Source organism: Enterococcus massiliensis (genome assembly GCF_001050095.1).
In the GTDB taxonomy this organism is placed as follows: domain Bacteria; phylum Bacillota; class Bacilli; order Lactobacillales; family Enterococcaceae; genus Enterococcus_C; species Enterococcus_C songbeiensis.
In genome coordinates this window covers 1-355,829 of sequence record NZ_CVRN01000005.1, presented here as the reverse complement: position 1 = coordinate 355,829, position 355,829 = coordinate 1, and the positions used below count along the sequence as shown (strand labels likewise).

General features: G+C 37.5%; 323 protein-coding genes, 5 pseudogenes and 1 riboswitch. Of the genes and pseudogenes, 149 read left to right on the top strand and 179 right to left on the bottom strand.

What is annotated here, in order from left to right:
- Nucleotides 1–129 (bottom strand): annotated as a pseudogene (locus BN1875_RS04675) (PTS sugar transporter subunit IIB); the annotation flags it as partial.
- 200 nt (nucleotides 130–329) lie between these two features.
- Between BN1875_RS04675 and BN1875_RS04670 the strand changes: the two are divergent.
- Nucleotides 330–1,148: a MurR/RpiR family transcriptional regulator gene (locus BN1875_RS04670; protein ID WP_048603700.1), complete on the top strand. Its 819-nt coding sequence runs from the start codon at nucleotides 330–332 to the stop codon at nucleotides 1,146–1,148.
- Nucleotides 1,149–1,223: 75 nt separating this feature from the next.
- Here the strand turns inward: BN1875_RS04670 and BN1875_RS04665 are convergent, their stop codons facing one another.
- The 4 genes from BN1875_RS04665 to BN1875_RS04650 are packed head-to-tail and all read right to left on the bottom strand — an operon-like array spanning nucleotide 1,224 to nucleotide 5,302.
- The gene (locus tag BN1875_RS04665) at nucleotides 1,224–1,688 is read right to left on the bottom strand and encodes a PTS sugar transporter subunit IIA (protein ID WP_048603699.1); all 465 of its coding nucleotides are present in this window, start codon (nucleotides 1,686–1,688) and stop codon (nucleotides 1,224–1,226) included.
- A 1-nt stretch (nucleotide 1,689) separates the two neighbouring features.
- The gene (locus tag BN1875_RS04660) at nucleotides 1,690–2,505 is read right to left on the bottom strand and encodes a Cof-type HAD-IIB family hydrolase (RefSeq protein WP_048603698.1); all 816 of its coding nucleotides are present in this window, start codon (nucleotides 2,503–2,505) and stop codon (nucleotides 1,690–1,692) included.
- Nucleotides 2,498–3,625: a glycerate kinase family protein gene (locus BN1875_RS04655; protein ID WP_048603697.1), complete on the bottom strand. Its 1,128-nt coding sequence runs from the start codon at nucleotides 3,623–3,625 to the stop codon at nucleotides 2,498–2,500. The genes BN1875_RS04660 and BN1875_RS04655 overlap by 8 nt, the downstream gene beginning before the upstream one ends.
- Nucleotides 3,626–5,302 (bottom strand): sugar phosphorylase, encoded by a 1,677-nt coding sequence (locus tag BN1875_RS04650; protein ID WP_048603719.1) that lies wholly within the window; start codon nucleotides 5,300–5,302, stop codon nucleotides 3,626–3,628. It abuts the gene before it with no gap.
- A gap of 43 nt (nucleotides 5,303–5,345) precedes the next feature.
- On the opposite strand from BN1875_RS04650, the gene BN1875_RS04645 reads away from it, so the two are divergent.
- The gene (locus tag BN1875_RS04645; RefSeq protein ID WP_048603696.1) at nucleotides 5,346–6,092 is read left to right on the top strand and encodes a MurR/RpiR family transcriptional regulator; all 747 of its coding nucleotides are present in this window, start codon (nucleotides 5,346–5,348) and stop codon (nucleotides 6,090–6,092) included.
- A 50-nt stretch (nucleotides 6,093–6,142) separates the two neighbouring features.
- Here the strand turns inward: BN1875_RS04645 and BN1875_RS04640 are convergent, their stop codons facing one another.
- The 3 genes from BN1875_RS04640 to BN1875_RS04630 form a co-directional block, all read right to left on the bottom strand.
- Nucleotides 6,143–7,732: a PTS transporter subunit EIIC gene (locus BN1875_RS04640; protein WP_048603695.1), complete on the bottom strand. Its 1,590-nt coding sequence runs from the start codon at nucleotides 7,730–7,732 to the stop codon at nucleotides 6,143–6,145.
- Between the two features lie 130 nt (nucleotides 7,733–7,862).
- Complete coding sequence (locus tag BN1875_RS04635; RefSeq protein ID WP_048603694.1) at nucleotides 7,863–10,466, bottom strand: glycoside hydrolase family 38 N-terminal domain-containing protein; 2,604 nt, start codon at nucleotides 10,464–10,466, stop codon at nucleotides 7,863–7,865.
- 100 nt (nucleotides 10,467–10,566) lie between these two features.
- Nucleotides 10,567–12,528, bottom strand: a complete 1,962-nt coding sequence (locus BN1875_RS04630; RefSeq protein ID WP_048603693.1) for a fructose-specific PTS transporter subunit EIIC — start codon at nucleotides 12,526–12,528, stop codon at nucleotides 10,567–10,569.
- Nucleotides 12,529–12,659: 131 nt separating this feature from the next.
- On the opposite strand from BN1875_RS04630, the gene BN1875_RS04625 reads away from it, so the two are divergent.
- Entirely contained in the window at nucleotides 12,660–13,418 is a 759-nt protein-coding gene (locus BN1875_RS04625; RefSeq protein ID WP_048603692.1) for a MurR/RpiR family transcriptional regulator, read from the top strand.
- An 85-nt stretch (nucleotides 13,419–13,503) separates the two neighbouring features.
- On the opposite strand, the gene BN1875_RS04620 is transcribed toward BN1875_RS04625, so the two are convergent.
- Both BN1875_RS04620 and BN1875_RS04615 read right to left on the bottom strand, forming a co-directional pair.
- Entirely contained in the window at nucleotides 13,504–13,914 is a 411-nt protein-coding gene (locus BN1875_RS04620; protein WP_048603691.1) for a VOC family protein, read from the bottom strand.
- 79 nt (nucleotides 13,915–13,993) lie between these two features.
- Nucleotides 13,994–15,748, bottom strand: a complete 1,755-nt coding sequence (locus BN1875_RS04615; protein ID WP_048603690.1) for a flavocytochrome c — start codon at nucleotides 15,746–15,748, stop codon at nucleotides 13,994–13,996.
- Between the two features lie 127 nt (nucleotides 15,749–15,875).
- Here BN1875_RS04615 and BN1875_RS04610 point away from each other — a divergent pair, with 127 nt between their 5' ends.
- Both BN1875_RS04610 and BN1875_RS04605 read left to right on the top strand, forming a co-directional pair.
- Nucleotides 15,876–17,477, top strand: coding sequence for a sensor histidine kinase (locus BN1875_RS04610; RefSeq protein ID WP_048603689.1), 1,602 nt, complete (start codon nucleotides 15,876–15,878; stop codon nucleotides 17,475–17,477).
- Nucleotides 17,455–18,189, top strand: coding sequence for a response regulator transcription factor (locus BN1875_RS04605; RefSeq protein WP_048603688.1), 735 nt, complete (start codon nucleotides 17,455–17,457; stop codon nucleotides 18,187–18,189). The genes BN1875_RS04610 and BN1875_RS04605 overlap by 23 nt, the downstream gene beginning before the upstream one ends.
- Before the next feature lie 192 nt (nucleotides 18,190–18,381).
- Here the strand turns inward: BN1875_RS04605 and BN1875_RS04600 are convergent, their stop codons facing one another.
- From BN1875_RS04600 to BN1875_RS04580, 5 genes are all read right to left on the bottom strand, one after another.
- Nucleotides 18,382–19,371, bottom strand: coding sequence for an aldo/keto reductase (locus BN1875_RS04600; RefSeq protein ID WP_048603687.1), 990 nt, complete (start codon nucleotides 19,369–19,371; stop codon nucleotides 18,382–18,384).
- Between the two features lie 24 nt (nucleotides 19,372–19,395).
- A complete protein-coding gene (locus BN1875_RS04595; protein ID WP_048603686.1) occupies nucleotides 19,396–20,130 on the bottom strand; it encodes a hypothetical protein in 735 nt (244 codons plus the stop codon).
- A gap of 28 nt (nucleotides 20,131–20,158) precedes the next feature.
- Nucleotides 20,159–21,553 (bottom strand): glucuronate isomerase, encoded by a 1,395-nt coding sequence (gene uxaC / locus BN1875_RS04590; RefSeq protein WP_048603685.1) that lies wholly within the window; start codon nucleotides 21,551–21,553, stop codon nucleotides 20,159–20,161.
- A gap of 64 nt (nucleotides 21,554–21,617) precedes the next feature.
- A complete protein-coding gene (gene uxuA, locus BN1875_RS04585) occupies nucleotides 21,618–22,688 on the bottom strand; it encodes a mannonate dehydratase (protein WP_048603684.1) in 1,071 nt (356 codons plus the stop codon).
- Nucleotides 22,689–22,691: 3 nt separating this feature from the next.
- Nucleotides 22,692–24,305 carry a mannitol dehydrogenase family protein gene (locus BN1875_RS04580; protein ID WP_048603683.1) on the bottom strand — a complete coding sequence of 538 codons (1,614 nt, stop codon included), beginning with the start codon at nucleotides 24,303–24,305 and terminating at the stop codon, nucleotides 22,692–22,694.
- Between the two features lie 122 nt (nucleotides 24,306–24,427).
- Between BN1875_RS04580 and BN1875_RS04575 the strand changes: the two genes are divergently transcribed.
- Nucleotides 24,428–25,105 carry a GntR family transcriptional regulator gene (locus BN1875_RS04575; RefSeq protein ID WP_048603682.1) on the top strand — a complete coding sequence of 226 codons (678 nt, stop codon included), beginning with the start codon at nucleotides 24,428–24,430 and terminating at the stop codon, nucleotides 25,103–25,105.
- On the opposite strand, the gene BN1875_RS04570 is transcribed toward BN1875_RS04575, so the two are convergent.
- From BN1875_RS04570 to BN1875_RS04560, 3 genes are read right to left on the bottom strand one after another with little or no spacing between them, the layout of a single operon-like run.
- Nucleotides 25,098–25,772, bottom strand: a complete 675-nt coding sequence (locus BN1875_RS04570) for a hypothetical protein (protein ID WP_048603681.1) — start codon at nucleotides 25,770–25,772, stop codon at nucleotides 25,098–25,100. The two genes, BN1875_RS04575 and BN1875_RS04570, sit on opposite strands and share 8 nt — an antisense overlap.
- The gene (locus tag BN1875_RS04565) at nucleotides 25,747–27,876 is read right to left on the bottom strand and encodes a hydantoinase/oxoprolinase family protein (protein ID WP_048603680.1); all 2,130 of its coding nucleotides are present in this window, start codon (nucleotides 27,874–27,876) and stop codon (nucleotides 25,747–25,749) included. Before BN1875_RS04565 ends, BN1875_RS04570 begins: the two co-directional genes overlap by 26 nt.
- A 25-nt stretch (nucleotides 27,877–27,901) precedes the next feature.
- A complete protein-coding gene (locus tag BN1875_RS04560; RefSeq protein WP_048603679.1) occupies nucleotides 27,902–29,242 on the bottom strand; it encodes a hypothetical protein in 1,341 nt (446 codons plus the stop codon).
- 398 nt (nucleotides 29,243–29,640) lie between these two features.
- Between BN1875_RS04560 and BN1875_RS04555 the strand changes: the two genes are divergently transcribed.
- Complete coding sequence (locus tag BN1875_RS04555) at nucleotides 29,641–31,029, top strand: MATE family efflux transporter (RefSeq protein ID WP_231586065.1); 1,389 nt, start codon at nucleotides 29,641–29,643, stop codon at nucleotides 31,027–31,029.
- Nucleotides 31,030–31,089: 60 nt separating this feature from the next.
- Here the strand turns inward: BN1875_RS04555 and BN1875_RS04550 are convergent, their stop codons facing one another.
- From BN1875_RS04550 to BN1875_RS04500, 11 genes are all read right to left on the bottom strand, one after another.
- A complete protein-coding gene (locus BN1875_RS04550) occupies nucleotides 31,090–33,228 on the bottom strand; it encodes a glycoside hydrolase family 65 protein (RefSeq protein WP_048603677.1) in 2,139 nt (712 codons plus the stop codon).
- A gap of 110 nt (nucleotides 33,229–33,338) precedes the next feature.
- Nucleotides 33,339–35,648: a glycoside hydrolase family 31 protein gene (locus BN1875_RS04545; RefSeq protein WP_048603676.1), complete on the bottom strand. Its 2,310-nt coding sequence runs from the start codon at nucleotides 35,646–35,648 to the stop codon at nucleotides 33,339–33,341.
- Between the two features lie 213 nt (nucleotides 35,649–35,861).
- Nucleotides 35,862–36,887, bottom strand: a complete 1,026-nt coding sequence (locus BN1875_RS04540; RefSeq protein WP_048603675.1) for a LacI family DNA-binding transcriptional regulator — start codon at nucleotides 36,885–36,887, stop codon at nucleotides 35,862–35,864.
- A 59-nt stretch (nucleotides 36,888–36,946) separates the two neighbouring features.
- Nucleotides 36,947–37,762: a carbohydrate ABC transporter permease gene (locus BN1875_RS04535; RefSeq protein ID WP_048603674.1), complete on the bottom strand. Its 816-nt coding sequence runs from the start codon at nucleotides 37,760–37,762 to the stop codon at nucleotides 36,947–36,949.
- Nucleotides 37,762–38,637 carry a carbohydrate ABC transporter permease gene (locus BN1875_RS04530; protein ID WP_048603673.1) on the bottom strand — a complete coding sequence of 292 codons (876 nt, stop codon included), beginning with the start codon at nucleotides 38,635–38,637 and terminating at the stop codon, nucleotides 37,762–37,764. The genes BN1875_RS04535 and BN1875_RS04530 overlap by 1 nt, the downstream gene beginning before the upstream one ends.
- 64 nt (nucleotides 38,638–38,701) lie before the next feature.
- A complete protein-coding gene (locus tag BN1875_RS04525) occupies nucleotides 38,702–40,090 on the bottom strand; it encodes an extracellular solute-binding protein (RefSeq protein ID WP_048603672.1) in 1,389 nt (462 codons plus the stop codon).
- 278 nt (nucleotides 40,091–40,368) lie between these two features.
- Nucleotides 40,369–42,552, bottom strand: a complete 2,184-nt coding sequence (locus BN1875_RS04520) for an alpha-galactosidase (protein ID WP_048603671.1) — start codon at nucleotides 42,550–42,552, stop codon at nucleotides 40,369–40,371.
- A 29-nt stretch (nucleotides 42,553–42,581) separates the two neighbouring features.
- On the bottom strand, nucleotides 42,582–44,684 hold the full coding sequence (locus BN1875_RS04515) for a glycoside hydrolase family 36 protein (RefSeq protein ID WP_048603670.1): 2,103 nt from the start codon (nucleotides 44,682–44,684) through the stop codon (nucleotides 42,582–42,584).
- 21 nt (nucleotides 44,685–44,705) lie between these two features.
- Nucleotides 44,706–45,527 carry a carbohydrate ABC transporter permease gene (locus tag BN1875_RS04510; RefSeq protein ID WP_048603669.1) on the bottom strand — a complete coding sequence of 274 codons (822 nt, stop codon included), beginning with the start codon at nucleotides 45,525–45,527 and terminating at the stop codon, nucleotides 44,706–44,708.
- 11 nt (nucleotides 45,528–45,538) lie between these two features.
- Nucleotides 45,539–46,429 carry a carbohydrate ABC transporter permease gene (locus BN1875_RS04505; RefSeq protein ID WP_048603668.1) on the bottom strand — a complete coding sequence of 297 codons (891 nt, stop codon included), beginning with the start codon at nucleotides 46,427–46,429 and terminating at the stop codon, nucleotides 45,539–45,541.
- Between the two features lie 66 nt (nucleotides 46,430–46,495).
- Nucleotides 46,496–47,770: an ABC transporter substrate-binding protein gene (locus BN1875_RS04500; RefSeq protein ID WP_048603667.1), complete on the bottom strand. Its 1,275-nt coding sequence runs from the start codon at nucleotides 47,768–47,770 to the stop codon at nucleotides 46,496–46,498.
- 196 nt (nucleotides 47,771–47,966) lie between these two features.
- Here BN1875_RS04500 and BN1875_RS04495 point away from each other — a divergent pair, with 196 nt between their 5' ends.
- Nucleotides 47,967–48,995, top strand: a complete 1,029-nt coding sequence (locus BN1875_RS04495) for a LacI family DNA-binding transcriptional regulator (protein ID WP_048603666.1) — start codon at nucleotides 47,967–47,969, stop codon at nucleotides 48,993–48,995.
- Nucleotides 48,996–49,556: 561 nt separating this feature from the next.
- Here the strand turns inward: BN1875_RS04495 and BN1875_RS04490 are convergent.
- Genes BN1875_RS04490 through BN1875_RS04470 form a run of 5 tightly spaced genes read right to left on the bottom strand, consistent with a single transcriptional unit; the run spans nucleotide 49,557 to nucleotide 54,086 of the window.
- Nucleotides 49,557–50,585 (bottom strand): Gfo/Idh/MocA family protein, encoded by a 1,029-nt coding sequence (locus tag BN1875_RS04490; RefSeq protein WP_048603665.1) that lies wholly within the window; start codon nucleotides 50,583–50,585, stop codon nucleotides 49,557–49,559.
- A complete protein-coding gene (locus tag BN1875_RS04485; protein ID WP_048603664.1) occupies nucleotides 50,585–51,553 on the bottom strand; it encodes a sugar phosphate isomerase/epimerase family protein in 969 nt (322 codons plus the stop codon). The genes BN1875_RS04490 and BN1875_RS04485 overlap by 1 nt, the downstream gene beginning before the upstream one ends.
- Entirely contained in the window at nucleotides 51,550–52,266 is a 717-nt protein-coding gene (locus BN1875_RS04480) for a ThuA domain-containing protein (protein ID WP_048603663.1), read from the bottom strand. Before BN1875_RS04480 ends, BN1875_RS04485 begins: the two co-directional genes overlap by 4 nt.
- Entirely contained in the window at nucleotides 52,266–53,003 is a 738-nt protein-coding gene (locus BN1875_RS04475; protein WP_048603662.1) for a sugar phosphate isomerase/epimerase family protein, read from the bottom strand. Before BN1875_RS04475 ends, BN1875_RS04480 begins: the two co-directional genes overlap by 1 nt.
- A gap of 9 nt (nucleotides 53,004–53,012) precedes the next feature.
- Nucleotides 53,013–54,086 carry a Gfo/Idh/MocA family protein gene (locus tag BN1875_RS04470; RefSeq protein ID WP_048603661.1) on the bottom strand — a complete coding sequence of 358 codons (1,074 nt, stop codon included), beginning with the start codon at nucleotides 54,084–54,086 and terminating at the stop codon, nucleotides 53,013–53,015.
- 159 nt (nucleotides 54,087–54,245) lie between these two features.
- Between BN1875_RS04470 and BN1875_RS04465 the strand changes: the two genes are divergently transcribed.
- Nucleotides 54,246–55,118 carry an AraC family transcriptional regulator gene (locus tag BN1875_RS04465; protein WP_048603660.1) on the top strand — a complete coding sequence of 291 codons (873 nt, stop codon included), beginning with the start codon at nucleotides 54,246–54,248 and terminating at the stop codon, nucleotides 55,116–55,118.
- 46 nt (nucleotides 55,119–55,164) lie between these two features.
- Here BN1875_RS04465 and lacD read toward each other — a convergent pair whose 3' ends face one another.
- The 6 genes from lacD to BN1875_RS04435 all read right to left on the bottom strand — a co-directional run bounded on the left by lacD (nucleotide 55,165) and on the right by BN1875_RS04435 (nucleotide 63,328).
- Complete coding sequence (gene lacD / locus BN1875_RS04460) at nucleotides 55,165–56,178, bottom strand: tagatose-bisphosphate aldolase (RefSeq protein ID WP_048603659.1); 1,014 nt, start codon at nucleotides 56,176–56,178, stop codon at nucleotides 55,165–55,167.
- Nucleotides 56,179–56,263: 85 nt separating this feature from the next.
- Nucleotides 56,264–57,430, bottom strand: coding sequence for an SIS domain-containing protein (locus tag BN1875_RS04455; RefSeq protein ID WP_048603658.1), 1,167 nt, complete (start codon nucleotides 57,428–57,430; stop codon nucleotides 56,264–56,266).
- Nucleotides 57,431–57,446: 16 nt separating this feature from the next.
- Nucleotides 57,447–58,175, bottom strand: coding sequence for a GntR family transcriptional regulator (locus tag BN1875_RS04450; RefSeq protein ID WP_048603657.1), 729 nt, complete (start codon nucleotides 58,173–58,175; stop codon nucleotides 57,447–57,449).
- A 310-nt stretch (nucleotides 58,176–58,485) separates the two neighbouring features.
- Complete coding sequence (locus BN1875_RS04445) at nucleotides 58,486–59,349, bottom strand: ROK family protein (RefSeq protein ID WP_048603656.1); 864 nt, start codon at nucleotides 59,347–59,349, stop codon at nucleotides 58,486–58,488.
- A gap of 1 nt (nucleotide 59,350) precedes the next feature.
- Nucleotides 59,351–62,026, bottom strand: a complete 2,676-nt coding sequence (locus BN1875_RS04440) for an alpha-mannosidase (RefSeq protein WP_048603655.1) — start codon at nucleotides 62,024–62,026, stop codon at nucleotides 59,351–59,353.
- Between the two features lie 12 nt (nucleotides 62,027–62,038).
- Nucleotides 62,039–63,328, bottom strand: coding sequence for a glycoside hydrolase family 125 protein (locus BN1875_RS04435; RefSeq protein ID WP_048603654.1), 1,290 nt, complete (start codon nucleotides 63,326–63,328; stop codon nucleotides 62,039–62,041).
- A gap of 157 nt (nucleotides 63,329–63,485) precedes the next feature.
- Here BN1875_RS04435 and BN1875_RS04430 point away from each other — a divergent pair, with 157 nt between their 5' ends.
- Together BN1875_RS04430 and BN1875_RS04425 are read left to right on the top strand one after the other, a co-directional pair.
- Nucleotides 63,486–64,541, top strand: a complete 1,056-nt coding sequence (locus BN1875_RS04430) for a GntR family transcriptional regulator (RefSeq protein WP_048603653.1) — start codon at nucleotides 63,486–63,488, stop codon at nucleotides 64,539–64,541.
- Nucleotides 64,538–66,682 carry a GH92 family glycosyl hydrolase gene (locus BN1875_RS04425; RefSeq protein WP_048603652.1) on the top strand — a complete coding sequence of 715 codons (2,145 nt, stop codon included), beginning with the start codon at nucleotides 64,538–64,540 and terminating at the stop codon, nucleotides 66,680–66,682. The genes BN1875_RS04430 and BN1875_RS04425 overlap by 4 nt, the downstream gene beginning before the upstream one ends.
- Nucleotides 66,683–66,791: 109 nt before the next feature.
- Here the strand turns inward: BN1875_RS04425 and BN1875_RS04420 are convergent, their stop codons facing one another.
- From BN1875_RS04420 to BN1875_RS04340, 17 genes are all read right to left on the bottom strand, one after another.
- Nucleotides 66,792–68,198 (bottom strand): sulfatase family protein, encoded by a 1,407-nt coding sequence (locus BN1875_RS04420; RefSeq protein ID WP_048603651.1) that lies wholly within the window; start codon nucleotides 68,196–68,198, stop codon nucleotides 66,792–66,794.
- Between the two features lie 79 nt (nucleotides 68,199–68,277).
- The gene (locus BN1875_RS04415) at nucleotides 68,278–69,759 is read right to left on the bottom strand and encodes a response regulator transcription factor (RefSeq protein WP_048603650.1); all 1,482 of its coding nucleotides are present in this window, start codon (nucleotides 69,757–69,759) and stop codon (nucleotides 68,278–68,280) included.
- Nucleotides 69,752–71,485 carry a sensor histidine kinase gene (locus tag BN1875_RS04410; protein ID WP_048603649.1) on the bottom strand — a complete coding sequence of 578 codons (1,734 nt, stop codon included), beginning with the start codon at nucleotides 71,483–71,485 and terminating at the stop codon, nucleotides 69,752–69,754. Before BN1875_RS04410 ends, BN1875_RS04415 begins: the two co-directional genes overlap by 8 nt.
- Nucleotides 71,457–72,092, bottom strand: coding sequence for a YesL family protein (locus tag BN1875_RS04405; protein ID WP_048603648.1), 636 nt, complete (start codon nucleotides 72,090–72,092; stop codon nucleotides 71,457–71,459). The genes BN1875_RS04410 and BN1875_RS04405 overlap by 29 nt, the downstream gene beginning before the upstream one ends.
- Before the next feature lie 72 nt (nucleotides 72,093–72,164).
- Nucleotides 72,165–73,637 carry an ABC transporter substrate-binding protein gene (locus BN1875_RS04400; protein WP_048603647.1) on the bottom strand — a complete coding sequence of 491 codons (1,473 nt, stop codon included), beginning with the start codon at nucleotides 73,635–73,637 and terminating at the stop codon, nucleotides 72,165–72,167.
- 25 nt (nucleotides 73,638–73,662) lie between these two features.
- Nucleotides 73,663–74,586 (bottom strand): carbohydrate ABC transporter permease, encoded by a 924-nt coding sequence (locus BN1875_RS04395; RefSeq protein ID WP_048603646.1) that lies wholly within the window; start codon nucleotides 74,584–74,586, stop codon nucleotides 73,663–73,665.
- Between the two features lie 11 nt (nucleotides 74,587–74,597).
- On the bottom strand, nucleotides 74,598–75,551 hold the full coding sequence (locus tag BN1875_RS04390; protein WP_048603645.1) for an ABC transporter permease: 954 nt from the start codon (nucleotides 75,549–75,551) through the stop codon (nucleotides 74,598–74,600).
- A 206-nt stretch (nucleotides 75,552–75,757) separates the two neighbouring features.
- Nucleotides 75,758–77,245: a sulfatase-like hydrolase/transferase gene (locus tag BN1875_RS04385; RefSeq protein WP_048603644.1), complete on the bottom strand. Its 1,488-nt coding sequence runs from the start codon at nucleotides 77,243–77,245 to the stop codon at nucleotides 75,758–75,760.
- A gap of 39 nt (nucleotides 77,246–77,284) precedes the next feature.
- Nucleotides 77,285–78,628 (bottom strand): family 20 glycosylhydrolase, encoded by a 1,344-nt coding sequence (locus BN1875_RS04380; protein WP_048603643.1) that lies wholly within the window; start codon nucleotides 78,626–78,628, stop codon nucleotides 77,285–77,287.
- A 9-nt stretch (nucleotides 78,629–78,637) separates the two neighbouring features.
- Nucleotides 78,638–79,291 carry a YitT family protein gene (locus tag BN1875_RS04375; RefSeq protein ID WP_082147244.1) on the bottom strand — a complete coding sequence of 218 codons (654 nt, stop codon included), beginning with the start codon at nucleotides 79,289–79,291 and terminating at the stop codon, nucleotides 78,638–78,640.
- A 1-nt stretch (nucleotide 79,292) separates the two neighbouring features.
- Nucleotides 79,293–80,120 carry an MBL fold metallo-hydrolase gene (locus BN1875_RS13690; protein ID WP_048603642.1) on the bottom strand — a complete coding sequence of 276 codons (828 nt, stop codon included), beginning with the start codon at nucleotides 80,118–80,120 and terminating at the stop codon, nucleotides 79,293–79,295.
- 148 nt (nucleotides 80,121–80,268) lie between these two features.
- A complete protein-coding gene (locus tag BN1875_RS04365; RefSeq protein ID WP_048603641.1) occupies nucleotides 80,269–81,660 on the bottom strand; it encodes a glycoside hydrolase family 1 protein in 1,392 nt (463 codons plus the stop codon).
- A 23-nt stretch (nucleotides 81,661–81,683) separates the two neighbouring features.
- Nucleotides 81,684–83,759, bottom strand: a complete 2,076-nt coding sequence (locus BN1875_RS04360; protein WP_048603640.1) for a heparinase II/III family protein — start codon at nucleotides 83,757–83,759, stop codon at nucleotides 81,684–81,686.
- A gap of 76 nt (nucleotides 83,760–83,835) precedes the next feature.
- Nucleotides 83,836–85,461 carry an extracellular solute-binding protein gene (locus tag BN1875_RS04355; RefSeq protein WP_048603639.1) on the bottom strand — a complete coding sequence of 542 codons (1,626 nt, stop codon included), beginning with the start codon at nucleotides 85,459–85,461 and terminating at the stop codon, nucleotides 83,836–83,838.
- Between the two features lie 35 nt (nucleotides 85,462–85,496).
- Nucleotides 85,497–86,360, bottom strand: a complete 864-nt coding sequence (locus tag BN1875_RS04350) for a carbohydrate ABC transporter permease (protein ID WP_048603717.1) — start codon at nucleotides 86,358–86,360, stop codon at nucleotides 85,497–85,499.
- Nucleotides 86,361–86,420: 60 nt separating this feature from the next.
- On the bottom strand, nucleotides 86,421–87,377 hold the full coding sequence (locus tag BN1875_RS04345; protein WP_048603638.1) for an ABC transporter permease: 957 nt from the start codon (nucleotides 87,375–87,377) through the stop codon (nucleotides 86,421–86,423).
- 93 nt (nucleotides 87,378–87,470) lie between these two features.
- Complete coding sequence (locus BN1875_RS04340) at nucleotides 87,471–88,814, bottom strand: alpha-L-fucosidase (RefSeq protein ID WP_048603637.1); 1,344 nt, start codon at nucleotides 88,812–88,814, stop codon at nucleotides 87,471–87,473.
- Between the two features lie 245 nt (nucleotides 88,815–89,059).
- Between BN1875_RS04340 and BN1875_RS04335 the strand changes: the two genes are divergently transcribed.
- Nucleotides 89,060–89,689 carry a YesL family protein gene (locus BN1875_RS04335; protein WP_048603636.1) on the top strand — a complete coding sequence of 210 codons (630 nt, stop codon included), beginning with the start codon at nucleotides 89,060–89,062 and terminating at the stop codon, nucleotides 89,687–89,689.
- 97 nt (nucleotides 89,690–89,786) lie between these two features.
- On the opposite strand, the gene BN1875_RS04330 is transcribed toward BN1875_RS04335, so the two are convergent.
- Nucleotides 89,787–90,896 carry a glycoside hydrolase family 88 protein gene (locus tag BN1875_RS04330; protein WP_048603635.1) on the bottom strand — a complete coding sequence of 370 codons (1,110 nt, stop codon included), beginning with the start codon at nucleotides 90,894–90,896 and terminating at the stop codon, nucleotides 89,787–89,789.
- A gap of 187 nt (nucleotides 90,897–91,083) precedes the next feature.
- Between BN1875_RS04330 and BN1875_RS04325 the strand changes: the two genes are divergently transcribed.
- The 3 genes from BN1875_RS04325 to BN1875_RS04315 are packed head-to-tail and all read left to right on the top strand — an operon-like array spanning nucleotide 91,084 to nucleotide 94,792.
- Nucleotides 91,084–92,952: a beta-N-acetylhexosaminidase gene (locus BN1875_RS04325; protein ID WP_147570571.1), complete on the top strand. Its 1,869-nt coding sequence runs from the start codon at nucleotides 91,084–91,086 to the stop codon at nucleotides 92,950–92,952.
- A gap of 11 nt (nucleotides 92,953–92,963) precedes the next feature.
- A complete protein-coding gene (locus BN1875_RS04320) occupies nucleotides 92,964–93,458 on the top strand; it encodes a hypothetical protein (protein WP_053082149.1) in 495 nt (164 codons plus the stop codon).
- An 11-nt stretch (nucleotides 93,459–93,469) separates the two neighbouring features.
- Nucleotides 93,470–94,792, top strand: a complete 1,323-nt coding sequence (locus BN1875_RS04315) for an alpha-L-fucosidase (RefSeq protein WP_048603633.1) — start codon at nucleotides 93,470–93,472, stop codon at nucleotides 94,790–94,792.
- A gap of 70 nt (nucleotides 94,793–94,862) precedes the next feature.
- On the opposite strand, the gene BN1875_RS13805 is transcribed toward BN1875_RS04315, so the two are convergent.
- On the bottom strand, nucleotides 94,863–95,471 hold the full coding sequence (locus BN1875_RS13805) for a helix-turn-helix domain-containing protein (RefSeq protein WP_231586064.1): 609 nt from the start codon (nucleotides 95,469–95,471) through the stop codon (nucleotides 94,863–94,865).
- Nucleotides 95,472–95,591: 120 nt separating this feature from the next.
- On the bottom strand, nucleotides 95,592–97,124 hold the full coding sequence (locus BN1875_RS04310; protein ID WP_231586063.1) for a hypothetical protein: 1,533 nt from the start codon (nucleotides 97,122–97,124) through the stop codon (nucleotides 95,592–95,594).
- A gap of 318 nt (nucleotides 97,125–97,442) precedes the next feature.
- On the opposite strand from BN1875_RS04310, the gene BN1875_RS04305 reads away from it, so the two are divergent.
- Complete coding sequence (locus BN1875_RS04305; RefSeq protein WP_147570579.1) at nucleotides 97,443–98,819, top strand: MDR family MFS transporter; 1,377 nt, start codon at nucleotides 97,443–97,445, stop codon at nucleotides 98,817–98,819.
- Nucleotides 98,820–98,866: 47 nt separating this feature from the next.
- On the opposite strand, the gene BN1875_RS04300 is transcribed toward BN1875_RS04305, so the two are convergent.
- The 5 genes from BN1875_RS04300 to BN1875_RS04280 form a co-directional block, all read right to left on the bottom strand.
- The gene (locus BN1875_RS04300) at nucleotides 98,867–99,286 is read right to left on the bottom strand and encodes an SRPBCC domain-containing protein (RefSeq protein ID WP_048603632.1); all 420 of its coding nucleotides are present in this window, start codon (nucleotides 99,284–99,286) and stop codon (nucleotides 98,867–98,869) included.
- A 74-nt stretch (nucleotides 99,287–99,360) separates the two neighbouring features.
- Complete coding sequence (locus tag BN1875_RS04295) at nucleotides 99,361–100,224, bottom strand: site-specific integrase (protein WP_048603631.1); 864 nt, start codon at nucleotides 100,222–100,224, stop codon at nucleotides 99,361–99,363.
- A 134-nt stretch (nucleotides 100,225–100,358) separates the two neighbouring features.
- Nucleotides 100,359–101,216 (bottom strand): formylglycine-generating enzyme family protein, encoded by an 858-nt coding sequence (locus tag BN1875_RS04290; protein WP_048603630.1) that lies wholly within the window; start codon nucleotides 101,214–101,216, stop codon nucleotides 100,359–100,361.
- A 15-nt stretch (nucleotides 101,217–101,231) separates the two neighbouring features.
- Nucleotides 101,232–102,014: a sulfite exporter TauE/SafE family protein gene (locus BN1875_RS04285; RefSeq protein ID WP_048603629.1), complete on the bottom strand. Its 783-nt coding sequence runs from the start codon at nucleotides 102,012–102,014 to the stop codon at nucleotides 101,232–101,234.
- Entirely contained in the window at nucleotides 102,011–103,126 is a 1,116-nt protein-coding gene (locus BN1875_RS04280; RefSeq protein ID WP_048603628.1) for a radical SAM/SPASM domain-containing protein, read from the bottom strand. Before BN1875_RS04280 ends, BN1875_RS04285 begins: the two co-directional genes overlap by 4 nt.
- Before the next feature lie 915 nt (nucleotides 103,127–104,041).
- Between BN1875_RS04280 and BN1875_RS04275 the strand changes: the two genes are divergently transcribed.
- The 3 genes from BN1875_RS04275 to BN1875_RS04265 all read left to right on the top strand — a co-directional run bounded on the left by BN1875_RS04275 (nucleotide 104,042) and on the right by BN1875_RS04265 (nucleotide 107,309).
- On the top strand, nucleotides 104,042–104,902 hold the full coding sequence (locus BN1875_RS04275) for a ParA family protein (protein ID WP_048603627.1): 861 nt from the start codon (nucleotides 104,042–104,044) through the stop codon (nucleotides 104,900–104,902).
- A 13-nt stretch (nucleotides 104,903–104,915) separates the two neighbouring features.
- Nucleotides 104,916–105,515: a hypothetical protein gene (locus tag BN1875_RS04270; RefSeq protein WP_048603626.1), complete on the top strand. Its 600-nt coding sequence runs from the start codon at nucleotides 104,916–104,918 to the stop codon at nucleotides 105,513–105,515.
- Between the two features lie 699 nt (nucleotides 105,516–106,214).
- Nucleotides 106,215–107,309 (top strand): replication initiator protein A, encoded by a 1,095-nt coding sequence (locus BN1875_RS04265; RefSeq protein ID WP_048603625.1) that lies wholly within the window; start codon nucleotides 106,215–106,217, stop codon nucleotides 107,307–107,309.
- A gap of 126 nt (nucleotides 107,310–107,435) precedes the next feature.
- On the opposite strand, the gene BN1875_RS04260 is transcribed toward BN1875_RS04265, so the two are convergent.
- From BN1875_RS04260 to BN1875_RS04250, 3 genes are read right to left on the bottom strand one after another with little or no spacing between them, the layout of a single operon-like run.
- Nucleotides 107,436–108,992, bottom strand: coding sequence for a response regulator transcription factor (locus BN1875_RS04260; protein ID WP_048603624.1), 1,557 nt, complete (start codon nucleotides 108,990–108,992; stop codon nucleotides 107,436–107,438).
- 1 nt (nucleotide 108,993) lies between these two features.
- Nucleotides 108,994–110,424 (bottom strand): sensor histidine kinase, encoded by a 1,431-nt coding sequence (locus BN1875_RS04255; protein WP_048603623.1) that lies wholly within the window; start codon nucleotides 110,422–110,424, stop codon nucleotides 108,994–108,996.
- Between the two features lie 9 nt (nucleotides 110,425–110,433).
- Complete coding sequence (locus BN1875_RS04250) at nucleotides 110,434–111,402, bottom strand: ABC transporter substrate-binding protein (protein WP_082147246.1); 969 nt, start codon at nucleotides 111,400–111,402, stop codon at nucleotides 110,434–110,436.
- A gap of 335 nt (nucleotides 111,403–111,737) precedes the next feature.
- On the opposite strand from BN1875_RS04250, the gene chvE reads away from it, so the two are divergent.
- From chvE to BN1875_RS13525, 9 genes are all read left to right on the top strand, one after another.
- Nucleotides 111,738–112,835, top strand: a complete 1,098-nt coding sequence (gene chvE / locus BN1875_RS04245) for a multiple monosaccharide ABC transporter substrate-binding protein (protein ID WP_048603621.1) — start codon at nucleotides 111,738–111,740, stop codon at nucleotides 112,833–112,835.
- Between the two features lie 116 nt (nucleotides 112,836–112,951).
- Complete coding sequence (gene mmsA / locus BN1875_RS04240; RefSeq protein ID WP_048603620.1) at nucleotides 112,952–114,484, top strand: multiple monosaccharide ABC transporter ATP-binding protein; 1,533 nt, start codon at nucleotides 112,952–112,954, stop codon at nucleotides 114,482–114,484.
- 1 nt (nucleotide 114,485) lies between these two features.
- Nucleotides 114,486–115,691, top strand: a complete 1,206-nt coding sequence (gene mmsB / locus BN1875_RS04235) for a multiple monosaccharide ABC transporter permease (protein WP_048603619.1) — start codon at nucleotides 114,486–114,488, stop codon at nucleotides 115,689–115,691.
- A 12-nt stretch (nucleotides 115,692–115,703) separates the two neighbouring features.
- The gene (locus tag BN1875_RS04230; RefSeq protein WP_048603618.1) at nucleotides 115,704–116,042 is read left to right on the top strand and encodes a PTS sugar transporter subunit IIB; all 339 of its coding nucleotides are present in this window, start codon (nucleotides 115,704–115,706) and stop codon (nucleotides 116,040–116,042) included.
- A gap of 203 nt (nucleotides 116,043–116,245) precedes the next feature.
- Nucleotides 116,246–117,322, top strand: a complete 1,077-nt coding sequence (locus BN1875_RS04225; RefSeq protein WP_048603617.1) for a GntR family transcriptional regulator — start codon at nucleotides 116,246–116,248, stop codon at nucleotides 117,320–117,322.
- A 167-nt stretch (nucleotides 117,323–117,489) separates the two neighbouring features.
- Complete coding sequence (locus BN1875_RS04220; protein WP_048603616.1) at nucleotides 117,490–119,091, top strand: xylulokinase; 1,602 nt, start codon at nucleotides 117,490–117,492, stop codon at nucleotides 119,089–119,091.
- 5 nt (nucleotides 119,092–119,096) lie between these two features.
- Nucleotides 119,097–119,798 carry an L-ribulose-5-phosphate 4-epimerase gene (locus BN1875_RS04215; RefSeq protein WP_048603615.1) on the top strand — a complete coding sequence of 234 codons (702 nt, stop codon included), beginning with the start codon at nucleotides 119,097–119,099 and terminating at the stop codon, nucleotides 119,796–119,798.
- Between the two features lie 14 nt (nucleotides 119,799–119,812).
- Nucleotides 119,813–121,237, top strand: coding sequence for an L-arabinose isomerase (gene araA, locus BN1875_RS04210; RefSeq protein ID WP_048603614.1), 1,425 nt, complete (start codon nucleotides 119,813–119,815; stop codon nucleotides 121,235–121,237).
- A gap of 70 nt (nucleotides 121,238–121,307) precedes the next feature.
- A complete protein-coding gene (locus BN1875_RS13525; RefSeq protein WP_082147241.1) occupies nucleotides 121,308–121,454 on the top strand; it encodes a maltose acetyltransferase domain-containing protein in 147 nt (48 codons plus the stop codon).
- A gap of 709 nt (nucleotides 121,455–122,163) precedes the next feature.
- Here the strand turns inward: BN1875_RS13525 and BN1875_RS04205 are convergent.
- Nucleotides 122,164–122,949 (bottom strand): transcriptional regulator, encoded by a 786-nt coding sequence (locus tag BN1875_RS04205; RefSeq protein WP_231586062.1) that lies wholly within the window; start codon nucleotides 122,947–122,949, stop codon nucleotides 122,164–122,166.
- Nucleotides 122,946–123,077 (bottom strand): hypothetical protein, encoded by a 132-nt coding sequence (locus BN1875_RS13880; RefSeq protein ID WP_261795773.1) that lies wholly within the window; start codon nucleotides 123,075–123,077, stop codon nucleotides 122,946–122,948. The genes BN1875_RS04205 and BN1875_RS13880 overlap by 4 nt, the downstream gene beginning before the upstream one ends.
- Before the next feature lie 244 nt (nucleotides 123,078–123,321).
- On the opposite strand from BN1875_RS13880, the gene BN1875_RS04200 reads away from it, so the two are divergent.
- The 7 genes from BN1875_RS04200 (at nucleotide 123,322) to BN1875_RS04170 (ending at nucleotide 131,384) form a co-directional block, all read left to right on the top strand.
- Nucleotides 123,322–124,602 (top strand): extracellular solute-binding protein, encoded by a 1,281-nt coding sequence (locus BN1875_RS04200; protein ID WP_082147240.1) that lies wholly within the window; start codon nucleotides 123,322–123,324, stop codon nucleotides 124,600–124,602.
- Nucleotides 124,603–124,828: 226 nt separating this feature from the next.
- Nucleotides 124,829–125,743 carry a carbohydrate ABC transporter permease gene (locus tag BN1875_RS04195; protein WP_048603713.1) on the top strand — a complete coding sequence of 305 codons (915 nt, stop codon included), beginning with the start codon at nucleotides 124,829–124,831 and terminating at the stop codon, nucleotides 125,741–125,743.
- Between the two features lie 16 nt (nucleotides 125,744–125,759).
- Nucleotides 125,760–126,602: a carbohydrate ABC transporter permease gene (locus BN1875_RS04190; RefSeq protein ID WP_231586067.1), complete on the top strand. Its 843-nt coding sequence runs from the start codon at nucleotides 125,760–125,762 to the stop codon at nucleotides 126,600–126,602.
- An 8-nt stretch (nucleotides 126,603–126,610) separates the two neighbouring features.
- Entirely contained in the window at nucleotides 126,611–127,042 is a 432-nt protein-coding gene (locus tag BN1875_RS04185) for a hypothetical protein (RefSeq protein WP_048603613.1), read from the top strand.
- 212 nt (nucleotides 127,043–127,254) lie between these two features.
- On the top strand, nucleotides 127,255–129,060 hold the full coding sequence (locus tag BN1875_RS04180; protein WP_048603612.1) for a glycoside hydrolase family 2 protein: 1,806 nt from the start codon (nucleotides 127,255–127,257) through the stop codon (nucleotides 129,058–129,060).
- A 91-nt stretch (nucleotides 129,061–129,151) separates the two neighbouring features.
- Nucleotides 129,152–130,921 carry a glycoside hydrolase family 2 protein gene (locus BN1875_RS04175; RefSeq protein ID WP_048603611.1) on the top strand — a complete coding sequence of 590 codons (1,770 nt, stop codon included), beginning with the start codon at nucleotides 129,152–129,154 and terminating at the stop codon, nucleotides 130,919–130,921.
- Between the two features lie 232 nt (nucleotides 130,922–131,153).
- Nucleotides 131,154–131,384, top strand: a complete 231-nt coding sequence (locus BN1875_RS04170; protein ID WP_147570570.1) for a hypothetical protein — start codon at nucleotides 131,154–131,156, stop codon at nucleotides 131,382–131,384.
- A gap of 440 nt (nucleotides 131,385–131,824) precedes the next feature.
- Here the strand turns inward: BN1875_RS04170 and BN1875_RS04165 are convergent, their stop codons facing one another.
- Nucleotides 131,825–132,259, bottom strand: a complete 435-nt coding sequence (locus BN1875_RS04165) for a PTS sugar transporter subunit IIA (RefSeq protein WP_048603609.1) — start codon at nucleotides 132,257–132,259, stop codon at nucleotides 131,825–131,827.
- A 233-nt stretch (nucleotides 132,260–132,492) separates the two neighbouring features.
- Between BN1875_RS04165 and BN1875_RS13685 the strand changes: the two genes are divergently transcribed.
- The 9 genes from BN1875_RS13685 to BN1875_RS04120 all read left to right on the top strand — a co-directional run bounded on the left by BN1875_RS13685 (nucleotide 132,493) and on the right by BN1875_RS04120 (nucleotide 140,581).
- Nucleotides 132,493–133,245, top strand: a complete 753-nt coding sequence (locus BN1875_RS13685; RefSeq protein WP_048603608.1) for a GntR family transcriptional regulator — start codon at nucleotides 132,493–132,495, stop codon at nucleotides 133,243–133,245.
- A gap of 6 nt (nucleotides 133,246–133,251) precedes the next feature.
- Nucleotides 133,252–134,439, top strand: coding sequence for a glycoside hydrolase family 88 protein (locus BN1875_RS13680; RefSeq protein ID WP_048603607.1), 1,188 nt, complete (start codon nucleotides 133,252–133,254; stop codon nucleotides 134,437–134,439).
- 31 nt (nucleotides 134,440–134,470) lie between these two features.
- Nucleotides 134,471–134,971, top strand: a complete 501-nt coding sequence (locus BN1875_RS04150) for a PTS sugar transporter subunit IIB (RefSeq protein WP_048603606.1) — start codon at nucleotides 134,471–134,473, stop codon at nucleotides 134,969–134,971.
- A gap of 13 nt (nucleotides 134,972–134,984) precedes the next feature.
- The gene (locus BN1875_RS04145; protein WP_048603605.1) at nucleotides 134,985–135,815 is read left to right on the top strand and encodes a PTS mannose/fructose/sorbose/N-acetylgalactosamine transporter subunit IIC; all 831 of its coding nucleotides are present in this window, start codon (nucleotides 134,985–134,987) and stop codon (nucleotides 135,813–135,815) included.
- A complete protein-coding gene (locus tag BN1875_RS04140) occupies nucleotides 135,805–136,620 on the top strand; it encodes a PTS system mannose/fructose/sorbose family transporter subunit IID (protein WP_048603604.1) in 816 nt (271 codons plus the stop codon). The genes BN1875_RS04145 and BN1875_RS04140 overlap by 11 nt, the downstream gene beginning before the upstream one ends.
- A 115-nt stretch (nucleotides 136,621–136,735) precedes the next feature.
- On the top strand, nucleotides 136,736–138,658 hold the full coding sequence (locus BN1875_RS04135) for a heparinase II/III domain-containing protein (protein WP_048603603.1): 1,923 nt from the start codon (nucleotides 136,736–136,738) through the stop codon (nucleotides 138,656–138,658).
- A 15-nt stretch (nucleotides 138,659–138,673) separates the two neighbouring features.
- Nucleotides 138,674–139,516, top strand: a complete 843-nt coding sequence (locus tag BN1875_RS04130) for a hypothetical protein (RefSeq protein ID WP_048603602.1) — start codon at nucleotides 138,674–138,676, stop codon at nucleotides 139,514–139,516.
- 173 nt (nucleotides 139,517–139,689) lie between these two features.
- On the top strand, nucleotides 139,690–140,049 hold the full coding sequence (locus BN1875_RS04125) for an HIRAN domain-containing protein (protein ID WP_048603601.1): 360 nt from the start codon (nucleotides 139,690–139,692) through the stop codon (nucleotides 140,047–140,049).
- A 169-nt stretch (nucleotides 140,050–140,218) separates the two neighbouring features.
- Nucleotides 140,219–140,581: an ArsC/Spx/MgsR family protein gene (locus BN1875_RS04120; RefSeq protein ID WP_048603600.1), complete on the top strand. Its 363-nt coding sequence runs from the start codon at nucleotides 140,219–140,221 to the stop codon at nucleotides 140,579–140,581.
- 50 nt (nucleotides 140,582–140,631) lie between these two features.
- Here the strand turns inward: BN1875_RS04120 and BN1875_RS04115 are convergent, their stop codons facing one another.
- The 4 genes from BN1875_RS04115 to BN1875_RS04100 form a co-directional block, all read right to left on the bottom strand.
- Nucleotides 140,632–141,147: a hypothetical protein gene (locus tag BN1875_RS04115; RefSeq protein WP_048603599.1), complete on the bottom strand. Its 516-nt coding sequence runs from the start codon at nucleotides 141,145–141,147 to the stop codon at nucleotides 140,632–140,634.
- A 47-nt stretch (nucleotides 141,148–141,194) separates the two neighbouring features.
- Nucleotides 141,195–142,088 carry an SDR family oxidoreductase gene (locus BN1875_RS04110; RefSeq protein WP_048603598.1) on the bottom strand — a complete coding sequence of 298 codons (894 nt, stop codon included), beginning with the start codon at nucleotides 142,086–142,088 and terminating at the stop codon, nucleotides 141,195–141,197.
- 307 nt (nucleotides 142,089–142,395) lie between these two features.
- Nucleotides 142,396–143,709, bottom strand: coding sequence for an IS1380 family transposase (locus BN1875_RS04105; protein WP_048603228.1), 1,314 nt, complete (start codon nucleotides 143,707–143,709; stop codon nucleotides 142,396–142,398).
- Between the two features lie 223 nt (nucleotides 143,710–143,932).
- Nucleotides 143,933–144,256: a heavy metal-binding domain-containing protein gene (locus BN1875_RS04100; protein WP_048603597.1), complete on the bottom strand. Its 324-nt coding sequence runs from the start codon at nucleotides 144,254–144,256 to the stop codon at nucleotides 143,933–143,935.
- Between the two features lie 165 nt (nucleotides 144,257–144,421).
- Here BN1875_RS04100 and BN1875_RS04095 point away from each other — a divergent pair, with 165 nt between their 5' ends.
- From BN1875_RS04095 to BN1875_RS04040, 12 genes are all read left to right on the top strand, one after another.
- Entirely contained in the window at nucleotides 144,422–144,652 is a 231-nt protein-coding gene (locus BN1875_RS04095) for a heavy-metal-associated domain-containing protein (protein WP_048603596.1), read from the top strand.
- A gap of 18 nt (nucleotides 144,653–144,670) precedes the next feature.
- Complete coding sequence (locus tag BN1875_RS04090; RefSeq protein WP_048603595.1) at nucleotides 144,671–145,231, top strand: ferritin-like domain-containing protein; 561 nt, start codon at nucleotides 144,671–144,673, stop codon at nucleotides 145,229–145,231.
- A gap of 144 nt (nucleotides 145,232–145,375) precedes the next feature.
- The gene (locus BN1875_RS04085) at nucleotides 145,376–145,906 is read left to right on the top strand and encodes an acyl-CoA thioesterase (protein ID WP_048603594.1); all 531 of its coding nucleotides are present in this window, start codon (nucleotides 145,376–145,378) and stop codon (nucleotides 145,904–145,906) included.
- 123 nt (nucleotides 145,907–146,029) lie between these two features.
- Nucleotides 146,030–146,788, top strand: a complete 759-nt coding sequence (locus BN1875_RS04080) for an ABC transporter ATP-binding protein (RefSeq protein WP_048603593.1) — start codon at nucleotides 146,030–146,032, stop codon at nucleotides 146,786–146,788.
- Nucleotides 146,781–148,367 (top strand): hypothetical protein, encoded by a 1,587-nt coding sequence (locus tag BN1875_RS04075; protein ID WP_048603592.1) that lies wholly within the window; start codon nucleotides 146,781–146,783, stop codon nucleotides 148,365–148,367. The genes BN1875_RS04080 and BN1875_RS04075 overlap by 8 nt, the downstream gene beginning before the upstream one ends.
- A 78-nt stretch (nucleotides 148,368–148,445) precedes the next feature.
- Nucleotides 148,446–149,105: a CatA-like O-acetyltransferase gene (locus BN1875_RS04070; protein ID WP_048603591.1), complete on the top strand. Its 660-nt coding sequence runs from the start codon at nucleotides 148,446–148,448 to the stop codon at nucleotides 149,103–149,105.
- Nucleotides 149,106–149,526: 421 nt separating this feature from the next.
- Nucleotides 149,527–149,766, top strand: a complete 240-nt coding sequence (locus tag BN1875_RS04065; protein ID WP_147570569.1) for a helix-turn-helix domain-containing protein — start codon at nucleotides 149,527–149,529, stop codon at nucleotides 149,764–149,766.
- Nucleotides 149,767–149,807: 41 nt separating this feature from the next.
- Nucleotides 149,808–150,020: a hypothetical protein gene (locus BN1875_RS04060; protein WP_048603589.1), complete on the top strand. Its 213-nt coding sequence runs from the start codon at nucleotides 149,808–149,810 to the stop codon at nucleotides 150,018–150,020.
- Nucleotides 150,021–150,142: 122 nt separating this feature from the next.
- Complete coding sequence (locus tag BN1875_RS04055; protein WP_048603588.1) at nucleotides 150,143–150,928, top strand: Cof-type HAD-IIB family hydrolase; 786 nt, start codon at nucleotides 150,143–150,145, stop codon at nucleotides 150,926–150,928.
- Nucleotides 150,929–150,975: 47 nt separating this feature from the next.
- Nucleotides 150,976–151,443 (top strand): SRPBCC family protein, encoded by a 468-nt coding sequence (locus BN1875_RS04050; RefSeq protein ID WP_048603587.1) that lies wholly within the window; start codon nucleotides 150,976–150,978, stop codon nucleotides 151,441–151,443.
- A gap of 178 nt (nucleotides 151,444–151,621) precedes the next feature.
- Nucleotides 151,622–152,728, top strand: a complete 1,107-nt coding sequence (gene bglB / locus BN1875_RS04045) for a beta-galactosidase BglB (RefSeq protein ID WP_048603586.1) — start codon at nucleotides 151,622–151,624, stop codon at nucleotides 152,726–152,728.
- Between the two features lie 125 nt (nucleotides 152,729–152,853).
- Entirely contained in the window at nucleotides 152,854–153,678 is an 825-nt protein-coding gene (locus BN1875_RS04040) for a sugar phosphate isomerase/epimerase family protein (RefSeq protein WP_048603585.1), read from the top strand.
- A 131-nt stretch (nucleotides 153,679–153,809) separates the two neighbouring features.
- On the opposite strand, the gene BN1875_RS04035 is transcribed toward BN1875_RS04040, so the two are convergent.
- Nucleotides 153,810–155,363 carry an MFS transporter gene (locus BN1875_RS04035; RefSeq protein ID WP_048603584.1) on the bottom strand — a complete coding sequence of 518 codons (1,554 nt, stop codon included), beginning with the start codon at nucleotides 155,361–155,363 and terminating at the stop codon, nucleotides 153,810–153,812.
- A gap of 173 nt (nucleotides 155,364–155,536) precedes the next feature.
- On the opposite strand from BN1875_RS04035, the gene BN1875_RS04030 reads away from it, so the two are divergent.
- Nucleotides 155,537–156,427: an AraC family transcriptional regulator gene (locus tag BN1875_RS04030; protein WP_048603583.1), complete on the top strand. Its 891-nt coding sequence runs from the start codon at nucleotides 155,537–155,539 to the stop codon at nucleotides 156,425–156,427.
- 41 nt (nucleotides 156,428–156,468) lie between these two features.
- On the opposite strand, the gene BN1875_RS04025 is transcribed toward BN1875_RS04030, so the two are convergent.
- Nucleotides 156,469–157,338, bottom strand: coding sequence for an AraC family transcriptional regulator (locus BN1875_RS04025; protein ID WP_048603582.1), 870 nt, complete (start codon nucleotides 157,336–157,338; stop codon nucleotides 156,469–156,471).
- Nucleotides 157,339–157,475: 137 nt separating this feature from the next.
- On the opposite strand from BN1875_RS04025, the gene rhaB reads away from it, so the two are divergent.
- The 10 genes from rhaB to leuD all read left to right on the top strand — a co-directional run bounded on the left by rhaB (nucleotide 157,476) and on the right by leuD (nucleotide 169,304).
- Nucleotides 157,476–158,924, top strand: a complete 1,449-nt coding sequence (gene rhaB, locus BN1875_RS04020) for a rhamnulokinase (protein WP_147570568.1) — start codon at nucleotides 157,476–157,478, stop codon at nucleotides 158,922–158,924.
- Nucleotides 158,921–160,174: an L-rhamnose isomerase gene (gene rhaA, locus BN1875_RS04015; protein ID WP_048603581.1), complete on the top strand. Its 1,254-nt coding sequence runs from the start codon at nucleotides 158,921–158,923 to the stop codon at nucleotides 160,172–160,174. The genes rhaB and rhaA overlap by 4 nt, the downstream gene beginning before the upstream one ends.
- 52 nt (nucleotides 160,175–160,226) lie before the next feature.
- The gene (gene rhaD, locus BN1875_RS04010; protein ID WP_048603580.1) at nucleotides 160,227–161,051 is read left to right on the top strand and encodes a rhamnulose-1-phosphate aldolase; all 825 of its coding nucleotides are present in this window, start codon (nucleotides 160,227–160,229) and stop codon (nucleotides 161,049–161,051) included.
- Nucleotides 161,052–161,062: 11 nt separating this feature from the next.
- The gene (gene rhaM, locus BN1875_RS04005; protein WP_048603579.1) at nucleotides 161,063–161,374 is read left to right on the top strand and encodes an L-rhamnose mutarotase; all 312 of its coding nucleotides are present in this window, start codon (nucleotides 161,063–161,065) and stop codon (nucleotides 161,372–161,374) included.
- A gap of 64 nt (nucleotides 161,375–161,438) precedes the next feature.
- Nucleotides 161,439–162,590 (top strand): lactaldehyde reductase, encoded by a 1,152-nt coding sequence (fucO, locus tag BN1875_RS04000; protein ID WP_048603578.1) that lies wholly within the window; start codon nucleotides 161,439–161,441, stop codon nucleotides 162,588–162,590.
- Nucleotides 162,591–162,961: 371 nt separating this feature from the next.
- Nucleotides 162,962–164,419 (top strand): PTS sugar transporter subunit IIC, encoded by a 1,458-nt coding sequence (locus tag BN1875_RS03995; protein ID WP_048603577.1) that lies wholly within the window; start codon nucleotides 162,962–162,964, stop codon nucleotides 164,417–164,419.
- A gap of 379 nt (nucleotides 164,420–164,798) precedes the next feature.
- Entirely contained in the window at nucleotides 164,799–166,304 is a 1,506-nt protein-coding gene (locus BN1875_RS03990; RefSeq protein WP_048603576.1) for a 2-isopropylmalate synthase, read from the top strand.
- The gene (gene leuB / locus BN1875_RS03985) at nucleotides 166,297–167,364 is read left to right on the top strand and encodes a 3-isopropylmalate dehydrogenase (protein ID WP_048603575.1); all 1,068 of its coding nucleotides are present in this window, start codon (nucleotides 166,297–166,299) and stop codon (nucleotides 167,362–167,364) included. The genes BN1875_RS03990 and leuB overlap by 8 nt, the downstream gene beginning before the upstream one ends.
- Complete coding sequence (gene leuC, locus BN1875_RS03980) at nucleotides 167,348–168,730, top strand: 3-isopropylmalate dehydratase large subunit (protein WP_048603574.1); 1,383 nt, start codon at nucleotides 167,348–167,350, stop codon at nucleotides 168,728–168,730. Before leuB ends, leuC begins: the two co-directional genes overlap by 17 nt.
- Nucleotides 168,717–169,304, top strand: coding sequence for a 3-isopropylmalate dehydratase small subunit (leuD, locus tag BN1875_RS03975; protein WP_048603573.1), 588 nt, complete (start codon nucleotides 168,717–168,719; stop codon nucleotides 169,302–169,304). Before leuC ends, leuD begins: the two co-directional genes overlap by 14 nt.
- A 45-nt stretch (nucleotides 169,305–169,349) precedes the next feature.
- On the opposite strand, the gene BN1875_RS03970 is transcribed toward leuD, so the two are convergent.
- Entirely contained in the window at nucleotides 169,350–170,420 is a 1,071-nt protein-coding gene (locus tag BN1875_RS03970) for an endonuclease/exonuclease/phosphatase family protein (RefSeq protein WP_048603572.1), read from the bottom strand.
- Between the two features lie 128 nt (nucleotides 170,421–170,548).
- Between BN1875_RS03970 and BN1875_RS03965 the strand changes: the two genes are divergently transcribed.
- The 4 genes from BN1875_RS03965 (at nucleotide 170,549) to BN1875_RS03950 (ending at nucleotide 172,678) form a co-directional block, all read left to right on the top strand.
- Nucleotides 170,549–171,025: a glutathione peroxidase gene (locus tag BN1875_RS03965; RefSeq protein WP_048603571.1), complete on the top strand. Its 477-nt coding sequence runs from the start codon at nucleotides 170,549–170,551 to the stop codon at nucleotides 171,023–171,025.
- Nucleotides 171,026–171,163: 138 nt separating this feature from the next.
- On the top strand, nucleotides 171,164–171,499 hold the full coding sequence (locus BN1875_RS03960) for a PadR family transcriptional regulator (RefSeq protein WP_048603570.1): 336 nt from the start codon (nucleotides 171,164–171,166) through the stop codon (nucleotides 171,497–171,499).
- Nucleotides 171,496–172,053: a hypothetical protein gene (locus BN1875_RS03955; protein ID WP_048603569.1), complete on the top strand. Its 558-nt coding sequence runs from the start codon at nucleotides 171,496–171,498 to the stop codon at nucleotides 172,051–172,053. Before BN1875_RS03960 ends, BN1875_RS03955 begins: the two co-directional genes overlap by 4 nt.
- Before the next feature lie 214 nt (nucleotides 172,054–172,267).
- Nucleotides 172,268–172,678, top strand: a complete 411-nt coding sequence (locus BN1875_RS03950; protein WP_048603568.1) for a phosphate-starvation-inducible PsiE family protein — start codon at nucleotides 172,268–172,270, stop codon at nucleotides 172,676–172,678.
- Between the two features lie 33 nt (nucleotides 172,679–172,711).
- On the opposite strand, the gene BN1875_RS03945 is transcribed toward BN1875_RS03950, so the two are convergent.
- On the bottom strand, nucleotides 172,712–174,514 hold the full coding sequence (locus BN1875_RS03945; RefSeq protein WP_048603567.1) for a sensor histidine kinase: 1,803 nt from the start codon (nucleotides 174,512–174,514) through the stop codon (nucleotides 172,712–172,714).
- 41 nt (nucleotides 174,515–174,555) lie between these two features.
- On the opposite strand from BN1875_RS03945, the gene BN1875_RS03940 reads away from it, so the two are divergent.
- Nucleotides 174,556–175,269: a response regulator transcription factor gene (locus BN1875_RS03940; protein ID WP_048603566.1), complete on the top strand. Its 714-nt coding sequence runs from the start codon at nucleotides 174,556–174,558 to the stop codon at nucleotides 175,267–175,269.
- On the opposite strand, the gene citG is transcribed toward BN1875_RS03940, so the two are convergent.
- The 3 genes from citG to BN1875_RS03925 form a co-directional block, all read right to left on the bottom strand.
- Complete coding sequence (gene citG / locus BN1875_RS03935; protein ID WP_048603565.1) at nucleotides 175,266–176,123, bottom strand: triphosphoribosyl-dephospho-CoA synthase CitG; 858 nt, start codon at nucleotides 176,121–176,123, stop codon at nucleotides 175,266–175,268. The genes BN1875_RS03940 and citG overlap by 4 nt on opposite strands.
- On the bottom strand, nucleotides 176,116–176,811 hold the full coding sequence (locus tag BN1875_RS03930; RefSeq protein ID WP_048603564.1) for a GntR family transcriptional regulator: 696 nt from the start codon (nucleotides 176,809–176,811) through the stop codon (nucleotides 176,116–176,118). The genes citG and BN1875_RS03930 overlap by 8 nt, the downstream gene beginning before the upstream one ends.
- A gap of 155 nt (nucleotides 176,812–176,966) precedes the next feature.
- Nucleotides 176,967–178,313, bottom strand: coding sequence for a CitMHS family transporter (locus tag BN1875_RS03925; RefSeq protein WP_048603563.1), 1,347 nt, complete (start codon nucleotides 178,311–178,313; stop codon nucleotides 176,967–176,969).
- A 412-nt stretch (nucleotides 178,314–178,725) separates the two neighbouring features.
- Between BN1875_RS03925 and BN1875_RS03920 the strand changes: the two genes are divergently transcribed.
- Genes BN1875_RS03920 through BN1875_RS03880 form a run of 10 tightly spaced genes read left to right on the top strand, consistent with a single transcriptional unit; the run spans nucleotide 178,726 to nucleotide 186,493 of the window.
- Nucleotides 178,726–179,055: a hypothetical protein gene (locus BN1875_RS03920; protein ID WP_048603562.1), complete on the top strand. Its 330-nt coding sequence runs from the start codon at nucleotides 178,726–178,728 to the stop codon at nucleotides 179,053–179,055.
- Between the two features lie 15 nt (nucleotides 179,056–179,070).
- Nucleotides 179,071–179,475, top strand: coding sequence for an acetyl-CoA carboxylase biotin carboxyl carrier protein subunit (locus BN1875_RS03915; protein WP_048603561.1), 405 nt, complete (start codon nucleotides 179,071–179,073; stop codon nucleotides 179,473–179,475).
- Nucleotides 179,476–179,517: 42 nt separating this feature from the next.
- A complete protein-coding gene (locus BN1875_RS03910; RefSeq protein ID WP_048603560.1) occupies nucleotides 179,518–180,639 on the top strand; it encodes a sodium ion-translocating decarboxylase subunit beta in 1,122 nt (373 codons plus the stop codon).
- Between the two features lie 44 nt (nucleotides 180,640–180,683).
- Nucleotides 180,684–180,821 (top strand): OadG family protein, encoded by a 138-nt coding sequence (locus BN1875_RS13515; RefSeq protein WP_082147238.1) that lies wholly within the window; start codon nucleotides 180,684–180,686, stop codon nucleotides 180,819–180,821.
- Nucleotides 180,822–180,835: 14 nt separating this feature from the next.
- Nucleotides 180,836–181,831, top strand: coding sequence for a [citrate (pro-3S)-lyase] ligase (gene citC / locus BN1875_RS03905; RefSeq protein ID WP_048603559.1), 996 nt, complete (start codon nucleotides 180,836–180,838; stop codon nucleotides 181,829–181,831).
- 12 nt (nucleotides 181,832–181,843) lie between these two features.
- Nucleotides 181,844–182,152 carry a citrate lyase acyl carrier protein gene (citD, locus tag BN1875_RS03900; protein WP_048603558.1) on the top strand — a complete coding sequence of 103 codons (309 nt, stop codon included), beginning with the start codon at nucleotides 181,844–181,846 and terminating at the stop codon, nucleotides 182,150–182,152.
- Nucleotides 182,140–183,027: a citrate (pro-3S)-lyase subunit beta gene (citE, locus tag BN1875_RS03895; RefSeq protein ID WP_048603557.1), complete on the top strand. Its 888-nt coding sequence runs from the start codon at nucleotides 182,140–182,142 to the stop codon at nucleotides 183,025–183,027. Before citD ends, citE begins: the two co-directional genes overlap by 13 nt.
- A 2-nt stretch (nucleotides 183,028–183,029) precedes the next feature.
- Nucleotides 183,030–184,562 carry a citrate lyase subunit alpha gene (gene citF, locus BN1875_RS03890; protein ID WP_048603556.1) on the top strand — a complete coding sequence of 511 codons (1,533 nt, stop codon included), beginning with the start codon at nucleotides 183,030–183,032 and terminating at the stop codon, nucleotides 184,560–184,562.
- Nucleotides 184,555–185,106, top strand: a complete 552-nt coding sequence (citX, locus tag BN1875_RS03885; RefSeq protein WP_147570566.1) for a citrate lyase holo-[acyl-carrier protein] synthase — start codon at nucleotides 184,555–184,557, stop codon at nucleotides 185,104–185,106. The genes citF and citX overlap by 8 nt, the downstream gene beginning before the upstream one ends.
- On the top strand, nucleotides 185,099–186,493 hold the full coding sequence (locus tag BN1875_RS03880; RefSeq protein WP_048603554.1) for an oxaloacetate decarboxylase subunit alpha: 1,395 nt from the start codon (nucleotides 185,099–185,101) through the stop codon (nucleotides 186,491–186,493). Before citX ends, BN1875_RS03880 begins: the two co-directional genes overlap by 8 nt.
- A gap of 111 nt (nucleotides 186,494–186,604) precedes the next feature.
- Here the strand turns inward: BN1875_RS03880 and BN1875_RS03875 are convergent, their stop codons facing one another.
- Nucleotides 186,605–187,786 carry a NupC/NupG family nucleoside CNT transporter gene (locus BN1875_RS03875; RefSeq protein WP_048603553.1) on the bottom strand — a complete coding sequence of 394 codons (1,182 nt, stop codon included), beginning with the start codon at nucleotides 187,784–187,786 and terminating at the stop codon, nucleotides 186,605–186,607.
- 385 nt (nucleotides 187,787–188,171) lie between these two features.
- Here BN1875_RS03875 and BN1875_RS03870 point away from each other — a divergent pair, with 385 nt between their 5' ends.
- On the top strand, nucleotides 188,172–188,900 hold the full coding sequence (locus BN1875_RS03870) for a hypothetical protein (RefSeq protein WP_048603552.1): 729 nt from the start codon (nucleotides 188,172–188,174) through the stop codon (nucleotides 188,898–188,900).
- 183 nt (nucleotides 188,901–189,083) lie between these two features.
- Here the strand turns inward: BN1875_RS03870 and BN1875_RS03865 are convergent, their stop codons facing one another.
- The gene (locus tag BN1875_RS03865; RefSeq protein ID WP_048603551.1) at nucleotides 189,084–189,281 is read right to left on the bottom strand and encodes a hypothetical protein; all 198 of its coding nucleotides are present in this window, start codon (nucleotides 189,279–189,281) and stop codon (nucleotides 189,084–189,086) included.
- A 447-nt stretch (nucleotides 189,282–189,728) separates the two neighbouring features.
- Here BN1875_RS03865 and ilvB point away from each other — a divergent pair, with 447 nt between their 5' ends.
- The 16 genes from ilvB to BN1875_RS03785 all read left to right on the top strand — a co-directional run bounded on the left by ilvB (nucleotide 189,729) and on the right by BN1875_RS03785 (nucleotide 209,236).
- On the top strand, nucleotides 189,729–191,405 hold the full coding sequence (gene ilvB / locus BN1875_RS03860; protein WP_048603550.1) for a biosynthetic-type acetolactate synthase large subunit: 1,677 nt from the start codon (nucleotides 189,729–189,731) through the stop codon (nucleotides 191,403–191,405).
- The gene (gene ilvN / locus BN1875_RS03855; RefSeq protein ID WP_048603549.1) at nucleotides 191,406–191,885 is read left to right on the top strand and encodes an acetolactate synthase small subunit; all 480 of its coding nucleotides are present in this window, start codon (nucleotides 191,406–191,408) and stop codon (nucleotides 191,883–191,885) included.
- A 55-nt stretch (nucleotides 191,886–191,940) separates the two neighbouring features.
- On the top strand, nucleotides 191,941–192,933 hold the full coding sequence (gene ilvC, locus BN1875_RS03850) for a ketol-acid reductoisomerase (RefSeq protein ID WP_048603548.1): 993 nt from the start codon (nucleotides 191,941–191,943) through the stop codon (nucleotides 192,931–192,933).
- 19 nt (nucleotides 192,934–192,952) lie between these two features.
- Complete coding sequence (gene ilvA / locus BN1875_RS03845) at nucleotides 192,953–194,212, top strand: threonine ammonia-lyase IlvA (RefSeq protein ID WP_048603547.1); 1,260 nt, start codon at nucleotides 192,953–192,955, stop codon at nucleotides 194,210–194,212.
- 92 nt (nucleotides 194,213–194,304) lie between these two features.
- Nucleotides 194,305–195,318, top strand: coding sequence for a branched-chain amino acid aminotransferase (locus BN1875_RS03840; RefSeq protein WP_048603546.1), 1,014 nt, complete (start codon nucleotides 194,305–194,307; stop codon nucleotides 195,316–195,318).
- Nucleotides 195,319–195,549: 231 nt separating this feature from the next.
- Nucleotides 195,550–198,246: a bifunctional acetaldehyde-CoA/alcohol dehydrogenase gene (adhE, locus tag BN1875_RS03835; RefSeq protein WP_048603545.1), complete on the top strand. Its 2,697-nt coding sequence runs from the start codon at nucleotides 195,550–195,552 to the stop codon at nucleotides 198,244–198,246.
- Nucleotides 198,247–198,426: 180 nt separating this feature from the next.
- On the top strand, nucleotides 198,427–199,203 hold the full coding sequence (locus tag BN1875_RS03830) for a hypothetical protein (RefSeq protein WP_048603544.1): 777 nt from the start codon (nucleotides 198,427–198,429) through the stop codon (nucleotides 199,201–199,203).
- Nucleotides 199,204–199,326: 123 nt separating this feature from the next.
- Nucleotides 199,327–200,298 carry a TDT family transporter gene (locus BN1875_RS03825; protein WP_048603543.1) on the top strand — a complete coding sequence of 324 codons (972 nt, stop codon included), beginning with the start codon at nucleotides 199,327–199,329 and terminating at the stop codon, nucleotides 200,296–200,298.
- A 314-nt stretch (nucleotides 200,299–200,612) separates the two neighbouring features.
- Nucleotides 200,613–201,497: a LysR family transcriptional regulator gene (locus BN1875_RS03820; protein ID WP_048603542.1), complete on the top strand. Its 885-nt coding sequence runs from the start codon at nucleotides 200,613–200,615 to the stop codon at nucleotides 201,495–201,497.
- Between the two features lie 118 nt (nucleotides 201,498–201,615).
- Nucleotides 201,616–202,149, top strand: a complete 534-nt coding sequence (locus BN1875_RS03815) for a flavodoxin (RefSeq protein WP_048603541.1) — start codon at nucleotides 201,616–201,618, stop codon at nucleotides 202,147–202,149.
- A gap of 5 nt (nucleotides 202,150–202,154) precedes the next feature.
- Nucleotides 202,155–202,472 (top strand): carboxymuconolactone decarboxylase family protein, encoded by a 318-nt coding sequence (locus tag BN1875_RS03810; RefSeq protein WP_048603540.1) that lies wholly within the window; start codon nucleotides 202,155–202,157, stop codon nucleotides 202,470–202,472.
- A gap of 18 nt (nucleotides 202,473–202,490) precedes the next feature.
- Nucleotides 202,491–203,228, top strand: coding sequence for an SDR family oxidoreductase (locus tag BN1875_RS03805; RefSeq protein ID WP_048603539.1), 738 nt, complete (start codon nucleotides 202,491–202,493; stop codon nucleotides 203,226–203,228).
- Nucleotides 203,229–203,258: 30 nt separating this feature from the next.
- A complete protein-coding gene (locus tag BN1875_RS03800) occupies nucleotides 203,259–203,672 on the top strand; it encodes a cupin domain-containing protein (RefSeq protein WP_048603538.1) in 414 nt (137 codons plus the stop codon).
- 252 nt (nucleotides 203,673–203,924) lie between these two features.
- Entirely contained in the window at nucleotides 203,925–206,654 is a 2,730-nt protein-coding gene (locus tag BN1875_RS03795; RefSeq protein ID WP_048603537.1) for an FtsX-like permease family protein, read from the top strand.
- A 146-nt stretch (nucleotides 206,655–206,800) separates the two neighbouring features.
- Nucleotides 206,801–208,027 (top strand): serine/threonine transporter SstT, encoded by a 1,227-nt coding sequence (sstT, locus tag BN1875_RS03790; RefSeq protein WP_048603536.1) that lies wholly within the window; start codon nucleotides 206,801–206,803, stop codon nucleotides 208,025–208,027.
- Nucleotides 208,028–208,141: 114 nt separating this feature from the next.
- Entirely contained in the window at nucleotides 208,142–209,236 is a 1,095-nt protein-coding gene (locus BN1875_RS03785; protein ID WP_048603535.1) for a winged helix DNA-binding domain-containing protein, read from the top strand.
- A gap of 49 nt (nucleotides 209,237–209,285) precedes the next feature.
- On the opposite strand, the gene BN1875_RS03780 is transcribed toward BN1875_RS03785, so the two are convergent.
- A complete protein-coding gene (locus BN1875_RS03780) occupies nucleotides 209,286–209,669 on the bottom strand; it encodes a VOC family protein (protein ID WP_187115916.1) in 384 nt (127 codons plus the stop codon).
- Between the two features lie 307 nt (nucleotides 209,670–209,976).
- Here BN1875_RS03780 and BN1875_RS03775 point away from each other — a divergent pair, with 307 nt between their 5' ends.
- The 9 genes from BN1875_RS03775 (at nucleotide 209,977) to BN1875_RS03740 (ending at nucleotide 215,316) form a co-directional block, all read left to right on the top strand.
- A complete protein-coding gene (locus tag BN1875_RS03775; RefSeq protein ID WP_048603533.1) occupies nucleotides 209,977–211,266 on the top strand; it encodes an MFS transporter in 1,290 nt (429 codons plus the stop codon).
- A gap of 199 nt (nucleotides 211,267–211,465) precedes the next feature.
- Nucleotides 211,466–211,870, top strand: coding sequence for a PH domain-containing protein (locus BN1875_RS03770; RefSeq protein ID WP_048603532.1), 405 nt, complete (start codon nucleotides 211,466–211,468; stop codon nucleotides 211,868–211,870).
- Nucleotides 211,871–212,115: 245 nt separating this feature from the next.
- Nucleotides 212,116–212,346 (top strand): type II toxin-antitoxin system PemI/MazE family antitoxin, encoded by a 231-nt coding sequence (mazE, locus tag BN1875_RS03765; protein ID WP_048603531.1) that lies wholly within the window; start codon nucleotides 212,116–212,118, stop codon nucleotides 212,344–212,346.
- Nucleotides 212,346–212,687, top strand: coding sequence for a type II toxin-antitoxin system PemK/MazF family toxin (locus BN1875_RS03760; RefSeq protein WP_048603530.1), 342 nt, complete (start codon nucleotides 212,346–212,348; stop codon nucleotides 212,685–212,687). The genes mazE and BN1875_RS03760 overlap by 1 nt, the downstream gene beginning before the upstream one ends.
- The gene (locus BN1875_RS03755) at nucleotides 212,671–213,108 is read left to right on the top strand and encodes a hypothetical protein (protein ID WP_048603529.1); all 438 of its coding nucleotides are present in this window, start codon (nucleotides 212,671–212,673) and stop codon (nucleotides 213,106–213,108) included. Before BN1875_RS03760 ends, BN1875_RS03755 begins: the two co-directional genes overlap by 17 nt.
- Before the next feature lie 290 nt (nucleotides 213,109–213,398).
- Nucleotides 213,399–213,896 (top strand): YehS family protein, encoded by a 498-nt coding sequence (locus BN1875_RS03750; protein ID WP_048603528.1) that lies wholly within the window; start codon nucleotides 213,399–213,401, stop codon nucleotides 213,894–213,896.
- A gap of 438 nt (nucleotides 213,897–214,334) precedes the next feature.
- Nucleotides 214,335–214,619 carry a hypothetical protein gene (locus BN1875_RS03745; protein WP_048603527.1) on the top strand — a complete coding sequence of 95 codons (285 nt, stop codon included), beginning with the start codon at nucleotides 214,335–214,337 and terminating at the stop codon, nucleotides 214,617–214,619.
- A complete protein-coding gene (locus BN1875_RS13615) occupies nucleotides 214,619–214,795 on the top strand; it encodes a DUF6019 family protein (RefSeq protein WP_156171201.1) in 177 nt (58 codons plus the stop codon). The genes BN1875_RS03745 and BN1875_RS13615 overlap by 1 nt, the downstream gene beginning before the upstream one ends.
- 128 nt (nucleotides 214,796–214,923) lie before the next feature.
- Nucleotides 214,924–215,316 carry a hypothetical protein gene (locus BN1875_RS03740; RefSeq protein WP_069959626.1) on the top strand — a complete coding sequence of 131 codons (393 nt, stop codon included), beginning with the start codon at nucleotides 214,924–214,926 and terminating at the stop codon, nucleotides 215,314–215,316.
- A 732-nt stretch (nucleotides 215,317–216,048) separates the two neighbouring features.
- On the opposite strand, the gene BN1875_RS03735 is transcribed toward BN1875_RS03740, so the two are convergent.
- From BN1875_RS03735 to BN1875_RS03715, 5 genes are all read right to left on the bottom strand, one after another.
- On the bottom strand, nucleotides 216,049–216,375 hold the full coding sequence (locus BN1875_RS03735; protein WP_048603525.1) for a hypothetical protein: 327 nt from the start codon (nucleotides 216,373–216,375) through the stop codon (nucleotides 216,049–216,051).
- Nucleotides 216,376–216,387: 12 nt separating this feature from the next.
- On the bottom strand, nucleotides 216,388–216,795 hold the full coding sequence (locus BN1875_RS03730) for a helix-turn-helix domain-containing protein (protein ID WP_048603710.1): 408 nt from the start codon (nucleotides 216,793–216,795) through the stop codon (nucleotides 216,388–216,390).
- A gap of 1,151 nt (nucleotides 216,796–217,946) precedes the next feature.
- Entirely contained in the window at nucleotides 217,947–218,654 is a 708-nt protein-coding gene (locus BN1875_RS03725) for an SDR family NAD(P)-dependent oxidoreductase (RefSeq protein WP_048603524.1), read from the bottom strand.
- A 314-nt stretch (nucleotides 218,655–218,968) separates the two neighbouring features.
- The gene (locus tag BN1875_RS03720; RefSeq protein ID WP_048603523.1) at nucleotides 218,969–219,271 is read right to left on the bottom strand and encodes a hypothetical protein; all 303 of its coding nucleotides are present in this window, start codon (nucleotides 219,269–219,271) and stop codon (nucleotides 218,969–218,971) included.
- Nucleotides 219,272–219,300: 29 nt separating this feature from the next.
- Entirely contained in the window at nucleotides 219,301–219,837 is a 537-nt protein-coding gene (locus BN1875_RS03715; RefSeq protein ID WP_048603522.1) for a TetR/AcrR family transcriptional regulator, read from the bottom strand.
- A gap of 101 nt (nucleotides 219,838–219,938) precedes the next feature.
- On the opposite strand from BN1875_RS03715, the gene BN1875_RS03710 reads away from it, so the two are divergent.
- From BN1875_RS03710 to BN1875_RS03645, 14 genes are all read left to right on the top strand, one after another.
- Entirely contained in the window at nucleotides 219,939–220,733 is a 795-nt protein-coding gene (locus tag BN1875_RS03710; RefSeq protein ID WP_048603521.1) for an SDR family oxidoreductase, read from the top strand.
- A gap of 162 nt (nucleotides 220,734–220,895) precedes the next feature.
- The gene (locus BN1875_RS03705; RefSeq protein WP_048603520.1) at nucleotides 220,896–222,455 is read left to right on the top strand and encodes an ABC transporter substrate-binding protein; all 1,560 of its coding nucleotides are present in this window, start codon (nucleotides 220,896–220,898) and stop codon (nucleotides 222,453–222,455) included.
- A 77-nt stretch (nucleotides 222,456–222,532) separates the two neighbouring features.
- Nucleotides 222,533–223,492, top strand: a complete 960-nt coding sequence (locus BN1875_RS03700; RefSeq protein ID WP_048603519.1) for an ABC transporter permease — start codon at nucleotides 222,533–222,535, stop codon at nucleotides 223,490–223,492.
- Between the two features lie 3 nt (nucleotides 223,493–223,495).
- Nucleotides 223,496–224,332 (top strand): ABC transporter permease, encoded by an 837-nt coding sequence (locus BN1875_RS03695; protein WP_048603518.1) that lies wholly within the window; start codon nucleotides 223,496–223,498, stop codon nucleotides 224,330–224,332.
- The gene (locus BN1875_RS03690; RefSeq protein ID WP_048603517.1) at nucleotides 224,325–225,209 is read left to right on the top strand and encodes an ABC transporter ATP-binding protein; all 885 of its coding nucleotides are present in this window, start codon (nucleotides 224,325–224,327) and stop codon (nucleotides 225,207–225,209) included. The genes BN1875_RS03695 and BN1875_RS03690 overlap by 8 nt, the downstream gene beginning before the upstream one ends.
- The gene (locus BN1875_RS03685; RefSeq protein ID WP_048603516.1) at nucleotides 225,202–226,092 is read left to right on the top strand and encodes an ATP-binding cassette domain-containing protein; all 891 of its coding nucleotides are present in this window, start codon (nucleotides 225,202–225,204) and stop codon (nucleotides 226,090–226,092) included. Before BN1875_RS03690 ends, BN1875_RS03685 begins: the two co-directional genes overlap by 8 nt.
- Complete coding sequence (locus BN1875_RS03680; RefSeq protein WP_171000826.1) at nucleotides 226,092–226,478, top strand: OsmC family protein; 387 nt, start codon at nucleotides 226,092–226,094, stop codon at nucleotides 226,476–226,478. Before BN1875_RS03685 ends, BN1875_RS03680 begins: the two co-directional genes overlap by 1 nt.
- A 161-nt stretch (nucleotides 226,479–226,639) precedes the next feature.
- Nucleotides 226,640–227,311 (top strand): HAD family hydrolase, encoded by a 672-nt coding sequence (locus BN1875_RS03675; RefSeq protein ID WP_048603514.1) that lies wholly within the window; start codon nucleotides 226,640–226,642, stop codon nucleotides 227,309–227,311.
- Nucleotides 227,312–227,519: 208 nt separating this feature from the next.
- Nucleotides 227,520–228,503: a LacI family DNA-binding transcriptional regulator gene (locus BN1875_RS03670; RefSeq protein WP_048603513.1), complete on the top strand. Its 984-nt coding sequence runs from the start codon at nucleotides 227,520–227,522 to the stop codon at nucleotides 228,501–228,503.
- Entirely contained in the window at nucleotides 228,500–229,402 is a 903-nt protein-coding gene (rbsK, locus tag BN1875_RS03665; RefSeq protein WP_048603512.1) for a ribokinase, read from the top strand. The genes BN1875_RS03670 and rbsK overlap by 4 nt, the downstream gene beginning before the upstream one ends.
- Entirely contained in the window at nucleotides 229,377–229,775 is a 399-nt protein-coding gene (rbsD, locus tag BN1875_RS03660) for a D-ribose pyranase (RefSeq protein WP_048603511.1), read from the top strand. The genes rbsK and rbsD overlap by 26 nt, the downstream gene beginning before the upstream one ends.
- 91 nt (nucleotides 229,776–229,866) lie before the next feature.
- A complete protein-coding gene (locus BN1875_RS03655) occupies nucleotides 229,867–231,351 on the top strand; it encodes a sugar ABC transporter ATP-binding protein (RefSeq protein ID WP_048603510.1) in 1,485 nt (494 codons plus the stop codon).
- A 1-nt stretch (nucleotide 231,352) separates the two neighbouring features.
- On the top strand, nucleotides 231,353–232,315 hold the full coding sequence (locus BN1875_RS03650; protein ID WP_048603509.1) for an ABC transporter permease: 963 nt from the start codon (nucleotides 231,353–231,355) through the stop codon (nucleotides 232,313–232,315).
- Between the two features lie 33 nt (nucleotides 232,316–232,348).
- Nucleotides 232,349–233,275 carry a D-ribose ABC transporter substrate-binding protein gene (locus BN1875_RS03645; RefSeq protein ID WP_048603508.1) on the top strand — a complete coding sequence of 309 codons (927 nt, stop codon included), beginning with the start codon at nucleotides 232,349–232,351 and terminating at the stop codon, nucleotides 233,273–233,275.
- Between the two features lie 204 nt (nucleotides 233,276–233,479).
- Here BN1875_RS03645 and tnpA (BN1875_RS03640) read toward each other — a convergent pair whose 3' ends face one another.
- Nucleotides 233,480–233,935 carry an IS200/IS605 family transposase gene (tnpA, locus tag BN1875_RS03640; RefSeq protein WP_048603507.1) on the bottom strand — a complete coding sequence of 152 codons (456 nt, stop codon included), beginning with the start codon at nucleotides 233,933–233,935 and terminating at the stop codon, nucleotides 233,480–233,482.
- A gap of 468 nt (nucleotides 233,936–234,403) precedes the next feature.
- Between tnpA (BN1875_RS03640) and BN1875_RS03635 the strand changes: the two genes are divergently transcribed.
- Nucleotides 234,404–235,912 carry a flavocytochrome c gene (locus tag BN1875_RS03635; RefSeq protein ID WP_048603506.1) on the top strand — a complete coding sequence of 503 codons (1,509 nt, stop codon included), beginning with the start codon at nucleotides 234,404–234,406 and terminating at the stop codon, nucleotides 235,910–235,912.
- A gap of 218 nt (nucleotides 235,913–236,130) precedes the next feature.
- Here BN1875_RS03635 and BN1875_RS03630 read toward each other — a convergent pair whose 3' ends face one another.
- Together BN1875_RS03630 and BN1875_RS03625 are read right to left on the bottom strand one after the other, a co-directional pair.
- Nucleotides 236,131–236,523 carry a VOC family protein gene (locus BN1875_RS03630; protein WP_048603505.1) on the bottom strand — a complete coding sequence of 131 codons (393 nt, stop codon included), beginning with the start codon at nucleotides 236,521–236,523 and terminating at the stop codon, nucleotides 236,131–236,133.
- Between the two features lie 157 nt (nucleotides 236,524–236,680).
- A complete protein-coding gene (locus BN1875_RS03625; RefSeq protein WP_048603504.1) occupies nucleotides 236,681–238,036 on the bottom strand; it encodes an MFS transporter in 1,356 nt (451 codons plus the stop codon).
- Between the two features lie 246 nt (nucleotides 238,037–238,282).
- Here BN1875_RS03625 and BN1875_RS03620 point away from each other — a divergent pair, with 246 nt between their 5' ends.
- From BN1875_RS03620 to pcp, 3 genes are read left to right on the top strand one after another with little or no spacing between them, the layout of a single operon-like run.
- Nucleotides 238,283–238,975 (top strand): DUF969 domain-containing protein, encoded by a 693-nt coding sequence (locus BN1875_RS03620; protein WP_231586061.1) that lies wholly within the window; start codon nucleotides 238,283–238,285, stop codon nucleotides 238,973–238,975.
- A gap of 1 nt (nucleotide 238,976) precedes the next feature.
- Nucleotides 238,977–239,921 carry a DUF979 domain-containing protein gene (locus BN1875_RS03615; protein ID WP_048603502.1) on the top strand — a complete coding sequence of 315 codons (945 nt, stop codon included), beginning with the start codon at nucleotides 238,977–238,979 and terminating at the stop codon, nucleotides 239,919–239,921.
- A gap of 16 nt (nucleotides 239,922–239,937) precedes the next feature.
- Nucleotides 239,938–240,582 (top strand): pyroglutamyl-peptidase I, encoded by a 645-nt coding sequence (pcp, locus tag BN1875_RS03610; RefSeq protein ID WP_048603709.1) that lies wholly within the window; start codon nucleotides 239,938–239,940, stop codon nucleotides 240,580–240,582.
- A gap of 45 nt (nucleotides 240,583–240,627) precedes the next feature.
- On the opposite strand, the gene BN1875_RS03605 is transcribed toward pcp, so the two are convergent.
- Together BN1875_RS03605 and BN1875_RS03600 are read right to left on the bottom strand one after the other, a co-directional pair.
- Complete coding sequence (locus BN1875_RS03605) at nucleotides 240,628–241,812, bottom strand: MFS transporter (protein ID WP_048603501.1); 1,185 nt, start codon at nucleotides 241,810–241,812, stop codon at nucleotides 240,628–240,630.
- Between the two features lie 34 nt (nucleotides 241,813–241,846).
- Complete coding sequence (locus BN1875_RS03600) at nucleotides 241,847–242,788, bottom strand: LysR family transcriptional regulator (RefSeq protein ID WP_048603500.1); 942 nt, start codon at nucleotides 242,786–242,788, stop codon at nucleotides 241,847–241,849.
- A 234-nt stretch (nucleotides 242,789–243,022) separates the two neighbouring features.
- Between BN1875_RS03600 and BN1875_RS03595 the strand changes: the two genes are divergently transcribed.
- The 4 genes from BN1875_RS03595 to BN1875_RS03580 all read left to right on the top strand — a co-directional run bounded on the left by BN1875_RS03595 (nucleotide 243,023) and on the right by BN1875_RS03580 (nucleotide 248,768).
- Nucleotides 243,023–243,619, top strand: coding sequence for an NADPH-dependent FMN reductase (locus tag BN1875_RS03595; RefSeq protein WP_048603499.1), 597 nt, complete (start codon nucleotides 243,023–243,025; stop codon nucleotides 243,617–243,619).
- Between the two features lie 15 nt (nucleotides 243,620–243,634).
- Nucleotides 243,635–246,061, top strand: a complete 2,427-nt coding sequence (locus BN1875_RS03590) for a flavocytochrome c (RefSeq protein ID WP_048603498.1) — start codon at nucleotides 243,635–243,637, stop codon at nucleotides 246,059–246,061.
- A 141-nt stretch (nucleotides 246,062–246,202) separates the two neighbouring features.
- Nucleotides 246,203–247,441, top strand: a complete 1,239-nt coding sequence (locus BN1875_RS03585; protein ID WP_048603497.1) for an L-lactate MFS transporter — start codon at nucleotides 246,203–246,205, stop codon at nucleotides 247,439–247,441.
- A gap of 220 nt (nucleotides 247,442–247,661) precedes the next feature.
- Entirely contained in the window at nucleotides 247,662–248,768 is a 1,107-nt protein-coding gene (locus tag BN1875_RS03580; protein WP_048603496.1) for an NADH-dependent flavin oxidoreductase, read from the top strand.
- A gap of 47 nt (nucleotides 248,769–248,815) precedes the next feature.
- On the opposite strand, the gene BN1875_RS03575 is transcribed toward BN1875_RS03580, so the two are convergent.
- Nucleotides 248,816–249,211: an effector binding domain-containing protein gene (locus tag BN1875_RS03575; protein ID WP_231586066.1), complete on the bottom strand. Its 396-nt coding sequence runs from the start codon at nucleotides 249,209–249,211 to the stop codon at nucleotides 248,816–248,818.
- 62 nt (nucleotides 249,212–249,273) lie between these two features.
- Here BN1875_RS03575 and BN1875_RS03570 point away from each other — a divergent pair, with 62 nt between their 5' ends.
- Both BN1875_RS03570 and xerS read left to right on the top strand, forming a co-directional pair.
- Nucleotides 249,274–250,173 (top strand): helix-turn-helix transcriptional regulator, encoded by a 900-nt coding sequence (locus BN1875_RS03570; protein ID WP_082147237.1) that lies wholly within the window; start codon nucleotides 249,274–249,276, stop codon nucleotides 250,171–250,173.
- A gap of 921 nt (nucleotides 250,174–251,094) precedes the next feature.
- Nucleotides 251,095–252,207 (top strand): tyrosine recombinase XerS, encoded by a 1,113-nt coding sequence (gene xerS / locus BN1875_RS03565; RefSeq protein WP_048603493.1) that lies wholly within the window; start codon nucleotides 251,095–251,097, stop codon nucleotides 252,205–252,207.
- A gap of 168 nt (nucleotides 252,208–252,375) precedes the next feature.
- On the opposite strand, the gene BN1875_RS03560 is transcribed toward xerS, so the two are convergent.
- The 10 genes and pseudogenes from BN1875_RS03560 to BN1875_RS03520 form a co-directional block, all read right to left on the bottom strand.
- Entirely contained in the window at nucleotides 252,376–252,717 is a 342-nt protein-coding gene (locus tag BN1875_RS03560; protein ID WP_048603492.1) for a hypothetical protein, read from the bottom strand.
- 161 nt (nucleotides 252,718–252,878) lie between these two features.
- A complete protein-coding gene (locus tag BN1875_RS03555; RefSeq protein ID WP_048603491.1) occupies nucleotides 252,879–253,427 on the bottom strand; it encodes a bifunctional transcriptional activator/DNA repair enzyme AdaA in 549 nt (182 codons plus the stop codon).
- Nucleotides 253,428–253,439: 12 nt separating this feature from the next.
- Nucleotides 253,440–253,967: a methylated-DNA--[protein]-cysteine S-methyltransferase gene (locus tag BN1875_RS03550; protein WP_048603490.1), complete on the bottom strand. Its 528-nt coding sequence runs from the start codon at nucleotides 253,965–253,967 to the stop codon at nucleotides 253,440–253,442.
- A 307-nt stretch (nucleotides 253,968–254,274) separates the two neighbouring features.
- Entirely contained in the window at nucleotides 254,275–254,724 is a 450-nt protein-coding gene (locus BN1875_RS03545; RefSeq protein ID WP_048603489.1) for a pyridoxamine 5'-phosphate oxidase family protein, read from the bottom strand.
- Between the two features lie 57 nt (nucleotides 254,725–254,781).
- Nucleotides 254,782–255,123 carry a hypothetical protein gene (locus tag BN1875_RS13800; protein WP_048603488.1) on the bottom strand — a complete coding sequence of 114 codons (342 nt, stop codon included), beginning with the start codon at nucleotides 255,121–255,123 and terminating at the stop codon, nucleotides 254,782–254,784.
- A gap of 473 nt (nucleotides 255,124–255,596) precedes the next feature.
- Entirely contained in the window at nucleotides 255,597–256,640 is a 1,044-nt protein-coding gene (vanA, locus tag BN1875_RS03535; protein WP_048603487.1) for a D-alanine--(R)-lactate ligase, read from the bottom strand.
- Nucleotides 256,641–256,668: 28 nt separating this feature from the next.
- Nucleotides 256,669–257,247 (bottom strand): annotated as a pseudogene (locus BN1875_RS13510) (M15 family metallopeptidase); the annotation flags it as partial.
- A 159-nt stretch (nucleotides 257,248–257,406) separates the two neighbouring features.
- Nucleotides 257,407–257,772 (bottom strand): annotated as a pseudogene (locus BN1875_RS13795) (VanZ family protein); the annotation flags it as partial.
- A 141-nt stretch (nucleotides 257,773–257,913) separates the two neighbouring features.
- The gene (locus tag BN1875_RS03525; protein WP_048603486.1) at nucleotides 257,914–259,260 is read right to left on the bottom strand and encodes a sensor histidine kinase; all 1,347 of its coding nucleotides are present in this window, start codon (nucleotides 259,258–259,260) and stop codon (nucleotides 257,914–257,916) included.
- Nucleotides 259,257–259,919, bottom strand: a complete 663-nt coding sequence (locus tag BN1875_RS03520; RefSeq protein ID WP_048603485.1) for a response regulator transcription factor — start codon at nucleotides 259,917–259,919, stop codon at nucleotides 259,257–259,259. Before BN1875_RS03520 ends, BN1875_RS03525 begins: the two co-directional genes overlap by 4 nt.
- Before the next feature lie 447 nt (nucleotides 259,920–260,366).
- Between BN1875_RS03520 and BN1875_RS03515 the strand changes: the two genes are divergently transcribed.
- The gene (locus tag BN1875_RS03515; protein ID WP_048603484.1) at nucleotides 260,367–260,957 is read left to right on the top strand and encodes a GNAT family N-acetyltransferase; all 591 of its coding nucleotides are present in this window, start codon (nucleotides 260,367–260,369) and stop codon (nucleotides 260,955–260,957) included.
- 53 nt (nucleotides 260,958–261,010) lie between these two features.
- Here BN1875_RS03515 and BN1875_RS03510 read toward each other — a convergent pair whose 3' ends face one another.
- The 4 genes and pseudogenes from BN1875_RS03510 to BN1875_RS03495 form a co-directional block, all read right to left on the bottom strand.
- Complete coding sequence (locus BN1875_RS03510) at nucleotides 261,011–261,892, bottom strand: SDR family oxidoreductase (protein WP_048603483.1); 882 nt, start codon at nucleotides 261,890–261,892, stop codon at nucleotides 261,011–261,013.
- A complete protein-coding gene (locus tag BN1875_RS03505) occupies nucleotides 261,892–262,314 on the bottom strand; it encodes a MarR family winged helix-turn-helix transcriptional regulator (protein WP_048603482.1) in 423 nt (140 codons plus the stop codon). Before BN1875_RS03505 ends, BN1875_RS03510 begins: the two co-directional genes overlap by 1 nt.
- A gap of 177 nt (nucleotides 262,315–262,491) precedes the next feature.
- Nucleotides 262,492–263,208 carry a DNA alkylation repair protein gene (locus BN1875_RS03500; RefSeq protein ID WP_048603481.1) on the bottom strand — a complete coding sequence of 239 codons (717 nt, stop codon included), beginning with the start codon at nucleotides 263,206–263,208 and terminating at the stop codon, nucleotides 262,492–262,494.
- A 195-nt stretch (nucleotides 263,209–263,403) separates the two neighbouring features.
- Nucleotides 263,404–265,155, bottom strand: a pseudogene (locus BN1875_RS03495) (1-deoxy-D-xylulose-5-phosphate synthase).
- Nucleotides 265,156–265,294: 139 nt separating this feature from the next.
- Nucleotides 265,295–265,367, top strand: a riboswitch (Fluoride riboswitch).
- Nucleotides 265,368–265,421: 54 nt separating this feature from the next.
- On the opposite strand from BN1875_RS03495, the gene BN1875_RS03490 reads away from it, so the two are divergent.
- Nucleotides 265,422–266,684 carry a chloride channel protein gene (locus BN1875_RS03490; protein WP_048603480.1) on the top strand — a complete coding sequence of 421 codons (1,263 nt, stop codon included), beginning with the start codon at nucleotides 265,422–265,424 and terminating at the stop codon, nucleotides 266,682–266,684.
- 6 nt (nucleotides 266,685–266,690) lie between these two features.
- On the opposite strand, the pseudogene BN1875_RS13790 reads toward BN1875_RS03490, so the two are convergent.
- The 11 genes and pseudogenes from BN1875_RS13790 to BN1875_RS03435 form a co-directional block, all read right to left on the bottom strand.
- Nucleotides 266,691–267,061: pseudogene (locus BN1875_RS13790) on the bottom strand (ISL3 family transposase); the annotation flags it as partial.
- A gap of 393 nt (nucleotides 267,062–267,454) precedes the next feature.
- Nucleotides 267,455–268,648: an ATP-binding protein gene (locus BN1875_RS03475; RefSeq protein ID WP_048603478.1), complete on the bottom strand. Its 1,194-nt coding sequence runs from the start codon at nucleotides 268,646–268,648 to the stop codon at nucleotides 267,455–267,457.
- A 765-nt stretch (nucleotides 268,649–269,413) separates the two neighbouring features.
- A complete protein-coding gene (locus tag BN1875_RS03470) occupies nucleotides 269,414–270,433 on the bottom strand; it encodes a DUF5067 domain-containing protein (RefSeq protein ID WP_048603477.1) in 1,020 nt (339 codons plus the stop codon).
- A 55-nt stretch (nucleotides 270,434–270,488) separates the two neighbouring features.
- On the bottom strand, nucleotides 270,489–271,490 hold the full coding sequence (locus tag BN1875_RS03465; protein ID WP_048603476.1) for a DUF5067 domain-containing protein: 1,002 nt from the start codon (nucleotides 271,488–271,490) through the stop codon (nucleotides 270,489–270,491).
- A gap of 396 nt (nucleotides 271,491–271,886) precedes the next feature.
- Nucleotides 271,887–273,068 (bottom strand): tryptophan synthase subunit beta, encoded by a 1,182-nt coding sequence (gene trpB / locus BN1875_RS03460; protein WP_147570575.1) that lies wholly within the window; start codon nucleotides 273,066–273,068, stop codon nucleotides 271,887–271,889.
- 347 nt (nucleotides 273,069–273,415) lie between these two features.
- Nucleotides 273,416–273,949, bottom strand: a complete 534-nt coding sequence (locus BN1875_RS03455; RefSeq protein ID WP_048603474.1) for a helix-turn-helix domain-containing protein — start codon at nucleotides 273,947–273,949, stop codon at nucleotides 273,416–273,418.
- A 115-nt stretch (nucleotides 273,950–274,064) separates the two neighbouring features.
- Nucleotides 274,065–274,211 (bottom strand): hypothetical protein, encoded by a 147-nt coding sequence (locus BN1875_RS13610; protein ID WP_156171199.1) that lies wholly within the window; start codon nucleotides 274,209–274,211, stop codon nucleotides 274,065–274,067.
- A 150-nt stretch (nucleotides 274,212–274,361) separates the two neighbouring features.
- Complete coding sequence (locus BN1875_RS03450) at nucleotides 274,362–274,580, bottom strand: hypothetical protein (protein WP_048603473.1); 219 nt, start codon at nucleotides 274,578–274,580, stop codon at nucleotides 274,362–274,364.
- Nucleotides 274,581–274,598: 18 nt separating this feature from the next.
- Nucleotides 274,599–275,729 carry a M56 family metallopeptidase gene (locus BN1875_RS03445; protein WP_048603472.1) on the bottom strand — a complete coding sequence of 377 codons (1,131 nt, stop codon included), beginning with the start codon at nucleotides 275,727–275,729 and terminating at the stop codon, nucleotides 274,599–274,601.
- Nucleotides 275,730–275,732: 3 nt separating this feature from the next.
- Nucleotides 275,733–276,107: a BlaI/MecI/CopY family transcriptional regulator gene (locus tag BN1875_RS03440; protein ID WP_048603471.1), complete on the bottom strand. Its 375-nt coding sequence runs from the start codon at nucleotides 276,105–276,107 to the stop codon at nucleotides 275,733–275,735.
- Nucleotides 276,108–276,210: 103 nt separating this feature from the next.
- The gene (locus BN1875_RS03435) at nucleotides 276,211–276,606 is read right to left on the bottom strand and encodes a YbaN family protein (RefSeq protein ID WP_048603470.1); all 396 of its coding nucleotides are present in this window, start codon (nucleotides 276,604–276,606) and stop codon (nucleotides 276,211–276,213) included.
- 129 nt (nucleotides 276,607–276,735) lie between these two features.
- Between BN1875_RS03435 and BN1875_RS03430 the strand changes: the two genes are divergently transcribed.
- Entirely contained in the window at nucleotides 276,736–277,464 is a 729-nt protein-coding gene (locus tag BN1875_RS03430) for a GntR family transcriptional regulator (RefSeq protein ID WP_048603469.1), read from the top strand.
- Nucleotides 277,465–277,642: 178 nt separating this feature from the next.
- Entirely contained in the window at nucleotides 277,643–278,926 is a 1,284-nt protein-coding gene (locus BN1875_RS03425) for a PTS sugar transporter subunit IIC (protein WP_048603468.1), read from the top strand.
- Nucleotides 278,927–279,014: 88 nt separating this feature from the next.
- On the opposite strand, the gene BN1875_RS03420 is transcribed toward BN1875_RS03425, so the two are convergent.
- The 3 genes from BN1875_RS03420 to BN1875_RS03410 all read right to left on the bottom strand — a co-directional run bounded on the left by BN1875_RS03420 (nucleotide 279,015) and on the right by BN1875_RS03410 (nucleotide 280,558).
- A complete protein-coding gene (locus BN1875_RS03420; protein WP_048603467.1) occupies nucleotides 279,015–279,356 on the bottom strand; it encodes a DUF2200 domain-containing protein in 342 nt (113 codons plus the stop codon).
- Between the two features lie 103 nt (nucleotides 279,357–279,459).
- The gene (locus BN1875_RS03415) at nucleotides 279,460–280,137 is read right to left on the bottom strand and encodes a Tim44 domain-containing protein (protein WP_048603466.1); all 678 of its coding nucleotides are present in this window, start codon (nucleotides 280,135–280,137) and stop codon (nucleotides 279,460–279,462) included.
- A gap of 100 nt (nucleotides 280,138–280,237) precedes the next feature.
- Nucleotides 280,238–280,558: a DMT family transporter gene (locus tag BN1875_RS03410; protein ID WP_048603465.1), complete on the bottom strand. Its 321-nt coding sequence runs from the start codon at nucleotides 280,556–280,558 to the stop codon at nucleotides 280,238–280,240.
- Between the two features lie 222 nt (nucleotides 280,559–280,780).
- Here BN1875_RS03410 and BN1875_RS03405 point away from each other — a divergent pair, with 222 nt between their 5' ends.
- A complete protein-coding gene (locus BN1875_RS03405) occupies nucleotides 280,781–281,215 on the top strand; it encodes a VOC family protein (RefSeq protein WP_048603464.1) in 435 nt (144 codons plus the stop codon).
- A 129-nt stretch (nucleotides 281,216–281,344) separates the two neighbouring features.
- Here the strand turns inward: BN1875_RS03405 and BN1875_RS03400 are convergent, their stop codons facing one another.
- Nucleotides 281,345–281,848, bottom strand: a complete 504-nt coding sequence (locus tag BN1875_RS03400; RefSeq protein ID WP_048603707.1) for a cysteine hydrolase family protein — start codon at nucleotides 281,846–281,848, stop codon at nucleotides 281,345–281,347.
- A gap of 106 nt (nucleotides 281,849–281,954) precedes the next feature.
- Here BN1875_RS03400 and BN1875_RS03395 point away from each other — a divergent pair, with 106 nt between their 5' ends.
- Entirely contained in the window at nucleotides 281,955–282,434 is a 480-nt protein-coding gene (locus BN1875_RS03395; protein ID WP_048603463.1) for a GNAT family N-acetyltransferase, read from the top strand.
- Nucleotides 282,435–282,584: 150 nt separating this feature from the next.
- Here BN1875_RS03395 and BN1875_RS03390 read toward each other — a convergent pair whose 3' ends face one another.
- From BN1875_RS03390 to BN1875_RS03365, 5 genes are all read right to left on the bottom strand, one after another.
- The gene (locus BN1875_RS03390; RefSeq protein ID WP_048603462.1) at nucleotides 282,585–283,661 is read right to left on the bottom strand and encodes an RNA-guided endonuclease InsQ/TnpB family protein; all 1,077 of its coding nucleotides are present in this window, start codon (nucleotides 283,659–283,661) and stop codon (nucleotides 282,585–282,587) included.
- Between the two features lie 7 nt (nucleotides 283,662–283,668).
- Nucleotides 283,669–283,908 carry a hypothetical protein gene (locus tag BN1875_RS03385; protein ID WP_048603461.1) on the bottom strand — a complete coding sequence of 80 codons (240 nt, stop codon included), beginning with the start codon at nucleotides 283,906–283,908 and terminating at the stop codon, nucleotides 283,669–283,671.
- Nucleotides 283,909–283,916: 8 nt separating this feature from the next.
- On the bottom strand, nucleotides 283,917–284,312 hold the full coding sequence (tnpA, locus tag BN1875_RS03380; RefSeq protein ID WP_048603460.1) for an IS200/IS605 family transposase: 396 nt from the start codon (nucleotides 284,310–284,312) through the stop codon (nucleotides 283,917–283,919).
- Nucleotides 284,313–284,498: 186 nt separating this feature from the next.
- The gene (locus BN1875_RS03375) at nucleotides 284,499–284,783 is read right to left on the bottom strand and encodes a DUF2178 domain-containing protein (protein WP_147570565.1); all 285 of its coding nucleotides are present in this window, start codon (nucleotides 284,781–284,783) and stop codon (nucleotides 284,499–284,501) included.
- 210 nt (nucleotides 284,784–284,993) lie between these two features.
- A complete protein-coding gene (locus tag BN1875_RS03365) occupies nucleotides 284,994–285,191 on the bottom strand; it encodes a helix-turn-helix transcriptional regulator (RefSeq protein ID WP_048603706.1) in 198 nt (65 codons plus the stop codon).
- 257 nt (nucleotides 285,192–285,448) lie between these two features.
- Between BN1875_RS03365 and BN1875_RS03360 the strand changes: the two genes are divergently transcribed.
- The 3 genes from BN1875_RS03360 to BN1875_RS03350 are packed head-to-tail and all read left to right on the top strand — an operon-like array spanning nucleotide 285,449 to nucleotide 289,437.
- The gene (locus BN1875_RS03360; RefSeq protein ID WP_048603457.1) at nucleotides 285,449–286,381 is read left to right on the top strand and encodes an AAA family ATPase; all 933 of its coding nucleotides are present in this window, start codon (nucleotides 285,449–285,451) and stop codon (nucleotides 286,379–286,381) included.
- Between the two features lie 4 nt (nucleotides 286,382–286,385).
- Nucleotides 286,386–287,375 (top strand): DUF58 domain-containing protein, encoded by a 990-nt coding sequence (locus BN1875_RS03355; RefSeq protein WP_048603456.1) that lies wholly within the window; start codon nucleotides 286,386–286,388, stop codon nucleotides 287,373–287,375.
- A complete protein-coding gene (locus BN1875_RS03350) occupies nucleotides 287,368–289,437 on the top strand; it encodes a transglutaminase-like domain-containing protein (protein WP_048603455.1) in 2,070 nt (689 codons plus the stop codon). The genes BN1875_RS03355 and BN1875_RS03350 overlap by 8 nt, the downstream gene beginning before the upstream one ends.
- A gap of 79 nt (nucleotides 289,438–289,516) precedes the next feature.
- Here the strand turns inward: BN1875_RS03350 and BN1875_RS03345 are convergent, their stop codons facing one another.
- The gene (locus BN1875_RS03345; RefSeq protein WP_048603454.1) at nucleotides 289,517–290,116 is read right to left on the bottom strand and encodes an SOS response-associated peptidase; all 600 of its coding nucleotides are present in this window, start codon (nucleotides 290,114–290,116) and stop codon (nucleotides 289,517–289,519) included.
- Nucleotides 290,117–290,381: 265 nt separating this feature from the next.
- Here BN1875_RS03345 and BN1875_RS03340 point away from each other — a divergent pair, with 265 nt between their 5' ends.
- The 3 genes from BN1875_RS03340 to BN1875_RS03330 all read left to right on the top strand — a co-directional run bounded on the left by BN1875_RS03340 (nucleotide 290,382) and on the right by BN1875_RS03330 (nucleotide 292,998).
- A complete protein-coding gene (locus BN1875_RS03340) occupies nucleotides 290,382–290,510 on the top strand; it encodes a hypothetical protein (protein ID WP_048603453.1) in 129 nt (42 codons plus the stop codon).
- Nucleotides 290,511–290,553: 43 nt separating this feature from the next.
- Entirely contained in the window at nucleotides 290,554–292,248 is a 1,695-nt protein-coding gene (locus tag BN1875_RS03335) for an oleate hydratase (RefSeq protein WP_048603452.1), read from the top strand.
- Between the two features lie 153 nt (nucleotides 292,249–292,401).
- Nucleotides 292,402–292,998, top strand: coding sequence for an ATP-dependent Clp protease proteolytic subunit (locus tag BN1875_RS03330; RefSeq protein ID WP_048603451.1), 597 nt, complete (start codon nucleotides 292,402–292,404; stop codon nucleotides 292,996–292,998).
- Between the two features lie 58 nt (nucleotides 292,999–293,056).
- Here the strand turns inward: BN1875_RS03330 and BN1875_RS03325 are convergent, their stop codons facing one another.
- The 11 genes from BN1875_RS03325 to BN1875_RS03275 all read right to left on the bottom strand — a co-directional run bounded on the left by BN1875_RS03325 (nucleotide 293,057) and on the right by BN1875_RS03275 (nucleotide 305,476).
- Entirely contained in the window at nucleotides 293,057–293,464 is a 408-nt protein-coding gene (locus BN1875_RS03325; RefSeq protein ID WP_048603450.1) for a VOC family protein, read from the bottom strand.
- A gap of 94 nt (nucleotides 293,465–293,558) precedes the next feature.
- The gene (locus BN1875_RS03320; RefSeq protein WP_048603449.1) at nucleotides 293,559–294,077 is read right to left on the bottom strand and encodes a GNAT family N-acetyltransferase; all 519 of its coding nucleotides are present in this window, start codon (nucleotides 294,075–294,077) and stop codon (nucleotides 293,559–293,561) included.
- Between the two features lie 21 nt (nucleotides 294,078–294,098).
- Complete coding sequence (locus tag BN1875_RS03315) at nucleotides 294,099–294,875, bottom strand: hypothetical protein (RefSeq protein ID WP_048603448.1); 777 nt, start codon at nucleotides 294,873–294,875, stop codon at nucleotides 294,099–294,101.
- Nucleotides 294,876–295,044: 169 nt separating this feature from the next.
- On the bottom strand, nucleotides 295,045–295,275 hold the full coding sequence (locus tag BN1875_RS03310) for a hypothetical protein (protein WP_048603447.1): 231 nt from the start codon (nucleotides 295,273–295,275) through the stop codon (nucleotides 295,045–295,047).
- A 69-nt stretch (nucleotides 295,276–295,344) separates the two neighbouring features.
- A complete protein-coding gene (gene abc-f / locus BN1875_RS03305) occupies nucleotides 295,345–296,913 on the bottom strand; it encodes a ribosomal protection-like ABC-F family protein (protein ID WP_048603446.1) in 1,569 nt (522 codons plus the stop codon).
- A gap of 338 nt (nucleotides 296,914–297,251) precedes the next feature.
- Complete coding sequence (locus BN1875_RS03300; protein ID WP_048603445.1) at nucleotides 297,252–299,813, bottom strand: ABC transporter permease; 2,562 nt, start codon at nucleotides 299,811–299,813, stop codon at nucleotides 297,252–297,254.
- A complete protein-coding gene (locus BN1875_RS03295) occupies nucleotides 299,810–300,487 on the bottom strand; it encodes an ABC transporter ATP-binding protein (RefSeq protein ID WP_048603705.1) in 678 nt (225 codons plus the stop codon). Before BN1875_RS03295 ends, BN1875_RS03300 begins: the two co-directional genes overlap by 4 nt.
- An 80-nt stretch (nucleotides 300,488–300,567) precedes the next feature.
- A complete protein-coding gene (locus BN1875_RS03290; protein ID WP_048603444.1) occupies nucleotides 300,568–301,572 on the bottom strand; it encodes a sensor histidine kinase in 1,005 nt (334 codons plus the stop codon).
- 4 nt (nucleotides 301,573–301,576) lie between these two features.
- Complete coding sequence (locus BN1875_RS03285; RefSeq protein ID WP_048603443.1) at nucleotides 301,577–302,245, bottom strand: response regulator transcription factor; 669 nt, start codon at nucleotides 302,243–302,245, stop codon at nucleotides 301,577–301,579.
- An 88-nt stretch (nucleotides 302,246–302,333) separates the two neighbouring features.
- Nucleotides 302,334–303,716, bottom strand: coding sequence for a Na+/H+ antiporter NhaC (nhaC, locus tag BN1875_RS03280; protein WP_048603442.1), 1,383 nt, complete (start codon nucleotides 303,714–303,716; stop codon nucleotides 302,334–302,336).
- 341 nt (nucleotides 303,717–304,057) lie between these two features.
- Nucleotides 304,058–305,476 carry a glycoside hydrolase family 1 protein gene (locus tag BN1875_RS03275; protein ID WP_048603441.1) on the bottom strand — a complete coding sequence of 473 codons (1,419 nt, stop codon included), beginning with the start codon at nucleotides 305,474–305,476 and terminating at the stop codon, nucleotides 304,058–304,060.
- Between the two features lie 175 nt (nucleotides 305,477–305,651).
- Between BN1875_RS03275 and BN1875_RS03270 the strand changes: the two genes are divergently transcribed.
- Entirely contained in the window at nucleotides 305,652–306,365 is a 714-nt protein-coding gene (locus tag BN1875_RS03270; protein WP_048603440.1) for a GntR family transcriptional regulator, read from the top strand.
- A 136-nt stretch (nucleotides 306,366–306,501) separates the two neighbouring features.
- The gene (locus BN1875_RS03265) at nucleotides 306,502–307,839 is read left to right on the top strand and encodes a PTS sugar transporter subunit IIC (protein ID WP_048603439.1); all 1,338 of its coding nucleotides are present in this window, start codon (nucleotides 306,502–306,504) and stop codon (nucleotides 307,837–307,839) included.
- Nucleotides 307,840–307,989: 150 nt separating this feature from the next.
- On the opposite strand, the gene BN1875_RS03260 is transcribed toward BN1875_RS03265, so the two are convergent.
- The 19 genes from BN1875_RS03260 to BN1875_RS03170 form a co-directional block, all read right to left on the bottom strand.
- Nucleotides 307,990–308,649, bottom strand: coding sequence for a potassium channel family protein (locus BN1875_RS03260; RefSeq protein WP_048603438.1), 660 nt, complete (start codon nucleotides 308,647–308,649; stop codon nucleotides 307,990–307,992).
- Between the two features lie 14 nt (nucleotides 308,650–308,663).
- Nucleotides 308,664–309,311 carry a potassium channel family protein gene (locus BN1875_RS03255; protein WP_048603437.1) on the bottom strand — a complete coding sequence of 216 codons (648 nt, stop codon included), beginning with the start codon at nucleotides 309,309–309,311 and terminating at the stop codon, nucleotides 308,664–308,666.
- A 14-nt stretch (nucleotides 309,312–309,325) separates the two neighbouring features.
- Nucleotides 309,326–312,121 (bottom strand): cation-translocating P-type ATPase, encoded by a 2,796-nt coding sequence (locus BN1875_RS03250; RefSeq protein WP_048603436.1) that lies wholly within the window; start codon nucleotides 312,119–312,121, stop codon nucleotides 309,326–309,328.
- A 291-nt stretch (nucleotides 312,122–312,412) separates the two neighbouring features.
- Nucleotides 312,413–314,203, bottom strand: a complete 1,791-nt coding sequence (uvrC, locus tag BN1875_RS03245) for an excinuclease ABC subunit UvrC (RefSeq protein ID WP_048603435.1) — start codon at nucleotides 314,201–314,203, stop codon at nucleotides 312,413–312,415.
- Nucleotides 314,204–314,336: 133 nt separating this feature from the next.
- Entirely contained in the window at nucleotides 314,337–314,726 is a 390-nt protein-coding gene (locus tag BN1875_RS03240; RefSeq protein ID WP_048603434.1) for a DUF4430 domain-containing protein, read from the bottom strand.
- A gap of 9 nt (nucleotides 314,727–314,735) precedes the next feature.
- Entirely contained in the window at nucleotides 314,736–315,563 is an 828-nt protein-coding gene (locus BN1875_RS03235; RefSeq protein WP_048603433.1) for an ECF transporter S component, read from the bottom strand.
- Complete coding sequence (locus tag BN1875_RS03230) at nucleotides 315,536–317,209, bottom strand: ABC transporter ATP-binding protein (RefSeq protein WP_048603432.1); 1,674 nt, start codon at nucleotides 317,207–317,209, stop codon at nucleotides 315,536–315,538. Before BN1875_RS03230 ends, BN1875_RS03235 begins: the two co-directional genes overlap by 28 nt.
- Nucleotides 317,187–318,131, bottom strand: a complete 945-nt coding sequence (locus BN1875_RS03225) for an energy-coupling factor transporter transmembrane component T (protein ID WP_048603431.1) — start codon at nucleotides 318,129–318,131, stop codon at nucleotides 317,187–317,189. The genes BN1875_RS03230 and BN1875_RS03225 overlap by 23 nt, the downstream gene beginning before the upstream one ends.
- A 2-nt stretch (nucleotides 318,132–318,133) precedes the next feature.
- Nucleotides 318,134–319,276, bottom strand: a complete 1,143-nt coding sequence (locus BN1875_RS13310; RefSeq protein WP_053082147.1) for a DUF4430 domain-containing protein — start codon at nucleotides 319,274–319,276, stop codon at nucleotides 318,134–318,136.
- A complete protein-coding gene (locus tag BN1875_RS03215; RefSeq protein WP_187115912.1) occupies nucleotides 319,273–323,793 on the bottom strand; it encodes a prenyltransferase/squalene oxidase repeat-containing protein in 4,521 nt (1,506 codons plus the stop codon). Before BN1875_RS03215 ends, BN1875_RS13310 begins: the two co-directional genes overlap by 4 nt.
- 303 nt (nucleotides 323,794–324,096) lie before the next feature.
- Nucleotides 324,097–326,571: a vitamin B12-dependent ribonucleotide reductase gene (locus tag BN1875_RS03210; protein ID WP_048603703.1), complete on the bottom strand. Its 2,475-nt coding sequence runs from the start codon at nucleotides 326,569–326,571 to the stop codon at nucleotides 324,097–324,099.
- Between the two features lie 222 nt (nucleotides 326,572–326,793).
- Entirely contained in the window at nucleotides 326,794–327,540 is a 747-nt protein-coding gene (locus BN1875_RS03205; RefSeq protein WP_048603429.1) for a permease prefix domain 1-containing protein, read from the bottom strand.
- Complete coding sequence (locus BN1875_RS03200) at nucleotides 327,541–327,867, bottom strand: PadR family transcriptional regulator (RefSeq protein WP_048603428.1); 327 nt, start codon at nucleotides 327,865–327,867, stop codon at nucleotides 327,541–327,543.
- 179 nt (nucleotides 327,868–328,046) lie between these two features.
- On the bottom strand, nucleotides 328,047–328,235 hold the full coding sequence (locus tag BN1875_RS03195; RefSeq protein ID WP_048603427.1) for a hypothetical protein: 189 nt from the start codon (nucleotides 328,233–328,235) through the stop codon (nucleotides 328,047–328,049).
- A 32-nt stretch (nucleotides 328,236–328,267) separates the two neighbouring features.
- The gene (locus BN1875_RS03190; RefSeq protein ID WP_048603426.1) at nucleotides 328,268–329,158 is read right to left on the bottom strand and encodes a DUF975 family protein; all 891 of its coding nucleotides are present in this window, start codon (nucleotides 329,156–329,158) and stop codon (nucleotides 328,268–328,270) included.
- 137 nt (nucleotides 329,159–329,295) lie between these two features.
- Nucleotides 329,296–330,189, bottom strand: coding sequence for a Fic family protein (locus BN1875_RS03185; protein ID WP_048603425.1), 894 nt, complete (start codon nucleotides 330,187–330,189; stop codon nucleotides 329,296–329,298).
- A gap of 147 nt (nucleotides 330,190–330,336) precedes the next feature.
- Nucleotides 330,337–333,159, bottom strand: a complete 2,823-nt coding sequence (locus tag BN1875_RS03180; protein WP_048603424.1) for a TOTE conflict system archaeo-eukaryotic primase domain-containing protein — start codon at nucleotides 333,157–333,159, stop codon at nucleotides 330,337–330,339.
- A gap of 284 nt (nucleotides 333,160–333,443) precedes the next feature.
- The gene (locus BN1875_RS03175; protein WP_048603423.1) at nucleotides 333,444–335,330 is read right to left on the bottom strand and encodes an ABC transporter ATP-binding protein; all 1,887 of its coding nucleotides are present in this window, start codon (nucleotides 335,328–335,330) and stop codon (nucleotides 333,444–333,446) included.
- Nucleotides 335,317–337,056 (bottom strand): ABC transporter ATP-binding protein, encoded by a 1,740-nt coding sequence (locus tag BN1875_RS03170; protein WP_048603422.1) that lies wholly within the window; start codon nucleotides 337,054–337,056, stop codon nucleotides 335,317–335,319. The genes BN1875_RS03175 and BN1875_RS03170 overlap by 14 nt, the downstream gene beginning before the upstream one ends.
- Before the next feature lie 276 nt (nucleotides 337,057–337,332).
- Here BN1875_RS03170 and BN1875_RS03165 point away from each other — a divergent pair, with 276 nt between their 5' ends.
- The 3 genes from BN1875_RS03165 (at nucleotide 337,333) to BN1875_RS03160 (ending at nucleotide 338,981) form a co-directional block, all read left to right on the top strand.
- Nucleotides 337,333–338,367, top strand: a complete 1,035-nt coding sequence (locus BN1875_RS03165; RefSeq protein ID WP_048603421.1) for an SPFH domain-containing protein — start codon at nucleotides 337,333–337,335, stop codon at nucleotides 338,365–338,367.
- Nucleotides 338,368–338,414: 47 nt separating this feature from the next.
- Nucleotides 338,415–338,588 (top strand): type II toxin-antitoxin system antitoxin, encoded by a 174-nt coding sequence (locus BN1875_RS13500; RefSeq protein WP_082147233.1) that lies wholly within the window; start codon nucleotides 338,415–338,417, stop codon nucleotides 338,586–338,588.
- A gap of 99 nt (nucleotides 338,589–338,687) precedes the next feature.
- Nucleotides 338,688–338,981 carry a DUF1905 domain-containing protein gene (locus BN1875_RS03160; protein ID WP_048603420.1) on the top strand — a complete coding sequence of 98 codons (294 nt, stop codon included), beginning with the start codon at nucleotides 338,688–338,690 and terminating at the stop codon, nucleotides 338,979–338,981.
- Between the two features lie 48 nt (nucleotides 338,982–339,029).
- Here the strand turns inward: BN1875_RS03160 and BN1875_RS03155 are convergent, their stop codons facing one another.
- The 18 genes from BN1875_RS03155 to BN1875_RS03065 all read right to left on the bottom strand — a co-directional run.
- Complete coding sequence (locus BN1875_RS03155) at nucleotides 339,030–339,785, bottom strand: class I SAM-dependent methyltransferase (RefSeq protein WP_048603419.1); 756 nt, start codon at nucleotides 339,783–339,785, stop codon at nucleotides 339,030–339,032.
- 144 nt (nucleotides 339,786–339,929) lie between these two features.
- Nucleotides 339,930–340,292: a DUF1801 domain-containing protein gene (locus tag BN1875_RS03150; protein ID WP_048603418.1), complete on the bottom strand. Its 363-nt coding sequence runs from the start codon at nucleotides 340,290–340,292 to the stop codon at nucleotides 339,930–339,932.
- 47 nt (nucleotides 340,293–340,339) lie between these two features.
- Nucleotides 340,340–341,521, bottom strand: a complete 1,182-nt coding sequence (gene queG, locus BN1875_RS03145; protein ID WP_082147232.1) for a tRNA epoxyqueuosine(34) reductase QueG — start codon at nucleotides 341,519–341,521, stop codon at nucleotides 340,340–340,342.
- A gap of 182 nt (nucleotides 341,522–341,703) precedes the next feature.
- Complete coding sequence (locus tag BN1875_RS03140) at nucleotides 341,704–342,834, bottom strand: sodium ion-translocating decarboxylase subunit beta (RefSeq protein ID WP_048603416.1); 1,131 nt, start codon at nucleotides 342,832–342,834, stop codon at nucleotides 341,704–341,706.
- Nucleotides 342,835–343,191 (bottom strand): biotin/lipoyl-containing protein, encoded by a 357-nt coding sequence (locus BN1875_RS03135; RefSeq protein ID WP_048603415.1) that lies wholly within the window; start codon nucleotides 343,189–343,191, stop codon nucleotides 342,835–342,837.
- Nucleotides 343,192–343,196: 5 nt separating this feature from the next.
- On the bottom strand, nucleotides 343,197–343,472 hold the full coding sequence (locus BN1875_RS03130) for an OadG family protein (protein WP_048603414.1): 276 nt from the start codon (nucleotides 343,470–343,472) through the stop codon (nucleotides 343,197–343,199).
- Nucleotides 343,472–344,833 (bottom strand): pyruvate carboxylase subunit B, encoded by a 1,362-nt coding sequence (locus BN1875_RS03125; protein ID WP_048603413.1) that lies wholly within the window; start codon nucleotides 344,831–344,833, stop codon nucleotides 343,472–343,474. Before BN1875_RS03125 ends, BN1875_RS03130 begins: the two co-directional genes overlap by 1 nt.
- A gap of 14 nt (nucleotides 344,834–344,847) precedes the next feature.
- On the bottom strand, nucleotides 344,848–346,116 hold the full coding sequence (locus tag BN1875_RS03120; protein ID WP_048603412.1) for an SLC13 family permease: 1,269 nt from the start codon (nucleotides 346,114–346,116) through the stop codon (nucleotides 344,848–344,850).
- A gap of 40 nt (nucleotides 346,117–346,156) precedes the next feature.
- Nucleotides 346,157–347,299, bottom strand: coding sequence for a mandelate racemase/muconate lactonizing enzyme family protein (locus BN1875_RS03115; protein ID WP_048603411.1), 1,143 nt, complete (start codon nucleotides 347,297–347,299; stop codon nucleotides 346,157–346,159).
- Between the two features lie 186 nt (nucleotides 347,300–347,485).
- Nucleotides 347,486–348,190 (bottom strand): LrgB family protein, encoded by a 705-nt coding sequence (locus tag BN1875_RS03110; RefSeq protein WP_048603410.1) that lies wholly within the window; start codon nucleotides 348,188–348,190, stop codon nucleotides 347,486–347,488.
- Between the two features lie 42 nt (nucleotides 348,191–348,232).
- Nucleotides 348,233–348,589 (bottom strand): CidA/LrgA family protein, encoded by a 357-nt coding sequence (locus tag BN1875_RS03105; protein ID WP_048603409.1) that lies wholly within the window; start codon nucleotides 348,587–348,589, stop codon nucleotides 348,233–348,235.
- A gap of 217 nt (nucleotides 348,590–348,806) precedes the next feature.
- Nucleotides 348,807–350,729, bottom strand: a complete 1,923-nt coding sequence (locus tag BN1875_RS03095; RefSeq protein WP_048603407.1) for a sigma 54-interacting transcriptional regulator — start codon at nucleotides 350,727–350,729, stop codon at nucleotides 348,807–348,809.
- A 193-nt stretch (nucleotides 350,730–350,922) separates the two neighbouring features.
- Nucleotides 350,923–351,207 (bottom strand): hypothetical protein, encoded by a 285-nt coding sequence (locus tag BN1875_RS03090; RefSeq protein ID WP_048603406.1) that lies wholly within the window; start codon nucleotides 351,205–351,207, stop codon nucleotides 350,923–350,925.
- Nucleotides 351,208–351,298: 91 nt separating this feature from the next.
- Nucleotides 351,299–352,588, bottom strand: a complete 1,290-nt coding sequence (locus tag BN1875_RS03085; protein ID WP_048603405.1) for a PTS sugar transporter subunit IIC — start codon at nucleotides 352,586–352,588, stop codon at nucleotides 351,299–351,301.
- Nucleotides 352,585–354,126, bottom strand: a complete 1,542-nt coding sequence (locus BN1875_RS03080) for a DUF4127 family protein (protein ID WP_048603404.1) — start codon at nucleotides 354,124–354,126, stop codon at nucleotides 352,585–352,587. The genes BN1875_RS03085 and BN1875_RS03080 overlap by 4 nt, the downstream gene beginning before the upstream one ends.
- Before the next feature lie 5 nt (nucleotides 354,127–354,131).
- Nucleotides 354,132–354,932 carry an HAD-IIB family hydrolase gene (locus tag BN1875_RS03075; protein ID WP_048603702.1) on the bottom strand — a complete coding sequence of 267 codons (801 nt, stop codon included), beginning with the start codon at nucleotides 354,930–354,932 and terminating at the stop codon, nucleotides 354,132–354,134.
- 5 nt (nucleotides 354,933–354,937) lie between these two features.
- Nucleotides 354,938–355,627, bottom strand: a complete 690-nt coding sequence (locus tag BN1875_RS03070) for an N-acetylmannosamine-6-phosphate 2-epimerase (protein ID WP_048603403.1) — start codon at nucleotides 355,625–355,627, stop codon at nucleotides 354,938–354,940.
- 11 nt (nucleotides 355,628–355,638) lie between these two features.
- A partial coding sequence (locus BN1875_RS03065; RefSeq protein WP_048603402.1) for a PTS lactose/cellobiose transporter subunit IIA occupies nucleotides 355,639–355,829 on the bottom strand: 191 nt, incomplete at its 5' end.

Genomic DNA, 355,829 nt, shown 5'->3' with positions numbered 1-355,829 from the left:
GTCTGCATCTGAGGCAGCAACGGCGAAAATGTCTGCTTCCATCCCTTTTTCTTCTGCGGCTTTTTGCATTTTTGTCACTAATAAACTGGTACTCATGCCTGCCGAACAAACCAGCATAATTGTTTTCATATGCTCACATCCTTCTTATGGCATAATATTACGCCTTTTTTTATTTTTTGTAAATGTTTTACATTATATTTTTTATTTTGGTTCGTTTTGCCATAATTCAAAATTCACCCATCCAGCAGGAAAATACTTCTTTCCTCAAGATAAACAGGCTATAATGGTACTAGCACATCGATTCACCATTTTTAGAAAAGAGGCAAATCATGGATATTTTAGCGATTATCAGCAGCTACCTCCCTTCCCTAAGCAAATCTGAACAAAAAGTAGCCCAGTATATTCTGAGCAATTCAGATGAAGTTGTAAATCTTTCCATCAACGAATTAGCATTATTATCTGAAGTTGGCGAAAGTACGATTGTTCGTTTCACTCGAAAAATTGGTTTTGCCGGCTTTCAAGATTTCAAAAAAGAATTGATTCGGTTTGAATCAATTCAAACCAAGGTTGATGATCAGCTTGATGACACACCAAAAGAAATAACCTATAGCCACATCCTCAAAAGTCTTACAGAGACCAAGGGATTCATCGATACAGAAGACATTGACAAGGCCGCCCAATTACTTTATCGCGCAAAAAAAATCTATATCTTTGCAGTCGGTACTTCAGGGATTACGGCACAACATATTAGTAATCGACTAAAACGATTGGGTATGACGGTGGAATATGTTCAAGACAGTCATCTGCAAAGTATTGATGCTGCTTTGACAAAAAAAGAGGATATTGCACTAGCTATCAGTACTTCGGGAAACACGAAAGATGTTTTGCAGTGTGTTCAGCTATCAAAGCAGAATGAAACCACCATCATCAGCATAACTAATTATCTCAAATCTGCGATCTCTCAAGTCGCTGACATTTCCCTCGTCGCTTCATCCAAAGAGTTTTCGTCGGATTCCGGCTCATTTAGTGCAACGATTAGCCAGCTTTATTTAATCGACATCTTGACAAAATATATTATCGAACAAGACACCAGCTATTTTCATGAAATGAGACAAAAAACCAATCAGGCATTAATCAAGCGGATATAAAAAAACCAAGTGATTTGATTCTTAAAAAATGGAATCAATCACTTGGTTTTTGCTGTTATTCATTTTAAAAACGTCTTACTCAAAACGTCCTACTTCACTACTATGAGTAACCTTACCTTCAGTTACTTGAATTTTTTTATCTTTTGCATCAGGAAAAACAACTAAAATTGTACTTCGTTTCCCTTGTTCGGCTAGAAAGTCTAAATCAATGGTTGCCAACTGGTCTGCTTCGCTGACTGCTTGCCCTTCAGGAACAAGGATTTCAAATCCTTGTCCTTTAAGCTCTACCGTATCGATTCCCATATGAACCAACGCTTCAGTACCATCTTTCATCAAAATGGTGATTGCATGCTTGGTTGGAAAAATCGCCGTAACTTTTCCACTCACTGGTGCAAAGACTGCTCCTTCTGATGGTTCAACACCAAAGCCGTCTCCCATCATTTTTTGAGAGAAAACAGGATCTTTGACCTTATCAATTTTAATCAAGTCTCCAGTAACTGGAGCAAATAGTGCGCTTTTTTTCTTATTGAATCCAAACATCTCAATTCCTTCTTTCTTCTTCTAATAATACATCAATTTGATCTAAAACAGCATGCTGATTGTTTGTTCCAATGATTTTATATGCAACATCTTTTAGTTCTTCTCGAGAATTTCCCATTGCGAACGAATAATTCACCAATTCAAACATCCCTAGATCGTTTAAATTATCTCCAAAAACTGCAATTTGATCTTTTTCCAGCTGCCATCTTTTCATTAAGAAAGTCAGTCCCGCTTCTTTTCCCACACTAGGATCGATAAGATCAACTGCCTCATGGCCGCTTGTTACTGCTTTAACACGTTGAAATAGATTTTCCTGAATTGTCTGCACACAGGTACCCACTGTTTCAGCAGGGAAATTCAAAGCAAATTTATAGATTGTGTCTTCTACAGTGCGATAATCTTTTATCGCTTGTAATTCTTGGTAAAAAAATTGGGCTTTTTTCATATATTCGGGTGCAGATTCTTTATAGATATATGCATGTTTTTTTCCAGACATAACTAGACGAAAATCCTTTAAATCCTCGTTTCTTTCTAAAACATCCAATATATCGGTGATTACTACTTTAGGAAGTGCCCGTTCAAAAACGACCTTCCCTTTTTCTATGATACAAGCCCCATTTTCAGCGATAAACGTGATTTCCTCCGCAATTTCAGGAAAATACTTTTTCAAATGCCAATATTGATTTCCCGAAGCAACAATAAAAGCGATTCCGTTTGCTTTCATCTTTTCATATTGCTTTAAAAATCGTTGCTTATCATACTCTTTCTCATCTGTTAAAAATGTTCCGTCCATATCTGCTGCGATTGCTTTAATCATTTTGTTTCCCCCAATAAAAGACATTCGCCAAGGACGACGCAGTCAATCCGATATTTTTCAACGTTGTTTCTTTTTTCATCGCCTCTTCAAGAGAAACAGGCGATTGTTGGATACTAAAAACGCCTAAGAACAGTTCTGCTAATTCACCAATGTCTTCTGCCCGACTACCACATACTCCAATCACAGGAATTTGTTCTCGTGTTGCCAAAGTAGCTACTCCAAAAGGAACTTTTCCCTGTGCCGTTTGCGCATCCAATCGTCCTTCTCCTGTAAAAATAAGCGTTGCATCTTTTACTTTTTCTTCTAATCCTATTAAACGACTAATGGTTGTAAATCCTGGTTGAATTTTTCCGTCTAACGCTAGAATTGCACCGCCTAAACCGCCGGCGGCTCCTGCTCCTGCTTCATTGGCTAAATCAATTCCATATTTTTTAAGAATTTTCTCTGATACTTTTTTTGCCTGTTTGTTCATTTCCTTGATTGTTTCAGTTTCAGCACCCTTTTGAGGGCCAAAAATTTCAGCAAAACCATTTTCTCCCACGTAGGGATTCGTCACATCTGCCAATGCAATCAATGTAATGTCTGTAACTTCCTGACGAGCTGGTTCTAAGTCAAAATCTGAAATGGTTAATAATGGATTACCCTCACTTGCCGTCTTGATTTTTCCACCCAACCCCTGCAAAAGACCCAATCCTCCGTCAGAAGTTCCGCTACCACCTAGGGAAACATAAATTACTTGAGCCCCGTGCGCTACTGCATCTTTAATCAGTAAACCCAAGCCATAAGTGGAGCCCTGTCTTACTGCTTTATCAGAAGGTTGAACAAGATGGATGCCAATGATTGCCGCAGATTCAATGAAAGCCGTTTGTTGTCCTTTGAAGTCTGTCATTAAATACCGACTAACCACGGGTCTACCCAACGGATCTAGACTCGTGAAAGAAATCAATTCTCCTCCCAAGGCGTGTCTAAGAGCTTCGATGGTTCCTTCTCCCCCATCAGCAATCGGAACATTCAGTTTTTCGGTCCAAACATCAGCTGGTAAAGCATTTAAAACTGCCCTATTTAATTCTTCTGAAGATGCACTCCCTTTGAAGGAATCAATCGCTGCTACAACTTTCATTTATTTCACGTCCTCTTTTATCCAAACATAGTCATATGGATCTAATTCAAGCGTTCCCTCAATTCGTCTACCACTAACCAAATCAACACCACTGATTTGATTGACAGTAACAGGTGTATTGCTGACATTGGTCAATGATAAAATCGATTCTTGTTGATTTATCCGTCTTAAGGCAAATACCCGAGAATCCAATTTGATAACCTTTTGTTCACCATAAGGATCAAAGGCTGCTTGTTCCCCACGAATTTTAATTAATTGAGTAATCCCTTCATAGATGGCTTGTCGATAGCTATCTTCATTTAAGTCTTTTAAAAGTTTTTCTTTTTCTAGTTTTTCTCGATTGATTCGTCGATTAATACCTGTCTGCTCGACAGCAGCCGCATCATTTTTTGATCCAAAAATTGAATGGTAGTATATAGCAGGCACGCCAATGACTGATAATAAAATATGATGCGCTGCAATCATTCTTTTTTCGGTTGATACAACATTCGAATTATCTCTCAAGGCTTCACTATAATTGATATTCATTTCATAAACGGATTGGCTTCCATCGGGATTATTTTTATAGGAAATCTTTCCACCATTTTCAATGACACGATCTACTAACAGTTGTCTCTCTGCATCCGTTAAAATACCTTCTGTTGGCCTTAAGCCAATACCATCATGGGATGCCAGAAAATTGAAATAGGTACCTGTATCAGATACACGATGAATACTTTCTGCCCAAGTAGTTAGTTTATCAGCATTTCCAGTAATGAAACTAAATAGTGTCAAAGGTGGTAACGGAAATTGATACACTTGGTTCGCTTCATCTTCTCCATTACCAAAATAGCTGATATTGTCCTGATGAGGCACGTTTGTTTCTGTAATAATTTGCATATTTGGCACTAATTCATCTAACATGGTCCGCCATAATTGGATAATTTCATGGGTTTGCGGCAAGTGCATGGAGGTTGTTCCGCTTTCTTTCCATAAAAAACCTATAGCATCTAGTCGAATTGAGGCAGCACCTTTTTTTGCATATTCTAATAAAACTCTTGTTAAACGAACAAGCATCTTAGGATCTTGCGCATTTACATCTACTTGATCCTCACTAAATGTTGTCCATGCTTGAATTTGTTCACCTGCTTTGTTCTCGTATTCATGGAACAACGGTGATGTCCGTGGTCTTGTGACGTTTTTGCTATCAAAGGTTGGATCAAAAGTGATGAACGCTTCCTTAAAGTCAGGATCATGTTCCAGAAAATGTTGGAACCATTCACTTGATTTGGACATATGATTTGCTACAAAATCAAACATTAATCGTTTTGAATCCGCTAATTCAGCGATATTCGACCAATCACCTAGGTCCGGGTTGATCTTCAAGTAATCCACAACTGAAAAACCATCATCAGAAGTATAGGGAAACATCGGTAAAAGGTGAATATCAGTGATAGTATCTGATAACGTCTCAGATACTATTTCGTTCAATACATGTAATGGTGCTTGGCCTTTTTCATAGAAACTATCTCCATAGGTAATCAGGTAAACATTTTTTTCCGACAGACGTTCTTTTGCTTCGAAATCTTTTTTGTTATACTCTGTAAGTAATTCCTGAAAAAGCTTTTTTGCTGCTTCTAATTTCTGATCACTATAGATCTTTTCTAAGTGGCTAGTGATTGCTGTTTCTAGATTCATTTTAGTATGTCCTTTCATTTCAAAAAATTGAGGTGTGTCAATCATGTATTTTTACGAACTCTTAAAGAAAAATCGCCATCTTCTTAATGATAATGAAGAGCAGTTGCTAAGTTACTTCTTAGACCATGCAACGACTATACAGCAGCTGACGATTCGTGATGTTGCCAAAAAATTTTTTACTGCACCAAATACAATTACTCGTATGTGTAAAAAATTGGGCTTTATTGGTTACTCCGATTTTAAAGAGGCTCTTTATATCACCACTATCGAGGAACAAAGCTATTCTGATTTTACTTCTCTTGATGATCAGCTTGTCCGCACAAAGCAATTATTAAATTTGGATACCCTAGCTCAAATCAACAAAGTCATTTTTGAAGCAGAACAAATTTTAATCTTGGGCGTTGGATTATCCCGATTGCCTTCAGAAGAGCTTCATAATTATCTGAGTGTTTTAGGAAAAAAAAGCCAAATTTATCTTGATCCACATTTGATGCGGCATGCTGCAAAAAAACTAACGAAAAACGATGTCGTGATTGCTTTTAGCATCAGTGAAGAAATCGAAAATATCATTAATCCGGTTCATATTGCTAAAGTATCGGGAGCCACAACGGTTAGTATCACTGGATTTTCCCAAAATCAGCTTTCGAAAATCACCGATTATCAATTATATGGAATGACCTCCCGAGTGATTATTGATGGTATCGATGTTTCTGATCGCCTAAGTTTTCATTATTTGGTAAATAAACTATTTACCGAATATCTAAAAACATACTACTCTTCCGCTTTTTAAGATTTAAGGTAAAAAGGATTAAGTCAGGATAGGCTTAATCCTTTTTACTATTAGTCATTCATATTTGCAGAATCTTTTACTTTCAAGGCAATTCCTTCTACCTGAGGTCCATAAACGACTTGAACATTTTTATCATCCAATTTCATGACACCGACTGCTCCAGTCGTTTTTAAGATGGCTTCGTCGATTTTATTTGTATCTACCAAAACTAATCGCAACCGGGTAAAACAATTATCGATTGATTGAATATTTTCCCGGCCACCGAGTGCGTTTACGATAATACTACCCAGTTCGGAAGGATCCGCTACCTTCGCAGGTGTAGACACTTCGTCTGTTTCTAATTCTCGACCAGGTGTTTTGACATTTCTTTTTAAAATAACGTAGCGGAAAACAAAATAGTAAGCAGCTGCGTAGAATATTCCGATTAAAACGGCAAAGAACCAGTTTGTACTTGTTCCTCTTAAGGCTCCAAAAACGATTAAATCGATCGCACCACCCTGAACATTTCCAATGGAGACGCCTAACAAACTCATCAACATAAAGGACAATCCTGACATCAATGCATGGAAAATAAATAAGATTGGTGAAACAAAGATAAATGAAAATTCGATAGGTTCAGTGATTCCCGTAGTAAAACTCGCAATGGCTGCTGCCAATAACAAGGCTTTGACCCGTTTCTTTTCTCCAGGACGTGCTGTTTGGAACATGGCAAAACAGGCTGCCGGTAACCCGAAGACCATAAAAGGAATTTTTCCTTGCGCTAGGAAACGAGTCGCTTCTCGCATCACAGACATATCTGGATTTGATTCTGTTAACAAGCGATTGAAAATATTTAACGCGCCAACAATTTGTTCACCATCAAGCATTGCTACACCGCCAATTGGCGTAAAACGAACAAGCTGGTTTAAAATATGATGCAAACCTGTCGGTACAAGTAATCGTTCGATGAAACCAAACAGGAAGACTCCAAATGAACCTGATTCTGCAATAATATTTCCAATTCCTTCAATACCTTGCCCTAAGATTGGCCACACGTAATACATAAGAATACCAAGAATTGGAACTGTCACAGTAGTCATAATAGGAACCAATCGTTTTCCACCAAAGTAACTGATTGCCATTGGAAGTTCAGTCTTGTAAAACCGATTGTGAACTGCCGCTACAAGAATTCCCACGACGACTCCACCAAAGACGTTCATGCGGTAAGTAAAGACACCTAAGACCGTTTCATATAAAGAAGCTGTTCTTGTCGCTTCTAATGTAGAGCTTCCCCCAGCAACCAACGCATCGACAGACATCGTTGTTGCATTGATTTCATTAAGATTAAGAAAATAGCTGATCGTTATGTGGAATAAAATAAAACCAATGATTGCTGAAAATGCAGCCGTTGTTTTTTCTCCTTTTGCCAGTCCAATCGCCACTGAAGCGGCAAAAAGAATAGGCAGGTTTCCAAATAGTGCACCAACAATTGCTCGGATGAAACCAATTACATTTTGTACTGCACTCATTGATGTAAATGTTTCTCCAACGATTGCTGGATTTTGTAACACTGAAGCTAAACCTAAGAAAATACCTGCTGCCGCAATAATTGAAATCGGCATCATTAATGATTTCCCTAATTTTTGTAAATATTCCTTCATGTTTTGTTGCTCCTTCCATTTGATAAATTGAGTATATAAGGAGTTGTAAGCAGATACAATAACTATAGATAAAACGCGAGAATGTGTACAGAAAATTATCTTGTACACATTCTTGTGTTTTTGTTAATTATTAACAATCCGTATCTAAATCCAATGCTAGGGTAACAAAATCTTTCTCTCCTAATTTCGATATATCATTAAATTTTTTTTCATCCAAGGTCCTAATATGTTGTCTATATTCTACTGGAAGAGTTATTTTTCTATCTTCGGGATTAAAGAGCCTAATAATTATCTCCCCTGTATTCTCAGCTTTTTTTAGAGTTGCTACAAAAAATTCTTTAGGCACCTGATAAAATATTTTCTCACTAGGAAGATTGATCAGATTCTCTGGTTGAGGTAATTCAAATCGCTCAACTCGTTCTTCATAACTATTTAAATACTGAAGCTGATAGGTTAATTGTTGACAGGAAAAGTCTTCATAAGCGGTATATAATTTTTCTGGTTCAAGATTCTCATTTCCCCAACGATACCCTAAAGTAAATTGAAGTTCTCCCAGCATCTGAGCATTGGGCGTTTCAATAGTCTTATTATTGATTCCAGAAGCCCTACCTGGGCGCCATGCTAAGTTGTCTTTACCCAGCAATCCGACACTTCGAAACAATGTAATAGCCAAACTTTCTCCTTTTGCCTCATATTCTTTCAACCCTTCTGTAAAAACTGTTACGTTTCCATCCTTTTCAGGTATCGAAACAAAGCGTTCAAGAGGGTAAATTGGCTGAGGTGCTTCAACAAAGCCCTGTGCTTTCCAATTATCTAAATAATCATTCTCATTGGTTCTCTTAATTAAGGAATATCCCTGATCTGCATAATTAACTTGTTCTTCGTTAGTAGTAAAAAAGCGCATTCGAACGCGATGATCTTTCATCTCATTATTTAATGTATGCTGAATACGAATCACATCAGAGCCTTTAATCAGTTTTAATTTTGATACAATTACTAACTTCTTCTTTTTTTCATCAAAATGTGCCAAGTCATTCGCTACATTAAGATTTGTTTCTACCGTAATTTCGCTTTCTTGAGCAGACTGTCTCACTTCGATTACTCTAAATAATGAAGAGTAATTAGGTTTATCATTAGCTAATGGAGAAAAGTCATAGGAATCTCCCGCATCTGCTCTATTTTCAAAATCAAATAGGTTCTTTTTCTTTTTCCCATCGAATCGTTCTACTTGAATTTGACCATTGATAACCTCGATTCTATAAAACTCGTTACTAATACTACCCGTTGAACATATTTTTGGAAGTTGATTCTTTTCATCAGAAATATTCAACCGACGATAACCAAATCCAGAAAAAGAAACTTGGGCAACAATACTCGTTCGGTAATACCCCGGTAAAGCAATTTGTTTCTCTCCATCGGCAGTAACTTGTACCTTTGTTCCACCTGAAATATATTCCTGACTTTTTATTACTTGTGAAAGGGTTTCTCCAAAACTATCTTTTAAAAGGACATGCTTATTTTTTGTGAAGAGAATGAATTCTAGTTGCTTATTTATCGCTTTAGGTAATAAATTGAAGGCAATTACACCTTCATGATTCTTTAAAATACCTCGACTAATTTGTTTTTTTAAGATATTTATATAGTCGTCTATGATTCGTTCTATTTTCCGTAAACGATTGATAATTTCGCCATTTGTCTCATCTGAGTTACAACCACCGATTGAATCATGGGCATGTACGTCAAATAGTAATTTCAAGCAATGGTTTATCCATGTTTGTGGATAATTCCCTCCAAGCTTTTTACTTAAAACAGCCAATGGTTCTAATTGTTTATAAAGCTTATCTTCAACACGAGAATTTAGTTGCTTAATATCGACCCTTTGTGATCGGATTGTATTATGGATTCTAGAATTTTGACTAGCAATCAGCTCTCCAGAAATTGTTTTTCGATTTGTATCCATCCATGCTTGCTCCATGAAACTTTCATAATCACTTAAAATAAATTCGTAATCAAGATTAAGATGATTTAACTCTTGAATAACTTTTGGAAAGTGAGTCCGTATGAATACCTGGTCTCCACCAGCAGGAAGAAGAACTGGTGAATCTTCCTTCGTTCTCATTTCTAATTTTTTCAACATGGGCAATAACGTTTCTTCAACATATTTTTTATCGCTTGCTAAAAATTTTCCTGGTCCATAACCCAAAAAAAGATTGTTGGTTGGAATCCTTTCTCCATTTGGAGATTGCCACCAAAAATTTAAATCATCCGAGAGTTGATTATTATAAACACCTCGTTGTAATATGCTGTACCCAATTCCAAATCGTTTAAAGATACTTGGGAGATAAGAATTTTGACCAAAAATATCTGGTAAGTAGCCAATATTCATAGAATGACCCATTTTTTCAGCACCTTGTTTTCCTAATAAAAGATTACGAATGATCGATTCCGTTTGTACTAATAAGGTGTCTCCTTGAGTGTACCATGGACCAATATGTAGTCTTCCTGATTTAATCAACCGGTGTACCCTTTGGCGGTCCTCAGGTTTATACTTTAAATATTCTTCAATTACTGAATACTGACCATCAAACGTATATGTTGGAAATTCCGAATGATTTTCTAAATAAGTAAGTAATTGAGACATGTTTTCCGTTAATAATACATTGGAATCTTCAATTGAAAAATACCACTCTCTATCCCAATGACTATGTGGAACTACAAATACTTTTTTCTTCATATAAAATTCCCACCTATCCTTGTAACTCTACAATCCATAAATCAAAGTCTACGACTGAAATAATCTTCATCTTTCAGTCGTAGTCTCTTTTTAGTTATATTTATTTCGCTTCTTCTCGTTTTAACAATGCATATCGAACAAAAATGTTTGCCAATGCAATAACTAAAACACCTACCGTAAGCCCAATAAGGTAAGCTGGCAAATGGGTAACCAATGGCCATCCCCAAACTGCAGGAAGTGGTAACCATTGGACTGCTCCTAATGCTACAGCTGTACAAGCACCTATGATTGATCCAATAATGTTAATAGGAATCGTGATAAGTGGATTTCTTAACATAAATGGAATTGCACCTTCAGAAATCGCTAGAAAACCTAATAAAAATGAAGTACCACCAACAACTCGTAAATCTTGAGGATAAACTCTCCGTCCAACAACAAAACGATCAATCATCGTAGATAAACCAAGACCTAGTGGTGGAATAACAATAGCAAGGACTCTAGGCGTCAATGGAAATATTTTATCTGCTGATAAGCCAATCGCAATTGCACCAGCGGCTTTATTTACTGGACCGCCTAAATCAAAAGCTGTTGCAGCGGCAATAATGGCTGACAAACCTAACTTACCAGAACCACTCATACTCGTGATACCATCAGAAATAATTTTGTTCAATCCACCAAAAATTGGATCAACAATGAACAGGTTCAAGATAAAAATTAATAATACAGATAACCCTGGGATAAGGAACATTGGTTTCATAGCATTAAGATTTTTACTTAGCTTAATTTTTTCATTCAAAAATCGTGAAATATAACCAGCACTTATCCCTAATACTAATGCACCCAAAAATCCACTAGGAATTCCACCTTCAATTCCCCAAAAAGTATAATGCAATCCACCAGCAAATAAACCGCCAGCAAAACCAGCAATCAGTCCTGTACGATCAGCAATTGAATAGGCAGCAAACATAGAGAAAACTGGATAAATAAATTTAAACAACATATTTCCAAAATTATCTAATAAATGAAGAAAGCCAACTAGTCCATCCGAATTATTATATTTTACATCTCCAATTAATCCTGGATCCATACCTAATCCTAATATCCAAATCAATTTTGCTATTCCCAACATCAATCCAGCCGCAACAAGTAACGGAATCATATAGGAAATACCCGTCATCACAGCAGACATCAACTCTGATTTAAATCCTTTTTTATTTATTTCTTCTTTATTTTCTGTCCGTTCACCGTCAACCATTCCATCGGGAGAATTCAACACCCGGTCTAATAATTTTTGACTGTTCTTTAGTGGTTCTGCAACTTTTACTTGAACATATGGAACTCCAGCAAATCGTTCACGATCCTTGATTTTTGTATCGACAGCAAAAATAATTCCATCTGCCTTCTTAATCATTTCTGTTGTGATACGATCTTCTATTCCATTGGCACCCTGTTTTTCAACATGTATTGCTATACCCTTTTGATCTGCTGCTTTTTCTAACGCTTCTGCCGCCATGTAGGTATGTGCTATACCCGTCGCACAAGAAGTAATCCCCAAAACAAACTTTTTGGATTCAGCAAACTTTGGAGATGCCTTTTCCCCATTCTCAGACAAAAGTTCGTAGAATTGTTTTGCTGTTGAGGTGCTTTTTAATGAAGCAACAAACGAATCATCCATTAAACGAGTACTGAGTTCGGATAATAATTTTAAATGTGTTGTCCCAGCTTCTGTTTCAGGAATAGCCAATAAAAATATAATTTCAACTTGGTTCTCTGGATTTAGTGATGCCCATGCCTCTTTTTGGAGCGGTTTCGTTAATGTCATTGCTGCGAAGCCAGCCTTTTTAACTGCTTTGCTTTTTCCGTGAGGAATTGCTAGACCATTTTCCATACCAGTTTCAGAATGATGTTCTCTTTCGTATACTGCTCTCAAAAATTCTTTTGAATCTGTCACATAACCGTTTTCACTTAAACATTTTGTCAATTCTTCTAATATTTCTTCTTTTGTAGAAAAAGACTTTTGAATTTGCAATAATTCTGGTTGCGTCATCGTCTCAATTTTCATATTTTTTTACCTCCATATTTTCTTAACAAAGCAACTATAGCAATAAAATGAAATCCATTTCATTCAACAGTTGGATAATTATCCAGATTGATGTAGAATGAGAGAAATTAGTTTTTTAGGAGAAGGATATTATGGGTCTACTGATTGAAAATTATGGAAATAAACTTTCTGAATTGAGCGAGGCCGAGCGCTCTGCCTTTTATGAGCTGGATAATACTCCAGAATTAATTTCCCAATTAAATTTGACCGCTTTAGCACAAAAAATTGCCTCATCCAACTCGACAATCATACGTCTTTCTCAACGTTTAGGATTCCAAGGTTTCTCACAATTTAAGTATGAAATCAATCGACTTCTAACTCAAACCGTTTATATTAAAGAAAAAGATTTGCTCCTGCAATATCAAAATTTTTTCTCACATTCTCTTACCTTAATTACCCTAGAAAACCTTGAGTACTTTGCCAAAAAGATTCAAGAAGCAAATAATCTCTTTCTTGTTGGAGTCGGTTTAACAAAACCGATTGCTGAATACATGAGTAAACGTTTATATCAATTGAATCGTCCATCTATGTATATCTATGAGTCACATATGTTAGATCTTTTACCACAATTACTAAAATCAGATGATTTAGTTATTTTTGTCAGTATGAGCGGGGAAACACAAAGCCTGCTCGTTTCAGCAAGAAAAGTAAGGCAGAAAGGAAATACGATACTGTCAATCACCAACTCGCCAAACAATTCTTTAAACAATCTTACAAACAGAAATATAAATAGTAATATTCCTACAAATGTTTTTCACAATTATGATATTACATCAAGAGCCTTTTTAATGGTGCATGTCGATCTCATTCTTGAAATCTTTTTAAAAAGATACAGTGACCATGAAAAGTAAAAAAAATGAACGTTAACCAACCGAATGGTTGGTTAACGTTCATCCTAAGTATTTTGGCTTTAACTCATAATTTTACAAATCATTTTCACGCATAATTCAACTGCCAATTTACACCAAAGCGGTCGGTGACCATGCCGTATAATTTTGCCCACGGTGCTTCATCCAGCGGCATTTCGACTTTTCCGCCTTCTGAAAGTTTGATAAATAATTGTTTCGTTTCTTCTTCTGTTTTGGGTTGAATAACTAAAGAAATATTATTTCCCACAATCAATTCTGGAGCGACCCCTTCAGGATTGTCGGCAAACATAACCAAGGTTCCGTTGATTTCCATACGGGCATTAATAATCATGTCCTTAACCTCATCCGATAGATGCATTTCTTCTGTTCCCGGCATTTCACCATACGTTGTGATGTCCGTAGCTTTGGTTTCAAAAGCTTTTTCATAAAAAGCAATTGCTTCGCGGGCTTCCGCTTTAAAATTCAAATAAATATCCACTAGAAACAGCCCCTTTCTTGTTATCAAAATAGCATAAGAAAGCGTTTTTCACAACTGAGATGTCTCTAGAAGGAATCACTCATTCTTTCCCGACCGTTTGACCTGCGATTCGACCAAAGGTAATGATATCCGTGATTGCATTTCCGCCTAATCGGTTGCTTCCTTGGATAACACCCGTCAATTCACCAGCGGCATAGAGTCCAGGGATTGCCTTGCCATCTTCATCAAGTACTTCTGTTTTTTCATTGATGACAACACCACCCATCGTATGATGGATCGAAGGGACTGCTTTTTCTACATAATAAGGACCATCGGCTAAGGAAACTAATCCTCCACGATGATGGAAATCTTTATCATCTCCACTTTTTGCGTATTCATTGACTTTTTTAACTGTATCTTTCAAATTATTAACATCAATATCGAAAAATTCAGCTGCTTCTTCCAATGTATCTGCTTTGACCAATAATTTTTCTTTGATTAATTCATCGTATTCATCTTTATGAGCAGCCTTTGTTTTAGAAATTGCATCGATATCGTCGTTCCAAATTTGGTAACAATATTTTCCAGTTTGTTCTAAAATAGCATTAGAAATCACATCTCGACGTTCCAATTCTTCGACAAACCGTTTGCCTTCTTGATTGACTAAAATTGCACCGTCAAAACGGGTATCCGCTAATAAAGAAATCATGCCCGTCTTTGGATTGGCGATTGGATAGGTTTGGATGCTCTCCATATTGGTTAAAGCTGCACCGACATTTTCTGCCATGACAATCCCGTCCCCGGTTGTTCCTTCCGTATCCGTTGATTTATACCGTTCATCGTATTCTTTGTTATATTTTTTACGCATTTCCACGTTCGAACCAAAGCCGCCGGTTGTTAAAATAACGGCATCTTTCCCATGAAAAGTAATTTCATTATCGTGATTGTCTTGTGCTTTCACGCCGGTTACTCGTCCATCTGCATCTTGGATCAATGTATTTGCCCGTGTATTCAATACGATTGGAATTTTTAATTCATCCGCTTTTTTCTTGAGTTTCGTAATCAGTTCTTGCCCTGTATGTCCTTCTGGAATCAATGCCCGTTTGTAAGAATGTCCCCCAAATTGGAACAATTGGTCATCCAAAAATTTTACGTGGATGTCATCTCTCAACCATTCAGCCGATTGCAATGCGCTTTCTGCCATAATCCGAACCATTTTAGGATCTCCTAGATTATCGCCGCCCTTCATTGTATCTTCGTAGTAGGCTTCAACAGAATCCCCTTTGATTCCCAAATCCTTTTGAACCCAATTTCCTGGTGCGTTCATTTCCCCACCAGAAATCAGTGTATTCCCACCGACTGTCGGCATTTTTTCTACGATCACAACATTTTTTCCTGCTTCTTTGGCTTCAATTGCTGCACTAAAACCAGCACCGCCAGAACCTACAACTACCACATCATAGGATTGATCTGTATCTACTTTGGCTTCCTTCGTTTTTTTTGCCTTAACAGCAGCTAAAGTCACGCCGGATTTTTCAATAGCATCTTTAACCGCCGCAATATATCCTTCACTTGTTGCACTAGATCCGCTGACAACATCAACATCGATTGAATTTCCAGCGATAATCGTATCTTTTAATTGATTATAGACAGGCTCAGATAAGACTTTATTCTCTCCTTGCTTAACTACTTTAATATCTTGAATCTGATCGTCTTTGAGCTTTACCTCAACTTTTATATCGCCATGCTTTCCTTCTCCAGTTCCTTCAACCGTTTGTTCTTTTGCCGATGAACCACAGCCGGCAATCAATAAAACAGTCATGAAACTTGCTAAAAATAGCCCAATCTTTTTCATTTGAAACGCTCCTTATCTTTTTGTGATACCATGAGTATAATTAGTTACCCCAAAATTTTCTTTGGACTTTTCCAACATTAGGTGGATATTTCAGTCGAAAGTGATAAATTACACAAGGAAGTGCCCCATGCGTTCTATAAAAAAACAACTATTTTTTCTCTTTATTTTTGTTGCGACGATTCTAACTCTCTTGATTTTTGGTGCCATGCGTTTTGAATTGTCACGAAATGTTTTGCCTTTGAATCAGTCCATCACACAACAGTTTGTAGATAATCGAACAAACCAAATCAACAGTTGGTTCGGTGAACGGATTGCGGAATTACGTTTAATCGCAGATTTACCTGCTCGTCACAGCTATACCCGTGAATCACTGTTTGATGAAACGTTTGCTCTTGAAAATCAAAATCAACGGAACTATTTATCAATTCGATTAGTTTCTCGTGAAGGAGTTTCTTATTCTCGATTTTATGAAAATTTCTCTGTTAAGGAACGTTCGTATTTTAAGGAATTAGTCCAACATCCTGAATTGGATTATACAGTTAGTGACCTATTGCATTCCAAAGAAGATCAACAAGCTGCAGTGATTATTCTCTATCGCTTAAATCGCCCATTACAAGATGGCACAAATTTTATTTCAGCGGCGATTCCATTATCAAATGTTCAGACACTAGCCAAAGATTTGGCGTTATATGATGGAAAAGGAACCTTAGTGGGCGCAGACAATCAATCACCAAAAATTAATGAAAAAAAAGAAATCCTTTTTACTAGCGGAATCGATCTCCTTCCAGATTGGAAAGTCAACTACATCGTTCCTAAAAAAAGTTTAGGGGGAACCACCAATCAGCTATGGCGTCTATTGTTCATCATTACGATTATTGTCCTTTCCCTTCTAGCAATTTTACTATTGCTTTTATCAAGAAAAATCATTGCGCCGATTCTTGCACTAAGTAACACCATGGCTGAGGTACAAAAAGGAAATCGGAATATTCGTGCAGATATCCAATCACCTCAGGAAATTGCCCAGTTAGCAACGACCTTTAATCAAACCTTAGATAAGGTTTATGAAAACGAAGCGCTTTATCGACAAGCCTCCGTTCAGGTGTTGCAGACGCAAATTCAGCCGCATTTTCTTTACAATACTTTGGATTTGATTCAGTGGCAGATTTTAGGTAATGATATCGATCAAGCGGTTACGACGATCGAATATCTCAGTACTTTCTTCCGAAAAGGCTTGAATCGTGGGAATGAATTGATTACGATTGAAGATGAATTGGCGCATGTAGAAAGCTATTTACAAATCCAACAATTGCGTCACGAAGAGTTACAATCCTTTACGATTCATGTGCCAGAAGAATTACGACAACAAACCATGCTGCATTTTCTATTGCAGCCCTTAGTTGAAAACGCCATTAATCATGGGATTCGTCCCTTACGAGAACGTCCCTCTAGCTTAGCAATTGAGGTGACAAAACTGACAACTGAAACTATTCGGATTCAAGTAAAAAACACTGGCTTACCAATTCCGGAAGAGAAGCTAATTCAACTTAATTCACCAACAAAAACGCCAACTTCTACTGGCTACGGAATTGCCAATATCCGACAACGACTTCAACTTTTTTATGGATTAAATGCTCATCTACTCTTTTTTAGCTCTACCGAAGAAACCATTGCACAAATCGACCTACCAATAGAAAAGGAAGAAAAAAATGACGACACTATTAATCATTGATGATGAAAAAGCACTGCGGGAAGGATTAGCCGGCTATATCCGCACGATTCCTTCTCCTTTTCAACAAGTACTCACAGCAGCCGATAGTCAAGAAGCACTCACCCTTTTTGAAAAACAATCTGTTGCAGTCGCTTTTGTAGACATCAATCTTCCTGACATGAACGGGCTGGATTTGATCCACTTACTCAACCAGCGGTACCCGGACACGATTATCGTCATCATCAGCGGATTTGACGATTTTGATTTTGCTCGACGGGCGATCACATTAAATGTCTATGATTATTTATTAAAGCCGATTCCAAAAACTGATCTAAAAAAAATTCTCACTCAATTGACACAGCTATTAAAAAAGCAACCTGCTACTGTTTCAAAACTTACTCTCCCACAGGAAGCAAAAATGATTATCGATACTCATTATTCAGAAAAAAATCTTGCCCTGAATACCGTTGCTGCTCGTTTATTCGTCAGTGATACTTATCTTAGTCGACAAATGAAGAAAGAATTGGGCTACTCTTTTTCAGAATATTTGATTCAGCTTCGGATTCAAAAAGCCAAGGAACTGCTTGCCGATCACCAGCTTCTTTATTCCATCTCTGAAATCGCAACAAAAGTCGGCTACGAAGATCCCCATTATTTCAGTCGAATTTTTCGAAAAAAAGTTGGTGTTTCCCCCATTGAATTTCAAAGAGAAAACAAAAAACTAGATAATTAGAACAACAACCCGTATCCAGCATTGCCATTGATTCAAGTAAGGCAACAATCTCATAACTTTATAAGGCAGTTTCTTTTTTCAACTTCATTGTTTTTTTGGCTTCAGTGATGCCTAAAGAAATGCAAAACAACCGCAATCACTTCAGATTACGGCTGTTTTGCATTTTTCATTAATCAAAATACGTCTCTTTTTTTATCCTTTTAGAATTTGTTGGATCTGCTTATTTTCTTCTACAGATAACAAGGCGTTTTCTAATGTTTGTAAATTATCATCTAGATGATGCACCTTAGTTGCTCCCACTACAACAGAAGTGATTTCCTTTTGATTGAGCAGCCAAGCCAAGGCCAACTGAGAAAGTGTCTGATTTCGTTGATGAGCAATCTCAGCTAATTTCCGTAGTTTTTGTTGTGTTTTTTCTCTTGCAGGACCATCAAGAAGTTGCTTATTTGTGCGATGAATTGGTAAATCTTCAGAAATATGTTCACTCATTTTATCAGTAAGCAACCCTTCTGCCAACGGTCCATAAGCGATACTGCCAATACCATTCTCATCTAAAAATTCTAATAGTCCACTGTCTCTTGCTTCCCGATTCATCATATTATAAGACATTTGATGAATCACAAAAGGTGTTCTTCTTTCTCTAAATAGACGAACCATTTCAGCGGTTTCTGTTGGATTATAGTTAGAAATCCCCACATAATAAGCTTTTCCTTGCCGAACAATTAAATCAAGTGCCTCTGCGGTTTCTTCAAAAGGTGTATTGGGATCTGGCCGATGGGTATAAAAGATATCGACATAATCTAAATTCATCCGTTGCAAGCTGTGATCTAAACTGGAGGCAAGGTATTTTTTCGAACTCCATTCCCCATAAGGTCCAGGTCCCATATGAAAACCTGCTTTTGTTGAAATGACTAATTCATCCCGATAGGCAGCCAAATCTTCCTTCATGATTTTACCAAAAACTTTTTCTGCATCGCCAGGTGTCAGACCATAATTATTTGCCAAATCAAAATGAATGATTCCCTCATCAAATGCGTGCAATACCAATTCTCTTGTTTTTTCGTGGGTGGATAATGCGTGACCTCGCCACAAGCCTAAGGAAATCGGTGGCAGTAAAACGCCGGATTTTCCACTTCTAGTGTAGCTCATTTTGTTGTATCTTTGTGAATTTGCTTCATACATATTCTCATCCCTCTCCTTTTGATACTAAACAATAACTGCTTGAACACGGCTGATTTCTTGTGGTATTTCTGTAAAGTTCATTGGATACTCAAAAATAACAATTTTCTGATTTTTCACAACCAAAGGCCAATTAGCCAGTTTTTTATCCAGCAATACTGCTTCTCCTTGTGCATCCATATTTTTTAAATGGATCACATCCACATACTGGCTGATTTCTGCCCAGGCTTTTTCTGGATCTTCCTTCATAATCTGCCAATTTCCCAAATCAAAAGTATAATCAATCGGTAATTTTTCTGCCTTGATTGTTTCCAATACCCTTTTTACATTGGCCAGTTTTCCATTTTCAGGTGTCTGATCATTTTCAATTCTAAGCTGAATACCAGAATCACCCATTTTTTGAGTGAACTGTTGTGCTGCTTCTTTTGATAACGTACAAAATTCACCCGTATTAACCTTCATGCTGATGCCCTCAAATGAAGCGAGTTCCTCCAGCCAAATATCCAGCTCCGGATTTATTCCTCCTGATAAAAATAAGGATTCTGGAACAGAATACATCATTTTCCAATCATACTTTTTCTTTAGTGATCGAACTGTTTCCATTTCTTCTTTTCGTTTTGCAGCATCTGCTGAAAACATTTCTCTACGAACTTCTACACCCGCAATTGGTAAATTTTCCTCTCCTAAGCGGCTCAAAAATTCAATTTGACTAGTGCCCGGTTCGCCCTCTTTTACAATCGTGTTTATCAACAGTTCCGTCATGTATTTACTCCCTCAAATCAAGAAATTTTTATTTATTGAACCCAAAATAATTCTCCGCATTCGTATAAGCAATTTTTGCCAACTTCTGTCCAAGAACAGTGCCGTCACTTGGTAATTGGTCCTGTTCGACCCATTCACTGACTAATTCACACAAGATTCGGCGGAAATACTCATGTCGTGGGTAGGAAAGAAAACTGCGGGAATCTGTCAACATACCGACAAAATTGCCTAAAATCCCACCTTCCGCAAGCGTTGTCAATTGATGCCTCATGCCAGAATAACTATCATTGAACCACCAAGCTGCCCCCAACTGAATTTTTCCTTTAACGTCTGATTGGAAACATCCCATCAATGTTGTCAGAGAGATAAAATCTTTTGGATTCAAGGAATACAAAATGGTTTTTGGTAATTTGTCTTCCCGATTGACATAATCAAATACCTTTGCAATGGCAGCAACGATTGGTTCATCATTCATGCCATCTCCACCAACATCTGGCCCAATTTTTTCAAACAATTGGCTATTGTTGCTACGGGTTGCCAATAAATGCAATTGACAGGTCCAACCTTGTTCAGCATACAATTTCATTAAATCACAAAGTAAACCAAAGTGATAGTTTGCGATCTCTTTCTCGGTTAAAGATTGATTGTTGCAGCGTTTTGCAAAAATTTCTTCTAAATCCTTTTGAGAAACATCTGCCCCAACCAATGCGGTAAAGCTATGATCCGACAAACGACAACCTGCATCATGAAAGAACTGGATTCGATGCTTCAAAGCGGCAATCATTTCCTTATAGGTAGTCACAGAATGACTCGTTAATTCCGCCAATTTTTCCAAATAAGGAATAAACTCTTCGGCATCAATAGCAATTACCTTGTCTGGACGAAAGGTAGGAAATACTTGAAAAGCTGATTCTTCTTCCGCCAATTTTTTATGATAAGTCAAATCTGAAATTGGATCATCCGTCGTACAAATAACTTTAACTTGCATTGCTTTGATAATATTTCGAGTCGTCATTTTTTCAGAAGCTAGGGCTAGATTCGCTTTTTCCCAAATTGTTGGTGCTGTTTCCTTCGTTAGAAGTTCTTCAATCCCAAAAATTCGTTTCAATTCTAAATGGGTCCACACGTATAATGGATTGCCAATACATTCTTCAATTGTTTCTGCCCAAGCCAAAAACTTGTCATAGTCAGAAGCATTTCCTGTAATCAGCTCTTCATCTACCCCATTTGCACGCATCAAGCGCCATTTGTAGTGATCGCCACCTAACCAAGCCTGTGTGATATTCTTAAATTTCCCATTGTCATAGATCTCTTTTGGCTCTAAATGACAGTGATAATCAATAATCGGCATTTTTTCCACATAGTCATGATACAATTTTTTCGCCGTATCATTTTTCAATAAAAAATCTTGATCTAAAAACATAACGATTCCTCCTACAAAGCTAGACTAGATAAATTGATTGCCCAATTCACCTAGCCTGTTTTGATTATTTCGTTTTTTCTAATGCTTCCCATAAACCAATCAGATAAGAAGCTCCGATTGCCCGGTCGTACAGACCATATCCCGGACGTCCAGTCTCACCCCAGATCATCCGACCATGATCTGGCCGAATGTACCCATCAAACCCGTTGTCATGCATTGCTTTTAAAATTTCAAACATGTCTAACGAACCTTCTGTTGAAAGATGTGGTGCTTCATAAAAATCTTTTTCTTTGCCTAAATATTTGATGTTACGAATATGAGCAAATGGAATCCGATCTCGTTTACAAAATTCTGCAAGAATTTCATAAACATTATTTTGTGGATCTTCGCCAATTGAACCAGTACATAGTGTAATCCCATTTGAAGGACTGTCCACGACGTTGCAGATCCAGTCTAAGTCTTCTCTATTTTTTACGATTCGTGGCAAATCGAAAATGGAGTAAGGCGGATCATCTGGATGAATTGCCATTTTAATGCCAACTTCCTCACAAACCGGAATGATTGCTTTCAAAAAATAGGCCAAATTTCCCCGTAGTTTTTGATCATTTACGTCTTTGTAGGCTTCAAATAATTCTTTCACATGGACCAGCCGTTCCGGTTCCCAGCCTGGTAAAGAATAATCACCACTAGAAGCTTCGACATCTTTAATAATTTCTTCCGGACTGCGTTCAATTCCAGCTTTTTCAAAAGCCATCGTGATAGAGCCATCCGGTAACACATATTCCAAATCTGTTTTGATCCAATCAAAAATCGGCATAAAATTATAACAAATTACTTCAATTCCATATTCTGCGAGGTTGCGGATCGTTGTTTTATAATTTTCAATGTATTGATCTCGGGAAGGCAAACCAATTTTGATATCGTCATGGATATTGACACTTTCAATTACTTTTAACGTCAATCCAGCTGCTTCAACTTCTTCTTTTAATGCTTTGATTCGTTCCTTTGGCCAAACTTCTCCTGCCGGAATATCAAACAAAGTCCCTACAATTCCCTTCATTCCGGGAATTTGACGAACTTCTTCTAGCTTTATTTTATCATCGTTATGTCCATACCATCGAAATGTCATTTCCATCGCTTATTTCTCTCCCAACTCTTTTTTTAATGTTTGGCGGACTGCCCCAGGTGCTGCTAAAAGTTTAGTGACATATCCTTCAATCACTTCTCCTAAACCTGCCTCATAGAGATCCACACCAAAGATTTGTTCATTGCTTAAGATTGGTTGGATCGTTTCTTTTACAAGCAAAGCACTGGCGCCAAAGGTCAATTGACTGGTTCTCGCCTGCAGATCCGACAATAGTGGATCCGGGCTTAAAGGAAAGGCTTCTCCCAAATCATCCAATCCAACTAAATAACGGATCCAACCAGCGATTGACAATGGAATATAGGTCAATTGACTACTATCTTTTTCTGGATCTTCCATATATTTTCGAATGGTTTCTCCAAAACGAATCGCCACTTTTTGGGATGTATCGGTAGCAATTCGCTGTGGTGTATCAGGAATCATTGGATTTGGCAAACGCTTCGTGATTAATTCATCAATAAAGTCTTGTGGATGAATGATTTTTGGATCATCAACGACTGGCAACCCTTCTATATAGCCGACTCCTTTGATTAGTTTTACTAATTCTACATCTTTCATTTCCTCAGCGATTGACTGGTACCCAAGCACACAACCATAAACCGCTAACGTAGTATGCAGCGGATTTAAACACGTGGTCACTTTCATAGCATCTGCCTTATCCACCGTGTCACGATCAGTCAAAATCACGCCAGCTTTTGTAAAATCTGGACGACCATTAGGAAAACTATCCTCAATCACTAAATAATGGGTTTCCTCAGTATTTGAAAATGTTGCAATGTTCGTCCCCTTTTGTGTATGAAAAATTTGGGTTTCTTCAACTCCCGCTGCTTTTAATTGTTGAGCCACTTTTTCTGACGGAGCGGGTGTAATTCGATCAATCATCGTCCAAGGAAAACTTACTTTCTGATCATTCATTACATAATCGATAAATTCAGCTTCCACCAAATTATTTTTTTGCCATGCCTTGGCAATCGTTAAAATAGCCTGCTGGAATTTCAGCCCATTCTTAGAAAAATTATCTGTTGAGACTAGTGCGATCGGCGCTTGATTTTTTTTGTATCGAGCATACAATCCACTAGCGATAATACTCATCGTATGAAATGCGCTGCTTGGTCCTTTAAGCATATCTTTTTCAACAACACCGATAAAGTCCCCTGTAGCATTCACTAATGAATAACCTTTTTCTGTAATCGTAACTGTCACCAGCTGCAACGAAGGATTTTCAAAAATTTCTTGCACAGCCTGATACTCAGCCGGACGATCAGGAACAGCAAAATAACTTTCTACTGTCGATAAAAGCAGTGTTTTTTCCAGCACGTCATGGTCTTTCATTACGACTTCAAGAATTTGATTTCCATATGGCTGGTAGACGCTATCAATGACTTCCTCATCAAACGTTTCACAAACAACCACACCACTAGAGAGTTCCCCTGCTTCAATCAATTTTTGAGCAATTTCTGCATGGAATGCTCGGTACAAATTTCCTCCGCCAAAATGCAGCCACTTAGGTGAAATTGCGGTTTCCTTTTGCAATTCGTCTAGTTTTATCTCCGGTACATATACGCCGGCTTGTCTTAACTCATCAAAGGTTTGATTTTTTTCTTCCATTATATTTATTTCCCCCTTTACAAAATAAATAGCAATTTTATTGCTAATCGTTCTATTCTTTCCATTCAATGAAATGCTATAATGTTATCAATCTACTGATTATAAACAAGAGAGGCTAACATATGGCAAGCAACTTACAACAGCAAGCATTTAAAGCTATACGCAAACAAATTATCTACTCTGAATTAGAACCCGGAACAAAAATTTCCGAAAAAGAATTGGAAGAACGTCTCCAAATTGGCAGAACACCGATACGGGAGGCTTTGATTCAATTAAGAAACCAGGAATTGATTTATGCTGTTCCCCAGTCGGGTACGTATATTTCACAAATAAATATCGAATCTGCTTCACTTGCACGGTACACCCGAGAAATCTTGGAGAAAGCTATTTTACCTGAATGCAGTGCTAAACTTACTCCCAAGGGACAAAAAGTTCTTGAAGCAATTCTGGAAGAAACAGAGCAGGCTGCTTTAGCAAAAAATAAGAAAGACTTCTTCCAACTAGATACAACTTTTCACCGAACTTGTTTCGAAATCGCCGGAAAAGGTGAAATTTGGGATTGGGTAGAAAACTATGCCACCCATCTTGACCGTTTCCGTTGGTTACGATTAAGTATAACTGAACTTGGCTGGGAACGAGTAGTAGATGAGCATCAGACGCTTCTTCAAGCAATCGTCAATCACGACCTGGATGAAATCAGTTTTCTTTGCTCTGTCCATCTGCATATGATTATTGAGGAACAAGAATACGTAATGCATAAGTACCCTTCCTATTTTACTCCCAATACGGTAATTATTTAGTCTCATCTTCCAAAAGACTTTTTACCTCATTATATAATTTCACTGTCTGCCCTTGGTCATAAGGCCAAACAAGAACAAGTTCTAGCAAATAGGGTGAAAAATCAAGTTGATTGAATTCTTTGGAAAAGCTCATTGCTGCAATTTCACTTAATGCTCGGACATTGGAACGATACGTATAAAACAAAAATTTCCACAAATCGATTTTTGTTTTCTGCGTATAAATTTCTGAGTCATGACTTTCAATATGATGAAAAAGTTCATGACTCAAAATATAGTTTTCTATTTGCTCTTGATTAAACCCTGTTTGGTCAGAAAATTCACTGAACTTCTTAATAGGATTATCCATGAGTAAAACTCCACGATCGGGATCATATAAAGCAAACAATAACCGATTGCCAATTTGTTCCTCATCCGAATGTCGAATCGAAACACCCATTTCATCAAAAATTTCGCTGCTGGATTTCTTCCCATACTCTCTGCGGATTTTTCTAGCCGTTGCAATCCCACACGCAATAGAAGAGGCGATCATTTGCCTCTTCTGCTGCTGGGTTATTTTTTTATTAAGAAGATCTCGTTGAAATTGGTACTTCCCCCAAACCACATCTGGAACTTGTTTCAGTTCCAGAATGATTTGTTCAAGATTAGGTTTGCTTAATGTTTCCGGCAATGACAAGGACCTCCTCGTCTGGTTCCAAGGTAGACACTTCCAGTTCAGTCAATAATTGTAATTGATCTAGCTCTGTTGCAGAGAAATCAGCCACTCGCGCACCTAAACATAAGTAATATTCAGGTCGAGCAATCAATTCTGTTTGATATACTGCCATTTCATCCCACAGATTTAAAATTGCATCCATATATTCTGCAGCAGTTTTCTTCATGCACATTGCATTTCCCCGCTGAACTTTGATAAAGCCTTTTTTATCTACAATTCGGATATTCCCAGCTTTAGTGGTACAGCCGTTTTCCCCAAAGACATAGAAAAATTTACTTTTGGCCAATAAAGTGATATCAGCAGTTTGTAGTCGCATATCTTCTGCCGCAATTTCCATTGCTTCTTTTTCATCGACTTCTTTCGTCAAATCAGTTGCTTTGACTTCTGTTGAGCCCGTAGCAATCGCAGATACTTTCGAAGTTTGCGGATCAATCTCCACGTGGATTTCAATCGATTCTGGTGTTGCTCCCGACTCAATGGCTTTATTCATTGCTTCATTTTTAATTGCCCGAATATCTTCTTTGCTTGGAGAAGGAATGATTCGTTCTACTACATCTCGAACCATAGCCAGTGCCACCCCGATGGAAGAAATTACTTCTGCATTTTCGGGGATTGAATATTTTACTCCCATCTTATTACTGAAGTAAACGATTAAGGAAGCTGCTCCGCCACCAACTCCAACAAGAGAAATTTGATCTTTTTCTAATTTGTATTTATCCGCCAGCTCCAAAATGACCGGTTCAATTTTGGCATAGGCTTTTTCCATGATTTGATTGGCGATGTCTTCCACCGTCGTGCCGCAATAATCCGCCAATGCCTGCATTGCTTTTCTCGCTGAGTTAACATTTCCATAAGAGAAATGTTCCGGTTGGACTAAGCCCAGTACGTTTGCTGCACAAGAATTGGTGATGGTCACTTCTTCTCCTGTACCTAAAATGACTTTGACATAATCTGCCGGGTCCCCTTCTCTTGGAGAGAAAAATTCTACCCGTGGTTCTTGGATTTCATCTTCTGGTGTGAAGACTGCATAATCCAATCCGGCGATATGGGCTGACCGGGGTCCCACATCAATGATTCCATTTTTATCCGCCCGAACCATCGAACCGCCAGCAACGCCTAATACCCGAACATCCAAGGAAGAAATGTATGTTGGATGGCCACCAACGATGGAATAGTCGATAGCAGGACGACCATTTTTGATAACACCGATATTGGTAGTGGTACCCCCAACTTCAAAGTACACACCATTTGATGCTCTTAGATACATCAATGAACCCATCACGGACGCAGCGGGACCTGACAACATGGTCAAGACGGGGCGTTTTTTCATTTCAGAGATTTCCATTACTCCGCCGTCTCCCCGCATAATCATCAACGGAACGTTAACACCGGCTTCTCGAACAGAGGCTTCCGTAGAATTGGCAGTATCCAGCATTTTTGGCAAAATTGAAGCATTGATCGCTGCCGTTCTTGTCCGACGGGTCAACCCATACAATTTGGTGATATCCGATGCCATCGTCGTTGGAATGTTCATTTCTGATGCAGCACCATAAACGATTTTCTCAGGTTCTCCATTATCAACACCAAAAGCCATCGATGAAACTAAAACTTTTGCTCCTTCATTTTCGAGATTCCCGATCGTTTCTTCTACTCGATCCATACTCAATTGTTTCACTGGAATAAATGAATTGATAATTTCAATCTTTTTATTATTTCCGAGATCAATATCATTTAACCGTGTTTGGCGCTTGGCAAGAAAGCCTTCAATTCCACCTTTTGACATTCCAATTACGCCGACTTTTGCAACATCGCCTTCAATCAAGGCGTTAGTTGCCTGCGTAGTGGAATGGGCAACAAAAACAACATCGTCTGGACTGATATTATTTTCTTTTAGACAATTTTGAAAAGATCGGACAACACCTGCAGCTACTCCTCTTGGATCGGCGTGAGTTGTTTTAACAGAAGATTTTCCAATAATTTCATGCGTTGCATTATCAATTGCAACGGCTTTTGTATGGGTACCACCTACGTCGATTCCCATTCTGACTGAGCGTTTCATATGTTTCTCCCCCTATTACTTATTTTTAGAAACGACCGTACAATACGAAAACAGTTGCACAAACAATAGCACCGATGATCCAACCTGTTGGAATTGATTTCTTCATATAATCACGTGATGAAACTTTTGTATATCCAAGTCCCCATGCTACCCAAGATTGAGTGATATCCAAATGTTGTGGGGCAATCGTTGTTGTCGCAAACAATGGATATAAGAAAGCTACGGGCATTGTTGGATTAACCGCTAATACAACAGCTAATATTGCTGAACCGGAACCAACTAAGTTCATTGGGCCGCGGAAGAATCCAAGTGGTGTTAAGATAGCAAAAGCAATTGCCAAAATAATTGGTGAAGTTGGAATGAAATCTCCTAAAATCGCTGAGAAATAAGGTGCTGCATAAGCAGCTGCATTATTAAACATTGCCAATGTCAATAAGAAACCAACCATTGGAGCAACGTCTATTGCGCCATCCGTGAATAGTTTCGCAAAACGACGACAAACCTCTTTGTATCCGCCACGAAGTTTTCCTGTAAACAGCATTGCATAGATTCCAGATAAAATGAAACCAAGAATAATCGGAACATTCAAAAGGACAACACCTAATACTGGTAAAACAACTGCTAACCAAGAAATTGCTGGTGCTTCTGCATTTGGATCTACTTTCATTTCTGCAGCCATTGAATAGGCTTTCTTTTTATTCATTGTTAAGTTAGCAACTGTTAGTACAACAACTAAGCTGACAACCATACCGATCATACCAATTTGGAAATAATCATTGTATGTGTAATCTGCAGCTGCTGGATTAAAACCGGCAAAAATTGCTTGATACTGTTTGAAGTTAACAATATTTGCAAAAATCCCTGCCATGATTGATCCCATAAATGAGAACATAGCAACTGGTGCTGAAATCCCTAACGAAAGCAAAATTGGTAAAACAATGACCGCAATCGAGATTACTGGTCCAATCCCTGTCATTGACATGAAAATAACTGCTGTCACAATGCATAAAAGACTCATTGTAATCCGTGGTTTGTCTCCGCCTAATTCAACAACTTTTCTAATCAGAGTGGCAGCAATCCCTGTATCAACTAATACCCGACCAAAGAATGCACCAAAGAATACATTAACCAAAATCGATTTGGCATATTCTGCAGGTCCTGTTGCAAAGATGTACTCGAGCACATCAATGACTCCTTGACCTTCCATTGCCGGATTAGGTGAAAATGAATTTCCTATAAGTGCAAGAATCATCCAAACCGTAGCCATAACCGCAAAGCCGACCATTAAATTAAATCCTTTGACACAGTACCACACCATAAAGAAGAATGATGCGATCAATAAAATACCGATAATAATATCACTCACTTTTGTTCCTCCATTCGCTTTTCCATTTTAATTGATATATCCTAACTGATATATCAACAAAATAAGTATAACGCTTCCATTTAGTGTTTATATTAAATTATAATACGAATTAAATTAGTTTTTATTAATTTTTCAGCCCGATTATCGAATAACTAGCATTTTTAATGTGTTCAAATTCACAATACTAATATTTTAGTTTTAGGTGTTTTGTTTCTTTTTATATAAAAAGAACGTATTTATTAAAACAAGAGAGAATAAAAAAGAATATCTAATATATCTGTTTCTCCTCATCCATTATTTTTTTCATATTGACAGAACTACTTTGAAAAGATAGCATTAGCAATGACAACGTGTGCAAAGTTGCTATTTTTGTTGTTAAACATAAGGAGATGTTCTATTTGCGAAGCCCTGTTCCAAAGAAAGAAAGATATCCTCGATTAAAAGCTTTTTTCTCAGGTCGGGATATTTCTTACCATTTTGTGCTATCTCTTGTAATTCCCGTAGTTATCGATCAATTTTTTCTAGTCGGTTTCAATTTTTTCAATACTGCAATGATTAGTTCAGCCGGAACCGCAGCTGTAAGTGCGGTAAGTATGGTAGGTAGTCTTCATTTTTTCTTGGTGAATATTTTTACTGCTGTTGGTTTAGGTGGCACAGTCCTAATATCTCAATATTTTGGAAGAAAAGAAATGAAACAACTCAGCAAAGTCTGTAGTGGAACCATATTCGGTGCTGTCTTCATGGCTTTATTCGTGAGCATCTCTGTATTTTTGGTACATAATTCATTGCTTCAATTGCTTTTTGGTCATGCAGAAAAAATGGTACTGACAAATGCCCGAATTTATTTACTTGGATTATTGGCTTCTTACCCAATGCAATCCGTTGTGGAGGGAACAAATGGTAGTTTGCGTGGCATCGGCAGAACTAAATCCTCCCTAAAACTTTCCTTACTAATGAATTTTATTTATATTCTTTTCAACATTCTCTTTATCAGCATCCTACATATGAACATGGTGGGTTTAGTGATTTCGCTAGTCATTTCTCGATTCATCGGAATGCTTTTTGCCTTTTACACATTGTACGTCAATCGTGGTCTTTTCATGTTGAAAAAAGAAGACTTTCTACATATTCATTTTGGATTGATAAAAAAAGTATTAAAGGTGAGTTTCCCATTTGCCGCAGAGTCATTATTCTTTAATGGGGGAAAGATTATTATCCAAACGATGATTGTCAGTCTTGGAACAAACGTGATTGCAACAAATGCGATTGCCTCTTCTTGGACCCAAATTTCTGAAATTATCCCCAGTGCTTTAGCTACTTCCCTTGTCCCAATTGTTGGTCAATGTATCGGTAGACGAAATGTTGCGGATGCGAAAAAACTTACAAAATCATTCATCATTGCCGGCATGATTGCCTTCATTCTTGTTGATTTAAGTTTACTGCCATTTTTCTCCTTAGGAATGAAGCTGTTCAATCCACCGGCAGCAATACTTCCAGCCATTTTTAGACTTTATACTATCGCTATTGTGATGCATTTTTTAACCTGGAGTTTTGGTTTTATTCTTCCATCGGCTTTACGGGCCGCCGGAGATGCAAACTTTACTACGGTAGCATCTTTGCTTTCTATGTGGATTTTCCGAATAGGTATGGGGTACCTGATTGGAATCTTATTAGGGTATGGTTTGACAGGTATTTATTTCGTCATGACAGTTGAATGGGGTGTCCGGGGATTAATTTTCTTTCTTCGATTTAAGGGAAAACGTTGGTATCAGCATAATTTGATATGAAAGAAAAAATTCAAGCCCAAACACGGATTCTCAAATCGCATGCTCAGGCTTGAATTTTTTTCATACTTCCTTCGCGCTTATCTTTTTGACTTCGTGGTGTTCGTGAGTCACTGAAATAGCATATTTTTCGCCTCTGAAGGTAGTTGTAAACCGAATTGCCTCGATTTCAGTAGGCAAGTGAGGCTCGAGGACAGGACCACTTTCAGTAAAAGACAAATTACAAAAACCATAAACAATCGTCAAGAAAGTACCACCCATTGATGCTGTGTGAATTCCATCTTTCGTATTTTGATGGGAATTATCCAGATCAACTCGTGCGTTTTCTAGGAAGTACTGATATCCCTTTGCACTATTTCCTAATCGACTGTAAACAGTCGCAAATGCTGAGTAGGAAAGTGTAGAATCATGGGTAGTTATTTGATCGTAGTATTCCACGGTTTTAATCGCTGTTTCTTGAGAGAAATCTTCTTGAAACAGCATCAAAGCAAGTACAGCATCTGCCTGTTTAGCCACTTGATAACGATAAATCATCAAAGGATGGTAGTTCATCAGTAAAGGATACTGCGTTTCTTCTTTAGATAAAGGCCAGATTTCTTTGTTTAAAAAGTCACGGTCCTGCGCAATTATTCCGAGTTCTTTATCGATTGGCTTAGCCATACATCGAGCATTTTCTGTCATTTGGGTCAGCTCTTCTTCCGATACTTCCAGTGTTTGGCAAAGCTCCCGCCATTTTTCAGGAAATTCTCTCTTAATCTCTTGAGCAATTTTATTTACCCAAATAAATTGGTGTTCCACCATTCGATTTGTGTAAAAATTATCGTTTACTAATACAGAATACTCATCCGGACCAGTTACTTTATCAATATGAAACTGACCATTTTTACGATACCCGATTTCGTTAAATACCCGCGCAGTTTCAAGTAAAACAGCGAACCCTCCATCTAGCATAAGAGAAAAATCATTGGTTTGTCTAAAATAGCTGATAAACGCATACGCAATATCCGCATTGATGTGGTGTTGTGCCGACCCAGCTTCGAAAAATGCCGAAGACTCTGTTCCGGAAATCGTTCGCCAAGGATAAAGCGCACCTGTCTGGTAACCGAACATTCGCCGATTTTCTCGTGCTTTATCCAATGTATTAATTCGATAGGACAACATTTGCCGAGCCAATTCAGGTTTTAAATGCAGAAATAGCGGAAAGACATACATTTCTGTATCCCAAAAATAATGACCTTCATAACCGCTGCCACTTAATCCCTTTGCAGCGATGCTCGTTTGACCATCCGTTCCCAGAGATTGCAATAACGCGTAAGTACTGTAGTTCACGCTTTCTTCTAAGCGATCTTTACTTTTGATTTTTATTTCCGCAGTTTGCCAGAATTTTTGTAGGTAATTTTTCTGTAGTGTCGCCAATTCTTCAAAACTCAAATTCATTCCTTGATGGGTTGTTTCACGAAAAGCATAGCTAAGTTTTTTTTCATAAGTGTTTCCTTCCAGCTCCGTTCGAATAACTATTCGGTCTGCTTCCTGTTGCTGATCAATCAGCTTTCCTTTGATTGACCAATGCATAGCTGCTTTTAAACGGGAGTTTGCTGTCTCAAAGCTGCAAATTCCTTTGTCAAAATCGACATCATTTATGATTAACTGGTGCGTGTCATGACTCATTCTTGGATCATTTTTATCAATCGTTTTAACCGGTTGGAAATTTAGATGAGTAATCAGCTCAATCGGCTCTTGATGATTGATTCGCTCAAAATCAAATTTCATGGCAAATAGATTTTTATGAATAAAGGAAGTTAATCGAGAAATTTTGATTCGAGTCACTCGTCCTTTGGGTGAGGTCCAGGTCATTTCTCGAATCGTCATTCCTTTTTCTAAGTCAACATATCGTTTTGAATCTGTCATTTTTCCCTGATCAATCCGAAAATCTTCTCCACCAATTTTTATCAGCGTCGTTTGCCCATCCACCACACTGACCATTGTCTCCCCAGTTGGTGTAAAACCATACATTTTTTCTGGATAGCTGATTTCTTTGGTTTCATAAAAACCATTAAGGTATGTCTCTCGGTTTGTCGCAAAAAAATCGTAATACCATTCCTCAAGATTTCCCCGTACACCAATAAAGCCATTGCCGTTAAATAAAATACTTTCTGCTTTTTCCAATTCTTCCTTTGTATAATCATTCAAAGATATTTTCACTTGGCTTCTCCGATCTTTTATTTATAAAACTATTTTACTACATTGTGTTTGTTAATCTAAAAATGAAAAAAGTCTCAAAATATCATTTTTGATACCTTGAGACTTTTCTTCTAGCTTCTTTGGATATAAATCAATTCATACAATACTTGCCGCAAAGTATCATTTTCTATTTGTTGCAAGAAAGCCGTCAGCTTAAAGGCATCAGATGTTGACTTAAAGAAATTCCAAATTCGTTCTTTCTCATCAAAAGAAATCTCTGCATGATTGATTCGTTCAAAAAATTCTTTACGAATGACTTGTGTTTTTATTGGTTGGAAACCTTTAATAGCAATAGTTACTTGTTCTTTGAATGGCTCTTCAAGCAAGAAGCTCCGTTCAGTTTTCTCTAAATCATAAGGTAAAAGTTGCCCCATTTCACATTGTGGTTCAAACATCTCCGTCCCACAAAAGACAAATACATGTTGTCTATTTTGTGGCAGAATTCCCTCTTCATCCATAACGGAAAGAGTCAGAATTTCTTTTTCATAATCCAATACTACTTTTGTAATCGCCTGTTTTCCATCTTTTTCTTCGATCATTTCAAATTGATTACTTTTTCCCGGGAAAATTTTCCACTGAATACATTCAGGTAGATTTTCTCCAATCGTTTTTCCTACTTCACCGTCAAATGGAAGGATACCACCTGCTTTAACAAAAACAGGAATCGTTTCTAACGAACGATAAACGGCTAATTCACTATTTCCTGAGTATCGTAAATTGGAAAAGAGATCATACCAGTCCCCTTCTGGAAAGAACATCTTATTTTCCGCCAGATGAATTTCTTTATTTTCAGCAGCTATGATTGGACTGACGAGAAGCTCGGAACCAAAAAAGTATTCATTTTGATAAGCGTAGGAACCTTCTTCCTCCGGATAATCATAATAAATCGGACGAATCAAAGGAATTCCCTTCTCAGCGGTCCTAACGTTCATTGTAAAGAGATACGGCAATAATTCATGTCGTAACTGTAAAAAATTCGTCATGATTTTTTCAATATCTCCACGATAGATCCATGGCTCTTTACTAAAGAATGGGCTGCTGGAACTATGCAGACGGTTGATTGGACTGAATACACCAAACTGTAACCAGCGTAAAGCCAGCTCTTCATCTTTATATCCGTGCATATGTCCACCGATATCATGACTCCACCACGTATAGCCGATATTGCTGGCCGTCGCTGTCATATAAGGTTGAAAAGCCAATGAATCCCAGCTAACAATCGAGTCACCGGAAAAACCAATTGGATACCTGTGGCTTCCTGGACCGGCATAGCGAGATAGAATCAGAGGAGCCTTCCCTTGTTTCTGCATATCTAAAATATGGTAATGATTCAGCGTCCATAGAGGATCCAATCCTGCTATACTGCTTTCTTCCCCTTGTTGCCAATCCAGCCACCAAAAATCAACCCCCATTTCTTCTAATGGATGGTTCACTTCTTCAAAGTATACTTTTCTAAAATTCGGGTTATTCAAATCAAATTTTGCTGGTTCTTCAATTTCCGATACTAAATTTAGTTTTTGTGAAACAATGGGATACTGTTCTTCAAATCCTCGGATACCGTCAGCCGGATGGACATTTAATGTAACAGCCAATCCATGTTCATGGAGCCAGTCTAAAAATTCCTTTGGCTCTGGAAAAAGCTCCCGATTCCAAGTATAACCTGTCCAACCACTGCCATATTTCTCTGGAACTTCTGTGATGTGCCAGTCCATATCTAAAACGGCGACAGAAAAAGGAATCTTATTTTTTTCAAAACGAGTGATTAAATCTTTATATCCCTGTTCTGTATATTTCCAATAACGACTCCACCAGTTACCAAGAGCATATCGAGGTAATTTGGGTGGAAAACCTGTCAATCGAAAATAATCCTTGAGAGCTGTCTGATAATCATGTCCGTACGCAAAGATATATACATCTTTAAGATCCTTATTCCGCGGTTTAGGGTCTCCTGTGCTATCTAAAGAAAAAGAGGCTGAATCATCCAAAATTGCGAAGCCGTTCCGACTCAAAATACCATCTTCCAACGGAGCCGAACCATCAATTTCATCAACTGTTCGTAGGGTACCTTTCAAGTTAACGATTTTTTCTCCAAAGCGCCATTGATTATGATAGTGAGAAAAGCTGTAGGCAAAATCGATTGTTAAACTTTTACTATTGAATGCTTCCTCCTTTTGATAATACAGATGATAGCTCGAGGTTATAATTTCAATCTTATCCTCTTTTTCAATAAGTTTATGGGGAACTTCTTCAAAATCTCTGTTTAATACTACCTGTGTTTGACTATCCGTAAATATTCCTTCCTCAGAATATTCCATGCGGAGTAACTTTTCCGTCAATAAAGAAAAGCGGTATTTTTTTCCTTGAATAATTGTTTGAACCATGTCTGCACCTTCAATCTAATTTGTTTACATGTATCTCTCATTCTTTGATAGAAAAGAATTTATTCTCCATTCAGTTTGTGCTTCCCTAAGTTTAACGTTCAACTTAAAGGAGAAGAAATTGCCCCACTTGATCAACTGCAGATCAGGGGACGGGGAACTGCCTATATTTTCAAATTCCCAGTATTTCTTATATTTATTGTTACACTAATCATTTTATTCGTTTATTTTTTTTACTGTTTCTCGAATCTTTAATTCCCCTGAAAGATTAGTCAATTGGGGAACCTTTTTCCCTTTATCAACAATGTCTGCCAACATTTGCATCGCCAACATCCCTTTTTTGAGTTGATCTAACTTGACTGTTGTCAACGGCGGATCATTAAACTCTGCATATTTGATGTCATCAAAACCGATAACTGAGAGTTCCTCTTCATAATTCACCTGATTTTCCTTCAGAAAGTAAAGGAAACGAATCGCTAAATAGTCAGCAGTAATCAAAACAGCGGAATAGTCTCCAAAATTTGCCAGCATTTCGTCAAAATCATTATGGGTATAAAGTAAGGAATCACTCACTATCAGATTTTTCTTTTTCAGAGCAGACAAGTAGCCAATATAACGTTGCTGGACAACACTTGTTTGGTTGATATCAAAATCATAGGAAAGAAAGGCAATTTTTTTATGTCCATTTTCAATCAAGTAGTCTGTCGCCAAAAAAGCAGCAGTGAAATCATCCGTATTCACAAAATAGCGATTTGGATACTCAGTAATATTTGAGTAAATTCTTTCATCTAAATGAGTGTCAATAAAAATAATTGGAACCTGAATGCTCTGATTTATTTTCTCAAAAAGCGATTGGCTGAATCCTACAGCGATAAATCCGTCAAACCGCCAATTCTTTTGTATATTTTCAATATCTTTTTGTGAAGTCACTTTATGAACCAACGTAAAAAAACCGTTTGGCTTTGTGATTCGCTCAATTCCTTCCAATACTTCTGCAACGAATGGGTCCGTGAAATCCAATTGGGGTGTTTGAGAAAAATACAACAGCCCAATCAAGCGAGAAGAAGAGCGAACCAACGCACGAGCATTCATATTTGGTGAGTAATTATATTTTTCAATAATTCCTTCGATTAGTTCCCGTTTGTTTTCTGAAACGCGATGAGCCTTGTTATTGATCACGTTAGAAACGGTTGTAATACTGACCCCCGCTTCTTCTGCGATTTTTTTTATAGTTACTTTCATGCTCATCGTCCTTTCCGGTCGTGTTAAGAGTATTATAGCTGATTATTGAAAATGTTCAATTACTTAATCGATCCGCTGGCTACCCCTGCAATAAACCGTTTTTGGAAAATAATATAAATAACTACAACTGGAATAATGGAAATAGATGTTGCAGCAAATAATCCACCATAATCGGTTCCGTATTGTCCATTAAACAAACGAAGTCCTACCGACAATAACTGTTTGGATTGATCATCAATCATCAAATAAGGCCATAGAAAATCTTCCCAACTCCACAAGAATTGAAAAATTGCCAAACTCGAGATTGCATTTCGCGACATGGGTAAAATAATACGATGGAAGATATAGAAATCTGTGGCACCATCCACGCGAGCAGCTTCAAGTAATTCATCTGATATTTGAGAAATCGACTGCCGGAACATGAAAATTCCAAATCCACTGACCATGGAAGGAATAATCAATGATTTATAGGTGTTCAACCAACCAAAATCTACCATCATTTCATATTTAGGGATAATTGTAACCGCCCATGGCAGCATCATCGTACTTAACACAACACCAAACAAGATATTTTTGCCTTTAAAATGAAATTTCGAAAAAACAAATCCCATTAAAGCACTTGTATAGATAATGATTACTGTCGTTAAGACTGCTACAAACAAGCTGTTAAAGAACATTCTCATAAAATCAAATTTTTCTTGGACATCTGTAAAATTTGACAGTGTGGAAGGAGTTGGAAATAAGCTTCCACCGATTTTTACGATTTCACTGTTTGGAGCAAAAGATGAAAGTAGCATCCAGACAAATGGAACAATCGTAACCAATGCCAAAAGAAGTAAAATCAAGTTTAGTATAACAGATTTTGTTTTTTCCATTAGGAGTCATTCCTTTCCCCAGTAATCTTGAACATGATGATTGTCAAGATACCGATAATAACGAACAGCAAAATTGCCATTGCCGAAGCTGTCCCAAAATTATATTTGACAAATGCTTCATCGTAAATCAAATAGGAGATAACATAAGTCGAGGTCCCCGGTCCACCATCAGTCATGATCAAAATTTGAATATAGGCTTGCAAATATGTAATCAAGGAAGTGATGACTACAAAAAGAGTCGTTGGTTTCAACAATGGCAAAGTAATCCGCCAAAAAGTCTGCCAACCTGATGCTCCATCAATTTTTGAAGCTTCAAAAACATCTTCTGGAAGCCCCATCAATCCTCCTAGGAACAAAACAGTTGCATAACCAAAATCTTTCCAGATTGTCATAATAATAATAGCAGGTAATGCCCATTGGGAATCTTTTAACCAGTTGATATCTAAATTGAACACTTTGTTGATTAAGCCAAACTGTGGATCAAACATCCACATCCAGACAAAGGAAACAGCTACTAAAGGCGTAATCGTTGGCATGTAGAAAAGACCTTGAAAAACAGTTTTTACTTTAGTTAGTTTGGAAGAAAGCAACAACGCCAATCCCAACCCAAATACTACTCGAAAAACAACTGCAAAAAAGGCGAATACCATTGTATTTCCCATGGACTTCCAGAAAAGACCACTCGTTAATACCTCTTTAAAGTTTTCCAATCCTACAAAATTGTATTTGTCGATCAATGGATTCCAGTCATGTAAACTACCAGCAAATGCCTTATAAATTGGGTAGACTAAAAAGATTGCAAAGTAAACAATCAATAAAACCACTGCGACATTTCTTAAATTAATAATTGAATTTTTTCGTTTTATTGTCTCCATTGTATCTCACCTCTCTTTGTAAATAGAGATGCTAAGACGTTTCTTAGCATCTCAAGACATTTAATTATTTAGCTTCATCGATAAATTGATAGCTGCTTTCCAAAGATGTAAAATCTGTATCTTTCATATCTTTTTCCATTTGTTCTTGTCCAGCTTTTAATGAACTATCTAAAGCTTTGCCATTAAATAAAACGTCTTCCATTGTTTGTGTCCCTGTTGTTTCAATCGTTGCTGGGAATGGCCCCGGCCAAATCAAGCGATCGACCCGTGGTGCGATTACTTTTAGAATTGGATTATCTAAAATATCTTTATTTTCAGCAAGTGATTTTTTCGTTGGGAAGGAAGCCAATGACAGAGCTCCTGCTTTTGAATATTCATCATTTGCTAAACAGTATCTCAAGAAATCTTGTGCAACTGCTTGTTGTTCTTCCGTTTGATTCTTATTAATACCTGGTGTACTTTCACCATTGTAGCGATCATACGCCATTGGAACGGATTCATCTGGAGTTGGTGTTGCAAAGACGCCAAAATCAATGTCAGGGTAATTTGTATTTAATTCATTTAAATAGAAGCCCCATTTGTAAACCATGGCTGACTGTCCATTACCAAAACTTTGAGAAGAATCTGCACCAAAATCTTTTGAACCAACTTGATCTTCATTATAAAGATCTAGCAAAAATTGCAGATTTTCTTTTGTTGTATCATTGTCATAATTAGCAACTTTACCGTCTTCTTTGAAGAGTAACTCCCCTTTTTGGTAATTTAATCCTTGATAAATGGCACTGTAGGTTTCACCATTCCAGTTAAATCCTGCTTGAGTAATCTTGTCGCCATCTTTTTTTGTTAATTTTTTAGCAACTTCCCGGAATTGATCCCAAGTTTTTGGAATATCTGCATCTGTTAACCCTGCTTCTTTCCACAAATCCTTATTGTAATAAATGTTCCCTGTATTGATCATGCTGTCGATATAATAAACATTCCCATCGATTACGTGAGGATCAACAGAAGTAAAATCTGCTTTCAATTCCTCTGTGTCAATATCATATGGCTGTAAATAAGGAATTAATAAATCATGTTGAGAATTATGAATGTTAAAAACTGCTGGCCCATTTTTTCCCTTTAATGCTAATGGTAGCTTTGTCCAGTAATCTTCCCATGGATGATTCACGACTTTAATTGTTACATTAGGATAGATTTTTTCATATTCTTTGGCCATCGTAATGGCAGGATCCCCTTCATTCCAAGTCCAGTATTCAATATTAATTGTTTCTCCATCGTTGACCAGTTTATTAGGATCAAATTTTACTTGATCACCAAGAACCTCCATTCCCTTATCTTCTTTTGTATCCGTTGTCCCGCCGGCGCTTCCACCATCTTTGCTACTCCCGCAGGCTGCCAATCCGCTGATCATTAAGAGTGATGCTAACGCCATAAAAATTTTTTTCTTTTTCATGAAGCTTTTCCTCCCTTTAGTTTAACGTTTAACTTCGAATATAGTTTAACGTTAAACTAAAATTTTGTCAACGCTTCCATAGAAGATTTATTATTTAATAATCCATTTTTATTTGAGGACTTTGAGTTTATCGCATCATTTTAAGAAAAAATAACAAAATTTCAGAGAATTTTTTCGCACACTTTGCAAGCTCAGCTGAGTCTGAAGACATAATAAATAAGATCGACCAGTTTCACCTGATCGACCCTATTTTAACGATACTTATGTTTCCAATATATTTATTTCCCCTCCAAGTAAAAAACTTCCGACACGTAATCTCCTTGTAATTCCGGATTAATTGGCAAACCAAGGTTCATTAACTCATCACCAAAATAGTTTTTTTCACCAATTCGATAGCAGATATCTTCCGACAAACCGGTAAGTTTTAATGTAGTAATGGGATTTGACGCTTCAGCTAAAACACGGAAATAAAAAAGTAAGGCCTCTGTCATATCTCCGGAAACAAGCATCCATACAGTCTCATTTTCTTCAAAAGGACTCTTTAAACGAATGAATTTTCCATATTGCAATAATCTCCGATGCTTTTTATAAAAGGTGACTTGTTCTTTTATTTCATTTTTTTCACTCATTTCAAGTGCTGTGAGGTCCAGTTCATACCCGAAAATTCCTGACATAGCTACATCACCTCGCAGCTTCAAACTCGTCTTCCGCCCAGTCTGATGGTTAGGAATGGCTGAAACATGTGAACCCATGCTTGAAATTGGATAAACAAGACTAGTTCCATATTGGATTTTTAAACGAGCTATTGCATCTGTATTATCACTTGTCCAAGTCTGCGGCATATAATAGAGCATTCCCGGATCAAATCTTCCTCCACCACCTGAGCAACTTTCAAATAAAATATTTGGATATTCTTTAGTCAATTTTTCTAAAAATTCATATAATCCTAAAATATATCGATGAGCCACTTCCCCTTGCTGATCAGCTGGCAACAGTTTTGAATACACTTCTGTCATATTTCGATTCATATCCCATTTAATATAATCAATCGTTGCATTATCTAAAACTTTTTTCATTTGCTCATACAAATTTTCTCGAACATCTTTTCTAGAAAAATCCAATACATATTGACTTCTCCCTAATGATTTTTCACGGGAAGGAACAGCGAAAGCCCAATCTGGATGCACCTTATATAATTCACTAGCTTCTGAAATCATTTCTGGTTCAAACCAAATACCAAACTTCATTCCCTTTTGGTGAACCTTTTGAGAAAGTCCTTTGAGTCCACTAACAAGCTTCGTTGGATGTTCAAACCAATCTCCCAATGAGGATTGGTCATTTTCTCTATTTCCAAACCACCCATCATCTAAAACGAACATTTCAATTCCTAAATTCGCTGCTTCATCCACTATTTTCATAATTTTTGGTTCGTCAAAATCAAAATACGTTGCTTCCCAATTGTTGATAAGCACAGGTCGTTCCTTTTGTTTAAATTGTCCTCGTGTAAGGTGATGATTAAATAGTTCATGAAAGGTTTGAGACATTCCATTTAAGCCATCCTCGCTAAATACCATGGCAGCTTCTGGCGTCTGAAATGACTTTCCAGCTTCTAGCTGCCACGAAAAATTATAAGAATTTATTCCCATAATCAAGCGAGTTTGATCATACGGATCCTTTTGAATAACTGTTTCATGATTACCGCTATAAATCAAAGAAAAGCCATAAGCTATTCCATAATTTTCAGAGGTTGAGGGCTCAGCTAATACAGCAAAAGGATTTTGCTGATGGCTGCTCGAGCCGCGTTTGCTATCCAATACCTTAATTCCAGTATTCACTGACTCACGTGTCAAATATCTTTCTCTTGCCCAAGTTCCATTCAAATGTAATAAATCAAAATTTGTCGCTGGAAAATCTAGGGAGAGGCTGGCCAATCGATTGATTTCGACCTTTTGAGCACCAAAATTAATTAATTTTGCAGAACGAGTAATAACATTCAAATAAGAAAAAATACTATAACTAATCTCCAAATTTAACTGACTGACCTTATCCTCCAAAACAAGGGTTAATGTTTCTGCTTCCCCCTCATTAGTGGTATAAGTTGCGGGTAACCCGGATAATCTCTCTTTTCCCGTGCTAATTCGATAGTCTTTATATCGAAAATCAACAATCCTACTGCCATTGGTCAACTTTATATTATAGGCAGGTTCTCTAAAATCACCGAATCCATTCCCGGGAAATTCCATCAATAATGTATCTAAGGACAAATTTCGATCAATACTATTTGGTGGATTCGGTGAAAAAGAACGGTCAATCCGTGGATAGCAATGGTTCCCAGAGTACTGATTAATTTTCTTGCCAAAATAAAGATGGCTCAAATAATTGTTCTCTTCAATTGCAATGAGGTAGCTGATTTTTTTATTACTTAAATGAAAAACCTGTTCATTTTGGTTATAAGTAATCATTTTGAAAATGGTACTCCTCTCGTAATTTTTTAGTCTTGAGGTAGAATTTCAAATATCCGTGCAGTGTTTTCACCTTCAAATGATAATGAAAGTTTTCCATAAAATGCGTTCCACTCCCAATCATATTGCCAATCTTTTGGATAGACTAATCTTAAGTTTATCTTCTTTCCACTCAGCCATGAAAAATCTAGTATTATAACATTGTTCTCTGGTTTTTTCTTCCAAACTGAAAAATAAATCTTATCATTTGTTCTCCAACCGAATACATGCCACTGATCCTCAAAGCTTGCGAACTTATTCAGTGGATAAATTGGTTCTCCAAATGGGATATACTGACGCAACTCATTTTTATAGGTATTGATAGCCTCCTTAACTAGTAATTTTCTATCTAGTGATATTTCAGCTAAATGTCCACTTTGGTGAATACGCAACATCATCGCGTTTGCCATATTATAAACCACTTCATTCAAATCACCTGTCTTCAATGGATATGACCAAACCGCTGCCTGTTCAGGCGTCATTAATGTGCTTGCATTTGCTGCAATCGCACCTGTCTTAAGATAGTCTTCCTGATCACTAGTTGATTGGAGACTGTGTCTAGAAAGGAGGGCATAATCCTCTCGCATACCACCACTACTACAACTTTCAATAATTAATTCGGGATACTTTTCAAATTGATGATCTAACCAAGAAAGATATGCACGATTATGCTCTAAAAGTCCATCACCCACGCTATCCGAATTTAAGTCTGTACCCACGCCCGCATCAATGTTATAGTCCATTTTAATATAACCCACGCCATATTCATTTACTACACGTTGTATAATTTCATCAGCAAATTTCTGTACCTCTAAATTTCTAAAATCTAGCTGATAACGGTCTCGGTCAATTACTAATTTCCCATGTCTGTGAAAAAACCAATCTTTTGGGGTAGTTTCGACCAACGGGGAATTAATCCCCATTACTTCGATCTCTAGCCACAGACCAGGAATCATTCCCTTTTTCCGAATATACTCTGTCAACTCTTGTATTCCATTCGGGAATCTTTCAAGTGAAGGGCGCCATTCACCCACGCCATCCCACCACTCTCCAGCAGAGTACCAACCAGCATCAATACAATAATATTCACAACCAATTTCGGCTGCAGCATCAATCAGAGGAATTTCTTTTTCTGTTGTTGGATCGCCAAACAGACAGTTCATATAATCATTAAATATTACGCCTAATTGTTGATTATCTTTGTTATTTCTTCTGATACATCTTCGATAATTCGTTAATTCTTTCAATACGGAATCTAACTTACCATGAGAAAAAGCAATTGCCACCGGTACAGTTGAGAAATATTCGCCCGGATTTAATTCCTTATACCAATGATTTTGACGGTCATTGGGACCACTGAGTTGCAAATAAATCAAATCTTTAATTCCACCGATTTCCCAGTTCCATGAACCTTGATTTTCAATTTGCCACGCAACAAATGATTCTGCTTCTTGATTTTCGAGAATTGCCATAGGAGCAAGTTCATGTGAAGACCAAGTACCCGAATTACTACCAAAAATTCGTCTTGACGAAGCTATTTCTTCGCTATAAAAACCTAATTCCTCGAAGGAATATTTCTTCCACATTCCTTCATTTGACCATGAACTATGAGGCATGTGAATAATCATCTTCTCGTTTCTTTTTTTCAATCCTTCAAAATCTAAATTTGCCAGATAGAATGATGAAATATACTCCATTCCAACTGATTTCTTACCTTTGTTTAATACACTAGTCCATGTTCTAATCGCCTTAATTCCTCGATAGAATTGCCACGATACTATCACATTAGTGTCCGTGATAGTATCAAGTAGATTAAATTCAAAATGCTTACCATGCATATTTTCTTTCACTGAATAATCTTGAAATCGAAGTCGATATCCTGGAAGTGTTCCAACTTGTCTAGGACCATGATGTTTTACGACATTTTCTCCAGAAAACTTTACTTCTACGAGACGCTGATTATTCGCAAATTCTTCCTCAAGATTATTTCTTTTAGGCATAGGAACGTCAGAAAAATGAACCAATCTGATATCTTTATTTTCATTAACCATCAATACAGCATATAAACCATTTTCTTGAATTTCGATTTTCATTAAATTTCTCCTTATTAATTGCTATAGTTTCCCACCTGTTGTAGCAATTCCTTCTATAAATTTCTTTTGAAAAATTACAAATATAAGTATCATCGGCCAAATTGCAAGCAGAGATCCCGCCATTAACTGTGGGTAGTTCGTAGTATATTGGCCTTGAAGATTTGCTAAGCCTGATGATAACGTCATCTTATTCATTGAAGTGTTTACAATTAATGGCCACATTAAATCTTTAAATGAAAATAACGCTGTAAAAATTGCTAAAGCTATCAACCCAGATTTAGCAAGTGGTAGCATTATTTTAAAGAAAATATCCCAAATATTCGCTCCATCTAGAACAGCTGCCTCCTCCAAATCATCTGGAAGGCTAAGAAAGAATTGTCGAAGTAAGAACGTTCCGAAAGCACTTACAAACCCTGGGATAATTAAAGCTGGAACAGAATCCAATAATCCTAATTTTTGAACTAATAAGTATTGAGGAGTTATAAAAATTTGAGATGGAATCATCATTTGCACAAGAACCATTCCAAAAAAAATATCCCTACCCGGAAAATGCAAGCGAGCACAGGCATATGCTGCCATTGCACTAAATAGTACTGAACCAAAAACTCGACCGATAACCATCAAAAATGTATTCAAATAAAAACTTGCAAAGGGCAATATTTCCGCAACATTTTTAAAATTAATCCACTGAAAATTTTTAGGCAATATTGTTGGGGGAATTTGCATGGACTCTGATAAACTTTTCCCAGCGGTAAGAAACATCCAGACAAAAGGAACTACCATAATAATTCCACCCAATATTAGTAATAAATGTATAATCCAATTTTTATTAGCTGTTTTCATTATGAATCCTCCTAATAATTTACCCATCTTTTTTGTAGCTTCATTTGTACAGCTGTCAAAACTAGTATAATTAGTAGTAGTAAGACAACTATCGCAGATCCGTATCCTTTGTCATTCAAAATGAAAGAATATTTATAAAATAAATAAGCAAGTGATTGAGTATGAAGCATCGCCTCAGTCGATGGCTCAATCATCATGAAAATAACATCAAACACCTGAAATGCTCCGATAATTGTAGTAACAACGACAAAAAATAAAGTTGGAGTAACTAATGGGAGTGTGATACTGAAAAACTGTCGAATGGCTCCTGCACCGTCAATTTTAGATGATTCATAGTAATCTTTAGGAATTTCTTGAAGCCCTGATAAAAGTAAAATCATGTTATATCCAATAGCACTCCATACTCCAACTATGATAATTGTTGAAATAGCGATATTCGGATCAGTAATCCACTGTATACCATTAAGTCCTATTTTCTTCAAAATAAAATTAATCAACCCATAATCTGAATTGAATAACCATCTCCAAATCATAGCTACCGCTGAAGGAGCTGCCACAACAGGCAAAAAATAAATAGTTCGGTAAACGGATAATCCTTTAATTTTTTGATTCATTAATACTGCTGCTAACAGAGAAAATACAACAATCGAGGGAACAGAGACAACTGCATAAATTAAAGTGTTTAACAATGACTGCCAAACCTCTTTATCAACAAACAATTTCTTGTAATTAGTTAGACCTACAAAGACGGCATTTCCAAATCCAGTAGAACGCTGAAAACTAAGAAGGATTGTCTGAATTGCTGGATAAATATTTAATAGAAATAAACCAATTGCTGTTGGTGCGATAAAAAGATACCCATAAATTAGATGCTGTTTATCATATTTTTTACTTTTAGTCATAATATCCTCCTTTTTGAAATTGGAACTGCTGAATCAATTAAAAAATATTGACTCAGCAGTTCATTTCTATTCTGCTTCCTTAATAATTTCATTAGTACCATCTTGAATCTTGGCCGCAATATCTTTGACAGATGTTTTACCTGAAAAAGCATCTCTTAATGTTTCTGTCTCAAATGTTTCCCATTTTATTGTCGAATTATTAAATGGTCGGAGTACGCCATAATCAATTTCATCTACAAATGCCTGAGCATTAAATTCTGGAAATGATTTTACCCACTCTCCAGCTAAGCCGTTATATGCTGGAATAGCTGTGCCATTATCTGCCTGAATCTTATTTCCTTCCTTGCTTGCCAAAAATGTCAAAAATTTCTTTGCCTCTTTTGGATATTTGGTTGTCGCAGAAATTGAATATCCTAATCCATTCATTTGTGTTGCCCGTACTTTTCCCTTTGGTAAAACTGCAACATCACAATTATCTCTAGTATAATCATTATTTTGGAATTGATTCGCCATCCATGACCCATGTGTTATCATTGCTACTCTGCCTGACTGAAACATGGCAGCTGGATCATTTTCATCTAACTGACTGTTAGTCGGAGAAACCTTTTCTTTCAATATCAAATCTATATACCATTGCATTGCATCAACAGTATTTGGCGTATTGAATGTTGATTCATTTCGATTTTCAGTCAATTTAGTACCATTATTTTGGAAAATAAAGTTATTATAGCCATCTTGTGAATTATTAGAAGCTGCAAACCCGTAGATTCCTTTTTCTTGATTTGTTAATTTTTTAGCTGCATCTAAAAATATGTCCCATGTCCAAGTTTCATCTGGGTAAGGGATACCTGCTTCATCAAATAATGTTTTGTTATACCAAAGTGCGACTGTACTGACATCTTTAGGAATTGCATACTGACTATCTTCATACTGATACAGTTTATCAATTCCACTCTTATAGTTACTCATATCGATGATTTCATCCTCGATTAGGTCATCTAACTTGAGTAAAGCTCCATTTGACATATATCGATATGATTCGTTCGAATGCATTGTTATGATATCGGGAGCGGTTCCTCCAGTTGATGCCGCTTCCATTTTTGTCCAGTATTGATCCCATGGTGTCACCTCAACTTCGATATTAACATTTGGATTTTCTTTTTCGAAAGCCTTTGCAATTTCCTTCATGCCTGGCGCTTCATACGTCTCCCACAAAGATAGTTTTAAATTCACGTTTCCGGAACCGCTTCCATTTTTTCCATTAGTAGTAGATCCACAACCTGTAATTCCTAGTAATGATATTGCCAATAAACCAAGTGTTGTACATTTGAATAATTTCATTTTAATACCCCCTATTATTAATTTTTTAGTTGTTTACTACAAATAAAACTTAACTGTTTACTAAAAGTTTTGTCAATACATTTTCTGAAAATTTTTTTTCAATTTAAAATCCTTTATATACGTGGATTTTTATGGTATTTTATTCTTGAAGAAATTAATATCAGTTTAATTTATAATAAGAATAAGGAGTATTATCATGGTAAACATTCGTGATGTTGCAAAAAAAGCTCAACTCTCCCCTGGAACTATTTCTCGTGTACTAAATAAAGATCCAAATCTGTCTGTAAATGAAAAAACAAGGGAAAAAATATATGCAATTTGTACCGAACTGAACTATACACCTAGGCAATATAAAACTAAAAATAAGAAAAAATCCATTGGAATAATCTCTGCGGTTTCCAGAAAAAATGAAATTGATGATTTATATTATAGACAAATTAGAGAAAGCCTCGTTCAAACTTCAAAGTCTCTTAATCTTTGCGTTGATTTTATGATTTTTCTACCCAACTTGGAACAAAGCATCGATCGAATAAAAAATGTTGACTGTATAATTGTTATTGGTCATGTCCAAAAAGATATCCATTCTCAAATAGCTAAAATTAATTCTCGTTTAATTATAGTTGATGATTTTTACTGCTCTTCTGAGTACTCCTCAGTATCTGTTGACTTTTATAGAGAAATGATTAATATATTAGACTATATATACGATTTAGGACATAGAAATATTGCGTTTATTGCTGGCAAGAATCAACGTATTACATTAACAAACGATTATATTCCTGATGGATTAGGAGATAGAGAACAAGCATATACAGACTGGATGAAAAAAAAGCAACTTTCCACCTATAATTACTCTTATATAGGTGATGAATGGTTTGCACAGTCTGGTTATAACTTGACGAATCAGATTATAGAAACCAGAAAAACTTTACCTACAGTCATTGTCGCTGCATCTGATATGATGTCCATCGGAATATTGAGAAGACTTTCAGAATCGAACATTAAGGTACCTGAGGATATTTCTCTGTGTAGCTTTGATGATTTGGAAATGTGTTCTTTCCTAACGCCCTCACTTTCTACATTACATATCGATATTGACGAAATGGTGTATTGGACCTTACAGCTTTGCAAAAATTTGATAAATAAAAAAGATACTCAACCAATTAAAATTGTGTTATCAGGAAAATTAATTGTTAGAGAAAGTCTCCGGAGTATTTCCGACTAACTCTTTTTAATTTTATTCAATATAATCTATTTACCAATAATCGTTATCTTCGTTGACTAGTTCTCAAAATAGAATAACTGTTAAACGCCATAACCATACTGTTTCCAAAAACTTGATCAAAAATCAAACTTTTAGAAATCTATTTATCTTTTTGTTTCACAAATGAATCATAACCCCCCGTCAAACGCGGGTGGTTTGCTCTGGGGCTGTGAGCTCCCGTTACTAAATGACAGCTGAAACAGCTGCTTGCTTCTCTTGGTAGCTATATCATTTCCATTTCGTAGATTCTTTTAATCCTTCTAAACCGCTATCTTTCTAAGAGAATCCTATCCTTAATGATTCTCTTAGAAAGAGAATATTTTTTATTGGTACTCTTAACACTATGATGATCTTCAAGGACTTTAAAAATAATCTTATATTTTTCTTCTGCAGAAAATTTACTTTTTTTAGACATACAGAAACTCCCTATAGAATAGATTTGGAATTTTTGTTTTTTCCTTGTCTACTTTATAGGGAGCATATCAAATGATACACAGTTTTTCTTGCATTTCTAATTCACTTTTATTTCCTCATCATCCCATCAATCAACTGCATCACCTTGCGGACTTCATCATTTTTCACCACAGGCTCCGCACCTTCTCTGACAACTTCATAGAAATTTTGATAAAAGGAAGGATATTCCGTCTTAGGTTCAGGAAATGGTAATCGGATCGTTGCTTCTTCAGACGGTGGCGCCATCGTTTTGGTCAGCCCAACTCCTGCTTGAATAGGCGCCGGTGCGGCCACATTTTGTTTTTGACTGGCACCGACCATTTCTCCAGAAAGATCCCAATCCTCGATTTTAGCGGTCCCATTTGTTCCCTTTACATACCAACGTGGCAATTTTGTATAGTTCGTCGTGCCAACTTCCACCAAAGCACGAACACCATTTTCAAAAATCAGATAACTGATAAAACCATCGTCAACTTCATCCCCAAGAATATAGCTGAAATCAATATCTACTGATTTTATTGGACTATCCACCAACCATAACAATTGGTCCAGTAAATGAACCCCCCAGTCCAGCAACATGCCCCCGCCATGTTTTTTCACATGACGCCAGTCACCAGGAATACCGTTTGCTCCTTGCACCCGAGATTCAATCTGAAAAAGTTCTCCGATTGTTTGCTTTTTATACAATTCGCGGATAATCAAAAAGTCTGGGTCCCATCGGCGATTTTGATGTACCATAAAAATTTGTTGGGTTTCTTTTGCAACGTGTAAAATCTCATCTAATTCTTGGGTATTCATTGCAACAGGTTTTTCACATACTACGTGTTTTCCCGCTTTCATTGCTTGAATAGCCAGTTCTTTATGGCAGTCGTTTGGCGTTGCAATCAGAACGGCTTCAATCGTTGGATCTGTTAAAACGGCTTCGTAACTTTCATAATTTCTCAACCCGTTCTGTTTGGCAAATGCTTGTCGTTCACCAGAAATATCATAGGTTCCAACCACCTGAATTCGTTGCTCTGCCTGTGGCATAATCGTACTTACATGATAGGAACCCATCCCGCCGTAGCCAATGATTGCAAAATGAATTGGTTTGTTCATTACACCCACCACATTTCCGAAGGTTGCTCTTTAATCATTACTGATTTTAGATTTTTGACTGCTCGTGTCAATCCTTCGTCTACTGACATAATTGGATCTTCATGCTCAATACTTAAAACATAATCATACCCATAGATTCGCAAAGCTGAAATCATATCCGACCAAACTTTTAAATCATGTCCACAACCTACAGAACGAAATGTCCATGCCCGTGTTTTTACATTGCTGTAAGGTTGCATATCTGTCAACCCATGCATATTAATATTGTCTTGGTCCAAGTAAGTATCCTTCGCATGAAAATGATGGATTGCATTTGCTTCACCCAGTATCTTGATTGCTGCTACCGGGTCAATTCCCTGCCACCATAAATGACTAGGATCTAAATTACAGCCTATCGCTTTTCCAGTTGCTTCTCGCAAACGCAACATAGTATAAGGCGTATGTGCCAAAAATCCGCCGTGTAATTCAATTCCGATTTTTACTCCGGCACTTTCTGCCACCTGATTGATTGTTTTCCAATAAGGAATCAGCTTTTGTTCCCATTGGTATTCATAATTATCGTTGTATTCAGTTGGCCAAGGCAAAACAGGCCAGTTGACTTGAGTATCCGTTGGGTTTCCACCAGAGACCCCAGAAAAACCGTTGACTACGGGTACGTTCATCAACGAAGCAAGTTTAATCGTTTTTTGTAATAATTCATCGGCTTCTTTCGCTACTGCCGGAAGTGGAGAAATCGGATTATGATGGGCACTCAATGCAGAGATTTCCAAACCCTTGTCTGCTAATTTTGCTAAATATTCTTTACGTGCATCCCCAGATGCTAAAAGATGATCAATATCAAGATGGGCATCACCGGGAGAGCCACCTGTTCCAATCTCAACGGTTTGTAATCCGTAATTTGCAGCAGCAGTGATCATTTCTTCAAACGTCAAATTGTTAAAAACTGGCGTAAATACACCTAATTTCATTTTTCTTCCTCCAATGCTTGATAATGTCCGTATGTTGGGTAAACGGCCTGCGTTGGTGCACACCAGTGAACCGCATTTTTAAGGACTTTTTGCACATTTTTGTTGTAATAACTTGGATAGGTTTCATGCCCTGGTTGAAAATAGAAAATACGACCATTGCCCCGTTGATAAGTACACCCACTGCGAAAAACTTCTCCGCCAGGAAACCAACTGATAAAAATCAGTTCATCTGGAGCAGGAATATCGAAGTGTTCTCCGTACATTTCTTCTTGTTCCAATTCAAAATAATCACCGATACCTTCTGTAATCGGATGTCCTGGTTTTACATTCCAAATGCGGCAATGTTTCTGATCTTCCCGCCATTTTAAATCACAGGAAGTTCCCATTAATTTTTTGAAAATTTTTGAGAAATGACCGGAGTGCAACACAATCAAGCCCATTCCTTGCAATACCCGCTGTTGGACCCGTTCGACAATGACATCTTGTACCTCATCATGTGCTTGATGCCCCCACCACACTAACACATCTGTCTGAGCTAAAACTTCCTCAGTCAAGCCATGTTCTGGCTCATCCAAAGTAGCAGTGCGAATCGTGAAGTCATCTGTTCCCAATAATTCCGCCAACTGACCGTGAATACCTTTAGGATACATTTGTTGAACTGCTTCATCCGTTTTTTCATGACGAAATTCATTCCAAATCGTTACGCGAATCATTAAAACACTTCCTCTATTATTTTTTTCAAATTATGCTGATTCATTACAGCAGCTTCCATCGGTGAAAACTTTTGAAAAGCTTCCTGCTCAATGATTAGCCAAGGCATTGCTTGTACTTTGGCAAATTCCAAATAAGCCTTGATTGGCAGAACACCCCGACCAATTTCCGTACTTTCTTTAGGCTCCCTCTGCATATCTTTAATATGCAGCAAGGCTATTTTCGATTGATGCTGTCTAAGCCAAGCAGCTACATCGATCCCAGCATAAGCCAACCAATAAAGATCAACTTCTAATTTCACTGTTTGCGACAAATAATCGAGAATATCTGTGTCTGGAATTTCAGAAAACTCATGAGCATGATTGTGGTAAGCAAAGTGCAATCCAGCTTCTTTCAACTTTGTATCGATCTGTTGTAAGTCACACGCTGCTTGCTGCCAGTCTTCAAAGGTTTCAAAATGCAGCCATGGACAAACTACTTGTGAATTACCAATCATTTTTTCAAAAGCGATAACCGCTGGTAAATCATTTTTCAGCTCTTCAAACGAAATATGAGAAGCGGCTACTTCCAGTTTCAGTTCTGTCAGCCAGTTTTTGATTTCTTCTGCTGTTTTTCCGTGATAACCAGCAAATTCGACACCATCATAGCCAGCTTCTTTCAGTTGTTTTAGGGTGCCATAGAAATCGGCTTCGCAAGCTTCCTTGACACTCCATAATTGCAAAGCAATTTTAGGTTTCATTTTCTTCTCCTATAAATAAACCGGTGCGCCAGTTTTCGAAGACTCGTAAATCGCTTCTAAAATCTGTGTGACTACAAAAGCCTCTTGTGGTTTAACGACTGGTTCTGTGTCAGTTAGAATCGCGTTAATCCAGCTTTTAGCTTCTCGAATCTCAGGTGTTTCATCCGCACCTTCATAAAAATCAACCCCACCAGTTTCCAGTTCAATCTCTTTTGCATATAACAAACTGTGATCTTCTCCATTAATTGTCAGACCATTATTCATATCTGCACCAGCTTTGGTTCCACAAAGAGTTGTTTTTGCTTCCTTTACATCCAAACTGTTCAATGCCCAGCTGGATTCCAAGAAAATCGTCGCACCGTTTTCCATCGTAATAAAGCCAAAGGCAGAATCTTCGACTGTAAATTTCTCGGGATTCCATGGACCCCAAGCATTTGCCGCATTTTCAGTTTTCGACAATTCATGATAAGCTTTTCCAACAACCAATTTTGGCTGATAATTATCCATCATCCAAAGAGTCAAATCCAATGCGTGGGTACCGATATCAATCAATGGACCTCCTCCCTGAGCTTCCTCATCAAGAAAGACACCCCAAGTCGGTACTGCCCGGCGACGAATGGCATGGGCTTTTCCAAAATAGATTTCTCCAAGTCCATCTTCTCGACAAACATTATGGAGATAAGTCGAATCAGTCCGGAAACGATTTTGGTAACCAATCGTTAATTTTTTCCCTGTTCGTTCAGCAGCAGCAATCATCTGTTTGGCTTCAGCAGAAGTTTTTGCCATTGGTTTTTCACACATGACATGACAATCTGCTTCCATTGCTGCAATTGAAAGTTCAGCATGTGTCGCATTTGGCGTACAAACGTGAACAACATCCAACTTTTCTTTTTTGAGCATTTCTCGGTAATCTGTATAAATATGTCCCTTATTTTTCCCAAATTTTTCCTGTGCCGCTTCTGCGCGTTCCTCAATCAAATCACAAAAAGCCACCATTTCTACTTCGGCAACTTTTGATAATGCCGGCATATGTTTCCCGTTAGCGATACCGCCGCAGCCAATAATTCCAATTTTTAGTTTCATTCATTTCCTCCTGTAACCGTTTTATTTTATCTAAGTATAACGAACTGAATAAAAGAATTCTTCCCATTTTTCTTGTAAAAAATTCCCGATTTTTGTCCTAATTTACTTTTTTTCAGGTACAATAGAACAAAAGAAACAAACCATGTTTGGAGGAAAACTATGAGCCAATATTTGGAAATTCCTAAATTAAACGGACTCTTTCCCTTTCGGAGCTTTATCAGTCATGGATGGGACATCACCTATCCTCACTGGCACAAAGAAATTGAAATTATTTACTGTCTTAAGGGGCGTGTAAATTTAGGCGTTTATGAGGAGATCATTCAATTGGAAGAGGGGGAAATTTATTTTTTTCCAAGTGGTGAACCGCATTTTTTTCTGGCTTCCCCTGATAGCCAAAGAATCGTGTATCAGTTTGAGTTAAAGCTTTTTCATGAAAATGAAAACCTCCAGCAAAAGGATCGAACACTATTTGAACTTTTCGATACAGCAGTCAATCACAGCCGTTTTTGGCCAGAGAACAGTGAAAAACAACTAAAAAAATTGTTACTTTCGATCTATGAAGAAAATGAGACAGAAAACGAGGGAAAACAATATACAATTATGGGGGCATTGTATCAAATTGTCAGTCTGTTTTATCGGTTACCCGTAAAACCTGTTCAAGATGCGAAGCGCGCCACCCAAAAAGCACTAAAAAATAAAGAGACTTTGACCTATTTGAATACCATTTTTGAATATGTTGAACAACACTATCTCGATCCCCTTTCTTTGGAGGATATTTCTTCCCATTTAGGATTCAGTCCTAGTTATTTTTCTCGCTTTTTTAAAAAAAATGTTGGCTTTTCCTTTACCCAATATTTAACGGAATATCGCATCAATCAAGCAAAATATATTTTAGGTACAGAAGAACTGCCAATGACTGAGGTCGCAACAAAATCCGGCTTTGCCAGCGTCAAAACATTCCATCACGTTTTTAAATCCAGTGTGGGAATCTCTCCAATGCAGTTTCAGAAACAATTGGGAGGAACAAAATAATCCCAGAAGATTAGTTTTGCAGTTAATCTTCTGGGATTATTTTTTACTAAGCTGAAACTACTGGATCCAATTTTTTAACTTTTACTTTTGAATGCCAAGTAGAAGCGGTTGTATTGAGAATCTCATTTAATGCTTCAATATTTTGACGTCCTTCTGTTGCCAACCACTTCGCTGCAGCCTCAGGTCCTTCTTTTACGAATGGTTCGACAACACCTTTCCAAGTTGCTCGGCCACACAACACTCCGTTAAATTCAGAGCCAGCCTCTTTAGCAAGCAATAAAGTTTCTTGAAACAGCTTTGCTGAAACGCCGCCAGATAAGAAAATAAATGGCAGAGTCGTCGCCTCACTTTGTTCTTTGAAAAAGGTCTGTGCGGCTTCTTGAGTATAAACGGCTTCTTCTTCGGCGAACCCCTCAACAAAACGCATATTGACCGGTACTTCAACTTTTAAAACATCAACTTTATATTTGGGTTTGGAGAATTCTTTCATCATTTCAATTACTTTGCGGGGTTTCACAACTGCATATTCACGACTATTCACATCAGAAATATTGGCATCATAGGAAACTAATTCAAGATAAAATGGCATATCTTCTCCAGCACATTCACTTCCTAAACGTTCAATAAAAATATGTTTTTGATCATTGATTTCAGAACCTTCATCCACATCGTAATACAGTAAAAATTTAATTGCATCTGCTCCTCTGGCTTTAAGACGTTCCACCGACCATTCCTGCAATAAATCGGGCAATCTTCCCGGAGTCGTTGTATCGTAGCCAGTTTTTTCATAAGCAAACAATAATCCTGCTGTCTTAGCCCGCGCATCAGCTGCGGGTAGTCCGTATTCAGGATCCAATAAAATAGAAGAAGAGTACTTAGTTAACTCTTTAGAAACCAGAACCTTCAACTCTTCAATATCTTTTGCTTCTGCCGTCTTACCCAATGCAGCAAACATTTTTTTTAATGCACCTCGTTGATCAATGGCCAACGCAGCAATAACACCATCCTTTGTAGACAGCTGATTCATCATATTCTTTTTGCTTTTACTTATTTCTAACACATCATTCACCTCAAATATTATTTATGACCTATCATAGAAATGACTACTCGGTCTACACTTTTGGTCTATTTTTAAATGACTTTATTTATTCGTATGGGTGGATTGTTACCCCCTTAACTACACGGTTGACAGTGCCTGTTGGCGAAGGAGTATCCGGCCTGTTGCCGATTTTAACAGAAGACAGTAAAGCTACAGTTTGTGCCACCATCAAAAACGGTAGTGCTGCATAACCATCTGGTAAGGGATCACTCACTGTATTAAAAAGAAAATTTGTACCTGGGAATACTCGTTTGTCGTTTCTTTGACCAATTGCTACCACTGGTAGTGCGATTTTATCTCCAGCTATTTCTTCTAAAATATCAGAATCGTATTGCCGGGTGTAAGCTGTATTGCTAAGGAAACCAAAAACCAATGTTTTATTATCTACAAAAGATTTAGGACCATGACGAAAACCCATAGAAGAATCAAAAACTGTCGCCGTTTTTCCAGCAGTCAGTTCTAAGACCTTCAACGAAGCTTCCCTTGTCAAGCCTGAAAATACGCCTGACCCAAGATACACAATCCGTTGGTAATCCAATGCAATTATTTTCTGGATTTCCGATTCCCTTTCAATGACCTCTCTTCCTAATACAGCCATTTCATCAATGAATTGTTCTTTTTGGTGATTTTTATCGAACACCAAAAGTGCCATCAATAACATACAAGAAAAACTACCAGTCATTGCAAATCCTTGATCATTCGCTCCACTAGGCATTAACAGTAATAAATTATTGGGATCGTTTTTTGACTGCTGAGCTAATTTTCCCTCCGATGCACAAGTAATAGTGATATGGCGAATGTGAGTAACCACTTGATTCGCAATTTTAACCGCAGCTAAACTTTCAGGAGAATTCCCACTGCGAGCAAAAGATACTAGGATCGTCCAATCATCTGGTTGTAAATAGTCTAATGGTGCTGCCACAATATCCGTTGTTCCAATACTCACGAAATCAAAACGAGTGTGATCCCCATTTTGATTCAAGAATGGTCTCAGTGTATCGCCAACATATTGAGAAGTTCCAGCACCAGTAAAAATCACTCGAATTCTTCCAGAAGCTTCTTGAGAAGCAATAGCTAAAAAACTATCAATTTTTTCTTTTATCTGATGGTAGATTTGCTGCGTTTCTATCCATAAATCGGGTTGTTGCATAATTTCTGCAGTTGTAATTGCTGCACCTTGTTTTTCCAATTCAGCTTTAGAAAGTTTAAACATAGTTATACCTCCACTATTAAAAGCGGGTATGAACGATTTTATAACGAAACTGATCCGCACGTGCGATACTTTCCGTATACTCAATGATTTCATTCTTCATATTATATGTTTTTCTCATCAAGTGTAGGACTGGTGCCCCTTCACGAATGGCTAATAATTCTGTGTCCTTCGCCCGAACAATACTCGCATAAAATTCTTCTTCCGCTAATTTTATTGTTTCCTGAAAATCTTCTTTAAAAATATCGTACATCGCTTTCTCTTCTAATTGTTTCTTGGTCAATGTCAGAAAATGGTTAAAGGGTAGATATGTCCTTTCCAACATCATTGGTAATTCATCCGCAATACGCAATCGCTTCAATTTGATCAATTTTACTCCCAAACGTAGATTCATTTGCTGAGCCAAATACTTATTGGCTTCAATTTTTTCAAACAACAGAACTTCAGATTTTGGAATTTTCCCTAACGACTTCATTTGTTCCGTAAAACTATAAGAACCAACCAAATTCAACGCTGTATCCTTCAAATCTGATACAAAAGTTCCTTTTCCATGCTGTCGATAGATAAATCCAAGATTTTCTAATTCCTGCAAGGCAAGCCGCACCGTTGTACGGCTTAATCCATAAATTTCAGATAATTCTCTTTCTGAAGGAAGCATGGTGTGGGGTTCAAGTTCATTTTCAATTTTTTCTTTTAATAATTCCACCAATTGATCATAGAGTGGTTGCTTTTTTATTTTGTTTGCCATGTTTTTCACCTTTTCTGGTTACTACAACCTATTCAGCACCATTATATCTGTTAGTTTGCAGTTTTATTTTTATAATAGCAAACAAATTTGCTTTGTACCAACAAATCACTTAATCACTCACTCCCTTTTTCCCTCCACACCAACTGGTAGTAACCACATATCCAATATACTACCTGTTAAATTATAAGTCAATGTTTTTCCTTAACCTCTTCCAAGATGAACATGAAAAGAACGAAGAATTTTTTCTCCAAGAAAAAAGAAAAAAAAGAAGCCCCGTTATCAAGGACTTCTTTTCAATTTGTAGCGTAATTTATTTTTTCATTGCTTCCTTCGCCAACAGCAAGCTACCAATAATTCCACTTTCATTTGGCATACCCCAGCGCACGATGTATTCTTCTGGTGCCGGTGTTTCCATATAACCAGCCATTTGCTCAACAAATTGTCGACGGATATTTTGCAAAAGATGGTCTTGGTTCATTACACCTCCACCCAAAATGATGACCTCAGGAGCCAGTGTCAATGCATAATTCATCAAAGCTTGGGCAATATAGTAGGCTTGAATATCCCAAACCGGATGATCTTTTGGCAAATCTTGTCCTTTGATTCCTGTTCGAGCTTCCAAGGAAGGTCCGGCAGCCAACCCTTCAAGACAATCTTTGTGGTAAGGGCAGGTTCCTTCATAATCATCTTGTGGATGACGTTTGATTCGGATATGCCCCATTTCAGGATGGGCAATCCCTTGAAAAATCTCGCCATTCAAAACAACACCCGCACCAATCCCGGTACCAACGGTTAGATAAATACAACTGTCTTTTCCTTGCGCGGCTCCTTGCTTCAACTCACCAAAAGCTGCTGCATTCACGTCCGTTGTCCATGCAAAAGGAATGTCGTATCTTTTTTTCATCGTTCCCAGAAAATCATAATTTGCCCAGCCTTTTTTCGGCGTTGCTAAAACAAAACCATAATTTTCTTTTGATTCATCGATTCCAATTGGTCCAAATGACCCAATTCCCATTGCTTCTAATGAATAGTGATCAAAAAAATGAAAAACTTGCTCAAAGGTCTCCTCTGGTGTTGTTGTTGGAATGCTGACTTTTTCAATTATTTTTTGATTTTCATCAGCTACTGCGCAAACAAATTTTGTTCCGCCGGCTTCGATACCACCAAAATACATGTTACTCCTCCTCGATTCCAATCGTGCGGATTTCATAAGGTCGCAATTCTTTTGAAACCGTTCCGATTGGTTCTTCTAATAAATTCAGCAGTTCACTGTTGGTTTGATTTTCTTTTGTAACCATCAGTTCAGTTGCTTCATTGCTTAGATTATACCCCCGAACAATCAATTTCGCATCACTTTCTCGGCGTTTTAAAGCAGTGACTGCAAAAGTTGAACCTTTGATACTTAAGTAGTGCTTTTTATTTTCCAAAGTTCCGGTATGAATACTGGTTTGTTTACCTGTAAATGGTACCTGATTGCTGTGTGCACGTTGATATGTTGCAAAACGTCCCTCAGGTGCCCCATGAATTTCAATACCAAAGACAAATGTGTGCTCACCCAAGCATTGCGCTTCCGGTGTTGGAAAATAGCCCCAATCGCCTAATTCTCCTACACTTCGTAATAACGTCAGCGCAATCGTATCTTCGACAATTTCATATTCATTTAATCCAAAGTTGGATACCGTCACACCAAAGGTATCACCGTGCAAGTTGACAAATGCGTGCTGATGTTGTGGATTCGTTGGATTTTCCCAATGAGTTGAAACGGTATTTGGTCGAGTGACAGCTTCGTAAATGCTATCTGCTTCATGGGTTTCAACGGCTAGGGTTGTTGGGAACAGTACTCGTAACCGATGATCTTTTGCTTGATTGTTCATTGATGTTTCAAATGAAACGTCACGAGTCACATCATTGATAGTGATAATTGTTTTTAGAGTCATTGGAATCATTTTTTTAGAACGTTGCGCTTTTCGATAACGAAATTCAATGACTGCTTGTTGTTCCTCCGTTAACCGTTCATCTGCCGCTTCTGGTACCAACATACTTTGCGTTAAAAGAACCTTTCCGATAACACCATTGTTTTCAATAATTTCTACAGTATGAGGAAACTCTGTGGATAAAATCGCCCGATCATTGACTGGTTGCTTAAAGATGTATTCATTTCCAACATCCCCTACATCTTCAAAAACCAAGAGATTTTTCAACGTTTTACCGGTAACTTTGTCTGTTAAAGTCAAAGAACCATTTTCTTCAATCGTCGCTTTTACAAATTGATTTTCCAAAACGCGGCCATCTTCGTGTACCAAGGAATTTGGAACAATCGCACTTTTTTCTTCAATTAATGCAAATGTTTCCCATGAAAATCCAGCCATTTTCTCTACTTCCAGTGTCACGATAACATAGCTTTCCATATAAGGAATTCGAAACGCTTCTTTTGGTAACTCGTAATTAAAGCGAACTTTGGGCTCACTAATTGCGGCCTTCATTTCTTCACCTGCAGCATTGATGATTCGATACATACCAGCTGGCTGATTTTTTAATGCTTCAAATAAACGGTGAGGAACACCCTCTTTAAATGTTTTCCGCTCAAGTTCCACTTCAATTTCAGCGGTACCGCTTTTAATTGTGCCGTTTGTATTGAATACGACAAACGGTTTGCTGTTTTTAGGAAATTGAGTCGTATCAATGGCTTGAATCAATGTTGCTGCCGCTTCCTCTGCCACAAATTTCCCAACTTCATTTGCCTTTTCAAAACGAGGCATCATTTCTCGATGAACTTCATCAACAGAACAGCCGCAAATACTGTCATGAGGGTGATTTTGCATCAAAGTCTTCCAAGCATAAGTTAATTGATCGTGAGGATACTTTTTCGTCACCTCATAAGCCATCGTTGCTAAAGGTTCGGCAATATTTTCTAATTGACGAGATACCCGAGTGTTCCATTGTTTCAAATATACACGAGCAGAAGCAGTATTTGCTAAGGTATACCAACCATCTGTTTCCTGACTGGTCAGTTCACCATGAACAGTTCCCAGATCCTCTGGCAAATCGCCTTGAACTGCTTCTAAATATTCTGTAAAGCTAGAATGAACAAATTCATAGTCTGGGAACAATTCATTTGCAAGTCGAATTGCCGCAGTAATATCCTTTTGTACTGGCTGATGATCCACTCCGTTCATCATTAAATAATGATTCGTTGAGCCATATTTTTCAACATCTGCCAATTTTTGTTTCCAAAAGATTTTTGCTTCCTCTGGATCAATTGGGATTTCATTTCCATTGCTATACCAATTAGCGAAGAGCAATCCAAAAATTTCACTCCCATCCGGTCCCTCCCAATTCATCTCTGAATATTGAGAGGTGTAGTTATCATCTGGCAAAACTTCATTATCAAAGCCGATTGGTTTTACTCCCCGACCAAATGCCGCACTTTTTAAATTTGCCTGTAACATCATTTGTGGCGTTTGCCCCATATTACCAAAAGTATCCGGGAAGTAGCCCAGCATGACCGGTGTGCCCCACTTTTTGCTTTCTGCCATGCCAATCAACATATTTCTGGTATTCGATTCTGAACTGGTCAAAAAATCATCTTGTAAAATATAAAAAGGGCCAATCTGTAATTTCCCCGCATGAATTGCTTTTTGTACTGCTTCTCGTTTTTCAGGACGGACTTGAAGGTAATCATCTAAAATAATCGTTTGTCCGTCTAAATGGAAACTGTTAAATTCAGGATCTTTTTCAAATAACTCCAACAAATCATCCATTAGGGTCACTAACCGCATATGGTGTTGCTCATAAGCCATATACCATTCACGATCCCAATGGCTATGAGAGATAATATGAACTTTTTTCATTGAGAACTCCTCCTATTTTTCTACACGGATATCAAAATAATCCATCACTAATTCGCAAAACATCATATTTGCCCAAGAGAACCATTCCCGAGTGTATTGATTGGGATCATCCACATGAAAACCTTCATGCATCAAATGTGTTCCGGCATCTGTTGCCACTAATTGGTTTAAGATGCGTTCTTTTTCTGATTTGCTGTTTGTTGTCATCCCTTCCATTGCTAGTGCAATTGGCCAAACATAGTTTTCCGGTGTATGAGAAGAACCGATTCCTTTGGCAAACTTTCCTTCATAATAATACGGGTTTTCTTTACTTAACAATGTATTTCTCGTACGTAAATAACGCGGATCATTCATTTCGCCATACCCCAAGTAAGGCGCGGCAATCAAATTAGGAACATTACTGTCATCCATTAAAGTAGCGTTTCCTTTGCCATCTACTTCATAGGCGTAAATATCTTCACCAGCTTGATTTTTTGTACGTCCAAATTCTTCAATCCCTTTTTGAATATCTTTTTTCAATACTCCTGCTTTTTGAACAATCGCTGGATCCTTTAAAATAGTTGAAAAAATTTCTTCCAGATAACCTAAAACTACTACTGCAAACATATTTGATGGAATCAAATATCCGTAAGCACAAGCATCATCACTTGGACGGAAGCCTGACCACGTTAACCCAACAGGAGCAACTTTTGCACCGCGGCCTTCATTGATCAAAGTGTCTTCTTTACGATCCGTGTCACGAACAAAGGTATAAGGTGACTCTGCATGGTTTTGTTCTGTTGCAAAAACCTCTAAGATTTTATTTACCCCAGAAACAAAATTTTCGTTAAATTGATCGGTTCGTCCAGTATTTTTGTATAACAGATAAGCCAGCTGAACGGGATAACAAAGAGAATCGATTTCATATTTTCGTTCCCAGATCCAATCATTCATCTCAGTATGATCGGTTTGATGCCCTGCACCATTGGCTGTTTCGTTAAAAGCATTCGCATAAGGGTCAATATTGATATAGAAAAATTGTTTCTTTACAAGTCCTGAAATCATTGCTGCTAAATCTTCGTCTTCTTTTGCAACAACCAGGTAGGGTCTAACCTGCGCCGTGGAATCGCGCAACCACATTGCTGGAATATCTCCTGTCAAAAGAAAAGTCGTACCATCTGTTTGTCGTTTGACAGTTGTTAAGAGGGTGTTTGCAAATGCCGCATTAAAATTCTCTGCCCATCCACGATGGTCCGTGCCGCATTTTTTAGTGATCATTTCCATAAAGTTCTCAACTGATTTTGGTATATCTTTATAAACCATTTATTTGTTTCCTCCAATATTTGATATATCATTACTCCGTAACTATACCTCTTTACTCTCCCGTTGTCTACGCTTTCAGAGAAAAAAAGAACATTTACATTTTTGAAAAATATGGTATTATCAAAATATGATATATCATTTAAGGGGGGAGGTTATCATGAAGGAACCACTATACAAAACAATTTTACAAGATCTTGTTAAAGACATAAAAAAAGGAACTTTTCCTGCCGGCGCACAACTACCTACTGAAAAAGAGCTTTCAGAAAAATATCAAGTTAGTCGTATCACCTCAAAACGTGCACTGACTGAATTAGAACAAGCAGGCTTGATCTACCGTCTTCGAGGCAAAGGCAGTTTTGTAAAAGCTGCGAATCAAGCAGAAAAAAAAGTTGCTACCCATCGTATCTTATTTCTTTTGCCTTTTGTCAATGATTTGTCTGTTGGAAATTTCAATGAAGGTCTGACACCATTTTTACAGAAGAAAAAATATGATGTGTTACTGACAACCTCTGATTTTCTGACACAAAAAAATGCTGACGATATTCAAAAAGAATTTGACGGATTGATTTATTATGCTTTAGACACCGAACAGCATCTAGATATTCTTTTCGAATTATCCCTGAAAAATTTCCCTGTAGTTATTCTTGATAAAAAAATTTATGACTTGCCCTTTCCCACTGTTTTATCGGACAATCGGTCAGGAGGTAAACTGGCAACTGAATTTTTGATCCAGTCAGGACATCAAAAAATAGCTTATCTTTTTGGGAATCAAGTCCATCCACAATCTGTTCGTCAACGTTATCTAGGCTATATTCAAGCCATCAATCAAGCTGGAATCACTTTTCACACTTCTTTAGATGATCCACTTGCGACAACTAAAAATCTCTGGCACTATCTTCAGCTGCACAACATTACTGGCTTGGTGTGTGAAAATGATTTAGTTGCTATAGAGGCCATGCGGATCATCAAGCAACATCAGCAACAGGTTCCTAAAGATTTCTCTGTCATCGGCTTTGATGATATTCAAGCGGCTGCGCTTGTTGATCCTCCATTAACGACCGTTGTACAAGATTTTCGGACATTGGGACAAACAGCGGGAACCTTTCTGATTAACTGGATCGAAAAAGGAGAATTGTCACAGGATCACAATGTTCCTGTGCATTTAATTAAACGTGCTTCAACAAAAGAAACCACTAAGGAGAAGTCTCAATGAACATAGAAAAAATTGACACACGTCACGGAACCGCCAATCAACATAGCTTTTCTAACGGAAATTGTTTACCTTATACTGGTGTTCCTTTTGGTATGAACTATTTTGCCCCTCAAACCACTGATCAAAAAGGCAGCTGGTGGTTTCATCCGGAAGACCGGGTTTTTCAAGGTTATCGCTTAACACATCAACCCAGTCCTTGGATGGGGGATTTCAGTTCCCTCCTGATAACACCAGTCAGTGGACATTTTGAACAAGTATCCCCTTTTCACGTGCAAAGTTCGTATCGTCCAGAAGAAAGCCACTTCAGTCCCACCCATTTAGCGATGGAACAATTACGTTATCAAATTACCTCAAAACTAATTCCCAGCATGTATGGAGGAATTTTAGAAATTACGTATCAAAAAAAAGAAAACGGTCTCTTTCTTTCCCTGCCAGGTACCTATCAAATCAAAGCCCTCGATGAAAAACATTTGGCTTTTCAACTGATTAATTTCAGCGGGTGTGAAGATGACCATTTCACTTTTTATGGAATTTTACAATTTGAACACCCTATGATAGAAGCTTTTGAAATGCAATCAGGAACAGATGGTCACGTATTGCTATCTTTTGGTAATTGCTCAAAACAAGTTTTGCGTTTTGGTACTTCTTTTATTAGTCAAGAGCAAGCATTGCTTAACTTGCAGCGGGAGCAAGAACAAACGCTTCAAGACTATCTTCAATCCAGTCAATCCCAGTGGCAGCACTATTTGGATAAAATCCAAGTGGAGCACCACGACTATGAACAAACAAAAACTTTTTATCATAATCTTTATCGTGTCTTTCTTTTTCCGCAGACCTTCTATGAACTTAATGAGAAAAAAGAGAAGATTCATTATGATACTTTGCATAAACAGGTTCGTCCCGGTGTTCTATATACAAATAATGGATTCTGGGATACCTACAAAACGGTTTACCCGCTATATTCATTGATTGCTAAAGAAAAATATGAGGAGATGTTGGAAGGTTTTTTAAACAGCTACTACGAATCCGGCTTTTTACCAAAATGGCTTTCTCCTGATGAACGAGGCTTGATGCCGGGAACATTAGTAGATGCTGTGATCGCTGATGCAGCTGTCAAGGAAATTCGTCCTGATTTAATGCCTGAATTTTTAAAAGCCATGATTAAAGGAGCGACCATCCAAAGTGAAAAAGACAACTATGGTCGACAAGGAACAAAAGATTATCTGACATACGGCTACGTTCCCAGTGATTATCACGAGTCAGTCAATCATACACTTGATTATGCGTATAGTGATTTTTGTATTTCTCAAGTTGCAGACACATTGGATCAAGCGGAAACCGTTGCTCACTATCGACAACAAGCCGGCAACTATCGCCAATTATTTGATGAGCACGCGGGGTTAATGAGGGCAAAGGATCGAGAAGGAAGTTTCCGAAGCCATTTCAATTCTGTTCGCTGGGGTGGTGATTACGCGGAAGGAAGTGCATGGCAAAGCAGCTTTGCCGTTTATCAGGATTTTGCTGGCTTAATCAAGTTATCTGGAGGAGACACTGCCTTCCAACAAAAACTGATTGATCTATGTAATCAATCTCCTTCTTTTGACGTCGATGGCTACGGATTTGAGATTCATGAAATGAGTGAAATGGCCGCTTTAGAATTTGGTCAATTGGCAATTTCCAATCAACCAAGTTTCCACTACCCATTTCTTTTCAGCTACATTGGCAAACCCGAGATGGCCCAGCCTTTACTGAAACAATTGATGCAAGAAACTTTTCATTCAGGAATTAAAGGCTATCCGGGAGATGAAGACAACGGCAGCATGGCTGGTTGGTACATTTTTAACAGCCTTGGTTTTTATCCTGTCACCCCCGGTAGTGGAGAATACGTGATTGGAATGCCTTTGGTGAAACACGCAAAGATCAGGCTTTCAAATGGAAAAGAGCTAGTGATCGAAGCAACACCAAATTTACCTCAGCAACAATTTATTCACGAAATCAAGCGAAACCAAGAGATTCACAAAGCGCTCTACTTCACACACAATGAGTTGTTGGCAGGCGGAACCATTGATTTCCATCTGGGAATCGTTCCAAATCCACGAACGTATCACTCAAACGAGCTCCCTTTTTCACTTTCAAAATAAACTACTTAAAAATCCTCGCAAAGCTGATTTCTACGGCTTTGCGAGGATTTTACTTGTTAAATTCTTTTTGATGAAGGTAAAGCCAATTATTCTCAAACTAAGAATAAATTTATTTTTCTGACTCTAGTTTTTCTTTTTGCGCCCAAAAAATCTTACCTTGTTCAAACTGGCGATCTCCTAACACTTTTGCATGTTGAACCAATTCTGCCTGCATTTCTTTTACAAGAGGCTGAAATTCTTCCGAATCGGCTAAATTATTCATCTCTTTTGGATCCTTCATAAGATCGAACAATTGCGTATGCCGCCCATAGATTGTTGCATATTCAATCAGTTTATAGTTTTCTTTCAAAAGGCCACGAATTTTATCAGTAAAGAGTAAATAGATTTCTTTCCGCCCTTCTTCTACTCCAGCGATTACTGGGAGCAAGGATTTACCGAACAAGCCTTCAGGAATCTGAACACCGGCGTAATCTAAAATCGTCGGCATGATATCTAAAAGCAATGCTCTTTCTTCCACTCGATAATTTTCTGGAATTCCCGGTCCTGCCATAATCAAAGGAACGTGAATACTGTGTTCATAAAGATTTTGTTTGCCCATTAAGCCGTGTTGACCAATTGAGATGCCATTGTCACCAGTAAAAATGATTAGCGTGTTCTCCAGTTGCCCAGTCTCTTTTAACGCATCAATAATCGTTCCAATGCGCTCATCGATGTGGCTGATCATTGCGTAATAATCTGCAATATGCTGTCTCACCGCTTTTTCAGGTCGTGGATAAGCTTCCAATGATTCATCCCGCTGTGCTTTGACATCAAAGTCAAAAGGATGTTCCGGCAAATAATTGACGGGTAGTTCGATCTGATCTGGATCATACATATTTTGGAATTTTTCTGGCATCGTTCGTGGATCATGCGGCGCCAAAAAATTGCCGTTAATAAAGAAGGGTTGCTCTGAACCGGAAACTTCGTGTATTTTCTTAATAATTTCATCTGAAAACAAATCAGTGGAATGTTTCCCTAAATCCAGATGATCTGCAGGCATTTTGATTTTGATATTTGTAGAAAACGGATCGTAGGTGAAGTTTTTCCACTGATCATATTTTTTTGAAGGATCAAAATTATTCACAGGAACATTCCAATGATCCCACATACCGCCAAAAAAGATTTTTCCTCCATCGGTAAAGGCTCGACCATAACCATCAATCCCATTGTGCCACTTTCCGATCCCGATTGTTTGGTAGCCGTTTTTTTTCAATTCTTCTCCTAAAATTGCATGATCTTTTGGAATCACTGCACCGAGATCTTGTAATTGAAAGAGATGTTGAGAGGTGTGCATCATTGCTCGTGAAGGCATACAAACTGCTCCAGAAGTTCCACCAGGAATGTAGGCGTTCTCAAAAGTTGTCCCTCGTTCTACTAACTTATCCAAATTGGGCGTCTGGATCTCTTTATTTCCCAAGGCATGAACTGTATTGAACCGTTGATCGTCTGCTACAAGAAATAAAACATTTTTTTTCATTTTCTTCGCTTCCTTCTATATTTTATAGCGGAAAAAGTACTTTTCCGCTTGATTCCTTCCTCTAATTGATCAGCTGGCATCAAATAGCCTCGTACCCTTTTTCATAAATTTCCCGAAACTCTTTTGGTGTTAAGCCATTTAATTTTTTAAACATCTTCGAAAAGTAATTCGTATTGTTATACCCCACGGCTTCGGAAATTTCATTGATTGTCTGTTGCGTTTGCAAAAGCAACTCCTGCGCTTTTTTGATCCGAACCTGGTTAAGACACTGATTAAAACTAAGATCTGTTTCTTTTTTAAAAAGCTGTCCTAAATAGACAACACTCAAATGCAATGTCTCTGACACTGTTTTCAAAGAAATATCCTTTATATATTCTTCATTGATAATTTGCAGCACACGCTGTACCGTCTCAGAATAACGTTTGTCATCAGGTTGTTCTTTAATCATTTCTAAAACGCTATCAAAGAGCCGACGAAGTTCAATAATAGTTTGGCTATTACGAATTCTGCTGACGGTTTGTTCGTAATCATTCGGAGTCAGCACAGGTGCCAAGCGATACAAATCAATAAACAACAGAAACGATACCGTTTTTACATGCTCCGGATTTGCTTGAATTTTTAATAATTGATCAAAAATATTGTCTAATTCCTGACGAATTGTTTTTGTATCCCCAATCATCAACGCCTTGTTAAAAGATAAAAAAGGGAGCTCTTCTTCTTTGCTGGCCACATCGACGCGCAAAATTCGTTTTGGAGGAAGGAGGTCCGGGTAAAATTCCTGCAAAGATTGAACTTGTTTGATTTTTTCAAAACTGGAATAAAGGTTTTCCCATTCAAAAATCGTTTCACCGATGACCATTTGCCAATCTTGATCCTGAAGATCGTTCTCTACTTGATGAACATCTGCCAACAATTCATGATGACTGCCTTCATAAATCAGTAGGTAACTGTTTCCATAAAAATGAGAAATAAACGCTAGATACTGTCCATGTTCTTGAAAAAAGAGTTGGATGGCAGTTAAAATTTCCAGGGACCCTTGCACCAGCAATGGTGTAAATGGACCCTCCATCGCTTGAGAAACTTGTTTTTTCAGCTGTTGGAATTCCGCATCGTTCAGTTCGTCATTCAACCAGCGAACCAAGTTGGTCTCTTTGTAAATTTCCTGCTGCTTCACCAGTTCTTGCTGTGTATCTAATTCTTCTCTGATTTGAATAAGACTGCTTCTTAATTCTTCCTTATCTACTGGTTTGACTAAATAATTTTTTACTCCTAATTCAATGCCTCGCTTTACATACGCAAATTCCTGATAGCCGGAAAGAATAATGGTGAAAAAAGTGTCTCCATTTGCTTGCGCTTTTTCCACTAATTCTATACCACTCATCTCTGGCATCGTGATGTCCGTGATTAAAAGATCAATTCTTTGCTCCTTCAAAAAACCAAGTGCTTCAGCAGCGTTGCGAGCAGTTTTTACGATTTCAAAACCTAGCGTTTCCCAAGGTAAAATAAATTTTAACCCCTCCAAAATCATATATTCATCATCTACGAGCATCACTTTATACATTGTCAAATGCCCCCTCTTCAGAAAATTGAATGGTTATTTTTGTTCCCGTTTCTAAACTTGATTCGACTTCCAAGGAATAACTTGGCCCAAAATAATTTTGCAGTCGTTCATGGACATTACGCAACCCAATGGATGTCGACATATCAACATCTGGTTCCTTCAGTTTTTCTCTAACCTTTTGTAACTGTTCAGCATCCATACCTTTTCCATTGTCTGATACTTGAATCACTACTTGCGTTTCTTTTTTAAAGACCTTCACGCTGACAGCATTATCATTACGAGTATAGTCGATGCCGTGCACAAAGTAGTTTTCGATTAAGGGTTGTATGGTAAATTTAGGCAAAACTATTTTCTTTAATGCATCATCAATCGTGAAATGGTAGGCGATTCTGTCTGGATAACGCATTTGATACAGATACACATATTTTTCACAAAAAGATAATTCCTTCTCAAGTGTCGTTGTTTTTTCTTGTGTCGTATTGTTTCTCAACAAAGCGGAAAATGCAAAAACGACATCCGCCAGTTCTTCCTGTTGCCGGCTTAAGGCGTACATTCGGATATATTCCAACGTATTATATAAAAAGTGTGGATTGATCTGAGACTGTAAAGCCCGCATGTTGGCATCACGCTGTTTGATTTCTAAAACATAGATATCTTTGATGTATTGATCCAGACTACCCACCATAAAATTGATAGCCGATGCCAAATCATACAATTCGTCCTGAACATGAGAAGTATCAATTCGCATTTTTAAATTGCCTTCGCTGACACTTTCAGTTACATTCACGATGCTTGTGACCTGCTTGCTGTATCGTTTGAAGGTACGTTGCAGGATGATTAGTAAAATTCCCGCAATGATGATACCAACTGATAACATAATTAATGAAGATTGTAGAACCTTTTGCCAAAATAAATGCTTACTAGCCAAAAGAACGATTGTTGCCTGTCCGCTGCTAGTATCTTCAGTAACGAAATAGTCAGTAGAAAAAGTCTGTTGTAAATCGCTGTTCACCTTGACCAATTCTGCTATCTTTTTTCGTTCTTTTGTACTCGTGTAATTACTGTTGGAAAACATTAACTCCCCAGAACTGTTAAAAATGAAACTGTCGATACCATCTGTTTCCATTGTTTCCGCCAGACTGCCTAATACAGCTTCGGATGAAAAAACACCATACAAGGTTCCAATCGGTTTACCTGAATATTGATCTTGAATGACCCGCATCATGGACAACCCATTAAGATCTGATACTTTACCGGCAATAATTCGCCCATTGCGTGTCTCCCGATCTGCACGCAAATAATAATCTAATTCATCCAAATTAAGATAAATCGCATCCAAGTCTGAAAAAGTAAAGAATTGGCTCCCCAGTAACGAAGAAAAATTGATATCCGTCTGATTAATCGCCCACGCTTTTGACGTGTACTCAAAATATTCTCGAGGTGTCATTTGCATATAATTCCGCAAATTTTCAAATTTTGCCTGAGAACCAACTAGATCTGTATAAAGACCATCCATGACATCCTTACGATTTCTTACATAGCTATCCAATTGGTACAATGCAGCATTCGTTTTTGTTTCCAGAGAAACATAATTATTGCGACCAATAAAAACGCAAGAAGCAGCCACTGTTAGCAGGATGATTCCTACTAGCAGAAGGCTGTAAATTTGCATCAATTGATTGATGAGATAATTTTTTTTAAAGTACTTTCGTAGAAGTCGTTTCATTTGCTTCCAACTTTCCATCCACTAGACTACGATTTTTTCTCGTCGTATAACCACACCACATAAGGATGAGGGCAAATGTAGCAAATAGTAGCAATCCCTTGAAGTACCAGCTTAAAATCAAGACACTGCCAATACCAAAGATTACTCTTAAGAAAACGCCAAAATTCAAAAACACACTGATGAATGCCAGCTTCATTAAGTCAAAAAAACCAATTGAATAACTTGTTTCATAAAATATCATATACAGATACATCACACTTAGCAACAATAAAACAGAAAAAAGTAAAAAAGCAATCAGCAGCCAAAGAATGCCGGTCAATTGAACGGCTAAGAAAAGATTGTAGCCTATGATAAACAAGGCAGTCGCCATCACTAAAAAATCACGATTTCCTTTTTTAAAGTTGCGTTTCCAATGTTCAAAAGCTTTTTTAAAAGTAATCTCTTGGTAATCGATACGAGCTTCTTCCAAAAGATCATTTATTGTTTGAAAAGCCGGGCCTATTCCAAAAACCACACCGCCCATCACCGTCAACAGTACAAAAATCAGGTTCAATTTGATTACTGTCCAACTTAGATAAAACAATCGTTGAATGCCTGAACTTTCCATTTTTCTTCCTCTTTTCTATGTAAGATAAGTGATGACAAAGTCTAAAGAACTTTGTCATCAGCTTATCAAAAATTATTTGCTTTCAGCAACAAATTCATCTAATTGAGATTGCATTTCCTTTTGAACTTTTTCCCAACCAGCTGTTTTTAAATCAGCATTTAATTTAGGCAAGTTTTCTTCAGGATCAACTGTCCCAGTGCTTAAACTAGATGCATACCGATTCATTACATTAGCGATATTGGTAATTTCAGTTTTTACTTTGTCTTGTTTAAAGTTGAAACCAAGAATGGGTGATTCAACAGCATTTTCGATGTTTTCATCCCGTTCAGTAATCATTTCATCTGTCACTGTTTCAGGAGTGTAAAGGATAGTGCTGTCTCCTGTATTCCAAGCACCTAAATGAGTATTTTGGGTGTAACCTTCTAGGAATTTCACATGATTATCGCCAACTTTTTCCCATTGTTCGCCTTCAACACCATAAACCAAACCATTTAATAATTCTGGATTGCTGTTTAATAAGCCCAGTAGTTCAACAGCTTTCTCTTTGTTTTTTGATGTATTTCCGACAACATAGTTTGCCATTTGAGCTTGTGAGGTTGACTTCAACTGATCTGTCAATGGGCGTGAAACTAATTCTTTGCCACCAGCTGCATTAGTCAGTGCTGTATCACCGTAATCCATAGGTCCTTGTGTTTCTTCACGCATGAACCAAGTGTTTTCATTCAAGTTATACGCTGTTGTATTGGTTGCAGCATCACTTGGAATCAAACCAGCTTCATACCACTCGTGCATAACTTTTAGACTGTTAACCAAATCATCGTCTTCATATGGGTTGATGATTTTTGGTGAACCACTATCGTCGACTTTTACTCCGAATGGATATTGTTTTCCCATGACATAGTCAAAATTTCCAGAAACATTGAAACTTTGTCCAATGGCAAAAGCAGGAATATTTGGTTCTTTTTCATGGAATTGTTTCAAGACTTCAGTTGCGCTTTCATAACTACCGCCGACCTTGCTGATATCAAGATCATATTTGTCAACCAATTCTTTATTGAAAGTTAATACTTGTTGCGCATAAACGTTCCCATTTACTGGAAAAGCATACAGTTTTCCATCGATTGTATTTCCTTTAATGTAACTTTCTGGCAACTGTTCATAGGCTTTTTTTGCCAGCTTTGGTGCTAATTCAGTCAAGTCAGCATAAGCACCTTTTTGTGCATTGATTACATAGTTTTGCGCTATTGAAATATCATAGCTTTCACCGGATGCAACAATTGTAGACATTTTTTGATCCCAATCGCCCCAGCCGATAAATTCCATTTTTAATTTTGCACCGATTTCTTTTTCAATAATCTTGTTTGCATTGTCAATCAATGCATCATAGTTTTCTGGTTTATCTCCTTGACGATACATCAATAAGGTTGGTGTGCCTGTTGAATCGCCATCTGAAGAACTATTATCCGAAGAACTCCCACAAGCCGATAATCCCAATGTTAACGCTGCTGCTCCGGCAAAAGCTAATGTTTTTTGCCAATTTTTCATTTCTATTCCCCCTACTAATAAATTTTTATTCTTTTACACCGCCGATAGTTAAACCACCCACGAAATACTTTTGGAAAAATGGGTAAGTCAAAGCAATCGGTAATGTTGATAACACAACAATCGCCATTCTGGCAGACTCACTTGGTAATGCCGCCATTCCACCAGAAATTTGGGCTGCCATTCCGGTATTCCGAGATAAAAATTCAAGATTGTTTTGAATTTTCATCAACAGGAACTGTAATGGAACCAATGTATCTTTTTGAATATAAAGCAAGGCATTAAACCAATCATTCCAGTAACCTAATGCTGCGAATAAACTAATCGTCGCGATTCCGGGTACTGCTAATGGCAAAACAATCCGAATAAAAATATTCATTTCAGTCGCTCCATCAATTCGGGCAGACTCAATAATACTATCCGGTACTGTTTTCTTAAAGAACGTTCGCATAACCAATATATTAAATGGACCTAACGCAAGTGGTAAAATCAACGACCAAATGGTGTCATTTAACTGCAAGAGGTTGGTCATTACCAAATAATTTGCAACCATACCTGGTGTAAAAAGCATGGTAATCAATGCAAAAATCGTAAAAAATTTACGAAATGGAAAATTCGACCGCGAAATAACATACGCATAAAGAGAAGTCATAGAAGCATTTACTACTGTTCCTAAAACAGTAATAAAGACAGTTATACCTAATGCGTGTAAAATCTTGCTGCTCATTGCACCTTGAAAAATATATTCATAGGCAGCCGTTGAAAATTCTTTCGGCCAAAATCGGTAACCATTTGCTGCTAGAGACCCTTCACTTGTCAATGATATAACAATGACAAAGAAAAAGGGTAATACACAAGAAATTGCAAATAGGGCAATAATGATATTAAAAATCAAATTGACCGTTGGATTGAACGAACGAATTTTTACATTATAAACAGTTTTCTTTTTCATGCTCGTCCCTCCTAGAATAATGCTGAATCTGGTTCGATTTTACGAACGACAAGATTCGAAAGTAATAATAAGCTAGCACCGACAACTGATTGATAAAGTCCCGCAGCTGCTGTCATGCCGATATCCCCAGTAGCGGTCAAGCCATTGTAGATATAAGTATCTAAAACAGAAGTTACATTATATAGTGCTCCGGAATTTCGCGGTATAATATAGAACAACCCGAAATCTGCGCGGAAAATACCACCGATATTCATAATCAGCAAAACAGTCATCATTGGAACAATTTGTGGTATCGTAACATTTTTTATTTGTTGCCATTTACTTGCTCCGTCCACCATTGCTGCTTCATAATATGTAGGATCAATTCCCATTACTGAAGCGTAATAGATGATACTGTTATACCCTAAGCCTTTCCAAACATTCAAGAACACAAAGATCAGCGGCCACCAAGTTGGATCAGCGTACCAGTTAATCGGTGTTCCCCCTCCATTTGTCAGCCATTGATTGATAATTCCTTTATCAGGACTTAAAAATGAGTAGGCAAAATAGTTGATGACCAACCAAGATAAGAAGTAAGGCAATAAGGACATCGTGTGATATACCTTAACCAATCGTTTATTTCTTAATTCACTCATGACGATTGCAAAACTGATTGCAAAGAACAAGTTAAATGCCAAGAACACAATATTATACAATAACGTATTTCTGGTAATCAGCCATGCATCATTTGATGCAAACAAGAATTTGAAATTATCGAACCCTACCCACGGACTGATTCCGAGACTTGCTAAAAATCCGTCTGGTGACAAGTGAAAATCTTTAAAAGCTACGACATTTGCTAACACTGGTATGTAAAAGAAGAAAATAAACCAGATGAAACCAGGCAACGCCATTAAAATAAGTGCTTTATAACGCCAGACATTTTGCCAGAAGCCTTTTTTCTTTCTTTTTTTTGTTTTTTCCATATTTATTCCTCCCTTCGCTAAAAATAATAGCGCTTTCCAAAGAAAGGAACAATGAACAAACTAAAGGAATGTCAGAACAAATTAAAGATGTTGGATAAATAGTAACTTGTAAGTACATGGTGAACAAAAAAATAACCCTTGATCCAAGAATGATTAAAAATCTTGGATCAAGGTTCAGAAAAACGTCACTGATCCTTCTGTTTTTATTAACGCCGCCGTAGATACTGATACTCAAAAATCAAGTTATCATTATTTTCAATCATCCATTGTTCTAATTTTTTCTGCATCAACTCGCGGACAGCAGGTTGTTCCTCAATCAGATTGATCAACTCTCCATGATCATCCCTCAAATCGTACAATTCATCAATATCTCCAGCGTTAAAAACATATTTCCAATTTTTCCAGCGAATTCCGCGTTGAGAAAATAAAATAGCACCAATTCCGGAACATTCAGTCACAACACAATCCCGCCACAAAACAGCCTCTTTTTGAATCAAAGGCAGTAATGATCTTCCATCCCTTTCAGCCATATCTTTTTTAATACCTGCAGCAGTTAAAATCGTCGAATAAATATCACACGTTTGAACGAATTCAGAGATATGAACAACCGATTTCTGTGCTGGTGCCTTGATAAATAGCGGAATAGACGTAATCTCTTGATACATGAAAATCGCTTTATCGCATAAGCCCCCATGTATTCCTAATGATTCTCCGTGATCCGAATTGAAAATAATTAAAGTATTGTCATACAGATTCTTTTCTTTTAAATATTCGATTAGCCGACCAATCTGATGATCAATATGACTAATATTCGCATAATAATGCTGAATATAAGGAATAAAATTTTCCCATGTAGGGTCCTTCGCCCGCTTGACATCATGAATTTTAGGTTTATTTTCACTGTCACCGTCATAGTTTTCCCACGGCGTGAAAGTTTTATCTCTATAAAGATCCAGATATTCACTCGGCGCATAGTAGGGTTCGTGTGGTCCCCAGAAATTCAATTGAAAATACCACGGTTCTTCTTTCTCAGAAAACTGATCCAACCACTTTTTTGTTCGTTCAACCAAATAGTATTCAATCGTTGACTTAACCCCGGATGTGATTTCTCCTGCTTGATGGGAGGTGTAATTTCCTGAGAGAATATTTTCGATTTTTAATTCTAATTGATTGTTCTTTAAATATTCCTTATATTCTGGATAGATATATCCGCCGAAACCATGCCCCGGAAAATCATCTCCTTGGTAACCGAGACTTGTCGGCGTTGAAGCAGCATTCATCGCCAGTTCAGCAAAATGAATTTGTCCCATATATTGTTGCACATAATCATCCTTGCGAACAGCATCTGCACCAGTTCCTAAATGCCATTTACCAGTGTATCCCACCTGATAGCCGGCTTGCAGCAAACGGCGACTCAATAACTCCGGAGAATCCGGCAATTCTTGAACCATATTTCCATAATTATAGGAATTCGTCAGCATACCATGATGCATGGGGTACACCCCTGTCTGTAGCGAGGCTCTCGCCGGAGTGCAAATGGGACAAACCGTATATGCCTCGTCAAAGACGCTACTATTTTCTGCCAAATTATCGAGTACGGGTGTGCTTACTGGTAGACTACCATAGGCAGAAAGAGTATCCTTTCGCTGCTGATCCGTTAGAATAAATAAAATATTGGGTTGATTTACTTTCATTTTTTTCACTCTTCTACACATATTTCTTTCGACTTTAGATTAAGAAAAAAATTTTTGGTAAAATTTATCAAAGACTTCTTCCGGAAAATCCGTCCCGTTGATTTTTTGTTTCGCTGCTGCCAAAATGTAGAAGATATCTTGATTTACTTCATCTTCTGTTTTTGCTTCAGGAATATTTGACCATATGCATAGCGCTGTTGCCTTTACTTGCGCCGCATACGTTGGATCAATTTCTTGTTGACTGGCAAAAAGATCCGTGTGCCAATCTGTCATCACTTTTTCGTAAGTAGGATACGTATAGGAGGCATGCTCTCCTAAAACATAATAGAAATAATTATCATTATGGTTGATAACGGTGTACCCTTTTTCTAAGTAGCTTTCAATTGGTGCCATATTTTTGTCCCAACGTGTCCAATAACTGACGATACAATCTGCAGATAAATGAATTTTTTCGGTTCGATTAACCCGATAAAACCCATCATTCCAAACGATTGGATAGAAACCAAGGGTATGAATGAAATCGATTGTTTGGTTCACAAATTCAATGAAAACTTCAATTCCACTGGCATCACTGCCAAATTTTTCACTCGCATATTCTTTTAGTGTCGGATAGCGTTCCAACTCATCAAAAGGCACAAATTCATCGGCTCCAATATGGAAATAGCGGCTGGTGTTGAAAAGTTCCCCATACTCTTTATAAATCGAATGGACAAAAGCCACTGCTTCGGGATTTAAAATATCCAGTGCTCTAAGATCCTTCGTTAAATTGCCTTCGTCATCAATCATTGGCAAACACCATTCTTGGCGATTTTGCAAAATATGTTTTAAATGACCTGGAGCATCAAAATCTGGAATAATCTCCATAAAGCGTCCGGCAGCATATTGAATTAATTCTCTGATCTCTGCTTTAGTCAGATATTCATCGGACATAATATCCGGATATTGTTGGCACTCAATTCGAAACCCTTCATTTTCAGAAAAATGGAGCTGGATATTGTCAAATTGAAAAAAGGCAAGCATGTCGATTGCTTCTTTTAAACTTTCCAATGAAAAATATTTCCGACCGATATCCATCATCAGTGATTTTTCTTCTCTTGGAAATTCCACTTGATAGCGGGTCTCTGAAAGCGAATCTGCTTGAATTAATTGCAATAAATGCATTGCCACTTGAAAAATATATTTCTCTGAAGAAGCCTTAATCGTAACGGTTTCATTCGCGACCTCAATCAATCCTTCTGATAGTGAGGTATCTAATTCCAAAGATAAATCTCCAGCTAGATGAGTGATTGTCAGTGGATGCCCCATTTTTTCCCACAAGGCACAAATTCCCTTTGCAGCAACAAGTGTTTCCGGTTTACTAGTAATTGTTTGAATACTTTCCATGTCTTTCCCCTACTTTTCTATTTTAATAAAGGCTTTTCTTTTAGAAAGATGCAATTTCATGATTTCTGTCAGTCGATTGCTTTTTTCCTTCAGAAAAATTCCTAAAATCCAACTATTGACGTAACTAAAAACAATTCCAATGGCAATCGTTTGCCAGTTAAAAGAGATCAAACCTAAGGTAAGGACGCTCCAATTTAAGTAGCGTAAAATTTTGGCAACACCTAATTTTTGCCATTTTTTATGAATAACTAAAGCAACAACGTCTAAACCAACGGTCGAAGAATTTGCAGTAATACAAAGATAATATCCCACAGCAATAAATAAATTTGCCAGCAAAAATTCTACTAGCAGATTACTTTTCAGCGACCATGGCATCAAGTAAAAAAAACTGAAGAATACATTGTAAAAAACACTTGAAAGACACGATCGAAAAAAATTGTCTGATCCAAGAAAAAACCAACTAATAATCAACAGGACTAGTGTAAAGCCATTTGTTAAAACTAGTAGTGGAAAATCGCTTAAGGTGTTGGTAATCATCGCTAGACTGGTTACACCACCATTAATGATTTCATTAGGTTTCATCCACTGAGCATAGGCAAACCCCATCAACAGGGTGCCGATAAAGATTTTCCCAAATGCCTTTTTATCTATCCATTTTGTCATGTTAAAACTCCTTGATCATACCATCATAAGCGACCTCGAATCCCTTTTTTGATACCAATTCAACCATCTCATCATGTAACAATCCACTATTATGGGAAAAATGGTTACAGACAAAGAGGGTCTTTTCGTTTACTGCCTGCAAGTGCATCAGCCGCTCTTTGACAAGTAAATTTGCAGAAAAGCCCATATGATTTTTTGTTGAATCATGGTTTTGTGCATTGCAATCAATGCTGACTAAATCATAATGTGGTCGTTCGTCAGAAAAATACTGCCAATTTTCTTCTGGAAAATAGCCGGTGTCATGCGCATAGAGAAGTCGTTTATTCTTTGAGGCAATGTCATAGAAAAGACATTCTTCCCTGGGATCGTGGTCTGCCAGCAAAGGTGTGATTTGATAGTCCATAATGAAGAATGCAACAAAAGGTTTAACCGGATGAAAAACAATCCGACTTTCTTCCCAGTACCCTTCCATATCAAACACCCGCTTTAATTGTTGAAGAACTGCCGTATTTCCATAAACATGCAGCGGATTTTCCACCTTGGCAACATACCCACTCAACCGCATTACTAACTCCTCTGCGTACAAATGATCAGAATGAGTATGGGTAATCAGCACATGTTGAATCTTTGGTAAATCAAATCCATACGTTAAATAATGCATAAACGTATCTGCGGGAAAATCAAGCAGAATTTGGTCATCAATCAGCGACTGTGAACGACTACGAATATCTTTTCCTCCACGTTTTTTTGCTTCTTGGCAAACAGAACAATCACAAAAAAGAGCAGGAACTCCTTCTGCAGCTGCAGTACCAAAATATTGAATTTTCACATTTTCACTCTTTTCAATTAATTTTTAGAATTACCTTTCGGTCAATTTAAGCGGTTGCAATTTAAAAGTTGATTAATTCAACAACGGTAAAAGGATAACGCTTTTTGTAACTGAATTCAATGGCATCCTTGAGATACTAATCAGCTTTTTAGTTATTTATTGGTTCTATCCCATTCTTCCTAATCACATCTGCCATCCAAAAGCTCGATGCTTTTTCTTTTCGCTCATATTCTTTTTTCAAATCAACACGATAATACCCATAACGATTTTTATAAGCATTCAACCAACTCCAGCAATCGATAAATGTCCACATATGATAACCAAAACAAGGGGAACCATCTTCAATCGCACGATGCAATTCCTTCAAATGATCCGCCAAAAATTCGATTCGATAAGTATCCTCAATCATACCCTCTGTATTTTCGAATCTTTCTTCATCTGAGACCCCCATTCCATTTTCTGAAATATACCAAGGAATATTTTGATAGCTGTTTTTTAACCTCATAGCAATGTCATAGATACCTTCAGGATAAATTTCCCAACCACGATAGGGATTAATTTTTTTATCCGGCCAATCGTATCCTCTGAATAAATCTCTAGGCCCTGTAATTGGTCGGTGAGCCACAACAGGTGCTTGAACTCGCAAAGGTTGATAATAATTACAGCCAATAAAGTCTACCCTATTTTCTGCAAAAATCTCTCGATCTCCTTGCATTGTTTTGGGTAGCAGTTTAGCTTCTTTTAAGATTGAAACTAGTTCTTCTGGAAATTTTCCAAAAACAGCACAATCTAAGAAACTCCGAATATAAAGAAGATCCGCCCATTTTGCTGCATCTTTATCCTGTAGTTCTGTACTTTTGGGATAGACAGGAGATAAATTTAAAATAATTCCGATTTGTCCATCGTTATTTTTAGCCAGACGATATTTCTCTACTGCTTTTGCATGAGCTAATAATGTATGATAACCAACTTGAATTGCTCGAGGAAAACTCTGAACTTTTGGCCAATGGGCATCTCCCATATAACCACACTCAATATGGACCAACGGCTCATTAAAAGTAGTCCATTTTTTTACTAAATCACCAAACAATTCGAAAGCTGTTTCTGCATAAAAAGCGAAATCCTCCGCTGAACGTCGTGCTTCCCAACCACCTTGCTCCATTAGCCACCAAGGCATGTCAAAGTGAAACAAATTAATAATCGGCTCGATCCCTTTATCCAGCATCTCTTGAAAATAGTCACGATAAAAAGTAACCGCTTTGGGATTGACCGTTTTACCATCCGGCAAAAGTCGGGTCCAAGCGATAGATGTTCGATAAGAATTCAGTCTCATTTCCTGCATCTTGCTGACATCTTCTCTAAACAAAGAATACGTATTAGAAGTATTTTCGGGACCAATATTTTCGTAAAATAGTTCTGGTTCAAGCTCAAACCATTTATCCCAAGTTGAGGGACTTTTGCCATCAATTAGTGCTGCTCCTTCTGTCTGAGGAGCAGATGCTGCTGCTCCCCATAAAAATCCTTTTGGAAATTGATACATACGATTATCTCCTCCATTTTAAATTACGTCTTAATTATTGTTTTTTCCCACTGATTTTTCCTACCTGCTGCCTTAAGCAGAACAAACCGTTCGGTGATTCCGACACCTTCTACAAAATGCACACGTCGAGGTGGTATGGGTTGCTGTTCATCATTATAAATGATTCGATAGTTTTGATTTTTATATTCGAAAGCAAAAATATGAAGATATGGAGCTGATAGTTCTTTTCCTACGTGATCTGTAGCTTGAATTGTTTCACTTTGAAGTTCGTGATTTAAGCTTATCAAAGTAAATTGTGTCATGTGTTTTTCTGCCGAAAATGAATGAACCACTCGTTTTGCTGATTTTTCGCGATTATATTCCGGAGAATATTTACTATCCATCACCTCTATCTGTTGAGGCTGAATGAGTTGCAGATACAAGTTGCTATTGGTTCCTTCGTAGTAAATCTGATTTTTTTTCATACTGACGGACGTTTTAGGAAAATTAAAAAATTGTTGATAGGCAGTTACTTTATCAGAAATGCCTCGGTCAATGATTAACCAAATCCCCTCTTTTATAAAAAGAACTTCTCTTTGCAAATAGACTGGCGCGTCTTGATAAGGTACATGACTTGTAAGAACATAATCCCATTTTCTTGTAAAACGATACTGATTAACTAAACTTTGAGAAATTTCATGAAATCCCCAAGAACCATTCTGTCGAGTAAAATCCTCATGGTTTGCAATGATTGTATTATGAGCGCTCGCAGCTTTATATTTTTGTCGGGCTTTGCTGCCTTCCACATAAGTAAAACGGCCGGAATCAGACAACAACATCTCTCCTTGATGTTGAATCACTAAACTCAACAAATCACTGTGTCCATGACCGCCACCATGAGGACCATTTTTAATCAATGTATATGTGCCATCCTTTTGATAGGTGTCTCTCAAAAAGAATAATCCTCCTTGTTCAAGGGCGGAGCTGGTATAAGAAATTTCTTTTATCGGCAGTTGCTGCAATTGACCTTCCGCCTCTTCCCCCAACTGAAAAAGAAAATCAAGAGAAAGGCGTTGAGAGAGCCACTTGGCTTCAGGACTCTGACCAACAATTGCCATCCAAGCAAACAAGGAAGACAACTCTTCCTCATCACTGTCTCCATAAGGGATTTGTTGCAAATCAGAAGTGGTCAACTTACAAGAAGCTTGAATCATTCTTGTTAGCGTTTCTGATAGAATCGTGGGAATTTCTACTTTAAGCCTTCTGCCCAGATAGACGACTTCTCCTAAACAAAGCACAACCTCATGATGATACATGAAAGATTGTTCCCAGTGAAACCCATCTTCCGTTACCTGCAATTGACAACTTTCTTTTAATACCTCGAGGGCTGTTTTAGACCAATCTTTTGCTTCAGTAAATTCTCGTAAAAAACAACTGGCAACAAATACTCCATTCATCTCTAAAAACTTGAAATTACTTGTGTATGCCATTGCCAAATTTTTTTCAGTTGTCAAATGGTGGCAATGTTCCACAAAAGAAGTTATCCAATCCTTTAGAAATTCTGCTGATAAAATATTCTTTGATTGGTCTTCAGCGACTAAAAGAGCGAGATAATGGCTCCACTGCTTCAATCGGATACCCATCTCGATACTTCGCCAGGAAGACCAACTTTTAGTTTCTGCGAAGGGCTCATTTTTCAACCAGTGCCAAAGAATCTCTTGAAATTTCTCCAGATATTTTTTTTCTCCTTCTAAAAGATAACTGTAAATCAAATGTTTCAAATATTGATGGCGATTAAGCATAAACAACCATTCGTTGTCTCCATTTCGTTCAAATTGCCAATCAATAGCTTTAACAGAGGAGAAATAGTGGGGTTCACGGCACCGCTCCATGTCCCACGGATCAGTAAAAGCAAAGCAATTATCCATCAACTCTTCTGCTTTTTTGAGGCTATAACTGTAATCTTCCGCATAGACTGATTTTCTCCCACAAACCTTTAATGATGTGACGTCTTTAGTTACCAATCGAGGCTTTTCTCGATAAAGGTATTCTTTCCACTTCTTTGCATCCCACGCTTTCAAACAATGATTGATACTGGCTGAATTCACAGTTTCTTGCACCTATTCTTCCTCACTCTCTGAAAAAAGGGCGACGAATTGTTTGAAACAATTCGTCCACCCATTTCGTTTCTTGTGCTTATTCTGCTTTCTCCCAACGATCATATGCTTGTTGATAAACACTGATGTACTCATCAAGTCCCATAGAATCTAGGGTTTTCGTATAATTATCCCAATTATCCAAGCTTTCAACACCTGTAATAAATTTCGCTTCCATTTGCTCTACATAAGTTGTAATATCTGTAGCATTGGCAGCAATTTTATCCGATTCGTCCTTCGTCATAAACACAATTGGAAAAGGTACTTCCGCATATGGCATAACTTTTTCGATAACTTCTTTTTGGCTAAATTCATTCCAAACACTGGTATCTGGATCATTTACTTGTGCCTTGACTGCATTTGGTTGGTTGTCATTTGCTAGTCCAGGTACAACTAAACCATAGTCCATTCCAACTTTTCCTCGATCTTCTTCCATTTTTTGCAGGTTTTCTCCCTTATAGACACGAACCTTGTCTCCCGCATCATTGGTTTCATATTCCCAGAAAGTACCTTCAGGACCTTTTGACATCAAATCTGCCCCTTCATCTGTGTAAAGATAATCCGCCCAACGCATCGCAGCTTCAGGACTCTTACACTTATGAGTGATTGCGAATGTACCGGAAGATACTCGTGGATGCCCAGGTGCTAAAGGTGTGTCCTGAATGTCTGAAGTTAATTGTTGGAACATTGGATCGGTAATTGCTTCCTCCGGCATTTTTCCAGTAGCCATGTAGGAAGCATATGCTCCAAACAAACCAACTTTATTCGTTTCGGTGTTTCCTTGAAACTGTTCCGCAGATTGTGAGAAAACTTCTTTATCCAGCAAACCATCAGAATAAAGTCTGTTCATAAATGTAAGGTACTCTTTGTAGTTTTCAGTTGAAGGTGCAAAACGAACGACACCATCAACCTCTTCTATGCCCCAGATTTTCATTCCGAAAGCTGGCAATAACCAGTGACGAATGATTAACAATTTATTTCCGTCAGATAATGGAATTTCATCCTGTTTGCCATTCCCGTTAGGATCTTCTTCTTTAAATCGTTTTAACAACGTGTAAAGTTCATCGGTTGTTTTTGGCAATTCTTTGATGCCCAATGCTTCCATCCAATCTCCGTTATACCATAGTGGTGAAATATATAGTGGATTGGATGTTTCTTCTGGATACAGTCTAGGCAAGGAATAGATATGCCCATCTGGAGCGGTGATTGATTTACGGAAATCAGGGTTTTCTTCCAATACTTTGTTTAAATTGGGTGCATAATCTTCAATCAAATCTTCTAAAGGCAACAGAATACCTTGTGAACCATAATCCGTTTGCATCGCTGCTGTTAAATCCCCACCGGCTCCAAAAATGACATCTGGTAATTCATCTGACGCAAATGCCAAATTTAATTTAGCTCTGAAATCTGTTGACGGGGGAGTGATATAGTCAAAGTCAATACCTGTCAGCTTTTCCAATGCTTGTGCTGAAGCCATGTCATCCCATTCTGTTTGTCCGCCCGGTGCCATCATGCTCATCTTTAATGTTTCTTTGACAATTGGCATCCCTGTTTCTTCTACCTTGACATTTGATTCCTCTTTGGATTTTGCTCCAGTAGATCCACAAGCTCCCAATAACGTTGTCGCTAACAATAGTGACGCGATCGCAAAATATCTCTTTTTCATTTTCTTCTCTCACTTTCTTCTCAATTATTTATTGATCAACCTTTTAATGAGCCGACCATTACACCCTTAACAAAATATTTTTGTAAAAATGGATAAATCATAATAATTGGTAATGTAGAAACAATCATGACTCCATATTTAATAACCTGTGCCAATTGTTGTTTACTATAAGCTAATTCAGCGGCAGCAGCAGTCATTTCTGTACTGCCTTTTGCCATATCTTGATTGACCAAAATTTCTCGTAAAATTAATTGTAGAGGGTACATGGATTTGTTAGTTAAGTAGATCAATGCACTGAAATAACTATTCCAGTGACCTACTCCACAAAATAATCCCATTACAGCGATGATCGGCATTGATAATGGTAAAACAATTTTAATAAACATTTGAAAATCGGAACATCCATCCATTAATGCTGCTTCCTCCATCTCCCGAGGAATCGTAGATTGAAAGAACGTCCGTGTAATGGCAATATTATACACAGACACGGCTCCTGGAATGACTAATGCCCAAACAGAATCGACCATATTTAAGTTTTTAATCAATAAGTATGTTGGTACTAATCCCCCACCAATAAACATTGGGACCATTAGAAATTTCATAAAGAGGTTTTTACCAAAAAATTCTGGTCGTCCCAGAGCATAAGCACAAGGTAAGGTAAAAGCAAGATTAATCAAGGTTCCGAGACCGGTATAATAGATTGTGTTGCGATAACCTTGCCAAATACTTTTATAAGTAAAGATCGTTTTATATCCTTCCCAAGTTATATTTTTAGGAAGTAACCACATTGCCCCAGAATTCACAGCCGTTGGACTTGAAATGGATGCACTGATTACATAGATTAATGGATACAAAACTAAGAATAATGCGATAGCAATAAATAAATAGACGAAGCCCATAAATATTTTATCGCGATTTGTTGAGTTAATGGTTTTTACATTCACTGATACCTCTCCTTTCTACCAAAGACTAGTTTCACTGACCTTACGTGATATCTTGTTAACAAGTATCAGCAAAAAGGCATTGATTGCAGCATTGAAAAGTCCCACTGCAGATGCATAACTATATTGTGCATCCAACAACCCTTGTTTATATACAAAGGTAGCGATTACATTTGATGAATCCATATTTAACGCATTTTGCATTAACAAGATTTTCTCGTAACCCATAGACATTAAACTACCTACATTCATGATTAACAAAATAACCATTGTCGGTATGATGGTTGGTATATTGATGTACCAGATTCGTTGCAGACGAGTTGCGCCATCTACAGTTGCTGCCTCGTGCAATTGTGTATCAACGCCGGAAAGAGCTGCCAGATAAATGACCGATCCCCATCCAGTACCCTGCCAAACTCCAGATAACACATAAACTGTCTTGAACCACTTTGGATCCGTCATAAAAGAAATCCGTTCGAAACCTAGGAAATCAAGTAAATGATTGATGATCCCCGTTGATGGTGTTAAAAACGCAATAACCATTCCACACACAACCACGACTGAAATAAAATTTGGTGCGTAAGTAATCGTCTGTGTGAACTTTTTGAATCGGCCATCTTTCAACTCATTTAATCCTAATGCTAAAATGATTGGTAAGGGGAATCCAACAATTAAAGAATAAAAACTGATTCCTAATGTATTTTTGATCAAGTCCCAGAAATAATAAGAATCAAAAAAACGTTGAAAATGTTTGAACCCCACCCATGGACTACCCAGAATCCCTAGGGAAGGCATATAGTCTTTAAATGCAATTATTACACCATACATTGGACCATAAGAAAAAATCGCAATGACTAAGAAAGCAGGTAAGACAAAGAGATAAAGTTGTCGACTATGATAGAGTTTTAGTTTTATTTTCTCCCATTTTGTTTTTTGTTTTACTACAGGTTGATGCCTCATTGTTGCATGTTCCATGTTTTTTTCCTCCTTGTCTTCGTTTATTTTAGAAATATATTTCTGTACACATCATCTTTTGAATGCGTTTACTTTGCAATATGTGCTTTCTTTCTACTGTGTTAAAACAGATATACCTATGCAACCAATCGTTGGTACACTTAGACTTTTAAAAGGAATGTATCCTACTCCTTCTTTATTTAGAAAAACTGCTAATTCCTTTCCGGTAGCCAGATCTTTGACTATGGCTTCTTTAGAAGCATCAATATCTGGTAAATAAATATCTCGACTATCAGCTTGAACGCTTCGAAAAGCATAATGCGTTTTACCATCTTTGCCGTATGTCAACTTCCAACCATTAGCCCATTCTTTTGGATCTGCTCTGGTCTCGTAAATTCCCAATCCATAAATTTTGAGCCACTCACCTATCTCAGATAGTCTTCGCATCTCTTCTTCCGTAAAAGTCCCTTCAGGGGTAGGACCGACACCTAAAATCAGATTTCCGCCCTTACTCACGACATCTACCAGAGTTTCTATGAGTTCTTGGGAAGATTTAAAAGTATCGTGGGGTACGTACCCCCAATCATTACCGATAGGAATATTACTTTCCCAAGTTTTTTTAGGAATATCCTCAATAGCGGGGATTTTTCGTTCTGGGGTCACATAATTCTCATGCCGTCCCCCCATCATTCGATCAACAATAATCAAACCATCCTGTTTCTCTCTCGCAATTTCAGCCAGACGATTCATATCCAAATCTTCTTTTCCTTGTCCGCACCAGCCAGCATCCAACCATAATAAATCAATTTTTCCATAATTATGAGTGATTTCATGAATTTGACGATGGACAAATGTGACATATCGATTCCAGATTTCTGGATATTTTTGAGTATCATAGCTGACATTTCTACCTTTAACCGCTTCATCATCTAACCAATAGTACGGAGAGTACCAATCCGCTTTTGAATAATAAGCGCCTATGGCAATTTCTTCATTTCTAAAAGCTTCAAAAACTTCTTTTAAAATATCTCGTTTAAAAGGACTCAACTTCCCGCCAACTTTGTATTCTGATTCTAAAGTATTGTACATGGAGAAACCATCATGATGTTTCGTTGTAAAGATACAATATTTAAATCCAGCCTCTTTACACACCTTGGCCCATTTTGTTGCATCCAGTTTAGTGGGATTAAATGTGGAAATCAGGTTCCAGTAATCAAGTTGAAGCTGTTTGAAGTCTTTTCTGAATTCCCTTCCCTGTCGTGCCCACTCATCCTTCTCTGATAATTGCCAAGATTCAACAATTCCTGCCTGAGCATATAAACCATAATGAAAGATGACTCCAAATTTTAAGTCCTTAAACCACTCTAGTCTTTTCTCCAACATCTCAGTCTCGGGATAAATTGTCTCATCTAACGTTTCGTTTTTCGCTTCTTCTATGTCGCCGCGTAAAACTCCCATTGTATGTAACCCCTTTCTTTTCTATCTTTACTCTACTCACTTCGTATCTGTTCAACAATATGTGGAAATTTTTTCCAATATGTAAAAAAATAGCTTGAATAAATTTATGCTAATGCTTTACTCAAAAAAGCCAAAAGAGGAATGTGTAAAATCAAGCTAGAACATGTTTTTTGTAAAAACGCTTTCAAGGATTTATTCAAAATGTTACTATTCTTACTAAGATATAAATAAGGAGGAAATTTATCATGCAACAGCCTAAAGGCATTTTTAAACTTACCTATTCTTTTGGTGAACTTTTACTCGCCTTCATTAAACTACATTTCTTTTGGAGCTATTTTACTTTATGTGGTGGCATCGTGCTGGGTATTTTTCCAGCAACCGCTACATTGATTCATATTTTTCAGTATTTATTTGAAAACAAGGAATTTCCTTCCTATCTTTTTCAATGGTATAAGGAAGATTATCAAAAGAATTTTCGATCTGTTAATCAATTGGGATTGATTCAACTATTGATTCTCGCCGTATTGTGGATTGATTTACGAGTAGTCAGCAACTTTTTACAAAATCAAGTAATCCATTTAGGGTTGATCGTATTATTCGCTCTTGCCCTGCTGGTCAGCCTTTATCTTTTCCCAGCCTTTCTTCGCTATGACATGCGCCTAATTCAATATTTTAAACAAGCCTTCTTTTTAACCATCAGTAATTTCATCGAAAGCTTGGCTATGATTATTGGTATTCTTTTAGTTACCGCACTTGCTACTTTTTTACCGATTCTAACGCTGGTTGCCTTTATCCCACTATTAGTTTTACCTGTCAGTTGGTTCTCTCTGCAGGCTATGTTGAAAATTGAACGTAATAATTTACCCGAAAAGTAAATAAGCTACTGACATTTCTAAAGTAATAAAATAAAGAAAACCAAACTGGCAGTGTGCCTAACCGTTTGGTTTTCTTTATTTTATCCTGTATATTTTTTTACCAAATTGCTAGTGCCTGATCTTCTAGCCTCAAAATTCCTTCAATGAAAAAGTAATCTCCATACACCAGATGGATTTCAGTTTCTGCTTTTTGGTGGTAGGAATGACTCGATTTTTGTAACATTCCATCCTTTTCTAGATCTAAATCGATATAATTATCCGCTAATTCCTGCAAAATTTTTTCAGCTGCTTTGTGATAGTAGCGGGCTTCCATACCAGATAAATGCTCAGCAATTTCTAAAAATCCACAAGCAGCACACGCTCCAGCGGAAGTATCGATTTTTGTTGTACCTAGTGGTGCCCGGAAATCAATCAATGGAACAGCTTCAGTTTGTGATACATTTCCAATAAAATAATTGGCAATTTTTTTGGCAGTGTCTAAATAATGCTGTTCTTTTGTATATCGATAACTTAAAGCGAAACCATAAATAGCCCACGCCTGCCCCCGTGACCAAGAAGACTCTGGGGAATATCCTTGACCACGAACAAGCTTTTTGAACAATCCCGACTGTGGATCAAATTCTGCGATATGCCCCACCGAACCATCTGACCGTACCAAATATTTCTCCAAAGTGTCTGCATGAGCTTTGGCAACTTGTAAATACCGAGGATCGCCCAGCTGTTCTGAGGCCCAATAAAGAATAGGAATATTCATCATTGAATCAATGATTGCCCAACCCGGCACTTCACAATTCCACGCTACAAGATAGCGCCCATTTAAATTGAACCGGGCAAGCAGCAAGCTCGCAGCGTGCAACCCTCTCTTTTTTGATTTTTCATTTCCTGTGATTCGATAATCAGCCACTGCTGTGTGAAGCCACATAAATCCTACGTCATGATGCAGGCCCACAAAATCCTCTAAGGCATGATCCAGTTTTTTTTCAATGGCAATCGCACTCTCTTTGAATGCTTCGTTACCATTCCACTGATAGAGTTGCCATAAACTTCCCGCAAAAAAACCGTTCGTCCACCAATCAACTGATCCACCGGATAAATCATTGTACTTCCCATCCTCAGCAGAATAGGGAATTTTTCCAAAGTTACGATCATTGACTCTTTCCATTTTCTGATTAATTTTCCCCAACATTTCCTGTGACCAAACTACCATTTTCAATCACCCTTTCCATACCTTTATCTTATCAATGGCCGAACCTGTTGCAATATGTAATTCTAAAAACGTTTAAAGTATAATGTGTAAAATTTGCCGACTATGTGTTTCCGATAAAGGTCTTTCTTTCACTCTTTTCTTGAGTATACTAAGGTGTGAAAGCGATTACTAGAAAGGAAGGATTCCCTTGGATATTCAATTAACTACCCATGAAAATTTAGATTCATTTTTACAAATCATTTTACCGGAGCTAGGACTAGCTCCCAGTAAAACTGGGAAAAAACTGGAGTTGATTCAACACTTTAATTTATTAAAAATTGAAAATTCTAGCCAGAAAACAACGATCTATTATCAGGAAAAAGCTCATCTTTTTCGTGGGCTTACCCTATGGTTAGCGCGGAATGAAGAAGAATTCACCTATGAAGAAATACCTAACTTTGAAAAAATTGGCCCCATGTTAGATTTATCGCGAAATGCGGTAATGACTGTGCCTAGGCTCAAACGTTTCATTACTCTTTGTAGTAAGATGGGCTTAAATACGGTAATGATGTACATGGAAGACACTTATGAGATTCCAGAATATCCCTATTTTGGCCATTACCGAGGTCGCTATAGTCAAGAAGAATTAAAGGAATTAGACAGCTATGCAGATCAGCTAGGTATTGAATTAGTACCTGCAATTCAAACGCTTGCCCATTTGACGAATCCGTTGAAATGGGGTTTTGCAAACGGTATGAGAGATACTTCTGATATTTTATTAGTTGACGAAGAAAAAACTTATCTTTTTTTACAGGCAGCAATCAAATCCATCGCTGAATGTTTCAAAACAAAAAAAATCCATATCGGTATGGATGAAGCGCATGATTTAGGAAAAGGACATTACCTTGCAAAACATGGGCTAGAAGATTCATTTTCAATCATGACGAAGCATTTACAAAAAGTAACTGCAATTTGCGAAAACTATCAATTAAAGCCGATGATGTGGAGTGATATGTTTTTTAGAATTGGCTCCAATTCAGGTGATTACTATGACAAAAATATTTCCTTTCCAAAATCATTAATTGATAATATGCCCGCTATCGATATGGTTTGCTGGGATTATTATCACCACGAAGAAGAAGAATATACCACTATTTTCTCCAATCATAAAAAGTTAGAACGCCCGCTGATCTTTGCTGGAGGTGTCTGGACTTGGAATGGCTTAGCTCCTAATTATGGAAAATCCTTTGCCACTACTAAAGCAGGTTTGGCAGCCGCCAAGAAAGCGCAGATTAAGGAAGTCTATGCCACACTATGGGGTGATGACGGTGCAGAAACACCTCTGATTGCCAGCCTGCTGGGGCTACAGCAATTTAGTGAAGAACAATTTAAAGAAAATCCCTCTGAAACCTTGATTGCAGAAAGATTTCAACTGTTCCATCATCTAAATGCTGAAGATTTTTGGCTACTAAATGATTTTGACCAAACAGAAGGTGTTGCCGAAAACAACCCTCACGGTTCCAATAGCAGCAAGCTATTATTATATCAGGATGTTTTCTTTGGCTTATACGAAAAAAATCTATCGAACCTTCACTTAAAAAAACATTTTGAGAAATTAGCAACAGACTTATTGACTGTCCGACTCACTTCTGAGACACAGGAAATGTTTGCTTTTTATCAACAATTGGCACGAGTATTATTTATCAAAGCAGATATAGAAACAGAACTCCTTCAAGCTTACCAAGAAGATAATCATGAAAAGCTCAAACACCTGCTTTCTCAACTGGAATCTTTACAAAAAGAAATCAAAAAGTTACAGATTTTTCATCGCAATCTATGGTTTTATTGGAACAAACCCTTTGGCTATGAAGTGATTGATTTACGTTATGGTGGTCTAATCAGCCGGATTGAAACTGCTCGCTGGCGCTTACAGAATTATCTGGATGGTCGACTTGAAAAGTTAACGGAATTAGAGGAGCCCAGACTCCTCTTTGACTCACCATTTGAAACACAAGGAAGTGTCGGACGGAATCTGTTTCATGGAATATATAGTGCCAGTAAAATTTCTGACGTGTGAGGGGAAGCAAAATGAAGGCACATAAAATAAATAAAAGGATTACTTTCCTGCTGTTTTGCGTTCTATTGATTTTACTAGTTGGCTGTAAGGCTACTAACAGCACTGAGGGTACGGACAAAAATACCACACCGGAAGTAACCGGAAATATCAAAAATCAGGAGATTGCAGAACGTTGCCTACAAGTGCTAACAGACAATCTGGCAGCTGCTACAACTGAAAATATTGATAATTATCTAAAAACCATTAGTGAAGATTCTCGTTCGGCTACAAAAAAAGAGATGACCGCCTTTTTTTCAAAATATGATTTGCGCCATCGACTATTATCCTTTGAAATAGTCAAACAGGAGAAAAAATCGCTACTGGTTGAAGCACGTCAAGAGACAATCAATGAAGGAAAAGAAAAATATCGCGACCATGTCACTCAAGCTTTCCATACCTTTGTTTTAGAAGATGGGCAATGGCGCATCAAAGAAACAACCATGATGGATACACAATTTTTAGATTAGAGGAGAAAAAAATGCAAAAATTTGAAAACTGGCCTGATTTTTATCCTGACCCAAGCTGGTTCATTCATGATCGTTTTGGTTTGTTTATCCATTTCGGTCTGTTCAGCGTCGGAGCACGACACGAATGGTTTATGACTACCGAACAAATCAGTCCTGAAATTTACTACGAAAAATACTTTAAAAATTTTAATCCAGACTTATTTGATGCAGATAGCTGGGCACAAGAAGCAAAAAAATGTGGGATTCAATATATGGTTTTCACCACAAAACATCACGAGGGGTTTGCTTTATGGGATAGTCAATTCACTGACTATAAAGTAACCAATACTGAATTTGGTCGTGATTTATTGGCCGAACTGTTGCCTGCTTTTCGTAACGTGGGAATAAAAATTGGCCTTTATCATTCCCTGATTGATTGGCATCACCCACACTTTACTTTAGATGGACTTCACCCATTGCGGAGCGATGCAGAAGCTCGCCGAACAAACGACTCACGGGACATGAGCATCTATCAAGATTATTTAGCCGGGCAAGTAACCGAATTATTAACAAATTATGGAAAAATTGACTATATCTGGTATGATTTCCCCTACAGTCACCGCGATTGGGGCTGGTCGAAAGGTAAAGGAGCGATTGATTGGGATAGCCAACGTTTAGAAGCACTATGTCTAAAACTGCAGCCTCATATTTTAATCAATGATCGCCTAGAATTAGGTCGTGGAATTACAACCCCCGAACAATTTCAGCCTGATAAACCTCTAGAAAAAAAGGGCCTGCCGGTTCTTTGGGAAGCCTGCCAAACTATGTATGGTACATGGGGCTATGATCGAGATAATCAGGAATGGAAATCTAGTGAAATGCTGCTTAAAATGTTAATTGATACAGTCGCTAAAGATGGCAACTTCTTGATGAATATCGGACCAAACCCACGAGGAGAACTAGATGAGCGGGCAATAACAAGGATGCAGGCAATAGGGAACTGGATGCGTCTGCACAAAAAAGCAGTTATTGGTTGTCGTCATAGTGATTATGAAGCCCCTGCTGATTGCCGCTATACACAAAATGGAAATAAATTATATTTGCACCTGTATTCTTATCCTTATCGAAATCTCCATCTGAAAAATTTAGCAGGAAAAGTATCGTTCATTCGATTGCTAAATGATGGCTCGGAAATCTTTTTCCGTGGATTTGATCCAGATGAAGTAATTACTTCTACAGAAGCAACTATCGCCCCTGAAGATATTGTAATCACTCTACCCGTTTTAAAACCGAATGTATTAGTTCCTGTCATCGAGATTACTTTAGTTGAGGAAATCGCTGATAAAAATAAGTAAACAAAATCATAAAACCGAATGGTGTAAGGATTGAAAAAGATACCCTACCATTCGGTTTTAACGATTACATCTAATTATTCTTGTAAAGCTGACCCTTTTCTTGATTGATGGTTCGATATTGTCCCGGTGTCACTCCAACAATCGTGCGAAATTTTCGCGTATAGTTAGAAACATCATAGTACCCACAATTTCGAATAATTTCTTTGATTGGTAAATCTGTTTCCACTAAAGATTTTTTGATTTTTTCTAGACGTAATTCTTGAATATACTTGGAGAAGGTCAGTCCACTTTCTTTTTTTACAAAACGACTTAAATAAGAAACTGATAAATTGAATTCTGTAGCAATCATTTCTAAAGATAACTGAGAAGACATAAAATTCTCTTCGATATATTCAAATAAATTTCGTTTTAGCTGCGATTCTTGATTTTGAGGCTTGTTTTGCACCATTTGACAAATTATTTTTGCCATATCTAGCAAGCTGGTTTCTAATTCTTGTAGAGTTGAAAAACCTGCACTTTCCTCTGCCATTTGTAAAAGTGGCTCTCCTACAATCTCACCGCCAGTTTTTGCCATAGTATTAAGGATATAAAAACCATACATTCTTCTGGCAGTGACTGACTTAGGTTTTTCCAATCCATGCTTGATTAGCCATTGAATAGTTTCAACAGCGATATCCAAATCCCCTTGGGTCAAACTTTGAATTAATTTTAACTTTTTGTTATCCGGATAACTGATTGTTGAGGAGTACTCTACAGAAGAGATTTCAGTGTAATAAACCAGTTTTTTATCATTTCTACTCTAATCAAGAGCTGCAAGTCCATCAATGTAAGAAACATTAAATGCGGTTAATCTATGAACGATACTGCCAACTCCCATTGTCGGTAGGGTGACTAGCGAGCGCCTTAATAGTTTACTTATTTCCTGAACCACTTTCTTTTGTGTCATTTGCGGATCATAACTAATCAACAAAGCAATAACTTCTGAGGAAAGAATCTCTGTTGCATACGCAGTATACCCGTTTCCCTTTACATTTTCTAAATAATCCATCAAAGAAAAATCCTTAGACAAGGTATCACGGGCGGTTTTCTCATCAATGATCATCACAAAATAATTTTCTCCCGGTAAATTTACATGGACAGAATGTAAAAGTAATTTAAGGTCTTTCTCTGACTTAAAACGATCACTTAACAATTTTCTCAAGACTTGTTCCCGTGCATGTGGTGTTTGCAGACGGATTTCCTCATGTAATTCTTGCTGTTCATTCAAGAATTGTACAATTGACTCATGAACATCTCCCATCGAGTTGACGGAAGTCCCATTTTGGTTGTATGAGTCTACTAAACGTTTGATTTTTTGAACAGGACGATAAGAATATAATCCAATCAAACTAACGACCACAAGCCCAACTAATAAAATCCCAAGAAAAATCAAAATAAACCTAGTTTGAACCTGGTTAACGATAGCCAACGCCTTTGCAGGGTTAGTAACAGAAACAAATGTAAGCTGCAACCCCTCATTATGTAAAACCTGTGTTAGGTACTTTTGATTCTTGAACTGAAAATGGTCTTTTTTCATTAAATCTGCAATTTGCTTTGAGCTACTTAAATAATCCCTCAATTCATTATTACCAGTACTCGCTAATATTTGATTTTTTTCGTTGATTAAATAATTTGTACTTACACCGTCACTATTAGTCAAATCAAGCATCTGAATCAAACTAGATTCTTTGATTGAATAGATTGCTGAACCATAGACGGTCATATCGTCACTTTGTAATGGTACGATATAAAAAAATTTGGGATTATGTCGATCAAGCAAGCTTTTTTCTGCGGTCAGAAGAGTTGGAATTGCAGAGTCAAATTGTGTCACTAACTGTTTTTCACCCAACACATTGTTGGGAATCTCTTTTCTTAAAAAACCCTCTACAGATATTGTTCCGTTTGAGGAAAACAATTTAAAGGGGCTTTCTTTGTAGTGCAAATAGACTTCTTCAACTAGCTTGTTACTCATCATATTCTTTTTTAAGCTGGCCTGTCCTTCGCGGGAATAGTAAGGATGTTCAAACTTTTTTAAGGATAATTGACGGTCATAAGGCATTTGATGAGTAATATTATCTAATTGTAGAAAATTATTTTCCAGAGAATATTTTAATTGCAGCAGTTGATTTTTAGCAGTCAATGTTACTTGCTTGTTAATACTTTCCGTGGAAGTATCATACCAGATGAGCGAAACGACGAGGAAAGGAATTAAAAAAACTAAAAGATAAGAACCTACTGACCATGATACTCCTGAAAATATTTTTCTCCTGATTCTCCGATAGGGTATCCTCACTTTTCTTCCCTCCCCAAATAGTAAAAGTTCAAAAACCCATATGAACCGCTTACATTTTAACTCAACTTTACAAACATGGGAGAAATAATTAAAGATTTCTCATACTATTTTACTTTTTGACTAACTTTACACAAATCAAAGATATGATTCTTTTCTGCAAACTTTCAATTTATCTCTTGCATCAAAATACAACCTATGATACCCTTCTTTTAGATTAATAATCGTACAGATAACACGTTTTTGCGTGTCGAGAGAGAGGCGATTTCTATTTTCGGATAGAAATTGGCTCTTTTTTTGTGCGAAATAACTAAAGAGGTGATCTTTTTGCAGAAAAAAATTCATTTAACACCGGCTGTTTTAGCAACTGGTGTCATGTCCTTTGCGGGAGTTTTGATTGAAACCGCAATGAACGTTACCTTTCCTACTCTGATTGAGGAATTTTCATTGAGTACCTCCATCGTCCAGTGGATTACAACAATCTACCTGTTGATGATTTCAATCGTTGTTCCATTATCGACCTATCTTCATAGAAACTTTAGCATTCGTTCCTTGTTTTTTGTCTCCAACATGGCATTTCTTGCAGGATTGATTACAGACTTTCTTGCACCAAATTTTACAATTCTACTCCTAGGAAGACTGTTGCAAGGAATTGCCACCGGAATTGCATTACCCTTGATGTTTCATATCATCTTGACCTACGCCCCATTAAATCAGCGGGGCACCATGATGGGGCTTGGTACGCTGACTACGTCGATTGCACCTGCCATTGGTCCGACTTATGGCGGAATCCTGACATCCAATCTTTCTTGGCACTATATTTTTATTTTCCTTGTTCCTGTCTTACTTTTTTCCCTCATTCTCGGTCTATATGCGATTCCTAAAAACAAAGTAATTAAAACTGGCCGATTAGATCTTCTCAGCCTTCTAGGACTGATACTTTTATTTAGCGGCAGTTTGATTTTTCTAAGTCTTTTAGGCAAGCCAATCAGTTGGCTCTCTCTACTGATTGGTGCAAGCGGCGCACTAGTATTCTATCGACGGACGATAAAGCTGGAGCAACCCTTACTGAAATTAACTGTTTTTAAAAACAAAGCTTTTAGACTTTTTCTATTTAGCTTTTTAGTTTATCAATTTTTACTGCTAGGTATTTCCTTTGTATTGCCAAATTTTATTCAAATCGTTCAAGATCAAAGTGCATTTATAGCTGGTTTAGCTATGCTGCCGGGTGCTGCGATTGGTGCTATTCTTTCACCAATTTCAGGAAAAATTTTAGATCAGCTCGGACCCAAAAAACCAATTCTTATCGGATTAGTGTTAGCAACAATTGGTTGGTTTGCTCTGATGCTTCTTTTGGGAATCAGCCCATTGTGGGGATTGATTGCCGGACATGTTTTTTACATGATCGGTTTAGGATTGTCCTACAGTAATTTGATGACAACTGGAATGAACACACTTCCTTCTGAACTGCAAAATGACGGCAATGCGATTTTTAATACGTTGCAACAGTTTTCCGGAGCAGTCGCAACTTCTCTCGTTGCTGTAGTGATCAATTTCTTTCAAACCCACAGCTCCAAATCCTATCAAGCAGCAACTACTATCGGGTCTCAAGTAGCTCTCGGTATCTTGCTGATTTTACTTCTAATCAGCTTAGCCGGATGTTTTTACCAATTTTCTAAAAACAAAGCTTCCTCATGACAGATCACAAAATAAAAATGACGCCAGCTCTGGCGTCATTTTTTGATCTATTTTACTAAATTTGCTCGTAACGTGCTAATACCAAATTCAAGATAAGCTTTTAAACAAGTCAGCATGTAAATCCAGCCCTCTTTATTATCAACCAATTGATCAATAATATCTTCTGCCTGTTCATCAAATCCCTCTTCAATCGCTTCGACGATCGTCCCATTCCCCAGTCCTGTCAACCAAATCGTTACTTCATGACCTTCCCAATCTAACTTGATTTTTTGATTTGGAATCAATTCAATAACTGTCATTTCACCCTGATAGCTATACTCGTCATAAGTTAAACGAATTGTTTTTCCTTCTTCAAAAATAGCCGAACTTGAAGAAAACCAAAAATTTTTAATTTTAGCAGGATCAATAAACGCCTGATAAACATCCAGTGGCGAACAATCAATTTTTAGTTTCGTTATTGTATGCATAAAAAGACACTCCCTTCATTATGATTTTTTACTTTCCTAAGTTTACATAACATTATTATCGTTTTAAAAAGGCATCAGCCATTAACAATCAACTGTTTCTGCAGATTTTTTAAATAGGGATACGTAATATTCAACTTATCCAGCAAAACTGCATCAGAGAGTGCTTTATTTTCTTGAAGATAAGCTAATGTTGCCTCCCTGATTAGTTGGGTCGGCTTTACGGGAAACCCGATTTTTGCCTGCTCTCTAGATAAAATCTTATTTAGTGCCGTACGGGACAACAAAAATGGGGTATCCCCTTTTTTATTTTTTCGCATTGCTTCTTTAAAAAATAAATCCGAACTGGTGAATTGTTGTTGCTTTTCTTTTATATATTGAAAATAAGAATCTACAAACTTCTGTTCTTCTGGAGTAAAAAGAATCGTTTTTAATTGTAGGTAAAATCCCGACGTGGTCATTTGAGCAATGGTCACTCGTTTGGAAAGTAATAACAGAGCAAATCGAGTCTCCATACTCAAATGCTCTTTTTTCAAAATTTCAGGTAATTCTGACAACCATTGAAAAGTCACGGGCTGTGTGTCAACTGTCTCTTTCACTTTCTCCAATTTTAGACCCAATGTTGGTAGTTCGGTGATGTATCGCTGCTTCATCAAAAATTCAAAATAACTGCGCAGAACCGACAAATAGCGAACTCGCGTGTTGTAGGAAAATCCTCTTCCTCCATCTTCCCTTAAACGTACCAAATGGTTCAAATAAAGTCGGATCTCATGTTCGGTAACATTGTCGATAGTCTGCACATCCTGATAACCACTGCCCGCAGTTTCAATGAATGAAAAAAAATCGCGAACTACTTTTAGATATGTTTCTTGAGACAGCTCCGTCAGCACTTTTTGCTCTGCTAAATATGCCGCATACGCTTTTTCTTTATAAAAAGTCACTATGAAACCTCCAAAAAAATGCCTTTACTTTTTGACTATTGTACCATAATCACTGTGATTTAGAGGTATTCTGACTATCTTAACAACAAAAAAGATAGTTGGATTTTTTACAATACCAACTACCATTTTTCTTGTTATTGACTTCTCACACAGCGAAACCCTAGATTATTTGCTGCGGACGAACCCGTGTTGCCATTTCGAGCCGCAAGACGGTATCTTTTACAATAGGATTGATGGCATAGAAACGAACCGCCACGAGTGGCATACCTGGCATCATTTTTCTCTTGGTTGCTTTCCCAAAAGTCTGCCGCTGACTTGTGCTGAAAATCTGTCAAATCAATTCGTGCTGGGTTACTGCACCATTCCCACACATTTCCAATCACCTGATACATCCCGTAGCCATTGGGTTCATAACTTCTTACAGGTGCCGTTCCGGCAAACCCATCGGACAAATCATTGGTGATAGGAAAATTTCCTTGCCAAATATTGCAATGGTACTGATTGTTTTCCATTAATTCCTTTCCCCAAGGATAACGTTCAGAATCTGTTCCGCCTTTTGCCGCAATCTCCCATTCGGCTTCTGTTGGCAATCGTTTGTCTGCCCACTGACAATACGCAACCGCATCGTTGCGGGAAATCTGAACGACCGGATGATCCATTCGTTCCTTGATTGAACTTCCTGGACCTTCCGGATGACGCCAATCGGCCCCATCAACCGCATACCACCAGGTAAGCTGTGGAACTCGGCGACTTTTTTCTTTTACTTCATCCCTTAAAAAATAATGGAAAACAAACGACCAGCCAAAGGTTTCAGCTTCGGTTACATACTTCGTTGCCGCCACAAATTTTTCAAATTCTTGATTTGTCACGGTCGTTTCATCTATGAAAAAATCCCCAATCGTTACTGAAATTCGAGGTCCTTCTTTATCTGTTGAAAAACCGTCAGGTAAATCCGTTCCAATGGCGTAGGTTCCTCCTGGAATCTGAATCATCTTTGTTCCTTCTTTCTAAAATAAATGTACTCCATTATAGATATTGATGAATAACACTAGCAAAATAACACCTTGAAATACCAGTGTCACTTTTTTCGGTGACAACAAGTTACTCATCTTTGCCCCAATCAAACCCCCAAGAATCGCTGCGGGGACAATAAACGCCAACATCGTCAGATCATACCGGGCAAAGCCTGTGGTACTGCCAATGGTGACGATTTTTGCCAACTGAGAAAAAAGAATCGTCCCAATTGAATAGACCGTAGCTTCCTTGATAGGCATGGCAAACAGTAACATCAATAAGGAGACATTGATTGGTCCCCCGCCAATGCCTAATAAACTGGCTAAAAAGCCTAGAGTCAGCCCACAAGCCAGATACCAGCCAAGGGATTGGAAATGGAAGTTTTTCCAGTCATATTTCGTATAAAAAAAAGCAAATAACAAGGTAAGGACGGTCAACCCAATTTGGATCAGTTGGACCATTTGATCCTTTTGAAAGAGTTCCAGAAGTCTTTCGAACGTTACATTGCCTAAGAATCCCCCTATAACAGCCCCCAACGAAATCCAGCCAATCACCCGTCCTTTGACTGCCACCCCATTTTTTATCTGCCGCCAAGTAGAGACGAGCGCCATCGTAAAAACGGCGACCGTTGAATAAAACGAAATCGCCGCTACAGAATGGGCGCCAATAAAATCAAGAATCGGTTTGATGATTACGCCCCCACCCATTCCTGAGACCGCACCGATGGAATTTGCCAAAATAATCACGATAAAATAAATCAGACCGGTTAAAATCATGCCACCCCTCCTTGGATAATGCTCAAAATTTCTTCAATATGAGGAATAAATTCTTTCAATAAAGAGCGATAGCCACAAATCTGTGCCTGCTCGTCCACATACATGGCATCTTTCATGCGTTTACACCCGCCATGGCACATCGACAGAAACGGACAGGCTTGACAAAGAGCGGATAACGGCGGCTTGTCGCACACAAACTTTTGTGAAATCTCTTGTTCAAACAGCTCCCGCAATGTCTGGTCCTGAATATAACCCATGCGGTATTCATCCAACACATAAAAATCACAGGGATAGACGCTGCCATCGGCTTCAATGATATATTGCACTTGGCAATTACCCAGAATACCACACGCGGTTACTTGCCGATGAACCAATAAATTCACCAGATCATCAAACAATTTGATACTGATGTACTGGCCGCGTCTTAATTCTGCCAACCATAAGTGAAACAACTGATGGTAAAAACTGGCAAAGCGTTTCGGAGTCAGAGCATACAAGCTTTTTTCCGTGGCATCCAGATCATCCAGACAAGGAATGAACTGGACGTACTCAATCTTTTCTTTTTTAATAAATTGAAAGACTTTTTTGGCTTCCTTTGCCGAAGGGTTCGTTAAGACGCACAGGACATTGTAGTCAATCTGATAGTGATCAAACAAGTGCTTTGTGTGCAGTACCCGTTGAAAGGTCCCCCGCCCTTTTGTATCCACCCGATTCAAATCGTGGTACAGCGGATGACCGTCAATCGATAAGCCCACTAAGAAATTATTTTCTTTTAAGAAACGACACCAGCTTTCATTGATCAGAGTGCCATTTGTTTGGATTGCATAATGTACCTGAATCTGTTTTGTTTGTGCCTTTACCAAGGCAACAATTGCTTGGAAATAGGACAAACCGGCAAAGGTGGGTTCTCCCCCTTGAAAACCCAAGGTGAGCTGATCGCCATCGTCTAAATCAGCATAAATGTTTTCAATCATTTTTTCTGCGACTTCCGGTTTCATTTTGCCAAAAGAGCGCACTTCTCTAAGAGAGCTAACGTTAGCATAAAAGCAATACTTGCATCGTAAATTACACAAAGAAGAGGCGGGTTTGATCAGTACTGAAATGTGTTTCATGTTTTCCTTTCCAATTATCCATAATTTCATCAAAGAACTTTTTAAAGCTCTTAATTATTTAGTGGATTATTTTTCGTAGTCTTTTTCTTATTTTCCTAAAATATAAGCCATAAATGATATGCTTGCAAACGGTTTAAGAAAAAACATTCCATTTAAAGTAAACTTTATATTACATAATGAAGTTTACACATAAATGGCACTATATATATATTCGGGTAAACCTTAAATATAAGGTTTACCCGAATAGCATAAAACGAATACCGTTTACTTTAATATAAATTAAGTAATTATATATTTAACAGTAGACTACAATATCAAAGTTATAGTATACTTTAAATAATAGAGTATACTTTATTATCAACAATAAAGTTATCTATGTATTATAAAGTAAACCTTTAATTATATTAAAAAGAAAACTTTATTATATTATTTTAGGTACACTTTATATTAATAAAGTGTACCTAAATACATAATATATACGTTAACCCTATCTATGTATTTTTAAAGTTTACCTCAAATATTTATTTTTACCTATATGACAGTATTTTTTATCAATATTATCTATTTGAAGTTTACTTTAAAACATTAGATAGACAGAAGTTTACCTTTTATAAAGTTAACCTTATTTCCCAATAAAAGATAACCTGATTAATATATCCCGAGTATACTTTATTACTATAATTAAAGTATACTCTAATTATATAGATTTACTTTTTATCTGTGTATGAAGCTTACTTTAAAACATACTGGTAAACTTTATTTTTATATATATAATAAACTGTTATAAATCAATTAAGGTTTACTATAATTGATTTGCTTTTTAAATATAATTATAGTAAACTGTAATCATTACACCACAGGTCAATTATTTTATCTTTATTAAAGTTTACCTTTTGTGACTATAGGAGGATACATATGTCAGAAAAAAAAGCACAAACGTTTGTCATCGGAAATTTTAAAGGTGGCGTTGGAAAATCTACTACTGTACAGATGGTTGGATTTGAAAGTGCTGCAGTAAAAGAACGCAAAACCTTAATTATCGATTTGGATCCTCAGGGGAATACCAGCGATGTGATGCAGCTGACTGCTGAAAATTTTAGTAATGATGGCATAGAATTTTCAAAAACAATTTGGGATGCTGTTCAGGGAGCACCGATTCACGAATGTATTTATCCAATTATGCCTAATCTAGATCTAATTCCAGCAAATATTTTGTTCAGTGAATTTCCTGATTACTTAATTCAAAAATTTGAAGGAAATAAACTGGAACAATTCCAATACTTTGCCAGCTTAATTGAACCATTGAAAGAAATTTATGACGTTATTTACATTGACGTACCACCAACTATATCTACGTACAGTAATTGTGCTATGTATACTGCAGAATACGTCATCATTATTCTACAAACACAAGTAAAATCCCTTAAAGGAGCACAATCTTATATTGATTATATGAACTTTTTTGTTGAAACCTATGATACTGATTTAGAAATTGTCGGTATTATTCCTTTCATGATGCAAAAAAGGGATGCTGTTGACCAAGAAGTCTATCAACAAGCAAAAGAACTATATGGATATCATCTTTTGAATACAGTTGTTTTAAACCAAAGTCGTCTGAAACGTTATGATGGTACAGGAATAACGTTAGATGTATATAAAAATGGTAATCTGGATATCTGGGATGCCAAAGCACACGCTGTTTTCATTGATATTCTTAATGAATTAGATAACCATATTGAATGGTTAAATGGCGGTCAAATGGTCGAAGACGAGTAGGGGGTGGCAGCAAATGGCTCGTAAAATGAGAATGAACTCTCTCATCAACAAAAATAATCAAACACAAAACGCCCTTGAAGAGATGGGAAAGATTAATAGTGGAAATACAGCACTAAAAAAACTGCAGGAATTTAATAAAGCTAATACAAAAAATGCGGATAAGGATGAGGTTCAAGAAAAAGATTCAAATTTACAACGTCCGCGTTACACAACGGCAGAAATTGTTCAAAAAGAACTGTCTGCCGACCTACACAAGGAAAATACACAAAATGAAGCAATCCAACAGTCTGTTTCGAGTGTCGTCACAATAACCAGTCATGAGCGTAAAGGGCGGGTTGGACGTAAGCCTATTTATACTGATCCTTTGCAAAAAGCCTTGGAAATGCAGAAAATTTCTGCACGAACTAAGGCCAAGCTCACAAATTTAATCGACAAAAAATTCGATACCTACACACCTGACCAAATGATCGATTACTTGTATCATTACTATTTTGAGAAAGGATTAAGTGTCGAAGATCAAGAATTTTTGTTAAAAGAGGAAGAAAAGTTGCTACAAGAGTATCGAGAAAAGCCTAAGTATCAAAAATTACTGAAAGAATTAAAAAAAAATTAGAAATAAATAAATTTTTAATGATTGGAGTTTACCTAATATATAAAAACAAGATGATTAAGGTTTACTTTATATATGGAATAATTATATAAAAGGTAAACCGCAATATCTGTATTTTCATTAATTAAGTTTACTTTAAATCAGTAAAAATCAAAGAGCGAATAGTACAAAAACTTGATGCTATACTCTTGGAAATTGTTTAATCATTTATTTTGCTAATATTAAGGTAAACTATAAATTGAGTATTTCATCAATTACAGTTTACCTTTTTTTTGATATTTTCTATTTTTAAGTTTACCTTAATTAGTAAAATACATCAAATTAGGTTTACTTCAATTAAAATGTGGATAATTTTATGCTTTACTTATTCAAATTAGAAATGGTATTCTATCATTGTGGATAACTAAGAGAGCGGTTTTAATCCTTATTTGCTCCCTGTTGATAACTATTGAAAATAAAAAAAAGCTAAGAGATTCGCAGTCTCTTAGCTAAGGATTCATACTAGATATCAATTTCGCAATTAGATATCTAAACTATTCCAAGGATTCGCAGTCCTTGTCAAATGATAAGAAATCCATTCAATCTAAAATAAGTATAGCAAAAATATGCCTTCATGACAATATTAGAGGTTTATTTAGCAATGAAAAATCCCTTATTTTTATGATTTCTTATCAATTGGATCATAAAGAGAGGGGTTTTTTTATGTTTAAATTAGAAAATGAAATGACTTTAGACAATTTACCTAAAAGCAACTATATCCAAGTAAATACAAACTTTTTCAACAATCCATTGTATAAGGATCTATCCATGCAGGCTGTCATGCTGCATGCTCTTTATACGATGCGGGTTACCTGCAGTATGTACAATTCACAGGAAAATGACACATGGAAAGACGAACACAACCGTTTTTTCATCTATTTTACAAATGAAGAAGCCGCTGATTTATTAAATATCTCTGTACGAAAGGTATCTGACCTGCGAAATGATTTAGCACGACTGAGCTTAATTGAAGTTATTAAAAGTGGGCTTAAAAATTATCGGATTTATGTGGCAAATCCGAAAAATCCTAGTGACACAATCAAACCAAAACTAGCCTATAAAAATACCACAACAACAAAAGAACGTGTGCTTAATAAAATCGAACAACCGGTTTCTGTTTTAAGCTACACATTCACTTTTGATCAGATTAAAGAACCTTCCTGCACTTTCGAGAATGCAGAATCTGCATCTTCGAATCAGCAAAATCTGCTTACAAGTACAGAAAAACAACAAGTAATTTCAAAAACAACAAGAGAAACAAGAGAAACAACGGTTTCTGCGTCAACAAATTTGGTCCATACGGAGAATTCTAACGATCTGATTCTTTGTGATGGCTTAAAAACTCGCTATCAATCTGTTTTAGGTGCAGAGACGCTTGCTCGTATTCAACAAATTACTAAAGGTGATTACACTCAAACAAAATGGTTTATTGATACGATTTTTAAAGCAAAATTTGATGCAACGAATCGTTTTCGCCGCGCTGGCTTACCCGCTGATTTTTTAAACTTACTCACGTTTGAAGAAAACCCCTATTTTCGTTCGGGTTTGGAATCTGCATTAGTCATTGCTTTTGAACAAATCTATCGCTACAAGAAAACCCAGAATCCCGCCGGTTTTTTCTATACGTTTTTACGAGGATATTTTATTGAGCGAACAAAGCAGTATATTCAGGATCACTATGAATTAAATCCTAATATTCTAGGTATTTTTGCTCAGGTGGGGAATAGTAAAAAACAGGTGCAATCTGTTAGGGTGTAGGGTGAGTTAAACGCGATTATCAATTTCTAATTGAAACTACTTTTGAGAACGAAATATTATGGAAAACTTTGAAAAAATAAATATTGTCTACTGAAAAATAGCCATTCAGTAGACAATATATTAAAATCATTTATTTTGTCTATACTCAGTTGGTGAAACTCCTTGTTTTTTCTTAAATAAAAAACTAAAGTAATTGGGATCATTATATCCAATCTCAAGCGCTATTTCGGAGAGACGGTGATTTGTTTCAGCTAATATTTTTTTTGCATGTTGAATTCTCTGATCCGTTAGATAATCAATAAATGTTTTCCCCAGAGATTGTGAGAATATGGTACTGAAATGAGCAGGACTCAAAGAAACTTCCTCAGCTACCATATTCAAAGAAATATCTGGATTCGTATAGTTTTGTTTTATGAAAGTAAGTGCCTGCGCAATTACGCTTTGATATTTAGACATAGAGGGATGAATTTTTATGTCAATCAAGTAGTGGATAATCTCATCTAATATTTGTTGATAATCATGACGATTGCTGGCTAATAAAACCAACTGATCTATATCTCTTAATTTTTCTCTAATATTTTCAGGTATATTCTTTTTCTTTTGTACAAGGCTAGTTAGTTCCGTCAGAATAAAAAATCGGTACATCCTTGTTCGCTCTGAGGAGCTCTGGTCTATGGATAGTTTCTGAATAAAATCTGAAATGTCAGTATCCTGTAATTTTGAAATCTCAGTAGCTAGATCCAGTTTAAATGGATGGGTAGGTGATAACTCGCCTTCTTTCATGTCATCCTCATAGCTAAAAATCTTTTCGGTACGTAGATATCCATACGTTCCCAGCATATCTCGTGCAATTTCAAAGGATGAAGGAACCTCACTGATGCGGCTTACCACAGAGCCGATAGCAACAGAAATTTCGTCTGTATCGTTCTGCTCCAGTTCGTGGATTAAAGTCTGAGCTAACTGATAGGCAATTTCTAGTACTTTTTCTTTAGTAGAATCAAAAATCAAAAATTTGATAAATCTAGAAGAAACACTGGAAAACAATAAAGACTCATTATTTTGGAAAAGATAATTTAGATACTCTGTAAAATGCGCATAGTCTTCGAAGTTTTGATTAAATCGATTGTTTGCTAATAATACGGTCATTTTTTTGCCAACAAAAGAGCGGGAAAAACTTTCTGATTGCTGTAAAGCATCACTCAAGGTTAATTTTCCGTTAAAAAGACCGTTAAGGAAATGATTTTTTTTAAGCTCTAAAATCATGTCTTTCGAGGGTTGTTGAAATGTTGTTCTTTTTTGTTGATCAAGTAGTGTTACTACTTTGTTCAACGTTTGAAACAGTTCCTGATTTTTGATAGGTTTAAGTAAATAATCATCTGCTTGAACTTGAAGAGCTATCTTAGCAAACTCAAAATCATCAAAGCCACTGAGGAATATAATGCGACTCCAAGGTAATAACTTCCTAGCTTCTTTAGAAAATTCCAAACCATCCATGAAAGGCATTTTAATATCTGTCAAAATAATATCTGGAAGTAACTCAGTAATAGCCGCTAAAGCCATTTCTCCGTCGCCAGCTTCACCACAATAAGTAATGGGAAGTTGTTCACCTAGTTGAATGACTTGGTTACGTAAAGTTTCACGAATAAGATGTTCATCTTCTACAATAAAGACTTTATAGGTCATATTAATTCTCCCCTTTCATTTTTGGAACTGTAAGGCTGACAGTAGTCCCCTTTTTATAGATACTATGGATTTGAAGTGCAGCATCTTGTCCATAATAAAGTAATAAACGCTTATTTACATTATAAAGACCATAACCAGTACTAAAATCTGAATCAATTCCTTTTTCCAATTCTGCTCGAATTTCGGATAGTCGTTCAAAGGTCATACCGATTCCATTATCTATTATTTTAAACTGCATATTGTCATTAATACTGGTTCCAATAATTTCTATTTTCCCAGGACGACGAATAAACTTTGTTCCATGATAGACGGCATTTTCAACTAATGGTTGGAGAATCATTTTTAAAATTTTAAACTGTTGTAAATCTGACTCAATGTTGATAGAGAAATTGAGGGTTTCACCATAACGAATTTTTAAAATTGTTAAATAGTCGTGAACATGTTTTATTTCCCGTTCGACAGGAATCCATTCTTTTCCCTTACTTAGAGAAATGCGGAAAAAGTCAGATAATGCATAGGTCATTTCAGAAGCAGCTGTGTACTGTTGCTGTTCAATTAAGGAAATAATAGCATCAAGACTATTATAAATAAAATGGGGAGTAATTTGTGCCTGAAGGACACGTACTTCACTTTGAGCAAGATGATATTGCTTGAGGACATTTTCTTCTAGCAATCGATTTAAATCATCAGCCATTTTATTTACGCTTATAGTAAGTTGTCGAAGCTCTATTGTATCTGATGGTTCTATGCGATACAGAAGATGTCCAGCCGCTAATTCTTGTGACATAATGATTAATTCATTTATTGGCTTTTGAATTTGTTCATTAATAAAAATTCTATTCTTTCGGACAAAGTAGATAATACCTGAAATTATTAAAAGCTCAATTAACGATAGAACTACAAGAGACTGAATAATCTCTTGGTTACGTGTGCTAGCTACATCAATTTCAACTCGGACAAAATCCTTCAATCGTTCAGTTAGAAGTCTGGTCAATGAGTCTATCTCTGTCATAATTGCTTCGTTTTTTTCTACAGAGTCACCAGTTTGAATGTTTTTAATAATTTGTTTCTGGTAGTCTTCAATTGTATTTATAATACTAACAGAAACGTTTAAAGAACTGATTTCTTGATCAGATTGGATATTTCCTCGAATGTGCTGAACATCTTCTTTTAAGTCATCAATAATATTTTTTTGAGTATGCTCCTTTACAGGAACTATTCCAAAGACCAAATCCCACAGCTCTTCTAAAACTAATTTGTCAACCTTTACAACAATCTGATTCGCACGTTCGATATTCTTGAGTACTTTTTGGTAGACAAATAGTTGTCTAGAATAAAGAGTGATGCTGATTATAAGAGGCATAACGGCTAGTATAAGCATTAATTTATTAGTTTGAGCAAATATCTGTTTAATACTTAGTTTTTTTTTCATTGAAACTCCTTAATAATTTCTTGGGGGGATATTATCGAGATTTTGTTTAGTAAAGACTGTTTCATATACAAATATTTCTTTAGGAATAGCTTTATTTTTATAAAAGCCAGAAAAATAGCGATTAATCGTATTTGCAACGTCGAATCCAACCTCAGGATTACATTCTACAATACAGTTGACTTGTCCACTGCGAAGTTTATCTACCATATCATTCTGCCCATCGATTGTCACGATTATAATATCTTTTCCAGGAACGATATCTGTTTCTTTTAGTGCTTCCAACACCCCGTGTGTCATTTCATCATTATGGCTGAATAGAACATCAATCTTTGACAGATCATGATCTTTAAGATAGCTTATCATCTGATCTTTACCCTTCATACGAATAAAATCACCATACAATGTATCAACAACATTCATACGGCTATCCCGAGCAATCCACTCTCTAAAACCTTCCGATCTTAAAATTGTGGGAGAGGAATTTTTTAGTCCAGATAGTTCTAAAATGTTAATTTCATCATCTTCATTTTCTGCAAAAAAGTTATTAATGAAAATTCCCGCTCGATGACCCTCGGCTTTGAAGCTTGGTCCAATTCGTGTTTCATAAAGGCTCTTATCAGAAACTTGAAGTTGGCGATCTACTACAATTACAGGAATTTTCGCCTGCTGAGCCTCCTTTAAAACAGGCTCCCAGCCAGTCTCTGTGAGAGGGGTGAAAATAATGAGGTCCACTTTATATGCAATAAAGGTTCTAATATCTTGAATCTGTCTTTCCTGATTCATAAAACCATTCCGATAAAGCACCTGATATTGATTTTTTTCTAATTCATTTACAATTGAGCGAGTGTGGGCTTTTCTCCAATTACTTTCAGTTCCAGATTGAGAGAAACCGATAATTAGTGGTTTTTTCTCATTGGGTGTTTGTGTACTACAACCGGTAAATGAAACCAAAAATAAAAATAAGAGAAGTATTTTTATCGTTTTCAATTTTTCTCCTCTTCCTAATCCTTTATTTTAAAAACTTCTTAAATATGTAACAGCTTTCATTATATCAAAAATACGAGTACAAATGAATTTCTTATGGGACCGTTAGATTCAATATATAGATTTTTTATTGAAAGGCCAAAAATATCGAGAAAAAATTCATCAAAAAAAATATTTCAAGAAAAACGAAAAAAATTCAAGACGGTTCATTTTTAATTTTGGAAATACCAAAAAAATTCAAGAGAAAATGAAAAAGCTACTAATGTTACCGCTTTCAGAAAGCGCTATACTTTTGTTGTAAGGCAATAACAAAATTTGGAGGGATCAAGATGAGTTTTGGATTTAAAAAAGCAATTGCACTCGCAACGACATTACTTGTAGGAGTTACTTTAACCGCATGTAGTAGTGGATCAGGATCAAGTGGTGGAGACTCTGATAAAGGCTATGTTGGGATAGCGATGCCTACAAAATCAGCAGAACGTTGGATTGCGGATGGCAACAACATGGTGGATGAGTTGAAAAAACTTGGGTATAAAACGGATTTACAGTATGGGGAGGATAAAGTAGAAAATCAAGTCGCACAAATTGAGAATATGATTACAAAAGGTGTGGATACACTAGTTATCGCGTCTATTGATGGTTCAGCATTGACGGATGTTCTACAAAAAGCAGCAGATGCAGATATTAAAGTTATTGCATATGATCGTTTATTGATGAATTCGGAAAATGTTGACTATTACGCAACATTTGATAATTTTGGTGTTGGGGTACTGCAGGCTTCTTATATTGAAGAAAAATTAGGACTAAAAGATGGAGAAGGACCATTTAATATTGAATTATTCGGGGGCTCACCTGATGATAACAATGCACTGATTAACTACAATGGAGTCATGTCTATTTTTCAACCTTATCTTGATAATGGTCAATTAGTTGTTCCTTCAAAACAAACAGACTTCAACCAAATCGCAACTCTACGATGGGATGGATCAACCGCGCAAGCACGTATGGATAATTTATTAAGTGCAAATTATACAGATAAAAAATTAGATGCAGTTTTATCACCATATGATCCGATTAGTTTAGGAATTATTTCATCTTTAAAAGGTGTAGGTTATGGTTCAGCTGATAAAGAGTTACCTATTATTACTGGTCAAGATGCAACGGTAGCTGGAGTGAAATCAATTATCGCTGGAGAACAAACAGAGACAATTTTTAAGGATACACGTATTTTAGCTAAAAATACGATTGAAATGATCGAAGCAATCAAGGAAGACAAAGAAGTCCCTGTCAATGATACAGAAACATACGATAATGGTGCAAAAGTGGTTCCAACCTATCTAGCAAATCCTGTTTCTGTTGATAAAGATAACTATAAAGCTGAGTTAATTGACACAGATTACTATACAGAAAAAGATTTGAAAGAATAATGAAATCTTGGTAGGGATCTGTTTTTGGATCCCTTCCAATTATTTTTGTAAGCCAGACAAATTCAAAGAGAAATTTTTATATATCCGTATTGTTAAATTTAGAGAGGGTGAATAAGGTGGCAGATTATATTCTGGAGATGAAGAATATTATTAAGGAATTTTCTGGTGTAAGAGCTCTGGACAACGTTAATCTACGAATAGCTCGGGGTGAAATCCATGCCTTATGCGGCGAAAATGGAGCCGGGAAATCAACGCTAATGAATGTGTTGAGTGGACTTTATCCATATGGTAGTTACGAAGGGGATATTATTTATGATGGAGAAATTTGTAAGTTCAAAGATTTAAGAAATAGTGAAGAAAAAGGAATTGTAATTATTCATCAAGAACTAGCTTTGAGTCCTTATTTATCAATTAAAGAGAATATTTTTTTGGGAAATGAACAGGCAAAACATGGCATTATTGATTGGGATATCACTGAGAAAAAAACAGAGAATTTATTAAAAACAGTTGGATTGAGGATCAATCCGAATACACTCGTTTCTCAAATTGGTGTCGGGCAGCAACAACTAGTTGAAATTGCTAAAGCATTCTCAAAATCAGTTCGTTTATTGATATTGGATGAACCAACAGCAGCGTTAAATGAGGAAGAGAGTGCAAATTTATTAGATTTAATTAAAGAATTTAAGAATCAAGGAATCACCTCAATTATTATTTCTCATAAATTAAATGAAATCGTTAGCATTGCTGATCGCATCACTATCTTACGAGATGGTCAGACGATTGAAACTCTGGAGAAAGATGTAATTTCAGAAGATCGAATTATTAGAGGAATGGTTGGGCGTGATTTAACAAATCGTTACCCAAACAGACAACCTGAAATTGGAGATGTGTATTTCAAAGTTGAGGATTGGACAGTCACACACCCCAATGATCCCTCAAGAATTATGAATGATCATATTAACATTGAAATTCGCAGTGGAGAAATAATCGGGATTGCTGGGTTAATGGGTGCGGGACGAACTGAGTTTGCAATGAGTGTTTTTGGTCATTCCTATGGGAATACCATCTCGGGTAAAGTTTTTAAAGAAGGAAAAGAAATTTCTGTTAAAGACGTTCCAACAGCAGTTCGGAATGGTCTAGCATACGTTTCAGAAGATCGTAAAGCATTAGGATTAAATCTGTTGATGGATATCCGAGAAAACACAACTATTGCAAGTCTTGGTAAGATCAGTAGTAATGGCATTTTGAATAAAGAAAAAGAGGTAACTGTTGCTGAAGATTACCGAAAAAAAATGCGTACGAAAACAAGTTCTATCTATCAAAATGTGGGAAGTTTAAGTGGCGGAAATCAACAAAAAGTAGTTTTAGCAAAATGGTTAATGACCGATCCTGATGTTTTGTTTTTAGATGAACCAACCCGGGGGATTGATGTCGGTGCGAAATATGAAATTTATACAGTTATTGAGGAAATGGCAGCTAGCGGAAAGGCAATATGTATAATTTCTTCTGAATTGCCAGAGATTCTAGGAATGTGCGATCGAATTTACACAATGAATGAAGGCCGTATTACTGGTGAAGTAGTAAGAAAAGATGCGAATCAAGAAGTTTTGATGAGTCTTATGACTATGGAAGAAGAGGACGTGATATAACATGGAAAATGTGGATAAAGTTTTGAATAAAAAGAAGAAAGAGAACGGGTTCAAAGCAAAAGCAACTGAGATTTTTAGTCATTACAGCATGGTAATAATCTTGGTCTTTCTTTTAATTATATTTCAGTTAATGACGGACGGAATCTTCTGGAGACCGCTGAATATTACAAATTTAGTTTTACAGAATAGTCATATTTTAGTCTTAGCCGCAGGTATGCTTTTAGTCGTATTATTAGGACATGTTGATTTATCTGTTGGATCTGTTATGGCATTTGTTGGTGCTGTTGCTGGCGTACTAATGGTTAATTACGATATTTCACCTTGGATTGCGGTACCTTTGTGTATTTTGATAGGAGCCGTGATAGGAGCATGGCAAGGCTTCTGGGTTGCATACATTGGAATTCCAGCGTTTATTGTGACTCTGGCTGGACTTTTGATGTTTCGTGGCTTGACTCAAGTAGTTCTAGGGGGACAATCCTTGGCACCATTTCCTAAGGTATTTCAAAAAATTTCAACTGGATATTTACCAGATGTAATGAGCGGTGATCATCTGCATATTTTGACCATGATTTTTGGGGTTATCATAGCAGCAATTTTAATTATTGGCCAGTGGCGTACACGTGAACGGAGAAAGAAAAATTTATTTGAAGTTGAAACGATCAATGCATTTTTCTTAAAAGCAATTTTTACAGGAATTGTTGTTATTGGTGTTTCATATATATTTGCAGCCTATCAAGGCTATCCAATTATTTTAATTATTTTAGGAGTAATCGTAGCTATTTACGGTTTTCTAACGAATAAAACTGTTGCTGGGCGTCAAATTTATGCGACAGGTGGAAATAGAAAAGCTGCTGAACTCTCTGGAATTAAGACAAAAAAGATTACTTTTTGGGTTTTTGTTAATATGGGCGGTATGGCAGCTTTAGCTGGCTTAATCTTGGCGGCACGATTAAATGCAGCAACACCGCAAGCAGGAAATTCGATGGAGTTGGATGCGATGGCTGCTGTGTATTTTGGTGGAGCCTCAACATCAGGTGGAATTGGAACAATAATGGGAGCAATCGTGGGTGGACTAGTAATGGGGGTACTCAACAACGGGATGTCCATTCTTGGTGTTGGAGTCGATTGGCAACAGGCAATTAAAGGTTTAATTTTACTTTTAGCTGTTGTACTCGATATCTATAATAAGAAAAAGAAAGTTTCTTAAGAAGGTGATAATATGACTGACAATAATTCTCCAAAAACTATTTTATTAATATGCACCGCAGGTATTACTACTGGTTTGCTTGTTAAGAATGTGCAACAAGCAGCCGATGAACAACAATTGAATGTGCATGTCTACTCTGCACCAGCAATTATTGCGGAGCAAATTATCCAAAACCAACAGGTAGATGCTTTATTAATTGGACCGCAGTCCAGATTTGAAGTAAATAGACTGCAAGATTTTTTAAATTTCAAGGCAGTACCATTTAGGTTAATTCGTAAAGAGGATTATGAAACTCTTGATGGAGAAGCTGTATTGAAGGAAAGTCTAAATTTGTTGCAAGGAATACTTTAACCTTTGTAAATTAGTGAGTTTGTTGAATTTTGAAAAAACCATAATTATCTTTACGGGATAAATATGGTTTTTTTGATTGGCAGATGAGAATAACGATAAGTAAAAAATTCACTATTCAGAAGAACAGTAATGCTAATGATTATTTGAAAAGCAGACTTCATTTGACTATAATAATTGTACGTACAATTATTAAGGAGAATAGAATGAATAAATCAAAATATCAAATAATAGCAGACGATATACGTTCTAAAATAATTACTAAAGAATTTTTAGTAGGAAGTGTTATTCCTCCAGAAGTGCAGCTACAAGAGGACTATCAGGTGAGTCGCCACACAGTACGCCAAGCAATCTCGGTTTTAGTGAACGAAGGATATTTAAGAAAAGAAAAGGGCTCTGGTACGTACGTTGAAAACGCCCTACAAGACAACTACAAAAAACTTCCAAATTCAAATGTGATTGGAGTGATAACAACTTATTTATCCGACTATATATTTCCCTCAATCATACGAGGAATTGAAAAAGAGCTAAGAGATAATGGGTATTCGTTATTGCTAGCAAGTACAAATAATGATATTTCACAAGAAAGACGTTGTCTGGAACAAATGCTTGAACAGCAAGTCGCAGGTCTAATTGTTGAACCAACCAAAAGTAATCAATATAATTCCAATCTGGACTATTATCTTGCAATTAAGGAACAAAATGTACCCATTGTTATGATCAATGCTGCTTATGAAGAATTGTCTCTTCCAGTTGTTTGTGTGGACGATGTCAAAGGGGGATTAGTAGCGACCAATCATTTAATTGAGCAAGGACACGAAAATCTTGCATTGATTACAAAAATTGACGATTTACAAGGAAAGTATCGTATGAAAGGCTTTATAAAAGCCCACGAAAATGCAAAAATAAAATTTCATTCAGAAAATATATTTACTTATAGTACTGAAACAGTAGAGGATGTATTAAAAGAGTTGCTTTTATTTTTGGAAAAAAATAGAGAAATTACAGGCATTGTTTGCTATAACGATGAAGTTGCTTACAAACTTATTCAAAATTTGATTGAAAATAATTTTAGAATCCCAGATGATTTTTCTATTGTAGGAAATGACGACTCTGTTATAAGTACAGCAAAGGAAATCCAATTAACCACACTCTCTCATCCAAAGGAACAGTTAGGAGTTATGGCCGCAAAATCAATTATTTCTGCTTTGCATGGTAAGGACATACAAGATCAGGTATTTGAACCTATGCTAGTAGTTAGAGATTCTGTAAGAAAAATATAGGATTATTCTAGGCAATAGTGGATAATCCAAATATTCAATTAAAGGAAATAGTTACACGAGAGCTAAGCACGGCTACGAATATTTGTACGTACTTATATTGATTTTTGTTGAAATGTACGTACAATGATGTTAAGATTAATCTGAAAAATAAAGGAGGGATTACGGCGGTGAAAGAAATGAACAGAGAAAATACAGTCCTAAAAAAAACAGCACTTGGTATTGAACTAGGATCAACCCGTATCAAGGCTGTGTTGATCGATGAAACATTTCAGCCAATAGCTTCGGGAAGTTTCGAATGGGAAAATCAGTTGGAAAATGGTATCTGGACTTATTCTACTGAAAACATTTGGAAGGGGTTACAGGTTGCTTACGCACGATTAAAAGCAGAGGTAGAAAAAAAATACAACACGCCTCTGACTACGATTGGTGCAATCGGCTTTTCAGCTATGATGCATGGGTACTTGGCCTTTGATGCACAAGATCAATTGCTGATTCCTTTTCGTACATGGCGAAATGCCATCACGGCAGAAGCAGAGGAAAAACTAACAGAAGTTTTTCATTATAATATTCCTCAACGATGGAGTATCGCTCATTTGTATCAAGCCATTTTAAATAAAGAAGAACATGTCAAGGACGTTTCCTTTTTGACTACATTAGCGGGCTATGTCCATTGGCAGCTAACTGGAGAGAAAGTTTTGGGTATTGGAGATGCTTCAGGGATGTTTCCGATAGATATACATGAAAAAAATTACGATCAGAAAAAGATCGATCAATTTCATGCTTTGATTCCTGCATCCCTTGAACTAAATTTGTCTAAAGTCTTACCAAAAGTGCTCTTAGCTGGAGAAAGTGCTGGAACATTAACCCAAGCAGGGGCTTTGCTGCTTGATCCAACAGGAACTTTACAGCCGGGAATTCCTCTGTGTCCGCCAGAAGGTGATGCAGGAACGGGAATGGTGGCAACCAATAGTGTAGCGCCACGCAGCGGAAATGTATCCGCAGGGACTTCTGCCTTTGCCATGATCGTTTTGGAACAAGACTTGGTTAATGTTTATCCAGAAATTGACTTAGTGACCACGCCTTCTGGGGATTTAGTGGCAATGGTCCACACAAATAATTGTTCTTCCGATCTTAATGCGTGGGCATCTTTGTTTAAAGAATTCGGTGATTTAGTAGGCGTTGAGTTAAGTTCTGACAAGCTATATCAACTGCTCTTTGAAAAAGCTTTACAAGCAGATCTTGATAGTGGAAAATTACTTTCTTTTGGTTATTATTCTGGTGAAAATATTACTAAGATGACGGAAGGGCGACCATTATTTGTTCGGCTACCGACTAGTGAATTTACACTGGCTAATTTTATGTATACTCACCTTGCAAGTGCGTTTGGAGCTATGAGAATTGGTATGGATATCTTAAAGAAAGAGAAGATCCATCTGGATAAACTTGTTGGTCACGGTGGTATTTTCAAGACACCTGAGGTAGGGCAACGAATCTTAGCCTCTGCGATGGAAGCTCCTGTTACGGTCATGGACACTGCGGGTGAAGGTGGTGCATGGGGAATTGCTCTGTTAGCAGCCTTTGTAAAGCAATCCGCAAGTAAAACATTGGCAGAATTTTTGGAAGAGACAGTTTTTGCTCAGTCAAACGAAAGTACAATTGCACCAACAAAAGAAGATTTACAGCGGTATGAGATTTTTATTGATCGATATAAAAATGGCTTGCCGATTGAACAATCTGCTCTTGAAGCACTGGCTATGAAGGAGGAATAAATCAAATGTTGGAAGCATTAAAAGAAAAGGTCTTTCAAGCTAATCTTGCTTTACCAAAACACGGATTAATCAAGTATACCTGGGGGAATGTTTCAGAAATTGATCGGGATGCCGGCTTATTTGTGATCAAACCAAGCGGTGTTGATTATGACAAAATGTCAGTAAATGACATGGTAGTTTGTGATTTAGAGGGAAATGTAGTAGAAGGAGATTTAAATCCATCTTCTGATACGCCTACCCATGCTGTTTTGTATCAAAAATTTCCTGAAATTGGTGGGATTGTCCACACCCACTCAACTTGGGCAACGATTTGGGCGCAGGCAGGATTGGATTTACCGGCAATGGGAACGACTCATGCCGATACTTTTTACGGTTCGGTTCCTTGTGCACGTTTTTTAACCCAAGAAGAGATTGATCGTGGGTATGAAGCAGAAACAGGGCATGTAATTGTTGAAACTTTTAATGAACGGAAAATTAAACCTCTTGAAATTCCTGGGGTGCTATTACACGGTCACGGACCGTTTACTTGGGGAAAAGATGCAGATAGCGCAGTGATGAACGCAGTAGTTCTTGATGAAGTAGCTAAGATGAATCTTTTTGCACGGCAATTAAATAGTTTTGCAGAGGAATTACCGCAACGAATTTTGGATAAACATTATTTACGCAAACATGGAAAAGACGCGTATTATGGACAAAATAATCATTAAAGGAGATTGAGAAAATGTTGAAACTTGAAAAAAAAGAATTTTGGTTTGTCGTGGGATCACAGCACCTGTATGGTGAAGAAGCCTTAGCAGAAGTGAAAAAAGATGCACAAAAAATCGCGGATGGGTTGAATGCGAGTGGGAAACTGCCTTATCCGATCGTGTTACAAGAATTGGCAGTAACGCCGGAAACAATCACCAAGATAATGAAAGAAGTCAATTACCGGGATGAAGTTGCCGGTGTGATTACTTGGATGCATACTTTTTCTCCAGCTAAAATGTGGATTCGCGGCACAAAGTTATTGCAAAAACCTCTTTTGCATTTAGCTACACAATTTAATGAAAGCATTCCATGGGAGACAATTGATATGGATTTCATGAATCTGAATCAATCTGCGCATGGAGACCGTGAATATGGATTTATCAATGCACGATTAAAGAAACAAAATAAAGTTGTTGTCGGTTATTGGAAAAGAGCAGAGGTTCAAGAGCAACTGGCTGATTGGATGGATGTTGCTGTAGCATTTAATGAAAGCTTTGAAATTAAAGTGGCTCGTTTTGGTGACAATATGCGAAACGTTGGGGTAACTGAAGGGGATAAAGTCGAAGCACAAATTCAATTTGGCTGGACCGTGGACTACTTCGGTATCGGTGATTTGGTCCAAGTTGTCGATGCGGTTACAGAAGAAGAAGTGAACGCACTATTTGAAGAATATCGTGAGCTGTATGACTTTGATTATGGGGATTATGACCAAGAGGTTTGGGAGCAGCATGTAAAAGTTCAAGCTCGCCAAGAAATCGGAATTCGTCGTTTTCTAGAAAATGGTAAGTACAATGCATTTACAACGAACTTTGAAGATCTTTATGGGATGCAACAACTTCCGGGATTGGCAGTTCAACGATTGATGGCAGAAGGGTATGGTTTTGCCGGTGAAGGAGACTGGAAGACAGCTGCTATTGATCGCTTGATGAAAATCATGGCTCATAATAAGCAGACTGGCTTTATGGAAGATTATACTTATGAGTTTGCTGCAGGAAAAGAAGCTATTTTACAATCTCATATGATGGAAGTTGATCCAACGCTTGCTGTAAATAAACCAAAAATTGTTGTTTCACCACTTTCAATGGGAAATCGCGAAGATCCTGCTCGGTTAGTGTTTGATGGAAAAGGTGGCGAAGGTGTTGTCGTTTCGATGGCAGATTTTGGTACGCATTATAAGTTGTTAATAAATGAAGTAAGTGCATTCGAACCAACAGAAGCTGCACCAAAATTACCTGTTGCACGAGTAATGTGGACACCAAAACCTACTTTCCATGATGGAATAAAAGCTTGGATTCAAACTGGTGGAGGACATCATACGGTTGTCTCACTAAACTTGACCTCTGATCAAATTGAAACATGGGCGAAACTAGTTGGATTGGAATTTGTGACGATTAAATAGAAATATTACAGGATAGTAAACAGTGATAGGCTGGCTATCCTGTTTTTTAACGAATAGAGGTGTGTTGAGAATGGAATCTGAGGTAGAGAAGATGATTGCTGGAGAACTGTACCATCAAACGGATGAACTTTTACAAATTCGATTGAACTTAAGAGACAAATTGTATGAATATAACCACTGTCACCCGAGGGAAATAGAAAAAAGAGAGCGTTTTTAATTGTGAAACTCGCGATTTACATTAAGTTGGAAAAATAAGATATTCTCGTTTACAATGACGTCACTCAGTACTTGGTTTAAATCGTGTTGAAAGAACGAATGGCTCATGTTTCTTGATTGTACGTAAATTAACAAAATCTTTTATTGTCTGTGGAAAAATCAATTTATGACAAAGCATTGATTGCTTAGCTAGTTATGATCCAATAAGATTATATGTTAGATGTTTATCAAAATTTTTTGTTTTTTGGTAATTGATTGGACTGTTTTAAAATGTTGTACTATGATGGAGTTTTTTATACTCAGTTACAATTATTTGGATCTGGAAAAACTGCGATAACCTCGAAAAAAGAAGATTCGTCACTTAACTCACTAACAACTTCGCAGTCTTTTTGACAAGCTAAGTATCAATCAGCCTAAAGTGATTCTCGATGAATTCATGAGAATTTTTGGTTTTCTTTTTCGTGATTCTGTACAGTAATAACGTATATAACTTTATAAATCGATTACTTAAAAAATGTGAATAGTCCAAAGAAAATTTACCAGAAGAATGTCCTGGACAGACGCACTTAGATTTGTTTAAAGAGTCTTCTGCACTAGTCTTTTCTGAGAAAGAAACGATTATACGAATGTATAAAAGAAAAAGGAATATAATCAGGATTGCTGAATTTCCATCAAGCACATAGATAGCAGAAGAATCAAGAATGAGAAGTCTAGTCTTTATTCAAATAATAAGTGTTGATAATGATATCTTGGTTGTGATTTCCGAATCCCTTCCCAAAAAGAGTCATTCCACCTTTATTGGTTGCATCTGGTTCCACAGCTAAACGGAGTTTAATGAAGGGCTGCTTATTTAGCTCCAAGTCGTCAATTGTAATAGGAGAGTATGCTTCGCCATCAATACCAGTGTCAATTTTGTTAATTCGTATATGTTTTAATAAACCATATTGGCTAAAATTGTCATCCCACCATTTTGGCGTATAGCGTCCACGGGTATCAGAAAAATTACCGGGAACGGTATAGACGGCTACTAAAATGTCATTTACATAAATTGAAATATCACTAGGCCAAACATTATTGGATAGAGGAAATTCTGAAGCAATTTCAAAAATGATTTCTAGCATGTTGGGTTCTTCATATTCTGCCAACATGTTTGGAATTTTATATTCTACAAAGCCTTCATTGAACCACAATAAACCGGCATCCACCCGGCGAGCATCCATAAAGTATTTTGGATCATCTGCTTTACCAACCACTTCTTTTACTGTAGCCAGTCCACAGGTAGGAATAACAGAAAAGTCTACAAAATGTCCTAATTTCAAATGAGTTTGATGTAATTGATAACCTAGGTATATTTTTTCTGGAAATGTAATGTGGATATCATCAATTTTCAAGAAAACCATTTTTTTGTTTCTGTTCGCACCTACTCCGCGTTCGGAATTAAGCAATCCGGCATCTTCCATCTGTTGAACGTGACGGGTGACAATTGCATTACTCATACCAAGGTATTCGGCAATTTCGCCAATACTTTTTTTCTATTTCCGATAAAATTTAAAATTTTTAGGCGCGTCTCACTGGCTAAACATTCATAGACGGGCAAGGAATGAGGTTCTAAGTCTAGTTCCATGATAATTGCATCTCCTTTTAACTAAAAAGTAAAACGATTATATGTTTTCCTTATTATAGTACGCAACACATTTAACTGTAAAGTTGTTTTTGATAAACTTCTGTATAAAGCCGTTGACAGCGCTTGCAAATATTGCTAATTTATATATGTACTCAGATATATGAGCGAAAATATACTTATTGGTTAAATTGATAAAAAAGTTTTTTTGTATAATTTAACTAAAAAGTAAAATGGAGGGAAAGAAATGAACATCAAGAAATTAGCGGGAGCGGTATTGTTAACTGGTGCAAGTTTTGTGTTACTGACAGGTTGTGGTGGAGGAAGTTCAAGTTCTGGAGGATCTTCAAGCAACAGCAAAAATGAAATTACTTTTTGGAATCCGTTTGTTGGTGCTGATGGTGACAATATGAAAAAGATGATTGACGATTACAACAAAACCAATCCAGATTTCAAAGTTAAAAACGTCTCTCTTAAAGAATCTGACATGTACACTAAAATTCCTACGGTTGTGAACTCAGGCAAGAATATTCCTGATTTGAATATTGTTCATGCTGAACGTATCAAGCAGTACAAAGATAACGATATGTTGGAAACTTATGACAATATTTTGAAAGATTTTCCGGATATTAACGAGGATAATTACGTATCTGAAGCATGGAATTTAGGTGAAATTGATGGTGTTCGTTACAGCGTACCTTTAGATATCCATAGCTGGGGGGTTTATTACAACAAAGAATTATTGAATAAGTATCTACCAACGGCGCTAGATGACAATATTATTACTTTTGATGAAATTGAAGAAATTGGCGAGAAAGCAGAAGCAGATGGAGTACGGGGACTAGGAATCACTTGGGCAAAACCAAACTTCCTTTCGTTGTTCTTGCAAGAAGGTGGACAACTAACCGAAGATGGTACCACGCCAACATTAGATACGGATGCTACAAAGAAAGCAATGCAACGTTATGCTGATATGTATAAAGAAAAGTTGACGACGAGAGATGGAGAAGATCCTGCGCAGCTATTCCTAGCCGGTAAGATGGTGCTTTATCCAGAAGGGATTTGGATGCGTAATCAAGTAAAAGAAGCTAAGTTTGAGTGGGGATTAACAAACTCGCCACAATTAAGTGAAGATCTTTCAACTGCTATTAACTGGGCATCTTCTCACCAATTTGTAATGTTTAAGAATAAAGATCGCTCCGAAGAAAAGACAAAAGGTATCATGGAATTCTTAGAATGGGTACGGACAAACTCTTTAGAATGGGCGAAAGCGGGTCAAAACCCAGCAACCTTAGATCTGTTAGATAATAGTGAATATACAGATATGGAACAATCTTTCTTCTTGAGTACACCGGAAGAACAGGCAACCTTGAAAATCTTTGATTACAAATATAACGGATACGTGGCGGAATATCTAGATGCCCATGCACTAGACGTTGTATTTGGTAAAATGACAGTTGATGATTTTGCAGCAAATATGCAAAAAGAAGTAGCGGACAAAGTAGCCAAAGACAGCTCTGGAAAGTAAGACTGTTCAAGGAAACTTAGTCTGAGGTAGAAAACTCCAAACTATATCAAAATAGGGAATCTACAGTCTTAAAGGAGATTGATAAATAGATTGATATTTAGATAGTTTGGGGTATTTCTGTCTTTGAGAAACATACTATGTAGTAACTTCAGGATTTATCCTAGGCCATCCTACCGACTAGATTGGTCTCCGTACACATGAATGGAAAGGAAATAAAAACTATATGATGGCGACGAATAGTAATACGTCTATAGCTTCAAACACAGGGAAGCATGGACACAAAAAGCTGATACCTTGGTTATTTATTGCACCACATCTAATTATTTTTATCATTTTCTTTTTGATTCCGGTTATCTTCGGAATTTATGTATCGTTCACTGATTGGGATTTATTCGGTTCTCCAACTTTTATTGGACTGGATAACTATAAGGAATTGTTTTTTAATAAAGATTCCACTTTCTATGAACAGTTGCGTATTGGATTAGTAAACACGTTTAAGTTTGTTCTTTTCTCCGTACCGTTTTGTATTGCAGTTCCTTTACTTTTAGCGGCGGCTTTAAATACAAAACCAAAACTTGGGAAAATATTTCAATCAATTTTCTACATGCCCTCTTTATTTGCCATTTCGGCAGTTGTAATCATTTGGACATTAATTTTCAATGTTAACTATGGTCCAATTAACACCATGTTGAACTCCGATATTCCTTGGACCAGTACTCAACCCTATGCTTGGATGACGTTAGTCGTAATCACAGTATGGTGGACGATTGGAGGAAATATGGTCATCTATCAAGCAGCTTTGAATGGAATATCAAAAGACTTTTATGAAGCAGCAGATATTGACGGAGCCAGTTCTTTTCAAAAATTTATGAAAATCACTTTACCAGCCATCAAAGGGCAGATTCTTTATACCTTGGTGATGACTACTATTGCTCAGTTTAATATCTATGGACAACCTTTGATGCTGACAGGTGGTGGCCCAACCAACTCTACTCGTGTACTTTTGATGTATATCCAACAAAACGCTTTTGGTTCAGGTCAATCAATTGCTGGAATTGCATCGGCTATGGCAGTTATTTTAGGGATTTGTATTATGATTGTGTCGGCGATTCAGTTTAAATTGTTACGAAAAGAAGATTAGGAGGGAATTTAAGGTGATAAAACATAAAAAAATATCAGTTCCACGGATAGTGGCCTTTTTATTCTTGATAGCCATGGCTTGCATTTGGATTATACCATTAGCCTATGGAGTGCTGACTTCCTTTAAGTCAGAAATGGAATTAATGACATCTGGATTTAAAATTATGCCAATCGAATGGGTGTTGACAAATTATCAAGAACTGTTGATGAATAATACGAGTACCCCTTTGGTTCGTTGGTTTATGAATTCACTGGTCATCTCTGTTTCTCATACTGTGTTGGTATTGGTTGTTGTATCCCTATCTGCCTTTGCTTACAGTCGTTTGCAGTTTAAAGGGAAGAACGCTTTATTCTCATTTTTACTGGCCACTATGATGTTTCCAAGTGTGGTGAATTTGATTCCTTTGTATAAGATTGTTGATATTTTAGGTTGGGTCAACACTCCTCTTGCAATGATTGTACCTGGAGCAGCTGGCGTTTTTAATATTTTCTTGGTGAAACAATTTATGGATAACATCCCTAAAGACTTTGATGAGGCAGCTCAAATTGATGGTGCAAGTGAAGGAACGATTTTCTTTCGTATTATATTACCTCTAATTAAGCCAGTTTTACTTGTTGTTGCGTTGTTTGCTTTTACTGGTTCATGGAATGATTTTCTCTGGCCATCTATTGTTTTTAATGATATTGAAAAAATGCCGATAACCTCTGGCTTACAATTGCTACAGGGAATGTATGCTGCCAAACCTACTTTATTAATGGCTGGAGCTTTAATTGCTATCGTCCCAACCTTTATCCTGTATCTATTTGCACAGAAATACTTTTTACAATCTATGTCATTGTCTGCTGGTGTGAAAGGATGAGTTAGAAAATGAATCGAAAAGTAGAACGACGAATGATGACTGTTATGGGAATTTGGCAAATTATTGATGGCTTGGTGACTATTTTGTACTTTGGTTTTTATAAACTAGCTCCTCTCAGTGGCAAGATGGGGGTGCATGCAAGCGATCAAGCGGTTCAATCTTTCAATAGCAGTATGTTCACTTTAACCTGTACCTTTGGTTCATTATTAATTGGATTAGGAATTTTTAACCTAATAATAGCCAAACGTTACCTAAAGAATGGTCAACTAGCTAAAAAATTTGGCTTTTTCTTTTTAGGACAGGGTTTATTCTCCTATTTTATTTTAGACATTCCTTCTGTGATATTAGGAATTGCAGCTGGTGTCGTTTATTTTGCCAAAACCAAAGCATTAAAGCGTGCTGTTTGTGTTAATGGTCAGGTCAGTATTGAACGAAAATGATGTGTAACAATTTTAGGATAGAGACACCTAGTACAATTTTTATGAAAAAAGTAACAAAGTGTGACTCTTTTATACAAACTATCATGGTAATAGACAAGTCGAATTGGAGAAGCTACTAACAATTTGGAGAAATAAACTTTTTCAGATGGGTAAATGAAGCTTCCTAGTCAGACTTCGATTTTATGACCATTTATGGAAGGAAGTAAAATTAAATGAGAAATGAGTACCCCCGCCCGCAGTTTGTAAGAGAAAACTGGTTGAGTTTGAATGGTCAGTGGGCATTTGCTTTTGATGATGAAAATTTGGGGAAACGCGAAAAATGGTTTTCTGAGTCAATAGAATTTAATCAAAAAATTCAGGTTCCTTTTGTTTATCAAGCAAAGTTAAGTGGTATTAATAGCCAGGAAATTCACGACATTGTTTGGTATAAAAAAGAATTTGAATGGTCAGTAAAAAAGAACAGTCGATGCTTATTACATTTTGGAGCAGTCGATTACCAGGCAGAAGTATATGTAAACGGTTTACTCGCAGGAGTTCACGTTGGTGGACATACATCTTTTACATTAGATATTACAGATTTAGTGAAAGATTCCGACAATCAGCTAACTGTTCGTGTTGAAGATTTTCATGACAGTGAAGAAATCCCGAGAGGAAAACAGTTTTGGCAATCAAAATCTGCGGGTATCTGGTATACCAATACTGTAGGTATCTGGCAATCCGTTTGGTTAGAGCCAGTGAACAAATCATATATTGAAACAGTGAAATATACTCCGGATCTTGATGAGGGAACGGTAGAAATCGCTGTGAAAGTAAACCAACCGACGAAAAATTTGTTACTTAAATATCAAATCTTCTTCAAAAAGGAATTATTGACGGAAGACACAGTCAAAGGAATAGGAAAAGAAGTTCATCGTAAAATAGATATCTATAGCAAAAAAATCTTCCGTAGCAATTTTCATGATAATGGTTGGACTTGGTCCCCGGACAGTCCTAATTTATTTGACGTTCAATTGGTTTTGATGGATCAACAAGAAAATTTGTTAGATAAAGTAACTTCTTATTTTGGTATGCGAAAAGTCCACACAGAAAATGGAATGGTTTTTTTAAACAATCATCCGTTCTATCAAAAACTGGTGTTGGATCAAGGGTATTGGCCAGAAGGGCTGTTGACAGCTCCGACTGATGAAGATTTCAAAAAAGACATTCAATTGTCTAAGGATATGGGTTTTAATGGCTGTCGGAAGCATCAAAAAGTGGAGGATCCCCGTTTCTTATATTGGGCTGACCAAATGGGGTACATCGTTTGGGGGGAATGCGCTTCTACTGTGTCTTATTCCACTAGTGCTGTAGCTAATTTAACTAAAGAATGGCTTGAAATTGTAGAACGAGATTACAATCATCCTTCAATTTTGACTTGGGTACCGTTAAATGAAAGCTGGGGAATCCCAGAAGTTCACCATGATAAGCAGCAGCAGAACTTCTCGCAAGGTATTTATCATCTTCTTCACGCATTAGATCGTACACGTTTGGTAATTTCTAATGATGGTTGGGAAATGACTGATACGGACATCTGTGCTATCCACAATTATTCTCATGGGCAAAAAGCAGAAATTAAAAAATATCAACATTTCAAGGATACACTAGCTAATGTAGAGGGATTGATTCATATGCCTCCCGGTAAATGGTCAATATTTGCAGATGGTTTTGAATATCAAGGGCAGCCAATTCTTCTGACAGAATTTGGCGGTATCGGTTATAAAGTTGGCGGACAAGTTGGTTGGGGCTATACCACTGTTGAAAATGAAGAGCAATATTTAGAAGACTATAGTCGTATTATGGAGGCGATTTATGCTTCAAAAGCATTATGGGGTTATTGTTATACACAACTTACAGATGTAGAACAAGAGATCAACGGTTTGTTGACTTATGATCGTCAACCTAAGGTCAATTTGGCACGAATAAAAGAAATCAATGATCAATATTTTCCAGAAAGAATAAATCTACGAGGACAATGGTAATGTGCAATTAGAACTATGTCATATAACATGATTGATAAAATAAATTAGTAATGAGAAAAATCAAAGAATCGATAGGGAGCGTACGACAAACATGATGGTAAAACGAAAACTTCATCCCCGTCCACAATTTATTCGAGAAAATTGGACTTCATTGGATGGACAATGGGACTTCAAGTTTGATGATAAGAATATTGGATTATTGGAGCACTGGCAGAAGGGATTTTCTAAAGAGCAAACGATTATTGTTCCATTTACTTATGAAACGAAGGCTAGTGGAATTCATAAAGAAGAACAACACTCGGTGGTTTGGTATCAGAAAAATTTTAAGGCAGAACAAGCAGATAAACTGTTGACGCTGAACTTTGAAGGGGTGGATTACGAAACTACTGTATGGATAAATGGTCATTTGGTAGGGGCTCACCGCGGAGCTTATGAACGATTTTCATTTGATATTTCTCGCTGGGTTACAGCTGGTGAAAACTTAATTACCTTAAGGGCGGAAGATTCATTGGATTGTGAACAACCTAGAGGAAAGCAACGATGGAAAAAAGACAATTTTGGTTGCTGGTATGTACAAACTACTGGGATATGGAAATCTGTTTGGTTAGAAGAGCGTATGACGTCTGTTTCACTGGAGTTGGTGAAAATCACACCAGATTTAGATGCAGATCAAGTAGTCTTTCGGCCTAGAGTTCTTTCGCCTATAGACCTTGAAGAAAAATTAGTTTTTGAAGCAATAGTGACGTTTTCAGGAGAAGTTGTTAATAGAATTCGAGACAGTTTGAATCAAAATATGCAAGCTTTTGCGCTTGATACCCGACTTAGAGAAGATCCTTGTTGGGGAACCAAAGTTTGGTGGCCGAATGAACCAAATCTCTATGATGTTACCTTCCGACTTTATAATGAAAAGGGTAATCTATTAGATGAAATAAGCAGCTATTTCGGAATGCGTAAGATACATATTCAAAATGGGCAAGTTTTGCTGAATAATACTACCTTGTATCAACGATTAATTTTGGATCAAGGCTATTGGCCTGAATCTTCCATCACACCACCATCAGTTGAAGCTTTGGAGGTAGATATTCACCGTATCAAAGAATTAGGTTATAATGGCTTGCGAAAACACCAAAAATTAGAAGATGAGCGTTTCTTGTATCTGTGTGATGTCATGGGTATGTTGGTATGGAGTGAAATGCCTTCCACGTATACTTTTAATGATATTGCTATGGAGAATTTTATTGCTGAGTGGCAGGCAATTGTGAAACAATACTACAACCATCCAAGCATTATCACATGGGTGCCGTTTAATGAATCATGGGGAATCAAAGATATTGCCCATAACAAAGAACAACAGGCTTTTACTGAAACCGTTTATCATCTGACGAAGGCCTACGATAAAGAACGTCCAGTGATTACCAATGACGGATGGGTCCACACAATTTCTGATATTTTAACTCTTCATGACTATGAAGAGTATGGAGAGGTGCTGGCTGCACGCTATGCGGACAAAGATGCCATAGTCAATAATGATATTCAATTCAATAAAGATTTTTACGCTTTTGCAGATGGCTATAACTATCAAGATCAACCAATCATTATTTCTGAATTTGGTGGGATTGCTTTCTCAACTTCAAAAAAAGAGGAATGGGGTTATGGTCATCAAGTGAAAAATGACGAGGAATTTATGGATCGTTTTGATAAAGTCCATCAAGCGGTGCAAGATTTACCTTATGTGGTCGGCTATTGTTATACTCAACTGACAGACGTAGAACAAGAAATAAACGGTCTGTTAGATGTCAATCGGAAACCTAAACTAGCAGTTCCCCAAATTGCAGCAATTAATGAACGTCGCCTAAAATAACGGATTGTTAGCAATGGGACTGAAATATAGATAGAGCCACTGACCTGTGTGGTGCTGGCTCTATTTGAAAAGAGGATTTTCATATTATTTGAAAAAATATCGGGAGATAATATGTATTGAAGGGATTGTGATAGCTGATGGTATGGATATTTCCACAAAATATAGAAGCGATTTCTAAGATACTAGATATGGAATAGTCTAATAAGAAATTTTTAGCATCAATGTGAAGCAAATGAGTTCAGGATTACTGATGGAAATGGGCTTAGGAAGTAAATGGGTAGATATCAAAAAAGATATTATGAATTTCAAAGTTTCGGTCACTATAATGATAAGGAATATAAAAGAGAAGGTGGAGGAAACTAAAGATGCGAATGTGGAACTGATTTTTCGAGTTGTTTCAGAAGTGCTAGAAAATAATCATGATAGGGCAATAGTACTAAATATGCAACAAACCCTATATTGAAATCACATGGAATGATTTTTGGACCTGGGCATAATAGTATAGTTGTCACATCTGAGACTGATAACCAACTATTTTGTGTATTTCACGCATTTATAGATTATGAAAAAGAGATGGGAATCGGCAAATTTATATCTACCAAAGGGCATTCGAGAACAATAGAATCCGAGTAAAAAGTCTTTAGATAGCAGGGTAAAGTTTGGAACGATGGATAATTTCATGGTAAAAATATGAACGTACAACCTTAAAATTTAATTCAGTTAGCATTATAGGCTCATGGATTTTTACTTCTAGCTAACTTGTTCAATAACTAATATATGGAATTAACAACTAAATTTATAATTTTTGTAAGTAGAATCAAGTTTTTTGTTTTTTTCATTTTTTATAAATAAAACTAACCTCCTAAGTACATCACTAAATCATACTTAGGAGGTTAGTCGTATTTAAATGCCGTTTTCGTCGATTTCTGATTCTTCCTCATGATTTAACTGCATGTGAATGATTCCTTGCTTACCGGTTTCAACTAATTGAGGAATCAATTGTTCGGAACTTTCCTGAAAAATTCGGCTACCTAAAAATTCCAAAAGAATCGGTAAGTTAGTTCCAGCGATAACTTCAACATTTTTCATGTGCTGAGTGAGTAACATCGCAGTTTTAAATGGGGTTCCGCCTAACAAATCAGTAAAAACAATTACTTCTTTACAGTTTTCCACACACTTCTCAATACTTTTCTGTAGATTCTGTTCAAATAGTTTTGGGTCCATTTCAGCTTCGAATGGAATCAAATCTAAATTTTCCTGCGGTCCAGTTATCATCTGTGCGGCCCCAGATAGTCCTGGAGCAAAGCTACCATGTCCGGTTAAAATACATCCAATCATTGTATACCTCCAATTTTTATTCAATCTTAATAGTAAAACAATCTGAACTAATCGTCTATGCTTTTGTAAGTTAACACGCTAAGCTAATGAGCGTATTATTACTATAGACAAAATAAACCTAAAAGTAAATGGCTAAATTATACTATTTTTTCGAAATAAAGGGTTTACAAAAAGTTGTAAAGGGATTATTATCTAATCAGTAAGTTAACACGTTAAGTTGAGGGGAGTCAGTTATGTTACCAAAATATGAAATGATAAAAAATGATTTGATTGCAGCAATTGATTCAGGAAAATTTCAGCCGGGAGAAAAGATTTTCTCAGAAGGCGAATTAAAAAAAATCTATCAAGTTAGTAGTACGACTGTTGTAAGAGCTCTACAAGACCTAGTGTTAAGTGGCTATCTTATTCGTAAACAAGGGGAAGGAACTTTTGTCAGAAAGAATTATCGTCATAAAAAGGTGTATTTTGATGAAGGCGGCCCTTTAGTTTCGAAGAAAAAACAAGAAGATAGTTTTTCAAATGTTGTGGAAAAAACTACTACTACTGTTAATACAAATATAAGAAATAAACGAATAGAACAGTACTTAAATGGTAGCGGTAAGGGATTAACTCAGGTAGTTCAATTGGCGACGATTGATTCCTTTGTTTGGAAAATTCAAATTCGCTATGTCTTATCAGATCTGTTAAGCGATGAAGCAGTGGACAAGTTAAAAAATGGTGGAAGTTTATCTAAAGAATTAAAGCTTGAGTACAACTTAACTACATTGCCAATGAAAGCTGATATCAAGTTTAAATTACTTGCTCAAACAGCAGAAGTAATTCAGATGATTGATAGGGAAATACAAGAAGTAAATTGGCCAATAAATTTACCAGTCGTAACTATTGATCGTGTTTCGTTCGATGATAACGGAAAACCAATCGAATTTTCTAACACAATCATTCATCATAATTACTATTCGATAGAAATTGAATCTGAAGGGATGTAACAAAGAATGACAGCAATTAGCAAGGAGAAATTGATTAATAGTCAGCGTTTTTTTAACAACGGATTATTAACAAAGGAAAAAGTGGAAGGAGCAATTCAAGAAGCTTTAGAAAAAATTGATCGTAATATGAATAAATTGGGAGAACGATTCCCAACGCCAGCTACAAAAAATAATACTTATGAACCAATTGATAATATAGAATGGACTACAGGTTTTTGGACAGGAATGCTTTGGTTGGCCTATGAATACTCTAAAGATGAGAAATATCGTAAATTAGCGGAAAAGCAAGTAGTCAGCTTTCATCATCGTATTAAAGAAAATATTGAAGTAGAACATCATGATTTAGGCTTTTTGTATTCACTCTCTTGTGTTAGCGCCTACAAAATCACCGGAATGGAATTGGCAAAAGAAGCGGCGTTAATGGCAGCCGATAAATTAATTACTCGGTACCAAGCAAAGGGTGGGTTCATCCAAGCTTGGGGAGAATTAGGAGCAAAAGATAACTATCGCTTGATCGTTGATTGTTTACTGAATATTCCTTTACTTTATTGGGCGAGTGAAGTTACTGGGGATGAAAAGTATAACAAAATTGCTGATAATCACTATAAAGCAACGATCGATTACGCCATACGGGAAGATGCTTCAGCTTATCACACCTTTTATTTTGATCCTGAAACCGGCAAGCCATTAATGGGAAAAACGCGCCAAGGTTATTCGGATGATTCTAGTTGGGCTCGAGGCCAAAGCTGGTTGATTTATGGTATCGGCTTAAACTACTTTTACCATAAAAAAGAATCTGATATTTCGGTATATGAAGCTGTAACAAATTACTTTTTAAATAGATTACCAAAGGATTTTATTTGCTACTGGGATTTAATTTTTGATGAAACATCTCAGCAATCACGTGATTCTTCAGCAGCTGCAATTGCCGTTTGTGGCATGAATTTAATGAATCAATTTTTACCAGAAACAAATGAGTATAAGTTGACCTACACTTACGCACAACACAGCATGTTGGCAAGTCTGATTGAAAACTATACAGAGTCTAATGGAAATGGAATCCTACCATTGATTAATCATGGTGTTTACTCATGGCATTCTGGAAAAGGAGTGGATGAAGGAAATATTTGGGGAGATTACTATTATTTAGAAGCGCTGGTTCGATTCTACAAAGATTGGGAAATGTATTGGTAACAAGAAAAAATAAATTTTCAAGGAGAGCATCATGGAAAATAAACCAAATGTAAAAATGGTCCGGATCGACGAACGATTGATCCACGGACAAGGGCAGTTGTGGATTAAAAGCTTAGGTGTGAATTTGGTGATCTGTGCGAATGATAAAGTTTCTGAGGACAGTATTCAGCAAACACTAATGAAAACGGTTGTACCTAAGGAGGTGAGTGTTAGATTCTGGACAATCGAACGTACAGCAAAAGTTATTTGGAAAGCAGCGCCTGCACAAACGATTTTTGTCGTCGTTTCCTCAACAGAAGATGCACTTAAGTTAGCGGAATTTGGTTTTCCTTTGCAAGAATTAAATGTCGGAAATATTCATGCTGCAGAAGGAAAAGAAAAAGTATCTCAATTCATTTATCTAGGAGAGGAGGATAAACAAAACCTTCGTAAATTACGGGATGAGTACCAAGTAACCTTCAATACCCAAACATCCCCAGTATCGAATGATGGGGCACAATCTTTGGAAACATTGGAAAAAACTTTAAAATAAAAGGAGAAAAGCAATGGACATCTCAATTTTTCAAGCCATTATGATTGGATTAGTAACAGCGTTTTGTTATGCTGGGCAACTTTTAGGAATTTATACAAACCGTGCATTAGTTATGTCTTTCTTTGTCGGAGTTATTCTTGGAGATATTCCAACGGCTCTTGCAATGGGAGCACTCGCAGAACTTGCTTATATGGGATTTGGTGTTGGTGCTGGAGGAACGGTTCCCCCAAACCCAGTTGGTCCTGGTATTGTTGGGACAATCATGGCAATCACCATGAAAGATCAAGGCGTTACACCAGAATCAGCATTGGCACTATCTTTTCCGTTTGCTGTGCTGTTTCAGTTAGTGACGACAGCTCTGTATACCGTTTTTTCAGGAACAACGAAAAATGCAAAACAATTAATTGCGGAAGGAAAATACAACAAATATAATTGGCTGGCAAATTCGACATTTATCGGATTTTTGATTTCTGGTTTTATCATTGGAATCTTGGCAGCAGTAAGTCGTCCAGGACTCCAAGCGTTTGTTGAAGCTTTACCAGATTGGTTAGTCACTGGATTTTCTGTAGCGGGTGGTTTGATTCCTGCCATCGGATTTGCCATGATTATGTCTGTCATGTTAGAAAAAGATCTGACTCCTTACGTCTTATTAGGTTATGTTTGTGCAGCTTATCTTGAATTACCAACAATGGCGATTGCATTGGTAGGTACGGTCTTTGCTTTGATTAGCTACTACAACAAAGAAAAAGAAAAAAAGACTACTGGTGTTCAAGAGAAACCAGCGACACCAACTTATAATGATTTGTCACATATAGATGAGGAGGACTTTACTGATGGAATCTAGAGAACCAAAATTAACCTCAAAGGATTATCTTAAAACATCATTGCGCTCTTATTTTTTGCAGAATGGGTTTAATTATAATGCTTACCAAGGTGTCAGCTATTTGTTCACAATCTTACCAGCATTGAAAAAAATCTATAAAGATGAACCTGAAAAATTGAAAGAAACTGCGGCAGCAAATATTGAATTTTACAATACTAATCCACAGATGGTTCCATTTATTACAAGTATGCAATTAGCCATGTATGATCATGGAGAAGATGTGGAGAATGCACGGAGCATCAAGATGGCGCTGATGGGTCCATTATCCGGTATCGGTGATTCGATTGCACAGTTTGGACTAGCTCCACTATTTTCTACAATTTTTGCCGGAATGGCATTAGACGGACTGGGATTTGCGCCTATGGGGTTCTGGTTTGCAATGATTGCTTCTATGCTGACAATTAAAATTGCTATGGGATATTTTGGCTATAAATTGGGGACAAGTGTTATTGATACCCTGAGTGACAAAATTAGTCACATTTCAGCTGCTGCAAACATTATTGGGGTTACAGTTATTGCCGGATTAGCAACATCATTTGTAAAAGCAAATGTTGCAATTAAATATTCGACAAAACTTGCCAGTGGAGAGGATCAAGTAGTTGCAATCCAAGATATTTTAGACAAAATCATGCCTAAATTGTTACCAGCTATTTTGACAATTGGTGTTTATTATTTGGTTAAAAAGAAAAAATGGAGTACGTATCGATTGTTACTACTTTTATTTGCAATCGGTATTTTAGGTTCAGCATTAGGTATTTTAGGATAGGTGTGTACAAGAAGCTGAAATCCATTGATTTCAGCTTCTTGTACTTTATAAAGTGACTATATGGAAGGATTTAAGTAGTGACGTGTTGACAAAAGAGAAATGAAGGAGAAATAACATGAATTTTCAAGTTATTGAAATGTACCATCAGTCTTTTTTTGAAGAGAAAGAGCTAAAGCAATATCAACTAGAACATTCAAAATTTATTGATGGAATCTCTCGAAGATGTGAGTATCTATTGAAGGATAAAATTATTTTTACCGATTCACTGGATATGGAAGCAGTGAATGTTCCTTATAATCTTTGCTATAACAATTTACTAAAAACTCCAAATGGTGATCCAGAGTGGATATACATGGTTAGTCGCAATGGTTTTTTGGTTGATTTGGCTCTTATGTATCGATTGACAAACGAAGAAAAATATTTGGAAAAATGGAAGGAACTGCTACTTACATTTACAGAATGGCTGTTAGAGGACAATCCAGCTCTTTGGCGAAATTTAGATGTTGGATTAAGGTTGAGCAGTTGGGTAAAAAGTTGTATTTATTTAGGAGATCTTTCTAAAATTTTTACACTAACAGAAATAAAAAAAATAAAGAACAGTTTTTTGAATCAAACGATGTATTTGGAAACTAGCTTTATTGACAAAAATTATTTGAGTAATTGGGGTGTCTTGGCAATTACTGGATTGCTAAATGTAGCACAGCTACTTCCTGATATAGTGACTAAAAAAACGGAGAATTGGGCGTGGTCTGTTTTGTCACATGAGATGGCCCTTCAATTTTATCAAGACGGGATACATTGGGAGCAAAGTCCAATGTATCATCATGAGGTCGTTGTGAGTGTGTTACAATTGTGGTTGAATAAACAATATACGGGATGTTATTTTCCGAAAGGTATTCTTCACTATTTGAAAAAGGCAATTCAAGCAGCGCATTATTATTGTGATAGCAATGGAAAACTCCTTTCATTAAATGACAGTGATGCAGTGGATTTTTCGTACATCTACAGTATCTATTCGTTGTGTGGCTTTTTACCTCGGATTACGTCTCATAATGAAGAGAAAATTCAAGTGGGTTATCTTTATACAGGTACCAAAATAACTCATCTTGTTCAAGAATCACTACCAATTAGTTTTGATGAGATAGATAGCGGGTTTATGGCGTATAAAGAAGATACGACCTTTATTACTCTTTTTAATGGTCGTCATGGTAGTGGACATGGTCACGCAGCATTGGGTAGCTTGAGTATTCTACTGAAAAATCAAGAATTAATTGTGGATCCAGGAAGATATACTTATCGTGAGGATTCAAAGCTGCGTATTCAATTAAAATCAGAAGAAAGCCACAGTTCTATAATGATCGACCAAAAACCAAGTACTCGCATCAACGGTTCTTGGGGATATGATGAAATGGGAACTCCTCTGGCTTCAAATACGAAGAATAGCAAGGATTTAACAGAATTTATAGCTGTTTGGAGTGGTTGGATTTCTGAAAATCAGCTTGCTATTTTTAAGAGAAAAATAGTTATTTTAAAAGAAGCTTCTATTGTGATTGTCATCAATACGGTTGAGTGTCCAGGAAACCATAGATTAGCGGCATATTATCAATTAGCGCCACAAATAGAAGTGTTGAAGCAGGAGAAATTATTATTTGATAAAACATCTTATCAAATTTTTTTCAGTGAAAATCAGAAGGAATCTGTAGAGAAAGGAATTTATTCGGAGAAATATAATCAGTTAATAGAAAATAAGCGAATTGTATTGATGAGTGAATTTAAAGATCGTTCAGTTACTTATGAGGTATTCTATGATGCTGAGCAATACAAGATAGAATCTTTGCTTTGTTATCAAAACAAAGCGGATGAACCAGCAAAGACCGAACAGATTCTGGGAATCAGTATTCAACACAACCAATCAAGTCAACTATATGAGTACTACTATTCAGCATTTGATACATTTCGTGGAGATAAATTATATCATAGTGAAACTGGGCGAATGATTTACGGAGAATCGAATTTTTTTAAAGAAAATAGGAAATAAAAAGGTGGGCAAAACATGACTAAAATTACAATTAGTATTTTTAATCATAAGGGCGATATAAAAAAAGTTGAAAAAAAGTCTGGAGAAGAAATATTATATCATCAAATGCAAGTTATTGGAACAGATGAAGTATCCCTGGCGACAAGAAATTTGAAGTACGAGAATGGAGACAAAATTGTAGTGAACTTAGATCAAAAAAATGTCTTTCTTATAGCCAAGCTAGATGAAACTCTTGATACCTCATTGATTTATGTAAAAGATCAGCTTTGGGAATATTCGATTTCAAAAGACTCGGAACAAGTGAAAGCAGGACCTATGCATCGTTTTTCAACGGGAGATCATGTACTAAGTATCCGAACTGCGACAAGCGAAGAAATTTCTAGCTATCGTAATTTGGCATTGAATCCTCATGATCAGAAGGAATTTAACGGTGCCTATCCTCACGCTTTTGCAAATGTAGAAACTCGAAATGATGCGACTTTTTTTGCTTGTAATGCGATTGATGGAGTATTTGCTAATCATTCCCACGGATCGTACCCTTTTCAGTCTTGGGGTATCAATCAACAAAAAGATGCTGCATTGACCATCGATTTTGGCAGAAAAGTTTATCTTGATCAAGTAGTGTTTACTTTCCGAGCAGATTTTCCCCATGATAATTTTTGGGAACAGGTTTCGTTGATTTTTTCTGATGGATCAAAAGAAACTTTTCACACAAAGAAAACAGATCAACGACAAATGTTTTCGTTTTCTAAACGGCAAGTTACCTCTGTTACTTTTACCGAGTTGAAACAATCAGAGGAAGAATCACCGTTTCCAGCTTTGACAGAAATTGAGTTGTTTGGAATAAATCAGGAATAAATTTAGCCGCACTTCATAAGAAATAGGAACTTGTCAGAGCATTTTTGGAAAATACCATGCAAAAGCAAGTTACAATTTTGTAAAATTTCCCACTCTATTTAATCAATACCAGCTATTCGATTCTCAGAAATGGTGATACAATCAAGAAAAAGAAACCCGATGGAGGAATTTCAATGGTTGAAGGACACTACGAACGTTCGCGTTTTGTAATAGATTTTCATTTAGCAGCGTTTGCTTATTATGACGGATTGATGGTAATCGATGAACTAAGTTTGGGGCAGGTTGTTGAGCTTAAACCGGAGCCAGACAATCCTCATGATCCCAATGCAGTCGCAATTTACTACAAAGAACACAAAATTGGGTATGTTCCAGAAGCAAAAAATGATTTTTTAAGTACGATGCTGTATTTTGGTCACGGAGATATTTTTGAGGCACGAATTCAGGCAATGAACTTGCAGCAACATCCAGAACGCCAGTTTCGGGTGGTTATTTATGTGAAAGATGGACGAGAAAAAACTATGTTATCAGAGTAAGAAACGGTGGCACAAAACAAGAAATAAAAACATCTAAGATGAAATTTCGTCAAAATTACAAAAAAAGTCCTTTTTATTTGATTAAAACAAGCGAAAATTGTTACAATTACTTTGTGACTAAAGTCTATTTTGTTTTTAACAAGGTGATCAAGTAAAGAGGGTGTTGAGGATGATCAAGGTCTTTGGATCGACAGCATGTTTAACTTGTAAAAAAGTAAAGCACTGGTTGACTGAACATGAACTGGATTTTGAGGAAGTGGAAGTAAACGGCTCTACTTTGGCGTTAGAAGATGCTAAGCTACTTGTTAATCGTTGTTCTGGAAATACAGCCAAACTGATTGCAGAATGGTGTGAAGAATTTCAACGGCTGGAGATTGAAATAGACGACTTGCAAAATGAAGTTGCAGTTGAGATCTTGTGTCAGCATCCAACAATTTTGAGAAGACCGATTACTGTTTTTGATGATTTTATTATGATTGGTCTGGATGAAGATTTATTTGAGTCGGTACTAGCGGAAAAAGTAGCAGAATAAATGAAACAAGCGATCCTTTGGAGGGACCGCTTGTTTTTTTATCAAAATCCTCACTCATGAATTTGATGGTCAGGTCCTTTTGATTTTGTTAAATCCGGAACAATTTTAGTTTCTCTTTCCGGAATATTTGTTGGAGGGATTTCCGTGTTTTTCACTTCTTTATTTACCAAATCAGCTGTTTCTTCGGCATGAGTTTCTTTTAAATCCTGCTCATCGATTGTAGGAATCGTTGTTGGAGCATTATCTACCAATTCTTCATCGTAAGCCACCAAAATATTGCCTTTTGCTAATTCTATTTGATAATCTTTGATTTTTTCTTTGAAGGTATCCTGATCGCCGTCGAAGAAATCTTTGATTCTTTCCCATAGTGAGTCTTCTGCATCATCAGCCTCAACGGTAAAGCTTGTTTCTACGCGCAAAGCTGTTTTCTTTTGGATTTCCGGAAGAAATTGTTTATCAACGATCAGACTGATTGACTCCTTGGGGTAACCGCTAGCAATTAATTTTTCAGCTACAACCTCAGCAGCTTCTAAATTTGGGAAATTTCCTTGAATAATTTTACTCATGTTCGTACTCCTCTCAAATTTTTTATACAGAATGGTGGAAGAAGCAATTATAAATTAATCGCTTCGCCACCGGTAATGCCATAAATTTGTGCAGTCACAAAGCTCGCATCATTTGATGCTAAAAAAACATAAATCGGTGCAAGTTCTGCTGGCTGTCCTGCTCGTCCCAGTAAGCTATTTTGCCCAAATTCTGGAATTGCATCTTGGGGTTGTCCTTGATCGAGTTGCAATGGTGTCCAGATTGGTCCCGGAGCAACGCCGTTGACACGGATGCCTTTTTCAGCAAATTGTCTTGCGAGATTCACAGTGAAATTTGCGATTGCCGCTTTTGTTGCTGCATAATCCGTCAAATGACTGCTAGGGTTGAATGCCTGAACAGAAGTCGTTGTGATGATCGCACCGCCGGCAGGTAAATGTGGTTCCGCAGCCTGTACAAGGGAGAACATCGAAATAATATTGACCATGAAAGTATCTTTTACTTGTTGGAGTGGAATTTTACCAATCCCTGGTTGTGAAATTTGTTGCGCCGCATTTAGAACCAATGTATCCAAACCGCCTAATTCTTTGACTGTTTGTTCTACCATCTTTGCAGGTGCTTCTTCATCGCGTAAATCATAAGGAAGTAAAATCACTTTGCGATTGGCTTCTTTAATGTATTTAGCCACTTCACGGGCATCTTTTTCTTCACCCGGAAAAAACTGTAGGGCAATGTCTGCTCCTTCACGAGCGTAGGCAATCGCTGCTGCCCGACCAATTCCAGAGTCACCACCAGTAATTAAGACACGTCGATTTTCCAATTTATGATGGCCGACATAACTTTCTTCTCCACAATCAGGATTGGGAGACATCTCCGTTTGTAACGCTGGGGTATTCTGATCCTGCTTTTTAAATTTTTCTGGATGATACAATTCTCGAGGATCTTTTAAAATCGGTTCAGTCATTTTTAGCGCTCCTTTTCACTTGATAATTTAATCTTAACGAAAAGCATTAGAAAGGAAAAGGAAAACGCATTTTATAGTCATTTTTAAATAATAAAATAATTCCTGAATTATTCATACTTCTAGATTTTTAACATTAATTTTGAAAAACCATCGGTTTTTCTTTTTCCGTTATTACATTTCAAATGTCGCTAGCGCTATTAGCTCAAAATATGATCTATTCAAGGAATGACGAGTCATTTTTCTTATTTTTGAGCGCAAATATCCCTTAGAATTAATAAGTTTTTAAAATTTCAGTTAGCTCCCAGTTCTACCAGCAGAGTTGCTGAATTTTTTCCAATAGATAATAGAACAGGTTCTGGTAAACATGGGAAGAGCTCGTTTTCAGAAACAATTTTCGACCGCTACGAATTAGCTTACCAGCCACTTTGAAAAGGCGAAGACGTAAGGTGTCTACTTGGAAAACTGCTTCTTTCGCAGGTAAACAGATTGTTTTCATGAAGTTGACCAAGTTGTAAGCCAAGAGGCTTATCATCATCCGAGCGTGGTTTTCCAGAAAAGTGGGACTATCCGTTTTATCGAAATAGAAACCATTTTTGGCTTCCTTGATATAATTCTCCATGATACCACGCTTATGGTAAATACCGAAAATCTCTTGAGGTAAAAGGTTGTGGGAAAAATTGGTAACCAAATATTCATGCCGAAACAACAATTCATTGGCTTCTCTGGTTGATTTGATACAAATCCGTCGTTCTTTTGACCATTTTTCAGCTTGATAGGTAGTTGAATAATAGTGAACTTCCCGTTGATACCACGGATGATCATCTCCTACAAGAACGAGATTCTCTGCAATTTTTTCTAGATTTCTATTCGCCTTCAGGCGAATAACATAGTAACTATCATTGGCTTCACAAGTCTCATATACTTCTGGTGTCGCGAAACCACTATCCCCTCGAACAAGGATATTCGTACATGGAAGAGTCTGTTGATAATGTTCAAGCATTGGTTTCAGAAATTCTTTCACGCCATTTGAAGTGTACACATTTCCAGAACGAAGTTCTGCTTTGAGAAAATCACCCGTCAGACCATCAAACGCTACTAACGGATGATACCCGTTCGTACCATAGTGGGCATTGAAATTAGCATCTTCTTGGTTACCAAAAGTATCCGAATGTGTGGAATCCAAATCAATGATCATTTCTGTAGCGTTCCGTTTTAAACGAACTTTGTCGATTAATGCTTGGTTTAAGAGTTGAAATTGGACAATTGTCTCTTCACTCACGCGATTCCAAAAGCGGGAAAGCGAGGCTTGTGAGGCCAAGGATTCCTTAGCCAGTACCAAACGGAAAATTGGGTCTTCACTCAGAATGTTGACAGAAGAATCCGCAGGATAACCTGCGATGAGCTGAAAAAGTAGTTGTTCCAGAACAGAAATATTGTCATGAATCCAATAGCGACGATTTTCGTTGAAAGTTAAGAGTTGCTTTGCCAGTTTTGTAAAGCCGATGGAATCCATAAATTCTTTAACCAAAATTAAGCCAACGTCTGTGGATAGATTTCCTCCTGTATTAGACACTATCATTTTTGAGTTGAAGTTTACTTGTTTTTCCTGTAATGTAGCCATTGAGAAGAACCCCTTTCTTTGGTTAGGTTTTGGCGATTTAACCATAGCAGATTGGGGTTCTTTTTGTACACTCAAAAGGTGTTGGGTAATAAAACAATAAACAGCGTTAGGACAATGTTTAAATAGCATTTCAAAAAAGCTATGAATTATTCAGGTAATTTATTATGAATAAAAAAGACCCAGAATGGTTTTTCTGAGTCATTGGATTTATTCTAAATTGTATTTAACGATCAAGGGTGACTGCGGTACCACTACAGGTGACCATCAGCATGCCATTATCTGAACCTAATACTTCATAATCCATTTTCATGCCAACAATGGCATCTGCATCAAACCTTTTTGCCCGCTGAACCATTTCGGCAATGGCTTCTTCTCTGGCTGTCGTCAGTTCATCTTCATAGCTTCGAGAACGGCCACCAAATACATTACGTACACTAGCACTAATGTCTTTGAATACATTGATTCCGGTGATCACCTCACCAAAAACGATTCCTTGGTACTTGGTGATCGTGTGCTGTTCGACTTGATTAGTTGTTGTGATAATCATTTTGTCACGCTCCTTTTTTTCAATTATACACGAGTCGCTGCGATTATAAAATCGTTTCCATCGTAAATTATTTTGGGAAAAATAAAAAACTTGATAGCTGTCAATTTTTTTCTTTCGACTAAGACCTATACTAGGTACATAGAAAAGAGAAAGAAGGAAATTTCCATGAGTAAAAAAATCACTCTACAATTAGATGCGCTGACTTGCCCCTCTTGTTTAACAAAAATTGAACATGCAATGAACAATCAACCCGGTGTCAGCAATGTAAAAGTCTTGTTTAATGCCAGCAAAGTGAAAGCAAATTTTGACGATACTCAAACTTCCCCAGAACAATTAAGTGATGTCGTCAATAAATTAGGCTATGAAGTTCAAAAAGTGAAAGTCGCTGAATTATAAAAATTGGAGGAAAATAACATGACAGAAAAAGATGTAATCGAAATAAACTATCAAGCAGAAGTCAAACAAGCTGATATTGATCATCACAAACCAACAGCCGGAGCCATGAGCGGACATATCGTTGCAAATTTTTGGTACTTTGATGTTAAGTTGCATCAAGCATTATGGTATGTGAAAGGACCACAAGCCATCGCGTTACAAGAATTCTATGAAAACTTGATTGCAGAAAATCGGACATGGTTGGATCGTCTGGGCGCTATTTTATTGGATGAAAATGAATTGCCACCTTCAACCGTCGCAGAATATACCCAATACGCAAAAATGAATGAAGATCCTCGCGTAAAATATTATGATGCAGCAGAGTTATTGGATGAAACAGCGCATGATATCACTACTGCAAATCTTTTTGTTGACCGTGCAATTTTATTGGCTCAAAAGGAAAATCGCCCAGCATTATCTGCCTTTTTTGTGGAATTGCGCGGGTACAATAATCATGTGATTCGGACGGTGCAAGCATTGTTGGGAAAAACTGCTTGGGACGGTTTGGTAGAAGAAGACGATGAGGATGACGAAGATTAATTAGATAATTATTTTTACAAAAAAGACGAGAATTCCTCGTCTTTTTTTGTGGTGCAATGCAAATAAATCTTGTTTTCAATCTGTCTATTTTCTTTTCTTATGCTATACTCTAGCCATCACTACCAATGAATGGAGCGAGAATATTTGAAAGATTTTTATTACTGCCGTACATCACGGGCAATTCAGACCCATCGGATTTTCCCCTTTGATTTGAATCCTTTTGGTTTTTTATTTGGTGGAAAACTGATGACTTTAATTGACGATACAGCTTCAATTTCTGTGACACGTCATTGCCGAAGAGGTGCAGTAACCGCCTCTCTAGATAATTTGAATTTTTTAAAACCGTTACATGAGAATCACTCAGTCTGTGTTGAATCCTATGTATCAGGGACCCACCATAAATCGATGGAGGTTTTCGTCAAAGTAATCGGTGAAAATCTAACTACGGGGGAGCGCTACTTAGCAGCAACCTGTTTCACAACTTTTGTGGCAGTTCCTTCTCATATGAATGAAGAAATTGATTTTGTCGTGCCAAAGGTGGAACCAGAGACTGAGGAAGAAAAGATGGTTTGTGCAGGATACGAAAAACGACGGTTACATCGATTGCAGGAACGGGATGAATACAAAGAATTTGCATCCTTGCTAACAACAGATCTGCCATGGGGAGATAAGTAAGAAAAGAATCTGAAGGATAGTTTGAGTTTAGACTACTTTCAGATTCTTTTAATATTTATTTACCTTGTTATTTAAAAGAGGTACAATAGAGGATAATAAAACTTTTTTGGAAAGGTGTAGGGAATGATTGAATTTGTTGGCGTGAATAAGAATTATGGAAATACGCAGGCGTTGAAGGAAATGACACTCACAATTAAACAGGGAGAAATTTTTGGATTTTTAGGACACAATGGCGCAGGAAAATCGACGACGATCAAGAGTCTAGTGAGTATTATTCAACCATCATCGGGAAAAATCACCGTTGATGGAATGGATTTAGAAGAAAACCGAATGGCAATCAAACAGAAAATCGGTTATGTTCCGGATTCACCAGATATTTTTTTGCAACTAACTGCAGGAGAGTATTGGGATTTGATTGCGGCAGCATATGAATTAGAGGCAGAGAAAAAGACGACACGTTTGGCTGAACTAACGAGCTTGTTTGATATGCAGAGCCATCAAGAAGAAACTATTGCCAGCTTCTCTCATGGGATGCGACAAAAAACAGTGTTGATCGGTACATTACTGCCGGATCCGGAAATTTGGGTTTTAGATGAACCCTTGCAAGGACTTGATCCGCAAGCAGCTTTTGATTTAAAGGAAATGATGAAAACCCACGCAGCAAAAGGAAAAACAGTTATTTTTTCAACCCATGTGTTAGACACTGCGCAACAATTATGTGATGAAATTGCTATTTTGAAAAAAGGAGAGTTGATTTACAATGGTTCGGTCACTGAATTATTGCAACAATCTCCAAATGAGACATTGGAAACCATCTATTTGAAAATGGCAGGTAGACAAGGAGAGCGGGCTGCAGAATTGGAGCGTGAACAGAATGAGTAAACGCCAATTAGCTGAACTGACACGAGTCAATCTTCGTTACGTTAATCCCCAAGCAACAGATAAAGCACGGAAAAGCGGGAAAACTGGCTCACGTCTTACGCGTTCGATTTTAAATCAATATGTATTATCAGGGATTCTCTTTTTGATGATTTATGGTTTTACGATGTTTTTGATTGATTTTAGCCGAATGCCGGGATTTTTTACCTACTACGTGGCGCTGTTTGGTCTGCTAGCATTATCTCAAGGAATATCGGTGATCTACAATGTTTTCTTTGAAGGGAATGATTTGGAATCTTTTCTACCATTACCTTTCATGCAAAGCCAAATTTTTCTGGCAAAAATCTTGGTCGTGGCACTAACGATTATTCCCTTCGTTCTACCATTAATGGTTTTGTTCTTACTGACGGGGTGGAAAGCAGGAATTTTTCTGCCGATTGTTGTGATTGCTTCGATTTTATTGTTTAGTCTTTTTTTGATGATTATTTTTAGTATCTGTAGTTTGATTGTTTTTGGTTTGGCGCGGACTGCTTTTTTTCAGAAACACAAAAAATTAGTCACCAGCTTGTTACTGGGTGGTTCAATGGGGATTGCGGTCATCGGTATTTTAGTCATGAATAATCAAACTTCTACCATTGGATCAGGTACGGCTGATCGTGGGGCGATTCCTTTTTTATTGCCTTTGTTTTATGCAGTGAAACAACCCTTTTCTTCCTCTGGTTTATTGAGTTGGTTGGGAACCATTGGGTTAGCTGCAGGATTTGGATTGATTATCAAACAATTGGTTTTACCAAAGTTATATGATCAATTGACAGCGTCAAACTCAAATGTTGGTTCTAAACGAAAACATAAAGCCAATCAAAATTTACGGCAATTGTTGTTCAATTATAATTCCCAATTAGTTCGTGATCCAAATCTCATCATGCAGGTGATCTCAACGTCATTGATGACGCCGGTTATTTTTATTGTTGCTTTTGCTCTAGGTGGCGGAATTAATTTAAGTGATTTGGATGGCCGATTGATCGGAGTTGTCTTTTTAGCAGGAGTCGCATTGGCCTTTTTGACTGTCAATCAAACCTCCTTCATTAGTAATATGATCTCCCTTGACCAAAGCAATTTTTTAGTTATCCGATCTTTGCCGATTTCTATGAAAAACTATTTAAAGGAAAAATTTCGTTTTGGTTGTTTGTTGCAGATGAGTATTACTAGTGTGATTGCATTATTGGGTGGTTTTCTCTTTCATTTGCCACTACTTTTCATCCTGAGTTTGGTTCTGGGAGCTTTATTAGGGAGTTATCTCTTGTCCTTGCGTTATTTTGCTCGAGATTATCGGTTAATGTTGTTAAGTTGGACGAATATCAATCAATTATTTACACGTGGTTCAGGAAATTTAGGAATGGTTGCAATGATGATTGGTTCCATAATTATAAGCAGTATTTTATTATTATTATACGGACTAGCCGCCTACACGATTGATTTTTGGCTGTTGAATGTTCCTGTTTTACTTGTTGTTCTCCTGTTAAGCCTTGGATGGGTCAACTATTATCAGCGGACATTTTGGGTGCGAGTAGATAAAAAGTAAGGAATGAAAAAAAATGAAAAAGTCGGATGATTATTCATCCTAACGATTGTAAATGACAGATTACTAGGAGGAAAAATAATGAATTATCACTTAATTGATCGAAAAAATTGGACAAGAGAAGAGTATTTTAGTCACTTTTTGCACCAAGCAACGACCTATAGTGTTACAGTTGAAGTCAATATCACTCACTTAATGGAAGAATTAACTAAAAGGAAGCGAAAATTTTATCCAGCCGTTATCTTTCTTTTGACAAAAGCCGCCAATAAGTTCGAACAATTTCGGATGGATTTTATTGAAGGTGAAACGCTGGTCTGCTGGGATAAATTAGTTCCGATTTATACAACAATGGCTGAAGAAGGAGACCTTTTTCAGGGTAACTGGTTGACTGAAAATCAACTGGAAACTTTTGATTCCTGCTATTCGGCTTACTTGGAAAATAGAAAGAAGCATAAAAAAAATACGAAAATGTTTCCTCAAGGGCAACCGCCTCAAAATAGCTTGTCCTTATCCCTGTTGCCATGGTTTTCTTTTAGTGGTTTCAATCTAAATATTGGCAATAATAATCAACCGCATTTACTGCCAATCATTACCGGTGGAAAAATTACTGAAAAAAACGGACAAAAATTCTTGCCTCTTTCAGTTCAAGTCCATCACGCAGTTTGTGATGGTTATCATGTTCATTTGTTTTTAGAAGAAGTGGAACGATTGATTGATCATGCAGAGCAGTGGATTGACTAAAGTGAATCCGATAAGCAAATAAAAAGTAAACCTCAATTAGTAAAAATGAGGTTTACTTTTTTAAAAATGAATAGGAGCACCTTGCAGAACGATAGGTCAGCTACACTTGTTTAGTAATAAGGACAAACATAATTATAAAAAATCAATTCTAAAAATAAAAAAATATTGTGAAAACAATCACTATATAATAAAATTTATGTTATACTATTTTTGTAGAAGGGGCCGCACAGTAATCCGCTTTGCAGATATGGAAGAAATAGAGAGGAATCTCCCCAGAATTTCAGTGACTATTTCTTCCACCCCCTTTTTTAAATAGTTATTTTTGATCTGACTTTAGTCAGGTCTTTTTTTATAAGTGAAGAGTCGATTATTAACAAAGAAAGCGCTATAATAGAAATAGAGAGTAGTGGTGCGTTTCTAAATGAAGGGAAGTAATCAAATGTTGCGCATACGGCTGAAAGAAGTAACGGATAAAAAAGGGTATTCCTTGACTGAGTTAGCAAACCATACTGGGATTTCTAAGACAGAACTTGAAAAATGGTATGCTACTGGAGAATTTGATGAGCATGGGATTCGGATTTGTGATTTAGACAATCTGGTTCTATTCTTAGACGTTTCCATGAAAAAACTCATTCCTGATACCCACAAAAAAATAGCGTAAAATGTATCAACGAGGAACAAATTTCAGGAGGAAGGAATCGAATGGAGCATCGAATAACGATAAAAAGTCAAAAAGAGGCGAAACTGATCACAGAGTTCAAGAGTTGGTATCATTCCTTTGTAGGAACAGATGAAAATTACCAAAAAAAATTGCTCGAATGGGCAGAACGATTTGATGAAATGGATCTGATTTTAGATTCTTCGGTTCTGCAAGCCAACCCTGCTAGAAAAAATCTACGAAGGAAAACTTTCTAATTAATACAAATAAACCGCAAAACAGCTTTTATTAGCTGTTTGCGGTTTTTAATAATCCCCCAAAAAGGATAGTCACCCATGCTCCGTGGTATAATGGGTATCATTCAAAAGAGGTGACTAGTATGCCGGAAAAGGTTCAGGCCGTCTTATTTTTTGATTTAGATGGCACGCTATTAAATAATCAGCATCAAGTTGAAGAAGAAATTATTTTTGCTATTCAAGAAATGAAAACAAGGGGAATTTTGCCAATCATTGCGACAGGGCGTTCTGTGAGTGCGGTGGAAGATATTATGGCTTATTCGGGTATTGACAGTATCGTAGCCATGAATGGACAATATATTGAAATTGCAGGAAAGGAAATTTATTCGGAAAAAATTCCGATTCCTCTATTAGATCGGTTTATCCAATTTTCGCAAGAACAGCAGATTGCACTAAGTCTGTATAATGCGCATCGTTTTTGGGCTACCAGTCATAGTGAAGTAATGAAGAAGGGGTATAAGATGATTCATTCTCCACTTCCTGAGATTTTACCGAAGGAGCATCATCATGAAGATGTCCATATGATTTTAGCGCTGACAGATAATTTAGCGCATGATAAATTATATCAGGAGCAGTTCCGAGAGTTTAGTTTTTATCGAAATGTTCCAATGGCAATCGATATCGTCAAGAAAGGAATTGATAAAAAATCAGGAATCACCCATCTGCTCCGTTATTTAGGCCACCAAGAAATTCCAACCTATGCCTTTGGGGATGGACCAAATGATGTGACTCTACTACAAGCCGTTACCCATGGAATCGCAATGGGAAATGCGGTTGCAGAAACTAAAGCAGCCGCTGAATTTATTACACGCAGTAACACAGATGGCGGTATTTTGCATGCCTTAAGACACTATGGATTGCTTCATTGAACTTTTTTGCAGAAATAATTTACATCGAGAAATGGGAGGACAATGGTATGACACTAGAAGTGACAAAGCAAGAAGCCATTCTGAAACTTGAAACAAAAATCCAAGGGAGTCGGGACACTGTTTGGCAACTGTTGACTACAACACCGGGGTACCAGCAATGGTTTTCCGAAATAAAGGCAGAAAATTTACCGGAATCTGGGGAACTCTTTTTTGAGGCGGAAGGATACAAGGAATCGTTAAAATTGTATCAGTATCGAGAAAGAGAGTGTTTGCAATTTGATTGGGCAGGAGCGATAGTACAATTTGCGCTTTCTGGAGACGAGGAGACAACAACTGTGAACTTTCAAGAAAATGCGCCTCTGGATTTTCCAAATCTTGCTCGTGACTTAGCAGGCTGGACGTTACAGCTTCAACATTTAAAAGCCGCAGCTGAGAAACAGCCTTATCATTTTGACAACGAAGAATTCACCGAATGGATGACTAAATACGGTCAAGATTTAGTTCCTATCGAATAGTGGAGAAATAAAAAGCCAAATGTGGGAGATTTTTACCCTCATTTGGCTTTTTCGTGTTAGAAAGTTAAATAGGTCAATTTTAGATAGTTTTTGTTCAATATAGAGTATTTTTTGTCGTAGCTTTTATTGTTATATTGTTCACATATAAATGAAAACGATTTAAAAAGGTGGTAAAACAATGATTATCAAAGAAGAACTCTTTGTACCAAAAGAATTGGTGGAAGAAAAAATTGATTTATTGATCAATAATCTGACAACAATCAAAGATGAAGCAGGAGATTTTTTATTAGACTTTGATGGGTTAAAGGTGGATGACAAGAGCTGGACTGTTTGGAATTGGCCACAAGGGGTAGGGTTATACGGAATCTATCGAAACTACCAACTCACAAAAAATCCAAAAGCCTACTCAGTTGTGCAACAATGGTTTGAAGATCGAATGATCGAAGGAGCGCCACCTAAAAATGTCAACACGATGGCACCCCTCCTCACGATGGCCTATCTTTATGAAGATACGAAGGATTCTCGCTATGTTCCATACCTTGAGCAATGGGCAGAATGGGTGATGCATGACATGCCTCGAACAGAGGAAGAGGGATTGCAGCATGCAACATACGGTCCAGAGAACAAAAATCAATTATGGGACGATACCTTGATGATGACTGTTTTGCCATTAGCGAAAATCGGGAAACTGTTGAATCGACCAGAATATCTCGAAGAAGCGCGTTATCAATTTATGATCCATGTGAAGTATCTAATGGATAAACAAACGGGATTATGGTATCACGGCTGGACATTTGAAGGAAACCATAATTATGCGGAAGCTTTTTGGGCAAGAGGCAATTGTTGGTTAACGATTGCCATTCCGGAAATCATCGAGATTTTAGAATTACCAAAAGAAGATGCGTTTGCAAAATTCTTGATTAAAACGCTGGAAGCTCAAGTTAAAGCATTAAAAGAATACCAAGCGGAAAATGGACTTTGGCACACATTGATCGATGATCCTTCCTCTTATGTTGAATCTTCGGCAACTGCCGGATTTGCGTATGGTATTTTAAAAGCAGTCCACAAACGATATCTACCACAAGAGTATAAGGACGTTGCTTATCGTGCTATTGCAGGTTTGTTGGAACAAATTGATGAAACGGGAGAGGTTCAAAATGTTTCCATTGGTACTGGCATGGGAGACAGCCTTGACTTTTATCGGAATATAGGACTTACTGCCATGCCGTACGGGCAATCTTTGACGGTGTTGTGTTTAACAGAATTGCTCGTTTCTTATTGTTAAAATAAAATTTTAGTAGTCCGTTGATTTGTAATGCGATATTATGAATCAACGGACACCTTTGTATTTATTTTTGTGCGAAAGTCAGAAATAGAACTAGTATTAAATTAAGAGGAGTAGGTGAGTCAATGTTAAATCTTGCAATTCGTGGGCATGATTTGTCCAACATCAACTCTGTTTCAGAGTTGGCAAAAAAAACGAAGGAACAAAAAATTTCCACCCTTCAATTAGCACTAGGGCTGTCATTTCCAGAGCTACCTTCTGGAACCAAAGAAATCAATCCAGGAATGGGAAATTATTTTCAACGAACATTAGCTGAAAAAAATGTTCAAGTAGGTATTTTGAGTTGTTATATCAATATGATTCACCCAAATCTGGAAATAAGGGAACAATTACTGCAAAAATTTGAAAGTTATATCCGTCATGCAAGATACTTTGGTGCATCCATGGTTGCTTCAGAGACAGGATGTGTGTTGCCAGAGATTCAATACACAGAGGAAAATTTTACGGATGAGGTATTTGCTGAGACAGTTGCAGTTATTCGTCGGCTTGTAAAAACAGGAGAAAAGCATAAAATGGTCATCGGAATCGAGCCGGGACTTAATCATCCAATCTATTCACTGGATCGGGTGGAGCAATTAATCCAATCTATTGAGTCGGATTACTTAGGAATTGTTCTTGATCCTACAAACTTAATCACAGGTGAAACGTATCAATCCCAAGTTGATTTAGTAAGAACAGCTTTTGATCGTTTTGGAGAAAAAATCGTTGCGGTTCATTTAAAAGATTTTAGCGTAAGAGATGGTAAGATCATCCCTGTTCCTTTAGGTGAAGGAGTGATTGATTATTTATCTATCTCGAAGATTGTTCAGGAAAAGCGTCCTTTTTCCTATGTTGTATTGGAAGAAACAAAAGACGATTTTATCAAACGGGCTGTGGAACGATTGAAATAATAGTATCAGAAAGACGAGAAATACCAGCAATCCATCAAAGGATTACTGGTATTTTTTTGTCAATGGAAAGTAATCAAAAAAATCCCCAGTATAACGAAGCATTTACTTAGTCATACTGGGGAACGGAAGAACTATTTAGTAGAATTTTTCAATAGATGCGTTTGACGATAAGCTTGTCTTGCTTCAAACCCAACGTCATTTTGACCCCACAAGTGTTCACGATCCCAACCAGTCAGTTGTTTCATGATTTCAGCAGTTTCAGGGGACATTTGATAATCGGTGTCTTTTTTATATGCCGCAACTTGTTTCAATAAAAGTGCGTGGGATTCTTTGCTTAATTTGAAATTAAATGACGCAATCGTTCCCAAAGTAAGAAAGAAGAAAACACCGACGACCATAATCACTACAATAGATTGGACTGCATGAGGGTTTTGCACGCTTGCTTTTGCAACAAAACCAGAATAATCAAGCAAGATTCCAACTAAAAATACAGCAAAGGCTTGGGTTGCTTTTCTGGTAAAAGTCATCACTCCGGCAAAAATTCCTTCACGTCGTTGACCAGTGACGAGTTCGTCAACATCAGGGATAAAGCTGTAAATATTCCATGGAATATAGGCCAATGCTCCTCGACCGATACCGCTGACAAAACCGGATGCCATCAAGAACCACATTTGATTTACACTAGGCAACAAGAAAGCAGCGAGAAATCCTAAAACACCTACGGCAAAGAAAAGAATTGAGAGACGGTAAATGACTGCAGGATTAAATTTTGAAATCGTAAAGATTCCAAAAACGACCCCCACGATACAAGCAATAGAAATTACGCTTAGAATATTTGAAGCAGTAATCGCAGTATAAGCCAGTGCAAACACGATAAAGTACGTGAAGACTTGTGAAAAGATATCTTGAGAAATATAGCAACCAAGATACATCAAGATGTGTACTCGAAAGGCTCTGATTTTGAAGGTTGAAAAGAGATCAACATAGATTTTATGGAACTTTTCACCAAGAGATAATTTTGTCGGAGTAGAAGATTGAACTGGTTGAATCGCTTCAATCTCTGCCAAGGGACGTTCCCACGTAAAAATATAGAGGAAAAATAAAATTACCACAAATACGGCCGCAAAAATGCCTGCTGCGTAGAGAAATGAAAGAGAATTATCTTTTCCTAGAAGCGCTATCAAACGTCCTGGAATAAAGGCTGCAAAAAAGGCAGAAACCTGACCACAGAACAAGCGTAATCCTGAGAAGATGGTTCGCTTTTTATAATCCTGGGTCATTTCAGAGGCTAATGTTTCATAAGGGACTAAGACCATTGTGTAGACAACATCAAATGTTACATATGTCACAAGATAGTAGAAAAAAGATTGTCCGCTAATCCAAAAAAGCATGTAGCTTAAAACAAGGGGAATACCTAGAAGAATGAAAAATTTTCGACGGCCGAAACGCTTGCCGATTTTCGTTTTATGAAAATTATCCGTAATGATTCCCATTAATGGACTTGCAATCGCATCGACAAAACGTGCACAGGCGAAGATCAAGGCCCCTTGTGTTGCGGTTAATCCACAAAAAGTTGTGTAGAAAAATAACAGCCATGCACTGGTCAGCGCAGTTGAACCTGCTCCGAGAAAGTCGACCATTCCATATGCTAAGTAGTTGTACCATTTGACTATTCGTTGTTGCATCTTTTTTTCCTCCAATATACTACAGAATTCAATAACGCTTACATTCATTTGCTTTATATTTGTTACTATTTTCACAGAGTATAACAAGAAAAAAGTTCGAAAAATATAACTAGTTTTGTAGTATAATTGTCAAAAATTGCTAATTAAATAATTGATAAGAAGGAGAGTGTCAGATGACTCAGCCGAAGAAAGCATCACAAGTTAATACAATGATTTCTGATCAATATGAGATTTATCACGTAAAAGACGTTGTCAGTCAGGAAAAAACGATCTACCATTCCCATGATTTTTATGAAGTGCACACGACACTTTCAGGTGTGGGATCCTTTTATCTTGAAGGAAAACAATTCAATGTGACAGAAGGAACAGTCTTGCTGATTCATTACAATGATTTGCATCGTATCATTAAACAAAATACAAATTTATTTGAACGGGTATATATTTTTCTAACTCCTCAATTTTTGGCAAGTCGTTCAACGAAACGAACAAATTTGGAGGATTGTTTTCAGCCTTTGGGGAACCATAAGAGTAGAATCATTCAAGCCAATCCTCAGAAATTAAAGAAATTATTGTCATTTATTGATGAAAAGCCGGATGCTTCTATTTATGGCTCCGATATAAAGTATGAACAAAAATTGATTGACTATATGATTTTTTTGAATCAACTCGTTCAAAAAGAAGAAAGTGAAAATCAATCGAATACTATTGTACAAAATGAGCGAATTGAGCAGATAATACAGTATATCTCTACCCATTTGACAGATGCATTAAGCCTTGAAGAAATGGAAAAAACTTTTTTTGTTAGTAAATACTATATCACCCGTGAATTCAAAAAACATACAGGCATTACCTTTCATCAATTTGTACTAAAAAAACGATTGCTTTATTCGAAGCAACTACTGAAGGAATACAAAAATTCAAGTCAAGTTTACTCAAAAGCTGGCTTCACCTCCTATCCTCATTTTTTGAAGGCCTTTAAAAAAGAATTTGGGCTGACCCCTAAAGAATTTATCAAGCGAGATGAGTCCAACCAGAAGATTCATTTTAAACATTATGAAGATTGAAAACGAACCAAGACAAGAGCCGGTTGAAAACCGCTCTTTTTTTATCCTAATTTGCGATAAGTACTTGGAGACATCCCAGTTTTCGACTTAAATAATCGGCTAAAATAGGCAAAATTTTCAATCCCCAATTCCAAAGAAATATCTTGGATTGAAAATTCCGTGTAACGAAGCAAATCTTTGGCGTAGGAAATTTTCTTACTAATCAAATAATCAATGGGGGGCATACCGATATATTTAGAAAAATCTTTACTCAGCTGAAATTTATTCAAAAGAAAGTGCAATTCCAACTGCTGTAAAGTGATGGCTTCACGAAAATGCTCATCTAAAAAGCGCTGTAGCTGATGAACATGAGAGGGAATATCCTCTTCCTTAAAGTCCAATTGATATTTTTGTAAAATCAGTTCATTTAACAGTTCGTGTATGGCAACAGAAACTAAAAAATCAGTTCTAGCGTTGGCAGCAGTTTGCAGATGGATCATTTCTGTAATCAATTGATGCAGACGATTTTTTTGGGGATCTTGTAGCGTGTGAAAAACATTGCGTCCGTCTTTGACAAATTCCTGATAAAATAATGCAGCATTTCCCCCATAGAAATGAACCCAATCCATTTCCCATGGGGATTCACTGGTTGTTTTGTATAATTGGTATTCTTTGCAGTCAATGAAAAAAACATCTCCTGCTTCAATGGGTTGCTCTTGCCCATGATAGGTAAGCTGCCCTTGCCCACTTAATGTAAATTTCACTAAATAGGAAGGAAGGTTTGCTCGTTCTGTGAAGTAAGGTTTCTTTGCTTTAAAATGGCCAATTTCCTGAATATAGTAGAATAATTCCTTGCTTTTTTGCGAAGGAGTCAAAATCACGCGGCTAGAATCGGCAGACCACGAATGATTCGCTTTTTCCCAATAGTCCATAAAGAGCCTCTTTTCTTTATCAAGATAGTGCAAGTATATACCAAAATCGTGTGAAGTAAAATACAAGCAGATGGTTTATTATTGTTTTATTAAGAAATGACAGCGTTTTATATATTTCTAAATAAAGAGGTGATTTTTTGAAAAATACATATCTAGCGATCGACATCGGTGCTTCCAGCGGACGCTTGATGCAATGCCAACGGGATGACACCGATCAACTAGTTTTGACCGAGATTCATCGATTTAAAAATGGCTTTGAAACAAAAAACGGATATGATTATTGGCAAATTGATTACTTTATTCATGAAATTTTGCGAGGCTTAGAAAAAGTCAAACAGGCAGGGATCACTAATTGTTTTGTAGGAATCGATACTTGGGGAGTCGATTATTGCCTGTTGGATAAAAAAGGCAAACGGCTCAGCGATCCGATTGCCTATCGGGACCCGCGAACGAACCAAGCAGTCGAAGCGTTTGCTAAAGATTATTCGTTGACAAAACTTTACGAACAAACTGGGATTCAAATCCAATCCTTCAACACCTTGTTTCAATTATTTGTAGAGGAAAAAGAAAAATTGGAGCAAGCTGATAAACTATTATTGATTCCAGATTACCTTGGGTATGTGTTTACTGGAAATATGGTAACGGAAAAAACCAATGCTTCCACCATGCAGTTGTTAAATGCTGGGACCAAGACGTGGGAACCGGAGTTACTTCATTTATTAGGAATCACGGAAACACTTTTTCCGCCATTAGTTGATGCCGGGACGATTCTGGGTTCGTTGCAACAAGATCACTTTCCAGAGTACGACTTACCAGAAGCGACATTTATCAGTGTGGCTAGTCACGATACTGCTTCGGCTGTTTTAGGAACGCCGGCAGAGTCAAAAGAATGGGGCTATATTAGCAGTGGAACTTGGTCGTTATTGGGTGTTGAAACAACGGTGGCTAATGTCACTCAGGATGCTTTTTTAGCAAATTATACCAATGAATGGGGAGCTCACAACACTATTCGCTTTTTGAAAAATATTATGGGCATGTGGCTGATCCAAGAAGTCGCCCGGATGCAAAATTATCATTACAGCTATGCTGAATTGGCTGAGTTAGCCAGCCAAGAATCCGGTTTTCAATCCTTAATTGATGTGAATGATGCACGTTTTTTAAATCCCGACAATATGATTGAGACGATTCAAACCTATTGTCGGGAAACGCAACAAAAAGTACCTGAAACACCAGGAGCTATTGCCCGTTGTGTATACGATAGTTTGGCGCTATGTTATGCCGAAGAATTAACAAAAATTACTCGATTGACGGGTGGTAAGCTAGAAAAACTGCATATTGTCGGTGGCGGGTCCAATAATGCCTTTCTCAATCAACTGACTGCCGATTGCGGCCAGATTGAAGTAATTGCCGGACCGGGAGAAGCGACGGCTATTGGAAATATCATGATGCAAATGTTAGCAGTTGGTGAATTTTCCTCAGTTCTAGCCGCACGTAAGCAGATCAAGGAATCTTTTCCTTGTCGAACCTTTTTCCCTGAACCATTATCTGAAGAAAAACAACTACTTATCAAAGGAGCAAAGTTATGAAAGATGTAGTCAAAAGCTATGAAGAAGCCAAAGAAAAATACGCTGCAATTGGTGTGGATACAGATGCTGCGCTAAAACAACTGCAGGATGTAAAAATCTCTATGCATTGCTGGCAAGGAGATGACGTCCTCGGTTTTCTTAATCCTGAAGGAGAATTGACTGGAGGAATCATGGCAACGGGAAATTATCCCGGTGCTGCTCATACGCCAACCCAATTGCGGGAAGATTTAGAAAAAGCTTATTCGCTGATTCCCGGAAAACATAAATTAAATCTCCATGCGATTTATTTGGATACAGATGAAGCGGTGGATTTAAATGAAATTGAGCCAAAACATTTTGAAAAATGGGTCTCATGGGCAAAAGAACAAGAAATTGGTCTGGATTTCAATCCAACGTTCTTTTCTCATCCAATGATGAAGGATGGCTATACGCTGGCTCATCCCGATAAAGAAGTTCGAGACTATTGGATTGAGCATGGAAAACGCAGTCGGAAAATTGCTGAATATTTTGGAAAAGAAACCGGACAAACTTGTATCAATAATTTCTGGGTACCAGATGGAATGAAAGACAATCCAATCGATCGCTATACCCCTAGAAAACGTTTGATGAACTCGCTGGATGAAATTTTTAGCGAAAAAGTCAATGAAGCATACACCCAAGATGCCGTTGAAAGCAAACTGTTTGGTTTAGGGGCGGAAGCCTATACGGTTGGTTCTCATGAATTTTATATGGGTTATGGGTTGACTCGAGATAAATTGATCTGCTTGGATGCAGGACATTTCCATCCAACGGAAGTTATTTCCAATAAGCTTTCTTCTTTGGCGTTGTTTAGTAAAGGAATCATGCTACATGTCAGTCGACCTGTTCGTTGGGATAGTGATCATGTGGTAATTATGGATGATGAATTGCAAGAAATCGGTAAAGAACTGGTTCGCAATCAATTATTGGCAAAAACCAATATTGGCTTAGATTTTTTTGATGCCACGATTAATCGAATTGCGGCTTGGGTCATTGGAACACGGAATACACAAAAAGCATTATTAAAAGCAATGTTAGAACCAATCGATCAGTTAAAGGAGATGGAACTGAATTTTGATTTCACTTCCCGCATGGCCTATACGGAAGAACTAAAAGATTTTCCTTCGGCAGCTGTCTGGAATTATTTCTGTTATCAAAACAACGTGCCGGTTGGCTTGGATTGGTTGACAGAGGTTCAGGCGTATGAAAAAGATGTATTGGCCAACAGATAAACAAAATGAAATTTTCTATTAGGAAAGTTCGTATGAAAGAGGAGCAAAACTAGTGAAAAAAGTTGATATTTTACAAGCACCCTTCGTTAAAGAAATGATGGAAACTACCGCAAATTTGTATCATCTGGGATGGGATGAACGCAATGGCGGCAATATTTCTTATTTGTTAAAAGAAGAAGAAGTCACACCGTTTTTGGATGTTACGCAAGTGATCCGTAAGATTCCAATGATTTTTGATGCTTCCGAACTGATCGGAAAGTATTTCATCGTGACAGGTTCTGGAAAATATTTCAAAAATGTTTGTACGGCACCGTCAGAAAATATTGGCGTTGTTCGAATTGCAGAAGATGGAAAAACCCTTGATCTTTTATGGGGATTAGAAGACTTTGCAGTACCAACGAGTGAATTACCAAGCCATTTAATGAGTCATATCTCTCGATTGGCTGTTGATCCAGAGCATCGTATTGTGATGCATAACCATGCCAGCCATTTATTGGCAATGAGTTTTACCCATGAATTGGATGAAAAAAAATTCACCCGCACCCTTTGGCAAATGTGTACAGAATGTTTAGTTGTATTTCCAGATGGAGTATCAATTATTCCTTGGATGGTTCCGGGGACCAACGAAATTGGGGAAGCAACAGCAGCGAAAATGAAAGAAACCCGCTTAGTTCTTTGGCCACAACATGGAATCTATGGCGCCGGCAAAAATATGGATGAGGTCTTCGGTTTAATTGAAACGGCTGAAAAAGCCGCACAAGTTTATACTTATGTCAAAGCGCAAGGACCAATCTTACAAACGATCACAGACGAGCAGCTATGGCAATTGGCAAATGCCTTTGGAGTAAAACCAAGAGCAGGCTACTTAGAAGAATAGGGAGGACTAAAATGATCAAAAAAGCCTTTTGTATGAAGGTTTATCCCGATAAGCATCAAGAGTATGAAAAACGACACAACGAATTATGGCCGGAAATGCGCGAAATGTTAACAGAACATGGGGCTAAAAACTACTCCATTTTTTTAGATCCGCAAACCAGTACCCTTTTTGGGTATTTAGAGATCGAAGAGGAGGAACGGTGGCAGCAAACCGCTGCTACCGCCATCAACCAAAAATGGTGGGCTTATATGGCAGATATCATGGAAACAAATCCAGATGATTCCCCAGTCACAAAAGACTTGATTCCGGTATTTCACCTGTAAACAAAAGAGTTATTCTTTTGTTTTATAAAATCTTGTGAACAAACACACAATTGGAGGAAGAAAAATGACAAACCGAATGATTTTGAATGAAACCTCATACCATGGGAAAGGAGCAATCGCTGAGATTCCGAATGAGATTCGGACTCGTGGCTTCAAAAAAGTAGTCGTGATCACCGATAAAGATTTGATAAAATTTGAGGTTGCCACTAAAGTAACGGATTTATTGGACCAAGCAGAAATCTCCTACACTGTTTATGACGGAATTGTACCTAACCCAACTATTGATAATGTAAAGGAAGGCGTGGCCTTCGTTAAAGAAGCAGACGCAGATTGTCTCGTAGCGATCGGTGGCGGCTCTCCTATTGATACGGCCAAAGCAATCGGAATCATCGCAACGAATCCGGAATATTCTGACGTCATCAGTCTGGAAGGAGTAGCGGAAACCAAAAATCCTTGTTTACCGATCTTAGCCGTTTCAACTACTTCCGGTACTGCCGCAGAAGTCACCATTAATTATGTGATTACTGACAAAGAAAATAACCGCAAATTCGTTTGTGTCGATCCCCATGATATTCCGGTAGTCGCTTTTGTGGACAGTGATATGATGATGGGCATGCCAAAAGCATTGTGTGCCGCAACAGGGATGGATGCCATGACGCATGCCATTGAAGGCTACATTACAAAAGGGGCCTGGGAAATGACCGATATGCTGCATATCAAGGCCATTGAAATTGTAGGTCGTGCCTTACGAGATTCTGTCGCAGGTGACCCTAAAGGACGGGAAGACATGGCTTTGGCACAATACATTGCCGGAATGGGTTTTTCCAATGTCGGTTTAGGTCTGGTTCACGGAATGGCGCATCCCTTGAGTGCGTGGTATAACATCCCTCACGGAGTGGCTTGTGCTTCGTTATTGCCAACGATTATGAAATACAACAAAGAATTCACCGGTGAAAAATACCGGGATATCGCAGTGGCTTTAAAGATTCCAAATGCCGCTACCCTTTCACTAGAAGAAGCTCGGGATGCTGCATGTGAAGCGATTGATCGCTTAAGTAAAGACGTAGGAATTCCCGCAACAATCTCAGAACTAGGCGTAAAAGCAGAAGACTTGCCACAGATTGCGGAAGATGCGTTTCGTGATGTGTGCACACCAGGAAATCCACGAGATACGACGGTAGCAGAGATTATTGCCTTGTACCAAAGTTTGATGTAAAAATAGTTAAACTAAATAGGAAATTTTATGGTGAATCTTAAGTCGTTTGATTTAGGATTCATTTTTTATGGTTATAGGACTATAGAAGTCGCATAGAGATGATAAATTTTATAAATATAACGTTTATCCGTTGCTTTTTTTTGAAAAAATTTAAAAAATAGGCACACTTTTTTCAATAAATTGTTATTTAAAATATGAAAACGTTTTATTTTAAGAGAATTATGTGATAAAATTTAAATAGAAACAGGAAAAATCTAATGAAAGGAGTAAAATTTAGTTTTTTTAAAAAATAAATACAGTTATTGTAAAATTATCAAAGTTCTAATTATTTTTAAGAAAGAAGGCGTATTTATTACAAGGAGGACAATGAAATGAATGGATTAATGAATTGGATGGAACGTTACATTTTGCCGTTGGCGACAAAAATTGGCTCAGAGAAGCATTTAGTTGCCTTACGAGATGCATTCATTGGAACGATGCCGGCAACGATGGCTGGAGCAATCGCGGTGTTGCTGAATGCATTTATGCGGGATTTTCCTAATACATATTTGGGACCAGAGAATGCGATTACAACATTTTTCACTCCAGTCATTGGCGTGAACGGATTGATTTGGAATGGGACACTAGCTGTCATGGCGATTATTTTTTCTTTATCCTTAGGAGCAAACTTGGCAAGAGCGTATGATGTTGACCCAGTTTCGGGAAGTATCGTAGCATTAGTGGCTTTTATCATTGGTCTGCCGGATGCAGCATCGGCAGTGTTGAATTTACCAGAAACTCTTTCAACAGATACGGCGGCGATCATTACAGAAGCCGGCGGGATTTTAGAAGCAGTTGAGGGCGGTGGTCAAACGTTGACGCTGGGTGCCTGGGGATACTTTAATTTCAGTAAATATATGGGTGGTTCTGGCTTGTTTACCGCAATGATCTTTGGCTTCATTTCCGTGCTGATTTTTTCCTTTTTAATTCGTAAAAACATCATCATTCGGATGCCGGATTCTGTACCACCGGCTGTTTCCAAAGCCTTTGCGGCGATTATTCCTGCGGCGGTTTCGTTATATACCGTCGGAATCGTTCACTATTTGTTCCGTCAAGCAATGGGCATGCCGTTGATTGACTGGATTTTGGAAGCGATTCAAACACCTTTGATGAATCTTTCTCAAGGCTATGGAGCAGTTTTCATTATTGTTTTATTGGTTCACGTGCTGTGGTTTTTCGGGCTACACGGGACGAATATCATGTCACCGGTTTTACAAACACTTTATGGTACAGCAATGGTTGAAAACACCAATGCGTTTCAAAATGGCGAGCCGATTCCTTTTAGATGGGTGGCAGGATCATTTGAGGCATTTGTTTGGCCGGGAGGCGCCGGGGTGACATTGGTGCTCCTAATTTCCATTTTGATTTTTTCTAAACGAGCAGATTATAAAACCGTGGGTAAATTGGGGATTGCTCCAGGGATTTTTAATATCAATGAGCCAGTGATGTTTGGATTACCTGTCGTATTAAATGCGTTGTTGATGATTCCATTCATTTTAGCACCTCTTGTTACAGCATCTATTGCATATTTTGCGACAATGGCAGGATTTGTTCGACCAGTCGTAGTAAATGTCATTTGGGTGATGCCGACCATTCTTAGTGGATTCTTGGCAACAGCCGGAGATTGGCGGGCAATTGTTTTGACTCTCGTGAATCTTGGTGTTGCTGCAGTAATTTGGACGCCGTTTATTCTGGCTTCTAATCGAATCAACCCGAACAGCGAAGAAATACCGAAAGAGGAGCAAGAAGATAGAAACCCAGATATTACAATCATTCCCTCGGAGGATTGATTTTGGGAGTATAAAAATAAACACAAAGCAGTTTGAGAATTGTTTCGCAGATTCTCAAACTGTTTCTCTTTTATTAATAAAAAAACGGTTGACATCTATTAAATTATTCAGTATTATTTGTACAATTCAAAATTATTAAAAAATTCTGTTAATTTAAAAAAGAAAGTTGGAATCCTGATGAAAGCAATGCAAATGAAGACAGTCTTATTATTATGACGGAGGGCTCACCTAATTAAAGGAGAGTCCTGTTTCGCATTGTATGGAACGGGAAGCCAAGCATCCCAGTTCCATGGGGTGCTTTTTTTATATTTCAAAATAAAAGTTTCAGCTTCAACCAAAAAATTTGGAAAACATTTTGATCAAAAAAAGGAGGAGTAATATGAGACAGATACAATTTTTTGATACTACATTACGAGATGGGGAACAAACTCCAGGTGTAAATTTTGATACAAAAGCAAAAGTTCAGATTGCCAAACAGTTGGAACGCTGGGGCGTTGATGTTATCGAAGCAGGATTTCCCATTGCTTCTGAAGGAGATTTTGAAGCAGTTCAAGCTATTGCTGAAGTAGCGGAAAAAATGACAGTTGCCGGACTAGCCCGCTGTCGAAAACCGGATATTGACCGTGTGGCTGAAGCCTTAGTTCATGCGAAAAAACCACAAATTCATGTTTTCTTGGCAACAAGCCCCATCCATATGGAAACAAAATTACACATGACGGAAGCCGAAGTGTTGGCATCCATTGATGAACATGTCCGCTATGCTCGAGAACGATTTGAAAAAGTTCAATTTTCTCCAGAAGATGCGACACGTAGTGAACCGAAGTTTTTATTACAAGCCGTTCAAACAGCCATCCATGCAGGTGCAACCATTATCAATATTCCCGATACGGTCGGTTACTCGAATCCCACCGAGTATGGAAGTATGATTCATACTCTTATTACTGCAATCAATGATCCAACGATTATTTTCTCTTCTCATTGTCATGATGATTTGGGAATGGCAGCTGCAAATGCTTTGGCAGCTATTGAAGCGGGAGCCAATCGGGTGGAAGGAACCATTAATGGTATCGGTGAACGAGCAGGAAATACACCTTTAGAAGAAATTGCTTTGAGTTTAGCAACACGAGCTGATTTTTATCAGGCGGAAAGTCAAATTGTTTTTGGGGAAACGAAACGAACCAGTGATTTAGTTAGTCGATTGTCTGGTGTTAGTGTTCCGCGAAACAAAGCCATCGTAGGTGCAAATGCTTTTGCTCATGAATCAGGTATTCATCAAGATGGAGTCTTAAAAAATCCAGGAACCTATGAAATTATTTCTCCGGCCTTTGTAGGAGTCGCAACAAATTCCTTACCATTAGGAAAACTGTCTGGCAGACATGCCTTTGTTGAAAAGATGAAGGCATTGGGCTTTACTTTTACCGAGGAAGAATTACACCTTGCTTTTAAAAGATTTAAAGCTTTGGCAGATAAGAAAAAAGAAATCAATGAGGAGGACTTATTCGCTTTAGTGTCAAGTCGAGAAAGAGCAGACTATCAATTAGACCAATTGATAATTAATTATTCCCTTGAGAAAGTACATGCAACAGTTACTATTTCAGAAAATGGTCAAACCTTCACAAAATCCGATCAGGGAGCGGGCAGTATTCAAGCTATTTATCAGACGATTGATCGTTTATTGCCTACATCTACGACACTGGCTGATTACCAGATAAAAAGTATCACATCTGGAGAAGATGCTCAAGCGGAAGTTTATGTGAGTGTGAAAAATGAAAATGGTCAAACGGTTCATGGTACAGGAATCGATTTTGATGTCCTACATGCTTCTGCAAAAGCTTATCTGCAAGCAAAGGGACGAATAAAAACTGAGGTGAGCAAAAATGAGTAGAAAAATCGTAGTGCTGGCGGGAGATGGTATTGGTCCAGAAATCATGGCAGCTGCACTTGATATATTTCATCAACTAATCCAAATCAAACAATGGGATTTTATTCTCGAAGAAGAGCCATTTGGTGGCAAGGGAATTGATATGGCTGGGGAGCCTTTTCCTGATAAAACAAAAAAAGCGTGTGAAACAGCCGATGCTATTTTACTTGGTGCGATTGGGGGACCAAAGTGGGACAAAGCCCCCGAAAGACCAGAACAGGGACTATTGGCTTTGCGAAAACAGCTAAAGCTTTATACAAATATTCGACCAATCCAGATGTCACCGGTTTTGACTGATTTTTCTCCACTGCGCCCAGAGATAGTTTCAGGAGCGGATTTTGTGATAGTTCGAGAATTGACAGGCGGAATTTATTTTGGAAAACCGCGAACACGAACGGATGAAACAGCCTTAGATACCTGTCGCTATGAAAAAAATGAAATCCAACGTATTCTTCGCTATGCCTTTCAATTGGCACAAACCCGCAGAAAAAAAGTAACCTCCGTGGATAAAGCGAATGTCTTGGCAACAAGTAAGCTTTGGCGACAAGTTGCCGAAGAAGTAGCACAAGAGTTCCCTGAGTGTGAGTTGGAGCATCAATTTGTCGATTCCGCTGCAATGTCCTTAATCAAAGAACCTCGACGGTTTGATGTGGTAGTAACTGAAAATCTGTTTGGAGACATTCTCAGTGATGAAGCCTCTATGATTCCAGGTTCATTGGGAGTGATGCCTAGTGCCAGTCACAGCATTGATGGCCCTTCCTTGTATGAGCCAATCCATGGATCTGCACCGGACATTGCCGGTTTGGGTATCGCCAATCCAGTATCTATGTTGCGTTCCCTGGCGATGATGTTACGGGAAAGTTTTAAAGAAAGAGAAGCAGCTGATTGGATCGAAACTGCCTGCACCGAAGTAATGGAGGAAGGTATTTTTACGAAAGATCTAGGTGGAACTGCAACAACCCAAAGCTTTACAAAAGCTGTTCAAGCAAAAATTAGGAGGAAAGCGGATGGAAACACTATTTGATAAACTATGGCATCGTCATGTTGTAACAGGAGAAGATGGCACAGCACAACTGTTATATGTCGATCTTCATTTAATTCACGAGGTAACTAGTCCGCAAGCGTTTGAGGGGATACGGCAAGCAGGGAGAACCCTACGACATCCGGAAAAAACTTTTGGGACGATGGATCACAATGTTCCTACAAAAGATATTTTTGAAATTAGAGATTTAATTGCTAAAAATCAAATGGATGCTCTACGAAACAACTGCAAAGAATTTGGTGTCGAACTTTGCGATAATGGGAGCGAAAATCAAGGAATTGTCCATATGGTAGGTCCAGAATCAGGCTTGACACAACCAGGAAAAGTTATCGTTTGCGGAGACTCCCACACAGCCACTCACGGGGCATTTGGTGCATTGGCTTTTGGCATTGGTACGAGTGAAGTGGAGCATGTTTTTGCCACTCAAACAATTCGGCAGCAAAAGCCGCAAAATATGGGAATTAAAATTACTGGAACATTAGCTCGAGGGGTATATGCTAAAGACATTGTTTTAGCACTGATTGCAAAATATGGCACTGACTTTGGCGTAGGGTATGCCGTAGAATTTTTTGGGGAGACGATTTCAGCGCTTTCAATGGAAGGGCGAATGACGATTTGTAATATGGCGATCGAAGGAGGAGCTAAAATGGGAATGATTGCTCCTGATGAAAAGACTTTTGATTATATTACCGGGCGTCGTTATGCTCCTAAGGATATGCAAAGGGCAATCCAAGATTGGGAGCAGCTTTACACGGATGACGAGAAAGCTTTTGATATCGTTTTGGAACTAGACGCTGGAGAATTGGCACCATTTGTTACATGGGGAACTAATCCAGAAATGGGTATTCCAGTGACGGGTACTTTTCCGGAAATTGTGGATATGAACGATGAACGAGCCTATAATTACATGGCACTTTCACCGGGACAAAAACCGGAAGACATAGAGATTGGTTATGTTTTTATTGGTTCTTGCACCAATGGTCGATTGTCCGATTTGCAAGAAGCAGCGAAGATGGTTGCTGGTAGAAAAATTAAAGATTCGATTACGGGAATCGTTGTTCCCGGTTCCCGTCCAGTTAAACATGCGGCAGAGGCAATTGGCTTGGATCAAATTTTTAAACAAGCCGGATTTGAATGGCGGGAACCAGGTTGCTCCATGTGCTTGGGAATGAATCCAGATCAAGTACCTGCAGGTGTTCACTGTGCCTCCACAAGTAACCGTAATTTTGAAGGTCGGCAAGGAAAAGGTGCACGAACACATTTATGCAGCCCAGCAATGGCAGCAGCAGCGGCTATTTATGGTACTTTTGTAGATATTAGGGAGGAGAAAATCTATGGAAAAATTTAACCAACATCAGGGAACCATTGTCCCGTTAATGAATGATAATATTGACACGGATCAGATTATACCCAAAGACTATTTAAAGCGAATTGAAAAAACCGGGTTTGGACAATTTTTATTTGATGAGTGGCGGTATCTGGAAGACCGATCTCCCAATCCAACATTTTCTCTGAATCAACCCCAATATCAAGGGGCAACGATTTTAATCACAGGGGATAATTTTGGTTCAGGATCTTCGCGAGAACATGCCGCGTGGGCGCTCCAGGATTTTGGCTTTCATGCAATCATTGCCGGTAGTTACAGTGATATTTTTTTTATGAATGCAATGAAAAATGGGTTATTGCCACTCGTGATGCCAGTAAAAATCCGTCAACAATTAGCAGCACTTTCTGGTGACAGCAAAATTATCATCGACCTGCCAGCACAAAAAATTATTACATCTTTTGGTGAGTTTCCTTTTGATTTTGATCCTGATTGGAAAGAAAAGCTGGTCAACGGGTTGGATGACATCTCGATTACATTGACCTATGCAGAAAAAATTGATGCTTATGAAAAGACGATTCCAAGTTATTATGTATAGAAAAAAGCCAAGAAGAATCTGCGCTGATTTTTCTTGGCGGTCCTTTTATTTTTTTAATTGAAACGACATCGTTACAGGGTTGTGATCGGAATTTTGAAATTTTTGATCCATGACTTGGACCTGTTCGATTTGGATATTATCGGAAACTAAGAAACCATCCACAAGGGAAACATAGCTTTTATCTGGGTCATAGGGAATATTTGATGCCCGAACAGATGGAACTTTAGCTGACTGTAAATCAGCCGTTGGAATTGAAAAATGTTCTGGCAAGTCTTCGACAGGAAACGGATGTGTCCAAGTTTCACGTTCTTTTTTTGTACCAAAAACTTCCGGGCTGTTACCAATCAAATCGTGGTTGTAATCACCGGCAACAATGACATAATGACCTTGTTCATATTCCTCCGACATTTTTGAAAATAATTTTGTCAATTGCGCCTCATGAATGGTGGGATCTTTTGTAAATGCAGATAGGTGGAGATTGATCATAGTCAGCGTTTGATTATCTGCTACAGCGACATGGCTAACTGAAAAAGCGCGGTCTAGGTCAAAGAATTTATTGAAATTTGTTTCAATGGGTAAAGAGTAGCGGGTACTTTCAGTTATTTCTCCCTTGGCTAGAGAAACCAGACCAGATCTTGCCTTACCGATTGGTTGCGTAAAGGGATAGAAAAGATACGCTGAGTCATAGTTTTGGGCAAAAACACTGGAATAATCAGTAAGATTATTTTCCAGCCATGCGACTTGATCAACATGGCGGGAACGATCACCTTCTACATCAACTTCTTGAAAGAAGGCAATATCCGGGTCAGCTTCTTGAACAGCAGCCGTGATTCCGGTCATATTTTTCTTCACTTCTGCTTCATCATAGGCCCGTGAATACTTTCCGCTGTCCATGAAGAAACTGAAATCTTGTGAATAAGCACCAAAACCAATATTAAACGTTAAAGCTTTATAAGTCGTATCTGTTTGTAAATGATTTGTCTGGTTGTGAGCAATAGTCAGCGTTTGTTTGTCCGGCAATCGATCATAGCTAAGAAATAGATACGCCAAATACCCACCAAAAATCAGAACAAGTCCTAATAACAAACCACCAATTATTTTTATCATTTTTTTCATCATTTTCCTCCTTACAGTCTCAATTATCATAACAGAAGATTGAAATTTGCGGAATCTATTTGTTTAGAATTCAAATGCTCACTTTTTTCCAAAATCTGGGGTACAATAAGTGAAAGGAGAGGATTCTCATGACGGTTTATGATTATCAGGCAACAACAGAAGATGGCAAAAAATATTCTTTAGATCAGTATAAAGGCAAGGTTCTGGTGATTGTCAATACGGCAACCAAATGCGGTTTAGCACCACAATTTGAAGAATTAGAGCAACTGTACAAGACGTATCAGGAACAAGGATTTGTTATTTTGGGTTTCCCATCCAACCAATTTAAACAAGAAGTAAGTTCCAGCAAAGAAGCAGCAGAAAGTTGCCGAAGGACTTATGGAGTGACCTTCCCAATGCATGAGATTGCTGAAGTCAATGGAGAAAACGCACTGCCGCTATTTAAATATCTCGAAGAACAAGCGCCAGGAACCCTTGGAAAAGCATTGAAATGGAACTTTACTAAATTTTTGATTGATCGTGATGGAAATGTGGTTCAACGATTTGCACCACAAACGAATCCTCAAAAAATGACCGAAGAAATTGAAGAGTTGTTAAAAAAATAAAGACAGCAGAAAACGTCTGATTGGTTTGGGATAAATTCCATCCAATCAGATGTTTTTTTTTGAAAAAATATTGACAAAAATTATACATCGCTTTATTATACTCGTGTAACGAGGTATTAGATAAAAGGATGTGAAGAGTTGGAACTGGATAAAGAAATTTTGCGGGGATATATTGATCCGATAATTCTTAGTATTTTAGCGAAAGAAGACAGCTACGGATATGATGTTGCACGGCAGGCGAAAATTTTGAGTGAGCAATCCTTTGAATTAAAGGAAGGTACGTTGTATGTTGCCTTCAAACGCTTAGAAAAACATGGCTATGTGACAAGTTATTGGCAGGAAGGACAAGCGGCACGACGCAAGTACTATCATCTCACTGAAAGCGGGCTTGCTTTTTTAAAACATAAACAACAAGAATGGCTATTTATCAAAAAATTAATGGATACTTATTATGAGGGAGTAGATAAAGCATGATCTTTTCACCAAAAACGGAAGAAGCAATGACTCGTTTTGCAAAAGAGGCGATTAAGAACTCGCTGGATAAAAGCGAATTGAGCTATTTTGAAAGATTGGAATTAAAAGCCAAGCAACTACAAGAGAAAACAAAGAAAAGTTTTGGTACCAATCGTGAGGAAGAAACCGCAGAGTTGACGAGTTATATGCGAGACTATATGGAGCAATTGATTAATGAAGAGGGGTTGTCAGAAACCGATGCATTCGCAAAAGCAAAGGCGGTTTTTCAGATAGACAGCTCGAATCATTCAGAAGCAGAAAAAAAGCAAGAACGTCTCGCTTATTATGAAAATTTCGATCCAGCGACAGAAGAAGCAATTGGGCTTTCCTATGCCAGTCGCATGTTTCTAGGTACAGTGATCGGGGCAGTTCTGGGAATCTTTGGTCAGATTTTTTATGATGGAGCAATTTTCGGTGTGGTTTTATGGATTATGTTGGGATTGGGATTATTGTTTGGCCTAGGATTAGGGATGGCAAGTCACGCCAAAATTTCAAAAAGCAGGATAGAAAGATAAAGGCAGTAAGTATAGGCGGACTATATCAACAGATTGTTTGGAAAACTCATGCGTCTTTTTAAAATCTTTTAAAAGGGCGGTGAGTTTTTGTTGTGATTTACCCGGTATCATTTATTTCAAAAAGTAAATTTGTTCTTTTTTTGTTTTTTTGTTACAAAAGTGGGAAACGTTTACTATAATAAATAAAAGCGAATATTTTTTAGGGAGGAAATGGATGAGCGGAAAATTTGGAAAGTTTGAAAAAGCAATCAGTTTTTTTATTGATCTGTTGTTGGCACTCTTGGTTTTAGTCGTACTGGTAGTGATGGCAGAAGCAGTCTACACAATTATTAAACAGGTAATTCCGTTAAAAGAAATCAGCGACTTATCGATTTTGATTGAGGAAATAGCTACGTTGTTCATTTTACTGGAAATCGTTTTGATGTTGCTGCGCTACGTGAAAGAGGGACATCACATTCCTGTTCGCTATCTGATCTTGATCAGTATTACAGCAATCTTGAGGGAACTGTTGCTGGCTCATGGTGGAGGATTAGAAACTCTCTTTTTAGCAGGAGCTATCCTGGTTTTGGTTGTGGTTTTGATGCTATTGGAAAGAGTCAAAGCCTTTCATGGAAAAGATTCATAAAAAAATCGACCCAAAATGAGTCGATTTCTCTACTTAAATCAGAGGAATGGCAATAGTGAAACAAGTCCCTTTCTCTGAGCTTTCTAAGTCTAAAAGCCAATCATGTTTCTTGATGATGGAGGCAACAACAAACAGCCCCAATCCTGTTCCGCCATCTTCAGACTTCGTAGTATAAAACGGCGTGAATATTTTGCTTTCGATGGCTTTTGAAATTCCCGGTCCATTGTCTTGAACAACCAGTACAGCGAATTTTTTCTTTTGTAAAGCAGCTGAATGCTGTTGGAATTGTTTCGTCTGCTTCTGGTTTGCAGGTGTCAGATTGACTTGGATCACGGCATTGTTTCCGGCAGCTTGAAATGCATTGGTAATTAAATTATAGAGTAAAACCTGTAAATCATCTGCTTCAAAAAAACTTTCCCCTACTTCTTCAGCGGATAGTTGAAGGTTCACCGTTTGAGGAATCAGCACATGCATCGTTTGAACGGCTTCTGTCACGACGTTTTTTAAATCAAGATTTGTCCGAGGACGGGTATCACTTTTTGAAAAACGTAGGACGTTTCCGGCTAATTGTTGACCTTTTTTTGCTGCTTGATAAATTTCTTTTAAATCTTCCTGCAACACTTCATCTTCTTGATGTTCCGCCAAAAGAAGTTGGATATTTCCTAATAGAGGAGTCAAGAAATTGTTCATGTCGTGGACAATCGAAGTAGTAAGCAAACCGACTGTTTCAAGTTTTGATTCCTGTTGAAAAATTTTCTCTGTTTCATATCGTTCTGCCAGCAGCTTTTGCTTTTCTTGAAGACGCATATTTTCTACATAGGCCTGATTGCGTTTGGCATAACTGCGTAAATTTAAAAGGGTTAAGGCAATCAGGGCCAAAAGAAGGAAGAAAAGTCCTAGAAGAATCAGGATTTCCTGCAGGGTAATTCCACTTCGTTGGTTGACATCTGAATTGCTGGCTACGATCCAACGAGCTTTACCGATCGTCACCCATTGATACGCACTTATTTTTAATGTCTTTCGAGGTTTGTCTTCTGTCCACCAGTAAGAATAGTAGGACAGGGTCCCGTGGTCGTGGGTGGCCTGGACTTCTTGCAGGTGTTCCAGATCAGAAAGATCCAAATCAGGAAATTTTTTTCTGCGGTCTTGAATAATATCCCAGCCGATTTGTTCTTCAACTGGGTGAACCAGCACACGGAAGTCTTCATTTTTAATCATGGTATAGCCATAATAATCATTGTCCTCAGGAAGAATCTCATTTTGATAAAGTTTTTCCAAATTAAGAGGGACAACAAGGGTTGCATGCACCGATTTATCGTGGTTCGTTACGGGTTGGTAGAGATTGATATAGGAAGCGTTATTAGCAAAAAATTCTTTGCCGTTTTGAATGGTGTTTCCTGCCAAAGCGTCCTCAAAATAAGAATCCTTTTGAATAAAAGCAGGGAGTTGTGCTATTTTTTCCAACCGGTTATCGGTGTAGCTGTAACCTTCCAACAGATTTCCCTCGGTATCTAGCAGATAGATTCCTTCAAGCGCTTGATTTGCAGGTTGAAAGTCATTAATCAATCGATTTTTTTTGGGTAGCTGGGTAAGCTGGTCTTCGTTAAAAAAGTCCAAAGAATAATTTTCTAAAATATCTGAATAGTTTTGAATGGATAAGGACCAGACTTTTGTTGCATAATCATTGATTTTCGTTAGTTGATTTTTGTTTAACTTCATGGCTTGTTCTCGTGTGTTATGATAGCTGGTAATTGTTAAGATGATACCGAGAAGGGTTAATATGGCTACACTGAGCAAACCAATTATCAACCATTTATTTGAAGGTTTATTTTCCATAACAGATCCTTTCGAAAAATAAAGTATAAAGGAGAAAAACGATGCGCAATGACAAAATATTAATCGTTGATGATGATCCGGCGATTCGGCGTCTAATTTGGAAATCGCTGCAAGCAACCGGTATCTTGATTTATCAAAGTGAATCCGTAGAAAAAACCCTCGATATCATGTCACGAGTCCAGTTTGATTTATTTCTTTTAGATATCACTTTGGATTATGAAAATGACGGGTTTCATCTGGCACAAATGATACGAGAAACAGATCCAATTGTACCCATTTTATTTCTAAGTGGAAAGACCAGCGAAAATGATATTATTGCTGGTCTCGAGATGGGGGCGGATCAGTATATTACGAAACCATTCTCACCAAATCTGTTAAAAGCGCAAATTTTAGCAACGTTAAATCGAGGCAAGGTGATTCGCAAACAAAGCCGACATCCTCAAACCGTGGAGATTGAAGTGGGGGATTTTCGCTTTGATAAAAGCCGCTACCAACTGTTCAAAAAAGATCAGTTAATCAAGTTATCCTCTAAGGAAACCCAGTTCATGCAGTTCTTTTTGGAAAATCCTGATCAAGTATTCTCGAAGGAACAAATCTATCAGAGCGTATGGGACGATGGGGTGTTAGATAACAATACCATCATGGTTTTTATCAATCATCTCCGCAATAAAATCGAAGATGATCCAAAAAATGCCCGCTACTTGCGAACGATTTGGGGAATCGGCTATACTTTCATTCCCGATGGAGAAGGTTAGAAAAGTTCCTCTAAAAAGGCAAAATAAATGCCCAGCGCCAGCAAGTCGGCCGTTCCACCCGGGCTTAAATTACGAGTGATCAGCAGTGAATCATACGCAGCTAATTCATCGACTAATTTTTCAGCAGAAAGATTGGCTTGATGAATTTTTTTTGTCTCCTCTTTAACGGTTTGCCAAGCGGAGAAACCACCACGGTGCAAAAGGTTACTGTCCTCGATTTCACTCATCAACAAAACCATTGCCCGTAGTAAGACGTTCTCTTTTTTTTCCGTTCTATTTTCCCGTAAGAAAGGTAGCAGCAGTTGAGATAACGCTGGATAACCTTGCGCAGCTTCTCCTCGAATTCCAGTGATTCCCTGTTCCAAATAAAGTTTTTCACCATAAGTCAGTTTTTCTTTTAGGTGTAATGCTTCAAAGTCTTGTTTGATGACATGCTGGGTCATTTTCGCGCTGAGTTGCAAAATGTTAGCCGTGTCTTTTTCGGAAAAGGGGAGTCTTTCTTTTTGCAGATAGAATCCCGTAGCAGCAAGCAAAACAGCAAAAGAAAAGTTGGCCCCTTTATGGGTGTTAACTCCTTTTGTGGCTTGCAACATTTTTTTTTCAGCCTCAATTCCTAACCTTCGAACTTTTTCAAATAATTCTGGAAATGTCCCTTGATGGGTATAGCCAGCTTCGGCATAGTGAAAAAAGAAAGGAGCAAGGCTGGTGATACTATCAATGAAGGTATAGAAATCCATATCTTGGTGTGCACCGTTTGTTTGTCGATCCACCAATCCCGGCTTTGGTGACAAAGCTACTTCGTACAGCAATGCCTTTTCGGCAAAAGCAGCGATTTGTTGCGATGGGTTACTCAATTTGATGACGCTCCATTTCTTTAATGATAAATTGTAAGGAGTGATCCAAGTGCTCATGAGTAATCAAAGTAATCTGATCAATATTATTGGTTCTCATGCCGCGATAGATCAGCCAATGTTCCTCCAATGCTTTGGAACGGCGAGCAGATGCGCGAATAGCAATGTCGCGAAAATAAACCAAATAGGCCTGCAATTCTGTGACGATTTCTTTTAGACGCAGCATTTGGCTTTTTTGATAAATAAATGAATTGAATTCAGAAAAATTGGCCAGCAAATCATCTACCTTGTCTTCTCGGTTAAAGGCTTCTCCGCGCTCAAGCAATGCCTTGAGCTCGTCAAAGTCAGCATCGGTCATCAGTTCCATTGCCTTAATGGTCGCTAAAGTATCCAATGATTTGCGAATATCGTAGATTTCATGGGCGTCCTTGATACTGATTCCTTTCACTAAAATGCCAATTTTTGGAATATGTTCAACTAATTGTTCCTCGGTAAGCTTTTGCAAAGCAAAACGAATCGGTGTTCTGCTGATATTTAAAACATCGGAGAACTCTTTTTCATTGATTCGTTCGCCGGCAGGAATGTCGCCTAAGATAATTGTTTTGCGAAAAGCTTCGTAAACTAGGACTTTCAATGGTTTATTTTGAGATAAATCTAAGTTTTTTTTGACCGCTTCAATCGTGGGGTTCATAAAAAATCTCCTTTGGTTAAACGAATAATCCCCTTTATGATAATTCATGCAGCATAATTTATCTACATTTCAGGTTAACTTTCCCATTTTTTGTGATTATTTGGTAAACTAAAACCGAGGCGTATTGTACGCCTCGGTTAAAAGTGTCCATCGATCTATTGAGGAATATATAGTGGCATATGTCCCAAGAGAACGATCGTTACGATGAAAATAGCGAAGATTCCCAGAGCGTATTTTGCGGATTCTTTTTGCCAAGCACCCATGTCTAAGCCGGTCAAACGTAAGAGCAGATAGATGAAGGCAACTAGTGGGCTTAACAAGTGGAACGCTTGACCCATTAATGAAGCAAGGGCCATTTGCATATTGGTAAAGCCGTAAGCTTGTCCAGCTTCTGCCAAAACAGGTAAGACACCAAAGTAAAACCCATCATTAGAAATAAAGAAGGTACCGGGTGCGGAGATAAGGGCAATAACGATTCCCCAGAAACCAGCCAATTGTTTAGGAATGATTTGAGTAAAGCTGTTTGCCAATGCTTCTGCCATTCCGGAGCCTTGGAAAAGACCCATGAACACGCCGGCAGCAAAAACTAAGATAACTACTTGCACAGCATCGCCGCCGTTTGCGCCAATTCGTGCCGATTGATCTTTCAAGACAGGATAGTTGACCATCAAAGCGATACACGTTCCAACCAAGAATAAAAGCAAAGGAGGCATTTCAAGAGCAGGAATAAAGGAACCTGCCACCAACCAAGCAATTAGCAAAATAGTCAAAAGACCGTTGAAGATGAAGTTTTTTGGTCGACGGATTTGCAAAGTATCAGGATCAGTAACTGTAGTCATTTCTTCAATTTCTTCTGCGGTTAATTCAGTAACACCAAGACGGGCACGTTCTTGTTTACCCATTCGACGAGCAACGAAGAAAATTACGTAAAGAATTGAGAGAATCATTCCAGGTGCCAGATAAGTCAGAATGTCGGCATCAACTTTTAAAACTGCCATCGCACGAGCCGTTGGGCCGCCCCAAGGCAACAAATTCATAATCGTGTTTTGTAAAATAATCAAAACACCCAGATTCATCATTTTCATATCTAATTTTTTATAGATAGGAATAAAAGCCGAGCAACAAATCAAGGTGGTCGTTGTTCCGTCACCGTTCAGTGATACGGCAGCAGCAACAACTGCAGTTGCCATCAGTACTTTCATTGGATCACCTTTTGCAAAAAGAATCATTCGCTTGGTGATAGGATCAAAAAGTCCGGCATCCAACATAATTGAGAAATAGAGAATGGCAAACAGCAACATAATTCCGGTGTTCGATGTGGTTTTGATTCCTTCTAAAACAAAATCACCGATATTTCCTTTTTTCGAGACGCCAGCAATCATTGCTACCAATGTGAATAGCAGTGGAATAATTACCAAGGAGGTAAATGGCGACATCTTTTTCTTCATGATTACATACATAAAGATGATAATCATGGCGTAAGAGAGTATAGTCAATAGCATTTTTCTTCTTCCTTCCTTTTTTGAGCTAGCGAAATGAAAGCGTTGTCACTGGATATCAATAAAAAAACGAAAGAACATTAACAATAATTTCACAAAGTGTTTTTTTATTAACAGCATTTCGCTTGACGACCATAGAATAATCAAAAAGGAACAAACTTAAAAGAGCAGAAAGAAGAAAAGAACAGAAAAAAAACAATTTGGTCTATCTAATCTTATCAATAGCTTAAAAATATATTAATATTTTCTTAACGATAATAAAAACGCTGATATAGCGGGATTTATATGTATTTAATAAGCGTTTTCAGTTAATTGAAACAACAAAAGAACAATTTTGACAGCGGAATCTTCTAGAAGATTGGTCTATAAACTATATAATAGAGACGACAAGAACTAAGAGGAAAGGAGTGGGGATATGAGGTTGTTTAAAAGGCTGTTTGAAAAATCACAAGAGCCAGAAAATGCGCCAATTGAAAGTGTTTTAGAGGAAAGAACAGCAGATGATGAGCAGTGGGAACCGGTGCCTGCCTTTATTGAAGCAGATGCCGCCGACTATCAACTTGTCAGTGTGATTGCAACAGCGATTGCCGCAGGAGATCATCCGGAAAGTCAATTTGCTGTCAAACGAATCATGCAGCGCAATCCTGAAGCCCGGACAGTCTCGATCATTGCTGCTAGCTTGGCGGCGGAAATAAAAGAAGAGAGTCAATTAGTGGTAACAAGTATTTCAAGAAAAAAACAATAAGATGGGAGGATTATTATGTTACGCAAATTTAAAATTTCAATTGATGGAAAAGAATATTTAGTGGAAATGGAAGAAATCGGAGGGGTGCCGCAGCCGATTGTACCTTCAACAGAAACACCAGCTGTTCCAGCTGCACAAGCAACCCCTTCACCAGTCGCTCACGAAGAAGAAGTACCGGCTGCTAGTATTCCCGTAACGGGTGCCGGAGAAGATGCGATGGCCGCACCGATGCCAGGTACGATATTACGCTTATTGGTAAATGTAGGGGATCAAGTCAAAGAAAACCAACCCCTAATGATTTTAGAAGCTATGAAAATGGAAAATGAAGTCGTTGCTGGAAAAGCCGGCACAGTCGCTGGAATTCATGTGACGCAAGGACAAGTAGTCAACGCAGGAGATCCATTGATCACTATTCAATAGACAACAGATCGTAGAAGGAACAATTAAGAAGGAAGTGAAATCGTGGAAACACTTATTCAAGGAATCACGTCGATTACCGGCGGACAAATTATCATGATGCTTATCGGAGCATTACTGATGTATCTAGGAATCAAAAAAGAATACGAACCAACATTACTTGTGCCAATGGGCTTAGGAACCATGTTGGTCAATTTTCCCGGATCAGGAGTTTTGACACAAACCGTGGGAGGCGTCCAACAAGAAGGCGTCTTCGATATTTTATTCAAAGCCGGAATCGGCACTGAACTTTTTCCATTATTAATTTTTATCGGCATTGGCGCCATGATCGATTTTGGCCCATTGCTGCAAAATCCGTTTATGTTGCTGTTTGGTGCGGCTGCCCAGTTTGGGATTTTCTTCACCATCATCGTAGCGGTATTGTTTGGCTTTGATATCCGAGAAGCAGCTTCAATTGGGATTATCGGTGCAGCCGATGGACCGACAGCGATTTTTGTAGCCAACACTTTGGCAGAAAATCTTTTAGGACCAATCACAGTAGCAGCGTATTCTTATATGGCACTGGTTCCAATTATTCAACCTATTGCGATTAAAGCAGTCACAACGAAAAAAGAACGTCAAATTCGCATGCACTATAAAGCGGAAAACGTATCTAAAATGACCAAAATTCTTTTCCCAATCATCATCACGGTGGTTGCTGGATTTATCGCACCAATTTCCTTGCCGTTAGTTGGATTCCTGATGTTTGGTAATTTATTGCGGGAATGCGGCGTGCTGGATCGTTTATCACTCACAGCTCAAAACGAATTGGTTAATATTATCAGTATTTTGTTGGGTCTGACGATTTCTTTCAAAATGCAAGCTGATCAATTCTTGAATGTTCAAACATTGATGATCATTGCCTTTGGTTTAGTTGCCTTTATCATGGACTCAATCGGTGGGGTGTTGTTTGCGAAATTATTGAATCTGTTCCGCAAAGAAAAAATCAACCCAATGATCGGTGCGGCGGGTATTTCTGCCTTCCCAATGTCAAGTCGGGTTATTCAAAAAATGGCAACAGACGAAGATCCTCAAAACTTTGTCTTGATGTATGCTGTGGGTGCGAACGTTTCCGGACAAATTGCTTCGGTTATTGCCGGCGGATTACTATTAGCATTCTTTAGTTAACCCTGTTGGTTTAGTGAACAGGATAAAGCAAGGAGGAAAGTAAAATGAACGTAAATGTAGCAGATATATGGACAGCGTTAGAATTGATGGTCTTTGGAATGGGCGGCGTCTTTTTAGTATTATTTATCTTATATCTGGTTTCTCAAGGCCTATTAAAATTTTTCCCGGCAAGTAAGAAATAGAAAAGGAGACGGACATGTTTACCTTAAAGAGACTTTGGCTGGATCGTGATCCTCAGGCATTGAAGCTGTGGACAGAATTGATGGTGAAGGCTCATCTTGATCCAAATGAGAAAGTCGAGTATACAGTTGGAATTTTTTCCGGAAATCAGCTTGCCGCGACGGGATCTTTTGACCGTAATATCATCAAATGTGTTGTCGTCTGTAAAGATTTTCAATCTGAGAATTTATTGACTCAACTTATTATGCATTTGATGGCAAAAATGCGTGAGGAATCTTTCACCCATGTATTAGTTTATACAAAGCCCAACAATGAAGAAATTTTTCATTCGTTAGGCTTTCAGTCAATCATTGCCAGTAGCAAGATTCTTTTTATGGAACAGGGTTCGCCCAATTTTAACGATTATCTAAATTTATTGCGTCATCTTAAAAAAGAAGGTCTGGCAAGCAGTATTGTAATGAACGCCAATCCCTTTACCAAAGGTCACCAATATCTGGTGGAATATGCTGCCAAAAACAGCAATCAGGTATATGTATTTGTGGTTTCTGAAGACCGTTCAGAATTTACTACTGAAGAACGACTCGATATGGTTAAACTGGGAGTCGCTCATTTACCTAATGTTACAGTGGTTCCCACGAAGGATTATCTGGTCTCTTCTGCGACTTTTCCTTCCTATTTCTTAAAGGATCAAGCAGAGATGACTGTGGCAAAAATCCAAGCAGAGGTAGATTCCCGCCTATTTAAAGAGCGAATTGCGCCAGTGTTGTCAATCTCTAAACGTTTTGTTGGAGAGGAACCTTTTTCGGAGGTAACAGAAATTTATAACCAAAGTATGCGGGAAATTTTTGCGGAGAAATTAGAACTTATCGTTTTGCCGCGAAAAGAAATAAAAGGAACGGTCATCAGCGCCACCAAGGTACGAGAGGCAATCAAAAACCATGAGGAACAGCTTCTTTTAGATTTTTTGCCGAAAACGACTTACGATTATCTAAAAGAGCATAAAAAAATATAGAGGTGAAACACAGTGGAAATAGTTAAAAATGCAGTTGCTGGAACAGTAGAATCCAGTGATATCATGATTACTGTTGACCCAAATGAAACCGAAGAAATCTCGATTCATTTAGAAAGCAGTGTGGAAAAGCAATTCGGAAATCAAATTCGTAAAGTCATTGAAGAAACCCTTCAAAAGTTAGGGATTACTTCTGCAAAAATCACTGCTGTTGATAAAGGTGCGTTGGATTGTACAATTCAAGCCCGGACGATTACGGTCGCCCATCGTGCAGCAGGTATCGAATCCTATGACTGGAAGGAGATAGACTCATGGAACGTTTAAGAAGAACAATGATGTTTGTGCCCGGCGCAAACGCCGCAATGCTTCGTGATGCACCCTTATATGGCGCTGATTCCATCATGTTTGATTTAGAAGATGCCGTTTCTTTAAAAGAAAAAGATTCTGCTCGTACACTGGTTCACTTTGCTTTACGCACATTTGATTACAGTAGCGTTGAAACTGTCGTACGGATCAATGGTTTGGATACGACTGGGGCGCAAGATGTCGAAGCAATGGTTCTAGCGGGTGTTGATGTAATCCGTTTACCTAAAACAGAAACTGCCCAAGATATCGTGGATGTCGATCAAGTTATTACTGATGTCGAAAAAAACAATGGTATCCCGATTGGTACAACCAAAATGATGGCAGCAATCGAATCAGCAGAAGGCGTTCTGAACGCTCGGGATATTGCTAAAGCATCAAATCGTTTGATCGGAATCGCTTTGGGAGCAGAAGATTATGTTACCAACATGAAAACCCGTCGTTTCCCTGACGGACAAGAATTGTTCTTCGCTCGTAGTATGATTTTACATGCTGCTCGTGCCGCGGGGATTGCCGCAATCGACACCGTTTATTCAGATGTTAATAATACAGAAGGCTTCCAAGATGAAGTTCGCCGAATCAAACAATTAGGTTTTGACGGGAAATCAGTCATCAATCCTCGGCAAATTCCTTTAGTCAACGCAATTTACGCACCAAATGAAAAAGAAATCCAAAACGCAAAAGAAGTGATCTGGGCTATTCGTGAAGCAGAAGCAAAAGGATCAGGAGTCATTGCGTTAAATGGTAAGATGATCGATAAACCAATCGTTGAACGGGCAGAGCGTGTGATTGCCTTGGCAAAAGCTGCCAAATTGATTACTGAGGAGGATATTTAGACATGGTTATGAATAAAGTAGGAAAAGATATCCCTCAACCATATGCAGAAAAATATGGCGTATATGAAGGAGAACTAGCACATATCGCAGAGTATCAAGAAGCAAGCCGAAAAATCAAACCAGTGAAACCACGAGACACAAAATTATTGAAAAGCATTCGTGAAGCAATTGAAAAAACTGGTTTGAAGGACGGAATGACGATTTCTTTTCATCATCATTTCCGGGAAGGCGATTTTGTCATGAATCTGGTTTTGGCGGAAATTGCTAAAATGGGTATTAAAAATATTTCAATCGCTCCAAGTTCGATTGCTAATGTTCATGAACCTTTGATTGAACATATTAAGAATGGTGTCGTGACCAATATCACCTCTAGTGGTCTACGGGATAAAGTCGGTGCGGCAATTTCAGCTGGCATCATGGAAAATCCTGTCGTTATCCGTTCTCATGGAGGCCGAGCACGAGCAATTGCCGCCGGAGATATTCATATTGATGTAGCTTTCTTGGGTGCACCAAGCTCTGATGAATATGGAAATGCCAATGGAACCGTGGGAAAAGCGACGTGTGGTTCATTAGGTTATGCCATGATTGATGCAAAATATGCCGATCAAGTTGTCATTATTACCGATACCCTAGTTCCATTTCCTAATACACCAATCAGTATTCCTCAAACAGATGTGGATTATGTGGTAGAGGTTGATGCAATCGGTGATCCTCAAGGAATTGCCAAAGGAGCAACCCGATTTACCAAAAATCCTAAAGAATTATTGATTGCAGAATATGCAGCAAAAGTAATCACGAATTCTCCATACTATAAAGAAGGTTTTTCTTTCCAAACAGGAACAGGCGGTGCGGCACTTGCGGTATCTCGTTTCTTACGAGAAGCAATGATCAAAGACGGAATTAAAGCCAGTTTTGCTCTTGGCGGAATCACGAATGCGATGGTGGAATTACTAGAAGAAGGACTTGTTGAAAAAATTATTGACGTTCAGGATTTCGATCATCCATCTGCTGTTTCTTTGGGTGCAAATACTAATCATTACGAAATTGATGCAAATATGTATGCTTCTCCTTTAAGTAAAGGAGCGGTTATCAATCAGCTTGATACAGCAATTTTATCAGCGTTAGAAATTGACACAGATTTTAATGTCAATGTTATTACTGGCTCTGATGGTGTAATTCGCGGAGCCTCAGGCGGACACTCAGATACCAGTATGGCTTGCAAAATGAGTATGGTAATCGCACCTATTATTCGTGGTCGGATTCCGACAATCGTGGATAAAGTAAATACAGTAGTTACACCAGGAACAAGTGTGGATGTGGTTGTAACAGAAGTCGGGATTGCCATCAATCCTAATCGTCCTGATTTGATGGAACAGTTCAAAAAATTAGATGTACCACAATTAACAATCGAAGAACTGAAAGAAAAGGCATACAGCATCGTTGGCACCCCTGAACCTATTCAATATGGTGATAAAGTGGTGGCTTTGATTGAATATCGCGACGGTTCATTGATCGATGTGGTCAAGAATGTCTAGTAAAGTATTTGAAGGTCCTCAAGTAACCTTGGTGGAAATGTTGGCGACACGAGAAAGACGAGCAGCAATTCAACAAGAAATACTTCAAGCAACTGATGGCGCAGCATTAGTATCTGCCACGCTAAATATTCCTGGTCCAGTGAAAAGTTCACCGTTGCTGGTTGCGTTGTTTAATCAAGCTATGGAACAGATTGAAGCGCGTCTACAGGATACGACGCCATTGGTTAACCTATATCGAGAAGAGAAAACAGGACCTGAATATTATCTGCTAGTCGGGCTTAATCCAAAAGAAGTAAAAAAACGAATGGTTGATATCGAAGAAAATCATCCATACGGGCGTTTATTAGATCTGGATATTCTCTGGTTGGAAGATGATACGAAGAAAAGTATTAGCCGTCAAGAGCTTGGCCTACCTAGTCGCCGTTGTTACGTTTGTCAGCAGGATGCTAAAATCTGTGGCCGAGCAAGAAAACACTCTATAGAAGAGATGCGTCAAGCAATAGAAAAAATGATTGAAGATGGAAAGGAGACTCCTAATGACTAAAAAAATTCATTTCATGGAGACGGTTTTGCGGGATGGGCAACAGAGTTTGATTGCTACACGGATGCCGACTTCTGATATGCTGCCGATTCTTAAAACGATGGATGAAGCAGGCTTTTATTCCTTAGAAATGTGGGGCGGAGCAACATTTGATTCCTGTATTCGTTTTTTAGATGAAGATCCGTGGGAGCGATTGCGTCAAATTCGCTCACAGGTGAAAAATACAAAGTTACAAATGCTGTTACGGGGGCAAAACCTGTTAGGCTATAAAAATTATGCAGATGATGTTGTGCGGGCCTTCGTAGAAAAATCGATCCAAAACGGAATCGATGTGATTCGGGTGTTTGACGCATTGAATGATACTCGCAATTTAAAAACCTCTATCGTGACCGCTAAAGAAGCTGGCGGTCATTGTCAAACAGCCATCTCTTACACGACAAGTTCGATCCACACAGTTGATTATTTTGTTCAGTTGGCCAAAGAAATGGCTAATACTGGTGCAGATTCTATTTGTATCAAAGACATGGCAGGCGTTTTGACTCCTCAAACAGGCTATGAGCTGGTTAGTCGAATCAAGGATGCTGTGGACCTTCCATTAGAAGTGCATACCCATGCGACCAGCGGTATTTCGGAAATGACCTATCTTAAAGTTGCCGAAGCCGGCGCAGATATTATCGATACCGCTATTTCTTCTTTTGCTGGCGGAACCAGTCAGCCAGCAACGGAATCTGTGGCGATTGCATTGGAAGATATGGGATTTGACACCGGTTTGAAGATGGATAAATTAACCGAAATTGCGGAACACTTCAATCCAATTCGTGATCGTTTCCGTAACGAAGGTTTGTTGAATCCAAAAGTGAAAGATGTGGAGCCTAAAACTTTGATTTATCAAGTTCCGGGAGGAATGTTGTCAAATCTTCTTAGTCAATTGACGGAACAAGGCTTGCAAGACAAATATGACGAAGTTTTAGCAGAAGTCCCTAAAGTCCGAGCAGATCTTGGGTATCCACCACTGGTAACGCCGCTGTCACAAATGGTTGGGACGCAGTCATTGATGAATGTGCTTTCTGGAGAACGATACAAATTGGTACCCAATGAAATCAAAGACTATGTGCGAGGGTTATATGGACGTCCTCCAGCACCGATTGCCAAGGAAATTCAAGAAAAAATTATTGGCAATGACGAAGTAGTTACCGTCCGACCAGCCGACTTGATTGCACCACAATTACCAGGTTTTGCAGAGGAAATCAAAGAATATGCTCGTTCGGAAGAAGATGTTTTGATGTATGCAGTCTTTCCAAAACAGGCAAAAGATTTTCTCGGAAGAAGAGAAGATCGCTTTTACGATATTCCCCTCCAAACAGTCGATGTGCGGATTGATATGAATTAATTTAATAAAATGAAAAAGACCCCTGAAATTAGATTTCTACCTAGTTTCAGGGGTGTATTGCGTGGTTCAAGCTATTGAGTTTTCAAAGATGAAAAAGTTACGAAGGATTCTCTATACCAGCAATCCCGTAATAATAGCACTCAAGAAGCTGACTAATGTTGCACTTAACAAAATTTTTAACCCGTGTTTGGCAATCAGATTGCCTTTCTCTTCATTTAATCCTTTCATTGCACCGGAAATGATACCAATAGAAGAAAAATTAGCAAAGGAAACGAGAAAAACAGAGATGATTGCTGTTGTACGTGGGCTAAAGGTGTAAGTTCCCCTGGCTAATTCAGTCATAGCTACAAATTCATTTGTAACTAACTTTGTTGCCATAATACTTCCAGCGTCAACAGCTTCCTGCCAAGGAATCCCCGTCAGAAATGCTAGAGGAGCAAAAACATACCCCAAGATTTCTTGGAAAGAGATACCAAAAATTCCTGAAAAAATTGCATTGATCATGGCGATTAGCGCAACGAAACCAATCAACATTGCAGCAACTGTTACGGCAACATGGAACCCATCTAAGATATATTCACCAAGCATTTGGAAAAAAGTTTGGGTTTTATCTTCTTCAATAATCAACTCATCTTCCGTTTCTTTCAATTGATACGGATTGACAATAGAAGCAATAATGAATCCACCGAATAAGTTTAATACCAAAGCAGTAATGACATATTTCGAATCAATCAATGCCATATAAGAACCAACAATCGACATGGAAACAGTGGACATGGCGGAAGTTGCCATCGTAACTAATCTTTTTTCTGTTAAGAGGGGCAGTTCTTTTTTTACAGAAATAAAAACTTCTGATTGTCCAAGAATTGCGGAGGCAATGCCATTATAGGATTCCAATTTTCCCATGCCATTAACCTTGCTAAGCGCCAATCCAATGATGCGCATAACCCATGGAAGAATTTTTATATAGCGAAGAATACCGATAATCGCAGAAATAAAAATGATAGGCATCAAAACATTGAGGAAAAAAGGAAAACTGCCTTTATTTGCGATTCCGCCAAAAACAAAGGTAACACCAGCTCCAGCAAAAGCTAAAAGCTGATTGAATAATTTGGCAAGACTTGCGACCAAGGTGGTACCGAAAGTCGTTCGCAACAGAAGAAATCCCAAAATAAATTGCAATAGAACCATCAACCCTAACGGACGCATCTGAATCTTCTGTTTATTTGTGCTTATGAGATAAGCAATTCCTAACACAACAACCAAACCAATGAAACCAAAAATATAATTCAACAAATCACTCCTTAGTAAAATTCCACTTATTTTACCCGGTTTTGCAGGTAAAGACTATTTTAAATCGTACTTTTTTAGCACATTCTTAGATAAAACGTTCTCAAAAAATAACGTAAACGGTTTAAATTAGAAACGGATGAAAGTAAATTTTAACAGCAAAAATTGGATAGTGAAAAAATAGATTTTAAGAAATCATTAAATGTTTCTGCAAATTTTCAGGAAAAAGAAAATAAAATTGACAATAAATCGGTTTCTGGCTAAACTTATAGCAGTTACTTAAAGTTAGTAAAACAGTTTACGAGAAAATTAACTTTATTATTGGACTCTGTAGGACGTAATGAATGTGGATGACAATTTCACTAGAATGAATGAGGAGAAAACTATTTTGAAAAAGAAAACAATTATTCGAGTATTGGCCGCTGTAGTCGTTTTGGCAACTGTTTTTGTTTCAGGAAAAGCATTTGGTGATAATTTGGTTTTGTGGGGCGGAGAGTCGAATTTGACAGAAATTCAAAATAATCTTGCGACACTGGATGGCTTACTTTCAAAAAAAGAACAATCTATTTCAACTTTGACGAAAGAAAGTGAGACACAAAAAAATAATTTCGTAACTGTGACCAATGAATTGACGGCTTCTAAGGAAGAGCTGATTAAAACACAGGCGTCCCTTCGTCAAAAGGAAGAGACTAGAAATAATTATCAAGCACAAATGGAAGCTTTGCAAAAACAATTAGCAGGATTACAGGATCAAAAGAATCAAGAGCTTCAAAGTAAAATGGCGGAGTTACAAAGAAAAGACGATGAAATTCAACAAAAAATCGCCGAAGGAAATCTGAAAGTGGAAGAAAAGCAAAAAGAGGTTGCCGCAAAACAGCAGGAACTTGATAGTGCAAACAACAAAATCGCTGAATTAAATCAGCAATTAGGCAGTCTTCAAAATGAAAAAACGGATTTACAAAATCAATTAACTGAAGCAAATCAAGAATTAAATGCAGTAACTAAAGAAAATGATGATCTAAAATCAGTCGTTCAACAACTGACAAAAGCACAAAAAGATGTAGCAGACACGAAAAACTATTCAGATAGCATTGTTGAAAAGCATTCTGAAGAGTAAAAAGGGAATAAATAAAATAACAAAACACGGGAAATCATTCAAAAGGATGGTCTGCCGTGTTTTTCTTTATTCTGATAAAAAATCTTTCAATTTCTGTTGGTCTTCTTTTGTTGGAATTGACTGTTCCTTCGGTAATTATTGCCAACGATCTGCAGAAAGACCGCTTTTTTCTGGAAACTGTATTTATGTTGGGCGGAGGGATTGCGCTTTACTCTCCACGTCAATGAGAAGAATTATTCCATCGATTTCGCTTTCTTTCAGCATCGTTTCTTCCTTTTGGTCGATAGTCAAAAATTCCAGCAGCGATTTTTTGCTTAACAACACACCTAGTCTGCGGGCAGTTTGCTTGATTTGACGTAAAATTAAATCTTTTTCTTCCAAACGCAGCGTGATTCTCCTCGCTTACTTGCAGGTGATCTTTTGTTATTCTTATTTACACCTACTGTTAGGCACGGAAATCTTCTTTTGAAAAAATAACAACTCATTTTATTACCTAAAACAAATTTGGAATTTTCAGAATATTTATCAGAAAATGTGTTGACAATTAAAAAAACAAGGTATATATTTAGTTCAACAAATTTTTCCACATGATATTCTAATTTATTATTTAAAGGGAGTTACCCATTATGACTAAGAATTTTAAAAACATCGTCATTATTTTACGCTTTAGGACTTAGAACGTTGCGAAAAATCGCTAATGTTTGAGTCCTGTTTGTCTTAATCAAATGGGATTTGAGACATCCCATTAAATTTTAATGGGATGTCTTTTTTTATCATAATATAGACAGAAACAATGAGAAACAGTCGAAGGAAAAAGGAGGACAGCCAATGGAGAAAAATGACTATACAGGTGCTGAAATTTTATTAGAAATGCTAAAAGAACACGGTGTTGACACCGTGTTTGGTTATCCGGGAGGAGCTGTACTTCCTCTGTACGATGCTCTATATGACGATAGTCTTCGTCATATTTTGACACGACACGAACAAGGTGCGGTTCACGCAGCAGAAGGGTATGCAAAAGCCACCGGAAAGCCGGGAGTAGTTATCGTAACCAGTGGGCCGGGAGCAACAAATGCGGTGACTGGAATCGCAGACGCAATGAGTGATTCGGTTCCGTTGATTGTATTTACCGGACAAGTTGCGACACCGGGAATCGGAAAAGATGCCTTTCAAGAAGCGGACATTGTGGGAATTACAATGCCGATTACCAAAAACAATTATCAAGTTCGTTATCCAGAAGATTTACCCAAAATTATCGATGAAGCATTTCATATTGCAACAACTGGTAGAAAAGGTCCGGTAGTGATTGATTTACCAAAAGATCTTTCCGTCAGTCGTGTTCAAAAAACCTCCCGAGAGCCTGTCAAATTACCGAGTTATCAGCCAACGTACCAACCCAATAAACTACAGATTGCCCGTTTGGTGGAAGCAATTCAACAGGCAAAGAAACCCGCAGTATTAGCCGGTGGAGGAATCATTTATGCGAATGCCACCGAAGAATTTCGACAATTTATTGAAAAATATCACATTCCTACATTATCCACTTTATTGGGACTAGGTGCTTTACCAACGGATCATGAATTATTTTTAGGAATGGGGGGAATGCACGGTTCCTTTGCTGCCAATATGGCGTTGACGGATTGTGATCTTTTGATTAACATCGGGGCGCGTTTTGATGATCGGCTGGCAAGTGCGCCGCAATCCTTTGCTCCAAATGCTATCGTGGCTCATGTAGATGTGGACCCAGCAGAAATCGGGAAAGTAATTGAGACACAAGTACCGATTGTTGGTGATGCGAAGGCCACGTTGCAGGCTTTGCTTAAAGAAGAAGTCACGGTCTCTTGTGTTAAATGGCAAGAATTAAACGCGCTTCGAAAAAAGCGTCATCCGTTTCATTATCAAGAGAATACGGAGGAAATCAAACCTCAAGCAATCATTGAAGAGATTGGCAAGCTGACCAAAGGCGAAGCCATTGTCGTTACAGATGTAGGACAACACCAAATGTGGGCGGCACAGTTTTATCCTTTTAAAAATAGTCATCAACTGATTACCAGCGGTGGCTTAGGCACAATGGGTTTTGGCATTCCTGCTGCTATTGGGGCACAATTGGCACATCCAGATAAGACAGTTGTGTTGTTTGTCGGCGATGGCGGCTTTCAAATGACGAGTCAGGAGCTGGCAATTCTAAATGATTATCAATTACCAATCAAGATCGTCCTATTGAATAATGGTTCTTTAGGAATGGTGAGGCAGTGGCAGGAACGCTTTTTCAACGGACGAAAATCTGAATCCGTATTTCAAAGCCAACCTGATTTCATTAAATTAGCGAGTGCCTACGGAGTTCAAGCAAAAAAATATGAACATCCTGAGCAATTGACGGATTTTGCAGCGTTTTTTCAAAAACCGGCACCAGTTTTGATTGAGGTAGTGATACCGGGGACTGAAGAAGTTTTGCCGATGATTCCGGCTGGAAAACCAAATGATCAAATGCTGGGGGTGGAGTAAATGCGACGTATAATTACAGCTATCGTTCAAAATAATTCTGGGGTACTGAATCGTTTTACTGGTGTTTTGAGTCGAAGACAAGTAAATATCGATAGTATCTCAGTAGGACCAACCGAAAAAACAACCCTTTCACGGATTACAATCGTGATTCATGTTGCTTCTCTTGCAGAGGTTGAGCAGGTGACGAAACAGTTGAACAAACAAATCGATGTAGTGAAAGTTTCCGATATTACGGATGAATCCTATTTAGAAAGAGAATTGGCATTAGTTAAAGTAAATGCACCAACAGCAATTCGCTCGGAACTTTTATCCGTCATTGATCCATTTCGTGCCAATATCATCGATGTGGGTGTGAAGTCAGTGGTGATACAAGTAACAGGAACCAGCGAAAAAATCGATGCTTTTGTCGATGTTGTTTCTTCTTATGGTGTGAAACAGTTAGCACGAACCGGAATTACCAGTTTTACTAGAGGAAATTAAGTAGTTCTTACAAGCATTTGCTTTTGAGATAGATAAAAAATTGGAGGAATTTATTATGGCAAAAGTATATTATGACGAATCAGTAGCAACAAATTATTTAGAAGGAAAAACCGTAGCAATCGTTGGTTACGGTTCTCAAGGACATGCCCATGCACAAAATTTACGGGATAATGGCAACAATGTAGTTGTCGGTATCCGTGAAGGAAAATCAGCAAATGCTGCCCGACATGATGGGTTTGATGTGAAATCCGTAGCGGAAGCCGTAAAAGAAGCGGATGTCGTGATGGTTTTGGCACCAGACGAGGTTCAAGGAACACTTTATGAAAAAGAAATCGCACCAAATTTGGAAGCAGGAAATGCACTGGCTTTTGCTCATGGATTCAATATCCATTTTGACGTAATCCAGCCGCCAAAAGATGTTGATGTCTTTCTTGTTGCTCCTAAAGGGCCAGGACATTTGGTTCGCCGGACATTTGCTGAAGGTTTTGGCGTTCCTTCGTTGTTTGGTGTTCATCAAGACGCAACAGGGAATGCCCGTGAAGTTGCTTTATCATATGCGAAAGGAATTGGTGCTACACGGGTGGGTGTGCTGGAAACGACCTTTAAGGAAGAAACAGAAACCGATCTTTTTGGTGAACAAGCCGTGCTTTGTGGTGGATTAACAAGTATGATCGAAGCAGGTTTCGAAACATTAACAGAAGCCGGCTACCAACCAGAACTTGCTTATTTTGAAGTTTGTCACGAAATGAAACTGATCGTGGATTTGATCTATGAAGGTGGATTTGAAAAAATGCGTTATTCCATCTCAAATACGGCAGAATACGGCGATTATGTTTCCGGTCCTCGAGTAATCACGGAAGAAACAAAAAAACATATGAAAGAAGTTTTAACTGATATCCAAAACGGCTCATTTGCTAAATCCTTTGTGGAAGACAACAAAAACGGCTTCAAAGAATTTTATAAGCTTCGTGAAGAAAATGCCAACCATCCAATGGGGAAAGTTGGAGCAGAATTGCGTAAAATGATGCCATTTGTCAATCAAGATTAGCGGAAAGTTGGAGGAGCGAATGGAAGAAGAATTAACTTATAAAGATGTCGAGGCAGCATATCAGGTATTGGCTCCTGTTGTTAACAAAACACCTTTACAATATGATCGTTACCTTTCAGAAAAGTATGACTGTCAGGTTTACTTGAAGCGAGAAGACTTGCAAAAAGTTCGTTCCTTTAAATTGCGGGGCGCCTACTATGCAATCCATCAACTGCCAAAAAAAGATTTGGAAAAGGGAATCGTGTGCGCTAGTGCCGGCAATCATGCACAGGGAGTAGCATTTACTTGTAAAGAGATGAATGTTAAAGCAACGATTTTTATGCCGACAACGACACCAAATCAGAAAATTTCACAAGTGGAGTTTTTTGGAGGAGAAAATGTCGAAGTCAAATTGATTGGTGATACCTTTGATGCTTCTGCTTCCGCAGCAAAACGTTTTGCTGCGGAAGAGGGGCAATCCTTCATCGCACCTTTTGACGATTATGCGATTATGGCGGGGCAAGGAACAACTGCTGTAGAAATTTTTGACGAAGCAAAGAAAAAACAACTTTCCGTTGATTTTCTTTTGGCGGCAGTCGGCGGTGGCGGCTTGTTGAGCGGTGTTTCCATTTATACAAAGGCAGTATCTCCAATTACCCAAGTAATCGGCGTGGAGCCAAGTGGTGCAGCTTCAATGGCTGCGGCTTTTCAACATGGCGGACCAGTTACACTTGCTCAAATGGAAAAATTTGTGGATGGTGCAGCTGTCAGAGAAGTGGGGCAATTAACGTATCGTATCTGCAAAAAAACAGTGGATCAATTGGTACATGTTCCAGAAGGTCAAGTCTGTTCGACTATTCTAGAATTATATTCAAAGCAGGCAATCGTCGCTGAACCAGCAGGGGCGTTGAGTGTAGCAGCGTTAGAAAATTTCAAAAATGAAATCAAAGGAAAAACCGTTGTTTGTGTAATCAGTGGTGGGAATAATGATATTAATCGAATGGCAGAAATTGAGGAGCGTTCCTTGGTTTTTGAAGGCTTGAAACATTATTTTGTTGTGAATTTTCCGCAACGTCCAGGTGCTTTAAGGGAATTTGTAACGGATATTTTAGGTGAGGGAGATGACATTACTCGATTCGAGTATACTAAAAAGGTGAATCGGGGAACCGGTCCGGTCGTTTTAGGTGTCTTATTGAAGAATCCAAAAAGTCTAGAACCACTTTTAACAAGAATGGCAGAATTTGATCCTAAGTTTATTGAATTGAGTCAAAATCCTTCACTTTATTCATTATTAGTATAGTAAAAATCAATATAAAATAATAAAATGAAGCTTTTTGAATAAAAATAAGGTAAGATAGAGAAATAAATTTATCATTGTGAGGAGCGTGACCTATGGAGAAAATGGATTGGGCAAATTTAGGCTTTCGATACCATAATATGCCTTACCGATTCATTGCACATTTTAAAGATGGGCAATGGCAGGCAGGAACGTTGCAAGAGTCGAATGAATTGTCAATTGGTGAAGCATCAACGGCATTACATTATGGGCAACAATGCTTTGAAGGACTGAAAACTTATCGGCGAAAAGATGGGACGATCCAGTTGTTTCGTGCCGATCAAAATTCTCAACGCTTGAATCGTAGCGCAAAACGATTACTGATGCCAGAAGTTCCCGAAGCAATGTTTTTGGATGCCGTGAAGCAAGTGGTACGAGCAAATGAAGAATTTGTTCCGCCTTATGGATACGGGGCAACACTCTACGTTAGGCCTTTACTGATAGGGGTCGGAAATTGTTTAGGCGTACAACCGGCAGAGGAGTATCTTTTTGTGGTCTTTTGTTCACCTGTCGGGGCATACTTCAAGGATGGGCTAAAGCCAGCCAATTTTATCGTGACAGATTTTGACCGTGCTGCTCCAGTAGGAACCGGCGCCAGCAAGGTCGGTGGAAATTACGGAGGTAGTTTGTACCCGCATTTAGAAGCGGTCAAAGCTAATTTTGCTGATTGCATTTACCTCGATCCGGCGACTCATACCAAAATTGAAGAAGTAGGAGCGGCTAACTTTTTTGGTATTACTCAGGATGGTACCTTTGTCACACCTCTATCAGAATCGATTTTACCATCCATTACCAAGTATTCGTTGCTTTATTTAGCAAAAGAACGTTTTGGAATGCCGACGATTGAAGGAGACGTCTTCATTGATGATTTAGCACGTTTTAAAGAAGCGGGAGCCTGTGGCACTGCTGCTGTTATCACACCAATTGGAGGAATTCAATACGGAGAAGAATTTCATGTTTTTTTCAGTGAAACAGAAGTTGGGCCCACCGTACGAAAATTATATGACGAATTAGTTGGTATCCAGTTTGGTGATGTCAAAGCACCAGAAGGTTGGATTCAAGAAGTCTAGAAAAATGATTCATTTGATCGACTCGTGAAGTGATCGAATGAATCATTTTTTTGCATATAATGAAAGAATTTTTTGGGAAAAAGAAGAGAAAAAAAGAAATTAAAAAAACTTGTGATAAATATCACAAAAAATCTTGCAAATTAAAAAACAAGGTGTATTATATGGGTGTAAGCAAGAAATGACAATCGATTGTAAGTTTTCAGAAAGATAGTTATCAGGAGGAATTTCATTATGGCAAAGGCAACTGTTCCGAAAAAGAACGAAAATATTGAAAAAAATGAAAAGGAAACTTCTTTGGATATCGCTCGTGAATATACGAGCAAATTAGTGGATAAAGCCTTAGAAGCTGAAGCAGTATATGCACACTTTTCTCAAGCTGAAGTAGACAAAATCGTCGCAGCCGCTGCTCTTGCTGGTTCGGAAGCTGCATTAATGTTGGCTCATGAAGCAGTAGACGAAACAAAACGGGGCGTTGTAGAGGATAAAGATACGAAAAACCGTTTTGCAACCGAAAATATTTATAATTTAATCAAACATGAAAAAACAGTTGGTGTGATTGGAGAAAATAAAATTGCTGGACAAGTACAAATTGCAGCGCCTCTCGGTGTTTTAGCTGGGATTGTTCCTACAACCAATCCAACGTCCACTACCATGTTCAAATCATTGATGGCATTAAAAACACGGAATGCAATCGTTTTTGCTTTTCATCCACAAGCACAAAAATGTTCCGTTCATGCGGCAGAAATTTTATACAAAGCCGCTGTGGCTGCCGGTGCACCGGAAAATATCATTCAATGGGTTGAAACCCCTTCATTGGATAATACATCAGCATTGATCCAAAACCCTAACATTGCTTCAATCCTTGCAACAGGCGGACCTGGAATGGTTAATGCCGCTTTGAAATCCGGAAATCCTTCAATGGGTGTTGGTGCCGGAAATGGTGCTGTTTATGTCGATCATACGGCGTATCTTGATCGTGCAGTGGAAGATTTGCTTCTATCTAAACGTTTTGATAATGGAATGATTTGTGCAACCGAAAATTCCGTTGTCGTTGAAGCACCGATTTATAATGAATGGCTGGAAAAAATGTTGGAAAAAGGTGCTTACCTTGTTCCGAAAAAAGATTATCAAGCTTTAGCAGATTTTGTTTTTAATGCGAATCATGGTGTGAACGGTGCTGTTGCCGGAATGTCTGCTCGTTGGATCGCAGATAATGCAGGAATCGAATTTCCAGAAGATAAAGATGTGATGTTGTTTGAATTAGATCCAAAAAACATTGGAGAAAAACTTTCTTCCGAAAAACTATCACCTCTACTATCTGTTTACAAAGCAAAAGATCGTCAAGATGGGATGGCTATTGTTGCTAAACTTTTGGATTATCAAGGTGCAGGTCATAATGCTGCGATTCAAATCGGTTCTCAAGCAGATCCTTTTGTTAAAGAATTTGCAGACAAAACGAATGCAGCCCGAATTTTGGTGAACCAACCAGATTCCATCGGTGGAATTGGTGACATCTATACAGATGGCTTGCGGGCAAGCTTAACTTTAGGAACAGGATCATGGGGGAAAAATTCATTGTCACATAACTTATCGACTTCCGACCTATTGAACGTAAAAACCGTTGCTAAAAGAAGAAATCGTCCACAATGGGTTCGTTTACCAGAAAAAATATATTACGAAAAAAATGCGATCTCCTACTTACAAGATGAAGTAGAAAATATTGAACGTGCCTTTATCGTAGCCGATCCCGGAATGGTCCAATTTGGATTTGTTGATACGGTTTATCAGCAATTAGATTTACGGGACAATCAAGTGAAGACTGCAATTTATGGGACGGTACAACCAGACCCAACATTAGGTCAAACGATTGAAATTGCTAAACAAATGAGCGAATTTAAACCAGATACGATTATTGCCATCGGTGGTGGTTCTGCTCTAGATGCAGCGAAAATTGCTCGTTTCATATATGAATATTCATTGGATCAAGAAGCTGGCTTCTTAGACAGCTATGAAAAAGTCAGCGACTTGTTCTTCCAATTGCAACAAAAATTTATTGATATCAGAAAACGAATTGTGCGTTTCCATCATCAAACAGAAACAAAATTGGTGGCAATTCCAACCACTTCCGGAACTGGTTCAGAAGTAACGCCCTATTCAGTTATTACGGATGATAATACTCACGTGAAATACCCATTAACAGATTATGAATTGACACCACAAGTTGCTATTGTTGATCCAGAATTTGTATTGACTGTTCCAAGACGGACGGTGGCATTATCTGGTTTGGATACATTGTCTCATGCGTTAGAATCCTATGTTTCTGTCATGGCTTCTGATTTCACCCGTCCATGGTCGATGCAAGCAATCAAGTTGGTTTTTGAAAACTTAGAAGAATCCTATAAATTTGATCCTAAAAATCCAACCTTGGCTGGGGAAACAGCGCGCGTTAACATGCATTATGCTGCAACTCTTGGTGGAATGGCTTTTGCAAATGCATTTCTTGGAATCAATCACTCCATCGCCCATAAAACAGGTGGCGAGTTTGGTTTGCCACATGGTTTAGCGATTACGATCGCAATGAAACATGTTGTTCGTTTTAATGGCGCAACCGGTAAAGTGAAACGTACCCCTTATCCACGTTATGAAGTGTATCGCGGCCAAAAAGATTATGCAGATATTGCCCGGGCTTTAGGACTTAAAGGAAATAACGATGGAGAATTAGTAGAAGCATTGTGTGATAAAATCGATGCATTAGCGAAGAAGTTGGAAGTTGATCCTCGACTTTCAGCAAACGGTGTTACGCGTGAACAATTTGATCAGTCAGTCGATAAATTAGTTGATCTAATTTACAACGATCAATGTACCTCAGCAAATCCACGCCAACCAAGTCTAAGTGAAATTCGTCAATTATTGGTGGATCAATTCTAGAGGGATAATCGGTTGATTTAATAATTGTTGCTGTTTGAATAGAAAGAAATGGACCACTTGATTGTCGAGTGGTTCTTTCTTTTTATCTGTTTAAATCTGTTATAATTTATGGAGCAACTAGTAAAGAGAAGGAAATATTACACTATTTTTTGAAAAAATTGCTGGAAGAAGGGATTATGGATGGAAAATATCTATGCTTTTTCTGAGAAGAAAGAGTTCGATAAGTATAAAGAGACAATAAGTAGCTTGAATAATGTGGTACATAACTATAAGCAGGTACTTGAAAAAGATTATGCATTGCGTAAGTCACCGAGGGGAATTGTTTGGACTACCCCGAATCATGCAACTACTATTTTTAGCAAGAATCCAATTCCAGCTTTTACGAGAGATAATGTGATTTTCTTTAGTCCCGATGAAGAAAAGTGGCGGGAAATTTTTCATGAACAATTAGGCAATCATTCATTACCGTGGATAGATGACTATTACAAAGAGAATTTATTTAATCAGCTTGCTGATGTTCTCTGCCATGAGTTGACACATCACATTGATTTATTTCCTGGAGAGTTCGAGGATTACTATGATTCAGATATTTGGTTTGAGGAGGGAATGGCATTTTATATTCCAAGAAAGATTCTTTTAACGAAAGAGAAGTTTCGTCAAATTATTAAAGTAGAAAGAACAATTGCAAAATCTCTTAATGTGGAGTACGGTGGACACAGCATTTTGGAATTTGGGGAAGAAACGTATTCTAGTAGTATTGCTAGTATTATGTTTGATTATTTTCGCAGTTTCTTACTTGTAAATTACTTAACGGATGGGCTGTTCCAAGGAGATGAGAAGGCATTTCTTCGAGAGTACAATCACTATTTCCCCAATCGTTCAGAGCTTAGTTTTGAACAGTATTTTCAAGTTTCTTTAAGCGAAATCTGGATAGAAATTCTAAAAACAAAAGACTAAAAATGTAACGGCATACATTCTATTTTTTGATACTAGCTATCGGTTTTTCTTTGCAAAGGGATATTTCAATTAGTGGTTAAATCACCTATAATAAATGTGAATTTAAACACAAAGGTGGATTTGATGAAAAAATTAATAAGAATTGTACCGATCCCAATGTGTGGATTGATTTTAGCTCTGGTTTCACTAGGAAATTTGTTGAAGGAAGCTGGATTAGTTGTGTTTGGCACCGGATTGGGAATTATCGGCGGTATTTTGATGCTGCTGATTTTTGGAAAACTGATTTTTTATCCAAAAGAAATTGCAAAAGAATTGCAGCAGCCGGTGATTGCTTCAGTAGCACCGACCTTTACGATGGCATTGATGGTGATTTGTACCTATCTTACCGATTTTCCGATAATCTCTCAGCAAATTCGTTACGTGTGGTTATTGTTGGTAGGTCTTCATTGGGGATTGATGTTCTATTTTACATGGCGTTTTGTAGTCTCCAAAAAATTCCAATGGGAAAATTTATTTCCCAGCTGGTTTATCGTTTATGTTGGTATTGGTGTCATCTCTGTGACCGCAGGGAAGTTTTATCCAATCGTCGGACAAGTAATGTTTTGGGTGGGATTGGTTCTGTATTTGGCTTTATTACCGTTTATCTTGTATCGGGTGTTTATCTTTAAAAAAATGCCTCAAGCGACCTTGCCTTTAACCACAATTATTGCAGCTCCTGGCTCCTTGTGTTTGACGGGATATCTAAAAATAGTTACACAGCCGTCAGAATTTTTGGTTTTAAGCTTGTTCTTTTTATCTCAAATATTGTACTTTTTGGTTTTATTTCAAGGAAAAAGGCTGTTAAAAATCCCGTTCTTTCCGAGTTATGCTGCATTTACATTTCCATTGGTAATTTCAGCAACCGCATGTTTTCAAGTGCAGAAATTTTTATTTATTCACCAAGTAGACACCGGGTTTTTACCGATTTTGGTTGTTATTGAGATGGGAATTGCTGTAGCGATTGTTTTGTATGTATTGGCTCGTTATGGTATTTTTCTTTCTTCAACCGCTAAGGAACCAACAGGACAAGAGGTGGCAGATCCTGCTGAAAACTGAGAAAACGTGGATTAAACAGGGTAGAGCGAGATTTTCAGTACTGAATTTGAGAACTGCAACAATAACAGTTCAACAGCTCCAAATCGAGAAAGAGAGAAAGGGAAATACTTAGTAAAAATAATGCAAATTTTTTTGACTGCGGGAATCGCAAATTAAATTTCTTCAATTATGCAAAAAAGGATTCAGCAAGTATTTTTTTGTTCCAATATAATTTTCTTTTCTTATCATTTTTCTCATTTCGTAGTGGATAAGCACGATTAATTCACTAAAAAACGGTATAATTATAGTAGGAAAACAAACACAAGGAGTAAGAAATGGAATTACGTTTGCTAAAATATTTTTGGACGATTGCCGAAGAAGGAACGATTTCTCAGGCTGCTGAAGTTTTACATATCACTCAACCTACATTGAGTCGGCAGTTAAAAGAGCTGGAGGATGAACTGGGAACGGCACTCTTTGTCCGAGAAAAACGAAAAATGGTTTTAACAGAAGCTGGTCGATTTTTAAAGAGTCGCAGCGAAGAAATCATACATTTAACAGATCAAACCACAAAAGAATTCGAAGATCGAAAAAAGGAGCTCTTTAGTGGGCATTTTACAATCGGTTGTGTGGAAGCAGACAATTCAGATACGTTGGCGATGATGTTGGAGGAATTTATCAGCGATTTTCCTCAAGTTCATTTTCATATTCACAGCGGTACCAGTGACGATATCACCGATCGCCTTGAAAAAGGATTAGTGGACTTAGCAATTTTACTTGAGCCTATCGCAACGGAGAATTATTACACAGTGTCTTTGACCAGAAAGGAAAAATGGGGATTGTTAACTTCCGCAGAATCATTTCTTGCACAGAAGGAAACGCTAAAAAAAGAGGATGTCTATGGTATTCCGTTATTGATTTCTCAAAGACCCGAAGTTCAGAACATGCTTTCTGATTGGTTGGAAACGGAAATCGATAAATTAACGATTGTCGGGACTTATAATTTAATCTTCAATGTTTTTTCTTTAGTAGATAATCGGGTGGGATCGGCAATTACGATTGAGGGCTCTGTTTCAAATCGCAAAATGGATACTTTAAAATTTATTCCCTTAGAGCCAACCATCGAGACGAACTGCGTCCTCGTTTGGAAAAAGAATCGTGTCCTGTCACCACCGGTAAATGAACTGATTTCCCGTTTCAAGAAAGCTTTTAACAATTAAGTATGCTTTAAAAGCATGAATGGTTGTCTAACTAAGCATTATATATTTCTAACAAAAAACTGTAAGCTATCAAGTGTAGAGGATAGCTTACAGTTTTTTTACGAAAGAGGGTGAGCGTGTGACGGCAGTGATTTATTTTTCAAGAGCCGGAGAAAATTTGATCGAGGGTGTGTCACAAAATATTATAAGAGGAAATACGGAAGTGCTGGCAAAAAAGATTGCTAAAAAGTTAAGCATACCGACATTTGCGATTGAACCAGCTCTTCCTTATCCAATAGCATACAGCGAGACAGTCGCTCGTGTAAAAAAGGAAAAAGAACAACAAAGTCGTCCTGAAATAAAACCAATTTCCTTGGATTTTCAGGAGGAGAAAACGATTTTCCTAGGTTTTCCCAATTGGTGGGGAACCTTTCCAATGCCGATGGCTAGCTTTTTGGCCTCAGGTTTATTGGATGGAAAAGTGATTTATCCATTTTGTACCCACGAGGGCAGTGCATTTGGCAGCAGTTTAGAGGACTTGGCAAAGAGCTGTCCTACTGCTGAAATTAAAACAGGGTTATCTGTTCGTGGTTCACGGGTTTCAAAATCAGATGCAGCGATCAAAAATTGGTTACAGCAATATTATTGTGAAAAAAATAAAGGAAAAGAGTGAAAACTATGGCAAAGCAAACAGCAGGTAGAGATAATTTAGGTGAATTTGCACCAAAATTTGCGGAATTAAATGACGATGTTTTATTTGGGGAGGTCTGGTCCCGAGAGGAAGAACTTGCCTCACATCAAAGAAGTCTAATAACTATTTCGGCGCTGATTTCAGCCGGAAATTTTGAACAACTACCCGCACATTTGCAGATAGGTAAGGAAAACGGGATTACAAAGGAAGAAATCTCTGAAGTCATCACACATTTAGCATTTTATGTTGGTTGGCCTAAAGCGTGGTCAGCTTTCAACCTTGCAAAAGAAATTTATCAAAAGTAAAGAAAAGAGGAAATTTATATGTCAGAATCAAAAGTAATTGTTATCACAGGTGCTTCAAGTGGAATTGGTAAAGCGACAGCCGAAATTTTAGCAAAAGATGGAGCAAAATTAGTTCTTGCCGCTCGTCGTGAAAACCTACTGCAGGAACTAGTTGAAACAGTAAAAGAAAATAGCGGTGAAGCTGTTTATGCGGTAACCGATGTGACGAAAGTAGAGCAGGTGGAAGCATTGGCAAAATTAGCGATCGATACATATGGTCGTATTGATGTCTGGTTGAATAATGCAGGAATCATGCCGCAGTCATTATTGATCCAAAAGAAAATTACCGACTGGGATGCCATGATCGATATCAATATCAAAGGTACTCTCTATGGAATTGGTGCGGCGTTGCCATTCATGACGAAACAAAAAGCTGGGCAATTCATTAATATTTCTTCCGTTGCCGGACACTTTGCCCATGCTGGAGGTTCAGTTTATTCTGCAACAAAATGGGCGGTTCGAGCAATCAGCGAATCATTGCGGGAAGAAGTTGCCGGAGATAATATTCGAGTGACTGTGGTTTCTCCGGGGGCGATTAATACAGAATTGTTGACTTCCGTAACAGATAAGGGATTTCAAAGTAATTTTGAAGATTTTTATGAGGCCTATGGAATTTCTGCAGACCGCGTGGCATTGACTATTAAACAAGCAATTGATTTACCAGAAGATGCTGCATGGAATGAAGTAATCATTCGTCCCACAAAGCAAGTAATGTAAAAATGTTCAAGAAATTGGAGGAGCGAATTTATGGCAAAATTTGAGGAACTTAAAGAGGGCGGAATTTTTTCTGTCGGTGATAAAAACGAAACATTTGCAAACTATTTCATCGGTCAAAGTTATCTAAAGATGTTGGTTGCCGATCCGGAGATTAGTGTAAATGTTGGAAACGTGACCTTTGAACCAGGCTGTCGAAACAATTGGCATGTTCATCATGAGGGGTATCAATTATTATTGGTAACCGGTGGTGAAGGCTGGTATCAGGAAGAGGGTAAAGCGGCACAATTTTTGACGGCTGGAGATGTAGTCGTAATCAAAGATGGTATTAAGCATTGGCATGGTGCCACAAAGGATAGTTGGTTTGCTCATCTTGCCATCACAGCCGGTACTGCAGAATGGTGTGAAGAAGTCACTGATGAAGCCTATGAAAAATTGGAAAAGTAACCGGATATAAAATAAATCAAAAAAATTTTTGAAGTATTCGAGCTGAACAAAGGGGAGTCAGGTTCCTTCTTGTTCAGTTTTTTTGTTATAAAAAAGTCAGTAGAAAATATGAAGCAACACCACGAAGATTTAAGATTTCTTTACCTATCGTAGTATCCATGAGGTATAATCAAAAGCAGGGCTTATGAGAATCTAAATAGCAAAAATTCTCAAAATGAGAATGATTGAAATAGGCAAAGTGGAGGCAATAAATTGAAAAAAAATCATGTTTACCTACGCTCGACATTCCGAGATATTCGTTATTCATTTGGTCGTTTTATTGCAATCGTTTTGATTATATTTATGGGCGTTTTACTTTTTGTCGGAATCAAATCCGTGGGACCAAATTTGGAACAAACAGCAGAAAATTTGGTTGAACCAGCAAAATTATCTGATTTACAAGTAATTTCAACAGGTGGCTTGACTGAAAAAGACAAAAAAATTGCAGAGTCAATTGAAGGAACCCAAGCGGAATTGGGTTTTAGCCTGCCTTATTTAGAAAATTCAAAGCAACTAAACATACAACTGTATTCCTATCACGAAGACCGGCAAAATCAGCTGCAATTGATGGAGGGAAAATTTCCGAAAGCCAATGAAGTCGTTGTGGACCAAGAGTTAAAAGCAAGTTATCCTCTAGGCGCGACTCTTTCCATAGAAGATGAGCAACTCAAAGATGGAAAATACAAAATTGTCGGTTACGTCCGTTCGCCGATTTATATTGATAATTTGGAACGAGGAATCACCACGATTGGCGATGGGCAGCTAGATGGATTTATGTATCTGCCAGAGGAAGCTTTTCAAGCAGAGGCCTATTCTATCTTGTTTCTTTCCTTTGATGATTTGTCTAAAAATAGTTTTTCGGAAGAATACCAACGGGCTCTCGATAAAAAAGTTGAAAAAATAGAAACAGCTTTTGCTACTCGTAAAAAACAACGTAGGCAGGAGTTGCAAGAAGTTGCGTTGACAACAATCAAGGAGCAGGAACAAGAGCTGACAGCGAATGAAGAAACGCTGACAGCAGCTCAGGAACGGATGGAACAAGGAAGGCTACAATTAGAAAATCAGCAGGCACAATTGGACGCTCAAAAAGCAAGTATTTCTCAGCAAGTGGGAGCAGAACTTGTGGAAGCCCAATTTGCCGATGCACAACAACAAATAACTCAAGCACAGGAAGACTTGGAGAATCAGCAGGCGGCGCTCACTAAAAATCAAGAAAAATTAGCTGAAGGAAAGAAAAAAATCAGTGAAGCAAAAGAAGAAACGGCTGAGATGGCTACACCTAGTTATCTGATAAATAATCGCAGTAGTAATCCCGGATATAGTGAATACCAAAGCCTTTCGGATCGTATTGATGCAATTGCCAACGTTTTTCCGGTATTTTTCTTTTTTATCGCTATTTTGATTACTTTTACTACTATGACACGCATGATCGAAGAAAACCGCAAGGAAATTGGAACGTTGAAAGCTCTGGGGTATCATCCGGCCGAAATTGCGAGTAAATACATCCTGTATGCGTTATTGGCAGCGACATTAGGAACCACATTTGGTGTAATTGCTGGTTCAAAAGGATTACCGAGAATTGTATTTCAAATGATGCAAGATCAATATATTTTTACAGAGTTCACAACAAATTACTTTATACTCCCGATTGGAATTGCTGTTGCGGCGGCTTTATTGGCTACACTGGGTTCTTCTTTTATCGTTTTGATCAAAGATTTTCGGGAAAAACCTGCGGAGCTTTTACTACCTAAAGCGCCTAAAGAAGGGCAACGGGTTTTCTTAGAACGGGCTACGCCAATCTGGACAAGAATGAGTTTTAATCAAAAGGTAACTTACCGCAACTTATTTCGTTATAAAGCGCGGATGATTCTGACGATACTGGGCATCGCAGGCTGTAGCGGGTTGATGTTGGCAGGATTTGGTCTAAATGATTCCATCAGTGCACCAGCTAAAAAACAATTCACACAATTAGCGCACTATCAGGCAATCATCACTCTTAATGAACAAAACAATCAAAAAAATAATAAAGTAGAACAGCTTTTAGCAGATAACAAGGTGTCTGAATTTTTACCGATATTCACCGAACAGGTCAACTTTAGAAGAAAAAGCAGCAATCAAACGGCAAGTTTATTTGTGACAGATGATTTGCAGCATTTTACAAAATTTATTTCCATTTTGCCGCAAACGAAACAATCAGCAAAAAAATTGACGAATGACGGGGCGATTATCAGTCAACGTTTGGCAGAGATTTATCAAGTCGACGTAGGGGAAGTCATTACTATGGAATCAGACGGTAAGGAGTACCCCTTAAAAGTTGCAGGCATTACAGAAAATTATTTAGGGCATAATGTGTATCTCAGCGCCGATTATTATAAAAAAGTAGCGCAGGAAGCTGCTGGAATCAATGGCTATTTAGTAAAAGCCTCTTTGACGAATAAACAAGAAGCTGTTTTATCAAAAGAGATGCTTGCTTCAGGTGAAGTTTTGAATACAACGTTTATAAGTGACCAAGTGACAAAGCAAGAAGCGGCTACAAATAATATTGGTGCGGTAGTTTTGATTTTTATTGTTTTATCCGGTACGTTGGCTTTCGTTGTTTTGTATAATCTTACAAATATTAATATTTCTGAGCGGGAGCGTGAATTGGCAACAATCAAGGTGTTAGGTTTTTATGACAAGGAAGTCACGATGTACATCCTCCGTGAAAATATTATCTTCACATTTTTTGGTATTTTGTTTGGTTTCTTGATCGGGAATCTGTTGACCTGGTTCATTTTGGCAATGGCTTCTTCTGATTTAATGGTTTTTCCAATGATTATCCATTGGCAAGGATATGTCATCTCGGCGGTAATGACGCTCGTATTTTCAGGAATCGTGTCATTCGTCACGCATTACAAACTGCGAGGTATTCATATGATCGAAGCGCTGAAGTCTAACGATTAAACAAGAAAGCAGTGGAATTTTCTTTCTTTTATACAAAAAAATGAGAAAAGTGCATGAATTTTCAGAAAAAACTTGCAATATAACTAAACTTTGATAAAATTTCTATTAATATAAAATGAAAAGGTGGGATTGGATTGAAGAGATTCATGGGGCTATCATTGATTCAGAAAATCATTATCGGGATTTTATTTGGGGCATTATTAGGTGTACTCGTTCCATCCTGGGAACCAATCGGAATTTTAGGTGATTTATTTATCGGCGCACTAAAAGGGATTGCTCCGGTTTTAGTTTTTACATTAATCGTGGCATCATTAGCAAAACACACAAAAGGTACCCAAACCCACATGAAATCAGTGGTGGTACTGTATTTGATCGCAACATTAGTGGCGGCACTCGTTGCGGTGGCGGCTTCTTATCTTTTCCCGGTGAATTTGGTGTTACCTGAGTTGACAACGGAATACCAAGCACCAGAAAATTTGAAAGAGATCGTAACAGATATTTTGACAAATGCTGTGATGAATCCGGTACAAGCAGTGGCAGAAGGAAATTATTTAGCTATTCTGGTTTGGGGCTGTATGATCGGTTTTAGTTTACGTGCATTTAGTGAACAAACGAAAAAAGTTGTGAACGATATTTCAGAAGCAATCTCCAATGTCGTACAAATCGTCATTCAATTGGCACCAATCGGAATCACTGGACTGGTCTTTCGTTCAGTAGCAGATATTGGTTTGCGAGGGATGGCGGATTATGGAAAATTGATTTTGCTGGTTGTCGGAACGATGCTTTTTGTGGCGTTTGTGGTTTATCCGTTGATGGTTTTTCTACTGTTACGGCAAAATCCATTTCCTTTGACCTTGTATTGTATGAAGGAAAGTGGAATTCCAGCTTTCTTCACGCGGAGTTCTGCGGTCAATATTCCTATTAATATGGAACTGTCAGAGCGATTGCAGCTGAACAAGGAATCCTACTCCATTTCAATTCCACTAGGGGCGACTGCTAACAGTGGAGGTGCTGCGATGACGATTTCGATTATGACGTTAGCAACGGCTCATACGTTAGGTATCCAAGTTCCCTTTACGTTGGCTTTTCTGCTATGCCTATTGTCGGCGATTTCTGCTACCGGTGTATCCGGGATCGCTGGCGGAAGTCTATTACTGATTCCCTTAGCGTGCAGCCTCTTCAACATTTCAAATGATATTGCGATGCAAGTCGTAGGTGTCGGGTTCGTCATCGGTGTTATTCAAGATTCTGTCGAAACCGCGGTGAATTCTGCCAGTGATTTATTATTCACTGCTACAGCGGAATTTTATGATTTACAACGTGCCGGGAAAAAAGTTGATATTAATCAGCGGGTACGAGAAGCAAAATTATAAGATTATTCAAAATGAATAGGAAAAACGACTCCCTAGTTTGACTCATTTGTAGTGAAACGGGGAGTCTTTTCTTGTAGAATGAAGGAAATCGAAATTGTAGGAGGAGTACACTAAATGGAACTGACAACCAGTCAATTACGAAGTATCAGACTTTTTCACAATGGTCTATTGCAACCAAGTGAACCAAAACAAGTTTTAGAAAAAACGGTAGGCATTCAAAGCCAGCATTTGAAAATGGCGGAACTTAATCTGGCATTGCGTAGCGAGAAAAGTGAATGGGGTGAGCTGCCTGAGCTTTATGGAACAAAACAGGTGGTACGTTCGTGGGGGCAACGGTGGACCCACCATCTAATGACTATCGAGGATTGGAATTTGGTAATTAATGCTCGAAAACAAGAACAGTTGCCAATTAATTACTATCGTGGACAAAAAGACGAGATTTTTATACTCATTGAAAAAATAAAGAAACGATTACCGGCACAAAGCTCTTGGCAACGAAAAGAAATAGAAGAACTGATCCAAGAGATTTTTCCAACGTACGACGGAGAAGGACGCTTTTTACATGCAATCCTCCAAGAACTTGTGGCGCAAGGTGTCGTCTTCTTTGACGGAGGATCATCGCTGACAAACTGGATATTATGGGTGGCAACAAAGGATCAGTTTCAGCCGATAGAGCCGCAAACAGCAATTTCAGAATTGATTCTTCGGTATTTGAAAGGATTCGGACCAGCAAGTATTGAAGATTTTGTTCGATGGTCAGGAATTAAAATTTCTCGGGTAAGAAAATCTTGGCAAAAAATCGCCGAAGAGTCATCAAATTATGACTGGCAAGGCAATCATTTAATTGGCATCGAGAGATATTCTTCACAAAAAGTAACGGAGTTAACAGAACGATTTACGATGTCGGGCTTTCTAGCGGCTCGTTTTGACGCATCACTAACGGGGTATGTCGATAAAAGTTGGTTGATACCCAAAGAATACCAATCAATCATGTGGACGGTTAATGGGATTTTGATGGCACCTATATTTGTAGAAGGAGAGGTTGTTGGCCACTGGAATTATCGATTGGCTGGCAAACAGGTGACCTTTGAACTCCTTAATTGGAAAATGATTACTCCTTCGTTTAAAAAAGAGATCGAAGAAAAATTGCAAAAAGTCGCCGATTTTTTACAAGCCGACGACTTCAAAGTGAACTATACACAGCTCTAAGGAGAGCAGTTTTTACGGCAGTGTGAGAAATCTACTTGAGAGCAAAAGTTCAGAGAGATTCTGCAGTCAATTCGATCAGATTTCCTTCTGGATCTTGAATAACGGCTTCATAGTAGCCGTCACCTGTTATGCGTGGACCATTTAAAAGCACATTTTTTGTTTTAAAAACCTTTGCGAACTGATCGACGTCTTCCTTTGATCCGACAGATAGGGCAATATGCGCATAACCGAAGACGTCTGTTTGCTTTTCAATTAGGTCCGGTTTATTCATTAGTTCGAGTCGTGCTCCAGATTTAAAGCTCAAAAAGTAGGAATAAAAATTTGTTTTTGAATTGTGGTATAAATCAGAGGCAGTTGTCTGGAAATGATCTTGATAAAATCTTTTCATTTTTTCTAGATCTTTTACCCAAAGCGCAAGGTGGTCGATTTTTATTTGTGGCATATCAAAGCTCCTCGTTTCTATTTTTTGTCTCTTCTGTTGTACCATAGTGGTCGATTTTAATAAACTATTTGTATCTACAGATTATTTTTTTCACTTTTTTAAAGAAAAATTTGGGAAAATGCTAAAAAAAAACACATGCATTTTACTTGTAAGTCACCAATAGCTAAGCTAAAATCAACAAAGAATAACAAAAGAGAGTTGTGTGCTACCATGATTAATACAAAATAATCGTTTTTCTAATTTGGAAAACACTCCAATAGAAAAACAACAACAAAATTATAAATTTAGGAGTGTTTAAATGAAAGATCCTCAGACATTTGAAATAAAAAATTGGCGGAGAAACTTTTTTATCTTTCTATCCGGTCAATTTTTATCGGGTATTACCAGTATGGTTGTCCAATACTCGATTATCTGGTACTTAACAAAAACGACCGGCTCAGCAACTGTTTTAAGTTTTGCGACACTATTGGGGATGATACCGATGGTGGTGTTGAGTCCTTTTGTTGGTCCCTTGATTGACCGGTGGGATAAAAAGAAATTACTGATTACCACCGACATCATTGTTGCAATCTTTGCGATTTTTCTATCGATTGCGGGAACTGTTTCAGAAGATTTTCCATTGTGGCTCGTCTATGTTTCATTGTTTATTCGTTCCGTTGCCCAAACATTCCAAATGCCTACTATCCAGTCTATTTTGCCGACGATGGTTCCGGAATCACAGCTGACGAGAGTGAATGGGCAACTTGGCACAGTTCAATCAGCGAACTTCATTATTGCCCCTGCACTGGGTGCGTTTCTATTTTCTGTCATTCCAATGAATTTCTTGATTTTGGTAGATGTTTTGGGTGCCATTTTAGGTGTTGCTATGTTGTTGATGGTGACGATTCCTCATGTGATTTCTGAGGGAGAAAAAGTGCATCTATTATCTGATACAATTTTTGGTTTGAAAAAATTAACCGAAAACAAAGGTTTATGGTATATCACGATTATTGGTGCTGCATTCACTTTGATTTTTATGCCTGCTGCAAGTTTATATCCGCTTATGACCATGGATTATTTTAATGGAACCGTGGGACAAGCGGGCTTGATTGAAGTAATCTATTCAGTGGGGATGCTTGGTGGTGGAGCAATCATTGGTATTTTTGGCAAGTGGTCGGATCGAATGAAACCCATTTTAGCAGCCTACGGAGTCATTGGTGTGACGATTGGATTGAGCGGACTTTTACCGGGAACCAATCGCGGGTTTGTTTATTTTGTTGTTTTGAATGTGATTGCTGGTTTTGCCACGCCATTCTTCAATACGTTATTAATGGCGATGATCCAGCAAAGTTACGAACCAAAATATTTAGGCCGAATTCTTGGTGTTTTAAATTCGCTCATGAGTATAACCGGCCCAATTGGCTTGATTTTTGCCGGCCCATTGGCAGACAAGATCGGAGTGGAAAAAATATTTGTTATTGCAGGTGTAGGTACATTGATTTGTGGTGTGATTACTTTCTTTACACCAGCTGCTCGAAATTACGACAAACGGTTGCAGGAACAACTTGAAAAGAAAAAAGCAGAAGAAGTTGCTGCTGAAATGGAATGAGAATCGTTAGATAGTCATTCCCAAAATGATGTTACAGAGTTTGTTGCAACACGAATAAAACGAGATTTAAACCTCTAGTTTTGCTAGAGGTTTTTGGTGTTTAATTAATCGGTGATCAAGTCGGTTTATAAAACTGTAAAAATAGTTAGTTTTTTATATAATCGTGATGTATAAAATAGTTTAAGATTGAGGATAAGTAATGACAAAAAATAACTATCAAGATCAATCAGAATTATTGTTGCTAAAAGTTAGAGCAAATCTTTTTCGGGAATGGAAACAGATCGCGGACGATGATGGAGTGGAAGCGTCTTTAAGTAATGAACCCTTTATCAGTACAAAGAAAATCATACAAAATAAATTTGAAAAAGAGGCAGTTGGCGGACATCTGTTCTTTTATCAGGATAAATTAATTTTTTCGCCTCATAGTTTTAATATAGATACGTCAACTCAAGAAATACTTAGAAAAGATATTAAGAGAATCATGGAAATCAATACATTTGGAATTGTACCCAATGGGTTAATCGTTGAAACAAGTACGCAAAAATTTCAATTCGTGTTATCTCAACGTAGAAAAGTAATCAATGTATTCAATATTGCTTATTAGTTGATTACTTAGAGAGGAGAAAATCTCAGCTTTGACTATCAATTAACAGGTTTTCATATTTCTTCTTTAATATGAATCTGATTTGTACGCCATCGTTTAGTTTAAATTAGAACGGTATTTCCACGTAATTAAGTTTTTAACTCATAATTAAGAATATTAAGTCTCATCTGGTGTTGCTAGAATTATATAGCGTTATGAGATATAATTGAATGGTAATAATAGAATAATAAAGGATGTGGGCAGAAATGTTATTAACCAAATCAAGAGTACAAGGGAGCTCAATCATTATTACATTGCCGAGTGATAATGGTAAGAAGCCTGAAGCGAATCAGGAATATGTAGTAATGTATTCAGAAGATGGCGTAATTACACTTGTTCCCAAAATAGGAGACCCATTCGATCAGGGAACTGAAGCAGAATTTTATGAACAGGATGAGTGGTCTGATTTAACACCAGAAGGGAGAGAAGTTTTTTAATGCACGAGGAAAAATTATTTATTCCTAAAAAGGGAGATATCGTCTGGATTGACTTCGATCCTTCTGCTGGCCATGAAATTCAAAAAAGAAGACCGGGTCTTGTGGTGTCTCGCTATGAGTTCAATAGAAAGACGTTATTTGCAGTTATATGTCCCATCACGTCTACAATCAAAGACTATCCAACTCGACATACTTTGCCGGATGGAACAGATACCCGCGGACAGATTATTATTTCACAACTAAAATCTCTCGATTTTAAAGTAAGGAACTTAGAGTATATTGAACACCTACCACTTCAAGAAATGGCAAAAATAGATCAGATTATTGAATATATTTTTTAATTTTCAACCGGGTATTTTAGAAGCAGTAAATTACAATGAAGGGGAAATTGTCGGACGTCATCATTTAATCACAGCAGGAAATGATGTTGAAATTAAAGCAACAGTTGATCGTCCAATTATTAAAGCGAATGGATCGGATTTAGCATATATTAAAATTTCGCTTTCAGACAGTGAAGGCAATGAAAATCTAAATAGTAAAGAAAAAATCAATATTTGTATTGAAGGATCGGGAGAAATCATCGGGTTTGGAAGTGCGGATCCACAGACAGAGAACTTTTATCAGTCCAATGAATGGGAAACATATGATGGTAAATTGCTTGCAGTCGTACGTTCAAAGAAAAAAAGTGGAAACATCAACGTATCAATTAATTTCATTAATATAGAAAGAGCTGGAAAGATAATTCAAATTGTTTCTGAATAGGTTAAAGCTTACAGATGTTTGCTCAAATGTCTTAGCTGTTTTCCGTAGGTATCGGTATTTTTCTTGATTTAGGTGATGGTTGGAGAATAGTGTTTTCGACTATATTGTGTGTACTCTTAGCTTTTGAAATTGAAAGAAAAATCCTCAAAAGTGTCTAAAATGTGGCGATTTTACATTTTAGGCACTTTTTTTCTCAGAATTCAGCAACTAAAAACAGTGTTGAATTATTTCAGCGTAGTTTTGCCGAAAATGTTATACTGATGGAGTGAGAAACTTCGTAGGAGGAAATGATGAACAACAATGATATTCTAATTAGATTGCGTTATGCATTAGACTTGAAGAATCAGGAAATGATCAAAATTTTTCAATTGGGTGGAATGGAAATCGATCAGATCAAATTAGGAGAGCTTCTAACAAAACAGTCGTCCAATGAAGATCTGCCAAGAGATGCTGTTTGTGACGCAAAAACTTTGGAGACTTTTCTTAATGGATTTATTATTTTTAAGCGTGGAAAACAAACGATAAAACCGGGTGTGACACCACCAAACCCATTTCAAATCAGCAATCAGGCAAGTGTAAATAACGTGCTTATCAAGAAAGTCCGAATTGCTTTATCGATGACAAGTGATGATATATTGGATGTACTACGGTTAGCAGAAGTTTACGCTTCTCCAAGCGAAATCAGTGCAATTTTGCGCAAAGAAGGACACAGAAATTACATGGCTTGTGGAGATCGCTATGCCCGTAACTTCTTAAAGGGGCTTACTATCCGGTACCGTGAAGCTTAGAATTTTTATTCGGAATTACAAAATTTAAAAACGTGAAAAAAGTAACCATTATTCTATTTTGACTGAAACAGTGTAGAACATGGTTGCTTTTTTAGTACCTTGGATTGCAGACAGCTACTAGTTTTGTATGAGGAGATTGATTTTTGCTAGTAAAGGGTGTCAGATACTAATTTGAAGATGTCCTGTTAGAAGAAAAGTAGATTTGCATGCTATTCTGCTGGAAGACTTTTTCAGATAAAGTGAAAAATTACTTTATTGTGCAAGCGGTTTATGCTACTATGTGAATGTATCCTAACTTCTAATCAAGGATAGTTTATCTGAATAGAAAAGGAACCTGCAGGACGATTTGATGTTTTTTATCAGATGTGGTTACTTTTCTATTTTTTACATAGTTCAGTTTTGTGTTAATCATAAACATACGCGAAAGTGGGTTTCTCTATGGAAAAATTTTTAAAGACTTCAATTATTAGTCGTTTTGGATTGTTGGGATTTTTGTTATTCAACCACTATTCCCAAAAGAATAGATGGCAAGATAAATACTTTATTTTTTCAAGATTTACAATTGGTTTTTTTCTCGTTTTTTTAGGACCGGGTTTAATTATTGGCATCAGCTTAAAGCATAGTTGGCTTGGAATTTTCTTTCTTACTATACTAAGTACAGTATATGGCTGGTGGGCAGAAACATTTTTTAATAAATTTACTCAGAAAAGGGAGAAAAACTAATGTCATATGTTGTTACTTCAGAAAAAGGGAGCGGACTTGTGTTTCTATCTTTTTTTATCAGTACTCTTTTGTTAGTAGGTTTATTTGTTGTGTTATATTTTGTGGTAAAAGCTGCTGTTCGCAACGGAATCAAAGAAGCGAAAAAAAGCGATAACGACCAACAAAATAGTGATTAGTAACTATAGAATGGCCTTTTTTTCGCTATTTTGTACTATTGTTGTATACTGAAGAAAACGATTGTTATTTACTGGAGAATACAAGCTCTTACGAGAAATCATAAAGAGGAGAATTGGAAGGGAATCAAGTGAAAAATTGGACAAAAAATCAGAAGATTGATTTTTTATATGAAATCATTTTCTTCTTGATTTATTTTATTGTTTTACTGATTGTTAAACTAATTGGATGGGATAATCATTTCGAGTACTTCTTATTTCTGCTCGCTATTTCAACTTCAGGTATATTAAAAATTAGACGTCAAAAGAAACGCTTCAGGAAGATTGGTCAATTACAAAAGATATTGCCTGTTTCAATAGAAGAAATGCGAGCGATTAGTGGTGCTGGCAGATATGATTTAATCGAGTGGAAAGAAGACAAGATGATGATTACTCCGAAACAAATGTATATTTTAGAAGATTATTTAGATAAAAAATATTTTTTGAAATATGGAGAAGAATTCAATAAGAAAGAAAATAGGTAGGAACTGAAGGATGGAAAGTCTTAGTCGTTTATTCTTTTAGCGTAAAATTTTACATTTGATTTTTAGATTCTACGACATACTTACTTTTTACTTTAACGAAAATTATCAAGGAAAGAATTAGCAAAAAGATTCCCATAAATATAAGAAATATACCAAGTTGATAATTTAGAGCAAATTCTTGCCCAATCGATTTACGCTGTTTTTTTGTGAGTAGCTCATAATCTTGTATTGGAATAAAATTAATGGATAAAATGATTCCTATAAATGAAGAAACCAGTCCTGATATGGAAAGAATTATTGATAACTTTTTAATATAATCACCACCGAAGAGTTGGCATTATTTCAATTTTAAATTGTACTATTTCTATTAATATGATTAGTTATTGTAGCACTAAATACGCTATGATGAAAGTGGTTTCTAAGAAAATCTGTATCACAGTAATAAGTATGAGAAAATATATTGTATTCTAAGCTAGGAATTACCCTGTAACAATCAATTTACCCTCAGACATGATTCAATGGTTAAAGATAAAATTGAAGTTATTTTGAACTTTCCGCTTTTGAAGAACTATAAAAAGTCTTGTAGAATCGATGATCTGTTTGATTTTTTTTGAGTGGGATTCCCTGTTACTATCAGAAACCACACAGAATAATAAATGAATTTTATGTTATCTGCATTAAAGGATTGATAAATCTAGATAGGAGTATTTAGACAGTGCCTAGCTTGTAATATTATAAGTTTCCAGATAATGCGGAAAAAATTAAACCAATGAGTCCTACAGCAATGAAGCCTAAAGATAATCCAGCTCTTTTTTTACGAGAATCAACAAGTAACTTTATATCCTCCGACATATCGGAAGGATACTTATTTCTACCAAGTAAATATAAAATAAGTCCGCCCCCGCTATTTGTACTTCCAATTGAAAATAATCCCCAAAGTTTTGGATGTTTTAGTCCCCGGCTTTCTGCATCAAGAACGACTAATTGAAATACTTGGTATGCAAGTGTAACACTACCCAGTAAAACCATGAATAGAAAAACTATCGCTAAGATTAACAAAGTAAATTCCCCCTACAATTTTTTAATTATTTGATAAAAAAGGATGCATGTACTGATGATTCCAATCGCAGAGCTCCCAAAGATTAGGTAGTTGTTTTGGAGTATTAATCCATTGAAAAATACGAACGAAAGTAGCAAAGCCACGTTTATAAGAAAGGCTACAATAAGCTTTTGATTGCTCTTTACAATATTGGTGCTTTTTTCTAAATGATCCATCATCTCTTGATCTCCTTTCAAAAGGTTGTCCAGGCTCACGCTATATAGGTTGCTTAATTTAATGACACTAACAATATCAGGGAAGGACTTTTCGTTTTCCCAATTTGATATTGTTTGGCGTGACACTTGAATATTTTCAGCAACCTTTTCCTGAGTTAAGCCTGCCTGATTTCTTGCTTCTTTTAGCTTGGCTCCTATTTCCATTTTAGATATCAATCCTTTCGTCATTCAATATTTCATATTCTCACATCATCGTCTATCAAATATACCTTACAAGTACAAAACAACCTTGTCAAAATTTTTTAACATCCTTTATTTGACGGTAATTTCCTTAAAATTAAGCTTGGATGAAGAGGGGTATAAAGTTTTTTTTAAAAGTTACTTTTTCCAATTTTAACTATTTTTCTTATAACGTATTTTTTTAATCTGTAAATTGAAATTTGTGGTAATATGAATCTAACGAGTTATAGGGAAGTAGTGGGTAGTTCTAGGAGTTAATTGGAGTTATCTTATGACCATTGAAGCAGATAAAAAATATTACTTCAATGTTAAGGAAAATGTTTTTTTTCGGGGCTAATTACAGAAGATAAATCTCGATAGTGTAGAGGTAGTAATATAAATTAAATTCTTTGTCAAAAGTTAATCTGACAAGGGATGTTTAGTGGAATAACAGTAAAGATTTATCGTATTTTGATGAAAGTTTAATCTTGTGGCTATCAAAGAATGTTGATTCTACTACTAGTTGAATCGTTTTTTATGTCTATAGTCATTAGTGATATTCCCTGATTAATCTAGTCTTGGAGTTGGACAGACAAAAAGGAGATGATTTATATTCTAGGAATTTATTTTTTTATAATCTTTCTTATGATCATAGAGTGCGTTCTCATTATTTATAGAAACAAACTCAGGTATATCACAACCAGAAGGATTATAAATGCGGCAATAACTTTGATAGGGTTCTTCATTATCTGTAGTATTCTACCAATAATCTTATATGTGATTAAAAAATGGAAGTAGAATAACTGATGAGAAAACTACTATTATGCTTGTCTGGTACAAAAGTTTTTTCAGAATAGACTGCACGTAAACATGATCTATTTTCTATTATTTTTGTGTATTAATTAAAAAGCTAATCCTATCGGCATGAACTAACCGGATGTAAAAGGATTCTCCTCAGGGGAGAGACTGACAGAACGGGTTGTTTTATGCACAAGAAACAAAAAGTGCAATAGGAAAAAAAGAGCTAGAAGCCCTTTGCTTTCAAGGGTTTCTAGCTCTCCTACGATTATTCCCACTCATTTTTTTATCTAGAATAAGGTAAGAATGTATTCATTATTCAAACATACTTTCATTTGTTACCTCAAATATCCACCATTATTTAGATCGAAAGTGGCTCCGGTATAATGAGCGCTTTCCTCTGAAAGCAAGAAGTTTGCCGTATCAGCGACATCTTTTGGTAAAACGGGTTCTTTGATCAAATGATGTTGTTGGTATTCTTTTTTTCGCCAATCTGGAATAATTGCCATCATATCTGTATCAACCATTGTCGGAGCAATAGCATTTACCAAAATTTGTGGCGAAAAGCGTAAAGCCAAACTCTTTGTTAGACCCAATAGAGCTGCTTTTGATAAGCCGTACAATGCGTCAGAGCTACCTTCTTGCCCAGAAATAGAAGAAATGTTGATAATTCTTCCATGAGCCTCTTGTTGTATAAGATGTTGAATGAAAAATTTAGAAAAAACCGTGGCACCTTTAATGTTTATTTCTAAAATGCGATCGATTGCAGCTTCATCATAATCTAATAGGCTAAATGCGTTGTACACACCGGCATTATTGACCAATCCATAAAGCGGCTGATCAGCGATTCCCTCAAAAAAATGTGCTACTGCTTGATAATTTGTCACATCAATACAGGTAGTTGTTAAGTGAGGGTGGCTACTGAGGGCGGTTAATTTTTCGTGCTCTTTGTCGATTGCAATCACATGATATCCTTCTTGTAGACAACGTGCTATAAGTGCTTGTCCGATTCCACCGGCAGCACCGGTAATAATTATTTTTTTCATTGTTTTTCCTCCGGAGTTTTGATTCTTAAGACTGTAATAAAACTTTTCCAATACTTCTCCCGACTCCAAATAAGTGTGGGATTATTCTCCCTTTGTGATGACCGTACCAATGCCTTCATATCCGTTGATGAAGGATTTTTTTCATCTGGATTTAGTGAGGAATAAACAAATTATAGCACTTGTTATTTTTCTTGCCACTAGAAATTCGGGAACAATCGATTAGTTTCTGTGAATCACGGACAAAAAATGCAAGGGAATAAAGCGAAAAAAAGCCAAACGTTGCCCCGCTGCCAAACGTTTGGCTGGACTGCTATTTATAAAACGTCAAAAACTTCGACACTAACTTCTTCGTGCTCGATACTATCTGAAAACCAAATTGCATTCCATTCCGGTAAGCTTCTTTCAAAAGTAGTTCGTTCTTGGTAGTCTGCTAGTGAATCATAATAAATGTCTAAGACAACGATTGCATCTTCGCCTTCGAAGCGTTGGAACATTTCAATTTTTTTGTTGGTGACCGGAGAATGAAATTTTGGATTATTTCCTGATTCGACAAATTTTTCCATAAGTTTAGATAAATCTTTCTTTTTCGTTCGATAGGTGAAAACGACTTTAATCATATGATTCGCTCCTTGAGTTTGATTTAGTTTTAAAAAACATTTTTTACGATAGTCCATACAGTTTCGAATTCTGTTTGAAACTGATTATCCCAGCGGTCGGCGTAGGCAGGTGCTGAAAAGAACATAAAGGACAATAAGATACCAGTTGTCAAAGTTTCATCGAGTCCGGTAGCATCCATGAAACTGTGCCCCAGTTTTTGAATGTGTTGTGAATAAGCCGACTTATCATGATCGATGTAAGTCGTATAGATAGCAAACATTTTAGGATCATCGAATTTTGCACGATATTTTCCAGATGCAAGTGTCCAAAGCCAATCATGAGCAATCGCAGATACCTCAGCATATCCAGAGGTATCAAAGGGAAAGAGTGCTTCCAACTGTTTGTCTAACCATCTTAAGGCCAGTGCCGTCCAAAGCGCTTTTTTATTTGGAAAATATTTGTATAAGGCAGCGTGACTGACACCGAGAGCTTTTCCAACATCAATCAAGGAAATTTTATCGCTGTGAGTTGCTTCGACTAATTCGGAGGCGGTTATTAAAATGAGTTCTTTCGATAAGTTTTTCATGGATTGATTTTAACAGAAGTTACAAAAATTGACAAATGTAATCTATTGCTTTATTATTTCCTCAAGTTACAAAATCAAATAAATGTAAGTGAGGAAATAAAATGAAACAAACTGGTAATACAATTCTGATTACGGGTGGAACTTCCGGCTTGGGATTCGGACTTGCAAAAGCTTTTCTAGAACGGGGAAATACGGTAATTATAACTTCACGTCGCAAAGAAGTAATCGATACGCTGGTGTCAGAAAACCAGGGACTTTTTGGTTACGCAGCGGATGTCGCTGATTTTGAAAGTGTAAAAAAACTGCAAAAAGTAATCAGCAAACACCATCCACAACTAAATATGGTTATCAATTCGGTAGGAATCATGCAATCCATGAATTTTTTTGACAGTCACTCGCTTTTAACAAACGAAATTGAAACGAATCTTGTTGGTACTATCAATATAGCTAAGCTCTTTTTGCCACTCTTAGCTAAGAAAAAAGAGGCGATGCTGATTAATATTAGTTCTGGATTATCTTATGTCGCAAGTCCGGCACATCCGTTGTACTCGGCTAGTAAAGCAGGAGTAAATGGATTGACTGAAGCGATTCGGGGACAAGCTGATTATTTTGGTTACGATAATTTGCACATTCTTCAAGTTGCACCACCGTTGATTTCTGAAACGAATCTTGAACCAATGATGCATGAAACTGGTGATAAGAATCCAATGAACATGAAGCTTGAAGACTTTGTCCGTGTTGTTTTAAAAGGGATAGAAAAGAATAAAAAAATAATCAATCCCGGTCCTAGCAAATTTTTAAATCTGTTAGGTAAGTTGGGATCAGTAAAGATGAAAGTACGTGCGACACAAACGACAATGGCGACAATATTTGGTAGTGAAAAAACATCCAGATAAAAAATCGTTCATCCTTTTTGATTTACTCGTGATAAGTTAAAACTATCGTGATATATGTTCCCATAACTAAGGGAATTTTATTTGAAGATGGGACGTCACTTGGCTTATACTTCAAGTTGTCCGTAAATGGAACACAGGAAATGAAGAGGGAGTGCTGAAAGAATGAAAAAGATATTTACTGGGGTGTTGATTGCTATGGCAGGAGTGGTGTTGGCTGCCTGTGGAAATGGCAAAAGTTCTGAATCAAGTACTCCAAAAGAGTCGAATGATACCTTCACCTATGCGATTAATGGGGATCCTTCGTCGATGAATCCAATCAATGTCAGTGACCGCTGGGGACTGACGTCAACAAATATGATTTATTCTCCACTAGCGCGAATCGAAGGAGACGGCACACAAAAATTAGAATTAGCCGAAGCAATTGAACCTGCAGCTGATGGGAAATCAATCACCGTTAAATTGAAGAAAGACATTAAATGGTCAGACGGAGAGGCTTTTACAGCTGATGACGTGGTCTTTACTTATTCACAAAAAGTGAAGAAAGAAAACGGAAATGCTGATTCCCTTTGGGTAGATGGAAAGCCGATTAGTGTAAAAAAAATTGATGATACGACCGTTGAGTTTGACTTACCTTCTGTGAGCGCAGCTGCATTAAATAATATTGCTACGGAAACGTACATTATTCCAGAGCATATTTTTAAAGATGAAAAAGATTTTGCAGCAAGCACGTTAGCGGCTAAACCAGTTGGAACTGGTCCTTATGTACTAAAAGAATATAAAACAGGTCAGTATCTACAATTTGTTGCAAACGAAAACTATTATGGTGGTACACCAGAAATCAAAAATATTACGTTACGAATCATCACTAGTGCAGATACTACAAAGGTTGCCTTACAAAAGGGCGAGGTGGATGCTTCCTTTATTTTACCTAATGACATTGAAGATCTAGATACCGATACAACAGATGTTTACGAATACAGTGAAAATCGGGTAGGATATTTAGGCTTTAATACAAATTCTGATAATCTAAAAGATGTAAAGGTACGTCAAGCCATTCAATATGCTTTGAATCGGGATGATTTAAACAAAGCAGCGTATCTGGATGAAAAGTATTATCAAAATGTTCAATCGATTTTACCTCCAAATAATCCTTATGCTACAACAGATGTGAACGATTATAAAACGGATATCGATAAGTCGAAGGAATTGCTAAAAGAAGCAGGAGTTAGTGATTTAACAATCAATTTGGCATTTTCATCCTCAGATCCGGCACAAACTGTTCAGGCAACGTTGATTCAACAACAACTTGAAAAAGTTGGTATCACCGTAGAACTTGCAGGTGGGGATAGTGCGGCATATGGAGCAGAGTTGAAAAAACCAGGTTCTAAGAAATATGACTTGTTTATGAATGGTTATATCATGGGAAATGATCCTGATTTGTATTCGTATCTTTTCGCTTCTACCGGTTCTGCAAATTACTTCCAATATAAGAGCGATGCAACGGATGAACTTTTCCGACAAGGCTCTGTTGAGATGGATGACACTAAACGAAAAGAAATTTATGTGAAATTGCAACAACAGATTGCTGATGATGCAGTAATTTATCCAATTGTTGATAATAAAAAGGTCTTAGCAGTAAATAGCCGTGTTCAAAACATAAAAGAAGCCGGTTTGATTCCAATCTATACTTTGGAAGATATGAGTAAATTAACATTAAAATAAAGTGATTTTTACTGCCAGTGCTAGAAACCACAAAGGGATCTAGCCTGGTTTTATTGATTAAAGAGGAGGAGCTGTTTTTGTTACGGTACATAATTAAACGTTTATTCATTGCTATTCCGCTATTGTTTGTCATTTCATTTCTTGTTTTTTCATTGATTCATTTGGCGCCATACGATGTGATTGATTCGATTACTACCCCAAATATGTCTCAAGAAACGATTGCGATTTTAAGAGAGAGGTATGGATTGGACCAACCGTTTCTTGTCCAATACTGGCACTGGTTGACCCAAATTTTTCATGGTGATTTTGGGTATTCGTTAGTAAGTCAGCAAAGTATCGGTACAGAGTTGGCTGCTCGAATCCCAAATACGATTCGTCTTGTATTACCTGCCTATTTGACCGCGTTGCTTTTGGCAGTTGTTCTTGGCTTGTTAGCCGGTGCGAATAAGGGAAAATTTTTAGATCACTTTATTGATGGTGTTGCTTCTTTTGGTATTGCAATTCCAACATTTTGGTTTGCGATGATTATGATTTATCTTTTTGGTTATAAATTAAATCTTTTTCCAATTTTAGGGATGCATACCGTTGGACAGGAAGGGTCAATTTCCGACTTTTTTGCTCATTTTTGGTTGCCATATATTACCTTGACGATCGCTTTTTTCCCAGAGTTAACCCGCTACATTCGCTCTTCAACGATGCAGCAGCTCTCTCAAGATTATGTCACTGTTCAACAAGCTTTTCAGGCCAGTAAATGGGAAATTTTTACGCGACACATTAGTCGAAATATCTTGATTCCCATTGTGACTCAAATCGGGTTGGCGCTTCCTATGTTAGTGACGGGAGCAATTATTACAGAAACGATTTTCGATTGGCCAGGTGTAGGTCCTTATTTGATGACTGCCACAAAAGGGTTGGATTATCCAATCATCATGGCAGTAATGCTTTTATCTGCAACACTTGTGATCGTTGGGAATTTATTGTCAGATATTTTATATTCTGTTGTCGATCCGCGTATACGGCAGAAGGGAGGAAAATAAGGAATGATTAAACGAATAAAAGAAACATTGGTTGTACATCCTGTTTATTATTTTCCTCTTATTTTTCTAAGTGTATTGGTGATTTTATCGCTGGCTGCCCCTTTGATTCCTATCGATCCCAAACTGACAGATGTCAGCGCTACGTCTCAAGCACCAAGTCTGCAACATATTTTTGGAACGGATGAAGTTGGGCGAGATTATTTCATTCGTGTCGTTTATGGTGGCAGAATTTCATTGTTAGTCGGAATGTTAGCGATGATCACCTCTGTTTTGATTGGTACAATTATTGGAATCGTTGCGGGTTTTATCGGCGGATGGCTAGATAATGTTTTGATGCGGATTGTAGATGTACTTTCCGCAATTCCCTGGATGGTCTTAGTGATTGTCTTGAGTGTCTTCTTGAAACCGGGACTTTCCACTTTAGTCATCGTTATTGGTGGATTTTCATGGATGAGCATCGCTCGTTTATTGCGAGCAGAAACGATGTCTGCCAAAGAAAGAGAATACGTGGAGTATGCCCAATTTATTGGTGAAAAGAGAGTTCATCTTATTTTGAAACATATCCTACCACAAATTCTACCAACTATGATTGTGGCTGCAACAATGAGTATTTCAGGAGCAATTATGACAGAATCAGCTTTGAGCTTTCTAGGTCTGGGAATCCAACAACCTAGTGCCTCATGGGGCAGCCTTTTACAAAATGCCCAAAGTTCGTTACAACGGGCGCCTTATATGGCAATTCTGCCGGGAATTTTTGTCGCATTTACGGTTTTTTCATTTAACCGGTTGGGTGACTTTTTACGCGTGATATTGTTACGGGAGGATGAAAAAAATGACTGAATCAATTCTTAAACTGAAAAATTTAACCGTTGATTATGAAAAGAAACATCGTCCTAAAAAACAGTTGATTCGCCACATAGATTTAGATATCCCAAAAGGAAAAATCGTGGGAATTGTTGGAGAGTCCGGCAGTGGCAAGAGTATTTCAATGAAAGCAGCAATGAGTCTTTTACCAGACTATTTAAAAACTCGTGCGGATTTATTTGAGTTTGCAGGTACTCCTGTTGAATTTGGGGACCATTTGCCGATCGCAATGATTTTCCAAGATCCTATGACGGCTTTAAATCCATTACGAACGATTGGCTACCATTTGACAGAAGTTATTGCTCGTTTTCAGAAAGTGAAGGGGGCGAAAGCGAAAGCTCTAGCGATTACGGAGCTTCAAAACGTTGGGATTCCTTTTCCAGAAAAACGGTTGAAACAGTATCCTCACGAACTCTCCGGTGGTATGCGGCAACGAGTCATGATTGCCATGGCATTTTTGGCACAACCTCAGTTGCTGATTGCAGATGAACCAACAACAGCATTAGATGTGACCATCCAAGCGCAAATTCTCTATTTGATTCGCAAATTGCAACAAGAAACAAATCTCTCCGTGGTGCTCGTAACCCATGATTTTGGTGTTGTTGCTGGAATGAGTGAATTCATCAAGGTGATGTATCAAGGGAAAATCGTTGAAGAAGGAACTACAGAAGAAATTTTTTACAACCCACAGCATGAATATACGAAAAAACTTTTAAAAGCCTCAACGATTGGCCGAAAAGGTGAAAGCTTATATAGTCTGCAAGCTGAGAAGCTCATTATTGCGGATAATTTAGTGAAGCATGAGCTTTCGGAAACGCATCATGTCTGGTTAGAAGGTGAAAACAATGAATGAACTTATTCGGATAGAAAAAGCAAATAAAATCTTCGTGAAAAAGAGTCTTTTAAAAAACTCTCTACCGATTCATGCAATCAATCAAGCAGATTTAACCATTTATCAAGGAGAAACGGTTGGTTTAGTAGGTGAATCAGGGAGCGGCAAAACAACCTTAGGCCGTAGTATTTTGCAACTAGAAACTCTAACTAGTGGCGATATTTACTTTAAAGGAGTAAATTTAACTCAGGCAAATAAAAACCAACGACAAAAAGCGCAAAAGGATATGCAAATTATCTATCAAGATCCTTACTCCTCGTTAAATCCAAATTTAACTGCCTTACAGTTAGTAATGGAACCGTTAGAATTGCAATTTTCTTCAGCAGAAGCGAAAAAAAGAGCGATGGAAGTGTTAGCGTTAGTCGGATTTACAGAGGAGGATGCAAATAAATTACCTTTTGCATTTAGTGGTGGGCAACGCCAACGTATCGGGATTGCCAGAGCAGTAGCGACAAACCCGGAGTTTATTTTGTGTGATGAGCCAATTTCCGCACTGGACGTGTCGATTCAAGCGCAAATTATCAATTTACTTGTTCAATTACAAAAGAAGTTTTCATTGACTTATTTATTCATTTCTCACGACTTATCAATGGTACGGTATATTTCTGATCGAATCTTAGTAATGTATCAGGGGAAAATTCTTGAAGTCGGACCGGCAGAAGAATTGTTTATCAATCCGCAACATGCTTATACCAAGAAATTATTGCGGGCTATTCCAGAACCTGATCCAAAAAAAGCACGGAAAAATTTTTCGGAAATGGTTGAGGACTATCGATTTGATGAGAAAAAAACCCAATGGACAGAAGTTTCAGAAGGTCATTTTTATGCAAAGGAGATTTTATGATGGAAGAGATTCATTTGATTCAGGGAGAACATGGCATGGAGCTTCCCCGAGAGGAAGAAAATTGGGTGTTGCTCCGTAAATATGGGTATTCTCCTGTGCAGAGCCTTGTTGCAGCAGCAGGGGCTTGTGGAGCATACGTGTATCAAGACGTATTGAAAAATTCTAAGGTTCCGTATGTCTTTCATGGCGTGGACATTAGTTATAGTCGTGATGAAACAAAGCAAAGTCATCCTCTTAAAGAAATCGCCATCCAGTTTAAGGTGACGGTCGATGAAGAATACAAAGGACGGGCCGAACGGGGCACTCGGCTGGTTTCTCGTTACTGCCCAGTTATTCAATCGTTGGATCCATCAATTAAAATTGTTGAGACAGTTGTTTTTGTTTAAAAATAAATAAGATTTTAGTGGAGAAAAAGCGATTGTGATTCTTGCAATGGCTTTTTCTAGTATATTCTTTTTCCTCCGTTTATAGTAAAAGTTGGGAAATACCTTTAGAAAAAGGGTATAATTAACTTGAAAATTCATAGGAAAATTTCTGAGGTGTAAAAATGAAAGGAATTATTTTTGATTTTAATGGGACCATGTTTCAAGATTCTCATTTACACGAAAAGGCTTGGATCGAAATGATTCAGCAATACTCTACGAATAAAATTTCTGAGCAAGAAATATTGTTAAATATCCATGGACACACAAACGATCAAATTTTACGATACTTTATTTCAGCCGAATTGACGAATGCAGAGATTCAAAAATTATCGGATGAAAAGGAACAGTACTATCGTGAATTGTGCCTGCAAGATTCCACACAACTTGTGCTAACTAGTGGGCTAGAAGCTGTTCTTGATATGTTTAAAGAGAAGAACATTCCTAGAACGATTGCTACCGCAACTGGAAGAGAAAACCTACTTTTTTATTTTGAAACATTTGATCTAGCCAAGTGGTTTGATTTAGAGAATGTTGTTTATGATGATGGTACTTTTGAAGGAAAACCAGAACCAGATATCTTTTTAAAAGCAGCAGAAAAAATTGATCTTTTGCCAGAAACCTGTGTGGTGATTGAGGATGCAGTTTCAGGAATCCTTGCCGCAGATCGGGCAAAAATCGGAAAAATTATTGCCATCGATCCAAGCGGAAAAAATCGTCTTCTTTTTCAGAAAGAAAACTTGAGAATCGATGCGTTGATCGAGAATTTTGATGGTTTTCCAATGGGGTTGTTTTAGATAAAGTATTTAGAAAATTTTTGTTTCTTGGCTAAGGCTTTTTTTGAAATACCTTTGTTTAGAGAGTCTGTCAATAAAAAGCAGAATATCAATGTATTGAATGAAATATCTTAAAAATAAGAACTATTTAGAAAATATATAGTTGAAATTTAATAAAGAATAGATTATAGTATACATGTAAACGGTTACTTATTTGGAAGGTGAAGAAATGGCGACCATTAGAGATGTGGCAAAACTTGCAGATTTGTCTGTTGCAACGGTATCAAGAGCGATTAATGGAAGTGGCTATGTTAGCGAGAATTCTCAAAAAAAAATCGATAGTGCAATAAAAGCTTTGAATTTTCGGCCTAATGAGGTGGCGCGTTCTCTTTATCAAAAAAAATCGAAATTAGTCGGTTTATTATTACCTGATATTTCTAACCCATTTTTTCCGCTTTTAGCAAAAGGGGTAGAAGATTTTTTACATGGGAAAGGGTATCAAGTTATCCTTGGAAATGTACAGGAAAATTCTGAACGAGCAGTGGATTATATTCATGCATTTAGTCAAAATAATATTGCGGGTGTATTATCTGCAGTGGACAGTGACAATATCACTTATGATGACGTTAAACCTCTCGTTTTTCTGGATCGTGTTGGCATGGATTCGGAGTATTCAATTCATGCGGATGATATATTTGGTGGGGCATTGGCAGCACAAACTGTACTTGCCACCTCGCCTAAGGGAGTCATTGTAATTGCTGGACCGAAAGAAGTTGATCGTTCTCATGATCGTTTGCAGGGAATGATCAAAATATTGAATCAGTCAAAAATCCGTTACTACGTTGTTCATTCCACCTCATTTTTATTAGAGGATGCCATAAAAACGGCACAAGAGGTTTTTGAGCATTTTCCACTGATTGATACTGCGATAGCACCAAGTGATATCCATGCCATTGCTCTAATTCAAGAGGGGTATCGCCGCGGTATCAAGGTTCCGGATGATTTGCAGGTTATTGGTTATGATGATATCCCCATCAGTAATTTGGTTGTTCCTCCGTTGACGACGATTCATCAACCTGCTTATGAAATAGGTTACAAAGGAGCGGAAATGCTCTATCAACTTATGAACAACCAGAAAGTAAATGAGAAGAAAATCATTCTGCCAGTTAAATTAATTGAACGAGATACTTTAAGAAAGAAGGAAAATAAATGAAGATTACAGTTGTGGGCAGTATTTCAACTGATTTTGTGGTAACCACAGAAATCAAGCCAAATCAAGGAGAAACCGTTATTGGAAAATCTTTTACAACTGCATTTGGTGGTAAAGGTGCCAATCAGGCAGTAGCTGCCAGTCGTCTTGGTTCCGATGTAACGATGGTAGGAAAAGTAGGCAATGATGTATTTGGGACGGCTAACATCATGAATCTTGAGAAAAATGATATTAATATAAACTATGTGGAACGGGTTACATACGTTGAAAGTGGATCGGCCCATATTGTTTTGTTTAATGAGGACAATAGTATCATCGTGATTCCAGGAGCAAATAATGAGCTGACACCGCAAGATATTCCATCATTTAGTGAGCAATTATTAGCAAGTGAACTTGTGATTTTGCAAAATGAAATACCACAAGCAACAAATGAAGCAATCATTGATTTTTGCTGGAAACATAAAATAGATATTTTGTTAAATCCTGCACCAGCTCGGCCCATATCTGAGAAGTATATTGAAAAATTGACTTATCTAACACCAAATGAGCACGAAGCTGCAGTTATTTTTCCCGGACAAAATCAAAAAGAATTACTGGCAAAATACCCTAACAAGCTCATCATTACCTTGGGATCAAAAGGAGCAATATTTCATAATGGTAGAGAAGAAGAGATTGTATCAGCTTTTAAGGTCAAGCCCCTTGATACTACTGGTGCTGGTGATACATTCAATGGTGCCATGGCAACCGCATTATTAAATGGTACTGATTTATCTGGAGCATTGGAATTTGCTAATCTTGCTGCTGCTATTTCTGTTCAGGGGTTTGGTGCGCAAGGTGGTATGCCAACATTAGAAAAGATGAAGGAGCATCCATATTATGAAAAAAAATGGAATTTTAAATAGTAAAATCGCCAAAGTTTTAGCAGACTTAGGGCATACAGATCAAATCACGATAGGGGATGCCGGATTGCCGGTTCCCTTAGGAGTTGAAAAGATAGATCTCGCATTACGCTTAGGAGTGCCCAATTTTAAAACAGTTTTAGAAACGGTCTTAGAGGATATGGCAATTGAAAAAGTTTTTTTGGCAGCGGAAATAAAAGCAGAGAATCCTACTCAGTTAAATAAAATTTTGAAAGCGCTGCCTGAATCTGTGGACGTAATTTTTATCAGTCATGAAGATTTAAAAAAACAAACAATCTACTCAAAAGCGGTGATACGAACGGGAGAAGCTACACCTTATTCAAACATTATCTTGCAATCTGCAGTAATTTTTTGAAACAAAAAGAGTGTGTTCTTATCTAATTAATTATTAATAGAGGGGAGATTTACTCTATGTTCACCATTTTATCTTTAAGGAGGTACTAGAAATGAATGTTGAAATGAAGAATATATCTAAATCATTTGGAACAAATAAAGTATTGCGAGACGTTAGTATTGAAATTAAAAGTGGTGAAATTCATGCATTGATGGGAGAAAACGGCGCTGGAAAATCGACATTGATGAATATTTTGACCGGGCTTCATAAAAAAGATGGTGGAACGATTTTTATCGATGGACAGGAAAAAGCATTTTCTGGTCCAAAAGAAGCAGAAGAATTTGGGATTAGTTTCATTCATCAAGAAATGAATTCATGGCCACAGATGACTGTTTTAGAAAATTTATTTTTAAATAATGAACTGAAAAATTCCTTTGGGTTACTGAACACGAAACAGATGAAAAAAATCGCGCTAGCGCACTTGGAACAGTTGGGTATTAATCTTCCACTAGATGTCGAAATAGATAGTCTGTCTGTTGGACAACAACAAATAATTGAAATCATCAAAGCACTAATGACTAATGCTAAGGTTTTAATTATGGATGAGCCTACTGCAGCTTTATCTGAAACAGAAATTAAAGCATTGTTTAAAATCATTCATCAATTAAAAGATCAAGGTGTCGCTATTGTCTATATCTCTCATCGAATGGAAGAGATTTTTCTGATCAGTAATAGGATAACAGTCATGCGGGATGGGCTTTCTATCGATACAAAAAAAACTAGTGAAACCAATGTTAACGAGGTCGTTAAAAAAATGGTTGGACGAGAAATCTCGGATTATTATCCAGAAAAAAACAGTCCTATTGGTGATACCATCTTTACTATTGATCATTTAACTGCCGCAAGTGGCTTTTTCAAGGATATTTCTTTTTCAGTAAGAAGTGGAAAAATTCTTGGGTTTTCTGGTTTGATGGGTTCTGGTCGTACCGAGATTATGCGAGGGATTTTTGGACTTGATCCAATTTCTTCAGGAACGTTAACAATCAATGATGAAAAAAGAAAAATTGAATCGCCTACGAAATCAATTCAATCAGGAATCGGCTTTTTAACAGAAAATCGTAAATCAGAAGGATTAATTTTAGATTTTCCTGTTTTAGATAACATTAGCCTGCCGTCTATTGATGGATTCAATAAACGAGGTCTTGTTGATCAAAAGGTGGAAAAAGAATTTGCAGAATTACTGATCCAACGTTTATTGATTAAGGTTCAATCAGCAGATGACATTGTTGGTGAACTCTCTGGAGGAAATCAGCAGAAGGTCGTATTGGCAAAATGGATCGGTGCTGGTCCAAAGGTTTTGATCTTGGATGAGCCGACACGAGGGGTAGATGTTGGAGCAAAACGTGAGATTTACCAGTTGATTAATGAGCTTGCCGAAAGGGGAGTAGCTATCATCGTTGTGTCCAGTGATTTACCTGAAATTATGGGAATCAGCGATCGTATCCTTATCATACATGAAGGAAAAATCAATGGCGAATTACAAAGGACAGAATTTGAACAAGAAAAGATTATGACCTATGCGACAGGAGGAAAATGAGATGGAAAAACAGAAAAATGTTACTAAAAGTAGAATCAATGCAGCCGAAATTATTTCAAAATTAGGACCACTTCTTGCTTTGATCGTATTAATCGTTGTCGTTTCTATTATGAACAGTGAGTTCTTGAATCCCAATAATCTATTGAACTTGTTACGACAAGTGGCGGCAAATGGTTTTATTGCATTTGGGATGACCTTTGTCATTTTGACGGGAGGAATAGACCTTTCTGTAGGTTCAACTTTGGCATTATCTAGTGCTTTAACAGCTGGTTTTATGGCTAATGGTATGAATGTGATATTAGCTGTTCTTTTAGGATTATTGACTGGAGCCATTTTAGGTGCAATAAACGGTCTGTTAATATCTAAGGGAAATATGGCACCATTTATCGCTACATTGGCAACGATGACAATTTATCGTGGGGCAACGCTTGTTTACACAAAAGGTAATCCGATTACTGGGCTGGGAGACAGTTTCTTTTTTAGTTTTATTGGTCGAGGTTATGTACTCGGTATTCCATTCCCAGTTATTCTACTCTTTATTATGTTTTTAGTTTTATTCATATTGTTGCATCGAACAACTTTTGGTCGAAAAACATACGCAATCGGTGGAAATGAGAAAGCATCATTTGTCGCTGGAGTAAAAATAGATAAAATAAAAATTTTGATCTATTCACTTTCAGGTTTGATGGCATCTATTAGTGGTATGATTATCACTTCCCGTTTAAATTCAGCTCAGCCAACTGCTGGACAAGCTTACGAAATGGATGCTATTGCAGCGGTAGTTTTGGGAGGAACTAGTCTTTCAGGCGGGAAAGGTCGAATCTTTGGCACCTTAGTTGGTGCATTAATTATTGGGACATTGAATAATGGATTGAACTTATTAGGTGTCTCAAGCTTCTATCAACAAATCGTTAAAGGAATCGTAATTGTTATCGCTGTGTTGCTAGATCGTAAAAAGAAATAAGGACATTTGTCCATAAATTTTTAAGGAGGAAATATGATGAAAAAATTTTTTGTATTAGCACTAGGCGTACTGATGTTAACAGGATGTGGAACGACTGGTTTAGAAGGTGGTTCAAGTAGTTCACAGGGAAAATCTGAAGAAAAGAAGCCATCTGAGTTGACTGTGGGAGTTTCTGTTTCAACGTTGAATAATCCGTTCTTTGTTTCGTTACGTGATGGTATCCAAAAATTGGCCGATGAGAATGAAACAACTATTAAGGTGGTTGATGCTCAAGATGATACAGCAAAACAAAGTAATGATGTTGACGATTTGATTCAACAAGATGTTGATGTGATCCTAGTGAATCCCGTTGATTCATCAGCAATTGTACCTGCTGTCGAGGCAGCCAACAACGCTGATATTCCGGTCATTGCAATCGATCGCAGCAGTGATGGAGGAGAATTATTGACTATTGTTGCTTCCAACAATGAGGAAGGCGGAAAAATGGCAGCAGAATTTATTATTGAAAAATTAGGTGAGAATGCGAAAATTGCTGAATTAGAAGGTGTACCTGGAGCATCAGCAACTCGTGAACGTGGAAAGGGTTTTGATGAATATTCGGAAGGTAAACTTGATGTGGTAGATAAACAATCAGCGAACTTTGACCGTGCAAAAGGATTGACGGTAATGGAAAATATTTTACAAGCACATTCTGATTTGCAAGGTGTTTTTGCTCAAAATGACGAAATGGCGTTAGGCGCTGCCGAAGCGGCGAGTGGTAAAGGAGAAGAATTTATTATCGTTGGTTTTGATGGTACCGAAGATGGGTTGAAAGCTATCAAAGATGGAAAAATCAGCGCAACAATTGCACAAAAACCTGAAGAAATGGGTAAACTTGCTTTGCAAGCAGCCTTTGATCATTTTTCTGGTAAAACAGTAGAAGAGAAAATCGATTCGCCACTTGATTTAGTGACAGAATAATTTCTAATCATTTTTAGATAAATCTTGCGTTTACAGAGTAATCCAAGCAAAACAATCATAACCACCCGTCAAACGGGTGGTTTGCTCTGGGGCTGTAAGCCCCCGTTACTAGCCAGCGTCTAAAGGCGCTGGCTTTCACAGTGTGTTCAAGCCACACTGGTATTGTCACTTTTGCCACCTCTAAAGAGGTGATTTTATCACTCACTAACCCTTAAAAGGGTCCTCATATTCTCGTACACTCAACTTATCTAATGCTATATCACGTTTTTCTTGTTCTTGAATATATTTCTTGATGGTCGCTTCATTAAGTCCTACCGTGCTCACATAGTATCCTTCAGACCAAAAATGGCGATTTCCAAATTTGTATTTTAAATTTGCATGCTTATCAAATATCATCAGGGCACTTTTTCCTTTTAAATACCCCATAAAACTTGAAATGCTTATTTTTGGTGGAATACTTACTAACAAATGAACATGGTCTATCATCATATGACCTTCAATTATTTCTACACCTTTATAACTGCATAGTCTTTTGATGATTTTGCGAAGACTAGCTCTGTATTGATTATAAATTATTTTTCTTCTATACTTTGGGGTGAATACAATGTGGTATTTGCATAACCATTTTGTATGGGCTAAGCTGTTTGCTTTATTAGCCAATTAATCTCTTCCTTTCGTTATCATGTGGCCTGAACAACTACATTGTAACGCTAGTGAGGAGATTTTTTTGTATAACTTTTGGCTATCCACCCGCATAGCAGGTGGTTTTTTGTTTCGCACGCTTTGCGAGCTCAACTGGGTCTAAAGATATAAAATAAAAGGAAAACTTAATCTAATAAGTTTTCCTTTTACCATTTACTTGGATTTTTTGATGTAGCAAACAAATAAATTTTCAATGGAATCGGGGTAAGAGTACTACCTACGAGCATCGAAGCTAAGTTTTCCACCAGCTTCGATGTTTATTTATTTTCTTCCATACAATTTAAAGTTTCAAAAAATATCAATGAATTAATTCTCACAATCATTGAAAGTTGAATCTTCATGTGAGAAAATGTTCAAGGTCAATTTACATGAATGTTTCAGAAAACTAGATCTGTACATTCAAAATAGAAAAGAGGGAGTCAGAAAATGAAAAAAGCGTCAAAAATTTTTGGTTTATTAGCTAGTGCATTATTTCTAGCTGCTGGGTGTTCTGCAGATAATGGCAAAGGAGATACTTCAGCCAATAGCTCAAGTGAATCTGCGGAGGTTGCTTCAGGAGCATCAGCCCAAGCCTATACAGATCCGAAAGAAATGAAAGATGAATATGATATTATCATTGTGGGTTCCGGTGGAGCAGGGATGTCTGCAGCAATCGAAGCAAAAGATGCTGGTTTAAATCCGGTTATCTTTGAAAAAATGCCGGTTGTTGGAGGAAATACAAATAAAGCTTCTTCTGGAATGAATGCGTCAGAAACAAAATTCCAAAAAGAACAAGGAATCACTGACAGCAACGATGCGTTTTATGAAGAAACGCTAAAAGGCGGTCATGATACAAATGATAAAGAATTGTTACGTTATTTCGTGGATCATTCTGCGGATGCTATCGATTGGTTGGATTCATTAGATATCCGTTTAAATAACTTGACAATTACTGGCGGTATGAGCACAAAACGTACCCATCGTCCTGAAGATGGTTCTGCAGTCGGTGAATATTTGGTTAAAGGATTATCGGAAAATGTTCAAAAAAGAGAGATTCCGGTATTTGTTAATAGCGATGTAAAAGAATTGATCAAAGAAGACGACCAAGTTACAGGTGTGAAAGTTAGTGTGAAGGGACAAGCTGAGAAAGAAATCTCAGGAAAAGCAGTTATTGTAGCAACTGGTGGTTTTGGTGCCAGCGCTGAAATGATTGAAGAAGTTCGACCTGATTTAAAAGGAATCGTAACCACCAATCAAGAAGGAAGCACCGGAGACGGAATCAAAATGATTGAATCCGTTGGCGGCTATACTGTTGATATGGATCAAATCCAAGTCCATCCTACAGTGCAACAAGACAAAGGCGTACTGATTGGAGAAGCTGTTCGTGGAGAAGGCGCCATTCTTGTTGATGAGAACGGAAATCGCTTTGTAAATGAGTTGGATACCCGGGACAATGTTACCGCAGCAATCAATAAGTTACCTGCTAAAGCAGCTTACTTGGTTTTTGATCAAGGTGTTCGTGATCGGGCAACAGCTATCGAGTTTTATGACAAGCAAGGATACGTTGTTGAAGGAAAAACAGTTGCTGAATTAAGTGAAAAACTTAAATTCTCTGGGGACGATTTAGTAAAAACCGTTGATACATGGAACAAAGCCGTTGCGGATAAAAAAGATACCACTTTTAATCGGACAACTGCGATGGATCATGATTTGAGTACAGGACCATTTTACGCAATTAAAATAGCACCAGGAATCCATTACACAATGGGTGGCGTAAAAATCAACAGTAAAACTGAAGTATTGAAAAAAGATGGAGAAACAATCCCAGGATTGTTCGCTGCTGGTGAAGTAACGGGTGGCCTTCATGGACAAAACAGAATCGGTGGAAACTCTGTAGCTGAAATTATTATTTTTGGCCGACAAGCAGGAATCCAAGCGGCTGATTTTGTGAAATAAGAGAGTCGCTAGTCGAATAACTTGTTTATATCATAAAAATCCACAGTTGTTGTCTTAGACACGATAACAGCTGTGGATTTTTTCATTTTGAGTTATTTTATTTGCGGTCTGATAGGCAGGAAACTTTTTAGCTGTGAGGACCAGAAAAAAACGCCATTTGATCTCCAATGAACAGGAGAGACAAATGGCGTTTCCTTTTTTAGTTGATTGCAAAAGGTTTAAAAAAGCAACTGCCAAGTAAATCCAAACTTGTCGGTAACCCAACAAATCTCAGTATATTTATCAAAATTCTTTTCATGCATTATTATGGTGCCACCATCTTTTAGCGTATTAAACGCTTGATCAAATTCAGTCTGTCCGTCTACCTCAATTAAAATAGATGTTGCCCAATTGGAGGTTGGCGCTGGAGAATCCTTAGTCATATCTAAAAAACCAATCACTAAATTACCTAGTTTCAGTTCCCCTTCGAGAATAAGATTTGGTTCATCTTTGCTGGCTTCCCCATACCGGTTTAACTTGGTAATTTCAGAACTTGGAAAGGCTAGATGATACCAATTAATCGCAGCTTCGGCCTGACCACTATACGTCAAAAACGGAAATGCTTGTTTCATTTTTTTCCCTCCTAACATGCCGTTGAAATCGTTACCAATGAAAGTATAGCATGAGATAAACTAAAATAGCCAAAGATAGGGTTTGTCTGAAGATGGGAAAAGCATTCGCTATCGATTTTAATGGCTGCCGGTTTTTCAAATTTTTTAAAAGCTATTTTTAGAAATTCTCAATTTTACGAGGCAGAATCAGGAATAGGATGCCACCAATGATGAGAGCTGAAAAAAGAAATACGAGGTGATAACCAGTCAAAGTTTGAGAATCATGGGTAAACCCAAAGCTATAAAAGATTCCTAAAAGTGTAATCATGAAACTTTGTCCTAAGGTTCGACACAAGGTAATAAATCCTGAGACAGTACTGATATTTTCCTCCGTGGCATTTGACTGGGCAGTGATCAGGCTGATTGTAAAAGCTAGACCGATACCAAGCCCAGAAAAACCTGCTAATAACAAAAGAATAAGATAAGAAGCTGAGGCAGGTAAAAAGCTCATAACCCCAAAAATACCTAAAATAAGTGTTAAAGAAAGGAGCAAAATTTTTTTCTTACCAAAATAACCAGCAAGCTGTGCAGAGAAATAAGAACCGGTAATGAACAGGATCGAGGAAGGAAGTAAAGCAAGACCGGCCAAGGTGGGGGTGAAGTGCAATTCAGTTTGGACCCATAATGGTACGTAGACTTGAAACCCGATAAGTGCCCCGTTAATCAAAAAAATCACTGCAACAAACAGTAGAAAATTTTTCTTTCTAAACGTCGTGAGGGGAAGAATCGGCATTTTTTCTTTTCGTTCTAATTTGATAAATCCCCAAAGTAATCCACACCCGAATAGAAAGAGTAGTGCCCCAAGAAGCAGATTTGTTGTCATTAGTTGGATACTTGTAAGCATAAGAAATAGCAGCACAGCAAAAATGACCTGTTGGCGAAGATAATGGCTGTTTTTTTCTTTTTTTATTGGCTGCTTTTTTTCATGATAGACGAAAAACACGATTAGGAACACCGCGATCCCAAAAGGAATATTAATGAAAAAAATCCAGTGCCAAGTAAAATTGGATACCAACATTCCTCCTAGTAAAGGAGCAATCAGAGAGGCGATTCCCCATGCAGAATTATTCAAGCCCATGATTTTGCCCCGCTGTTCTAAATCGAATAAATCACCAATCAAGGCAAAGGTAATAGGTAGAATCCCACCCGAACCGATACCTTGAATCACTCGAAAAATAATTAGGCTGAGGTAAGAAGTCGAAAGTCCGCAAAGCATCGTTCCCAAAGTAAATAGAGCTAAACCGAAAAGAAAAATTTTTTTCTTTCCTATTTGATCGGCCCAATGACTTAAAAAGGGTGTGGCAATTGCACTGGCAAAGAGATAACTCGAAAATAATAATGAAACAGAGTCATTTTGATTATTGAAACTTTTAAAGATGTCATTAGCAGCAGTGACCACAATGGTTGACTCAATGGCGGTCATAAAAGTAGCGCCATAAATCGCCAGCATCATCCAGCGTTTATTTTTTTTCATAAAAAATCCTCCAATCAAAAGGTGAGCAGTAAGCGAACGGTTAATTATGCTTGCGCAAGCAATTATATAGTTGTTTCTGCTATTTGTCAATGAAGCACCATTTTTAGTGTCGATTACTAAAGAAACACACTATTAGTTACGGTTTGTTTTTTTTCAGCAAAAAATAAGGAAATTTTCAGTCTAGTTGAAGTTTTTTCAAACTACTGTAGAATAGATTTTAGTTTAATGAAAGGTAGGAATCATTTATTGGATGCAAATATTTTAAGTTTAATTGGTGTCGTCATCGTTATCATTGGCTTTGCACTTAAGTTGGATTCGATTCTGATTGTTGTGGTTGCGCTCATCGCAACAGCGCTAGTCAGTGGATTAGGATTTACGGCAATGCTGGAGACTTTGGGAACGAGCTTCGTTGCGAATAGAGGAATGGCTATTTTTATTATTATTATGTTGGCAACCGGAACTTTGGAAAGAAATGGATTAAAAGAATCGGCTGCTCGCTTGATAAAAAAAGCAAAACGTGTAAATACCAGTACGATTTTGATGATTTACGGGGTGTTTCGTACAATCTTTGCGGCATTTAATGTTAGCTTTGGCGGTGTCGCTGGATTCGTCCGTCCGATTGTCTATCCGATGATGGAAGGCGCTGTGGAATCAAAAAAATTGCCGGAAAATGAAAATTATTCCGAAGACTTAAAAGGGATGTCTTCCGCCATGGAAAATATCACTTGGTTTTTCGGACAGAATTTATTTATCGGTGGCGCAGGAGCATTGCTGGTACAGTCTACATTAAAAAGTTTAGGCTATGAAGTCTCACTCGTCCGTTTGATGGTCGTTGAGATTCCCGTTGCTCTTGTGGCTTTAGTCGTCGCTTGTCTTTATTTTTATTTTAAAGATAAACGTTTGATGAAAAAATATTATGGCGAAAAGGAGGAGAAATAAAATGACCTTTTTTTCAAGTTCAGAGGTATTATTAAGTGAGAAGCTTTTGGAGATCATTTATCTTGTCATGGGGTTGATCTCAGCAGGTACAGGAATCTATAATTTATTGGATCACAGCAATAAAAATCGGTTTGGTACGGGTATTTTTTGGTTGATTTTAGGAATTGTAATTGGTTTTGGGCGTTGGATTCCTAGTGTTTGGGTTGGGGTATTGATTTTAGTGATGACGATTCCAGCAATCTTGCAAAAAGTGACAAAAGGAAAAAGTCATGCTGCAAGCAAAGAATACATGGAAAACATGGCAAATAAAATCGGTAATCGGATTTTTCTGCCGGCGTTGAGTATTGGTTTTGTTGCAATTATTATTGCTTTGTTCACTAAGCTTGGTGCTTTAGTTGGTGTTGGTCTTGGCGTGTTACTGGCAATTGTTTTAATGATGCTCTTTTCAAAAGATAATAAGCCGGCGACTTTTTTCAAAGATGCGGTGGAAATGTTAGGAACAGTTGGTCCGTTATCCATGCTGCCGATGCTCTTGGCTTCATTAGGAGCGGTATTTACTCAGGCTGGAGTTGGTGAAGTTATTTCCAATGGAGTGAGCGGAATCGTGCCAAAAGGGAACATGACGGTAGGAATCATTATCTATGCTCTAGGCATGGTTATTTTTACAATCATCATGGGAAATGCCTTTGCTGCAATCACCGTAATGACTGTCGGAATTGGTGCACCCTTTGTACTAGCTTATGGGGCAGATCCGGCATTGGTTGTAATGGTGGCGTTAAGTTGCGGTTTTTGCGGAACATTGATGACGCCAATGGCAGCCAATTTTAACATTGTACCTGTTGCTATTTTGGAAATGAAGGATAAATATGGTGTTATAAAAAATCAAATTTTTGTCGCTTTGTTTATGCTGGTCTTCCAAATTGTTTATATGTTGATTTTCAAATAAGAAAGGTTGGATGAACATGAAAGTTTTAGTTACCGGTTTTGATCCGTTTGGCGGAGAAAAAGTCAATCCTGCATATGAAGCAGTTAAATTATTACCTAATGAGATTGCTGGGGCAGAAATCGTTAAGCTGGAAGTACCGACTGTTTTTGGCGAAAGTGGAGAAAAAGTTCGCACAGCGATTCAAAAAGAAACGCCTGATATCGTTATTTGTGTCGGACAGGCAGGGGGTCGGGCCTCTGTCTCTTTTGAACGGGTAGCAATCAATTTAATTGAAGCTCGGATTCCTGATAATAAAGGAAATCAGCCAGCAGGGGCTAAAATCCAGGAGGATGGCGAAACAGCATATTTTACTTCCTTACCAATCAAAGCGATGGTCAAACATGTCAATGATCATGGACTGCCCGGTTATATTTCCTATACTGCCGGAACTTTTGTCTGCAACGAAATTATGTACAATTTGTTGTACACGATTGCCAACGAATTTCCTACTGTTAAAGGAGGATTTATCCACGTACCTTTTGAAACAAGTCAAGCAGTGGGGAAACCTGCAGATACGCCATCAATGCCAATTACTACCATCGCAAAAACCATTGAATTAGCGATTGAAGCTGCAGTTACACAAAAAGAAGACATTCAGTTGAATGTTGGAACAACACATTAAGCTTTGTCTATATAACTGTATAAAACAAAAATTCCTCTGATCGTGTTAATCGGAGGAATTTTTGTTTGCATTTTTTTCATTTTTTAGAAGATAACTGGCAGCTGTCAGCAAAATGGTCAGGAGCAAAAGAAAGAAAGGAAATAAGTGCAGTGACCATTGATCTGCGAGCCAACCAAATAAAGGGGGAATCAGCATGACACCAATATAAGCAGCAGCCATTTGTGAACCAATCACTGCTTGAGAATAGTTCCTTCCAAAGGTTTTTGGCGTTAAATGCGTGAAATTTGGAAAAAGCGGGCCATTGCCCAAACCAATAAAAAATAAGGGCAAAGCGGCAAACGTTTGTGGAAGGGGAAAAATGAGTAGAAGTAAAGCCCCAAAGATAATTCCCTCACCGATAAAAATAATCTGCCAAGTAGTTAAAAAACGGGAAAGGACACCGGAGAAAAAGCGACCTATTGTCATTCCCAAGTAATAAAAGGTTAAAACACCGGCAGCGGCGGCAACCGGTATTTCCCGAACCTGAACAAAATAGCTGGCGCCCCATATGCCACTAGTAAATTCCAATCCACAAGAGCTAATAAAGACAAGCCACACCAAGCGGACTTTAGGATTTTTGCTTAGGTGAAACAAAGAAATTTGTTTTGGTTGGCTTTCTTCTTGAACCTGCGCCCATTTTGCCTGAACCTTTCCCCATAAGGGTTGGCTGAAAACCATCAAAAAAGCGATCACTAATTGTACAAAAAACATTAAACGGTATCCTTGGTGCCAGCTTTGGCCGCCACCTAAAATCTGACTCATCAGCAGAGGACTCATAGTGATTCCGATACCATAAAAACAATGGAGAAAATTCATGTGAATCGCTTGATAGTGAAGAGCAACATAATTATTCAGTGCAGCATCAATTGCGCCTCCACCTAAACCCAAGGGAATGGAGCAAAAGACCAGCCAGAGAAAATTCGGAGCTAAAGAAAAGCCGAATAAACCGATTGCTGTGGCAAAGGTACTGATAACTACCGTTTTGTTGGTTCCCAATGTTCTAATCAAGCGTGCACTGTTCAAACTAGCGATAACTGTCGCTCCTTGCAGGACCAATGTTAGGATGTTAAGGGAAGCAATCGGAACTTGAAAATCTTGATAAATCGCCGGCCAAGCAGTACCTAATAGGGAGTCGGGTATGCCTAGTCCAATAAAAGCAATATAAATGAAAAATAAGAGTAATGTAGCCATAGTTACCTCGTAAGTTTTTTTAGTTGTTGGTTAGCTAGTCTTGAAATAAAGAAGAAAAATTTTGTTGTTGAATGCCTTTTAAAAAAGCAGTGACAAAATTTTCTTCGGCTTTTGAGAGCGTCTTATCCATACGATGAGCAATGAAATAGCTCAGGGATAATTCGGTAACCGGAAACAAATTATAGTTTCCGGGTTTAAGAGAATAAATTACACTTTCCGGAGCAATGGCTAACCCAAGACCGTTTTTAGCAAGTTCCACCACTGTATAGATATTATCGCTTTCTAGGGAAATTGCGGGTTCAATTTTATATTTTTGAAAGAGCTGATCCATTTGACGACGAATCGCTGATCCACTGGAAGTCAGCACAAATTTTTCTTGCAGCAAGTCCTTTATTGCAATCGATTTTAGGTCTAATAAGCGAATACCTGCTTGGTAAAAACGAGAAGAGTCGGGAATGATACCATAGTAATTTTCTTTTGAACACTCGTAAACCTTTAGATTTGGGGAAACGGTCTCGGGATTTTGACCGATGTAAAAATTCGTTTCGCCTTTCAACACCTTACTTTCATTGGTTTTTGGCAACTTCTCATCCAACAACAATTTTACTGTTGGATTATTTTGCTGGTATTCCGGCAGAAAAAGCGGCAGGAGAAAAATCCCTAAGCTAGACAAGATGCCGACTCGAATTTTTGTTTGATCGGGATCAGTATATAGCTCCAATTTCTTTTGAAGTTGAGAGGCCTCCATTTCGAGGGTTTCTAAATATTGATAGTAAACCTTGCCAGCCTCTGTCAATTGCAGGTGACCGGTATGACGATTAATAATCTCTGTTCCTAATTCTTGTTCTACTTTTTGAATCGCTTGGGTTAAATAAGGCTGCGAAATAAATAAATCTTTGGCTGCTTTGGTGTAATTTCCGTGCTTTAGAAGAATATCTAAATAATGCAGCATCACCGGTGAGTCTTTTAGAGCCATGAGTATCCCTCCAGTTTCTTTTCATTATAACAAAATACTTATAGCATGATAGTTAAATAAATATTTCACAAACAGTTGTGTAAGGATTAGACTGACCTTAAGTAAATGGAAACGATATTTACTACAAAACAGAAGAAAAATAAAAAAGTTATTTGCGCATTTTTTGAGCAACATAAATTTTTTTCTTCAATATTGTTAAATATATCACATTTAATTTTGAAAGGAAGTTTTTAAATGAAACTTATCGGAATCGTTGGAACAAACTCGGATCGTTCCACCAATCGAAAATTATTACAGTTTATCCAAAGACATTTTTCTGATCAAGCAACCATCGAACTTTGTGAGATCAAAGATATCCCAGCTTTTGATGAGCCGGAAGATAAAACACCACCAGTAGCAGTCCAAGAACTATCAAATAAGATTACCAAAGCTGATGGTGTGATTATCAGTACACCAGAATATGATCACACAATTCCTGCTGCTTTAAAAAGTGTTTTGGAATGGCTATCTTATACGACACAACCATTAATTGATAAACCTGTGATGGTAACGGGGGCTTCATTGGGTTCGTTGGGGTCTTCTCGGGCTCAAGCACATTTGCGTCAAATTTTAGATGCGCCAGAATTGAAAGCCCGTCTTATGCCAAGTGCCGAATTTTTATTAGGTCATTCGGAACAAGCCTTTGATGAAGAAGGAAACCTGAAGGATCAAGAGAAGGTTGCGGAACTGGAAGAAGATTTTAATGAGTTTTTGCATTTTGTGACCTTGACCAACCAATTGTTAAAGGATCGCAGTAAAAAACAAACCAAACCATTTTCATGGGAAGTCTAGTGAGGAGGAAGTAAAATGAAATATGCAGCACTTATCGGAACAAATGCCAATCATTCGTATAATCGAACACTTGTGCAATTCATGAAAAAACATTTCGCAGATTCTGCTGAAATTGAAATTTTAGAAATCAAAAATGTACCAATGTTTAATGAAACAGACGATCAAACAGAAAGCCCAGTCATCCAAACCCTCAACCAAAAAATCAGCGAAGCCGATGGAGTCATCATTGCGACACCTGAACACAATCATTCCGTTCCTTCTGCATTAAAGAGCGTTTTAGAATGGTTGTCCTTCAATATCCATCCTTTCGATGGTAAACCAGTTATGATTGTTGGAGCTTCTTATGATGTTCAAGGATCATCCCGCGCACAATTGCATTTACGGCAAATTTTGGACGCACCGGGAGTAAATGCTTCGGTTATGCCAGGGAGCGAATTTTTACTAGGTCGTGCGCAACAAGCCTTTGATGAAGATGGTAATTTGAAGGATGTTAGAACGATTGAATTTCTAGAAAGCTGTTTCCGAAAATTCATCCGTTTTACAGAAATTGCCAATTTATTGAATGTTCCAGAAAATATCACCTTTGAACCAGGAAAATATGAAGTGACGGCGGTGGGACATAACGGAAATCTACCAATGACTGTCACTTTAAGCGATGATCGAATCGAAGCAATCGATATCGATACATCAGGTGAATCAGAAGGAATTGCAGATATTGTCTTTACTCGAATTCCCCAAGAAATCATTGATGGGCAAACCCTGAATGTCGATGCCGTTTCTGGGGCATCAGTCACCAGTCACGGGGTAGTTGATGGCGTGGCAAAGGCGGTACAACTTGCCGGAGCAAATCCGGATGCTTTAAGAAAGCGCCCCAAAACCGGCTTCATTCCTCAAACAAAAGCGGTAGAATACACAACAGATGTTGTTGTTGTCGGTGGTGGTGGCGCAGGTTTAAGTGCGGCAGCCAGTGTTTTACAGGCTGGAAAAAAAGTAATCCTCGTCGAAAAATTCCCTGCACTTGGCGGAAATACAGTTCGAGCTGGAGGACCAATGAATGCAGCGGATCCTGCTTGGCAAAATAGCTTTGATGCTTTGCCGGGTGAAAGTGCAACATTGGAAGAAATGCTGCATCTAGATGAAAGTACGATCGATCCAGAATATTTAGCCGATTTTAAAACATTGAAACAACAAATCAATGCTTATTTGAAGGAAACTACGGACACGAAAGAATATCTTTTTGACTCCTCAATTTGGCATCGAATCCAAACGTATCTTGGCGGAAAACGGACAGACTTAAAAGGAAATGTCATTTATGGTCAATACGATCTTGTAAAAATCTTAACGGATCATGCATTGGAATCAGTCGAATGGTTGGAAGAAGTTGGCGTAGCGTTCGATAAAAATCACGTGGATATGCCTGTTGGTGCAAAATGGCGTCGGGGACACAAACCTCTTAAAAGTGAAGGCTTTGCCTTTATCTCTGCATTGAAAGAGTTCGTTGAGAAGAACGGCGGCACAATTCTGACCGATACACCAGTCAAAGAATTACTAATTGAAGATGGCAAGGTAGTAGGTCTTATTGGTCGGGGCATTAATAATCAAAAAGTCACGATTCATGCAAAAGCAGTGGTTTTGGCTTCAGGTGGTTTTGGTGCCAACACGAAAATGTTGAAACAATACAATACTTACTGGACACAAATTGATGACGACATTAAAACATCGAATTCACCTGCGATTACCGGTGACGGAATCAAACTAGGTGAAAGTGCGGGAGCGGATTTAGTAGGTATGGGCTTTTCACAAATGATGCCTGTTTCTGATCCGAATACCGGAGCACTATTCAGCGGGTTACAGGTACCGCCAGCAAACTTTGTTATGGTTAATCAAAAAGGCAAACGATTCGTTAATGAGTATGAAAGTCGTGATGTTTTGACTCAAGCGGCTATTGATAACGGCAGTCTGTTTTACTTGATTGCCGATGATGAAATTAAAAAAACAGCTTACAATACAAATCAAGAAAAATTAGACAAACAAGTTGCTGCAGGAACCTTATTCCGATCAGAAACGATTGAAGGGTTAGCAGAGCAACTTGGAATGGACCCAGCAACTCTGAAAGACACGATTGAAAAATATAACTCTTATGTAGATGCAGGAAATGATCCTGAGTTTGGCAAAGATGTTTTCGATCTAAAAGTTACGAAAGCACCATTCTATGCAACACCAAGAAAACCAGCCGTTCACCACACCATGGGTGGATTGAAGATTGATACGCAGACACATGTTTTAGACAAAAATGGAAAACAAATTTCTGGATTATATGCTGCCGGGGAAGTTGCCGGTGGAATTCACGCAGGAAATCGTTTAGGAGGAAATTCCTTAACGGATATCTTTACCTTTGGACGAATCGCTGGGAAAACAGCAATCAAAGATTTTTTTGAATAAATGATTCATCCATAGTTTAGGAAAAAATTTGCTAAATCAGTGAGTAGAAAAATGCTCATTGATTTAGTAAATGAATTGTTCGTTTATCGGTTTTAAAAATTCATGTGAATTTTGTAACAATAATAGCAATGGAGGAAGAAAATGGAAAATAAATCATTGAATCGCTGGCCAGTTCTAATTGCTTCAACAGCAGTCTTGCTGTGTACTGGTGCAGTGTATGCGTTTAGCGTTTTTGCAGGTCCACTAAGTCAATTAAAGGGTTGGAGCATGTCAGAAATTATGTTGGCGTTTACTATTAATGCCGCTGTTGGACCAATCACTATGATTCTTGGTGGGTTTCTAACAGATAGAGGGTTAGCCAAATGGACGATTTTCTTTGGTGGGATTCTTTTCGGCGTAGGATTTTTCTTGACTGGACTAGTAAATTCGCCAGGGATGCTTTATCTTACTTATGGTATTTTAGCTGGTTTGGGGCAAGGATTTGCTTATTCTGCTTGCCTAAGCAACACCTTACGCTTGTTTCCAGACAAACGTGGCTTAGCATCCGGACTAATCACAGCAGGAATGGGGGGTGCTGCAATTATTGCTGCACCAATTGCCAATAGTCTGATTGAATCACAGGATGCGTTGTACGCATTTAGGATGTTAGGAATCGCCTATATACTTGTCGTTGTCGTTGCCAATTTCTTTATTAAAAATGCACCGACTGACTTCAAGCCAAAGGGATGGACAGCGCCGGTTGTAAAAAGTGGCAATAGTTCAATTAATAAAAATTGGAAAAAGATGTTGCAGACACCAGAATTTTATTTAATTATTTTTATGCTGGGGGTCGGTGCATTCTCCGGATTGATGATTGCATCAAATGCTGCAGTCATTGGACAAGAAATGTTTGGTTTAACTGCGGCAGCTGCTGCGTTTTACGTAAGTCTTTATTCTCTAAGCAATTGCTTGGGTCGCGTTCTTTGGGGAACCGTCTCTGATCGTCTTGGGCGGACAAAAACGTTGCTGATTATCTATACTGTGGTGGCTTGTTCACTATTAGTATTAGCTTTGCTTTCGGGAACGGCAGCTTTTGCTATCGGTATTATCGGCTTAGGTCTATGTTTTGGTGGCGTGATGGGAGTTTTTCCATCAATGGTTATGGAAAACTACGGTCCTGTCAATCAAGGTGTTAACTACGGTATCGTTTTTATCGGGTATTCGACGGCAGCCTTTTTTGGACCAAAAGTTGCAACCGGGATGGCAGCGAACCACAATGGTGACTTTACCCAAGCCTTCTACACAGCAATTGTACTAGCTGTTGTGGGACTATTGTTGGATCTCGTTTATATCCAACGAAAGAAAAACCAACAAGCAGAACCATTGGTTAAAGGCAGATAATCAAAAATAGACAACTTGGGTCGTTTTTCCTTTTTTTAGGAGAAGCGGCTTTTAATTTTGGTATAGTAAACAAGATAAAATATTTCTGTGACTGATAGATATTAACTAATTTTAAAATACACCTTACTTAGGTGAAATCTCTTCCAAAAACAACATTCTTTTAAAAAGTGAGGAAAGAATGTTATAACTAGAGTAATGAAAAATAAAAGGATGGATAAGAATGACAAAAATAGACGGAACGTTTACGTTTCCAAGAGGATTATCAGTAAAAAATCGGATCGTTATGGCACCAATGACTACAAAAATGTCTTTTTATGATGGGGTAGTAACGCAAGATGAACGGGAATATTATGGCTTGCGCTCTGGTGAAGCTGGCATAGTAATTACTGGTGCAGCAAACGTTCAGGAAGATGGAAAAGGCTGGGAAGGGGAGTTAGGCGTGTATGATGACCGTTTTATTCCCGGGTTAGCAAAATTGGCTTCAACCATCAAAGAAAATGGTACGAAAGCCATTCTGCAAATTTTTCATGGAGGACGAATGACAAACTCAGCGATTTTGCGGGGAACCCAAACTATCGCACCCAGCGCGGTTGCCGCTGAACGTCCAAAGGCAGAAACACCTCGTGAAATGACTTCAGAAGAAATTTACACCTTGATTGATAATTTTGCAAAGGCTACTGAAAGAGCCATTAAAGCAGGGTTTGACGGGGTTGAGCTGCATGGAGCCAACACTTATTTAATTCAGCAATTCTTTTCTCCTCATTCCAACCGTAGGGAAGACGAATGGGGCGGTACGTTAGATAAAAGATTTCATTTTATTGATTTATTGGTAGATAAGGTCTTGGAAACAGTGGATAAAAGCGACGCGGAAGACTTTATTGTGGGATATCGTTTTTCTCCAGAAGAATATGAAACGCCAGGAATTCGATTTGACGATACTTTGTTCCTTGTCGATCAATTAGCAAATAAAAAACTGGATTACCTACATCTTTCTCTTAACGATTTTGCGAAAGTCTCTGTCAGTGAAAACTACCAAAACAAAGCAATGATGGATTATGTGGCAGAGAAAATTGATCATCGGCTACCTTTGATTGGTGTAGGGAATGTCCGAACCAAAAAGGATGCAGAAAATGTCTTAAAACAAGCAGATTTTGTTGCGATTGGACGGGCAATCTTGATTGATCCTCATTGGCCAAGTAAGGTCTTGAATAATCAAGAAGAACTATTACGCACCCGTCTTAGCCAGTATGACCGTGAAGAACTGCTTTTACATGATGGTGTCTGGGAATTTTTAATCAATATGATGCCAGAACGATTAATTGATTAACCTAAAAAGTGTATCCGGATTTTCGAGTCCAGATACACTTTTTTCGATTATTGTTTTACCACTGGAATCCAGATTTCACCCGTTACCTGATTTTCTTTTTGTTCATTCACAACGACAGTATTAGGACCACCTACATAGGCATAGTCAGAAAGATTCATCAGAACGTCTCCAAAAGCACTACCCGTTAATTGCATAGCCAAAGATTCAATATCAGAAGAAGTTCCAGAGATAATAAGATATTCGCTTGTAGGAAATTCAATGTTACGAGTGACTTCCGGCAATGTTTCATCCGTCTGTACTCCGAAGTAATACATCATTTTATCGTCATAAGCTTCATTTACTAGAAATAATTCTGGTGTTTTTGCTACTGATTTCAATTTATCAAAAGTTCCGTTTGTTTGAATTTTTTTATAAAAATCTGCTTTTTCTTGATTGATCCCCATAAAATCTGTGTAATGGCTTTTTAATTCTACGCCTGTTCCGGCAACGTACAATTTCTGAATTAATGACCGAGTTTCAAGTTTCCCGTGCGACAGCTATTCGCGATGTGCGAGAAATTGAGGCCAGTGGTATGCCCTTGGTCTCAGAAGTTGGTCGAGATGGCGGCTATTCCGTTATTCAAAATTCTCTTTTACCTGCGATTCGGTTCAAAGACGATGAGGTAAAGGCGCTTTTTCTTGCTTTTATGGCTACACGCAATCAGCAGCTTCCTTATTTAAAAAGTCGCCAGTCTTTGACCGAGAAATTATTAGGACTGCTTTCTGAAAGCCAGCAGGAGGAATTGATTATTTTGAATCAGTTGATTCAGTTTGCGAGCACTAATGCTAAAAATCCGGAGCTGCTCGAACTCAGCGATCAGCCTTCACCTATGGTAGAGAAAGTCATCCGTTTAGCTTTGAAAGATGTTTATCTGAATATAGTGGTGGAAGAGGGGAACAGACAGGAAACTTCCTTCATTTATCTTCTTCACCTTTATCAAGAAAATGGAGCATGGTTAATTGATGGCTTTGATCTCGACAAAAAAGAAGAGAAAATAATTTTTGTTAAAGATATTCTGGAGATTAATTTGGCACCCTCAAAGAACACATGGACAGAAAAAAAGATTCGTATGTTATTGACGCAACAAGCACCTGTAAACAATTTCAAGTTGCAGCTTAGTGGTACTGCCATCTCACAATTTAAAAAATACCATCCAATTCATTTACTGCTGGCTTATACTTCACCGTTTCAGTCAACAGCCATTGTAAAAGGATTTATTGATTTAAATGATTCTAAAAAAATTCAAGAGGCCATCAATTGGTTGTTGTTTCTTGGTGAGGAGTGTAAGATTCTGGAAATTCCTGATATGGTTGAAAAGAAATTACAGGAACGAATTCAGGGCTATATTGGAAAATTTAGTGGATAAAATTGGAATTTTCTGCTTTATCTCTCCTATAAATTATAGGATTTCCCTGCTGTTTTTCTAAATGACTATCCGCAAAAATTTTTTCTTAGATAGTAATTTAGAAAATTGGTTCAGGAATTATAGCTAATCAATGACGTATTCCTAAATTTATTTTGTTTCATGAATATATACGAAGCAGTTAGGGGTTAGCTATAGGTATAAAGGCTCTGTCGATTAACAATCCATCTTTCAGAAAAATACAGATTTTCAGGAAAGATGGATAGAAAGACAAATACCTCCATACAAAACGAGTGCTATTCAATGAAAATGAAGCAACTTAACCTATGATAATACTTAATCTTTTAGATACAGGTTGCTAACGTGGTTAATTATTGAAAAAATTATTCTTTTCCATAGCTTTCAGCGATAAAAATTGTTTTGTTTAGGCAATAAAAGAAACGAATCAACTGTATAAAAATTATGTAAACTAGGAATTAGATTTTTAATGTATAGCGGTTGTTTTTTTCATATAAACCTTCAGCAATTGGTTTGAATTTTTTAAGTCATATAAGGAATTGAAAATTCTAAAATAATATTCTAGTTCGTGAATACTGACGATTTTCTTTAAGACAATTATTGGGAAAACTTTTTCCTAGCAAAGTAAAAACCAAAGATTTATTCACTTACTTACTTGTTCCCTTTTTTATTTATAAAATAACAATCTTTCTTAAAAAACGGTTCTTTTCCGAAAATTAGATAGACTTTGATTTACTAGAATATTTTTGCAATTTCACATAGCCCTATTTTGCGTACTTGCTTATTTATCGGAAAATATCATTGTGTTATCAAAGATTATGAGTTTTTTCGTTGACTTTTCGGTATATACCAATTATAATTATTATAGGATCTTCCCTACCCTATAATTGAAAGGAATGAAAAAGAATGGATGAAGAACGTATTTATGAATGTATTCAAGATGAATTAAAAAACATGCCCGAGTTTGTTTCTGAATTTGTAAAGATAAAAACAGTCGGACAGTACTCTCCTCTTACAATTTACGAGTATCTAAAAAATTATCGTCCCTTCTTTGAATATCTGACACAACATCATTTGGTTGCTGAAACAAAGCCGGCTGATATCTCGATTGCATCGATGCAAAAGTTGACTGTTCTGGAATTAAATGATTATAAAGCATTTTTACAAACGAGAAAACCACATCGCTCCCCCGCTGCTCAAGCAAAAGTTGCGACTAGTTCACCAAAGAAAAAAGCTAGAAAAGCTAAGTTATCAACGGTGACCGTGCAACGAGCAATCACTGCCTTAAAGGTTCTCTTTAAATTTTTGACTGAAAGTTCTGCGAATAAATGGCATAAACCCTATCTCGAGCATAATCCGATGAATGAAGTAAAGAGTGTTGCTGTCAAAATGACACTACAAGCTCGGGCAGATAAAATTTCTGACTATCTTTTTTTAGGAGAGCAAACGCAGGAATATCTGGACTTTATTGAAACAATTTATCCGACAAAAATTTCTGCTCAGGCAAAAAAATTTTATGATCGTGACAAAGAACGAGACCTCGCCATCAATGCATTGATTCTCTACTCCGGTTTGCGACTTTCAGAAGTCGTCAATATTGATTTAGAAGACTTATCCTTTGAAAAAAATCGGGTTCGAGTTGTCCGTAAAGGTGCTAAAGATGATGCCGTTTATATTGGTGCAAAAGCAATGGAATATCTCGCAGCATACATCGAAATTAGAGCAAGTCGTTATAAACCAGATGAGGATGAACCTGCATTTTTTCTTTCTAGAAGCAGTAAACAAGCCAAAAGAATGACTGGTTCTGCCATCGAAAAAATGGTTGGTAAATATTCTGAGATGTTCAAAATTCGCATTTCTCCTCACAAAATGCGGCATACCATGGCAACTCGCCTGTATCTCAATACGTTGGATCTTATGCTCACAGCAAAACAACTGGGCCATAAGGATACCTCTACCACTACTCTTTATACAAGTATTGCCAACGATGATACCAAGGATGCACTGAATAACTTGTGAAAAATGAACTTTATATTTCAACAACAAAAAAGCAGAGAAAATCCGCCATTTTCATTTTGGCGATTATTTCTCTGCTTTTTTGTTGAAAAAACATAATACTTCCATAGAAAACATTCAATTATCGAGTATTGCCCAGTTGCTTGTCAGCCAGGTTAAAATTCAACTTCCTCAGTTTTTTGAAGTGACTGAAAGAATAGTTGCGTTAATAGTAACTGGTGATACAGTATTAACAGCTGATTCACCTTCAAAGGTAATGACCACGGATGTATTGATTTTTAGTTCTTTAGCAAATTCCAGATAATTTTTAGTAGTAACTGCTAATTCTACTCTTTCTATTTCAGGATTAGTTGTTGCTAGCAGGATAAATGAACACCTGTCGTCCGTTTTTTCTATGTTGAGAATGGTACCATCCAGTACTGTTTGATTGGCATTATTTACTCTAGTAAAGAAAAGAACGGCGAAGATGGTCAGTATTGCTAACAACGACAATATAACTACTCTTTTTTTCATTTATTATTCTCCTAAAGATACTATAACATCAATAGACATTTTGCTTATGTATTCGCGACCAACTCAGATTAGTGAAATAAATAGGACTGACAATACGTCTGCCGACTATATCACCATCATGCCCCATTTCCTTCAAAAGGATTTGAAATAAGAAACGAATATTAACTCTGCTCATTGTGTAACCTAAATTGTTTCGGAGATTGACCATAATATTCGCCAAATTTTCGAATGAAATAAGAAACATTAGGTAATCCTATGTCAGCAGCAATTTCTTTTATTGTCTTAGTTGAATTCAGTAATTCTCTTTTTGCATGGTCCATCCGAATAGCCATTAATCTTTGCTGCGGTGTTTGGTTGGTTACTTTCTTAAAAACATGCCGCAAATGAGATTCTGATCCGCGAGCCAAATAAGATAACTCCTCTAATGTCAGATTCAATTGATAATTTTGCTGTAAAATTGTTTCTATCTCCTTTGCCCACATCACATCATCGATTACTTCATCCGTTGGTCGGCATCTTTTACAGGGGCGATAGCCCTGTTTTTCTGGTTCATTCAAATCGTAATATATTTCTATATTTTCTTTATTCGGGATACGTGAATGACAAGAAGGTCGGCAAAAAATCTTGGTTGTTTTTACTGCGTAACGAAACAGGTCATCATAGGTTTCATCATTTTCCACAATTGCTTGCCATTCTTTGTTAGTGACCATTTTATGCCTCCTTTAAATGCGTATATTTTCCAATTTTTTTCTTTCTACTCCTTCTAAAGCCAACAATGCAATTTTGCGATTCATTCCACCGGCATAGCCCGTCAAAGATCCATCCGTTCCCACCACTCTATGACAGGGAATTAAGATAGTTATTGGATTGTGTCCAACAGCTCCCCCAACAGCGCGGGCAGAACTTTTTTTGCCATTTTCTCGGTTAAATATCTTATCAGCAATTTCTTTATAAGTAATTGTTTGACCATAAGGTACGCCTTCTAAAATTTCCAATACTTTTTTTCGAAATTCTGTTACTTCGGGTGCAAGGAATGATTGGTCTACTTCTGGATTTTTCCCTGCAAAATACTGTTCTAACCACTTTTTTACCCATTTGGTGACCTGATTGCTTCCGCTGTTTATGACTGATAAATCATATTGTGAACCATGATACGATTGATTTTCGAACCAAATACCTTTAACTGTTTTTTCATCACACAAAATATCTAGCTTACCTAGCGGTGATAAATAGTCACTTTTATATAGCATATTTCTGATCCTCCTGTTTAAAGCTGCTAAACGACACCATATAATTCTAATTAGGTTCCTACGTAATCTAATAGTAACAAAAATTAGGTGCAAAAAATATCACTATGTGGCTTTTTAATTCATTGTTTGGATGTCCTTTATAAATAAAAAAGCAGAGAAAATTACCCAATTTTTTGGCAATCAGTCCCTGCTATTATATATTGTTTTTATAAGGCTAAATTTTTAGAGGCTAGTCAACGTTTGAAACTAGCCCAAACGTTTGATGGTTTCGACTGGATGATCTTATCCCTAATAAATGCGGGTATTCCTATTTAATCTCTAATAAATTTTGGTAGAGTGGTTTCGTGCGCAAATCGTATACGCCCAAAGAGCCCTTTGCTAGTTCAAAGACCCGTAGCACTTCTTTACTCGTTGGTGTTGGATAAATCTGATTTAGATAGGCATTTTTTTCAAAAATTTCATCTAAATATTTTGTCCCAATTTCTTCCACTTTCCCTTTGACTGTGATTGAGATTGAAGACATGGTATCTTCTCCCTTGATTCCCGTAATCGCAACGTATGGGTGAGTTAATAGTTGAGTATAAAATGGTTTAGTATTTGCGGTTAAAAAGAATAACTTATTTCCCTTTATGAGCATCACATCAATAATACGAGATTCAGGCATGCCATTTTTATCTACTGTTGAAAAGACGGTATACTGAATTTCATCTTTTAAAAATTGTAAATAGTCTGCGATGGTCATTTTGTTGTGATCCATTTGTGTCACTTCTTTCTGTTCATTTTTTCACGGAAACCACACTTGGTTATCTAACAACTACATGCGTAAGGTAACCGCTACATTCAAAACAATTCCAAAAATCAAGAAAATCCATGTCCAATATTTATTTGGTATGAAAAACAGTGAGGATCGATCTTTTACTTGAACCCGTTCGCCTGTCTGCTCATTCACATAGGTTTGGACTTCATCTGAAATATAGCGTTTCGTCAGAAAATAATTTATTCCCGCAGTTAATAGCGTAGTAAACAAACCTTCTATAAAGAAAATTATAGGATTTGAATCATCTAATGGCAGACGATTAATAAACCAGTAACCTGGAACGCTCCCGATAATAAGTGCTAACAGCACTAATCCACCTTTTCCTCGCCAAATAATCATATTACTTCCACTCTATTCTTACTAAATTTTTCTTGAGAAATTCTGAGCACTTTTTACCTATAGAGTTCTCTAAAATTTGTACTTGTAACGCGTTCTTGTCATTAGAAAATGCTCTGTAGAATTGCGACTCATTTATTTTATTATATAAGAATTTAAAAACAAAAACGTGTCAATTTTTAGTCTCAAGTGAACAATTTATGACAAGTTATAAAAAATATCAAGAAATTTGGCGAAAACTAGAGTTGATAGAAAAAAATTTCTTTTTGCGTATCAATAGTCGTTACATTTACTTATTCATTTTGTAGGATATTCCTGGTAATCATTCATTTATCAAGAGATTCGGGTGTAATTGATGGTTTTCTTTTTGCTATTACCCAATAAATACATACCAGTTTAACGATTGCATTGAAAGCAAAAAAAAAGAATTATGATCCTCATTAATCATAATTCTTCATAGATAGGTAAAAAACTATTTATACTTTCAGTCTATTCTCCAAGGCCAGCTCAATACAGGACTCAATCAGTTGAGAAAGAGAGTTACCTGCTGCGGCCATCATTCTGGGGTATCGACTGTAAGAGGTGAACCCTGGTAAAGTATTGATTTCATTGATTACCAACTGCCCGTCTTCACGCAAAAATAAATCGATACGGGCAAGTCCTTCACAACCTAAACTTCGAAAAATTTCTTTAGCAGTATGTTGAATTTCTTTTCTTTTTTCAGCCGGTATATCAGCTGGGACGGTAAAAAAAGAATTTTCTGAACCATTTTCCGGTGTTTCTTCTTGATGAATACGAAAAATACCATGGGATAAGGTAATTTGATCAACTTCACCAACGACAAGATTGTCGCGGTTTCCTAAGACAGCACAACCAACTTCCGCTCCGATAACCGCTTCTTCAATCAGGATTTTGGTGTCATATTTCCTAGCTGCTTCAATCGCAGCCCATAACTCTGCTTGTTTTTTCACTTTTGTCACGCCAAAGGAGGAGCCTGATCGTGCAGGTTTGACAAAAACAGGATAGGAAAAGTTCTTTTCTGCAATATTTGTCTCTTCATTAATGACTGAAAAATTTGGAGTTAAAAATCCGGCGTTTCTGGCAACGGTGTAAGTCAATGCCTTATCCATACAGATAACGGAGCTTTCAATTCCGCACCCTACATAAGGAATACCGGATAATTCAAATAATCCTTGGATTGCTCCATCCTCTCCGGTTTTTCCGTGAAGCGCTGAAAAAGCTACGTCAACAGGAATAAGCTGATATTCTTTTTCTTTTAAGACAATCAATCCGTGAATCGCTTTGTCCGGTGAAAGGATTGCTGGCTGACAACTCTCCTGCTCCCAGCCAATTTTTGGCCTATCGCATAATCGCCAGGCACCTTCTTTGGTGATTCCAATATAAATTGGTTGAAATTTTTCTGTATTGATATGCTCGGCAATTTCTCTTGCGGATTTTACAGAAACTTCATGTTCCTCTGAAGCTCCTCCAAATAAAATGACGATGTTTAACTTATTCATACTGATTTCCCCTTCTAAAATTAGTTTATTATTGCGCTAAATATTCTTCTAAACAGATTGCTTGATCGTAAATTTTTGTAGCAGCAGCAACCCCCACATATCGATAATGCCACGGCTCATTGATTACTCCAGTTATGGTTGTTTTATTTGCGGGATAACGATTGATGAACCCAAATTTATGGGCGTTTATTTTTAACCAGCCATACACCTCCTCAGAGGAAGAACGCAGCTGATCTTCATTGATATCTACGGCAATTCCTAATTGGTGCTCACTCGTTCCAGGAAGTGCAACCCATTGTTCCGCTTTTTCTTCTGCTTGATTTTTACCGTACCCCTCAGACTGATACTCAGCAATTTTTTCATCCAGCAATTTCTGTTGCTCCTTTGTACTTCGATATCCAGACACAACTACCGGATAAACATTCTCTGCTCTTGCTGCATCAAACATTTTTTGCAGAAAAGGATAAATTCGCTGATCAATTAATTGCCCATTCGATAGTTCTTTTAATTCTACCGAATAGTTGTTAGGTATTGTGTGCCATTTATTAACAAGAATAAGAGCCCAGTCAGATGAATCAGTAGTCGTTTTTATTGTAGACTGCGCATCTGTCGTAGCAAAACCAAGCACGGATTCCTCAAAAAAGTCATGTTTATTCTCTGGTATACCAATGAAATAAACCAGCCCTGCTACAAGTATCAAAAGGAAGCTGCCGGTAGTCCGCCACCCTTTTTTCGTTTTGAAAAATCGACTTCCAAAAGTATAGAAAAAAAATCCACCTAGACCACCAACCGTATTTAAAAGTAAATCATCGACATCAGAAATATCTTGAGCCAAAATATATTGCGTTAGTTCAAGCGTCAGACTCAGAAAAAATGATCCTGCCAAAATGCGTAGCAAATGGCGATGTTTTGATGATAGGACCGTAACCATATATCCAAATGGGACAAATAAAAGAGCTTTTCCTAACAACTTACTGGCTCCAGCTAGAGAAGCTCCGCCCCTAAATGGAATGATATTGATGCTTCGTCCACCTAAATTTTCAACTTGAAAAAAAGATAGTTTGAGAACAATCAGTAGATAAACGACCAGTAATATGGTAATGATTATTTTTTCAATAGTTGCTTTTTTCATATGATTTCTCCTCTAAAAGTAATAACTTTGTTCTACGGTCATTATTATGGCAAAGCTATCTGTATCTAAACTGGATATTTCCTGTAGTTTTTCTGTAGAGACAAAAAAAACGACCAATTTCATGGTCGTTTCTACATTTATTTAGATACTTTTGGGAAAAGCAGCTTGAAACAATACGCCTTTTTCCGTGTTTTCTAATTTAAATTCGGTATTCATTTCATTCAGTAGTCTTTGCACGATGGTCAGACCTAGTCCACTGCGATGTTCTTTTCCCGTTCGTGCTTTGTCTCCTCGATAAAATGGGTCAAAAATCTTTGTCAAAATTTTATTATCGATTTGCGCCTGTGCATTCAAGACGTTTAGTCGATAACTGTCAGAATACTCTTCACTCCAAATACAAATTGTCGCTTCATTCGGAGAATTTTGTAGCGCATTGGCTAGGACATTGGACAAGACTTTTCTTAACATGTTCACATCAGCAAGAATAAATGTTTCTGCTGGAATAGTTATCTTGATAACCTGTCTTGATTCTTCAAGCAATGACTGGTATGGCAGTAGAGCTTCATTGACAGACGAAAGTAAATCTACTTTTTCAGGTGATGCAATTATTTTTCCATCGTTCAGTTTAACTAATTCCAATATCTCAGAAACCAGCTCACTTTGCCTATCCATTAATTTCAAACATTCCCGCAAATATTTAGGATGATTTTTATATTCTCCGATATTTGCCAGCATCCCCTCTAATAAAATACTCGTGGCAGCAATCGGTGTTTTCAATTCATGAGAAGCCGCTGAAAAGAAATCTCTTTGAGCTTCTTCCATCTCCCGCTCGCGGATAATCTCATTTTGTTGGTGGGCAATTGTCTCTTTTAGTTTATGATACATTGAATGAATATCTCGGGATAAATCCCCCAATTCATCTTTACGATTCGGCAAACTTTGGGTCATATCTTCAAGCTTAGACATTTTCTTTGTATCTTCTGCCAGCCTTTTAATGGGATCAGCAACTTGCTTTGTAAAAACATACGCAATCACTAAACACAAAATCACAATAAAGATAAAAATAAGTAATCCCCGCAAGAGCATTTCCCGATGAAATTTCGTCAGAACTGGACGAGTTTGGGCAATAATGGAATACCCCAAGGAATCATCTTTATAAACGACATAATAAAAATCCTTTTGTGCATCAGCTGTAATATCTGCTTCAGGAGTGGCGTAAATTTCCTGATTTCTACCACTAGCAATCGCAAATTCAAAAGATTGATTCTCGTTATAAAATTTTTCAGCTACCTCCGGGATGTTGTCATAATCACTGTTTTTTACTCGATTTACTAATGGCTGATAAGAAGTAAAAATTTGCTCTTTTTCCACCGACCGATACAAGGTGAAAAACTGATTATAAAATAATCCCGCCGTGACAAGAACTAAAAACAGCATGGCAAGAATCGTATAGCTGAATATTTTTAGAAAAATCCCATTTTTCCTCATGGTTTATCCTCTAAATAATAACCCACGCCGCGTACTGTTTTAATAATATTTTCCGGCAGTTTATTTCTTAAATTTTTGATGTGGGTATGAATTGTACTTTCGTCCCCCTCAAATTCATAGCCCCAAACACGAGACAAAATAAATTCGTGGGTGAGCGTCTTCCCTTTGCTTTGAATCATCAGCATTAAAATCTCAAATTCTTTTAATGTAAGTCCTAACTCTTCTCCGTCATAAGTTCCGTTGAAGCTTTCTGGAAAAAGTGTCAGTTTCCCCCGGTGAAGCTCCTTTGATAAAGCACCTGTTCGGCGAAGCAGAGCTTCCACCCGTTTTAGTAATAATTGAATTTTAAATGGTTTCGTTACATAATCATCGGCCTCTTCATCAAAGGCTTTTAGCTCATTTTCATCATCAGATAGAGCTGTCATCATTAAAACAGGGGTATCATTAAGCTTCCGTAATTCCCGTAAAAGCTCATGTCCATTCATTCCCGGCAGCATGATATCCAGAATCACCAACTGATAGATGGTTTCATACATTTTTTCATACGCATCATTTCCATCTGAACAGGCATCCACCTCATACCCCGCTTCAGTCAAAAAAGTTTTTACTGTATTGCAAATATTCTCATCATCTTCGACGAGCAAAATCCGTACAACCATATTTTCCCCTCCCATTAGAAATTTTACTAGGACAATCTGTGTTTTTTCTGTATTTAAAATTATTTACTTTTTCGAAAATAAATGCGTTACACGAGAAAAAATTTTTTAGGTTTTCATACATCAAGTTATACCGCAAAAATGCTAGAATATCGAGTATAGTCTTAATGAAAGTTACTATTTTCTTTCCTGTAGTTTGCATTAAACGATTTCTTTATTTACTACTAATTTATGACTCAAAAATAACCCTTATAAAACAAATAGTTGAGTGTTCCTATTTAAACATGATACTATGAATTGTACGTAATTTATTCAGCAATTTAAGATATCCTATGATTATTATTTCTTAAAAAATAACTAATTATCTTCTCCTGCGTCAACTGACTAACCATTTCCCAAATAAGCTATTTTCTTAAAGTCCCTATTCTTACTAAAAAGGAGCTCACCGTTATGAAAATCATCAAAGTCAGCACCGCTTCCCATGACCTTCGTCCCGCAATCAGCAAGATATTTGTTGAAGGTTTCTATGAATGGTTAAAATTTTTCTCCAAAGATAAAGAAAAATTAGCCCGAACCTTTACTCATATTTTTAATCCAGAAGTTTTTTATGCCGCGGTAGAAAATGATATCATTTTGGGTTTTGCAGCCTGTAGTGATGGCACAAATCCATCGGTTCAATTAAAACAGCAAGAATTTAGAAAACACCTTGGATTCATCAAAGGAACGATTGCCTATCGTGTTTTGAGACGCGAATTTGAGGAAAAACCGTACCCTTTTGAAATTTTGCCAGATATGGGTGCGGTGGAGTTTGTTGCTACAGATAGTCAACATCGAGGCCGAGGCGTAGCAACACAAATTATCCGCTATATTCATGAGACTACTCCCTATACTACGTATGTTTTAGAAGTAGCCGACACAAATACCAAAGCACTCAAGCTTTACGAAAAACTTGGTTATCACGTCTTTAAATCCGTTGCGGAACGTCACGCTAAGCGTAGTGGTTTTAATTTTTATCTGTACATGGAATATACAAAATCATGATAGGTACTCTAACTGCAAAGTTGCTTATTTGGCAACTTTTTTTGTAACGATAATCAAAAATTATTTTCTTTCTGCAAAAAATCTTGTTGATAATCTCTCACATATTCCTCGAAAGAAGTCGCTTTTCGCCCTAAAACTTGTTCAACTGTCGCTGTTACCTTCTTTGCATTCCCAAGTTGGGTGATGAGGTAAAGCATCACCATCACATTCACGTAGTCTTTTTTTATTCCTCTTTGCAGCATGGTCCTACGAAAGCCCAATAAGCTTGGTTTGCTGTAACTAATTGTTTTCCCTAAAACGTTGGTCATAATCGCTGCAATTTCATTATACGTCCATGCTTTTTCTCCAGTTATTTCCAGTTCTTTGTTTATGTAATCGTTCGATAACAGGCATTTTGCACTGACGGCGGCAATATCTCTTGTATCAATGAAACTGGTTCTTGAGTTACCGGCTGGAATGTACAATTCATGATGATCACGAATATCTGCTACATGTGTGGTGTTTAGATTTTGCATAAAGAAGCATGGTCGGATAAATGTATGAGGAATACCTAATTCAAGAATTTTCTTTTCAATTTTATGATGCGGGGTAACTGGATTCTTTTCAACGCCAATCAAGGAGACAAACACGACTTGTTTTATCTTTCTTGCTTTGACTTCCTCTAAAAAAGGAAACATATCTTTTTTTGGATCTGCTAGTTGTGGAGGACGAATAAAAAATACTCGATCAACATTTTCTAATGCTTTTGAAAAAGTCGCTGGGTTCAGAAAATCAAATTTAATCAGTTCTACATTGGCAAAGTTCGCAAAGCGAGTGGTTGCACTCTCAGGATGAAAAATGCCAGCAATAACTTGAACATTTTTATTTTTTGATAACTCTTTTATTAGCGGAAATCCAATATTTCCTGTTCCTCCGATAACCAATATTTTTTCCATTAGACTACTTCCTCACTATCTAATTTTTGTAAAATTTGATTTAAACGTTCACTCTCATTTTGAGAAAGCTTGGCGGTAAATTCCTCTAAAATTTGATTGCTGATTTTCACAGCTTTTGTGTAAACATCCATGCCCTCTTGACTTAAAAACAAATCAAAAGCCCGACTATCCGCTTTATTTTTTCGTTTGTATATGAGTTTTTTATTTTCTAACCGTTTAATAATTGCCGAGATAGTCGGTTTATCCATATCAAGAATTTTTGCCAATTCATTAGCGGTCATTAACTTATCATTGTCATAATGACTCAACTGCTGGATCACTGCCCACTGCTGCACCGTAATATCTAAAGGATGTAGCGCATAATTTAGTTTATATCTCAATTTTTTAGACACGCTCATTAATAAATAGCCCGTATTATCCATTCAATCATCTCCTAATATGGTTAGTTTACTAACTATATTCTGAAAAGTAAAGCTTTTATCCAGGCAAAAAACGAAATTCATTCTTATCTCCAAAAAAACAGAGAAACTTTTCCAATTTTGGAATTTGTCTCTCTGTTTTCTTGTCTCTTTTAATAAGCTTGCTTCAAAAATTATTTTTTATAAAGTGCGAAAGTGTTCCTTCTGCTCTTTGGTCAAATGCTCCATTGCATATCTCAATTGAATGCGTGGCATATCATGCGCATATTTTTCAAGAAATACGAGTAACTGTGTCTCATCTACATCACCTGCTGCCCGTAACATCCAACCAGAAGCTTTATGAATCAGATCTTCCTGATCTTTTATCAGTAGCTTCGCAATTTCAAACGTCTCTTTTATTTCTCCTTGCTTAATAAAAAAGCCTGTGGTGACAATCGCAGTTCGTCGTTCCCAAATATTTTGCGATTTTGCTAAATCATAAAGAACATCCCGAGGTTTATCGATTAAGTATCTTCCCACCACCCATGGTGCACTACGATCAACAATATCCCAATTATTAATGCGATCATGACGGCGCAAATAAAGCTCAAATAATTGCTTACGCTGATCTTCTGTAATTCTCTTGCTTCGTGCCTGCCAATCCATAACACTCACAGCTCCAACACGTGCTTCATGGATTGGGCTTTCTAAGACTTTTTCAATTTCTGAAAGTGGAAGCTGAATGAACTTCTTGGCTAATTTGAAGACATCCCCCATCCGTACACCGATAAAATAATCTTGCACCGACTGTTTGTCTTTTTCAAATGTAAAAAAGCGCTGATATTTATCCATCTCTTCCTCAGATTGAAGGTCCTCTAATTCATCTAAAAATTGCGTAGCAGTTAAGTTCTTAGACATAAGAAATCTCCTTTTTTTAAATTATAGCGTAATTTTTGTGATTCGATTAATTTATTTCACATTCTATAGCTTCCTCAATATTATAGAGAAAGTATTCAAAAATCCTTTCCATTTTCAAATTGTTCCTTAACTAAAAAGAGCAGAAAAAGGAAAACCTTCTTTCTGCCCGTTTTAGTATTTGTGTGAAATTTCCACTTATAACGCTTCAACAATCTTTTGAAGAATATTCTCCACTGTCACGCCATTTTCAGTAAGTAATTCTGCTGCGTTGTAACGATCATGAAAGGCTTTTTCTAGCCCATAGGTTTGGACTTTAATCTTGGTGTTTCCAAAATAATCGGAAACCGTTTGTCCGTACCCGCCATCGATGATCCCATCTTACATTGTCACAACGAGTTGATGGTCAGCACTCAAATGATTAAGTAATTCCGTATCTAACCCCGAAATAAATCTTGGATTGATCAAGGTTGCTTTGATTCCATGCTTTTCTTCCAACCCTACTGCTACTTCTTCAGCCAACTGATAAAAATTACCAAGTCCAAGAAGAGCCACTTGTTTTCCTTCTTGGATCACTTGATTCTTGAAAAGTTGAGAATAATCAGTCGTATCTGGAATACCTGTTTCTTTTAGCGGACCAACAGGTACACGAATAGCAACCGGATGATTCGTTTGGTCAATAGACCAGTCAAGCATGGCAAGGTATTCTTCCTTATTAGTAGGTGCAAGATAGACGATGTTTGGAATATGACTCAAATAAGAAATATCAAAAATTCCCAAGTGACTCTCATCATTCATTCCATTGACAGAGGCACCATAAACCAAAATTGTTCCTGGTAAATCGTTTAAGGCTAAATCATGAGAAATTTGGTCATAGCTTCGTTGCATAAAAGTTGATGTGACTGCCCAAATGGGTTTAACGCCATTCTTTGCTAATCCCGCCGTCATACTTGCTGCGTGCTGTTCTGCAATACCCACATCCACAAACTGTTTGCCGACTTTTCTTCGTTGTTCCTGATTAAAAACAACCATGGGTGTTCCAGCATTGATTGCCACGACTTTAGGATCACTGGCCATTTTTTTCATTAAGAAATCGGTCGTGACACTTCCATAAGAATTCCCGCTGTTTCTTCGAGTGTATTCCCCGGTTTCCAAACTAAATGGACCGCCAGCATGGAATTTTTCTCGATTTTCTTCAGCAAATCTAAACCCTTTACCTTTGATTGTATGAATATGCAGCAAAATCGGATGATCAGAATCCTTTACCTGTTCAAACAGAGCAATCAATGCGTTTAAATCATTCCCATTATCAAGATAACGATAATCAAAGCCCAACGCTTTAAAGAAATTATTTTCTGCCGCACCGTTTGTTTCTCGTAATGCGCGCAGGTTTTGATAGATACCCCCATGGTTTTCGGCAATGGATTGATCGTTATCATTCACAATCACGATTGTATTTGTTCCTTGCTCAATAATGTTATTAAGCCCCTCATAAGCTAATCCACCGGAAAGTGATCCGTCTCCGATAACAGCAACGACATTACTAGTTTCCTCTTTTAAATCCCGCGCTTTTGCGACACCATTGGCTAAAGAAAGAGACGTTGATGTGTGACCTACCGTGAAAAGATCATGTTCACTTTCTTTTGGATTTGTATAACCCGAGACATCGTCATAATGTACTGGATCAATAAATGCTTGCACACGTCCGGTCAGCATTTTATGAATATAACTTTGATGGGAGACATCAAAAATAAATTTGTCTACTGGTGATTGAAAAACATAGTGCATTGCAACGGTCATTTCCACAACACCAAGATTGGGACCGTTATGTCCTCCATGATGGCTGACCTTTTCTAGCAGTGCTTGTCGTGCTTCATCAACTAATAGTTGTAACTGTGCAGTGGATAATTTTTTTACATCCTCTGGACCTTTAATTGTTTCTAAAATCATAGTATTCCTCCTTCATTCTGGGTTAGTGTACACCTTAAACTGGACTTTAAGTCAAGTTTATTTTAGGATTTTTCAAAATATTTTCATCTATTTATTGAAAATATTTTGACTTTGCAAATAGTCTATGCTAAAAATAGACTATAAATAAGGGAATGAATGTCTCCCTTGGTATAAACCAAAACCGCAAAAGAGCTGATGACTTCTACAAGTGAACTTATTTGTAGATTTCTCGGCTTTTTTTATGATTTTTAGAAAGGGAAAACGCGATGGAACAGACAAAAAAATATTTTTTAAAACAAGAAGGCGCGCTTTATGGCTCGGTTATTTTTGTTGCTAGTGTGATGGGAATTATCTCCCACTACTTATTAAGCGCTTTGCACTTTGTTTCTACGTTGCGAGAAAATAATAACTTTTTCCTTTTTTTCTTGCCATTTATCGGAGTGCTGACTGCCTACGTCTATCAAAATTACGGAAAAGGCGCACAAAAAGGCAATAATTTAATTATTGAAAGTACTCAAAAAGAAGGACTGGTTCCATTACGGATGGCAGTATTTACCTTTATCTTTACCATCTTGACCCATTTATTCGGAGGATCTGCTGGTCGTGAAGGATCTGCGGTGCAAATCGGTGGCGTTTTATCGAACAAAACTGGGACCTTCTTCAAATTAGAGAAAGAGAAAAGAAAACAATTAATTCATGCTGGCATAAGCGCAGGATTTTCTTCCATCTTTGGTACTCCTTTAGCTGGCGCATTTTTTGGAATGGAAATGGTCTTTATTGGAAAACTAGAACGAAACTCTTTGATTCCCTGCTTTCTCGCTTCATATTTAGCTAATTTTATTTCTATTCAGATGGGAACGACTCATGAACTACATCAAATCAAAGATATTCCCCAATTCAGCGTATCTATTCTTTTGATTGTTGTGCTCGCATCTGTTTTGTTTGGTATTTTCGGCTATTTATTTGCTTGGTGGGTACACACGTTAAAAAGAATCTACCAAGAACAGATGAACAATTATCTGCTTCGTGCCTTTATTGCTTCGGTTATTTTTGTTGCGTTCATTTTTATTTTTAATGGTCAAAAATATGAAGGGTTGAGCTTGGGAATTATTGATGAAGCATTTGCAGGAGGTTCTTCCTTTTTCGATCCGATATTAAAATTATTTTTTACAGGTTTGACATTAGGGGCGGGTTTTCAAGGTGGAGAAGTGACCCCATTATTTGATATTGGTTCTAGCCTGGGAAGTGCGCTGGGAGGCTTCACAGGAATTTCCCCCTCCTTCTTAGCTGCTTTAGGCCTGATTGCTGTATTTGGTTGTGCAGCCAATGCGCCATTAACGACCATTATGTTAGGCATTGACCTTTTTGGAACAGAGGCTATTCCCTACTATGTAATCGCGGCTTTCGTCAGTTATCTCGTCTCCGGTCATCAAGGAATTTACACGTCACAAACTATTGTTCATTCCAAACTGTTCTTTTTAAAACACCACGAAGGTTATCAATTAAAGGATATAAAAAATATAAAGTAAGCCAAAAAAAACTGTTGTAGATGAAATATTGGTTCTTTGTCCAATGATGTTGGTGAAGAGTAATCTTAGAATTATTGGCGACCAACGGACTTTTTCATTGATAAAGCAGTGTTTTTTCGCTACAGAGGTACTGCAACAAACGTCCGCCGACAAACTTCTATATTTAAAACGGCGTTCCTGAGTTCAAGGTAGGTACGGTATTTTGAAACAACGTCATTCTTACAGTGATTGGATTCTTTGGCTGCATAGGGCAATTTTCCATGATGAATATTTCAGATTTGACCTTTGTATTTTTCCTTTGTTAGACAAATTTCGTTAAATGTAACCGATTGATCTAGAATATCCAATCTTTCTTTGATAAGCTGAGTGTAGGACATCTTGATTCCTCCTTTTGGGTTGGTTCGCCAAATTAATTCTAAAGGATTTCAGGGTGTCTTTTCTATTGTTTTTGAAAATAAAAAAGATGCCAGTGAGATTCACCAACATCAAAAAGTATAGAGCCTAAAAATCAGTCATCTGACGCGACATATTTTCCATCTTCGGATAATTTATTAACTTGTTTTTCAGTCGTAGATGTATTGGTTGATGAAGAACTAGGTTTAGAAGTGCTATTACTCTTATCCGATGTATTTGTCGAACAACCGCCCAAAAAAAGCTTGCCAACATTAAAGCCATGGTTCTTTTCATTTTTCTCTTTCCCTTTTTAAATAATATTATCTCCCTATTCTACTTAGCAATGAATATGGTGTAAATTGTCTACTTAGATTTTTCTATTTTTCAAGCAACCAATCCACAATATATTTAACTTCAATTCCATCTATTTGATTAATATCTTGGTATCTACCAGTGACTAGAATCTTTCTATAATTATCAATAATATTATTTAGGTTATCTGTCTCGTGAGTGTTATTAGGAAGATCATAAGTAACTTGAACATAAAGAATTTCATCTAATTTTCTAGCGATGAAGTCAATTTCCTTAGTCCCTAATCGGCCAATATCTACTTGATATCCTCTTCTCTTTAATTCAATAAATACTATGTTCTCTAAACGGTTGCTGTAATTCCCATCTTTTCTCCCAACCGCATTTCTTCTTAATCCAGAATCAACAATAAAGTATTTTCCATTGGTTCGTAAGTATTCACGACCACGAATATCATACTGTTTTCCTCGATAGAATAAATAACCAGTTTCCAAGAGATCAAGGTATTTCTTAATTGTAGGAATTGTTGTAGGAACTCCCTCACTCGTTAATGTATTAGCAAGTCTAGCAGAATTAACTAGCTGTCCTACATTATCTGAAAGAAAGCTAATGAGTGCTTTTAACGTTACTGGGTCTTTAACGCCAGCTCTAAATGCGATATCATTGAGAACTATTGTGTCGAATATTCCTTGTAGAATTACATCTTTTATTTCTTCATCTGCCAAGACAACTGATGGAAAACCACCATATTTCTCATATTCAAGATAAGCTTGATCTACATGTCTGGAATCTGAATTAATTTCCTTTACCTGAAGAAATTCACTAAATGATAAAGGATAAACCAAAATCTCAACGTATCTACCGCTTAACAATGTTGCCAGCTCGCCCGACAGCATATCAGCATTAGATCCCGTAATGGTAATGTCACTATCGAAGCTCGTTTTTAATCCATTAACTACTCTCTGCCAACCTTCAACCATTTGAATTTCGTCAAACATAAAATATAGTTTATCCTGATTGTCAGGAAGTCGTTTATCTATTTCTGCTCTAAACTTCTTTTCACTATTTATTGAAAGAGATTCATAGCTCTCAAAATTAATATAGATTATATTTTCATCTTTGACCCCCAAATCTTCAAGATGTTGTTTATATAATTTCACCAAAAAAGATTTTCCAGATCTTCGAACCCCAGTCAATATTTTTATAAAATCAGAATCTTTGAACTTGAGAATTTGATCTAGATAAAAAGGTCTATTAAACATACTTCTCACCTCGCCAATTTGTAATAAGTACTTCACCTGAAAATATAAAGTTTGTTTTATATTTATCTCTTAACGTGGATAATATAAACTTTGATTTATATATATGTCATTATACCATAATATTTAAAGACCTGTTTATATTTTTCGGCTTTTAACTAAAACAGTCACCCATTATGACTATCCATTAGGTGACTGCCGTGATTGTGTCTATTTTTTTGGAGGGAGGGGCCACCGGTTTCTTGTATTCCATCGAAATAAATAAAATAGTTTTGAGAATACAACTATGATTTTATGACTCCTGGAATAACCAATAACGATGAACATAGAAATAAAAGGAAGTGGAGTAAAGTCTGCATATTTATCTACTAAAAAATTATTAGATAAATTACGACCTATTGAAAAGGTATTTCTAGCATTATTCCTATAACTTGGAATCTCCATAGCTTTATCAAAATAATTTTCATCCTTCTCTCCCTCAATCAACTGGATTTATTGAAGAGTATGAAGTTATTAGTGTCTTCTATAGCACTTCCTTCACCACCAACAAGTTTTATATAACCTTGAAGGCTCATCATCTGCAACAGGTTTTTCAATCAATCTGAAAAAGATTTTATTTACTGAGCCACGACCTTCGCATCAGCATTTTCTAAAGAAACGCTGATTTCTCGGGGAAGAGAAGTATCGTGCTACAAATTGGCGGTTCTTTTTAACGAATAGACATCACTTCTATCGTTTTTTTTTACTTGACTGCTCTTTTTCTAATCATCAAAGAGTTGGATTAATGCTCAGCTTGATGATGCCCACTGGTTGTTCTGCCTGATCTGGATTGATGACAAATTGAATTTCTTGTTGGTCATCTTCCAAACCGTAGGAAACAGCAAATTGCATTGTTTCTCCGGGGCCTAAAATAAAATCATAAAAATTATACAAGAGCTGATCTTCTTCTGGATGCTCCGCCAAATAATTTTCATCTAACCAAACTTCCTCCAATGCAAGCTCTTCTTTATCCGTCACTTGACTGATTGTTCCTAGTGAATAGAATGAATCTGCGCTAAAATAGTCATCTTCACTGATATTCTCCATTTTGAAAACGATAAAGACAGCAGGATCACCTTCTTCATCAGAAACAACTTTTGCAGCATTAACAGTTAATTCAAACCCTGGGGTGTGGATTATTTTGTCTTGAATAGAAATTTGTTTATTCTTGTAAAGTGTTTCTGCTTCCTCATAACTCTCATCGTCTTCTTCAAAATCATAATCATCCTCTGACCACTCATCTGTAAAACTAAAGATACTTCCTCCAGTGATTCGTTTTAAAGGCTGAACAATGCTATCTGGAACCTCTTCATCATAATAAGTATCCCCAATATCTTGTGCAGCTTTTAGAAAACTAAAAAGTTGAATCATCTGATCATAATCCGTCGTTTTGGCATTTTTTATTGCCTGATAGAATTCTATGCCTCGTTCATTTAAGCGTAATAATTCTTTGGTCAATTCTTTTTGAGTCGCATTGTGAACCAAATCAGCAGAGAGGATTTTTAATTTATTGTCTATTTCCTGGGCTTCATTTTTCGTGATCGCATTCTTTGGGGAAGAGCCGTCTGCAAAAACTTTTTCCACTGGTTCATAAACGATCGTACTGATTTTTTCATAGTAACCGTATAATTCTTTTTTTGAATAACTTCTGGTTTCATTTCCTTGGCAGCCTGCAAGAAGCACAAGACAGCCAATCATCAGCAGAACATTGCTAAAATAAGAAATTTTCTTGTGAAATACAGGTACCATTTGCTTCCTCCTTCTTGATTTGTAAGAGATGCATACTATTTTAACAACAATTCTATTATTTCGTTGCTAAATCCATCTTAATCGTACCCACAGGTTCGTTGTCCCAGTCAGGATTTACCTCAAACTCAATCTTTTGTTTACTATCAGCCAATTTATACGCAGCGGCTGCCTGCATTGTTTCCCCTGGGGCTACAATTTCAAGGTAATAATTATCATTTAAAGTTTGATCTTTCTCATTGCTCTCAAGATATTCTTCACTTGGGTCGCTTTCATCTAATGCCACATGACCTTTATCCGTTGTTTGATAAAAAGTACCCAAATAGTAAAGCAGGTCAAGATCGAGATCATCCGAATCACTCAAATTTTTTACTTCATAAGTAATTAAAGCCGCATCACCGTCATCATAATCAGGAACGATTTTCGCACTTTTTAGTGTTAATTCAAAATCTTCAGTGGTAATGGTCATTCCTTTGATGGCGACATCCTCATTTGAATAATAGTATTCTTCATCATCTTCGTATTCTTCATCTTCTTCATAGTCATCGGCACTTTCCCCACCAAAAAGTCCTTCTAACCCACTACCAGATTCTTCACTTTCCTCAAGGCTCTCAGTAATTTCCTTAAAGGTATCTGGAATCTCGCCATCAAAATAATCATCACCAACATCTTCTAACGATTTCAGAAAATCAAGCATCTTGATAGCTACATCATACTCATCCGCTTCCAAATCATCCGTACTCTTATAAATATCTAATGCTTTATCATTTAGCTTGATTAAAGCATTGGTTATTTTTTTCTCTGAATTATTGCTTTCCAAAGATTCTTTAATATCAGTTAAATCATCTTTAGCCTCTTTAAACTCATCTTCCAAATCTGCCAAACTATCTTCATCTGTTACATTAATTTCTCCGCTGACAAGCTGTTCAATGGGTTCATAAGTTGTCTCTGCAATATCATCATAATACCGTTGTAAATCTTTCTTTGTATAATTTGGTCCTTGCTGACAACCCGCGAGAAACAATGCAGCAAAGCTGACAGTCATCAAAATTTTTTTCATTTTCTTCTCCTTTATTTCTGCTTTTTTAATAGCATTGATTTACCCAATAATGTATCTCTATTTCGTATCTACCTAATTTTGCCATATTTTCCAGTAAAAAAAATGTCAATTTTTAACCAGTTCGCACGAATTTATGACATTCGTTCAATTTTTTATTGAAATATGAATAAAAATAAACGGAACCAGTTTTTTCGTTGTTTTATTAAGAAAATTTAATAATTTATTTGCTATTTTTTGCTAAAGAAATCGTCCTATCGGTGAATGAAAATCAAAAAAAGCCCAAACAATAGTCAAGACCAGAGAATCCTGTTGCTGTTTGTCGCAACTAATGATTCTTACTGTTTTTACTATTGTTTGGACTATTGATTGATTACAACTTCATTAAGGCCTTTTTTTCTAAAGAGTAATATTCAGGTACTTAGCTACCTGTTCTACGTCTTTGTCTCCACGTCCGGATATATTGATAATGACCAGTTCTTCTTTTGACAGAGTGGGAACTCGCTTGATTGCTTCTGCAATCGCATGTGAGCTCTCAATCGCTGGAATGATTCCCTCTGTTTTGGAAAGTGTCAAAAATCCATCTACTGCCTCTTTGTCAGTCACAGCAACATATTCTGCCCGGCCAGTTTCTTTTAAAAACGCATGTTCAGGCCCTACACCAGGATAATCTAGTCCTGCAGAAATGGAATAAACCGGTAAAATACCACCTTGTTTATCAAAAAGACCATACGTATTCATGCCATCGATAATACCAATTTCTCCTTTCGTCATCGTTGCGGCATGATAAGGAGTATCAACACCCTTTCCTGCTGCTTCCACACCAATCAATTTTACTGACGGCTCAGGAATAAACGCAGCAAATGCACCGATTGCATTTGATCCGCCTCCTACACAGGCAAAAATGTAATCTGGCAAGCGACCTTCTTTTTCTAAAATTTGTCTCTTTGCTTCCTCACTGATAATTTTTTGAAAATCTTTTACCATCGTCGGATAAGGATGAGGACCCACAGCCGAGCCGAGAACATAAAATGTATCCTCTAAATGTTCAATGAAATAGCCGAAAGTGGCATCCACCGCATCCTTTAAAGTTTGAGTTCCTTGGGTCACAGAATGAACTTTGGCGCCTAACATCTCCATTCGAAAAACATTCAGCTTTTGACGAGCCACATCTTCTGCACCCATAAATACTTCACACGCCATACCGAATTTTGCCGCAGCTGCAGCAGTGGCTACTCCGTGCTGGCCAGCTCCAGTTTCAGCAATGATTTTGGTCTTTCCCATTCGTTTTGCAAGTAGAATTTGTCCTAAAACATTATTTAGTTTATGTGCGCCAAGGTGATTCAAATCTTCACGCTTCAGATAAATTTTTGCTCCTCCCAATTTTTTCGTCAAAGATTCTGCAAAATACAATGGCGTTTCCCGCCCTGAATAATCTTTTAAATAATGCTGATATTCCGCCAAAAATTCCGGATCATCTTTATATTGTTCGTATGCTGCTGCAACTTGATCCAAAGCCACTTTTACCTCATTAGGAACAAATTGTCCGCCAAATTCACCATAAAATCCTTTTTCATTCATTGTCATAGTCACTTTCTCCTTAGGTCTATTTTAGTTTTTTGTCACCAAAGTATGCTCTAAAAAGAAAAAAGACCGAATAGCGAAAAAACGCTAGCCGGTCATCAATCTAAAGGATTATTCACCGACATAGATGCTTTTTAGAACATACTCTAAAAGTTGCATCTATGCCTTTACCTGCATACACACAACTTCATCTTTGCCAGTTTTGCCAATTTATCATGGAATGTGTAAACATGTGAATCATCCTTTCCGTTTTATTTTCCAAAATCATAGCACAGAAACAAAAAAATACAACGCTTTTTCTAAAGTTTTTTTAGAGTCTTTTAAAAGGTTGGATTATTTTAACTTCAGCGATTAATCACAAAATCGAACCAACCTTTTCTTTTGACAGGAACATCATATTTTAATTGATAGTTCATTTGACCTTCAGATAACGCAGCGTAAATTTCCTGTAACTCTTTTTGTCCATCTTCCATTGACTCATACCAAGCCAAGGGAACCATATTCTCTCCCCAAAAAGTAGTTGCATCGATTCCAAGCATTTGAACAGCAGGTTGTCCCTTCTTTTTACCGAAAACATTAGCAAGTTGAAATTTATAAAATGAAGAAAGCTGTCCATTAATCTTGCTCATGATTGAAATTCGATGAGTTCCTTCATTGATTGGTTTTTTCGTAAATGATTTTTTATCTAAATTTCCTAAAAGGTAATCAAATGAGACTTCAAAATAATTTGCAATAAGCGCTAGTTTTTCAAAGTCTGGTTGTGCTGTCCCATTTTCATATTTTGAAATTGATTGTCTGGAAACATTTAATAATTCTGATAATGCTTCCTGAGAAACACTTTTTTCTTTTCTTAACTCTTTCAATTTTTCACTAAACATCTATTTACAACCCTTCTCATCCATTCTTGTTCATTTGAATAAAAAAGGCAAGAACTAAAAAGTTGCATTTCGTCAACTACTCGTTGCAAGGTAATATTATGCGTCTAGAAATATTTCATATCAACACGGACATCAAATAAATGATACCAGTAACTATAAAAGACAAAATGACTTTATTGGTTTTCTTTTCGGGATCGATTGCGATTTTTTGCAGTGTGATAACACCTGATCCTATTAAGAAAAATAATAACAAAAATCCCACTTCGACACCCCCACAGTTAATCTCGATTCATTTGCTCTTGCTATAATTTTATTTATTTGAATAGTCCATTCTCAATTTATGTTTAAGGTAAAAAAATATACTATAAGTGTAAGGAAAAAAGAATCAATCAGATTCTTTTTTCCTTACTTTTTAAACTGGAACCCATTCGCCTAACCATTTAGCCGCGGTATAATCGTATTGTCGTTTATACGCTTTTCCGTTGATATTTTTAAAACGCCAGCCAATAATATTCGCTCTTGCTGAAATTTGAGGTTCTGTCTGAGGCACTTCTTCTGCAGATGAAACGAGCGGAAAGCTGCTTACCCCAATAATTCCTACAATTAATCCAACGAGTACTCTTTTTTTCACGTCATAACCTTCTTTCGATTATTTTTTTATAATTGGGATTCCCTCAATGGAAGGATCATCCAAATCTGAAATAGTTCCCATATCATTTCCTTCAATGATTAGTCGAAAAACATTACCCTGTTGTAAAATATATGTTGCCGGTTGATTGGATTCAATTTTTTGAGTGTCTTGAATATCGGCTTCTTTATAGCGGTAAGGTTCAAAGATAAAGGAAGTAACGATAAACGGTAGGATAAATGCTAAAGTCAATAGGTACCGTTTCGTTCGCTTATTTTTAAAACCTGCCAAAAGAAATTCGATTCGTCTAGAAAGGATATTTGAATCGGAAAAAGTAAAATTCGTCACCAATCTGTTCGCCAGTTTGGGGTCCGTTTTTTTCTCCTTCTTTTTTACCGACACGAGAGATTCTACATAGCTAAAATAACCCTCTTTTGTCATAGAAGAAGTTACTTGATGATCCACACGTAACTCAATAATAAAATGGACTTGATTACGGAAGAGATATAGTGGGAGGAACCACCAATAGCTGCTGACAATCAACTGCAATAAAAACTTTTTTAGAGGATCTTTATTTTTGATGTGCTGGTATTCATGAAGCAAAATATTTTGACGTTCCGCTTCAGAATAACTTTTATCTGGAATAAATATTCTTGGATGAAAAATTCCTAACATAAATGGAATAGAAACGAATGACGACTGATAGACCAACGTTTTCTTAGAAGTGTCTTTTAAAAGACTCGAATCAATCAGTTGTTGAATATCTTGTGATTGGGCACTCTCTTCGATGACACTGGTCAATTTTTTTAGTCGCAGCCATTTAAAAAAGAACAAAATATAAGAAATAATTGCACCTATAATCCAAATGATTGCAAAGAAACGAAATAGTGAACCAGACGTTCCAGATAATGTAAGGTTCGTTTCAAAAAAACTATATATTTTTGGTAATACCGTTTTTGAAGGAACCGTCACTGTATTGGCTAATTCAACAGGAAAAACCAACCGCATTGAAACAAAAAACGCCAAAATCAACAATAAGTCTGTACGAATCAACCGATAGGCTTTTTTAGAAGTTAGCAAAAACTGAAGCAAAATTACCAATAAACAAACTGCCAACAATGAAATAAGCAATGAAGAAAAAGAAAGATTCATAAATTATTTCCCTTCGTTCAGCTCATCCTTTTTCCGTTGAATCATTTGCTCTAATTCATCAAGAACAACTTCATCGTCATTGGTCTCAATAAAATTTGATACAAGTGACTTCATTGAAAAGGAGGAAAGCTGGCTGGTAACAAATTCTTCTTGCGCAATGGTCGGTCTGAATAATCGAGTAAGCACCGTTCCACTGTAACCAATATCATCAACAGCTATTAATTGATACTTCAACAGTTTACGCAAAACAGCTTGGATAGTATTTTTATTCAATGATGGGTCGTTTCGTTCGATGTCACTCGCCGATAGGGCTTTTTCCGTATTCCACAGAACCGTCATGATCTGCATTTCTTTTTTTGTGAGTTTGATATTTTTCACTCTTTCTACCTCCTGAAAGTATTCTCTAAAATAAATTATAGCATATTATCCGATTGATAGCGTAAATATTTACGGTAATTCTCTTTTATCTGATTAACTAATCCTAGCGAAGCGTTTCTTTTTCTGGGATTCTTTCCTCCATCTTGGCTCCTCGCAAGTACAAACTTAATCCAATAACTAAAGAAAAATAGATAATTGCCAACAACCAACGAACAAATGTGGAATGGACTAGAATACCGGACAAAAGAAAGACCACTCCCATCATGAGAAACATCCGTTGCTTTTCTTTGCTCGTCATTTTCTTTTCCAAAAATGGTGTCACATATTTTTGATACGCATTCAAACCAGTCAATCGATGATAAAGTTTCGGAGAACTTCTCATCCAAAAGAAGCCCGTTAATAAATAAAAACCAGTTGTTGGCAACACGGGGAGGAAGATTCCCGCCGTGCCGATGATAAACGTCAATGAACCTAAACAAATAAACAAATATTTTTTCATGTTTCTCTACCTTTTATTTTTTCCTGTATTATATAGTATTTCCACAAAAGAAACATTAGAAACCCTCAGATTCAACTTTTATTTGCTTCTTTTCCGACAAGTCGTTATACTTTTTTTGAGGTGAATACGTTGCCAAAATATATCGAGATCGCAAATATTCTAAGAGAACGCATTGAAAACGAAATTTATGCCAAGGGAAGTTTACTTCCAAATCAGACAGATCTTGTTAGAGAATTTCATGTCAGTCGAACAACAATCAAAAAAGCAGTCAGTATTCTGATTATGGAAGGCTTGCTTTTTTCAAAACGCGGAGCAGGAACAACTGTTTTAAATCATCCTTTTTTGGGAAAAGAAACTTCTCCTATTAATGAATACGCTGGACTCAGTTATCAAATGAAACGACAAAATCGGTCGATTGAAAGTCAAGTAATCACTTTTGAAGTAAAATTTCCCGATGAAAAAATTCAGGAAAAGTTAATGATCTCGGAAAAAGATCCGGTCTATGAAATCATGCGTTTACGAATCTTAGATGAAAAGCCCTATGTCCTTGAACACTCCTTTATGCCGGTCAGTCTGGTTCCGGGATTAACATTGGAGATTTTGCATCACTCGGTGTATGACTATCTGCTGCAAACTTTGGGGCATCATTTTGCGGGTGCCTACCGAACCATTTCCGCTGCAAAAAGCGATTTCTTTGATCAAGAATATCTTCGCTGCAAAAGAGATGATCCGGTTTTAGAAGTCGAACAAGTCATTTATCTTGAAGATGGTCGACCAATCGATTACTCCACGAGTCATAACCGTTATGACACCCGCGGCTATTCCATTTTAGATGTAAAATACAGCTCTTTAGATTAATCTTTTGATTTTCAGTCTTTGATCGATTGATCAAAGGCTTTTTTTATGCTCGAAAGAAATGTTTGGATTTATTTTTAAAAAGACTAGTCATTTATCTTTTTTGGTGCTACTATAAATGAGAAATCGATTTCAGTTTCAACCGTTCTAGAACATGAATACTTTTATTAAGGAGATAATCATGGATAATTTTGTTGCATTTATGGAAAAACATTTTATTCCGGTTGCTTCTAAAATTGGGGCACAACGCCATTTAGTTGCTATTCGTGATGGGTTTATCGTCACGATGCCATTAATGATTTTAGGATCATTCGGGGTATTAATAAATAATTTACCTATCCCACCATATATCACATTTATGAACAACCTTTTCGGTGAAGGAAAATGGCAAGCTTTCGGAAATAATTTATCTTCAGGTACCTTTTCAATTTTGGCGTTACTGATTGCTTTCACTGTTGCCTATAATTTGGCAAAAAGCTATGGCAAAGATGCTTTAGCTGCAGGTGCAATTTCAGTTTCTAGTTTCTTCGCTCTAGGTGCATTACCAGTTGATGCCGATGGAAATTTGAGTAATGCTGGACTAGGCTCACAAGGATTATTTTTAGCATTGATCGTTGCAGTCTGCTCTACTGAGATTTTCAGAAGACTTATCGGCAATCAACGGTTAGTAATCAAGATGCCTGATGGTGTGCCACCTGCAGTTTCTCGTTCATTTGCTGCTCTCTTCCCCGCAATGATTACAGTAGCGATTTTTGCTTTTATTACTGCATTATTCCAAGCAGCAGGTGTAACTAGTATCGTGACAGCTTTTTATGAATTGGTTCAAGAACCATTTATGGGCTTGGCCAACTCGTATCCTGCCGCTCTTTTACTTGGTTTTATTTCTGCATTCTTATGGTTCTTTGGTTTGCATGGTGCAAATATCATCGATCCATTTATGCAAACAATCAATATTCCTGCAATTGAAGCAAATGTAAAAGCACTACAATCTGGCGAAAAAATGCCTTTTATTGTTAACAAACCTTTCTTTGACTCCTTTGTTAACTTAGGTGGTACCGGTGCAACTTTGGGTCTTTTAATTGCTATTTTCTTAGTCGCTCGTAAACACAAAGCTTACATGACAGTAGCAAAATTATCCATTGCCCCAGGTGTTTTCATGATTAATGAACCCGTTATGTTCGGGTTACCAGTTGTATTAAACCCAATCTTGTTCATTCCATATGTCTTCACTCCACTTGTTCTAGTGACTGTCGCATATGTTGCTACTGCAACCGGATTGGTTCCAGCCTGTTCAATCATCGCACCTTGGACGACTCCACCTATTATCGGCGGTATCCTGTCTACACAAAGTTTAGCTGGCGGTGTTCTTGCTGCAGTAAACTTAGTCATTTCTATCTTGATTTACCTGCCATTTGTAAAATTGGCACAAATCCAAGAAGTTCGTCGTATGAAAGCAGAAGCCTAAAGTGTTTCCTGTTGAATGAAATAAAGCACCACTTCTCTCTTCCAATTTTTCTGGAAAATAGAAGTGGTGCTTTTTGATTGGTACCTAATCAACTACGTAGAACTTTTTCCATTGATTTTCCCTTGGCTAATTCATCTACTAGTTTATCTAGGTAACGAATTTTTTGCATCAATGGTTCTTCAATCGTTTCAACACGAACGCCACAAACGACACCTTTGATTAATGCAGCATTCGGATTGATTTGGGCTTGATCAAAGTATTCTTCAAAAGTTACCTCATCATCAATTAATTTTTGCTGGGTGGCTGCATCAAATCCTGTCAGCCATTCGATGGCTTCGTCAAGCTCAGCTTTCGTACGCCCTTTTTTTTCGAGCTTCTGAATGTACATTGGGTAAACACTAGCAAACGAAACTTTATAGATTCTGCTCATTGTGATTCTCCTCAAAAAAAGTTTTTGAACTACGGATATTTATCTATTAATTTTTTTTATTATATCCCAGCTTTCTCTCTTTTACCAAACAAAAGAGAGATTATTAGTGGATATCCAATACAATCCAATTCCCAGCTTCTTTTGCTAAGGTCCACTCCTCAGAAAACCGCTCTCTTTTTGCTTGCTTTTTAGCTTCTTCAATTTGTTCTGTTGAATCAGAGTCGGAGATAAAATAATCTTTCATAGCAGCATCTACACGCAGAACAAGCATGGTATCAGAAAAACTTCGTACCTCAGTAACACTAAAAATTTTTATATCTTCCAATTTATTATATTTATGGTCTTTTTTATATTCCTCAATTATTTGGGAATTCTTTTTATACAATGATGTGGACATTTTGTCTTTTATCGGTGTAAGATTGTTCATTGACCATGCCTCTTGAAAATTCATGAACAATCCGCGAAATGTTTTATTTATCTCCTTTGAAACTCGTGGACCTCTTCCGATTCCTTTGTTGAAAAGAAATTTATAAAGACCAAAGGCAGGAAGAAGAATCAACAGGATATTATTGAAAAAGAACGAAGACCAACCACGCATTCCCCAAGAACGAATTGGATGTTGGTAAAAATAGCTATGTGTATTTGAATAGCTCCCCCCTCTAGAAAAAGAACTCCCTCCATGGCTTCCGCCAAATCTAGCAAATGTTTCTTGTGGAGCTACAAAAAAAAGCAGTAATGCAAAACTTATAAGGCATAAACAAATCAAAATTTTTTTCTTCATTTAGATAGTTCTCCTATGCTTTTGTTCCAATTTTTAGAAGTATACGCCTCCTATCAATAAAAGTAAATATTTTTTCGTTATTTAATTACTGGTTAAAGTGCTAATGCCCGCTCGTTACTTTAATCCCAATAATTCCGGTAATCAATAAACCGATAAAAAGCCACGTCGATAATGAAAGATGATCCTTGAACAAAAGAACGCCGACAAGAATCGATCCCACGGCACCAACTCCTGTCCAGATTGGATACGCCAAACTTAAAGGCAATAACTTTGTTGCTTTTGCTAAGAAAAAGAAACTCAAAATCATTCCTACAACGGTTGCCATTGAAAAACCAAATTTAGAGAAACCCACACTCAATTTCATGGTGGTCGCCCAAACCACTTCAAAAACTCCTGCGATTATTAAATACATCCATGCCATTTTCTCTTCCTCCTAAACTAAAAAAGACAACTACGCCTCCTCTACTAGACCTAAAGAGGAAGGTAATTGTCTCGCCCGGCGGCGTTTAAATATTACGACTATTATACTAAAAATCAGAAAAACGTCAACTTTTTCCTTACAGGAAACCATAAGTCTAAAAATCAAGCCCTGCATATACAAATATGGTATCCTGAGTATATAAATGAAATGAGGTGTAAACGAATGAACAGTATCCATTTAATTTGTCTGGGCGTAAAAGATCTTTCAGCATCTAGAAAATTTTATAAAGCACTAGGCTTTGAGGAACCAAATGACAAAAATTCTGAAACGATTGTTTTTTATAATAATTTTGGCACTAAACTTGAACTTTTTCCTTACAAAGAATTGCTAAAAGATATTGGAATTTCAGAAACAGATCATCCGATGCCACAGTCTTTTAATGGGATGACTTTGGCTTTCAATACCAAAAGTGAGAAAGAAGCCGAACAAACATTTGAAAATGCCCTCAAAAATGGCGGCATGCTAGTAAAACCATTAACTTGGGGCGATTGGGGTGGGTATAGTGGCTACTTTAAAGATATCAACGGATATTTCTGGGAAGTCGCCTATTCTAGTGCATGGAAATTTGATCAAAATGATATGTTGATTATTGAATAATTTAGAAACCATGTCCTGAATTTTATCGGACATGGTTTTTTCTGTCCCCTTGACCCATTGAATGATGAGAACTAAATGTTAGTTAATTTTATTAGTCACAGAAAGATTTTACATTTATATCAAATGTTTTTATTCAATAAACGTTAAAAATCTCCGATTCCAAATTTTCTCATAGAAGTTAATCGTTGTTTCTACTGTCATATAGTCATTACTATAGGTCGTCGTTCCCCCTCTTCTCATCCATAGCTTATACCCTAATCCATGAGCAAATTTAACGGTGGTATCAATACAATACTCGGTCTGAGCACCACAGATTTCAAGGGAGCGACACTCATTTTTTTCCAATAGTTCTTGTAAATTTGTGTGATAAAAAGAGTTTGCATGGATTTTTCTGACAAAATAACTTTTTGCAGGAAGAAATAATTCTGGAAGAAGTTCCCACATTTCAGTTTCCGGAATCAATTCTTCATCCTCATGTTGGATAAAAATAATTGTTTTTCCTGCCTTATCGTAGTCGTCAATTCTCTGATTTGTTTCTTTAACTACCTTTGTTAAGTTATGAATTGGTGTTCCATCATAGCAAACACCATTTTGTAAATCGATAATCAGTAGTGCATCTGCGACGGGTTTCATTAGAATTCCTTCTTTCGATTCTTTCATTTTTTCGTCTCTATTGACAATCCAACCATTTTTCTCTAAGATAATTTAAACTTTTATATGAAGAAAGAGCCTGATACCTATGAAACTACGAAAAATGACAAAAGCAGACAATCCTGCCATCAAAAAACTTGTCCAAGACTCCTTAAAAACGCTTGGCTATGATATTCCCGGTACCGCATATTTTGATCCCCAATTGGATGATTTATTCAATTACTATCGAACCCATTCTCCCGGACAATATTGGGTCATTGAGCAAGAGCACCAAATTATCGGTGGCGTTGGAATTGCACCTTTTTCAGAAGCAAGTGGCATTTGTGAACTACAAAAATTATATCTAGCGGAGAAATTTCAAGGCCTTGGCTTATCAAAAAAACTAATGGTAGCAGCCCTTAACTTTGCCAAGAAGCATTATCGTCAGTGCTATCTTGAAACCCACACGGATTTAGCAACCGCTTGTCGCTTATATGAAAAATATGGTTTTCAGTTATTGAATGGGCCGTTAAAAGGTAGCGAGCATTCAGCGATGAATGCATGGTATTTATTGGATCTAGAGAATTGACACTCCCACGACTTAAGTCACAAGCCTCATTCCTTCGGAATTGAGGTGGGATTCTTTGGTACTAAACCGTACGCTGTCCATTTCTGTTTTGTACTAGCCCAAAGCTAAGGGTATGCCAATACCCTATCCTAAACCAGAGCATATAGCTGTTTAGGCTACTTGATTTTTACCATCAAGTATAGGTGCATAAATGATATTTTTTGCACCGACAATATCTCTATGACCGATATATCCGCAATCAGAGCAATAATACCTTCGGTCTTTTGCATGATGTTGATGCCCACAATTCGGACATCTTTGACTGGTGTAGGCTGGATTAACATATTCAACCTTAATACCAACTAAATTTGCTTTATATTCGATAAAAGATGCTAAACAATAGAATGACCAATTACTTAAAGAATGGTTGTTTTTACGACTTTTTCTTGTCTGTTTGCGGATATTCGCCAATTTTTCTAAACGAATAATTCCGACATTGTGTTTACTAGCGAAATCTACGATTTCTCTACTAATTTTATGGTCTTGGTCTTTCATCCAACGTTGCTCTTTATCTTTTGATTTTTTAATTGCATTTAATTTTTTAGCATTCCCTAATTCCTTCCTACGAGAATTGTGATAGCGTCGAACATACTTGTTCATACGCCCATTACCAGAAAATTTAACTTCATTTTCAGCTGTGCAACATACCGCAGGAATTTTAATGCCTAAATCGACACCCATTATTTTAGTGGACGTGTTCACTTTTTCAGAGATTTCAATCCCAATCTGAGCTATATAGTGATTTCTTTTTTTAGTGACTCGCAGAGTCCCAATTTTATTAGCTTTTTTCAAAAGAGATAGCTCGTATTTAGGAATGTCTGCAAAAATTTCAACTTTTTTAGACTTGCCATCAATCACAAAGGGCATTTTAATGCTAGAAGGGCAAATAGTGAAATTCTGATTATTCCAAATAATAACTGGTTTTTTCAAGACGAGTATCTTCTTAAAATGACTTTTCTTAACTTTTTGAAAAACAGATTTCGCATCACGAATGGCTTGATTTTTAACTGCACTATTTAGTGGGGCAGGGACGTCTTTAGAGGTTTTTTTCGTTACTTTCTCAGCAATAACCATTTCAGAAACTAATAAATTGACTACCTCAATATAAGTTAAAGAAGACGTTTGAATTAATTTTATTTGTGTCTTTGTTGGATTAAGCTTTATTTTTACCGTCATTGCTTGTGGCATAACTTTTTTACCTCAACTCTTTAAATTCAGACAATATATCATTTTTATTTTTGAATAAGCGGACAGCTTTTATCAGTTCTCGTTTATTGTTTGGAATTGCTTGATAACACAAATAGCAATATTCATCGTAGATGTATGGAACTTTATCAACTGCTTCTTGACTATATCCAGCATTATTGCCAATTTTAGCGATATACTCGCCTAATTCATATTGTTCTTTAGTAGCATCCTCAAATTTTAGGGTCATGCGTGGGATCACCGCTTTCGTTGATTTTCAACATACTGTTTAATTGTTTGGCTAGATACATTTCCTGCGGTGGAAACGAAATAACTGCGTGTCCAAAGACTTGGCATAGCCTTCAACTCTGGAAACTCGTCACGCAAAATTCTTGAAGTTCCGCCCTTCACTTTTGCCATTATATCCACAGGACTATAAGGTGGGAGTGCATTTAAAAATAAATGACAGTGGTCTTTATCTGTTTCTAAAGCAATAATTTTAAATCTGTGAGTATCTGCTATTTGATGGACCAACTCTTTGAATCGCAAATCTAATTTCTGATTCAAAAAAATTTTTCGTCGATATCTGGAGCAAAAAACAAAATGATAGTTGATTAAACTTACTGTTGTCTTGGTTCTGCGATATTCTTCCATAAATTAATTGTAGCATATTTGTGTATGTTTCATTGTTAAACATACAGCTTTATACATCAAAAAAAGAAAGGATAGATTTAGGTCTTCGAGTCCTCAGCAGAGAACCCTCATACCTACTTCACTATCAGCCCACGATTAAAACCGTGGGCTTTCTCGTTCAGAAATTCTGTAATTCGATCTCTTTTCTTACCAAAAGTATTCTTTTCGCCACACATAGATATAGGAAAGCTGTTTGATACTTATTGCCAAAAGACCCAGCAACAATAAGATTTCGGTAGAGACTCGCTTGCCACCAGTGATTATTAATAAAAAAAGAAGAAAGCTAATAAATGCTTCGGTATAAGCAGATGAACGTAGGCTTGCCTTTTGACTGATTTTGGTCGTTCGTTCATCCTCAAACTCTTCTGTCACTCGCAACTCGGAAAATAAAAAAATTGATAAACGTGTAGTAAGGATTATGTTTTCGAGCATCCTTCACTCCTTTTAGTAACAATAAAATAGCAAAAATCAACAGGACTAACAAAATAGCCGCGATACCTAACATAAGACCCATAACCTGTGGGAATGAAAGATAGTTATTGATACTTTCTAGTTTGTTCAAAAGAACCCATGATCCCCCAACTACCCAGAAAAAAACTACTAAAAATAAATTTTTCCGTTGTATTCCCTTAATTGTCTCCATCAGTTTTCCCTCTTTTCAAACAAATCTTCAATTTTTAAATCAAAAACTGCCACCAAGTCCAATGCAAGCTCTAGAGATGGTACGTAAGAACCCTTTTCCATAGATATAATCGTTTGCCTCGAGACTTGAACTTTATCAGCCAACTCTGCTTGTGTCAGCCCTTGTTTTTTTCGTTGCTCCCTTACTGTATTACGGATTGGCACATTCTCAACTCCTAACATTCTACGCCGAATTGTAAAGTTAACTTTATTTTGATCAAAGTATAAAGCTTCTCTTTTGTAAAGTCAACTTTACTTATTAATAAAATTATTTTTATTGGAAATAAATTAGAGAAAGTCTTTGTGGTATCACAAAAAGTTTGGGATAATGAATTAAACCTATCTATTAATAAAGTGATAGCCTTTTGCTATTCTTTATTTTCACACCCCAACCAATGATGAAAGTGGTGTTACTTATGGAGAAATCTTTTAAACATGCAGAAGCAAAAATCAATGAATTAATGGCTGTTTTAGAACAAAATATTCTTGGTAAACCAGAAATTTTACGTCTAACGATCACAGCATTATTAGCTGATGGGCATGTGCTGTTTGAAGATGTACCTGGTGTTGGAAAAACGTTGCTGGCAAAAACGCTGACTCAAGCCATTCAAGCCGATTTCAAACGAATTCAGTTTACACCTGATTTATTGCCCAGTGATCTTTTAGGTGTTTCCATTTTTAATCGGCAAACCAATCAATTTGAATTCCATCAAGGACCGATCTTCACAACGATTCTTTTAGCAGATGAATTGAATCGAACGACACCTCGAACACAAGCAGCGCTACTGGAAGCCATGTCAGAAAAGCAGGTGACGATCGAATCAACTTCCATGCCGTTGAATCCGCATTTTTTTGTGATTGCTACCCAAAACCCATTGGAAAATGAAGGTACCTATCCTCTTCCTGAGGCACAACTGGATCGCTTTTTATTTCGCTTGAAATTAGGTTACCCAGCGACAAATTTTGAATTGCAAATGTTAGCGGGAACGACTGCTACACGTACTGTTGCTCCCGTTTTATCCCTAGAACAATTGACTGTTCTAAAACAAAATGTTCAGCAGGTCCATGTTGCTCCAGAGCTTTTACACTATGCGCTTCAGTTGATTCAAGCAACTCGGGTTCATCCTGAATTAATTTTAGGCATTTCTCCTCGTGCCGGTGTCGCTTTCATCCAGGCTGCAAAAGCTTATGCATTAACTTGGGGGCGATCCTATGTAATACCGGACGACCTACAAGCAGTTGTACCGGCGGTTTTTCATCATCGCTTAATTTTAAAAGATTTCTCTCAAAAACAAGTCGATCAAATCATCCGTGAAATCATTGCTCAGACACCCGTTCCAGTGAGGTAGCAAAATGATAAAAACGATTTTCCATTTTTTTCTACAAGTAGTGGTTCTATTCATCTTGGGACTCTATGCCTTTGGATTTAATTATTCTCTTGGCTGGTATCTCTTTTATTTCTACGGTTTATTTTGTTTCGTTAACTGGGTACTATGGCTCCTCCCCAGTCGTTTTCTCTTATTTTCTTTGAACCAAACAATTACCCATGTTCAAACCAAAGAAAAATTACCTATTCATTTCAATCAAAAACGGCATCTGTACTCACATATAACGATTAATGGCGAAAATATCGTTCTCGACAAACAGGAAATTTTTTATTTGTCTGTTTTTTTCAAATATAGAGGTACAGTCGATACTCTACCCCTCTCGTTAGAAATTCGTGATCTCACTGGCAAATTACGTCGAAGAAAACGATATTTGTTAAACACTGAGCTACTTATCTTGCCCAAACTAAACCTTGAGTACAGTCAGAATCTTTATGCATTTTTACTTAAAAAAGGATTGCTTCATGGAAAAGATGAATTTTCCTCAGAAATTGCTGACCATCGTAGTTATCACTATGGAGACCCGTTGAATCAAATCAATTGGAAGCTTTCTGCCCGGATGGAAGACCTTGTGACTCGAGAATTACTTCCGGAAAAAAATCAACCAATTCTTGCGCTTTTGTGGTCCGATTCAGAAGAGTTGCTTGGTTTATATTATTCCCTTTATCAGCAGCATAAAAACGATTTCCACTTTGTCCTTTGGTCTCAAAAAGGAGTCCTTTCTCAAAACATCCCCGCCAAAGAATGGGCAGATTATCATCGTGGAGATCCACCTGAAGCTATGCCAAAAAATCGAAGTATTTTGCTTTTCAGCGAACAAAAGGAGTCGACCAATTCGATCATTGACTGGTTACAGCAAAATAATTCAGTGACTCGAATCGAACAAAAAGAAAACCTTCAGATTCATGGGAAGAAACAAAGGTGGACTTTACCAAAGGTGGTGGCTGCCGATGACTGAATCGAGAGGAAAACGTTGGCTTTTTTCACTTTTTTCTTTTTTGCTGTTGGCTACTATGATAACTCCTTTTTCTAAAGCTAATGAATTTTCTCCAACATGGAGTTTATATCTCTTCTTATTTTTACTGCAACTTTTGCTCTCTCTTCCCTGGCGACTTTTACGTATCACCGGGACACTTGTACTGACTCTGTGGTTCTTGCGATTTGCGATTCCTGTAGCCCCTCAATTAGCTTTTCAAGCGTGGCTTTCTGCCTTTATTCGGCGTATTCAGAGTCACTTACAGTTGATTTACCAAGGAAATGCTTCCTACTTACATGTTGATTTAGCCCTTTTGTTTATGGTCAGTTTCTTACTTTTGTTAAGTTTATTGATCTTACGGTTTTATCGTTGGCGTTTTGCCGTATTCGCTACAATCAGCTACTTGATTTTATTGACGATTTTCAATCATCAAACTCTATTACTCGAAGGTGTCTTGGTTTCCATCAGCAGTTGCGGCTTTTTACTGACAGAAAAAAATAGCCAAAGAAAAAATTTCCGATTGCTACTCTTTTTAAGTCTTATCGGGGTGTTGGCTTTTACTTTTCCGATTGGTTTGCCACAAGTGCAAAAAGAAGTTTTTTTCTGGGGACAGCCCTTGCGAAATCGTATCAATCAAGCGGGTATTTTTGATGCGATCGCTGATTATGGAAGTGGATTGAATACACTGAAACGAAGTGGTTTTTCAGAAGACGATACCAATCTTGGTGGTCCGCTGGCAGATGATTTTACGGTTTTGTTTACGACAAAAATGACTGAGCCCAGCTATTGGCGCGTTGAGACTAAAACAAATTACAGTGGAAAAGGCTGGACAGATACAGGGAGTGACAGAGGAATTCCGGCTGATCCCTTCTCACTTTTTTCCTATCCAGAAACATTGGTGGAGGACAGTGAAACCATCAATATCTTCCCACAAGAAACATTGTCTTATTTACCTCTGCCATATGGAAATAGTCAATGGAATATTCCGGATTCATTAACCGATGTTCGTTACCAACGTGAAACGGAACATATCTCTTTTTCACCAACGAAAACGGAACAACAGTTATCCTTTCGTCCCCTTGAAAGACCGGAAACCATTCAAGAAGCAGCCCTTCCCGATGGTATGCAGATGTATACCCAGCTGCCTGATTCATTACCGGGTCGTGTAAAGGAGTTAGCGGTAGAAATTACGGAGGGGACTCAAGGTCAATTAGAAAAAGTTGAGGCTGTTCAAAGGTATCTTCGTGCCGGAGGAGGATTACGTTATTCCAAAATTGATGCAGAATATACGCCAGAAAATCGTGATTACGTAGATTACTTTCTTTTTGACACAAAGGTTGGTTACTGTGATAATTTTTCGACAGCTATGATTGTTTTGTTACGCAGTTTAGAGATTCCAACACGTTGGGCAAAGGGCTTCAATAGTGGAAATATCGTGGAAACAGAAGATGTCGCTGAAATCACGATTCGAAATGCCGATGCCCATTCTTGGCCGGAAGTTTATTTTACAAATTATGGTTGGCTGCCGTTTGAACCCACACCGGCATTTTCTGACGCCTTTTCTCAGGATCAGTCAGCTGATTCAACACTTCCGACTGCGGACGACTCTCCCTCAGAGTCGAGCTCCTTAAATACGACAACAATGGAAACGACTCAAATAAGCAGCAGCGACTTTACCCAAGAGACGCCTTCAAATGGACAAAATTATCTACGTCTTGCACTCTTCCTATTGGTTTCGGTGCTTTTGATTACCGCCAAATTTTGGCTATATTATCTTTTTTCCGTTGCGATTCGACTGCTTTCCTTTGATCGCGGCTACCGTTTGCTGCTCTTTTTATTTTCAAAAAGACTTCCTCGACAACCAGCAGAAACTCTAACTGTTTACAGCCAACGAACAGAAGCGGCATGGAAACTAAATGGCAGTTGGCAAACGGCAACCAATCAGTATGAGAATTTTCTTTACAACCATTCAAAAAATCCGACAACGAAAAATTTTCTTTTAGAAAGTTTGCACGGCCTATTCTTTTCAAAAAAGCAGCAATAACTTTCATCCATAAACAAATCCGATGACTGCTTCTCTTATCAATAAGAGCAACGGTCATCGGATTTACTTTTTGAAGCAGTTATTTGCGAGAATTTTCTTTTTTATCCTCAATTAATTTCACTTCTAAAAGTGGCATTGATTGAGAAATTATTTCCCGTGCGAAGTCGATATCAGTAATCCATTGATTGATCTGTTCCTCTTCGATCACTAGCGGCATCCGGTCATGGATTTGTTCTACTGATGCATTTGCTTCAGTCGTCAGGATAATCGATTCAGTCTCAAAGCCTGCTTCCTTCTTATGAATCCGATAAAAACCGGCTACATACAGCGTTTCTCCTTTTGAAAAGAAAAATTTTTCTTTCTCTTTCCACTCATAGAAGCCGCTCATGGGAAAAACACAGCGATTTTCTCGAAAATGTTTTGCAAAAGTTTTCTTTTCTTCCACTGTTTCTGATCGCGCATTGATCAATAGTTGCCCTTTGCGAAAGCCTTCAAACCCCCATCGGGTAATTCCAGCAACAACCTCTCCTTGCTTATTCGCCCCTAATGTAACGACGTGATTAGAAGGATAGATTTCTGCTAAAGATACCTCAACATCCTTTTTTCTACGTTTCATTGCCGAATCCCAATATGCCTTGAGTTTCTCGGAGTGTTTGTCAAAAAAATATCTTCCGCACATTTCTCATCACCCTTTCTATTTTCCTGTCGCTAATCTTTCTTTTATTTTACTATGCCTTCGAAAAGAAACCCTCTATTTTGCTTCATTGATTCCTTTTTTAGACAAACAACACCAACTGTCTAAATAGTCCCTGTCCTTCAGCCCGTATGTTTTGCATTCATTTTTAAGCAGGTCTATGCTTGTTTTATAGAAAGAAGGAATGAGTAACGATTCATGCAACACCCAGGTTTCATCAATTTTTTATTTTGGAGAGGAGCAATTCATCATGAAAAAGAAATTATTTGGCATTGGCTTAACAGTAGGTATCCTAGCATTAGGTGCAGCTTACCTTGCTAAAAAAACAGGCTTTTTCGAAGATGATAGTCACTTATACGATGAATATGAGTCTATCTAGTTTCTAAGAATGTCGGAAGTTAACAATGATGGAGGAATTAGTGATGAAAAAAAATAAAGCTATAATGATTGGTGCCGGTTTATCAAATATGGCAGCAGCTGTTTACTTGATTCAAGAAGGCAGATGGAATGGCGAACAAATCACCTTTTATTCTTTAGATGATCATGGTTCAAACGACGGAGCACCAACAGAAACAGTTACAGATGAATATTGGAATAAGAATCATCCGATGGAAAACCAAAAGGGTTATGTTGCCCGTGGCGGTCGGATGCTGAATTACCGGACCTATGTGGACTTAATGGATCTTTTGGATCGGATTCCTTCTGCAACCGAATCAGATATGACAGCGGCAGAAGACACTCGCGATTTTGATGCAAAACACCGCACCTTTGATAAAGCACGTCTATTGGAAGGCGGCAAAGGCATCATTGATGGTGGACATCTTGGTTTAAACAATAAAGATCGGATTCTATTGACGAAATTGATTGCTATGCCTGATTCCGAAGAAGAAAAGCTGGATAACCTATCCATTGCTAAATATTTTAAAGATGATCCTCACTTTTTTGAAACTAATTTTTGGTTTATGTGGGAAACAACTTTTGCCTTTCGTTTGCAAAGCTCTGCACAAGAATTACGACGCTACATGCATCAAATGATTTATGAATTCACTCAAATCGAACATTTAGTCGGTGTCAATCGGACTCGCTACAATCAATATGAAAGTATTATGCTGCCTTTAATCAATTATTTGAAAGAACAAGGCTGTAAAATTGTTTTGGATCGCTTAGTTACTGATTGGGATTTCAAGGAAACGACGATGCAAGATGAAATTACGGTGACTGGTTTGAAGATGCTGAATACCAAAACGAATGAAGAAGAATATGTTCCTGTTGATGAAGACACAGCAGTTATCTTTACAAACGGTTCAATCACCGATTCCGCAACACTGGGTGATTTTGAGCATGCAGCTCCTGAAAATATGGATTACGGTGCTGCCTCAAGCTTATGGAAAAAAGCCAGCGACCGTTTCTACAATTTAGGTAATCCCGATAAATTCTTTGCCGATCGCAATGCCAGTGAATGGGTCAGCTTTACTTTGACCACAAAAAATCATGTTCTTTTAAATGAAATCACTCGTATTACGACCCAAGTACCCGGAAATGCTTTAAACTCATTTGTTTCAACGACGCCAATTACGCCTCTTGGTCAAAAAGATGTCAACATGTCGATCGTTGTCCACCACCAACCACACTTTACAACGCAACAACCAAACGAAACGGTTATCTGGGGTTACTTCTTGTATCCTCGCCGTCGTGGTGAATTCGTGGACAAACAATACATCAAGATGAACGGAAAAGAAATGTTGCAAGAATTAATCGGGCAACTGTCAAAAGTCGATCCCGGTCCTGGAAATATTCGTGACAAAGAAGCAGAAATCATGGAAAGTGTCATCAATAATATTCCCGTTTACATGCCGTATGCTTCCGCATTGTTCAATAATCGAGCAAAAACGGATCGTCCAAAAGTCATTCCACAACATTCAACCAATCTGGCCTTTACCGGTGAATTTGTAGAACAACCTTATCAAATGATCTTTACTGAACAAAGTGCTGTCCGTTCCGGCGAGATTGCCGCTTACCATTTTGCCGGCATTCCAATGTCCCGCTTGGTACCAACGCCACGCTACGACAAAGATTTAAAAACCTTGGCTCGGGCTGCTAAGAAAATGTTTGAATAAGTTCTAAAGGCTAACGCCCTCAAAGGTAAAAAGTCCACTTTGAGGGCGTTTTTTTCCATTCTTTTTTGAAAGGACAGAAATAATAGCTATTGATTGTGTTTATTCCTTTTTTGTTCTATCATTTTAGTGATAGCGAAAGAAAGAGGTGGCTTCATGTTTTATTTAGATGAAGAAGACGAAAAAGAAAAACAAAGCAATGATCTTTCCAGTATTTACCGGAAAAAATTATTGGAACAACGAACTGTATTGATTTATGGTGAGATCACTCAAGAATTAGCGAAAGATGTCACTTCACAATTACTTTTGTTGGCAGCTTTAGCAGATGACCCCATCAATGTCTACATCAATTCTCCTGGTGGTCATGTGGAATCCGGTGATACGATCCATGACGTCATTCAATTTATCAAACCAAAAGTAAATATAATCGGTACTGGTTGGGTAGCGAGTGCTGGGATCACAATTTATTTGGGTGCTGAGAAAGAAAATCGCTACAGTTTACCAAATACCCGTTACATGATCCATCAACCAGCTGGCGGTGTTCAAGGACAATCGACAGAAATTCAAATTGAAGCCAAAGAAATCATTCGAACCCGTGAACGGATCAATCGTTTGATTGCGGAAGCTACTGGACAACCTATTGAAAAAGTTCAAAAAGATACTGATCGGAATTTCTGGATGACCGTTGACGAAGCAAAAGATTATGGCATCGTTGGTAAGATTGTTCAAACATCTGATGAGGTTGCAAATTAATCTTCATTCAAAAAAAGGTGCGGCAGAAAAATCTGCTTCACCTTTTTCTCATTTTATTTTATGGCATTGCCATCCATGTTGGTTCTAAAATGTTGCCATCCAAATCACTGACTTCATATCCGAGCATCGTCTCTTCAGGGATCGCTTCATTTGGTGCTGATTTATAATAAGAGCCCCCATTTTCTTCTGCTGTTTTCGCAAATTTACGGACCGCATCGGCACTTTCTAAACCAAAAGCAACTAAAGCTCCACTCATCTTTTGAGGGTCCATGACTTCTTTGTCGCCAATGAACTCTTTATAGTAATCTCGTGTCAGCAGCATCACCCAGAAATTATCATCCCAGACCATCCCACTTGCCCGTTCATCGGAAAATTCTTTATTTTGAGTAAATCCCAACTTCGTATAAAATTCTGTTGCTTTTGCTAAGTCTTTCACTGGAAAGTTTGCAAATACCATTGTTGCCATTTCCGTCACCTCCACTTTTATGCAAATATCATCTCACGAAAGCGTTTTATTTGTCAAAGTATGGGATTTTCCTTTAGAAAAAGGTAACTTTCTTCTACAGTACTATCCAATATCTTCTCATTAACTGCTTTTCATGATTCAACCGTTTATCCTCTAATCGTCCATAGTTCTTTTCAATGACTCTTGCTGAAGCCTGATTCGTTTCTTTACATGTCACTAAAATTCGTTTAATCCCATTTTTTTTTGCTTCCTGTAGACCGAGTGCTAAAACTTCTGTTCCATACCCTTGCTTCCGTTCGTCCGGTCGGATGGCATAACCGATGTGTCCGCCAAAATTCAGAAGATAGTCATTTAATCTTAAGCGCAGATTTAGCATTCCAATAATCTTTTGATCCTCATCAATTGCCAGAAATTGAATGCCGGGAACCTTTCCACTTGGTGTAGTAGGTGAACGTAATTGTTCTAGTGAAGTCAACCATTTATCAATCGATGGACTAGCAGCTAAATCACTGCTTCCTTCAATTTTATTCGTACCAGCAGGAAACGCTGCTTTAAAATTCCCGATTTCTTTTTTGTAGCTTGAAGTTGCTTCTACTAAGAAAATTTTTTTCACTACTATTCTCCTGCCTTTTCTCTACTTCACAACCGTCCATTCATCAATCGTTTTACCCTCAGCGTCCTTTAGTTCCAGCCAGCTATTTGTTCCTGCAAAATAAAGAAACAGCCCCACTTCATTGACGCTTTTTAAAATGATATCTTCTGTTGTCACAAAATTTTTGAATTTATCTGCATGCTCTGAACGAATCTTTTCCCCAAAACGTGCAGACATTCCCACAGAACCATCTTTATTAAGCGGTGCAACAGGCTTCATCACAGCGCCAGCTTTAATCAACATTTCATTCCGTTTTTGCCAAATAACAGTGGCTTTTGCCTCATAAGCTTCCACATAAAATTCTTTTTCACTCACAGCTTTGCTCCAGCGATGTTGCGCTTTTGCTGGTTTTTTCTTTGGTTTTGGCTTTAAAGTCACACCAAAACTATCTAACACAACTAAAATTGTATCAAGATAATTCATCACTAATTTTTCATGATTTGAAGGAATTTTTGCAGGTGTGTCCCGCTTTGTTAATTTTACGCCATTTTCCTCTGCGATTTGTGCTAATTTTTCAGAAAGATAGCCAAGTTCAATCTCTTCAGGGGGGAAAATTGCGACTGCTCGTTCGCCCTCCTTCTCCTCTGCCTTTTCTTCAATTTTTTCAATTGCAAAAACGATTTGATCCTTTGACCAAACAACAACGGCTGGTTGATCCAGCTTTAATTTATTAGCTTTCGTCAAAATCAATTTACCCAATTCTGGTAGTTCAATTACCGTTTGCTTATCTGTGAACTGGATTGTCGCCTTGATGTCCATCTCAAACTGCCTCCTTTTTCGAACAAACTGTTCAATAAATTTGAATTGCCTCAATTATAGCAAAAGAACCTTTTAGGCTAAACTGATTTGTCTTTTTCTATCCTTTAAAATCACAAAAAAGCAGCTCCATTTCTAAAAAAAGAAATAGAACTGCTTCCCTCAAAAAAATTTACCGCTCAACAATATACTTCTCAGTAAATCGTTTGCCTTCTTCTGTCGGCTTCACTTGATCTACCATATCAAAGAGAAATTGCTCCCCGCTTTCCGGATCCTTCACAATGACAAGATGGCCGTTGAGTTTTCGCTTAGAATATTCAATTTGGGCGGTGCGCATCAGTTCCTTTGTATCATAGTTAGAAGCTAATGCATTGCCAGCATTGAAAAATATTGATTCTTCCATAAAAAAACGTCCCTTCAATCTCTAAATGTGAATCTTTCTAATTTCAGTATAGCATAGGCTCTGGAAGACTTATATTTTCACGACTTGATTGTCTTGAATCAATAGTTGTTTCTCTGTCACTTTTTTCAAAAAATAGCGATCGTGGGAAACCACCAATAACGTTTCATTATACTGGGCTAAAATTTCTTCCAATTCTTCTTTCCCGTAGATATCTAAATGGTTTGTTGGTTCATCGAGAATCAGAAAATTGATTTTATCTTGCAGTAGATGCAAAAGATACAAACGCATCTGTTCTCCACCCGAAAGATCTTTGATTCGTTTATTAACATCTTCCGCAAAAAAACCAAAACGGGCAAGAGTTTGGCGGGCAATCTGCTCGTCAGAAATTTTTGTTTTCACGTAGGCTAAAATGCGCAATTCAGGTTTTTCAAAAGAAAGCTTCTGTGGTAAATAGCCAACTTTAATATTCGCTCCTAAACGAATCTCTCCTTCATCCAATGGTGTATCACTTAAAAGACACCGAATCAACGTACTTTTTCCACTGCCATTTTGTCCCATTAGAGCCACTCGCTCCTGACGATAAAGAGTGAATTGACTATCAGAAAACAGCAATTTTTCCCCTGCAAATTTACCGACATTTTTAGCAATCACTACTTCTTTTCCTGAACGATTTGCTTGGGATATTTGCTGCAGTCGCTGCTTAGGGGGTACTGGTGGTTTGATTAGCTGTGTCTTAAGCTTTTCAGCACGACGTTCAACTTCCTTTGCTTTGCGATAAAAATCATCATTGTCCGATTCGTTTGCCCACTGCCGATAACGTCGTGCCATCAAAACAAGCCGTTGAATCTCTTTTTGCTGCAGATCAAAATTTTTCTGGAGAGCTGCCATGCGTTCCCGTTTCAACGTAGCGTACTTGCTATAATTTCCAGGATAGCTGACCAGTTGCTCGTCTTCTATCTCTACAATGCGGTTTACAACGTTCTCCAAAAATGCACGATCATGGGATATAATCAAATAGGCTTGTTTCGTATGGCTCAAATAATTTTCCAACCACTGAATTCCTTCAAGATCCAGGTGATTGGTCGGCTCATCCAGCAAAAGCACCTCGGCATTGCCCACTAGAATTCGTGCCAGCTCAACTCTAACATGTTCTCCACCACTTAACTGCAGAAGTGAAGCTTCCGCTTTATGACCGATTCCCAGTCCTTTTAATGTCCCACTGATGCGGTCCTCCAAAGTATAACCGCCATTTTTTTCATAGCAGTCTTGTAACCGCCCGTACTGAATTAGCAGGCGCTCAATATCAGCCGCAACATCTGTCATTTGAATTTCTATTCGTTGCATTTCTTGCCTTAAGTTTTGCAGCTCATGGAAACTGGTCAATAAATACTCTTTTACTGTTTCTTTATTTCTTGTTAATTTTTGTGGGACAAAACCAATTGCCAATCCTTTTTTCCGAGCAACGACACCTTCTTGAATTCCTTCTGCTCCAGTTAGAATAGTCAATAAACTACTCTTTCCGCTACCGTTTATCCCTACCAAACCAATTTTATCTCCCGATTGAATCGTTAAATCCAACTTTTTAAAAAGCGGTGTAGTTCCAAAATTCTTTGTAACTTTGTTTGCTTGTATCAACATGTTGTCTCTCTCCTTATAGATCAGAGACCATAAAAAAAGGTCATGATAAACATCATGACCTCGTTATTTTATAAACGATTAGAAGATTGAAACGCTTCTCATGGTCACTGATCTCCTTCATTATTTGCGATTTTTTGGCAGACTGCTCCCTTGTTCGCATTTTTGAAGGTAAGATCATGACAAAAGCTGATGAAATAGCGAAGGCTAAATTCATTTGGCGTTATTTTTGACATGCAGACCATTGATTCGTTTCCCCCTCTCTGAAAGTTCCTTACTAGTGACAGTGTAGCAAAATTTTCCTAAAACCGTCAACAAAAAAAATGTCTAAATTTTCTCTCTCACTTTATTACTGACTGCTCCTTTGTTTTTCGATAAACAAAAAAGGAAGAGAGAAGACAAATTATGAACATACCAAGTAATAGCCCAACCAATGCACTCCAGGGAAACTCAAATTTAAAATACGGCAATTTTCGCTTCACCAAACTGCCAAAAAGTTGCAGTAGTGGTCGTCCAATCACTAACTGACTAAGTGTAAAAACAAACCAGTAAAACAGTCCTTCTGTCAACACCAATCGCCAAAGCTGACGTGATGTCAAACCGAGGATTTCCATCAAAATAAATTCTTTTCTACGGAGAATCAAATTTGATTGTAAAGTATTGAAATAGTTTAGCAAGCCGGCAAAAATCAAGACACTACAGACCACTAATAAAACAAATTGAGTGGATTGAGAATTATTTTTTTCTGCTTCAAGAGAATCAGAGTTGGCAAACATGCCAATCATATCTGCCTCTCCCATTTCTTGATTTGCTTTTTGAACTACATGGGTTAATTCCTGTCTGACTTGTGTTTCTGAGCCGCTTTTTTGCCATAAATCAAAAGAAAAATATTTGATTGGCAAAGATACTTTTTCGAAAGCTTTTTCTGTCATAATAAAATAATTGATGTCTGTTCCGTTTGATCCACGAGTAAATTTTGGAAAGGCAGCACTGGTATTATCCAAATAACCCGAACATTTTAATGCGGCTAACGGTTTCGTTTGTTGCAGCTTTGCATCTGGAACCGTGACAGAGAAAAAGTCAATCGGTTGTCCTAAGGTGTCTTCTGTCTCAACTTCCAATTGTTTAGATAATAGATGATGATGCAATAAAAATACCCCCTCTCCTTTTTCAAAGGAAGAAAAATCTGTCTGGTAGTCGAGTTGCTGCACATATTTTTTTAATTTTTGAACCGTTTTTGTATCCACAACCTGGATAGTGCCTGCGTTCGTGTTAAAGCTTTCTTGTTTATTTGCCAAATATCTAGGTGCTAACGCTGCTTGATTCTTCAAATCGATTTTTACATAACTGCCTTTGACTGCTTGAGATTTCTTATGATCAAAAAAAGAGGAATGCTTAATTTCACTGATAAGTGTCTCGGGTAAAATAGCGGATCTATCCGTAAAATTTACGGGTCCTTCCTTTTCACCCAAATAAAATGAATCAAAGAAACTAATAATGGTAAAATCAGGATTTTGCTTAATCTCATTTACGGTATTTGTTCCCTCTATCAGGACAAATCCACCCAGTCCAACAAGACTGCCCAAAAAAAGAGAACCAATCGTTACCGCAAATTTTCTTTTTGAGCGTAGTGCATTTTTTATTCCCATCGTAAAAATAGATATCCCCCGTTTGTTGATTTTTGCTTTCTTTTTTCCAGAGGGAACTTCAACAAAATGTAAGGCATTCAACGGAGACATGACTGCAAGCTTACTCACAACATGCCCCGTCGCCAACAACAGCATTCCTGCCACAGCAAGCAAAGTAAAAATCAGTAACAGGGGGTCTCCCATCACGAACTCTTCAATCGAACCAAAACCCGTCAAGTAGAGTTTTTTCAAAACTAACGGCAGCATTAATGAAACTGCCAAGTAAGAACCAATTCCGCCGATTACTTCTCCAATCACTAAATTTTTTCCCGTTTGATAAAAAATAATTTTTAGCAACTGTTTATTTGTCGTTCCCAGTACCTTCAACAATCCGTACTCTCGAAGCTGGCTGTCCAAACTGATAGATAGCAGATTATATAGAAGAAGATACATCGCAAACAAAATAATCAACGATATAAAAAAAGCGATTCCATAGCTCCCGAATATCCCATTCACTGCTTGTGTTTGAAAGTCAGTCATCCCAACGATTTGTTGCGTATTATTGACCATTGGCAACTCATTGTAGAGTCGTTTTTCGATGGCTTCACCTGTATAATCACCCTGTTGCATAACTAACAAATTAGCTGGAAATAAAGCAAGGTGATGTTGGGTCAAATACTCTTCCGAAACAAATCCTTGAGGAAGCGTTGTTGAAGGATCTGCGTATTCCTGATAACTCCCCGACAACAAAAAATTCTGTGTAGTCGTCCTTGTCTCGAGTTGAAACGTCAGTTGAATTTTTTTACCAATACTGTTTTTCGAAAGTCCTAATTGTTGCAGAATTCGGAGAGGTAGCATAATTTCATTCGCTTTTTCCGGATATTTTCCGTGAAGATTTGTCATTGCAGGAAGTTTCATTTTTTCATAAACTGTTTGATCTAGATACACCAACTCACCAATTGTGTCTTTTTTCAATGTAATCTTGCCAAACTTTTTTTCTATCCCTACTGCTGAAAGATAGGTCATTTTTTTTAATTGCTGCACTTGTGCTTTGCTGCCATCTTCGATTCTCACAGAAGCAACAGAACCGGCAGCTCGCGCAGTCACTAAATAATCCGTTTGAATTTTTCCTTTTCCCACAGAAAATGCACTGTAAATTAGGAAAATTGCTGTAATAATTGTACCAATCAACAAAAAGTTTTTTCGGCGATTTTTATGATAATAGGCATTACCTATTTGGCGAATAGCTTTCCCATTATTATTTCTGAATCTCACACCTGCCACCTGCTGTCTGACACGATTTTCCCATCTTCAATTCGAATCATTCGCTGCGCTAATTGCGCAACTTCTTCATCATGAGTCACTACGATTATCGTTTGTTGGAATCTTTCGGCTAATCTTTGTATCAGTCCCATCACTTCCATACTGTTCCTCGAATCTAGATTTCCGGTCGGTTCATCCGCCAAAATAATCGCCGGTTTAGTAATCAACGCCCGCGCAATAGCCACTCTTTGCTGCTGTCCTCCTGACAAAGTATTCGGCATCCGATCAAGTTTATTCGTCAAGCCCAGAATTGAAACAATGGTCTCTAAAAAAGAGTGGTCTATCGCTACTCCATCTAGATTTAGCGGTAAAACGATGTTATCGTAGACATTCAATACTGGCAATAAATTATAGTTTTGAAAAATAAATCCAATATTGCGGCGCCGAAAAATCGTTCCTTCATCCTTTGTCAGCTTTGCCAAATCTTGTTGATAGATTTGTATCTCGCCCTTCGTTGGTAAATCAATTCCTCCCAATAAATTCAGCAGTGTAGATTTCCCACTACCGGAAGAACCGACAATTGCGATAAATTCTTGAGAAGCAATGGTGAGATTAATATCTGTTAGAGCACTCACCTTGGTTTCATTTTTTCCATAGACTTTTGAAAGCTGTTTAATCGTTACAATCGTTTCCAATTTTTATTTCCCTCCTTTACCTTCTATTTTACGGACTAAATCTAACAAAATGGTTACAAAAAAGCTTCAACCTAAAGATTGAAGCTCCCATTTGGTAAATAAATGCTCACGTCTAGTCCTGGATTTTTTCGTTTTACCTTAATGAACCCATCATGTTTTTTGACGATTTCCCGTGTCAAATAGAGACCTAAACCAAACCCCGGTTGATTTTTAACCTTGTTTCCCCGATAATAACGCTGAAAAATCAAATTTTCTTCCTGCTCCTGAATGCCAATTCCTTGATCTTCGACAGTAATTGCTGTAAACAGCTCATTGACTTTTAGACGGATTGTAATACTAGATTTTTCAGGTGAGTATTTAATACTGTTTTCCAATACATTCACAATGGCTTCTTTCAGCCAATTTTTATCTGCCATTATTGTCGGTGTATCTTCAACAGACTTTACTTGTAGTTGTAACTGTTTTTCTGTGATTTGAGGATAGACTTCACTAACGGATTCTGCAATGATTTCAAGCAAGGACTCTTCATTTTTTTTGATTTGAATTATTTCATTTTCCAACCGGGCAGATAAAATAAATTTTTCCGTCAAAAATCTAATCGTTTGGCTCGTATCTTGTAAAATAGCAAGATAGGCATCTTTTTCTGTTGCTGAACTGCTTTTTTTTGAAAGCAGTTCCAAGTACAGTGTTAAGTTAGCCAATGGTGTTCTCAGTTGGTGGGCGATGTCAGATACTTGTTTTTTCACTGCTCGATGTTCCTTTAACAAATTATGTTGAGCATGATTATTAATTTCCTGTAGTCTAAAAATTTGAGAATTAATTTTAGCAATTAGTGACTCTTGGTTACTTTCAGAGGGATGAAAAGGTTGCTTCATCATCAATTTTTCTAATTGTTGAGAAATCTGTACCAATTCACCTTCAAATTTCCGCCGAATCAAGCTGAAATAAATGATACCTGCCGAAAGAAAAAACAAGTACAAAAGCAACCACCAAATTTTTCCAAGATCAATGAAAAAAAACAAAAAGATACTTGCAAAAATTAGCAACATTCCTTCAATCAATCGCTCTTTTTTCATTTTTTCAGTCTCCAAACGTGTAGCCTAGACCAAAGATATTTTTGATATAGCACGGATCAGCAGGATTGTCGTTGATTTTTTTTCGTAATCGATTAATGGTTACACTAACCGTATTTTCTCCCACAAAATTGCCATCAATATCCCAAACTTTCCGAAGCAACGTTTCCTTCGTTAAAATCTTTCCTCGGTTTTGTACCAAAACAGCTAGTAGTTTATACTCTTTTGCAGTCAGCTTGATCTCTTTATTTTGAATGAAAGCCTTCTTTTTTTCCAAATCGACAGAAAGGTCCTGATAACGAATGATTGCTAAATCAACAGATGTACGTTCCAAAATCGCTTGGATTTTTCGTTTCAAAATTTCGGGATTAATTGGCTTTACAATATAATCGATGCAACCCACATCATATCCTTCCAATATATCTTCTTCTTCATCTTTTGCCGTCAAAAAAATAATTGGGCATTTTTCTTCACCAAACCATTTGGCAAAAGCAAATCCCGTTCCGTCAGGCAAAATAAGATCTGACAAAATTAAATCGAAAGAAACGGATGCAGCCAATTTTTTTGCCGTCTGCAAATCAGCGGCACTTTCTGTTTGATAACCAGCATCTCTGAAAAAGAGACAAAGTGCCTGATTCAAACGCAAATCATCTTCAATAATCAGTAGGGAAGGCATTTTACTCAGCTCTTTTCATTTCTTTTATTATATCAGGCGGAAAAATTTATTGACGGAAAAACACTACATTCTTTTTTTCGACAATAAATTAATTGCTAGATTTTAAGCGATTCATTCCAAAACCGGTAATTGAACTAATTAGTGAAAACAGTGGCGACAATAGACTGAAGAAAACAAACGGTAAATAAGTCAGTGTCGGTACGCCAAAGGTTCCTGCGACAAAACTTCCCGCAATTCCCCACGGTATGAGATAGTTGATGACCGTTCCGCCATCTTCTAATGCACGGCCTAATACAGTCGGGTCATATCCCGCCTTTTTGTATACTTCTTTAAACGCATTTCCTGGTAAAATCACTGATAAGAATTGCTCACCAATAAATAAATTGACACCAATACTTGCCATTAAGGTAGTAAACATCAAGCGGACCGGACTATTCAATTTTTCTGCAATATGATTCATTACTGTCGTTATCAGTCCGAATTTCATCAATAACCCGCCCAAAGACAGAGTCAGAATAATCAATGAAACAGTTGGCATCATACTTTCAATGCCTCCACGACTCAATAATAAATCAATCTGTTGATTTTTCGTATCGGAAGTAAATCCCGATTCAATGACTGTCGCAATTTTTTGGATGCTTGTTTGCGGATTTTGAATGAACACCATGACAATTGCGACGACAATATTCAGTAAAATCGTCACGATTGCCGGCAGTCGCTTCCACGCACAAAAGAACATCAAAAATAACGGAAATAATGCCCAGCCCGAAACAACAAATTGTTCTTCCAAAACCTTTGTCACTGTCTTTACTTGTTCTAAACTGGCGGAATGATCGCTCTGCCCTAAAACAACATACAGAATAAATGAAAGTACAAAAGCTGGAACAGTTGACCACATCATGTGCTTGATATGTTGGAATAAATCTGCTTCAACAATTGCTGCGGCCAAATTGGTGGATTCTGACAGTGGAGACATTTTATCGCCAAAAACAGAGCCTGAAACGATGGCACCAACAACCAATGCTTCATTCAGTCCTAGCGTAACACCAATTCCGAAAAATGCGATTCCGATCGTAGACATAACAGTAAACGCACTACCCACTGCGCTACCAACAATGGCACAAACGACAAAGATCGATGGAACAAACCATTGCACACTGATTAAACGAAAACCATACACCATTAAAGTTGGAATGATTCCCGCTTGAATCCAAACGGCGATCAAAGCACCCACTAAAATAAAAATCATAATTGGAATAATTCCTGGTTTAATCCCTTCAATGATTCCTTGATGCAACAAATCAAAAGAATATTTTTTGATTGCCGCATACAACATCACTAACGCAATCGAAAATAAAATTGCAACATTCGGGGAAATCCCAATACCAATTACCCCCACCGCAATACTAACCACGATTAAAATCAACATAAGACTTGCTTCAATCAACGATGGCTGAACTTTTTTCTCCATATTCATTCTCCTCTTTTTTTATCAATAAGCCTCAGAAAACACCAAAAAGAGACTCATCCTCAATTTAAGGACGAATCTCTCCGCGGTACCACCTTATTTAAAAGTATTGCTACTTTTCACTCTTCTATTTAACTGGATAAAAGCGATTAGTGTACTTCACAAAAACAGACTTGATCGATTCTCAGCACCCATCGACTTTCTGAACAAAACATCTGCATGCTACTGCGCTAATGGCGGTGTTTCTTCAACAACTCGGCTAACTTGGTGCTATTATACACCAGATAAATAGGTTAAGCTACTAAAGCTTTTATAAATAGTCCCCAAATACTGTATATTTTTTATTATACTAATTGGTCGAGATCATATACGAATCCATTTTCATCGCTCAGTCGTTTGTAAAATTCTCCACTTTTTTTGATTGTTCTTTTTTGGCTTGACAAATCCAAGGAAACTAATCCATAACGATTTTTATATCCATTAATCCAAGACCAGCAATCAATAAAAGTCCAAAGATGATAACCTTTGATATTACAACCTTCATCAATTGCTTTCCATAAGTAAGCTAAATGGTCCTTAATAAAATCGATTCGATAATCATCGATGACTTGTCCTTTTGAATCCATAAATCTTTCTTCATTTGCTACTCCCATGCCATTTTCCGAAATAAAAGATTCAATATTATTATAATTATTTTTTATATCCATACACAAATCATAGATACCTTTTTCGTAAATTTCCCAGCCACGATATTCATTCATTTTTCTACCTGGCATGATATGATTCTCAAAAAACCATTCTGGTAAAAATGGACTCTCTGGATTAACAGCAGTTAAACGTGCCTTAACTCGACGAGGTTCATAATAATTTAATCCTAAAATTTGAGCAGTGTTCTCTTTAATTATTGCTAAATCTTCTATTTTGTAATCTTCAGGCAACTGTTGATACTTTTCTAAAAGATTTACCAATTCTTTCGGAAATTCTCCTTTAACCATCGGATCAAGAAAGCTACGTGTATAAAACAAGTCAGCAATTTCGGCCGCTTTGATATCAGCTGGGTTTTGGCTTCTTGGAAAAGTAGGACTCAGATTTAAAATGACGCCAATTTTACTACTTAAATCATATTTCTTAAAAGCTTGAATTGTTTTTGCATGAGCTAAAATGGTAAAGAACGCTGCTTGTGCTCCCTTTTTAAAATCAACAATGTTAGGATAATGAAAATCCTCTAGATAAGATCCTAGAATTGGTCCCAAGGGTTCATTAAAGGTAAACCAATGATATACGAGATCTCCAAATTCTTTAAAACAAGTATCTGCAAAATTGACATAAGCTTCAACAACTTCTCGGGATTCCCAACCACCCTTATCCTGCAATTTTGCTGGCATATCAAAGTGATACAGGTTTGCAAAAATCTTGATATTGTTTTGCTTCATTTCAGTAAACAGTTCACGATAAAAAGAAATAGCTTTTTTATTCACTTCCCCAATACCATCAGAAGGAAACATTCTTGCCCATGAAATAGAGACCCTAAAAGAATTATGTCCAGTTTCTTTCATTAGCTGCACATCTTCTTTATATCTATGAATATGATCTGTCGTGATTTCTGAACTCACACCTTGATAAAATCTATATGGCTGTTCTTTATACCATCGTTCCCAAACTGTCTCTGCTTTACCAGTTTCTCCTCTACCTTCTGCTTGTTCCGCTGACCATGCTGATCCCCACCAAAAATCTTTTGGAAAAGTTACTTTTGTTAAATTCATTATTTATTTACCTCCCAAATCTTTTTCTAATCATACCACCTCTTCTTGAAAAAGAAAACTCTTTTATAAAAAGTTATATATCTTTATTTAATTAGTATACATTATTATAGATAACTGCAGCGGAAATGTGTTAAAATATATATACTACTATAGTTTTAAAGATGGAGGAAAGAAAATGAAGAAAATACCACGATACATGGAGGTCTATCTTGATATTAAACAAAAAATAGCATTGGGAAAATTTAAAGTTGGAGAAAAATTACCCACTGGAGACGCATTGTCAGAATTATATAATACAAGTAAGCTGACGGTAAAAAAAGGAGTAGATCTATTGGTTTCGGAAGGATTAGTCCGAAGTCGAAGCGGCTTTGGTACAGAAGTTTTGCGAAAACCGATAGATAATTCAAAGGTATTTGGCCCAAATGAAGGACTGTTCGATGTTATGGGAGAAGAACATGTCGATTCAGAGATACATACCTTCTCCATTGAACTACCTACTGATAAGGTAGCAGAAATGCTTAATATAGACTCAAAAGATTATGTGTATAATATTATTCGTAGTCGATTTATTGATCATTTACCGTACTCTATAGAGCAAACATTCATGCCTTTAACGATTATTCCCGGTTTAGAGCCAAAACATCTGAAAAAATCAGTGTATTCCTATATCACAAATGAATTAGGACTTGAGATAAAGTCTTCTCATATCTGGATCAAAGGTGATACAGCAAGTGAATTTGATGCTCGAATTTTAGATATCACTCCTGGAGACTTCATGATTGAAGTAGATAAGGTGGTCTCCTTATCCTCTGGAAATCCTTTTGAGTACTCTCTTTCCAGACATATTTATAAAGATTTTATCTTTGAAGCTGTCTTTGTAGAAAAATAGCTTTTTCTTCCCTATTCTCTATTCCCTCTGATTAAAGATATATATATTTAATAAAAGGAATTTACTTTTATAAAAAGATGATGTATTATCTATTTGTGAAAGGAAATCGATTACAAAAATGAAGAGGGGAATTTTGATGGACAGAAGTAGAAAAGATATTATATTTGAAAAGTTTGGGATAATTGCAACAAAACTAGGAAACCAAATTCACTTACGAACATTGAGAGACGCATTTGCTACATTTATGCCATTTATGATGTTAGCTGGTTTTGTAACACTAATTAATTATGTTATTTTAGAACCGACTGGTTTTATGGGAAAGCTAATTAATCCAGACACATTAACAACTATTCAACAAATCGGCATTTCTATTGGCAATGGTACTCTTAGCATTACAACATTACTGATAGTTGCCTCTGTTTCTTATCATATGTGCATCAGCAGAAATTATACAAATCATATCGCGGCTGTGTTAGTAGCTATCTCAACCTTTATCGTACTTACTCCAATGAAAATGATGTTCACACCTGAAAATGCTCAAAAAGTTATTGAGGTTACCGGTGTTATTCCCGTAACACATACAGGTGCCTCGGGCATGTTTGTCGGAATTTTTGTTGGTCTTTTAGCAACTGAATTGTTTATAAAATTATCTAACAACGAAAAATTGCAAATTAAGTTATCCGGAAACATACCACCAGCTGTATTAAAATCTTTCAACGTCCTTATCCCAATAATGATTACTGTAACGTCATTTGCTATCTTATCTTTTATCATTAATTTATTATTCAACATGGACGTAAATAAATTAATCACAACTATCATCACTGGACCACTGAGCAAAGTAACAACCGGTTTACCAGGATTTCTTTTGATTACTTCAATCGCAAATTTATTCTTTGGTTTTGGAATCCATCAAGCGGTTATTTCTGGTTCATTACTTGATCCTTTCTTGATTCAAAACATGCAAGAAAATATGGCTGCTTATGCAAACAAAGAAGCTATCCCTCACATTATTAATATGGCATTCAAGGATACCTTCGCAGTTATGGGGGGCTCAGGCAATACTATTGCCTTATTGATAGCTATCTTCATTTTTAGTCGTCGAAAAGATTATAAAGATTTTGCTAAGTTATCCGTCACACCAGCAATCTTTAATATCAGTGAACCAATTATCTTCGGTTTACCAATTGTTTTTAATATAAGCTTAATTATCCCATTTGTGATTGCACCCATCTTTTCTCTAATTGTTGCCTACTTTGCTACTGCAATCGGACTAATAAATCATGTCGTAGTACAAATTCCATGGACAACACCACCCGTAATTTCTGGCTTCTTGTCAACAGGTGGAGATTGGCGTGCGGCAGTATTACAGGTGTTGATTATCATTGCAAGTGTCTTTATCTACCTACCATTTCTACGCATAGACGAAAAAGTGACATCAAAAATGAGTGAAGAAAATCTGAAAAGTGAATAATAGCTAGAAAGTCTTCCATACGTAATTTTTTAGCGTATGGAAGACTTTTTTTATCACCCTTTATTTTTCCTTGCTATTTCTACAAACAAAAAAATAACGATAGGGAATAAAATTCTTTTGCCACATTTTTTGGATTAATTTGGTATTCTCTTACCGCAACAGCTTCAACAAATCTTTCTCTCCTTGTTCTCCGGTATACAGTAACAAGCGATCTCCTGAAAGTAATTGCGTATCGCCTTTAGGAATAATCGTTTCTTTATTTCGTGTGATCGCAATCATTACCGTATCAAGAGGAATTTCAAGATCCTTAATAAAACATTTATCAGCTTTTGCGTTTTCTCGAATCATTACCTCGACAATCGCATTGTTTCCCTGATTCAAATGCGCCAAAGTGACCATATCGTCTAAATTGATTTGATCGATGATAATACTGGATAAGATGTCTGCTTGACTGACTTTTATGTCTACACCCATTTCATCATTGAAAAGCCATTCGTTTTTTGGACTATTGACCCGTGCAACAACCTTTGGAATACCAAATTCGAATTTTGCAATCGTTGCTCCGACGACATTTGTTTCATCTGCACCAGTAACAAAAGCAACCACATCCGAATCATTGATTTCAGCACGTTCTAATACTTTAGGATCTGTCCCATCGCCTTCAATAATATCATTTGTTGGAAAAATATTTTTTAGCAGAGTAACACCTTTTGAACGTTTTTCGATAATTTTCACTTCATTGTTAGAATCTCTCAGCTTTTTTCCAACATAGGTACCAACTTGCCCACCGCCAATAATCAATACTTTCATAAGAAATTCTCCTCTCACAACTCCATGATTTGTTTGATTCTATTCAACGATTCCGGCATCGCAGATACATATAGCCGATCCCCTTGTTTCAACACTGTTCCATTGGAAGGAATGAAGGTATCATTTCCTCGTCCAAGTGCCACGACACGAATTTCATTTAACGGAAATGCATCGATCAAAACAGAATTATCTAAGAGGCTTGGGATGACTAGACGCAAAATTTCAACAGGCGTATTGCCAATCGTCATGACGCTGTCAAGAGTGCTGAATGTCAGCAATTCTTTCGTTCTGGCAATTGACCACTTTGTCGTAGCAATCACTTGAATGCCTAGCGCATTATACACATCAACTTTTCTTTGATCGTACAATCGGGCAATCACTTTAGGAACCCGATATTTATTTTTAGCGATACGAGCAACTAAGGCATTGATATCATCACTTTCCGTACAACCAATCAAGCTATCCGTCTTTTCAATTCCAGCTTTTTCAAGAAGTTCTTTATCAAATTCGATACCTGTCAATGTTTCTCCTTCAAAATCAGCATCCAGATTTTTGAACAGTTCTGGTTTTGAACTGATAACCGTCACCTCGTTCCCATCTTGGGATAGTTCAGTCGCCAAACCTGAACCCAATCGACCACAGCCAACAACAATAATTTTCATCTTGCTTCCTCCTTCTAAATACTTCTTTTCCGTAGCCATGCTTTTCTGATTTCTTCCAAGCCAATAATTGGAACTGGGCAAAGAATCAGATAAATCCACTCAGCAAGTGCAATTGGTGCTGTGTTAAACAAGGAATGAAACACTGGAACATATGCTAATAGACAAAATAGAAAAATTTCAACAATCAAGCCAAAGTTGATGGTTCGATTTGAAAACAACTTAATTTTGAAAATCGATTGTTTTTCGGTTCGGCAATTCATCGCGGCACCTATCTGGCAAAAAATGATTGCCCCTAGAGTCATCGTTGTTGCTTGCCGATAAATCAACCCCGAATCAGCGAGTTCTTGCCCAAAACCACCATTCAGCCAGTAGGAAAAGAAAAATGCACCCATCGCAACTGTCGCTTCTAACAATCCATACCAAATAAAGGATTTAACAAGAAGTTTTTTATTTAGCAAAGGATCTTTTCTTGAACGTGGAGGACGGGACATAATTCCCTCTTCCGGCGCTTCAATACCCAAACCTAAAGCTGGAAGCATATCTGTTCCAAGATCGACAGCTAATATCTGCATAACTGTTAAGGGCAATGGAATCCCTCCCCGAGAAAATAAGAATGCCGCAGAGGGAACCGCTTCTGATGTATTACTGTTAAAAATATAAGCCAAGAATTTTGGGATATTGGTGTAAACAGCTCTTCCTTCTTCTACCGCACGAACAATCGATGCAAAATTATCATCCGTTAAAATCATATCTGCCGATTCTTTCGCGACATCCGTTCCGGTTATCCCCATCGCAACCCCAATATCTGCTTTTTTCAATGCAGGTGCATCATTTACACCGTCACCGGTGACCGCAACAACATTGCCCATTTCTTGTAAGTTTGTAACGACACGAAATTTTTGTTCTGGTGCGACTCTTGCAAAAACGACTTCATCAGATAATGCTTTTTTCAACTCATCATCCGTCATAGACTCTAGTTCGATTCCTGTTACCACACGTGGGTTTTCTTCCTTGACGATTCCGATTCGTTTTGCAATACTGACCGCAGTCAAACCATAGTCACCCGTAATCATAATGATACGAATGCTTGCATGATGGCATTGTTCAACTGCTGCTGAAACTTCAACTCTTGGCGGATCAGCCATCACAACTAACCCTAGAAAAATCATTTCTTGTTCAATCATTTCTGGCGTATAGCTAGTAAGTCCTTTGGGTAAGCCATCTACTTGATCCAAGAGACGACAGGCAACTGCTAAAACCCGCAATCCTTGACGGGCATATTGGTCATTTGCTATCATGGTTTTTTCTTGTTCGTCCGTTGTGATTTCTTGGATTTCACCATTTTTCAACGTATACTTACACAATTCAACTGTTTCTTTTGGTGCACCCTTTGTGAAAGAAACCCGATTACTTCCGAAAAAGTTTTTTTTCATCGCATGGATGGTTGTCATTCGTTTTCTATTTGAATCAAAGGGTAATTCTCGTACTCGTTTTGCTAATTCTTCATTTTCAACTAAATCAATACCGGCTTTTTCAGCAACTACATCCAAACAGGCCTCAGTGGGATCACCCAGTACTGTATAGCGAGGATTTTCATCGTCTGGTGGTAATACTCGCGCATTGCTGCACAAGCTCCCTCCCCGAATAACCCATTCCAAAGTTTCATTATCAAATGCCGTAATCGGTTGACCATTTTTCATTAGTTTACCTTTTGGAGCATAGCCTAACCCTGTCACTTCGTATTCCTGATCTAACAGCCATACATGATTAACCGTCATCTCATTTTGGGTGAGAGTTCCTGTTTTGTCCGAACAAATAACGGATGTTGCACCTAGTGTCTCAACAGAGGATAATTTTTTTACTAGCGCGTGTTCTTTCGCCATTTTTTGAACAGCCATTGCTAATGACAGCGTAACTGTCGGTAACAATCCTTCTGGGATAAATGCCACGATCATCCCTAAAGAAAAAATAAATGCTTTTGCTACTGGTTGATGGACAAAAAAGACTGCCGCCACTAGGAAAAACACTCCTACCGAGATAGCAATCATCGAGATTTGTTTCGTTAAACGATCCAATTCAATCTGCAAAGGACTTTTTTCTTCGCCGAGTGATTGTGTCAGACCCGCGATCTTTCCAAATTCGGTGTTCATCCCAATCGTTGAGACGACAACTTTTCCACTGCCATTTGAAACACTGGTTCCCGCAAAAACAATATTCTTAAATTCTAGTTTACTAGCGTGAGTATCAATAATTGCCTCACTATTTTTTCTAACTGGATTCGATTCTCCCGTCAGAGCTGATTGATTGACTTGTAAGTCCGTTGTTTGAATCAACCGACCATCCGCAGAAATCCGATCGCCTTCTTCTATTAACAAAACATCTCCAGGAACAAGGTCTTCCGTCAGAATTTGTTCTTCTTTGTCGTTTCGAATTACGCGAGCATATGAAGGTAACATTTTTTTTAAGGCTTCTGTTGCTTTGCTTGCACGATTTTCTTGAAAGAAACTAAACAACCCATTGATAATGTTTACCAACCAGATTGCCACCCCTAGTTGTGGTGTGTCCGTGAAAAATAGTGCCACTGCACCACCAACCCACAATAAAATCGCCATAAGACTGACAAAATTTTTGATAAACTTGATAAAAATCGATTCACCTTTTGCTTCTTCAATTCTATTTGTACCAAATTTTTCTTTCGCCTGTAAGACCTCTTTATTTGTTAATCCCTCCGGACGACTTCCAAGCTCGTGATAAACCTCATCTATTTGAAGGCTCTCAATTCCCCCAGAAGCTTGCTTTTTTTCATTCATTTGAAAGAACCCCTTTTTTTCATAAAAATCACTATATTTTAATCGATTGCAAGCTAGTAAACAAAACAGCTTCCATGCTGTAAGTATAGAACTTATTGGTGAAACATCAAGTAATACGAGTTATTAAGCAACTCTTCCTTTCACGATTGTGATATTTTCAACAAATTTTTCTCACTGTCTTTTCACAAAAATTCTTAACTCATTTTCAAGCAAAAATTTCTTGAAGTACACCCGTATTGCCATACAAAAAAACCTAAAGTGCGTAAACACACTTCAGGTTCAATCTTTCGTCTAACTCTTCGCTTTTTCTGGAGCCGCTAATTCCTGCAAAACATTTTGAGCAACTTTTTCCGGAATACCGATTGCCTGAATTTCGGCAACGCTGGCTGCTTGAATATTTTTTAAGGATTTAAATTCCTTCAATAGTAATTTCTTGCGTTTAGGACCCAACCCTTCAATTCCATCCAGTTTTGAAGCAAAACTATTTTTACTGCGCAATTGACGATGGAAGGTAATGGCAAATCGATGGACTTCATCTTGGATACGTTGCAACAAGAAAAATTCTGGTGAATTACGTTCCAATGCAATTGTTTCTAAATTTGCACCAAAAAGAAGTTCGCTGGTTTTATGCTTGTCATCTTTTGCTAATCCAGCGATAGGAATATCCATTCCTAATTGATTCGCCAAAACTTCTCTTGCGGCATCTACTTGTCCTTTCCCACCATCAATGATAATCAGATCGGGTGGTGTTAGCCCATCTTTGATCACACGGGAGTAGCGGCGATAGATCACTTCACGCATAGAAGCATAGTCATCCGGTCCTACAACCGTTTTAATTTTGTATTTTCGGTAATCTTTTTTCGAAGGTTTTCCATCCACAAATACAACCATTGCCGAAACTGGATTTGTTCCCATGATATTCGAGTTATCGAAGGCTTCGATGCGAATTGGTGTTGGAATGTTCATGGCATTACCTAATTTTTCGACTGCACCGATCGTTCGTTCTTGTTTTCGTTGGATCAAGTCAAATTTTTCACTTAATGCCACTCGAGCATTTTTGTTAGCTAATTCAACTAATTTTTTCTTTTCTCCCCGTTGCGGTTGCAATACTTTTGTATCTAGTACCGCAGCAACAGCTTCTTGATCGATATCGTTAGGGATCAAAACTTCTTTCGGAATAAAGTGCTCGGCTTCTTGATAAAATTGTCCGATATACGTCAGTAAATCTTCGGTTGGTTCATTGTAAAACGGAAAAATAGAGACATCCCGCTCAATCAACTTTCCTTGACGGACAAAAAAGACCTGAACACACATCCACCCTTTATCTACAGCATAACCAAAAACATCCCGATCCATGAAATCCGTTTGAGTCATTTTTTGCCGTGTCATGACTGTTTCGATTGCTCGAATCTGATCCCGATATTCGGCTGCTTTTTCAAATTCCAAATTTTGTGCTGCTGCGTTCATTTTTTCTTGAATTTCTTCTTGAATCTGTGTGTGCCCGCCATTTAAAAAACTTTTGATTTCTTCTACCATGTCTTTAAAAATTTGCGGATCAACATGAAACACATATGGACACAAACATTGCCCTAAATGATAGTACAAACAGGGTTCTTTTTGGTGCGTACCGCATTTACGTAAAGGAAACAACCGGTCCAAAATCTTTTTCGTTTCATTTGCTGCACCAACATCGGGATATGGACCAAAATAAAGGGCCTTGTCCTTCAATACTTTACGCGTAATCATCAATCGAGGATACTTTTCATTGGTAATTTTGATAAAGGGATAGGTCTTATCATCCTTTAACATAATATTGTATTTAGGATCGTTCTTTTTGATTAGATTGATTTCCAGCAACAGGGCTTCGATATTAGATTCTGTCACGATATACTCGAAATCATCAATTTCAGAAACCAACCGTTCCGTTTTTGTATTGTGACTGCCGGTAAAATAGGAGCGTACCCGATTTTTTAAAATCTTGGCTTTTCCTACATAAATAATCGTACCATTTTTATCCTTCATCAGATAACAGCCCGGTTGATCTGGTAAAAGCGCTAATTTATTTTTTATGCGTTCATTCAAGGCATCTTCACCTCATTATGTATTTACAAACTGAGAATAGTATATCACGAGTGTCAATCAGAAGAACCAATCTTGCCTGTCCTTAAGAAAAACTAGAAAAACGGAGAAAAAATTTTTTCTCCGCCACCAGATATTATTGTGTTGCCAAATTAAAAATAATCCGATCTTCGGCTTTTAACTTAATTTCTTTGGCTCCCTTTAAAACCGGCTGATCATTGATTGTATACGTCCAATATTTATTGGCCTTTTCATCTTGAACATGATTGTCAATTTCCGTAATAAATCCGTCTTGGTCTTTGATCTCAAAATTATTTTTCATCGTCTCAAACAAAGTATCATTTTTTTTGATTGTAACTTTTTTACTGCTTAGTTCTTGCCCGTCTTCCTTCAACGCAATCGTGACTGTTTGTGAAACAGCTTCCGTTGTTGTCGTGTTGCCCTTTTGTTCGTTATTATTTGGTGAACAGGCACTGATTAAAAGAACACTCAAAAAAAGCAGAGTGGTTGAAATAATTTTTTTCATACTAACTCCTTATAATAATCCATATTTTTGTTTTACTCGTTGTAACTTTTCTAAAAAGGGATTCGCAAATAAAAGTAAAAAAACAGCGGTTGATATTCCATGAATCAAATCCATGGGGGCGCCAGAGATAAAAGCGGCAAGTAAAATATCTTTATTCAAGGTCGGCATAAACAATAAAACAGATGCTGGATTCATGATCCCACCATAGATGAAGAAAATGCTGAAAAAACCGAAAAGTGCCAAGGACCAACGATTTTTCTTCAATAGTCCCCAACGATACAGCAAACCGGCAATAAAACCAATCATCCCAAACGCAAACATCTGCCACGGTGTCCAAGGACCTTGGCTGAAAAAAATATTCGACACCAAAGCCGTAAAGCACCCCACTAAAAAACCAGATTCTGGACCAAAAGCAATCCCAGTGATAATCACAATAGCAGCCACAGGTTTAACTTGTGGCAACATGAAAAATGCCCCTCGACCAGCAACAGCTAGAGCAATCAGCACTGCCAAAATGATTAATTCCCGCGCTTGTGGTTTACGATTTTCAAAAACAATGAAAAAAGGAAGCATTGCTAATCCTAAAAGAAGCAAACTTGCTGTCAAATAATTTCGACTGCCTAGTTTCGGCATAATGACTAAGACTAGCAGTATCCCCAAAAACACGATTCCCAAGCTGATGAAAGTTCGTTTAGACACAGATTGTCGTCTTTTTTGAGAAACAACAGGCAAAATTGACTCCTCTATTTCCTCTTCCTCATTTTCTTTCATCGTCTCATGAGGAAAAGGTTGATCGGCATAAAAAGCTTTTAAAAATTCTTCTGTTCGTCTAGACATTTCTTCACATCCTCAATCGTAACTGCATTGGGAAAATACTTTCGTGCCATTCTGTTGGCAGCAGTCGTATAAAAATGGTTTCCAGCAAAAAAAGCTTTGGCATTTTTTGTTGAAATAATCTGTCCATCAAAAAATAATCCGCAGGTATCTGCATGCTCAGCAATAAATTCGATATCGTGGGAAACCATCACGATAGTCACACCTTGCGCCTGTAATTCCTTTAGCAAATGTCCCAATTCATTTTTATAAAAAGCATCTAACCCTTTCGTTGGCTCATCCAACAATAAAATTTTGGGTCGCAACAGTAAAATCTTTGCTAGCGCCAATCGTTGTTGTTCCCCACCACTTAAATCATAGGGATGGCGGTCCAATAAATTTTCTAATTTGGCGGTCTCAGCGATTCCGGTAATAAGTTGTTGGGTTGTCATCTGACTAGTGACTCGATTTGGCTGCAACATGTCCGCAAGCTCGGTACCAACTGTTTTCTTCACAAACAAACTTTGCGGATTTTGCGGTAGGACGCCCAACAGATCCACATGCAACTCCTGATCCGAAAAACGTTCAATTTTCTTCCCCAAAATTTTTATTTTACCCCGATAAGGATGATTTAGCCCAGCAAGTAAAGAAAGCATCGTACTTTTCCCTGCCCCATTCCCGCCAACGATTCCGGTAAAGCTACCTTTGTCTACTTGAAAAGAGAAATCTTTCAAAATATCCTCTGCTTCACTTTGATAACGAAACCAAACATCCTTCACTTCAATGATTGGCTGCTTACTTTTATTTATCGGCTGATCTGTTTGAATAGGTAACTTCCGAAGAGAAAGAGTTTCCAACCATGTCCGCCCTTCTCTGACAGTCAAAGGAATTGGGGTATTTTGTTGTGATGCATGAGCAAAAATTTGTACAGGTGCCGGCATTGCCGCAAACAAATCATTAGGACTGTCTGACAAAATCTGACTGACTTTTTGTGGGGTTCCCTCTACAGTCAATCGGCCTTCTTCCATCAACCACACCTGATCCGCCATCGGTAACGCTTCCTGTAAGCGATGCTCTGTCAGCAAAATCGTCGTACCGATCTCTCGATTGATTTTTGCAATCGTTTCTAAAAACTCTGTCGTAGCGATTGGATCCAGCTGTGAAGTCGGTTCGTCTAAAATTAGTAAACGAGGGTGCAAGGTCATAACGCTTGCCAAATTTAATAACTGCTTTTGTCCTCCCGACAATTCAGCTACCTCTTTGTGAAACCAGTTTTGAAGACCGAAGTAAGCGGCCATTTCAGCTACCCGCAAACGAATCGTCGCCGAATCATAGCCTAAACTTTCTAAACCAAATGCTAATTCATGCCAGACTTTATCGGTGACTAACTGGTTTTCTGGGTTTTGCAGAACATATCCGATTGCTGTCGTTTGCTCTCGAAGGGGTAGTGTATCTAATGGACGATTCTCAAAAAATATTTTCCCCGTTTTTTCCCCATGAGGAGCTAAAACTGGTTTAAGCTGTCGTAGCAACGTAGTTTTCCCGCTGCCGCTTTTTCCAAATAATACGGTAAAACTGCCTTCTTCCATTTTTCCGGAAAAATTCGCAACGGCCGCCGACTTTGCATCGGGATAATAAAAGGAAAAATCATTGATGGTTAATAGTGGCACTTCCTGCACCTCCCGCTATTTTTCTGGCTTGTCGCCACCGAATTTTTTCATATACTGCTAGAATCATTGGGAGATTACAAAGAATCAGAAAGCTGAGATATCCTAAACTTTCTCCAAATGTTTTAGGCAAAGAAATGATTAATTGCGGATTGTAACTGGTATAAAACTGTCCCCTGCGCCAAAAATAAAAAAATACACCGCTACACAAAAGCAAACTACTGAGCAATAAACCATCTCGGCGATCAAAACGGTACAGTGAAAATGCACTACGGCCTTTTAATCCATAGCCTCGTGCCTTCATTGAATCTGCTGTTTCAATCGCATTTTCCAGCGACCAAGTAATCATGATGGAAAAAATCGTCAATGCATGCTTCATTTTTTGAATCATGGACCCATGTGAAAAATCTCGACCGATACTTTTTTGTCCCTGACGAACCACCGCCAATTGTTGAGAAAATTTTGGCACAAAGCGAAAAACCATGGATAGAACCAAAGAACTGGCAGGCAAAATTTTCCCAAATAAATACACAAATTTGTCTGTAGTCATCACTGCATTGTAGCAAGTAAACCAGGTTAAAGTAATTCCCAGCACCGCAGCTAGAACAACCCCATAGGCGATGGCTTCCATTGTAATTCTGTTTCCATTTTCTAAAATGAGCAGCGGTGTCACTCCATAATGATTAAAGACGGGATTAAGCAGCGCCACCACGACCATTCCCGGCAGCAAAAAAGTGAGTAACCGTCTAAAAAACTGCCGACTTCCTTTCAAATAACTCGCATAAATGCCAGCGGATAGAAAGGAAATTCCCAAAATCAACGGCTGCAGACAAAACATACTGCTGCCAATGACTAAAAGAAAATAGAGAAAATTAATTACAGGATGGCTTTGAGAAAAGGCATCTCTTTTTTCTCGTAAGTTCATCGTTATTCTCCTCCAGAATTAAGATCCGTTCCTAATTCAATCGTATATAACCAATCAATTTGATCTCCTGCTTGCAAATCACGATACTTTGATGCCCCATAATTTGGCACCCACCCGTTGACTTTATACATCCAGCCAGATAAGTTTCCAGCATCAAATTCATACAATTGATTGATTCCTTCAACATAATACGCGTCGTACATCGGTGTCCAGCTGGCTTCCATTTGAATACCTACTTGTTTCGTTGTACGAACTAAAATATCATACACCGAATCATTTTCTTTTAATACAACCTGTGTTGGGACTAAAATCCATCCATCCTTTGGCAGGAAGGCTTGCTTTTCTTTTTTTAGTTTCTCTCGATTTTTTAGAAGTGCAGAAGCAGAAATTGAAACGGTCACCATTTTTTCTGGTTCTTCCTTTGAATCCGTCTGTGAAGAGGCAACAGAAGAAGTTTCTTGCTTGAGCGTTTCTGCTTCTGGATGGATTGTTTCTTGCGTAGAATCCTGATCAACTTCTTGCTGAGCTGTAGATGATTGCGTTATTTGTTTTGCCAGCGACGAACTCGTTGTTTGTGCAGAGGCCTTTTCCATTTCTGCTTTAGTCTTGCCGCCAATCAGGTAATATTGCACCCCGCTTTCCAGTACGGTGAAGGAAAGTTTGGTTTGCTTTCCGGCAGTCGAAATTTGGGGTTGACTTTCTTTAAGTGTTTGCAGCTTACCATTGATTTTACGAACAAGAAGAACTTTGTCTGCCTGCCATTTTTTAGGCAAATAGATTTCGATAATTGGTGTTTCCGCTAAAGTCATTTTTTCAATCTTCACACCCAATGCTTCACTAGCTTGGTTCGCTGCTTCCTTAATCTCCTGCAACCCCTCCTGAAAAGTAACTTTAAGATGCTGATCGACAGGATTTTGGATTTGTTTCCCTTGATACAGCCACTGATACTGGATCGTGCCTGCGGTTCCTTTAAATGTGTAAACCTTTTTCTTTCCACTGATTGTTGCCAACTGTTCCTTTTTCACGATTCCATTTTCATTTAGGTTCGTCACACTGGCTAAAGGGGTTGTTTCTTTTGTCTGCGGTGTACAGCTACCTAAGAACCAGAGAAAAACTAGAAGGGAGGCTATCCATTTTTTCTTCATTTCAATAATTCCCTTCTTGATTTTTTTACTCTGTATAAGCCAGCACCCACCAGTAGGATACAAATGACACTTCCACCTATAATTTCAGGAATTGGCAATTCTTCTGCCTTCGCTTTCTTGTATTTTTGCGGGACAGATTTTTTTGGAGTATAGGTTTCCCCAACAAAATTCCAACCAGATTGACTATTATTAAGAATAGTATTCGTTGTTTGTGTTTCGGCTGCTTGTGTCATGGGTTTTTGTAGGTATTGCGTAGTAGCAGAAGGTCGTTTTTTGCTAACAAATTGTTGAAAACCCGCAGTGGATTCAGTGACAGAAGCAATACCATTATCTCCCGACTCACGTTGAAAATTTTCTGGTTCATTCTCCGTTGTTTTCTCTGATTTTTGAATTGCTCCTTCTGACGCAACTAATAGTTGATAGACTTCTGCAGGGATTAATTTTTTTTGTTTTCCAGTTAGTCCATCATAAGCTGCTCGCGCTAGCTTGACTGCTTCAGGTTGCCGGTTTGGCTGAGTTAATTTTTTGATTTGCTCACTCACTTGCGCGACGGTTTCTTGATCTGATAGTGAAACAACATCTGACATTTGATAAAAACTTGTCTTCTTGTCTGCCAATCGTTGGTAAGCCACAAGGGCACTTAACGCCTGTTCGGTTGCCATCCCATTTGCCTCACCAGGTGCACCTCCGCCACTGCTGTTTCCTCCTGGCAGAACATGCATGAAGCCACCATTTTTAAGCTGAAATTTTGCCAATGCTTCTAGCAGATTTTTCTTTTTGATAAATCGAGAATCTTTTGTCGGATCAACGTCTAATGCCGTCAATGCAAGGATTACCTGCGCAATCTCTTCAGAATTTTCTGTTTTGGCACTACCAAAACTTCCTGCAGAATTTTGTTGTTTAGATAAAAAGGTGAGTCCGCGATCAATCGCCTTTTTTACTGCTGGCTGCTGGCGGTATGGCGCTAAAGCCTGCAAAGTCATCGCGGTGATGTCAATTGTCGGTGTCTTCCCATAAAGAGTCCATCCTCCGCCAACTATTTCTTTTTCTAAAAGGTAATCAAGCAACTTTTTTCTGGTTGTCATGGTTTTCTGCTGAGGAGCCGCATTTAAAGCAAGCAAAGCAAAAATGCCACCATTGATTCCCTGATAGATGGTTTTAGAAAAATCTTGCAAGGGTAAAAACAAATCAAAATCTGCCACTTCGGCTGGGTTTTTGCCAATCGCAGTTAACGCTAAAATCAACCGTGAATATTCCGTGTATTTTACTGAATGCAGCTGCCCATTTACCTCTTGTAGTCGACGAACTACGTTTTGATAGTAAGTCGTCATTAACGGAGAGTTTTGTGGATACCCATTACGTGCCAATGCCAAAATCAGCCATTCATTGGAATAGGTCGGCACGTAGCTTGTAAATAATGATAAGACATAGTTTTGCGTATGGTCAAGCACCTGTTGATAAACCATATCTTGTTTTTTTAATTCATCTAATCGTTCTTCCAGTTCTTCTAATTTTTTCAGCGACTCGGAAGATATCATTGTTTTTTGGCTTGCCGACAACTGATTATATTCAGCACGAACATCGATAATCATTGCTTCATCAAAAAGTTGCAACTTCGCCCACTGGGGTAAGTTCTCGATTTTCTCTTTGAGTTGATCTGCCTTTTGTCGATCCATCACCAGCTTTTCTAAAATATCTCTTGCTTGAGCCAGTTTTTCTTGTAGTTCTAAGGAAACTTCTTCTCTGGAAGTTTCAGATAACTGTGCCAAGGCAGTAGTTAATCGACTCACTTCAGCCAAATTTTCTAAACGTAATTGCTGATTTTCCGGTAAATTTTCTATACCATTGGCAATACTTTCTATTTCTGCAATTAAGTCAGCAATTTTCTTTTCAGCCATTTGCAGTTTTTCTAAAGATTTAGCAGAAAGTTGGTTTTTTTCCGGGGTAGATAAACTTTCATATTTGTTCCGGGTATTTTTTACCATTCCTTGATAATAAAGAGAAATATTTTCCGGTGTTGGTAAATAACTGATACTTTCTTCCACTGCCGCAATTTTTTTTGCAGAGGCGACAATTTCTGTCATTCTTACAGAACACTGGTTTAACTTTTTGCGATTTTCTGCGGAAATCTTTTCTTTTACCTTCGTTGAAAGCAAGTTATATTCCATCACCGCCGTTTCGACTTCTTCTTGTTCCTTTAGGGTCAACACTTGACTATCCGGCAATTGATTGATTACTTTCGTCATTCGCTGAACAGCCGTTTCTTCACTTTCAATCGGAAGTGTGGGCACCGGATTTTTCGTAAATTGATAAATCACACCCTTGTTGGCTTGCTGAAACAATACTTGTCTTAAGGCATGGGCAGTTTGTGCCGTTGCCATGCTATCTGGTTTTGTATCCTCCATCAACCAACGGACGCCGCCATCTTCCAGTTGAAAAGCAAGCAATGCTTCGATCGGTGTGACCGATTTTTGATAATCCCCGCGGGTCAAATCTTCTCCCACCGCTGCCAGACCTAAAACTGCCTGCGCTTGACTATTTGCGTTGGGTTCTGGTGAATAATAAGTTGCAATAAAAAATTGTCCCTGCTCATTTAGACAATTTTTAAAGAAAGAAACACCGTTGGAAATAGCTTTTTTTACTGCCGGTTGATCTTTGAAAGGAGCCAATGCGGTCAAGGTCATTCCCGTCACATCGATATCCCCTGCATTACCAAATAGTGCCCAGCCGCCATCACTCAGCTGTTGTTGAGTGAGTGCATCAATCAACTGTTGAATCTTAGCTTCACGGTTTTCAACTGCATACTCTTTTGAGTAAAGAGCGATTAAACCAAAGATTTGATTGTTGATAGTTCCATTTAGGTCGCTGTCAGCAATCAATTGAATCAAATTTTTTCCCACAACATTTGTGGGATCGCCGCCTAAAGCCAACACACCGATTGTTTGACGTTCCGCATCCGTCCACGGACGTTTCCCACTACCAGACCCGTAATCGACCTTCAAAATCGTGGTTGCTAATTTTTTGTAGGCAGCCGTTCGTGTTGCTTCGTCTGCTGGATTCTCTGAACGAGCCAACGCTAGGGCTGACCATTCATCCAACGTTTTAAGATGGGTGGTCAAGTAGGTGGTTGCCCCATGCAATGAATCAGCAATCGTTTCTGACGGAGAAACGGTAGTTAGTTTATCTATTGCAGCTTGTAATTTTCCCTGATTAATCACTTTTTTCTGCTGATCAGAAGAGAACCCATCAAAAATTTTTTTGACAGAAAATACCTGTGACTTATCTGCCACAGTCAATTGACTTACTTCAGGTAATTGTTCAATTTGTTTAATCAGTTGATCAATTTTTTGTTGTTCTTTTAATTGATTGATTTTAACTTCTGCTTGAACTAACTGTTGCAGAATCTCTGCAGCCACTTGCTTTTTCTCTTCACCAGATAAAGCATCATAAGCTTCGCGGACAGCACGCACTTCGGTTTCCTGAGCAAGGGTCGTAATTGCACCTAGTTGCTTGATTTGGGTTTCAACTTTTGATGCTGCTGTAGCCGCTTCATTATTTTTATTAGGTTCTTGCAACCAAGCCAGTGCTTGATTGACCTCTGTCTGAGAAACCGTTAGACCAGTAAGCTTTTCAAAAGCATTTTGATAGGCTTCTTGATAACTGCTTCCTTGATTAAGCCAGGCGTTTTTATTCTGATTGATTTGCGCTATTTTTTTCGTCAACGCTGTTTTGTCCGCAATTGGCAGATAGTCTGTCTCTGCGTATGCTGCGCCCAAATCAGTCCCATAACCAATTAAAGAGAACTGAACTCGAAAAACATCCCCATTTTGCGGATAAGTATCACTCATTCCCCGACCAGAAAATTGATTATTTATGGAATACATCCAACCAGATGTCGCAGTGTAGGAAAATTCTGCTAAATTTTGATTGGCTTCATTTTTTTCTGTATTTGACAAAGATATTCCCGCTTGTTTCGCAAAATTCTGCAATTCTTGTGGAATAGCTAATGGATTATTGATACTGTTTTTGACACTTTCTAAATAAAATTGATTGGCTAGTGTACCAGAATGCTCATACCCGTAGCCGGCTTTTTTAAATATAGAATCCAGCACTTGCGCATAGTTCCAATTTTGTGTCACATTTATTTCTTGTGGCTCGATGATGTAGCCTTGACCTAACACAAATTTTTCCACCGAAACGGTAATTGTTTTGCTCGTTTGTTTTACTTCCATTGCTTTTGTTTCACTCACTGCTGTAGATTGTGGTAAATTCCTTTCACTCGCAGTTGTACTTTCTTCTGTTGAAGTAGTTGTTTCACTCGAATGTGTCGAGGAATTAATCGTTTCAGCGGTTGTTGTGGCTTCTGTTTTCGTTATCAGCTCTGAAGATAAAGAAGTCTCTTGACTTTCCCTTGTTTCGCTACTTGCTTCAACTACCGCCGCAAACACCGGCAGACTCATAAAAAAAGACTGACTCACCAAAAGCAGAGTCAAAAAGATCTGCACCGTTTTTTTCATTTTTCTCCCCATTTCTTTCACACAAAAAACACTCCATAAAATACAGAGTGTCCAGCAACCACTAATTGATGCATGGCAAAAAACCATGTCAAAGAAATGGATGCTGGACAATTCACCCTGATATGTTGTCCAGTGCCGTTAGTTGAAGCTATCTGACTTCGTGTTGTCTTCCTATTCAAGTTTTTTGAATGAGTTTAGGAATCTCCACGTTACAGTAGAAAGGGGCTGTTGCGGATTTCCACCGCATTCCCTTCAAGCTATCGGTCCATAAATAAAAAGTATTCCTTGTTCATTATTTCTGGATTACAGTCCACATTTTAATTGGACTTTGCAGTTGGTACACGTACTACAACCACCGATTTCTTCGATCGTTCCTTTTTGACAGATTGGGCAGATTTCTCCTTCCAATGGTTGTTGATCCACCGTCACTACATTTTCATCTTCCAATGTAGCTTCCTGATAATTCTCTTGCGCTTCCAGCGTCAACACTTGACTCTCTCGGCTGCCATCGACATAAACGGTCCCACCTTTTGCTCCGCCGCGATAAAGTGCTTCGTAAATTGCTGCTACTTGATCCACACGATAACCTCGTGGTGCATTGACTGTTTTAGAAATAGAGCTGTCTACCCAGCGTTGAATGGTACATTGCACGCCAACATGGGCTTCCGGAGTTAAACTCATAGCAGAAACAAAAAATTCCGGTAATTGTTCTTTGGTATAAGCAGAATGATCGGCCAAATATTCTTCAACGATTGCTGCATTCACTTCAATAAATTTACCAAGTCTGCCACTGCGGAAGTAAGAGAAGGAAAAATAAGGTTCCAAGCCAGTCGAAACCCCTGCCATAGTTCCTGTTGAACCAGTAGGAGCAACCGTCAACAAATGAGAATTTCGAATACCATATTTAAGAACGCCTTGACGAATCGCTTCAGGCATTTTTTTCATATAACCGGATTGAATAAATTTCTCCCGTAATTCACGAGTTTCCTGTTCGTCTTTTCCAATTAAGTATGGGAAGCTTCCTTTTTCTTTTGCCAATTCGATAGATGTCTCATAGGCTGTTGTGGCAATTTTTTCAAAAACGTTATCCACCAATTGGTTCCCGGTTTCTGATCCATAGGTTTCTTCACAGTAAATCAATAAATCTGCAAGACCCATCACACCTAAACCAACACGACGTTCTCCTTTGGCTTGGGTTTCATTTTTATCAAAAAAATAAGGGGTAGCATCAATGACGTTGTCTTGGAAACGAACGCTCGCACGAACAACTTCTGCTAATTTTTCAAAGTTTACTTGTCTATTTTTTTTATCAACCATATTTGCTAAATTAATCGCAGCTAAATTACAAACGGCATAAGGGGTTAGTGGCTGTTCTCCACAAGGATTTGTTGCCACGACCTTTTGTCCGTAGGCAGAAGCGTTCGTCATTTCGTTTGCATTGTCTATAAAAAAGATTCCTGGTTCTGCTGAGTAAGTCGCACAAAAAGTAATCAAATTCCACAATTCCCGAGCTTGGATTGTTTCATAAGTTTTTACCCGTCTGCCTGTTGTCGCCCATTCTCTGACATCGCCAATTTCCGCCCAGTTTTCATCGTAATCTGCCATCTCTTCTTCATTATAGTCTTCAATTGCTGGGAAACGCAGGGCATATTCATTATCGTTTTCTACTGCATCCATGAAATCTTTTGTCAGACAAACAGAAATATTTGCCCCAGATAAAAATTCACTATTTTTAACAGAATAACTGCCGCCTTGCTGTAATTTTTGTTTAATTTCTTTGAGGTACTGCGAGTCATTGAATTCGCTGGCTTTTTGACTCTCAATAACTGCCGTATAAAATTCTTTCTCTGCTTCTGCTAAAGGGGTAAAGGACAATTTTTCACTGGCTAATTTTTTGACAATAGGACTTCTCGTTGTAGCAATCAAATGCTGCAAAACAGCCGGATTTTGCATTTTTGAAATAATAAATTCAAAAATATCTGGATGCCAATCTGCCATCATAATCATTTGTGCGCCTCGCCGACTGCCACCCTGCTCTACTAAATGGGTAAGATTTGCCAAGTCGTTCAGCCACGAAACTGAACCGGATGATTTTCCATTGACCCCATGAACGATGGCTGCTCGTGGACGCAAGGTTGACCCATTGGTTCCAACACCACCCCCGCGACTCATAATTTCCATCACTTCTTGTCGGTGAGTTGCCAAACCGCCTCGTGAATCATGGATGAATGGCATTACAAAACAATTAAAGTAGGTGACTTCCGAATTTGTTCCCGCACCATACAACACTCGACCCGCTGGAATCAAATTTTGTTCCACCAGCTGTTGATAAAAAGTTTGGAATAATTCTTCTTGTTTTTTACCATTTTCCATCTTTGCAATACCTGTCGCTACACGTTTTGCAATTTGTTCGAAATAAATTTCCATGGGTTTTTCTACTTCATTTTTGTGACGTTCAACCAGACCAGAAGCTGCTTCGAGAGGATCCGTCAACGCCGTGCGAAATTCTTCTTCCACTTCGATGATTAATCGATCGTCTGTTTGATCCTGCACCACACCGATTCCTCTTGCCGGATATTGTGGATCTGGATGGGTCGTCAAAACAACCAAATCCCCTTTTGTGATCGTTTGACCGTTAGGATCTTTAAAGGCATAACGATCCAGCATAATCAGACGGGAAATCCCTTCAAAAGTCATGGTCATTTCTTTTTCGACGGGGAAGACACCAGAAAATTGTTGAATCGTTTGATTTAATTTTTCAATATATTGAAAGCTCAAGGCTTTTGCCACAAAAATCACTCCTAAATAAAAAAATTCGCGAACAGCACAATATCTTGTGTTCGAGAATAATTATCACACTATATATCGTATAATTCAACGTTGTAATTTATAATTTTTTTTGTTATAGTTGAGAATGTTTATCAGTTAAGCTTTTGTTTTTTCATAAAAAAAAACTCAGAATCAAAAAATTCTGAGCAAGTTTTTGCTATTAATTCTTTTCTACCAAGAATAATTGTTTTGAGTAAACCGACGATAGGAATGCCGAACACAGCTGCCGTAGATAAGTAAAAAGACTCCCGCACCCACCGTGATGAAAAATCCTGAAATACCAATTGTTCCACCTGCATACATCGTCATTGATGCAAGAATTGGGAACAACGAGAATACACACAAACCGATTCCACCAATCAAAGAGAAACTAAAACTTTTACGATAAGCATCTTCTCTGAGTTGTGCTGCATGAATCACCTTCCCCGAAATCAATCGATTGCCTAAAAAACGATTCAATTCTGAATTTTTCATGCCGGCAACGATGAAAAAACCTACAGCAACAGCCGCTCCTAGAAATAAAAGCCCAAAAGCAATTGATAGTCCACCTAATCCGGCAAAAAAGAAGAAGCCGGCGATTGCTAAACAACTAATAAACACGCCACTAGCAATTTGAAAACTGGTTTTCTTCGCTTGACGCCAATATTCTTCTGCTTCTTCTAAGCTAATATTGTTCTCACCATCTGTTTCCGCAAATACCTTTTCTTTCTCCAAATTCATTTCATCCAGCAATTCATCGATGGAACCAAATGTTGCGATTACCGTACCAATTGCTTCGTGCTCATTTTTTCCTTCTTCAATTAGTTCATGATAATGATCTTCCATATTTGCCAATAAATCAGTCTTTAATTTTTCTGTTTCTCTGTTTCGTGGTACTTCAATAAAAAGACTTTCTAAATAATTGCGAATCGTATCCATTTAATTTCCCTCCATAAACTGATCAACAACTGCTTTTGTCAACTGCCATTCCTGTTTTTTGTCATTCAAATAATCCAAACCGACCTTAGTGATCTTGTAGTAGGTTCGTTTTTTCCCATGTGTCACCTCACCAGGATAGGAGGTAATAAGCTCATTTTTTTCCAATCGAGAAAAAACGGAGTACAGCGTGGTTTCTTTGATTACATATTTTTCCTTTGTCATTTCACGAATCGTTTTTGAAATTTCGTATCCATAGGAATCATTTTTTTTCAGGATTGACAAAATAATCGCATCATTGTAGCCGCGTATTCCATCGCTTGAGATCATTTTGCTTCCCCTCCAAAAGTACTTCATCTGTCGTTGTAATTAGCATACTACGATTACTCCGACAGGTAAAGTACTTTTTTCTAAGACTTTAGTCGGATTTTTAGCTCTTGAATTTACATTCAAGTACAACAAAAAAGCCGAGAAATGGTTCTCGGCTTTTAAATAGGACAATTTGTCATTTACTCCCCATCAAGAAAATTCCATTGCATGAAATCTTCAAAGAGTTGTTCTTCCTGATTGCTTTGAAATTGCTGCTCTTCCTCGTCGTCTTCTTCTGCTGCAAGCACAAACTCTTCCAACTCTTCTGATTCCTCTTCACCAAAGGGATCCTTTTCGTCAAAATCAGCTTCAAAAACTTCCTCATTCATGGTTTCCTGCTCCTTTCAGAATTTGCTCCATTCTAAAAATCCCATTCTTCCGCTTGCTCAGCTTCAAACTTTTGATAAAGAACTTCTAAGAAAGCCATTGTCGTGACGGAATAATAAGGTACGACATAAAATCCAGCCAATCCATAGGTCATCCCATAAAGGAAAAACCAAAAATAAAAAGATGCTTGTAAAAATAGATATTCCAATTTATAGCCCTTCATTATCTGCCGGCTCAAAGCGATTGCTTCCTTCGCAGATAATTCAGGTCGTTTTTCCAGCAGATAATTTGTCATTGCATAAGAAGCTTTTTTGATAATACCTGGAATCACAAACAGCAATGACCATAAAAAAGTATACAGAGTAATCAGTAAATTGGCCTTGATCACACGATTTTTCTGTGATTTCACAAAGTATTTGAAAATCTTTATGCCATCAGCTTTTTGTCCTCTCAAAGTGAAAATACCGCTCCATTGAAGAACTGGTTCAATTTGACTTGAAAATAACAAAATAATCGCAAATAAAATCAGACTCAGCAATCCACCTATAAATAAATTAGAACCGGAATTAGACCGATCATATTCCACATAAGAATAACCCGAATAATCGCTGTAAAAATCATTTTCTGCGCCGAAATTTCCCATTACTAAAATCATCAAGAAAATAAGACCGACCAGCACAATACCACAACCAATAATGGTCGGAACCCATTCTCCGTATCGACCGGACAGCTTTCTTTGCACTTCTTGTTTTAGCTCCGCTCGAGTAACCCCCAAACTGTTTGCTGCTTCCATTTGTAAAACGGTTGGTTTCTCTTTCATTACCGGAGATAATTCTGCCTTGGAATTAGTCAAATCAAACCCACAATAGCGACAAACCTTATCACCCTCACTCACTTCTTTTCCGCAATTCGGACAATTACTCACTTCAATCCCTCCAGATTTATTATTTGTTTGATTATACTACGTTTGAAAAAAAGAAAAAACAAATAACCTTGCTAATCTGAATAGCCGGTTGCTATATTCTTAAGAAAAATACGACATCTAAATTACCTGGGCTGATTTCACTGGTATTCGATTCTGAAATAATCTAGTTGTTTTTTAAACCTATCTTGAGCCAATAAGCAAGTATCCATCAGATATTCCTTATCCGTCTTCCATTCCTTTAAACCGCGATAGTAAAACAGCTTTAATTCTTCATTAATGATAAAAGGAACCATATTGTTTCTCAAACATTCTTTGAACATTATCAATCGCCCGACTCGACCGTTTCCATCTTGAAAAGGATGGATAGATTCAAATTCGTAATGAAAAGCAATGATTTCTTCAAATGTCTTTGTTTTTACTTTATTATACTGAGCCAAGAGTTCTTTCATTTTTTTAGCTGTATTTTCAGGTGAAGTAGTTGATTTTCCGCCAACCTCATTTGGCAGCTTCTTATATTCACCTACTGCAAACCATTCTTTTCTTGAATCACTGGTACCGTTTTTTAAAATCTGATGGAGTTTTTTTACAAGGGATTCACTTAACTGATAATTAGCTTCTTCAATTATTACATCAATACAACGGAAATGATTGGCTGTTTCCATAATGTCATCTACATTTATACTATTCTCTCCTATACCAATTGTATTCGTCTCATAAATATATCGTGTCTGATCATGAGTTAATTGACTCCCTTCAATATGGTTAGAATTATACGTCAAATCAATTTGGATTCGATGGTAGATGCTTCCTTTTTGATGGGTTCTTTTTTCATCTTTTACTATTTCTAACAAGCTGGGGGAGAGTACTTCCTTTTTATTTAAGCGTTTGGGTTTCTTAACATTCGCAGGTATTTCCCAAGTCTTTCCATTTAATCTTGCCCCTGTGATTCGTCCCATTCTCGCATAATTTCTGACCGTTCGCTCGGATAAATTCCATTTTTTTGCTAAATCTGTTACGGATAAATACTTCAATTTGATCACCTCTCTTACAATATAGCACCTAACGGCAATAACTAACAATTTATATATTTAAAAAATAAATATTGCCGACAATAATAGAATTCATTCGTATAAAATCGGAAAATACCGACTATTTTCGGTGGCTCAGTAGATTATTAATTAATTTCCATCTATAAATTCTTTCGCAAGTTGCTCATTAATAATACGTAAAGAAGTTTGCTCCCGATTCGAATTATTCAAAAAAGATATATTTCCGTACCAACAGATTGACCTATCCAAAATACACACTGCCTGAGTAATTGTAGGCAAGAATTTAATGACACTATTACTGGGTAATTTTTCAACAAGCTTTTGTTGATTTACTCTTGATCTCCCGTTAAGTGTAGATGGTATCGTTGTTACTACCGTAAATTTTGCAGCTAAATTCTGTTTGAGTAACCCAACCAAGGAACTATTTAGTTTGGGAATGGCAATAAAAATTGTTTCTTTGGTATTTTGTACATCTTCTTTAAAGAACTGACAATAATTGTTGCCATCATAGATATGTGCTTGGTATTTTCTTGTAAACTCATCCTCCGCAAGCTCATAGTTCAACTGCTTATAAAATCTCGTTCGTTTGCGATACATTCGAGCAAACATTACGTTTGAGATATCAACATAATCATAAATTCTTAATTCATCTTTGTTTTTAAGATTTCTTTGTAATCTCCCTGCGTATTGCTTTACCATAATCTCAGATTGAAAAGGTAAAGTTAAAAAGAGTGTGTCTAATTGAGGTAAATCAAATCCTTCTCCAGCATATTTCCCAGTTGCAAATAAAATATAAGGCGTAGTTCGATCCAACAGTTCCGAGACAACATTTTTATTATTTTTTTTATTTCCTGCGCCAATAAGTTTATACAGGTCATTACTAGAAAGATGCTTAGAAACTTCGGCTTCAATTAACTGTAAGTGATCTACGCGCTCACTTAAAACCAGACACGTTCGCCCTGTTTTGAAATTCGCCACAATATCTTCGACAATCTGCTGAGTTCTATTTATAGATTTACTGAGAGATGAGAGTTGATCAACATAGGATAGTTTCTTAAATTCTTTGCCTAATTCGCCAATCGATGTGTATCTTGGGTATAGGTATTGCTTAATAAGAACATTCTCTTCTTGTAATTGAGAACTTTCATATCTTAGAGGGCCGCATCTCATATTAATGATGGGTGTCAGACCATCTTCCCGTTTAGGCGTAGCACTCAATCCCAAAATATACTTACAAGCAGCTTGTTTTATTACACCATCAAAAGAAAATGCTGCAATATGATGACACTCATCAATAATTACCATTCCATAGTCTGTAAAAAAAGTGTTCCGTTCTTCCTCTGACATTTTTGAAAGTTTTTGAATCGAAGCAACATCGATTACTTTTGTCTGTTGGAACTTATTTCCAAAAATAGTGCCAATTTTTTCTTTTTTCCTCACTCGTCCAGTAGGGGTGTATTCCTTGAATGGTTCAGAGTTAATTCTCAAAAAATTCTGTAGCTGATTGAACCACTGATTTGATAAATTTTGATTATGTACCAAAATAAGCGTCGAGACTTTTCTTTTAGCAATCATGTAAGCGGCCAGAACGGTTTTTCCAAATCCTGTTCTTGCTGAAATTATACCTAGGTCATGTTCCGCGATTGATTGAATCGCCTTCACTTGTTCGTTCCGTAGTTCCCCGACGAATTCAACATCGATTATTACTCCACTCGAAGTCAAATCGTCAATCCGCATCTCTGGCATAAGATTACACATAGTTTCCTCGATTCCTCTTGGGAGGAATAGCATATTATTACTGATTTTAGCAGCTGTTAACAACCGTGGAATATTCCAAATAGGTGCCCTCATTCGTTGTAGTTTATAGTATTCAGGGTTCTTAAATGTTGCAAGAAACATCAACCGAATTTGGTCCTCTCTACTTACACCATTAAGAGAAATTTGAAGCTCGCCAGAACGTTTTACTTGTAATTTCGCCGGGTATTTTTTCTTATGCCCCATTGTTTGTAAATACCGGTTTTCATCAAATTCATACTCTAGAATCAAAACTTCACTGTTGATTTCAGTAATTCTGTCATCTATTTCATTGGAATCATATTTGGGAATTTTAGAAAGATGATTCCATAAATCAGTTGGCTGTAAGGTCTGAAATTGATCAGTTAAAAAAATTGAACAGCCTTTTTTTACATTCTCCCATTTAAGCGGAAGTGCAATTAAATTCCCAAATCCCCCTTTAGGCAATGTATCCTGCAGAGGTATGATACGGTCGTAGGCAGTAAAATTCATTAATGGAGTGTGCATCATCGCATCTGTTAACAGCAGATTTGCCAGTCTTCTTCCTTTTGAGGCAGGTATTTTTTCTTTAAAAAAGAGCCAAATATGGATACCGTTTCCTGATTGAGATCGTTCAATCAACGGAGTTATATCATATCGTTGGCAGGTTTCTACAAAAGATTTTGCCTCCTCTTCCGCATGCCCTTTATCAAAATCTATTACAACAAAATGAGACGTGTCATCTTCAAGTAACGGGTAAATTCCATAAAAGTTATTTCTAGCATCGTTCATTATATGCTTATTGATTGTTTCATCATCATATGGAACAAACTGCCTTATTGGACATTCTATGCACTTATACTTAGGATTGTCATTTTTCGGACATCGAGGATTTTTGCTCCATTCCAAACGACAATACGGACTATATCCTTTTCCGTTACCCCATCGTTTGGCAAAGACATCTTGACGTCCTGTAAAATAGCTTTTAAACAGATTCAATTTTTCTTCCTTTGAAAAACCCTTGTGGTTCATATGATTCTCTAAACTAGCTTGCGTAATTGAATATTGTGTTCCAGACGAATCTTCAACAATAAAAACCTGTTCACCTGAAAATAAGTCAGATAATTTCTTCAAGAGAATCAATTCTTGACCATTTTTTAATCGCACATATTTTTTCATTTATAGTTCTCTTCTTTGCTTAAGATTTGTCTGCCACAAACTTTTTCCCTAATTAAAAATTCCCGTAATCATAAAGAAACAAGCACACAATCCTACAACAAAATTTCCCCTCCATCAATATTCTCCAATACCTTCGTGGCTGTTGGATTTTCCATTTCAGTCGCTCCTTGAATTCTTTTCTTTATTTTATCACTAATTTACTTACTGACGACCCTTATTTTCTCCTAGCTCATTCGTAATCACAAAAAAAGCAACTGACCAAGTAGCAGTCAATTGCTTTAGAATTAATCAAGTTCCAGTGCACCAGTGTAGAGTTGGTAATAGACACCTTTTTCTGAAAGTAAACTGTCGTGGTCTCCGCGTTCAATGATTCGTCCATGATCTAGAACCATAATCACATCTGAATTTTTGATAGTTGATAAACGATGGGCAATAACGAAAACAGTTCGTCCATGCATCAAGGAATCCATTCCTCGTTGCACGATTCCTTCTGTTCGGGTATCAATACTGCTGGTAGCTTCATCCAAAATCATGACTGGCGGATCAGCAATCGCGGCTCTGGCAATTGCCAACAATTGTCGTTGTCCTTGCGATAAGCCTTCTCCATCACCAGTAATAATCGTTTCATAGCCATTCGGTAGATTCGCAATAAAATCCTCCGCATTAGCTAATTTTGCCGCTTTGATAACCTCTTCGTCTGTTGCATCCAGTTTTCCATAGCGAATATTTTCTCTAACCGTTCCAGTAAATAAATGGGTATCCTGTAAAACGATCCCCAACGAATGGCGCAAAGATTCTTTTTTGATTTTTTTGATGTTAATCCCGTCGTAACGGATTTTTCCTTCTTGAATATCGTAAAAACGATTAATCAAATTCGTAATCGTAGTCTTTCCAGCACCTGTTGCACCCACAAAAGCAACCTTTTGTCCAGGCTTGGCAAACAGATTGATGTCCTTCAAAATCATTTGGTCATCCACATACCCGAAATTCACGGATTCAAAAACAACATCCCCTGATACTTCTGTATACGTGATACTGCCATCTTCATGAGGATGTTTCCAAGCCCAAAGGCCGGTTCGATGAGGTGTTTCCACTAAAACACCGTTGTCCTCTTTTGCATTGACCAAGGTTACATACCCTTCGTCTGTTTCCGGTTGTTCATCCAGTAATTGGAAAATTCGTTCCGCTCCGGCTAACGCCATGATAACAAAATTGATTTGTTGGGAAATCTGTGCGATTGGATTGTTCAAAGATCGACTTAGTTGTAAAAAGGAAGCCAATTGCCCAATCGTCAATTGAATCGTTCCACGAACGGAAAGTAACCCACCAACCACCGCAATCAAACAATATTGGATATTCAACAAGTTCATCATAATTGGCATGAGGGAGTTGGCATGGACATTCGCATTCGTTGCATTGTCTCGCAATTCCTCATTTAGAGAATCAAAACCTTCGATTACTTTTTCTTCATGGTTGAAAACTTTCACGACTTTTTGTCCATGAACCATTTCTTCGATATATCCATTTAATTTTCCCAACGAATGTTGTTGAGCACCAAAATATTGACCTGCACGTCCTGAGATGACCCGAATTGTAGCCATCATCAGTGAAACCGACAAAATCACAAAAAATGTCATCGGCACACTAACTGAAAACATCGCAATAAAAACCGAAATAAATGTGACAAATGCCGCAAATAGGTTAGGAATACTTTGCGAAATCATCTGACGCAGTGTGTCAATATCATTGGTATAGTAACTCATAATGTCACCTTGTGTTCGTTGATCGAAATAACGAATCGGCAGTGTCTCCATATGAGAAAACATGTCATCACGAATTTTTTTCTGAGTTCCTTGAGAGACCTTGACCATGATAATATTAAAGGCCCAGGTTGCCAGAATTCCGACCAAATAAATAGCGCCCATTTGAATAATCGCTGTCATCAATCCAGAGAAATCTTGACTATTTCCTTGTAAAATCGGTGTAATGTCCTCATCGATCACCGTTTGCAGGAATAAAGAACCACGAACATTGGCAAAGGCTGAAAGCAAAATACAAGCCACTACGACTAGCAAAGCCAATTTATAATCTTGCCACATATAACCAAATAATCGCTTTAATGTAGCGCCTGGCCGTTCAGAACGACGTGTATGGGTTTTAATTCGCTTCATAGCTTCCAAATCCTTTCTGCTGCGTTTCGTAGATTTCTTGATAAATGGCATTTGACTGCAGCAATTCGTTATGGGTTCCGATTCCGTTGATTTCGCCTTTATCCATAACAATAATTTTATCCGCATCTTCTACCGAAGAAACACGTTGAGCAATAATAAATGTCGTCGTTCCCGGAATCTCTTTCTTCAATCCTTGACGAATCAGTGTATCTGTTTTTGTGTCTACTGCTGAAGTTGAATCATCTAAAATCAAGATTTTCGGTTTTTTCAATAGTGCCCGTGCAATTGTTAACCGTTGCTTTTGTCCTCCAGAAACGTTTGATCCACCTTGAGAAATCGGTGCTTGGTATTTCTCTGGAAATTCTTGAATAAAAGAATCTGCCTGAGAAATTTTAGCCATTTTTTCAACTTCTTCATCCTTGGCTTGTTCATCTCCCCAGCGTAGATTGGAAGCAATTGTACCAGAAAATAAGACGTTATTTTGAAGAACCATTGACACACTATCCCGCAATGTAACCAAGTCGTATTCTTTCACATTGATACCTCCGACCAATACTTCGCCGTCAGTCACATCATACAATCGAGGAATCAATTGGACTAAGGAAGATTTCGAACTACCTGTTCCACCGATAATACCAATAACCTCACCGGTTTGTGCTTTAAAGCTAATATGTTTTAAAGCTAACTTTTCTGGATCATTCCCATAACTGAAGCTGACATTTTTAAATTCAACTTTCCCATCAGGAACATGAGTCAACGCATGCATCGGATTCGCCAAATCACTTTCTTCGTCTAAAACTTCTACAATTCGTTCACCACTTGCTCTGGCAATCAAGACCATCACAAAGATCATCGAAAGCATATTCAGACTCATCAAGGTTTGCATTGCATAGGTAAACATACTTACCAGTTCTCCAGTTGACATTTGATTCGCTACGACCAAATGCGCACCCAGCCATGACAACAAAAGCATTGTCGTGTACATACAAAATTGTAATAGTGGTGAATTGAAAGCCACCGTACTTTCAGCTTTGGAGAAAGTTTTGAAGATTTCCTCAGAAACTTTGTTAAATTTTTGTCCTTCATGTTCTTCCCTGACATAAGATTTCACCACGCGAATGCCTTGCAGGTTTTCCTGAACAACATTATTCATTTTGTCGTAAATTCGAAAAACTTTTTCAAATAATGGATGAGCGATTCGCACAACGACGAATAGACCAATCGCAAGAATCGGCAAGACAATAACAAAAGTTGAAGCCATTTCACCATTAATGGAAAAAGCCATGATTAATGAAAAAATCAACATCAACGGACTGCGAATTAGCATGCGAATCACCATTTGATACGCATTTTGAACGTTTGTTACATCCGTTGTCAAACGAGTTACCAGACTATTAGTTGAAAAACGATCAATGTTGGAGAATGAATAGCCTTGAATCTTTCTAAACATGGCTCCCCGCAAATTTTTGGCAAATCCTGCAGATGCAATCGCAGCAAAACGCCCCGACATTGCACCTAAAAATAGCGCTACCAGCGCACACACAAGTAAGATCACGCCATAAAAAATAATTGCCTGCTGATTTCTTTCTTCGATCCCTTGATCAATCAGTGCTGCAATTACTAATGGAATAATAATATCTAACAAACATTCCCCTGTAACAAAAAGAGGGGTAATAATTGTTGCTTTTTTAAACTCTCCGACGTGTTGAATTAATTTTTTTACCATGATTTCCCTCCTTCTTCTTTAGTATAAACTATTTTTTCCTAAAACATCTAGGAAGAAAGTGTGAATTTTTTCCTTTTATATAGGAAAGAACTTTTTTAATCCCTAATTTTCTGTTTTTCGAAAAACTAAGTGCTGCCTACAATTATAATCATTTATTTTTAGCATTACTAAATAAAAGAAGCGTTCCTAGGCTTTTACTTGTTCGCTTTTCAAGTCTGTGCTACACTATCATTGAATTCAAAATGATATCAAAAAGATATCACAGGAGGAAAGAAAATGGAAAATAAAGCAGTTGAAGTAAAGGTTCCCACGGAAGAAATTATTTTTACCCCCCGCAATGGTCTTCCCATTCTTGTTTTAAACCTATTAGGCATCGTTTTATCAATTGTACTATTCGTGATCGGCATTTTATTTATTGAGGGTGGAGAAAATACTACTCTTGGCGGTCTTCTTATGGGTGTCTCAATTTTTTATTGGGCATTTCCTGTTTGGTTACTTTTTGCCGGACTAAAAGTTGTCCATCCAAATGAAGCATTGGTGCTGACTCTTTTTGGGAAATACGTAGGAACAATCAAAGGTGCAGGTATTTATTTTGTTAATCCTTTTTCAACAGCCGCACCGGTTCCAAGAGGTAGTATGCAAGAGTTGGCTTCCGTTCGTGACAATGAAACTGACCCTGTCACCGGAACGAAAAAAAGTAGTTCACAGCTTCCAAAAAAACGGTTATCCTTAAAAACGATGGCATTAAGCAACAACAAACAAAAGGTCAACGATAAATTAGGAAATCCAATCATCATCAGTATTGTAGTTATTTGGCATATCCGCGATACTGCTAAAGCAATGTTTGATGTTGATAATTTTGTCGACTATTTGTCCATTCAATCGGATTCTGCTTTACGGAATATTGTTCGTTTGTATCCTTATGATGCAACAGATGATGAAGATGCGAATGAAAAGAGTCTTCGGGGATCTAGTCTTGAAGTAAGCGCAAAATTAACGGAAGAAATTCAAAGCAAGGTTAGCGTTGCTGGAATCGAGATTTTGGAAGCCAAGATTACTCACTTAGCTTATGCACCAGAAATCGCCGCAGCTATGTTGCAGCGCCAACAAGCCTCTGCCATTGTTGATGCACGTCAACTAATTGTAGAAGGAGCGGTTGGCATGGTTGAAATGGCAATTGAAAAGTTAAACGAACAAAGTGTTGTGGAATTAGATGAAGAACGTAAAGCGGCAATGGTCAGCAATCTTATGGTCGTCTTATGTGGAAATCGCGAAGCACAGCCCATTGTAAATAGCGGCTCATTGTACTAAAATTTCAAGTAGATTCACAAGTCCCAAAAAGAAAGGAGCGGTATCTTGTGGGCGGGGAAAAAAGCAAAGGTAAAAAGCAAGTACCGTTGCGCCTTTCTGCTGAGCTGTACGAAGATCTTGCAGCTTGGGCTGAAGACGAGTTTCGTAGTGTCAATGGTCAAATTGAATATCTATTGAGTGAAGCAGTAAAAAAACGCAAGAAAAAAGAGCAGAAATCTTGACCCTTTACCTTCCAGCGGCACCCTCATTGAGGTACCTGCTTTCAATTATTTAATCAAAAAAAATTTCTCTACTAAACCCAACACATTGGAGGTGCAACAATGGACGAAAAAAATTATGCTTTTGAATCCCAGATTTATTCCTCAGAAGTGGGTAAAGGTGGCGCCTATGTAATTTTCCCATACGATGTTCGCGAGGAATTCAATAAGGGGCGCGTTAAAGTCCACGCAACGTTTGATGGAGAACCTTATGATGGCAGTATCGTAAATATGGGGCGAAAAAATGACGATGGATCAATTTGTTATATCATCGGTATTCGAAAAGATATCCGAAAAAAAATCGGAAAAGATATTGGCGATCAAGTAAATGTAACCATTCAAGAACGACTAGACTAAAAACTTGCTGACGCACCTAGTGAAATGGTGGTCAGCAAGTTTTTTAGTCTATCTTAATTTAGCAACAATCATAAACCGATGCTCCAGATTATAAATATAGCCGTTTCGTTTCAATTCTTCTCGAAGAAAATACAGTTGCTCTTTATGCGTTGCCACTGAAAATCCGGGAAACTCCCACGGAATCGTTCGACAATAATAAATCAATCCGTCCATATCAAAAAACTTTTGTACCGGATAAGCTTCATTTTCGTACAAAATCTCAAACCCATGTTCCGTTAATGATCGAACAACTTTTGATAAATGCAAATCAAAGCGCGGTTTTGTATAATCATCAATCAATTTTGTCGATAATGGCAAGCCATTCAAATCCCCCACTTGTTGCGTAATGAAATATCCTCCCGGTTTCAATACGCGCTTGACCTCCGAAAAATTAAAAAAAGCATGCGAGTTGCTCACAAAATCAAAGTGCTTATCCTTAAATGGCAACAATTCGCCGTCCTGAACAAACCGGACATCTACTCCTTTAGGTTGTAGCCGTTCCAATAAAAGGCGATAATTATTTCCCCAGCCTTCGGTTACAGATGTGCGTTTATAAGGATGATGGAAAGTTTCCAATAATTCACCGCCACCGGTCCCCATATCTAACAACTGCATTTCAGGTTGAAGATACCTTTTTACAAGCTCATAATAATTCCAAGGTGTTTCGTCTTGAGCATATTTATTTTCAAGATAAGAAAAATCCCACCCCGAAAAATTTTGTTGATTTTTTTCGCTTTGAAGCCATTCATTTTCTATTTGATTCATTTGACTAATATCCTCCTTGTTTACTCCTAATAAAAACGCGGCAAATGATATAGTCAATGTTGATAGGAAATCGTTTTATCTTGATATAGTGCCTACCAAACTCAACTATACCAAGTAGTTAATTCGTTTCATTCCCTTTCCCCCCTATTGATTTAAAGAAATAGCCTGTTGAATCAAGTATTTGATTGCTTGCGGCTGAATTTCTTCGAGTTTTTTTATACGAATATGACGCATCGTTTTTGCTTCCCCTTGTAATAAATGAGCTTGATCCACTGCCTCCAGCTCACTTCCCCGATGAAAGCCGAGGCTGACATGGGCTTTAGCAACCTGTATGAAACAAACCAAGCCATTGGAAGAATAATTGGGCATCGACCATTTGAATTCCTCAATGAGTTCTGGTGATGACTCAAAAATTAATTCTCGTAATGAAACAGCAATTTCTTTAGTAGCTGCGGGTAATTCTGCAATAAAGTGATTAACGGCAGAGATTTTACGATGGGTTGCCATGATGCTCCTCTTTTCTATCAATAAATTTTTAACGTTTTTTCAACGAATTACCTTGGTTTTTTACGATTCTTTTTTTCTGCTACAGCTTGCAATTGTTGGATTGCTTGTTCTATTTCTTGAAGTGCTTCAGGATCCTCTTCCTTCAACCGCAAAACTTCCAACTGAGTTAGCCATTCTTCTGGTTCACGATTGCCTAATCTTCCAATTGCCCAAGCCGCCGTCCCGCGAATCACCGGACGAATGTCCTTTTGAGCACACACCAAAATTTCTGGTAATGCGCTGCGATCGCCAAGGTTTGCCAAAGCAATCAGGGCATTTCGTTGCAGTGGTTTTTTCCCTCGCCAAGAACCGGCGAGATGACCAAACTGTTGATTAAATTCTTTATTGGATAAATTCAACATTGGTTTTAATTTTGGATAAACTTCGTCAACTTTTGGCTCCATCTCTTCGTGAAAATGGAAGTCTTTTCCCTGATTATAAGGACATACCAACTGACAAATATCACAACCGTAAACGACATTTCGGATTTTCTTGCGGTATTCTTCCGGCATCATGCCTTTTGTTTGCGTTTGGTAGGATAGACAGCGCTTGGCGTTCATTCGACCATCTCCTAACAAAGCATTGGTTGGACAGGCAGTCACACATCTGGTACACTCTCCGCAACCAAAAGGAACCGGTTCATCTGCTTCAAAACGAATATTGGTGACAATTTCTCCCAAATAAACAAACGAACCATATTCTTCTGTAATCAACAGGCCATTCCGCCCGATAAATCCTAATCCTGCTCGTTGCGCAACAGCAACATCGACAAGTTCCCCGGTATCTACTTGCGGTGCAAAACGCCAATTTTCAGCTTCTTCTAAATCTTTTGCCTGTTCTTGGATGAAAGCAATCAGTTTTTGCAAGCGATCTCGCAAAATATCATGATAATCAATTCCCCATGAAGCTCGAGCAAACATTCCTCGTTTTTCATCATTGGGTATCTCTTCTCCGATTTTTGTTGGGTAAGCTAATGCGATTGCAATGATTGTCTGAGGATCTTCGAATGTCTTTTCCAGATAAATTCGTTCCTCAATAATTTTATGCTCAAACCCAGAATTATACCCCCGTGCTCGCTGTTCCTGCAACGAAGCCTCTAATTCATAAAATGGTTCTGCCGTAGCAAAACCGATTTTATCGATTCCAATTCGTTTACTTTCTGCAATAATTTTTTCCTTTAAAGTTGGCATGGTGTCACCTGCTTTTGTTTTTAAACTCTTTCTCATTGGGCTTATTTTACCATAATAATGAATATCCAGCAGTATGAAAATAAAACATGCTCCACAGAAAAACCTTCAGAAAAAAGTTACATTTTCTGAAGGTTTTCAATATCTATCTTTTCATAACCATTTATCTAGTTTTGTTTCTCAGACTAACCAAAATAATTCAATAATACACCTGCTGCTACAGCAGAGCCGATAATTCCCGCTACATTCGGTCCCATTGCGTGCATTAATAAATAACTTTCTGGATTCGCCTTGATTCCTTCGGCTTGAACCACTCGTGCTGCCATAGGAACTGCAGAAACACCTGCTGCACCAATCATCGGATTAATTTTCCCTCGGGTAAATTTACACATTAATTTACCGAACAAAACGCCGGAAGCCGTTCCGATAACAAATGCAAATAAGCCCAGTAAAATGATTTTCAGCGTATCAATGGAAAGAAATAAATTCCCCTCCGCTTTTGCCCCAACTGTGATTCCCAGAAGAATCGTAATAATATACATAGATGTGTTTTGCAAAACTTCTGCCAACTTTGGAACAATTCCTACCTCCCGTATGAGATTTCCCAGCATCAACATACCGATTAATGTCGTTGCGGAAGGAACGATCAATGAAACTAAAAGTGTCGTAACAATTGGAAAAATAATTTTTTCTTTTTTTGAAACTTTTCGGATCTGCTTCATTTCGATCTCACGTTCTTGCTTCGTTGTCAAAAGTCTGATGATTGGCGGTTGAATGATCGGTATCAGCGCCATGTAAGAATATGCTGATAAAGAGATAATCGGTAAAAGATGCGGTGCCAAACGTGTAGTTAAGAAAATAGCCGTTGGACCATCTGCTCCGCCGATGATTCCTACTGCAGCTGACTCTGCTCCGGTCAATCCTAATGCTATTGCTCCAAAGAAAGCTGCAAAAATCCCTAATTGTGCCGCAGCTCCTAGCAGTAAAGTTTTTGGATTCGCAATCAAAGGACCAAAATCTGTAGCCGCCCCAAGACAAAGAAAAATCAAGGGTGGATAAATTCCCAAATTTGTTCCTTGATAAAGGTAATAAAGTAGTCCACCGGGTGTTGAATTTTGTGCTTCTTCCATCAAACCAGCCAAAGGTAAATTGACCAACAAAATGCCAAAAGCAATGGGAATAATCAAATAAGGTTCATACCCTTTAGCAATCCCAAGATAAAGAAAGAAACATGCTAAAAATAACATAAAAAGATTATTGAACGTCAAATGAGCAAATCCTGAGGTTAATAAAAGTTCTTTTATAATATCGATCATTTAATCACTTCCTTGGATCGTCATTAACAGTTCCTGTGTTTCAACCGTTTGTTTTTCTTTCACTAAAATTTCTTGAATTCTACCATTTTCGGGAGCCACAATTTCATTTTCCATTTTTAATGCCTCTAGAACCAATAGCTGCTCGCCTTTTTTTACCACGTCACCTGCTTTGACATTTATTTTCAAAACTGTCCCTGCAAGAGGTGCAGTAATCTTTTTTTGCGCTGTGTCTACTGTATCTCCGCTTCTTTGCGACTCTTCTGGGAAAGACCCAACCATCGGTGTTTGTTCCGAAGAAAGCTCCCGAATAGAAACTTGGTAGACTTGATTATTTACTGTAATTTCATATAGTTTCATCTCACTCACCTAACTCGTTTTATTGAAACGATTTCATATTGTTTATCCTGTTCTTCTTTATTTGTCACTACTAAAGCCGCCATTACTGCCGCCATGGCCTCCTGTGAAGAAACTGTTTTCTGCTTGCTAGATTCAGTGGGTAACATTGTTTCTTCTTCCGGCTTTGGTTTAACTGACAACAAAAATGCACTTATTTTTAAACTAATCATCAAACCAATCAGGACAAGAAAAACGATAACCATTGCACCTATCATTAATCTAATTCCTTCAAAATTAGTCATTAGAATCCCTCCAACCTCGTTACAGCCTGAATTTTTATTATTGATTCCTGCTCATAAAATTTTGGTGCTAATTGCGGAAATAAAATATATGTCAATCGCTTTTCATCAGAAAAATCGGGATATTTATTTTTAAGTTCCGCATACTCAGGTACCAATCTGTCTGCTGGTCGACTGGTAATGATTGGTGTTGCTCCAATAAGCTGACTTTTTATCTCTTTGGAAATTGGTACTGGTGATAATCCATAGTGACCAGAAACATAATTTTTAATTTCTTTTGAAATTTGATCATATCGTCTACCTGATAGAACGTTCATTGTTGCTTGTGTTCCTACCATTTGACTCATCGGTGTTACCAAAGGTGGATAACCCAACTCTTCACGAACTCGGGGAACTTCTTGCAGAACTTGATCATATTTTGCGATTGCTCTAGCAGCTTGTAATTGTGCATAAAGATTAGAAAGCATGCCACCAGGTATTTGATAAATCAGGGCCTTAGGATCTGGTGTTAACATCTCTGGGCTGATCAAACCATTGGCTAGATATTTTGTGCGAATTGTTTTGAAATAATCCGCAATTTCAGAAAGCAGGCTAAAATCCAAATCAATTCTCTCTTTAAATGCTAATCCGATGGACTCTGTCGCTGGCTGACTTGTCCCAGAGCTAAACGGAGAAATTGCTGTGTCAATACCGTCAATTCCACTCTCAATAGCAGCTTGATAAGTCATTTCAGCAATTCCACAGGTACAGTGGGTGTGCAGATGCAATGGAACCGTAATTACTTTCTTGATTTGGTAGATTAATTCCCGAGCTACATCTGGCATTAGTATTCCTGCCATATCCTTGATACATATGGAGTCAGCCCCCATTTCATTAAGCTTTTTTGCTAATTCTGTAAAATAATAAATTGTATGCACAGGACTGACTGTATAACAAATTGTTAATTGAGAATGACCATGATACTTTTTCACTGCTTGATGAGCAGTGGCTAAATTCCGAACATCATTCAAAGCATCGAAAATACGAATGATATCAATGCCATTTTGAATAGATAATTGAACAAATTTATCAACAACATCATCTGAATAATGGCGATACCCTAAAAGATTCTGTCCTCTTAACAGCATTTGTAACGGCGTTTTTTTTACTTGGTTACGAATTTTTCGTAATCTTTCCCAGGGATCTTCATGTAAGTATCTAAGACATGCGTCAAAGGTAGCACCACCCCAACACTCCAGTGCGTTGTATCCCGCCTGATCCATTTTTTCTAATATTGGTAACATATCCGCTGTAGACATTCGAGTTGACATAAGACTTTGTTGACCATCTCTTAAAACGGTTTCATTTATATTGATTCTTTTCATTTATATTGCTCCTTTCAGCCAAAGAACGGCCATACAATCGGAATGAGAAAAATCGAAACAACCAGTAAAATGGCAGTCAAAGGAACACCTGGTTTTGCGTAGTCAGCAAATTTTAAGCCACTGGGTCCGTAAATCATTGCATTACCTGGTTGCCCGATTGGTGTTGTAATAGCTAGACAGGCACCAATAGAAATTGCCATAATAACTGCAGTCGGATCAGCACCAATTTTATGAGCAATAGAAATACCAAGTGGGGTAAAAATAGCCATACAAGTTGTATTTGATAAAAATTGTGACAGTACGCAGGGAACAATCATACAAACAGCAGTGATAATAAAAGGATTAGTTGTTCCTCCCATTATTTTCAAAACAAAATTAGCAATCATTTCTCCCGCTCCCGTTTGTTCCAACGCTGTTGATAGCGGTAAAATACCACCAAATAAGAATAAAGTTTTCCAACTAATTACACGATATGCTTCGTTTTCTTTAATAACTCCAGAAAGTACCAATGCTAACGCGCCAATAACTGCAATGATAGCTGCATTTATATTGATTTGTGCTGAAAACAACATACCAAGCACAGTCAGCAAGGTGATTACCGCAACAAATTTCTTATGCCACGCAGGAATCTCAGTAGCCTTTTCCTCTTTAAATTCCTGCTCTTCATCACTTTGACGATTTGGAATCAATTTATAACCGATAATCAGCATATAGATAACTGAAATAATAAAAAGTGGCAGAGTTACTTTCGCAATTTCAAACATACTAACTAGCGTTCCAGGCTTAGAAGCCTCAATCTGTGCTTTAGCAAATAACCAGCCAGGGCCACCAAGAAATGTGATAGAACCTCCCATTCCCACAGCGACCATCATGGTATAGAGCAATTTGCTCTTGCTATAACCGCTACCTGCTGCAAGACCAATAATCAATGGTAAAAAGATAGCACTTGTACTTGTATTTGATAAGAAAGCAGATAATGAACCCGCAACCAACAAAATAGCAAGCACTAATTTTTTTTCGTTATCAGCATATTTTTTTATCAAGTTTCCTAAATCTGTTGCAATTCCTACTGAAAAAACAGCATGTCCAATCACAAACATGGCACCGAATAAAATAATATTGATATTAGCAAAATCCTTGAACGCATCTTGCGGTGTTAGGATACCGCTTAAAGTAAGAGAAAGTGCGCATAAAAAAGCAGTTGCAGCAGGGGGAATAAGTTCTAGCAACAGCATGACAGCGGTAGCCACCATAATGAGTAAGGTTAAAACAGCTTGATCCATTTATTTTTCCTCCTTAAAACATATAAATTACCAATAAAAATTAAAAATCTAATAATGATCCGTCAAAGGAACGTTTAGCTCCTTTTGTTGCTCGATCTTTTGGTGGAAACAAACTTTGCGCATCTTCTGTCAATTCGATACCAATTCCAGGTCGATCTGGAACCACTAGACACCCGGATTCAATCTGCAATGGATCAACAATCATTGCGTCTTCTTTACCGTTTAGACAAAAATCTGGTAATTCTTGGATCGCTACATTTGAAACACTTGCACAAATCTGCAAGCAGGCTGCTGTGGATACAGGACCTAAAGGATTATGGGGAATGACACTTATATTGTGTGCTTCTGCCAGCCCACAAATTTTTTTCACAGTTGTGATTCCACCAACTGCGCAAACATCGGGACGAATATAGAGTGCTCCTTTGCGACTTAATAAAGTTTCGAACTCGGAAAGATTGATAAACCGTTCTCCAGTAGTTATCGGAATATCGATTTTTTCTGCTAACCATCCCATTTGATCAGGTGTATCTGGTGTGATAGGATCTTCCAGCGCAAAAGGACGGTATTTTTTCACCTCATTTGCAAAGACTAAAGCTTCCGGCAATGTCATACTGCGATGAATTTCTAAAATCAAATCAAAATCGGTCCCCACTGCTTCTCGACAACGTCTTACTTTTTCTAGATTCAATTCGATTTTGCTTGAAAAATATTCTTTTTTTCCTGTTGGATCACCGTCGGGTTCGCTTAAAAATATTTTTGCTGCATTAAAACCATCCTTTTGCAGCTGTTTGACTCCTTGAACCATTTCCTCAATGGATTGACTTGAAAATCCGGAAGCATATGTCCGTACACGATCGCGGATTTTGCCTCCTAACAACTCATACACTGGAACACCTAACCATTTGCCTTTGATATCCCAAAGTGCAATATCGATCGCACTAATTGCACTCATGATGACAGATCCGCGGAAATACATCGCCCGATACATATTTTGAAAGTGCCATTCGATTTTCCTTGGGTCTTCTCCAATTAAAAAATCTGCTAATTTTTCGATTGCTCCTCTTGTTGCATCAAGAAATCCCCAATTACCTGCTTCTCCCAAACCTACAATTCCTTCATCGGTATAAACTTTGACGAAAAGATAATGTTTGATTGGTATGGTCTCAATTTTTGTAATTCGCATAAAATCCACTCCTTCTAAAATTTTGTTCGTTTTGATATACGCAAAAACTATGCCAATTATTTGAACTAACTATATCAGCAAGCGCTTTCTTTTACTTGAAAAACAAGTAAGAGAATTTGTAAAATAATTTCGAAATGAAATGGTTTTTCAAATTGAAAGTTATCTGAAAAAAAAGCTATAATTTTTTTAAAACATTCTCTCAATTAGTGAATACATAGTAGGCAAGAGTAAAACTGTGACAATACCATTTATACAAATGCACAATCCCGAAAGGATACCTTCGACTTCCCCCAATTCAATAGCTCGTCCTGTACCGATTGCATGGGATGTACTACCCAAAGCAATGCCTCGAGCAACTGGACTGTTGATGCGAAAAATCTTGAAAACCTGACTACTAAGTAAAGCTCCTAAGATTCCTGTCGAAACAACAATTGCCAATGTTACCGCCGGAATACCACCCATTTGATTTGAAAGATCAATTGCCAAGGCTGCCGTTACCGTTTTGGGTAATAAAGAAAGAATCATTCCATCATTCAGCGAAAACAAGTGACCGAGAGAAATACTTAATACGCAGTTAGTCAGTATCCCGGCTAATGTTGCAAACAAAACAACAAGAATATTTTGCTTCAAAATTGCCAAATGACGATAGAGAGGTAGTGCCAAAGAAATCGTGGCTGGGGTAATCATCATCGTTAGGAAATTTGCGCCGATGTCATACTCTTCATAACTAATTCCAGTTATTTTTAAGAAAAAAATTATTATAAAAATTGTTGCAATCAACGGATTGATAAATGGAATCCGAACAATTCGAAAAAGTACTTCCATCAAGCTATAGGTGGTAATTGTCAGAGCCAAACCAAACAAAGGGCTTTGGGTCAATTCTGAAAACATTTACTTCTCCTCCTTTTGATTTTTATTTTTTTTCTACACAGTTCAACGGCGTCGAATTTGTATTTTTTCTACAAATTCGGCTGTTTTGCCAATTATCATCAGAATTACTATGACGCAGAGAGTAGTGATTCCCAATAAAATCGGCCAAGTGTCTTTAATTACTCCGTAAAAATCCATCAACCTAACACCAGCCGGTACAAAAAAAATAGTTAGATTATCCAAGAAAAAATCACAGATTGGTTCAATTTTTTTTGCATCAACGATTTTATTTTCAAATGCCAAAAATAATAGAAGAATTCCAAGAATACTTCCGGGAATCGGTAAATCAAGTATCAATCGTACTCCTTCCCCTAAAATAGAAAACGCGAGCAAAATTGCTAATTGTGTTCCTAGTTTCATAATCGTTGCCCCTTTCTATATGTTTTACCTAGAAAATGATTAAATTCCCTTATCCCTTTTGATAAATAAACTCCTATTTTTGAAACAGTAAAATCATCTTTTTTGTCGCAAGAACTATGCCACCTTTTAAAATAAATAATTACTTCAATAAAAAAAGGAAGTGAAATCAATAATTGATCTCGCTTCCTCGCATGCTTATATTTTATTGTAAATGGTCTTAGTCCTTGAAAATTTGGTATTGTTTCATTCTTCGCCATAGAGTTGTTGGACTGATTCCTAACCGTTTAGCAATTTCTTCCTTAGCAATTCCTTTATCCATCAACTCAAGAATCTGCTGTTTTTCATAACTTTGTAATGACTTCTCCTGACGTTCATAGCCAAATGCCATAGTTAATTGATTTTCAATAAATTCTGGTCCAATCTTTGGTTCATTCGCCAAAATGGCCAATCGTTCACAAAAATTCCGTAACTGACGAACATTTCCCTTCCAAGAGAATTGTTTTAATATTTTTTTACTCTCTGCTGTGAAAGAAAGATTTTTACCTATTTTTTCACCTAATCGTTGGATTAATGAATCAGCTATCACACAAATATCTTCTTTTCGCTGCCATAACGGTGGAATTTCAACAGATAATACATTTAAACGATAATATAAATCTTCTCGAAATTTCCCATTAGCAATCAAGGTTGTCATATCACGATTCGTCGCAACTATGATACGAATATCTAACGGAACGACTGTCTCTCCGCCAATTCTAATAATATTTCTTTCTTCCAAAACTCGAAGTAGTCTTGTTTGTGCAGACAACTCCATTTCTGAAATCTCGTCTAAAAAAATAGTTCCTTTATTTGCCTGCTCAAATAACCCCTTCTTCCCTGACATCAATGCTCCAGTAAAGGCACCCTTCTCGTATCCAAATAACTCACTTTCTAGTAAATTGTCTGGTAAAGAAGCACAGTTGACAGCTACAAAAGGTTGATTGCGCCGCGAGCTACTATTATGGATACTTTGTGCAAACAATTCTTTCCCGGTTCCTGTTTCACCAAAGATCATAATTGTTGAGTCATAGTGAGCAAATGAACGACTGGTTTCTTTTATTTTTTGAATCTGATTTGAGTCTCCTAAAATATCAGCAAAAGTATATTTAGCTACATGTCCTTTTTGTCTTAATTCATTTTGAGCTTTCTCGTTTAGCTTTTCTACCCGCTCAAATTTATCTAGAAATAAAACAACACGATCCGCTCGACCATCTTTGGGAATAGGCTGAATATTATACAGATAGATTGTATTATTTATTTCAGTTAATGCCCCGTATACATTCTCATTTTCTGTCAATGAATCCAGAAACTGATTTTTTTTCAAACTCGGCAGCAACTGCCAGATTGGTTGTTGAGTAGAACCATTTTTTCCAATAATTCGTTTTGCAGAGTCATTCATAAAAATGATTTCTCCAGATCGATTCAATAGAAAAATCGATTCGAAGGAAGCTTCTAAAATTATTCTTAAATCACGAGAATAGGTCTGTTCTGCCTGAATGCTCTCTCCTAACTGCTCAGCAATTCTAAACGCATTCGCCATCGATTCGTGGGCATATCTGCCATCTAGCCGATGAGTAGGAATCGGCAATCTTTTAATTTGTTCATAAATAGATGTGCTTGCTACCAGCATGTCTGCTCCTTTTTGTATTTCTTTTTTTGCAGCTTTAATGATAGCCCTAGGAGAAACTTCATCTAGATTCACGATATTGATTTTTGCCTCAAACAACTGTTGTGATAGCTCAAGTGAAAGTACTAGGCTGTCGATTTCCTTTTCGTTTGTTAAAAATGCTATTTGCCCCTGTTTGTGCTCAGGTAATCCTAATTGTTGTTTTGCCTCGCTCAAAACCTTTAAAAATTCGCCTTGAGTCAGTGAACAAAAAACGATTGGAATCTTTTTGGTCATTCCATTAACAAAATTCTTCATTCCACCACGAGCAACTAGCACATCACATTCCTCGTCAATTGCTTGAATGATGGTTTCAGATAAATTTTCTGCTGTCGTCAAATAAAAGACAAAGCAATTGTTAAAACCTTTTTGAGACACTGTTTGTGCAACCTGTAGCAATTTTTTTGTCGTTACCACGACGCCGATTTTAATCATACCCTACTCCTTTCCAGTCTTCTAATAAATTCCAGCTTTCTACAGTCTCAATCGACATAACTTATTTAATCTATCTCTATATTATACTTGAATTTGAGTAAATGAAACCGTTTAAAAAATGTTTCTGAATCCACAAAAAAAGATTCTTCGCTTTTTATTTAGGCGAAGAATCAAAACAGTTTATTATTAATACTTACTTAAGAGCAAGCTCCTGAAAATTCTGCAACAATTGATAAGTAGTTCGATACCCTTCACAAGCATCTTCTGGTACTTCATAGTTATTGGTAACTTGAGCCAATCGAGTCAACTCATTCGTCACGTCAGCTTCAGGATTCTTACGGGTCTTGTCTTTCATTGCGACAAAAAGTTCACGCACTTCCGCTAGTTCAGGATGATGTCCGCCATGAACTTTAAGGATTCGATCAGTAAAAAATGCTAATTTGGGAAATTCTTCTTCGATAAATTCTTGTTTTGTCATGCTGATTCCTTCTTTCTTCTTGTTGAATACAGCATACAAGATTTTCCGTTGAAAAAAATTGATTTCTATCAAGATTTGATAAAGAGGTTTTTTACACCTTTTCTTTATTTGTCAGCTTAACAAATGGTAGGTAGATCAAAATACCGATAAGAATCAAGACAACTTGTAATAAAGAAGCTCTCCAATCGCCGTTTGTTGCAAGATAACCAGAGATAACTGGCGGAGTGGTCCAAGGAATCAAAACAGATGTTTTTGCGATGAGTCCAAGAGAAGTTGCATAATACGCAATCGTTGTAGTAACTAATGGTACTACGACTAACGGGATCCCTAGTAATGGATTGAAAACAACAGGAATACCAAACATCATTGGTTCACTAACATTGAAAAGTGCTGGAATCGTTCCTACTTTGGTAATTGAACGATAATCTTCGCGTTTTGAGCCGATGTAGATTGCGACTACTAGACAGATTAGCATGCCGCCTCCGCCCATCCAACCAAAGGAATCTAAGAAAGGTTTCGTCACGATATTGGGCATGTCTGCACCATTTTTTAAGGCGTCCATATTTTGTTGCAAGGCAGTCAGCATGATTGGTTCTCCAACTGATCCTAAAATAAATGTTCCGTGTAGACCGAAAGCCCATAGTAAATTACTCAAAAAGACATAGAGTAAAAGACCACCAATCGATTGGAAAGATGCAACTAACGGTGCTTGGAAAAATTTTGCAATCAAAGCTGGAAGGTCAGTATGTGCTCCCCAAACGACCAAGACTTCGACCAGACCAAAAATCAATGTCACTAAAAATGCTGGAATCAAAATGTTAAATGATTTTGCAATGGAAGGCGGTACACTTTCAGGCATTTTAATTTTTAGCTTATCTAATTTAGAGAATTTGCAAAGTAAAGTTACCGAAAAAAGCGCAGCAATAATAGCCAAAAACATTCCTGTAGCACTTGTTTGAGTTTGGGTCAACACTGCACCTGCTGTCACAGTATTTCCTTTGATATCTGTCAATGCCGTTTGTGCTGGTAAAACCAACACTGCAGAGATCAGACCCACAACTCCACCAAAGAGACCTTCTTCTTGATAGCTGACAGCTAATTTATAACCAATCGTCATAGCAATCAGTAAAGCAAGAATACCTAACGTCGAGTTGTACACTTGATTCCCTAGATCCATCCATTTTGCAGCGCCAGCAAAATTTTTCAGTAGACCATTTGTAGGACTTAAAACTAGGTTATTGATTAATACCCAAAAAGAAGCAATAATCGTTACGGGAATCAACGTGACAAAACCATCACGAATCGCAGTGATATGACGTTGAGATGAAAATTTGTTTGCAAAGGTTAACATTTTACCGATAAATTGATTTGAATCGTTCATTTTTTTCTCTCCTTCTTTTGAAAAACTCTAACATCACAATAAATTTCAAACATTCGATTCCATGGTGAAGATAATTTCTGTATTTCTAGAGATTGATTTGAAAAACTATTCGGCAAATAGTTTTCTGCCATTGTCATCATCTTCTGATGAATCTGTTCCATTACTTTTGCTTCCTCAGTTTTTAAATCAAAATAGTTCAAGCCAAGACTGGGTAGTAGTGTTTTTGTCAGATCCATACGAATAGCAGCTTGATAGAATCCATCTTCAAAAATATTTGAGATCAAATTATCCATCATTGCTTTTTCATCCACTTCATTCTGAGCAAAAGTCAGGGCAGAAAGAGTGCTTCCCAATGAATTACAATTCGTATTCCATGCTTTATAGCAGATCAATTGCTCGATTAAATTTTTCTGATCCAGCATCTGCAATAGCTCCAAATCTCCACCATTGGCAAAAGCGCTGTCACAAATGCCCACTTTTTTTCCTTTTTGAATTGCTCTTTCGATTTGATCAACAAAGGTTAACAAATGCCGATAGCTGTCGTAAGTGACATCTTTATTCTTAAACTGATCCCAAGATTCCTGCATTTTTTTTCCAGGAACATTATAAGCTAGAATAAAATCGGCTTCCGATTCGTTATCGACCGGACGCATACCTGCGGCCATGACATGAGCTTTTAAACTTTCATTGATTATTCGGTCTTCATACAAAGGAACCAAGGTTGGACCTAATGTAGAAGCATACCGAACAAAAAGCGTTGGCTGTGTATTTCGCCAGTCATTATACGCCCGCGCTAGCAACGTGAAGCCTACCTCGTCTGCTCCAGGATAGACCATGACTTTGCCTTTTAATCCCAATTCCTGGATTGTTCCATAAACTTTTTTTTGATCAATTGCCGTGTAGCCATATGGGGCAGAATCGTCTTGCGGAATACTCAAGAAATCAATAATTCCCTCTTTTACCAATTGAATATTGGTTAAATTAGCGTTTACATTAAAATGCCGTCTCGTTTCATAATCTGAAATAACTTCTTGTGGCAGCTCTTTTTGTAAAGCTTCTAATTCCTGCTGTTCGCTTTCCATCAAATTTTCACGGTTTGCTTTATCAGACAACCAACCGAAGCGAAAAATTCTTTCCCCATAAACTTCATAATAGTCAGGCTCTTCATCTGAACTATTATATTTTGGTGTACGCATAATTAAATTTGATAAGAATAGTTTCTTTTCCGGATAGTTTTTTTTCAATGTTCGTAAATTGGATTCATATTCTTTTAAATCCGCAAGTGTCAAATGATGCAACCTTGAAGGCAACAGTCCCCCATATAAAAGCATTTCTACTGATATAATCAGATAATCAGTACGAGCGATTTCCTTTTGGATAAATTGCCAGATTCTATTTGTATCAGCGGCGTTTTTTTTATAGCCCATTTCTTCCGCCGGCAAAGAAATGACCTCTACATCACGAGCAACCTTAGCAGCATTGATTGGGTAAACCGCATTGCATGGTCGCTCATCTAAAGGAACATAAAGTATACGCAAATTTTTTACACTCCCTTCACGTTTACGTAAATTTCATCGACAATATGACCCACCGTTTTTTGATAATGCCCCGCTTGTTCAATAATATCTGAATGTGCCTCTCTGACTGCATACGCATGGTCTGTTAAGTGAAACATGGAAACATCACTCTCCGCATCGCCGGCAACATAAACATTTTTTCTAGAAACTGCCAATTTTCCCATGATGAAAGAAACAGCATTTCCTTTTGAAACCTTTGCAGAAAAAACTTCCAAAGATGATGGACTTGTTTGCACAATGCCCACTTTGTCTTTTCCCAAATTCTTTTCGATTCGTTCCTTAATGGTAGTGAATTCATTTGTTGTTCCAAAAGTCAGATAAATCGTTGCTTTTCCGGCATGTTGTAAAACATAATCAGGCAAATTTTTAATGACGATAGAGGTATCGATAAATTCCGCCACATTTTCTGGATCTCTTGGGCTAGGAAATAATCGATTTTCCAATGTTGAAACCTCGGTTCGCAAGTTCATTCCAAAAATAGCTTGATTTAAAGAGGCGATATACTCACTTGGGATGCTTTCAAAGAAAACCGTTTCCTCTTTGGCGTTTTTTATGACAGCACCATTTTGGCTAATACGAAATTCGCCCTTAAATCCCAGTTGTTGTTCAACATATTGGATATCGCTGTCCATTCGACCGGTACAAATAACGAAATGTCCACCGTCTTCACAAAATTTTTTTATTTTTTCCAAGCTATCATGATCTACTTTTCCATTAGCATCCAATAAGGTACCATCTAAATCGCAGATCAATAATTGATTCTTCATTAATTTCAAAGAGTTTCTTCCTCCTGTGCTTTCTTTGCGGCTGCCACATATCGTGCTGTGATTAGTTGCGGACGAGTAATGATTGACCCAACTACCACCGCAAATGCACCTAATTTTAGTGCTTGGGTTACTTGTTCTGGCTGATCCGTATGCCCTTCCATAATTACAGGCACTTTGCTGTTTGCAATAATTTTTTGCAAGAGTTCAAAATCCGGTGTTTCTGTTTTTTTTGAATAGTCTGTGTAACCTGCCATCGTCGTTGAAATAAGATCAAAGCCAGTTTTTTCAGCAACCATTGCTTCTTCAAAAGTAGAAATATCCGCCATTGCTAATCGTCCTGCATCGTGAATTTGTTTTACTAAATCACTGATTTTTTCGTCATGAGGGCGTTTCCTTTTTGTGGCATCCAATGCAATGATTTCTGCACTTGTTGTTAATAATTCAGAGACTTCTTTTTTTGTTGCAGTGATATAAACTTCTGAATCCGAATAATCTCTTTTGATTATACCAATCAAAGGTAAATCAATTTCTTTCTTGATTTCCTGGATATCCTCTACAGAATTTGCTCGAATCCCTGCGGCACCACCCTGCTGAGCAGCTAAAGCCATTTTGCTCATAATAAATGAACTGTACAATGGTTCGTCTGATAAGGCTTGGCAAGACACAATAAGTTTACCTTTTAGTTTTTCCAGCATACTGACTCACCTCACTTTTCTATTTTTCTATACAAATCAATGATTTCCTTCGCCAAGTCGGTAAAAGCAATGGCCGTCATCAAATGGTCTTGACTATGGACTGTCAGCAGTGTGACTTCCATGTGATTGCCTTGCGCTTCTTGCGTCAACATATTGGTTTGGGAATGGTGTGCTTCGACCAAAGATTTTTCTGCGTCTTTGA

Excerpts from the sequence above, each read along its gene's own strand:
- BN1875_RS04670 (WP_048603700.1), top strand. The coding sequence starts at position 330 with ATGGATATTTTAGCGATTATCAGCAGCTACCTCCCTTCCCTAAGCAAA.
- BN1875_RS04665 (WP_048603699.1), bottom strand. The coding sequence starts at position 1,688 with ATGTTTGGATTCAATAAGAAAAAAAGCGCACTATTTGCTCCAGTTACT.
- BN1875_RS04660 (WP_048603698.1), bottom strand. The coding sequence starts at position 2,505 with ATGATTAAAGCAATCGCAGCAGATATGGACGGAACATTTTTAACAGAT.
- BN1875_RS04655 (WP_048603697.1), bottom strand. The coding sequence starts at position 3,625 with ATGAAAGTTGTAGCAGCGATTGATTCCTTCAAAGGGAGTGCATCTTCA.
- BN1875_RS04650 (WP_048603719.1), bottom strand. The coding sequence starts at position 5,302 with ATGAATCTAGAAACAGCAATCACTAGCCACTTAGAAAAGATCTATAGT.
- BN1875_RS04645 (WP_048603696.1), top strand. The coding sequence starts at position 5,346 with ATGTATTTTTACGAACTCTTAAAGAAAAATCGCCATCTTCTTAATGAT.
- BN1875_RS04640 (WP_048603695.1), bottom strand. The coding sequence starts at position 7,732 with ATGAAGGAATATTTACAAAAATTAGGGAAATCATTAATGATGCCGATT.
- BN1875_RS04635 (WP_048603694.1), bottom strand. The coding sequence starts at position 10,466 with ATGAAGAAAAAAGTATTTGTAGTTCCACATAGTCATTGGGATAGAGAG.
- BN1875_RS04630 (WP_048603693.1), bottom strand. The coding sequence starts at position 12,528 with ATGAAAATTGAGACGATGACGCAACCAGAATTATTGCAAATTCAAAAG.
- BN1875_RS04625 (WP_048603692.1), top strand. The coding sequence starts at position 12,660 with ATGGGTCTACTGATTGAAAATTATGGAAATAAACTTTCTGAATTGAGC.
- BN1875_RS04615 (WP_048603690.1), bottom strand. The coding sequence starts at position 15,748 with ATGAAAAAGATTGGGCTATTTTTAGCAAGTTTCATGACTGTTTTATTG.
- BN1875_RS04610 (WP_048603689.1), top strand. The coding sequence starts at position 15,876 with ATGCGTTCTATAAAAAAACAACTATTTTTTCTCTTTATTTTTGTTGCG.
- BN1875_RS04605 (WP_048603688.1), top strand. The coding sequence starts at position 17,455 with ATGACGACACTATTAATCATTGATGATGAAAAAGCACTGCGGGAAGGA.
- BN1875_RS04600 (WP_048603687.1), bottom strand. The coding sequence starts at position 19,371 with ATGTATGAAGCAAATTCACAAAGATACAACAAAATGAGCTACACTAGA.
- BN1875_RS04595 (WP_048603686.1), bottom strand. The coding sequence starts at position 20,130 with ATGACGGAACTGTTGATAAACACGATTGTAAAAGAGGGCGAACCGGGC.
- uxaC (WP_048603685.1), bottom strand. The coding sequence starts at position 21,553 with ATGTTTTTAGATCAAGATTTTTTATTGAAAAATGATACGGCGAAAAAA.
- uxuA (WP_048603684.1), bottom strand. The coding sequence starts at position 22,688 with ATGGAAATGACATTTCGATGGTATGGACATAACGATGATAAAATAAAG.
- BN1875_RS04580 (WP_048603683.1), bottom strand. The coding sequence starts at position 24,305 with ATGGAAGAAAAAAATCAAACCTTTGATGAGTTAAGACAAGCCGGCGTA.
- BN1875_RS04575 (WP_048603682.1), top strand. The coding sequence starts at position 24,428 with ATGGCAAGCAACTTACAACAGCAAGCATTTAAAGCTATACGCAAACAA.
- BN1875_RS04565 (WP_048603680.1), bottom strand. The coding sequence starts at position 27,876 with ATGAAACGCTCAGTCAGAATGGGAATCGACGTAGGTGGTACCCATACA.
- BN1875_RS04545 (WP_048603676.1), bottom strand. The coding sequence starts at position 35,648 with ATGGTTCAAACAATTATTCAAGGAAAAAAATACCGCTTTTCTTTATTG.
- BN1875_RS04540 (WP_048603675.1), bottom strand. The coding sequence starts at position 36,887 with ATGAAAGTAACTATAAAAAAAATCGCAGAAGAAGCGGGGGTCAGTATT.
- BN1875_RS04535 (WP_048603674.1), bottom strand. The coding sequence starts at position 37,762 with ATGGAAAAAACAAAATCTGTTATACTAAACTTGATTTTACTTCTTTTG.
- BN1875_RS04530 (WP_048603673.1), bottom strand. The coding sequence starts at position 38,637 with ATGGAGACAATAAAACGAAAAAATTCAATTATTAATTTAAGAAATGTC.
- BN1875_RS04525 (WP_048603672.1), bottom strand. The coding sequence starts at position 40,090 with ATGAAAAAGAAAAAAATTTTTATGGCGTTAGCATCACTCTTAATGATC.
- BN1875_RS04520 (WP_048603671.1), bottom strand. The coding sequence starts at position 42,552 with ATGATTACTTATAACCAAAATGAACAGGTTTTTCATTTAAGTAATAAA.
- BN1875_RS04515 (WP_048603670.1), bottom strand. The coding sequence starts at position 44,684 with ATGAAAATCGAAATTCAAGAAAATGGTTTATATGCTGTATTGATGGTT.
- BN1875_RS04510 (WP_048603669.1), bottom strand. The coding sequence starts at position 45,527 with ATGAAAACAGCTAATAAAAATTGGATTATACATTTATTACTAATATTG.
- BN1875_RS04505 (WP_048603668.1), bottom strand. The coding sequence starts at position 46,429 with ATGACTAAAAGTAAAAAATATGATAAACAGCATCTAATTTATGGGTAT.
- BN1875_RS04500 (WP_048603667.1), bottom strand. The coding sequence starts at position 47,770 with ATGAAATTATTCAAATGTACAACACTTGGTTTATTGGCAATATCATTA.
- BN1875_RS04495 (WP_048603666.1), top strand. The coding sequence starts at position 47,967 with ATGGTAAACATTCGTGATGTTGCAAAAAAAGCTCAACTCTCCCCTGGA.
- BN1875_RS04490 (WP_048603665.1), bottom strand. The coding sequence starts at position 50,585 with ATGAACAAACCAATTCATTTTGCAATCATTGGCTACGGCGGGATGGGT.
- BN1875_RS04485 (WP_048603664.1), bottom strand. The coding sequence starts at position 51,553 with ATGAAATTAGGTGTATTTACGCCAGTTTTTAACAATTTGACGTTTGAA.
- BN1875_RS04480 (WP_048603663.1), bottom strand. The coding sequence starts at position 52,266 with ATGATTCGCGTAACGATTTGGAATGAATTTCGTCATGAAAAAACGGAT.
- BN1875_RS04475 (WP_048603662.1), bottom strand. The coding sequence starts at position 53,003 with ATGAAACCTAAAATTGCTTTGCAATTATGGAGTGTCAAGGAAGCTTGC.
- BN1875_RS04470 (WP_048603661.1), bottom strand. The coding sequence starts at position 54,086 with ATGAAACTAAAAATTGGAATTATTGGCTGCGGCGGTATCGCTAACGGG.
- BN1875_RS04465 (WP_048603660.1), top strand. The coding sequence starts at position 54,246 with ATGAGCCAATATTTGGAAATTCCTAAATTAAACGGACTCTTTCCCTTT.
- BN1875_RS04455 (WP_048603658.1), bottom strand. The coding sequence starts at position 57,430 with ATGTTTAAACTTTCTAAAGCTGAATTGGAAAAACAAGGTGCAGCAATT.
- BN1875_RS04450 (WP_048603657.1), bottom strand. The coding sequence starts at position 58,175 with ATGGCAAACAAAATAAAAAAGCAACCACTCTATGATCAATTGGTGGAA.
- BN1875_RS04445 (WP_048603656.1), bottom strand. The coding sequence starts at position 59,349 with ATGTATTTTGGTGGTATCGAAGCCGGCGGAACAAAATTTGTTTGCGCA.
- BN1875_RS04440 (WP_048603655.1), bottom strand. The coding sequence starts at position 62,026 with ATGAAAAAAGTTCATATTATCTCTCATAGCCATTGGGATCGTGAATGG.
- BN1875_RS04435 (WP_048603654.1), bottom strand. The coding sequence starts at position 63,328 with ATGGTTTATAAAGATATACCAAAATCAGTTGAGAACTTTATGGAAATG.
- BN1875_RS04430 (WP_048603653.1), top strand. The coding sequence starts at position 63,486 with ATGAAGGAACCACTATACAAAACAATTTTACAAGATCTTGTTAAAGAC.
- BN1875_RS04425 (WP_048603652.1), top strand. The coding sequence starts at position 64,538 with ATGAACATAGAAAAAATTGACACACGTCACGGAACCGCCAATCAACAT.
- BN1875_RS04420 (WP_048603651.1), bottom strand. The coding sequence starts at position 68,198 with ATGAAAAAAAATGTTTTATTTCTTGTAGCAGACGATCAACGGTTCAAT.
- BN1875_RS04415 (WP_048603650.1), bottom strand. The coding sequence starts at position 69,759 with ATGTATAAAGTGATGCTCGTAGATGATGAATATATGATTTTGGAGGGG.
- BN1875_RS04410 (WP_048603649.1), bottom strand. The coding sequence starts at position 71,485 with ATGAAACGACTTCTACGAAAGTACTTTAAAAAAAATTATCTCATCAAT.
- BN1875_RS04405 (WP_048603648.1), bottom strand. The coding sequence starts at position 72,092 with ATGGAAAGTTCAGGCATTCAACGATTGTTTTATCTAAGTTGGACAGTA.
- BN1875_RS04400 (WP_048603647.1), bottom strand. The coding sequence starts at position 73,637 with ATGAAAAATTGGCAAAAAACATTAGCTTTTGCCGGAGCAGCAGCGTTA.
- BN1875_RS04395 (WP_048603646.1), bottom strand. The coding sequence starts at position 74,586 with ATGAAAAAGAAAACTGTTTATAATGTAAAAATTCGTTCGTTCAATCCA.
- BN1875_RS04390 (WP_048603645.1), bottom strand. The coding sequence starts at position 75,551 with ATGGAAAAAACAAAAAAAAGAAAGAAAAAAGGCTTCTGGCAAAATGTC.
- BN1875_RS04385 (WP_048603644.1), bottom strand. The coding sequence starts at position 77,245 with ATGAAAGTAAATCAACCCAATATTTTATTTATTCTAACGGATCAGCAG.
- BN1875_RS04380 (WP_048603643.1), bottom strand. The coding sequence starts at position 78,628 with ATGGAAAGTATTCAAACAATTACTAGTAAACCGGAAACACTTGTTGCT.
- BN1875_RS04375 (WP_082147244.1), bottom strand. The coding sequence starts at position 79,291 with ATGACAAAATGGATAGATAAAAAGGCATTTGGGAAAATCTTTATCGGC.
- BN1875_RS04365 (WP_048603641.1), bottom strand. The coding sequence starts at position 81,660 with ATGTATCAATTTCCAAAAGGATTTTTATGGGGAGCAGCAGCATCTGCT.
- BN1875_RS04355 (WP_048603639.1), bottom strand. The coding sequence starts at position 85,461 with ATGAAAAAGAGATATTTTGCGATCGCGTCACTATTGTTAGCGACAACG.
- BN1875_RS04350 (WP_048603717.1), bottom strand. The coding sequence starts at position 86,360 with ATGGGCTTCGTCTATTTATTTATTGCTATCGCATTATTCTTAGTTTTG.
- BN1875_RS04345 (WP_048603638.1), bottom strand. The coding sequence starts at position 87,377 with ATGGAACATGCAACAATGAGGCATCAACCTGTAGTAAAACAAAAAACA.
- BN1875_RS04340 (WP_048603637.1), bottom strand. The coding sequence starts at position 88,814 with ATGGGAGTTTTACGCGGCGACATAGAAGAAGCGAAAAACGAAACGTTA.
- BN1875_RS04335 (WP_048603636.1), top strand. The coding sequence starts at position 89,060 with ATGCAACAGCCTAAAGGCATTTTTAAACTTACCTATTCTTTTGGTGAA.
- BN1875_RS04330 (WP_048603635.1), bottom strand. The coding sequence starts at position 90,896 with ATGGTAGTTTGGTCACAGGAAATGTTGGGGAAAATTAATCAGAAAATG.
- BN1875_RS04320 (WP_053082149.1), top strand. The coding sequence starts at position 92,964 with ATGAAGGCACATAAAATAAATAAAAGGATTACTTTCCTGCTGTTTTGC.
- BN1875_RS04315 (WP_048603633.1), top strand. The coding sequence starts at position 93,470 with ATGCAAAAATTTGAAAACTGGCCTGATTTTTATCCTGACCCAAGCTGG.
- BN1875_RS04300 (WP_048603632.1), bottom strand. The coding sequence starts at position 99,286 with ATGCATACAATAACGAAACTAAAAATTGATTGTTCGCCACTGGATGTT.
- BN1875_RS04290 (WP_048603630.1), bottom strand. The coding sequence starts at position 101,216 with ATGATTCAGATTCCAGGAGGAACCTACGCCATTGGAACGGATTTACCT.
- BN1875_RS04285 (WP_048603629.1), bottom strand. The coding sequence starts at position 102,014 with ATGATTTTAACCGGTCTGATTTATTTTATCGTGATTATTTTGGCAAAT.
- BN1875_RS04280 (WP_048603628.1), bottom strand. The coding sequence starts at position 103,126 with ATGAAACACATTTCAGTACTGATCAAACCCGCCTCTTCTTTGTGTAAT.
- BN1875_RS04275 (WP_048603627.1), top strand. The coding sequence starts at position 104,042 with ATGTCAGAAAAAAAAGCACAAACGTTTGTCATCGGAAATTTTAAAGGT.
- BN1875_RS04270 (WP_048603626.1), top strand. The coding sequence starts at position 104,916 with ATGGCTCGTAAAATGAGAATGAACTCTCTCATCAACAAAAATAATCAA.
- BN1875_RS04265 (WP_048603625.1), top strand. The coding sequence starts at position 106,215 with ATGTTTAAATTAGAAAATGAAATGACTTTAGACAATTTACCTAAAAGC.
- BN1875_RS04260 (WP_048603624.1), bottom strand. The coding sequence starts at position 108,992 with ATGACCTATAAAGTCTTTATTGTAGAAGATGAACATCTTATTCGTGAA.
- BN1875_RS04255 (WP_048603623.1), bottom strand. The coding sequence starts at position 110,424 with ATGAAAAAAAAACTAAGTATTAAACAGATATTTGCTCAAACTAATAAA.
- chvE (WP_048603621.1), top strand. The coding sequence starts at position 111,738 with ATGAGTTTTGGATTTAAAAAAGCAATTGCACTCGCAACGACATTACTT.
- mmsB (WP_048603619.1), top strand. The coding sequence starts at position 114,486 with ATGGAAAATGTGGATAAAGTTTTGAATAAAAAGAAGAAAGAGAACGGG.
- BN1875_RS04230 (WP_048603618.1), top strand. The coding sequence starts at position 115,704 with ATGACTGACAATAATTCTCCAAAAACTATTTTATTAATATGCACCGCA.
- BN1875_RS04225 (WP_048603617.1), top strand. The coding sequence starts at position 116,246 with ATGAATAAATCAAAATATCAAATAATAGCAGACGATATACGTTCTAAA.
- BN1875_RS04215 (WP_048603615.1), top strand. The coding sequence starts at position 119,097 with ATGTTGGAAGCATTAAAAGAAAAGGTCTTTCAAGCTAATCTTGCTTTA.
- araA (WP_048603614.1), top strand. The coding sequence starts at position 119,813 with ATGTTGAAACTTGAAAAAAAAGAATTTTGGTTTGTCGTGGGATCACAG.
- BN1875_RS13525 (WP_082147241.1), top strand. The coding sequence starts at position 121,308 with ATGGAATCTGAGGTAGAGAAGATGATTGCTGGAGAACTGTACCATCAA.
- BN1875_RS04205 (WP_231586062.1), bottom strand. The coding sequence starts at position 122,949 with ATGAGTAATGCAATTGTCACCCGTCACGTTCAACAGATGGAAGATGCC.
- BN1875_RS13880 (WP_261795773.1), bottom strand. The coding sequence starts at position 123,077 with ATGGAACTAGACTTAGAACCTCATTCCTTGCCCGTCTATGAATGTTTA.
- BN1875_RS04200 (WP_082147240.1), top strand. The coding sequence starts at position 123,322 with ATGAACATCAAGAAATTAGCGGGAGCGGTATTGTTAACTGGTGCAAGT.
- BN1875_RS04195 (WP_048603713.1), top strand. The coding sequence starts at position 124,829 with ATGGCGACGAATAGTAATACGTCTATAGCTTCAAACACAGGGAAGCAT.
- BN1875_RS04185 (WP_048603613.1), top strand. The coding sequence starts at position 126,611 with ATGAATCGAAAAGTAGAACGACGAATGATGACTGTTATGGGAATTTGG.
- BN1875_RS04180 (WP_048603612.1), top strand. The coding sequence starts at position 127,255 with ATGAGAAATGAGTACCCCCGCCCGCAGTTTGTAAGAGAAAACTGGTTG.
- BN1875_RS04175 (WP_048603611.1), top strand. The coding sequence starts at position 129,152 with ATGATGGTAAAACGAAAACTTCATCCCCGTCCACAATTTATTCGAGAA.
- BN1875_RS04170 (WP_147570570.1), top strand. The coding sequence starts at position 131,154 with ATGAGTTCAGGATTACTGATGGAAATGGGCTTAGGAAGTAAATGGGTA.
- BN1875_RS04165 (WP_048603609.1), bottom strand. The coding sequence starts at position 132,259 with ATGATTGGATGTATTTTAACCGGACATGGTAGCTTTGCTCCAGGACTA.
- BN1875_RS13685 (WP_048603608.1), top strand. The coding sequence starts at position 132,493 with ATGTTACCAAAATATGAAATGATAAAAAATGATTTGATTGCAGCAATT.
- BN1875_RS13680 (WP_048603607.1), top strand. The coding sequence starts at position 133,252 with ATGACAGCAATTAGCAAGGAGAAATTGATTAATAGTCAGCGTTTTTTT.
- BN1875_RS04150 (WP_048603606.1), top strand. The coding sequence starts at position 134,471 with ATGGAAAATAAACCAAATGTAAAAATGGTCCGGATCGACGAACGATTG.
- BN1875_RS04145 (WP_048603605.1), top strand. The coding sequence starts at position 134,985 with ATGGACATCTCAATTTTTCAAGCCATTATGATTGGATTAGTAACAGCG.
- BN1875_RS04140 (WP_048603604.1), top strand. The coding sequence starts at position 135,805 with ATGGAATCTAGAGAACCAAAATTAACCTCAAAGGATTATCTTAAAACA.
- BN1875_RS04135 (WP_048603603.1), top strand. The coding sequence starts at position 136,736 with ATGAATTTTCAAGTTATTGAAATGTACCATCAGTCTTTTTTTGAAGAG.
- BN1875_RS04130 (WP_048603602.1), top strand. The coding sequence starts at position 138,674 with ATGACTAAAATTACAATTAGTATTTTTAATCATAAGGGCGATATAAAA.
- BN1875_RS04125 (WP_048603601.1), top strand. The coding sequence starts at position 139,690 with ATGGTTGAAGGACACTACGAACGTTCGCGTTTTGTAATAGATTTTCAT.
- BN1875_RS04120 (WP_048603600.1), top strand. The coding sequence starts at position 140,219 with ATGATCAAGGTCTTTGGATCGACAGCATGTTTAACTTGTAAAAAAGTA.
- BN1875_RS04115 (WP_048603599.1), bottom strand. The coding sequence starts at position 141,147 with ATGAGTAAAATTATTCAAGGAAATTTCCCAAATTTAGAAGCTGCTGAG.
- BN1875_RS04110 (WP_048603598.1), bottom strand. The coding sequence starts at position 142,088 with ATGACTGAACCGATTTTAAAAGATCCTCGAGAATTGTATCATCCAGAA.
- BN1875_RS04105 (WP_048603228.1), bottom strand. The coding sequence starts at position 143,709 with ATGGCTACATTACAGGAAAAACAAGTAAACTTCAACTCAAAAATGATA.
- BN1875_RS04100 (WP_048603597.1), bottom strand. The coding sequence starts at position 144,256 with ATGATTATCACAACAACTAATCAAGTCGAACAGCACACGATCACCAAG.
- BN1875_RS04095 (WP_048603596.1), top strand. The coding sequence starts at position 144,422 with ATGAGTAAAAAAATCACTCTACAATTAGATGCGCTGACTTGCCCCTCT.
- BN1875_RS04090 (WP_048603595.1), top strand. The coding sequence starts at position 144,671 with ATGACAGAAAAAGATGTAATCGAAATAAACTATCAAGCAGAAGTCAAA.
- BN1875_RS04080 (WP_048603593.1), top strand. The coding sequence starts at position 146,030 with ATGATTGAATTTGTTGGCGTGAATAAGAATTATGGAAATACGCAGGCG.
- BN1875_RS04075 (WP_048603592.1), top strand. The coding sequence starts at position 146,781 with ATGAGTAAACGCCAATTAGCTGAACTGACACGAGTCAATCTTCGTTAC.
- BN1875_RS04070 (WP_048603591.1), top strand. The coding sequence starts at position 148,446 with ATGAATTATCACTTAATTGATCGAAAAAATTGGACAAGAGAAGAGTAT.
- BN1875_RS04065 (WP_147570569.1), top strand. The coding sequence starts at position 149,527 with ATGAAGGGAAGTAATCAAATGTTGCGCATACGGCTGAAAGAAGTAACG.
- BN1875_RS04060 (WP_048603589.1), top strand. The coding sequence starts at position 149,808 with ATGGAGCATCGAATAACGATAAAAAGTCAAAAAGAGGCGAAACTGATC.
- BN1875_RS04055 (WP_048603588.1), top strand. The coding sequence starts at position 150,143 with ATGCCGGAAAAGGTTCAGGCCGTCTTATTTTTTGATTTAGATGGCACG.
- BN1875_RS04050 (WP_048603587.1), top strand. The coding sequence starts at position 150,976 with ATGACACTAGAAGTGACAAAGCAAGAAGCCATTCTGAAACTTGAAACA.
- bglB (WP_048603586.1), top strand. The coding sequence starts at position 151,622 with ATGATTATCAAAGAAGAACTCTTTGTACCAAAAGAATTGGTGGAAGAA.
- BN1875_RS04040 (WP_048603585.1), top strand. The coding sequence starts at position 152,854 with ATGTTAAATCTTGCAATTCGTGGGCATGATTTGTCCAACATCAACTCT.
- BN1875_RS04035 (WP_048603584.1), bottom strand. The coding sequence starts at position 155,363 with ATGCAACAACGAATAGTCAAATGGTACAACTACTTAGCATATGGAATG.
- BN1875_RS04030 (WP_048603583.1), top strand. The coding sequence starts at position 155,537 with ATGACTCAGCCGAAGAAAGCATCACAAGTTAATACAATGATTTCTGAT.
- BN1875_RS04025 (WP_048603582.1), bottom strand. The coding sequence starts at position 157,338 with ATGGACTATTGGGAAAAAGCGAATCATTCGTGGTCTGCCGATTCTAGC.
- rhaA (WP_048603581.1), top strand. The coding sequence starts at position 158,921 with ATGAAAGATGTAGTCAAAAGCTATGAAGAAGCCAAAGAAAAATACGCT.
- rhaM (WP_048603579.1), top strand. The coding sequence starts at position 161,063 with ATGATCAAAAAAGCCTTTTGTATGAAGGTTTATCCCGATAAGCATCAA.
- fucO (WP_048603578.1), top strand. The coding sequence starts at position 161,439 with ATGACAAACCGAATGATTTTGAATGAAACCTCATACCATGGGAAAGGA.
- BN1875_RS03995 (WP_048603577.1), top strand. The coding sequence starts at position 162,962 with ATGAATGGATTAATGAATTGGATGGAACGTTACATTTTGCCGTTGGCG.
- BN1875_RS03990 (WP_048603576.1), top strand. The coding sequence starts at position 164,799 with ATGAGACAGATACAATTTTTTGATACTACATTACGAGATGGGGAACAA.
- leuB (WP_048603575.1), top strand. The coding sequence starts at position 166,297 with ATGAGTAGAAAAATCGTAGTGCTGGCGGGAGATGGTATTGGTCCAGAA.
- leuC (WP_048603574.1), top strand. The coding sequence starts at position 167,348 with ATGGAAACACTATTTGATAAACTATGGCATCGTCATGTTGTAACAGGA.
- leuD (WP_048603573.1), top strand. The coding sequence starts at position 168,717 with ATGGAAAAATTTAACCAACATCAGGGAACCATTGTCCCGTTAATGAAT.
- BN1875_RS03970 (WP_048603572.1), bottom strand. The coding sequence starts at position 170,420 with ATGAAAAAAATGATAAAAATAATTGGTGGTTTGTTATTAGGACTTGTT.
- BN1875_RS03965 (WP_048603571.1), top strand. The coding sequence starts at position 170,549 with ATGACGGTTTATGATTATCAGGCAACAACAGAAGATGGCAAAAAATAT.
- BN1875_RS03955 (WP_048603569.1), top strand. The coding sequence starts at position 171,496 with ATGATCTTTTCACCAAAAACGGAAGAAGCAATGACTCGTTTTGCAAAA.
- BN1875_RS03950 (WP_048603568.1), top strand. The coding sequence starts at position 172,268 with ATGAGCGGAAAATTTGGAAAGTTTGAAAAAGCAATCAGTTTTTTTATT.
- BN1875_RS03945 (WP_048603567.1), bottom strand. The coding sequence starts at position 174,514 with ATGGAAAATAAACCTTCAAATAAATGGTTGATAATTGGTTTGCTCAGT.
- BN1875_RS03940 (WP_048603566.1), top strand. The coding sequence starts at position 174,556 with ATGCGCAATGACAAAATATTAATCGTTGATGATGATCCGGCGATTCGG.
- BN1875_RS03930 (WP_048603564.1), bottom strand. The coding sequence starts at position 176,811 with ATGAACCCCACGATTGAAGCGGTCAAAAAAAACTTAGATTTATCTCAA.
- BN1875_RS03925 (WP_048603563.1), bottom strand. The coding sequence starts at position 178,313 with ATGCTATTGACTATACTCTCTTACGCCATGATTATCATCTTTATGTAT.
- BN1875_RS03920 (WP_048603562.1), top strand. The coding sequence starts at position 178,726 with ATGAGGTTGTTTAAAAGGCTGTTTGAAAAATCACAAGAGCCAGAAAAT.
- BN1875_RS03915 (WP_048603561.1), top strand. The coding sequence starts at position 179,071 with ATGTTACGCAAATTTAAAATTTCAATTGATGGAAAAGAATATTTAGTG.
- BN1875_RS13515 (WP_082147238.1), top strand. The coding sequence starts at position 180,684 with ATGAACGTAAATGTAGCAGATATATGGACAGCGTTAGAATTGATGGTC.
- citC (WP_048603559.1), top strand. The coding sequence starts at position 180,836 with ATGTTTACCTTAAAGAGACTTTGGCTGGATCGTGATCCTCAGGCATTG.
- citE (WP_048603557.1), top strand. The coding sequence starts at position 182,140 with ATGGAACGTTTAAGAAGAACAATGATGTTTGTGCCCGGCGCAAACGCC.
- citF (WP_048603556.1), top strand. The coding sequence starts at position 183,030 with ATGGTTATGAATAAAGTAGGAAAAGATATCCCTCAACCATATGCAGAA.
- citX (WP_147570566.1), top strand. The coding sequence starts at position 184,555 with ATGTCTAGTAAAGTATTTGAAGGTCCTCAAGTAACCTTGGTGGAAATG.
- BN1875_RS03880 (WP_048603554.1), top strand. The coding sequence starts at position 185,099 with ATGACTAAAAAAATTCATTTCATGGAGACGGTTTTGCGGGATGGGCAA.
- ilvB (WP_048603550.1), top strand. The coding sequence starts at position 189,729 with ATGGAGAAAAATGACTATACAGGTGCTGAAATTTTATTAGAAATGCTA.
- ilvN (WP_048603549.1), top strand. The coding sequence starts at position 191,406 with ATGCGACGTATAATTACAGCTATCGTTCAAAATAATTCTGGGGTACTG.
- ilvC (WP_048603548.1), top strand. The coding sequence starts at position 191,941 with ATGGCAAAAGTATATTATGACGAATCAGTAGCAACAAATTATTTAGAA.
- ilvA (WP_048603547.1), top strand. The coding sequence starts at position 192,953 with ATGGAAGAAGAATTAACTTATAAAGATGTCGAGGCAGCATATCAGGTA.
- BN1875_RS03840 (WP_048603546.1), top strand. The coding sequence starts at position 194,305 with ATGGAGAAAATGGATTGGGCAAATTTAGGCTTTCGATACCATAATATG.
- adhE (WP_048603545.1), top strand. The coding sequence starts at position 195,550 with ATGGCAAAGGCAACTGTTCCGAAAAAGAACGAAAATATTGAAAAAAAT.
- BN1875_RS03830 (WP_048603544.1), top strand. The coding sequence starts at position 198,427 with ATGGAAAATATCTATGCTTTTTCTGAGAAGAAAGAGTTCGATAAGTAT.
- BN1875_RS03825 (WP_048603543.1), top strand. The coding sequence starts at position 199,327 with ATGAAAAAATTAATAAGAATTGTACCGATCCCAATGTGTGGATTGATT.
- BN1875_RS03820 (WP_048603542.1), top strand. The coding sequence starts at position 200,613 with ATGGAATTACGTTTGCTAAAATATTTTTGGACGATTGCCGAAGAAGGA.
- BN1875_RS03810 (WP_048603540.1), top strand. The coding sequence starts at position 202,155 with ATGGCAAAGCAAACAGCAGGTAGAGATAATTTAGGTGAATTTGCACCA.
- BN1875_RS03805 (WP_048603539.1), top strand. The coding sequence starts at position 202,491 with ATGTCAGAATCAAAAGTAATTGTTATCACAGGTGCTTCAAGTGGAATT.
- BN1875_RS03800 (WP_048603538.1), top strand. The coding sequence starts at position 203,259 with ATGGCAAAATTTGAGGAACTTAAAGAGGGCGGAATTTTTTCTGTCGGT.
- sstT (WP_048603536.1), top strand. The coding sequence starts at position 206,801 with ATGGGGCTATCATTGATTCAGAAAATCATTATCGGGATTTTATTTGGG.
- BN1875_RS03785 (WP_048603535.1), top strand. The coding sequence starts at position 208,142 with ATGGAACTGACAACCAGTCAATTACGAAGTATCAGACTTTTTCACAAT.
- BN1875_RS03775 (WP_048603533.1), top strand. The coding sequence starts at position 209,977 with ATGAAAGATCCTCAGACATTTGAAATAAAAAATTGGCGGAGAAACTTT.
- BN1875_RS03770 (WP_048603532.1), top strand. The coding sequence starts at position 211,466 with ATGACAAAAAATAACTATCAAGATCAATCAGAATTATTGTTGCTAAAA.
- mazE (WP_048603531.1), top strand. The coding sequence starts at position 212,116 with ATGTTATTAACCAAATCAAGAGTACAAGGGAGCTCAATCATTATTACA.
- BN1875_RS03760 (WP_048603530.1), top strand. The coding sequence starts at position 212,346 with ATGCACGAGGAAAAATTATTTATTCCTAAAAAGGGAGATATCGTCTGG.
- BN1875_RS03750 (WP_048603528.1), top strand. The coding sequence starts at position 213,399 with ATGAACAACAATGATATTCTAATTAGATTGCGTTATGCATTAGACTTG.
- BN1875_RS03745 (WP_048603527.1), top strand. The coding sequence starts at position 214,335 with ATGGAAAAATTTTTAAAGACTTCAATTATTAGTCGTTTTGGATTGTTG.
- BN1875_RS13615 (WP_156171201.1), top strand. The coding sequence starts at position 214,619 with ATGTCATATGTTGTTACTTCAGAAAAAGGGAGCGGACTTGTGTTTCTA.
- BN1875_RS03730 (WP_048603710.1), bottom strand. The coding sequence starts at position 216,795 with ATGGAAATAGGAGCCAAGCTAAAAGAAGCAAGAAATCAGGCAGGCTTA.
- BN1875_RS03725 (WP_048603524.1), bottom strand. The coding sequence starts at position 218,654 with ATGAAAAAAATAATTATTACCGGTGCTGCCGGTGGAATCGGACAAGCA.
- BN1875_RS03720 (WP_048603523.1), bottom strand. The coding sequence starts at position 219,271 with ATGATTAAAGTCGTTTTCACCTATCGAACGAAAAAGAAAGATTTATCT.
- BN1875_RS03715 (WP_048603522.1), bottom strand. The coding sequence starts at position 219,837 with ATGAAAAACTTATCGAAAGAACTCATTTTAATAACCGCCTCCGAATTA.
- BN1875_RS03710 (WP_048603521.1), top strand. The coding sequence starts at position 219,939 with ATGAAACAAACTGGTAATACAATTCTGATTACGGGTGGAACTTCCGGC.
- BN1875_RS03705 (WP_048603520.1), top strand. The coding sequence starts at position 220,896 with ATGAAAAAGATATTTACTGGGGTGTTGATTGCTATGGCAGGAGTGGTG.
- BN1875_RS03695 (WP_048603518.1), top strand. The coding sequence starts at position 223,496 with ATGATTAAACGAATAAAAGAAACATTGGTTGTACATCCTGTTTATTAT.
- BN1875_RS03690 (WP_048603517.1), top strand. The coding sequence starts at position 224,325 with ATGACTGAATCAATTCTTAAACTGAAAAATTTAACCGTTGATTATGAA.
- BN1875_RS03685 (WP_048603516.1), top strand. The coding sequence starts at position 225,202 with ATGAATGAACTTATTCGGATAGAAAAAGCAAATAAAATCTTCGTGAAA.
- BN1875_RS03680 (WP_171000826.1), top strand. The coding sequence starts at position 226,092 with ATGGAAGAGATTCATTTGATTCAGGGAGAACATGGCATGGAGCTTCCC.
- BN1875_RS03675 (WP_048603514.1), top strand. The coding sequence starts at position 226,640 with ATGAAAGGAATTATTTTTGATTTTAATGGGACCATGTTTCAAGATTCT.
- BN1875_RS03670 (WP_048603513.1), top strand. The coding sequence starts at position 227,520 with ATGGCGACCATTAGAGATGTGGCAAAACTTGCAGATTTGTCTGTTGCA.
- rbsK (WP_048603512.1), top strand. The coding sequence starts at position 228,500 with ATGAAGATTACAGTTGTGGGCAGTATTTCAACTGATTTTGTGGTAACC.
- rbsD (WP_048603511.1), top strand. The coding sequence starts at position 229,377 with ATGAAAAAAAATGGAATTTTAAATAGTAAAATCGCCAAAGTTTTAGCA.
- BN1875_RS03655 (WP_048603510.1), top strand. The coding sequence starts at position 229,867 with ATGAATGTTGAAATGAAGAATATATCTAAATCATTTGGAACAAATAAA.
- BN1875_RS03650 (WP_048603509.1), top strand. The coding sequence starts at position 231,353 with ATGGAAAAACAGAAAAATGTTACTAAAAGTAGAATCAATGCAGCCGAA.
- BN1875_RS03645 (WP_048603508.1), top strand. The coding sequence starts at position 232,349 with ATGATGAAAAAATTTTTTGTATTAGCACTAGGCGTACTGATGTTAACA.
- BN1875_RS03635 (WP_048603506.1), top strand. The coding sequence starts at position 234,404 with ATGAAAAAAGCGTCAAAAATTTTTGGTTTATTAGCTAGTGCATTATTT.
- BN1875_RS03630 (WP_048603505.1), bottom strand. The coding sequence starts at position 236,523 with ATGAAACAAGCATTTCCGTTTTTGACGTATAGTGGTCAGGCCGAAGCT.
- BN1875_RS03625 (WP_048603504.1), bottom strand. The coding sequence starts at position 238,036 with ATGAAAAAAAATAAACGCTGGATGATGCTGGCGATTTATGGCGCTACT.
- BN1875_RS03615 (WP_048603502.1), top strand. The coding sequence starts at position 238,977 with ATGACCTTTTTTTCAAGTTCAGAGGTATTATTAAGTGAGAAGCTTTTG.
- pcp (WP_048603709.1), top strand. The coding sequence starts at position 239,938 with ATGAAAGTTTTAGTTACCGGTTTTGATCCGTTTGGCGGAGAAAAAGTC.
- BN1875_RS03605 (WP_048603501.1), bottom strand. The coding sequence starts at position 241,812 with ATGGCTACATTACTCTTATTTTTCATTTATATTGCTTTTATTGGACTA.
- BN1875_RS03600 (WP_048603500.1), bottom strand. The coding sequence starts at position 242,788 with ATGGCTCTAAAAGACTCACCGGTGATGCTGCATTATTTAGATATTCTT.
- BN1875_RS03595 (WP_048603499.1), top strand. The coding sequence starts at position 243,023 with ATGAAACTTATCGGAATCGTTGGAACAAACTCGGATCGTTCCACCAAT.
- BN1875_RS03590 (WP_048603498.1), top strand. The coding sequence starts at position 243,635 with ATGAAATATGCAGCACTTATCGGAACAAATGCCAATCATTCGTATAAT.
- BN1875_RS03585 (WP_048603497.1), top strand. The coding sequence starts at position 246,203 with ATGGAAAATAAATCATTGAATCGCTGGCCAGTTCTAATTGCTTCAACA.
- BN1875_RS03580 (WP_048603496.1), top strand. The coding sequence starts at position 247,662 with ATGACAAAAATAGACGGAACGTTTACGTTTCCAAGAGGATTATCAGTA.
- BN1875_RS03575 (WP_231586066.1), bottom strand. The coding sequence starts at position 249,211 with ATGGGGATCAATCAAGAAAAAGCAGATTTTTATAAAAAAATTCAAACA.
- BN1875_RS03570 (WP_082147237.1), top strand. The coding sequence starts at position 249,274 with ATGACCGAGTTTCAAGTTTCCCGTGCGACAGCTATTCGCGATGTGCGA.
- xerS (WP_048603493.1), top strand. The coding sequence starts at position 251,095 with ATGGATGAAGAACGTATTTATGAATGTATTCAAGATGAATTAAAAAAC.
- BN1875_RS03560 (WP_048603492.1), bottom strand. The coding sequence starts at position 252,717 with ATGAAAAAAAGAGTAGTTATATTGTCGTTGTTAGCAATACTGACCATC.
- BN1875_RS03555 (WP_048603491.1), bottom strand. The coding sequence starts at position 253,427 with ATGGTCACTAACAAAGAATGGCAAGCAATTGTGGAAAATGATGAAACC.
- BN1875_RS03550 (WP_048603490.1), bottom strand. The coding sequence starts at position 253,967 with ATGCTATATAAAAGTGACTATTTATCACCGCTAGGTAAGCTAGATATT.
- BN1875_RS03545 (WP_048603489.1), bottom strand. The coding sequence starts at position 254,724 with ATGGATCACAACAAAATGACCATCGCAGACTATTTACAATTTTTAAAA.
- BN1875_RS13800 (WP_048603488.1), bottom strand. The coding sequence starts at position 255,123 with ATGATTATTTGGCGAGGAAAAGGTGGATTAGTGCTGTTAGCACTTATT.
- vanA (WP_048603487.1), bottom strand. The coding sequence starts at position 256,640 with ATGAATAAGTTAAACATCGTCATTTTATTTGGAGGAGCTTCAGAGGAA.
- BN1875_RS03525 (WP_048603486.1), bottom strand. The coding sequence starts at position 259,260 with ATGAGGAAAAATGGGATTTTTCTAAAAATATTCAGCTATACGATTCTT.
- BN1875_RS03520 (WP_048603485.1), bottom strand. The coding sequence starts at position 259,919 with ATGGTTGTACGGATTTTGCTCGTCGAAGATGATGAGAATATTTGCAAT.
- BN1875_RS03515 (WP_048603484.1), top strand. The coding sequence starts at position 260,367 with ATGAAAATCATCAAAGTCAGCACCGCTTCCCATGACCTTCGTCCCGCA.
- BN1875_RS03510 (WP_048603483.1), bottom strand. The coding sequence starts at position 261,892 with ATGGAAAAAATATTGGTTATCGGAGGAACAGGAAATATTGGATTTCCG.
- BN1875_RS03505 (WP_048603482.1), bottom strand. The coding sequence starts at position 262,314 with ATGGATAATACGGGCTATTTATTAATGAGCGTGTCTAAAAAATTGAGA.
- BN1875_RS03500 (WP_048603481.1), bottom strand. The coding sequence starts at position 263,208 with ATGTCTAAGAACTTAACTGCTACGCAATTTTTAGATGAATTAGAGGAC.
- BN1875_RS03490 (WP_048603480.1), top strand. The coding sequence starts at position 265,422 with ATGGAACAGACAAAAAAATATTTTTTAAAACAAGAAGGCGCGCTTTAT.
- BN1875_RS03475 (WP_048603478.1), bottom strand. The coding sequence starts at position 268,648 with ATGTTTAATAGACCTTTTTATCTAGATCAAATTCTCAAGTTCAAAGAT.
- BN1875_RS03470 (WP_048603477.1), bottom strand. The coding sequence starts at position 270,433 with ATGGTACCTGTATTTCACAAGAAAATTTCTTATTTTAGCAATGTTCTG.
- BN1875_RS03465 (WP_048603476.1), bottom strand. The coding sequence starts at position 271,490 with ATGAAAAAAATTTTGATGACTGTCAGCTTTGCTGCATTGTTTCTCGCG.
- trpB (WP_147570575.1), bottom strand. The coding sequence starts at position 273,068 with ATGAATGAAAAAGGATTTTATGGTGAATTTGGCGGACAATTTGTTCCT.
- BN1875_RS03455 (WP_048603474.1), bottom strand. The coding sequence starts at position 273,949 with ATGTTTAGTGAAAAATTGAAAGAGTTAAGAAAAGAAAAAAGTGTTTCT.
- BN1875_RS03445 (WP_048603472.1), bottom strand. The coding sequence starts at position 275,729 with ATGAATCTTTCTTTTTCTTCATTGCTTATTTCATTGTTGGCAGTTTGT.
- BN1875_RS03435 (WP_048603470.1), bottom strand. The coding sequence starts at position 276,606 with ATGAAAAAATATTTGTTTATTTGTTTAGGTTCATTGACGTTTATCATC.
- BN1875_RS03425 (WP_048603468.1), top strand. The coding sequence starts at position 277,643 with ATGGATAATTTTGTTGCATTTATGGAAAAACATTTTATTCCGGTTGCT.
- BN1875_RS03420 (WP_048603467.1), bottom strand. The coding sequence starts at position 279,356 with ATGAGCAGAATCTATAAAGTTTCGTTTGCTAGTGTTTACCCAATGTAC.
- BN1875_RS03415 (WP_048603466.1), bottom strand. The coding sequence starts at position 280,137 with ATGAAGAAAAAAATTTTGATTTGTTTATGCCTTATAAGTTTTGCATTA.
- BN1875_RS03410 (WP_048603465.1), bottom strand. The coding sequence starts at position 280,558 with ATGGCATGGATGTATTTAATAATCGCAGGAGTTTTTGAAGTGGTTTGG.
- BN1875_RS03405 (WP_048603464.1), top strand. The coding sequence starts at position 280,781 with ATGAACAGTATCCATTTAATTTGTCTGGGCGTAAAAGATCTTTCAGCA.
- BN1875_RS03400 (WP_048603707.1), bottom strand. The coding sequence starts at position 281,848 with ATGAAACCCGTCGCAGATGCACTACTGATTATCGATTTACAAAATGGT.
- BN1875_RS03395 (WP_048603463.1), top strand. The coding sequence starts at position 281,955 with ATGAAACTACGAAAAATGACAAAAGCAGACAATCCTGCCATCAAAAAA.
- BN1875_RS03390 (WP_048603462.1), bottom strand. The coding sequence starts at position 283,661 with ATGCCACAAGCAATGACGGTAAAAATAAAGCTTAATCCAACAAAGACA.
- BN1875_RS03385 (WP_048603461.1), bottom strand. The coding sequence starts at position 283,908 with ATGACCCTAAAATTTGAGGATGCTACTAAAGAACAATATGAATTAGGC.
- tnpA (WP_048603460.1), bottom strand. The coding sequence starts at position 284,312 with ATGGAAGAATATCGCAGAACCAAGACAACAGTAAGTTTAATCAACTAT.
- BN1875_RS03375 (WP_147570565.1), bottom strand. The coding sequence starts at position 284,783 with ATGCTCGAAAACATAATCCTTACTACACGTTTATCAATTTTTTTATTT.
- BN1875_RS03360 (WP_048603457.1), top strand. The coding sequence starts at position 285,449 with ATGGAGAAATCTTTTAAACATGCAGAAGCAAAAATCAATGAATTAATG.
- BN1875_RS03355 (WP_048603456.1), top strand. The coding sequence starts at position 286,386 with ATGATAAAAACGATTTTCCATTTTTTTCTACAAGTAGTGGTTCTATTC.
- BN1875_RS03350 (WP_048603455.1), top strand. The coding sequence starts at position 287,368 with ATGACTGAATCGAGAGGAAAACGTTGGCTTTTTTCACTTTTTTCTTTT.
- BN1875_RS03345 (WP_048603454.1), bottom strand. The coding sequence starts at position 290,116 with ATGTGCGGAAGATATTTTTTTGACAAACACTCCGAGAAACTCAAGGCA.
- BN1875_RS03340 (WP_048603453.1), top strand. The coding sequence starts at position 290,382 with ATGAAAAAGAAATTATTTGGCATTGGCTTAACAGTAGGTATCCTAGCA.
- BN1875_RS03335 (WP_048603452.1), top strand. The coding sequence starts at position 290,554 with ATGAAAAAAAATAAAGCTATAATGATTGGTGCCGGTTTATCAAATATG.
- BN1875_RS03330 (WP_048603451.1), top strand. The coding sequence starts at position 292,402 with ATGTTTTATTTAGATGAAGAAGACGAAAAAGAAAAACAAAGCAATGAT.
- BN1875_RS03325 (WP_048603450.1), bottom strand. The coding sequence starts at position 293,464 with ATGGCAACAATGGTATTTGCAAACTTTCCAGTGAAAGACTTAGCAAAA.
- BN1875_RS03315 (WP_048603448.1), bottom strand. The coding sequence starts at position 294,875 with ATGGACATCAAGGCGACAATCCAGTTCACAGATAAGCAAACGGTAATT.
- BN1875_RS03310 (WP_048603447.1), bottom strand. The coding sequence starts at position 295,275 with ATGGAAGAATCAATATTTTTCAATGCTGGCAATGCATTAGCTTCTAAC.
- abc-f (WP_048603446.1), bottom strand. The coding sequence starts at position 296,913 with ATGTTGATACAAGCAAACAAAGTTACAAAGAATTTTGGAACTACACCG.
- BN1875_RS03290 (WP_048603444.1), bottom strand. The coding sequence starts at position 301,572 with ATGAAAAAAGAGCGATTGATTGAAGGAATGTTGCTAATTTTTGCAAGT.
- BN1875_RS03285 (WP_048603443.1), bottom strand. The coding sequence starts at position 302,245 with ATGCCTTCCCTACTGATTATTGAAGATGATTTGCGTTTGAATCAGGCA.
- nhaC (WP_048603442.1), bottom strand. The coding sequence starts at position 303,716 with ATGGAGAAAAAAGTTCAGCCATCGTTGATTGAAGCAAGTCTTATGTTG.
- BN1875_RS03275 (WP_048603441.1), bottom strand. The coding sequence starts at position 305,476 with ATGAATTTAACAAAAGTAACTTTTCCAAAAGATTTTTGGTGGGGATCA.
- BN1875_RS03270 (WP_048603440.1), top strand. The coding sequence starts at position 305,652 with ATGAAGAAAATACCACGATACATGGAGGTCTATCTTGATATTAAACAA.
- BN1875_RS03265 (WP_048603439.1), top strand. The coding sequence starts at position 306,502 with ATGGACAGAAGTAGAAAAGATATTATATTTGAAAAGTTTGGGATAATT.
- BN1875_RS03260 (WP_048603438.1), bottom strand. The coding sequence starts at position 308,649 with ATGAAAGTATTGATTATTGGCGGTGGGCAAGTTGGTACCTATGTTGGA.
- BN1875_RS03255 (WP_048603437.1), bottom strand. The coding sequence starts at position 309,311 with ATGAAAATTATTGTTGTTGGCTGTGGTCGATTGGGTTCAGGTTTGGCG.
- BN1875_RS03250 (WP_048603436.1), bottom strand. The coding sequence starts at position 312,121 with ATGAATGAAAAAAAGCAAGCTTCTGGGGGAATTGAGAGCCTTCAAATA.
- BN1875_RS03240 (WP_048603434.1), bottom strand. The coding sequence starts at position 314,726 with ATGAAAAAAATTATTTCAACCACTCTGCTTTTTTTGAGTGTTCTTTTA.
- BN1875_RS03235 (WP_048603433.1), bottom strand. The coding sequence starts at position 315,563 with ATGTCTAGACGAACAGAAGAATTTTTAAAAGCTTTTTATGCCGATCAA.
- BN1875_RS03225 (WP_048603431.1), bottom strand. The coding sequence starts at position 318,131 with ATGAACTTACGAGAAAAAAGAGATGCCTTTTCTCAAAGCCATCCTGTA.
- BN1875_RS13310 (WP_053082147.1), bottom strand. The coding sequence starts at position 319,276 with ATGAAGAAAAAATGGATAGCCTCCCTTCTAGTTTTTCTCTGGTTCTTA.
- BN1875_RS03215 (WP_187115912.1), bottom strand. The coding sequence starts at position 323,793 with ATGAAAAAAACGGTGCAGATCTTTTTGACTCTGCTTTTGGTGAGTCAG.
- BN1875_RS03205 (WP_048603429.1), bottom strand. The coding sequence starts at position 327,540 with ATGGATACGATTCGCAATTATTTAGAAAGTCTTTTTATTGAAGTACCA.
- BN1875_RS03200 (WP_048603428.1), bottom strand. The coding sequence starts at position 327,867 with ATGATCTCAAGCGATGGAATACGCGGCTACAATGATGCGATTATTTTG.
- BN1875_RS03195 (WP_048603427.1), bottom strand. The coding sequence starts at position 328,235 with ATGAATGAGGAAGTTTTTGAAGCTGATTTTGACGAAAAGGATCCCTTT.
- BN1875_RS03180 (WP_048603424.1), bottom strand. The coding sequence starts at position 333,159 with ATGAAAAAATATGTGCGATTAAAAAATGGTCAAGAATTGATTCTCTTG.
- BN1875_RS03175 (WP_048603423.1), bottom strand. The coding sequence starts at position 335,330 with ATGAAGCGAATTAAAACCCATACACGTCGTTCTGAACGGCCAGGCGCT.
- BN1875_RS03170 (WP_048603422.1), bottom strand. The coding sequence starts at position 337,056 with ATGGTAAAAAAATTAATTCAACACGTCGGAGAGTTTAAAAAAGCAACA.
- BN1875_RS03165 (WP_048603421.1), top strand. The coding sequence starts at position 337,333 with ATGGAAAATAAAGCAGTTGAAGTAAAGGTTCCCACGGAAGAAATTATT.
- BN1875_RS03160 (WP_048603420.1), top strand. The coding sequence starts at position 338,688 with ATGGACGAAAAAAATTATGCTTTTGAATCCCAGATTTATTCCTCAGAA.
- BN1875_RS03155 (WP_048603419.1), bottom strand. The coding sequence starts at position 339,785 with ATGAATCAAATAGAAAATGAATGGCTTCAAAGCGAAAAAAATCAACAA.
- BN1875_RS03150 (WP_048603418.1), bottom strand. The coding sequence starts at position 340,292 with ATGGCAACCCATCGTAAAATCTCTGCCGTTAATCACTTTATTGCAGAA.
- queG (WP_082147232.1), bottom strand. The coding sequence starts at position 341,521 with ATGCCAACTTTAAAGGAAAAAATTATTGCAGAAAGTAAACGAATTGGA.
- BN1875_RS03140 (WP_048603416.1), bottom strand. The coding sequence starts at position 342,834 with ATGATCGATATTATAAAAGAACTTTTATTAACCTCAGGATTTGCTCAT.
- BN1875_RS03135 (WP_048603415.1), bottom strand. The coding sequence starts at position 343,191 with ATGAAACTATATGAAATTACAGTAAATAATCAAGTCTACCAAGTTTCT.
- BN1875_RS03130 (WP_048603414.1), bottom strand. The coding sequence starts at position 343,472 with ATGACTAATTTTGAAGGAATTAGATTAATGATAGGTGCAATGGTTATC.
- BN1875_RS03125 (WP_048603413.1), bottom strand. The coding sequence starts at position 344,833 with ATGAAAAGAATCAATATAAATGAAACCGTTTTAAGAGATGGTCAACAA.
- BN1875_RS03120 (WP_048603412.1), bottom strand. The coding sequence starts at position 346,116 with ATGGATCAAGCTGTTTTAACCTTACTCATTATGGTGGCTACCGCTGTC.
- BN1875_RS03115 (WP_048603411.1), bottom strand. The coding sequence starts at position 347,299 with ATGCGAATTACAAAAATTGAGACCATACCAATCAAACATTATCTTTTC.
- BN1875_RS03110 (WP_048603410.1), bottom strand. The coding sequence starts at position 348,190 with ATGTTTTCAGAATTGACCCAAAGCCCTTTGTTTGGTTTGGCTCTGACA.
- BN1875_RS03105 (WP_048603409.1), bottom strand. The coding sequence starts at position 348,589 with ATGAAACTAGGAACACAATTAGCAATTTTGCTCGCGTTTTCTATTTTA.
- BN1875_RS03095 (WP_048603407.1), bottom strand. The coding sequence starts at position 350,729 with ATGATTAAAATCGGCGTCGTGGTAACGACAAAAAAATTGCTACAGGTT.
- BN1875_RS03090 (WP_048603406.1), bottom strand. The coding sequence starts at position 351,207 with ATGACAAAACAAGAATTTATCGAAGAAGAATTTCCCAAATTAGCATTT.
- BN1875_RS03085 (WP_048603405.1), bottom strand. The coding sequence starts at position 352,588 with ATGAACGATTCAAATCAATTTATCGGTAAAATGTTAACCTTTGCAAAC.
- BN1875_RS03075 (WP_048603702.1), bottom strand. The coding sequence starts at position 354,932 with ATGAAGAATCAATTATTGATCTGCGATTTAGATGGTACCTTATTGGAT.
- BN1875_RS03070 (WP_048603403.1), bottom strand. The coding sequence starts at position 355,627 with ATGCTGGAAAAACTAAAAGGTAAACTTATTGTGTCTTGCCAAGCCTTA.